Here is a 461,373-nt window from a genome sequence, read left to right as displayed (position 1 = left end):
ACCATAGTGGTGTTTATACGCATATCGTCCTCCTAAAATTTGTCCATCCCGATAGATTCGGACGCCAAAGGCGAAACCGATCAACATTTTTTTTAACCCGTACGTTGATACGCAGTAACTAACCAAGCGGATTCAAAAATAGTTTTTCTTTTTTTTATATTTTTAGGCGTCCACAGTTTTTGATAAATTTCTGGTGAATAAAACGATGATCAATCGATGTTTTGAATAGAAAGTACGACTGACTTTCAGAGGGTGGCTTATTACTGGCGATATTTTTATGATCAAGTCTGGGATTTAAATAGCGGGGAGAACGAACGCCGTAATATTCGACTTAGGATAAGCGCCAGCGCGGTTTTATTCTCTGCGCTATGATCGAAGCGAAGCAAAGCAACACAAAGCATTTAAATTGTCGCTCCTACCAACAGGCGACTATCAACAGCAAAGCAGAATAGAAAGAGAAGAAAAATGATCTATGAAATGCGTACTTATCATTGTGCACCAGGACGATTACCAGCGTTGAATAACCGATTTGAAACAATTACACTCAAATTCTGGGAGCAGTATGGGATTCGGCAAGTCGGATTTTGGACGACGTTGGTGGGTGCAAGCAACCAAACGTTGACTTATATGTTGCAATGGGAAAGCTTAGCGGAACGTGAGACCAAGTGGAACGCGTTTGCCAGCGATCCGGAATGGCTGGCGAAACGTGCAGAAACAGAGGCACAAGCGATTATTGTCGAGAGAATTGAAAATCAATTTCTGACACCAACGTCCTATTCCGCGATGCGTTAATACTCAGGGACCAATACAGCAACTAATATAGCGCCTAAAACGGACAGACGATTATGTGGGTCCCTTTTTTATTCCATCAAATATCGAGAATGAAAAAGTTGAAGTGGAAAAATAGGCGCAGTATTCTATTTCACCCGATCAGCAAGACGCCCAGCGAAAAACCGTCGCAAAATACCGCTTGAATAGTGGCTGGCAACTTCACCTAAAAATGACCCAAAATCAACGTGGGCGCTGGCGTCAGCGCGATCAGAAATGGTGCGTAACACCGCGCAAGATACCCCGTATTCAAAACAAATTTGCGCCACGGCAGCGCCTTCCATCTCAACGGCCAGGGCATCGGGCAAATCAGCTAAGATGTTATTCGTTTTTTCAAGGTCAGCCACAAACTGGTCACCGCTGGCAATTAACCCAATATGCAAGACTGGTTGACCAATCTGAAAATGTCGCCGCACATGAGCTGGCACAATACTTTGCAAATCTTCTCTTAAAAAAATATCAGCGGCAGTTTTCAATTCGGCGCTAAGTGCGATATCTGCCATAAATTCGGCGATTCCCAATAGCGGTACCTCGTGATGCGGAAATAGCGGACGCGCATCCAGGTCGTGTTGGATTAAGCGGTCTGCGATAACGATATCGCCCACCGCAACCTGCGCGCCAATTCCACCCGCAAGTCCCGTAAAAACAATCTCAGTGACCCCAAACTCTCTGATCAATGTCACCGCCGTCGCCGCCGCAGCGACCTTACCAATTCTGGCAAGAACCACCACACAGGCCTGTCCATCCAGTTTACCCACGTGATAATCCCGCATACCGATCCGTTGCACATGATTGCCGCTCTGCTTTGTCATCACGCTGATCAAGTCGGCGACTTCATCATGCATCGCCGCTAGTATTCCTATAGCCATTATTTCTCCTGAGTGCGGCATGTATGTGTTGCTGAATTTTGTTGCGTATTTTGCTCAATTCATCGCTTGCTGATCCGTCACTCGACAAACTTTTTATTGTTGACCTTGGCGACGATATCATCACAAACGCGCCGCGAGTTCATGATCGTAGTATGCAGGGAAGGGACAACAATCGACGGAATATTCGCCATTTGCGTTTCAGAAACGGTCAGAATTCCGTCATTCGCTTCACCGCCAAAAGGAGACCAGCGCCCGCGTGGTCCGGCGCTTCCAGCGTAGATAGTGGTGGGGACTGCGGGGATGGGCAACTGCCTGGTCCAATCTTGTTGCCCAAGAAATTGGCCAATTTCGCCTGTCATCAGTTTGAACAAACGCCAACGCGAAAAGGTGCGCGCCATTTGACTGGCTTGCATGGGAGGTGCCAGAAAAAAACATGCTTCTGGTTGTTGCACCAGATCCGGCAAAGCCGCAAGAGTAAGCAGGCAACCAAGCGAATGTCCGATGACAATATAACGCTGCCCAGCTACATTCCGCGCTAAATAGTGATGCAGCTTTTTTACGCATGGATCCCATCGTTCGAATGCTGCAGAGTAGCCGAACAACGCCGGGCGCAGTCCTGCAGCGCGCAAACGAGCAGCAAGAATCAGCATCGATAAAGGGGTGCGCCCCATTCCATGGACCAGGATAGCGCGCACTTTTGTAGCGCTTTTGTCGGTTATCGCGGCATGATCGGCATCCATGATGACGGCTATTAGTCTCTTTTCTGTAATTGCTTTTCGAACTCGACATCCAGTTTGCTGACGCGCTTGGGTTTTTGCGGTCCATAGGCGTTAACAAACTTGACAAACGCATCCAGTTCCAATGGTTCGCTAACCCGAATAGGAAGATCGTCACCCGCATTTTGAGCCAGAATAAATAACTCAGTCGCTGTGCGGATCATTGAATAGCGCAAATCAGTGCTTCGGGCATTGAGGCGTTCAATAGCATAGGTGGCGCGGGTAGATCTCATAATTTACTCCTGATATACATTTTTTCCTGATCCCTGAAGATTCTTGATAACCTTAATGCAAGGATGTAATATAGTTCCGGGCGCTTTTGGGTGGATCTGCCTCATTGCTTTCAGACTTAATTAGCCTCATAAGGCTTTCCCGCGCATGCTGCATTGCGCGTTTTCAACTAAGGCCAGGTCAGCGTCGTTGAGGCGATAAACTATCCCGATAGTTTCAGACAATTTCAAACAATTTCAGAGCGTGCGATTACTTTCAAAGACCAGGCGCTGGCCGGTTACCGGATCGTTAAGAGAAATCGATTTCGCCAGCAACTTTAGTGGCGACGACCAGTCATCGCCTTTGCATGGATTAATCGTCGGATAAAAAATGTCATTAACGATAGGCATACCAAGCGCTGCCATGTGAACGCGTAACTGATGTTTCTTCCCCGTTAGCGGTTGCAATCGATACAAACTATTTTCTTCCCGATGTTCGATCAAATCAATCTGCGTTTCAGAGTTTGGCTCTCCGTCAACTTCTTCCATCCGAAAAAAAGGCGTACCCTCCACCATGCGGCTACGGTGTATCAACGGAAAAGCCATTTGCGGCATGGTCGGTGCCAACGCTTCATAAACCTTCTTCACTAAACGCTGCTGAAATAATGACTGATAAGCGCCACGCGTCGCAATGTCGAGTGAAAACATCATCACTCCCGCGGTTTCTCTATCAAGTCGGTGAATCGGCGAAAGTTCTGACAGGCCCGTCTTCTTTTTCAATCGTACCAATAGTGTCTCACGCAAAAAGCGCCCCGCCGGAATCACCGGCAGAAAATGGGGCTTATCCACCACCAACAAACGCTCATCCTGATACAGGATGACTTCTTCAAAAGGAATCGGCGTTTCTGCATCCAGCGCGCGATAATAATAGATACGACAACCATGCCGATACGGTGCCGATGATGTCAGCTTGACGCCGTTAACATCCGCCACCTGGCCGCTCTCCATCCGTGCAATCCACGTCGCTGCGGGAATAGCCGGAAAGCGTTGAATCAAAAATGTCAGCAAATCCGGCCAGTCGCCCGCTGGCAACCAGACATAACTGGGCGCAACACCGTCGACGATAGGCAGCGGTGACGATTCCGGGGACAAAGAAAGTTCGGTCACTTCTGCCGTTATGCATTCCTCTGTCTTGACTCCGGACGTAGTGGCGGTCGCTCTCATGAAAGGTTCAGTTGCCAGTAACCAACGTCAATCCACGTATCCGATTTAATGCCGACTTCTCGAAAAACGCCGACCTTTTCAAAACCCATTTTTTCGTGCAAAGCCACGCTACCGGCATTGGGCAGCGCAATCCCGCCGATCACGGTATGAACGGGAAGTTTTTCCAGACCGTCCAACAGCGCACGATACAACATTGTTCCGAGGCCCTTTCCAGCAGCGTTATCCGATAGATAAACCGAGCTTTCCACCGCCTGCGCGTAGGCGGCACGCGCGCGCCATTTAGTCGCGTAGGCGTAACCCTGGATTATGCCGCTATGGTCACCATCGTCGCCATCGTCAACACATACCAACCAGGGAAAAAACGCCGTGATATCCAGGATGCGCTGCGCCATCTCCGGCACGCTTACAGCGACCGTCTCAAAACTAATGTTTGTATTCAATACATAGGGATTGTAAATGTCGCAGATTGCGGCGGCATCGCTGACCGTCGCGGGACGAATAATATAAGTCATAGTGTGGATATGAAGAAAGGAAACTGCCGGCGTAAAAATAAGTTATTCACAGTCAAATCCGAAGTAACCCCCGCGACAAACAACTACGGCATAACGAACTCAACCAGCGAATGACTGTAATGATAACGCGCTATTGATAACCATGCGGAATTGCCAATGCGCCAACAATCGAAGGATGATGAAAAAATAGCTACTCCCATACCTGATAATGGAGATAAATATTGATTATAAAGTAACAAAATACATGCAAAAAGCTGCCCACCCATGCAGCAGAGAGTGCGAAAAACGCGGGAAATTGAAAGCACTGAATTAAGGTCGCGTTTGCTTCACCATAAGAACTCTCGATAGTCGAGTGGAGGCGGCGATGCATATTGCGCTGAAAATGATCATGGATTCGGACGATGATTCCCGTGTCTCAAATGAAAGGGAAGTTCTCCGTATAGAACAAAGCGTCGAATCAACCATTCCACCAATCGGCCTTGGTTTGACTTTTCTGGAAGCGAAAACGCTGCTTGCGGCCATACCAAAAGAGGTGGTTGCGCTTGAGGCCGAACAGATCGTCACGCACGCAGGCCATTGCATGGATCATGATGGCATCACTTTGGCTGCGTGAAGGGTAACATCGGCTACGCCTCCGACTTTGAGTCGACCAGGAATGCGCGGAATGGTGTGTAACAAGGCTTGGTGAAATTTGATGTCAGGCATTGTGTTTTTTCTCTATACGGTTAAATCGCTTCCCGCGTTCAAACGGGGTGGGCGGCAAATAACAGGATTGAACGACCGGTGAAAAAACAACAAAAAACCGGCAAGCCCGAAGGCTTCCCCGTCACCGCCGCCCAAAGAGGACGCACGAAGACCAACACAGGTAAAAACCGGCTTTACGCCGTCTGTGCGGTTTTTTGTTATCAGGCGTTCAAACCCGCTCCCCTCTTTATCGGGGACCAAAGGAGTACAGAGCATTAAGCCGCATTTTGTGGAGACTTGCTTACGCCGCGTTGCGACGCAGATAGTACCCAAGTACCTGGCCGCGTCGGCAGCAAGGAGCGCACAACGCCGCTGGGGCGGTTTTTCGTAAGTCCTAAATCAGCACGCTGCGTATTTGTTGGAGTGAGGTGATGTCTTCAATCGTCGGCAAATCGCCGGGATCACGGCCCTCACAAATTGCCTGAATCGCGCGTCGCAACAATTTGCCAGAACGCGTCTTCGGTAGCAAGTTGACGAAATACACTCTCGACGGGCGGCCGACTGCACCGATTTGCTTGTCAACGACACCCATGATTTCTTTTTCTGTCTTTGCTCTGGCGGCGTCATCGGTCAGGCCGCTGGCATCCTTCAAAATCACAAACGCTACGGCAGCCTGTCCTTTCAGTTTGTCTTCGACGCCAACCACCGCGACTTCGGATACGTTTGGATGGCTGGAAATACTCTCTTCAATTTCTCGCGTGCCGAGACGATGACCGGCGACATTAATCACATCGTCGGTGCGACCCAAAATGAAATAGTAACCGTCATCATCACGTACGCCCCAATCGAAGGTCGAGTAGACCTGACGCTCAAAATTCGACCAGTAAGTACTAACATACCGCTCGTCATCGCCATAGATCGTTTGCAGACAGCCGGGCGGTAGTGGTCCATCGACCACCAACACACCTTTTTCGTTCGCTTTGCAGACGACGCCTGTGGTTTCGTTGACGAGCTGCATTTTATAGCCGTACATCGGCACGCCGGGACTACCCAGGCGCGTCGGTTTGTCTTCGACATTTTTGGCGATTGTCATCATGGGCCAGCCGGATTCGGTTTGCCAATAGTTATCGTAAACCGGCACGCCGAGCGCATCGGCAATCCAGCTAGAAGTCGTTTCATCAAGTGGTTCACCGGCCAGGTAAAGCGCTTGTAGCGACGACACGTCGTATTTCTCCAGCAATTCTGGCGGTTGCTTTTTCAACACGCGGATGGCCGTTGGTGCTGAGAACATCTGTGTCACTTTATATTTTTCGACGATGCTCCACCAAATTCCACCATCGGGAGAAATAGGCAATCCTTCGTACATAATGGTCGCCATACCCGCGATCAATGGTCCATAGACGATGTAAGAATGTCCCACCACCCAACCGATATCGGAGGTACTGAAAAACGTACCGCCCGCCTTGCCACAAAAAATGTAGTCGATAGACGTCGCCAGCGCGACCGCCTGACCACCGACATCTCGCTGCACGCCTTTTGGCTTGCCAGTTGTGCCGGATGTGTACAAAACATACGATATTTCATTCGATTCTAGCCAGACAACCGGCACATTTGCGTTCATGTGCAACGCTCTTTGTTCCGCGTAATCAACATCGCGCTCGCCCGTCATCGGCATGTCCGCCAATCCCCGATTGACCATGAGGACATGCGCTGGCTTATACGGCGAAAGCGCGATGGCGGCGTCTAGCAAACCCTTGTAAGGCACGACCTTGCCGCCGCGTGATCCGGCATCTGCCGAGACAATTAACACTGGCTTGACATCATCAATGCGGGTTGCCAGGCTATGGGACGCAAAGCCGCCGAATACCACTGAATGGATCGCACCAATCCGCGCGCATGCCAACATCACAAACGCTGCTTCGGCGATCATCGGCATATAAATAAGTACGCGGTCGCCCTTCTCCACACCAAGTGATTGCATCATCGCTGCCGCACGGATGACTTCGGCCTGCAATTCGCGATACGAATACACCCGTTCGCTATTGGTTTCAGTGGAAATCGCGATCAGCGCTGCCTGCTCGCCTCGGGTCGCAACCCAGCGGTCAACGGCGTTGTGACATAAATTGGTGGTACCGCCCACGAACCATTTGGTAAAAGGTGGTCTGCTGTAATCAAGGACTTGGGTGAAGGGTTTATGCCAATCGATTCTTCTGGCTTGCTCAGCCCAAAAAGTTTGTGGGTCGTCGATCGATCGTTTATACAGGCTGGCGTAAGTCATGCTGTCTCCTCGCGTAGGGACGTTTTCAGAAGCGCGCACGAGCAATTCAAGATCAACGTCCACATGCAGTCGTCCATATGTTCTAACTGCCGCGAGAAGCATCACAGAGTTGCGCTTAAACCACACTACGGCTTACAGAACGTCTTGATTTAAAAATCGATTACCACACTATTGCATTGTTATTTTTTACGCACTCAGAAAATCACGTAGCGCCATTCCCCCATAACACTATCATTGAAACAGGTAAACCGCCGTTAAATGACATATAGATCTACATATTCATTCACTGCCATTGCTTCCAGCTTTTTCTGGTCGAGGGACACTTCCAGAATGCGCTGCTGTTGTTTGATCGGAAACTGACGCGCGAGGTTGATTCTAAACTTTTCTTCCAACAATGGAATGCCTTCTTTGCGACGCCGTGCATGACCGACAGGATATTCTACGACGATTTCTTTCAGTTTCTTGCCGTCGTTCAATTCAACAGTCAACGCATTGGCGATTGAACGTTTTTTAGGATCATGATAATCCTTGGTGAAAGCGGGATCTTCAACGCAGAATATTTTGTCACGCAGGATATCAATACGTTTGTCGGCAGCAATATGGTCTTCGTAATCGCCGGCTGTCAGTCGGCCATAAATCAATGGTATAGCAACCATGTACTGGATACAGTGGTCGCGATCAGCGGGATTGTTCAGTGGACCTTTTTTGTCGATGATACGAATGCACGCTTCGTGGGTGCGGATCGTGATTTTTTTGATGTCGTCAACTGATCTCCCCGCTTTGGCTAATTGCAAATGCAATACCATTGCGGCTTCGACCGCTGTTTGCGAGTGAAATTCAGCAGGAAACGAAATTTTGAACAAGACGTTTTCCATCACATACGACGCGTATTTGCGCTGAAATGTAAACGCCTGACCTTTAAACAAGACGTCGTAAAATCCCCAGGTATTGGCAGTCAACACCGACGGATAGCCCATCTCGCCGGTCTTTGCCATCAGCGCCAGACGTACCGCGCGCGAGGTTGCATCGCCAGCAGCCCATGATTTGCGTGAACCGGTATTGGGCGAATGACGATAAGTCCGTAGCGACTGACCGTCGACCCATGCCAACGACACGGCATTGAGCGCCTCTTCGCGCGTCAGTCCCAACATTTCAGAGACCACCGCAGTGGAAGCAACCTTGACCAGCACAACGTGATCCAGACCGACTTTGTTGAATGAATTTTCGAGCGCAATACAGCCTTGAATTTCGTGCGCCTTAATCATGGCGGTCAACACGTCTTTCATCCTCAACGGCTTTTTGCCAGCGGCGACGGCGTTACGAGACAACCAATCAGCCGTGGCCAGAATGCCACCCAGGTTATCCGATGGATGGCCCCATTCTGCGGCCAACCAGGTATCATTAAAATCGAGCCAGCGGATCATCATGCCGATATTGAAAGCGGCTTGCACCGGATCAAGCTGAAATTGCGTTCCGGGAACTCTCGCACCGTTTGGCACAACGGTACCAGGCACTATCGGACCCATCAATTTTTTGCAAGCCGGATATTCCAACGCTTCCAAACCACAACCTAGCGTGTCGATCAGGCAGTTGCGTGCCGTGTCGAAGGCTACTTTTGAGACAATCTTGTAATTGGTGACGTAGTCGACGATATCGACCAGGACTTTGTCGAATTTTGGGTGGACGTTGGAAATATGAGTAGGCATTTTTTTCCTTGTTGATGGCGGGGTCACGGCTGGCTGGATTGCTTTAATTTTTTCCCTGCTGGAAGCAAAGTTGTGCTCCGAAACCGCCCTCACGGTTTGAATTTCAATCTGGCAAAAAAATCAATGTGTTACTGCACTCTGCATTCATTCGCCAACTGCGCGCCCTGCTTTGTATTTAACAACATTGATTTGGCCGGTATCTGTATCCACACCAACCCACTGGCCAGATTTTCAAAACGCACTGCGCCAGTCGTTGTTACCACCGGCACCATCGGGTACTTACTACCCTTCCAGGTTAAATTTGCACCAGTATTTCCATCCGACTCAATTTCAACGCGATTGCCTAATTCGCAATTAAATCGTCCCGTCACCAATACTGGCGGCGCAACCAGCTTGCTGAGTATCGGCAACTCTGCGGCAGGTGATCGGGTTTCGGTCAGCGGCACCGACGATCCGCACGCGGCCAACAAACCCGTCATAGCAACCACTGCAGCAACAATCGAGATTTTCACAAACCGACGGCTTATTACACTCACTGCAATCTTTGATACATTCATAGCATTTTCCTGAAAATAGAGAACGGGACATGAGATAAATTGGCACTCTGCAAGCCCTTCTCCATTCAGGCGTTTATTTTCGCAGACCAATTAGTACAAATTCTAAGTCTTCTGGACCCACATTATGCCGATGGAGGAATAATTTTTATTATCGCGGGTTATTCCTCGTTTCATGTTGCGTAACATGTGAGAATATGAAACAGTGATGGAACGATTGATTGAAACATCTATTGAACATCCATTGAAGCAAAACCATCATGTCCCAGTCTCGTCCTTTTTCCAGCAACGCTACCCCGCATCGTCAGGCGGGAAATACCGACAATGCCGATAAGCCTGTCATTTGGACAGTATCGGTTTCGCGGTTATTCGACCTTTTCCGCGACATCACGCTGGAATACGATCATCAGGCGCATATTGTTCCGATCAATCTTGGCTTTGAAGATGCGGTGCAACATATTCGCGAAAGGCTGATCACTGAACGTTGTGATGCCGTCATTGCAGCCGGTTCAAACGCCGCCTACCTAAAAAGCCGTTTGTCCGTGCCGGTGATTATCGCCAAGGCCAGCGGCTTCGATTTTATGCAAGCGCTAGCAAAGGCGCGCAAAATTTCTCCTTACCTGGGAGTGATTACTTATCAGGAAACATTACCGGCTTTACGAGAATTTCAAACCGTGTTCGGCTTGAATATCAAACAGCGCGCTTATGCAACAGAAGAGGACGCACGCGCCCAAATTAACGAACTGAAATCAATCGGCATTAAAGCGATCGTCGGTGCCGGACTGATCACCGATCTGGCGGAAGAAGCGGGTCTGGCGGGCATTTTTGTTTACTCCTCCAATTCTATTCGGCAGGCTTTTGAAGATGCCTTGGAAGTGGCACGCTTAACGCAGCTGGAATCTTCGCGCGGCCGCGGCCATTCCGTCAGCGACACCTTACGTACCAAACATAGCATCAACGATTTACGTGGCAACTCGGAAGCGATGGAGACAATACGCCAAACGATCGTCTTATTTGCGCGCTCGCCAGCAACCGTGTTGATTCAGGGAGAAACCGGCACCGGCAAAGAGCTAGCCGCGCAAGCTATTCATCGGGAGCATCCTCACGAACAAGGAACCGCCGCCAAAACAGGCCGGCCTTTCGTCGCCGTTAATTGCGGGGCATTGGCTGAGTCGTTACTGGAGTCGGAATTATTCGGGCATGAAGAAGGTGCCTTCACCGGTTCCCGTCGCGGTGGTCGGGCTGGTTTGTTCGAAGCCGCCAATCGAGGGACCTTATTTCTTGATGAAATAGGCGAAATGCCGCTTCCGTTACAGACCCGATTGCTGCGCGTTCTGGAGGAACGCGAAGTCGTGCGTGTCGGCGGTACCAGACCAATTCCCGTCGATGTACGCATTATCAGCGCCACACATTGCGATTTGGACGAACGTGTCCGAGACGGTCGCTTCCGTGGTGACCTATTTTATCGCCTGACGGTATTGCGGATGAATTTGCCGCCTTTACGTGAACACCCGGACGATCTGGTCACACTTGCGGAGTGGCGTTTAAAACACGCGCTGGCATCCTTAGGAGTGCGACCACACGCCAACCTACACGCCGAAGTCGTGGCCTGCATGCCGTTGCTCGCACGCTATTCATGGCCAGGCAACGTGCGCGAACTCCGAAATCTGATGGAACGTCTGGCATTGTATCTGGCAGCCGAACCGTTGCAGGCGCTAACCCCCGCATTTATATTAAGACTTGCACCGGAATTGGGTGCAATCAAGATTGAATATCAGGATAGCGCCACGCGCATCGCCGACATACCGACAGAATCGATCGAAGAGGTTCTCAAGCGCTTTGCAGGAAACCGGGAGGCCGCGGCGAAACACCTTGGCATTAGCCGAACCACCCTGTGGCGGAAAATGAAATAAGCAGTCCAATATTCGTAAAAATCACCCTTAACCACGCATCCTGCCTCATCAAAAATAACGTTAAAAAGTTTGTCGCCACTTCCCTGTGCTGGCACCGCATCACTTTTCTCTAATTGATGCGCCGACTTATGGGCCAACATCCCTCTCCCTGTTTAGTACAAAACATTAGTAGAAAAAAGTAAAGCCAACTAGTCAGTTGGCTTTACCTCGTTTCTTTGTTTCTTCACTTCTTCATTTCTGCCGAACAGATGATTGATTTCAATAAAAATTAATGCAATTCAGCAAGGCTCAAGTTTTCGTATAACCAATTCCATCCAACGCTGCCGGGATGGATTCAACTATTTTGAACGTCCGGGGCCTGATTGGTCTCTTTGATCACTTTGACGTTGGCCGTTTTTATCTCCGCCGCCAGCATTTTTATTTTGATCGTTAGACTTTGTATTTTGATCCTGAGTGCCACTACGGCCAGTATCTTGTTGAGGGGTATTCTTTTGGTTTTGGTCGCCAGCTCTCACATGCTGCCCTTGAGTGCCGTCGCGGCTTGTTCTACTTGGATCATTTTGATTATTACCAGTATTATTTGATGAGCTCATCATAGTTCCTTTTCAAAGTTCGAAAGAGTGACAATGCTGCAAATACGCATTTTTTCCCGGCAACTAAACTGAAAAGATTACCCGGTGAAATGCCTAACCATGGTATGACTTGAAGCAGATGATTTCTATAGTGTTTCGTCTGATTTTCTCGTCGGAGGAAACTGTCAGCGCCGACAGTGCTTCCCTACACGTGACCTACAATGGAAAATAATCCAATCTATCTATCTTTATAGGGATAACGTGTATTGCTCAAAAAAATAATTTTTATGAGAAAACTGATTGCGCCACAACAACGAGACAGGTCATCCCTCCAATGCGTGGGCCGGTAAAACGATAGTAGTATCTATCCAAACATCAACACTTAACAACGGCAGCTTAGAATTAATGAGAAGATTTGCAGCTAAACGCGTCGACATAATCAAAATAGCGCTTCCCTGAAAGCTCCACATAAACGCGATAATATTTTGAGTGTTTGGACTAATGACCGATAGGGCGTCGCACCTGATTTTGAGGGAAATCGTATTTTATGAGGAGAACAAACGCGTGCCGAAATTTCTACAAACTCGCGCTCTCAGACTGGCGCATGCAGCACATAGCATAACTGTTTGCCACTTCACACCAACACATGGCGCACTCCTCGAAAAAACTGATCAATTTTTGCCTCGATTCGTGTATCGATCATCTGGTCCGGGCGCATCCCGTTTGGACATGCAAGTCGCGGCGTAGTGCCAAACAGACGACAAATGATCGGCCGGTCTTCATAAACCTGACAGCCCTTCTCACCGAGATGTGGGCAGCTTAAGTTGGCTAATGCAACATCATGTTCTGTGTCACTTTTAACGGGCATTCTCGCCATCTCGTCAGATGAGGCCTTTACCGGTCCACAGCAATCGTGGCAACCGGGAACGCAAGCAAATGTCGGTATGTGCGACCGAAAGAATCTTATTTTTTGCATGTTGTCGGTCAATGTAGGACCTCACCAAAAAAATGTACTCGACGTGCGTTGGCAACAACGACAAAAGTCGCTATGTTGGCGCGCATTTCTTTTCCATGACGGCACCAAACAGGGGCGATTCGATCAACGAATCTAACCATCGGATAACGTGTATATGCGCATTATTGACGCCATAAAACCATTCCTTATCCACGTGCGCGAATTGCCGAATGAATGGAAAAAGTGCCATGTCGGCGAGGCTCGGCTGGTCTCGCAATAAGTAGCCATGCAACGACAAGCGCGCATTTAAGATCGATAGAAATAGTTCACACTGAAGGCGATAATCTGCTGCGGAGAATGTTGGAAATCGCTCTGCATATTTATAACGATCAAGGCTGTGCTTAAAGCTGCCATCATTTTGCGCGATCAACGCAGCGACATCAGGCGACAAGTCATCGCACCCAATCAACCAATCCTGCGGATCGTTAATCGCCAGCGCCCATCGCATAATATCGATGCTTTGGTCGATGACTGTTCCATCCTGCAAGTGCAATACCGGCACAGTCCCTTTTGGAGAGCAATCCAGCATCGCTTGTGGTTTATTACGCAGGCTGACTTCTACCATCCGAACCGGCACTGCGCTGGCCTTGATCGCCAAACGTGCACGGATCGCATAAGGGCAGCGACGAAATGTGTACAGGATCGGCAGACCTTGATCGGTCATATCTGGATCACCAGATGCGGATCGAACAACGGATTCTCGGCAATGCCATCGCGTACATAACCACGCGGATTGCACACCACACGCGTCTGCTTTATTTGGTAATCGGAACTGTCATGCAGGTGTCCGTGGACCCATAACGCTGGCTGCCAGGATGCAAGTTTTTCTTCAATGTCAGAAACGAAACATCCATTGAAAGGTGAGCCCTCATATTTTGGATGAATACTATCTCTTGTAGGCGCATGGTGCGAGACAACGACTGTTGTACCGTCGAAAGATTCAGCAAATTTGTGCCCCAACCAAGTTACCGACTGATCAAAAATCTGCCGCGATATAACAGGCGTAAATAAAGTTTCATTGTCCACATCCAGTTTTATACGACTGAAATCACGAACAAGCTCGCGGGCCATGGTCATTGATGCGTCACATTCTTCGACGGTCGGTGCCAGTCGAAAATCAGTCCACAAGGTACATCCTAGAAAGCGTACGCCATGCAAGCACATTTCGTCACGCTCAAGAATATGAACGTTCGTACCTTCTGCAAGTGTGCGCAAGGTTGCCAAAGTACCGGTCAGGCTGCCACCGTAATATTCATGATTACCAGGAACATAGACAACCGGCACGTCAAATTGACGCGCCCAGGTAATCGCCTGTTGCGGGCGAGCGATGTCTCCGGCCAAAATCACGACATCGCAATTGCTGGGCGGTACGGACATTTCCGCGACGGTCAGGTGTAGATCGGACAGGATCGCAAGACGCATTATTTGCCTCACCAGGATAGTAAAGGCCCTATTTTACTGGTGTCCACCATTTTTGACTGCTTCGAGGCTAATCGGTGTCGATTAAATAATCAGCGAGCCAGCCAACGCTCACTAGCGTCGGCTTTAGCCCTGCCAATTTCACAGATTAGTCGTCCTTTGCGCCAGCTATTCCTAATTCCTGAATTTTCCGCGTGATAGTATTGCGCCCGATCCCCAATCTGATTGCTGCATCGTTCTTGCGTCCATGAGTATGCTTCAGAGCGATCTTGATCAGCGCAGATTCAAATTGCCGTCCCAATACATCCATCACGTCGGTATCACCGCCGGTCAGCATCGTAGCGGCCTCCACTTCTAAAAGACTGATCCAATTTCGGCCATCGTTGGCAGCAGAAGTTAAGTTCGTATCTGACAACTTTGCAAATCGATTTACATCTTCCGGAGAGATATTTGTAGTCGACGCGACGTGCAGATCAAATGGCGCCAGACCAGCCGATACATAGGTGTTACCAGTCACATCGTGGCTAAGCTGGCCAAGCGGCTTATCATATTCAGCAATTAATTCCTGCGGCAAATCCTTGATTTCAACTGTCTGGCCGGGCGCCATCACAGTGATCCAGTTGCAGAGATTTTCTAGCTGTCGGACGTTACCGGGCAAGTCCAAAGCACTGATAAAACGCATCGCACCTTCGGAAACACGTTTGCTTTCAACGCCTAGTTGCTTAGCACTTTGTCCTAGAAAATGACGCGTCAGAATGGGAATATCTTCACGTCGCTCACGCAAACTTGGCAAGCGCAAACGGATGACATTTAGTCGGTGATATAAGTCTTCACGGAACAGACCTTCCCGCACCCGCGTTTCCAGATTCTGATGCGTGGCGGCTATGACACGGACATTGGCTTTGAGCGACTGATGACCGCCAACCCGATAAAAATGACCATCAGAGAGAACGCGTAATAAGCGCGTTTGTAAATCAAACGGCATATCACCAATTTCATCCAGAAACAGGGTTCCACCTTCAGCTTGCTCAAAGCGCCCGCGTCGTGACGCCTGCGCACCGGTAAATGCACCACGCTCGTGCCCGAACAATTCGGATTCAAGCAAATCTTTTGGAATTGCGGCTGTGTTCAATGCGATAAAAGGTTGTAACGCACGTGGGCTGTGTTTATGTAGAGCGCGCGCCACCAGTTCCTTTCCAGTACCCGATTCGCCCGTTATCAAAACGGTTACATGCGATTGTGAAAGACGTCCAATGGCGCGAAACACATCCTGCATTGCGGGCGCCTGACCCAGAATTTCCGGCGTTTCGGCGGAGGCTTGCTCTATATTGACTTCGCGTAAGCTTTCGTCCAGCGCACGCCGAATGAGTTCGACTGCTTTTTCCAGATCGAACGGCTTTGCGAGATATTCAAACGCACCGCCCTGAAATGCGGCGACGGCTGAATCAAGATCCGAAAATGCGGTGATGATGATAACCGGCACGCCCGGATGTTGCGCTTTAATTGTTTGCAATAATTCAAGTCCGGATGTCCCCGGCATACGAATGTCTGAGACAAGCACTTGTGGTGTGCTGGATTGCAACGCATCCATCGCATCGCGTGCATTCGAAAAACTCTTGGTGACCAGATTTTCACGGGCCAGCGCTTTTTCCAGCACCCATCGTATCGATTCGTCGTCGTCAACAATCCAAATTGGTTTCATATGTGTCCAGGCTTCAATAATCTTGCGGTTAGCATTCTGTCGGTAGCTTTTCGGCCTTGTGATCCTCTGAGCTGCACAACTACGCGGTCCACGCAGTCTATTAAGGCAGAGGAATCAATACCCTGAAATCAGTACAGCCCGGGCGACTTTCGCACTCGATTACTCCCGAGTGCTGTTGTACAAAGGTCTGTGCCAGCGTCAGCCCCAAACCACTCCCACCATCACGCCCCGATACGAGAGGATAAAAAATACGCTCCTGAATGTCGATAGGAATACCCGGTCCGTTATCAATGATATGCAAGTCTAATGCCAGGCGATAACGGACCTTCGCCAACGTTACCTGACGCACAATTCTGGTCTGAAATGTCAAATCGGCATCTCCGTCCTGAATACGGTGCGCTAAAGCCTGCGCGGCATTATGCGCGATGTTGAGTATGGCTTGAATGAGCTGCTCTTTATCACCGCGAAATTGTGGGATCGACAAGTCGTAATCGCGATTAATCCTTAAGCCATGCGGAAACTCGGCGACCATAAGGCTGCGCACCCTCTCACACACCTCATGGATGTCGACATCGCCGACGATGTGCGCTCGTCGATGCGGCGCGAGTAGACGGTCCACCAATGTTTGCAGCCGATCGGCTTCCTTAATAATTACCTGCGTGTATTCGCGTAACTCTTTCAGGTGACGCTCGGGCAGTTCCAGTTCGAGCAACTGCGCAGCACCCCGAATGCCACCGAGAGGATTTTTAATTTCATGCGCCAGATTGCGAATTAATTCCTTATTCACCTGACTTTGATCGAACAGCCGTTCTTCTCTTTCTAATCTGAGTTGTTGAACATTTTCTCGTAACTCGATCAGAACAGGTGTGGCGGGATTGTCGAGTACCTTCGCGATGGTATCGACCCAAAGCGGTTCGCGACCAATGCGGTCCAAAATCAAATCCTGTCGCAGATCGTCAAACTGATGCGCGACCGCCTTCTCAAAGACAGCAGCCAGCTGGCCGCCATTTAAAAATAGATCACTCAGCTTTTGTTGCTTGAGTGCCTTAACCGAACTTTCGAGTAAATTTTCTGCGGTAGGATTGGCATAGACAATACGTCCTTCTCTGTCCAGCAATAGAACCGCCGAGGCCAGTAGTTCAAGCCCTTCAGTTGCTGTCGGTACTGCAGTTTTAGTTGTCATTCAAAAATCTCTTTAATATAAACAAACTATGAGAATGCACTTTACACCTCAACGTCCTCTTAAATGAGTGGAACTTAGTGCAGGCTGCCGCGCAGTATCTATAACAAAAAAATAAAGCCGCATACGCGGCCTTATTCCAAGCAAAGTTAATACCAAGTGCTACATGCAATAGCGCACTATCTTTATTTTAAATTCGAAAGCTCGCGGTTAAGCGCTTCAATATTTTTTTGAGTGCGCGCCAAATCATCTTTCATCGATGCTACCCGATCCTGGTATTTCGCATAGTTGCGCTCATTGCCCTGACGTTCCGGCACACCGTTGTTGTACACTTTTTCAATATCTGCGAGCTTCTGCTGTTCTGTCTTTAATTCGTCCTGCAGAATCTGACGGCGGTCATTGTCACGCGTTTTTTGAGTCCCACCGTCGACTTTAGGAAAGTCTGGCGGCGTCACTGGCGACGACTTATTCGCCGCGTTTGATCCAACTGCTGGACGCGGTGATGACGCTACTGACAACGGTGGTAAATCCACCTTTTTGCAGCCTTTGGTATCACCTGTATTTTTATATTCCCTGGTGCCTTGCGCATCGACACAAAGATAGATATTACTTTGGGCCATGGCAGCCCCACCGATTGCGCTCATGGCAGCAACGATCAGAATTCCCGGAATGAGGTGCTTCATAGACTCTCTTCGCAATTCAATGAAGACTTTAGTTTAAGTCAAACCAGACTGTCGTGACTACCTGCTAAGTAGTTGCTAGGTAATTACTTGGTATTCTATCGTGCCAGAATGACTATTAAAACGATGTCCAATAGTATAAAAGGACCGGAAAAGATGATTTTTCCGGTCCTTTTTTTTGATCAAAATATCGCTTAAAAAATATGACGAATTAAAACAATATTTTAAATCGCTATCTATCGATACAAATTCGAAACAAATCCGTTATAAATTCATTACGAACTCGTAACGAATTACACCGAATAATACATGTCAAACTCAATCGGATGCGTCGCCATGCGGAAGCGCTGTACTTCTTGCATCTTCAACTCTAGATAAGCATCGATCATGCTGTCGCTGAAAACACCACCGCGGGTCAAGAATTCACGATCCTTGTCTAGCGCTTCCAATGCTTCTTCCAATGACGCGCAGACAGTTGGGATCAACTTGTCTTCTTCTGGCGGCAAATGGTAGAGATCTTTCGATGCTGCTTCGCCCGGATGGATTTTGTTTTGCACGCCGTCCAGACCAGCCATCAGCAACGCAGCAAAACACAGGTACGGGTTAGCCAGTGGATCAGGGAAACGTGTTTCGATCCGACGTCCTTTTGGATTCGACACGTGTGGAATACGGATAGAAGCAGAACGGTTTTTAGCTGAATAAGCCAGTTTGACCGGCGCTTCGTAGCCTGGGACCAGACGCTTGTACGAGTTAGTACCCGGATTGGTAATCGCGTTCAATGCCTTGGCATGCTTGATGATACCGCCTATGTAATACAGTGCGAATTCAGACAAACCAGCATAACCGTCGCCTGCGAACAGGTTGACGCCGTCTTTCCAGACCGATTGGTGAACGTGCATACCGGAGCCGTTATCGCCAACGATAGGCTTAGGCATAAAAGTCGCTGTTTTGCCGTAGGTATGGGCCACGTTCCAGACCACATATTTCAGATTCTGGGTCCAGTCAGCACGCTCAACCAGCGTCGAGAACCGGGTACCGATTTCGTTCTGACCAGCGCCTGCAACTTCGTGGTGATGTACTTCAACCGGGATACCCAGAGATTCCAGAATCAAACACATTTCCGAACGCATGTCCTGGAAGCTGTCGACTGGTGGGACTGGGAAGTAACCACCCTTTACGGTAGGACGGTGACCTGTATTGCCGTTTGGCAGGTCCGCGCTCGAACTCCATGATGCTTCTTCGGAACCGATCTTGACGAAGGAACCCGACATGTCGGCGCCCCAACGAACATTATCAAAAATGAAAAATTCCGGCTCTGGACCGAAATAGGCAGTGTCGCCCAGACCGGACGATTTCAAGTACGCTTCAGCGCGCTTGGCGATCGAACGCGGGTCACGATCATAACCTTTACCATCGGCTGGCTCGATTACGTCACATTGCATGAACAATGTGGTTTCTTCCATGAACGGATCGATGTTGGCGGTATTAGGATCAGGAATCAGAATCATGTCTGATGCTTCAATACCCTTCCAGCCAGCAATCGAAGAACCGTCAAAAGCATGACCGGACTCAAATTTGTCCATATCAAAATGGGAAACAGGGACAGTTACGTGCTGCTCCTTGCCTTTGGTATCAGCGAAGCGAAAATCAACGAACTTTACTTCGTTGTCTTTCACCATCTTCAAGACTTCTGCGGCCGTCATTGCCATGTGGAGCTCCTAATATCAGAAAGTACTGCGAATGTTTTAAATGGACTTGCAAATTTGGGTATTCAATATGTGCATAAATGTCCTGCCTGCCTCACTCATGCAAGCAACACATAAGCGAAACAAGAGAATATCAATACAACAAGAAAACGATACAACTGAATTCAACGGAGAATGATAGCAGAATCCATGCCACCGTCGGGTGGAACGCGATTCGTTATTCATTCATCATATTTGCTAGTTTGGAGGCTTATTTGTAAAAAAATAACGCCAGCTATCGATACGCAATCAATTTAGATGCTTCATTCAGGGGCAATATCAAATTTACGCACCAAAATAAAGCTCTTGAATTCAAGCGGAATTATTGCGCACCAATTTAGTGCAATAAAGATCGATCCTTTTCGGACACTCTTTTTCAATCATATAATGGTTATGTATCTTTACTATTCGACCATTTTATTCGGAGACACAACATGCCAGGCACCGCGAAGTTGTTAGAAATCGGCCGCACCCGTGGTCAAGCCGGAAACTTACCGTATGCAGGCGCTTTTACGCCAGCCGAGACCTATGCGTTGTTAACAGCTAGTCCCGATACAATTTTAGTCGACGTTCGGACCAATGCAGAAAGGGATTGGATTGGTCGGGTGACGATCAACGAGAAACAACACGCCGCTGTGCAATGGACGCAATATCCGGGCGGTACGCCAAACCCCGACTTTTTAAATCAATTAGCATTATTTGCCAATAAACAAACAACGCTAGTCTTCCTGTGCCGATCGGGCGTACGCTCGCGTCACGCAGCAACGCTAGCGACTGAAAACGGCTACGTCGCTTGCTTTGATATTCTCGAAGGATTTGAAGGCGATAAAGACGCCGCAGGACATAGGAAAACTGTGGGTGGATGGTGCAAGGCCGACTTGCCTTGGATGGGGGCATGAACAAATACTACGCATTCCTGATAAATAAAATGCATAAAGTGTGAGCCCAACAAGGAAAGATGCACCGAAATCAATATCGTCCGCTGTCAGTCTGGCGGACGATATTGATTTGGTCTAACTTCAATGCCAGAAGCGATGTTAAAACATACCAATCGCACAATTGCAATGAAAAACCCTAAGTAGAATACTGCGCAATGCTAAGCAAAAAATGCGAAGAAACATCAGCAGATGTTAATTTAATCCCGCCTCAAATGCCCTGCAGGATTGACCGCATAACGCTGAAATACGTTACTTCCCTTTATCTTTTTCATCAACTGTTTGCTTCGGATTCATCTTCATATTTTTACTAGAAGCGTCGCCTCCCGATCTGGCAACCCGCGCTTGAACAAGAGGATCGTCGAAGCGATTCATCATTGAATTATCAGTGCCCGGAATAGGGATCATCACCACTTGTTGCCCTGATGCATCCATCATAGGCGCTGCTGGTGCAGGTGTTTGTGCATAAGCAGTAGTGGCGCAGGCAGCGATAGCTGAGACCGTCAATAGATTGCGTAACGTTAGCATATGAGAACTCCTTCAAAAAGGTTGATTACCATGGTGATTGCCAGCTTAATTGCTGGCGTAAATACCATGGCAAATACCGCGTTCGAAAAACGGCGGCACGATGTACACAGAATTAAAAATCCGCGTTAGCAAGCAAATTCGCCGTTCGTATGCAGAAATGCAAAACAGGCTCCTGATAGACCGTCCCTCAAAAATAAAAGTTCAATGCTTATTTGAAAAGTGATGTTAAACGCCAATGAAAAGCGGCAATCTACGGACCCTGTTTTTGCAGCCCAAACCATTTACTTTTACCCCACTTTTGCCCCATACATGGTTTGTGTTTTAGTTCTTTTAAAACGTTAACGATGTCATTGCAACCCGTGCTGCGGCCAAATCCCAGGCGGCATGGCCAACGGTTTTAAATACAGGCAATGTATCCGTTTGTAACGAGCGTTGTCGTAATACTTGCGGCAATTCAACGACCGCAGACCAATCAATTTTGGCCTGTAGCAAATCACCGGCTTCATGCTTCGCACCTGCCAGATAATCGACAATAATAGTGCGCTCATGCAATAACTCGGCAGGAAACTCAACCATGTCCGGTTTAAACGCGCCCACGCCAACAGCTAACGTATCTGCCGAAATATGCTTTGGAATAACCGCTGACCGTGACGTCGTCAACGCGATCACTACATCCGTCAACGGCAGCGCATTATCCAGCGTATCGGCGGCAATCGGATGCACTGAAACTTGCGGATAACGTTGCCTTAATGCATCGCAAAATGCTTGGGTTTTAGCCGTGTCGCGGGCAGCAATCCAAAACGTGCGTACGCCAAAATACTCCGCGAGTGCGTCAGCGTGCGCTGCCGCCTGAACACCTGTCCCAATCAATAATGCGGTCTCCGGTTTACGCGGTAATAACGTTTGAATACCTAGCAGCGTAACCGCCGCCGTGCGGCGCGCCGATACCACCGGACCGTCAAGTAGCGCCAGACGGCGCCCGGTCCCTGTTTCAAAAACCACCACTTCACCTTGGATAGCAGGAAGCTGATGATGGCTATTATTCGCGTGAACGGTAATCAATTTTGTGACACTGATATCTACACCAATCGCCGGCATGCACAGCAACACACTAGCCTTATCGATCTCGACGACCATGCGCTCTGGTGCGTTGATCTGACCATCATATAACTGTTTTGCAGCTAATGCGATTGCGGGAACCAAAGCCTTGTACGGCAACGCTGCTGCGGTTTGTTGCGAATTGAGAATATGCATATTTTGGTCGCCTTTAAAACTGCGTTTAGGAATTGCCGTTAGCGTAAAAAGAAACCCTCTGGGAATGGATCTGATTCTTCCAACACCCATTGATTGAAGCTCATGATATGCGCATCACCGGTTACCTCTGTCATTACCGCATCAAAATCAGCAACCTTGGTTGTGCCAACAACACGCACACTAAAACAGCTACCAACGATACTTTCGTTGATCAGCGGTTGGTCCAGTGAAAGTTTTCCTCTCAAAAACAATTGGGCAGCACGGCCCGAGGTACCGGTTCCGGTTGGCGAACGATCGACCTCACGATCTGCAAAAATACACACATTTGCCTGATCAGCCGTTGGATTGTTTGGCGCGCCGTCGACGATCGTGCCGTACAGTGTATTCAGTCCTGTTTCGATGGGATGCTGAATGTTGATTTTGGCTTTTACCGCCGCCTTGGTTTCTGCACCGAGCTGAATTAACGTGCGGACTTGTTCTGGCCGGATCTGGACATTCGCCTGATCTGCGTTGATGTAGTAGTAGAAAGCGCCACCGAACACGACATCACCGATAATTTTTCCAAAACTGGGGGTATCAACTTCAATATCGCGTTGATAGATGAATGCCGGAACGTTACGAAAAGTGACGCTGCCTGCGCGCGTTCCATCCCATTCAACCTGTGCTTCAATAAATCCCGCTGGCGTGTCAAAACCAATGCGCGTCAACGGAATCGTGCGCTCGACATGGTTCAATTCCACCAATACCTTTCCGAGCGCAATAATGCCGTGACCGCACATGTCGCTATAACCTTCATTGTGGATAAAAATTACGCCGAAGTCGGCCTCAGCTGTCACTGCGGGCAACAGATACGCACCGTACATGTCAGCATGGCCGCGCGGCTCGTTCATGAGGAATTGACGCACGTTGTCACGGTTTTTTTGCAGCCATGCGCGACGTGCCAATATAGTCTCGCCCGGCACCGGCGGTAGTCCCGAAATCACGATGCGCAATGGCTCACCGCCGGTATGCGCGTCAACTGTGTGTATGGTGCGTGTGTAACTCAACATGATGCTGTTCCTCGAAAAACCGTTTTTACATTTCAAAAATGACGCTTCAAAAATGTAAGCTTCAAAATTTAAGCTTTAAAAACAAAAATGTCGTCCCCGTAAAAACGGCGACGACATTTTAAATTACCCGGCAACACCAATCCTGGTGCGCCATATCACCGCTGATTAATAACTTGTCAGCGCGACGGGCAAGCCATCCTTAAACCGGAATACGGTCACCGGCGATTGTTTCAAATCGTGATTCGCGTCAAACTCATACAAACCCGCAACACCTTTGTATTTGATCTTGCCTAACGCGGCGATATATTGCTTTGGCTCAACCGAATTGGCTTCTTTCATTGCCTGCGCCACGACCATCATGCCGTCGTAAAACGACGCTGCATAGGTTTCAGCAGGACGGCTGAAACGTTTTTGGTAATCAGCGGCAAACGTCTTTCCTGCAGCCAATTTATCGAGCATCGCGCCACCTTGGGTGCAATACACCTGATCGCCCACTGCATCGCCGCCCAAACGGCCCATTTCTGGCGCGCAAATACCATCGCCGCCCAGCAACTTAGTATTTAATCCTAGTTGCTTCATCTGACGTGTCATTGGACCGCCTTGTGGCGAGTATCCGCCGTAGAAAATCGCGTCAGGTTTTTTCGCTTTGATCGAGGTCAGTATCGCGGTGAAATCAGTCGCTTTGTCGTTGGTGAAGTCAGTGCTGACGACTTTGATACCATTGGCCTTGGCAACTTTAGCAAACTCTTCAGCCAGACCTTGGCCATAAGCTGTACGATCATCAATGATCGATACTTGCTTCACTTTCAGTTCCTTGGCTGCATACAACGCCATCTTTCCACCAAGCTGGCTATCGCTAGCTGCAACGCGGAAAACATTGGCAAAGCCCTGTTGCGTGATTTTTGGATTCGAGGCAACCGTTGCCATCACAATACCGCTGTCGTTGTAGACACGCGATGCAGGGATAGTAACCCCAGAATTATAAGGTCCGATAATCGCTTTAACGTGCAGATCGCTCAGTTTCTGAGCGACGCTAACGCCTGCACGTGGATCGGCCTGATCGTCTTCCATCAAGGCTTCGAACTTAATTTTTTTACCGCCGATGACAAGTCCCTGAGCATTCAGTTTGTCGATCGCCATGGACAAACCGCCTTGGTTATCCTTACCGGCAGATGCTTGTGGGCCGGTCAACGGGCCGCTGAAACCGATTTGTACTACTTGTGTCTCCTGCGCCATAGCGAGTCCTGGAAGTGCTGCCAACATCACCATCATCAATTTGGTCCGTGCGTACATGGCTAATCCTTTCGTCTGTCTTCGTAATGTTAATTTTTGTCATTCCTCTTGCAACCGGCACGAATGCAACTCCCTTACGACCTCTTGCAGACCGCAATCCTAGCAGGGTACTTGCCGCATTTAATTTTTTTGTGCGGCAGTTTCCCCATAGATTCAATGGCGAACAGCGCAAGTTTATATCGATTTACTGACAAATAAATACCTACTTCACTCAGAAACAACAAAGTCGCTTGACTAAGCGGTATCGCCAGGAATAAGGGGAATTAGATCGGGCAAAAAGTCGATAGGGCAAACGCGATTCACAACGTTTGCGCACAAAAGAGTGACAAATGCGGAGAAATAGGTGTGACTGCTAAAAAGAAGAAGAAGAAGAAGAAGAAGAAGTAGAAAGAAAATGCAGCTCGGCAGCTAAAATAGCAGAAGTGAGTCGGCCATTTGATAGTGACTCACAGTGTCTTACACTAATGGGCGTTAATGGCAATCTGGCACGTTCTGGTCGAGATACACCTCAAAAGCAACGGTATTGACCCATTTTTTACGCGTATTCAACCAAAATCCATTACTACGCCAATCTTGCATCAGGTCGAAAGCAGCGCGCCGCACCTCAACATCCACCGGACGAAGTACCCAAACCAGTTTGGTCGTCGGCCCCGCTAGCGGCAAGCTCGCCGAAAACTTTTTCCACTCGGGAAGCTTTAACATCTCATCCAGCAAGACATCATCGTGAACGGTCGCGTCGCAAACACCGGTTCGCACCGCCAACAGCGCATCGGCCGGCGCCTTCACCACTATTTCTTGCGCACCGTAACGCGCCTGCATACTGCCCACATACGGACTGCCCGCAGAGACGCACACGCTGCGCCCCTTAAGATGCGACCACTGCTTGATAGTCGTGTCCGTCCGCATGATTAATTTAGGTTGCGCCTGATAGCCGGTCATCACCACTTTTTGGCCGCTTGCCATGCTGGCAATCTCCCCCTCGGAGACGCGCAACAATAAGGCATCCACTTTGCCGGAAGTGAGTAACTGCAAGCGATTTTTCGGCTTCACCCGGACCATCGACACACCGACCTTCAGGCGCTTGGCGAGCCCTGCTGCAACCTCGCTGTCAAGGCTTTCCGGGGTCCGAAACTTGGCGCCGGCAATGTAAGTCGGACTGACATAATCAACCCCCACAATCAGCCGGTCACGTTGCAGGATGCGACCAGGAACATCGGTCTGGGCCCATGACACCATGGCGCTTGTTGCCAGACATAAAATGGTAATCTGCCGTGCTGGAAAACGGGGCAATCTGGACCAGATCGGCAAACACGTCATCGCCCCCCTATGCAATCTACGCAGCAAATGAGACCACAAAGGCGAACGTATTTTCATGGTCAAAATAAGTGATTAATATTGATGACGTCTGTTGATAATAGCGCACTAATTACACGTATTGATAGCGTAACAAATGATGTTTAAGTTTTTCCAAAATGAATTGATCAATCAACGCGGCTAACACTGCAATCACCAGAATATTTGTCATTACACCGACCATGTCAGCGGTCTCACCTGAGTACGCTAACGTGCGCCCCAATCCCTTACCAAATCCAATCAACATTTCAGCCGATATTAACGCACGCCAGGCATTACCAAAAGCCAGTTGCGCGCCGGTAATCAGCTCCGGCATGACTGCTGGAAGATACACCCGCTTCAGCATATCCCAACGGTTCGCACCCATTACGCGGGCGGCGGAGACGTGTACTTGCTGCACACTTTCGGTCGCATTCATCACACTTAACGCGGCAGGAAAAAAAGCAGCGATAGCGACTACAACGATAATCGGCAAATTCCCAAAACCCATCAAAATCAGAAACAAAGGAACCCATGCAATCGATGGAATCGACTGCAAAATAATGATCGCCGACTTCAACACTTCTCGAAAGAAAAATAGCACCGCACCGACCAGCCCGAAGCCGATACCAAAAACTAACGCCGCCCCATAACCAAACCCAAGACGCGTCAGACTTCCCCACAAAGCGGTACGAAAATCAGGCGATTGAATTTCTTCCCAAAGCCGATGAAAAACCGGAATAACCCCCGGCATCAAAAAATCCGGCAACGACCACGCAGCGACTTGCCAACCAAACAAAATCACCACAATAGCCAGCGCCATCGCCATTTTTTTACGAACACCACCAACACGAATCTGAGCACTCATACATTATTTAAATACGTTCAAAATACACTGTAAAGGTCAATGGCCGACTGCGAGCCGGCCATTGATAATGATTAAATTTAAGCAAAAAAAGAACTCTAAAAATTCCAATTACTTATTTAGGGATCAGAAATATTCCCAGCAACGAACTCACCAATCCGGACGAAGAAGAGAGCACACAAAGGTACGGCTGAAAAACCACGCCGCAGGCAACCTTTAACCAACCACCGAATCAGGACTTTCGCAAAATCGTCCCAGCAAGGCGTGCCGACGCAGACAGCACGCGAGTACCGGGCCACGTTGGCGGCAAGGAAAGCACAACGCCGCTGGGGCGGTTTTTCGGAAGTCCGACCAAGACCTAAAGCTTGCGTGCAGTTTGCCAGTCTAGGTCAACTATGGTGTTGACGTTAAAAGGCTTTCCATCTTTGGTTTTTAGTGAGCCTTGATCTTGCAGAATATTCGCTAACTCTTGCATCCGCGCCAATTCTTTCGGCATTAAGGCCGCATTAAATGTCTGCGTTTTAATCGCATCGGTGATCACGACATCACGTGGCAAATCCCCATGCTTCAGCGTTTTTAAAGTGGGTTCTGCAATAAAGTAAGGCGAGATCAGCTTCGATGCCGCCGCTGGATCTTTCGTCAGCAATTGAATGGCTTCGCGTTGTGCATCAAGCGATTTCCACACTGCATCGCGACGTTTGGTCAACGTTTCGCCGGATGTGATGACGACCATGCACGGGAATGGCCAGACCGCGCCGACTTCATAAATCTGGGTTACTGGCGCGACTAGTTTGGCAATGCTGGCTTGCGGTTCGAACAGAAACGCAGCATCTACGCGCTTGCCGACCAGCGATTGCACCGCTACTTGCGGGCTAACGCCGACGATATTGATATCGTCCGCTTTGAGACCGGCGGCTTTCAGGGTGACGCCTTTAAGTACTGTGTCGGCGGTGCTGCCTTCCGCTTGCGATGCTAGTGTCTTCCCTTTGAGACCAGCAACGTCCTTGATGCCGCTATCATTGCGCACCACCAGAGCATGATAGCCATGCTGCGCACCGGCGACGACTTTCAGGTCGGCACCTTTGGACGCCCACGCTACCGCGTTCGTAAAGCCTAAAACCCCGGTGTCCATTTGACCGCCAAGGATGGCCTTGATCAAGTCGGTGCCCGATTTAAATTCAACCAGTTCTACATCCAGACCATATTTTTTATACAGTCCGCCTTCGAATGCGGCAATCGCTTGCGCATCATCCATTACGCGCAGATAGCCGATTTTGAATTTTTCCGCTGCTGACGCCTGGCTGGTGAATGCCAGAGCGAGTAGGAGCATTGTTGGAATCAGCAGAAATTTTTTCAGTTTGATATTGATATTCATGCTGGTGTTCGTACTTTTAAGTACACGCTTGTCGATCTTCATACGCCAACTCCTTCCAGGGTTTTAGACAGTTCATCCTGATCGGCGTGAATGCCGAGCAGACATAATATTTCTCGCCGTATTGTCGAAAACTCAGACAAATCGTGGGTTTTTTCGTGATGGGTCAGGTTGAATTCGCGCAATACTTTAGCGGGACGCGGGCTAAATACCAAAATCCGGTCCGCAAGAAATAGTGCCTCATCCACGTCATGCGTCACTAATAACACGGTCGGATGATCGGCACGAATCAACTGGCGCAGCGCATCTTGCAACGTCATACGGGTCAACGCATCGAGAGCACCAAAGGGCTCATCCAATAATAACGCCTGCGGTTTGGTGATAAAGGCCCTTGCCAACGCGGCACGCTGGCGCATTCCGCCGGAAACCTGATGCGGATAGTAAGTTTCGAAACCTTCCAAATTAACTTTAGCGAGCCAAGCGCGGGCTTGGGTGCGTGCTTCCGCTTTAGCGATTTTCTGCAATTCCAGTGCCAGGGCGACGTTTGCCTCTAATGTTAGCCACGGATACAACGCGTTTTCCTGAAACATCAACATTCGCTCAGGATGTGGGCGGGTTATTTGTTTACCATCAGCAAGAACGCTACCGCTGCTGGCCTCGGCCAAACCCGCTGCGAGATGCAATAAGGTCGATTTTCCGCAGCCGGATGGTCCGACCAACGCTACCAACTCGCCGTCTTCGATGTCGCAATTGAAGTCGTCGACGACTGGCAAGCCGGAATATTGTTTATGAATATGATTAAAAGATAACTTCATCAGAAATGTGCAGTTGTTCTCGTAAATAATAATGGCCAGAGATGGCAGCAAAAAACGTGGCAATGGTCTTGCAAAATAGCGCAAACGCATTATTGCATCGTTGCTTAACGGAATAACCTTTAACGGTCAGAATAAGCACAATGTGCACATTGCTGCTTTCACCGGACTTTATCGGCGTTGCTATAAGGCTACAAGAACTTTTAGATTGTATGCTTATGCGAAAGCTGAAATTTGTTGTAAATTTAATAAAGTTTAATTTTTAACAATTCACCACCTGATCTAATTGCGTTAGTCAAATTTGGTCGGTCAACGCACGGCGGGCATCTGCGCCCATCTGGTTCAGCGCTGAATGAATATCCGGATACCGCAAGCGGACGCCTAACTCGGCTTTGATCCGGGTATTTTGCAAACGGCGTGATTCCGACATAAATGACAACAGCATCGGCGATACCTGCTGCGTAAGTTCTTCGCGTGGCAAGCGCGGTGCGGTCGGCAAGTCGAAAGCAGCGGCGACTGCATCGAAATAATCCGCCATCTTTAGCTCTGAATCATCGACTGCGTGATACACCCGCGACGGCGCAGCCTTATAAATTGCCGAAAAAATAATCTGTGCCAAATCGTCTGCATGAATGTGGTTGGTGTACACGTCCTCTTCTGCCCGTAGCGCAGGCGTGCCCTTTTTTAAACGTTCAATTGGCAACCGATTGGCTGCGTAAATCCCCGGCACACGCAGAATCGACAGGCGGCCGGAGCGACGCTTTGCCCACGCACGCAATACATTCTCAGCGTCAACGCGGCGCTGGGCGCGCGCATTATGCGGATTGACGGTGCGCGTCTCATCGATGGATCGCCCATCGCAATCGCCATATACGCCGCTCGTACTAATATAAACAAGCGTCGTGCGCTCGGGTAAAATAGCGGCCAGATTACGGGTTCGCTGATCCTTGCTTCCATGCGATTGTGGCGGTGCCAAATGTACAACGATTTGCGCCAATTGGCTTAACCGCCCTAGCGTGTGAGGATGATCCAGGTCTGCAAGTACCGGATGCGCTCCCGCATCGCGTAATTCAGCAAACCGGGCGACTTGGCTGGTGACAGCAAACACCCTGAACCGTTGTTGCAATAATAGCAACAATCGCATACCAACATCGCCACACCCCAAGATCATCAGGCGCGGCTTACCCAATTTGGAGAGTAACGTGCTGTTAGTAACCGAATTTTGTAATATTTTTTTCATAGTCAGGATTGTATGAGTTTTCAGGTAACGGTTCAGCCGAGCGGTCGGCAATTCACGTGTGACGAAGGCGAGACCATCTTAAGCGCAGCAATCCGCGCTGGTGTTGGTTTGCCTTACGGTTGCAAAAATGGCGCATGTAGTTCCTGCAAAGGCAAGTTGATGGTGGGCAACGTCACGCACGGCGCGCACCAGGAAAAAGCGCTACCAGTAAGCGAAGAAGCGCTGGGATTTTCCCTGTTTTGCTGCGCCACACCGCATTCCGATATCACCATCGAAGCCCGCGAAGTCGCTGGCGTTGGCGAATTTCCGGTACGCAAAATGCCATCCCGCATCTCCACCATTGAAAAAATTGCCGACGACGTCGTTATCATCTCACTCCAATTGCCAGCAAACGAACGGCTGCAATATTTAGCAGGTCAGTATATCGAATTCATGCTGCGCGACGGCAAACGGCGTAGTTATAGTATGGCAAACGCGCCGTATAAAGAGGGGCAAATTTCGGTGCACATTCGCCATATGCCAGGCGGATTATTTACCGATCAGGTGTTTTCGACCATGAAGGAACGCGATATTTTACGTTTTGAGGGGCCGCTAGGGACCTTCTTTTTACGCGAGGATTCAGAAAAACCGATGGTATTTCTGGCGTCCGGCACCGGTTTCGCACCCATCAAAGCCATTATCGAGCAACTGATTCATAACGAATCGAGTCGCCCGATGACCTTATATTGGGGCGGTCGCCGCCCACAAGATCTCTACATGCACGCCTTATGCGAAGAATGGGCGCGCACCATTCCACATTTCACCTATGTTCCCGTCATATCAAACGCGCATCAGGAAGATCAATGGACGGGTCGTAGCGGCTTTGTGCATCAGGCTGTCATGACGGATTTTGTGGATTTATCCAACTATCAAGTCTATGCCTGCGGAGCACCGATTGTCGTAGAATCGGCGCAACGTGACTTTATCGGGACTTGCAAATTACCGGCGGAAGAGTTTTATGCCGATTCGTTTACGTCAGAAGCCGATCTTTCCGGAGAGTGAATGTTTTTGCGTCAAGGCAAAACCAACTAAGCAACATAAAAAGCGTTGACGAAAAGTTGTTCCAATGTGGAATATTGCGAGAATATGCCGATGGCAGGTTTAAAGACATTACGGCGTTGCGGCAAGTTCTTGTAAGTTCTCATGAAAAACTTTTTGACGCATGCCGTAAAAGGCCCTAATATTAGCGACATGAATATGATCACTACACTTCTCCGACGTCATACGCCAATACCCCAGCCCGGTATGCCGTGCGCGTGAGCGTTTTTTGATCACGAAGCCACAGGCCATGCCTGTGGTTTTTTTTTGGCCATTTTGTTTTGAGGCGCGGTTCTCTCGTAACGCGCAACAAAAGTTTACAATGGATGGCCCGTACTTTTACCCTCGTTTTATTTGCTTTACTGACAATTTTTTAGCGCCTCTTCAGCGCCTTTATCCGGAGCCCGACCATGGAATTCAACCAGTTTGCCGTCAACGATTTGATGTATATCACCAACCGCCCACCGCTGGTCTTCACCGAAGGCCGCGGGATGTGGATGACAGATCACAATGGCAAGCGCTATCTGGATTACCTACAAGGTTGGGCAGTCAACGCGCTAGGCCATTCACCACAATGCATACAAGATGCATTGGTGGTGCAATCGAAAAAAATCCTCAATCCTTCACCCGCTTTTTACAACGCTCCATCGATTGAATTAGCGTCGTTACTGACCGCGAATTCCTGCTTTGATCGCGTATTTTTTGCCAATAGCGGAGCGGAAGCGAACGAAGGCGCCATAAAACTAGCCCGTAAATGGGGAAAAAAGAATCCTAACAAAGCAGGCCAGAATCGCTTTGAAATCATCACGTTTGACCACAGTTTTCATGGTCGAACTCTGGCAACCATGTCAGCCAGCGGCAAACCAGGTTGGGACACGATCTTTGCGCCACAAGTCTCCGGATTTCCAAAAGCCGACCTCAACGATCTGGCAAGCGTCGAGCGCCTGATCAACGACCGCACCGTGGCAGTCATGCTGGAACCAGTGCAAGGCGAAGGCGGCGTCCTACCTGCAACGCGAGAATTCATGCAGGGCCTACGCGCCCTGACCGAGAAACACGATTTACTGCTCATCGTCGACGAGGTACAAACTGGTATGGGCCGTACCGGCCAATTGTTTGCTTACCAACTTTCGGATATTCAGCCCGATATTATGACGCTCGGCAAAGGTATTGGCGGTGGTGTGCCATTAGCTGCCTTGTTGGCGCGTGAAGATGTCGCGTGCTTTGAACCTGGCGATCAAGGCGGCACTTATAACGGCAATCCGTTAATGACCGCGGTTGGCACTGCGGTTCTGAAGACTTTGCTGGCGCCGGGCTTTATGCAATCGGTTAACGATAAAAGCGCCTATCTCAGCGCCGAACTACTCAAACTATCTGAGAAATATGGCATGAACGGTGAGCGTGGTGAAGGGTTGCTGCGCGCACTTAAATTAGGCAAAGATATCGGCCCGCAAATCGTCGACATCGCACGCGATATGGGTCCGGTCGGCTTGTTGTTAAACTCACCGCGCCCTGACCTGCTGCGTTTTATGCCGGCGCTTAATGTCACGATTGCAGAAATCGATCAAATGATCTCAATGTTGTCGGATGTACTGGATCAAATTAAAAATAAAACCGCCGCATTGAATATTGCTTAGAATGCGGTTTGCATTCAGCTGAGTGAGTGCCATGACCTTTGTCTTCGGGCGTCCTATGACGATAGTAAAAACTTTTTGTATATGTTGTTGCGCTTTGCTTTTAGCAGCGTGTGGAAGCGGCGGCGACAACATTCGCAAAAATCCGCAGTCTGGCAGCGCCTATATGAACTCGCATGTTGCACCGAGTGATTTGGGCAACGAAATCGTCATTTATTCGCTCGGGCTGATTGATACGGATTACCGCTTCGGCGGTAAAAATCCTGAAGCCGGACTCGATTGCAGTGGCATGGTCAGTTATGTCTTCAAACAGGCTGCCGGCCTCAATGTGACCGGCAGCGCAGCAACCATCGCCCGACAAGGCAGAGAAGTACCAAAAAGTGAATTGCGACCGGGTGATCTGGTATTTTTTAATACGATGAATCGGCCGTTTTCGCACGTTGGTATTTATATCGGCGATGGCCGTTTTATTAACGCGCCATCAACCAACGGCAAAGTCAGAATAGATCGTCTCGAGACCAAATATTATGCGCAACGTTTTGAGTCGGTGCGGCGGTATTTTGATTAAGTGGGACGAAGTAGTGAAACGCTTTGATGAGCCGGTTTGGTTCGGTGTCGATCACAAGTTAATTAAAATTACTTCCACTTCATAGAAGTCGCAGCAGAGGATTGATCAACACCCAACTCGACAATTCATCATACACAAGCGCAATCGATGTATCAGGATAGATTCTTAGACCGGCGTCAATACTGCCTGACCGGAAAAATGCCGATTAGCATTCTCCAGAAATAAGTTTACCGTCGCATCCACCGATTCCGGCGACCAACCAGCGACGTGCGGCGTCAACACCACGTTCGGCAAGTGCATCAACTGTTGCGGCGGCAATGGTTCGCTCTCGTACACATCTAAACCGGCTGCGGCGATGCGGTGCTGCCGCAATGCTTGCGATAATGCCTCTGTATCGACCACACTTCCGCGCGCGATATTGACCAATACGCCAGTTGGCCCAAGCGCATCAAGGACGGGACCATTCACCAGGTGACGCGTTGCTTTACCTCCAGGTGTCGCCACCACCAAAAAATCAGCCCATTGGGCCAGGCCTAGTAACGAATCAAAATAGGTAAACGGCACATCATTGCGAACCGAGCGACTGTGATAACCGATTTCCATGTCAAATCCGAGTGCACGCCGGGCAATTTGTTTCCCGATAGTGCCAAGCCCCAGAATTCCAAGCCGCTTGAACGATACGCTTGCTGGCAATGGTAGTGCAGTCCGCCAAATGCCTTGATGTAACGCCACGCCCAGTTGCGGAATCCCACGCACCGCCGCCAGCAACAATCCCATTGCATGATCGGCAACGCACGCGTCGTTTGTACCAGCACCATTCGAGACGATGATCCCGCGCGCACGAGCGGCCGCGATGTCAATTTCTTCGTATCCGGCACCCAATGCGCAGATCAGTTCCAACTTTGGCATCGCGGCGATTTCATCCGCTGTTAATCCTATGCTGCCGATTGTCAGCACAGCTTGAAAGTGTATTCCGTTGGTAGTAATCGCTTCGGCGCGCTGCTTCAGGTTCGGCGCGTATAAAACCTCGTAACCCTGTTTAATCTGTTCCAGATGTTCATCGGAAAAAGCACTGAGAATAAGCAGATTGGGTTTCATAATATCGGGCATTTTGGCGCATTAACGAAAGTCAGTATGTTACCGTTCAATCGTCACATCTGCTTGGCGCCATCATTTCCGAACGACTACCGTAAAGACGCGCAATATGGCGTAGTGACTTGACGGTGGTGCATTGCAAATTACTCCTGCTTCAGACGATCCATGATTTGCGCCACATTAAAACGCATCATGCGCAAATAGGTCGGGGCATCCCCATTAGCCTGCGACAATGCATCCGCATATAACTTGCCGCCAGGCTTAACGCCAACCTCATCGCTGATTTGTTGCAATAGCTTCGGATTACTCATATTTTCAAAAAAGAGCGCTTTGCTATGCTCCTCACGGATTTGCCGGATCAGCATCGCGACATCTCTGGCACTTGGTTCGCTTTCGGTTGAAACGCCTTGTGGTGCAAGAAAACGTACCTTAAAGTGTGCGCCAAAATATTCGAATGCATCATGGGAGGTGATCACGTTACGGCGTGCGTCGGGAATTTGCGCAAATTGCGCTTGTGCCCAATTATCTAGTGCCACTAATGCGCGCGTATATTCGGCACCATTATTTTTATATGCTGTAGCGTTGGCTGGGTCAGCCTTGCTCAGTGCGGCAACAATATTGCGGATGTAGACCATCACATTAGCCGGATCTTGCCATGCATGCGGATCAAGATGATGCCCGGCATCGCCGCCGTCCGGGCGTTGACGGGCTGTTATACCATTGCTAACGACCACTACTGCACCTTTGTAATTTGCCGCATCGGCAAGCCGCTCAATCCAGCCCTCGAAACCAAGTCCATTAATGACCACGACCTTTGCTTGCGCCAATGTTCTCACGTCTTTTGGCGTCGGCGCATATACATGTGCATCTTCGTCCGGCCCGACCAGCGTCGATATGCTGATGTGTTCCCGGCCAACATTGCTGACGATATCGCTGAGTATGCTAAAGCTCACCACGACCGGCATTTTTGTGGCCGCCGATGCAGAACTGCTGACTATCGTTACTATAACCGCCGCCATCATCATGGATAGAAATTGCTTAAAACGCATCATGCGATACTCCTTGAGGATTGGAATCAAAAACTATTAGGCACGGCGCTGCTGGGCCGACGACGTCGGCCCACAAAACACAAAACTAGAAAGAGCTGGCGTAGAGCGCCATCGAGAACTAAACGTCAAACCTCGAAAAATCGGCAACCAAACCGATCACAAAATTGACTCTGGTCGATTATTTTTACGTTCCGCTTTCATCCGTCAACTGACAAGTCGCTCCTGGTAATTGTTCGCAAATCAGGCAAGCCGATGCGGTCGCTTCCATAATTTTGCCAACCAACCACGCGGTGCGATCAGCAACGAGATCAAATACAGTCCACCGGCGCAGACAATGATGGTCGGACCGGAAGGGGTTGATGTGTAATACGATAACAATAAACCGATATAACCCGCCGCTGCCGCTTGCAAAGCGCTGTTGAGCAATTGTGCGGGCAAAGTATCATGCCAAAGACGCGCAGAAACTGCTGGCAACATCATCAATCCCACCGCCATAAGCGTACCCAACGTCTGAAAAGACGCCACCAGATTGAGCACTACCAACATCAAAAATAGTTGCTGGAATAATGCGCCACGTGCGCCCTTGACACCGCAAGCCGCCAGAAATGAGGCGTCAAAACTTTCCAATACCAGGCCGCGATACATCATGGCACCTACTACCAAACTGATAGTTGTGACGCCGGCGACCAGAAACAAACCTTCGCGATCAACGCCAAGTACGTTGCCAAAAAGAATATGCAATAAATCCAGCTTGGAACCGTTTACCGAGATCAGCATCACGCCCAGTGCCAGCGCAATCAAATAGATCGACGCAAGACTGGCATCTTCCTTTAAATCGGTATGGCGACTGATCAACGCGGCAATCGCCACCACGATCACGCCCGCCAGAAAGCCGCCGATGCTTAACGCCGGTAGCGATAAGCCGAATAACATAAACCCAACTGCGACACCGGGCAGCACGGCATGGCTAAGCGCGTCGCCAAACAGACTCATCCGGCGCAAGGTCAACAACACGCCAAGGGGAGCACTGCTAAGCGCAAGCGCCAGAATACCGATCAGAGCGCGCCGCATGAAGGCAAATTCCTGAAACGGCGCTAAGGTAAATTGATAAAACGTGGTCAACCAATGCAGTGAGAAAAAACTCATGCCGTCGTCTCCGGCTGGCAAAATGGTGCGTTCGGATCCTGCGCTTCAGGCATATTTTTAGCCAGCCGCAAATGATCGTCGGTTAATACGTGTGTCGTGTCACCCCATGCCACCAGGCGCCGTGCCAGCAATACCGATTGGGGAAAATAGCGGCGCACCTGTTCGTTGTCATGCAACACAGCAATCACGGTGCGCTTTTGCGCATGCCATGACTGTACGATCACCAGCAAATCTTCCGTCGTCTTTGCATCCACGGCATTGAACGGTTCGTCGAGCAAAATTAGCTCGGCATCCTGCAACAAAATCCGCGCAAACAAGACACGCTGAAACTGTCCCGCCGACAAACTGCCAATGGAGCGATCAGCAAATCCATCCAGGCCAACCGCATGTAAGGCGGCATCGCCTTTTTCTGACATTGCCTTCGTAATCCCACCAAATAACCCGGCACTTTGCCAATAGCCCAGCAATACGCAATCCATCACTGAAATTGGAAAACCGCGGTCAATCTCAGCTTGCTGCGGCAAATACGCGATACGCTTGCGCGCAATGCTGATGTCGACGCGACCGCTATCGATGCGAACCAATCCTAGCAAGCTTTTCAATAAGGTACTTTTCCCTGCACCATTCGGGCCAATAATCGCGGTCAGTGAACCGGATTCAAAGCTTCCGCTGATATGGTGCAAAGCCGGATGCTGACGATAGGCGACCGTCAGGTTGTGCAACGTTACTGCCGGTTTCATCCTGTCGCTCCCGCCAGTGCCCACCAGACGCCAACCCAAAATAAAACGCACACGGGAAGTACCAGCATTAGTCGAAACCATGCCGAACGCGCTAGCATACTACTGCGCTTTTTATTCATAAGGGAGGACGATTTGATCGACATCTTAGCTTTATATTTACAACAAATTGTTTAGACACGATCGGGCCACAAAAGGGCAAAACCGCGGCAAACCCAAGGCAAAACCAAGTCCGAACCGGCTCTATTTTTGCTCTATGGTCTCTTTACATTCGCCCACTAGTTGCTCTTTGTAATCAGATGAAAGCCAATTGCAACCTAGTTGCAGCGTGCCGATTATAGTGCAACCAAGTTGCATTTGGTGGTTTTAACCGCCACATTTTATTGTTTTTTTTGTGTCAAACCAATCGTTGCCGAATACAAAGCGACTGAACTTCTCCACTTGTCATTAATCAAAATTGCATCACTTCAAAGGCAGTTCAAATTCGGAACACTGCCAATGCAAGAGTGTTCCAAAATAAAACAGCAGTGGTTTTATGTTTGTGACATGGGCAATTTGAAACTGATAAATTTATCCCATAACGGATAGGTGATAGTTAATATCCATGCGGGTTTTCAGCGATTTATGGCAAAAAAATTCCGGCTAATAATCTGCGGAATATTGATTGGCACGACCTTTGCAAATAGGTTGAGTGCCTGTTGCACCTTGGCCTAACGCCAACTTGGTAATCAATTAACTAAATCCCTTTCGGAGGACGACATGAATCTAGCAGACATCACCAAACTAGGCATTAAAAATCCCTTCAAGCAACGTTACGACAATTTCATCGGTGGAAAATTTGTCCCACCGGTAAAGGGTGAGTATTTTGAAAACATTAGTCCTGTTCTCGGTCGCGCTTTTTGCGAAGTAGCACGATCCAGCGCAGAAGATGTCGATCTGGCATTAGACGCCGCACATGCCGCTAAGCGTGCCTGGGGCCGGACTTCACCTGCCGACCGCGCCAACATCCTGCTTAAAATCGCAGACCGGATGGAAGCTAATCTGGAGTTGCTGGCTATTGCCGAAACGATCGACAACGGTAAACCTCTGCGCGAAACAACATTAGCCGACATTCCATTGGCTATTGATCATTTCCGCTATTTTGCCGGTTGCATCCGTGCCCAAGAAGGCACTGTCGCGACCATCGATGCAGAAACTTACGCTTATCATTTCCATGAGCCTTTGGGCGTCGTTGGTCAGATCATTCCGTGGAATTTTCCGATATTGATGGCAGTCTGGAAAATGGCACCGGCGTTGGCGGCAGGCAATTGCATCGTCCTTAAGCCAGCTGAACAAACACCAGCCTCGATTATGGTGTGGATTGAACTAGTGCAAGATTTGTTGCCACCGGGTGTGCTTAATATTATTCAAGGTTTCGGTCTGGAAGCAGGCAAACCGTTGGCTTCGAGCAAGCGGATTGCCAAGATCGCTTTCACCGGTGAAACTACTACCGGCCGCCTCATCATGCAATACGCATCGCAAAACATCATCCCTGTAACGCTGGAACTAGGCGGCAAATCGCCTAACATCTTCTTTGCTGATGTCATGGATCAGGACGATGCGTTCTTTGACAAATGCCTGGAAGGCTTTGCCATGTTCGCGCTAAATCAAGGTGAAGTGTGCACTTGCCCATCACGCGCGTTGATTCAAGAATCGATCTATGACCGCTTTATGGAACGTGCATTAAAACGCGTAAAAGCCATCAAGCAAGGCAATCCACTCGAAATGAGCACGATGATCGGTGCACAAGCATCGCAGGAACAGCTCGAAAAAATTCTGTCATACATCGACATTGGCAAACAAGAAGGCGCCAAGTTGCTCACCGGCGGCGGTCGCACGCAACATGGCGGTGATCTGGATGCGGGTTATTACATGGAACCAACCGTGTTCGAAGGTAATAACAAAATGCGCATCTTCCAGGAAGAAATTTTTGGACCTGTGTTGTCTGTCACGACTTTCAAAGACGAAGAAGAAGCGCTGGAAATCGCCAACGACACATTGTATGGTCTGGGCGCAGGGCTGTGGACACGCGATGGCTCACGTGCTTTCCGTATGGGTCGCGAGATTCAAGCGGGTCGGGTCTGGACTAACTGTTATCACCTGTACCCTGCGCATGCAGCATTTGGTGGTTACAAGCAGTCTGGTATCGGTCGTGAGAATCACAAGATGATGTTGGATCACTATCAACAAACCAAAAATCTGTTGGTCAGTTATTGCCCTAACGCTTTAGGCTTTTTCTAAAGTTCGCTGCTAGATTGTAATGTGGACTCTGCTTTACCGCCGGTTAAGGCAGAGTTCAATTTTCTTAGGATTTACGCAAAATCGTCCCAGCAACAGCTCAGTAGCAGGTTTATCGCCCCTATTTTACGAAGCTTATGCCGCATTATAAAATTGTGAAGCATAGCGCCGCTGGTGCGGATTTGCGTAAGTCCTATTTTTCACGAAAGGCCTTTCTTATGTCAACTACCCCCGCCCGAGTCGTTGCGACTGAAGCGACGCTAGAATTGCTACAAACGCTAAGAAAAAGACATGGTGCGCTGATGTTTTTTCAATCCGGCGGCTGCTGCGATGGCAGTGCCCCCATGTGTTACGCCCGAGACGATTTTCAGGTTGGCGACGGAGATGTGTATTTGGGTGAACTGGATGGTGAACCGTTTTATATCGGCGCCGAGCAATTCGAATACTGGAAACATACGCAATTAATCATTGACGTTGTCAATGGCAACGGTGGCATGTTCTCACTAGACAACGGATCAGGACGTCGCTTTTTGACGCGATCAAGGCTGTTTAGCGATGAGGAATACGATGCATTGGCAAAGTTGCCCCAACTGCTTGGAAAACAGACAGTATCCTGACCCAAACTAAAGCAGTCTGGTCCGGACTGACGATAGCTAAAATCCGATCAGCAGCTACCAAGCCGGGTCGTTAAATTCCTGCGATTCAGTATTAGTCGCCGTATTTCATGGTTTGTTAATTGTGGTTCATTCATCACGCGTGAATCACCGCCCCGATGATACTAAAAAAGCCACATCGACGCCAAAGAAACGACGCGCGACGTTCAACGCGCTTCTATTGCCGTTGGCATCCTCGGCCAACTTTTAGTTTATATCAGCTAATATCGGCTTATCTCTGCTAATCTCTGTAAATACGTCGTTCGGCTCCGCTTTGGACCGCACATTTTTTCAAACGTAAAACAGGCCGCCTATGCACCGTCCGATTGTCCGGTTCAGTCACGTGGTAGGGACTAAAACCTACCAATTTCGCGACCTGAAAGACCTGATGGCAAAAGCCACTCCCACACGCTCGGGCGACCATCTGGCGGGTATCGCTGCCGCCAGTGCCGAAGAGCGTGTCGCTGCACAGATGACTCTGGCGGCGCTGCCACTAACCACATTCCTTAACGATTTACTGGTCCCCTACGAAAGCGACGAGGTCAGCCGATTGATTATCGATGACCACGATGCCAATGCCTTCGCCGCCATCCGACACTTAACGATTGGCGACTTCCGCAACTGGCTTCTGAGCGACGCTGCCACAGAGTTATTACTCACTGCGATCGCGCCCGGCATCACGCCGGAGATGGCGGCAGCGGTCTCAAAAATCATGCGCGTCCAGGATTTGATTCTGGTTGCCAAAAAATGTCGCGTCGTCACCCGCTTCCGCAATACCATTGGACTAGCTAACCGTCTATCGACCCGCCTGCAACCGAACCATCCGACCGATGACGCCACAGGAATTGCCGCTAGCATTCTAGACGGCTTGATGTATGGCAGCGGCGATGCGGTGATTGGTATCAATCCGGCCACCGATAACGTCGGGCAAGTCATCAAACTGGTATCGATGCTGGATCAGATCATTCAACAATACCGCATTCCTACTCAATCCTGCGTGCTGACGCATGTCACCAACACGATAGAAGCGATCAACCGCGGCGCTCCCGTGGATTTGGTATTTCAGTCGATTGCTGGCACCGAGGCAGCCAACCAAAGTTTTGGGATCAATTTGAATTTGTTGGATGAGGCGCAGCAAGCAGCGCTTTCTTTGGGACGCGGCACCATCGGCAACAACGTCATGTATTTTGAAACCGGGCAAGGTAGCGCCCTGTCGGCTAACGCCCATCATGGGATCGATCAGCAAACCTGCGAAGCGCGTGCCTACGCGGTTGCCAGAAAATTTAAACCGCTTCTGGTGAACTCAGTAGTTGGCTTTATTGGTCCTGAATATTTATATGATGGGAAGCAAATAATCCGCGCCGGTCTGGAAGATCACTTTTGCGCGAAGTTGTTAGGATTGCCGATGGGTTGCGATGTCTGCTACACCAACCACGCCGAAGCGGATCAAAATGACATGGACGTTTTGCTGACATTGCTGGGCACAGCCGGTTGCAATTTCATCATGGGTGTGCCCGGATCGGACGATATTATGCTGCACTATCAATCGACTTCATTCCACGACGCACTTTACGCCCGACGCGTATTGGGGCTAAAGCCAGCGCCCGAATTTGAAAAGTGGCTGCAAGACATGCAAATATTTTCCGGCGATGGCACGTTAATGCTTAAAGAGGAACTACCACCGGCGTTTAAACACGCCTTGTTGCGTCTGCCGTGATAGCGCACTTGGACAACCGCACTCCCGCAAGCGGCGAGATAATAAGGACAGAAACGAAGGACAGAAACGGGTTAATTAAGTATGACTAAACCAACGGTTATTACCAATCCATGGCAACTCCTGCGCCAATTTACGAGCGCAAGGATCGCGCTCGGCCGTGCCGGAATAAGTCTGCCAACTGCCGTTCAATTGGACTTTCAGCTAGCCCATGCAAGGGCGCGTGACGCCGTGCATCAGATGCTGGATACCGAAAAAGTGGCGCAAGCGCTAACTGACTGCGGCGTTAGTCAACAGAATGCATGCGTTACCTTATCAAGCGTCGCTCAAACCCGGGATAGCTATTTGCAGCGACCAGATTTTGGTCGAAAACTGTCCCCTTCTTCGCATCAGATTCTGGAGGCGTTATCAGCGCCGCTTAAAGATTCAACCACCATAAAAACTCACACTAGCCAGCGGCACGTTGATCTGGCATTCGTAATTGCCGATGGCCTTTCTGCATTGGCGATTGAACAAAATGCAGCAACTTTTCTTGCTACGCTCATGCCGTTGCTAAAAGCCGGAAACTGGTCAACTGCACCCTTTACAATCGTACGTCAGGGACGTGTGGCTATTGGCGATGAGATTGGTGAATTGCTAGGCGCAAAGATGGTCGTAGTGTTGATCGGCGAACGCCCCGGTCTAAGCTCGCCAGACAGCTTGGGCATTTATCTGACATGGCAACCGCATGTGGGCTTGACCGATGAAAGTAGAAACTGCATATCAAATATCCGCCCTGCCGGATTAAGCTATCCAGACGCAGCAGGTAAACTACATTATTTGCTATCCGAAGCATTCAGTCGGCAGTTAACCGGGATATCGCTGAAAGATGGCACTATCAACGATCCCACTCTCAAACCGGCATCACGTAATTTTCTAATAGAAAAAGAGTGACGGAAAATCAATTGTAAGCCAATCATATTGACGTATTTATATCGATAAAGAGGCGAAGGTATTAAAGCGTGAGATGGTAAAACTACCAAGCAAGCGAATAACGGGATGGCAGATAACATTAGAATTTATTGCCGAATAATAAAGTCCAGCTTCGTGCATAATCGTCTTATGCAATCATCCAATGACACAAAAGACATCATCACAAACCAGTCGCCACCAGCATCAGAAAAATCTCGGGCGGCGTTAAAAGCGATTGCTACGTTTGAGGGTATTAAGGGGTTGGCCGCTTTAGCCGCTACGCTAGGCTTGCTGGACCTGCTGCACCATGATATTCGCCATCTGGCGATCGAGTTGATCGGTCATTTTGGCATGGACCCAACTGCGCATTATCCGTCTATTTTTCTGCATTACGCCGACGTCTTGAATGACGAAAATCGCCGCAACGTCGCGTTGATCGGATTGGCCTATATATCGCTGCGTTTCACAGAATGTTATGGCCTTTGGAATAATCGCGCCTGGGCGACCTGGTTGGGTGCGATATCGGGTGGAATCTATATTCCTATCGAAATTCGCCATCTTGTTTTGCATCCATCCTTGACGAATGCTGCGGTGCTGGCCGGAAACGTTTTTGTGGTGGCTTATCTGGTGGTGCAAATATGGCTAAAACGCACTGCGGAACGCAACACGCGCTAAAGCTTTTAATGGCTTCAGCGCGTGCGCTCCTTCATCGCAGAATTACTTCATGGTGTTACTTCTGAGTTACTTCACTGAGTAACCTCATCCATCTGTACAGCCGACCATTTATCCAGCATTTAAGTTGAAATATCTTTCAAGTCAGGATGTTGCGGTCGCGAGCCATACCACGCCATGACGAAAAATAGCACCGACAATATGCAAGATCCTACTAACAGGATGAATCCGCCATCCCAGCCCCAATGATCCACGGTGGAACCTAAAAGCGCACTGGCTGCGACTGAACCGCCAAGATAACCAAACAGACCGGTGAAACCAGCGGCGGTTCCTGCAGCTTTTTTCGGTGCCAGTTCCAGCGCGTACAAACCGATTAACATGACGGGCCCATAAATCAAAAAGCCGATAGCGCACAACGCAGCGATATCTATGCCGGGATTGCCAGCCGGATTGAGCCAATACACCAATGTCGCGATGGTGACCAGAATCATGAAGACAATTCCAGTCAAGGCACGGTTGCCTTTAAAGATTTTGTCTGACATCCAGCCGCACAATAATGTCCCAGGAATACCCGCCCATTCGTACATAAAATAGGCCCAGGATGATTTATCGATGCTGAAGTGTTTGACTTCGCGTAGATAAGTCGGCGCCCAATCCAACACGCCATACCGCAGCAAATAAACAAATACGTTGGCAAAAGCGATGTACCACAATAATTTGTTATTTAGTACGTAGCGAAACAGAATTTCCTTAGTGGTCAGTTCTTCTTCGTGAGATTTGTCGTAGCCTTCCGGATAATCGTTTTTATACTCTTCTACCGGCGGTAGTCCACAAGATTGTGGTGTGTCACGCATCATAACAAACGCGAAGATGGCAATCGCTACCGCTACCGCTGCGGGTACATAAAAGGCTGAACGCCAATCATTGAACCAACCCATGCCGAGAATAAAGAGCGGCCCGATCATTCCTCCACCAACATTGTGCGCAATGTTCCAGACCGAGACGACACTACCGCGCTCTTTCTGAGACCACCAATGCACCATCGTGCGCCCGGACGGCGGCCATCCCATACCCTGAACCCAACCGTTGATGAACAGCAGCGAGAACATGATTGTGACGCTAGATGTTGCCCAATGACTGAACCCCATCACGAACATGACTGCGGCCGAGACGAGTAAACCGAAAGGTAAAAAGAAACGTGGATTCGAACGATCAGAGACCATTCCCATGAGAAATTTTGATAAACCGTAGGCAATGGCTACACCCGACATGGCGAATCCTAGCTGCCCTCTGGTAAATCCTTGCTCTATCAAGGCTGGCATTGCCAATGAAAAATTCTTACGCACCAGATAGTAACCAGCGTAACCAAAAAAAATACCCAAAAAAATCTGCCAGCGTAAGCGGCGATAAGTGGGGTCAATTTTTTCTTTGGATAATAAGGCTTGATGTAACGCTGGGCGAAAAATATTGAACATTATTTTGTTGTCTCCGATACGGTTGGCATTTATGCAAATAGTTGACTTCAATTACATGACGCAATGCCATTTCATGCGGCAAGGATTCCGTTGGTCGCTAGCGCGCCACACGTTTCAAATCGATATTTGCACAATGATGGCAAAATGTTCACATGAGAACAATTTCCCAATAGAAATATAACACTCTATCCGCAGTTACTCGGCTATAAATGTTCGATTACGAACATTTAAGTAATAAAGCTATCATTAACGCGCATGTAGAATTACCTCTCTACGAACAATGGCGACGTGTTGATAGCGATGTAATAACATATACGTGATAGGCGAAATAGAGGGAGCGACGGAGAGTAAAGCGGGGGAACATAGGCTGTTTAACCATAAAAGTGCAAACAACAAAAAAGCATACTGCAGTCGTCAAGCTTTCGACCACCCGATTGCTGTTTTAATTATTTAGCTTATTTACATCGATACAAACTGACAGACGCCCAATAAAGGAAGAGACATGACTGCTGAATACCAACACCAGGGAAACATCGCCCTTATCACTATTAACAATCCACCCGTGAACGGCATGGGTTTGATAACCCGCACGGCGATGGTTGATGGCATACAAAAGGCGCTCAGCGATGACGCGGTCAGGGCGATTGTTATTACCGGTGCAGGTCAGGCCTTTTCTGGCGGCGCCGATATAAAAGAATTCAACTCGCCAAAAGCATTAGCTGAACCGTCATTACATACCTTGATCAGCATTGTCGAAAACGCTACCAAACCTGTAGTAGCGGCGATCCATTCTGTCTGCATGGGTGGCGGCCTCGAATTATCGCTCGCATGTCACTATCGGATCTCAACGCCAACAGCAAAAATAGGTTTACCGGAAGTCAAATTGGGTCTGTTGCCGGGCGCAGGTGGCACGCAACGTTTACCGCGTGCGGTAGGACTGAAACTTGCCGTGGACATGATCGTCTCCGGCAATCCGATAGCTGCGGAAAAATTGGCGACGACGGCCCTTTTCGATGCATTGATCATGCCAGAAGCAAATGGCGAATGGATGCCAGCCGTACTCGCTTTCGCCGACAAGATAGCCAATCTGCGACCACTACCTAAAGTCCGGGATCTTACAGTTTCTCATTCTGATTATCCTGACTACCAGGCTTTTTTGCAGACCGCACGCGCGATCGTCGGTGGGACGTCAGAGCAATTTCCCGCTCCATTAAAATGTATTGACGCGATTGAGGCTGCAATCACCAAACCATTCGACGATGGCCTGCAATATGAACGTGACTTGTTTCTTGCGCTGCTACAAACAACCACCTCCAAAGCGATGCGCCATGCATTTTTTGGCGAACGTGCAGCCAGTAAAATTGTGGGGCTTTCTGCGGACACACCACGTCGACCAATTACCTGCGCGGCGGTCGTCGGCGCTGGTACGATGGGGGGCGGTATCGCCATGAATTTTGCCAATGTTGGCATCCCGGTCATGATACTGGAAACTAACCCTGATGCTTTGAAAAAGGGTATGGCGATCATTCGAAAAAATTATGAGAACACGCTCAAAAAAGGCAAACTAACCCAAGATAAAGTTGACCAACGGATCGCTCTGATCACTGGCACGCTGGACTATGCAGCGATCAGCGGTGCAGACATTGTGATCGAGGCCGTATTTGAAGACATGGAAGTCAAAAAAGCGGTCTTTAAGACCCTCGATAACATCATGAAGCCCGGTGCAATTTTAGCCTCCAACACGTCGACGCTGAATCTGAATGAAATTGCAGCGTCCACCAAACGTCCCCAGGATGTCATCGGCATGCATTTTTTCAGTCCTGCAAACGTCATGCAACTGCTGGAAATTGTTCGCGGTGAAAAGACCGCCGACGACGTTTTGGTAACCACCTTGGCACTGACTAAAAAAATTCGCAAAACTGGCGTTGTTGCGGGTGTCTGCGATGGATTTATCGGCAACCGCATGGTGGAACAATATGTCCGTCAGGCTGGATTTTTGCTAGATGAAGGTTGTTTTCCGGAGCAGGTTGATAAAGCAATTGAACGGTTTGGCTGCGCAATGGGGCCGTTCCGGATGAGCGATCTGGCTGGCAACGACATCGGCTGGGCTATCCGAAAACGACGCGCGATCGATACACCTGAAATGACGTACTCAAAAACCGCCGACCTACTGTGTGAACTGGGACGTTTCGGTCAAAAAACCGGGGCTGGATGGTACGACTATAAAGCGGGCGACCGCAAAGCCTATCCATCCGCATTGGTCGATAACCTGATCACAAAAAACTCCAAAGCTAGTGGTGTCGCACGTCGGCAAATAAGCGATCAGGAAATCGTAGAACGATTGATATATTCACTGATAAACGAGGCGGCGCTTTTACTGGAAGAAGGAATCGCACAACGTGCCTCTGACATCGATATGGTGTATCTGACCGGTTATGGATTTCCTTTATTCCGCGGTGGCCCTTTGTTTTATGCTGATACAGTTGGCTTAAAAAGTGTTGTCGCGGCAATCGAAAAATACGCGCAAGGTTTGCACGGAGAAGCATGGAAAACCGCTCCCTTACTCGCACGCTTAGCGGCACAAAAGAAAACTTTTAACTAGACGCTATGACCGTCTTACACACCTCGACACAAAAAAATATAGTGGGTAATGTTAACGGCGCAGGACGCCGCCTGTCATTATGGCCATCACTGTCATTGCGTTCGGGGCGACGCCAGGCGTCATCGCGATGATTAATGCGGCGACTTCCTCTACTCCTACATAAAGAAGTGACAACGCCCGACATTCAGGCAACATGGTTATCTCTATCATGCTCACCATAACCAATGGTGGATAGTCAAAATCATGGACGTGACAATTATTCGAGAATACAAAGGCCAAAAAATTTACGTTTTTACCCACCTCAATTCGGCCGGGTGGTTAATTAAGGTAAATCTGGAAAACGGTATCGAATGGAAAGATGAGAATACCTTCATAGGATCTCTTGAAGAAGTGGGCCAGGAAGGCGTCAGACGGGGACAACAGCTTATAGACAATCGCCTATAATTTTTTTAGTATTACTGCAAACTATCTGATGCAAGTCGCAGCTCAGAACCCAGTTTGCAATAAAATTTGTGAACATTTGTAAAAACAAGAAACTATAACTATAGTATTTATAGGCGACTAAATACTTTACGCATTGCTGATCAGCGCAATAATAATTTATTAGAAAAGAATGGAGAGAGAAGAGCCAGCGCATCCACTTCAAATTACTCTCTCATTTTTTAAAATTTAGCCGTAAAAAAATAATATAGTTGCGGCTCACGTTCAATGACGCTAGACTTTTTCACCCACTGCTAAACTACGAAAGGAAATACCATGGAACATGGAATTCTCGCTTGGCTCATCATCGGTGCTATCGCCGGTTGGCTCGCTGGTGTCTTGGTTAAGGGCGGCGGCTTTGGTATTTTGGTCGACATTCTTGTTGGTATTGTGGGGGCATTCATCGGCGGCTGGCTGGCCGGTCTGATCGGCATCGGCGTCAGTGGTGGCATGATCGCTTCGATAGTCACAGCAACGATTGGTGCGATTGTACTGCTCGTCATCGTACGACTGGTGAAACGCGCATAGCAATTCATGCTGGCCTATAACTTATAGCAGCATGCACTGTCTTTCAATAACCTCAGAAGGTTATTGAAATTTCTCAATTCGCTACAAGGTAAGGCAAATATAACGACTCCGACGCTTAAATGTCCGAGTCGTTTTTTTATTTTTTGCGACTTATCCGCTCATCACACTAGAGCCCACGATATTTTTCATGTCGACATATTTGACACGTCTGAATTGGCACATATCGCCCTCAATTAAATAATCGTTTTGGCTCTTTTTGACAAGCATAGTGACGCCCTTCGACGCGCGAATATCTATTATTCCCATCTTCAAAAATCGATATATACGCCTCAGCAAGGTGACGTAAATCGCATCACACCACCTTCTGGTGCTCCATGGAAAGGCGTCCAAATCAGCCATCTATGCTGTCCTAACTCGACAAAGTTTTGTCGTAAACACTTTTGTCGACGGTCCTATGATCAATACATCGCGACGCACATGTCTCTTGCCAACGTATGAATGGATGGGACCAGTCAATATTTTAGGCTGTGATTGGTTAGTGCAGGAGAAGCGATGTTTTTGAAAAAACAGGCAGTTTTGTGCAGCAATTTTTCTGTCAAAAATGTCGGAATTGTGATTTTCTCTCACAACACCGACCGCCTGCAATGCCTCGTGGCAGCTTTGATTTATAACGAAATCTTGTCTGTTAATTTTGGGCGTATATAGACGAGACCCCTAGCAATTGACGCCCTACACTCAGGAGAAATAAAAATGAAAAAGCAAATTATTGCCGCATCCATCGCTTCCCTTTTCTTAGTTGGGGGATATGCTAACGCACATCATTCGGCTCCATCATCAGGATCAAAAACAACGACAACAACGACAACGTTAACTGTCAAAAACTCTTCCAGCGCCAGTGCAACTGCAGGCGCTGGCGGAGCTGGTGGCGGCGCCACTAGTGGCTCCGTAACAAGCGGCCCAACATCCGGCGGTGCTGTGACTGCAGGCGATGCAACCCAAACCAACATGAGCGGCAACGCTAACAGCGGCAACAATAGCACTGGCGGCGGCGGAGCCAGCTCACAAGGTGGCAATACCACAGCCGGCAATACTAGCGGCGCTCCTGCTACCGCAGGTGCTGCTACTGGCGGCCCTGCTTCGTCGATTGGTGGTCCTGCCGGCAATGCAAAAGGCAACTCTGCCAGTGCAGATTCTGCAGCGACTGGCGCTGCTGGCGCTGGAAGCTCAAGCGGCTGGAAAAAAATGCCTAGCAGCGGTGGTTCTACTTCATCTACAGCAAATGCATCTGCAACTGGCAACACTACTGGCGGCAACGGTGGTGGCTCTGGCGCTACCGGTGGTGGGGCCACAGGCGGCAGCGCTGGCACCCTCACTAAGGGTTCGTCACAAACCGCAAACGGTAATTCTTTGGCAGTTGGTGGTGGTGCTAGCTCCAAAACTGGTATCGCAGATAGCTCGGTGAACGGTAACAGCAATACCGCTGGTTCTGCATACTCCTTAACAATTGGGGGAAGCGCAAAGAGCGGTCCAGCAATCGGCGGTGACGGCGGTAACGGTGGCGGCGCAACTGCAGCTGCAGCCTCGGGTAACCTCTAACTTTATAAAGTTTTTCGCGTAAAGGGAAGGGGAAGAGGGAAAGAGTACTTTCCCTCTCTCCTGGAACATACAGAAAAATAACGGAGAAGCCATGAAACACAAACTTCTAGGTATTCTGGTAGCCTCAATATTCACAGTACCAGTAGTCGCGGAAGCGAACAGTTCGACTCCAGTGTCGCCTACCTCCGCATCGACATCAACATCAACCGCGAGTGGTGGAGCAGGTGGAGCAGGTGGATCAGCCAATGGTGGTTCTGCCACTGGCGGAGCAGCTACCGGCGGCAGCGCTACCGGCGGAGCGGCATCAAATACCGTTTCAGGTACTACAGCCAACGGTAATACGTCGACCGTGAGCGTTTCGGTGACCTTGCCAAGCAGATCCTCCAGTGACTCCAGCTCTGGGTCTGGCTCCGGCACTGGGTCAGGCAGCGGAACCTCTGGTACAGGATCAGGTACAACCGGTACGACGGGGACCACAGCTGCCACAACAGCAGCGACTGATCCAAACACTACGACCGCAAAAGTCGAATATGGCGGTACTTATACAGTGAAAAGCGCACCTTCAATTACCGCACCATCACTGACCACAACGCTGTCCGATACTTGCATGGGCTCAGTATCATTTGGCTTATCACTGACTGGATTCGGCGCTACCGCCGCCTCGACCATGGTGGATCAAGCCTGCGTACGTCGCCTTGACTCAAGGGAATTCCGTGCAATGGGTCTCAACGATGTGGCGCTAGCACTCTTATGCCAAAGCGATGCCAATCGAAAAGCTGTAGAGGCAACCGGTCATGATTGTCCAGGTATGGCAAGACCAGCAGTCGCGGCAGCAAATACAGCACCAGCACAGATATCTCGTAACGATGTAGCGGCTCCTGCTGCACCGACACCTGCTCCCGTGGCTGCCCCAGCTGCTGTTCCTAGTACAGTAACCGCTAGTAGCGTCAGTGATCCCGATAATACCGAATATCGCGATCCATTCGTACGCCGTCGCCTCGGCCTGGAACCACTACAAGATGAAACTACTACCAAATAGTCATAGTCTAACCATAGCTATGAGTGAATCAATAGAAGGCGAAGGACATGCCATGAAGCGCACGCCACTTTCCCGCGATCGGATTGCTGAGGCTCTTAAGCAGGAGGAGCTCGGTATGCCGGTAGCTGACGTAATTCGACAAGCCGGGATAACCCAGCGTACTTTTCAGAGCTGGAAAAAGCAATACGGTGGCTTACAGGATTACCCCCAGCGATTGAAATGCCTGGAGGAGGAGAACGTTAAGCTGAAACAAATTGTAGCTGAGCTAACCCTTGAAAACTCGCGCCTTGAGGATGCATTGGAAAACAAGCATCTCAGTCATTGATAACATGCTGATTCAAACGCGATCTCGACGCTATTTCGGTCTAGGCTAAATCGGTCAAAACCAACGTTAAAGTTGGCGTTGTAGACTGGGCTTAGGAACCATAACGCGAGGTTATGAGTTGTGAAGCGACGCAAAAACATTGGAAAGAAGTGTAGGTAATTAACCCTATCACGACTAACAAGACGCTCTTTCCTCATGCAAACAAACCATCAATTTGGTATGAAAGTTCCTGAAAAGAAACTAATTGATGTCAATAAAGCAGAAATAAATATTGTCTTTTTTACATCTAAATTTGACCATTTTTAAGTTTTTTTGATATAGGTCAAGGAAATTATCTGCAATTATAGGAGTATTAAAGATGATTATTTGGCAACAATAAATTACTAAATAACAATACTAAAACTTGCCGTTAGGGGGAAGCTTCATGAATATTGGGGGCTTAAACACAGTCGGGGCGACGGACGATATTTCCGCCGTCAAGCATATTGGCATTATGGTTTTCGATGGCGTAATACTGGCCGATGTAGTGGGTGCGGCGGATGTATTCGGAATCGGAGACAAACTCATTTCAACCGCATTTCCCGGCACTACGCGCTATCAGGTATCGATTATGTCGATTTCTGGCGGCATGGTAACGTCCTCGGCCGCAGTGCAAATTCTGACAGCACCGATTACACAATTCGATAATCAGGATTTTGATACCCTTCTCATTGCCAGCGGCACGGGTAACTTTGACGCGTATCGCGATCCAGTGCTCATTACATGGCTACAAAAAAAGCGCAGCCAGGTTCGCCGCCTTGCCGCAATCTGCACCGGCGTATTTGTCATTGGGGCAGCAGGTTTTCTGAACAATCGCCGCGCCACCACACATTGGGCACTGGCAGACAAACTCGCGCGTGAATTTCCTAAAATCAACATTGATAGGGAAGCCCAGATCGTGGACGACAATAATATTTTCACATCATGCGATGTTGGCATGGCTACCGATCTCGCTTTACGTCTATTGGAAAACGATTTGGGACCCGCCGTTGCGCAACGTGTAGCGCAAAACCTTGTAGTGTGCCAACGACGCCGAGACACCTCACCTATCAATAACCCAGCGCGTCCCGTCGAATCGATGATTAATAGCAAAATCCACAAGGCTTCTCTCTGGTTCGTTGAACACCTTAGCGATCCTGTTTCAGTGATTGATGCCGCCAACTATGTCTACATGAGTGAGCGTAACTTCGTTCGCCAGTTCAAACGAGAAACTGGTCAAACGCCACACGACTTTCTCACAAACTTGCGACTGGAAGCGGTACGTCAGCAATTAACCGAGACCGATTTACCAGTCGATAAGATTGCCCGTCGTTGTGGACTGTTCAGTGGCGCGAATGTCGCAAAACTTTTCCGCAAGCAGATGTGGCCATCACCAACAGAATATCGTCGTGGCATTCGCCCGTCGGAAAGCAAGGCGCCGCAACTTCGGATTGCCGGACTACCGGATTGTTAAACGGTTGGTACCACGGAAGATTTTAAACGTCGACTATCTGCCTGGCGTAATTTATTTTTCAGCTAACATCAAAAGCGCCAGGTCAAGCCGACACCAAGCTGATGGCTGACTTCCGCGCTATTCAGACCAAATTTTATACCAGCATCAAGATCAACATCTTTATTAGGAGAGTAAATCAGCCCCGTGAGCATAAAGGCAGGATTGATCGTGCTCATGACATCGGAGTTACGGGTAATTCCGATATCTCCCACTAAACTGCATTTTGGGGTAAGGCTGTAAGACACCGCAGCAGATGCGCGCCAAAGAGCGTCGCGATTGCTTTGTCGATCTGATGCTAACGCATAGCGATTAACATTAACCCCGATATTTCCGTGAAACATCCATGGAGACATATCGACGGTCCCAATCAAGGTCAGCGCTCCGCTGCTGCGACCGGTCCCCAAACTCCTGTTTTGATTACCGGTCGGCAGAACCAAAATGGGTTTGATAGCCAAACTGATCGGACCTTGCTCATAAAACCGCCATTTAATCCCAAGCGAGCCATCATTCACTCCGCGCGGTGACGATAATGTCGAGGGAACATCGCTAATAAGATCAACATTTGATAGCACGCCATAGGTAAAAGTAACGTCAGCAACATGGCTGAAATCACCTTGTTTTTTGTACCAGTCGGTATTCACTTCCAGTTGTCGGTTTCCGACATCCTGCGTGCTGGTGTCGTCAGTGACGAGCGGATGGGCCGCAAACGCTGATTGCAAAAACATCAATAGCGCAGGTGCACTTAATGCGTGCATTTTTTTAAATAACATCATTGACCTTCGCTGATTCCACCACCAAGCCTTGAAAGCTGCGGTCAGATTATTTTTTTATTACTCCACTATTTTACCTGCGGATAATTTCAAGAATATGACTTGTTACTTAGGAGTCTTGCGACGCTGTATGCAGGCCATCAATGTAGACTCGGATTATCACCGCACCGTCTTCGAAAGTGCGCTTCGAAGACGGTTATCCATTGCGGCCAAATGCAGGTGTATCACTCTATATAGAGCGTTAAACGTTTATTGAGAATTAGAAGGAATGGATGTGTACCAATTTTCCACCAAGTAGCATCTCACCCAACCCATTCCTACTGAACTCTTTATTCGTTGTGATAGCGGGTAACGCGCTCTACTTCCGTTTTAGATCCCAAAAACACCGGCACACGTTGATGTAGTTTGTGCGGGACGATATCCAGGATTGCCTGTTTTCCATCCGTCGCCACACCGCCCGCCTGCTCTACCAGCATTGCCATCGGATTGGCTTCATACATCAAGCGCAATTTTCCTGGCATATCAGGATCGCGTGAATCGGCTGGATACATAAAGATGCCACCACGGCTAAGAATACGGTGTACGTCTGCCACCATAGAGGCAACCCAGCGCATGTTGAAATCTTTCTTCAACGGTCCGGCGCTGCCTTCCAGCATCTCATTGACGTAACGCGTGACCGGTGGAAACCAATGCCGGGTGTTCGATGCATTGATGGCGAATTCCTTGGTTTCAGTTGGTATCTGAATATCACGTTGCGTCAGCACCCATGCGCCCATTTCCCGGTCCAGAGTAAAGCAATGCACACCATTTCCGGTAGTCAATACCAGCATCGTTTGTGGACCGTAGACCGCATAACCGGCGGCGACTTGCTGGCGACCTGATTGCAAAAAATCTTGCTCGGTAGGCGCTTGCATGCCATCCGGCGCTTTGAGGACTGAAAAGATGGTACCGATCGAGACATTGACGTCAATATTACTGGAGCCATCAAGTGGATCGAACAACAATAGATATTCGCCCTGCGGATAGCGATTGGGAATCGGATGAATAGTTTCCATTTCCTCCGATGCCATCGCTGCCAGATGACCGCCCCACTCGTTCGCCTCAAGCAGAATTTCATTAGAAATGATATCCAGTTTCTTTTGCACTTCGCCCTGTACGTTTTCGCTTTCAGCGCTTCCCAGTACTTCGCCCAACGCACCCTTACCGACGGCATGGCTAATCGTTTTACAGGCGCGCCCGACGACCTCGATCAGCAAACGTAATTCGGAAGGAATACTATTGTGTAGACGCTGTTGTTCGATAAGATGTTGTGTGAGGCTTACACGTTTCATGTGAATTTTTCCTAAAATATTAATGAGCAAGTGCTTTGGAAATAACTTCCAGCACGTCTTTGGACAAATCCGGTGTTGCGGCGATGCGCTCTAAAGCGCCGCGCATTTTTTCTTGCACCGTCGGCGCATATTTTCTCCAGCGATCCAGCGTACGGGCCAGCCGAGCGGCAACTTGCGGATTTACGCTATTGAGAGCAATCACCTGGTCTGCCCAGAATGCATAACCGCTGCCATCAACAGCGTGAAAATTGGCTGGATTGCTATTACAGAAACTGAAAATCAAACTCCGCGCGCGATTTGGATTGCTGAAAGTAAAGGCCGGATGCTTAAGCAAATCCCTGACCGCATTTACGTCGCTGGTGCGTGCCATGGCTTGCAACGCGAACCACTTATCGATCACCAATGCCTCCTGCGCGAAATCGGTATAAAACTGCGATAACGCAGCAATTTTTCCTGGCGCACTGCTATTCGTCAGAGCCAGCAAAGCAGCAAAGCGATCAGTCATGTTAGTGGCATCGTTGTACTGTTGCTGTGCCAGTGCATGTATCTCATCGTCGTCGCCTTCCATCAAATACGACAGCGCTACATTTTTCAGCGCTCGTTTACCAGCAGAAAGTGCATCTGCGCTATAAGCGCCGGGAGTTTGATTGGCGTGGTATGCGGCCAACAAGTCAGTACGCAATGTCTTCGCAAGGATGGAGCGCAAAAATTGGCGCGCTGCATGAATTGCCTGCGGATCGATCACCTCGGTTTGCTCAGCCAGTACTGATTCAGACGGCAAGGTAATCGCCAACTCCCGGAAAGCCTCATCCAGCGTTGCATCGTTCAAAATAATGCGCATAGCCTCGCCAAGCGCATCGCTATTCGCTCCCGCAGCGCTCAGCATAGCCTCCAATGACGCTTCGTTCGGGGTGGCGGACATTGCGGCTGCGGCAGCCGTCATTGTCAACGTAAGCAAGCTGCGGGTGGCCAACCGTTGACCCGCTTCCCAACGATTGAATGGATCGCTGTCATGTGCCAGCAAGAAGGCCAGTTCAGCATCTGTATACGTAACATCCAGTACAACCGGCGCTGAAAAATTGCGCAGGATGGATGGCACAGGCTGTTCCGCCACGTCAATGAAACGGAAGGTTTGCTGTGCTTTAGTCAGCTCAAGAACGCGGGTAATTTCAGTCGGTAAGTCTTTGTGATCAACTGCGCTTTCTCCTTTCAGGCGCAACGGCAAATCGCTACCATTTTTGCCAACCAAACCAATCGCCACAGGAATATGGAACGGTAATTTCTTCTTTTGACCCGGTGTAGGCAGACACGTTTGCGTCAGCGTCACGTCGAAGGTTTTTTTAATCGGATCGTAATGTGTTTTAGCATGCACACGCGGGGTTCCCGCCTGGCTGTACCAGCGTTCAAACTGCGTCAAGTCGCGACCGTTGGCATCCACCATGGCAGCGCGAAAATCATCGCAGGCTACGGCTTGACCATCATGACGCTTGAAGTACAGATCCATGCCCTTTCTGAATCCGTCGCGCCCAAGCAAAGTTTGATACATACGGACAACTTCGGCACCTTTTTCGTAAATGGTAACGGTGTAGAAATTGTTGATTTCAACATACGCGTCCGGACGCACTGAATGCGCCATCGGGCCCGCGTCTTCTGGAAACTGCGCCTGGCGTAATACGCGCACATCATCGATACGCTTCACCGCACGACCACTATCGGTACCGACCATGTCAGCAGAAAATTCCTGATCACGGAAAACAGTCAATCCTTCTTTAAGCGACAATTGAAACCAGTCACGGCAGGTGACACGGTTTCCGGTCCAGTTATGAAAATATTCATGACCGACTACCGCTTCGATATTGGCGTAATCGACATCGGTTGCCAGATGCGGATTGGCGAGGACAAATTTGGTATTGAATATATTCAAACCCTTATTTTCCATCGCGCCCATATTGAAATCACCGACCGCCACGATCATGAAGCGATCCAGATCCAACTCCAATCCAAAGCGCTCTTCGTCCCAACGAATACTATTTTTGAGCGAATCCATCGCATGTTGCGTTTTGTCGAGATTTCCTTTTTCGACCCATACTTGCAGCAATACTTTACGACCTGATTTCAGCGTATATTTTTCTTGCTGACAAACCAGCTTGCCCGCAACCAGCGCAAATAAATACGAAGGCTTTTTGAACGGGTCTTCCCATTTTGCATAATGGCGACCATCACCCAAATCACCCTTTTCGATCAGATTGCCATTTGATAACAGCACTGGATATTTTTTCTTATTAGCGCGCAGCATGACGGTGTACTTCGCCATCACGTCCGGGCGATCCGGGAAATACGTAATCTTGCGGAAACCTTCCGCTTCACACTGTGTGAAAAAATTACCATTCGACACATACAAACCCATTAACGACGTATTTTTTTCTGGTTGGGTCAGCGTTTCAATTTCAAGAGTAACTTTGGCTGGCGCAAGCGGGATTCGCAACGTGCCGCCCTGCAACTGATACTGGCCTGACTTTAACTGCTTGCCGTTCAGACGCAAGCTGATCAGTTCCAGCTCCTCACCCACCAGTACGATTCCTTTGTCAAGGCTTGCCGGATTACGGCGCATCACAATGCGGGTAGCAACCCGAGTCGAAGCGGGATCAAGATCGAAACCCATATCTACCGTATCAACCCAGTAAGAAGGAGCGGTGTAATCTTTACGATAAATCGTAGATGGTGTTGCTGCCGTATCGTTACGCATAGGATCTAGTGATGAGAAATTCGTAGAAAACACGATTCTACCAAGCAACCGCCGAATGTTCATGCAATTTGGCTGTAACGCTTGGTCCGGGCATGAGATGTAAAGGCGTATTGTTATTACATTGTTTGAGCACAACCCCAGCCATTCAGACCACGAACAAGCGTCACTAGTCCATGACAAACAGAATCACAGACGGACGCGTACAATCCCCTATAAGAAGAAGTGCTCGCGATAACGACGGATCGCCGACGTTAGCGTTATTTCACGTCGAGTTATCAGGGATGAACTCTACGGCAATATTTCACTCCAAGAATACGGTCCACCCAACAGACGAGAATTTTTTTATTTCGCTCTACCGAGGAAAATTATGAAACGGTTTTTAGTTCTTTGTATGGCTGCGATGTGTTTGCTACTGGCTGGTTGCGCCTCTTTCATCCGTAGTGACGTCACGGCGTTCAACGAGTGGCCCGCTGATCTGACCAACAAGTCATTCACCTTTACCCACTCAACCGAGCAAGATAATGATCTTGAATACCGCAACTACGAGAACCTGGTGCGCCAGCAGCTTCAACGGCTTGGCTTTACCGAACCGGCAAACCGCGCGCAAGCCGCGCTAACTGTAGCGTTAACATACGGTGTCACCGCGCGCGACGTGCACGTTGTGGAACCAGTGGTGATTGATCCTGGTTTTTATGGGTCTCCGCTCTATGGTCCAGGATGGGGATACCGCGGATTCTACGGCCCATTCAATGATCCATTTTGGTACGGCACACCGGTAGTGACCCAGCGCGAGCTGAATTTTCAGGTATTCACACGCCGTGCAAATGTTGGCATTTCCCGCATCAGCGACGCCAAAAAATTGTATGACGTGACCGTTGTCAGCGAGGGACGAGTCAGCGCATTGCCAAAGGTAATGCCTTATTTAATCCGTAGCGCATTTAGCGACTTCCCTGGGCAAAGCGGTGTTCCACGGCAGGTAAAGCTAAAAGTTGAAGACACCAAATAGTGACCCACCAAATCGGGTAGCTGCTATGCTCAAGGAATAGTTCGATGGAAACCTGCACCATGTCTTTACGACAGGCGCAGGTTTCATCGTTTGTGGCGGAATTTATTAGCCAATTGAGACTAATGTTGAAACAATCAGGTATAAAACCACTCGCTGGCAAACGTAATAAAGCCAATCAAGATCACCATTAATATCAGCACTATTAGCAAGCGACCAAATTTCGGCGTACCATCCGTACCGGTCGGCTGCTCTTCTGGATGGCCCATTGGATTATTTTCATGGACCGTTTCCTGGTGTTCGATTTTGTCGCTCATGGCTTACTTTATAATAAAAAATTTAAGGAATCAGAATCGTCGAGCCAGTTGTTTTACGCCCTTCCAGATCGATGTGCGCCTGCGCAGCATCTTTTAGAGCATAACGTTGATTGATATCGATCACGATTTTTTTACTACCGATCATTTGAAACAAATCAGCAGCGGCCGCATCAAGCTCGGCACGCGTCGAGATGTAGTGTGACAGCGATGGTCGTGTAATGGATAACGAACCGCGCGAAACCAGTTCATTCAAGCTAAACGGTGGCACCGGTCCGGAAGAACTACCAAAGCTGACCATCGTTCCGAGCGGCGAGAGACAATCCAATGAGTCGATGAAGGTATCCTTGCCAATCGAATCGAACACCACGGGCACGCCTTTGCCATTGGTGAACTCCTTCATCCGCTCAACGATATTTTCGGTCTTCGAATTGATCACATGGGTGCAACCTGCGGCAAGCGCCAACGCTTTTTTCTCGTCTGAGCCGACCGTGCCGATCATCTTCACACCGAGCGAACGCGCCCACTGCGCGGCAATCAGCCCTACCCCGCCAGCGGCCGCGTGAAATAGTATGGTGTCGCCCTCTTTTACGGGAAAGGTCCGTCTGAACAAATATTGAACCGTCAGCCCTTGTAACAGGGAAGCGGCTGCGACATCAAACGAAATCTCGTCTGGTAATTTAACCAGCATCGCCACAGGCATCAGGCGGACTTCGGAATAGGAGCCATTTGGCCGCCCTGCATAGGCGACGCGATCACCCGGTTTAAAACCAAGAACACCCAACCCGACAGCCTCGATTACGCCAGCGCCCTCTTGCCCCACACCACCGGGCAGCGGTTGCGGATACAAGCCGATTCGGAAATAGACATCGATAAAATTTACCCCGCATGCAACATTCCGAATTCTGACTTCGCCCGGCCCAGGCTCGCCAACTTCAACATCGACGTACTCCATCACCTCAGGACCACCTGTCTTGCGAATTACGATTGCTTTAACCATTATTTTCTCGATTCTAAATAAAAAAATGCTCTGTTATTTACAAGGCCAACCTAAACGATGAGTCTGACACAAATTTGTTCGGGTAACTCACTGCTTATTACCCTCTGACAAAACAGTACGAGGTGCCGAGAGTCGAGGCCGCCGAGACTGCAAGAAACATTCAACCAACAGGCAATTTTTAATTTATTTTTAAAAGGTGCCCGGATAAGCGCCGCCGTCGAGCAAAATATTTTGCCCCGTCAGGTAACCGGCATGTGCGCTACACATAAATGCACACATCGCACCAAATTCGGCGGCATTTCCAAATCGTTTTGCTGGTATTTGCCCAGCTCTTGCTTGCTGTACTTGCTCAATGGTCGTACCGTTAGCTGAAGCAGATGCGGCCTGCATCGAACGCAAACGATCAGTATCAAACGCACCCGGCAATAAATTATTGATCGTTACGTTGTGTGCGACTGTCTTGCGAGCAATACCTGCAACAAATCCGGTAAGACCAGAACGCGCACCGTTCGATAAACCGAGTACGTCAATCGGCGCTTTCACCGAGCTTGATGTGATATTCACGATACGACCAAAACCACGGGCGATCATGCCATCCACAGTGGCCTTAATCAGTTCAATCGGCGTCAACATATTGGCGTCAAGCGCCTTGATCCAGTCGTCCCGCTGCCAATCACGAAAATCACCCATCGGTGGACCGCCAGCATTAGTCACCAAAATATCCGGTTGCGGACAAGCAGCCAACACCAGCGCTCGCCCCTCCGCTGTGGTGATATCACAGACAACAGCAATTACCTCAACGCCGTAGGCATCGCGCAACTGCTGCGCCGTTTGCTCCAGCGTTTCCGCTGTCCGTGCTACCAATGTTAAATTGACGCCATCGCCCGCTAATGCTTCAGCACATCCGCGTCCTAATCCTTTGCTGGCACCGCAGACCAAGGCTTGCTTGCCACGAATTCCAAGATCCATTTTTAAACTTTCTTCTTTGAAATCAGATAAATACCCGTTAACACCAATCCGGTTCCTGCCAGCTGAATACCCGTAATCGGTTCATCCAATATGAGCGCGCCCAAAAACAAGGTTGAAACCGGCCCGACCATGCCGGCTTGCGCCGAAGTCGCGGCACCAATCCGTGCCACCGCAATCATCGTTAAAAATACCGGTAATACTGTACAAAAAACCGCATTAATCAAAGATAAGCCATACACAGCTGTCGGTTGCACGATCATGTAAGCCGGACGCAAAAGAAAAAATTGCACTACGCAAGCGACACAAGAAATACACATTGCATACGCCACCAATCGCAACGCACCGACACGGCTCACCAATTCACCCGACAATAAAAGATAGAACGAATACGTAATCGCTGCGCCTAGCACTAGTGAACTGCCCAATCCGATATCAGGCCCGCCCAGTCGCACGTCATGTATAAATACCAAAACGGTGCCCAAATAAGAAAGCCCTAAAGCTCCCCATTCAAGCAACGTAACGCGTCGCTGGTAAAAGAAAAACGACAGCAATAAAACAAACGACGGCGTCAAAAACAAAATCAACCGCTCCAACCCCGCTGATATATATTGCAGACCCATAAAATCGAGAAAACTCGACAAGTAATATCCCACTAGACCCAATATCACGATACGAATACGGTCAATATTTGCCAGCGGTGGCGCGGACCGGGTTTTCCATATTGCAACCACTGCAAACAAAGGAAACGCGAATAGCATACGAAACATAATTAACGTCACGGCGTCAACATCGTACCGATAAATCAACTTTGCCACGATCGCTTTGGCAGAAAAAAGAACAGCCCCGATAATGCCAATTGCCAAGCCACTAAGGTAAATCTTGCGGTCGACTGACTGCAACGGTAAAGATGTCATATTAGGATTGTAAATGGTATAAAAAAATTGCGTTTTGATAGCGTGATTTAAGCAGAGTCGTCTACACAAAGCAGGTATCGACGGAAGGTAAAGGCCCCATGTCAGGCCCGCATTCCTGTTCGATTGAAACGGAGCTATTGACGACGCAGATCAATAGCTACAACACAAATAACCACGCGATCAATGCTATCTTCGGCCCAAGCGACACAGAAGGAGCGTGGAGCGAATATTTAATTTATCGCCTGCGAGCAAAAACTGTCAATTTCTGCGAGGCAGTAGTCTCCGGCCAGCACAGAATGCGATCGATTACTTTCATTTAAAAATCGATCCGAGAACGCCACGAATAATTTGCCGCCCTAACTGCGAACCCATTGTTCTAGCAGCCGATTTCACAACGGTTTCGACCAACGTATCCCGGCTACCAGAACCGGTTTTGCCACCCAACATACCGCCTAATGCGTCAGTCCACGAACCGCCAGTAGTGGGAATAGTTGAAGGCACAGTGACGTCAGCGCCACCCGTTGAAGTCGCTGCGGTACGACCTTTCAATTTTTCATATGCAGACTCCCGATCAACCGCGGTGTCGTACACACCAGCGACGATTGATCCGGCAATCAACTGCTGACGCTCCTCTTGCGAAATTGGCCCGATTTGCGATGCTGGCGGCAGAATATACGCACGCTCAACAATGGTCGGTCGGCCTTTTTCGTCCAGGAAAGAAACTAACGCCTCGCCAACACCAAGTTCACTAATGACCTGCGACGTATTTAAACTGGGGTTAGCGCGGAATGTGTCCGCTGCGGCTTGCACCGCTTTTTGATCCCGCGGCGTATAAGCGCGTAAGGCATGCTGTACACGATTACCTAATTGACCGAGCACCGTATCCGGTATATCCAGAGGATTTTGTGTCACAAAGTAGACACCCACTCCTTTTGAGCGAATCAAACGCACCACTTGTTCAATTTTCTGTAGCAATGGTTTAGGCGCTTCGGCAAACAGTAAATGTGCCTCATCAAAGAAAAACACCAACTTTGGCTTATCCAGATCGCCCACTTCAGGAAGTTGCTCGTACAATTCTGAAAGCAGCCACAACAAAAAAGTTGAATACAGACGCGGCGATTGCATGAGTTTATCAGCAGCTAAAATATTCACGATCCCTTTGCCATCGCCGTTAGTCTGCAACAAATCGTCGATATTCAGCATCGGTTCACCGAAGAAATTATCTCCGCCCTGCTCTTCAATACCAATCAATCCGCGCTGAATGGCACCGATACTGGCCGCCGAGATATTGCCGTATTCGGTTTTAAAATCAGCCGCGTTGTCACCGACATACCGCAACATCGCCCGCAAATCCTTCGTATCGAGCAATAACAGGCCATTGTCATCGGCAATCTTAAATACCAGTTGCAAGACACCTTGCTGAGTGTCGTTAAGATTGAGCATGCGGGCTAACAAAAGTGGCCCAAGATCGGAAATAGTGGCCCGGATCGGATGACCTTGCTCTCCGAAGACATCCCAAAACGTCACCGGGGCAGCGGCCCATTGCGGTTCATCCATGCCAAGTGCTGCCAAACGTTCCTTCAATTTTGCCGATTGCGTCCCTGCTTTGGCGATTCCAGACAAGTCACCTTTGACGTCAGCCATAAAAACCGGCACTCCGATATCCGATAGCGCCTGCGCGAACACCTGCAGCGTCACCGTCTTGCCCGTGCCGGTAGCGCCTGTGATGCAGCCATGGCGATTCACCAGAGCAGGTAACAAAGCAAGGTCGTGCTGGGTATTTTTAGCAATCAGAAGGGGATTGAGCATAATTTTGTTTGGTCTGAGCGACGGTAAAGTCGATTTTTGAGAGGGTGCACTATGATAAAATGCTGCTTTGATTATAGCTAACTACAGCAAGAAAGAACCATCATGGCGGGACACAGTAAATGGGCCAATATCAAGCATAAAAAGGCAGCCACCGATGCCAAACGCGGCAAAGTGTGGACCCGCTTGATCAAAGAGATCACCGTCGCAGCCCGGATGGGCGGTAGCGACCCAGACACCAATCCGCGATTACGCCTCGCAGTCGACAAAGCAGGCGACGCCAATATGCCCAAGGATAACGTAGTCCGCGCAACTCAGCGCGGTGCGGGTGAACTGGATGGTGTCAACTACGAAGAAGTCCGCTATGAAGGCTATGGCATTAATGGCGCCGCCATCATCGTAGAGTGCATGACTGACAACAAAATTCGCACCGTGGCTGAAGTCCGTCATGCGTTCTTGAAAAACGGTGGCAATATGGGCACTGAAGGCTCAGTCGCCTTTATGTTTAAACATTGCGGTCAATTCCTATTTGCGCCCGGTACCAACGAAGATGCGTTGATGGAGGCCGCTCTGGAAGCGGGCGCTGACGACGTTATTACCGATGAAGAAGGCGGAATCGAAGTATTGTGCGCACCGTTTGAGTTCTCGGTAGTGAAGTCGGCGCTTGAAAAAGCAGGCTTTAAAGCAGAAATGGCCGAAATCATCATGAAGCCAGCGACTGAAACAATGTTCGCGGGTGAAGATGCAGTCAAAATGCAAAAATTGCTGGATGCGCTGGAAAATCTGGACGACGTTCAGGAAGTTTTCAGCAACGCCATTATTGAAGATCATTGATAGCATGCTTAGGTGCTTAGGCTTATGTAATTAAATGGCATCAAGTTGATTTAAATTTAATGAAATTTAATGAAATTAAATTTATTTATTTATTTATTTATTTATTTAAATCAACTTATTTTCATAAACCTTTCTGCCATCTCTTTTTGGCAACTATTGATAGCACTATTTGCAGGCATCTGACCGCGCTCTTATCGGCGGCATAGTCAGCAACAAATGCGTAAAACCGGACATCTTATGAAAATTCTCGTCGTTGGCTCTGGTGGCCGTGAACATGCACTAGCGTGGAAAATCGCCCAATCGCCCCGTATCCAAACCGTCTTTATTGCGCCCGGTAACGGGGGTACTGCACTCGATTCACGCCTGCAAAACGTCGACATTACCGATTATTCAGCACTGGCAGACTTTGTTGAAAAAGAGCGCATCGCCCTCACCGTCGTTGGCCCTGAAACACCGTTAGCTGGCGGAATCGTGAACGTATTCCGGGACCGTGGCCTCAAAATTTTTGGCCCGACCAAAGAAGCGGCGCAACTGGAAAGTTCCAAGGATTTTGCTAAAGCCTTCATGCAGCGCCACAAGATCCCCACAGCAGATTATCAAACGTTCACCGACGTCGAAGCCGCGCATCGCTATCTTGACCAAAAGGGTGCGCCAATTGTCATCAAGGCTGACGGACTTGCTGCAGGTAAAGGCGTGGTCGTTGCGATGACACCAGAGGAAGCGCATGCGGCAGTAGATATGATGCTGGCTGACAACAAATTCGGTACCGCCGGATCAAGCGTTGTCATCGAAGACTTTCTGACCGGCGAAGAAGCCAGTTTCATCGTCATGGTCGATGGCAGAAATATTCTTGCCCTTGCCACTAGCCAGGATCACAAACGCTTAAAAGATGACGATCAGGGACCGAACACCGGCGGCATGGGCGCTTATTCCCCTGCACCGATCGTCACCCCCGCGGTGCATGCGCGCGTCATGCGCGACATCATTACACCGACCATCCAAGGCATGGCGAAAGAAGGCAGTCCTTTTACCGGCTTTCTATACGCTGGCTTGATGATTGACGACAAGGGCAACCCAAAGACCATCGAATTCAATTGCCGTATGGGCGATCCCGAGACGCAACCGATTATGGCGCGCCTGAAAACCGATTTGCTGATGGTGATGGAACACGCCGTCAACAACACGCTCGATACCATCGAACTGGAATGGGACCGCCGCACCGCGTTAGGTGTCGTTATGGCTGCCGCTGGTTATCCTGACGCGCCGCGCAACGACGATCTGATTTCTGGTATTCCCCCTGAGACTGCGGACGCCATCACTTTTCATGCTGGCACGACACTGACCGGGACGCGACTAACCACCTCCGGCGGACGCGTCCTATGCGTTGTTGGCCTAGGCGACAGCGTCAAAGTAGCGCAAAAGCACGCTTATAACATCGTCGACATCATTCATTTTAGCGGTGCGCAATTTCGTCGTGACATTGGCTGGCGTGCGATAAAACGGCCTGGATAAGTCGCCTTGGCTGCGTCAATTTGCGTTAAAAATCTTGCTATCAATAAACGATAACTAGATGCTTTTACAATGTTCCCCGCAATGAACGCCAAACCGAGGTATCAAAAGCAACTAAATGTTTCCTAGGTAATAATGATTCGTTGTACCTTAAAACGGCAAAGCGGCGATTTCGCCAGAATCAATACTGAGGGCTATTAATAATGTGTATTACTAACCCAAATCCACATTAATTAAAAGTTGGTAATCAACCGTCCTTTGCCATTCCGCTATCAAGGACCGCCTCGGCAAGGTACAATCCCTGCTATCCCGTGATTTATATGATCCGCGCACACTGATGCGCGATTTTTTTGCAATTTGTGCATTCTTTGTCCGTTAACGTAATGACATCAAATATCCCGTCCGCAACGGCGGTCAAATCCTACTTGCTGGATCTGCAGACGCGCATTGTGGCTGCCATGGAGCATATCGACGGACAACCCTTCGGTATCGATAGTTGGGATCGCCCGGAAGGCGGCGGCGGTATTTCACGCATTATCGAAGAAGGTAATGTGTTTGAGCGCGGCGGCGTCGGCTTTTCCCATGTGATGGGGAAAACCCTTCCACCATCTGCCTCTGCCAGTCGACCTGAACTTGCTGGCCGTCAATGGGAAGCGATGGGCGTGTCACTAGTCATGCATCCGCGTAATCCCCATGCACCAACCGTGCATATGAATGTACGATTTTTTACCGCTACAGCAGAAGGCAAAGAGCCGATCTGGTGGTTTGGTGGCGGCCTGGACTTGACGCCGTATTATGGCTCGGAAGAGGACACCCGCCACTTTCATCGCACTTGCCGTGACGCATTGACGCCATTCGATACTGATGCAGATAAAAATACCGATCAGGCTTTATATCCCCGCTTCAAGAAATGGTGCGATGAGTATTTTTATTTGAAACATCGTCAGGAGCCGCGCGGCGTGGGCGGCATTTTCTTTGACGATTTCAATCAGCTTGGCTTCGACCAAAGCTTCGCCATGATGCAAAGTGTCGGCAATGCCTTCATCCCCGCGTATGGTGCGATTTTGAGTAATAACAAAGAAATACCATTTACCGAACAACAACGCGATTTTCAAGCATATCGTCGTGGACGGTATGTTGAATTCAATCTAGTGTATGATCGCGGCACTTTGTTCGGCTTGCAATCCGGTGGTCGTACCGAGTCGATCCTGATGTCGATGCCACCAGTGGTCAAATGGCGCTATAACTGGCAACCAACCGCAGGAAGCCCGGAAGCACGGCTATATTCGGATTTCCTGATTCATCGAGACTGGCTCTGACATGCGTGCTGATCAACATCCACGTTGTTGCGTCGCTGTTTTAGGCGGTAGTTTTGATCCGGTTCATGACGGTCACGTGGCTCTGGCCCGTTACTTTGTCACCTTGCTAGCACCAGATCTCTTGCGCGTGATTCCAACAGGTAATCCCTGGCAAAAGCACGGTTTGGAAGCAAGTGCCGCGGATCGGGTAGAAATGGTACGACGCGCTTTTAGCGACCAGGCCGTCAAGGTCGTCATCGATCAGCAGGAAATCGAGCGCCAAACGGCGACTTTCACTATTGATACGCTGCAATCGTTACGGGCTGAACTGGGTCCGGAGGCGTCCATTATCTTTTTAATGGGTGCTGACCAGTTACAACATCTGAATACTTGGCAGGGTTGGGACAAACTGTTCAATTATGCGCATCTGGGAGTAGCGTCCCGGCCCGGCTTTGCGCTGGATGCATCACAGGTACCGCCCGAGGTCACGCGCGAATTTACGCGCCGCGCAGCGACCCCCGAGCAGATTCGCCAGAGTCCGCACGGGTTGACTTATCTGGCGGAAAACCTATTTGTAGACATATCAGCAACAAAAATTCGTGCTGCATTGCACTCTGGAAAAAGACCAGACTCGCTGATCCCGGCGGTAGTGCTAGACTATATTGAACAACACCATCTTTATAAGAATTAAATGGAAATCAAAAAACTGCAAGGCCTCGTCATTGACGCTCTAGAAGACGTCAAAGCGCAAGAAATCCGCGTATTTGATACATCCCATCTGACCAGCTTGTTTGATCGCATCGTGGTCGCGTCCGGCACCTCCAATCGTCAGACCAAAGCACTTGCTGCATCGGTCCGCGACAAGGTCAAAGAAAACGGCGGCAATATTTTAAGCGTCGAAGGCGAAGGTACCGGAGAATGGGTATTGGTCGATTTGGGTGATATGGTCGTGCATATCATGCAACCGACGATTCGCGCTTATTATCGTCTGGAAGAAATCTGGGGCGAAAAAGAAGTCAAAATGGGCGCTGCCAAACGTGTTTCTCAACGCACGGCACCGGACGCTGAAGAAGGTGCTGCCGCGAAGAAAGTGTCGCGTCATCTGACCACGTCACAAGCGTTGGCACCAGAAGTCGATGCACCGAAAAAAGCACCTGCACGCAAAAAACCGGTAAAAAGCGATCCTAAACAAGCGGTCGGCAAAACCATCAAAGTAAAGTCATCGAAAAGCGTCACTACCAAAAATGCTGCGCATAAAGCCGCCACTGCGCCAAGGAAAGCGCCAGTAAGAAAAGCGCCGACGACAGCGCGTGCGCCAGCTAAACCAAAAGACGAAGCCTGAGTGTAGGTTAACGTGCAGCTCATCATCGCTGCGGTCGGCCACAAAATGCCGACCTGGATTGAGACCGGATTCGGCGAGTATGCAAAGCGCATGCCGCCGGATTGCCGGATCGTCCTCAAAGAAATCAAACCGGTTGATCGCTCCAGCAGCAAGACGGCGGAAACTGCCATGGCGCTTGAGCGTGCTCGCATAGAAGCTGTCTTGCCCAAAGGTGTTCGCATCGTCGCTCTGGATGAGCACGGCAAAGACCTGACCTCGGTGCAACTATCGCAGCATTTGGTCCAATGGCAACAAGATGGCCGCGACGTCGCATTTATTATCGGCGGCGCCGACGGTCTTGATCCTGCTTTTAAAGCAAAGGCGGACACGCTGCTGCGTATCTCCAGTTTAACGCTACCGCATGGCATGGTACGGGTGCTTTTGGCGGAACAGCTTTATCGGGCCTGGTCAATTACCCAAAATCATCCTTATCACAGGATTTAGTGCGCCGGATATCACGGATATCAATCCGGCGAGTATGAGTTCGACCAAAAATGAGGTAAATTAGGTTACCTGAATTAACAGGTTATTTAGGAAGAATGCTACTGCCCAAATAATGAAAATCTGGAACCAAAAAATTTATCTTGCATCAAAAAGTCCCCGAAGACGTGAACTTTTACGTCAAATTGGTGTGGATTTTGAGCTACTCTTATTACGCGAAAACACCCCACGCGGACCAGATGTCAGTGAGGAAGTCCTTTCAAATGAGCAGCCAACCGCTTATGTAGAACGCGTTACCCTGGAAAAGGCCGCATTTGCTTTCCACACCATGCAGCAGCGTAAGTTGCCAATGAGGCCGCTCCTCGCCGCAGATACGACAGTCACCATTGATAATAAAATATTGGGCAAACCGGCCGATAACGCAGAAGCAGTAAATATGTTGCGACAATTGTCAGGCCGAACGCACCAGGTATTGACCAGCGTTGTTGTGGTGTATCAGCTGCAATCCTGGCAAATAACACAAACATCTGAAGTGGTTTTTCAAACCCTTAGCGATGAAATAATCCGAAGCTACTGCGCGACGGCAGAACCTTACGACAAAGCCGGGGCCTATGGTATCCAGGGATTTGCTGCCATGTTCATCAAACGTATCAATGGTAGTCATTCCGGCATTATGGGTTTACCCCTTTTTGAAACCGCTCAACTATTACAACAGGCAGGAATCGATATTTTATGAGCGAAGACATACTGGTTAACATTACCCCGCAAGAAACGCGTGTCGCGCTGATTTTTCAAGGCGCTGTGCAAGAATTACATATCGAACGCACCTTATCCCGCGGATTGGCCGGAAATGTCTATCTTGGCAAAGTCGTCCGCGTTTTACCCGGCATGCAATCCGCATTCATCGATATTGGATTGGAGCGAGCGGCCTTTTTGCATGTGGCCGATATATGGGAAGCCCGCGTGCGTGGAGTACCAGCAGCCGATGGACAGCCAACGATACCGATGCCGATTGAAAAGCTGTTATTCGACGGACAACCGTTGATGGTACAGGTTGTTAAAGACCCTATCGGGACCAAGGGCGCACGATTATCCACCCAAATTTCCATCGCTGGCCGCATGCTGGTGTATCTGCCGCAAGATAATCACATTGGTATTTCTCAGCGCATCGAAAACGAAGCAGAACGCGAATTGTTGCGTACTAAAGTACAACAGTTGCTTCCACCCGAGGAGAAAGGCGGCTTCATCATTCGCACCATGGCTGAAGATGCGTCCGACACCGATCTGCAAATGGATATTGAATACCTGCGTAAAACCTGGTCTTCGATCACACAGCTGGCAAAAAGCCGTCCGGCACCGACGCTACTGCATCAAGATTTAAGTCTGGCGCAACGCGTGCTGCGTGACTTTGTCGACGATAAAACGACCAGTATTCAGGTCGACTCGCGCGAGAATTTTATCAAGCTGCAAGAATTTGCCAGTACCTACACGCCGTCCGTCAATGCGCGCTTAATCCACTACACAGGCGAAAGACCATTATTTGACTTGTACGGTGTTGAAGAAGAAATTCTGAATGCATTGAGTCGTCGTGTGCCGCTTAAATCTGGTGGTTACCTGATCGTCGATCAGACCGAGGCAATGACCACGATTGATGTCAATACTGGCAGCTTCGTCAATGGTCGCAATTTTGACGACACCATTTTTAAAACCAATCTGGAAGCCGCCCACGCCATCGCCCGCCAGCTCAGGTTGCGTAACCTTGGTGGCATCATCATCCTCGACTTTATCGACATGGAAAATGTCGAGCATAAGATAGCAGTATTGTCCGAACTCAACAAAGCCTTATTGCGTGATCGGACCAAGAAATCGGTATCCGATTTTTCGGCGCTGGGCTTAGTCGAGATGACGCGCAAACGCACGCGTGAATCGTTGGCACATATTCTGTGCGAAACCTGCTCGGTATGTAATGGCAAAGGACAAGTCAAAACCGCCCGCACGCTGTGTTACGAAATTTTGCGAGAGGTGTTGCGCGAAGCAAAACAATTCAACCCGCGTGAATTTCGCATTCTGGCATCGCAAGCGGTAGTTGACATGTTCTTAGAGGAGGAGTCACAACATCTCGCCATGCTCGGCGATTTCATCTCTAAACCGATTTCATTGCAAGTCGAAACGGTTTATCCGCAAGAGCAGTACGACATTATTTTGATGTAGGCTTCCAGGACAGTCCAATGCATGCATCTTTAAACGCTATTTCTCAGTCATCTGAAAAAAATCCATCGCGCTCCTTTCATATTGCGTTCTGTGTCGACGACCATTATTGCCGCAGCATGGGCGCAACAATCACGTCGATCATTGATAATAATCCGGGCGTTGACTTCACGTTTCACGTTTTTGCATTTGCGATTTCCGAAGATAACCGGCAACGTTTCAATCAGCTAACGACCAAGTACGGAGTCGCGACGCACATTCATATTATTGATCCGGTGATCTTTAAACCGTTTGCACATATCTCGCAATTTTCATATTATTCTCCAACCATCTTTACACGTCTGCTGATCCCTTCCACGTTGCAAGGAATCACGGATAAAGTCCTTTATTTGGATGCGGATATTTTATGCCTGGGAAGTATCGCTGAACTGATTCAAATGGATTTCGGAGATAGCGCAGCGATCGTGGTTCCTGACGCGGATGAAACTACGCGCAGACGCTGTGCTGCTTTACAGCTTTCATCGCAGCGCTATTTTAACTCCGGCGTAATGTACATGAATGTCGATGTCTGGATGTCACAACAGATCACCGAGAAAACAATTCTTTCGATTTTAGAAAATGGAAAAAATTACCGCTTCCCGGATCAAGATGCGCTCAATGTTGTACTTGAAGGAAAAATTACGTTTATCGAAAGAAAATGGAATTTTCTATACGACTTGATTCACGACCTGGAAAAAGACAAAAGACAAATGCGTGACATTGGCGAGATCGGTTTCATTCATTTTGCCGGCGCAGTCAAACCCTGGAACGATTGGTGTTTGCATGCATCGACCGACCTGTTTATCAAGTACCACAAGCTATCACCCTGGGCCGATATAGCCCTTGATCCCGAGCCGCGAAATTATAAAGAGATGCGCATGTTTTCGCGTTTCCTAATGAAGCGCGGTGAGGTCTTTAATAGCTTCAAGTGGTATATGAAATATCTTTCAGCGCGTTGAAAAAAAGAGAAGAAAGAAACAAAACCAGAACATAAATGTGCCACTCAACTTGTACTTAAATAGTACATACCTGATCCAAGATAATAGGCAAATAATCAGACTCTGTAAAAGTCAGAATCGCGGGGTCGCTTCTGACTTTTATCGCTGATACTGATATCAGTTTCCACATGACGTTTTTAATCGATTACAAATGGCAATAACAAGCGCACACATTTTAATATGCCGCACCGACAACATCGGTGATGTCATGCTAACGCTACCCATTGCGGCGCGTCTGAAGCAACAACATCCTTCGATCAAAATAAGTTTCCTTTGTCGAGCTTATGCAGCCCCGGTCGTCAGGCATTGCCGCAGTGTTGACGAGGTAGTCGAACTGGAGGACTTCTTATCCGATCCATCCGGGTATTTTGCACGTGCTGGTATCGATACCGTCATCATTGCACAACCGGTCAAGCAATTAGCACAACTAGCATTCAAAGCAAGAATTAAAAATCGTATTGGCAATGCCCGTCAAAAGTTGTACCAACTGTTATATTGCAATCGTCGGGTGCGGTTCAAAAAAGGTAATTCAGAACATCATGAAGCGCAATTCAACTTTGAATTTCTGCGCCCGTTTGGTCTTAAGACCATTCCCGAAATTGCTGAGATTGCGGCACTTTATGACTTCGACATTCCCGAGAACGAAGAGGTTAACGGTCTATTGGCGCAGCATCCGTTCAACCTGATTATTCATACAAAATCTAACGGACATGGTCGTGAATGGCCAATCGCACATTATGTGACGCTTGCCAAGCAACTTAGCGCGTACAAAGATATCCAGTTATGGCTAACCGGCAGCGCCACAGAAGGACAGTGGCTCGCAGAAAATGCGGGAGAATTATTGAGATTACCCAATGTGAGTAATGTTTGCGGCAGGTTCACACTTGATGTCTTCACCTCTTTCATCAAAGCGGCAGATGGTTTGATTGCCAGCGGCACAGGCCCGCTGCATATCTCTGCAGCTATTGGGCAGCGCACGCTCGGTTTATTTCCACCGATCCGACCGATGCATCCAGGAAGATGGGCACCGGTAGGGACGCACGCCCAAAGTTTGTGCATCCCAACCAATTGTGCCGGATGTAAAGATATTGACGCGGCCGAATGTGCTTGTATGCTAAAAATCTCTCCTGGTGCCGTCGCAAAGATAGTCCTGGAATGGCACAAGGAAGCGATCCCGGTCACTGCCTGACAGTCAAATCAATCAGGTATTGGGCGGCAAAACAGCGATCACCTGATCAACGGTAATCGCTCTCACCCAATCCCTACGATTGGGTGCGTTGACGACGATGCTATTTGCCTTATCAACCGGCGCCCACTCAGGATTTTTTTGGCGCATCAGCGCAATCACCGGCACGTGCACTGCATTGGCCAAATGCATCACAGCGGTTTCGACCGAGATAATTAAATCGCACTCTTGTAATATTGCTGGTAACTGGAAGAAATTTTCCTGCGCACTAAAAAGCTGAAACCGCTCTAGTTTTTGCTGTGCAAAAAATGCTTTGGCAGCGCTCATTTCCTCGGGTACGACGTTCACCACAAGATCAGTGTTACGCCAGCTGTCCTGCGCTCTTATTGCCAGGGCCAGTTCAACTACGCGCTCTAAGGGCCAACAACGTTTCTTGGTCTTTGCATACGGATTGATGAATACCAGCTTCGGTTCGATTTCGGTCTGGCCGCTCTCACGCACAAATCCCCAGTCGCGTAATTGTTGCTTTGCGTAATCGGTCCAACGCTCTGGAATCTGAACAAAAGGCAATCGCGAGGACGCGGAGGTATCAATACCAAACAAGCGCTTGAACCAGCCCGCGTAAATATCGCTGATGTGCAATCCTGGTGCCGATGCCTCGTCTGGATTAAGGGCCGCATCCAATTTTCGATACGCCAAATGTTTATGTACAGCAAACAGACTCGCCGACTTTTTCATGCCCACGACAAAACCTTGTGGACTGATTTCACGGGCAAGTGACGCATACATCGGCGGCCGTAACGTTGAAAGCGACACGACTACCGGATAAGCTTCTTGCTGGGCTTCTTTTATGGACTGCTGAAACAACGGCGGACTATAAGTCTGGTTATAGAGCTTGGTCACAAACGGACATGCGGCGACCCAATCGTACAACGCATACTTTTTTAAAAACACCCAACTCTCAGGTCGATTAGTCCGGCGAACTTCATCAATCCATATATGAATCTTGATGTGCGGATAGGCTTCTGCAAAGGACTGAAAACAGTTTTGCAAGTAAGTGAAATCGCCCAAAGCAAGATGAGCAATGAACAAAATTTTATCCGCTTTTTTTAATACATCGCTTGGAACCAGCTGTGTAACCATAAAATTTTGAACTCAAGTAAAAGGATTCAAGTACGTTAGCGCGATCGATGATCGATCAAAACCAGGTCGCCTAACTGTCGGCATTTATACCTCGACATTCACCACTTCATTGGAGAACTGCAGGCGATACAGGTTAGCGTAAGCACCCTGCTTTTCCAGCAATTCGTCATGCGTGCCAACTTCAACAATCCGCCCCGAAGAAAGCACCACAATGCGGCTGGCACGCTCAATAGTGGAGAGACGATGGGCAATCACAAACGTGGTTCTGCCTTCCATCAATTTATCTAATGCAGCTTGTACAGCGCGCTCGGACTCACTATCCAGCGCCGACGTCGCCTCATCCAAAATCAGGATTGGCGCATCTTTATAGATTGCCCGCGCCATTGCCAGCCGCTGGCGTTGGCCGCCTGATAAGCGTGAACCGTTATCTCCAACCTGTGTTTCCAGTCCATCAGGCAGGCTCGCGATCATATCGGTCAAGTAAGCGGCCTTTGCTGCAGCCTCAATACGACCGCGATCCGGCGTACTGTCGCCATAGGCAATATTTGCGGCAATCGTGTCGTCGAACAAGATAACATTTTGGCTTACCATCGCGATTTGCTCGCGCAAACTCGTCAGCGCAATATCTTCGATCGGTTCGCCATCCAGCAAAATTTGGCCTCCGGTCAGCGCATAAAAGCCGGGTATTAAATTCACAAGGGTAGATTTGCCACCACCCGACATCCCAACAAATGCAATCGTTTCGCCCGGTTCAACACTCAGATTAATGCCATCCAAAGCCCGCGCCTCTTGGCCAGGATAGGAAAAACTCACATCGACCAGATCGATCCTGCCACGCGCACGCTGATCAAGTTGCTTGCCATCGGAGCGCTCCACCTGACTATCGATGAGCGTAAATACCGCTTCTGCAGCCGCCATCCCACGTTGCAACGGCCCATTCACTTCTGCCAGTTGTTTGAGCGGCGCTAACAATGCAATCATCGCGGTGAAAAATGAGATGAATCCACCCACCGTGATCTGGTTATGGCTGGATTGCACCAATGCCATCATGATCATGACGGACATCGCGCAAGCGGTCATGATTTGGGTAACCGGAACAGTCGCCGCAAAGGTCGTTGTCAGCCGCATACTGAATTGTCGAAGATGATCAGCACTCGCTTCGAAACGTTTTTTTTCATAATCCTGTCCGCCGAAAATCTTGATGACTTGTTGTGCTCGCGTCGTTTCTTCAATTACTTGGGTCAGTTGCGCGTTAACGTTCAGGGCATCTTTATTCAGTTTCTTGAGGCGCTTTCCAGTGGTTCGCACCACAACCATCATCAACGGCATCAACACCAGCGCGACAATCGTCAGACTCCAGCTGATATACAACATGTACGCCAGTAAGCCGATAACTGTCAAAATACAACGCACGATAGACGTAAATAGTTTGCTAATCATGTCAATGATCTGCTGTACTTCAAACATAATCGAATTGATCACGCGTCCCACGGTATACGTGGCATGAAAATCAATCGGTACATTGAGCAAACGACTGAACATTTGACGCCGTAACGTATTAAGCACGCGCGTAGACACCCAGTTAGTCATGTAGGTCGTTAAGAATGTGGAGGCTCCGCGTGCAACAAACGCACCGACCACCGCCACCGGCACCATCCACAACGGGAACGAAGGCTTTTCGACAAACCCATGATCGAGTAAAACCTTAAAGATATACGCCACCAGCGGCTCGGTCGCGGCGGTGACAACCATTCCGAGGAAGGCCAACGCCAACCGTTTTTTGTAAGGACGATGGAATGTTGCCAGTCGCTTGAAATACGTTGAATACGATGGTGCAGTCATGGTTGAGTCAATTCAAGTTCTTTTTTTCGTTTAATGATACAGGCAAGAAATGTCGCCACACTCATTGTGTAAAATCCACCGAGGACGGTCCAAAAGAACATCAGATCGGTAAGGCCGTATATAAAAAATCCGAGGCAAAGCGTCACTCCCAACGCTGCTGCAGTCTTTATATCTTCATCAGAATGACGGATTTCGCGCAAAAAATAGTAGGCAGGCACGCAATAAATCGAGATGCTCGCCAGCAATCCAAATACGCCCAGAATCGCCATATTAAACAAAATTTCATTGTGCGAGTGCGCAAAAGCCGCCGCCGCCGGGCTCACTATTTTACGGGATACCAACTCATTGACATTGCTACTGTAATTCTCACGTCCTGTGCCAACGATCGGATGCTCTTTAAATAAGATCCATGCTGCATTCCATAGTTGCAGGCGAATGCCTACGGAAGTGTCAGCGTTTTGGCCGTCCGTGTAAAGAGTGACATCCTCTTTCACATCTTCCAGTCTGTTTTGGACGCTACTACTAAACGTCACTATGCCAACTAATATGCCCAGTGCGATTACCGCAATCGCCAGTTTATTCCGCAGTTGAATGTTGTTAAAAAACATGAATGCGACCACTAGAAAAAAGGGTATCGCGATCCAGCTTCCCCTAGTTTGCGCTAACCAGGTCACATATAAGCCAAGACAACACGCCAATACTTTTAAGGCAAATATAACTTTGTCACGACGATCATTCCAGCCGAAGGAAATTAACGCCATACTTCCTAACAAGAGTGCGATGTTAGAAAATGCAATGGTTGATAAAAAACCAATATTTCCGAAGCGATTTACGCCAGCGTCAGTTAACATATACGCTTTTATCATCGCCGCTACCACACCGACAACAAAAGCCCACTGCACATTCTTGAGATAGCGAAGTGGCACACTCAGTATCACCCAGAAAATAGGAGCAAATACGGCGAGCCTGATCGCCCGGTCATACTGCTTAAACTGAAAACTTCCTGAGACGAGTTGATTGATAAGTACAGCACAGAACAGCGAAGCCATAGCAAGATGAAGCGGCCAGTATTGCTTTAGCAATTGACTGAAACTTGCCCCCATCGGCTTGAACCGGCAAATCAAAGCAACAATGCTGGACAAGAAAAGCAAATATAAACCGGCGTTACCTGCATTATGCAAAACAATCGAGAGCGCAGGAAAAAACGTAATAACGAGAATTACCGGCCATTTCAAATAAGACAAAGTTCTTCTCCGAATATTTTTTTGTTGCGTTACTTAACTTCCGAGTCGCACGCCCGAAGTCGGGCTAATTATTGATAAAATTAAAAAATTGATGACTATTATTAAATAGTCATCAATCATCGGTCATTAATCATTAATTGTAACTATTTAGTATTCGACCAATACCGATTCCCGTCCCAACTTCTCAGCCAGAGAGCTTTGCAAACCATCGCTAGGCGAGACCCGCCATCCATCCCCAAACAATATCTCGCAGCCGACCCCGCCGCCGGTATAGCGGACAGTCAACGGCAAGCCAGCTTCAGAGCGATGCGAGGACAACATTGTTTTCAGTTCGCTGACGTCGATCTGTTGTTTGGATGCCGTCAACGACAAAACAAACTGCCGACCATAATGAATCCGTGCATTCGCGATATCCATTACTTTTTCTGCGGATACGCGTAAGCCACCATTAAAGCGATCTTCCGAGACTTTACCTTGTACGACCAAAAACTCATCCTCCTTGAAGAAGGCTTTATTCGGTTCGAATTGCTCGTTGTAGATGGTTACATCGACCGATGCGCTGCCATCATCTAATGTCACGATAACCATTTTTCCGCGCTGAGTCATTTGTGTTCGTAAGCCGGAAATAATGCCAGCCAGCGTCCGTGGATCGCGTGACGGCTCCAGATTACCTAAAGGCGTGCGCGCAAAGCGGCGGGCTTCTGGCGCATAAATATCAAATAAATGGCCTGATAAATAGAAGCCAAGTGCCAACTTTTCTTCAGTGAGTTTTTGCCTATCAGTCCAAGGCATCGCTTTGACATACTCTGGCGGTTGTTCAAGATCACTATCATCGCCACCGAATAAACTGACCTGGTTTGCCGCTGCAAGTTTTTGATCAGCCGCCTCCATCGCCAGCGGCACCGATGCCAACAAAATGCCACGATCCACTTTAAAGCAATCGAATGCGCCAGCACGAATCAGGGATTCTATCGTGCGTCGGTTAATCTGACGTTTATCGACCCGCACACAAAAATCGAACAAATCCACAAAAGGTTTGACGTTTCGCGCTGCGACAATCGCCTCAATCGCGTTTTGACCAGAACCTTTAACCGCACCTAAACCGTAACGAATAAACGCCGCTTTTTTACCTGCCTCAGCTTCGGGCGTAAAGCGATATTCCGATAAATTAATGTCCGGTGGCAGTAAAGTCAATTTGCAGATATCAAGCGCGTCCGCCACCAGAATTTTTACTTTTTCGGTGTCATCCATCGCCAGCGACAAGTTAGCCGCCATGAAAGCTGCCGGATGATGCGCTTTTAAATAAGCGGTGTGATAAGACAATAACGCGTACGCAGCGGCATGTGATTTGTTAAAACCATACCCCGCAAATTTTTCCATCAAATCGAAAATTTCGTCGGCTTTGGCTTCGCTCAAACCATCCTTAGCGGCACCGTCGCGGAAGATTTGACGATGCTCGGCCATCTCTTCAGCTTTTTTCTTACCCATTGCGCGCCGCAGCAAATCCGCACCGCCGAGCGAATAACCGCCGACGACCTGCGCCATCTGCATAACCTGCTCCTGATACACCATGATGCCGTAGGTTTCCGACAAAATTCCTTCGGTGCGTGGATCAGGATAATCAAAACGTTCGCCATGCTTACGTTTGCAGAAATCAGGAATCAGATCCATTGGACCGGGACGATAGAGTGCCACCAGCGCAATAATGTCTTCGAATCGATCCGGTCGCGCATCTTTCAGCATCCCTTGCATACCGCGGCTTTCGAGCTGGAATACGGCGACGGTTTTGGCGGCCGTCAGCAACTGATAAGAAGCACGGTCATTCAGCGGCAATTTTTCCAGACTAAAGTCAGCCATCGCTGGATCAAGCTGTTTGATGTAGCGCACTGCACGATCAAGAATCGTCAGCGTGGTCAAACCCAAAAAGTCGAACTTAACCAGTCCGACCGCTTCCACGTCGTCCTTGTCGTATTGCGACACCACACCGGCATCACCACCTTGCGTGTAGAGCGGGCAGAAATCGGTCAACTTGCCCGGCGCAATCAGTACGCCACCCGCATGCATGCCGATGTTGCGGGCAATGCCCTCAACCTGCTGCGCCAGACTCAATAGCTGCTTGACCTCTTCTTCATTTTCCAGACGCTCGGCCAGCATCGGCTCTTCTTTAATAGCGTCCGCAATCGTCACGTGCTTACCCGGCTTGAACGGGATCAGTTTGGAAATACCGTCACAGAAATTGTAGCCAAAATCAAGAACACGGCCAACGTCGCGAATCGCACCCTTTGCGGCCATCGTTCCGAAAGTCGCAATTTGGGAGACAGCATCCTTACCGTACAAATCCTTAACGTGCTGGATAACCCGGTCACGGCCTTCCTGGCAAAAGTCGATATCGAAATCGGGCATAGAAACCCGTTCCGGATTCAGAAACCGTTCGAACAGCAAGTTATATCGCAACGGATCAAGATCGGTAATTTGAAGTGAGTACGCCACCAGTGAACCAGCGCCAGAACCCCGGCCCGGCCCAACCGGCACACCATTCTCTTTAGCCCAGCGAATGAATTCGGCAACGATCAGAAAATAGCCGGGAAATCCCATCTTGACGATGGTATCGATCTCAAACTTCAACCGATCTTCATAACGCTGACGATTCTCTTCACGCTTTTCAGGGTCTGGATACAGATGCACCATGCGCATCGCGAGCCCATCTTTTGACTGCTCATCAAGGAAGTCACCAATCGACATACCTTCGGGCGTCGGAAAATCCGGGAGTTGCGGCTTGCCCAGTTGCAGCGACAAGTTACAACGCTTGGCGATCTCTACTGAGTTTTGCAATGCGGCCGGCATGTCAGCAAATAACGCCGCCATTTCGGCCTGGGTTTTAAAGCATTGCTGATCATTGAAACGTCGCACGCGCCGCGCATTTGCCAGCATTTCGCCCTCAGAAATACAAGTGCGTGCCTCGTGAGCAATGAATTCTTCTTTATCAAGAAATTGAATCGGATGCGTTGCCACCACCGGCAGTTGCAGCTCAGATGCCAGCGCGACGGCATGACGCACGTTCGCCTCCATATTCGGCTGATCAGCACGCTGCACTTCGATATAAAAACTATCGGGAAAAATACCCATCCAGTGCTGGGCACAACGTTTAGCCGCTGCCAGATTACCGTTATCAATGGCAATACCGACATCACCAAAATGGGCACCGGACAGTGCGATCAGGCCGTTGCCACCCGATTGGTGCTGAAGGTCTTCCAGCCACTCGGAGCGAATTTCGGCGCGGCCGCGGTGTAGATTTTCTATCCATGCCTTGGACAGCAATTCACATAACTGTAAATAACCGACACGACTCTTCACCAGCAACAGTAAACGTGATGGTTTATCGCGTGCCTCGTTGTTGGTGATCCAGACGTCGCAGCCAATGATCGGCTTAACGCCTTTGCTGCGCGCAGCCTTATAAAACTTGACCATGCCAAACAGGTTGGCGAGATCGGAGATTCCTAATGCGGCTTGCTGATCGTCTGCAGCGGCTTTAATTACGTCATCGATGCGGACTAAGCCATCGACGATTGAATATTCGGAATGCAGGCGGAGATGGGTAAATTGCGGTGTCGTCATAGCCCGTATTTTACCCCGCCACCCGCTCTGAATCGGCTTTCGCACAGCAAATCACGTTGAAAAGTCGCGCCGCGTTTATAATACTGTTAAATCAATGACTTACAGAAACTTCAAAGAACCTCAGAGAATCAAGCTTATGTCGTCCACACCTACTTACGTCAACATTGCAGCGTACAAATTTATCACTTTCGATGATACCGCAGAGAAGCGCGCGGAATTTCTGGCAACCTGCACTCAACTTCAGCTAAGAGGGACCATTCTGCTGAGTCCTGAGGGCATCAATATGTTTTTGGCGGGCTTCCGCGAACAAATTGATCAGTTTTTAGTCTGGCTACGGTCAGACCCGCGCTTCGCTGATGTCGAAGTAAAAGAAAGTTATTCAGAAAATCAGCCATTTACACGCATGCTGGTGAAGTTAAAGGCGGAAATCATTACGATGAAACACCCTTTGATTAAACCGGAGTTAGGGCGTGCGCCCTCTGTTGCGCCGAAAACACTCAAGCGCTGGCTGGACCAAGGCCACGATGACAATGGTCGTCCTGTGGTCATGGTCGATACGCGTAACGGTTTCGAGGTGGATGTCGGCACTTTCGAAAACACGGTCGATTATCGCATTGACAAGTTTAGTGAATTTCCGGAAGTCATTTCTGCCCACAAAGAAGCATTGATCGACAAAACTGTTGTTACCTTTTGCACCGGTGGTATCCGCTGCGAAAAAGCCGCTATTCATATGCAGGAGATTGGCTTTGACAGCGTCTATCAACTAGATGGCGGCATTCTTAAGTATTTCGAGGAATGCGGCGGCGCGCACTATAACGGTGATTGCTTTGTGTTCGACTACCGAACAGCGCTCAATCCTCAGCTTCAAGAAACAGCGGCTTCGCAATGCTTCATCTGCCGCACTGTCGTGACCCCCCGCGAACAACTATCGCCGGAATACATCATCGGCGTCTCTTGCCCGCATTGCGCCACCAATCGAATGAAAAAAATGTCGGCACAAGACACAACAGTGCCAGAAATCACGTCGACTCCATAAACGACATAGCCACTACGCACGTTGACAGACATAAAAGCTCATCATTGATTCGGATGGGCTTTTTTCTAATCTGTATACAGATCACACATCACGCAGAACGGGGTGGAGATCGACGGCAGCAATAAATAAGAGTTAATTTAACCATCCTTTGATGGGCACCTCAAATTTTAGCTATATCATTCATTTATTCCATAATGCGGTAAATCGATAAACTTTACTATCACGGCGCTAAGCGAACCATGAATTTGACGCTCGAAGCATTGCAGATCATCGATACCATTGACCGCAAAGGAAGCTTTGGCGCCGCCGCCATAGCACTCAATCGGGTGCCGTCAGCGCTCACTTATAGTATCCGCAAGTTAGAAGAAGATCTGGATGTTTTATTGTTTGACCGAACCGGTCATCGCGCCAAACTCACAGTTGCCGGTCTCGAACTATTGACCGAAGGACGTCACTTACTCCAGGCAGCGCAAGAACTGGAGCGGCGCGTAAAACGTACCGCGACTGGCTGGGAGGTTGAACTGCGGATCGTATTGGATAGTATTGTGCCGTTCGAGACACTCATGCCAATGATCGCCGCTTTTGATCGTGAAAATGCAGGAACGCGCTTGCGCATTTTTCATGAGGCCCTTTCCGGTGTGTGGGAAGCCCTGATCAATGATCGCGCCGATCTGGCCATTGGCGCGCCACATGACGGACCCGACTACGTGCGTATGAGCGGAGATTTCCAGACACGCCAATTAGGCCTCACCGACTGGGCCTTCGCGGTTGCGCCGCACCATCCTTTGGCGTGTGCACCGGAACCCTTGACCGCTAATACGATCCAACAGTACAGGGCGGTTGCAGTCGGCGACACGGGACGCGTTTTACCCAGCATTACCTCCGGACTGTTAATCGGCCAAGATATCTTAACCGTACCGACGATGTCGACAAAATTGCAAGCACAACTGAACGGATTGGGATGCGGCCATTTGCCGCGTCGTCTGGCTGCTCCTTATTTTTTATCGGGCGCTTTGATTGAAAAAGAAACACTGGAGGCAAAACCGGGCGTCAAATCGCAAATCGCATGGCGAACGCCGGTCTTAGGAAAATCTCTTAAATGGTTTATTAATCAATTGAGCGATCCTGGAACCGTGCAGAATTTTATTGAGTGGCCTTAGTCAATGCCAAATACAGATCCTTATTTTTTTCTAATTACTTAACAATGCTCAACGCAAGCCCATACATTGGACGTTTCGCTCCCTCCCCGACCGGGCTATTGCATGATGGTTCGCTGGTTGCCGCTATGGCGAGTTATCTCGATGCCAAAGCGCATCAGGGTCAATGGCTGGTGCGGATGGAAAACGTTGATGAAGCACGCACTGCGTCCGGCGCAGCCGATGCGATTTTAAAAGCGTTATCGACACTACAGATGGCTTGGGATGGGCCGGTAGTATTTCAAAGCTGTCGCACAAATTTGTACCAGGCGGCATTTGACAAACTAGGACGACTAGCCTATCCATGCGGCTGTACGCGCCGTGAAATCGTCGACTCACAAATTGGTGTCGCGTCCGATGGTGCCGCAGTTTATCCTGGCACTTGCAGGGAAGGACTGCCAGTTGGCAAGCCGACCCGATCCTATCGATTGCTGGTACCCGATGCCGGTCACCCGGCTGAACTGATCAGGTTTGAGGACAGATGGCAAGGGTTAATGCAACAGCATCTTGCAATAGAGGTCGGCGATTTTGTGCTGAAACGTGCAGATGGATTTTGGACCTACCAACTTGCCGTGGTCGTCGACGATGCAGATCAGGGTGTGACACATGTTGTGCGTGGTGCGGATCTTCTTGATTCCACCGCCCGACAAATTTATTTGCAACGGCAACTGGGATTGACAACACCAAGCTATTTGCATGTGCCGGTTATCACCAACGCCAACGGTGAAAAATTATCCAAACAATACGACGCACAACCGCTGGATTTGAGCCAACCACTTCAAACGCTGGTCAAGGCCGCATGGTTTCTAGGATTGGAAATTGGCCACGTTGCCTCAGTTGAAACATTCTGGGCCGTTGCCATTGCAGCCTGGGCTAGTCAGCGCGTAGAGCGCCGTAACATCAACTAAAACGGTAGCAGATTCGAAGCAAAACGTTCTATGTCTCTCATACTGCGATGGCATTTTTTTAGGCGGTGGCACATAAAAGCCAGTAATTTGCCTGGGCATTTTACTGGCACACTTATTTCACCTTGCGGATAACCTGGCTTAGCGCTTAGGCATTCCGCCTAATAGCGCGGCAAGCTTTCCTTTAGGCTTGACCGGAAGACCTGACTGACTATTTTGCGCGCTCTCAACTGACGAAAGCGTAGGTTCGTACGGTTTCAAGAACCACGGATCAATTTTCTCTTTGCGCGGCAACGATGTATAGGCGCTACGCGTATGCTGGCTGCTACGATCCGAGGATCCTGAACGTGAGTCGGTTCTGCTGTCCGAGCGAGGGTCCGAACGTGAATCTGAACGTGAATCTGAGCGAGCATTGCCACGCGAATCACCGTCATCACGACGCGGCGAACGCTCACGCTCAACCACGCGTGCCTTCGCCACAAAGCCCACCAACTCAGCACGAACAAACTTGTGCTTGATCATTTTTTCAATATCTACCAACAACCGCTCATCTTTATCAGTACACAGCGAAATGGCATCGCCCGACGCGCCAGCACGACCGGTACGGCCGATACGATGGACGTAATCTTCCGCGTTATAAGGCAAATCGAAGTTAATCACGCATGGCAGCTCAGCGATGTCGAGACCGCGAGCGGCAACATCGGTCGCGACCAACACTTCAATCGCACCTTGCTTGAAAGCTTCCAGCGCTGCCATCCGCTCGTTCTGGCTTTTATCGCCATGGATCGCAGAAGCATTAACGCCTTCGCTTTCCAGATGCTTGGCCAGACGTGATGCGCCGATTTTCGTATTCGAAAACACGATGACCTGCTTAAGATTGCGTTCGCGGATAATAAAAGACACCGCGTCCAGCTTTGCCTGATCATCAATCCGATACATCGTTTGTGTGACATTGTCAGCCGTCGCATTACTGCGTGCGACTTCAATGGTGACCGGATTTTTGAGGAAGCTACCTGCGAGTTTTTTGATTTCAGCAGAAAACGTAGCTGAGAACATCAGACTCTGACGCTCTTTCGGGAGCAGATTAATAATCCGTTGCAAGTCGGGCAGAAAGCCCATATCAAGCATGCGGTCAGCCTCGTCCATCACCAAAATTTGCGTTTGCGACAAGCTGATGGTTTTTTGTTGAACGTGATCCAGCAAACGACCCGGCGTTGCAATCACAATTTCGATACCTGAACGCAGTGCCGCAGTTTGTGGGGCCATATCAATACCACCAAACACCACCGTTGCACGCAACGCCGTATGACGGCAATAGGCTTTAACATTTTCGGCAACCTGATCCGCCAGTTCACGGGTTGGCGTCAAAATCAAGGCGCGGACCGGATGCCGTGCTGGTGAGGCGCTGGTGTTGGCGTGCGCCAGCAACAACTGAATAATCGGGAGCGCAAATCCTGCCGTTTTACCGGTGCCGGTTTGGGCCGCGCCCATCACATCCCGACCTTGTAAAACGATCGGAATGGCTTGGGCCTGAATAGGCGTCGGGTTGACATATCCTTGATCGCTCAGCGCCCGCAAGATGTCTGGAGACAACCCAAAATCTGTAAATTTAATGGATGCCTCTAATGCTTCCGCATCGGACGCTATGATAATTTCTTGTTGCTTTTCAGACTGAGTGTCAGGCATAGTAATTGGCGGCCTTTCACGCTATATCATACATGTATATAGACGTGGCATTAACGAATTTTCATTCGCCTAAAGGCACTATTGCTTTCAAAGAATTCGTGATTTCGTGTCAACTTTTACATCATGTCAAAGGCGCTAACAGCAACGTCCGACTAGTTTCAAGTTGAATCGATAGGGGTGTGTAACTGTCGTACGATCAGCACACTTTTGCATTACAGTCCAGCATTTAGTCCAGCATTATACGCCTAGCCGCCAATTTTCTTCATTTCTGTTCATATCCCTATCTGATCTAACGGCCAGCGCGGTCGCACATTAAATGCATAATCGCGCTGCGCAGCATCCGGACTGATTTGCAAACGCATTGCACCGGCAAAAGCAATCATTGCGCCATTATCGGTACAGAACTCAAGTTCAGGATAAAACACCTTGAAACGCCGCTTCACCGCAGCCGCATTTAACGCGTCGCGCAATTGCAGGTTAGCGCCGACGCCCCCGGCGATTACCAAGCGGTTAAGCCCTGTCTGTTTTAAGGCAGCAATGCATTTGACCACCAGAACTTCCACCAAAGCATCCACAAAAGCGCGCGCGATGTTAGCTTTATCCTGCTCGCAAATATTGATCGTTTGCTTCTTCACCAAGGTCAGTACCGCTGTTTTCAAGCCAGAAAAACTGAAATTCAGATTTTTTGAATGCAACATTGGTCTCGGCAATTGATACGCTGTTGGGTCTCCAAACTCTGCCAGACGTGATATTGCTGGTCCACCGGGATAACCAAGACCCAGCAATTTGGCCGATTTATCAAAAGCTTCGCCCGCAGCGTCATCTAACGTTTCACCAAGCAAAGTGTATTGCCCTACGCCATCCACACGCATCAATTGCGTATGTCCACCCGACACCAATAACGCCACAAACGGAAATTTCGGTGGATTACTCGCCAGCAACGGGGACAAAAGATGCCCTTCCAGATGATGCACGCCCAGCATTGGCTTATCTAAAGCCAGACCGAGACCGCAGGCAACTGACGCACCGACCAACAAAGCACCAGCTAATCCGGGCCCTTGTGTATAAGCGATGGCATCTATATCGTCAAGATGCGTGTTTCCCTCAGTCAATACTTGTTGTAATAACGGGATTGCGCGGCGGATATGATCCCGGGACGCCAATTCTGGTACAACGCCACCGTATTGTTCGTGCATCGCCACTTGTGAATAAAGTGCGTGAGAAAGCAAACCGCGCTGTGTGTCGTATAACGCAATGCCGGTTTCATCACAAGATGATTCAACGCCGAGAACAATCATGGTAATAGGTAATTTTTACAATCTCGCATTGTAATGGAATGCGCACGCTGGCTAGATAACTCTCTGCATATGGGCTTAACTATGGAGAAATTTTGTGTTGCAGCAGCATCAAAACACCTTTTAAAACGCTGTGCGTCCTTAATCTTTCCCCAAGCGTTGCATTGCATCACGCAAGAAATGAATATGGCGGGAGAAACGGGTACACGCAGTACAAGTCCACAAATGCACCCTGACGCGAACGCGATGGATGGGTGAAAGCGTTCGATCCTGCGCTTCTGACAAAAGGCTTTGCGTTTCGCGGCAAGTAGGAAATAGACGTTGACGGGGCATATTTTATTTATTGGAATAAAGGTCAGTAAAAAAACGCATCAAGTACACATGAAGACAAGAACGCATAAATTGTAGTCGTGGAAACGCCGCGAAAATTACATCTAATTGCAATATCTGTCGATTAAATACATGTACTAATAACAACAAATAACACGTCACACTACAACACCATACTTTATGGCACTACACTATTATCCGATCGCTACGCGGAATGAATACCAAACCAATTAATTTGCAGACATTCGCGCAAGCGCGTACGTGCCCGGTACAACAGCACCCACGCGTTGGCAGTAGTAATATCCAGTTCCTTGCAGATCGCGTCGGTGTCCAACTCCAACCATTCGCGCATCATAAAAATACGCCCTGTTTTGGCTGGCAACTTGTCTATACACAACTGCAAAATATCAAAAAATTCCTTGCGCTCCAGTGTCTGATCTGGATTTCCCCAATCGGGCATTGCTTCAGTTGCGTGATCTCGGCTGTTGAACAATGCATCCACCATATCTGCATCACTGCGATCATCATAAGGATCATCAGTAAGTTGGATCTCGCGCTTGCCACGTCGCAACTGATCAATCAATTTGTGTTTCAGAATACCGATAACATAGGTTTTGAGGGAAGATTGCTGCTGAAATCGATCAGGATGTTCCATCACCGCGACGATGGTTTCCGAGACAGCGTCTTCTGCCAAACTGGTGTTGCGTAACTGAAGTTGCGCAAATCTTAACAACGGTGAGCGCAGAGCCTCTAGATCGCGGGGGTCAATTGCCATGTTTGATCCAAAAAAAGAGTGACTGATAGCACACAGTCATGGCACAAAGACCATGCGAAGACATATAAACGACCTCACGAATGACGCTATGATGTCTACAAATAAGCATTTGTACACACAACGTATTCAAACGCTTGATCGACAACATCGACGAGATTGATCAATTAGAAGCCTGATTTTACCTGACTGTGATGCAACCGATAGCGCCTTGTCATCAAAATTAGTCGACAAATTCATTCGTTTTAATAGTTAATTACTTTGCAATACCGTCAGTCGCTTTACACATTATTTGGGCATTATTCAACCCTTCTTTACTGACATTGTCACATTGCCATATGCAAAACACAACATTACAAGAGCCATTCAAAGCAGCCCGCTTCATCAAGGAAATCGGACGTGGAAAAGACGGTGCGCGCAGCCTTTCTCGCTCGGATGCCTACGATCTCTATACTGCCATGTTGGATGGTCGTGTCTCTGATCTGGAAATGGGCGGTATTTTGCTGGCAATGCGCATCAAGGGCGAATCAGTAGATGAAATTGCCGGTTTTCTCGACGCCGCTGAAGCTTCCTTTCCGACGTTACCGACCGCTCCCGAAACTGAAGGTGTAACCGGATCATCAATTTACGCGCCGGTGGTCATTCCCAGTTACAACGGCGCCCGTCATATGGCCAATCTCACGCCCTTACTGGCGTTATTGCTAGCCCGCGAAGGTATTCCCGTCCTGGTGCATGGCGTACTCACCGACCCGGGAAGAATCACCACAGCAGAAATTTTTACCGCACTTGGACAAACGCACGCCACCAGCATCGATGAAGCAACGCAACGTTTTGCACGGCTTCAACCCGCTTTTATGCCAATCGCCGCCCTAGCACCAAAAATGTCGCGTTTGCTAGAAATGCGCCGTGTTTTGGGTGTACGCAACTCGACACACACGTTAGTAAAAATTATGCAACCATTCAGCGCGCCGGCCTTGCGCCTGACTTCTTACACGCACCCAGAATATCTGGCCATGCTGAGTACCTATTTTAAAACTACCGCAGCAGCAGAACGAGGCGATGTTTTTCTCATGCGTGGTACCGAGGGCGAAACGGTCGCCAATGCAAAAAGGGCACAGCAAATAGAATGGTTTCACCTTGGCACACAAAGCACGTTGGTAGAAAAACAAAACGTTGCTGAAGAAATCCCTGCCCTACCCGTAGAACGCGATGCAAGTGTGACAGCGCTCTGGATAAACGACGCGTTAGATGGTCGAATTGCAATACCAAAACCGATCCTGGAACAGGTCTCGCATTGCAAAGAGGTTTGCAAAATACTTAAACTCAGGCAAACTTCACTACCATTTTTGCCTTAAGTCGCACTACAAGCGTACCAAAATAGTGCAAATATGGAACCAACTCAGATAAAAACTGACAAATCGTTAATGATTTAACGCACGAATATCTTATTCACGAGGGTAAAGTCCAGAAATGTCCTTCCATGATTTCAGGAGCAAGCCAATGCGACGTACTTATTATAATAGATGTAATCAAAAAACCATCACCCCGCTGCTAAGACTTGGTTTTCCTCAGGTATTTCGCATAGTTCAGATTCTTTCAATCTAGATTAAATTCTGCGTTAATTCTGCAGCAATGCAGTTAATCGTTTGTTCTCCATAATCAGCTTCTTGCGCCACACTTTATCGCTAACTTTAAAGATTGCGATTGGCATAAGATCAGCAAAACTAACCTCCGGGAGTATCTATGGATTGGGCTCTTCCGTCCCTTGCCTTAGCAGACCCGATACAGTGGAATGCACTACTGCTATTTGGCAGCTTGCTGTTATTCGGATTGCTGGGCGGCTATATAGCAACAAAAACCCCTTGGGTTCCACGAATTACGGGCTATCTGGTCGTCGGATTTATTCTTGGCGTTGGTGGTCTTAATCTGCTTTCTGGCGATGTACTAAAATTAGCAAATATTTTTGCCGATATTGCAGTTGCACTGGTCGTCTATCAACTTGGCCGTTACGTAGACATTGGCTGGCTGCGGCGCGAAAAATGGCTAACTGCCACAGTCTTATTAAGTTCAGCACTCTGCTTTGGCTTCGTCAGCAGCGCGCTAATCTGGGTCGGCACGTCAAAAGTCGTCGCAATGCTGGGTGGCGTCCTCGCCATCGCCACCGCACCGGCCGTTATTATCGTCGTCTTAAGAGACCTTAAAGCAGAAGGTCAGGTGACACGGCGCCTGGCAGCAATGACCGCACTGAATAATTTTGTCGCCATTCTCGTTGCCTACGCCCTACTGCCAATCATCGCGCATGAAGGCACGCCCTTCTTAACCTTAGCAGCGCACACCGCTTATTCACTCGTTGGATCGTTGCTGCTGGCGTATGCCACCTACCGGCTGATGATTCCGCTGGCACGCTTACTAGGTCGCCAACCAAGTCGTCAGTTCGTACTCGTCATTGCCGTTATCTCGCTGGCGATCGGTGCCGCACATGCCTTACAACTACCTGTATTGCTGACGATGCTCGTCTTCGCGATTATGTCAAAAAACCTCGATCATCAATACGATTTGATGGAGTTGGAATTTGGCATCGCCAACGAGTTATTTATCGTCATGTTATTTGTCTCTATCGGCGCATCGATTCGCCTGACCGATCTATCGATGGTCGGCACATCGGTGATGGTATTAATTGGCGCCCGCTTCCTCGCAATGGCTTGCGGCGTATTCACTTTTGCGCATTTCGCCAGAATGAAATGGAAACAAGCAGGATTGATAACACTCGCAACGTTACCAATGACAGAGGCGGGCCTTGGCTTGATGCAAACTATTTCTTATCTTTATCCGCATACGACTGCGGACGTCCTTCCGCTGCTAGCAGGTTGCCTGATCGTGCTGGAACTATTTGGTCCCATAGCGACACAATTTGCCCTGATCAAATCTGGCGAAAGTGGACGCGAAGGTTAAACCTGAATTCGGCAATTGACCCTGCGTTTTATCTAAAAAATGCACACTCAGACCTATCCAACTACCCAATTCAGGTTACACAATTGTTGGCCGGTATAAGGCCAACGGAGAAAAAACATGGTTGAATCCGACGATCTAAACGCTCCGGCAAACCCGGAAATATTACCATTTACCTCCTCGACCCCATATACGATGGGAATCGAGCTGGAGTTGCAACTTGTCAATCGACGTAATTACAATCTCGCTAGCGACGCGGTAGATTTGCTGACCTGGATTGAGCCACGCGATTTGCAAAAGCAAATCAAACTGGAAGTAACCCAGGGCATGATCGAGCTCAATTCCGACATCCACACCAGCGTAGACTCTTTGATAGAAGAACTAAAAGTACTGCGCGCGGCCCTCAACAAAGGCGCACAGTACCTCAATATCGATGTCTCCGGCGGTGGCGCTCATCCATTTCAACACTGGAACGAACAACGTATTACGCCAAGTGAACGATTTAATCACTTGTATGAAAAATATGGTTATCTCGCCAAATCTTTCACTGTATTCGGTCAACATATTCACATCGGTGTACCGAATGGCGACGACGCCCTCTATTTAACCCATGCCTTCTCGCGATTTGTCCCCCATTTTATTGCCCTCTCTGCCGCCTCCCCATACTATCAAGGCGCAGACACGCAATTCGAATCGTCGCGTAGCAATGTAGTCCGTGCGTTTCCACTATCGGGTACCGCGCCAGTCATGCATCGGTGGACAGAATTTGAACGGTATTACAACGAGTTGCTCCAAATGGGCATCATCGGCAGTATGAAAGATTTTTACTGGGATATCCGACCAAAACCAGAATACGGCACGGTTGAAATTCGCGTTTGCGACACGCCACTCACCATCGAACATGCCGCCCATCTGGGTTGCTATGCACAACTACTAGCGCGCTGGATATTGACCGAGCGACCTTTTGTGATACGTAACGACTTTTATCTTCTCTATGAATTCAACCGCTTTGAAGCCAGTCGCTACGGGCTAAATGGTTCCTACGCGATCCATGGAGAGACATTAGCCACATCTACCAAACAATCTATTCACGCCCATTTGCTGACACATTTAAAAGATCTTGACCGTTACACTCAAAACGAAGCCGAGCGATCATCACTCAAACGTTTAGCCAATATGGCCAATGAGCGCCTTAGCGATGCTGGCTGGTTGCGCAAAACGTTTGCCCAACGCGGCTCATTAAATGACATGATGCGACTGTCCTCAGAATTATGGATGGGTCTAACGCCTCCACCGTACTTTCAATAATCAAAAAATATTGAAAATACGCAACATACACACAACAAAAATACCAAAAAGTAATGGCAAAACAATTCGATGTCGCCGTAATTGGCGCCGGTGCTGCAGGCATGATGTGTGCCGCTGTAGCAGGTCAGCGAGGGAAAAAAGTAGTCCTGATTGACCACGCTCCAAAGTTGGCGGAAAAAATCCGCATTTCTGGTGGTGGTCGCTGCAACTTCACCAACGCCGCTGCCGCACCACAGCATTACCTTTCACAAAATCCACACTTTTGCAAAAGTGCATTATCCCGATATAGCCCGCAGGATTTCATTAACCTGGTAAAACGCTATCGTATTGGCTATCACGAAAAGCATAAGGGACAACTATTTTGCGACGACTCGGCAGAGCAAATTATTGCCATGCTGAAAGCCGAATGTGAACTCGGCAACGTTAGTTGGCGCATGCCTTGCAGTGTTGCCAGTATTGGTAAAGAAGGTGATTTATTTCGGCTCGATACCGGTATCGGAGAAATACTCGCAGCGAATGTCGTCATCGCCACTGGAGGGTTATCAATTCCCAAGATTGGCGCGACTGATTTTGCATATCGTATCGCGCAACAGTTCGGCCTAAAAATGATTCCGCCGCGTCCCGGCCTTGTTCCACTGACATTTGATGCTGCTGGTTGGCAACCGTTTTTGCCACTCGCAGGAATAGCGTTGCCAGTTGAAGTCGAAGCCGGCGACAAAAAATCCCGTGGTTTCTTTAAAGAAGACCTGCTTTTCACGCATCGCGGCTTATCCGGGCCTGCCATTTTACAAATTTCAAGTTTTTGGCAACCGGGGCAACCACTCAACCTGAATTTGTTACCTGAAATTGATATTGCCGAGACCTTGATCGCTGGCAAAACGTCTATCAAGAAGAATTTTAGTAATTTATTTTCCCAATGGCTACCGAATCGTCTGGCCGTAGGGCTTTTAGAGGCCAATGGTATTGATCCGACAGCGCGGATTGCCGACACTCCAGACCGTATGCTGCGCACACTGAGCGACGCCATCAATCGCTGGGAGATCACTCCCAACGGCTCGGAGGGCTACCGTAAAGCTGAAGTCACGCTTGGCGGCGTAGACACGCGCGAATTGTCGCAACAAAGCATGATGGTCAATAAAGTACCCGGACTCCACTTTATTGGCGAGGCGGTAGACGTCACGGGCTGGCTCGGTGGTTATAACTTTCAATGGGCATGGGCTTCGGCAACGGCGGCAGGAATGTCTTTTTAATTTCGGACTGCCCTCCAATTTCAATGTCTATATGGCGAAAAAAATATAGAATAGCGAAAGTTAGTTCTGAATTGCCACTAATTGTGGCGCATTTGCACTTACCTTCGATTAGGGAATATCAGAGCGCTTCCCTTTATTGATTTCCCCTGCTATAATCGCCCTCTTCCCAATTTAACCATGGTTTGAATTTACATGACCACAATTCGTCTTAAAGAAAACGAGCCGTTCGAAGTCGCAATGCGTCGCTTCAAGCGCACCATCGAAAAAACAGGTCTATTGACCGAGTTGCGCGCGCGCGAGTTTTACGAGAAGCCGACAGCTGAACGTAAGCGTAAGCTAGCAGCTGCAGTGAAGCGTCATTACAAACGCATCCGCAGCCAGCAATTGCCGAAAAAGCTGTACTGATTCTTCACCGCGTTTATTGCGGTGGCAAGACAAGAATTACAAACCCGCTCCGGTGTTGTTCCGCAGCGGGTTTTCCCATTTATCAGACTTACTTATTTAGCCTAATTTAACTAGGCTTGTTTTAGACTTGTTAATTAGACTTCTTGCCGGACCGTAGAAAGCCTCGTGAAAACGATGCGCACGGAATCCTGCCTAACGATAGTTTAGTTGCCTGGGTACATGAGGATTGTCACCACTGCCAAGCGCAGCAGGTTCAGAAAAAGTCTATTGATTTCACCTTGGAGAATCACATGGGTCTTAAAGAACAAATTACCGAAGACATGAAGGGCGCAATGCGCGCCAAAGAAGCAGCGAAACTTAACACTATTCGCCTGATCACTGCCGCCATAAAGCAAAAAGAAGTCGATGAACGGATTACCGTTACCGACACACAAGTTCTCGCCATCATTGAAAAAATGATCAAGCAGCGCAAGGACTCGATAACCCAGTTTGAAGCAGGAAATCGTCAGGATTTAGCTGATATAGAAAAAGCGGAGCTCATTATCCTTGTCGCCTATATGCCAGCAGGATTATCCGACGCAGAAATTCACGCCGAAGTTGCCTCAGCCGTTAGCGCCAGCGGTGCTGCCGGACCGCAAGACATGGGTAAAGTGATGGCCATCTTAAAGCCAAAATTAGCCGGTCGCGCTGACCTTACCGCGGTGTCCGCGCTCGTGAAGGTCGCGTTATCTCCCAAAGCTTAATTTTGATCCACACTAGCACTCGACCAAAACTCGACCAACTCGGAAAAGATTAGCCGCAGTGATTCCACAATCCTTTATTCAGGATCTACTTACCCGCGTTGATATTGTCGACGTGGTGGGTCGCTATGTGCAGCTCAAGAAAGGTGGCGCAAACTTCATGGGTTTGTGTCCTTTTCACAACGAAAAATCCCCGAGCTTTACTGTTAGCCCTACCAAACAGTTTTATCACTGCTTTGGCTGTGGCGCACATGGCACGGCGATTGGGTTTCTGATCGAGTATTCCGGCCTTGGATTTGTCGAAGCAGTAAAGGATTTAGCCCAAAATGTCGGCATGGTCGTGCCAGAAAGCGACGACAAGATTCCACCGGCGCAACGTGCGGCTTATCAGGCCCAAAGTCTGGCCTTATCTGAAGCCATGACGATTGCCTGCGACTTCTATCGACAAAATTTGCGCTCGGCTCCAAACGCCGTTGCCTATTTAAAAGGCCGTGGATTAACCGGCGAAATTGCCGCCAAGTTTGGATTGGGTTACTCAATAGACAACTGGGATAGCTTGCGCACCGTTTTCCCTGATTACGAAGTCACCGCCCTCGTCGAATCCGGATTGGTTATCGACCGAACCGACGAAGAAGGCAATAACCGCAAACGTTATGATCGCTTTCGTGATCGCATCATGTTTCCAATTCGCAACACCAAAGGTCAGGTCATCGGCTTTGGTGGTCGCGTCATGGGTAACGGAGAGCCGAAATACTTGAATTCGCCGGAAACACCCCTATTTCAGAAGGGTAATGAGTTATACGGCTTATTTGAGGCACGACAAGCCATTCGCGATGCTGGTTATGTATTAGTGACGGAAGGTTATATGGACGTAGTTGCGTTGGCGCAATTAGGTTTTCCGCAAGCAGTGGCCACCCTAGGAACTGCTTGCACTCCTACACATGTCCACAAGCTATTAAGGCAGACCGATCAGGTTATTTTCAGTTTTGATGGAGATGGTGCCGGACGCCGTGCCGCACGACGGGCGCTCGACGCCTGCTTGCCGCACGCCAGCGACAACAAGATTATTAAGTTCTTATTTTTACCAAAAGAACATGATCCAGACAGCTACGTACGTGAATTAGGTGCTGAAGCGTTTGAGCGACAAATCCATGACGCCATGCCTTTGTCGCAATTCTTACTCAATGAAGTCACCGCTGAAGCGGACTTGACTACTTCTGAGGGGCGTGCGCGTGCGCAGTTTGATGCCAAGCCGCTGCTGCAAATTATGCCGCCCTCTTCCCTCAGATTGCAGATTGTTCGTGGGTTAGCACAGTTAACGCAGTCAACCGCAGCCGAAATCGAATCGTTATTCGAATTGGTGAAACCGATTGCCCGTGCGCGCCAGGCACCACCGCGCGGCAATCGCCCTGCACCGGTAGGAATTGAAAGACAGATAATTCGATTGATGGTGGCGCATCCGTCATTGACATCTGAGTTAGACGAATCGGCATTGGAAGCAGTGGCAAACTTTGCGCCAGACCGTGCAGAAATGTTAGCGCAACTGATTGAAGCCAGCCGCACAATGGGCGCACAAGCAAATTTTGCCTCGCTTGCCGAACATTTACGTGAAGGCGGTGCGGAATTCGAATCCCTGATTGCCGAAATAGCAGCTCAAGCGGAATCTGAAATTGAAACAGCCCGGATGGAATTAACCGACGCCATTCATCAGACCAAAATGAAGACTATTACAGAAGAACTTAATCAATTAGCAGCAACGTGGCAAGGAACAGATGACGAGCGGAAACGTTATCAAGAGTTAACTTTAAAGAAAGAGCATTTGCGTCGCAAAGCCGAAGCCGAACTGGCACAGCGTTAACATGCAGCTTTAAAAACAACATCCGCAAACAGGCGAATGGAACGTTAACCGCTATAAGTCATCAAATTATAGATCATATAGCGATGCTCTTGAATTGGAGAAGTGTCCCTCCATATGTTATAATAGAAGGCTTTGGATTCACTGTCTTAACGTGCAATACATCATGCAATAAGCGCAGACAAAGAATTATAGAGATGGAATGTTTTGAAGTGTTAATAATAAAGTTGAAGATTGGTGCGCAAATACGCAATAGTTAATAATTGGCGATTTATGTAAAGTCAATAATGCGTGTAAGTTAAAAGATTGACTAGGCCTAAGCAAAGTATCACAAAGCATCGCGCAAATTAGTGTAACCAGTTTGGTAAATGATTCCATGGCGAACGCAATGAAGAAACCCGCGAAAACCCAGACAATTTCAACCAAGATAGTGAAGCCGACGGCAAAAAAATCAGCCGCGCATTCTTCAATTGTAAAACCCACCGAAACGACCGCTATCAAGTCGCTTAGTAAAACGGCAGGAAAATCGCCGGGTCAGAAAGTTGCTGGCCCTGATACCAAAAAACTAGCGCCTAAAGTAGCCGTCAAAGCTGCTCCAAAGGCAGTTTCCAAGGCGGCTGCAACGCCCACGAAAAAAAGTGCATCAAGTACTGTTGCGAAGCCAGTATCTGTGAAATCGAAAGCCCCTGTGCCAAACAAGAAACCCTTACTCAAAGTCGTCAAGTCGCCTAAAAACATTGCTGCCGCTGAAGTAGTCGTAGTAGTTGTCCCGAAGGACATGAGCGTAATGATCGGATCGGGCGTCAGTCAGACTACCGATGCCGCGACTCTTGCCGCGATTGACACGTCCAGCTACATTTTACCTTCGGTTAAAGTGCCGGGTCGTCGTGGTCGCAAGCCGAAAGAATTTCAGCCAGAGAACGACGAAATCGCCGCGCTGAATGCGGTCGAGCGCGCCGAACTTAAAGCCGTCGACAAGGCCAAAGCGAAGGATCGGAAAGCCAAAGAAAAAGCGCTCCTGAAAGACGCTTTCTCCTCAGACACTGAAGCCTCTGAAGAAGAACTCGAAGCACGTCGTCAAAAGCTCAAGACGCTGATTAAAATGGGTAAGGAACGTGGCTTCCTGACTTATTCAGAAATCAACGATCATTTGCCTGAAAACATCATTGACCCGGAAGCGATTGAAGGCATCATTGGCACGTTCAGCGACATGGGTATTGCGGTTTCGGAGCACGCTCCAGACGCCGAAACCCTGCTTTTGTCCGATAACGTCGCAACCGTTACCAGCGATGATGAAGCAGAAGCAGCAGCAGAAGCCGCACTTTCAACCGTGGACTCAGACTTCGGTCGTACTACCGACCCGGTCCGCATGTACATGCGGGAAATGGGTTCGGTTGAATTGCTGACGCGCGAAGGCGAAATCGAAATCGCCAAACGTATCGAAGACGGCCTGAAAGATATGATTCAGGCAATTTCGGCGTGTCCAACCACGATCGCGGAAATCATTCTTGCTGCTGACAGAATTTCAAAAGACGAAATAAAGATCGATGAAATCGTTGACGGACTTGTTGACCTGAACGCAACAGACGAAGCGGTCACTACCGCCGCCGCCGTAACTGCTGACGACGAAAACGAAGAAGAAGACGAAGAAGAAGACGAAGAAGAAGCGGAAGAGGAAGAAGCCAACAGCAACTCCGGTGCTGCAGGATTCTCGGCAGAACAACTTGAGCAGTTAAAGCGCGATGCGCTGGCCAAGTTCGAAACCATCTCGACCCAATTCGACAAAATGCGTAAAGCCTTCGAAAAAGATGGCTACAACTCAAAACCATACACCAAAGCGCAAGAGATCATCTCGCACGAGCTTCTTGGGATTCGTTTTACGGCCAAAGTTGTAGAAAAACTGTGCGATACGTTGCGTGGTCAGGTGGATGAAGTTCGCAAGATTGAGCGTCAAATTCTGGACGTCGCAGTCAACAAATGCGACATGCCGCGCCTACACTTCATCAAAGTATTTCCAGGCAACGAAACCAATCTGGACTGGGTTGATGGTGAAGTCAACGGCAATCATCCATACAGCGTTGTATTGAGCCGCAACGTCCCAGCAGTCAAAGAATTACAACAACGCCTGATAGACCTGCAAGCGCGCGTCGTGTTGCCACTGCCGGATCTGCGCGGCATCAACAAAAAGATGGGCGCTGGCGAGAAAAAAGCGCGTATGGCTAAGCGCGAAATGACTGAGGCTAACTTGCGCCTCGTGATTTCGATTGCAAAGAAATATACCAACCGTGGTTTGCAGTTTCTGGATCTGATCCAGGAAGGCAACATCGGACTGATGAAGGCCGTAGACAAATTTGAATACCGTCGCGGTTATAAATTCTCGACATATGCAACCTGGTGGATCCGTCAAGCGATCACTCGCTCGATCGCCGACCAGGCACGTACCATCCGAATTCCGGTTCACATGATCGAAACGATCAACAAAATGAACCGTATTTCTCGTCAAATTTTGCAGGAAACCGGCGCTGAGCCAGATCCGGCAACATTAGCGATCAAGATGGAAATGCCAGAGGACAAGATCCGCAAGATCATGAAGATCGCCAAAGAGCCGATTTCGATGGAAACACCGATCGGCGATGACGATGATTCACATCTGGGCGATTTCATCGAAGATAACAATACGCTGGCACCAGCCGACGCTGCATTGCATGCATCAATGCGCGGCGTGGTCAAAGACATTCTCGATTCACTGACACCACGCGAAGCCAAAGTGCTGCGCATGCGTTTCGGCATTGAAATGTCGACAGATCACACGCTAGAAGAAGTCGGCAAACAATTTGACGTTACACGTGAGCGTATCCGTCAAATAGAAGCCAAGGCATTACGCAAACTGCGTCATCCTTCGCGTTCCGACAAGCTGAAGAGCTTCCTCGAAGGCAACTAAAAACATTAAGCGGTTCTTGCATTGATATTCTTGCGTAGCAATCTTCAACAATAGTTGCTATCAAGAGCTAAATTCTTCTACAATGCTGATCCGCTTATAAATCAATAGTGCCAGCGAATACCGGCAGCAATAATAGTTTAAGTAGGAAATCGGCCCCCTAGCTCATGCTTGGTTAGAGCAGCGGACTCATAATCCGTTGGTGCGCAGTTCGACTCTGCGGGGGGCCACCAGAATTAGATAGTAAAATTAAAGGGTTACGAGCTTCGGCTGGTGACCCTTTTTCTTCCCTGCTTGCTTTATCGTTCCATGTAACCGCTGTGTAACCCGATTTAGGGAATGACCACACCTTCACAGATATAGAGCCGCTAACAACGCACAGCCTGGCTTGGCCTAGTCGTTATTTGATTCATTATGAAATGCTTCATAAATTTCTTTAACTGTGCTTCCGTTGAATGTCCAATATGGGGACGGCTGAATTGGGTAATCTAAGGCTAAATTTAGTAATTTTCTTGTGGGCACTATTAATGAACATACAGCGCCCTCAAAGTTCACTTTCCGTTCACCGGCGACGGTTACTTGCATGGCACCGTCCTTTGAAACCAGAACAGAGCCGTCTGGAATACCAAGGGCGTGGAAATTCATGAAGGGACGTTTCGTATTTTTTAGATTTTGCCCGGACTGCTTATCAACAGCGTCCAATTCTTTAGTCAACTGTTGTTCAAATTGAACAGTTATGTCATCGACCTTAAGTAGTTTCAAAACGGCTATCACCCTGTCTGGCTCTATTCTAAAAAACTCTCTGCTCGGATTGATGCGTGTTTTACCAAAAGCGTAATGCAATGCCTTCTCGACCTCGCTCGCGTCTTTAACTTGGCAGGCGAACGCGCACTCAAAAGGAACTGGCACCCCGGTCCCATAAAGCTGCTTCATCCGCTCTTCGACCTCAAACTGAGACGTTTTTCCGATTTTTACCAATCCAACCATTGCAGGATTTGTGAGTACATACACAATTTGATTGCTATTTTCTGCCATAATTTCCGTCTTTTGCCTGTCTCATGTTTTGCCTATAGATTAATCTGTTGCTGAACGCTAATTTAGGCTATGGCACGTTTCCTTATCTCATCGAGTTTAAGTACCATCTCCGTCACGCGCATTGGCAAGAACAATGCCTCGGGCCCTTGCAAGCTGATATCAGTGAACGGAGACTCATACAGCCGTGCCGCATCCATTACTCCGTTTTCCGTCAGATATTGCACAATGAGGTTAATGAACTCCAACTGACTGGCGGTGACAGTAGTACCCACCACGAACTGGCTGAATGCCTGCTTAGCAGTCTCACGGTCTAACCCAACGAGAGAACGAATAAAGATACCAAGCCCCTGGCTTTGTTCTGTTGCCTGTTGAATCAAATCGGCGGAACCACCGGCATCCTCCAGCATGCGTCCCAGCTCTTCAAGGTCGGAAGACGTCAGCGGTTGGTTGCGACGCAGGCGCTGCAAAGACAGGTGACTTTCATGCACCCTCAGAAACTGCCGGGCTTTTTCCTTGAACTTAGCGAAGTTCATACCTGTACTGATACCCGGCAACGTAATCGCTGTATCCTCACCAAATTCATCTCGAAAATCTGTGTATACGATGTTCTTTTTGCCCTTTTCAATCAATTTGACTAAGGTGCGCAATTTCTTACGGGCGTTCTCAAGCATGGCGATGGTGACGTGGAAATATCCCGTTTTTTCCGTTCATCACTCGTTAATTCATCTAACTGTGAATCGAGAACGACCGCTTTAAATGCTTGCTCCACTCTGGCGGCCAACACAGGAGTAAGTTCGTCAAAAGCCTTATGCAAATGTGCTTTAATGTCTGACGCTATGGGAATGCATATTGGAATAGCAAGTAAATTTTCACTCATGCTGCGCTCCTTCAAGCGCCTTCATTAAATGGGGCACCAGTCAGGCCGGTGAAGGTTTCCGGTTTGTCTCCCCGTCGGGATAGACTGGCGCTTTAAACTATTTGCCTAACGTCAGGCGGCGTCAGGCATGCTTATCGTCGGTGCAGGCTGAACATGCATCGGTACAGCCTTAAACCGCTGCTCGGCTTGCCACATGTCATAGGCGCTTTGTTCTGCCAGCCATATGCGGGCATCGCCGCCACGGTCCACTCCAAGCCATGCCTCAATACGCAAGGCCATCTCTGGCGAAATTGCAGCGCGCCCATTGAGCACGCGGGAGAGTGAGACGCGGTTTACGTCGAGTTGTTGCGCGGCCTCAGTCACCGACAAACCGAGCGCCGGTAATACGTCATCGCGTAAAGTTAATCCAGGATGTGGCGGGTTAAACATGCGTGCCATAGTAAATTCTCCTCAGTGATAGTCTTGATAATCGACCAGTACGGCGTCCGTGCCATCAAACTTGAATGTCATGCGCCAGTTTGCGTTGACCTTTACCGAAAAATGGCCCTTAAGGTCGCCTCGTAATGGGTGCAATCCCCAGCCCGGCAAATTCATACCTGACGCATCGGGCAATTCATTCAGACGGCGCAACATGGCGGCTAGTCGCGGGGCGTGCGTCGCTTGAATGCCAGCCATGCTCCCGGTTTCGAAAAAGGCCTTCAAGCCCTTGTGCTGGAATGTCTTAATCATACGCTATTGTAGTGCGTAACGTTACACGCATCAATATCAATCAACCTTTTATCATGCACAAACCTGATTGCTCGGGAACAAAGTCGATTCCAGCCTGCTTTAAAATTATTGCTTCGATAATGAAATGCCATTTACGTAAAAAATCCATTGGTCGAACGATGTAACTTTTCTCTCTGGCGCTCTGGGGTTTGTGGCCTTGAATCTGTGCAGCCACCCCCCGGGGCTTCGGTCTGTTCAGCAAGGCTCGCAAACGAACGCCGCAAACCATGTAAGGTCAGGCCTTGTAGCCCGGCAGCATCGCACGCCAGCTTATGCGGTAAATGTGGTTTGGCGATGATAGCTACCTCTTCTAATGCGCTTGAGAAAACGTAATCGTTTCGCCTTGGCAATGCCGCTAACAGATGGGCGACAAAAGGAGTTAATGGTATGGTCCGCTCCCCGTCCATTTTGTCTCGGATAACGATAGACTCCCAGCGCCAGTTAATATCCTCCCACCTCATTTCCAGTACTTCACCGGGACGGGCACCGGACCGAAGCAAGGTTTGCAGATAGGCGCTGATGGTTGGGTTGCCCAGTTTTTGGACGGCATCGAACCACCCCTGAAGCTGTGCCGCTTCCAGGTCGTCTCGTTTTGCCTTGGCCTTCCCTAAAGCCTCACCGCTCTTCTTTGTCTTAGCGGGGTTCTGCGGTTGAATTAGGTCGCGGTAGGTCTTGCTTTCGTAGCACCACTGAAAAAATACTTTCAACATACGCCACGCAAGCCGTGCCGAAGTGGGACGGACCTTGCCTTCCAGCTTGGCCCATGCTTCCACTATTTCGGTATCAACATTATTTAATGGCATTGCAGAAAAGTAGTGCAACGGCCCAGCTATCGTTACGCCAAGACCACGGGTTCCCCGCAGCGAAGGCAAGCCACCAGCAGCAATCTTATTAAGGTGGTCTAGTTAATGACGCTCGCCCCAATGAGGTTTTCGTTCTTGCAGGTAAATATCCCATACCTGTTTAAAAGTAGTTGAGTTTTTGGCTGCTAGTGTAGCGGCGGCTGTTTTTTTGGCTTCCTGAACATCACGGATTACTTGCGCTGCGACCAGCCCGTCAGTTTTCACTTGGCGCGGGTCTTGGCCGTTGTCAATAATGACCTTCAGACGGCGAGATTCGATTTTTGCGGCTTCTATGGTCCAGATGGAAGGCGAGCCGATTGTTATACGCATCGCTTGGCCATTCAACTTGGCTTGAAACATGAATGCTTTTGCACCATTCGCTGTTACTCGCAGGCCCAAACCCGGTGCAGACGTGTCCCAAAGGAAACATTGGCTTTTGCCAGAATCACATTCAAAATCAGCTACCCGACCAGCCGTAAAATTTACCTTTGCCATCCCTCAAACACTCCCATGTAAACCATGTAACCGCCATGTAACCCGATTTGGAGTATATCAAGCAATATCGATTAACAAAAATCAACACTGTAATTTTACTAAGTCATTGATTTATATAAATTGTATTTTTTAGGATTATCAATCAACACCGATAAACACATTATTTCTCGGACTCATAATCCGTTGGTGCGCAGTTCGACTCTGCGGGGGGCCACCAGAATTAGGCAATGCAATCAGAGGGTTACGGGCTTCGGCTCGTAACCCTTTTTTCTTTCAGCTTTCTTCATCCCCCCATGGCTGGGCCAGTTGATCCAAATACATCCTCCATGCAGCCACCACAGGTTTTAAGCTGTAGAGCGCCAAAATGCCGAAGAAAAAAATCTTATATTAATCATGAAGAGAGATGGCTTTCATGGCGGCTCACACATCCGACTGTAAATTATTCGACAGTTCTTATGGCCTTCCATCGATAGAATCAAGGTATCGAGGATCGATTTTGAGCCGATTTGAAAAGGTTTGCGGTGTGGTTTGTGAATCGGACCGCTGGGCTGATTAAACGCCATGGTCCCGCGCTTTCGCCTGCGACAGACAAGTTGTATCAGACGATCGAAAAAACTGGCCGCGACGATTGCCATAATCGTGGAGGGCTCTTTTTATTGATGCGCTCTACGCATTAAAACTGAGCGAATTTACTTTATCAATCACGTTCGCGATAATGACTCGGCAAAACCCATTCGATATCTAAAAAAAGCAGGAGTCAAAGATTATGCGTATTAAACAAATCATGCCAAAGCTATTCATTCTCGGCACGCTCAGCCTGGCCTTGTGCTCTGGCGCGACCCAAGCCGATGAACTCAATGTCATGAATTCAGGTGGCTTTACCGCTGCTTATAAAGCACTCCAACCTAAATATGAAGCGGCTAGCGGCAACACGCTGACGACCGCGTGGGGGCCATCAATGGGCAAAGCGCCGGAGGCAATCCCCACCCGTCTGGCGCGTGGCGAACCGGCTGACGTCGTGATCATGGTAGGGTATGCATTGGGCGATCTGATCAAACAGGGTAAAGTGATGGCAGATAGCCGCGTTGATCTGGCCGACTCCCGCATTGGCATGGCGGTCAAAGCAGGCAGTGCCAAGCCGGACATTAGCACAGTGGAGAAGTTTAAGTCGGTGTTGATCCATGCAAAATCAATCGCGTATTCCGATAGCGCCAGTGGCGTCTACATTGAGGCCGAACTATTCAAGAAACTGGGTATTGAAAAACAGATCATTCCGAAAGCACACATGATTGAGAAAACCCCGGTCGGTTCATTAGTGGCCAGCGGTGAATACGAACTAGGCTTCCAGCAGGTGAGCGAGATTCTGCCGGTGCAGGGCATCGAATTTGTCGGCAAGATCCCGGAGCAGGTGCAAAGTATCACCACCTTCTCAGCCGGCATTCCAGTCGGTGCCAAACATCCGGAAGCCGCCCGCGCATTGATTCGTTACCTTGCCTCGCCAGAAGCGCGCGCCGATGTCATCAAGAGTGGACTCGATCCAAAGTAATCGCCTCCCACTAGTCTATTATCAGCTCAATGGGCCATAACTGGGTCTGATAATGGCTAGCATGTTGACAGTGGTGATGCACACCGTCTCGCTCCACCTGACAACAATTTATATCCCCACACTCGGCACTACCAAAGAGAGACAGCAGAGATCGAAAGCGATTGCAGAAACAATTCGTTACGACAAAAACAATTTGTATCGTCAGCCGAATAAAGAGCACCAACGTTAATGTCACGTAGCACCCATCAATATTAACGCCAAATACTGCACCTAAATTAGGGGACACATTATGTTTACGCGCAATCGCTCAGGTAAAGCCATCATACTCACTGCACTTGTCACGGTTTTTGCCAGCGCAGCCGGTAGTGTAATGGCTGAGACAACGTGGCAAAAAAATCATCCACGCCGGGAACAGGTCAATAATCGGCTGAACAATCAAAACAATCGTATCAAGACTGAAGTCAAAGATGGTCAGATAACCAAAGGTCAGGCCAGAACCTTGCACAAGGATGACCATGCGATTCGACAAGAAGAACGTGATATGTCCCGGCAAAATGGCGGTCACATCACCAAAGCCGAACAATCAGTGTTGAACCAGCAAGAGAATGGCGTCAGCCGACAAATTGGTAAGTAAATTGTCGTCGTAGTCGATGTCGTATAACAGAAGCAACTTTTGCAGGCAACGGGAATGATTCGGTCGCCTGCATTTGTGCGTCCTTCTCCGAAATTGCCTAGGTATTTACGTAAGTTAAATCTTGCTTTTTATTTAAAAGATTATGCTTATCGGAAATCTCCGCTATCGTTTATAGGTCCCCGAAAAAAGGGGAACGGGTTTGACAGCTCGAACGTACAAAACGCACAAACCGCGCATAGCGGTCTTTTTATGTGTGTAAACCGTTGTTGCACCTTTCATGGGCGGCAGTGGCAGGGAGGCTTCGGCCTGCCGAGGATCTTGTACGTCGGTCTGTCAACCCTGTTATTTGCCCCCCACCCGCCTGACAGCGGGAGCGGTTCAACCGGACAAAGAAAGCAACAATGCTCAACACCATTATTTCCCCGACTCTCCCTCAAATACAATTCATCAAGCGACTTGCCTGCCAAGCGACTTCTAGTCGTGAGGCGCGACCATAACAACATCGTCGCCACCTCCAGAACCCGAAGCATTCCATCACGCATTTTCATGGTTACCAGCGCATCCAAACTAATGAGTCGGCACAATTTTATGCTCTGACGATGGATGTCTGTCATGGCATTCAAACCTGTATTGACGTCACGCAGGTCAGCAACGCGGATCGTGGCACCGACACCATGCCGACACTCGATATAATTGCCACCGAGCGTTTGTTGCGCCTTGCTCTCACGTCATCGCAGATGCTGGCCGACACCGCTGCACGGCATATCAATAGACTTGATAGCCGCTTCAGACAGGGACTGAACTGTCCTCCCATATCTCCGCGACGCCACAATAAACGTGATTTAACTTTACGCAGAAGCGAATGATGAATGATGGCGACGACTCTTTTGGTAGTCGCCACCAACTTCAATTCACTGATTCAATTAACTGCTTCAATTGGTAATCGTTCCGCAGAGATGCATTGCTGGATTTGCCACGCACCGACCATAAAGCCTGGCATCGCATCATAAGGCGGGAATAAAAACTACTGATAGCTTCGTCGGCATCGCGTTTTTTCCTTAGGATGATTTTTACTCACGTTGAAAGCGGACATGCTTTCAAAAAATATTATTAAAAAAATCAAAAAATCAAAAAATCAAAAAACAAATAAAAAAATAGATAAAAAAAATTGAATGAATTTCTTGGATGGAACAAGAAAAAATCAAATAGAAAAGTCTGCGTGACGTGAAGTTGGCGCAAAAAACTAAACGATAATTTACCATCAATCCAACCAGCAAAAGCTTTTCGGTTGATAGCGCATTGTTGCTCAACTTATGCACATAAGTTTTCAATGTCGGGTCATACTAAAGCACATTAAAAAATCTCATAACAGATTTCGAGAATGCGAAAATAACACATTAAAAAAGAAACCCTGTAAGTACCTGCCCTAAAAAAATAATCGCGAAAAAGAAAGAGGTCATCACATGGATGGATAAATAAAAAAATGTCTGTAGCACGCAAACTAAAGCATAAAAATAAAATATAAAAAATAAGTCCCGGAGACCAACATGCATGTAATAAAAAAGATTACCAGTATCGCCCTGATAGCGGGCGCGGCTGGATTATCACCCGCCCTCTTTGCAGCCGAACCGATCAAGATTGGCGTTATCAATCCCTTTAGCGGTCCACTCGCTTTGTACGGCGTTGAGATGACACGCGGTTATGAACTAGCGGTGGATCAGGTTAATGCGAGTGGCGGATTGCTTGGCCGCAAAGTGGCATTGGTGCGTGGCGATGCCGCCAATCCGCAGCAAGGGATTGCCGCTGTCGAGCAGCTAGTGACCAACGATAACGTTGATATGTTTTCTGGCACTTACATTAGCGCGGTCTCCAACGCAGCAAGCGATGCGGCAAGTCGCTATAACAAGCTCTATTGGGATACCGGTGCGGTGGCGCAAAATCTGACAGAACGCGGCTTGCCGAACTTTATACGTTCCGGCACTTACGCACTCAGCTTCGCTGCTGGCACTGTCGATACGGTGAAGGATTTGATCGCGCCTGCATTGAAAAAAAATGTCAAAGATCTGAAGGTATGGATCGAACATGAGGATTCGATTTACGGAACGTCAATTGCAATCTCACAGAAGCGCATGCTGGAGGCGTTAGGCGCAAAAATTGTGGGCGTGGGCGCGCATGCGTCCCGTTCGATTGATATGAACGATACGATCCTGCGTGCCAAACAGGCCAATCCTGATGTGTTCATCGAAACTGGCTATGTCCCGGATGGCAATCTGCTACTACGCACGGCGCGTGATCAAGGATTCAAGCCCGCTGCGATGCTATACGTCGGAACGGGTGATACTGCCGAAACGCTGGCGTCTTTGGGCGGCACTTCCTTGGAAGGCTTGTTGGTGGTTGGATGGCCGCGCAACGATGTCATTGAAAGCTTTGGCCCCGGTGCTAAAGCATTTCTCACCGCCTATCGCGCCAAGTTTAAAAGTGATCCCATCGCACCCCAAAGTATGGCAGGCTATGTTGGCCTTCAAATGTTGTTCGACACAATTAAAGCAGCGAACAGCATTGATCTCGAAAAAGTCCGTCTTGCCGCTGCAAATATGGATAAACCGCTAGGAAGCTATGCAACCGGCTTCGGCATCAAATTCGACAAAAATTTCCAAAATATGCGAGCCTCTCCCACCACCGGACAATGGCAGTCGGGCAAGATGGTGACAGTCTTCCCAGAAAAGGCTGTAGCGCCTGGCGTTGTTCTTCAGAATCTGGCAAGAAATTGATAATAGAATGATGAATCGGGGGGCCGTTGAACGATGCTAGCGGCACCTCGTATTGATTCGAACGCGTTTTACAACACGTGGGTATTTATTTTTCAATACGTTGGCGTTTACTTTATGTAACGCGCCATTCGTGGCATCAATTTTTAAAGTTGTATTGCCATAAAATGGTCATCAAAAAAGCGCCACACAGGCGCTTTAAAAATGCCACCTTCTTTATTTCATCGACTGTCCTGCCGCTGATGGCGGCCGTCCTAAAGTAAATCCACCATCTACCGTAATGAGCTGACCAGTGACAACTGAATCCGGCTCAAGCAACCAGCAAATAGCGCTGGCAATTTGCTCTGGCGTGCTGACTTTTCCCAGTAAAGCGACGGCGGCAAATTCCCCTTTCACGCGCTCATAGGCCTCGTCACCCAGACCATCGCGCATCCATCGTCCCTCGATCAACCCGGGCAATACGGCATTGACGCGGATAGCCGGAGCGAGCGTGCGCGCCAGCGCAACGGTCAGCATGTTTAATGCGGCCTTGGATAATACATAAGGTAAAGAACTACCGCTGCCAGTAACGCCAGCGACCGATGAGACGTTCACAATCGCACTGCCAGGTTGCATATACTTTTTGACCGCACGGGCCATCTGAAATGGTCCAATCGTGTTGACCGCATACACACGCTCAAAGTCGGCAGTGGTCACAGCGTCCAGATCCGCCATCGGGATAAACTGGGTCGTACCCGCGCTGCTGACCAGCGCGTCAATACGCCCCCAACGCGCCATCGCTTGTAACGCCAATGCGTTGCAGTCATTGTCATTGGACACATCGCCTTGCACTGCGACGGCATCCGCGCCAAGGGCCAGACAGTCTTCAACCACGCCAGCGGCGGCTTCGCTGCTGCGGCTATAGTTAATCATCACATTGTAATGTCGGCTGGCGAGTAACCTCGCGACCGCCGCGCCCACGCCAGTCGCGCCACCGGTAATAAGTACGACTCTTCGATTCGTCAACATAGGGTTTCTCTCAACAATGCAGGACAACTAACGGATGGCATTTTGTGCCAATGTTGCAAGTGCTATGGAATGATGACGATTTTTCCGCTCACCTTGCGTTGCATCATCGCATTCAGCGCATCGCAGACACCTTCAAGTGGATAACGTGCCGATACCAATGGCTTGATTTTTTTCTGTCGATAAAGCGATACCAGTTCGGTTAAATCGGCCTCCAGATTTTCTGGTTCTCTGCGGATAAAATCACCCCAAAAAACGCCTAAAATCGAACAGCCTTTCAGCAACGGTAAATTGAGTGGAATTTTGGGTATTTCGCCATCTGCAAAACCGACCACCAAAAACCGTCCACGCCACGCCATGCTGCGGATTGCCTGTTCGCTGTATGCGCCACCGACCGGATCGCACACGACATCAATGCCACGCCCATCAGTCAGTACTTTGAGCCGCTCGCGCAGATTTTCCGTGAGGTAATTAATGCATTCATCCGCGCCGTGTGCTTTACAAACTGCCAGTTTTTCGGCAGACGATGCGGCGGCGATCACTCTAGCGCCCAGCGCTTTGGCAATCTCGATAGCCGCAATGCCAATGCCACCGGCAGCGCCAAAAATCAGCACCGTCTCACCTTTAGCAAGTTGGGCCCGATCTTTCAGCGCGTGATACGCCGTACCATAAGTCATCAAAAAAGTCCCTGCAATCTCGTGGGACATCTCGGCTGGCATCGGAATCAGGCTATCTTGACTTATCGCAATCTCTTCCGCAAACGCACCCCAACCAGAGAATGCGATCACCGACTGGCCCACCACGAATTTGGTGACGCCACTGCCAACCGATTTGATCACACCAGCCAACTCACCACCCGGCGAAAACGGTAGTGAGGTTTTGATTTGATATTTATTCTGAATAATCAGTGAATCCGGAAAATTCACACCAGCCGCCTTTACGCTGATAATCACCCGACCAGCATCGGGGATTAGCGATGGAATATCTTCGACCACCAACATTTCGGGCGGCCCATATTGATGACATCGTACTGCTCTCATTGTCACACTCTCCTGAATAAGTTCTCAAACTCGGCAATCTATCTTGCGCCAGCGCGCCTGCCAATTTGTGAAAGTGACGATTTATCACGCTGATGATTGTTCGAACATGGCGTTCAATGCCAAATTGGTGGTTAAGCACCAAATGTCGACAACGACGTCCACGCAATACCTTTTAGTTAATTTCAATCGACCGCATCAAGAATACGTAAAAAATCCACGTCCAGATTTGCGCCCTAGGTAGCCAGCCGCGACCATCTCTTTCAACAGTGGTGCGGGCCGATATTTGGAATCGTTAAATCCTTCATACAGCACTTCCATTACGGCTAACAACGTATCCAGACCAATCATGTCGGCTAATGCCAGCGGGCCGATTGGATGATGGCATCCAAGCTTCATACCGTTATCGATTGCTTCGGCAGTGGCCAATCCTTCAGCGAGAACAAAGATCGCCTCATTGATCATCGGACATAGAATCCGGTTAACTACGAAGCCGGGATTGTTCCGCACCGTGATGGGGCTTTTGTTCAATTGTTTGGCGAACGCTTCCACTTTTGCATGCGTGGCGTCACTGGTTTGAAGTCCGCGTATCAACTCGACCAAATCCATCAATGGGACCGGATTGAAGAAGTGCATGCCAATCACTCTATCCGAACGCTTGGTCGCCGCGGCCAGTTTTGTGATGGAAATCGATGAAGTATTAGTGGCAAGAATCACCTCTTCACCGATGACAGCGTCCACTTCTTTCAAGAGTTTTATCTTGAGCGCCTGATTTTCAGTAGCGGCTTCAATTACCAGATCAACGGTCTTAAACGCATTGATATCAGTCGTACCCGTGATCAACGCTATCACAGCGTCTTTTTGCGCCAAGGTGAGTGTATTGTTTTTGATCAGTCGGTCCAGACTATTGCCTATTTTTACTAGGCCCTTTTGTACTGCTACCTCACTAATGTCTAACATGACAACCGGTATGCCCACCATAGCGCATGACTGCGCAATCCCGTTGCCCATGATCCCTGCACCGATAACGCCGACTGTGTTGATTTTGCGCATTGCTGCTTTCCTCAATTAAATTTAACTATTGTAGAGCAATCAGTTTCCGGTAAAGCGCGGCGGACGTTTGTCAAAAAATGCGCTGACGCCTTCAACAAAATCTGCTGATTTAGCGCACGCGATAAAGGATTCGCGCTCGGCCAGCATTTGGTCTTCCATTGTGCGCGCAAATGATGCGCGCATTAATTGTTTAGTCTTCGCAAAGGCGAATGCCGGTCCCGATGCAAGACGTTGCGCCAGCGCTTCTGTTTCGGCAGCCAGCGCCGCCGCTGGAACCACGCGACTAATCATGCCAAGACGCTGCGCTTCTGCTGCGTCAAAGGTCTCGGCCAACAGTGTCAGTTCAAGCGCCTTGTGCAAGCCGACCATGCGCGGTAACGACCACGAGGCCGATCCGTCCGGACTCGCACCGATCTTGGAATATGCCAGGTTAAACCGCGTGCCTTCTGCAGCAATTGACAGGTCACAAGCCAGCGCAAGACTGACGCCCGCGCCCGCCACTGCACCGTGCACACTGGCAATCACGAGTTGCGGCAGATTGGTTAAAATCGACAATGCTTCGTGCAACGGATCAATGACGGTTGGCGCTGCTTGTGCAGCGGCGGCCAGATCAGCTTTAAAATAATCCAGATCGCCGCCTGCCATAAACGCACGCCCTTCTCCGCTAATGACAACGACCCCAATATCTTGGCTAGCCTTGATACTCTTGCAAATCGTTAGCAAGCCTTCGGCCATAGTGCGATCAAGCGCATTCAGGGCCGATGGTCGATTGAAACGAATGTTGGCAATCTGATCTTCTACATGAAACAAAATGGTTGCGTCGCTATTGCTCATGGCTGTGTTCCTGATTTTTAGGTTTTGGTGAAATATTGGCGTACCACCGACTCAGCGATGCAGGCTGGTTTGGCGTCACCTTCGATCTCAATCGTTGCCGTCAAGACAATCTGGATGCCACCGGGGATATCCGCGACGCTGCTGAGCAAAAATCGACCGCGAACCCGACTGTCGACCCGCACCGGATTTGTAAAACGAACCTTGTTCAGACCATAGTTAATCCCCATCTCGCAGAACGGCAACTCAAAATTGTCCTGATAAAACTTGCCGAGCAACGATAGCGTCAGAAAACCATGCGCGATGGTACAGCCAAACGGCGACTCTTTTTTTGCTCGGGCAACATCGACATGAATCCACTGAAAATCGCCCGTCGCCTCCGCGAATTGATTGATGCGGCTTTGTGACATCAGCACCCAATCGGAGACAAAAATCTCACTTCCTATGTGCGTGCGGAGAAGTGCCAGCGTACCGATATCGGGTTGCAGAATGGTTGATTGTGGAATGATTGATTCCGACATGGGGATTTCCTTGATGGTGTCCGACGCTGTCATTATTGGTGCGCTTTGGGGGTTGGCAACAGCGCGCTGGCCTGATCGCGCAGCGCGCGTTTGAGTAGTTTTCCGTTGGCATTGCGCGGCAACGGTGATTCTGAGAGCGTAAAACTTTCTGGCACTTTGTAGTCGGACAAACGTTCCGCGCAGTATGTCGTGAGAGCTTGTAACAAACCATCGGCAAGCGTATCAGGTTGGCGCAACGTCACGAATGCGTGCACACGCTCGCCCAACACCGGGCAAGGCTTAGCAACTACCGCGCATTCCAGCACAGCGGGATGTTGGTAAAGGACGTTCTCAACTTCGATGGTATATATCTTATAACCGCCGCGATTGATCATGTCTTTCATCCGGTCGGCTACCTTGATATAACCGTCCGAACCGATGGAGCCGATATCGCCAGAATGCCAGAATCCACCAGTAAAATTGTCAGCGGTGGCACTTGGATTGTTCCAATATCCTTTTACCACCATCGGCCCTTTGATCCATATTTCGCCCAACACACCCGGTTCGACCTCACACCCGGATTCATCGAAAATCGCCATTTCAACACACGCCAGAGCACGGCCAACGGTGTCGTTATGGGCGGCAGTTTCTCCCTGCGGCATTAACGTGGAAGGCGATGTGGTTTCCGTAGAGCCGTAGCAATTCATCAGGGTCAGGCTTGGTATTTTTTGGGCGAGGCTGGAGATGGTCGCCAGCGGCATTGGCGCACCACCGTATCCGCCCACCCGCCACGAGGAAATATCATGGCGTTCAAAATCGGGTTGCAGTAAGCACAGGTTATACATCGCTGGAACCATCAGCGTGTAGGTCATGCGTTCACGCGCTGCCAGCGCGAGAAAATCAGTCGCTCTAAAACTCGGCATGATGACCAGTTTTCCAGCGCAGCGCACCATCGTCGCGACCAGTGCAATCAGGCCGGTGACGTGACTTAGCGGCACGGATGCCACGGCAGTGTCGTATATCGTCAATCCCATTGCGGTCTGAAGATGCATGCCAGAATGCACAACGCCAAGATGCGTCAGGGCGGCACCTTTCGGCTTACCGGTGGTACCGGAGGTATACAGGATCGCAACGACGTCTTCTTCGTTAACTTTGGCTGGCAGTTCTTTCGACGAAGCGGTCATCAAAGATGCGAATTCTTCAGATCCACTGCAATGGCCGATTGACACGCGAGTCTTCAGTGATGGCACGTCAGCGCTGACTGGCAGCCGTTCACCCAATTCGGCGTCATGCACGATGAGGCTTGCTGAGCAATCATTGAGCATATAAGCAAGCCCGGGAGTCTGCTCGCGGATACTGAGCGGAACCGCGATGGCGCCGAGACGGGCGATGGCAAATAAGCTGATGACGAATTCGTTACGGTTTCCAATCAGCATCGCCACGCGATCGCCGACACCAATACCACGACTTGCCAGACCTGTCGCTAAGCGCGCTGATGAATCGCGTAGACCCTTCCACGTAATGCGGTCTGCGCCGCACACCATGGCATCTCCGTTGGGATTGCGCTGCACAGCATCATCCAGCATCGCGTATACACTTTTTGGACGCTCAACAAAACAGCGCACCACGCGCCCGTCAAAATGTGTTTCCAGTCGCGTGGCAGGCCAGGTATCGTCCCATTGTTTCATTTCAAGTGATCCTTGTTTTGATCTGGTGTGATGCTATCGCTGCGCTGTGGCAAAGTAAAATAAGCTTTGGTGCTGCCCATATTTGCCTTTGCTTTGGCCAATTCATTCTTCGCTACTACACGCAAATGTACCTCATCCGGCCCATCGATGAAACGCATCGCTCGGCCCCATGTCCACAAGAATGCAAGCGGTGTGTCAGGCGTCATGCCCATTGCGCCAAAAACCTGAATCGCGCGGTCCAGAACCCGCGTCTGTAATCGTGCCGCGACGATTTTAATCGCTGACACATCGACGCGTCCCGCCTGATTGCCGAAGCGGTCAATAATCGATGCGGCGCGCAGAACCAGCAAACGGGCCTGATCGATTTCGAGCCGTGATTCGGCGATCCAATCCTGAATGTTGGCGTAATCGGCCAGATGCTTGCCAAAAGTACGTCGTTCCAAGGCACGCTCACACATCATTTCCAATGCCAGTTCACATTGTCCGATAGTGCGCATGCAATGATGAATTCGACCGGGCCCCAGGCGCGCTTGCGCCAATGCAAAACCACCGCCCTCGTCACCCAGCAGCGCTGTCAGCGGAACCCGTGCGTCTTTAAATACAATTTCGCAATGACCTTCCGGTGCCAAATGATTCATGATGGCAACATTACGGAGAATCTGCATGCCGGGCGTATCAAGCGGCACCACCAACATGGAATGACGTCGATGCTTGGCTGCGTCCGGACTTTCATCGGACACGCCCATAACAATGGTCATTTTGCATAATGGATGCAAAGCACCGCTGGTGAACCATTTGCGCCCGTTGATAACGTAGTGATCACCGTCGCGACGAATAGTGGTTTGAATATTGGTGGCGTCAGAGGATGCAACTTCTGGCTCGGTCATCGAAAATGACGAGCGAATCTGTCCCTCCAGCATTGGCCGCAACCATTGTCGCGATTGCTCTGGTGTCGCGCATAGATGCAACATCTCCATGTTGCCGGTATCGGGCGCATTGCAGTTAAACACTTCAGCCGCCCACGGAATCCGGCCCATAGCTTCTGCCAGCGGTGCATATTCCAGATTGGTCAGACGTGTGCCCGGCTCATCCTCCCGCAGCCCCGGTAGAAAAAAATTCCACAAACCTTCAGTCTTCGCCAATACCTTGAGCCTTTCCATTAATTCGATAGGAAATATGCCTTGGTCAGCCTGATGATGCCAATCGGTATTTGCGGGAATAACGTGGCGCTCCATGAAGTCGCGCACGCGAATCTGTAGTGCGGTGACTTTCTCCGAATATTCAAAATTCATCATGCGGAATTTCCTTTAGGTGAAGGTTGCGATGTGCCGTTAATAAATTCCACTGCGCGATGGGCGAAAGCAACACTTAACTCTCCAACTTCAAGTGCGTTGTCAGCCTCGGCATTGCCACTAAGCGCGCGCGCCGCAATGCCTTCAAAAATTACCGCAAGACGAAATAATGCGAAAGCAAAATGGAACGCAGTGAGGCCATCGCGGCGCCCGCTATGGAGATAATAATGTTGTAAATATTCAACTTCCGATGGAATCCCCATCGCGGCATGATCCAGCCCCAGAATGCCGCCATATTCGGACGGCACTGTACGGTAAGCAATGCAGTTGAAAGCCACATCGGCCAACGGATGGCCCAAGGTCGAGAGTTCCCAGTCAAGCACCCCCATCACACGTGGCTCGGTTGGATGAAACATCAGATTCCCAAGCCGAAAATCACCGTGGCTGATCGTTGTCTCTATTTCATCAGGGATATTTTTTTGTAACCAGACGATCAACTGCTCAACGTCCGCATTTTCACGCGTCTTGGACATCTGCCATTGCTTGGTCCAACGCGCAATCTGGCGTGTGAAATAGCTGCCCTGACGTCCGTAATCGGTCAACCCAATCGCTGCCCAGTCAACTTTGTGCAAGCGTGCCATGGCCTCGGCCATCGCCATATAGATGGCGTGCCGTTCAGAAGGCACCATCCCCGGCAGTGCATAGTCAGGAAAAATTCTGCCCTGCAATCGCTCCATGATGTAAAACGGCGTGCCAACTACGTCGCGCTCAGCATGGAACAACACCATTTTTGGGACTGGTACATCCGTGCCAAACAACGCCTGCATAATCCGATACTCACGATCTACCGCATGCGCGGATGGCAACAAACTCGACGCCGGTTGCTTGCGCAGCACCAACGAGCGGTTGGAAAAATTGACAAAATAGGTCGGGTTGGACTGGCCGCCGCCGATGCGTTCCAGCGTCATATCACCTTCCAACGCAGGAATTGCATTCTTCAAAAATGCTTCCAGACGAGCTGGTTCAAAGTCCATATTATTTCCACCAGGGATAGAATGACGGCATCTCGGAGGATGCCGCCTTGAAATGAGGAGGTCGCTTTTCACGGAAGGCAGCGACACCTTCCTTACCATCCGCTTGACTAGTATAGAAAATACCCAGCGACTCGATCTTGTGCGCTTGCATCGGATGCGGTTCTGCTGAATTGCGATACATCATTTGCCGTATCAGTGCGACCGAGACCGGCGAACGATCGGTGCTGATTTTTTGTGCAATAACGTATGCCTCTTCCAGCAATTTTTCCTGCGGCACGACGGCTTTTATCAATCCACAGTTCAGCGCTTCCTGCGCGTCGATCATCTCCGCAGTGTAGGTCCACTCAAGCGCTTTGGCCAAACCGACAATCCGCGGGAGAAACCAGCTTGAACAGGCATCGGGTACAATCCCGAGCTTGCCAAATGGAAAGGCAAAACGTGCTTTATCTGAGGCGATGCGTATATCCATGGCTAGTGTCAACGTTGCACCAACTCCGACTGCCGCACCATTAATAGCTGCAATTATCGGCTTTTTGCAGTCAAAGATTGCCAACACCACACGGCCGCCGGTATCACGCACACCATTCACTACGAGAGGATCATCGAAGTTCTCCTCCAGACTTTGCAAGGTTGGATGCAGCGCTTCGTTGAGGCCGAAAACGTTATTTTTATTGCTATCAGCATCGTCATTACCAACATCAACGGATGCATCCAAATCCATACCGGCACAAAATGCACGCCCCGCTCCTGTGACTACAATTGCCCGCACAGCATCATCTTCACTGGCCCGATCAAGCGCATGGATCAGTTCGTCCGCCATCGTTACCGTGAACGCATTGAGGCGATCCGGGCGATTCAGAGTGAGCGTCAGGATCGCATTTTCCACCCGATAAGCGATAGTGCTGTATTGCATTGCGTCTCCGATCTCTTATCCTGGGGTTGACTCTATGTCGGTCATTTTTATCAAGCTATTTTTTATTATCACGCCATCATGCGGTTATTTTCTGTTCTTTTTTGCGGTCTGATGAAGGCTTAGACGGATTACTATTAGGATTATTATTCGCTAACATGTATATCCAAATCGAGCAGCAACCAGATCGCCGCTTTTTGCCAATGTAATCCTGGACGTAGCGAGGCATAAACGCCACCAGCGAGTGCCTCATCCGAGACATATTTAAGTGCGCGCAGTCCGGGAATTTCGTAACGCACCGTTGGTCCTGGAACGACACGGTTAAGCGCCGTGCCAACAAACTCTGCCGTCAGAACGCGCGTCAGGATGGCGTACGCCGCTTCATCGCGGGCAACGAGTGTCAGGTCCAGGACGTTCCCTTTGTCTCCGGCGCGGCCGGTCGCAATATCACCAACTCTCATGATTGACTCCATTCAATTTCTGGTCGCACCAGATCGTGAGCGATAAAACCATCCAACACTTCAATGCGCGGGCGGCGCTCGCTACGTACGCTACATCCTCCGGCAGGACCAGATAATGTTAACGCGTAGATTTCATCTTCGATGATTTGCGCGATTTCCAGATCGGCACAACGTGCGGAGACATGCACCCGCAATTCGGCCGGATCCGATAATGTTGCAAGTGACCCCGCCCGCAACACTGAGTTGACACCGACCAAATCAATCGCAATATCTGCATCCTTCCAATCCGATAAGCGTAGTCGTAAGGTTTCCGCAGCACGTTGCGCGCGCATCATCGCACCGGTCCCTGCAAATCCAATTTCAGCATCCGCAATGTAACCGGGCAACTCTAGAAAACCGGCGACCTTCAAGGTGGGCGGCGGTCCCAGTGAGCGAGCACCGGACATGTGTACGCGATTTTTGCCTATCTGCTCAAAACGAATACCGGTGAAATCGATGATCAGGTCGGGCGTGGCGTAACGTGCCGGATCATGGACTTCGTAAAATAATTGTAGCGTGCAGGTTTCCGCATCAAGTATGCCCGGCGCATTGTCCAGAATTGTGATGTCGGCGCTGCCGTCGGCGTAGATATGCGCAAGCGGATAGCCAAGCCTTGCGTAATCCGCTGCGGAGAGCAGTTTTTGGCCGACCGGATCGTAGTTACCACCAGTCAGTTGACCACCACATTCCAGCAAATGACCAACAGCAATCGCACCGGCAAGTGCCGCAGGTCCCGGATTCAAATGCCGCAAAGCTGCTGCTGCAAATAGAGCAGAATCTGCCACCCGTCCACTCACCACGACATCAGCACCATTATCTAGCGCTTCGGCCAGTGCACCGCTGCCGAGATAAACGTGTGCGCCAAGTAACTTGCCCTCTACCGGCCTGACCCATGCAATGTTATTTTGCAGATGGAGCACGTCATCACCGTGAACGGCTGCTACGCGCACCCCGCGACAACCCAGTTCAGCCGCCAGTCTGGCAATGGCATCACCCGCTGCGCGTGGGTTGGCGGCACCCAGATTCGATACGATACGGCACTTGTTGGCCACGGCAACAGGTAACAGCGGGGTCAAGCGGCGGCGCAGGCGCGGATCAGCACCTGCGCGCGGATTATCAGCACGTGCCTTGAGAGCCGGTACTAACGTGCGCTCCGCCAGACACTCCAGCACCACGGTGTCGACTTTGCCAGAAGCGGCTAACGCCACCGCCGGATCGATGCGATCACCAGCGAAACCAGCGCCTGCGCCGATACTGCACACCACTGTGTTTTGATTTTTCATCGTCTCAGTTTCCCCACTTAGTATTCCTGCTTTATATTTCTGATTATTCATAACTTAGCAATCTTCTAGTTGCGCGCCAAGTTTTCAAGGACCACGCCAGACATGACGGCTTTCTTAGGAAATACCGTGACCACATTCCCTTTTTGCCACTGAACGGTGGTCGTCACCACACGTGTATTTTGGAAATTTTTGTCAAATTTGATACCAGAACCGGTTGGATAGCTGCCTAACGGTTTATCCATTTTGGCAGCCACTGCACGTACCTTTTCCATGTCGGTGCTGCCTGCTTCTTTAAGCGCTTCGAACAATATTTGCATGCCGACATAGGCGTTCATTCCCTGCGGCGCGACGGGATCTGACTTGTACTTTGCGCGATACGCCGCTAAATAAGCTCTGCCACCCGGACCAAAACTTTCGGCCACGTCGCTACGCGTGTAATTCACCACTAGCACGCCTTCGAGGGAAGCTGCACCGACTGACGCCAACGTTTCCGGTGTATCACCCGTGCCGACAAACACCATGGCAGGCGGTTTGAAGCCTTGGTCACGTGCCGTGCGTAGCAGCAAGTTGGCATCCGGTACGTAGCCGGTTTCGATGAACACATCGGGACGTGCCTGTTTAGCCCGCAGCACAGTATCATTCAGGTCGATCGAAGTGGACGCATGAACACCAACGCCGACAATTTTTGCGCCCATTGCTTCGAGCAAGCGCTTTTGCTCTTTGGCCACTGAAGAACCATAAATCGAATCCTCGTGCTCGATCCAGACGGTGACGTCCTTCACATCCTTTTTAAGCCTGGGCGCAATCAGGTCACGGACGGTATCTGCCGCGCCATTTGCAAACGTGCTGCCGTAAGCGCCGGAGCGAATAAAGTTGGGCAAGCCGCGCTCGGTCAGGCTATCGACCAACGCGTTTGTTTCCCAATACAGTTTGTTATACCGCATCGCGGCATCACTGGCGGCATTGGAGACCGCGCTGGTGTAGGTGCCGACAAACATGTCGACCTTTTCTTTGTTGGCTAATTGCTCTACGGAGGCAATGCCCTGCTGAGGATTAGCGGCGTCACCGCGTACCAATACGATCTTTCTGCCAAATACACCACCGGCGGCATTGGCTTCATCTACTGCCAATTCGTACCCACGCGTCACTTCGGTTCCATACAACGCTTGAGGACCGCTGTAGGGATTAATGGCGCCGATTTTAATTGGGTCGGCGGCAAATGCCATTTGTCCAAACACCGAAGTACCAGCTAATAGCGCAACGCCTGCGACGCGTTTAAATGCCTTCATGTCTCTCTCCTGTGATTTATTGAATTATTTTAGTTACCACCGACCAGTTTGCTGCTATCCCAACACCGCAGAATCTCTTACGATTTAATTACGTGCCAGCGTTTTTAACGCATCGCCAGGAGCGATCGCTTTTTTCGGAAACACCGTTACTGGCTTGCCACCTTGCCATTGCACCGTGGTGATGAGTGCCCGGATGTTCTGGAAATTCTTGTCGAACTTGACGCCGTAACCTGTTGCATAGCTACCGAGCGGTTTGTCCATCGTGGCTGCGGCAGCACGCACCTTTTCAACATCGGTGCTTCCAGCTATCTTGATTGCATCGAACAGCATCTGCATACCAACATAAGCGTTGATCGATTGCGGCAAACTTGGCTCTACCTTGTATTTGGTGCGATAAGCCTCAAGATACGCCGCTGCGCCGTGGGCATAACTCTCAGCCACATTGGTCAGGGGATAGGCGACTACCAGCATGCCTTCGAGTGTAGGTGCGCCCACCGCTGCGAGGGTTTCTGGTTCATTGCCGGTTCCAACAAGGACCAGCGCCGGTGGTTTGAAACCTTGATCACGTATGGTGCGCAATAACAGACTGCCGTCGGGTACATACCCCGTCTCAATCACCACGTCGGGATGCGCTTGCTTAGCCCTCAGCACCATGTCTGTCATATCGATGGCACGTGCAGAATGTGCGCCCATACCAACTACTTTTACGCCCAGACCTTCCAGCAATCGCTTTTGTTCGTTGGCAACTGAAGTACCAAAAATCGAATCCTCATGCTCGATCCAGACGGTGATGTCCTTCATGTCTTTTTTAAGCACTGGCGCAATTACGTCGCGCACAGTATCGACCGTGCCTGCCGCAAAGTTGCTACCGTTTGGGCCGGTGCGGATAAAGTTTGGCAAGCCGCGTTCGGTCAGGCTATCAACCAAGGCGTTCGTCTCCCAATACAGTTTGTTATAGCGCATCGCTGCATCGCTGGATGCATTGGAAACAGCACTGGTATAAGTCCCGACAAAAAGATCAACCTTTTCCTTAACGGCAAGTTGTTCGACGGTTGCGATACCCTGCTGTGGATTGGCAGCGTCACCGCGAATCAATACGACCTTGCGGCCTAATAAGCCCCCAGCCGCATTAATCTGATCCACCGCCAGATCAAAGCCGCGGGTCATTTCGGTACCGTACAACGCCAACCCGCCACTGAAAGGATTAATCGCCCCGATCTTGATCGGTTCTGCAGCAAAAACTGCATGGGATAACATCCATGTACCGGCCAAAAGGCCCATCCCGGCGACGCGTGCTAATGTCTTCTTCAATGCCTTCATATCCATCTCCTGTAATGATCTAACTATAATTATTATGATTTCCACCGCTCGGTCCTACGTCCCTAAGTCCTACGTTCCACGTTCCACGTTGCTGCGGCTTTTTTTGTTACTTGTTACAGGATGATTTTCGTTGCAGTTCCCCCCATCTGATGCCTCGTTTTCTACTGCGTTTATTGACAGCAATCAGGCCGGTGTAAAACGGGCCACCGCGACCCCGCTTTCCTCTTCAATAACTAGCCGTAACGGCTGATCAATTTTTAAATTTTCAGCATCTTCGATCCCGACGACATTGCTGATCAGTCGTGGACCTTCGTCCAGCTCGACCACGGCGACGTTATAAGGAAGGCGGTTTTCGAATGCCGGGTGATATGCCACGTGGTACACGACCCAACTGATTAGTCTGGCGGAGCCGGATGCTGGCTCCCAGCGCCAGTCAGTAGCTAGACAACCGGGACATTCGCTGCGGGCTGGCAACCATGCTTTTCCACAACAACCGCAACGCTGGAACGACAGAGTGCCACGCGCAAGACTGTCCCAATACGGTGCGTTGAGCGCGTCGCGCTGCGGCGCAGGTGCGGATGGCGTTGAAGCTGGCGTTGACGTTGCATTCATAGATGACATTCTTTCTTATTGTGGACTTATGCAAAACCGACTCGTCGAGGTATCCCGACCAAGACATCCCGGATACCTAAGCGGAAGGGCTAACGCTAGCGAAGCCGTTTTGCGTGTGTCTCATTGTTTTATCGAATCATTGTCTGGGTGTTATTGTCCGGCTGTCATTGTCCAAGTATCAAAGTCGAGTGCGTGTGCATGATCCCGCCCTGATTGCTAATCGCACAGGTGCGTGCATTCTTGACCTGCGTCGATGCATCACCCCGCATCTGGCGCACGCCCTCGAGCACCAACTGCATGCCGGGCATGCCGGTTTCCGACAACAATCCGCCCGCGGTATTGATCGGTAAATCACCGCCGATTTCAATCCGTCCATCTTCAACAAAATGACCGCCCTCGCCCTTGGCACAGAAGCCGTAGTCTTCCAATGTCATCAGCGCGGTGATGGTGAAGCAATCGTAAATTTGCGCGACATCGATATCCTTCGGTGACAACCCTGCCATCTTGAACGCAGCCCTTGCCGAGATCACCGCCTCGGTTGAGGTCAGATCTGGACGCTGTTCGACTTCCCATGAGGTCTGGCCTTGTCCAAATCCCAGGATAGGGACCGGCTTTGGAACACCCAACTGACGCGCACGCTCGGCACTCATCACCACGACTGCCGCGCCACCATCGGAGACCAGACAACAATCGTCACGCCGTAACGGTGCGGCAATCATCTTCGACTCGCGGTATTGATCCAGCGTTAACGGTTTGCGTAATTGCGCGTGTGGATTGGCTGCGCCATGTTTGCGACATGCCACAGCAATCGCACCCAGTTGATCGCTAGTCGTCCCAAACTCGCCCATATGGCGACGTGCAATCATCGCGTAACCTGCTGGCGTACCGAACCAACCATACAGACCGTCATCGCCCCAGGCCTTTTCATATGCCTGGCGTGATCCGGTTTTTGGATTGTCGGCAAGACATACCAACGCAATTTCACACTGTCCAGCTTCGATTGCCATCGCGGCATAACCGATCATTCCTGCGCTCGATGCGCCACCCTGATCCCATACGCCGCCGATACGCGGCATGATGCCCATTGATTCGGCGAGTTTTTGTGCGTACATCATCTCAAACCGTGATGTCGGACACTTTACGAACAGGCCATCAACCATACTTTTATCGATTCCGGCATCTGTCAGCGCTTTGCTTACCGCTTCTACATTCATCGATAGCGTGCTGCGTCCTTCCAGCTTGCCAAATGCGGTTTGTCCGATTCCTGCAATCACTGCTTTTTCCCGCATCAAATCACCTCTTCTTCGATCAGTTGCTGGATTTCTGCATCGCTGAGTCCAAGCCAATCCGAATACACGGCGTGATTGTCACGACCAAGTTCGCCGCTTGGCTTGATTTCCATGGGCTCCACACCGTCGAAGCGTAGCGGCGAATTGGGCAAACAGACGCGTCCGTACAGAGGATGCTCAACCCATTCCAACGCACGCCGCGCATGCATATGCGGGTCATTAACGACCTCCGTAAGATTGCGTACCGGCGCACAGGGAACGCCATACTCCATCAACAATTCGAACAACGCCTGTTTCGAATAACCCGAGGTGAACGTGCTGACCAGTTCGTCTATGGCATCTATATTTTCCACGCGATGAAGTAAATCCGCATAGCGTGGATCGGTCTGCAAATCGTCACGCTTCATGACACTGAGGAGCGATTTCCAGTGCGACTCGCCGACACAAATAATCGCTATATAGCCGTCAGTGGTTGGATAGACGTTATACGGCGCTTCGGCCAGACCACCGTGCCGGTTACCCGTGCGCGGCGCGACCGTTTCGCCCATGCTGTAATGTAGACCAAGGTTGGAACTGAGCGATGCATATACCGCTTCTTGCATCGAAACTTCAACCAATCTGCCGACGCCAGTTTTTTCACGTTCATAAAGTGCGGTCATGATTGCGCCGTACAAATGCACGCCACCAAAAAAATCACACATCGCGGGGCCAGCCTTGACCGGCGGTCGATCCGGATATCCGGTCACTGTCATAATCCCCGCCATCGCCTGAACGGTCAAATCCATGGCCGGATAGTCTTTATTCGGACCAGTACGGCCATAACCGGAACCGGCACCGTAAATCAAGCGAGGATTGACTTCGCGCATAACGTCGTAGCCAAGGCCAAGCCGCTCCATCGCACCGGGCGAGAAATTTTCAACCAATACATCGCCACGGCGCACCATCTTTTTTAACAGTACACGACCACGTTCGGATTTCAAATTTAAGGTGGCAAACGTTTTGTTTGAGTTGAGCATGGCGAACGGCAATGCCGCGCCGCCAACTACGCCACGGCGGCGTAAATGTTCACCACCCTTCGCTTCAATTTTGATGATCTTTGCACCTGCCATCGCCATCATGAACGTGCAATACGGGCCGTTATAAATTTGACCAAGATCGATAACGGTGACGCCTTCCAGTGGATAGTGGCCGCTCATTTCACTTCCCTTTAAAGTTCGGTGTTCGACGTGCGCTAAAGGCTTCAGGACCCTCTTTCGCATCCTCGGTAGTCTGTAACATGCGATTGATGACCGCTTCCATCCGCAACCCGGTCGCCAAATCCATGTCAATGCTTCGCACCGCGAGCTCTTTCGCCGCCTGCACTGCCAGCGGCGCATTGATGGCGATGCGCCGCGCATAGTCGTATGCTGTGCTTAGAAGCGACTCCAACGGTACGATCTTGTTGATCAACCCCCAACGTTCAGCCGCTACGGCGTCGATGCCATCGCCGGTGAGTAACATTTCCATGGCGATGGGATAAGGCAGTTGGTCCAGCACGCGTTGTGTACCACCGTTACCGGGAATCAGGCCGCGTTTTACTTCGGCCAGACTAAACGTCGCATGCGGCGCAGCGAGCCGGATGTCGGTCGCCATCATGAGCGTCATACCGCCCCCGAGACAATAGCCGTTGATTGCGGACACAACGGGTTTCCATACTTCCAAGCCACGATTGAGCAACTGATCACGTTGCGTCAGCCACATTTCGGAAATACCTGCCGGAGCGGTGACGAAACTCTTGATATCCGCACCGGTAGTAAACGAACGTTCGCCCGCCCCTGTGATGATGGCGACCCGGATCGCCGGATCATCACGCACGGTGCACCAGGCACGTGATAATCCTTGATAATGATCAATATCCATGGCGTTAAGTCGCTCAGGACGATTGATCGTAATGAGCGCGATACCATCATCTGATACTTCAAAGTCAATCGCCATAATCAGGACTCCCCGCGCTTACTGCCAAGCAGTTCACGTGCAATCACCATGCGATGGACTTCGGATGGCCCTTCGCCGATACGCTTGATGCGCAGTTCACGATACCAACGCTCAAGCGGCATTTCTTGCGCAACACCGAGACCACCAAAAATCTGGATGCAGCGATCAACCACTCGGCCTGCCGCCTCCGTTCCATATAGCTTGGCAACCGACGCATCGACCTTAATGTCACGCCCTAAATCGCCATTCCAAGCGGCCTGATAGACCATCAATCGCGCGGCACGCAGTTCCACCTCGGAGTCGGCGATCATCCATTGAATGGCTTGTTTATCCGCCAGATGGCTACCGAATGTTTTGCGCTGTTTGGCCCATGCGACCGCCAGATCGAGCGCGGCTTGCGCAATGCCGATCGTCGCCGCTGCGTACGGCACGCGACCATGTACCAACCAATCCTCAGCCAGCGCAAAGCCTTGCCCTTCTTCACCCAGCCGATTTTCGACCGGCACTTCATAATCCTGAAAGTGCACTTCATACGGCGAATATGAACGAATCGCCGGAATCCGCTGTAACGAAATACCCGGCTTATTTTTCTCTACAATAAAGCTGGTGATCCCCTCGCGGCCTTTGCTTTCTCCAACTCGAGCAAATACAATGCCCCAGTTGGCCTGCCCTGCGCCGGATATCCATAACTTGGTACCATTGAGAATATAACGATCCCCTTTACGTTCAGCACGCGTTGTAATGGACCGGCCCGGATCTGAGCCGCCACTGGCCTCACTGATGGCAACGAAAGCCTTGTCGCCAGAGGCGACATTAGCACGACCAAATTTGTTAATTTGTTCGTCGGTTCCCTTCCAGATCACGTTCGGAGGATCGAAACCGAACGCACCGCAGCCGGCAATATAAGCGCCCATGCGACACTTGGAGGTTTCCTCAGCCACTACGCATTGTGCAAGTAGATTCAAGCCAGCGCCGCCGTGTTCCGCAGGCGTTTCCAGACACCACAACCCAAGTTCGCGGGCTTTACTCTGCAAGGCTTTAAGCGGTTCAGGCTCCAGCGTATAGGCATCGTGCTCCAGCTTGTCTTCAATCGGTTTCACTTCCTGCACCATAAAACGACGCACGGTATCCCTGAGCATTCTCAGTTCTTCCGGTAGTTCCCAACTCCCTGTCCTATCCATGCTTGAATCCTCTGGTTGTTTGACGTTTTTATTTGGTGGAATTGACTAACAATTTCTGGAGTGTCTGACGCCGTGTGGCACTGGCAATCGGGTCGAGTTGGAAGCGTGTGTGCTCGGCCGATAGCGCGACTGCCTGGCCGACGACGACGCCATAACTCTTTTCAGCAGTTTCACGGCTGATGTAGCCACGGTTCAGATCGCGTTCGACCATCAACAGATCGCGATCTAAAGCATTGCCGAAGCCGCCTCCACCCGGCGATGCTGCGCGAATGGAATCGCCGGCTGTAAATGGCTCTTTTTCCTGCTTACTGCGTAACTCTGGTTTCCAGGTTTTGCCTTGCGTAACAAACTCGACATTGTTGGCGGCCGCTGGACCGCCGCCGACGATGCCGAACGGCGCGTAGTCGACCCGATCACCAAGCACCGAGACGATACAATCGGACCAGGCAGTGAATCCATATTCGGTACCGCAGCCGCCACGATGCCAGCCAACGCCACCTGAATCGTCACGGATTTTGAAATAATCGAAACGCAGTGGAAAGCGATGCTCCGACATCTCAAGCGACATAAAATTAGCCATCGACTGGGGCGGATTACCGTTAATCAAACCATCGCTGGCTTGTGTTGCTCCGTAGCCGCCCGGATATGGAAACACGCCTACAAAATAATTTTTAGTGCGTGGATGCACACCACTCACCGTCACCACGCCGGTCGTACCAAAAAATGCAGCGGGCGATTTTTCTGGGATGACCTTGGACAAAGCACCAAAAACAACATCGATGACACGCCCGACCGGATCCAGATAACCACCGACTGCGGCGGGATATTGGGCCGATAATAAAGTGTTGTCGGGCAGCGTAAAGTGTATTGGTCGGAAGGTTCCGCCGTTGACCGGCACATCCGGGAAAATATGTTTGATCGCGACGTAACAGGACGACAGCGTGGTATTGCGCGACATGTTGAGCGGGCCGCGTGAAGTCGGTCCGGTCCCGGTGAAGTCAAAATGCATATCGTCACCATTGACCGTGATCGCAAGATTGATGCGTATCGGTTCATCAATGATGCCGTCATTGTCGAAGTAATCCTCAAAGGCATAAGTGCCATCGGGAATTTCTGCAATGTAAGAGCGCATCTGACGTTCTGAGTACGCAATCATTTCGTTCAAACATTCGTCCAGTATCGTGCGGCCATAACGCTTGACCAGGGCTTCAATACCACGTGTACCCACCGAGAAGGTGTTCGACATGGCGGCAAGGTCACCGGCAATTTCACTCGGCAAACGCACGTTGGCTTTGAACATGCTGACCAATGCTTTATTCAACTTGCCTTCATCGTATAGCCGAACCGGCGGAATGATAATGCCTTCCTGATGAATTTCGGTAGCGCGCGGGGCCCATCCACCGGGCACGTTGCCGCCGATATCCATCCAATGGCCGGTAGTCGCCATGACAGCAAATAATTCACCGTCCACAAACACCGGTGCAATGAGTTGAACGTCCTGCAAATGACTGCCGCCAATGTAGGGATCATTGAGAATCCACATATCCCCAGGCTTGAAGCCGCCGTCTTTGAGCGCCATGCCAATGACGGTTTGGACCGTGAATTGCATGTAAGCCAGAAATACAGGAAGACCGTAGCGGCCTTGCGCAATGGTTTCTCCCGTGATCGGGTGGAAGATGCCGTTGGCACAGTCGTTGGTTTCAGAGATGATGGGAGAGATGGCCGCGTGGATCAGATGCAAATCCATTTCATCGGCGATTTGTTCGAGACTGCCGCGTACCACGGCCAAAGTTACCGGATCCATTATTTGACCTTCACCAAGAGGTTGCCCTTCGAATCGACGTCCAGGCGCATGCCCGGTTCGACAACGGTCGTCGTATCACTTTGTTCAATGATTGCCGGACCATCGAAATGCATGCCTGGCGCAAGGTTCTCACGGGCAAATACCGGCGTGTCGTGCCAGCCACCAAAATAGACCCGACGACGCGATGAGGGCTTCGGCTGACCAGTTGCAGTTGAGCTGCACTGCGGCAATGGCACGCTGGTGCGAGTCCCAACGGCAATCGTACGGAGGTTGACGATCACGACTGGAATACCAACCAGCTTGTTGCCAAAGGTGGCTTTGTACACTTCATTAAAAGCCTGCTCTAGTCGTGGCGCATCCCAGTCCGATTCGATCGTGACGCGCAATGAATGAATCTGACCGGCGTAGGCCATGTCGGCTGCATGCGTGATCGTCGTGACGTCGATTGGCACCTGGCTGTCGTTGAGCTGCTGTTGACCTTCCTCACGCTGCCGCAAAATAATGTCGCTCAGCTCGCCAGGTAACAATTTGTCGAGACGCTTTTCAGTGGTTTGAGAAATGTCGTAACGCAAGTCGGCGTAAGCACAACCAAGCGCGCACAGCACGCCAGGATAGAGTGGAACCAACATGGTCCCGACGCCCACTTCGCGGATCAATGCACCACCGTGTAATGGACCAGCGCCGCCAAACGCGACCATGGCGAAATCGCGTGGATCAAGACCGCGTTCAATTGACATCAGGCGAATGCGGCCCGCCATACGTTGATTTACTACCGCCAGAATGGCTTCAGCGGCTTCTTCCAAACCCAGACCGAGCTGGATGCCCAAGCGTTGCACAGCGGCACGCGCACCGGCAACGTCAAGCGCAGTATCGGATCCATTCATCAGGCTTTCGGGATTGATGCGACCGAGCACAACGTTGGCATCAGTAACTGTCGGTTCCGTGCCGCCACGTCTATACGCCACGGGGCCCGGTACAGCACCGGCACTGCGTGGTCCGACTAACAGCATGCCACCACGGTCCAGATACGCAATACTACCGCCACCCGCGCCAATGGTATGCACATCGATCATGGGCAAACGCAGCGGAATGCGGAAATCCAGATTAGTGATTTCTGCGACTTTTGGCTCGCCATCTATCACCACGGCAACATCAAAACTGGTACCGCCCATATCAGCGGTAATGATATGCGAGAAGCCAGCCTCGCCAGCCAACCTGGCTGCGGCCATGACGCCAGCGGCAGGACCGGAGCGGACAATGTAGGCCGAGCGCTGACCCAACTGCCGTAACGGCGCCACGCCGCCGTTGGATTGCATGATGGCGACATCCCGGTCAAAGCCCCAGTTGCTCAACTGACGCGCCAGATTCTTGGCATAGCGCGCCACCAAAGGCTGCAAGTAGCCCTGCACTACCGCAGTGCTGGTGCGTTCAAACTCGTAATATTCGCGGACCACCGAAGTGGCAACGACCAACTCCCATGCCGGATTGATCTCGGCCAGAATAGCGCGGGCCTGTAATTCATGCGCAGGATTGGCGTAAGCATGGAGAAAGGCGATGACGACAGACTCGATGTCGCTGTCCTTGAGCATGTTGCCGATGGTGCGCAGACCTGCGACATCCAGCGGCACTAGAATATTGCCTTCATGATCAAGGCGCTCATTGACCTCGAAACGCAGGTCACGCGGCACTAACGGTTCGTGTGTGCCTTCCAGTCCATACATTGTCGGGCGGTCGCGGCGTCCCAGTTCAAGAATATCGCGGAAGCCGGTAGTGGTGATAAGCGCGCATTTGGCCCCGCGTCGTTCAATTACTGCATTGGTTGCAATGGTGGTTCCGTGCAGAATCGCATCCAGTTCATCCGGTGTCAGACCGGCAGCCTGCAATGCGTTGAGCAAACCAATGGAAGGATCTTGCGGCGTTGAAGGGACTTTTAAAATCAGGTGCGGCTGTGTGGAATTGCCTGAATAAAACAGATCGGTGAACGTGCCGCCGACATCGATGCCAACTATACCTGCCATTTCGTCTCCTTCGGCTGCGTGCCGTTTGGTTTATTTTTTATGCTTTTTTTATTTTTCTTCTTTATGTTTCTTTTTATGGATGATCGACTTTTCGATGCAAATTATGAACTTCTGCGGGCTTTGCATTTGCTGCTTTGCACAATCGCGTTGTTCACAATTTGGTCCAGGTAGCGTCACCACTATTTTGATTGTGTTCTCGCGCCTTATCCATGTAAACTGAATTTATCTGAACAATTATGCAGGTTTGCTAATGAATCTATCGGGCCGGTTAATTGATGCTTTTTTAGCGCTGGAAGAAACTAAACGGTTTGCTATTGCGGCCGAGCGTTGTTACGTTTCGCCATCGGCATTCAGCCAGATGATCACGCGACTTGAAGCGCAAGTCGGCGCACGCCTCTTTGACCGCGATACGCGCAACGTCGCACTGACGCCAGAAGGTGAAATTTTTTCTCAGGGCGCACACCGTATTGCTGCTGAGATAAATTCCTCCCTGACCGAGTTGCGGGATCGTGCGCAATTCACCATGGGCCGCGTTACCATTGCTGCCCCACCGTCGATGGCGGCGTCCTGGCTACCCGAACAAATGGCCCTGTTCCGTCAGGCATATCCGGGCATCGCGTTGCGGCTCGATGATGTGGTGTCCGATCGTTGCCTGAATTTGATCGCGCATGGTGACGTCGATTTCGGCTTGAATGCGCAACAGGGAAATCAACTTGAATTTGAATCTCATTTGCTATTTAACGAGCGCATGTACCTTGTCTGCCGGACGGAAGATCCATGGGCAAACCTAAAAGAGGTCAAGCTAAAAGAACTACGCAATCAGGAGTTTATTCAAACAGTGCGTACCGGCAGCGTTTGGCAACAGACCCAACCAATGCTGAGCGCCGCAGGGATTCACGATAGCGGCCTGGAAGTGTCACACTTTAGTACGCTTGCCGGTTTGGTCGTCAATGGCTTTGGCATCAGCATCGTGCCGCAGTTCGCCGTGCAACTATGCCGTCAGCCGGGATTGGCAACGGTTCTGGTGAGTGATCGCAAAGCATTTCGACCAATTTATATGGTCAAACGAAGGCACCGTAGCTTATCGGTTGCCGCTACAGAAATGTGGAAGCGACTGGCGGTCGCCGGAGCAGAACCAATTCCAGCTATCAACAAATAGGGCTTAAAGTCTAAGCGTAAATCCGGCTTTGATCGACATTAACAACGACAGCAACGACAGAGAAAATAACGACAAAAAATCGACCAACCGTTGCGATCTTCGAGAAACTAGTACACTCAGGACTTTAAACGAGGATCAAAAAAATGCTGACTATTCACCATCTCGGAAAATCACAGTCGGAACGCATTATCTGGCTTTGCGAGGAACTTGACCTTCCTTACATCATCAAGCGTTACGAGCGCGATACGGTTACGATGCTCTCACCGCCGGAACTTAAAGCGCTTCATCCGTTAGGTACCGCGCCCGTTATTACTGACGGCGAAGTGGTTCTCGGCGAGTCGGGGGCGATCATTGAATACATCATTGGTAAATATGGCGATGGTCGCCTTGCCCTTGCCCCGACGCATCCGGATTATGCGCAATATCTCTATTGGCTACATTTTGCCAACGCCAATCTTCAGTCGCACATGGGCCGAAATATGATGCTGCGTCGACTCAATTTAGCATCTGATAATCCGACTTTGGTAGGAACAAAAGAGCGCCTGGATCGCGCGCTTGCCTTGGTTGAAGCACGCTTGGGGAACGTGGATTATCTAGCCGGTCGCGAATTCACGGCGGCGGATATCATGATCATCTTTTCGCTCACGACAATGCGTTACTTTTTGCCATTCGAGCTTACCGCATACCCGCACATTCTGGCATACCTTGGCCGGATCGGCCAACGCACAGGCTATCAGCGTGCGATGGAAAAAGGTGATCCGGGAATGACACTTCTTTTGACCTGAAAACGTACCTGATCAGTAAATAAAGAGCACGCAAAAATCACTTACGTGGCGCCAACGAATAATATTTAGCAGGATCTATGCCGACCATAAAATTAACAATGGCATTGATCCTGCTTCAAAAAACATTGCATCGACAACACGGATAAATGACGTTGGAACCTGAGTTTCAAGTGTCGAATAACGACTGAGTAAATAGTTGAATGCCAACAGTTTGCTCAGCGCCTAACCAAAGTTTACGCAAAAAATATATCACGCTCCTAGATTATTCATTCCAAGAGGTATACGATATAACTCAAGAGTAACGAAGAGTACTTGTGCGCATAACCTGACCAAAGGTAGGAAAACTGCGCCGTTGTCGTGAATTGCGTTAGGCAAACTTTGCCTTGCTGCCTGCCTCGGCATGATAACTATCTGGAGACATTGATAATCCGTCCGAACGCTGCGGTAAGTTTGCTTCGCAATCGGACCTAAATACTGCCAGTTCCAACGCAGTGTTTTCCGACTCAGATGTTGACAGCTTATAAAATCGGTTCTTCGATAACAAGCGAAGGCTCAACACATCACGAGGTGAACGATGACAACAAACCCTGATTCGATCCAGCTTCAGCATGCCCAGGATATCTCGGATGCAGAGTGGAATCTGCGTGTGCAACTGGCGGCGGCCTATCGACTAGTTGAATTTTATGGCTGGTCTGAAATGATTTACGGTCATTTGACGGCGCGCGTTCCCGGTGCCGAGAATCATTTTTTGATTAACCCTTATGGGCTAAATTATGACGAGATCACGGCATCCAATCTGGTCAAAATTGATCTGGATGGCAACGTGATTGCGGGGCGGCGGCACACCGTCAATTACGCTGGTTTTATTATCCACTCCGCGGTGCATATGGTGCACTCTTCAGATAACCACGTCGTCATGCATACGCACACCCGCGCTGGAATGGCGGTTGCAGCATTGGAAGAAGGTCTCCAACCGATTTCGATGTTTTCTACCGCGTTCCATAACCGACTTGCTTATCATGAGTATGAAGGCGCAGCGCTGCGGCTCGATGAGCGTGAGCGTATCGTCAAGTCACTTGGTAACGCCAAAGCGCTGATTTTGAAGAATCATGGATTGCTGGTTGTGGGTAGTACGGTTCCCGAAACGTTCCTGCGTTTGTATCGACTCGAACGCGCCTGTCAGGTTCAAATTGACGCCGCCGCCGCTGGCAAGCTCAATATCATGCCAATCACGCTAGCCGCACAATCCGGAGCAGATCTGGATAGTTTTCAGAGTTTGCATCCGCAAGGCGAAGGCGGGGTTGAGTTTGAGGCGCTTATGCGCAAGCTTGACCGGATTGATAATAGTTACCGGCATTGAACGGAGCACATTCTGTTTTTTTAATAACGAGGCAATCTGCTGCAAAATAAAAAAGCGCATGGCGGTGAACGTAATGCGCTTTTTTACTTTCTTGCCGATCTTCCTGCTAATCGCAAGGTGCGATCAACAAGTCATTGCAATGGTTATCGCTATGCGATTAAACCAGTGTCAGCGTAACGTCAACGTTACCGCGTGTTGCGTTCGAATATGGGCAAACGTGATGTGCCTTATCGACCAATGTTTTCGCTTCTGCTTTGTCCATGCCCGGGATCGAGATTTTTAGTTCGACTTCGATACCGAATCCACCTGGGATTTGACCAATGCCGACCAAGCCGGTGATTGATGTGTCTGCTGGCAATGTGATTTTGTCTTGTGATGCAACAAATTTCATCGCGCCAATAAAGCAAGCTGAATAGCCGGCTGCGAACAATTGCTCTGGATTGCTACCAGCCGCGCCTGCGCCGCCGAGTTCTTTCGGTGTTGTCAATTTTACGTCCAGAATGCCATCGGATGTCGTAGCACGACCATCACGACCGCCAGTTGCTGTGGCTGAGGCTGTAAATAGAATTTTTTCGACTGACATGGTGATTCCTTTTTTTCAAATTGAATGAAATGGCCGCTTAAACAATCCGTTAAAACTAATCAGTCGGCCCTACTGAAAAGTCGGATAAAAATAGATCACTTATATGAAATAACAAAAACCAATACTGTGAGAGCTTCTCTTAGAACGTGCATCTAAAAAGTACTTCTACATCAACTATAAACCAGGCATATCATTTACACAATAAAATTGTGCGCAATCTATTGCATACTATCTTTTAAATAAAAAACGCATGCTCAGCTCACGTCACATTGCGATCCGGAATAAAGGCGCCCACTAAATTACGCCGACGTCAGGGTCACCTAAACATTACTTGCCATCGCCGCGCGCAATCTCTGCAATTGTCCTGTCAGAGCGCGCAGCTCATCTAATGAACATTGCGCAGAGCAACTCACTTGCTGCGGAATCAATCGGGCGTCTTGCCGCAGAGCGTTTCCTTGATCAGTTAGACTAACAATCACTTGCCGCTCATCTTTTACTGAGCGCTGACGCCTGACCAAACCACTGAGTTCAAGCCTTTTTAACAAAGGCGTCAACGTTCCAGAATCCAGATACAAACGCTCGCCGACTTCCGATACAGTGATCTCGTCGCGCTCCCACAATGTCAACATGACCAAATACTGCGGGTAAGTAACACCTAATGACTGTAATAGCGGCTTGTAAATCTTCGTCATCGTTAGCGACGCGGAATATAGCGCGAAACACAATTGATTATCTAGTAACAAAGTTTCAGATCCAAGATGCTTTACATCTTTTTCTGTGTCTGCTTTGTAACTGATGTCATTCTCAATGTGCGTTTCCATAACTGAGATAATACACAGCGCAAAATTAAATTGCAAGCAATTTAATATAATTGCCACCATGTTGGTACACGTCTAATTGTGTCACAGCGTTCAGCAAAAAAATGACAGCAACAGTCACAGGCCAAGAATTACAGGAATTTTCCCGTTATTCCCACCTGCCGATCAATTGCTGCCACTCTCAGGATTTAGACACTCATATTGCCAAGTGTACTAGCGCGATACGCCGCCACAAAGGTATCGAAATCGCCGGTTTGAGTGCGCTCTATCTGATCTTGCTCTTCCAATGATTTTACTGCCATGGCCGCAAAATAAGCGTGCTCTTCTGCACTTGGCGGATAAGCGCGAAATTGGGCGGCATGGACATTGCTCTGACGCAACGCAAATTCAGCAAAGGTTTCGTTATGCTCCGTCAGTGCCGCCAACACCTGCGCAGAAGGAGTCAGTTCAGGATCGTGCAATTTGCGACGCTGCTTTTCCAGAGCATCACTGTGTTGGTGATCGTCACGCTGCGCATCCAATAAGGTTGCGGCCGCTGAAATTTTTTCCAGCAACGCCAAACCCCATGCTTGCAACGTTACGGAAGCGCCATTGTGTTGTAACGCCAAACCCGGCCGACGTCCTTCTTTCACCACTTTAGAGAAATTCTCGACGTTTTCAACACTTTCTTCGTCACTCGTGCACGGGCTATCATCGAGCGCACAAAAAAGTAGGAAAGCATCTAGAAAACGACCTGTTTCAAGGCTGATTCCAGTTGGCTCAAACGGATCGATGTCCATACAACGCACTTCGATGTACTGAACCCCGCGTGCCGATAAAGCCTGAATTGGCCGCTCGCCGCTGTTAATTACACGCTTAGGGCGAATTGTGGAGTAATACTCGTTTTCGATCTGCAGTATGTTGGTATTAATCTGTATCCATTCACCATCACGATGCGTGCCAATGGCGGCATAAGGGGGATACGATTGACTGACTGCCTGCGACAGACTTTTAATATAGCTATCAAGATTGTTGTAATGCGGCGTTAAGTTCTCCTGCGCCTTGCTTTGGTAACCCAGATCGCTCATACGCAAGCTGGTTGCGTACGGCAGATACAACGTATCTTCATCAAGCGTTTCAAGCTTGTGTTCCTGACCGGCCAAAAAATTCTTGGACAGCGCTGGCGAGGCCCCAAACAAATACATTAATAGCCAGCTATACCGCCGGAAATTGCGTATCAACGCAATATAACCATCGGACTGAAATGATTTTGTCGTGCAGGTTGGCTGCCCGGCTTCAAGTTGCAACACCGCCCAGATTTCATCCGCTAACGAGTAGTTGTAATGAATCCCTGCAATGCACTGCATGCGCTTGCCATACCGCAGCGCAAGGCCGCGTCGATACACGTGCTTTAGCATGCCAATATGCGACGTACCATACCAGGCGATAGGAATCTGCTCCTCATCGGGCAACTCGCATGGCATGGAATCACTCCATAGCATTTCATCGCCTAATTGCGAATACGCAAAGCGATGAATAGCCTCTAGCTCGGTCATCACGACCGCAACATCGCTCTCCGGTGGCGTGATGAACTCCAATAACGATTCCGAATAATCGGTCGTAATCTGGGGCTGCGTTAAGGCTGAACCCAAGGCGCGCGGATGTGGCGTCAGCGCCAACTTTCCGTCTGGATTGACACGCAATGTTTCACGTTCTATCCCGCGCAACCCTTTGCCAAGCAAAGCGCGATGCTGTTCTTGTCCGAGTAAAGCCAGACGGCGGGTGTAATAATTTGTCAATTCACTATCCTTTTAATTGTGCTTTACCGTCTATTTTTTTATTTGCGGCGATTGTTATCGGGTGATTCATTAAAGTGCTGAATCAGACCCAAAAGTCTCCAGGATGCTATGGGAATTACGAGGTTAAAGCGACAAATGAACTAGGCGAGAACAGATTTTTTCAGATTCGAAGCGCCAATAGCTAGCTATTGGTCAAGAAACTGAAGAAACATGGGCCGTCCAAATCATTTTGCAGCCGACTACTCTTAGGTTCAGTAGCGTCCTAATACGCGAGAATAGCCGAAAATCAAAAAGTACGTCGGATGCGCTAAAGGCCGCTTACTTGCTCAATCAACCATGGACACTAGATCGTAAAGCGTTTGTCCCGGATAAAATTAAACAACTTTGCGCTGCCAAGATGAAAATTGTCGATTTGAGACATATATATACTGAAACTATATGGCAGCAAAGTCACGGACCAATCTCTGTATGGCACGCGAACCTTTATAATCTCGTTTTAATTTGCTTTTACACCGCCCCACTATGCCAGCTCAACTCATTGACGGAACCCTCCTTTCAAAACAATTACGCGCCGAGGTTGCCACTCGCGCCGCCGCGCTGACGGCGCTTGGCAAACAACCAGGACTAGCAGTCATTCTGGTTGGTGAGAGTCAGGCTTCACAAGTATACGTCCGCAATAAGGTCAAAGCCTGTGAAGACAACGGTCTTTATTCGGTATTAGAAAAATATGACGCCGATCTGAGCGAAGCTGACTTACTGGCACGGATCGACGCTCTAAACCACGATCCAAAAATCAACGGCATCCTTGTTCAGTTGCCTTTACCTGCGCATATTGACGCTAATAAAGTGATTGAAGCCATCGCCGCAGAAAAAGACGTCGACGGTTTTCACGTCAGCAATGCTGGATTGTTGATGACAGGAAAGCCATTATTCCGCCCGTGCACGCCCTACGGTGTCATGAAAATGCTGGAATCGATCGATTATCCGGTGCGTGGTGCGCATGCGGTCATCGTAGGCGCGTCAAATATTGTCGGTAAACCACAATCCATGCTGCTCTTGCAAGCGGGTGCGACCGTCACCATCTGCAACTCAAAGACCCGCGATCTTGGTCACCATACGCGTCAGGCTGATATTCTTGTCGTTGCTACCGGCAAACGCAATATCGTCACCGCCGACATGGTCAAACCGGGTGCTGTCGTGATCGACGTCGGCATGAATCGTGATGACAATGGCAAATTGTGCGGCGATGTCGACTTTGCCAATGTCAGAGAAGTTGCGGGTTATATCACCCCGGTGCCAGGCGGCGTCGGGCCGATGACCATCACCATGTTGCTGGTCAATACGATTGAAGCCGCAGAAAGAAACTAATTTATGACATCCACGTCCGCAATAGTAAGCGACACAACGACAGCGACACCACAAAACAATCCGCTTCTGGATTTTTCTGGTCTGGCACATTTTGATACCATCAAGGCGGAACACGTAACGCCTGCCATCGCCTATTTGCTCGAACAGGCCAGTATTGTCGTCACGCAACTGGAAGCGCCGCAAGCGTCGGTTAAATGGGAAACCTTTGTCACGCCGCTAGAAAACGCCACCGAAAATCTGGGGCGCGCGTGGGGCATTGTTGGGCATTTGAATGCGGTCATGGACAGTCCCGAACTGCGTGCGGCGTATAACGAAAATCAGCCGAAACTGATAGAATTTTCGACCTCGTTGTCACAGAATCTGGCGTTATTCGACAAATACAAAGCGCTGGAAACCAGCGCCGACTTTTCGACCTTATCGGCGGCACGTCAAAAAATCATTAAAAATGCGGTGCGCGATTTCCGTCTTGGTGGTGCTGAATTGCCAGACGCAGAGAAAGCACGTTTTGCTGACATTCAAGAAAAACACGGTGCATTAACCACCCGGTTTTCAGAAAACGTACTCGACGCCACCAATGATTACGCGCTGTTTGTATTGGATGAAGCCGAACTGGCTGGTTTGCCGGACGATGTCAAGCAAGCGGCCCTTGCGGCGGCCCAAAAGGATAGCAAGGAAGGCTATAAATTTACGCTCCACTTTCCGTCTTATTTCCCGATATTGCAATATGCTGATAGCCGCGTCCTGCGTGAAAGAATCTATCGCGCAAATGCTACCAAAGCGTCCGAGCTCAGCGGCAAACCGGAATGGGATAACACCCAAAATATCGTCAGCATTCTAAAGCTCCGCAACGAAGAAGCCGCACTATTAGGTTTGAAGAATTATGCCGAATTGTCGCTGGTGACAAAAATGGCACAAACCCCTGAAGAGGTGATCGCCTTCCTGGAAGATCTCGGCCAGCGTGCGCGTCCGTTCGCAGAAAAAGACCTAGCTGAATTGCGTGAATTTGCAAAAACCGAGTTAGGTATTACGCCGCTGGAAGCTTGGGACAGCACCTACGCATCGGAAAAATTGCGTGAGCAACGCTATGCCTTTTCAGAGCAGGAAGTAAAACAATATTTCCCTGAAACAAAAGTCGTGCAAGGTTTATTTGCACTGGTACAAAAATTATTCTCGGTCGAAATCAGTCTGGATAAAGCACCGGTCTGGCATCCTGATGTAAAGTTTTTCAAGATCGAAAAAGAAGGCAAGATACTCGGACAGTTCTATCTTGATCTCTATGCGCGCACTGGCAAACGTGGCGGCGCATGGATGGACGACGCACGTGCGCGTCGCAAATTGAACGACGGGGAAGGCATTCAGACGCCGATTGCCTATTTGACGTGCAATTTCTCCGCACCTGCGGTGGTCGATGGGATCACCAAGCCAGCGCTGTTTACGCATGATGAAGTCATCACCTTATTCCACGAATTTGGTCACGGTTTGCACCACATGCTGACGCAAGTGGATGAAATTAGCGTCTCCGGTATCTCCGGCGTGGAATGGGACGCGGTTGAATTACCCTCTCAATTTATGGAAAATTTCTGCTGGGAATGGGACGTTCTGCAAGACATGACCGCCGAAGCTACGAATGGTCAGCCATTGCCGCGCGCGCTGTTTGACAAAATGACCGCCGCCAAAAATTTCCAGTCAGGGCTACAAACCTTGCGTCAAGTTGAGTTCTCGCTGCTGGATATGCATCTGCACGACAAATACGATCCGTCTGGCACTCAAACGGTGCAAGAACTGATCAACCAAGTTCGCGAGCAGATTGCCGTTCTCAGTCCGCCAGCGTTTAATCGTTTTCAACACGCGTTCTCGCATATTTTTGCTGGCGGTTACGCGGCCGGATATTACAGCTACAAGTGGGCTGAAGTATTATCCGCAGACGCTTATAGCGCGTTCGAAGAAATCGCTAACGGTGGTAATGTGATATCAGCAGAAACTGGCAGTAAATTTCAACGTGAGATTTTGGCGGTAGGTGGCTCTCGCCCTGCTTTGGAATCATTCAAAGCCTTCCGTGGCCGTGAACCAAATATTGATGCCTTATTACGGCATAGCGGAATGGCAGCGTAACCAATCGAAATAGGTAATAAAAAACAAATCATAAGCAAATCATAAGCAAGTAATAAGCAAGTAATAAGCAAGTAATAAGCAGGTCTGCCGTGGAATGTGCCAAAGCGCCTCCACGGCCATTCCGATCAATGGCATCATCAGGTCCATAGTCATTCGCCGGTTTTTCTTATTTTTTCTTTGTAGAAGCTATTGGCATAATGGGCAAAGGGCGACTAGTGCGCAGAAGTCATCGCACCCGCGGCGTTACCCGGCATACAATACGGACTCAAACGAATTGCAACCGCTTGTCCTTGGACAACCAAGGTGGCAATTCTTCATTTTAGGAAATTAGATGAAACTGGTGGCATCATTATTTTTAACCGCAGGCCTCGCAGTTTGCCTGTTAGCGACATCTGTTGCGCAAGCCCAACTCTACAAATCCATCGGCGCAGACGGTCGCGTTACTTACAGCGATATTCCCCCTAATTCAGGCAAAATCGTTGATTCAAAATCGCTCTCCAAAAACAGCGAAAGCGACATTGATAATAGCGACCTACCGTATGAATTGGCGCAAGCTAAAAAAAATAGTCCGGTCACTTTATATACTTCCAGCAAATGCATTCCATGCGACGATGGACGAAAATTACTACGTAATCGGGGTATTCCGTTCCGCGAAAAAACGATTAGTACCAACAATGACATTGCGCGCTTAAAGGAAGTTGCCGGAGAGAGTCAATTGCCATTCATGGTGATCGGACGCAATAAAGAAAGTGGCTTTGAAGCGACTTCCTGGAATGCGGCACTTAGCGCTGCCGGTTACCCGCAAAACAATCGTTTGCCAAAAACATATCAAAATGGACAAGCGACTGCCGCCGCGCCAACGGTAAACACGAGTACGGCGAGTCCCGCGATAGACGATTCAACTGACAATAGCAAACAAGGTACGCCGCGTCCCGCGACAGGCAATACGCCGCCTGGATTCAGATTTTAAGCCGCAATTAGCACGCCCTTCGGCACAGACCATGACGCAAATCGATTTTCACACTAATATTCCCGACAAATTTCTCTATACGTGTCGACTCGTCCGCAAAGCGCGGATGGCGCAATGTCAAATTGTAATATTAACAAGTAACGCCGAAGACCTCGCTACTATGGATCGGACGCTGTGGACCTTTTCCGAGCACGATTTTGTACCGCATGTTGTCGCCAATGATCCGCTTGCCCAACAAACGCCAGTCATTTTGACCGACGATGAAACCATCGTGCTGCCGCATCATCAGGTACTGATTAATTTATCCGGCAATACACCTTCTCATTTTGCGCGGTTTGAACGCATGTTTGAAATCGTCACTCTCAACGAGACCGACAAGAATAATAGTCGCGAGCGCTATCGCTTTTATCAGCAACGTGGCTACCAACTTAGCCACTCTATCGCCGCAAACGCGTAGGTGCACACGCAAAAACAGGCATCCGCCGATATATGAGGAGATTCTATGAAAAATAACGCGCTGGATGCAGGTATTCCATTGTTGACTGAAATCATTGAAACGGCGGAGGATGACGCGATTGAAGATACCTGGTTCACTAACGCCACGGACCATATCCAAGCATCTCAGTCGAGCGTGCAAGATGATCAGTTTATCCACCCCGCAACCCACGCAGCGATGACATTAACCGAGCGCGACTGGGAAACGCTTAAGCATGAATTGCACGAAAAAATATTATGGCAACTACAAGACCGTATAGATTTTGTCATCGAACAACGCGTGCGGGATAGTTTGGCAGAGGTGTTGCAATCGGCTGTTAAGGCAATGGCTGATCAAATCAAAGCAGGCTTGCATCAGACCTTAAATGAGGTCATTTCAAGTGCAGTGACGCTGGAATTAGTTAAATTGCGAAAAACAAAATTAGAATAATTATTTTTTGATTATTAATCAAAAATTAGCCTCTAATGAATAAATAGAAAAAAAGTGACCATCAAATTGAATTACCTAAACAATCAAGAATTTCTTACAATACTGGCACTTAGTTAAGACAATTCGGAGATTTCGCATGAAAGTGATTGTATTGGGCGCCGGCATCATTGGTACTTCGTCAGCATGGTTCCTAAACAAAGAAGGCAATGACGTCACTGTCATTGACCGTCAGGCAGGCGCAGCACAAGAAACCAGTTTTGCGAACGGTTGCCAAATTTCAGTCTCGCATGCCGAGCCATGGGCAAATCCGCAAGCGCCGCTGAAGGTGCTGAAATGGTTGGGCAAGGAAGATGCACCGTTGCTGTATCGCTTTCGTCCTGAATGGCTGCAATGGAAATGGGCGTTGAATTTTTTACGCGAATGCACACCATCACGCACCGCCGCCAACATTCGCCAAATCGTCGCTATCTGCGAATACAGTCGTCAAACGCTGCTGTCGGTCCGTGCTGAAACAGGTATCGAATACGATCATTTGGTACGCGGCATTCTGCATTTCTACACAGAACAAAAAGAATTCGACGACTCACTGGCAGCGGCCAAATTGATGCGCGATCTGGGTTGCCCACGCAACTCCATCAGCGCCGACGAGGTCGTCAGGATAGAGCCGTCGTTATCCCGCATACGCGATAAAATTGTGGGTGGCGACTTCACCGACAATGATGAATCCGGTGACGTCTATAAGTTCACTACCGGACTCGCTGACAAAGCACAAGAAGCTGGCGTCAAATTTCAATTCAACACCACAGTTACGCGTTTGATCAGCGAAGGCCACGGCGCTAACGCAAAAATTACCGGCGTCGAAATCATTAACGCAGAAGGAAAACATCAAGTTTTGCACGCTGACGCATTTGTGGTCGCAATGGGCAGTTTCTCCGAGCAATTGCTGAAACCGCTTGGTATTAATTTGATGATTTATCCGGGCAAGGGCTATTCCGCCACCTATAAGATCACCAATCCTGCCGCCGCGCCTAGCGTGTCATTGACCGATGACGGTTACAAGCTAGTAATATCGCGCTTGGGCGATCGCTTGCGCGTCGCAGGAACGTGCGAACTAAACGGCTACACGCGTGAACTTAATACCACCCGTTGCGAAGCCATTACACGTCGTACCCGTGAATTATTTCCAGACGCCTGCGACTACGACAATCCAACGTACTGGACCGGATTGCGACCATTAACGCCGTCTAACGTGCCGTATATTGGCAAGAGCAAAATCAGCAATCTCTTCCTCAACACCGGTCACGGCACACTCGGCTGGACCATGGGCTGCGGGTCAGGTCGCGCAATTGCAGAAATCATGTCCGGTCGCCAGCCTGAAATTGATTTTGCATTTACCGGCATGCCGCGTCGCGCTCCACAAAAGGCACTGCAACCGCGTGAAGTTCCGGTCTGAACTAAAGCGATAAAAAATCGGACTCAGATGAGTTGAACGGAATAGCAAGGCCAGTGCACTTGCGTCACGCGCCGCGCCCTGCACCAGCGCTTGTCGGAGTAATAAATTCAGTATTTAATACTTGGTTCGAACTAGTTCGATTTAGGTCGAGCGAGTTCCGAGCTCACCGAGAATCTGATGACCATTCAATGCCACAACGTATTTGAGTGCCACTTAAAAGCCCAATCCCCACTGTCAGGATTGGGCTTTTTTTGTTTTAAACAGCCTGGCCCAGATATTGCGTAATGAGTCGTGCGAGCAAGTAAAAAAGGGATTAATGCACCTGTTCTGCCGCTATTGCGCATCATTTCAGGGCGTCAGCCTATTTTGGCGCGCGAACCTGAATTGTCGCGGCCTTCTCATCAAAGGCAATCCGAGTGACAAATTTTGCACGCTTCATAGGAAAACGAGATTGAAAGTGACGAACATTGCCAGAACCTGAAATAACCCGTCTGACGAATTGATAATAAGCATCCATGTCTATAACATGGGCTACCAAAAAATAATCATAGTCGCCAGAAACAAAATAACACTGCATTACCTCAACCTCTTTGTTCATACGCAGTTCGAATTCCTGCATATGTTCATCTGATTGATTGGTAAGAGAAATTTCGAGAAATGCGAGCATGCCATACCCGAGCGCAAACGGATCGACCAACGCCACATCAGCGTTAATCACACCAGCCTCACGCAAATCGCGGATGCGGCGCAGACAGGTTGGTTGTGAAATATGGGCCTTCTCGGCGAGGGTACGAGTAGGAATTTGATTGTCGCGCTGCAACAAGTTGAGTAACTTGCGATCTACCTTATCGAGGACGTGTTGTTTGGTCATATGGGAAGTGTGAGGGATTCAAAAAAAACGCATAAAACCGCTTTGCGAACTGTTTTTTATGATGTACCGTTTGCATGTTCGCAGCAACCTAATAAGCTGCAAACGGAGGAACAAAGTTTTTGGGCCGAGCTATATTGCTTTGTAGTACTTAGTGTTATTTTAAATCCTCAGGAGAGAAATTCATGCAGATCAAGACCAAAATGCTTCCTTTAGTTGGCGCCATTGCGTTCGCACTTGCTGGTTCAGTATTCGCACAAGAACAAGTCGTCACAATCGGTCACGTTGGCCCACTCACCGGCCCTAACGCCCACATTGGTAAAGACAATGAAAATGGCGCGAAAATGGCGATCGATGAGCTGAACGCCAAAGGCACCATGATCGGCGGCAAAAAAGTAAAATTCGTTTTGGATGGTGAAGATGATGCGTCCGATCCTAAACTTGCGACAACTGTTGCACAGAAATTAGTCGATTCGCACGTTAATGGCGTTATCGGTCACATGAACTCTGGCACTACTATCCCTGCATCGAAGATTTATTTTGATGCTGGTATTCCACAGATTTCACCATCTGCCACTAACCCAAAATACACTCAACAAGGCTTTAACACTGCTTTCCGTGTTGTCGCTAACGATGGTCAATTGGGCGGTACTTTAGGTCGTTACGCTGTCGACAAACTGAAAGCCAAAAACATCGCGGTCATTGATGACCGTACTGCGTATGGCCAAGGTGTTGCAGAAGAGTTCTCGAAAGGTGCTAAAAAAGACGGCGCTACTATCGTATCAACCCAGTTCACCAACGATAAAGCAACTGACTTCAACGCGATTCTGACATCGATCAAAGCCAAAAAGCCTGACCTGATTTTCTTCGGTGGTATGGATGCAGTCGGTGGCCCGATGTTGCGTCAGATGAAGCAACTTGGTATCGACGCTAAATTCATGGGCGGTGATGGCCTGTGCACGACAGAGTTGGCCAAACTGGCTGGCGAAGGCCTGCGGGATGATCAGGTAGTCTGCGCCGAAGCTGGTGGTGTACCAGACGCTGGCAAAAAAGCACTGGAAGACTTCAAAGTCGCTTACCAAAAGAAATTCAACCAGGAAGTCGTGATCTACGCACCGTACGTCTACGATGCATTGATGACCATGGTTGAAGCGATGCAGCAAGCCAAGTCTGCCGATCCTAAAAAGTATCTGCCTTTCCTGGCTAAGATCAGTCACAAAGGTGTGACCGGCAATATCGCTTTTGATAAAAAAGGCGATATCAAAGACGGTTCTTTGACTTTGTACACATACAAAGGCGGCGTACGTACGTTGCTGGCTGTGACTAAATAAAGTGCGGCAACCATTGATCGGTATGTGGTGAGTGGTGAGCGACAAACGGTGAACTAGAAAGTTAACCTTGATCGCAATAAACCCTCGCTACATTTAGTTTAAGCTATCGATCATATACACTCTCAAAACGCTTCGGCTTCAACACCGAAGCGTTTTTTTTCGTCCGTCTTCACAGCGGATCTTTTTAAATATCATTCGCTTTATACTCTTTTCCCATAAATAGCATGCCCTATTTGGCGTCTGCTATCTTGCTTGTGTAAAATCTTGCCATCGAACGGTTTCCAGTCCTTTTTAGTGATGATCGGAATGTACAGCCATCCCGATAAAACACCGTGACATGCACTTCACATGTGTATTTCACATTAAACAAGCACTCTTCGCTTGGCTCTGCATGGCATCGCATAGCAAGTGAACGTCTCCGTTTTTATTTTCAGAGGAAAAGTCATGCAAGCTTATGTCAGACGTGATCCATTGTCGGCGATGATCGCTGTTGTAATAATTCCAGTCCTGGCGTTGGTCATCACCGCAGATAGCGCATCAGCCCAAGGGCAAGCGGTTGCGCCGACACAGCTGGTAAAAATCGGCCACGTCGGCCCACTGACTGGACCAGTTGCTCACATGGGCAAAGACAATGAAAATGGTGCGCGCATGGCCATCGAAGAGTTGAACGCCAAAGGCGTCACCCTCGCCGGTAAAAAAGTGACATTCGTTCTGTTGGCAAAAGATGACGGCAGCGATCCGAAAATGGCAACCAGCGCTGCCCAAAAACTAGTCGATGCAAAAGTCCAGGCCGTGATCGGCCATCTTCAGTCCGGGACGTCAATCCCTGCATCAAAAATATATTACGACGCGGGTATTCCCCAAATATCGCCCTCCGCGACTAGCTGCAAATATACGCAGCAAGGTTTTAATACGACATTCCGCGTAGTCGCCAACGATGGTCAGCTTGGCGGCATGTTGGGACGCTATTCCGCAAAAACGCTCACCGCAAAAAACATTGCGGTCATCGATGATCGCACCGCTTATGGACAAGGATTAGCTGACGAATTTATCAAAAGCGCCAGAGCCGCCGGTGTCACCATCGTGACGCGACAATATATCAGCGACAGAGCGACTGACTTCAATGCGATCCTGACTACTATCAAAAGAAAAAAGCCGGACTTAATTTTCTTCGGCGGCATTGATGCCAGCGCCGGATTGATGTTGCGTCAGATGCAAATGCTCGGAATAAACGCAAAGTTGATGGGTGGCGACGCGATCTGTACCAATCAGTTGCCGCTATTAGCTGGCAACAGCTTGCGTGATGATCAGGTGGTGTGCGAAGAAGCGGGTGGCGTAGAAAAATCGGGGCAGAAAAAACTGGATGCGTTCAAAGCAGCCTACAAGAAACGCTATAACAGCGAGATCAAACAATACGCGCCTTATACCTACGACGCAGTCATGACCATTGCAGACGCCATGCAAAAAGCAAACTCAGCAGATCCAAAAAAATACCTGTCACAACTTGCGAAGATTGTTCACAAAGGCGTGACAGGCGAAATCGGTTTTGACGCGAATGGCGATATTAAAAATGGTGCGTTGACCGTCTATACTTTTAGAGGTGGACAACGCACCGTTTTGACGGTTACCAAGTAAGGTATTTACAACTAGCGTCTTAACACGCGAATTGCGATCAATAAAAGCGAGAGCTTACGATGATGCTGATGCTGATGCTGATGCTGCTCCAACCGCTTTAACTTCAGTGCAAAGTGGCGGTGTTTTATCAACTGTCTTTAAGCAACCACTTTTACTGTTATCCCAAGTAATAGCGTTAGTGCTGTAAGTGGGATTAAGAACCAATGTTGAGCCTTCATTCGTAGTAGCCGTTGGTTTTACCGTAATTATTCCCTTAGAGACCTCAACCGATGCAACATGCAACGTCGCCGTCGCCATCGCAGGAGGAACGCCATTCTCGCCTGCATTACAATCATCTGACTTTCCATTAGCCATCTGAATACACATGCCCACCGCAAGTTGGTATGGCGCTGCCATCGCATACACTTCGGAAAATTTAGCCTTGAGCATATAGTCCTGATAAGCTGGCACCGCAATAGCCGCCAAAATACCAATAATCGCCACCACAATCATCAATTCGATGAGTGTAAAACCCTTCTGTACTTGCCGTTTATAATGCGCAAATTTCATACGTAAACTCCCCGTTAATGGCGCCGAAAAAATTCGGTTCGCCCTTCGTAAATAGAACTTTTTTGTGAATAATTATGTAAACTACTTAGCAAAAAAACCGCACGGAATACATGCGCCGATTTGCTAAAACTATTTTGCAGAAACGATGCCCAATAGCATGAAACGACTATAACTCGACGTTTCAACGAATTAGCAATGCGCTCGAGGCAGTTAGGGGGATTACTTATGTGTCAATACACGAAATTTGTACTTTGAAAACACATTCCTTGTCGTGAAAGCGATGATGAAAAGATGAATCGTGTACGGGATAGAGATAAATCTCGGCACAAAATACAGAGAACCTCTCATGGTAATAACCGCCTGAATTAACTGTCGCTTTTACGATACGGTAAAGTTGTGTTTTCCTGCTTTGATGGCGCTCAATGAATATCGATCGTCCTTTCCCTGCTTTAACGCTGCTCTTTCGATGCCTGATGAAAAACCGCTCCGATCTAAAAGTAGCGGCAAAAAAGCGGATTGTGTCGACAAACAGAAGATTAAAAAATCTCGTTCGTAACGTATTATTGAGGCGCACACTAGTTCTATCCCAGCGTGCCGAACGGCCGCTTAATAACCGTAGATAACTAAATCATTGATCGGTATGGTGAAATTGTTACCCTATCGAATCGCAAATAACGAATTTTGGCAGAAGCTCATTTACAATGTTTGTCGCGGACACTGCATCCAAGACATCCAACGGGCACAGCGCATAGTGGAACGTTGTGAAGCAGTGTTAAACGTCATAAAAATGGCATAAAACGTCATGACGGATGATCAACGATAATCGCTTTTACATTCATACCCTCACATTTGAAATCCTTAGGAGGAACTACGGTGTCATCTAAAACAACTGTCATTTCTTTATCTGCTGTCGCTGCACTGGCGCTTTCATTGACACTTTCTGGTCCCGCATGTGCGCAAGAACAAATCGTCAAGCTGGCGCAAGTTGGCCCGACAACTGGCCCCATTGCGTACGTCGGCAAGGATCTGCAAAACGGTGCGAATATGGCTGTCGAAGAATTGAATGCCAAAGGCCTGACGATAGGTGGCAAGAAAATTAAATTTGTATTGATGACAGAAGATGATGGCGGCGATCCAAAACAAGGTACTTCAGTAGCGCAAAAACTGGTCGATGCCAAGGTCCAGGGCGTCATCGGTCATCTGCAATCCGGCACCAGTATTCCTGCATCCAAGATTTATTACGACGCGGGGATTCCGCAAATTTCCCCCGGCACGACCAATCCCAAATACACGCTACAAGGCTATAACACCGCGTTCCGGGTTGTGGCAAACGACGGTCAGTTAGCTGGCGCATTGGGACGCTATGCGGTCCAGACTTTGCATGCCAAAAATATCGCCGTGATCGACGACCGCACGGCGTATGGTCAAGGTCTGGCGCAAGAGTTTGCCAAGCGCGCCAAGGCAGCCGGTGCAAATATTGTTGCGACCCAATACACCAACGACAAGGCAACCGACTTCAGCGCGATTTTGACGGCGATCAAGGCAAAGAAACCTGACGTGATTTTCTTCGGCGGTCTGGATGCTGGCGCGGGGCCGATGTTGCGTCAAATGAAGCAATTAGGGATCAAGGCAAAAATGATGGGCGGCGATGCCATCTGCACCACGGAGTTGCCTAAACTGGCTGGCGATGCGCTGTCCGACGATCAAGTCATTTGCGCAGAAGCGGGCGGTGTTCCTGATGCCGGACGACCGGCGCTAGACGCGTTTAAGACGGCCTTCAAAGCGCGTTATGGGCACGAAGTAGTGATCTATGCGGCGTATGCTTATGATGCGTTGATGACGATGGTGGAGGCGATGCAAAAAGCCAACTCCACCGATCCAAAAGTCTATTTGCCAGCTTTGGCGAAGATCAATCGCAAAGGCGTTACCGGCACGATTGCGTTCGATACGCACGGCGATATGAAAAATGCGACATTGACGTTGTATACGTATAAAGCGGGACAACGCACACTTATTGGCGTAACCAAGTAAGTCAGTAACTTGGTGTCTCATAGTACGAAATAAACAGGGGGAAAATTCAACATACCGTTTGCGAATGTCCGCAGTCGATTTCGTTGTTTATTTTTTTTCCTCTGTTGTTTACAAAAAAAGGGTGCTCAAATGAGCACCCTTTTTTACGTTCTTTCATGCCTGCGCGTCTCAGCGATCTGCCCGCAACCGATGGTTAAGCGCTAATCAATCGCTGATCAATCGCCTATTTCAATGACAATATCCATTTAACCAGCGTGTGCGCTTCTGCATCGCTGACTTGTGCGTTGGCAGGCATTGGTATTTGACCCCACACGCCGGAGCCGCCCTTCAATACTTTTTGGACTAACTTATCTTCTGCATCGGGTTGTCCGTCATACTTTTTAGCCACGTCTTTAAAGGCTGGACCGACAATTTTATTGCCAATAGAGTGGCACGCCATACAGTTTTTGGCTTTGGCAAGATCTGCGTTTGCCAACGCACTACCGGAAACTAAAAAGGCGAATACGCCTCCAATCAATAACAACTGCTTCATCATCACTTCTCCGAATAAATTACTGTATTGCCCACATCATTAAAAATGTCGCAGATAGGATGATGCGCTGTTCAACATCTGGTCAGCGATCATTTACGTGCTTTCGCGTTGCCAATGAGAGAAGGCTTTCAGCTCTCATCGGTTACGCATTCGCTACTCGTCATTTAATACTCGTCATTTAATACTCATCCTTTACTACTCGCCATTTGCCATTCATTACTTACCACGCACTAATCAACACTTATTCAATATCAACCACCACCAAGTTGCCACCTGAATCGAAACATAACTGCCACTTCAGGTTCAGGCGTCCACCAATTTTGGTGTTAATTCTCGTGCCGCAAATAACCTTCGGTACCCGGATCGCGCATGCGAATCGCAACAATCATCGCAATCGCACACAGCGCAGTGACGTACCAGTAAAACGTCGACTCCATGCCAATCGATTTAAGTTTCAGGGCCACGAACTCAGCCGAACCGCCGAATACCGCATTACCCAACGCGTAAGATAATCCAACGCCCAGCGCTCGCACTTCGGGTGGAAACATCTCTGCCTTGATTAAGCCGCTGATCGAGGTATATAAACTCACCACCGCCAACGCCAGAATAACTAACCCAAAGGCCGCGTAAGGATTGGTCACACTGGCCAAGGTGTGCAAAATTGGCACTGTCATCAGCGTGGCCAGCGCACCAAACCAGATCATTGAGGTGCGCCGTCCGATTTTATCCGACAGCGCGCCGAACAACGGTTGCATCAACATATAAACCAATAGCGCGCCAGTCATGACCGCGCTTGCTGTTTTGGCGTTCATGCCTGCGGTGTTCACGAGATACTTTTGCATGTATGTGGTGAACGTATAAAAAATCAACGAGCCACCAGCAGTGAAGCCGATCACCGTCATGAAGGCAACCTTATGCTTCATCAGTCCCGCGATGGTTCCGGCATCCTTATTTTTGCGCGAGTCTGTGGTCGAGGTTTCATTCAGCGAGCGACGCAAATACAGCGCTACGACAGCTGCACATGCACCTAGTACAAACGGAACACGCCATCCCCAGTCTTTCAGTTGTTCAGTTGTCAGCAATTGCTGCAAAATAACCAACACCAATACCGCCAGCAACTGACCACCAATCAAGGTCACATATTGGAACGATGCATAAAATCCGCGCTGTCCTTTTAGTGCGACTTCACTCATATATGTTGCGCTGGTGCCGTACTCGCCACCAACTGACAAGCCCTGCAACAAACGCGCAAATAGTAGCAACGCGGGTGCGGCAGCACCGATGGTGGCATAGGTTGGCAGGCAGGCGATCAATAACGATCCCGTGCACATCATCAACACGGAAACCATCATTGAGGTCTTGCGACCGCGTTTGTCGGCAAGGCGACCGAAAATATATCCACCAATCGGGCGCATCAAAAATCCAGCGGCAAATACGCCAGCAGTATTCAATAATTGCGTAGTGGAATTACCACTGGGGAAAAAAGCCGGTGCAAAATAGATTGCACAAAATGAATAGACATAAAAATCGAACCATTCAACCAGATTGCCGGATGAGGCACCCACAATTGCAAAAATACGCTTGCGGCGGTCGTCTGCAGGTGAAAGCTCTTGCTGTGCTATAGATGTCATCTTATCTTTCATTAAGTGCAACGTTTTTATATTATGTCTTGTACAACGTCTTTAACGGCTGCTTTGAAATCTTATATAGCCGTTTCTTTATATTTCATGTTATCGCATGCATTGTAGGACAAACAACTGGAATGGGGCTATTCAATATTTTCCAGAACCACTTCTCCCGATTGTAGGCAAGTGAACTTCATCCCGTTCTATGACTCCAATTTTATGGATAGCGAATGAAGAACGACATGGCGCACTAGGCCACGCACTAATCTATCACGTGAGCGACCTGGGTCGACACCTTGTCACGTCAGCGCTGGTCTGCCAAGGTCATAGTACAAATACCGTCTTTTCTCCCAGTATCTGTGTAAGATCGAATAATTATACGAATGGATGCCGATAAAATGCGCTTTGGAGAGAAAATAATGTCCAGACGGTGCCAGCAGCTTAAGCTTCTAATGCTTTCGTTGAGCGCGTTCTTTGTTATCTCAGCTAACGCTGCCGAAATTGATTTTTCATCAGACCGCGACTTTGCAGAAATTAATCTCAATATTCGCGACCAGGGCCAAAACGATACGGAGTTTGTTGCGCTGAGCGTAAAACTTACTCCGGCCGCCCTGCACCGCCTGCAAGATGTCACTCGCGACGCGCTCAACGAAGATTTAACAATTAGCCTGAATGGCAACGTCGTCAGCACCGTCAAATTAATGGCCCCTCTCAAAACGCCGCATCTAAAGCTGTTTTTAACCCGTCAAATGGCACACGATGTGTTCCCTAGCTTATTAGCGACGCCAGTATCATCGGTTTCTTTATCGGGCTTTTCTATGCCGCAATGGGCAAAAGGGACGTGGACCGAAAGCCTGTCCGCAGACGTTCCGAATGTCAATTACGCTACGGACGAGACCCTCTCCGTTTCCAACAAGATATTGAATGCACCGAACTGCAAACGGGCTAACCATACAATCGTCGCCACCAACGATTCGGTTGTCGAGTTAAGGATCGATCGACGCAACAAATGCGTGGTCGATGATGTTCCGGTCATCAAAGTTATTCTGACCAGAACTACCGAACCCGCACGGATTGTGATTTCCTTGTACGCAATCGGTAGTGATTTCAACGGCCCACCGACCAAAGAGAGTACTTATCGCCGCTAATGACTATCCCGCATGATCGTAATCGACAATCATAGATGAGGAACACCTTGGTGGCGTTTACCGCGGCGCGACGTTTGACCTGCGCCAAATGGTGTCTTTTATTTTTGCCACACTACAAGGCTGTAAGCGCCCTTCTTTCTCATCCTAAGATATCCTTGGAACTCAGCCTTGGAACTCAGTCTTGGACAGCGCTTTCTGCATACCGCCTTATTTCAGACTACACTCCGAATAATCTCGCAAAGGATTTTTTAACCGTGAATCGTATTATGACTAGAACTCTCATCGCCGCAGCAGGACTAACGATGATTACCACCGGCACAAGCAATGCTGCCGATGCCTCCCAAGGAGCGCATTTCGCCACCACTATGACAACCTCAATGACAAACTCAACTACGCCATTAATGTCTGGCATCGATATGCATAACGCCGATACGGCGGTGCGTCCTCAAGATGATTTTTATAGCTACGTCAACGGAACATGGTTGAAAAAGACTGAGATTCCCGCCGATAAATCGTCTTGGGGTTCTTTTTATGAATTACGCGAAAATTCGTTAAATCAACTACGCACTATCGTTGACTCTGTAAGCAAAAACAAGACAGTCAAAGTTGGTTCAAATGAACAAAAAATCGCCGACGTGTATGCAAGTTTCATGGATGAAAATACACTCGACGCACTAGGTGTTGCGCCATTAACCACGCAATTTGCGCGGATTGATGCACTGCAAAACAAAAAACAAATCGCTGGCATGATCGCGCATTTATCACGCATCGGCGTCAAAGTCCCTTATGACATCGGGATCCATCAGGACGCCAGGGATTCCACCAAAGTCATTGTCGACCTGGGACAAAGTGGCCTTGGATTGCCTGATCGGGATTACTACCTCAAAGATGACGATGCGAAGCTGAAAGAGACGCGGATCAAATATCTTGCACACATCGAAAAGATGCTGACGCTGGCTGGCGACAAAGCCCCAGCGCAAAATGCAGCCAGCATACTCACGCTGGAAACCGCGCTGGCAAAACTGCAATGGACCAAGGTCCAAAATCGTGATCCGGTTAAAACGTATAACAAAGTTGAATTAAGCCAGTTGCCAACGTTAGCACCGCATAACGATTGGAATAGCTATCTGGCAGAAGCTGGACTGAAAGATAAAATATCGTACGTGGTGATCAGTCAGCCAAGCTATATTGAAGGCTTCGATCATGTGCTGGAATCGACTTCGATGGATGCCTGGAAAGCCTATTTTAAATGGCATGTCCTGAGTAGATTTTCCTCATCGCTATCCAAGCCTTATGTTGATGAAAACTTTGCGTTTTATGGCAGCGTATTGCGCGGCGTTCCACAGAACGAACCACGCTGGAAACGCGGTGTAAAAATGGTGGAAGATACGCTTGGCGAGGGATTAGGTGAATTGTATGTTGCGCAATACTTCCCACCGGAGAATAAAGCGCGCATGGAAAAACTGGTCAGCAACCTGATCGCAGCCTATCGGGAAAGTATCCACACGCTGGATTGGATGGGACCGGCCACCAAACAGCAGGCGGAGAAAAAGCTTTCAACGTTGATGACCAAGATCGGTTATCCGAACAAGTGGCGTGACTACGCAACACTCACGATCAAAAAAGGCGATCTGGTCGGCAATATTATGCGGGCTAATGATTTTGAGTATCAACGCAATATTGACAAATTGGGCAAACCAGTTGATCGCGACGAATGGGGCATGACGCCACAAACCGTCAACGCCTATTACAATCCGGAACTCAACGAAGTTGTATTTCCGGCCGCTATTCTGCAACCACCATTTTTTAACGCCAAGGCTGACGATGCGGTTAATTATGGCGGTATCGGCGCGGTAATCGGTCACGAGATCAGCCATGGCTTTGACGATCAAGGCAGTCAATACGACGAAGTCGGCAATCTCCGCGATTGGTGGACCAAAGACGATCACGAGAAATTCGCAGTGAAAACCAAAGCATTAGTCGCGCAATATGGCGCTTACAGTCCGGTACCCGGATATAAGTTGAATGGTGAACTCACCCTCGGCGAAAACATCGCCGACAACTCTGGCCTGACCATCGCCTACAAAGCGTATCAGTTATCCTTAGCGGGAAAAACCGCGCCAATGATCGATGGCATGACCGGCAACCAACGTTTTTATCTGGGATGGGCGCAAGTGTGGCGCGGCAAGGTGCGCGACGCACAAGCCATCGTCTACGTAAAAATCGATCCCCATTCACCACCGCAATTTCGCGGCAACGGCACGCTTGCCAACCAGCCTGGCTTCTACAGCGCGTTTGATGTTAAACCGGGGGATAAGATGTATTTGGCACCGGCGGAACGGGTGATTATGTGGTGATGAAGTACTAAGTAAATCCTGCTGATGGCGAACAGATAACCTGTAAACCATCAGTAGTAGCTAATGGTATTTGGTCCAAAGACCAGCAAGATTTAGCGGAGGTTGAAGCGATTTCTTCACAAAAAAATCAATAATTAAACTAACGTACATCCCGAACAAATCACCGAAAAATCATCATGCAACGTGATGCGTGTCACGCAGCGATCATCTCAACAACGCCTCCATTTATATATCCCGTTCGAGCATATTTGAATCGCTGTTTCAATGCGCCCTGAAACCTAACGGGTGACATCATTCCACTTTGATTAACATTTCAATCGTCGGTAGTGGCGTACAAATAAATTCCCTCGTCGGTCAAATATTTTAGCCTTTTAAGTAGTACGCCGCGTGCGTCACGTCACCAGCTGCGTTATGACAGTACCAGATCAAAAAAGTATTGAATCTCTGTCATTTACTATGCTCTTCAAAAAAATTCACCTAGATTTTTCTTGGTTAAATCGAGAAAATTCTTTCGACTTTTTCGCGTTAAAGTGAACTTATCTACCTAGATAAAAGCCTCTAACAACCACATTATTTAACCGTTTACGGGAACAATTCCAAATTAAAACTAAGAAGACAGATTGTATTCCGCCCTGCGTTATCGATTGATGTAGTGGTTGATATTCATTGCTGTAACTACTGACAATTGGATTGAAGACGGACCGGCAACACGATAAGAAAGATATGACGATGCGTTTTTTTGAACGGCTGATATGTATTAGTCTGCTAATTTTTTTCTCTTCCGCACATGCACACGCGAAAGCCACGCCAGCTGAATCCGCCCAGACATCAGCAATGAAAACGCAAGCGCTTCTGACGGCTCAGAAACACGATAAGAAAGAAAAACATGACAATTCGGTTTTTAAAACGGCTGATATTTATTGGTGCACTAATGTTTTTCTCTACCGCACATGCGCATAAGAAAATCACGCCACTTGACGCTGCCTAGACACCAGCAGTGAAACCGCAGGCACTTCTATGCGATATTAATTTCACCACTCCCGCCCCGAACGCCGTGTTGAGATCGGCGGGAACCCGCATTACCGGCACCGGAAGCGCATCCACTATCGTCGGCGATCAGGGCTAGGCTACCGCAAGCCTGAACGGAGCAACTTTTTTTCTCGGAGCGGAAGCTTCACCGCACTCATGCAGTTTTTCGGTTTAGGTACCGCTTCGATCAATTTGCAGGAAGGCAGCAATCAACTAACAGTGAAAGGCAGCGTTGGCGCATGTTCTGCATCGGACCAAATGCGATTGTTCTACATAAAACCCGACGATGTTTGCTACTCGCCCGTCGAAGATTTGCAAAAAGTAAACGTACCAGACGACAGTGCCATAAAGGGGTTTTACACCGGCCAAATTTGTATTGCGAAATACAGCTGTGGTAGTCGCTTGCAAATGGAAAACACAGATTGGCTTACCAAGGTTGTACCCGCGTTTGTGCAGCCGCTTTTGGATAAATCAGGAGAGTGGAAAAAAGTGATGGAGGCTTGTGAGAATCAATCGTGGTTGCTTCCTACTTATGTCGCAAATAAAAATTGCGAAAGCGACATGGCCAAATATCACGTAGCACAAGATATTCAAAGCGCACTCAATATCAATGGCTGTGGTACCGATGACGACTGGCGAAAAGTAGGAAAAATTATTAACGAATGCGTCGCTGAAACGAATAGCATCGTCCCTGCATTTTTTGCGCAATGGATCGTTACGAACAATCGAAATGACGTACGACGAGTATGTCAGTCCAATCGGGAAAACTTATAAGTTTAATTATTTGGAGATTATTTTATGAAGAAAATAGCCTTGGTTTGTTTTGTAATAATATTATGTTCTAGTCAGGTATTTGCCGAGTCCATTCGTAAATACCAAGGCACTGGCCCCAATGTTGAGCTGCGCATCAGTGTAGACGGACGTGTTTTTCTCGGAGAGCGAGAAATGGAAAAAATACCATTTTCAAGCGAGGAAGAAGCAGGAGTTACAATAAACGCGAATACCATTCCGATTATCAGCGGGAAAAATGTTCAAGTTACCGTCGAAATGATCGAGGCGGATGGACTGGTCACTGATGTTACGAATAGCCCGAATATTATTTACAACGCTCTTGGAAAAGTTAACCTTAAAGCGAATAAATCCGGATTGGTCACTGCCATTTCAGAAAAAAATATTCTAAGTCTGGGCGAAGTATTTGTCATTTATAACACCTCAGAAAAGTCTGGCTACAATAAAATATTTTTTAAAATTGCGCAGCCAGAGCCATTTCCACGCTGATTACAGTGATGAAAAACGTTCGAACAATGAAATTCCTGGCTTGCTTAATTATATTCTGGTGTGATCTTGGACTTGCGGAAACAAAAGGCCAAGGTACTGAACCAAACGTTGAACTACGTATAAGCGTAGAACGACGCCCGACTGCCGCTCCAAGACCCGTTTAGCAACTTCCAAAACCTGTGCTTGCGGCCCGCTGGTAGCGCCGATTCTGATGACTTTATCTTCTGCAAAGGCGTTAATACTTGCGGCGAATAATAACACCGCTGCAATGGTAGACCAAAACCGACGAAACATACTTTTCCCCTTTAAATATATTAATAAATTAGATTCTTTATTTCAGTGAGCAAGACATTTTTTGGCGCACTGATAGCTGGTTTAACCCGAAATAAGACCCCAATCTTTGGGGTCCCTAATAGGTTTGGTAGAGCAATACCGGAGGCAATCCATTGCGGTAGTCGAACGAATTAATTTTCCTCTATCGTCCGCCGCCGCATGAACAACTGTCGTAGCCCAATATCTATACGGCCACATCAAGCACAGAATTCGCACGATCATGATGACGATATCGAGCCGAGATATGCTGCTCGGGCAAACGATTACCGTTGCCAAACATTTTTTGGCGCAGCGACCCTTCCTCGTAGTCTGTTTTATATATGCCGCGCCGCTGTAGTTCCGGAATAACCAGATCGACGAAGGCGACAAAACTCTCCGGACTGACCGTTCGCGTCAGATTAAACCCATCAATATCCGTATCACGCATCCAATCCTCCAGCGCATCGGCAACTTGCGAAGGCGATCCTATAATCGTGGCGTAACGTCCACCCAAAGCCAATTGATCCAGCAACTTTCGTTTGGTCCATTCAAGGCCTGGATTTGTAATCGCCTTGGTGAGCGATTCGATGGCATTATTCTTGACGGCGCGTATCGGCTCGTCCATTTCGTATTTTGAAAAATCAATACCAGTTCCGCTGGAAAAATGAGCCAGTCCTGCTTCCGGACTGGCGTACTCACTGTATTCGCGATATAAATCCCATGCTTCTTTTTCAGTAGGTGCCACCACTACCGTCAACCCCATGAAAACTTTCACGTCGTTGGCTTCGCGGCCTTGCGCTATAGCGGCCTGACGCGCGCTGGCGACTAGCTCACGGGCTGCTTCTTTAGTTTGACCGGAAATAAAAATACTTTCGGCATGGCGTCCGGCAAAGACTTGGCCACGACCCGATGAGCCAGCCTGATAAAGTACTGGCGTCCGCTGCAATGAGGGTTCACTCAAATGGATCGCGTCAACGTGATAGTAATCACCATGATGATTAATTTTATGGACACGGTCTGGCTGTGCATAAATACGACGTGTGCGGTCACGCAGGACGGCTTCATCCTCCCAGCAACCCTCCCATAACTTGTACACCACTTCCATAAATTCATCAGCGCGGTCATAGCGTTGATCGTGATCCAGTTGGGTCGACAAGCCGACTGCTTTCGCGGCACTCTCCAAATAACCCGTCACAATATTCCAGCCAATGCGTCCTTTTGTCAGATGATCTAATGTCGATAGCTTGCGTGCAAAAAGGAAAGGCTGCTCATAGCTGAGATTGACCGTGACGCCAAAGCCGAGATGCTCGGTGACATACGCCATAGCCGAGATCAACATCAACGGATCATTGACCGGCAGTTGAATCGACTCGCGTAAGGTCAAATCGACGGAGTCCTGATAGACGTCATAGACGCCGACAATATCGGCGAGGAATAAACCATCAAACTTACCGCGCTCCAGCAACTTTGCCAGATCTGTCCAGTACGCGATATCGTTATAATTCTCGGACTCGTCGCGCGGGTGCGTCCATAGTCCATGGTTAATATGGTTCACGCAGTTCATACTGAATGCGTTGAGAACAATTTTCTTTTTTTGCATGTTGATTCAATTCAACGGAATCTCCATAAATACAAATGGAAATAAAAATAGAAATACCATGATCTAGAATAAGGCTTCATCGAACTTAATTGAGATCAAAGACTAAATACTATCCAACACTAAATTGCACCGTGACGCGGTGGCTTTTTACCGTTGAGATAGTAATTTCCAACAGCGAAATACTTCCAGCGAACCGGATCGTGCAACGTGTGCGTACGGGCATTACGCCAATGGCGGTCGAGGTTATGTTCTGCTAAAGTCGATTGCGAACCTGCTAATTCAAACAGCTTGCTACCTGCCAATAAGGAAATTTCAGTGGTCAATACCCGCGCTTCAGCCACTGCTATAGAGGCCGCAGCAACGCTTTCCTCGTCGGGATGTGCCGCCGCTTGATCTACCCAGCGCCCTGCTCTCTCTAGTAATGCCTCTGCAGCGTGAAGATGAATGGTCAGATTACCGACCTCATGAATCGTTAGTGGATCTTCGGACGCACGTTGCGCCCCGCTATCGACCCAAGGTCTGGATCGGCTCCGCACAAAGCCGATCGTGTCGGTGATCGCTGCCCGCGCCAGGCCTAAATCGATTGCTGCGTGAAGCAATTGCGCAAATGGCCCGATATGGGTAGGTCGTTCAAAAGCTGCTTGAAACGACACGATGTGATTTGCATCAACCGTAACATTTTCTAATAGCACTGAACCACTTCCGGTAGTGCGTTGACCAAACCCGGACCAGTCATCGATAATCGTCAAACCCTCTGCACTGCGCGGAACAAAAGCTAATTGCTGGATACCATCGTCATCAATGACTGAAGTCGGTATCCAATCGGCGTATAACGCGCCAGTTGCATAGAACTTGCGGCCATTGATGCGGAAGCCTTTGCCATCCCGGGTTAATCTTGTAGTGCGATCTTGCGAGGTTCGCGTACCAAGTTCCGCCAGCGCATTCCCAAACCGGTCACCTAGCAACACCCGTTCAAAGAAAAATTGTTTCTGCGATTCGGTTCCGTTGACACGTAAAATTTCAACCGCATAAAAGTGATTCTGCGGAATCTGACCAATTGACCCATCGGCACTGGAAATGATGGCAATAACTTCCGCCAACGTCACATTTGACACGCCGGCGCCACCATATTCTTTGGGAATGGAAATAGCCCATAACCCGGAGCATACATAGCGCTCCAACTCATTCCACGGCAATTGTCTGGTCTGATCACGCAGTCCCGCTTCAACTAAAAATTCAGCCGCAAGCTGGCGCGCAATGACGAGCGCTTCATCATCACTAGTAATGACCGAAACGACCCGCCCCTTATCGACTTGAGAAAATGGCTTTTTTTCAACGGTCGCGTTGGGTATTGGTGCTAAAAAAGTAGTGCTATTTGGCATCGGAGGTCTATTCAAAAAATAGTAAAGTAATGTTGTGAGAGAGCGTCAAAATAGATCACAACAGATGAAAAGTTCTATCAACTCCACGCGTGACGAGGTGGCGCAATCTCATTAAGGTAATAATTTCCAACCGAAAAATATTTCCATCGAACCGGATCATGTAGGGTATGAACCCGTGCATTGCGCCAATGACGATCAAGATTATATTTAGCTGACGTTGTTTCTAAACCAACCAGTTCAAACAATTTTTCACTGGCGTCTAATGCAATTTCAGTCGTCAGCACCTTGGCTTCGGCGACATTAACGGAGGCCTCGGCCATCTGTTCAAAATTGATCGGCGATACCATTTGATCAAGGGTAATGGCGGCACGTTCCAACAATGCCTCAGCGGCGTGAAGGCGTATAAATAGCGAACCAATATCACTAACAATGAAAGGATCGCTGGTATCAAGTGCAAGACTGCTATCGTCAGGTGTACACCTTTTTTGGTGCAAAAATGTGACCGTATCTTCCAACGCTGCCCGGGCTATTCCGACATCAATCGCCGCTTGTATTAATTGCGATACCGGACCAGTATTATTGGCCTGATCAACGATTTTTTCGAGAGGGACGACACATTGCGCAGATACGCGCACCTGATCGAATATCACTGTACCGCTGGCGGTAGTGCGCTGACCAAACCCGGACCAATCATCCACGATGCTTAATCCTGGACTTTGCCGTGCAACAAACACAAATACACTGCGGCCAGATTCATCTAACGCTTTAGTTGGAATCCAATCTGCAAATAAAGCGCCGGTTGAATAAAAGCGCCTGCCATTTAATAGATAGTTATTATCATTACCGCTTATTTTGGTAATGCGCGTCCCAACATCCAGGACGTTTTTAGTGGTCCGTTCGGGGCCTGCATTTCCTAGTCGTGCGCCACCTAGTACCGCATTATAAAAAAATATTTTTTGGCTTTCACTGCCCGTTTGTTCAAGAACGTTCAATATCCCAAAATGGTTTTGCGGGATTTGCCCAATCGCCGGGTCGACGACCGAAATAATTCTAATTACCTCTGCCAGGGTCGCCCACGATACTCCGGCACCACCATGCGATGACGGAACGGTGATTGCCCCTAAACCACTAGCAGAGAAGCGTACCATTTCAGCGACCGGTAAACGTCGTTCGCGATCTCGAACCACAGCTTCCTGCTTAAAATCGTGCGCCAGATGTTGGGCTATTGCGATCGCCTCGGTATCGCTCTGTATACGATGTGCTGCTGTTGAAAAATCTGGCAAGGCTGGCATTCCTTTTATTTGCGTGCGGATGAATTGCGGCGTAACGACTGACATGACCAATCTTAATAATGTGTATCTTTCATCAAAAACTGAACAACGAGTGGCAATAAAAAATAGTGATTCATTAAACCAAAATTCGAATAAATTCTGAACGAAGGATTTTGCATTTATAAGTAGGAATTCAGCATGAGAATGCTGGCGAAGAAATCGTCACGCTTATCGCTAAATGTGTCATGCGGCCGGTTTGCAGTAAACTAGCGGCTTCTGTAGCGTCTGATGTATAGCGCCGCATCCAGTTGAATCCCATCGTTTTCTATCGGCGGGATAAGTGTGATGCGGATGTTCAATTAGCTCTTGCGCTACACGCTTCAATCATTAAGGAGATCTTTTTGTCACAAAACCCAACATCGCCAGCCGCTACAGAAACGTCAATTGACGACTCACCAGCCGAGCTGCAATCTTTATTCCAACAGGTGCAGAATATTCGCGACCTTGGCGGGAAAATCGCGTCGGATGGCAGACGGATTCAAACCGGACGACTACTTCGCAGCGCCAATCCCGGGCTGGCTACGGCGACTGATATCGCGCAATTACAGCGCTTTAATCTGGATGTGGTGATTGACTTTAGAACTGATGGTGAAAAGAAATCTGCGGAGACGCCATTTGCACATGTGTTTAACTGGATCGCTGATCCGATCATGGTGGGCAATCTGTCGCAATTGTCTGTTCTATCTGCATTGCAGAATGGCACCGCGGATGACAGTCGTGCATTCATGATCGCGTTCTATCGCGATTTTCCGGTGCGATACCAAGCCCAATACCGGCGTTTTTTACAGCTGGCAGAGAAAAATCACACTATTCTTTATCACTGCACGGCCGGAAAAGACAGGACTGGCTTCGCTAGTCTTCTGCTGCTATCCGCGCTCGGCATCGATCACGCGGATATTATTGCCGATTACCTGGAATCCAATCGCAGCAACACCACGGGGAATGCGCAACTACAGGAACAAGTCAAAAAGCTGCGATTACCGAAGGATGTAATGGCACCGTTGCTATCGGTCGAGGCGGCTTATCTGGATGCTGCCCAGCAAGTGATCGATGATGACCACGGCGGCATGCAGCATTATCTGGAAAGGGTTTTGGGGATAGATGTAGCGCGCATTCGTGATAATTATTTAGAAACGATTTGAGAAGTGAAGTCAGATGTTTTCTGATCAGACCGGCCCGATGTTTCTTTGCGCTTCCCCCAATAAGAGTCGGCCCAGTAATGCGATCACACCATTTATCATCTTAATGATTGCTCTACATATCATTAGGATGATCCCAGATACCTATGTGATAATAGTATCGTCTCCACAATAGTGGCTGGGTTATTGAATATGCTGGCTTTACGACGAATGCACTATGGCGCGTGGATTGGGATACTAGTTATCTTGATAAGTGGGTTCGCGCCTATGATTTCGCAAACGTTGGCGGCCAAGCGGTTTCACAATAGAACACCCATGCTGGCACAGATTATTCAAGCGTCACCGCTCTGCATAGTTCATACGGCGGCATCCGCCGAAGCGGATAATATCGACCATGGCGCATCAAAGATGCACGATATGATGGGAATGTCGGGAATGAAGGGTATGACGCACCGTCTGCCTGAGCAACAGTCGCAACAGACGCAACGAGCGCATTCTGGTCATCGAGGTCAAGACGGTCAAGACGGTCAGGAAGCCTGCGGTTACTGCAATCTCTTTTCACATAGTCCTTTTTTAGTCAATACGCTGCCGCAACTCGCTGCCGTCGCCCACATCCACCACGCCTTCATCGCCATACTCGGCGCCGCATTCCGCCCACGCACTGTCGCCGCCGCAAGTCGTCCACAACCTCCGCCGCTGTTTTAAGACCATTCTGGATTTTTGACATCCTGCCGCGCTTTGCCTTTTATGCTGCGCGGCAACTTGCTTCATCACTCTTTCTCAATGGATGTTGACATCATGCGAAACGCACTTACTCGTGCGGCGTTTGGCCTTGCTATCGCAAGTCTCGCGCCACTTGGACATGCACATGCCGTAGCAGGCGACCGTATCTTTCCAGCAACGATGGCGGTTGATGATCCCGGTGTCGGCGACGAACTTGATTTTCAGTTCGGTCACATCAGAACACCAAATGACGACGGCAATACCGCCAGCGTCAATAGCTTATCGGTCAACTACGCCAAAACCATCACCTCCAATCTGGCGATCAGTGTTGGCACCAACTACGCCACACAACGCGCTGCCGGTGATCCAACCGTGAAGGGATTCGACAACCTGAGACTTGGTATCAAATACATGGCCTACGTGAACCCTGTGCACGAGTTCCTGTTGTCGGTCGGGATTGATACTGATATCGGCGGCACTGGCAGTAAAGCAATCGGCAGCAGTTATTCAACGTATACGCCAACAATTTACGCGGGCAAAGGATTCGGCGATTTACCCGAAGCGCTGCGCTGGCTTAAGCCGTTGGCTATTACCGGTACGGTCGGGCAGCAAACTGCAAGCAATAGCAATGTTCCCAATGCGCTGAACTGGGGCATGACGCTGCAATACAGCTTGCCTTATCTGCAATCGTTCGTCAAAAACATCGGGTTATCCAAGCCTTTTGCCAATATGATCCCCATCGTCGAACTGGCGATGAGCACGTGCACCAGCGGCAGTTGCTCCGGTCATACCACGGGAACGATAAATCCTGGTGTTATATGGGAATCGCGCTTGGGTCAGATCGGATTGGAAGCGCAAATTCCGGCCAATAGTGCCAGCGGGCATGGTATTGGCGTACTCATCCAAACCCATTTTTTCTTCGATGACATGTTCCCGCATTCAGTCGGAAAACCCATTTTCTAAAAGGTAATACCATGCAAAAACTTTATTTTTCATCCGTTCGAACATTCCTACGCCTGATTGCGCTGATCACATTTAGCGCACTTTGCTTAGGTGGTATTGGTCAGGCCTTTGCTCACGCCCATCCTGAGACGCAGTCGCCATTAGCAGGTGCGGTCGTCAGTGCACCGCAAGAAGTTCGCATCACGTATGACGAAGCGCTTGAACCGGCATTCAGCAGCCTGATCGTCAGTAATGCGCAAGGCAAGCAAATCAACAGCGCCAAGGCCGAAGTTGATAGTACGACGCACAAGACTATGCATGTGCCCTTGCCAACGCTGCCAACAGGCGTTTATCACGTGAAATGGATTGCGGTAGCAGACGATGGACACCGTACGCAAGGCACTTATACCTTCACGGTCAAGTGATGGGATCGGTCGCCGCCAACTGGCTGCAACCATTGTTTGCGGCAATAATGAACGCTGCGCTGGCAATAGCGATTGGCGTGGTTGTGCTGCGACCAGCACTGAGATCGGCGGCGTCATCGGGGGCGCCATCTCACCGACTCGATAACATCACCCGCTGGGCTTGCTGGTTGCTCGGTGTTGGCCTGCTGGCGTATTACTGCTTCAGTACCATCGCAATGACCGACAGCAATCTTAGCGACCTTCCAACATCTTTATGGCTGGTATTAACACAGTCGCATTTTGGGGAGATGCTTTGGTTGGCGTTCGCCGCATGGATCTTGTTGGCAATCGCCGTCACCGCGGTCAACATTCCTGCGCGTCGTGAGCTGTTTATACTTGGCCTGATCGGATTCTCATTTGCACGGGCCGCAACCGGGCACGCGGCAGATCAGGGGTTTTTCAGCTTTTGGGTATTGATTCACACGGCGCACATACTTGCGGCGACAACTTGGGTTGGATCGGTAATTGTCTGCGCGTTACTTAGCACCGACTGGAAGCATTGGGGTTTATCCCAACGTAGCGCGCTGGCGCATCGTCTCTCTGAAGTCGCCACGTGGGCTCTCCTCCTCGTCATTGGGAGCGGCTTGTTTAACGTAGCAAGAACGATGGGACATGCGAGCGATATTTGGGCTTCTGATTATGCCTGGATATTGCTGGCCAAACTGTGCGCCGTGCTGATTGCCTCCGGCTTAGGATTACGCAACCGCTGGTATTGGCTAACACAACTAGACCGCAATAAAAACGCCGGTGCAGCCGGTTTCAGGCGAGTATTGATAGCCGAACTGATCGTGCTGTTGGTCGTGCTGGTATTGGCTGCAAAGTTGGGAACGACGATGCCAGTGCAATAAGGAATTTAAGACAGTACGCTAGGGCGGTTAAGAAAGCACAACACCGCCCGGGCGGTTTTTGGAAGTCCTATAACTATATGTCGGTCCACATGCGGAGCAAATTATGATAACTACCGGTCAATTGGACCAACGCGTGCGGATCGGCGGCGCTTTGATTAAGACGTTGAATCGCGCTATCCAGATCGTATAACAAAGTCCGTTGTCCATCATCCCGAATCATGCTCTGGACCCAGAAGAATGCGGCTAGTCGCGCACCGCTTGTTACGGGCTTGACCTGATGCAAACTGGTTGCCGGATAGACGATCATGTGGCCAGCCGGAAGTTTGACCGACTGCACACCGTAGGTGTCCTCGATCAGCAATTCTCCGCCGTCGTAGGTATCCGGCTCACTCAAAAACAGCGTCACCGAGATGTCGGTGCGTATCTTGAGCCGACTTCCCGGAACCTGCCTTATTGCACCGTCAACATGGCTGCCAAACGCCATTCCGCCTTGATACAGATTGAACATCGGCGGATAGACATGATGCGGCAGTGTGGCGCTGATAAAAAGAGGATGACGCTCCAGCTCGGCCAAAATCAAATCACCCAGTTCAATTGCTATCGGCGCGTGTTCATTGATTTGCAAATTGCGCTTGACCTGCGCGCCTTGATGACCAGCCGTCGCACGACCATCAACCCATGCGTCCCCCGCAGCGTTTAGTTTATCTCGCACCAGAAGAAGTTGCTCGGCGTTCAATACCTTGGGGATTTCTAACAACATGGGTCGATCACCTTCACATTAAAAACGATAGTTTACGCTTGCTAGCAGCGTGATGCCAACACCCGGAACCGAACGACCACCGTCAGAAGGGATCAACGCGTCAATGTAATGCTTATTGGTCAAGTTGAGTAGATTCAAACGCAGATCATATTTTGGTTGATGATACGCGACAGTAGCATCAAAACGCGTGTAACCACCTGCAGAAACCACGTTGGTATTGCTGGCGAAACGACTCGACATATACAGCATACCGCCGCCGACTTCCCAAATTTTGGTCAGGTTATAGGTAGTCCACAAAGTCAAGTTGTCGCGTGGTGTATTGGCTAGCGTTTTACCTTGCGTGCCATCTGCTGCGGAGGCATGTATGACGGTCGGATTCAAATGCGTATAGCCGCCGATAACTTGCCATTGCGGCGTGATGTGACCGCTTGCACCCAATTCAAAACCGGTAACACGCACATCGCCGTCGAGCTGATAAACACCTGTCGTGACTAATGATCGCGCATTGGTTTTTTCAATATCGAATATCGCCGATGTGAGGGACAGATCGCCATTGAACAGATCCCATTTAGCACCGATTTCATATGATTTATTCGTCTCTGGAGCCACGTTCTGGAGACCTGAAGTGACGGTCAATTGTTCCAATGAAGGATTGAACGAAGTGCCGTATGACGCGTAGTAAGACTGCGCATCGGTTGGTTGATAAATTACACCAGCACGAACACTGGTGAAATTCACCGTTTGGTCCGCGCGGGTCAACGCTGGCGTACCAGTAGCGATGCTGTTGTTCAGTTCAGCCTGATAGCGGTCCCAACGCACGCCGCCAACCAGTTTCCATTCCTTATTTAAAGCGACAGTGTCGTTTACATAGGCCGCCAGCGCATTCGCGCTAGACTTGGCGCGATTGCCGACCGTTGTGGTGACGTTCGACGGTTGTGATTGATAGACTGGATCAACCATTGTGACGATCGGCAAATTGTTACGCGTAGTGCCAGCATTGTCATATTCGTCGTGGCTAATTTCAGACCCAACGATCAAGGTATGCTTGAGCGTGCCGGTATCGAACTTGGCGATCAAGTCGGTTTGATTGTCTAACGATTGGTCATGAATGTTACGGTCATGGCTAGCTAACTTGACATAAAGCTGACTCAAAGGCAATGCAGTCGTGTTGCCCTGTGCAACCGTTGGCAATGCAGTAAAGGTACCGTTAGTGACTGTACCAACGTTATTAGCCGCTGTTTCCCGTGCATTCGTGACGTAATCGCTGTACTGCGTCTGATTACGCAAGGTCACATTTTCGTTAATCTTGTGCTCAACGCGCGCACTGACGATTGCGACGTCCTGAATAGTACGATCGTCATTGAGACCATAAAAAGTATCGCGCGAGACTTGCGCTGGATGATTATTTACCGGTGGCAGACCATAATCCGGCATATCGCGATTGTGTGAAATCAACGCGGACAAGGTCACTTCAGTTGGTGTACCGATGCCGAAACGCAGCGAAGGAGCAACACCGAAATCCTGATTGGTCATCTGGTCACGATTTGTTTTTGCTTGTTGCCCCATCATTTCGATGCGGAACGCCGAAGTATCGGACAACTTGCGATTAAAATCGCCCGTCGAACGCACGCCGCCGTTGGTGTCAGCGCTCAGAGATACTTGATTCGCATCTGTCAAAAATGGCGTCTTGCTGACTTGGTTAATCACGCCACCAGTTGATCCACGGCCGAATAACATCGACGAAGGACCCTTCAACACTTCGACTGATTCCAAATAGTACGTGTCACGATAATACTGACCGCGATCACGCGAACCATCGAGATACATGTCGGTACGCGCACTAAAACCACGCAAATTGAAGTTGTTACCGATTTGCCCGCCTTCAGCGCCGCCGATTGTAATACCCGGCACATTGCGCAGCGCTTCTTGCAGCGAGGCAGCGCCCTGGGCTTCAAGAACTGCACGATTAATGACATTCACCGATTGCGGAATGTCACGAATCTGCGTAGCAACCTTGCCACCAACAGTACTTGTGACGGGATTGTAGTCTGATGTATCAATCTGACTTTTGACCGCGACTTCAGGTAAAGTTGCTTCAGCTTGGGTAGTTTGTGCAGCCGGTGTGGTTTGTACGGTTTGTGCGAAGGCGGTTTGCTGCATGGCAACAGGCGCTGCAAAGGCTGCCAGCAAAGCGGCGGCCAATGGCGTGAGACGTCGGTTCATTACTTAATTCCTTGATCAGTCAGAGTGTGCCCGACGTATTAATCGGGCAATAAAGTGTTTTTACGGTGAAGCAATTGGCTGGCTGGCCGGATAAAAACCCAGTTGGCTGACTAAGATTACAAAAGCAATAAACAGATATAAATAAAGCTATAAATAAGAGTTATAAGTAAGCGACGCGTTCTTCGACTGTGCCCGTAATATTCCAAAGGGCAATATTCACATTTTGCATGATTCTACGGTAGGGCAAAATTTAATACGAATGATTCTTATTGTCAAATGAATGTGAGGCAAAACGGCCAATTTTTCTTTCTCAGGAATGCTTGTAGTGAAAGATAGTTTGCCCACGCGCGACGAATACAAAATGGCAAGTTTCACGCTTCTGAAGAATGAAGCAGGTGCAGATCCCCCATGGTAAGTTGTCACGTTATCTGGCAAGATAGGTCTCTCACCACGAGCGCTCACGCGCATCTCCACTCGGCCTATAATTAGTTGTTTTTATGCAACGGTAGAATGATTCAAAACCGGCTAAACTGTTTTTTCACATCGATCAATAACCGAAAAGGAAACTCACGATGTTTATCCTCCGAAACGCTGCACGACCTTATTTGCTAGCTTCCGCCTTAACAATGTCTGCCCTTATCACCGGATGTACAACGTCTGGCATGGATCCAATGGGAATGATGGGACACAGCATGCAACCCAAATTGGACAGCGCGCACGAAGTTCCGCCTAACGATTCACAAGCGACAGGCGTTGTGACTATTGCGGTGGCAGCGGATAAGACGGTCACTGGCAAAGTCGTGACGACCGGCGTCGATGGCAAAGCCGCCCACATTCACGAGGGAGCAGCCGGTGCTAATGGTCCGGTGATCGTGCCGCTAAGCAAAACGGCTGATAACACTTGGTCTGTACCACCCGGTGCAATGCTGACCGATAGCCAATATGCAAGTTATATGGCGGGAAATTTGTACGTCAATGTGCATAGCGCTGCGCATCCTGGCGGCGAAATTCGTACACAGCTGACGAAATAACTATTCGGATTACTAATGATTAGTGTCAATCGGTAAGAATACGGATCTTTATTAATAGTTTGTAAAACGCGTAAAAACCGATGACGATCACTTTTAGGCTGGTCGTCGTCGCTTTCGTCAGGTATTTCCCCGATTATTTGTAATAGATGACTTACGGGCATTGGTGCTGGGAGCATGTTAAAACCGTTTAAACGTCGATTCGAGGTAGTAAAAAACCAGTCTAGCTGAGCATGTTCAACAAAAATACTAAAAACAGCAAAAGCTGCTGATTCGATTTATCCTCAATTTATTGCGCTTCAAGACGCTATGCCCCTCATTTCACTGAAATTAAAAAAATACTTTTCATCACGAGGCGTGGCCGTCTATCTGGCTCTGGCATTTTCTGCCCTTTCCCTTTTGCTTACTTTTATTCTGGTTGGCGTGATTGAAATCTCCGCCACCGATTCAATCAAATCACGTATCGGTAATAGTTTGAGGGAGCTGGCGGCCCAAACCTCCGACACATTTGATCGTGACATGTTCGAACGCTATCGGGAGGTCCAACTGATGGCGGCCCGCTACGATCTGAACACGATGCCAGACGATGCTTTACAACATCGCAAACAGCTGGAAACACTGCAAGAGAGTTATCCCTACTATGCCTGGATTGGGATGACCGATCTCGACGGCAAGGTGATCGTGTCGGCCAAGAAAGTCCTCGAAGGTGCAGATGCGTCGGGGCGTCCATGGTTTAAAAATGCATTGCACGGTATCTATCTAGGCGACGTCCATGACGCTGTGTTTTTGGCTAAATTGCTACCGCCCGTTACCGATGGCAAATCTTCCACCAAAGAAGCAATGCGTCTTCTTGACATTGCATTTCCCTATCGCGATAAGGACGGCCGCGTCGCTGGCATCCTGGCGACCCATTTGTCATGGCAATGGGCCTACGATATTGAACAGTCCATTGTCACACCATCGGATCAGCGGAGAAACGTCGAATCGATCATTCTCAATAAGGACGGCAAAGTTCTTCTTGGCCCAGGCGACCTTAAGAACAAAACAATTGATCTTCCCAGCTTGAAGTTGGCGCAAACGTCGCCCTCCGGTTATACAGCCGAAACATGGCCGGATAAAAAACGTTATCTGGTCGGTTACAGCGCTAGCAAAGGTTATGAATCTTATCCCGGCATGGGCTGGATTGTATTAGTGCGTCAAAGCGAAGTCGACGCGTTTATGCCGCTTAAAAAAATTCAGCAAAAGGTCATCTGGACAGGCTTGGCTGCCGCCGTATTATTTTCTTTTCTGGGATTGATCGTGGCGCGCAATATCATTCTGCCCTTGCGCGCGCTCGCCAAATCCGCCCAAAGAATACAAAAAGGCGAAATCGCGGATATACCAACAACGCCAGGCAATAATAATTATTTCGAAGTGCAAGCTTTAACGGCCTCGCTCAATGGGCTGGTCGGAGATTTACTAAAAAAAGAATCTGCGCTAAAAGAGCTAAATCTTACTCTGGAGAAGCGCGTTGAACTGCGTACCGCCGAACTTGGGAAAGCGCTAACGAAGGTTACTGAGCGAGAAAATCGTATTCAGAGCATCATTGAAACGGCTCAGGCAGCTTTTATTGGGGTCGATTTGCACGGTAACTTTATCGACTGGAACACACAAGCCGAAAAAATGTTCGGATGGAGTCGAAAAGAAGTCATCGGGCAACAAATGTCGCGCAAGATCATCCCCGCAAGATTTCAGACAGTTGTAGATGCTGCCATCCAAAAAGTGGTTCAAATAAGCGAGTCGGGCGGCCCAGGAGAATCGGGCGACTTAGGTAAATTGAACGCACTTAGTTTTCTGAATAATCGGATGGAACGCGTTGTATTGGACCGCCAAAATCATGAATTCCCAGTCGAAATCACAATCAGCCTGGTTCACAATAAAGACGAGTATTTTTTTAGTGCTTTTTTACAGGATATTTCTGATCGAAAAGAAGTTGAACGCATTAAAGATGAATTCATCTCGACTGTCTCTCATGAACTTCGGACACCACTAACCTCAATCCGAGGTTCAATCGGATTGCTGGTTGGTGGCGTCGCAGGGGAATTGCCGGAGCAAGCCAAAACACTTTTGGAAATCGCGAGTAAAAACTGTGCACGACTGGTACGACTGATTGATGATGTACTCGATATCGAAAAAATTGAATCCGGCAATATGCGCTTTGAGATGGTTGATCAAGCGCTGTTACCTATGGCTCAGCAAGCAATTGATGCCACGCAGGGTTACGCGGCGCAATTTAATGTGAAACTGATTTTAAAAGTCGCTGCTGAAGATAAAAACATTTATGTTTGCGCGGATCGAGATCGTTTACTGCAAGTGTTGATAAATTTGCTGTCAAATGCGATCAAATTTTCGCCGACCGAAGACACAGTGACGTTACATATTCTGCAACACAAGATTGCGCATGAAAACTGGATACGGCTTTCCGTGATTGATCATGGGAGTGGCATTGGGAAAGAATTTCGCCACCGGATTTTTCAAAAATTTGCCATGGCTGACTCGGCTGACTCGCGAAAAAAAGGTGGCACCGGTTTAGGCCTCAGTATTAGTAAAGATCTGGTTGAGCGGCATGGTGGGCATATTGGATTTCTAAGCGCTGTCGGTGATCCGACTGAATTTTTTATTGACTTGCCTGCTATCGTAGCGCCAGCAACATTCGATGCGCCACTGAAGCAAAGTACAGTTGACGGACATATATGACATTGCCATCGACCAAGGCGCACAACACAGTTCTCATGTCCATTATGTACATTGAGGATGATCTTGATATTCAGAGTATTGCCCGATTGGCGCTTGAATCTATTGGTGGCTTTGACGTCACCCTCTGTAGTTCCGGAGCGGAAGCGTTGACGACCATCAACAGCGGCAATCGACCCGACCTGATCTTATTGGACGTCATGATGCCGGAGATGGATGGACCTTCAACGTTGGCAGCATTACGCACTTTGCCTGGCGCTGCTGAGACGCCCACCATTTTTATGACTGCCAAAGCACAGCCGCATGAAATCGCGTATTTAAAATCATTAGGTGCGTTAGACGTGATCGCGAAGCCTTTCGATCCGATGCAGTTGGCGCAATTGATTCGGAAGCTGTGGGGCGAAAAAAATGAATGAGCAACGTACACCAGACGCTAATGAAGATAACGAATTAGCGCGTCTAATTATTTCTCTAGGGAAAGAATACGCTGAGATATTGCCGGCCAAATTTGCCCAGATGCACGCAGCCTTAGAACAGCTAAAAGAAGAGTTGGACAAAGGAGAATTGACCGGTGGAGGATTAAAAAAAAACGAAACCATCAGTACTCTATACTTTCTACTCCATTCGCTGAGCGGAAGCGCTGGCAGTTTTGGCTTTATTGCACTGGGAAAGCAAGCAGGTTTGCTGGAACAACAAATGCAGATCTACATCGCCGACAACGCCTGGTCCGAAAAAACGTTGATCGATCTAAGTACAGGAATATCGACACTTGAAGCATTTCTGCCAGCAATCATTATGACAAAAATAAACCCCGACGGAGTCTGACAGGAATCAGATATATATTGACATTATGCAATCAAATTGTTACACCATGTGTATTCGTACTTTACAAAAAGCAGAGACGAAATATACTAGCGGAATAGGTAAATACGGAGAAACTTAACACCCAATGGATAACTCGGCTATTTACAGCAAGACCTCCAAAGGCATGAATGAGCTTAAAGGCGGCGCAAAAAATATACCACGAGATGATGCACGTATCTTGACGTTGATCGACGGTATATCCAATGTTGACGACATTAGTAACATGCTTGATTCAACGACCAACCTAAAGCTGGTGACTTCACTCGGGTCATTACTTAGCCAGGGATTGATTCGCGTGTTTTCCAACGGAAGTTCGGACGCTTACCGCGAATCATCAATCGAGACCCAGCAACGGACGCAATTTACGACAGATGGCCTGATTAAATTTACGCAGGCGCTGCCGACCATCCAAGTGACGGAACTCACACTAAGGGAAAGTGTGCAAGCGTGGGCCGAAGCCCGCCGCGGTGCGGCTATTCTGGAAAAAAAGGGTTTTTACACCTATGGACAAAAGACTTCGGGTCTCACTCCGAACGAGAACACAGCAGCGCTAAGAGTGATGGTGGTGGAAGACGACGAATCGTTAAGCCATTTACTTGAAACGCTGCTGAAACATAAAAATTTCGACGTCCAGATCGTAGACAATATTGTGGGTGCGATTACAACCTTGAGTGCGCTTGCAGCACCTGAGAGTGGTCCGCTGCCGGATTTAGTGTTGCTCGATGTCATGCTGCCGGGATTACCCGGCAAAGATGGATTTCACGTACTGGAATACATTCGTCGCCATCCAGCGCTACAGCAATTACCCGTGATTATGGTTACCTCACAGATTACGGACGAGTATGTGATGCGCGGCCTGAAGGCCGAGGCCGACGGTTATATTTTTAAACCGTTTAAATGGCAGACGCTTTATGAATGTATTCAGAGCGTTACCGGTAGGTAGACAACTGTCAAACCATCGGCGAGGCAGCCATTCGGTTCTGTCTGGCGGAAAAGGCTTAAAGAGCTTGCAGCTTAGTAACAGGATCAGTAGCACTGGCGGCGATCGAATTGGAGGTGGGGCTGGTATCCGCCTGTGCAATTCTCACCGTGTCGTCAACACTCAAACTATTCAGCGATTTGAGCGGAACAAGCGCCGAACCCAAGCCCTTCAGCAGGTCATAAACCGGCGCCTTAAGACGCGCTAATAAAAGTTGCCTTCCATCAAGCGCGACAGACCGATAGAAATCCAGCAATGCCTCAATACTCGAGCTGTCCAGATTGGGAGACTCTTCCAGGCTAATAATAACGGTATGAATCGACGCATCAGCGGCCTTCAAGGCCAGCCGCGCCTGACTTAAAATGCGTTCTGCATTGGCAAAGAAAATCGGCTCATTTGGTCTTAGAATTAATATGCCGGAGATTGCTTTTGCTCGCGGATATGTCGCTATATTCACAAAATCATGGCTTTGCTCCAACCGTCCCAAGACCACAATCGAGGACGCTGAAAGTTGTCGAAGCATCATTAAGATACTGATCGCAATGGCCGCCAGCAAACCGTCCAGTACCCCCAACAGTAATACACAGATTACAGCCGATATCACGACCAGCCGATCCCGATGCCAGGCAAAATAGGACCGAAATAAGGCTGGATTCAAGGTATGACTCACCGCATGGATCACAATTGCCGCCAATATCGGCACTGGCGTCAAAGCGATACTGGGTAATAGAGTCAATACAATAGCCAGCACCACCGCTGCCGCAACCCAACCTGCCAAGCGCGACTTAGCGCCCGCGGCTTCGTTAGCCGACGTGGCCGAATAACCGGCACCGACCGGCATTCCGTGAAATAACCCAGATACCAAGTTGGATACACCCAACGCCATCAAGTCACGATTCGGTGATACATTGTCGCCGACCTTCATCGCAAAAGTCCGAATAGAGCCATACGACTCGGCATACAAAATCATGACCATAGCAAAACCTAATTCGCCAATACGCAACCACTCTGCGTGCGTTAGCAGCGGCAATGAAGGTGTCGACAATTGCAGTTGAATTGTCCCCACCATCCCGATGCCATAGTCCGATAGGTTGAACCATTTACTGGCTGCGATACCGAGAGCGATGACAATCAGACCACCCGGAATATGTTTGAATCGGGCCAAAATAAACAATAAAATCAATGCGACAACTGTCACCGCAACGCCGACCCAATTCCATATAGCGACACGAGCGACTAATTCGGGAATAAAGCGGATGAGATCGCTGTGCACAGGCTGAACGCCCACCACGCTGGCACATTGCTTAAGAATAATCACAATCGCCAGCCCAAAAGCAAAACCGCGCAGCACAGGCTTGGCAATAAAATCGGTGACGTTACCCATCCGCGCCAGAGATGCCAGCAAAAAGAAAACGCCTGATACCAATACCAAACCGATCGCCAGCGTCAGCCGTAATCCAGCATTGCCATTAGCGATGGCGGCAGTCGCCGCTGCCAGAACTGCGGCGGACGACGACGTGGCAGAGACAATCGCAAATCGGCTAGTACCGAGCAAGCCATAGCACAATAATCCGGCAAACAAGGCAATCACACCGGCCTGTGGCGGCAAATTACCAATGCTTGCGTAAGCCACAGCCTCGGGTAATAACAGGCCCGCAATGGAGAGTCCTGCGATCACATCCGACCAACGATTTCTGTCGTTATTTTTTGTCGGCTGCTTATTGGTCCGCTTGGTCCGATTCACCGTTGCAGCGTTGACGGATGTGCAATTGGCAGCGCCCATCGCGTCAACCCACTACCAGACCGGTCCAACCGGGCAGATAGCGCGCATCCTGACTACCCGCAAGCTTCATTGCTTTTATCATCGCCTTGTCAAATTGCTCCCTCAGCATATCGCGCGATATTCTGCTACGAAAAAAATCGGCCCAGAGAAACTCGCTAAATGGCGTCACATCTTTGGCATAACCACCGGCGCGGCGTAGTTCGCCTGCCAGACTGCGATATGGATCATCCTGCAATTTTTCCAGACGCTTTGGAATTGCATCAAACTGACAACGCACGCCATCGGCATCATAGGGATGCACCCATTGATGGTGATCCATGACGGTCCAAAATCTGGCGGGTTCGATAAAGGAGAGATCCTTTAACACCAGTAAAGATACCATTTTGACCTCCTCTTCAATCAGTGCCAGTCCAAAATGATGGTGATCGACGATATAATGGATGCCGTTCGGGCCAGAAATAGCCGGAAACCAGTGTTGATCTAACGCCGCTGCGCGCGCACGTTTATTGAGCTTCTCCCACGCCTTGCGCTTCAGCGCCACCTCCTCCTTACCTACCGTGATTTGCGTCGGGTGAAGCTTTTCCAGTTTGACACTAACGAGCTGTGGATGGGCGCTTGTCATAGTATTTTCCTAAAGCTAAAATTTCGTCGGCTAATTGTGCAATAGCGGTAAAATTGCCTGCAACCAAGTTGAATATCCCGCCAAATCGGCATGTATAAAAGATAATCGAACAGTTTGTCTTTCAACCTGACGACAAAATGCAGACCACTAGCATCATCCATGTATAACGCATTAAAAAGCGAGGTAACTTGATAATCTAATATTAATACCTGCGTTAGTGAGGATGAGAATATTTTTTACCTCTTTTTTTATTCCGTTATTTAGCAAGCGTAAAAAATCGGGCCAAAGTTTCCAAAGTATGTAGGCTGCCGCCTTTAAACCGCCGCGCCACCCCATGACCGCTCCACGTATTTTGCACTCTGACGAAACCTACGACCTCACTCATGCGCCTAAATGTTATCCGTTGTCTGAAACCGCAGCTTCGCCCCCTTTTGCGTACTGGTATCTCACCACGCATCCTTACAACGGCGCTTAAAAGTGTACTAATAACCATACTGACAACGGCTTGGACGCAGTCAGCATATGGCGCAACTAGATTGCCCGACGCAGCACCTGACACATCCCCTACAGTTGTACAAAAACGGCCGCGCATTGGCCTGGTCCTCTCCGGCGGTGGCGCGCGCGGCTATGCCCATCTTGGCGTACTGAAAATGCTGGAGCAATGGCATATCCCTATCGATTACATTGCCGCCACCAGCATGGGTGCGGTAGTCGGCGGTCTGTATGCCAGTGGTTTGTCGGCAGATGCGTTGGAAAAAAAACTATCTGAGATCAATTTGAGCGATATCGCGTTCGACCGCAACGATCGCGCAAAACTACCGCAGTCGCGTCGTGAAGATAATTTTCAGTATCCGATTGGATTATCTGCCGGTTACGGCGATGGCAAACTCAAGATAGCGACCGGACTGGTTCAGGGGAATCATCTGCTGGCTTTGCTACAGAACTGGACCACGCAACTGCCAGCCAATATCGATTTCGACCGTTTACCAACCCCATTCCGGACTGTCGCGACTGATCTCGGTACCGGCGAAGAAGTGATCATAAGAGCAGGATCGTTGCCGCGTGCAATTCGTGCAAGCATGGCTGTGCCGGGCTTATTCACACCTTTTAACATTGATGGTCACACTCTGGTGGATGGTGGTCTGGTCAGCAATTTGCCCGTTCAACTTGCGCGCGACATGGGCGCCGATATCATTATTGCCGTGAATATTGCCACTCCCTTGCAAGATCCCTCCAACATCGAGTCGCCAACAGCAGTCGCCCAGCAGATGGTGACCATTCTGATTCGTCAAAACGTTAAGGCCCAAAAAGCCTTACTTAAAGAGAAAGATATCCTGATCGAGCCTGAATTAGGTGATTTGTCTTTCACCGATTTTTCACGCGGCAAGGACGGTATCAATGCGGGTGCGCAGGCAACCGAACAAGCCCGTGCCAAATTGGTGCCTTTGGCATTATCGGATACCCAATGGAAAACATACCTGGCGGCGCGACAACCAGGGCACGTCATCACGGCAGAAACACGCATTGATGCGATCAACATCACGACAAAAGGACCTGTCCCGGCGGAGATCGTCCAGCGCCAGCTTGGCGTCCATGATGGTGATCTGTACAATTCAAGCGCCCTGAATCAGGACCTGACGCGCCTGACCACTAATGGAGACTTTAAAAGCGTCACGCAAGAAATGGTCGTAGAAAACGGACGCAATATTCTGAACGTGAATGCAGAGGCAAAAACATGGGGGCCACAATTCCTTTTATTCGGCTTTGGCGTATCGAATAGTTTTGATGGACGCGGCGGCTTCAACCTCCAAATCGGCCATCGGTTTCCGTGGCTGACCCCAAGCGGTCTGGAGTGGCGCAACGACATCGTTCTAGGTGACAAACAAGTCGATTGGCGCTCCGAATTGCGGCAACCAATCTGGGATACGCTCGGTTTGTATGTAGCACCTTATGCGCAATATAATCGCAGGCATGTGGACATTTATCCTGACGAAGGGGCCAACGCCAACACTGTGCCACTAACCTCTTACGTCATCGATAGTGCCACGGTCGGTGTCGACCTTGGCATACCGATCGCACGCTTAGGAGAGTTTCGCGCGGGCGTCAATTATCGGCAACTCAATGGTCACCCGTTTTATAACATTCCAGGTGAATCCGGCAACCTATTTCTCAGCCAGCAAATCAAGCAAACGACTGCACGTGCGCAGGTCACCATCGACCAGCTTGACGACGCCTTATTTCCACGCAAAGGCTATTACCTGTCTGCGATTACCAATATCGCATTCGGCGGGGCAGAAAATCACTATAACGATGCACAGATCAAAGCGCTATGGGCGATCAGCAGTGGTCGCCACACCATTAATCTGGCGCTGGAAGGCGCTGGGGTTTACGGTGCAGATAACGCCAACGGTAGTATCGGGAATGGTGGACTGGGCTTTACACTGGGTGGATTCCAGCACCTATCTGCCTATGCGCCAGACCAGTTTACCGGTAACTATTTAGCATATGGCCGCATCACTTATCTCAACAATTTGCGTGAATTTAACATCCCGGGTTTAAGCAATCCTGTATTCGGCAGTTCACTCGAAATAGGCGACGTATGGCAAACCCGCGATAGTGTGAACAAAGGCCCCTACAAGAAAAGTGTCAGCATGTTTGTGGGCGGCAACAGCTTAATTGGACCACTCTACTTCGGTTTCGCCCTTGCCCCGCAAGGCGTGTGGAATCTCTACCTGCAATTGGGACGCGTTTTTTGACGTTATCGTGAGGGATGGCGCATCGCTTTTTTTGGCTGAAGCGACGCCATTGTTGGTTGCTGTTGTCTGGCAGTCAAATCCACGCAAAACAATTTGCTATAAAATCCACTATAAGCAAGCCAACACTCATACCGACGTCAATGCCGATCTGAAGAATTGTGTTCGGTCAGCGTCATCCGTAAAAACACGGTTAATCAAAGGAGAATATACCGGTAACCCCATAACGCCTTCCAGAGCTTTCTCCAAGCGCCGCCGCCCAGACGCCGTCATCGCCGTCATTGGCAATCGCAACTCCTCCTGAATCCGATTCTGCATAGACAATGCAGCCTTCAAGGGGCCGGGATTAGGCTCCGAAAACAAGATCCGAATAAGCGGCAAAAGGCTATCGAAAATGGCACGTGCCTGCACATTATCGCCCGTTTGCATCAGCGCATATAGCTGGACATATAAATCTGGACGAATATGCGCAGCAGCAGAAATGGCACCGTGTCCTCCCAATAAAAATGTTGGAAAAATCAGAGTATCGTCACCACAAAAAACCTGCAAACGCGTATTCTCAATCAACTCAGTCAGTTGTAAAACATCGCCGCTACTCTCTTTGATCCCACAAAATTGCGGGTCTTGCGCAAGCAGCTCGACCGTCGTCAATGTGATATTCACGCCGGTACGAGCAGGAATGTTATAGATAATAATTGGTCGATCGGTGTGATCAGCTAATGTTTGAAAGTGACGCACTATACCCAATTGGGACGGCCGCACATACGCGGGTGCCGATATCAGATATCCCGCTAGCGCATAAGCATTAAAACGTCGCACTCTATCGGTTAAAGCGCGGGTATCGCTGCCGCCGATGCCCATTACAACTGGGCAGCGTCCGTCTACCGCTTCAATCACCGCAGCCAACAGCAAAGCTTGCTCGTCCTCCGACAAAGTCGCTGCCTCACCAGTCGTGCCGCCAACGACCAAACCATGCACACCACTTTCGATTACATGCACGGCTAGTTTTTGCGCTGCATCCAAATCGATTTTTTGATCATGCGATTGCATGAAAGGTGTCACTAGAGGAACCCAGATTCCTTTAAAAATAGACATAATTTTCTCACTCAACGAATAGACATAATAATGACAGTTAACAGGACAATCTCATGCAGTTGATCATCATTCAAAAGGCATGACCTGACCAAACTCAGCACCCGGCAAACTATTCATCACGCTCGCCATAATTTGACATACCGCTGGCTTGCTCAAACCCAACCACACCTTCATACGGGTTGCATGGGCAATAGGTTGTATCCGAATAAACGCCACACAGTCGCCGCACGTTTCCATCACTACATGACGTAATTGAGTGACACAATCGGCACTGACGATCAGGTACATGATGCAATCCTGACGAGTGCGATTGAGTGTGGCTACATTGTGCATGCCACCACGGTGCTTAGGTGTGGAAGACCGTTCTTTAAACTGTGAAGGCAGAGCGCCGTTTGAGGCGTTTTGATTGTATGTTTGATGCGCAATCTGACCATCAAAAGTAAGACCGGTATCGTGACTAGCTGGAAGCGTTTTGGCGGCTGGTGCAGGACGTTTTGTATCTGACGTAAATACCGTGATATCGCTTTTTTGATTGCCTATTTTTGGCAAATTCCCAGCGTGGCTTTTACCAAAGTTTGCGGTACGCGACGTGTACGGAAAAAAACAAGGGAATAGGTACGACGACAAAGGAAATGATGTATGTATCTTTTCTATATCGATCGGTGACATCTTGTTCATATATAACCCGCTTCCGTGATCATCATGGAATATAGGTTAATAGATCGGACGTAAAGATTCTCTAAAAATGACGCGCTGCAATGTAAAATTTTTGTAAAAAATTATTGCAATTCAATACCCTCTTTGTTTATCACGAACAACCCATTAGTTAAGGTAGTGCATCATTTTTGGTAGCCACATCCAAACGGTTTCTAGCAAGTATTATTTGGATGCAGCCACGCGCTTAATTCTACGAATATTTTGCCAAAGACCGAACCGATCTAATCAGCCGACAATTCCTCCAAAGCCAATCCACGGGTTTCAATCCCCAGAAAAAATACCAATGCAGCAGCAACAACAAAACATAGCGCCCCGACCGTAAACACGCCACCCTGCCCCCATGTCGGCAGCACCACGCCAACAGCATAAGGGCCTAGCAAAGAACCCACGCGACCAATCGCGGAAGCAAAGCCGGACCCCGTTGCGCGGACACCGGTTGAATACAGTTCAGGGGTGTAGGTATACAGCACAGCCCACATTCCGAACAAGAAAAACTGCATACACAAGCCGCTCGCAATCAATGCATTTTCATGACCGCTCATCGCGCTTTTTCCATACAAGTAGGCCATCAATGCACCGCCCAGCAGAGAGGCGATGCAAGTCGGCTTACGCCCCCATTTTTCGACTAGCCATGCTGCCGTCAAAAATCCGGGAATCCCGCCAAGTGAAATCACCACGGTATACAACACCGACTTGGTCACCGCAAAACCGCCTTGTTGCAACAGCGCACCCAACCACGTAGTTAAGCCATAAAAACCGAGCAACGCAAAGAACCACAGACCCCAGATCATGATAGTCCGCGTGCGGTGTTGTGGCGACCACAGCGCCATGAAGGAATTGGTTTTACGTGACGTTGATCCGGACGGTAACGCGCCGATTGACCATAGTGGCTCAGGTAATACCTGAAGTTTGAGACTGCGTTTTACTTTACTCTCGAATTTTTCCAGCGTTGCCTCAGCCTCTTCGTGGCGTCCGACATGTTCGAGCCAACGCGGCGATTCTGGAATGAAGCGGCGTACCACTAGCAAAAATAATGCCGGTATTGCTAGCACCACAAACACGCTGCGCCAGTTATAGGAAGACAATACAAAATACGAAATCAGCCCAGCGGTGATAAAACCCAGAGGCCAAAATCCATCCATCAGCGCCACGTACCTGCCACGTGCCTTCGCGGGGATAAATTCCGACATCAATGTTTGCGCCACCGGAAATTCCATCCCCATTCCCAGCCCTAGCAGAAAACGATACAGTCCCAGCGTGGTCGCATCGGGTGCCGTCGAGCATAGGTAGCTGGCCACACCCCAAATAATCATGCTGATCTGAAATACCGGTTTGCGGCCAAAGCGGTCGGCCAACATCCCTGACATCGCCGCACCCAACACCATGCCAACAAAACTCATGCTCGCTAACGCACCAGCCGCTTGGGTGGATAATCCAAACTCGGTTTTTATTGAGCCCAATACAAAGGTCATCATCCCAAGATCAATCGAATCGAAGAAAAATGCCAGTGCGATGATAAAAAAAATCATCTTGTGATAGCCACTGACCGGCAAGCGCTCTAACCGTGCCGCTGCCTGCGGACCATGTCCAACCTGCATTGATACTGTTCCATCCATAGCATTTTCCCCTTTAAAATAGTGGTTCCCTCCTGTTATTTTGTAATATTCACTTCACCGCAGACCTACAAATAACGACGTTTACCTGCGTATTTACGTCGTATAAAGCGTGAAATCGTCGAAGGTATAGCCTGCGTTCAACTAACCGCACATCCGCATAGGATCAGTGCATTGGGGGCGGTGTATAGGGCAGACTGAGGGAGTTAACTTTGAAGGGACAAAGACACGCTTGTTGACAAACGCCGACAAAGTTTTAAATGTTATGTGCGCAACAATGATGGCAATTGCTAAGAGGTCGTTCACACCATCAGGACGCCCCACCAGATAACGTCGTCGCTAGTGGCAGAAAAATTAAATCGTCACAGATTTAAGATGCAACATGTTTGGCTTGGCGCGCTGAACTGCAGATCGAGTGACGGAAGCTATAGGTTCATTTCCGGACACCATAAAAAAATGCCAGGCCCCTTGTGAGATGAGGCCCGGCAAGCTTTTTTATTACAAATGTAAATGATTTCCAAACAACCCAATGACGCCTATCGCAATCAAATAAATGGCGATAATAAAGTTTAGCAGACGCGGCATGACTAAAATAAGAATACCTGCAAGTAGAGAAACTAACGGCACGATGGTGATGTGAATGTTCATAATAAAGTCTCGTCAATGTAGTAAAAGAATGAAATAGATTGCTCTAAAGAGTATCCCCGATTGCGATATCGCTTACTACTGGCTTACTATTTTTGGGCTAACCTGTGCGGTGTCATTTTTAAGCGACGTGATAAAAAGTCGGTTACCAGAAGAGCTTTTCTGGTAACCCTTTTTTTATTCCTGATGTAGTAAGTTGAGACGATTTTTAATCCGTTTTGTGAAGTCCATAAACTGCTTCAATTGTTGGTTTTTTGATCGAGTCAATCGCCTCCTCATTCATGCTTGTTTTCATCCTTCTTATCTGGATGAGGGCGACCACCACCTTCATGCGCCTCAGGATGATTGTTAGGCGCTTGTGGGTGAGGCTGTGCCTGCGGCTGCGCTTGCGGTTGAGAACGTTCTTGCTGTTGGGCCGGTGGCCGTATTTGCGCTTGGGAACGCTCCTGCTGTTGCACCTGAGCGCGCTGTGCCTGCTGTGCTTGAGCACGCTCCTGCTGCTGCGCTTGAGCACGTTCCTGCTGCTGTGCTTGAGCACGTTCCTGCTGCTGTGCTTGAGCACGTTCCTGCTGCTGTGCTTGAGCACGTTCCTGCTGCTGTGCTTGAGCGCGCTCCTGCTGCTGTGCTTGGGCACGTCCCTGCTGCTGTGCTTGAGCACGTTCCTGCTGCTGTGCTTGAGCACGCTCCTGCTGCTGTGCTTGGGCATGAGCTTGCTGTTGCGCCTGCTGCTGTTGCGCCTGCTGCTGCGATTGCATCTGTGGACGCGCCTGAGGTTGAGGCCGTTCCTGTGGCGATCCTTGAGGACGTTGTTCTGGATGCTGTGCAACCGGGGTGGCTGGTGAATGCGCCGCATCTGGTCGTACCTGCACTCCGGCAGCAGCAGCCGGTCTGTTTTGCGGGTTGCTCTCCGCATGCTCTTGATTCTGCCGTGGTCTGCCACTATCCGCAGGGTTCGCCTGATTGCCATCTGGGCGTTGTTGGTTCTGTTGCACGTTACCACCACGCGGCGCGACATGACTGAAATCAGGCCGACTCATTTTATTGAAATTTGGCGCTGTGTTGGCCGGCGTAGCGACGCCCGGCGTAGCGACGCCCGCAGCAGGTCCAGCGGGGCCAGGTCCTGGTGCGCGTCCACCATTGTTTTGAACAGACTGACCGTGATTCATATTATTAACATTCGGTGGCCCTGCTCTGGTCGCCCCTTGTCCCGCGGTTCCAAGTCCGGCTCCGGTTACAAAATCTCGCTGCTGATTTTGGGGTGCGAAATTTGGTCGAGTAGCATTGTTCGAATTTGCCACGTTGTTGGCTGCCGCATTAGGTGCAACATTGGCTGGCGCACTGTTACTACCGCCCTGACCGGGAGCACCATTATTCGTTGTATTATTACGGGTATTGATGCTGTTGTTATTGTTCGCGTTATTGACCGAGTTATTGTTATGGTTATTGTAATTATTGTTGTAATTGTTATTAGTGACCTGATTAACAACCGTAGAAGATCGCGACACATAGGTCGCGTTGTTATACACCACTGCAGGCCGATGCCATCCACCGCCATCTGATCCACCATTACTATCACCCCGACCACGGTCATCATCTCGCCCACGTCCTCTATCTCCGCCGCCATCGCGATCACCGCCCCAACGCATTCCCCACGAATTCCAACCCCAGTTCGAATTGCTAATCACAACACCTACTGCAACGCCGAGGCCGAATGAAATCGCGCCGGTGCTAACCACCTCGCCAGTGCTATAGCGTGGTGGCGGCGGTGGCGCATAACTATAGCCAGGGTAATAGGCGACAGGATCGCCATAGACCACTCGCGGATTGTAAGTCGGGACATAAACGTAGTCCGGCTCTGTCGGTTCGATCATGATCATGTCAGGCGGGGCGGGAATGATTTCAGGCCCCGAATACACAGCTGGCTCACCCGGCCGCAATACATAACCTTGTGGCGGTGTCCGGTTGGCACGCGTCACGACGGCGATCTTTTGCTGCTTCGTAGTTTTCAAATTTCCGCTGGTGGAAGCGCGTTGACGCATGACCTGGATCGCATTCATTACGTCCGTCGGATCATTCACATAAGCTGCACCCAAAGCCGAGGTCCACTGAATATTTGACGCCATTTGATCCAGCACATCCGGGAACGTGGTCAAGCCTTTTACGCTGACATCCCACGGTTGCTGATTTGCTGCGGCCACCAATGCAGCGCCTTTGAGATTTTTGTTCTGTCCCAACCAGGCATCCGCAGCGGTAATCTGATCAGGATAGGTCGAGCCAGCCAAAACCTGCGCCACCAACTTATCTGGAAACAGCGCGATCGGCCCTACCATTTGATACAGCTGTTCCGCTGTCGGCGGCACGTAAGCAGGCTTAGCCGGAGACGCGTCTACCGCCGGTTGATCTGGCGCTTTGGTTTTATCGCATCCTGCCAGCGGTAACATTGCCACACAAAGCGTAGTGCTGAGCATCAATGACAGTGTCTTCTTGTTTTTTAACATGGTGATCTCACAATATTGGCATTTAACGGTGTTGATAGCAGCAAATTAGCACGTAACATTGTGATGATATTAAGAGGTTACAAACTATTGCATGTCCCGCATTTATTGATAGTTTTAAAGATGGAGTAGGCAAAGCCACGTTGATCTAGCCGCTAAGCGGTGCCATAAATTGGGCAATTCAGGAATATTTAGATTCTATTTCTAATAACTAACGCCGCTCAGCGCAGCTGGTTGACAGGACGATAATCCAGCATGTAATTCGCATTCTGGAAAACCATACCAACACTATCCTTCCAATCAACACGCGAAGATGAGAATCGACAAACGTGCTCACAATCAGGGCACGCTAACAGTGATAAAGTTTGAAGGCGAGGAGTCACTTATCTGCGATGCAATAAATTCAATGATTGAATTAAAGGCCACAAAAAATATACTTCCTAAAGGTATTATTGCCAGGTAACAACGCAGGTATTTAGTGTATTGATACAGACGCCATGTAGAAATACGATGTCTGTCATTTTTTAGTTAATGCTATTTTTTATCGACTTAAATTAGCATCATCTTGCCATGGATGATCACCGGAACATCGGTGCATAACTAAGCATATTATATTTTTTTGTAACCGATTGCGTCAATGCTGGATCGTTTTTCAATGACGTCCATACGTGCTTTTACCCACATGTTGATGGCGCATATGATTCAAAAATTGGTGCCGCTAAAAAGCCGACACCGTCGCTCGCAATATACTATTTTGCATCGCTTGGTCTGGTACTCAATGGCGGATGCTCGGCCGCGCAAAATGGCGCATCGGCAGTCGCCATACAAGATTCAAAAGCATCCCCATCATCAGCGGAAGCGAACACATAGGTTATGTCATCGACTTGAACTTCAGTCGGAGAAAGTCGAACAATTGCCATCGCGAACCTTTCAAATTTTTATTTCATTTAATAAAGGAATTAATTTAACACACCACGCGACATCACCGCCAATCACCAGTATTTTGCACGCACATACTTTGTGTGTGATAACACTCAATACCGTGATAAGACAATTGCACAATCGTAGTCTGACTTAGACATTCCGGTTAAAGTGGGTCAGTGTCAGGGAGTGGCTCCTGAATAGGAATAGGCATAGGAAAGCCACCCGGAAGTGGATCTTGCACCGGCGGCGGAGTATCCGGAACGGGTTTATTTGGCGAAATTTCGTCTGGTGGCGGTTCTTGAGGTGTATGCATTATTCACTCCTGATCCAATGTCATGAACGTCGTCCTATTATGAACCACCTACAAATTCAAATGGTACGACGCATGAAAACTTCCCATCGGGTTGAGGAAAAATTACCCATATGAATGACAAAAAAACCAATACTAAATTTTACCCGTCCAGCCAGTTGCGTGCAGAAGCGGTCTGGATAGTCAAATACAGGCCTACAAGCATGCCAGCGTCCGCTTTAATCAACAAAAAGCCCCACAACCAGATGGTGATGGGGCTTCTTTTTTAAATACATGTTGCTACTCTGCACATACTAGCCCGTGAGAAATTAACGGCTGTCTGGTACGAAGGGCATTGGGCGTTATTCCTTCGTATCATTCCTTCGGAAAATCAGTACCAATGCTGGTAGCACGCCATGCTTCGATTTGTTCCAGGCCAGCTTTGAGTTTCTTGCTGACGGCGTCAACACCAAATGTACCAAGCACCAAATGATGTGGTGGATTTTTTGTTTCTGTGACGAGAATCATCGCTGCCGCTGCACGCTGCGGATCACCAGGCTGGTCGCCACTGGAAGCGGCTGTGCCCTTTAAACGCACACCCGCAGTATCGGCATAGTCCGCGATCAGGTTCGGCGTCTGCTTCAAAGAACGACCGGCCCAATCAGTGCGGAAAGGGCCTGGTTCAATACAGGTGACGTGAATACCGAGTGGAGCCACTTCTGATGCCAGAGAATCTGAAAAACCTTCTACAGCATGCTTACTGGCGGCGTAATAACCGGAGCCAGGAAAGCCGACTTTGCCAGCCACGGACGTGATATTCAATATATGCCCTTTATGGCGCGCACGCATGCCGGGTAGCACCGCCCGCGTCATGGCGAACAGACCGAATACATTGGCGTCGAATTGTGCCCGTATTTCCGCTTCGTCTCCTTCCTCGACCGAGGATTGATAGCCATAGCCAGCATTATTGACCAGCACATCAATTGCGCCAAAATGATCTTCTGCTGCTTTCACTGCGGCAGTGATCTGAGCAGAATCCGTCACATCCAGCGCCAGCGCTAGAGCATGACCGTTCGCACCTACGGCCAAATCAGCGACGCGGGCCTGATCACGTGCGGTCACAACAACGCGCCATCCGCGTGCGAGGACCTGTAAAGCCAACTCACGACCAAAGCCGGTTGAACAACCTGTGATGAACCAAACGGGTGAATCTGATAAAGAAATTTCGGACGTCATTTGCAACCTTTCAACAATGGTGTGGAATGTGACCAAATCTACTGCAGAGTATACTGCATCGTCGCGGCGACGGTTGGCAAACAGTCAAACGTCTATGAGAAAGAGCTAATAATTAAGATTCTTCGACGCCAGTAAGTAAAAAACGTGAAAACATTTTCAACATTTCGCAGTTCGGCTCCGCAGTTCGGCTCCTATAACGGCAACGATACCAATATATTGCTTGAAGCACTTTATGGCAATGATGGAGTGCAGAAATTCACCACCTTAACAGATGGCTGTCGGTGCTCGTGTATTGATTTTCTTACCTGGATTAATTGCCGCCAGCCCGGCCAAAAGGTTTGCACATCACATCTGCAAATGGCTTTTATACAAGCCCGCGATCAAATCTGATTGCGTCAGCATTCCCACTAAGCGACCATCATCGTCAACCACCGGTATTGAATGGTATCCGCGATCCGACATTAGAGGAACCAGTTCCACAATCGCTTGATGCTCGCTGACAACCGTAACGTCCTTAAACATAATCTGACCGACCACTTCTGGCTTGCTGGAATGCGCCCGTGGAATGGCGCGTAAAAGCTGTCTTATTTTTTTAGCCAGCTGACCGTAATGCTTGAGCTCGATATGCTTGACGAAGTCAGCTTTCGTCACGATGCCGATCACATGGCGGCCTCTTCCCAAAACGGGGATCGCTGTCAATTTGTGCGTCCGCAACAGATTCCATGCCGTTAATAACTCAGTGGCAAAATCAACACTAACGATATCCCGGGACATTAATTCTTTGCATGTCACGACGCCAAACTTGCGTCGCGCCACTTCCATCTCGGTCTCCAGAAATATCTTCTCCAGATCGCCCCTACTAATGTCGAGTACCTGGTTATACCGGCTTAACACAACGTCCAGATCATCCGGCGTAAAACCCACGCGCGAGGTCGGCTCCGGGTCTTTCAGTGCATGCTGGTTGCTATGATCTTTGAACGCGATATGCGGATAGCGGCGTCCGGTAGCGTTGTTGAACAGTATCGCTGTCAGCAAGAGCAAAAAAGTATTCAGGCCAACTGGAACCAACAAAAAGGTATAACCCAATTGATGAATTGCAGGGCCGCCGAGAACTGCCGTCAGCGCCACCGCGCCACTGGGCGGGTGCAAGCAGCGCAACCAAAACATGGCCCCAATGGCAAGACCCGCGGCTAACCCCGCCGCCAGCACTGGCTCGCCAATCAGCTTGGCGCAGGTGACACCGATCAATCCGGCACAAAGGTTACCACCGACAATCGACCAGGGCTGAGCCAGCGGGCTGGCGGGTACCGCAAATAGCAGCACCGCAGACGCGCCCATCGGGGCAATTAACCATAACGCCGCCGATGAATTACCCAACATTAAATAGCTGCACGCACCCGTCAGCGTGATCCCGATCAAGGCTCCGGAACAAGCACGCATCCGCTCAAAACGATCAACCCCGTCGAAACGCGTGAGAATGTCCCAAAGCCATATAAAGTTTTTTTTGATCATCGCTAAATAACGCTGTTCTGAAAAATTGTGAAAGGAATACGCATTGACGAACGCATCGACGAGCGAACGACTTATTAGCGTGTATTTGGCGGATTTTTTTATTTTGGCGAATATAACACATTACGATATATTATTTTTAATGCAACTCACTGCTTTAAAAGTTGGCACTGGCGTAATTTCTTCTCCGATCCACGCCTGCAAAGGATCGAAGAGTTCGCGCTTAAAAACAATCGCGACTTGCGCGTATCAATGCCCAACGTCGAAGCTTCACAGGCGCGCTATCAAGTCACGCGCCGGACTATTCCCATCGATCGATGCCAATGCTTCGAAAGATCGATCACGCACGCCGTTGGATCTTTCCTCTTCTGGAAAGACGGTCTTGACCACCTATTCGGTCGGTCTCAACGCATCATGGGAAATCGACTTCTTGGGTCGCATACGTAGTCTGAAAGATCAGGCGCTGGCGCAATATCTGTCCACCGCCGAAGCACGTAAAGCCGCCGAAATTTCGTTATTGTCAGCAGTCGCCGCCCAATACCTGACCATGCTCGCGTATGACGATCAGTTAGTAGTCACAAGCAACACGCTGACAAGCACCCAAGAGTCATACCGTATCAGCAAACTGCAATTCGACACCGGTACTGAATCAGAACTCGACTTACGTCAGTCGCAAGGCATTCTGGAACAAACATCTGCCAATCTGCAATCGCAAATGCGGCTACGTGCACAAGCTGAAAATGCACTGGTCTTACTGGTCGGCCAACCGCTGCCAGACGATCTGCCAGCCGGCCTGCCGCTCGATAGCCAACATTTGCTCACCGATATTGCCGCCGGTCTGCCTTCTGATCTGCTGATACGCCGTCCCGATATCGCAGCAACCGAACAGACGCTCCTTGGCGCGAATGCCAACATCGGCGCGGCGCGGGCGGCGTTCTTCCCTGCGATTTCACTAACCGGCACGCTTGGTACGCTATCGCCGTCGTTTGGTGGACTGTTCAGCTCAGGATCGCGTGCGTGGTCGTTCGCACCACAAATTTCGTTACCGATCTTCAGTGGTGGTACCAACCCGGCTAACCTCGCATTGGCGCAAGTAGGAAAACGCATCGAAATCGCCAATTATCAAAAGGTAATCCAAAGCGCGTTCCGCGAAGTAGCCGATGGCCTGGCCGCTCGCGGCACCTACGACAGCAAGATCATGTCGCTAGAACGCTATACACAGACCCAAAGCCGCCGACTGGAATTATCCGATCTGCGATATCGCAATGGGGTAGATAATTATCTCAGCGTGCTGACCGCGCAAACCGATCTCTACAACGCGCAGTTGGTATTGATCACCGCACGTCTGCAACGGCTAACCAATCTGGTGGATTTGTATCAGTATTTGGGAGGCGGCTGGATTGAGCACACCGGCGATCAGCCACGTCCTGCCGATGCGGTGGGTGATATCGGTGCTAATGCCACGACGGCTGCAAACGCGACTGCTTCTGCAAAATAAATAGTATCCCTTGGCTGCCCGATCGTATTTATGGTCTGGCAGCCTTTTTTATTGGCCGTCAATCTTTGACGCGGCTCTCGATGACCGACTATTATTCTTTTCTTCCTTTACGACCATTAGCAAAGTGAATCTCGCTTTTTTCCGGTCGTTTGACTTGGCCCTTAACTGCCCTCAAATCAGTCGATCTTTGAGATAACGTAACGTGTAGAACCGACTCTGGTTCAGCAGCAATAAACCCTTCAAACGCATTCAACAGATCCACAATCACCGGCTTACCAAAAGCCTGTTCAATATGCTGATACTGCAAGTCAATTAACGGCGCGATTTCGCTGATTAGCTGATCGCCACTGGGTGCCAGCCGCACCAGCACGCGTCGCCGGTCATCGGCCACCGCGTTGCGGCTGATCAGCCCAACCTCTTCCATACGCGTCAAGACACCGGTCATGCTGGAACTGAGGATTTGACACATCTCACACAGTTCTCGCGGCTCAAGCTGCCCATGTTCATCCAGCAAACGCAGGATTCTCCACTGTTGTTCGGTTAGGCCGAAGTGATTCAGAATGGGGCGAAAGTGAGACATTAGTCGCTCCCGCGCTTTTAGAAAAAGTTGCGGGAGATTTCGATAGACGATGCGATGTTTCAGGGTGTTCTCCGGTTTCGTATTAAGTACGGTCTTCGTTACTTAATATGGTTACTGCTCCGTGGGTGCTTGCCGGTGGTAGACCGGCAGCTAGTGTCTTTCTTTTGCTTCGCCAAAAGAAAGGCACCAAAGAAAAGGCGACCGCAGAGACGCTGCCCTGCGGGTCCCCAAGCGTTTTAGCCATCAGTCGGGTGGAGAAACGAACTCGCTTCGCTCAAACATGTTTCCCCACAATTCCCGCCTGATGGCTAAAACACTTGGCAGCGCCAATGACGGGGTAGGTCAAGTGCCGCTTCAAAAACAACTGCAACGTCAACTGTGGCTGCGCCTGCAAAATCAAATGCAACGTCAACTGTGGCTGCGCCTGCAAGGTCAACTACAACGTCAACTGTGGCTGCGCCTGCAAAATCAAATGCAACGTCAACTGTGGCTGCGCCTGCAAGGTCAACTACAACGTCAACTGTGGCTGCGCCTGCAAGGTCAACTTCAACGTCAACTGTGGCTGCGCCTGCAAAATCAAATGCAACGTCAACTGTGGCTTCGCATGCAACAGCAATAGCCTTCATATCGAATGTTATTCAGTTTGCATTAACCTCATCTGCAAAGCTTTATATGTCAGCAAGCCATAGCACTGGTAGTACACGATTGTCGCAGCGAAAATTAAGATTTTTTCTGAATCAAGTCAGGCAATAATTGACCACTTTCATCGGTGGTGGAATGTTTTCATCAGCAAGCGATTCACGCAAATTAATTTCGATTGTTCGGCATATCGTATCTAGCGGCAGATCATTCGATTCCATGCCAAATGGTTCCTCTATCTCATCGCCCAACGCATCCAAGCCGAAAAATGTGTAGGCTACGATAGCGACCACAAACGGCGTCATAAACCCAATCGAATCGACCAAACCAAACGGCAAAAGAAAGCAGTATATGTAGGCCGTACGATGCAATAACAGCGTGTAAGAAAACGGAATCGGCGTGCTTTTTATGCGCTCGCAAGCCGCGGCAGCAGCCGCCATCGAAGACAAGCTGGCATCAATCTGGACAGCCAGGCATGGCTCTATCCGTCCCTCTTTAATGCAGCGCTGCAAATCCAGACCCATTTTCAGCATGAGGAAATCTGGTTTGTTTGAAGACTTGTCGATTTGGTGCCATTCAGATTCAAGGAGCAAGCTTTTCAGCTCCGTATCGATGTTGCAATCACGCAGATGGTGGCGCAAAGCATGCGCAAAAGCGATCGCACGATAGATCATGCGTACGCGCGTATCCGCCAGGCCTAGACTTGCGACGGCAGGCTCCGGATAGGAAATCAAGCTTTGACACTGCCGCGAGAAACTCCGGCTTCTATGGACCAGTTCACCCCATAATTTGCGCCCCTCCCAAAACCGGTCATAGGCCGCATTGTTACGAAATCCCAAAAAGATCGCTATTGGTAGTCCGATCAACGTAAACGGAATCGTGGTCAGTGTAATTTTGAGGTCAAACAAATCGCCATGCGTCAGCGTCACCGCAGTGGCAACTAACGTGTTGACAATCAACGACGGCAGAATTCGCGGCATCACCGATCCGCGGAGCAATAAAAACAGCCTGAATCCGGACGGCCGATCTCTGATAATCATTTGGAATCTCTATTTTTTAATTTCACTAACATGTGAGTAATTATAGTGACATTGCCGACAACGCGTCAATCTATCTCATTATGGAAAAAATGTCCTGGGCTTAGTAGCTCTATTGATGGCTTTGTTATTGGCTCAGATGATGGCGGTGTTAATTGCATCATTAGTAGCCCTGCTGATATATACAACGAGCAGTTTTCAACGCATTACATCAATTTATTCCGATCATTCCAATGAGGTAATATCTTTCTTCAGTTGCCTACAAACAAACTTGCAAAGGAAACTCTGAATGGGTAAAAATCGCCTGGAAGCATTTAGTGACGGTGTGATCGCCATCATCATCACAATCATGGTGCTTGAGATGAAAGTCCCGCACGGCGACGATCTCGCTTCACTGCGGCTGATCTACCCAGTCTTCTTCAGTTACATCCTCAGTTTTGTCTATACCGGTATTTATTGGAACAATCATCACCACATGCTGCATGCTGTGCAGAAGATCAGCGGCCCTGTTCTTTGGGCGAATTTGCATCTTCTCTTCTGGCTCTCACTTATCCCATTTGCCACCGGATGGATGGGCGAAAACCACTTTTCCGAGGTGCCAACTGCGCTATATGGCGTGGTTTTGTTGATGGCTGGCATTGCCTACTACATACTCAGTCGCAGCCTGATCAAGCTTCATGGAAAAGATTCGCCACTATCCAAAGCTATCGGGAGCGATACGAAAGGCAAATTATCAGTAGTGGGATATGCTATCGCCATACCCCTCTCCTTCGCCAATCGATGGGTCGCGCTGGCGCTGTATGTTCTGGTCGCAATCATGTGGCTAATCCCTGACAGGCGAATTGAAAAAGTGATTGAGAAAGGAATTTAAAATAATGAGTAAAGGTATTTTTTTTATCGAAGCTTAATGTATTTGGAACAATGGGCCTGAAACGATTGAAAATTTGACTAAGCATTTGAAGTGATTTTGACGAATATCTGCTTTTAAAGCATAAGATAATATCTATAGATTATAGATTTGGTTTATTTTTAGGTATCCGTGAACGTCGCTATTTCAAGACCACAAACTTCACCAAATTCGTCGTAAAGTTAGTCTATTCAAAGTGCAGTTCAACACGGGTTGGCGAACGACCACTACAAATTAATTTATCGAAAGATCAGCGTGAAAAAAAGAAACTTTCTCTTCGCCGCACTGGGTGTGGCCTCTGTCCCGGCTTTCGCAAAAAAACGAACAGAATCCATTAAAGAAACCGGCCCAACACTATTGACGATCAGCGGCGCAATCGGCAAAGGTAATCGTGGCGCGTTAGATCCAGCACTGGATCAAATGATGCACAAGCAAAACATACAATTCGACAAGGCATATGTTTTCAATTTCGCAGCCCTGACTTCCTTACCTGCCGTCGACATAAATCCCACCCTGGAATACGACGCCAAACCGCATAGATTGCGTGGGCCACTGCTAACCGATGTTATCACCGCTGCGGCCGACAAAGCATTGCCCGGAAATACAGCGGTCAAACTACGTGCGGTCGATGGTTATGTGGTGCAGGTCCCATTGTCCGATATACGAAAATATCGCTTTATCGTTGCTACGCATCTGGATGGACAGCCAATTCCCTTAGGAGGATTGGGACCGTTGTGGGCCGTGTACGCGCCAAATAGTTTCCCCGACATGATGGCAAGACCGCTGTCAGCGCGGTTTTCCTTGTGCCCTTGGGCGCTGTATCACCTTGAATTAAGTATTGCCTAGAAGGTTGATCTACTATCGGCGGCTATGCAAAAATTTTAACTTGGCGCTAGGCCGATACAAAATCGCATTCTTCCATATACACTTTTTAAATTCATGACGCATTCAACGTTTTTAATGTAGATGAATGCTCCTGGAAGTGTTCCTCGATATGAGACAGTGCGCGGGTAACGTATTCTTCTTTTTCTCCCACAGGCGCAAAATAATGCAGCACCTCTTTCGCCTCTGCCATTCCCTTCAGCCGCGCAATCATCCACGCAAAAATGTATTGCGCCGACAAACATCCGCCAGCAGTTGCCACATTACCTTGCGCAAAAAATGCCTGGTTCAAGATATTTATTCCAGCAGCTTGCACCCATGGCTTACTAGTTGTATCCGTGCACGCAGGTGTTTTGCCTAACAAGCCGAGCTTCGCAAGCAAAAATGTTCCGGAGCATTGTGCCGCTATTAACTGGCGTTCAGGATCGAGCTGTATTTGGCTGAGTATGGATAGATCACCAGCGACTTCCCGCGTCTTCATGCCACTGCCTATCAACACCGCATCGGCAGAATTAGCTTCGTTCAAATCAATGTGAGCGTCAATCGTTAGGCCGTTCATTGATGTTACGCGCGCGGTAGGACTAGCAATGCTCACCTTCCAATTGGCATCACCCAAAAGCGAAATCCGGCTGAGCATTCCATAGGCGATTAATGAATCTAGTTCGTTGAAGCCATCGAAGGTCAAAATAGCTATGTGCATGGTTGGGCTTTAGGTTTAAAAATGGGTTTGTTGGTGGCCATTTTGATCGTGACTTCCTTGTCTAGAATAACAGGTTCAAGAGCTTTAGCGTCATGCACGGGATGCCAAATTCTGATCGGGATGGGTCGGAGGTTTAGGGACGGCGCGGCCTGTAAATTTATATAGGCGACAACAAAGTCAATAGCGAGATCATATTTCCTATTTCTAAACCGACGTGTAGACTCCGTTACCTCGGCTTAAGCGAAGAAGAGACATCACCAGCAAGTTGAAGTCTGAAGCGGTGCACCCTAGTGTAATTTATATGCGGATGTAATCGTGAACTCAGAAAGCTACTAACTTTTCGACCAGATATGCCACTATTCCATAATTTATAATTCCAGGTGCAAATAATGAAACTATCATCAACCATCGTAGTGCTAGCGATTGTAGGGTTGTTGGCATTTACAAATCCAAAACTAGACAGCTACGAGCAACACATTCATCAAACAATCACTCAGGAAGCCAATACAAAGGATGAAGTAGCTCGAACACTGGGAACGTTATTTGGAGGGTTGGCTAGCAGTCTCATAGCTAGCAGCACCGTGAGAAATAATTACATTCTGTTTAGCACTTACGACTCAAATCTGGGAAATCAACATCTAAAATTTTTAGGCATCCTTGGTAACTTCTTTCAGATATCAAAACCACTAAAAAGATGATGCTCACTTTGACGGCTGCACATTCTGACAATACACCGCTTCAGATCAACAGCTCGTATCAACCTGCTTCGGTAATCGCAGAATTTACGACGATGATCTGAGGGCATTCAGCCCATCGACAAAAAAAAAACTGACTTCCTTTCTAGATCAATGACTAACGAATTTAATGGAACAAGGTCATGCTTGCCGGTAAAGCGGCATATCTTCTCGGTTCGCATGATGGAGGTATGTTTGTTGATGGCGCATAAAATCATATACAGTTAACAACCCAACCTGTTTGATCAAAAAGAGGAGAGAAGATTCTCAGTTAAGATAAGGTGGGCACGAGTGATTAAAGGTGAAACTCTCATGTTTGAAATCGCTGTCCAGCGGTGCCGTGCGATAAACGAAGCCATTGCTGATCGTATCCGACACGTTGATCAACTTGGCTAAAAGAGTCAGATTAGTTTGTTGGGTATCGTTGAAGCTTGCCTTCTTTTGTAGCAGATCACTCATCGAGTGCTCCTCAATGAAATTGAAGTGCTTGCTGAGCAAGCCGCACACCACATCGGATAGCTGGATACCGAAAGTCGTTTTCGAGTCTCTAAAAGAAAAGGAAATTTCTTTAGATCCGTTCATGAACTTAAATTTTCTGAGGCTCTGCTGAACAGTCAGCTCTTCATCAAAAATGTGGGTGGATTTCTTGAAGATATACATCGGCCTCACAAAGTAATCGTGCAAGCTGTCGATAAGTATATTGTCGCGGTGGTTGACCAAGAAGGCCAGTTCGTCGAGTTTAGCGGCCTCCGTCAACAATGATTTAAGCATGCCGTCGAAAACAGTCCGAGGAGCGGGAGCATGGGTGTTCAAAAACTCGAGAACCGCGCTTGCGAAATCGCCGGTCTTTTGCCGATCAATGTTCGGATAGCCATAGCTGTCCAATATGTCGAGAAACCCCAAGATATCCTTGGTCACGATAGCATAAAATTCGTTCTTGATTTCCCTATGATAAGCCGCGAAGCTCATCAATCTTTTCTCAGTGAGCAGCGATTCGATAATATCGACCAGCGACCAGTACACAATGTTTAGATTGGTGTAGTGGATATAGATATTACTCTTCAGAAGATAGTTAAAGACGGTAGTGAGCTTGCCCGAATTCAGGACGTCCATATAGTCGCCTTTGGCAATATGTTCAAATTTGAATTCGACTGCCGATTCCTGAATTCGAAGAGCTGAACGAAGCTCAGCCTCTCCCGTGAGCGATGTCAGCGCCCGATGAGCAATACCCCCAAGGACGAAATTTTTCATACTTTTGTCGTTGGGTCCATCCTTTTTTAGGTGCAGCTTACGAATATTGTTGATCTCATCGTAGTAGATGACGAACTTATCATTGGCTCCGCGAAGTTGCTTCAGTACGTTTTTGCGGAAGTTGTTGACATCAATGGTGATCGGCATGGAAAAATTTTCTGGTCTGTGGATGTCAGTGCTACCCGCACCTCAAGTCGAGGCCTTTGAGCAGCGGCGATGCCCAGCGCAGCCCCTTGAAGCACTATGAGGCTTGCCAAAAGCCGGTTCTCCAATGTTCGCAGCAGCGCTGTCATTAACGGTAATGCAGTATATTTCAAAATCGCAGCATCGTATATTGCACGCCACTGAATCGCATCGTCGTACCAAACTCACTCGACTTGATCGCCCACTCTTAGGAAATGGCTGAAGGTGGATGAACATTGGTTGCATTACGGTGCATCGCCAGCGAAATTAATTCAGGTGGTGAAAGAAGGAGTCTCGAAAAGTGTGAGCAAGCCACCACAAGACGTGATTAATCTCGCAGTTAAAATCCAAGAATTGCCACCCCACCGCCGCTATTTGGTCGAAGAACTGGTCGAACAATTGCAACAGGATGTTAGGTAAAGCTTTTTCGGGACAACTGTTGCCGTCTATTGATTAAAAAAAAGAATAGATAGTTGTCTGGAATCTCAGATGCATCTCGTACAACTTGGTATGAGTTACCGTCGTCACGGATAACAGCCGCCGTTTATCAGTATACAAATACGACAATTCTGTTTTCCGTAAAATTTAAAGCGCCAATCACCATTGAGATGTCTGCTAATCAGCTCGTGCGGGGATGCATCGTGCTTGGTGGAATGCGTGAATGGGGAAGGGGTTGCAAGAACTTGCACGGGGTTGAAAAGCATCAGTTGATCCTAAGTGATTAAAGGAGCAAGACTATCCAACCGTTCTTGCAGTAAAATCAACGATCACCCGAATTCTCAACTGATTGCGTCGTATGCACAACTCAAGACGCATCTGTTCGACACTATACAAATAAAAAAATGGACTTCACTCCTATACTCGGCCAAGTTTTTCATAGTTGTTGGTATTTGATCCCACTTCTGCTTGTCGCTGCGGTAGTCAAATCTCCTTGGTTCAAGGGCGTGATGGGGGAGGCCATCGTCAATATCTCGGCGAAATATTTTTTGAACCGTGAGGACTACCATCTCATCAAGAACGTGACCTTGCCCGTTGAGGACGGCACTACCCAGATTGATCACATTATCGTGTCAAGGTTTGGTATCTTTGTGATTGAAACGAAAAACATGAAGGGCTGGATTTTTGGCGATGCCAAGCAAAAAACGTGGACGCAGAAGATTTATAAGCACACCGCAAAATTCCAAAATCCTTTGCATCAAAATTACAAGCATGTCAAAGCGCTCGAAACGCTTCTTGAACTAGATAGCTCTTTGATTCACTCGGTCATCGTGTTTGTTGGGGACAGTACCTTTAAAACGCCGATGCCGGAGAATGTCACCCAAGCCGGTGGCTATATCAAGTACATTAAATCCGTGAATCAGCAAGTACTAGATACCCGTCAGGTGGCAGACGCTATCGAACGTATTCGAAGCGGCAGAAAATCTGCATCGTTTAAGACCGGCCGTGAGCATGTCAAACATGTGAAATCGATTGTCACTGAAAAGGCCAACAGCAACGCATGCCCGAAATGCGGAAGTTTGTTGATCTTGCGGAGGGTCAAGTCCGGTGTAAATGCCGGATCGACATTCAAGGGATGCACGAAATTTCCTGCCTGCCGTTACACAACAACATTAAGAATTGACTGTTGACTGCGGCGAAGTAATACCTGAGTTGGTTGCGGGCGAAGCCCGCTCTCTGAAGACCTTAGAGGTTTATTTTCCAATGACAATCGAAATTGCAACAAAACTTAAAGCAGAATTGTACTTTATTACAATTCTCTGTATCGCCGCCATTTCTGTTGAAATATTAGCTGTTTATTCAGTATTAAAACCTAGTAGTGAATCTGTTGCGTTATGGTTTCAGCGGAGCGGTGCGATTACTTCTATTTTTTGTGCATTTGCTCAATTTAGAATCAATAACTTTCTTGAGTCTATTAGAGGCGGCGCGTTTGCAGAATCATGGTGGCTATACAATATATTCAATAAACAACAATATAGTATTAGTTGGGCCGTTACCTTCCTCGCTATTTGGGGCGCATTCGTTTGGGGGTATGGTGATTTATTTGCGAAGTATTTTGTTAAATAAGCACGCCAATTCCGGACAACAACCGCTGTATATTAATTAAATAAAACAAATAGATAGTTGACCGGAATTTTCGATGGAAAAGATGGCGCAGAACAGGTAGCCGAAGTTGGGCGAGGAGATCATGCGTTGGCGCAGCGCCAACGCATGTTTCGTTAACAAAATTCGCGCGCGTACATCGTACGTGTGCCAAAGCTGCCTATATTGAAGTTTCGAATGATTTAATGTGGCAACTTCTAGGACACAGAAAATTTATCCAAATGAAAAAATTTGACGAGGAAAAATATTTCAATGGTTATAAAGAAATAAGAAACAATCTAAGAAAACTTGACCCGTCATCAGTTGTCATTGAGTGTTTGAAATATTTGCAACATCCAACTGTGAATGAGATGAAGCAGCTCGAGAAACACCCTTGGCTAGTTTTATTGTTGATTAAATGGAGCCTAATCGATAGTCAAAGCCAAGAAACGGGACGAAATCCTGCGACTTCAAGTGATATACAAAAGCTTCTGAAAAAAATTTACGGCCTAGCAAAATTCACTCGGTATCCATCCGATTTCGAGCATTTAACCCTGTTTATGCGAGCCATTTCTTTTCAACAATTTTTCTATCAAAGAGATTTTAATTACAGCGATCTTATAAGACAGTTTTTCCTGTTCGCAGACCTTCCAGATGATCACTTTTTCAAAAAAACATTCTGTGATTTAACAGGCGTCAGGATCGAGGTCTTTTTAGAGTTGTTGGTATGTATGACTGTTCAATTTGTCGATTCGAACTCCAACGCAATATCTGCCAACTATTTTACAAAGTTACAAACGAAATACAGTGCAGTGGAAATAGTTTCTTTTTTAAAATCTTTTACCAAGTCATTTGATAAAATCAAAACAATTCTTCAATCCCTAGGCAACGGCTTAAGAACCGCCGAAGAATATTACGAACAAACTCCGTTTCTTGCCTTCCCACTGATCCTAGTCCGAGACAATTACGTTTGTGTAGAACGACACGTACTCTTTCGTTGTATCGAACACTTCGTCTACGACAAACTTAGGCTTTGGGATGCTCAAAAATTTATGAACGAGTTTGGACTCATTTTCGAACGATATGTGGAAATGGTAATTAAAAATACAGAATTACCATATATCAATGAGACTCAGATAAAGCAAGTCACTAAAACCACCGGGAAGCTAGTTGACTTTATTATTTCTGACGGCGAACACAATATTTTTGTCGATGCAAAAGCAGTTGAGATGGCGTACCAAGCAAAAGTTGCTCACCTGTCTGATGCTGCAAGAGAAAGAACAGCTTTCATCTTAAAAGCGATCGAACAGGCACAGGATATAGCTTCTCGGCTCCATATTTCGAACGTAGATCATCCGTTATTGACTACTAAACAGAAAAATTTTTTGGTTGTTGTTACTTACAAGGCATTAAATTTAAGCAATGGAGAAGCCTATTATGAAGGTGTCGCCAAAGCTGCTATTGATGAGATTTATGCAAAATACACAGTTGCACCAGTCATCCCTCTTGAGAATATATATTTTTTTAGTATCGATGAATTTGAGCTTCTTTCTGAAGCAGTATGTGCCAAAAAAATAGGTTTTGCGGAAGCATTGGAAAATGCAAAAGCCGCTGACAGTGATGTCCATACGAAAAAATTTGATTTCTCATTGCATCTGTCAAGTTGGAAATTTGAGAAGGCCCGCCCAACTTACATGACAAACAGATTGCTCGAAGAGCTTCAGAAAATAGAAATTCTTCTTAAGGCTTAAGCAATAACACTCAGGATAACCCAGCCATCACATTCCCGATCACACCTCACACACGTCAATTCCCCAATCCCCATCAAAACCCGCGTAAAATGCGTCCATCGCGGGTGTAGTTCAATGGTAGAACGAGAGCTTCCCAAGCTCTAGACGAGGGTTCGATCCCCTCCATCCGCTCCAGGTTACGACTGGCACCTGTTCTTAGGTGCCGTTTTTTATTGCGGATACGGTTGTTTTGGCTTGCATCAGGGCCTTTTCAACCTCAATCTGACGCTGCGTCGTCCGCGCTCCTTTTCACTTTAATTAGCTTTCCATCTCGCATGTCAGAAAATCAACCCAGAAAACCTCTTTTTTATGATCCTACGGAGCGTCGGATTCGTAGTTTTGTGACGCGTGCGGGGCGGTTGTCGATTGCGCAAGGGCGGGCTATTGAGGAGTTGGGGCCGCGGTTTTGTGTGCCTTATGAAAAAACCGTGCTTGATCTGGATAAGACGTTTGAGCGCTCTGCGCCGACGATTTTTGAGATTGGCTTTGGGATGGGTGAAACCAGCGCCAAGATTTCGGCGGGTATGCCTGAGAAAAACTTTATCGGCGTTGAGGTACATACGCCGGGCGTAGGTAGTTTATTGAAGCTGATTGGCGAACAATCGCTGTCGAATCAACGGATTATTCAGCATGACGCGGTGGAGGTGTTGACGCATATGATTGCGCCTGATTCATTGGCTGGCGCGCATGTGTTTTTCCCAGATCCGTGGCACAAGGCGCGGCATAACAAACGGCGTTTGCTGCAAGGCCCGTTAGTGAGTTTGCTGGCATCGCGGATTGCGCCGGGTGGTTATTTGCATTGCGCTACTGATTGGGAGGAGTACGCAGAGCAAATTCTGGAGGTGTTGAGTGCTGAACCGACGCTGAAGAATACGGCTGAAGGTTATGCGCCGCGTCCGGATTATCGTCCGATCACCAAGTTTGAAAACCGCGGCATCAAGCTTGGACATGGCGTGTGGGATGTGGTGTTCGTCAAAATTTAACGCAATTTACGGGGTGCTTTTGTCGGTTTTAAGCCTTTTAAGCCTTTTAAGCCATTTAAGCATTGAGCAACGCTGGTTGCTCTGCTGATTTCTTTCATTTAGTCACTCGGATTTGACTCTCACTTTTGACGTCGACCATCGCTTTTTGTTTGCCCTGGTAGTTTTCTAAAAAACAATTTTTCCCATTTCCCTTTGCCATCGCTGTTGCGATGTCTGCAAAAATGTCTCAGTCGAACGCCTTTTCCAAGCTACTGATCAGAATGCCTAGTGTTTCCATAGTGCCATTCGGTACAATCCTGACATGCTTTCAGAATTCGACCTTATCTCTCAATATTTCACCCGTGCACCACGTGCCGACGGGCAGATTGCGCTTGGCGTGGGCGATGACTGCGCATTGCTGATGCCGACGGCTGGCATGCAGTTGGCTGTGTCATCGGATATGTTAGTTGCTGGTCGGCATTTTTTTGCTGATGTCGATCCGTATTCGTTGGGTCATAAATCATTGGCAGTGAATTTGTCCGACCTTGCGGCGATGGGTGCCCGGCCACTTGGCTTTACGTTAGCATTGGCTTTGCCGGAGGCGCGTGCAGAATGGTTAGCGCCATTTGCGGCCGGATTGTTGGCGCTTGCGGATGCACATGATTGTGAGTTGATTGGTGGTGATACGACTAAAGGTCCGCTCAATATCTGCATCACGATCTTCGGTGAGACCTTGCCCGGACAGGCGCTGCGGCGTGATGCGGCGCGGGTTGGTGATGATGTTTGGGTGTCTGGCACGCTGGGCGATGCGCGATTGGCGCTGGCGGGTTATCGCTGTGAGTTCACCGATCAAATCGTTATGAGTGACGATGAACATGCCCGCGCTGCGACGCGCATGCATCAACCGACACCACGTGTGGCACTGGGTATCGCTTTGCGGGGAATTGCGCATGCCGCGATTGATATTTCCGATGGTTTGGCGGGTGATCTCGGCCACATATTGGAGCGCTCTGGCGTGGGCGCGACGTTGGCGGTGGATTGTCTGCCATCGGGACCTGTTCTGCGGCGACAAACCCAGGCTTTGCAGCGTCAATTTACGCTCGCTGGCGGCGACGATTATGAGTTATGTTTTACTGCACCGGCGGCAAAACGCGACGCAGTTCTGAACGCAGGAACGGCAACCGGTACCGAGGTGATACGGATTGGTTGTATCGATGACCTGCCGGGACTACGTTTTATCGATTCACATGGCTTGCCGCTTGATTTACAACTGACTTCTTTTGATCACTTTCGCACAACATGAATCCAATACCATCATTAACGCCAACGCAGACGCCATCTCAAAAGCCTATTAATTCCAGGGGTAAGGTAAAAGCCACAGGCCGTTTTATGCTGTCACATCCTGCTCATGTGATCGCTCAAGGTTTTGGAAGTGGGTTGTCGCCGATCATGCCGGGTACTTTTGGTACCTTGTTTGCATGGCTGTCATTTTTGGTGTTGTCGGTACGGTGGCCCCATTACTTTACGCAGTTGAACTGGCTGGTCATTATTGCTGCGGGGTTCATCGTTGGTATCTGGACCTGCCAACGCACCGGGCGCGATCTGGGTGTTGCCGATCATGGCAGCATGGTCTGGGATGAGATTATTGCCTTTTGGCTGGTGTTGGTTGTGATTACTCCCGCGCCATTGTGGACACAGTTTTGGGCGTTTATTGTGTTTCGCTTCTTTGATATGGTCAAACCGCCGCCGATTGGGTATTTTGACCGCCACATGAAAGGCGGATTAGGTGTCATGTGGGATGATATTCTGGCTGCGTTTTACACGTTGCTGGTATTTGCTTTATGGCGCGTTTATTGAGCGCCTTGTAAAAGTTGTTTAAGCTTAATCGATGGCATTTCTACGTTGCGCCGATTGCATCTGAGCGCGACAAGTGGCAGTATGTATTGATTGATCTGAACCACAAACAGGAGCAAAAGAATGGAAACCAACGTCGAAACTGATCAACTAGTTGACCTCGCTACAGAAGTGGGTCGGGCGTTGAAAGCCAAAAGATGGTTATTGGCAACAGCCGAATCCTGCACCGGTGGTGGCGTCTCGCAAGCCATCACTGATATTGCGGGTTCGTCGGAATGGTTTGATTGCGGTTTCGTCACTTATTCGAACGCATCCAAGACGGAATTGCTGGATATTTCAGAAGCGCTGCTTGCACAACATGGCGCTGTCAGCGAAGAAATCGCCGGCGCAATGGCCGAGAGCGCCCTTGCCAATAGCGGCGCGGATGTTGCGCTGTCAACGACCGGTATCGCCGGTCCCGGCGGCGCTGTGCCTGGCAAACCAGTCGGCACGATCTGCTTTGGCTGGACGACCGGACACCAAACACATACTGAACGATTGATTTTCCATGGTGATCGACATGCCATACGCGAGCAAACGATCGCCCATTCGCTACAAGGATTGTTGCGATTTTTGAAATAACAAGGGTTTTTGGCAAAGCGGAGCGAGACTTACACTAAGTTTTCCTAACCTTTACTAAACTGCATTGATTCATCCGAAATCAATATTGGGTGGTGAAAGTTAGGTGAAACTCAGTGAGAAACCTGCTCCTTATCGCTTTCTATTGACTTAATCTCTGCTCAGGCACGAAAGCGATTAATCGCATCACGCGTTTCCAATGCGACGCGTCGTGCGGCTCTCGCAAAATCTTCTCCCGCGGCTTCGTCCACTTTTGCGTACAAAATAGCGCGTGATGAATTGATCATCATGCCGTTGCCATTTGCTGTCTTGCCCGCGTTCACAGTCGCCTGAATATCGCCGCCCTGGGCACCGACTCCCGGTACGAGCAAAGGCATGTCGCCGATGATATTACGCACTTGCGCCAGTTCTTCAGGGAATGTTGCGCCAACGACCAGACCGCATTGCCCATTAGTATTCCATTTATCAGCAACAAGTCGGGCGACGTGCTGATACAACGGCTTGCCTTCGACATTCATAAATTGCAGGTCGGAACCACCTGGATTGGATGTGCGGCACAAAATGATAGCGCCGCGATCTTTCCATTCCAGATAGGGCGCAACTGAATCCCAGCCCATATACGGACTCATTGTCACGGCATGCGCACCATATCGCTCGTAGGCTTCACGGGCGTATTGCTCGGCGGTCGCGCCGATGTCACCGCGCTTGGCGTCGAGCACGATAGGAATAGTGGGATAGACGCTGCGTATATAGTCGCAAATCGCTTCGAGTTGATCTTCGGCTCGCAATGCTGAGAAATAGGCGATTTGCGGTTTAAACGCGCATGCCGTATCAGCGGTAGCGTCGATGATTGCCTTGCAAAAGGTGAAAATCGCGTCCGGCTGATTGTGCAAATGGGGCGGAAATTTAGTAATATCCGGATCAAGCCCTACACAAAGGAGCGAATTGTTGACAGCCCAGGCGGCGGATAATTTATCAATGAAAGACACGATGAAGCCCTAATAATGCGAATATCGCCATTGTAACTTGTTGCCATCGTCATAGCGGTTTCTTAGAGCCTTAACTGGATAATTACGCTGACCATTTTGCGATCTGCGATATTGATGCCAATATCACTCTTGAACGGTACCCTTGTTAAGAATTAGTCCACTATTTAGCTCTTGAGCCGACACCAATAGTTTGCTACCGTTCAACTAAGGCCATCTGGCCTGTCCAAATGTTAAGGAAGAAACATGCAAAAATCCGTTAAATGGCTGGCCATCGTGGTAGTCGTCTCTTTATTAAGCGCGTGTGGCTATAACGATTTCCAGACCAAAGATGAGGCTGTCAAAGCTGCTTGGGGCGAAGTGGTGAATCAATATCAGGGCCGGGCTGATCTGGTGCCTAAAATTGCACAAATTGTGAAGGCGTATGCGACGCATGAAGAAGCAACCTTCGAAGCCGTCACTAAGGCGCGCTCGGCGGCCACCAGCTTTCAGATAACGCCAGAAGTACTCAACGATCCGGCCGCTTTGGCGAAATTTCAACAGGTTCAAGGACAATTGTCCTCGGCCTTATCACGCTTGATGGCGGTGTCGGAAAACTATCCGCAACTCAAAGCAGATGGTCTGTATCGGGATGCACAATCGCAGCTGGAGGGCGTAGAAAACCGGATCAAAGTCGCACGTAATCGCTACATCGTAGCCGTGCAGGATTACAACGTGCTGGCGCGTAGCTTCCCGACCAATCTAACTGCAAAAGCGATGGGTTATGCGGTTAAACCGTCATTCACCGTGGATAACGAAAAAGCGATTTCGACTTCACCCGATGTTGATTTCGGTGGGAAAAAATAATGGTATCAACGGCGACATCGGCTAACTCTCACCGCGTTAAAGCGCCGAGGGCGCATGTTTGTCATGCTGTCGTCGTCGCACTTTGGCTGGCACTTCTTACCATCGTGGGAACGCCAGCCCTCGCGCAAGCAGAAAAATTGGTGGCAGTTCCGCCCTTACAGGCGCATGTCACTGATCAGATTGGGTTGTTGCAGCCGCAACAGCGCGATACGCTGGAGTCGGTATTAAGCGCATACGAGACCCGCACCGGCAGCCAAATCGCGGTATTACTGATGAGCACCACCGCGCCAGAAGCCATCGAAGACTACAGCATCCGCGTGGCCGACGCCTGGAAATTGGGACGTAAAGGCGTGGATGACGGCGTCATTTTGATCGTCGCCAAGGACAACCCGAGTGGTTTACGTCGCTTGCGAATCGAATCGGGGCGCGGCGTTCAGGGCGTGCTAACCGATGCCCAGTCGAAAAGAGTGCTGCAAGATGTGATCGCACCTTACTTTCAGAAAGGTGACTTTTACGGTGGCTTGACCGCGGGTGTGACTGCGATCACGGCTATCCTCGATCAACAGACGTTGCCGCCAGCAGAGCGCAAGCAACCACAACATCAGGAGTCGGATTCCGGCATTTTTGGGGCATTGGCACCGTTGATTTTTGTCGGATTCATCGTTTTTATGATGTTAAATTCACGCCGACGCGGTGGCGACGGTAGCGGTCCAGGTTCAGGTAATTCGCTCAACAGCAATGTTTGGGGAAATGCTGCTGGAGTTGTCATCGGCAGTCTCTTAAGTCAGTCTGGACGCGGCGGTGGAGGCGGCGGATTTGGTGGTAGTGGCGGCGGTGGAAGCTTCGGCGGAGGTGGCGGTGGTTTTGATGGCGGCGGTGCTTCGGGGAACTGGTAAATGAAAAAAATAATGACACGACTGTACCGGCACTTCATCACAACTAGTCGGACTGCGCGAAAAGCATTTCCGGCAATTACGCTGATGGAAATACAAGCCAAAATAGCCGAAGGTGAACGCACGCATCGCGCCGAGGCGAGGATGATCGTGGAGTCCTCGTTGAATTTGCGAGCGGTGCTAAATGGTGTTACCTCCCGTCAGCGCGCACACGAGCTTTTTTCACATTACCGGATGTGGGATACCGAAGAAAATATCGGCGTTCTGCTGTACGTAAACATCGCTGACCATAAAGTCGAGATCATCACCGACCGCGCAGTCGGCCGAGCAATCCCTTCGGCAGAATGGCAAGTAGTATGTCAAACCATGACCCGCGAATTCGCTAACGGGACTTTTCACGATAGCACGCTTGCTGCCCTCGAAAAACTGAATGGCTTATTGACGGAACACTTTCCGGATGCCGATGGAAAACGTAACGAATTGTCGGATCGACCTTTGATGCTTTGATATTTGATGCTTTAATATTTTATACTTGGCTTTGATTCAGCATTTTGATGATGCACTATCCGGTTTCACCGAAGAAAAGTGAGTGGTTCAGACTGCGCTGAGGAGAAATTTTGTCTCGTTACAAAATTCTCCGCGCTTTGCCGTTATCGCATAAAGCAACCTATCAAATCTCACCGCATCAGCCGTAATGCACAATCAACCATTCTCATAAACCCATTGCAGCAATGCATCCTGCGCGGCTTGGCCGCGCGATGCGTTGCCATGATTGATTAAGCAGACCACCACGTAATATTTGCCGGAAGCCGCCAATACATAACCGGCAATCGCCCGAACGTCATTGAGCGTGCCCGTTTTTACATGCGCCTGACCGGCAACGCCCTGCCCTTTCAGTCGATTGCGCATGGTGCCGTCAAAACCGACCAACGGCATCGAAGACATAAACTCAGGCATGGTCGGCGATTGATAGGCGGAGGCCAGAATGCGGCCCATCGTGCGTGCCGAGATGCGTTCATTGCGGGACAAACCGGCACCGTTTTCGATCACCAGATCAGTCGCATCAATCCCCTTGTTGGCAAGCCAGCTTTGTACCGCACGGGCACCGCGTTCTGGCGTGGCAGGCAATTTCAGGATATCGGCGGCAATCGTCAGCAACACCTGACGCGCCATGACGTTGTTGCTATATTTGTTGATGTCACGAATCACCTCCGGCAAGGTCACTGAATTCCACTCGGCAATAAACCGCGTCCCAACCGGTACAATGCCCGTTTTGACTGTGCCACTGAGTGTGCCACCAAGGTCACTCCACATTTGACGAAATACTGCGCCGAAATAGGCGTTGGAACTCATTGTGTAGGGATTGATATACCAGGTTTTATCACCGCACGATGCTGGCAACGCGCCACTAAAATTGGCGCCCTTTTCATCAAAAGTGGCCAATAGCTTTCCTTGCCAGTCGCCGCATGCGCCTTTGCCCAAGCGCGGTGGTATGACTTGATAGCCGGCCATGGGTGGATCGACCACGACGCGGTTCAGACCGGTTGATTCATCCTGCATAAATTGGAACGTCAATGTCTTGTAATTCAACAACAAAGCATCAGGACCTACGTTATACGGCTTTAAAGGGTCGCCATCAAATTGAGATGGATCATAAACGTTCTCGTCAAAAATGCTGCGGTCCAGCACGACATTCCCGCGAATATCCCGAATACCTTTGGCGCGGATTTGGCGCAGGAATAACCAGAAATTTTCCAGCACTAATTTAGGATCGCCGCTGCCCTTAAAAATCAGGTCGCCCTGCAAAGTATTGCCAATTTGTTGCCCGTCGGTATAAGCCGCTGTCTTCCAGTTAAACGTCGGGCCTAACAATTCGAGCGCGGCATCGGTGGTGACCAGCTTCATCGTGGAGGCAGGATTAAATGGTGTATTGATATTATTTGCAGCCAACACTTTGCCACCGACCGCGGCCTCTTGCACGTAAATTCCCGCATTTTCTGATGGAATACCCGCTGCCTGAAGCGCGGCGGTGACCGACCGAGGCAAACCTGAAGATGCCAAATCCTGGGCGTTACTGAACGAATAGGGAAAAAATAAGAGCGACGAAAAAAGCAGTGCACCACTGAGGATCGTACGGAATTTGTTCGGCATGGAGTTCAGGAAATGAGGGAAATGAGGGATCGCATGCGTGATTATCCCATGCTATGCAACGCGATCAATTGATGCGTTGTAACAGAACTGCGCAAATGCTATTTTTGGACCCGGAGGTAGAATTAAAAAAATCCTCAACACAAAGGACCTATTGGAGAGGGCTTACAACAGAGCATCAACATTTTTGATGTGATGAGTGTATTTTTCGGTGTATTTTGCGCACGCGAGAAATCGCCTTACGCAATGTAGTTTAATTCAGAAAAGGATAGCAACATAGCGCGCATAACTGTCAGCGCGCCATATTAAGTAGTCGATCGGATTTAGACAGATTATCCGATCATGCCCACCTTCGCGGTGAAAATTGACCCTTCTAAATCATTGAACTAATTAATTGAAGCACGATGAATGCGAAGACAGAGCCGACAACCAATCCAACCGTACATAATCCGCCGTGCGCGATTTTTGAGTGCACCGGCACTTCTGCAAATAAGATTAATCCGAACAGCGCCATGGGGATAAAGAAAAGAAAATTAGCGATCAGGAAGTTTTGCATGGCTGTCTCCGTCTTTTGATTATATTTTAAGTATAGTTTGCAAAAAGCAATAAGCAAGACGTTGATATGACAGTCGACGTCATCAATGCCTTAATAGGCGACTTAAAGTGGCGTTTTAATTAACTTATAAGCCTTCAGTGATCCCCACCTTCAGGCGCTCAACCTTAACTAAAAACAACATAATGCGCGGCATTAAACCTTTTTAGTGCGCTCTTATGCTGGGGTGCACAATTTTTTCTTGACCGGCGTTTGTGGCAGGATTACCATCCGCTTGTTTTCATTTTATGGAGCCCCATTCATGGGCACTTGTTCGAGTGACAGTTGTTGCCAGACCCGTTCTGGCATCGTCTCGGCAAGATAACGCAGGCTTCCCCTGCCGTCATCTCGCCGCTGGCGAATGATGGTATCCCAAAGATATTTGCAGACAATGTGTTTGAATGTGTTTGCTTTGATCGTAGATTTCCATTACCCGATAAAGATAGTTACTTAAATTACGTCAGCATTGCTTGTGTGTTTCTGCGTTCACGCATTGCCATGACCGCGTTTTCGTCAATTAGCGCTGAGTTGACGCTCGCTGTGGAGTGTTGGCGAGACGTTGCGACGACGCGTCATCCGACGAAACGCCGATAGTGAGCGACAACAGTTGGTAGCGATGTTGCGTCAACAGTCCCGCTGGTGACAATTGCGTACCAAGTTAGTATCAATTTGGTGCAAGGTTTATACCCAGTTGGCGTTACTATCGCGAAGTAGTTTACATGCTCGCGCAGGCAATCATCTTTATCGTTAAAACGTCACCGGTTAGTTTTACAGTTTTACCCATGCAGTAGGAGGATTTGATTTTTTTGCCCCGTCTGTCGTCGATTGTATGTCGTCAATATCGATATGCATATCGTTAACATTAATGACAGGCCGTGAAGAGTTGGAAGTAATTCCAGTAGTCCTGATAAGGCAATCCCTAAAATTTCAGTTAAGTGTTGGACCTTAGTAATGGTGTCAGATGCATAGTCGTAGAAATCTGCGGCGGCATAAAGAACGCACCATCGGTTAGCAGTATCGGAGACTTTAGTGATGACCTTGAAACGCCACGATTGCGCGAGCAGTCACGCGTGTGCCCAATAGCAGTCCAACTGATTGGGCGGGACAGATCAACGCGGCCGAGAATTCTATATAGAAAAAATAACGCTATGAATTTGAATCTCTTGAAAGACTCCTTTGTCAGGTTTGTTCATGCCCATGGTATGGACCGACATTTCCGCCGCTTCAGTAGCGACATGTTTAGTAGTACGCCGACACCAAATGAAGTACCGCCAACGCTTGCCCAGCATTTGCTCAAAGCTGCGCGGGCCGATCTACCGAGTTTGCTGGAACAATTGAAAAGCCGTACTGATGGCCTGACCGATTCCGAGGCTGATGCAATTCGGCTTGTAGTTGGCCCTAACGAAGTCGAGCATGAAAAGCCGTTGCCGTGGTGGGCGCATTTATGGCAGTGCTATAAGAATCCATTCAATCTTCTGCTGACCGTTCTGGCGGCGGTATCGTTTGCGACCGAAGACATGAAAGCCACCGTTGTCATCGGGACGATGGTGGTGTTATCGACGCTGATGCGCTTTGTGCAGGAATCACGTTCAAACAGTGCAGCCGATAAGTTGAAGGAAATGGTCAGTAATACCGCAACCGTATTGCGCCATGATCTGGTTTCCGATATTGCCGATGAAGCGCTGCGTTATTTTGATGTCACTTTGCATCCAAAAGGTGCGCGACGGATCGAACTGGCGATCAAAAAACTGGTTCCTGGCGACATCGTCCAACTGTCCGCTGGCGATATGATCCCGGCCGATTTGCGTTTGCTGACGGCCAAGGATTTGTTTATCAGCCAGGCCGCCATGACCGGCGAATCGCTACCGGTAGAAAAATTTCTGCAGCATCGCGGTGAAGCGACTAACAATCCTCTGGAGCTGGACAATCTTTGCTTCATGGGCACCAACGTCATCAGTGGTTCAGCGACCGCGATTGTCGTCACGACCGGCAATCAAACGTATTTTGGCGCACTGGCTGAACGCGTGACTGCCACTGACCGCACGCCGACTGCGTTTCAGCTGGGCGTCAACAAAGTCAGCTGGTTATTGATACGCTTCATGATGGTGATGACGCCGATTGTTTTCTTTCTGAATGGCTTCACTAAAGGCGACTGGGTTGAGGCGTTTCTGTTTGGCTTATCCGTAGCGGTTGGTCTGACGCCGGAAATGCTGCCGATGATTGTCACCTCGACGTTGGCCAAGGGTGCAGTCGCACTCTCGCGCAAAAAGGTGATTGTCAAACGACTGGATGCGATCCAAAATTTTGGTGCGATGGATGTCTTGTGTACGGATAAAACCGGCACATTGACACAGGATAAAATTTTTCTGGAGCGGCATACCGATATTCTAGGTAAGCAGGATGACTTGGTGTTGGAATACGCTTACCTGAATAGTCACTATCAAACCGGCCTTAAAAACCTGCTTGACGTGGCGGTCCTGGATCATGCCGAGCTGCAACGCGAAATGGCGCTGGCTTCTGCGTACCGCAAGGTTGATGAAATCCCGTTCGATTTTCAGCGGCGCCGGATGTCGGTGGTCGTCAGCGAACGTGAGGATCATCATGAATTGATTTGCAAAGGCGCGGTCGAAGAGATCGTCTCCATTTGTACCCACGCCCGCCACAACGGGACGGTAGTGCCATTTAGTGCTGAGCTTCTCAAAGAAATCCACGAGACTACTGCCAGCCTCAACGCAGAAGGTTTACGCGTCGTCGCGGTGGCCGCTAAAGATTTGCCGCCGACCAAGGAAGTCTATGGCGTGGCCGACGAGTCGGATTTGGTGCTGATCGGTTACATTGCCTTCCTCGATCCCCCAAAGGAATCGACCAAACCCGCATTGGATGCATTGAAAAAACACGGCGTGACGGTCAAAATTTTGACTGGCGACAACCAACTGGTAACGGCCAAAATTTGCCGTCAGGTTGGCCTGACCGTCGATGGCATGTTGCTGGGTTCTGACGTCGAAGATATGAGCGACGCAGACCTGGCGATTGCAGTCGAAAAAACCACCGTATTTGCCAAACTCAGTCCGACGCATAAAGAACGTATCGTGCGTAGACTGCATGACAACGGCCACGTGGTCGGCTTCATGGGCGATGGCATCAACGACGCGCCTGCGTTACGCGCAGCAGACATCGGTATTTCGGTCGATACTGCGGTCGATATCGCGAAAGAAGCAGCCGATATCATTCTGCTGGAAAAGAGTTTGATGGTGCTGGAAGAGGGTGTTCTGGAAGGTCGTAAGACGTTTGCGAACATGCTGAAGTACATCAAGATGACGGCCAGCTCCAACTTCGGCAATGTCTTTTCTGTACTGGTAGCGAGTGCATTTTTGCCCTTTTTGCCCATGTTGCCGCTGCATTTGCTAGTGCAAAATCTGCTTTACGATATCTCACAAATTACGATTCCGTTCGACAATGTGGATAAGGAATTCTTAGAAAAACCACAGCGTTGGGACCCGAAAGAAATCGGTCGCTTCATGATCTTTTTTGGTCCGATCAGTTCGATTTTTGACATCGCCACTTTCGCCTTGCTATGGTACGTATTTGGCGCCAATACCAACGAGCACCAAACCCTGTTCCAGTCGGGCTGGTTTATTGAAGGCTTGCTGTCGCAAACGTTGATCGTACACATGATACGGACCCGCAAGATACCGTTCTTCCAAAGCCGTGCTTCGTGGGCGCTCATCAGCATGACCGTCATCATCATGGCGATTGGAATCTTGCTGCCGATGTCGCCTTTGGCGCATTACTTCAAACTGCAAGCGCTGCCGCTGAGCTACTTCCCATGGCTATTGCTGATATTGGGTGCGTATGCGGTGCTGACGCAGATGATGAAGGGTTGGTATGCCAAACGGTATGGCTGGCAGTAAAAAAGTGGGCTTAGGAATGGCTTAGGATGGCTTAAAAATGGCTTGAGAATAAGCCGATAGAAATAGCGTCTAGAAGGCGGACAGCATTTGCTGGCCGCTTTTTTTATGCCGGCACCGTAGAGAGATATGGTGGGCCAAGCGTCCCCGACATGCGGTGTTTTCGGACACTCTTTGCACCACGCTCGTGAGAATCTTAGGAGATCAAACCCGCAGCAATATTGATCGACAAACCGAGAATCGCCGAGTTAAATAAAAACGTCAATATCGATTGCACTAATACTGTCTTACGCATTGAGCGGGTCATGACGCTCACATCCGAGGTTTGTACTGCCACCGCTAATGTGAACGAAAAATAGAGAAAATCCCAATAATCGGGGTTTTCTTCGCCCTCAGGAAACCGTAAAGGTGCCGGTCCAATACCAGAACTATAAAACAGTCGCGCATAGTGCAAGGTGAACATGGTGCCAACCAGAAACCACGATCCGAGAACGGTCAATCCAGTAAATAGATAGCGGACTTCCTTCGGCCCCGGCAAAAAGTCCTTGGCCTGAGACAACCCAAAAACGACCGCTGCGATACTCGCGATCGCCGCAATGCAAATCAGCATCAAGATCATGCTGTCGTTTTCGTCCTCAATCGCGGCCCGCTTTTTAACTTGTGCCGATCCAGCTCTCACCATCATCCACCAGATGGCGATCAGATATCCCCACACACCGGCGTTCCAGCTGATGAGCCCACGGGTAATGGTCGACCCATTCGGCAAGAGTGCCCAGATGACGCCACCAAAGATCACAGCGAGCACCAGACGTGGATGAGTATGAAAAACCAGATTACGAATACGCATTCTTTAAGACCTTAAAAATAGAAGTGGCAGATTTGGAGACCACGCCAAACGTTCATGCCAGATCATCATAGCGGCAACCCTGCTTTCACGACAAGATTCCCTTGTAACAAAACCTCTTTGTATTTTTATTGACAAAAAATTAATATTGCCGCCTGTGATTAATTGTAGCGGCTTTGGTAAATAAAAAAGAGAGTACAGAACATCACTCTTGAAAAATCAACTAACCACCCCTATACTTAGCACTCGTTAGGTGAGAGTGCTAACAATCTCCCTGACCTAGTCACTTTTTCTGTGCGGCACATTGTAAAAGCCAAACTAATCGGTGCAGTCGTTGCTGCAATGTTGCTGCAAAAATTATAACTTGTTGAATTTTGAAGGAGTTACACATGGATCTTCGTCCTTTGCATGACCGCCTCGTCGTTAAGCGTCTAGATGTTGAAACAAAAACTGCATCAGGTATTGTTCTGCCAGAGGCAGCAGCCGAAAAGCCTGATCAAGGTGAAGTATTGGCTATTGGTAACGGCAAGATTCTGGAAGACGGCAAAGTTCGCCCGATGGCAGTTAAAGTCGGTGAGCGCGTTCTTTTCGGCAAATATGCAGGTCAGGTAGTGAAGGTCGATGGCCAGGAACTACTGATTTTGCGCGAAGAAGACATCTTCGCTATCGTCGAAGGTAAGTAATTCATAGTTCAAATTGATCGAAGCCCATTGCAATTTTCGCAATAAGGCCGCTTCGATCTCTACGCTCTACATTCAACCGTATTCAGGAGAATCAACATGGCAGCAAAGCAAGTAATTTTTGGTGATGATGCACGTGCCAAGATCGTTAATGGCGTCAATATTCTAGCCAACGCAGTTAAAGTCACTCTGGGCCCTAAAGGCCGTAACGTGGTTCTGGAGCGTAGCTTCGGTGCTCCTACCGTTACTAAAGATGGTGTTTCAGTTGCTAAAGAAATCGAACTGAAAGACAAGCTGGAAAACATGGGCGCGCAACTTGTTAAAGAAGTTGCTTCCAAGACTTCAGACAACGCTGGTGACGGTACTACTACTGCAACCGTGTTAGCACAAGCTATCGTGCGCGAAGGTTTCAAGTATGTTGCAGCCGGTTTCAACCCAACTGACCTGAAGCGCGGTATCGACAAAGCTGTTGTCGCCATCGTTGCTGAAATCAAAGCATTGGCTAAGCCAACGACTACTAGCAAAGAAATCGCACAAGTTGGTTCGATCTCTGCTAACTCCGACACCGATATCGGTGAAATCATTGCTAAGGCAATGGACAAAGTCGGTAAAGAAGGCGTTATCACTGTTGAAGATGGTAAATCACTGGAAAACGAACTAGACATCGTCGAAGGTATGCAATTCGACCGTGGCTATTTGTCACCATATTTCATCAACAACCAAGAAAAACAAGTTGTTGCTCTGGAACAGCCTTACGTTCTGTTGTTCGACAAAAAAATCTCTAACATCCGTGATCTTCTTCCGGTATTGGAGCAAGTCGCTAAGTCGGGCCGTCCGCTGCTAATCATTGCAGAAGACGTCGAAGGCGAAGCACTGGCAACTTTGGTCGTCAATAACATCCGCGGCATCCTGAAAACTGCTGCTGTTAAAGCACCAGGCTTTGGTGATCGTCGTAAAGCAATGCTGGAAGACATCGCTATCCTGACCGGTGGTCAAGTGATTGCTGAAGAAGTCGGCCTGACATTAGAAAAAGTAACATTGGCAGAACTAGGCCAAGCTGCACGTATCGAAATCAGCAAAGAAAACACTATCATTATCGATGGCGCTGGCGAAGCAATCTCGATCGAAGGACGCGTTAAGCAAATCCGCGCCCAAATCGAAGAAGCAAGCTCTGACTACGACCGTGAAAAGTTGCAAGAACGTGTTGCCAAGTTGGCTGGCGGCGTTGCACTGATCAAAGTCGGCGCAGCTACTGAAGTCGAAATGAAAGAAAAGAAAGCACGCGTTGAAGATGCATTGCACGCTACGCGCGCTGCAGTCGAAGAAGGCGTTGTTCCTGGCGGTGGCGTTGCTTTCTTGCGCGCACGTGCTAACGTTAAAGACCTGAAAGGCGACAACGCCGATCAAGATGCTGGTATCAAAATCGTGCTGCGCGCAGTTGAAGAGCCATTGCGTCAAATCGTATTTAACGCAGGCGACGAGCCATCGGTTGTCATCAATGCAGTATTGGCTGGCACAGGTAACTACGGTTACAACGCTGCTAACGGTACTTACGGTGACTTGGTTGAGCTGGGTGTTCTTGATCCAGCAAAAGTAACACGTTCAGCATTGCAAAATGCTGCTTCTGTTGCTGGCCTGATCCTGACAACTGACGCAATGATCGCTGAATTACCAGACGACAAATCAGGTGGTGGTATGCCTGGTGGTATGGGTGGTATGGGCGGCATGGGTGGCATGGACGGCATGATGTAGTGAGATTGATCGTTGATAACCTACTGCGCACCGTAATCTTGTAGTCTGCGATGCTCGCCGTACCTGCGTACGGCTGCGCTTCTCGGCTACAACCTTACGGCGCTCGCTACGGTTCTCAGCGATCACACAGAGTGGCTGTATCATCTTCTTTATTTTGTTGAGGGTGGATGGTTGCTTTGGATATGAAGCCCGCTTTTTGCGGGCTTTTTTGCGTTTGCTGGTTTAATCTCGCTGAAAGCTACAGAACACCAAGCCCCTGAGAGGCTGTTACTGAACCGAGTACCCAGGACCTACGCAAAACCGTCCCAGCAGGGCGTGCCGACGCAGACAGCACGCGAGTGCCGGGCCACGTTGGCGGCAAGGAAAGCACAAAGCGGCTGGGGCGTTTTTGCGTAGGTCCGACACTTATGCGGTTGGGTAATATGGGAATACCTAAAAGATACTTTGCCGGAAGACAAAATCCTTATAAAATAAGCACTTACATAAAAATTATATTGGCGGCGGATTGTCGAAGTTGGGGCAGTCAGCTGCCTTTTTTTATTCCGAAATGATAAAAATACAAGCAGTAACTCAGCGATTCGAAGGCAGTAATGGGCCGGTAGATGCAGTGCGCAATGTTGATCTGACGATTAACAAGGGCGAAATTTTTGGGATTATTGGTCGTAGCGGGGCTGGTAAAAGTACGCTTGTGCGTACGCTTAATCTTCTCAATCGACCTACTTCGGGCAAGATCATTGTTGATGGCCGAGATTTAACTGCGTTAAACGCCACCGATCTAAGGGCAGCACGGCGTGAAATCGGGATGATATTTCAGCATTTTAATTTGCTATCGTCCCGCTCGGTCTATGACAACATCGCGCTACCGCTGGAACTTGCAGGTTTGTCAAAAGCCGAAATCAGCAAAAAAGTGACACCATTGCTGGAACTGGTCGGCCTGACAGCGTTAAAAGATCGCTATCCGGCACAGATTAGCGGCGGTCAGAAACAGCGCGTTGGCGTTGCGCGCGCGCTTGCAAATGCGCCGAAAGTATTGTTATCGGATGAGGCGACTTCTGCACTTGATCCTGAAACGACGCGTTCGATTCTGGAATTATTACGCAAAATCAATCAGGAGCTTGGTCTGACGATTGTGCTGATCACGCATCAGATGGAAGTCATCAAGATGATCTGCGACCGGATGGCCGTTATGGAAGCTGGTGAAGTGATAGAGCATGGCGAAGTCATCGATATTTTCCGCTCCCCTAAGCATCCTGTGACCCGCGCCATGATCGGTGACGTGATTGCGCAAGATCTGCCCGCTGGCGTGCTACAACGCTTGCGTGCGCGCCTGGCGCGCAGCGATGCGGCTGACGGCACTGACCATCTGTTCCGGCTTGCCTTTACCGGAGATAGCGTGGATCAACCGTTGCTGTCCGAAGTCGTGCGCAAATTCAATCTGGACTTCAGCATATTGCACGGTCAGATTGATGAAATTCAAGGCCAGGCATTTGGTTCTCTGGCAATTTTAGCCAATGGTAGCGGCGACAATATCGCTGCCGCCATGACTTATTTAAGCGCGCAAGGCGTTACCGTGGAGGAGTTAAACCATGTCATCTGAAATGCTCAGTCTATTCCTATCGTCGTTCGGCGAGACCTTGATGATGGTCGGCATTTCCGGCGTTCTGGGCGCGGTGCTAGGCATTCCATTAGGGATTGCGTTGCACCTGACCGGTCGCGATGGTGTGCTGCCGAATCTGGCATTTAACCGTATTGCCGGATTGATCGTCAATGCGGTCCGTTCAACGCCGTTTATCATTTTGCTGGTGGCAGTCATTCCCTTTACCCGTTTTTTTGTTGGCACATCAATCGGCACTGCGGCAGCAATTGTGCCACTGACCCTGGCGTCAGCCCCTTTCGTCGCCCGACTGGTCGAAACGGCGCTACGTGAAGTGGATCGCGGTTTGATTGAAGCGGCACAGGCGATGGGCGCATCCACCTGGCAAATCGTCTATAAAGTGCTGATCCCGGAAGCATTCGCCGGTATTATTGCCGGGCTGACGATTACGTTTGTCAGCTTGGTTGGCTATTCGGCGATGGCTGGCGCGATTGGCGGCGGCGGTCTCGGCGATTTAGGAATTCGGTATGGCTACCAGCGCTTTTTGCCCGAAGTCATGCTTGCCGTCGTACTGATTTTGATTGTGTTTGTGCAGTTGGTTCAAACTTTAGGCGATGTTCTTGTACGCCGCTTGAGTCACAAATAGTATCGGTGATCATTTTTAAATAATGCAGTCTGGATAGGCTGAATGGCCATCGTTATAGCCATCGCTATAGCCGTTGATATAGCCGTTGGTAAAATCTCTGTCTTCACGCAATACCCGCATTCAATCATCAATACCCAATGCAAGTAAAGTTTCTGACAAAATCGGATACCTACAAGCCCATTTACAAAAGGATAGAAAGAAATGAACCGACGTCAATTAGTCCAATTTTTTGCTGGCTTGAGCGTCATCGCCAGCTTGGTATCGACTCCTGTCCTGGCGCAGGACAAGCCGATCAAGATCGGTGCGACCGGCGGTCCGCACGCAGAAATTCTGGAAGTGGTCAAAAAAATAGCTGCCAAAGATGGCCTGACTATTCAAATTGTTGAATTCAGCGATTACATCCAGCCAAATGCTGCATTGGCGGCTGGTGATCTTGATGCAAACAGCTATCAACATTTACCGTATCTGGAAGCGCAAATCAAGGATCGTGGTTACAAATTGAGCAACGTCGGCTACACCATTACGTTCCCAATGGGTCTTTACTCGAAAAAAATCAAGTCGCCAAAAGACCTAAAGGTCGGTGCACGTATTGGTATTCCGAACGACCCAACCAACGGTGGCCGCGCATTGCTGTTGTTGCAAGCGCAAGGATTATTGAAACTGAAAGCGGGCGCAGGACTACAAGCGACACCGCTGGATATTGCTGAAAATCCAAAGAAATTGAAGATTGTCGAAATCGATGCAGCGCAATTGCCGCGTTCGTTAGATGACCTTGACGCAGCTGCTATTAACGGCAATTTTGCAGAAAAAGCAGGCCTTAGCCCAACCAAAGACGGCATCGCAATCGAAGCCGCCCGTGGGCCGTATGCCAACGTCATCGCAGTACGTACAGAAGATAAAAACAAGCCTTGGGTCGCCAAGTTGCTGAAGGCCTACCATAGCCCTGAAGTGAAACAATACGTTTTAGAGCAATACAAAAGTTCGGTCATTCCGTCCTGGTAAGTAGGTCGCTTTTAACGCCAGCGAAGTTGATGTGCATTCACGCCATCTTCGCTGGGTGACCGCCGGTGGTTGAGTTGTCATTAGTTGGCAATACTGGACCGGCATTTCAACTACACACCCTACCCTTCAATATTTAGCGTAGCGCGCATACGCATCCTTCATGTGCGGTTCACTCAAACCGTCCACGCAGAAGGCCGCTAAAGTCACTCGTTTTCCAATCGTTTAGTCGTCAATGGCATGTCCACCATGACGGCCTTTCCTGGCGGCGTACAGCCTGTATCGCAACATTTTCCCGGCTGCTTGTTTGCGGTAATCGCACGTCCCGGTTCATCCACCAAACCACGATCCAGCAATCGCTCAACCAATTCCACCTTGCTACCGATGGGATAATTGCGATAAATTTCCTGTTTCATCGCTGCGGGCGATCCACCGCCATGCAAGCTGATGACCGAATACCATCCTCCCTGATAGGATGCGGTTAGGTCCTCGATAAAACGCGCAGTCTGAATCCGCTTTTCGTAAGGCACGTCCGGATTGGCGCGCAATACCTCGGCAAGCGATGCAGCGGTCGCTGGATTATGATCTTCATCCGGTCCCGGCAAGGCGACAATCAGCCCGCCAGAAACGTAATGCGCGATGCGATGCATGTCGTAAATTTGGGTCGATAACAACAACTTGCCGATGTTGGAAAATACCGGATCAGGCACAAAACTCTGCGATCCCGCATCCATCTTGGCATAGACCGACGACGCTACGCCACAGGCGTAAAAACCTTCGGTTATCTTGATCAGTTCCACCATTTGTTCACGCAAATGATTTTCTTTACCCGGATCAAAGCCATTCGCTTCGCACATCAGCGCACCAGCGCCGATCAGCAAATCGCCAAAGCCAGCACGCGCACCGATGCAACTATGGCGATGATGCGTCGCGTAGTTATAGGTCATATAACCGGAATGTTCCCATTCACCAGCGTAAAACACCCGCTCCCACGGAACAAAAACTTTATCGAAAATCACGACGCCGGTAGATTGTCCAAATTTGTTGCTAAACAGTGCCGCCTTTTCGCCCGGACGGCCGGCAGGACGGGCAACAATGGTCAATCCTGGCGCATCGCAAGGGACCGCACAACATACAGCGAACTCAGCATCTTGCTCCGTCATATTCCGACACGGCATGACCAGAAATTCGTGCATATAAGGCGCGCCAGTCACAATCGCTTTGGTACCGGAAATCACGATCCCTTTCGCAGTGCGTTCAACTATATGCACGTAGCTATCGGGATTAGCTTGCTCATGCGGCTTCTTGCTGCGGTCACCTTTAGCGTCCGTCATAGCAATGCCCAACGACAGATCCCGGTCCTGCACGTCATGCAAATAGTTGAGGAAATGTTGGCCGTAAGTGGTGCCTTTGTCGGCATCGATCCGATGCGTCACTTGATAGATCGCGTTCAGTGCGTCATGCGCCAGATAACGTTGCGCGCAGCCGGTCTCTTGGCATAAGAGACGCACCGCTTCCAGCTTGTTGAGCAAATCTCCACTGCTGGTGTTGATGTGTAGCATCCGGTTAACTTGCTTGCCCGAGGTGTGCTGTTTGGCCAACATAATCGGCGCGTACTTCTCTTCCAACGCATAGTCATACGTCACTCCGAGCGCGTTAATGCCCGGCAGAAACGCCGCCTCATCGGCAACAGACTCAACCAACCGGCCATTGACATACACAGTTGGCTTGTAACTGCGGAGCGAGTCGCGATATTCAGCAGAAGACATCAACATGATATTTCTTTCATTTTTGAGTAATGATCATTAATATGAACGCTGTTCATTTTAAAGTCAAGCATTCACATAACGGTCTTTCACGTGATAAACTTCTTTCATGAATAAGCCAACAAACATGAAAATATTGCCGGTCGCATCGATTTCAAACCCGATTAACAACAGTGAGAACACTGACAACGGTGCGAATGATGCTTCATTGGACTTCGACGTGGTCACAGCAAAAAAAACGGACAAACCCAGCGCGGTGCGTTTGCGCGCAGTGAATGATTTAAAACGTCAGATGATTTTGCAAGCAGCGCGGCGGGTATTCGAAAAAGATGGCCTGTTGAAAGCAAATGTCCGCGCCATTGCCAGCGAGGCAGGTTACACCGCAAGCGCCATCTATAATCATTACGAAAACAAGGAAGAAATATACGGCGACCTGCTCAAGCAATCGCTCGAGCAGCTCAATTCAGCGGTCCACGAAGGCCATCAACACGACCTTCCCGCAGCCAGGCGCGTATCCCACGACGCCATGGCGTTTTACGATTTCTATCTAAAAAATCCAAGAGAACTCGATTTAGGATTCTATTTTTTCCAGGAAATGAAACCGCTCGGCCTCACGCCAGCACTCAACGAGCATCTGAATCAACGTCTGCAGGATGCGTTAAGCGGTGTCGCGACAGGTCTTCAAGAATTGGGATGCTCGGATGCACTAGCCGCCAGAGAAACCACCGCCCTGTTCGGCCATTGCGTCGGCTTGCTGCTGTTGACGCACACAGGGCGCATTCGGATGTTTGGTCAGGATGGGCGCGAATTATTTGCGATGTATGTTGAAGAGCTGATTAAGCGGGCGGGATAGTAAACACTTACAAGCGGTATCCGCTGTCCCGCGCCTCTGTATGTCGATAAATGCAAAGTCATTGAAAAGCAGCTGGATATATTCGACTATAAGCCTCATCAAGTTCATCTTCTGACATTCTCATAAATAGGCGAATATTCGGGATGATTGCCACACCAAACATCAGCACTAATATAGCCATTCCTGTAATTTTAGATGTTGCTTCTACTCCATAGTTGCTTATCGCAAAGCCCATAATCAGGCTGCCTATTGGGATCGCCAATGATGAGAAAAATGACACGGTAGCCGCCATTCGATTTCTAAACTCCGCAGGTGTTGCTAAGGTTCTGACCATTGATGTGTTCACATTAATGAAAATTAATCCCATCCCGCCTAAAATAAAAAAGATTGGTAAAACAAAAGGCGCAAAGCTGAATCCAACGGCTAATAAATTCAGACCAAGTAGTCCGAACCCTGCCATTATCAGATGGTCTCTAAATAGACGTTGCCTGGCCAATCGTGCCATTATTCTACTTGCCAGCAAAATGCCAATCCCAAATGAGCAATCTAGCAATCCTATATACCAAGCAGGAAGATGAACAGTCTCTTGCACGTAGAATGGAACTATTACAGCAAAAAAGGGAAAAAGCACCAGATTTATCATCATTGCGAGCAAGGCAAGATAGAACTCCATTTTCACCTTAAAAACGACCTTAAACCCGGAACTAATTAGTACATGCCAAGGAGTAATGAATGGTACTTTGTCCACGTCTGCAATAGTTCGGCGTGTCGTTGCTGACTCATCTACATTGAACTTGCATATCATGATTAGGGCAGCAACGATAATAATCAAATCAATGCTCAAGGCTTGTACTACCCCAAATGTGGATACAAGTAATCCAGCAATAGCCGGCCCCAGAAGCATTGCAATAGATGACAATAATGCTTTCTGATTGAAAGCCGCGCTAGCCCTGCCGGGAGATGCTAGCTGCGGAATAATACTTGATTGGATTGGATCTCTAATCCCGACTGCCACTCCAAGAACCATCATCGCCATTGTTACTAGAATTGCTGAAAAATGATCAAGGAACGAAAGTATCAACAGTCCAGCAGCACCAGTCATTGATAAAACATTGCAAACACGGACTATTTTCATTTTCGGATAACGATCTCCGGTCCAGCCCAACAAAGGTTTAGCTAGTACCTCAGCACCAATGGTGCAGGCTATTATTATCGAAAAAAAACTGACAGAACCGGTTTCCTTGAGCGCCCACCAAGCTATAGCTAGTTGATTGCACCTAGCGCCAACAGTTAAAAGAAAAAAGCTCCATTGAAAACGCCACAATCTCCAATTTGAGGTCGGCATTTTATTTAGCTCACCGTCCATTACTGCCCCTGCATTTTTGTGCTTTAAATATTCGACGCAAGCGAGATAACACGCAACCGTGTACAAATGACGATCTAAATTCGATAGCACTGAGGCGTCTCTAATAAAGAGGATGAGGAGTGTGAAGAGGAGAACCGGCGACTGAGGAGGATGATTACGCTGGCAAACTAGTAGTAACGACTCTGGCGAAGCGAGATGGTGCAGTGTTCCACTGGCAAACAGAATGGTTTCGGTTCGCGTAACGGGCCAAGTCTTTGCCACAAACTAGACCCGTTACCGTGACTGCGCGTAATTATCCTCAAAGCGCGCCCTCACGATCACCCGCATGTTTGACAACCAGACAGGGCCGGTAGAAATAACCAACCCTATCATTTGGCATCTATCCATTACGATTCAGGTACATCCCGAGGCGGATTATAAAAGCGTTCTTCAGCTTCTGCCGCGGCGATGATGTCATCCTTGGCTTGTTGCTTTTCCAGAAGCTCTTGCGCATGTTGTGCGAGGCTGTCTGCGCGGCTTAGTGGCGTTTCCAGCGAGATACGTCCCAGCGCGCCGGTACGAAAATCTTGCAACAGCGTGTTTGCGGCTTTTTCAATATCATAGCCACCGCCTTTGAGACGATAACCGCGACGAATTGCCACACCTTCAATTACATCCACGCCGTCGGTGGTGTCGGTGATTTTCATGCCGAACCGCGCCGCTACCAACTCGGGATAGCGCTGCAATAAGACGTCGGCGAGATAGGTTGCGACTTCTTCTTCGATGAGTGCATTGACGCCGACTGCATGGCTAGCGGCCAACATCATGCCATCGCTTGGCAACGCAATCTTGGGCCATAGCATACCTGGCGTATCGATCAGGACCATGTTTTTGTTGAGGTACAAACGCTGCTGTACTTTGGTGACAGCAGGTTCATCGCCGACTGCGGCAACGCGCTTTTTCAGCAACGCATTCATTAACGTGGATTTTCCGACGTTAGGAATGCCCATGATCATCATACGCAACGGTTTGAGCGGCGTGCCACGATGTGGCGCCAGCGCCAGCGCCAAACCGGGCACTTTCAACACATCAGACGGCTTCTTGCAGCTTAACGCGACCGCATTGACATCTTTTTGGCTGTTGTAATGATTGATCCAGGTCTGTGTTGCAACCGGGTCCGCAAGATCACTTTTGTTCAGGATTTTGAGGCAAGGACGCTGACGAAACAGTCGCAGTTGCTCGATCATCGGATTACAGCTGGCCTGCGGAATGCGGGCATCCAGCACTTCGATGATCATATCGACCTTTTCCATGGCTTCCGCCGCCTTTTTGCGGGCAGCGTTCATGTGGCCGGGGAACCATTGTATGGACATGCGTTTTCTTGTCTGACGAAAATAAACCGCTATTGTACGGACTTCCCTGCGGAATCATCACGAACTTGTGCCACAAACAACGGTTTTCGCAGATTATTCTAGCTCAGCCAATACTTTCAAATGAGCAACAACACTACGCCCTAACGCCGACAAATGATAGCCCCCCTCAAGGCAGCTGACTATTCGCCCTTGCGCGTACTGTTTTGCCACTTGCGTCATTTGCTGAGTGATCCACGCATAATCCGCCTCCACTAGCGACATTTGCCCCATATCGTCTTCGCGATGGGCGTCAAATCCTGCCGAAATAAACAGCATTTGTGGCTGGTGCGCGTGCAGCGCCGGTAACCATTGCTCGGTCACCAACTTTCGCACGACGTCGCCGCCGGAATATGCAGGAACGGGCACGTTGATGATATGCGCAGGTGCCGCTTCGATGCCACTGAACGGATAAAACGGATGTTGGAAGAAGCTGACCATCAGCGCCCGTGGGTCGTCCAGGAAAGCCTGTTCAGTGCCGTTGCCGTGATGCACGTCGAAATCAATAATCGCTACACGCTCTAAACCATGCACTTCGAGCGCATGGCGGGCGGCAATCGCGACGTTATTGAACATGCAAAACCCCATCGGAGCCGCGCTGGTGGCGTGGTGACCCGGTGGTCGGACGGAACAAAAAGCGTTATCGAGTTCGCCAGCGATGACGGCATCAGTCGCTGTCAGCGCTGCGCTCACAGCGCGCAAGGCCGCTTGCCAGCTATATTTATTAAGAAAAGTATCTGCATCAAGCGGATAGTGGGCCACGCCGCTTTTAGCCAAAGCCAATGCATTGGCCCGCACCAGTTCGATTGCTTCAGGACTATGCACGCGTTCGATAGCCGCTACCAGACTGGCCTCGGCGACATTTGGGACGTCTCGATAATCCAGTAACTGTGAAATACGACTGGATATCAACTGATCTTCAATGGCTTGCAACCGCTGCGGAGACTCCGGATGCCATTCCCCCATTTCATGCAATTTACAATCGGGATGCGTATAAAAGGCTGTTGTCATTTTATTTTTCTAGTTATCGAATTGCTAGCTTAAAATCTATTTTCTAAATCTATAATCTCTTACGTACAGTGTACCCAAGAAAATGCAGAATTGAAGAACAAGATACTTGCTTTATTTGCAATCAGACTATTCTCGATTTGTGGCGCTCAACCCATTTAATTCCGAATCAATATACGAACCGCGCTAATCTGAGTAACAGATTAATTAAATTACAGGTCACCTCGCTTTTTCACCCCCTTTGCACCACATCGAAGGTCTCATGCTCGTAAAACTCCATGCAGTCGCTAAACAAGTTAATCAAATTGTCGTCGGTAAGGAGATGCAGATTCGGCAGGCGTTAGTCTGTCTATTGGCTGGTGGACACCTTTTAATTGAGGATGTTCCGGGGGTTGGCAAAACGACGCTAGCGCACGCGTTGGCGATCTCGCTGGGATTGCGCTTTAACCGACTTCAGTTTACCAGCGACCTGCTGCCTGCCGATATTGTGGGTATTTCGGTGTTTGATCGGGAAAAGAATAATTTTCTGTTCCACCCTGGTCCAGTCTTTACGCAAGTTTTGCTCGCTGATGAAATCAATCGCGCAACGCCAAAAACCCAATCAGCATTGTTAGAGGCGATGGAGGAGCGGCAAGTGACTGCGGAAGGTCGGACGCGCGACTTACCTGAACCGTTTTTTGTCATTGCGACACAAAATCCCTCTCATCAGGTCGGTACATTTGCGCTGCCGGAGTCTCAGCTTGATCGTTTTTTAATGTGTCTTTCATTAGGCTATCCGGATGCAGTGGCAGAGCGCGCGCTGTTGATGGGAGAAGATCGTCGCACATTACTCAAGTCGCTACAAAAGGTGATGGAACCTGAAGAATTGATTACGGCCCGACAAAGTTTGCGAGAAATCCATACTTCTCCAGCATTGATCGACTATATTCAGGCATTGGCCCAAGCATCGCGCCAGGAAGCTTTTTTTGTAGAAGGGATGAGCCCTCGCGCCGCAATTGCGTTAGTGCAGGCCGCCAAGGCATGGGCCGCCATGGAAGGGCGCAACCACGTGATTCCCGAGGATGTGCAGGCGGTATTGGTGCCGGTAACCGCGCATCGATTACGCCCGCTGAAATCACGCAATGGTGGTGGAACGGCTATCGGAAGTCGCGATTTGGTCTTGCAATTATTAAAATCCGTCCCCGTTTAAGCGCCACCGGCTCATGACTATGCCGACGACTCAATCCACCAGGGCGCCCCGAAAATCAGAGCGCAGGGCGAAACCCCGGATGCCGTTTCATCTTACGCTTCCGTTACGGTTTCCGTTCAAGCCGCGTGAAGGGCAAGCGGAGGATGGCGAAGTTTTTCTCGACCAGCGACGCGTCTATATATTGCCGACCCGCGCCGGTTGTGCCTTTTTTGGCATTCTCGTTCTGCTGTTCATTGGATCGATTAATTACAACCTCAGTCTGGGCTTTGCACTGACGTTTGTACTTGCTGCTTGCGCGACGATCGACATGCATCTAACTTTTCGTAATCTGGCTTTTTTATATCTGACGTCAGATCATAACGCGCCTGTATTTTCCGGCCAAGAGGCGCTGTTCGCATTACGCCTGATCAATCGCCGCAAACACGCTCGTTATGCCATCTGGCTGGGTTTTATCGGTAAAGACTTGCCGGAGTTGGAGCAGCCCGTTGATGTCGCCGCATCGACCGCTTATGGCGTGATACTGACGACAGCTACGCCAAGGCGGGGCCTCTTGGCAGCGCCGCGGGTGCGCCTGCAAACACGCTTTCCTCTAGGATTTTTGCGAGCCTGGTGTTATTGGCAGCCAGATGGAACCGTTTTGGTCTATCCGCAACCGGAGGACGCAGCATCGGCACCGCCGCTACCAGTAACCGCACGCGAAAGTAGCACCGGCAACGCACACGCTGGTCACGAGGACTTTGCTGGCGTGCGCGCCTATCAACCGGGCGACTCACTCAAGCATCTGGCATGGCGACAAATTGCTAAGCTCAGCTCTGGTGACGACGCACATTTAATTACCAAATACTTCGACGATGGCGCTGCCAGCGATTTGACCATCGATTATGCAGCACTGCCCTATACGATGGATGTGGAGGCAAAATTATCTCGGATGACGCGCTGGATATTAGAGGCCGAGATGCTAGGTTTGCCGTACGCGTTTCGCATTGGCGATATCACCTATTCTGCGGCTATCGGTGCGAGCCATCAGCAAGCATGTTTGCAAGCGCTTGCGCTGTTCAAGGGCCACGCATGAGTGACGTCATTGAGCAAAACAATTCAGAATCTGGCTCAACATCTTTGCCAACGTCAACAAATACTAAAGCTGGCGCTTTTTGGCTCAGCAATCATTTCAACGCTTTAGCCCGCGACAAAAGCGACACATTACTATTGCTGCTTGCCTGCGCAATGGTGTTGTTACCGCATATTGCCCATCTACCTGTTTGGACGTCACTAACATGCACGCTAGTGTTGATGTGGCGTGGCACGATAACCTGGAGAGGCAATCGCCTGCCGCCGCTAGGTCTGTTATTGCCATTGGCATCGTTGACGATGCTGGGCGTATATCTGAACGAGCACACGATGTTTGGGCGCGATGCCGGGGTCAGCATGTTGGTGCTATTACTGACGTTCAAATTATTAGAAATGCGCGCTCGCCGTGACGTTTTTGTAGTGCTTTTTCTGAGCTTCTTTCTCGTCCTCACGACCTTTTTCTATTCTCAATCCATATTTACCGCGTTCTTGGTGATTGCCACGCTGGTCGTGCTATTAACGGCACAATTATCTTTTCAATTTACAGGTGCAATACCGCATCTGAGACAGCGCCTGCGTATGGGCGGGTTTATTCTGATGCTTGCAGTGCCGCTCACGCTGGTGCTGTTCTTGTTATTTCCGCGCATTCAAGGGCCACTATGGAGTATGCCCGGAGATGCATCTGGCGGGCACACCGGGATGTCTGACAGCATGGCACCGGGCACGATTTCACAACTGGCGATGTCCGATGATATTGCGTTTCGTATCAAATTTATTGATCCCGCACCCGCACCTGCTCAACGCTATTGGCGTGGCGCAGTGTTGAGCAAATTCGATGGACGCACCTGGACGCGGAGGTCGGCATCAACGCTCCCATTGCCACAACCGAATGCCCTCACAGCGAATAAGACAAGTACCGAGATCGTGCGTCAGCAGGTCACTATGGAAGCGAGTAATCAACGCTGGCTATTCGCCTTGGAAACCCCGGAAATACCGCCTACATTAGAAGCTAATCCCGCCGCTCACATCTTCATCAACGCTGACCGTGAAATCCTATCGGATCGGCCGATTACCGAACGGACACGTTACGACGTGATATCTGTTATTCATAACCAAGGTGCTCTGCCAGCAGCTGACACCGATGTAGCAGCGGTTCTGCGTGAAGCCCGTAGTTTGCCAGAAGGTTTCAATCCACGTACCCTCGCTTTTGCCGAGACCCTGCGATCCAAAGCGGCTAATGATGCCGAGGTGGTCCATGCGGCGCTTGATTTTTTTCACAATGAAAATTTTAACTACACGCTGGAACCACCCCTTCTCGGTCAAGATAGCGTAGATGAATTTCTATTTTCCACCCGCGCTGGTTTTTGCGAACACTACTCAAGCGCCTTCGTGGTCTTGATGCGTGCTGCAAACATCCCTGCACGCGTGGTTACTGGTTATCAAGGTGGTGAATTTAACCCCGTAGATGATTTTATGACAGTGCGACAATCGGACGCACACGCATGGGCCGAAGTGTGGTTGAAGGAGAGCGGCTGGACACGGGTTGACCCCACCGCCGCGGTTGCACCCGAACGCATTCAAAAACCTCTGAACCAAGTCATGTCACGGAGTTTTTTAGGCGGCTTGATTAATATCGGGACTTCGCCCAACAGTTGGTGGAATAAGCTGCATATTGTCCGGGAAAATTGGGAGGCACTCAGCAATAACTGGAATCAATGGGTGCTGAATTACACACCGGACAGGCAAAAAAATCTGCTGCAATATTTTGGTATTCAACAACTTGACTGGCGTATGTTGGTTGGATTAATGATCGGCCTTGGTTCACTCGCCATGGCAGTTGTTGCATTGCCCTTACTGTGGGTCCGAAACAAGATTGATCCAATTGATAAGGTATACTCAGGCTTCTGCAGTCGAATGGCGCGATATGGCATAGACATGACCAGACAAGTTTACGAAGGTCCAGGCGCGTATCGTGATCGCCTGTGTAAGGATGCATCACCACTGACGCCACAGGCAAAAAAGGCGGTGGCACTCTTTCTTACTGCTTATGAAACATTGCGCTATAGCACCAACAGTGGTGTTGACCAGGTCTCGCTGGCATCATTAAAAATACAATTTAAAAAACTTAAACCTTTTCTTTCAAAATCTTGATGAAACCTCTCATTCGCGCCACGTTACCCGCTCTTTTACTGCCATGTTCCTTGCCAAAATTACTGCAACGGTCTCGACTTTACGCAGCGTTGGCGATCGCAATGTTAACTGCTGCCTGCGCCGTAAATCCGCCAATAACCAAGCCATCAAGTCCCCTCAATGCGGGCGCTCCTGCAACTCCAACCGCTACGTCGGGCAATCTCCCGAATAGTGTCGCCGCTACGATGCCGCCGCCAAGATTAGTGGACTCAGGCATTGCGCCGGCTACTGGTGACGATAATGAGTTCACCAATTTCGGACAATGGAAAACTGTCTCTGCTTTCATTGATCAAATGGTCGCCAGGAACGGTTTTACCCGCGCAGAATTAGAAGCCGTGTTTAACAAAACACGTTTAGTCGATAGCGCAATCCAGTTAATGAAACCAGGTCCTCCGGGCAAGCCTAAAAACTGGGTCGCGTATCGCGCACGTTTCGTTGAGCCAATCCGTATTAAAGCTGGCGTCAAATTCTGGGATACCTACAGTGATGCGCTTGCTCGCGCGGAAGCTCAGTACGGTGTTCCAGCTGAAATCATTGTCGGTATCATTGGCGTTGAAACCGTCTATGGCCGAAATACTGGCAATTTTCGCGTAATGGATGCGATTACCACATTGGCATTCGACTATCCAAACACACCAACCCGCGACGCGCGTATGGCATTTTTCCGTAAAGAATTAGAAAACACGTTGCTGTTTGCCCGTGAGTCGAATATCGATCCCTTTTCGCTGTTAGGTTCGTACGCTGGTGCCATCGGCTGGCCACAATTTATGCCTAGTAGCATTCGTCAATACGGAGTCGATTTTGATGGAAACGGAAAAATTGACCTGCGCAACTCGCCGATTGACGCCATTGGAAGTGTCGCCCATTACTTGCAGGTGCACGGCTGGAAAACGGGCGAGCCGATCGTTTTTCCGGCAACCGTGGCGACCGATACCAGTAGCGAAAACCGCTGGCAAGCGTTTATCGGACAAGGTCTGGAAGCAAAATTTTCTCTGGATGAATTGACGGCCGCGGGCGTGATGTCAAAAGCAGCGCTGGCTGGCGGCAGCAATATGCGCTTTGGTCTGGTCGACCTGCAAAATGGCAACGCACCGACCGAACATTGGCTTGGCACGGATAATTTCTTCGCCATTACCAAATATAACCGCAGTTTCTTTTACGCTATGTCGGTGATTGATTTGGGGCGCTCAGTTAGTGCGGCACGTGCAGGCCGTTAGTTCCCTGCTTTGGCTGCCACGGTGGTCCATCGTGGCAAAACAATGCTCTATGATTGCTGATATCTACTGCGCGATCAGAGAGAAAAAATCGCCATCAGGATAATCGATTTCTTTGCTACGCCCAATACACGCTAGTCAGATACCAGACAGCAGAAGCCCAGCGACTGAAAGTTAACCCTGAAGGGTCGTTAAATCTACCTGAACCGTTTCGTCGTTGGCGTTCATCCAGATTTGACCGTCTTGAATAGTGCATTGCAATTGCATATTGCGCTGAGCCTGTTTGCTCAACGCGATACTCGTACCAGCAGGCAGATTGATGACAGTCAGGTTACGGGCACGCGCCACTTTATTACTTATTTGCGCCCACCAGATATGACTGGTGCTGCTGTAACAGTAAACCACCACCTGCCCTGCACGCCCACAAGCTTTCAAAATACGCTTTTCGTCCGGCTGCCCAACCTCAACCCACAAATTGATGGCACCGGTCAGGTCTTTCTCCCAGATATCCGGCTCATCAACATCCCATAATCCTTTACTAAAAACCAGAGCTTCAGAAGCGTGACGCGCAAAAGCTAACACACGCACCATCATCCGTTCGTCGGTTTCCGATGGATGTCGGGCGATAGTAAGCGCATGCTCTTGATAATAGTGACGGTCCATATCCGCAATTTGCAGATCGACTTTAAAAATAGTTGCTTTAAGGGCCATGATACGGAGCTTTATTGGTGGTGGTTGCGTGGATCAACATGACAACACAAACCCCAACATACGCGCCTTGCGTGCGCAGTGGTCGGTTCGCGACCGGAAGAATAACCCGTTTTGTTTTTTTGTGGACGATATATAGTGTGCTTTTTTAGGCAAATGGCTTTTGTGCGCCGCCCATTGCTCTTTAATCACTTCTACGCTTTGCACTTCAGATGGGCAAATTTGCGCCCAAAGTGCTGATTTTTTATTCATTTTATTATTAATCACCATGCCCCAATTCACTGAGCAAGTCATTTCCGATACTAAACACTGGGTTGAGCGCGCCGTAATTGGCCTGAATTTGTGCCCTTTCGCCAAGGCGGTATATGTCAAAAATCAAATTCGCTTCGTCGTCAGCGGTGCGCAAAATGTTGCAGACCTGCACACTGACCTACAAACTGAACTGGATTTTCTATTTCAGGCAGATCCGGCTTTAATTGATACAACGCTATTAATTCACCCTCACGTATTACAAGATTTTTTGGACTACAACGATTTTCTGGACGACGCTGATGCCCTGCTTCAAACCCTCGATCTCGAAGGTGAAATTCAAATAGCCAGTTTTCATCCTGATTATCAGTTCGCCGGCACAGAACCGGAAGACATCGCCAACTACACCAATCGCTCGCCTTATCCGACGCTGCATTTATTGCGCGAAGCAAGTCTAGATAATGCGATAGAAGCGTTCCCTGAAGCTGCTGAGATTTTTGAAAAAAATCTGCAAACCATGGAGGACTTGGGTATTTTAGGCTGGGGGAAACTAGACGTCGCAGCTACCTTGGAAGAAAAGAAATCCTGAAATAATATCTGGAAGAATATCTATCACAGCAACATTTTTCGCTTTGAAAATTGCACATCACCAATCAAAGGACCACAGGATTTTCCTTTTTTCAGTCGACATAAACGCAAAATCAATCGGTATGTCGCGTTCATCGTATTTGCCATGGATAAGCGTTAAAGCAAGCATGTAATATTTCCAGTTGGGATCCATGTGCTCATGTCGCCCAACAGAGTTTTTTAAAATGCGGTGAAAGCAAGCCATCCCCTGAAACACAAACACACGCAAGAATTCACAATCGATAAAGATCGGGCATTGAAGCCTGAGCCGTCAACACAAAGCGAGGTAAAAGGTGTCAAATTTGGAAGGAAACTGCAGAATTTAAAGATGTTGTCAAAATACTTTAAGAAGAATAAAGTGACGGAAAAGCACTATAAATCATTGAGCAAAAAATAAAATTAAGTTTTTGCAACTTTTTACTAGAAATCATCATCCAACCTGCTAGAAGTTGTTAGAGTTCAAAGTAAGTTATTAAAATCCAATTTTGTTGTTTTTTTACTACCGCTATTTTGAATTGTTTTAAAGTGTTTCTTTTTGACAAAAAATACATAGAATCGGTATAAAATAAAGCTACTTGCAACTTCGCCAATAAGCTGAAGGTTACAGCCGCGCAATATTTCGACATACTTAGCGCAAACCTTCCCTATTCAACATCAGAATAAATGGAATCTATCGAACTATGAATACCTCATTAGAAGCGCCAAAAAGCAACAAATTGGATGAGCAAGTGTCTTACGACCCAAACCATTTGCTTGACTCTCTCATAGATAAGTTACATCTGAAAAATGATGCCGCCTTGTCACGTGCGTTAGAAGTTGCTCCACCCGTAATTAGCAAGATTCGCCACCACCGCCTGCCGGTCGGCGCTTCATTGTTGATTCGTATGCATGAAGTTAGCAGCCTCACTATTAGTGAACTACGCGCCTTGATGGGTGATCGTCGTGAAAAATTCCGTATCAGCGACAAACAATTTAAGCCAAAAGATAAAATCGAGGCAGAACAACAAAAGTAATGTGGTCGTCGCTACGCCCTGCGTTTGTTATCTGGTTTGGTTTAGTGCGCTTGCAACATTACAAGATTGCAAGCGCACTAATGTAATATGCACTCATAACAGCTACGCAGGGAAAACACCCGTTGATAAGTATCGATCCCCGCGATCGCAGACGATGAACACGATTGTTGCATTTTCTACTTGTTGAGAAATACGCAACGCTACTTCGCAGGCGCCTGCCGCGGATATCCCGCAAAAGATACCCTCTTCACTTGCTAGTCTACGTGCCATGTGCTCGGCTGCAGATTGACTAACCGACTCAATTTGATCTACGCGTGCATGATCGTAAATTTTCGGCATATATGCTTCCGGCCATTTTCTGATGCCTGGAATCTGTGACCCCTCTTCCGGCTGTGCACCGATAATCTGTATGGCGTGATTTTGCTCCTTCAGGTATCGAGATACACCCATGATTGTGCCGGTGGTCCCCATCGCGCTGACGAAATGGGTAATTTTTCCGCCGGTATCACGCCATATTTCAGGGCCTGTGGTTTCGTAATGCGCCAACGCGTTATCCGGGTTAGCAAACTGGTCCAAAATCAAGCCCTCACCATCTTTTTCCATTTTTTGCGCCAGATCGCGCGCGTACTCCATACCGCCTGTCTTAGGCGTTAATATGATTTTGGCACCGTACGCAGCCATACTTTGGCGACGTTCTTCGCTCAAATTTTCTGGCATTAACAACACCATTTTGTAACCGCGCATTGTCGCTACCATTGCTAAGGCAATGCCAGTATTGCCACTAGTCGCTTCAATCAGAGTATCGCCTGGCTTTATGTCACCGCGTGCTTCGGCGCGTTTAATCATCGACAGCGCAGCTCTATCCTTGACTGAGCCGGCTGGATTATTTCCCTCTAACTTGCCGAGGATAATATTGTTACGCTGGGCGGTAATGTCGGCTGAAATGCGCTTTAGCTGAACCAGCGGCGTGTTTCCGATTGTGTCTTCGATAGTGAGATAGGGCATAGTTTACGCTTAGCAGAAGAGGCAAAAGACCTATTCTAATATGAGACTTTATTGTGCGTATGCAGTACGACCAAATCAAATACGAATACGATTCAGAAGCCGTTACTATTCGCGTGAAATGGGCCCCTAGTTGCATTGTTCAATGCACCACTAAGTGACTCGCTAATTACGCTAATGGGTCAGCTAAGTTCAAGCCATCACCAAGTCACGTTTATGATGTCAGAAGCGATTAATTAAAAGCTATTCATCACGGTCAATTTGATCGCAAAAAAATAAAAAAGCTCCTTATTTCCAAGGAGCTTTCAAAAGATGAGCAATACAATTAATTAATACGACACCATGTCGCCAAATTCTTTTCTACTATTTGACAGGTACTTTAACCGCTTCTTTTTTGGGCTCGGCTTTCACTCCAGGTTTTGCTGGGACATTCGATTTCGATTGACCATTGACTTGTAATCCAGCCGTCGACAATTTAACAGCACTTTTGCCGCCAATCCCTTTAACCCGCTTTTCAAAATCAGGCCAATCTTTAAAGTTGCCACCTTTGGTACGTTCGTCAAGAATGCGTTTAGACGTCGATGATCCTACGCCCTTCACACTATCAAGCGCAGCCTTATCGGCCTTATTCACGTCAACTTGCGCGAATGCCATACTCATGGTGACAATTGACATTGCCGTGATCTGGAATAATTTTTTTAGCATGCAGTCCTCTTTCTTTTAGTGTGATGAGTTCATTTAATGAACCTGACGTAAATACGCCGTGCTCATTATAGGAAGCCGTTGTTGTTAAAAACGGCCATTCTCATCACACTCTAGGACTTGGCTTATGGGAACAGTTCTTTATGCGTGACCGTTGCAGTCCCGAGCTTACCAACCACAATACCGCCAGCACGATTTGCCAGAGCCACCGCCTCAGCAATCGGAAAACCCGCACCCATCATGACCGCCATCGTCGCAATCACCGTATCACCTGCACCGGAGACATCGAACACTTCACGCGCCATGGTCGGAAAATGAACCACTTGGTGATCCGTATACAAGGTCATTCCCTCTTCTGACCGCGTCACCAAAAGTGCTTCCAGTGCTAGCGATTGACGTAGGTTTTGTGCCTTCGTGGTGAGTTCTTCTTCGCTTTTCCAGGTACCGACAATCCGCATCAATTCAGATTTATTCGGGGTCAATATCGTAGCGCCCGCATACCGTGAAAAATCGTCTCCTTTGGGATCAACGAGAATACATTTCCCCGCATCCTTGGCGGCTGCGATCATATCAGCGACATTGACCAAGCTCCCTTTAGCGTAATCCGATAAAACGATCACACCATATTGCGGCAATAATGTGTTGAAACGAGTCAATTTATCGCGCAAAACAGTGTCGGTTGGCGGTTCTTCAAAATCGATCCGCAGCAACTGCTGCTGACGCCCAATCACACGCAACTTGATGATGGTCGAAATGGCCGGGTCGCGCGTCAGGAAGCTATTGATCCCTAACTCAGTCAACAGGCTATCCACAACGTCGCCCGCCTCGTCTTGGCCAACCACACCAAGCAAACCGGCACCACCGCCAAGCGTAGAGATATTACGGGCAACGTTAGCCGCGCCACCTAAGCGCTCTTCACGCTTTTCAACGCGTACTATCGGTACCGGCGCTTCTGGTGAAATCCGGCTTACTTCGCCAAACCAATAGCGATCTAGCATGACATCGCCGACCACCAATATTTGAACGCTTTCAAACGAAGCAGGAACCACTTGTGAAACTTGTGAGACTTCCACTTTCTGATTGGCTTTCATACTGGTTGCCCTCACTTACGCGCCAGTACCGAGCGACCAATGCCGTAATACTCGAAACCGATCTCGCTCATCACTGTTGGCTCGTATAAATTACGTCCATCAAAAATCACCGGTGCCTTCAAATACGTGCGAACCTGATGAAAATCAGGGCTACGATATGTTTTCCACTCAGTAACGATGACCAGTGCATCCGCGTCCTGTAAGGCTGCCATTTGGTTTTCGCAGAAATGTAGTCGCTCCAATAACTCCGGTGTGGCAGCAAAGTCCAACTCAAGGACACGTTTGGCTTCCACCATGGCAACCGGATCATGCACTGCTACCGACGCGCCGCGGCCCAGTAACTCACTCAACAAAACACGCGATGATGCTTCGCGCATGTCGTCTGTATTAGGTTTGAATGCCAAACCCCATAATGCAAAGTGTTTACCAGTCAAATCGCTGCCAAAACGGTCAACGATTTTATTTCCCAGCACGTGTTTTTGATTATTATTAACTTGTTCTACTGCCCGCAGAATCAACAACTCTTGATCGTAACCGCGTGCAGTACGTTCCAACGCTTGTACATCCTTAGGAAAGCACGATCCTCCGTAACCGCAACCGGCATACAAAAAGCTATGTCCGATACGCGGGTCTGACCCGATACCATGACGCACAGCTTCAATATCAGCACCGACTTTATCTGCAAGATTGGCCAATTCATTCATGAATGAAATGCGAGTTGCCAGCATTGCGTTCGCAGCATATTTAGTGAACTCGGCAGAACGCACATCCATCCAGTACGTGCGCTCGTGATTCCGATTAAACGGTGCGTAAAGCTGCGTCATTAATGCATGAGCAGTCTTGCCGTCGGCACCATCATCACAGCCAATCACGATACGGTCCGGACGCATAAAATCGTCCACCGCAGCGCCTTCTTTCAAAAACTCCGGATTGGATACTACGGAGAATTTCATACCTGCATCGCCTGGTGCCCGGTTCGCCAGCTCAGCCCGAATCGCGGCAGTAACTCTGTCTGCGGTACCGACCGGCACCGTCGACTTATCAACAATCACCTTGAAATCAATCATGTATTTACCGATATTACGCGCAGCTGCCAGCACATATTGTAAGTCGGCCGAACCATCTTCATCAGGCGGCGTACCAACTGCAATAAATTGAATCTGACCATGGGCAACGCTGGCGGCAATATCAGTCGAAAACCGTAAGCGACCGTTCGCCCGATTGCGACCAACGATTTCGGCTAAACCTGGTTCGTGTATTGGGATGCCACCGCTATTTAAGATAGCGATTTTCTTTTCGTCCAAATCAAGACAAAAAACGTCATTGCCAAGTTCAGCTAGGCAAGCGCCCGTGACCAAACCAACATAACCGGTTCCGATAATTGTTATTTTCATATTTTTCCGTATTGCGCTTTACTGTATTTCAACCGTAAAAATACGATTGAAGGTTAACTACCCGTGACCTATCGACCGTCACTTCGAACGCCGCTAAATATACCCCGATACTTGGTTGCTGCGTTGCAGCGTCATAACCTATCTTCCGCATTCTTTAGCGTCGTCGTTAGATAGTGAAAATATGAAACCCAATCTTAATATATTGCATTTAATTCATCACATTCAATTCTTCAGTACGACGCGGCGGATAGGTTTCCCAGCGACTGCAACCTGGGCATTGCCAATAAAATTGACGCGCCTTAAAACCGCAATGACTGCACTGATAACGCGCCAGTTTCTGGGTATAACCGTGCACCAGATTTTTAACTACAGAGAGCTCTGAATGCATTTCTGGTGCAGCGATCATGAGCCGTGCCTCTAGCAGCTTATCGAGGCCTAGCAGTGTCGGAGTACGGCGCAGTTCATCACTCACCAGACTATTTGTCGCTTCAACGCCATCCAATTCAAGCACGGCCTTAAACACCACTTCCAACAGATCGATCGAGGATGCTTCTGCCAAATAAGAGCGTAACAAATTGACACCTTCGTGAGGACGACCAACGGTACGATAACCATCCATTAGTCGCTGAGCAACCAGCGCGACGTGCGGCACACTCTGCTGCTCAACCCGACGCCAGGCCACTAACGCGGCCTCAGCATCGTCTTTTGCCAGATAAACATCACCCAACAACATTGTCGCTCGGACGCTATTACGATCGTTAGCTAACGCTTTGTCCAACAATACCTTGGCATCGTCAGGATGGCCATCAACCAACGCGTCCTGAGCCAACTCACAGTAAAACTGGGCGATCTCTTTTTGACGTCCGCCAGCACCGGCTTCTTGCAATGCTTGTGCAGCTTCAATCGCTCGCTGCCATTCTTTTTCACGTTGATAAATTTCGAGTAATGCGCGTCCAGCTTGAGCACCGTACGTGGACCCGATCAATAAATTGAAGCTTTCTTCGGCACGATCCAACAAGCCGGCCTTCAGGTAATCCTGACCCAATTCATATTGTGCATGGAACCGATGTTCCTGCTCCAAATCGGGGCGAGCAAGTAAATTCTGATGCACGCGAATAGCGCGTTCGGTTTCACCTCGACGACGAAATAAATTGCCAAGTGCAAAATGTAATTCTGCAGTCTCAGGATCAAGTTTTACAATTTCAATAAAAGCATCAATCGCTTTATCGGGCTGCTCATTCAATAAAAAATTCAACCCTTTAAAATAGCCGCGCGGCAGGCTGCGCGACTCGGATATCAATTGGTTGATATCCACGCGTGCGGCGATCCAACCCAAACCAAAAAAGATTGGGATACCCAACAACCACCAGGTTTCAAATTCCATACGGACGTATTATCTGCATATAGTGTGACGATTAATAGATCGCTAAAAGATCGGTAATAGTTCGGGGGAGAACTATGGCGCCAGTTCGTTCAATAGAAAGTTTGTTAACTATTTACACTCTCGACTTTTGCGCTCCGTTTTGCTGACACATTAATGCACTCGCACATCGCACATGATACGCACTAGCCTTTTATAGAAGCTGACGATTCCACATGCGATGTTGCACGGCATTAACTATTCCGGATACTGTCCGGTGGCGGTGCTTCTGCGCTCGCGAGCCGCTGGGCTTCACGCTCCCGCTGCATCGATGCAAGTGCTTTTTGGGATTTGGAGGCGCTGCGACGGTGGCGGAACACAGCTGGCGCCATTGCCAATACACCTAGAATTGCACCAGAACCGAAGAAGCCTAAGAGGATTAAAACTAGTGGACCACGGATTTGGTAATTTAGGAGGAATTCGAGTGTCACTTCCTGTGTATTCTTCAATGCGAAACCAAAGAAAACCAAGAATAATAAAATTGCAATAACTCGGGAAATAATTTTCATAATGCGGTTCCTGATTGGTGATGTAAAGACAGCATTGCCTCTGCGTCAGACAAACTGGCGTGCTGCCCGTTCATCGCTTTTATACCTGCTCCGATAAACCCAATGCACAACTTTACAACGATCAGAGCACCTCCGGCGTGTTCTGATGTTCCCAACATACGTAACTCAACTGTATATACCAATCAATTTATATCAATCAATTAATATAGATTAATTTATATAGATCAGTTATGACGCCAAATACCCGATCACATACACAATTACGTAAATAACTGAAATTGTACGTGAAAAAAAACGGCATCCGAAGATGCCGTTTTTATTTCGTACGCACAACTTAGTCTTCTTTGATTGGTTGCCCGACCATAGCATCGACTCGTTCACGCAACTCTTTACCAGGCTTGAAGTGTGGCACCCGCTTTTCCGGCACCATTACCTTGTCCCCTGATTTCGGGTTGCGACCAATCCGCGGCGGTCTGCGGTTTAGCGCAAAACTGCCAAAACCACGAATCTCAATGCGCTGACCTGTCGATAAAGCATCGCCCATTGCATCAAGTATCGTTTTGACCGCGTAATCCGCATCCTTAGCAACCAGCTGCGGATAACGCTCGGCCAAGCGGGCAATCAGCTCCGACTTTGTCATTAGCGTGCTCGCTTAACTATTTCTTAGTTCTTGTTGTCGAATTTAGCTTTCAACAACGCACCCAGACTTGTTGTACCGGAAGCAGCGTTAGAGTCTGTAGTAGACATCTTCTGCATTGCTTCTTGTGTTTCAACATTGTCTTTTGCTTTGATCGAAAGCTGAATACCACGTGCTTTACGATCAACGTTGATGACCATTGTCTCCAACACATCGCCAACTTTCAGGTGAGTACCGGCATCTTCCACGCGATCGCGGGAGATTTCGGAAGCGCGCAAGTAGCCTTCAACTTCTTCAGACAATTGAATCACAGCACCTTTAGGCTCAACCGACTTAACCGTACCAGTTACCAGTGAACCCTTGTCGTTCATTGCTGCGAAGTTGTTGAATGGATCGCCTTCCAATTGCTTGACGCCCAGAGAAACACGCTCGCGCTCAACGTCAATAGCCAATACGATGGCTTCCAGCTCGTCACCCTTTTTAAAGCGACGGACTGCTTCTTCGCCAGTTTCTGTCCATGACAGATCCGACAGGTGAACCAAGCCATCGATGTTACCGGCCAGGCCGATGAACACGCCGAAGTCAGTGATCGATTTGATCGCGCCACGGACTTTATCGCCCTTCTTGTGGGTGATCGCAAAATCGTCCCAAGGGTTAGCTTTACATTGCTTCATACCCAGGCTGATACGACGACGGTCTTCGTCGATTTCCAGAACCATGACTTCAACTTCATCGCCCAATTGAACGACTTTGTTCGGTGCCACGTTCTTGTTAGTCCAGTCCATTTCTGAAACGTGAACCAGACCTTCGATACCTTGCTCGACTTCAACGAATGCGCCATAGTCAGTCAGGTTAGTGACTTTACCGAACAGACGTGTGTGTTGTGGATAACGACGTGACAAACCGGTCCAAGGATCGTCGCCCAATTGCTTGACACCCAACGAGACACGGTTTTTCTCTTGATCGTATTTCAGAACCTTAGCAGTGATCTCTTGACCGACTGTCAACACTTCTGATGGGTGACGCACACGACGCCATGCCAAATCAGTGATATGCAACAGACCATCGATACCGCCCAGATCCACGAATGCGCCATAGTCAGTGATATTTTTGACTACGCCATTAACGATGGTGCCTTCTTTCAGCGTTTCCATCAGTTTTTGACGCTCTTCGCCCATCGATGCTTCGATTACAGCGCGACGTGACAACACAACGTTATTACGCTTACGATCTAGCTTGATGACCTTGAATTCCATGGTCTTGCCTTCGAAAGGCGTCGTGTCTTTAACAGGACGCGTATCGACCAGCGAACCCGGCAAGAAAGCACGAATGCCGTTTGTCAGAACAGTCAGACCGCCCTTAACTTTGCCATTGACAGTACCAGTGACGATCTCGCCAGACTCCATCGCTTTTTCAAGCGAGAGCCAAGATGCCAGACGTTTAGCTTTGTCACGCGACAGGATTGTGTCGCCGAAACCGTTTTCCAGCGATTCAATAGCAACGGAGATGAAATCACCAACGTTTACTTCGAGTTCGCCGAGGTCATTTTTAAATTCTTCAATTGGAATGAACGCTTCTGACTTCAGGCCGGCGTTGACAATAACGAAGTTATGATCAAGACGAACGACTTCAGCAGAAATCACTTCACCAGAACGCATGTCTTGACGTGACAGCGATTCTTCAAATAGTGCGGCGAAAGCACTCGCTTCGCCAGAGGTAGAGGACAGAACAGTGATTGACATAGGATTTGACTAGTTTTGCCAGTATTGCGACGCATTCAAACAACCTAAATAATAAACTCTTAGATAAGCACAACAACCAGAATACGATCAATAAAGGGTTAGGTTTTTAAATGTCCGATCCAACTTTGCGACGGATCGAACAGCTAGGTACAACGAATTAAACAACATCTACTGAACAAATATTGTGATGCCACCGGTTTAAATAGCGTTCGACATGTGTCGAATGTTTATTTAACAGGCGCTACTTTTAATGTTTTTTGACGCTTTACTCATCAGATATTGCAATATTGCCAAGGCATCGCGATAAAAATCAAAAGCGATTGAGGTTGATGCTGACGTCATTCTTAAATAATCCTTAAGTAATGCGTGCAAGGCAACCAACATATTGCCGCACCATCCGCTCAGCCACACAACCAGCAACACATTACAGCTTGATGACTGGCTTCACTGACGCATACCAACCAAGTACTTGCTCAACCGCTTGTTCCGCGGTGAGTTCCGAAGTATCCAGAAGAAATGCCCCTTCAGCAGCTTTAAGTGGCGCAGAACTGCGATGGGTATCACGGTCATCACGCTCACTCAAATCATTTGTGAGGTCTTGCATATTAGCAGAAATTCCCTTGTCAATCAATTGCTTGTAACGTCTTTGCGCTCTGGCTGCAACACTCGCTGTCAGAAATACCTTCAGCACAGCATGCGGAAAAATCACCGATCCCATGTCCCGACCGTCCGCGACCAGGCCTGGTGCCTTGTGGAAGCCCAGTTGTAATCCGTAAAGGGCTTGCCTGACTGGCATCAACGCAGCGATTTTTGATGCAGTGTTACCAACTTTTTCTACTCGAATGGCCTCAGTAACATCTTCTTTAGATAAAAATATGTGCGCGCCATCGAATTGGCAGTTCAAATGCTCAGCTACCTTTGCAAGCGCATGCTCGTCATTAAGGGCCGTATTTCGGCGTATCGCTGACAGCGCGGTGAGGCGATACAACGCACCTGAGTCAAGGTAATGAAAGCCCAGGCGCTGTGCTACTTTTTGTGCCACCGTCCCTTTTCCTGAAGCGGTTGGTCCGTCAATAGTAATGACGGGTGTCTGAGAATTAGGCATGAAGAGTCAAATTGTTAACAAATAGGAAAATGGGGGTTGTCGCAGCTCTTAATATAAAAAACGACGTACAACATCAGATTGTCGCGCATGCAACGTTATTAGGGAATCCTATCGAAAAATATCGCGTAAACAAAAACCAGCGCAATCGCCACTGTCGCAACCGTAGTTCAAACCAACGGCTCAAAGATGGCTTGCAAATCTTCCGCTGTCAGTTTCACATTTAGCGCTTCACCGGTGGTACCAAGGATGGCTTCAGCCAACGCTGCTTTCTTGCCTTGTAAGGCCTGAATTTTTTCTTCTACCGTGCCTTTAGCAATGAGCTTGTATACAAATACCGGTTTATCCTGGCCAATTCGCCAGGCGCGGTCGGTTGCTTGCAGTTCAGCCGCCGGATTCCACCATGGATCGTAATGGATAACTGTATCGGCTGCGGTTAAATTCAAACCCACGCCACCGGCCTTCAGACTAATCAGAAAAACCGGCACGTCACCGTCTTGGAAGGACCGCACTATAGCGCCACGATCTTTTGTCTCGCCTGTAAGTAATGCGTAGCTAACGTTTGCGGCGGTCAGCGCTTCAGCGATCAGTGCCAGCATGCTGGTAAATTGAGAGAAGATCAAAATTCGCCGATCCTCCTGACGCAACTCGTCCACCATCTCCATTAACTCTAGCAACTTAGCGGAAGGAACATGCGTTGATCGGGCACTTTCGTCGGTCGACGTCTTTACCAACCGTGGATCGCAGCATGCCTGCCGCAGTTTAAGCAATGCCTCCAAAATAATGATGTGACTACCGGCCACGCCTTTGCTCTCAATTGCTGCACGGACTTTTTTATCCATCGCCAGCCGCACCGTCTCGTATAGATCACGTTGCGGACCGGAGAGTTCGACATGCCGCACCATTTCCGTTTTGGGCGGCAATTCGCTCGCCACGGCATCCTTGGTTCGGCGCAACAAAAATGGCTTGATTCGTCGTACCAGCAGCGCTCTTCGACTATCGTCAGCGTATTTTTCTATCGGCGTACGGAAATCTCGATTGAAGTCTTTTTCTGATCCCAACAAACCCGGCAACAAGAAATGGAACTGCGACCACAGTTCACCTAAGTGATTTTCAAGTGGCGTTCCAGTCAAGCATAGCCGATGCCGTGCTTTCAACAGACTTAAACTTTGTGCCGCTTTCGAACGCGGATTTTTTATATAATGCGCCTCGTCCAAAATCAACAAATGATACTGATATGCACGTAAACGCTCTTCGTCGCGCGGCAACAGTGCATAAGTAGTCAGCACGATATCGACGTCATTGATTTGATCGAAATAGGCCAGCCGCTGTTTTCCCTGCAATACCAGGACTTTCAATCCTGGCGCAAAGCGTTCTGCCTCTTCCTGCCAATTCGACATCAGACTGGTGGGCGCGACAACTAGCGCAGGCGATGTCAATCGACCCGCATTTTTTTCGATCAAAATATGTGCAAGTGTCTGAATGGTTTTGCCCAAGCCCATATCGTCAGCCAAAATACCCGCAAAATCATATTCGCGCAAAAACTGCATCCAGGACAAACCTTCGCGCTGGTAATCGCGCAAGGTCGCCTGCAAACCATCCGGCACCGCCACTTGCTGAACGCCGCCAAAACTGTTGAGTTTTTTGCCGACCTGACGCAAACGATCTCCACCCATCCAGCGTAACTCGGCATGACCTTCCAACTCCGCCAGACGTGCTGCATCGAGCACTGAAAGACGGACAGAATCGCCTACTCTATCGGTAAAATACAACTCACCTAAAGTACTCAAAATAGGTTTGATGCGACCCCACGGTAACGCTACACGTAGTCCGCTTTCCAGTTGCATCAAAAACTCTTCATCATCAGGGCGTTGCGCCAAAGCGCGCTGATTAAAGTCATCCGGCGCTTGCCGGATCAAATCAATTAACAGTGGCAACAGAGAAACACGCTCTCCCTTGACGACTATGCCCAACGCCAGATCAAACCATGGATTGCCAGCCGGATCGGCATCCACTTCGGGCGTGTGACTGCCTTGCATATCGCCGTCTTGCCCATCATCTTCTCGTGTTTCCCGATGATTCGCATCATTGATATCAGCGTACCAATCCTCAATTTCAGCGACATCAAAACGATAGTCAGGTGATTTATCTATCTTCCAGCCAGCCGCAATTAACGCAGGCAAATCTTGTTTAGCAAAGTGTAGCCATGCTGCTTCGCTTTGCATCACGAAAGGAGGATTACGGCGCATCAGAAAATGATTATCGTCACTGACCTCACGCAGCTTCACATCCAGTAATGTTTGAATAGCTGCATTTTCCAGACTCTGATTACGCAAAATCTTTTCAACGCCCTTTGGACTATTGCGCTGAAATATGGGACTAAATTCCGTCGTGACAATCGCGCCATCGTAGGAAAAAAATAGTTGCGCAAAATCGTGTATCGCCCCGTTATCATCAGACACACTGTCCAATACCAATATCGGCTGCGGCGGTATTGCCTCCAGCACAGAAAAGGGAATATCGACCGGCATCGGGATCACATCACTGATACCCTGGCTGAGTAATAATTGTGCGACTTGCCGCTTGTTGCCGGCGTCAATCAGCGGCGCTTGCGCGACCAAATTAATCAAATCCTCTTCCGCAATATGATGAAAAACTGAAGGCAACCTCAGTTCGCCGCAAGACAGATTATCGATGTACCAAGGCGGTGCGGTCGGTAAAACATAATCAATTGTCTCACCATGTCCAGCGTTAGAATCCGTGCTGTCCGATACATTTGACACAAATTGCCAAACCAGTTTAAACACCTCTCGCGGCGCCTCGATTGCGGCCTTGCTAGATTGACCGAGAGGCCGCGCCCATTTTGTATGAGGCGCTTCACGCGGCTCATCCAGGGACTCTTGCTGGCGCTGCTCACTCCATTCCAGAGTCGCATCGCGTGCCTCTGACAATGATAGAAAATGCGCCTGTCCTTTACTTAAGTCGGTTGAGGAATTGGCCCACATCAAACTCTTCTGTTCTAATAACAACCGCAATAATTGCGCGCCCAGTTTTCCGGTTAGCTCACAATTGTTTTGCTGAACTTGAGATTGATAGTACGGCGTACCTTGATTTTTTCGGCTGACCAGGGCGATAAATAAACTCACCGTATCTTGATCAATCTCGGGCAAAAAATCACGGATTGCATTGTAGAAATTATAGTTGTCGCCAAGCGGTTTGATCGCACTGAAGCGGCCATCTTTTCGCAGCCTTGCTTTGCATAGATAGAGCAGAACCTGCTTACCATTTTGTGTCGGCACGAGCGCAAAAACAATTTGATAATCGGATGATACGGCCGCACGATGCATCGAGATCGCCATCGGCTTGACAACCAACTCTTCCTCTACCCGTTGCAACCAGTTTCCAATCACGCGTGGCAGTTGCGCACCCGATTTTGTTTGGCTGTTGGCGTGATTTGACGCTACGCTAGTCGACGGTTTGACACGTTCCAAATACTCGATCAACGCCGCTGCAACGTGTTTGCAGTTATAGCCTACGGGGCAGGAACAAATGCCCTCGACATTGAGCCTTCCGCCGTTGTCAGCGAGTGTGATTTTTTGATCGTATGTATTGCTCCGACTTCCTCGCACGCGACTCGTCAGGCCATTTCGGCCGTCGTCATCAAGGACCATTACGCGTTGCTGCTGGACGTATTCCTGAGCACGTGCGATGGTCGCGTCCGAGACCGATCTGGCGATATCTTCTATAGCAAAAGGAATAGTCAGCATGTCGCCTTACAGTAACGTTTGCTCAGCGAGCTTAGCAAAAACATCAAAATAATCCGGGAATGTTTTTGCCACACATTTTGGATCGTTAATCCGTACCGTTGTACCACGCAGCGCCGCACCATCAAGAGAGGCGAGCGAAAAACACATCGCCATACGATGATCATCATATGTATCGATCGTGGCCGGTTGCATTGCCGTCGGCGGCGTAACCCGCAGATAATCTTCGCCCTCTTCGACGGTCGCACCCAACTTGCGCAATTCCGTTGCCATGGCACTCAAGCGATCAGTTTCCTTGACACGCCAACTGGCAATATTGCGTAAAGTACTCGGGCCGTCAGCATATAGGGCAGCGATCGCAATCGTCATGGCCGCATCCGGAATGTGATTAAAATCCGCATCGATAGCCTTCAAGACACCATTGGACGACACTTCGATCCAGTTATCGCCCATTGTGATATTGGCACCCATTTGTTGCAAGGCTTCAACAAAACGGACATCGCCCTGAATACTATTCTTGCCGACGCCTTCGACTCTTAATGGACCACCCGTAATAGCGCCTGCGGCCAGAAAATAGGATGCCGATGAAGCGTCGCCTTCCACATGAATCGTGGCGGGACTTTGATATTGTTGACCGGCTGCAATGGAAAACGACTGCCAGCCATCACGTTCAACTGAAATGCCAAACCGTTGCATCAGATTTAATGTGATCTCAATGTATGGTTTAGAAATCAATTCACCCGCGACATCAATCGTTACCGCCTCATCTTGCGCCATTAACGGCGCGGCCATCAGCAAAGCGGTCAAAAACTGGCTCGACACATTGCCGCGCACCGACATCCGTTGCGCATGTAACTGAGCGCGATGGATGTGCAATGGCGGATAACCCGGAACGCCTGTGTAATCGATCCGGGTACCGATAGCATTTAACGCATCGACCAGATCGCCGATTGGTCGCTCATGCATTCTCGATACGCCGTGCAACGTATAGTCGCCACCCATCGCTGCCAAAGCGGCCGTCAATGGCCGAATCGCGGTACCCGCGTTGCCCATGAACAAGTCTGCATGATGGATCGGAAAACGTCCGGCACAGCCGTGAATGGTGTAGTTTTGCGCCCCCTCCGCTTGCTCCCAGTCGACTCCCAATTGCTTCAACGCCATCAGCATGACAAGCGTGTCATCAGAGGCCAGCAGATCGTGAATTTCTGTCGTGCCATGTGCCAGCGCGGCCAACAATAGCGTGCGATTGGAAATACTTTTAGAGCCGGGTAATTTCACCGTGCCCTGACATTTCACGACCGGATGTAAGTCGATATATTTCGCATAGTGCTTTTTGGTCTGTTTTGTCTGCTGGTTCTGCATTAATCTCCACCTTCCTTGTTCTGTTTTTCCGCCGCTTCGATGGCGCTGATCCAACGTTGGCGCGCTTGTTGCGCATTCTGATAAATAGCCTCAAGACCCGCACCGTCGCGAGATGCCAGCAAAGCACGTACTTCCGACAACTTTATCTGATAAGCATCAAGCTCTTGTAACAATGCGTCCTGATTTGCCAGTGAGATATCCCGCCACATTTCCGGCGATGATCCGGCGATACGTGTAAAGTCCCGGAAGCCGCTGGCCGCATATTGAAACAACACATCAGCGTGCGGCTTACTGGCAATATCATCGACCAGCGCATACGCCAACACATGCGGCAAATGACTCACCGACGCAAATACCACATCGTGCTGAGCGCTGGAAAGACGGTGAATATGGGCACCGCATTGCTTCCACGCATTAGCAACGCGCTGGATATCTGCTTCGCTATTTTCCGGCAACGGCGTCAGCACGACTTTTTTACCCACGTACAAACTTGCAATGGCAGCGCCCGGACCGTTACTCTCTCGTCCTGCGATAGGATGACCGGGCACAAACTGCCCGATTTTTACACCCAGAGCCAAGCGTGCCGATGCTTCGACATCGCCTTTGGTACTACCCGCATCGGTGACGATAGTGCCGATTTGCAAGTGAGGCTGAATACTGGCAAGGATCGCTCCGGTTTGAGCGACAGGTGCCGCAATCAATACCAGATCGGCGTCCGCAACGGCATCCGCCACCGACGTTGCGATGGCGTCAATAATGCCGAGCTCTAGCGCACGTTGCAATGAGGCGAGACTCCGTCCCGCACCCACAATTTGCTGGACCATGCCCGCTTGCTTGAGCGCCAATCCAAATGAGCCGCCAATCAGGCCGGCCCCAAAAATAGCAATTTTCTTAAACACGATGAAGGCTTCGACAGGAATGGAAAAAAGATAAAGTGACAACCGTCCCGATTACATCAAGCTAACAAGGACTTTAGCGCTGCGATAAAAGCAGCATTTTCATGCGGCAATCCTATTGTGATCCGTAACCATTGCGGCAAGCCATAATTTCCCACCGGCCGAACGATGATGCCCTGCTTCAACAAAGCCAGATTGACACGTGAACCGGCGTCAACATCGTCACCCACTTTAACCATCACGAAATTACCGAACGATGGCACGTAACTCAGTTTCAGATCGTCAAACGCGGCTGTCAACTGCGCGTACCCAGCGGCATTAATTTCTGCGCTGCGTTGCAAGAATGGTTTATCGTTCAGCGCTGCAACGGCTGCCGCCTGTGCCAGCGAATTGACATTGAACGGCTGACGAATACGATTCAGCAAATCGGTGATCGCAGGTTGTGCAATGCCAAAACCGATACGCAACCCCGCAAGTCCATACGCTTTCGACATCGTGCGTGAGACTAATAAATTCGGGTATTGACGCACCCAGGCAATTGATTCGTATTGCAATTCCGGCGGTAAGTATTCGTTATACGCCTCATCCAGAACGACCACGATATGGGCAGGTACTTGCTGCAAGAAAGCCTCAAGTTCCACGGCAGGAATAAAGGTCCCGGTTGGATTGTTCGGATTCGCGATGAAAATCAAACGCGTGCCATCCGTAATCGCCGCCGCCATCGCCAGCAGATCGTGACCGAAATCTTTAGCAGCCACCACAATCGCACGCGCGCCGACCGCCTGAGTCGCCAGCGCGTACACGAGAAAGGAATACTCGGCATACATTGCGGCTTGACCCGGCTGCACAAACGCATGGGTAGCAAGTTCAAGAATATCGTTACTGCCATTACCCAGCGTAATCCACTCTGCTGGTACATCATATTTGGCCGTAATAGCGGCCTTCAATTCAAACCCGTTAGCATCCGGATAGCGGCCAATATCAGCGACCGCTGCTTGCATGGCCAATTTGGCAGATTCCGGCATGCCCAGCGGATTTTCATTAGAAGCTAGCTTAATGATCTTCGCTTCATCAAGCCCGAACTCGCGCGCAACTTCAGCTATTGGTTTGCCACCTTGGTAAGGCGCGATGGCACGAACGTAATCTGGCCCCAATTGAATCGACATCGTGCACTTTCTATAAAAATAGTAGTAAATTTTCAATCATTGTATTGCGTGGCGCAAGCAATGACAGTCTCAGCCTTTAGCCTTCGCCACTGATCATTCAATACGAGCAGCGAAGTCAGGCACAAAGTCAGTAATAAAATCAAACGCTAAAGACTCAGCGGATATGATCCGAGCAACTTGAAAAAAGCCGCATTTTGCTTAAGTTCGGTCAGTGCCTTGGCCACTTTTTCGTCCTGCTCGTGGCCCTCGACATCAACATAAAAATAATATTCCCATGCACCCATGCGCGCTGGTCGCGACTCAAAACGACTCATCGATACTCCATGACTTGCAAGTGGCGACAACAGGCTGTACACCGCACCGGCTTTGTTTGGTACCGACAACACCAACGAAGTTTGATCCTTGCCACTCGGGGTTGTGTGTAGTCGGCCAACCACTGCAAAACGTGTACGGTTGTGCGGATCATCCTGAATATGCGCGCTGACAATTTGCAAACCATAAGTCTGCGCAGCAATCTCACCAGCAATTCCGGCCACCGTCGGATCTTCACTCGCCATGCGGGCCGCTTCAGCATTCGACGCCACCGCGAGCCGCTCAATATTCGGATAATGCTGATTGAGCCATGCGTTGCACTGCGCCAGCGCCTGCGAATGTGCGCAAATCCGCGTGACGTGATCTGTGGTTCCGTCTTTGGTCATCAAGCTGTGATGCACCGGAATAGCCACTTCGCCGCTAATCCGCAATGTCGTTTGCAAAAGCAAGTCGAGCGTCCGGTTGATAACGCCTTCGGATGAATTTTCAATCGGTACTACGCCAAAATCCGCTGTTCCTGCTTCCGCAGCACGGAACACTTCGTCAATCGACGCACAGGCCAAGCCGTCAACCGCATGCCCGAACTGCTGATATACAGCTTGCTCGCTAAACGTGCCAGCTGGTCCAAGATAGGCGACCGTGACGCGCTTTTCCAGCGCTCGGCATGCCGACATTATTTCCCGAAAAATCGTTTGCACATCGCCCGATTGCAAAGGGCCCTGATTGCGGTCCGCGACACTGCGCAATACCTGTGCCTCACGCTCCGGTCGAAACACGGGGGCGTTGGTTTCAGCTTTTACATGCCCTACTTCTTGCGCCAACTGGGCACGACTGTTTAACAGCACCAGAATTTGCGCGTCAATGTCGTCAATTTTCTGGCGTAGCGGTAGAAGTTTTTGCTGGATCATGGTGGTCGGTCGCGTCGCTTTCTTGCGTCTTTATTGCGGAATCGGTTTCTTGCCTGCTTTGCTGTGCTATTACCGCATTGCTACTCTGTTTTTGCTTCGTTTTTGCTCTGAAGTTCCTAATGTCATTTCTGACACTTTATTAAAACGACTAAAATGCTGTCAAAGTTTTGATTGCCAGAATTGGAGCATGTGGCTTAGGTTCATGGCGACCGAGAGATTGAGGTGCTATTTGCCTCGTCCGCTGCTTTGGGCCAACACTAAGCTTACCGTTTAACCAACCCAATTGTCATGCTCTTTCACTTTAGTCGTTATTTGGTCGGCTCAGCCCGTTTTTCGAACTCTTTCAAATAAGCGACCAACGCTTCTACGCCCGCGATTGGCATCGCATTGTAAATCGAGGCGCGCATTCCACCGACCGATTTGTGTCCTTTGAGCTGCACCAAACCCCGTTCTTTTGCGCCGATCAGGAACTCGTCGTTACGAGACTCGTCCTGTAAAAAGAATGGAACGTTCATACGCGACCGGCAATCTGGCGCAATCTTGGTTTGGTAAAAACTGGTTGAATCCAGATAGTCGTACAACAAACCAGCTTTAGCGATATTACGCTGCTCCATTGCTGCCACGCCACCTTGCTGCTTGAGCCACTGAAATACCAGACCAGCGATATAAATCGCGTAAGTCGGTGGCGTGTTGTACATGGAATCATTGTCGGCAACGATTTTCCAGTCGAAAGCGGAGGGACAACCCGGCATTGCGTGACCGAGCAAATCTTCACGTACTATCACGATGGTTAAACCGGCTGGACCGATATTTTTTTGCGCGCCACCATAGATCACACCGTATTTTGAGACATCCACCACACGCGACAAAATATGTGACGACATATCCGCCACCAATGGCGCACCGTTGGTTTCTAACCTGACATCAGGGGTAAATTGATATTCGACACCATCAATAGTTTCGTTGGTGCAAATATGTACATAGGCAGCGTCTTGCGACAATTTCCAGCTCGCGCGCGGCGGAATCTGTGCAAATTGTTGCGACTCTGATGACGCCGCCACATTGACCTCGCAATAACGCTTGGCCTCCTTGATCGACTTAGTCGACCAAGATCCGGTATTGATGTAATCAGCAGTTCCGGGGAGTAAGTTATCCGCGCTCAGACGTGCAGCCAGATTCATTGGGATGATCGCATTTTCGGCGATGGCACCACCTTGGAGAAACAAGATTTTATAGTTATCAGGAACGGCCAGCAGTTCGCGAAAATCGCGTTGCGCGGCGTTCAGTATCGACATAAATTCGCTGCCGCGATGACTCATTTCCATGACCGACATGCCGCTACCGTGCCAATCCAACATTTCTGCAGCAGCTTGTTGTAGCACTTCTTTAGGCAATACAGCAGGACCAGCAGAAAAATTATAAATAGGCATGTTGACACTCGGCAAGGGAAGCTGGGGACAGCGAGATTTTGAAAAATTTAATAAACTGCAGAAGAAATACAAGCAACCGAAGAGGTATCGTCACCACGCACACCACCGTGATGATCCAACTCTCCCAAACAACAATCCGGTCAAGTAAGAGAAACTTTCTCCTGATTGACCGGATTTCCTATGGGAAATTACTCGACGTCGGCGGGACCGCTTTCATCGCTGTCACCAGGAACGCCAGAAACGTTATCGTCAGCCACATTATCACCCTCTCCGTCAGCAGCAGAAGGTGATTGCGCTTCCGGCGAACCGTCAGCTATTGCGCCTTCCTCCGTAATACTCTCTTCAACGTCACTTTCCATTACCCGCTGCAAACCGCTCAGCTTAGTGCCGTCTTCGACCGCGATCAGGGTAACGCCTTGCGTCGCGCGTCCCATTTCACGAATCTCAGCAACCCGCGTGCGGATTAGTACGCCACCGGTTGTGATCAGGATAATTTCATCGCTAGGCTCAACCAGCGTGGCGGCAACAACTTTGCCGTTGCGCTCGCTAGTCTGAATCGCGATCATTCCCTTGGTTCCACGACCATGACGCGTGTACTCAGTAATCGGAGTACGTTTGCCGTAACCGTTTTCCGTCGCGGTCAAGACCGATTGTTGTTCGTTTTCAGCAACCAGCAAGGCGATAACTTGTTGTCCATCTTCCAGATTCATACCGCGCACACCACGGGCGGTACGACCCATCGGGCGCACATCATTTTCGTCAAAACGCACTGCTTTGCCGGAGTCCGAGAACAACATGACATCGTGTTGACCGTCAGTCAGCGCTGCGCCAATCAAGAAATCGCCCTCGTCCAGATCCACCGCAATAATTCCTGCTTTACGCGGATTGCTAAAGTCGGATAGCGGCGTCTTTTTGACTGTGCCAAGGCTAGTCGACATAAAAATGTAACGATCTTCCGGGAAAGTCCGGTTATCGCCCGACAACGGCAATACAACAGTGATTTTTTCACCATCTTGCAACGGGAACATATTTACAATCGGCTTGCCGCGTGAATTGCGCGAACCTTGTGGCACTTCCCAAATTTTCAGCCAATACAAACGACCACGGTTACTAAAGCATAAGATGTAATCGTGCGTATTGCCGACGAACAACTGATCAATCCAGTCATCCTCTTTGGTTGCCATTGCCTGCTTGCCGCGGCCGCCACGCTTTTGCGCGCGATACTCAGAAACCGGTTGTGATTTCATGTAACCGGTGTGCGACAACGTCACCACCATATCTTGCGGCGTGATCAGATCTTCAGTGCCAAGATCAGTTGGATTCAACTCAATCTGCGAACGACGCTCGTCTTTGTTGCCAATGCCGTATTCATTTTTGGCAGCGTTCATTTCGTCAGTAATGATGACGGTTACGCGCTCTGGATTCGCCAAAATATCGAGTAAGTCAGCGATAGTAATCATCACATCTTTGTACTCGTTGACGATCTTGTCTTGCTCCAGGCCAGTCAGACGTTGCAAGCGCATTTGCAGAATTTCTTGCGCCTGATCGTCCGACAGTTTATACAAACCATCAGTTTGAATACCGTAATGCACTGGCAAGTTTTCTGGACGGAATGCGTTAATACCAGCCGTATTTTCTGCGCCAGTCCGTTGCAACATATCGCGCACTACCGATGAATCCCATGAGCGCTCCATCAAGCCAGCTTTCGCCACTGGTGGCGTTGGCGCTGCCTTAATAATAGCGATGAAATCGTCGATGTTGGCTAATGCGACTGCCAAACCTTCCAGTACATGACCACGCTCACGCGCCTTACGCAGCTCAAAAACGGTACGGCGCGTGACCACTTCGCGACGATGCGATAAAAAGCATTCCAGCATTTGCTTCAGGTTAAGCAGCTTAGGCTGACCGTCGACCAACGCCACCATATTCATGCCAAACGTGTCTTGCAACTGCGTTTGCTTGTACAGGTTATTAAGTACGACTTCAGCGACTTCACCGCGCTTGAGTTCGATCACGACGCGCATACCTGACTTGTCGGACTCATCACGCAGGTCAGAAATACCTTCGAGCTTTTTGTCGCGGACCAATTCAGCGATGCGTTCCAGCAACGCCTTCTTGTTAACCTGATACGGCAGCTCGTCGACGATGATCGCAGTCCTGCCTTCGCGACCGTATTCTTCAAAGTGCGTCTTGGCACGCATTACCACGCGGCCACGGCCTGTGCGATAACCATCGCGCACGCCAGTAACGCCGTAAATAATTCCGGCGGTCGGAAAGTCCGGTGCTGGAATAATTTCGATCAGTTCATCAATGGTCACACCGGGATTGCGCAATACATGCAGCGCACCGTTGATGACTTCGGTAATGTTGTGCGGCGGAATATTGGTCGCCATACCTACGGCAATACCAGACGAACCATTGATCAACAGGTTGGGAATCCGCGTCGGTAATACCGATGGTTCTTTTTCCTTGCCATCATAGTTAGGGACGAAATCAACAGTATCTTTATCGATATCTGCCAAAATTTCGCTGGCTATTTTGTCTAGTCGGCACTCGGTGTAACGCATCGCAGCAGCGCCATCACCGTCGATGGAACCGAAGTTACCTTGCCCATCAACCAGCATATAGCGCAGGGAAAAGCTCTGGGCCATACGCACCAGGGTGTCGTAAATCGATTGATCGCCATGCGGGTGATATTTACCCATGACTTCACCGACCACACGCGCGCATTTCACGTAGGGACGGTTCCAGACATTATTCATTTCATGCATGGCAAACAAAACCCGACGATGCACCGGCTTGAGGCCGTCGCGTACATCGGGCAGCGCACGCCCAACGATGACGCTCATAGCGTAATCGAGATAGCTCTTGCGCATTTCGTCTTCGAGGGAAATCGGTATTGTTTCTTTAGCGAATTGATCCATTAGCGAGTCGGCGAGTCTTTACTTAGGTTGATAGATCACGGATAAAAGCTGACCATGGTCTGGCATTCCTTTTTAATAACTATCGGGTGACTTTGATGGATTCACTAAGAATCATCAAGTTCAGCCGGGAATGCAGCCAAAGGTTCACATTAAGACGCGTGATTTTAGCACGTGACGCTCGCTGTTCGGCTTTTCCCAAAGTCAGCAGTTAGACATAACACGCTAAATGGATGTATTGCCCACAATAAATATGCTTAAATGCAACCCATCAAAATCATCACGCCCATCAAATTAATCATCATGCCCGCTTATTTTTGGCATCACCCTCAGCACCACCATCTTTTCACTTTTTAGTAGCTACCTTTAGGTCGGCGTTTGCGCCAAGTCTCATTTCGTTCCATTGAGCGCAGAACACCGTTACCAAAGTCCGAAACAATGTCACAACCGCCATTTCGCTCAGGAACATATTTATGCGTCAAGTATTCGCGCTTAGTCTATTAATAGGTGCCACCTCTCATTTTGCGCCAACCATTGCGTTTGCCCAGAGCGCCGACATTCAAGTGCCTCCTTCAGGTAACGCTTATCTTCAGGACAACCGCGGTCCCATCGCACGTAGCCAATTTGGCCTTTGCTGGCGCTCTGGATATTGGGACGATCAAGCCGCCATGACCGGCTGTGATGGACAACTCGCACCGCCCATTATGAAAGCAACGGCACCTGAACTGATCAAGCTAACAACAGCCGAACCAACAGAGCCGCCAATTGCCCCTAATCAGTGCAAATTTTCTACAATTCTCAACGGTGACCAAACATTTACTTTCGGAAAAAGTACGCTCAAGCCTGCTGCTGGCGAGCAAATTGACAAAGATGTTCTGCCGCAATTACGTCACTGCGGGATAATAAATGCTATAACAATAACAGGACATACTGACCGACTGGGCACAGACAACTACAACAAACAATTATCTGAACAACGGGCAAAAAGCGTAGCTAATTATCTAAAGAACAAAGGAATTGTTACCAGAATAACCATCATAGGTGCAGGAAAATCTCAAGCAGTGACGATTTGCAGTAAAAAATCAAGTCGCAGCAATCTGCTGAAATGCCTGGCACCCAATCGACGAGTAGTCATTAAAGTGCAATAAAACAAGCTTCCAGTCATAAATAATTCGTATAGTTCTGAAAACCAATATATGATGATGTCCGCAGAGATGTTTTCAAATTAGCATGTTGTGCGAAAACAACGAAGCGAGAAAAACGTGGTGCTAGCTTTTGCCATACTTAGCTACCAATAGAAGCCTGTGGCAGAATGATGCCTAGTGCCATTGCATGTAGCCAATTTCACATGTAACAGCTCGAACCACGTGGTATTATCCAATTTTTGATGTCGTATATTAGTTGCGCAGTTAATCTGCGGATATCTCAACCGAGAGGAGAAACATGAATAAATTAGCAAAACTCGTCTTCGCTGCGTCCGCAGTCGTCGCACTGACTGCCTCCGCGCAGGAAATTAAAGATATCCAAGCTAAAACCCCTACCAGTGCTTATGTACAAGATGCGCGCGGCACAATCGCTCGTGATCCGTACGGTCTGTGCTGGCACACTGGCTACTGGACACCTGCAGATTCAGTACCGGGTTGTGATGGTGAATTAGCACAAGCTGCTCCAGTTCCTGCTCCAGCTCCTGCGCCAGTTGCTCCAGTCGCCGCTGCTCCAACTTCACAGAAAGTTACTTTCGCTGCTGACGCGTTCTTTGACTTCGACAAAGCTGTCCTGAAGCCAGAAGGCAAAGCGAAGCTTGACGATTTGACTTCTAAACTAGGTGAGTTGAACCTGGAAGTCATTATCGCTGTCGGTCACACTGACTCTATCGGTTCGGTTGCTTACAACCAGAAACTGTCGATCCGTCGTGCTGAAGCTGTAAAAGCATATTTGGTTCACAAAGGTATTGAATCAAATCGTGTTTACACCGAAGGTAAAGGCAAGTCACAACCGGTCGCTGATAACAAGACCGCTGCTGGCCGCGCTAAAAACCGTCGCGTTGAAATCGAAGTCGTTGGTACATCCAAGTAATCGATTTAAGCACGATCAAAAAACCTTGCTTCGGCAGGGTTTTTTTTCGTCCTTTTTTGCAACTCTGTGTCTGACTTTTATTTCCAACACCTCCCTCCGTTATTACTTGTGCGTATTGCCTTTTAACATTATCTACAGGCGTTCACATTCCGTAATAACATCCAATGGTGCATCTTTGCTTTGCCTTCCCCTCGCGATTGCTCGCTTGCGTCATATTTTTGCGTCAGATTCCTGATAGATGTATGCTTCATTTAGTCACCCACAAAATGGCGATTTAGACAAAATAGACTGCCAGCCAAAGGAATTCCGCAAACTACTTAATTCCAGCTATCATTATGTCTATGAACGTTGACCAATCAGAAGTCCAAAAATTTAGCGATCTTGCTCACCGTTGGTGGGATCCAGATGCTGAGTTTCGCCCATTGCATGAAATCAATCCGCTCCGTCTTGAGTGGATTAACGCGCGTGCCGCCCTTACTGGAAAAAAAGTCCTCGATATCGGCTGCGGTGGCGGCATCCTGGCAGAATCAATGGCAAAAAAAGGCGCCATTGTCACCGGGATCGACTTATCAGAGAAAGCCCTCAAAGTGGCTGATTTGCATGGCTTGGAATCCGGCGTCCAAGTGCATTACGAAAAAATTGCAGCCGAAGACCTGGCAGTGCGTGAAGCGGGTCAATTTGATATCGTTACCTGCATGGAAATGCTGGAGCACGTGCCCGATCCGGCATCCATTGTCAGGGCTTGCTCTACTTTGGTGAAACCTGGTGGCAAAGTATTCTTCTCCACCCTGAACCGAAATCCAAAATCGTATCTTTTCGCCATCCTCGGTGCTGAATATCTATTACGAATGCTGCCAAAAGGCACGCACGACTACGCAAAATTTATCACGCCTGCCGAATTATCACAGTTTGCCCGCAACGCTGGATTAACGGTGGATAGCCTAAAAGGGATGAGCTATAACCCGATTACCCGCATCTATTCACTCAATCAAGATATCAGCGTCAACTATCTGATTGCTTGCACCCGAGCGGAAAAATGACGTTGTTTAAACCAACGTCTTCAGCCAACCTCACAATTCTTATCCTCCGCCTCACTCCGGGCGGAAACTCTTTGCTGTAATGATTTAGATAACCCATGCAATGACCATTCGTTATGCGGGGATACCTTAGCGTCAGTCGTACTAACTACTTTTCGATAATCTCCACAAAATCTTATGCCTTTGCCAATACCACGTGCGATTCTTTTTGACCTTGATGGCACGCTTGCCGATACTGCACCGGATCTGGCCGCGGCGATGAACCGGCTTCAACTTGAACGCGGCTTATCAACTACCGCATATCATGCGTTGCGGCCTTTTGCATCTGCCGGCGCACGTGGCCTGATTGGAGTCGCATTCGGTCTTAAACCTGGTGACGATGGTTATGAAGACTTGCGCGTTGCATTCCTGGATAACTATGCGGCTTCGCTTGCAGAAAAAAGCAGTTTATTCGACGGCGTTCCGGCACTCCTCCTGGATTTGGACCAACACGGTCTCACATGGGGCGTCGTCACCAATAAAGCCGCGCGATTTACAGATCTTTTGATCCCACAAATAGGCCTACAACACGCTGGTTGCGTGATTTCTGGCGATACAATGGCGCATCCGAAACCGCACCCCGCTCCTCTATTAGAAGCTGCCCGACGCTTGAATCTGGCGCCGCACGAATGCTGGTATGTTGGTGACGATCTGCGCGATATTCAAGCCGGACGTGCCGCGGGAATGCCAACGGTTGCGGCAGCGTGGGGTTATTGCGGCCATGCAGAGCCGGTCACATGGAACGCAGATGCACTCGCCGATACACCCTCCGCATTAATGGGACTGATACAGACATCATTGGCGCAATAAGCACAACCCAAACACCTATCAAGAGCGGCATGTGAGTCTGCAAATGCATACCGCACTTGATTGGGCGGGGTCTCACGCCCGGCTGCTTTCGACGCGCTTTCAGCTCACATTCAGGCACCGTTAAATATCAAAATCATGCCCGGTCAGGCAAAAATCTGGCCCGTGCTGCCGCGTCCAAACTTCATCGTTGACGAAGTCGACTCCAACTAACACTCTGGCAAACAATCCACTCTGGCGGTATATTGATAGTCGTCGCTCAGCAAGGATACCTCTATGACCAATTCGAATCGCACCATTTGGCTTCGCCGTACTCTTCGCTGGACAGGTTTTACCGTTGCTGTACTTGCGGTTTTAGCTGCTTTAAGCTGGGTTGCAATACCGCTGACAAAACATCTGGCCGAGCAACAAATCGAACAGCAACTTGGTCGCAAGGCGACGATCGGAAACATAAGCTTCAATCCGTTCACCCTAACCCTCAACGCTTCAGACTTCACGCTATACGAAATTGACAAAATAACACCCGCCTTTGCAGCAAAAAATCTGTTGGTCGATGCTTCCGTCACGTCGATTTTTAGGTTAGCGCCGGTACTTCAGGAGGTGACTTTATCCAGTCCCAACGTACACATTATTCGTACCAGTGCTGAAGGCATCGGCCGCTATAATTACTCCGACATTATTGATCGCATATTGGCCAAACCGAAGACCGCGGGAGAAACACATTTCTCAGTAAAAAATATTCGGCTGGAAAACGGTGCTATTACCTTTGACGACAAAGTGACGGATAAACAGGTCAATATCACAGCGCTTAATATTGGCGTGCCGTACATCTCCAATTTTGACAGCGCGATAAATTCCTTCGTACAACCGAGCCTGTCCATGAAAGTGAATGGATCGCCATTCGAACTGAAAGGTCGCTCTAAACCTTTTGCCAGCAGCCTCGATACAGCGCTGGTAATCGATATCGATCAACTCGATGTTGCCAGTTATGTGGCCTTTTCACCAGTGCCGTTACCTCTCATGATTCAGAGTAGTAAACTATCGACCAACCTCGACCTCACTTTCGTCCGCGCCAAGGACAAACCAGAAATTAACCTCTCTGGCGACATTAAACTCAGCGACGTCTCGCTCGCCGACAAGCACGCCGCACCGCTTTTCAAAGCCCAGACCATAGACGCGCACATCAATAAATTTGACGTTCTCACAGCGAGCGCTACTATTGGAAAAGTAAATATTCAAGCTCCCGAAGTATGGGCTGCGTTGAATGCAGACGGCGCTCTCAATTGGGCCGCACTCGCCACCAGCAAGTCGTCTTCCAGCAACACGCCAGGCACTGACAAAGCCGACGTAAAAGCTGCCAAATCCGCACAGCCATCACCTCAATTCACTTTGGACCAGTTCACTATTCATGAAGGTATTATTAATTGGTCAGATGCCGCAAACGCCGCGCCCACCTTCAACACACAATTAAAAAACCTCACTGTTGATGTCAAAAATCTCTCACTCGCTGCCGATGCAAGGCCAGCCACGATCTCCGCATCAATAGTCGCCGCCGAAGCGCAGGAAATAAAATTTAATGGTCAAGTCACACCCGCAACTGCCTCAATCAACGGCGAAGCAAGCGTTGATGCACTTCCACTGGCGCAATATCAACCGTATCTTAACAATACACTAGCCGCAAATTTATCCGGCCAGTTATCACTCAAAACAGCCGTCGCGATCAGCGGTGCTAAAGTGGCGTTAACGCAACTCAACGCCGAGGTGGGCGACGTAAAACTTACCGCTAAATCGAGCGCGAACGGTAGTGTGCAAATTAAAAAAATCAAACTTGAGGACGCAACGATCGATACCGAATCGCGCACCTTCAATGCTACCGCGTTCACCTTGGCGGGCGTGCAAGCTGACGTACGTCGTGACGCGAAAGGTAACATCAATCTTCAGCAATTCATCAAAGCTGGCGAATCCAAATCCAAAACAGTCAAAGCACCAACTGTAAAAACAAAAACAACAGATCCAGAATGGGTAGCTAATCTGAATAGCATTGCAGTCACTGACAGCACGCTTATTTATAGCGACAAATCCGTTACGCCACCCGTTAATTTACGTGCTGATGGATTTAACTTAAAAGTCGACAACGTATCCAGCAAGCGTGACAAGACAGTCAAAATCGCGCTACAAACCCAACTTAACAAAAGTGGAAAATTATCCGTAAATGGCAATGCGTCGCCACAGTTTAAGACCCTTGACCTTGCCATCGATGCGCAAAGTCTGCCGGTTGCAGCGCTGCAACCTTATTTCGCAGATCTGTTAAATGTCACTCTATCTTCCGGCCAGGCCAACGCCAAAGGCAAACTTCTGCTGACGCCACCGTTAGGAAAAAATCCGCTGATTGCACGCTATAACGGGATGCTGCGTTTGACCAATTTCCGCGTTATTGATAAAGAGAATGGTGCGGACTTTTTGAAATGGAAATCACTTGATGTGAGCGGAATCAATGCCAACATCGACGGATCACATCAGACCATCAACCTGGGCAAAATCGCCCTTGACGATTTTTATACACGCGCCATCCTATCGCCCGAGGGAAAATTAAACTTCCAAGATATCGTGGTCTCGAAATCAGGCAAGAAATCGGTCGTCACCGAACCCGCCACGACATCCGGCCCCAAAAAAACCGACAGCTCGGCATCGGAAATAAAAGCCGCGGCCGCACCGGAAAGTGGTGTGAACAACCCCATCAAAGGTGATGGCAAGGTCGTCGCCGCAACACCACCAACACAAGACGATGCAAATACACCGGTTATTCGGATCGGCCAAGTCGTCTTAAACAACGGCAACGTTAATTTCACCGATAATTTTGTTAAGCCGAACTACACGGCCAACATGACCGGCATGACCGGAAGCGTGGGCGCTGTTGCATCGGACAAACCTGCGCCAGCTGCAATTGACCTCAAAGGCAAGATCGATAATGATGCGCCGGTGGCTATCTCCGGATCACTCAATCCCTTATTCAAACCCATGTTTTTGGATATCAAAGCCAGCGCGGACGGCGTCGAACTACCGCGCCTGACACCGTATGCCGCTAAATATGCTGGCTATGCGATCGTCAAAGGCAAGCTGTCGATGGATGTAAATTATAAAATCGAAGAACAGCAACTGACGGCGCAAAACCATGTCCGCATAGATCAACTGACATTTGGTGACAAAATCGATAGCCCCAGCGCCACCAAACTTCCCGTTCGGTTAGCCGTCGCGTTACTGAAAGACCGCAACGGTCAGATCGACATCAATCTACCAATTTCTGGCTCATTATCAGACCCGCAGTTTTCTGTTGGCGGCATTATCTTGCGCGTCTTCATTAACCTGATCGCAAAAGCCGTTACCTCTCCGTTTGCGTTACTCAGCTCCGCATTCGGTGGCGGCGACGAACTGGGATATGCCGAGTTCAAGCCAGGTTCAGCGATGTTGACCGCTGCGACCACGACCAAACTCAATACGCTCACCAAGGCACTGCTGGATCGTCCTGCATTGAAACTAGACATCATCGGGCGGGTTGATCCTGCAACCGACAATGTCGGTTTGCGTCAAGAGATACTCAATAACAAAATCATCGCATTAAAACAAAAGAACACCGGCACGAAAGGAAAATCGGATGCAGAGGCTGATGACGCTGATGCAGCATCGCCATCAGCACCGACTGCAATCGCCCTGACCGATGCGGATAAAACGCAATACATGGAGAAAGTCTACAAAAACGAAAAATTCGACAAGCCAAAAAATGTCATTGGATTCTCGAAGTCTTTACCAGTGCCCGAAATGGAACAGCTAATACTCACTAATACCAAAGTGACACCGGATGACTTGCGGTCATTGGCAGATCAACGTGCGCAAGCCGTCCGTATCTATTTAGAAACCAAAGGCAAAATTCCTCTGGAACGGATTTTCCTAATCGCGCCCAAGCTCACAGCCGATGGCATCAAAGATAAAGGCGCCCCAAGTCGTGTCGATTTTGCGCTGAAATAAAATGCCTACAGAAACAGTCTTGTGTTTTGATCAAGGAAGATCGGGATGGAATAATAAGCGACTTCTTGTAGCAGGTGAATTTCATTCGCCGCGCGTTAGAAGGGCTAGCAACCCGATCCCCAATGAACAGCGATGAAGGCGCATAAAGTTGGTGCAATCATCACCAACCGCATCATAAGCGACCGTTCAAGCATTTAAGCTAGCCTTGCAGCAGGATTGACCGCTGCATCAAGGCCGAATGCTCACTGCTGAATGCGATTGTTTACACATCGGACCTCAAATGGCCCATTGAATTGACCACAATCGTCCGATAAGCGATAAGAATAGCTGCCGGATTTATGCATCAGCGGTTTAGCGCTCGCTCGCCTCAACCACAGCCCCTTTTCCCGGTAACAACTGCGCGTGCAAATTTTTCACATCGCCAGCCTTCAGCGTAAACAGCAATTGGTGCCGCTCCCCTGCAACAATCGCGCAACTGCTGCGACCGTCCGAGTTATCCACAGCCACCACCTGATCTCCCGAATGGAGAATAAATGTCGCCTTTTGGTCTGCATCAAATTGGTGGACTAATTGTTTATTCAAATACACACCGATCATACAGCCAGGATTAGGATGCGCAGGATCACGCAATATCACCACGGTCCCAAAACCGGCCTCTTCCTGTTTTGGATCAGGTGACTTTTCAATTTTTTTAGGGATGGGTGGCAAGCTTACCGCAACAGGGTCGCGCTGCACTTTAGCAACCTTATCAGAAGGCCCCGAAGTCGATGACCCGCATCCGGCGACTGCAAAAGCAATCAGTATAGAAAATAGTATGAGCTTCATTATTTACTTTTTTTTAAGTACGTGAAGGGCGCTATCACAGCAAATTATTTCGCGGTCTAATGAATAGTACTACCGCACAGAAATGCGCGGACGCATCATATTTCGATAGCCACAATTTTACCAAAACTATGTCACTTCTCCGCATCGAGAAGTTTTTTAAGCCAGCAAATACACATCAAATTCATCGCCAATTCTTTAAACAAAAAGCATGCGCTAATAATATGTCCACTTTTTACGCCACCACGCGTTTACTGAGAGACACCGAATTGCGCTACAATAGCAACTGCTTGGGGGCGACCTGGTTTCGACAGGGGCTACAAAGCAGCGCAGGGCATACCGAGGGCTGGCTACCTCGTAAATACAACCAGAAAAACTATAACTGCAAACGATAACTCGTACGCACTAGCCGCTTAATAACCGGTTAGCTCTACACCATCTCGTCTCTGGGGTGGGCTGGTCAAACAGCAGTAGAGTCATTTACAGAGAATCGCTTTTAGTCGGGTTACTTGGCTAAAAGTTAAATTTAGGTAACTCGTCTGAACGAAGCGTGTGCGTCCGCGTCGGTTGGGCTAAATCAAATGACAGCACTAAGTATGTAGAACTGTCTGTAGAGGGCTTTTGGACGCGGGTTCGATTCCCGCCGCCTCCACCAAGATAAACCACACCAGACCACCGCAGGCCTTGCAAATACAAGGGCTACAAATACTGCGGGGTCTGGCGATGGCTGAAAATGTCTCCGTTTTCGCCCAAATGTCGCCCACGCTTGGGCGGTAGCCTTAAGCCCTAGTTCTTGGACTACGCTGGCTGTACGATGCCCCTGCAAGATACCAATTCATAACTATTTAGTAAGTGACAAGTCTTTCTTGTGAGACGAGAAACGCTACTGATTACAAGTCCGAAGCAATACATAAAGATAACAAATACTTAGGGTACTTTTTGCTCCGCAATTCGCAAAACGACCTCGCTCGAAAGCCTTGCGCTACATGCCTCGTTTATTTTTTGCGGAGCAGAAATAGGTAAGCTCAGATCACAAAGCAGGGGCCATCGTTGGGTTCGATATGTCGCTGATTAGCAAAAGAAACGACATGTACTCATCATATGTCACTATAGAGTAACGATTGCGAAACGATGCTTTTTTTATAAGAAAATACCTCTAGAAAACATGGTAGTCATAACTTCTCTGGTTCCCTCATACCGCCATTTGTCGTCGAAATGCAATTTGAGCGACACATTTGTTTGACATGTCGCCACCGACGACATATCCTCAAGTTATGTCGCTCAAATCACTTTTTAAGAACATGGCAACAAATATCTCTGCTTGGCAACCTGATCAACCATACAACGCACTTCCACAATTGCCGCCGATAACCGACCTCGAAACCAAATTAGTTTTGAAGCGTTGTATTGCAGCACGTGTTGCCCTTGCAGAGCTAAAACAAGCTGCAGAGTTGATTCCCAATCAGACAATGTTGGTGAATATCATACCGCTGCTGGAGTCCAAAGATAGCTCTGCAATAGAGGGTATCGTGACAACCACTGACCTAATTTTTAAGCATGCTCAAGGAAGTGATGCCCACGTGGACGGCGCGACGAAAGAGGCATTGCGCTATAGAACCGCGCTTCGTGCCGGTTTTGCTTCGATTCAAGAAAGGCCACTTTGTACCGCCACGGCGATCCAAATCTGTCGCACCTTAAAAGGTGCTGATATGGATATTCGACGGGTGCCGGGAACACAATTGGCTAACGATCAGACGGGCGAGGTAATATACACACCGCCAGTCGGCGCAGATAATCTGCGCAATTTACTAAGTAATTGGGAGAAGTTTCTTCACAACGAAGTCGATATTGATCCCTTAATACGAATGGCCGTAGGACATTACCAATTCGAAGCAATTCACCCTTTCGGTGACGGTAATGGCCGTACAGGCCGCGTACTCAATATCCTTTATCTTATCCATGAAGAACTACTTACTCTCCCGATTTTATACCTGAGTCGATACATCACTGCAAACAAGGCAGACTACTATCGCTTGCTACTGGGTGTCACGAAAGATGGTGCTTGGGAGCCTTGGATCATGTATATGCTCCAAGCGGTCGAAGAAACATCAAAATGGACGACAGCAAAAATATCTGCAATTCGCGACTTGGCAGATGTCACTGTGGATTATGTAAAAAAACAAATTCCCAGGACCTATAGTCGTGAATTGGTTGATGTCATTTTTGAACAACCCTACTGCAGAATCGTGAATTTAGTCGATAAAAATATCGCTAAGCGCCAAGCTGCATCTCGATACTTGAAGGAATTGGTGATGATCGGAGTCTTGCGAGAAGTGGAAGTTGGTAAGGAAAAAATCTTTATCCATCCAAAGCTCATGAAACTGGTTACCCAAGAGACCAATGAAATTATTCCCTACGCTGATCTTACGATAATTTAGTGTTCAATATCGACGACGACAATGCATCATGCGGAGAAACTTTTTCTATGGCCTGTTTTTATGCTTGAACTTTTATCTTATCCGCGATCACTTCGGCGATTCCGTCGTAAACAGGTGGAGGTATAACAAGATTTGAGATTACAAGTTCCTGCGCAGTCCGATTAGACTTTACTTTGTAATCTAAGTAAATTGGTTGAACTTGGTTTCCGCAATACAACTCTCGAATTCGAGGATGATCGTCATAGCTTAGCAACCAAGGATAGCCTTGCGATGTCACGAATGCTGACAATTTAACATGATCTTTATCAGTATACGAATGGCGGTATAGTTTTGGCCCCTGAATATAATATGGCGGATCAATATAAACAAAGGAAAATCCCACCGATATTTGCTCGGCATTACGGGTCAAAAAATCTATCGCGTCATGACAATGAACTGAAATCCGCTTGGAATATTGCGCAACTGCTCTTATTTGTCTTATTGTTTTTTGCTTATTAAATCTACAATCAATTTTGTAATCTGAGGTTTGTCTTTTGCCGCCAATAGGTCCGGCTCCAATAATTCCAGAAAAATTGGTTCGATTAAAAAACAAACCAGCTACTCCTAGTTGAAGTAACGTGAACTTACTGCTTTCGATGTCTGTGACATCCCTTAAGGGCTGTAAGTCATTCCAAGTGTCGATATTAATAGGGCAAGCATTGATAGCGGCGCAGAGCGCCTCTAATTCATGCAATACGCACCACCAAAATGCATATATGAGAGGGTCGCGCTCGTTCAACACCACGTTCGACACAAAACCAAGCCTGAGTAATTCTAATGATACCGAAGCTCCTCCAGCATAAGGCTCATAAAGCGTACAACCAGCAAGGAAATTTTCTTCGACCACTCCACTGATGTACGGAGCCAAGAGGGCTTTTCCACCCGGATAACGTAACGGGCTCATAGCTTCTCGCCGCCCACCTTTTTTTACCATCTCAATTTCCATCTAGTATGTATTTAATCACTTGCCGAAGATTATTCGCGACGGACTCTAGTGTACTAGAGTCCGCCTCTTGATACTTCAAATGAGTCATTGCATCTAGATAATTTTTAGCCTCCATTGTCGTGTGGCTTTGGAGCGTTTTACAAATATTTTGTTCAGCAAACACGCCATTAGTAAACTTCGCACAAAACTTGATAAGAGCAGTAAGTCCTGGATCTTTGCCCTCCGCGGTGATGAGGTCGTTCCATTTATCCATGGCTTTTATTTTATGGACCAAGGCGCACTCGAATACTGACCGGGTGAGAAGGGAGGCCGCGATCGGCATCTTTTCATGGTTGATTTTGCACAATTCAAGTGTGAGCTTTATCAGATTGTTATCTATGACGTGACACTCTAGATGTTCAAAAAAAATAGATGCTTTCGGACCTTTAGGGCTACTATTTTTTTTATTTCCCAGATTCTCCGACTCATTTTTTTCGTTCGAAATTTTAGCGGGGTCCCGATTGCCCTTCGTTTCCGCTTCTGAAGTAACTACGGCAGTTTTTTCGCCTTTTTTTTCATAGCCATTTTGTTTAACAAGTAATGCTTCCGCGGCCGCAATTTTACCAGCCGGTGAATTTACAAAGTCACTAAAATAGCTTACTGGATCTGTCCGAGTATCGCATCGAGGACGGCCCCTCATCGCATCAGGTATCAAAAAGTCCCGTGCGATTTTTTCAATCTGCTCTCGAAAAACGTTTGCAGGAAGCGCGCTGATGATGTTCTGATCATCATCAAACCGGGCTTGTAGAACTTCTAGTGTTTTAGCTAACGTAAAAAAGCGAGTGTATGGATTAGTTTTAAGCTTTTCATTTTCCAGAATTTGTCTTTCATCCTCATTCCAAGCCGTTATTCCAAATGCATATCTTAGCAATTTGTACGGACGGACAAGTTTTCTTACCTGCGCTGGTGAAGTGCCTAATACCTGTGCAACCTCATCTACTGATAATGAATTAAGAAGTCTTACAGCTCGACGCATTTTTGCCACCGGTGACCATGGTTTTGCACCTTGCTCAGTGTGACGTTTAGTTAAAATAGGTTCCGCAGAGACCCGATCCGGCGCAACGTCAGCAGAGATTCGCTTTATTCGCAACTTGGTGGCGGCAGACGCTACCGGAAACCGTAAACGATATTGCTGAGGGACGAGGGATGGGGTAAGAAGCATCTGGCAAGCCGCGACTCGTCGGTTGCCTTCCAGCACGATCGACTTTCCCGATTCGATTACAGTAATAATTCGCTCGCCGTAAAACAAACCGTTTGACTTTTCTATGCTTCGCGCCAATTCCAGAACTCCCTCCAAATCTAAGAGTTTTAACCGAATTGATGGTTGTGAAGCGCTCTCTAAAAGCTCTATCCGAGGATTTCGTACATCTAGCATAATCTTCTTCGGTTCTAAATCGTTAGTGGTCCATACCGGCTGTGATGCCATTCCTGCTCCTTGATTTTTAACGTTGCATTGCGCTCTCGCGACAACACATGCATGAGATTCTACGAATTATATTAGTGTAATAATAAAACAATACTTCCGTGACAACTTTAATAATACCACTCCCAATTGTCCTAATTTTTCCTCAACTGTGGCATTTCGCATCATTTATCTCGATGGATTTTAACTTTGCGACAGATTGGTTCTGACTCATTTTGTATCAAAACGCCAACTCTAGAGTTCCTGCTCCAAGTGCATCAAACTGCGTCAGGCTATTGCAGGGATCATTCCCCTCCGTGCCCCGCAGAGGGCGTGGCTGTAGCGCCGTACCACGGTGCATTAATACCAGTCCATCTAACGAAGCCCGCAGGCGTGGTGGGTAGTGCGCGGCGCTGGGCCTGGCGGACATGAATAAGATCAAAAAAACAATGCAACGCGGGACGTAAAAAAGACCGCGCAAGGCGGTCAATTGGGGTGTGGTGCACTCGCAGCGTGCGCGGCATAGGGCTGGAGGCGGGTCAACGTCCGGCGCGTCTCAGCGCTGCCTGCTCCCGCTCGTAGTCATCGCGGCAGTCCACATTACAGAATAGCAACGCGGATGCTATGGGTTCCTGACAGAAATGACAGTGGTGATCGGCGTGCAGCAGTGGTGTGCGACGCACTTTCGCCAGCGCGGTCGTCATCTCGTGGGCAATGCGCCAGTCGGCACGGTCGGCAATGTCGCTCATGATGCGGCCCTTTCATTGGTCTTGGATTCGCCAGTTACCAGTACATAGTCGTCAAACTTCACGACCTCTTGTCCGGCCCAATCATTGATGGCTAAAAACTGCGATTGCAGCGGGACCAGTTCATTGCGGGCGAACACCCGCGCTGCCGGTTCGACGGCTCCGAAGCCGCCGGTGTTATTGGGCATGATGCCGAGCAACTGGGGCGGCACGCGGTGTGCAGCCAGCACGTCGTCGCGGGTCACGCCTTTGATGTTGAAGAATTCATCCTTCGCCGCCACGTCCGAGACCGGCAGAATCTGAATGCCGTCTTTCTTCCCATTCGGTGCATACATGAACAGGTTGCGGAAATTGCCCGGCCCCTTGCTGTCACGCATGGCCTGGCGCAGGTTGTCCACGTCGGCGTTGTTTGCGGCCGCGTCGGTCATGTAAAAGATGAATCCGGCGTGGGAACCGTTCTTGTAATACTTGCGCCGAAATAAGGTCGCTGCTTCGTTGAGCCACGCCGACTGCAATGCACTCAGATATTGCGGCACGCCGTAGACTTCCTGATTCACGTCGGGGTCCATCAGGTGACACAGTTAGCCGGTGCGAAACGCATACTCTTCCTGCCAGCCGCGCACGAAATAATACTGGTCCAGATCGCGCCCGCGCCGCACGTACTTGGCTAACGCATGCGCCAGCGCCAACAGCTTGCCGCTACGGCTGACCCGCTTCTCCAAGTACGCATTGCCGAAGGTTAAAAAGTCCAGGGTAAAGCGCTTAAATGCGTCGCGTGACAATAATGGCGTCGGCACAAACGTCGAGGTCAGGATGTTGGCTTTGAAATAGATCGCGCTGCTGTGGTGGACGCTGGAGTTAAACGATTTTGTCAACCCGGCATAATTGACAGGTGGCTCATACCAGCGCCCGTTCGACCAGCATTCCAAACTATCGAGGATCTCGGCGTGATCGAGTACCGGCGTCGGATCGCCAAACGTGAAGGCTTCGAAGCCTGCCGCGGCGTTTGCTGCCTTGTCGCTCGTCGCCGGTATTGCGGTGGTAGCGAGGTCGGTGGCGGTAGCCGTGGCCATGTTGTTGGCACGGGATCGTGCCTGTTGCTTGTTGCTCATGAGGTATAAATCTCCATAAAGGACTGTGTATTGGAATGACCGCCTTCAAACGGCTCGTGGTCGAGAGCGTGCATACACGCCCACGCCAGATCGGCATGGCCGGTGGCATCGGTGCGGCTTGCTTCGTAGGTGGCTTGACGACCGCTGGCGGTGAGCGTTTTATGGATCGCCATAAAAGCTTGCGCGATATCGATTGATCCGGCGTCGAATTCCAGTCGGCCTTTGCTGATGATGTTTTTAGCCTTCAACACCATGCGGGTCTTCACTTCGACTGAATAAGTAATGGCGGTCGCGGCCGGGAAGAACTGGCGCACCAGCGGAAAGACGCCAATGCCCATGCCGGTGGTATCGATGCCGATATATTCGACGTTATATCGGAGCGTCATTTGCCGGATCGCCTCGGCCTGTGCTTCGAAATCCATGTCGCGCCATTGATGGCGTTCCAGGATGCGGAACTTGCCACCAGCGACCAAGGGCGGGGCCAGCACTACGCACCCGGCACTATCGCCCGTCAATGACGGGTCGTAGCCGATCCAGACTGACCGGTTGCCAAACGGACGTGTCGCAAAGACTTTGAAATCGGACCATTCGACCCACGTATCGACCATGCAGCGTTGCAATTCCATCAGCGGAAAGATCGACTGCGTATCGTCGATGAAATTGCACATCAGCAGGTTTTCGAACTGGTCGGGGCTGTATTCGAAATTGCGTAATTCGTCGATATCGAACAGATTACAGCCACCGCGTTCGGCGTCCAGAATGGTCACGATCTGGCGCCAGATTTTGTCCTCGCCGGTAAAGCCTGCTGCGAGACGTTTGTGCGACAGATCAATGGCGATTTGCTTGGCGACAGCTCGGCGTTTGTTGAACGCGTCGCCGCACCAGAACGGATAGGCCTGATGCGTGACCGACGACGGTGTCGAGAAATAGGTCTTGCGCCATTGCTTATGCAGCGCCATGCCGGAGGCGACTTTGTTCAACTCGGCAAAGTTATGCGTCCAGAAAAATTCATCGAAATAAAAGTTGCCGTGATAACCCTGCGCAGTGCGCGCATTGGTGCCCAGAAAATACAGGTGCGCGCCGTTCGGCAAGATGATCGGGTCGCCCGTTAATTCCACGTTCGCCGCCTCCCGCGCAAACTGGATGATGTATTGCTTAAACACATGTGCCTGCGCTTTGGAGGCGGATAAAAAAATCTGATTACGCCCGGTTTCAATCGCATCGGCCAGCGCCTCGCGGGCAAAATACCAGGTCGCGCCGATCTGCCGCGATTTGAGAATCACCCGCGTACGCTGGTCACTGTTGCGGTGCCAGACCTTTTGATAATCAAACAGGGAATCCTGAAAGGCGTCCAGCAACTGGATGCGCTGTTCGTCGCTGAATTCATTGCGGATCGGCTTTTTCTTGGGTCCTGCGTTGCGGTTGGCTAGCTTCGGATTGAGATCCACTTCATTGCCGCCGGGTGCTTCATAGCGACGCACGCGGGCGGTCTGTACCACCTGACGCATCAGCAAATCGATCTCTTTAAAATCACCGCCGGATTTGCCGTCTTTAGCGATCAACTGGACCAAGCGGGCGTCCAATGCTGCCTCCACTTTTTCCAATACGGGCGCGCTGTCCCAGCTATCGCGCTGCTTCCAGCTTTCGACCGTGGAACGTTTGAGTTTCAGGTAATCGGCGACGGCCGAAATTTGCCATCCCTGCCAGTATAAAAATTTGGCGAGTCGGCGCGGATCCGTTTTTGGATCAGTTTCAATGAGGGAGAGAGGGGCGATTTCTGACATGCCGCAAGCGTAGGGGTCACGCGCGTGTAACGCTTCTACCAGAGCGCCACTAAGCGCCTTACCAACCCCCTGCGCATTGAATCAGGGCGCGCTGTCGTTGACCATGGCGACATCTGACCACTTTTACGCTGACCAGCGCACACCATGCCTACTACATCCACATTTTTCCGTGTCGCCATCGAAGGTGCCACCACCGACGGGCGCGAGATCACGCGCCAGCAAATTGCGCAAATGGCGAAGACCTTTAATCCCGACAAGTACGGTGCACGGATCTGGATGGAGCATATCCGCAGTGCGCTGCCCGATAGTCCGTTTCGTGCCTACGGTGACGTGACCGCCGTCAAAGCCGAAGAAATTCAACTCGATGGCGTGACCAAACTAGCGCTGTTCGCGCAGATTGACCCGACTCCGTCGCTGGTGGCCATGAGCAAAGAACGGCAAAAGATTTACACCAGCATTGAGATCAATCCCACGTTTGCTGGCAGCAATGAGGCTTATCTGGTGGGTCTTGGCATCACCGACAGTCCGGCTAGTCTCGGGACCAGCGTCCTGACGTTCGCTTCCACCAGCGCCATTAACCTGTTCGCAGAACGCAAACAACATGCCGATAACGTGTTTTCTGAAGCGGTCGAAGTCACGCTCGAATTTGAAGAGATCGCCAATCCGGTACCCAGTAAATTTACGACGACCATCAACAATATCCTGAAACGTTTTACCCAAAAAGAAAACGGGGACGATGCCCGTTTTAACGATGTCAGCGACGCGTTAGAAGCCGTCGCGCTGCATGCCAGCGACACGGCGCAGTCATTCACGACCCAGTTCGCCGCTGCAGAAAAGCAGATTGCCGCACTGCAAGAGGCACTGGCGAGTGTAACGACTGAATTAGCCACTTTCAAACATCAGATGGATACGCAAGACGGCAATCCGTCGAACCGGCCCGCCGCGACAGGTGGTCACGGCATGGAACAGACCGAGTTTTAAGCGCGCTTCCGTTCCACCGCCTTTCTCTTTTAACCGTATTGCAGGAGCATTCAATTGAAAAAAATTACCCGCGTTGCCTTTGACCATTACACCACCCGCCTGCAAGTATTGAATGACACGGCCAGCGCTGCATCGACCTTTGCGGTCGCCCCGACCATCCAGCAAAAGCTGGAAACCAAGATGCAGGAGTCGAGTGAGTTTCTCACCAAGATCAACATCATCGGTGTCACCGAACAGGAAGGCGAAAAGCTCGGTCTTGGCATCTCCGGACCGGTGGCCAGCCGCACCAACACCGCCAACAAGGACCGCCAGACCCGCGACCTGACCACGCTCGACGGCCACAAATACCGCTGTGAAAAAACTAACTTTGATACGCATATCAAGTATCAAACGCTGGATGCGTGGGCCAAATTTTCCGACTTCCAGAGTCGCATTGCGAACACCATTTTGAAACGTCAGGCGCTCGACCGGATGGTCATCGGCTTTAATGGCGTGAGCATCGCCGCGGACACCGATATCGTCACGTATCCGATGCTGCAGGATGTCAATAAAGGCTGGCCGCAGCACTACCGTGAACAGGCCCCGGAACGCGTCATGCACGAAGGCAATACACCCGGCAAGCTGTACATCGGCAGCAACGCTGAGATCACCGGCGATTATGTCAATCTCGATGCCGCTGTCTATGACGCGATCAACCTGCTCGATCCGTGGTACCAGAAAGACAATGGTTTAGTGGCTATCGTCGGTCGGTCGCTGTTACACGACAAATATTTTCCACTGATCAACATCAACCAAGCGCCGACGGAAACGCTGGCGGCCGACATCATCGTCAGTCAGAAGCGTCTCGGTGGCTTGCAAGCAGTCAGCGTCCCATATTTCCCCGACAACGCGATCCTGATCACCCGTTTTGACAACCTGTCGATCTACTGGCAGGAGTCGGCCCGCCGTCGCCGCGTGGTCGATGAAGCCAAGCGCGACCGCATTGAAAACTACGAATCGTCGAATGACGCGTATGTCGTCGAAGATTTTGGTTTAGGTGCCATGATAGAAAACATCGTGCTGGTTGACGCCACGACACCGAAAGCATAACCATGGCCCACCTTTCCCCCGCATTGCGGCACAAGGCACGGGCGTTGGCCGCGAAAGCCGCAGCGAACGCCCCGGAAGGGCACTTGACCGCAGGCAGCGCCTACGAGCTGATGCTCTACAAGCTGGCCGAGGACCGTCGACGCTTAAAGCAGATCCAGTCCGTGAAACAAAAGATCGCGCTGAAAGCAGAAATCCTGCCCGAGTACCAGGACTGGATCGACGGGGTGTTGAGCGCGGGGAAAGGCGCACAGGATGACGTACTGACCACGCTATTGGTATGGCACATCGATGTCGGTGATTATGCGCAGGCGCTACGGATTGCTGCCTATGCGATCACCCATAAGTTGACCTTACCGGACCAGTACAACCGCGATATTCCGACCATGCTGATGGACGAGTTTGCTGAAGCGGCCCTATCCGGTCAGATGACACCCGCTATCGGTCGCACCATCTTGCCGGAAGTCATGACGCTGACCGAAGGCCGCGATGCACCGGATCAGGCGCGTGCCAAATTGCATAAAGCACTGGCCTATGCATTCCTGGACAAAAGTGCCATCGCCGCCGACAACGTTGCCGATGCCGCGCCAGCGGCGATCCATCTGGCCTTACCGCATCTGACCCGCGCCCTCGCACTCGACAGCCGGGTCGGGGTTAAAAAAGACATTGAACGCCTGACACTGCGCCTTAAAAAAGCGGTCAAGGCATAACGCGCACCCAACGGCGCACGGCGGCGCGGGTCGATGAGTTGCACATTGATGTGACACCTCTGACACCCGCCCACCGCCGTCTACTATGAAAGTCATCATGAGCTTTATCGCCAGGTCCCCCGCACCATTGATCCTCACCGAGACCACGGATCCCGCCATCGTCGAGAACGACGGCTGGTTCCCGGCTATCGATCTGCATCACATGCGTGACGCGATGCGGCTCGACGGCACGGTCACCACGCCACGGTTAGTCCAGGCCGTGGCCGAAGCGATCCTATACGTGAATGGTGAACTGGACGCATGGCAGGACCAGCAGCTAGAGAACGGCTTCAGCACCTTGGAAGTCATCCCTGCTAAAAAGATCAACCGCGAAAGCAAATTATTGATTCATTACCGGCGTGCTGTCTACAGCATCGGCAAAGCCGACCTATTGGAAAAATACCGCGATTACGACACCACCGCGTCATCCATGGCCGACAAGAAATCCATGGGGTACTTAGACGACGGTCCCGGCGAACAACGGCGTAACGCGCATTGGGCGATTGCCGATATCTTGCAACGGCATCATTTAACGGTCGAGTTGATTTAACAAGGATAACCATGCTGGTCCGCGCTCAACAATACGACACGCTTGATTTGCTGTGCTGGCGGCATCTGGGCGCAACCGCCAGCGTGGTCGAAGCCGTGCTGGAAATGAATCCCGGTCTGGCCGACGGCGGACCGTTTATTGCCCACGGTCGGCTCATCACCTTACCGGAACCTGCTGCTACCGCCACACCTCCCCGCCAGACCATCAGTCTGTGGGACTAAACCGTGATTCATAAGGGAGAAACACTATGGCCGAACCCGGCAGTACCTCTTTATTCATCACCACCGCCGCAGGCATCGGTCTGTCCTCGATCTTTCCGGGGATCGATGGCAATGCCTTGATCGGTGCCTTTGCCGGTGCGACTTTGGTGGCTATTACAAGCAAGAATTTGCCGCTGTTGCAGCGACTGGTCTACATGGTCATTTCGCTGGCCATAGGTTATCTGGCCGCGCCGGAAGTCATGAACAACACACCACTCAAACAATCCGGTGTGGCTGCTTTTTTAGCCTCGGCAGCGGTGATCGCGCTGACCTTGCACGGTATTGATTTAATCAAATCCATTGCCTTACCGGAATGGTTGCGCAAGGGGAAACGCCATGATTGATACCGCGCAACAAGTCGTGACTGCTATCGCCTTGTGCTGTTATCTCGCAGCGTGCGGGCAACTACTGTGCTACCGGCGCGGTCTGGCGAACTACCGGATCCACCTGTCGTCGCTGGCGTGGTTGCTCATTGCCCTGACCGGTAGTTGTGCCCTGGATATTCTGCTCGGTCACGCGCCGGTGTCGCTGGCACAAGCCGGACTGGCCTTTGCCTTATGCGTCATCGTGTGCCGTGCCAGGGGCAATGTCGCCCACCTTTTGAAAGATCCGTATGGCTATCTCGACTGACCACCTCACTGAACACTTTACGCTGACAGAATTCGTGCGCAGCGACACCGCCCGCACCCTCGGTATCGACAACACGCCGCCTCCAGCCATCGCCGTGAACCTGCGGCGTCTGGCAAAATTTGATGAACTGGTCCGGCTCGAACTGGGTGGTGCGGAGATGCGCATTTCAAGCGGGTTTCGCTGCACGGCCCTGAATCGCGCAGTCGGCGGCGCACGCAACAGTGCGCACCTCGACGGGCTGGCCAATGATTTTACGGCCCCCGGATTCGGTACCCCGATGGCGATCTGTCGCAAGCTCGAACACTCCTATTTACAGTTTGATCAGCTGATCTACGAACGCGCCGGATCCGCAATCTGGGTCCATCTGGGTATTGCGGCCGAAGGGGTGACCCCACGGCGTCAGGTATTGACCATCGATTACAAAGGGACGAGGGCCGGGTTATGGAGCTGATCGTTAAAATTCTCGTTGGTGTCCTGTTAATGGGTGCCATGGGAACCGTCATTGTTAGTCAACGCGCCAGCCTGATCACCGTCAAGGAACAGGCCGCACGCGCAGAACAAGGAGTGAATGAGCGTGACCGCATCATCGCCACCTTAAAAGCCGCCGACCTCAAACAGCGTCAGGCGACCATCAAACTGCAAGCGGCGCGGGCCAGCATGGCCGTCACCTTGTCCGAACGTGAAACCCTGATCGACCAACTCCACCATGACCTCTCCATTCGCCCTTGGGCTGTTGCTCCTTTGCCTGACGCTATTGCCGGGCTGCGCCAGCGTCCCTCCCTCATCGGTGCCGACGCTTATCGTCACTGGCTGTCCGCCAGTCACCCGCTGCCAATTACCAGCGACGGCACCGACCACTAACGGCGCGTTGCACCTTGCGCTCGAACGCACCGAAGCCGCATGGGCCATGTGTGCGGCACAGGTCGACATGATTGTGGAGTGCCAACAGGAGATTAGCGATGTACAAACCAAACAGCCTTAAAGAGCATTTAATAACGGCCAATCCCGACCTGCGGCAGAATCCGGATAAGCTATTGATCTTTGCCGACCAAGGTAATGTCGTCGCCACCGGCACTGCATCGCTGTCGTATGAATACCGCTACAAATTGAACATCATCATCACCGACTACAGCGGCGATCCGGACGCGATCATGGTGCCGCTGCTGGCGTGGATTGCGCTCCACCAAAACGACTTACTCAATAATGCGGAACTCCGACGAACCGGGATCGGCTTTGACGTGGATTTTAATAATCATGAAACGATTGATCTGTCGCTCAAGCTGGACCTGACCGAACGCGTCATCGTCAAACGTGATGGCGGCAGACTTAATATAAGCCATCCACCCGAGTCACAACCCACACCCGACTACAGCGACGGCTTCTGGACCTTGTACCAAGGCGAGTCGTTATTGGCTGAATGGCATACACCTGCCCAACCCGCATGAGCGACGATCTGCAAGCGATTGAAGAGTGGGCTGGCGCACTGCTGTTAAAGCTCGCACCGGCCCAGCGCCGCGCCGTCAACAAACAGGTCGCGCAGGATTTACGTCGCAGTCAGGTGAAACGCATTGTCAGCCAGCAAACACCGGACGGCGAGGCCTATACGGCGCGCAAACAACGCAAGAACCTACGCGGCAAAAGCGGTCACATCAAACGCCAAAAGGCCGCGATGTTTGCCAAGATACGCAAACAAAAAAGCCTCAACATCCAGCAGGATGAAAATCAGCTATCGGTCGGCTTCTTTGGACGCGTGGCGCGCATTGCACGGGTGCATCAGGAGGGATTGATAGACAAGGTATCAAAGAAAGGGCCGGAAGTCCGCTATGCGGCCCGGCCTTTGTTGGGATTTAGTGCTGAGGATCACGCGTTGATTCGGGAGTCGGTGTTGCGTCAGTTAATCAATATTTAGTGTCAGTAAACTTTACACACTGTAAGGATTTTTTTAACGAATTAAATAAAATATCATACATATCAATGGGTTATACAAATGGCATTATTTTTGCTTACTGTCTAAGGAAATCAATCTGCCCTACTTAAACAGGAACAAAACCATGAAAATCAAGAACGCAGCATTTTTATTCATTCTAAGTTTGAGCACATTTTGCGCCCAAGCAACCGTCATCACTTTTGACGAAGCCCCCGCTGCTAGCGGTGTTGCTTATGCTGGCACAGCTGCAGCTGCATTTAGTCTTACCAATTTCGGGACAGTCGGTGGAAATAGCAAAGGTAACCCGGGAAACTGGGGTCTAGAGGGAACAAACGGTAGTCAATTTTTAGGATTCAATAGCAGCTATAGCGAGACCGTAACGTTTGCCTCTTCCGCAACAAACGTTTCTGCTGATTTTTCACGGTCGAATGGCTCCTCTAGCGAGACAATCCAGTTTAACGCATATGACGGCAACATTCTTGTAGACTCAGTTAGTGTGGCGCTTGGCGCAATTAATAATTGGACAACGCTATCTGTATCAAGCGCAGACATAACGAGCGTTACATGGACGGGGACTGGAAGCAGTTTTCATCCATATGGGGTAGACAATTTTAACTTCGTTACCAGTGCGGCCGTTCCTGAACCGACTAGCGTAGCGCTACTCGGCCTTGGTATTCTGGGCTTCGTTGCATCACGGCGCAAGTCAGCAATAAGCAAGAATACCTAAGCAGCCTAATCTTGTCGAAAACTGGCAAGTGCGCAATGCCGCTTAGTTAAGCATTCAAACGGCAAAAGGCCGCGATGTTTGCCAAGATACGCAAACAAAAAAGCCTCAACATCCATCAGGATGAAAATCAATTATCGCTGGGTTTCTTTGGACGCGTGGCGCGCATTGCGCGCGTGCATCAGGAGGGATTGACGGACAAGGTAACCAAAAAAGGGCCGGAAGTGCGCTATGCGGCCCGGCCTTTACTCGGTTTTAGTGCGGAAGATCATGCGTTAATTCGAGACTCGCTATTACGGCATTTAAGCGGTTTTTGAGGGAAACGATTTATGCCGCGCTGGCATGTAACTTGAGTCCGAGCGCCTTCATTACTTTCAGAATGGTACTAAATTCCGGATTCCCTTCACCGGAAAGCGCTTTATATAAGCTCTCCCGCGCCAACCCGGTATCCCGTGCGACCTGACTCATCCCCCGCGCACGAGCAATCGTCCCCAACGCGTGTGCAATGAAAGACGCATCGTCACCGGCTTCCTCCAGACACGCGTCAAAATAAGCAACGATATCCTCTTCGGTTTGCAGGTGTTCGGCAGAATCCCATTTATGTAGTGTGATGTTTTCCATAAGGTTCTCCTAAAGTAGTCGTGCGAGTTCGAGCGCAGTTTTAATGTCTTTGCTCTGTGTAGATTTATCGCCACCCGCGAGCAAAATCACGATCTCGCTACCACGTTGTACAAAATACACGCGGTAACCAGCACCCGTGTGGATACGCATTTCAGAAACCCCTTCGCCGATTGGCTCACAATCACCAAAATTACCCAATTCAGCACGATCAATACGCATTTGAACGCGCACTCTAACAGTTCTGTCTCGCAAGCTTACAAACCAGTGATCAAAAGTGGCAGTTGTCTGAATAGTCTTCATACACAACTGTATCCTATGAATTACATTTTGTCAAATTACTTTAAAGGACCGACTGATATTAAAACGCTTCTTTCAAAGAGCAACAATCTCCAATCGTGAGGACCAGCGTCATGCTAGTTCACTGCTGATAATGGATGCTGTTCAAGCTACAACCTGTTTTGGTGTTAGCGAGGTTGATATGGATTGAGGAGTGAGGCCGCAAATTCAAACGCATTTTTAAGCTGAGGACGGCTGCTGTGGGCCAGCGCCGCGTAAAGCTTTAACCGGTACTTAAAGGCGTCCCGATTCGCCGTTGCATCAGTGTTTAATGTTGTGGCGAAACAATCGCATGCCTCTTCAACGAGTGTTTTAATTTCTGCAGCGACGTTATGCCCGGCATCTGCCCGCCCGGCTAAGCGTTGCACTTTAAAAACAAAAAGACGGATTAAACTTTCATCGTGAGTTATTAACATGGGCACTCCAATCAAAAAAATATAAGCGGTCCTTTCGCTTTGCTTCTAAGACTTCGAATGATGTAATAATTTAGCATAAAATGCGCTCAAAACAATTATCAGTATGAAAATTACTCACAAGCAAAAGAGCGATACGCTACTGAAAGTAGCGTATCGACTTTGCTCCAGCGGATGCGCATAATCGTGCCTGCGGTGAAGCCACTGACCGCTCGCCTGAAAGGCCAACATCAGGTCATTATTTCAAAAAAGCTGCCCTACAGACCATGCATCCCAGTTGGTAATTACCAGTTCCCGACTACTCTCCGGCTGGCCGTGCACGCTACCCAAGCTATATTTAATATCCAGCCCCATCATCGTAAAGCCGTCAAACACCGCCCGGATATCCGGATGGTCGTTAATGCTAACCATGACTTTGCCCTTACAAGTGCGCATAAAATCCGCCATCTGCTGATACTCGTGGAAACCAAAGTCGACGCCATACCCTTCAGTCTGCCAGTACGGCGGATACAGATAAAAGAACGAATGCGGACGGTCATAGCGCGTCATACATTCCCGCCACGGCAGATTCTCCACATAGGTCCCGGTGTCACCGACGGTCGCCGATGAAAGGATTGAAGGTTCAATGGTTGTTTTTTTAACACATAGAAAAGAAGTATTTCTGTCTATTTCCATCGATTTCCGTCTATCAAAGCATCGGTATGACTAATTTAATCTTGTTATCTAAAATTCAATCTATCTATAGTGCGGGATTTAAGCGATCATAGGCAAAAATATAATTATTTATCACTAGCCAGTTCATGCGTGCCGGCATTGCGCCTCTGAGTTGCGGCCCTGTATTTGCGCCACTATTGCTGCCGATAACTCAAATACGGAGATTAGCCATCATGTATACCGGGCTCGCAACCGATCTGCCGTTGACCCCTTTTGATCGCGTCGATTCTTCACCAGCCATTCGTATGGCTACGCTAAGACAGCGAAAAATTGCACTGAGGATCTGCGCAGGGTTGATCCTCGTTACGTTGATTTTGCTTCCATTCGCGCAAATAAAATGGCCTAAAATTCCAGCGTTTCTGGCTACTTATCAGACCACGGTGATTGGCACCTACCTGATCACCGCTTATCAGATATACGGTCACTATAAGGCGACGCGATCAGTCGCTTTGCTGCATCTCAGCGCCGGATGTTTATATACTGCTGTTATATTGGTGCTGCAGTTTTTGTCGTTTCCGGGAATATTTATCGAGGGACGTGTGCTGTTCGGTGGCACGCAAACCAGTAGTTGGCTGTGGCTGTTTTGGCATGCCGGTCCTGCCATTGGTATCCTGGTTTTTGCCTGGAGCGAACTACGCCGTCCCAACCATGTCACCACGGATCACCAGCAATCGTTACGCCGCGCCTCCATTGTTTTGATCGCTGCCCTGGCTGCGACGGTGGCAATGGTCACCATATTCCGCGATTTTCTTCCTGTTTTGGATACGAATGGTGACTATAGCGGCATTACCAGCACTGGCATTGCACCCGGGTTGCAGGTTTTGATTGTGCTGTCGCTGTTTTTTTTATGGCGAGCGAGTCGCTTCCGTAATGTCTTGCATGTGTGGCTTGGCACTGCTTTGATAGCGCTGTTATGCGATAACGCTATCACCATGGCGGGTAGCAGCCGCTTATCTTTGGGTTGGTACGCTGGTCGCTTCAGTGGCTTGATTTCTTCATCGGTGATGATGCTGGTCTACTTGAAAGAAATTAATCGTTCTCATCAACAAAGCATGCTGACGGTCGACAAATTAGGCGCGGATCAAACCCGGGCAGAAGTCGAATTGCAGCAATCTTATACGCAGCTGCGGCAACTATCGGACCATCAGGAAAAAGTAAAAGAGGATGAGCGAAAGCGTATCGCGCGTGAAATTCACGACGAATTGGGCAGCTTGCTAACTAGCATCAAAGCCAATGTTTCAGTCTCTAATGAACGTTCCATGTTGGCTGGTAATGCATCAGATCCACTCCTCAACGAGGCGGCGGCACAAGCCGATACAGCTATTGAAACCATGCGGCGGGTCATCGCCGATTTACGCCCTAGTGTGCTGGACCACCTTGGCGTATGGGCCGCGCTGGAGTGGCATGCCGACCAGATTCAGGCGAGTTCAGGATTGGAATGCAGATGCCACATTAATCAAAGCGCCGCGGATGTCGAGCTCGATCCAGAACGCAGCACCATGCTGTTTAGGATCGTGCAAGAATCGCTCACAAATGTGGTCCGCCACGCAGCGGCATCAAAGGTGACGATTGACGTGCGGTGCGAAGAAAACGTCATTATTGCTGAAGTCAGAGATGATGGAAAAGGCATCAAACCCCAACAATTACTCGGCGGTGAAGCGTGGGGTATTCTGGGTATGCACGAGCGCACACGTCAGTTTGGCGGTGAACTTAATATTGCAGGATCATCCCTCAACGGGACTGCAGTAATACTACATTTACCATTGACCTAGAAGACGCGCTGATCGCGTTTTAACAGTGCCAGCCAGTTGCTGTGAGGATGAGATCGGTTCATCTTGGCGACCGAAATAATCCCTCACAATATGCGATTCAAAAATATCAACCCATCGCTGCAAGATGCACGTCGCAGATCGATGGGCTGAAAACCATCTCAAAAATGTCGGAGAAAATTATACTGACATCCACGTCATCATCAACTGCCGTAAACTGATCGCGTTTCAAATGGATTGTATAAGAACAGCCAGGTTTCCGAAAGCGTTTGATCTTTAAGACGCAGATACAAACGCATATCAACAGGTTCCGGGCCTTCGACTGTCAGATCGAACTGGGCCCGCCAATGACCTGCTACGCCATCGGGAACCGCTTCGGTGAAGATATAAGAGAAAGTGCCACGCGATGACGTTAATACCGCTTCCGGCATTTCACCGAAGGCTAATTTTTCTAGTGGCTCGCCCAAAAATTCAACCATGAATTTGCGCACGTTTTTCGGCCGCGGTTGACCGGGTACGCCGCCATTGCCAAGGCGCGTCGCCACACAGCGGGCAAGCGTACTCGGAAACGGTTCGTCTTTCTGCCAATCCAATTTATAACGCAGGCGATAACTGTTACCGGCAACCGCTTTGGCGCTCGGCACCCACATCGCGACAACGTTGTCGTGAATCTCATCATCGGTTGGAATTTCGATTAATTGCACTGTCCCTTGGCCCCAACCTTCTAACGGTTGCACCCAAAGGCTGGGACGGCGTTCGTAATGGACGCCATCTTGATAATGATCAAAATTGCGATCGCGCTGTAGCAGACCAAAACCACGCGGATTGGTGTCGCCAAAGGCTGAAGCGGTGGTTTGTCCGGGATTATTCAGTGGTCGCCAGATGTGTTCACCCGCCCCGCTCCATAACGCTAAACCATCGGAATCATGGACTTCAGGTCGCCAATCGGTCCCCGTCCCTTTTACTGATTCAGAAAACCAGTACATCGACGTCACTGGCGCGATGCCGAATCGGTCAATATCGCGCCGCAAAAATAAAGCGGTATCGATTTCCATGGTGACGCCTGCGCCGCGTTGCATAACGAATTTATACGCGCCACAGATACTTGGCCCATCCAGCATGGCATAGACGGTCACTGTGTCGCTGTTATCGTCCGGAACGGTGAAATAGAAATGGGTGAAGTTAGGAAATTCTTCTGACTTTCCGGCTTGTGCAACGTCGATGGCAATACCACGGGCAGATAAACCATATTGATAAAGGTCACCAATCGCGCGAAAATAAGAGGCACCGAGAAAAGCCACCCAGTCGTTCTTATGCCAGTCCAGCTTGTCCTGATCACCGCGCCGACTTTCCTGGAAACGAAAACCCGAAAACCCGCTGCCGCGCGGCAAATCTCGCGCCGGACTATCTACCGGCATATCGAAATAACTCTCGTCGTAGACAATCTCACGCGCCTTGGGAACCTTGCCACTGTCGTCGATGAGGTGCATGTGTACCGGTGACTGAAAAAAACGGCCAAGGTGAAAAAAAGTGACCGGGAATTGTCCAGGGCCTTCAGCAAACAAGGCGTAATCGGTTTTGTATTTTATTTTGCCGTGGGCTGCGTAATCGATTTTGTCGAGAATCGCACGCGGGGCGGTCGCTTGCGGTTTATACGGTGCTTGCGCTAACACTTTTGCTTGCGCGATGAGCGTATCAAAAGAAAAAGTTGATGCGGAGCCAAGCTTAACGCGATTGTCCGCAATGGCTTCCATCGGAACGCCGAGCGCTACAAGCGTGGCTGTGGCAGCGGCGGAATGGAGAAAAGTTCGGCGATTTATCATGGGCGGGGCAATCTCCAATAAATAGGGGAAGAATGGTCATGGGCTAACCGAAACAGATTGTGGTGCTAATGGACCGTATGGCCCTCCATTCTGTGTACGTATACCTAATATGACCGATAACGCGGACGCGGCGTAACGGCGCTCACTGATACTTTACAAAATGCAACTAGCGAAACCTTCATGCGTAACTTAGTCAGGCAAAAAAGAGAAACGTTCAGATGCGTCGGTCGGCTTAGCCCTGCGATCTTGCAAATGCGTCGGTAATCTACCTTTTATAATCTATCTTTTATCCGCCTCTAAACGATGCGTCGCAAGAAACGCAAATCCACCCATCCGACCGCCGTTCCCACTGATCGCACCCACTTTTCTCAATCAGAAGAGCCCTGAGTTTGTCTTCCTGCGTCGTTCTATTACAAATCAACCATGAATTGCAAATCAACAACAAAATCAAGATTGATGACGCATCGACAATACGAGTACGATTATAATCACGGTTAGGCGAATCTTGGGACAAATCCGTGTTGCTCACTGACCGAAACACCTGCGACATTGCTATTCCTACCTAGGCTTCTGCGAGGTTAAATGTAAATAACTCTGATTCCCAGCTGTACTAATAATGCGTTTTTTTGGGCGATCAGCAACGATCATGCCTGACGGATTGCTTCCACTGTTTACAAGCGAATGGCACATCTGATATGACTACTTCGGAAACATCTCTCATTGATCCTGCAAATGAAAGCCTCAATACCAAACCGTTGCCTATCCCTTTTTGGCAGGCATTCACTTTTTGGTTGAAATTAGGTTTTATCAGCTTCGGTGGACCCGCAGGTCAAATTGCGATCATGCATCAGGAGTTGGTTGAAAACCGGCGATGGATCTCTGAGCGACGCTTCCTTCACGCCTTAAACTATTGCATGGTTTTACCAGGCCCAGAGGCGCAGCAGTTGGCGACCTATATCGGCTGGTTGATGCACCGCAAGTGGGGCGGCATCGTAGCGGGTGCATTATTTGTGCTGCCATCATTGGTGATCCTGATTGCGCTGTCGTGGTTGTATATTGCATTTGGCAGTCTGCCGCTGGTAGCTGGGTTGTTTTATGGCATTAAGCCGGCAGTGACCGCCATCGTCATCCAGGCGGCGTACCGCATTGGCTCGCGCGCACTTAAAAACAAGATACTTTGGGCAATTGCCGCAGCATCTTTTCTGGCGCTGTTGGTCCTCAACGTGCCGTTTCCTGCAATCATTTTGACAGCGGCAATAATCGGCTATTTCGGTGGTCGGATGGTACCGGATAAGTTCACGATGGGTGGTCATGGCAAAGCGGTAAAATCGTTTGGCGCAGCGCTCATTGACGACGATACGCCGACACCGGAACACGCACGGTTCAGTTGGCTTGGACTATGTCAGATAATCATCGTCGGTGCTTTATTGTGGGTGATCCCAATGGGCGCGCTAACCGCGATCTATGGCTGGCATCACACGTTGACGCAAATGGGCTGGTTCTTCACCAAGGCGGCGTTGCTGACATTCGGCGGTGCGTATGCCGTATTGCCGTATGTTTACCAAGGTGCCGTCAGCCACTATGGCTGGATGACATCAACGCAAATGATTGATGGCCTCGCACTGGGCGAGACCACGCCGGGGCCGCTAATCATGGTGGTGGCTTTTGTTGGTTTTGTGGGCGGCTATGTGAAAGCGCTGTTCGGTCCAGAATCGTTGTTTCTGGCCGGTGCGGTGGCGGCGTCACTGGTAACGTGGTTCACCTTCCTGCCCTCGTTCTTGTTCATCCTGGCCGGTGGCCCGCTGATTGAATCGACGCACGGCGACCTGAAATTTACCGCGCCGCTGACCGCCATCACGGCAGCTGTGGTGGGCGTGATTCTCAATCTTGCGGTGTTCTTCGGCTACCACGTGCTTTGGCCGCAAGGCTTTGGCGCACCGTTTGACTGGATATCGGCGTTGATCGCTCTGGCGGCAACGATTGCTTTATTTCGTTTCAAACGAAATGTCATTCACGTCATTGCTGCGTGTGCGGTGATTGGTCTATTGCTGAAAACGGTGATTTTATAAGGTCAGACGGGAAGCAATATTCCCGGCTGAGCTTATGCAGACGTGTTTCTTGTGTGTTTTTCAGGAAAATAATTTTTCAGAACTCACCTGAAAACAGTTTACAAATCGAGTACCAACAACCGACTTTTAGGACGTGAAACGCAAGCCGTTAAATAGTTCTGATGCTCTTCGTCAGAGAGAATAAAGTCGCGATGGTCGACTTCCCCTTCCAGATAGCGCATTTTACAAGTACCGCACAATCCAGACTGACATGAGGTCTCCACCTCGATGCCATTATCAGCGAGTATTTCGATGATGCTTTTATCTTCCGACATGGCGAATAAGGCCCCGGTGCTGGCAATCTTCACAAAAGAGGTAGCCGATGTATCCGATAAGATCGCGGAATTCGCAGCGACAGCTTCCGACTTGACCGGTTCTGGGGCCTTAAAATGTTCAAAGTGAACTGCGTCACGCGGCCAATGCTGAGCGGCTTTTGCGCAAGCTGCCATGAAGCCCGCGGGGCCACAATAGTAAACGTGTGTGCCTTCAACATGTTCTTCCAACAGTTTAACGATATCTAAACCATCGCGTGGATTGCCGCCATCGAAGTGAAAAATGACCTTTCCCTTTTCAACCTGAGCAGCAAATTCTTCACGGAACGCGGCATGGTCTTCACCTTTGGCGCAATAGTGCAGTTCGTAATCCTCACCTGTGCTTTCCAGATAATGGGCCATCGCCTTTAATGGCGTCACTCCGATGCCACCCGCTAACAAAACATGTTTTTTTGCGTCGTTAATCAGGCCAAAATTATTTCTCGGGTAGCTGATCGATACCACATCTCGCACCCGTAGATTGTCGTGCATCAAGCGCGATCCACCGCGACCGATTTCCTCGCGTAGAACCGCAATAACGTACCGGTGACGTTCGATCGGATCGTTGCACAGCGAGTACTGCCGAATCACACCGCCCTCAAGATGCATATCGATATGCGCACCGGCGGTGACGGCTGGCAACATCTCTCCGGCAGGGTGTACCAATTCGAAGGAGTTAATGCCAACGGCCTCAAACCTGATCTGCCGGACAAGCAGCGACAAGGATGTTGGGGATGAACGCGTTTGTGATGGTATATCTTGCATTGTGGGCCTCGAGTCTCTAGTGTTTTTATGCTGCAATGCATCATTACGATTGGCTGATGCTATTCTTCTGGGCTTCATTTTGGATTTAATGACACCAACGATGAAAAGGATTGAAAGCGTATGAAAACCAAGCTTTTTCCTGATGATAAATCGTAAATCCCAGCCATTGATACGTCCAATGGTAATAATGTATGAACCCTATCTGGATTACAAATAAGGACATTCGGGACCAAACAAGAAATTTTGAAGTACACATTCGGATTTACAGATGAAGTTCATCCAAAAATTGAATTCGACATTTATAAGGCTGCCACGTATCGTTAGCTCAGGGACAAATGATCCCACCGAATAATGGTTGATTGAGGAGACAATTGATGGATACGAAAGTCGATAATGCGAAGCTGGTTGAATCTTCGAAGCCGAAGAAGCTCATCCCATACGGTGGCTACTTTACGAGCAAAACGCCAGGGCATGATCCAGAGCTGACCGAAACCGGGCCGGGTACGCCAATGGGCGAATACATGCGCACTTTCTGGCATCCGGTATGCATGTCGATGGAGTTGGGCGATACGCCAAAATTTATAAAAATTCTCAATGAAGAATTAGTGGCTTTCCGCGATAAGAGCGGTGCCATTGGCGTTCTGCACGCCCATTGCGTCCATCGCGGCGCGTCGCTGGAATACGGTGCCATTCAAGAACACGGCATTCGTTGCTGTTATCACGGCATGGTATTTGATGTTGATGGCACTTGCCTGCATGTTCCATATCCAAAGGGCGAAGAGAAAGAAGCCGCAAAATTTGCATGCTCGATTCAACAAGGTGCGTACAAAGCCTTCGAGCGCCACGGTCTCGTCTTTGCTTACATGGGCTCACCAGAAAAAGAACCACCGTTCCCTGAGTGGGAATCAAATTTCACCGTCCATGCGACCGATAAGCTAGTTCCTTACAGCAACTTCCAGCATTGCAACTGGTTGCAAGTTCAGGACAATGCTGCGGATAATTATCATCCGACAGCGCTGCATAATTCGTCTAACGTGGTGGATGAAAACTTTCAAGGCACTACTTTTAACGAAGTTGGTGCTGCGTCGATGGAAGTCGCGCCCGACATGCAATTTATTCCCATCCATGAGGGCCGTGGATTGGCATGCGCTGGTGCACGACGCGTAGACAAGGATCGTCTTTTCATTCGCGTACAACATCAAGCATTGCCCAATTTGAGCTTACATGCTTACACGTCAGAAGACGGTGCTGCCAAGAAATTGTTCAGCCGCTTTCATATCGTACGCTGGACTGTTCCAGTGGATGACGAAAACAGCAAGATGATCGGCTGGCGCGTGATGGGACCAAACATCGATACCCGCGGTATTGGTGATGAGCAAATGGTTGGTTACGAGACGATTGATTTTCTGGAAGGCCAGGTTGCGATGCGCCGTCCGGAACGTTTTGGAAAATACAAGCTGGAAGATTTCCCGCCGATTCCTCCAAACCATCGTGAACGCGATTGCTATAAAGACGCGCAACAAGCGCCTGGCGACTATGAAGCGATTATCAGTCAGCGTCCTATTGCTGTGCACGCGCTGGAAAATCCAACCAAGTTCGATGCTGGTGTCTTTATGTTCCGTAAGCTTTTGCGTGATGCTGTCCGAGGCACTAACCCGAAAGCCAGTGCAGAAAACTTCTACGACTGGCTACAATCCGTCAATGGCGCGCCAAATAGTTACTGTAGCGGTAATGTGATGGAAGTCGCAGAAGGCGCAACTATCGAAGAAGAAATCGCACAACGTCGCATGGTGACCAGAAAGATTGTTCAGATATTGACTGAGAGTGACAATCTGAAAGGTGATGTACGGACGCAGTTTGTGATGGAAGGCTTTGAGGCGCTGGAGCAATCGACCAAGAAGTAATTCCTGCAAAGGAAAATCGGCAAAGCGAAAGAGCAACTCTGCGCTCTTCGTCTTTCAATAAAGGGACAGCGTCAGGATCATCATCCTGACGCTGTCTTTTTCATTACCCGGCCATGCTGTGCGCGGTGATGAACCGGCTTAACCGCCGACTTTCTGCTCTTCCGCCTCCTTCAAGCAATCAAGATCGTTGCGTAAGTCTTGTACTACCTCGAAGAAGGCTTTGATTACCGGCGCTTCTTTGCGCTCTGCCAGGCAGGCTAGTTCCAGATCAATAAACATCGGTGCCTCTGCAATCGTGAGTATCCGAAGCCGCGAATCCTGATAAATGGCATCCAGCGCGATACCCACGCCGACACCCGCAGCAATGGCTTCGCGTATCGCGTCCTGACTATCGATCTCTAATACTCGACGCACACTGACGCCACAATCGGCCAAATAATCATCAAAGACCTTTTGCTGCATTGAGCCACTTTCTCGAGTGACGATTCGCTGCCCTTCCAACTCTCCGACATGAATATCACTGCGCTCAAACCAAGGGTGGCTTGCTCCTACCAGTAATGCGATCTTTGCCCGACGATAAGGGACCGAGAAAAACCGCTTGTCTCCCAGGCGCGGCAATACCGCGACATCTGACTGCAATTCCAACAAACTTCCACTCAATTCACCGGAATTGCCAAACGACACCGACACCCGGACTTCTGGATAGCGCTTGCCAAAAGCAACCACCATTTGGGTAACCTGAACCGGATCGAAAGCGGCCACCCTGATGCGTCCTTCCAGCAATCCGCCAGCGGCTCGCAGAGTTTCTTCAGCCTCTGTTTCCAGCGTAAAAATACGGTGAGTAATCGATAACAAGCGTTGCCCCGTATCGGTCAATTCGACGATGTGCCCATGCCGTGAAAACAGCTCCACACCAAACCGTTGTTCAAGCGCTTTCACATGCGTGGTGATACTTGGCTGCCCGACGAATAACGCACGCGCAGCCGCCGTAAAGCTACCGTGTAGGGCAACCGCGTGAAAGCAGCGTAACTGATGAAAATTCATGGCCAAAAGACACTCCTTGATCCTTGCATGGCCGAATTGTAGAGGACTCTTCGCTGTAATGGTTCGCTTCTTTGAATAACAAGGCGAGCTTGCGCAATTCTATCAAGTGAAGGACCGGTCTGAATGTGTCTAAAATGTAAAAATGACAAAGGTCGCCTGCGGCGATGAAGCCGAGCGAGCTTTGTCATTTTCATTGTCTTGCATCCATCAGATTAGTTTGCAAATCTGTTCCAGCCTGGTTTTTATAGCGCCAGGAAAGGCTTGCTCTAACGTATTTTCCGATCAAAAAATTTTTGATCGTTAGCGACTCAGATTATTTTTACGCCGCATAGGTGTCTAACGATTAACCAACTTTGCCGGAACTGTGAACACCAGCAATCCTCCGATAACCAGGCTTGCTGCGAGAACGAGCACGCCGTTGTTGGTGCTGTCGGTCACCGTCTTTACCCATCCAAGCAGATATGGACTGATCAGGCCGGAGACGCTGCCAATCGAGTTAGCAAGGGCGATGCCTGTTGCCGCTGCCGCGCCGGTAAGTATCGTTGGAGGTAAGACCCAAAATTGTGAAATTGTGGTCATGATTCCCATCGTTGCAAACGTCAAGGCAACCATCGCGATAGTCGTATTTTGCGCGTACATCACACTAAATACTAAGCCCACAGCACCGACAAAGCCAGCTATGGCAAGATGCCAACGGCGCTCTCCGCGCATATCCGAACTGCGACCAACCACGATCATTGCTACCGTTGCTGCTGCGTAAGGAATAGCCGTGAGCAGACCAATATTGAGGGGGTCGGATACACCACTTGCCTTGACGATGGTCGGAAGCCAGAAACTAACGCCATACAATCCCATCGTGAAAAATAAGTAGATGAAGCTCAATAACCATACTTTGGGATTAGTAAATCCGTCGCGTAGTGAATGTAAGGTCTTGCCATGCTTGTCTGCCGCTAGATTTTTTTCCAGCATCGTGCGCTGCGCTGGTGAAAGCCATTTAGCGTCCGCAATTTTATCGTCCAGATAAAAGAACGCCATGACGCCCAATATCACAGTGGGAATACCTTCCAGAAAGAACAGCCACTGCCATCCGGCTAGACCATGCGACCCACTCATCGCGTGCAAAATCCAGCCTGACAGTGGACCACCTATAACGCCTGACATAGGGATACCGGTCATGAAAAGCGCCGTCACTTTGCCGCGTCGCGATGCAGGAAACCAATAAGTGAGATAGAGCAATATGGCGGGTATGAAACCAGCCTCGGCAACGCCGAGAACAAAGCGCATGATGTAAAAACTTGTTGGTGTCGTGACGAACATCATTGCGCCAGAAATCACACCCCACGTCACCATAATTCGGGCGATCCAGAGACGCGCACCAACTTTTTGCATGATGAGATTACTCGGCACTTCGAAGAGCAAATAGCCAACAAAAAACATTCCTGCACCAAGCCCATAAACGGCTTCGCTTAAATTGAGATCGCTCATCATTTGCAGTTTTGCAAAGCCGACGTTCACCCGATCCAGATAGGAACACACGTAGCACAAGAACAAAAAGGGAATCAGCCGCCACATGACCTTAGCGTAAGTTGCGGACTCGTCCGTACGCGCGCTGACTTCGTCAACCGTTGGGCTATACATTATGTTATCTCCTGGTTTTTAGCTTATGTTCTGGGTATGCCGTGGGCATCTCAGATACTTAATTAGTACTTACGCGAAATCACCCCGACTGCGTTGTCTTTACTAGCCACCTACCCGTCCCGGGACTAGCGTACTGTCTTCGTCTGCACTCCTTAGTTGGGACGTTTTCGCGTAGGTTTTAGTATTTTTTAGTCATTTTATTCAGGTTCATCCATTTCGCTAAATAAATAGGCTAACCTGTATTACGGCGGGGGAAGCAAAATTTGCAGGTATTTCCCCACACGTCAGGCAAATTTTAGTCAAACATATCGGGTTGTGTCGCGACCAGATGCTCGTAAAGCGGCTGGAAATGCAACCAGCCGATGTAAGGACTGCCAACATGCTCGCGACTATAACGGGCACGATCTGGTGTCACCAATGTTGGCTTGATACCGCTCGCCTCAATCAATAATTGTTGCTGACAAACACGTTCCAGCGCAATGAACCAGAACGCTGCAGATTCGATGCTGTGACGACTGACGGTCATCAAGCCATGATTCTGATGAATCACCGCTTTAACGTCCTTGAATTGACCGGCAACTGAATATCCCGCGCCTTCTTCAACCGCTACCGCGCCAGCTTCGTCATTAATGACGATGTGATCTTCAAAAAAGACCGCTGCATCTTGGGTGATCGGATCTAATAAACGTCCGGTCGCGGCCCAAGCCGTGCCATAGATCGTATGCGCGTGACACATTGCGATGATCTCTGGATGCAATTCGTGCACCGCTGAATGCAGCACAAATCCAGCGCGATTCAATGCATAATCGCCCTCGACCACTTCGCCTTTATGATCGGCCAGGATCAGGTTTGATACCTTTACCTGGGAGAAGTGGACTGCCATTGGATTGGTCCAATACAGATTTGGGAACTCTGGATCGCGCACTGTTAAATGACCTGCAAAACCGTAATCCAAACCGTGTACTGCAAACGCGCGGCATGACGCAACGAGTCTTTCTTTGCGATGCTGGCGCTCTTGAGCGTGGTTATCAAATTTTGGAATGCTCGGGAATTTAAGCCCTTTTTGTTTTGGCTGGTATAGCGATACGCGCTCGATAACTTCAGACATGATCTTCTCCTTATTACTTCGTTTTTAGACGTGGTTTTTAAATACTGTAATTTTTAATTTCATTTTTAATTGTTGCGACTATAGTAATAATTCACCATCAAACGGACATGCTGCCGGTCCTGCGATAATGCTAAGCAGACTCCGGTCTGGTCCACTACGGTGATGATTATTATCATGATCCAACTTGCGAGACACCTTGACAAACGATACCTTTTCACGAATGATGAATCTAATTCACCTATAACACATGAGAAAATTTCCAAGCTTCTTTTCACTACGCGCTTTTGAGGCCGCTGCCCGGCAGGGAAGCTTTGCGCTCGCAGCAAAAGAATTGCATCTCACACCGTCCGCAATCAGCCATCAGGTTCATGGACTTGAAACCTATTTTGGGAAACCATTATTTGACAGACTCACGCGGCGAGTCGAGCTCACACCAGACGGCAAACAATTGCTGGTTGGCCTATCGCGTGCATTTGACTTGATTGAGTCTTCCTGCGCTGATCTGAGTTTGCCGGAAGAGACCGAATCCCTTGCGGTGCATTGCACACCAAGTTTTGCGTCAAAATGGCTCGGCCCGCACTTGCCCCATTTTATGCAGGAACATCCATTGATTACCATTCGGATGTCGTCCAGTGCCGATCCAATCGATCTGATCCAGCATGAAGAGATTGATATTGCGATTGCTTACGGCTCGGCGAAAGAAAGGTCGGGCGTCACCATTGAGCCGCTCGGAACCGAGGTCATCGCTCCGCTATGTTCCCCAAAGCTACTCAAAGGCAGCGCGGAAATTGACCTCAACGAGATGGCGCATTTCACCCTGATCGACTCACAACTCAGCCCGGTAACGTGGCAAAACTGGTTCGACCTACACGGGCTAACGCTTCCAGACAGACCACGTTTGTCATTCGATCGCGGGTCGCTGGCTATTTCTGCGGCGCTCAACGGTCTTGGCGTTTCGCTTGAAAGCACGCGACTAGCCACGCAAGAGATCGCGAGCGGCGAGTTGGTGCAATTAGGCAAAACGTCGTTTCGCCCACTTGCCAGAGAAATGCATTTTGTGTGTTATCGCGCGGCGCGGATGAACAGTAGAAAAATCAAAGCATTCCGCGACTGGCTTTTCAGTCAAACGGAAATCGTTTAATCATCCGATCCAAAAAAATAAAGCCTCCCTGCAAGTAGCAAACGGAGGCTTTATTTACATCATGGGGCGATTTAAAACCAATTACAACGCGTTAAAATTATTTAAGGCAGCTTTGGCCAGACCGGTTTAGCCACGGCAAGAGAAGCCGGATATACCGGAACCGGCACACCGTTTCTCCACTGCAGAATAACGATCCCCGATCCAACACGTCGGCCTTTTTCGTCAAATTTCAAATGTCCACCAGCAAAATATTTCGCTGCGCCTTCCGACGTATCCATTGACCGGATTGCAGCCGCCACTTTTTTCCGGTCAGCAACGCCAGCCTTCTCCAACGCATCTTTAAATATCCACATGTCGCCGTAGGTTGAAAGGCTGTCCTGGGTCATCCAAGGCTCACCTGTACGCTTCTTAAATAGCTCCGACAGCTTCTCGTCGCCCTTCCCGCCCCAGTTTGCCACCACGACCATCACGCCTTCCAGCATCTCTTTTTTAACAACCTTGAGCAATTCTGGCGCGCCCATGTGTCCACCGTTTGTAACGACAGGAATCTTGCCTGAACCGACGCCCATTTCGTTCATTTTTTCCAACAGCAGCTTGGTGTCAGGCACGTTTGTCGTCAGCATAAAAGCCAGATCGGGACGCGTATTACGCAGCTTCTGCACCACCGACGTGGCATCAGCCAAAGGCGGCGTATACACCTGATCAGTGATCAGGTTAATGCCGTATTTGGCGAAACCACTCTCGCGCATACCTTTTGTAAAACTCGCCGGAGACGCGGTATTGTCCATCACGATTCCGGCGTTTTTCGGTGCTTTCCCTGTGCTATCGGTCGACAGTTTCACCAGAATCGGCAAGACGGTTTCAGCTTGAACACTCGCAATCGGTGAAGTCTGAAACACATATTTAAAACCACGATTGGTAATCTGATCGCTGTAGGAGAGCGATAACCAAGGCAGTTCGGCACGTTCAGAAACTTCGGTGATGGCAAGCGTCAATGAACTAAGAAAAGCACCGGATCCACCGATAAGACTAGGCTCTTGCGACAAGAGTCGCTGGATCGCATTCTTTGCTTTTTCAACTGAATCGCCGGTGTCAGCGACCACCAACCGCATTTTCGCGCCGCCAAGCGCTTTAATACCGCCGGACGCATTGATATCATCAATCGCCATTTCAGCACCCTTACGCTGCAACTCACCATTACGCGCCCAAGCACCTGAAAGCGGAACGATCAACGCGACTTTTACGTCTTCAGGTACGGCATAAGCGTTCGGTAACGACATCACCATGAGCGGCAAGGCGGATGCAAACAAACCCACTGCCTTCAATAGATTATTTTTTTTATTGGTCTTCATACAGTCTCCTTGTAGTAAATAAACATCTAAACCGATTACAGAAAAAATCAGCAACCAATTTGTTACATGCCCAGATAAGCGCGTTTAACATTAGGATCATTGATCAGCACGTCTGGGGGTCCCTGAAGGATCACCCTTCCCGATCCCAGGACGTAACCGTGATCGCAGGTTTGCAAGGCTTCGGCGACCCGTTGCTCCACTAGCAAAACGGCGACCTTACTCTCACGATAAATTTTTTCTATACATTCAAAGATGGAATCGGCGATTGCCGGTGACAGACCCATTGATGGCTCATCAAACATCAATAACTTCGGCCTGGACGCAAGACCGCGACCGATTGCCACCATCTGTTGTTCCCCACCTGAGAGCGTGCCGGCAAACTGATTGCTGCGCTCAGCCAATCTCGGAAATAGTGCATAGATTTGATCAAGGCTTTGCGTCCAGTGCTGGGTTGCGTCCTTGGTACGCGCACCCATTTCCAGGTTTTCCAATACTGTGAGACTTTTAAATACTTGACGACCTTCCGGCACGTGCGCGATACCCAAATGGGGGCGGCGCGCGGGCGCTAAGGTGGACAAGTCGATACCGTCAAAAAATATGGATCCGGCAGCAATCGGGACCACACCGGATATTGCTTTGAAAAGCGTCGTCTTGCCGGCACCATTGGGGCCGACAATGGCGACAAACTTTCCATCAGCTACCTCTAAATTGATATCGACCAGGGCTTTTAACCCATCATAGGAAACCGATAGGTTATTTATTTGTAGCACGGGCGCTCCATTTCTTGCCGAGATATGCTTCGATGACGATAGGATCATTGGTGATCGCGGACGGCTCGCCAATCGACAGAACGCACCCATGATCAAGGACCAGCAAACGATCGGCAAGGCGCACCATGGCGTGCATCGTGTGTTCAATGATGACCACGGTAACACCAGTGTTGCGAATATTTTGTATGATGGGGATCAGGTGCTCAACGTCATCTGTACCTAGACCGGCCAGAATTTCGTCCAGCAAAATGAGTGTTGGTTTTGATGCCAGACAACGTGCCAGTTCCATTAACCGCAACTGCATCATCGTCAAACTTCCAGCGAGAACATTGACGTCCGCTTCCATACCGACCTGGATCAGCGCTGCATGGGCGAGCGCATACGCCTTTTCATCCCGATGCTCTTTGGCAAAGGCCCCAACCACGACATTTTGCAACGTAGTCAGACGACCGAATGCCCGCACTACCTGAAACGTTCTGCCGATTCCCAATCTGGAGACTTGATAAGGCCTGAGACCGATGATGTCGCGACCGCCGAATATGACCTCGCCTCTGGTTGCAGGGAGAATACCATTGAGTAAATTAAATAGCGTGGTTTTACCGGCACCGTTAGGTCCGATAACGCCAAGAATCTCATCTCGGAAAACATCGAACGATACCTCGCTGACCGCATGCAGACCGCCAAACGATTTGGACAGTGCTTTCACACTTAAGGCGACTTCGCTGTGACTCCCAGCGGTGCTGACCTTCGGCGTCGGTATGGCAATCTTAACAGGAAGCTTTGCGTCGGGATTGGTACTGATACCAGCACGTTGGTTCAACGTTTTTCGCTTTGCAAAAACAGCGAGTATCTTCGGCAAAATGCCCTCGGGCGCTAGCAGAACGGTCAGGATAATCGCGAGTCCGAACACCACGCCTTGGATGCCCGGCAATTTATCTCCTAATTCTGCATTGAGAAGTTCACTAACCGGCACTAACACCATTGCACCGATGACAGGCCCGGCAATCGTTCCCACACCACCGAACAGGCTGAAAATTAATGCTTGGGCCGATATCAACATGCCAAATACGGCGTTCGGCGTGACGATTAGCATGACGACTGCATACAGACCGCCAGCAGCGCCAGCAATCGCGCCCGATAGCACAATCGCGCGCAACTTCCAGCTAAATGGATCAATCCCGGCCGCTTCTGCGGCGAGCTCATTTTGCTTGATCGCAAGTAGCGACAATCCAAAACGTGAGCGCGCAACTCGCAGATTAATGCCTATCGCAATCAGCAATAGGATGACAGCCAGGACGGCGTAGAAACGCACATCTGCGAACTGCATGTGCATAATCGGCGAATTGAGATGCCTTGGAAAAGTCACCTCTTGCAAACCCAGCCATTCGAAAACATATAGTATTCCGAGCGGATAGGCCAACATAGCCAATGCGAAGTAATGACCCCGCAGACGAAAAGTTGAGGCGCCGATCAATGCACCGGACAGACCACCGACAAAGGCGGCGATGGGAATGCCGATCCATGGCGATATCCCGAATTTCACTTCGAGCAGAACCACCGTATAGGCGCCCAGGCCAAAGAATGCGGCATGCCCAAACGACATCAATCCTGAATAACCGCTGAAAAGATTCCATGACACCGCCAACGTTGCCCATATGGGCGTCAGCGTCAATATCTGGCCATAGTAAGGATCGCTTACCAGCATCGTGAGCCCAAGATATAGCACTGCCAACAACACGATCAATTTGACTGCGCCGCCTTTGGCGGGCTGAAGAAACTTGGGTATTGCATTGAATACAGGATTAAGTACAGAGGTAAGCACAGTATTAGGCACGGTCAACAGTCCTTCCAAAAAGGCCTTGGGGCCGCATGATAATGATGAGCAGGAATACCACAAAGATCGCCGCATTTTGCAGCTGCACCGGCAACACCAATGTAGACAGCTGTTGAACCAGACCGATTGTCATTCCGCCCCAAAAGGCGCCAGTAATGCTGCCAATACCACCGAGCACTACGCCCGCAAACATGATGACCACGAACTCAACACCAACGTACGGCTGAAACGGGTAGGAGCTGGCCAGCAAACCGCCTGCGATGGCGGTAATCGCCGCCCCCAAACCAAATGCAAACCGGTGCGATCGTCCCACATCAATACCCATATAAATTGCGGCTTCTGCATTATCGGCTGCGGCGCGTAAAGTCTTACCGACGCGCGTACGCGTAATCAGCAAGGCAACCGCTGCCACGACGCACAACACCACCACAAATGAGACCGCACGCGCCTTATTCAAAAATATCGAAACGTCGGGACCGATCAATGGACCGATCTCCCAGGCAGTGGAAGATAGTGCCGTCTGGATTGTGCGTGGCTCGGACCCGAACAGGATGAGCGCACCGTTTGACAGCACAAGTGACAGGCCCAATGTGATAGTCAGTTGTGGATAATGGCCATCTCCGTCCACACCCGCCACCCGCGTTCCTGAAACTCGACCCAGTATTAATGGGTGAAGAATGATGGCAAAAACATATACCACCACGCCCGCTATCAGCGCGCTGATCACGGGGCCGGCATACGGTCCCAGCGCAGATCCAAACGCGTTACCAATCTGGTGAAATATAAACAGGGCGACATACATGCCCAGCATGAGGAACTCACCCTGAGCAAAATTAATGACCCGCATCATGCTGAAAATAAGTCCAAGTCCGACACACATCAAACCATAGACGCCGCCGACGACGATACCGGTAAGCAGCACCTGAAGTGCATTTTCAACAAGCACCAAATGAGGATTCATTCGAACCACTCCAATAAAAACATGTGACGTTTCCTTCTGTTGGTTGAATCGCTACTAAGCGCATATAGCTTTCGTGCTAAACAAATTAGGCCATTGCGCGTTAGCAACTTACACTCGTTATACATCACAATACAAAAATAATCGGCGAATGATACTTGGCATTTCACAACATAATTATTAATTACTTACATAATTATTGAATTAATTATTGAATTTTAAAAAATATGTCGAATCGCTACATCTGCGCTTTCTTTACCCGATCGTGATTTGATTGCACTGACAACGGTATAAGCTGGATCGTTTTTAGTCTGGGTGTTTTTTATCTATTCGTCCTCAGCACACTCTATGAATTCTCTGGGAGCAATGAATTGCCGACGATGTATTCGACATCCGACGCTTAAAACGCTAAGCGGAAGCGCGTGCTACGTCACATTATCCGAAAAAGAATAATACACTACTAAATAGTATATTTAAATATTTTATTAGTATTTTATTATACTAATAAGTATAAATATTTCATTCCTATTTACTAAGGTGAGATGCCCGCTAATGAATTTGATTAAAACCACGCGAGAAAAACACCGCGAACTGATACCGTAAATGCAGGCATTGTGAGAAAACGCAGAAAGGGTGTCTAGAGCGAATTGCAATCGATTAATCGATAAGGATAGATAGGATCAACGCGAAATTTAGAAGGATGGATAAATAAAAGAATGAATCGATTAAGGCGAGATTTAAGGCAAGAGATAAGGCGAAATATAAAACGAAATATAGTTGACCACGCCAACGAGACCCGCGAATGTTATCTATGCCAGCCTGCGACGCCAAACTATTGACAGCCGCAATCCAGCAGCCTGATAGACAAATAGGCCCGGTTACCGTGTAGGAATTACCGGGTTGGGCTCAGCACCCATAACGGCATTTGGCAGGCGACTAAAAGGCAGCCAAAGCAGTCTCGTTATGACAACATCGAACGGCAGACCCGTTCAATGTGCATCGTCAGTTGGTTACACTGGCATCATTTAACCTGGATCATAGCAAGAACCAGATCCGCCATACGTTCGGCCGTTTCAGCCCCCGTTAAACGTCCATGGGGACGATACCAGGCGTACGACCAACTCACAATGCCACCAACAGCGAGCGATGCCATCTTGATGTCATCGACCTTGAATTCCCCAGCGGTGACCCCGTCGGTTAATAGTTTGCACAGCTTGAGATCAAATTCGCGACGCATGTTTTCAATCGCATCGGAGTCCTCCTTGGACAAATGCTTTTGCTCACGCGTGTAGATCGCAATGTGCTCCTGATTTTCGAGTACGGCGAGCATAAAATCACGCACCATCGCTCTCACTTTTTCGGTGTTTGACCCTTCCGATGCGACTACCTGATTCAATACATCCAAAGACGCGCGGATACCAAGAGAGCATATTTCTGCCAGCAAGTCGTTCTTGGATTTGAAATGGGAATAAATAAAGGGCTTGGTGACACTCATCTTCTCTGCCACCGCTTCCAACGTTGTATTGTTGAAGCCGTTGTTGTAGAACATTTCTGCGGCCACCGCGATGATGCGTTCGCGCTTGAGGCGAGAAACGGCGTCACGTATGCCCTCTATCATATTGGGCTTTTCTGGCACACCAGCTTTGGTTAAAACGGAGACAGCTGCCTTCAGCTTGGTGACTGCCTTGGGTTTTGCAACAGTCTTCGGTTTTGCCACTGCCTTCGGCTTGGCAACCGCCTTAGGCTTGGATATTGCCAGCGGCTTGGCGATCATTTTATTTTTTTCAGCGCTGGCAGGGGCACTTTTACGAATTGGTATATTTTTCATACTGTTTAGTGTAGTTGGATACTTGCATAATTGTACAGCGGAATACATCCCACAAGAAATACCAACCGCCGAAATCCCTCTCAAAATCAGGTAGTTACCGCTATTGTCTGCCCGATACATACACTAAGATGATGTAAAAGCAAGATATCCGACTGCGCCTCTTAGCTGACAGCACGTTTCGCTCCAACCTGAAACCGCTTATTCGCTGCCGTCGCCGCAGCGCTGCTGGCGTTAATGATGGGACAATTTTGCTAAAAGTTATTGATCGATATCTATAATCGATTACGTAGGCACGCCAACGTGTTAAACACGCCAAAAATAGTCCAATGCGCATCAGTCCTTTTATCTATCCAGACCTGCCGCTAAATCTGACAATAAGCGCGCAATAAGCTCAAAAAGTGGGCAATAAATCAGATGTAAAAAGCTATTAATTTAGATCCCGAAGACAGGTTTAATTTTCTAAAAAAATAAATTATAAAAGTAAAAATTCCTATTATTTCCCGATAATTCAGGAGCGCTATTCGCCAACGCGATTTGACGCGCAAACAATAATTTTTTTCCTTGCTTCAAAGCTTAATAATGACGATCATCTCGCCCCCCTTCATGATCATGCCGATACCCGTCATGATGCCTATACCCATCTGCGTAAGGAACTGCTACGCAGCCGCCCAAGGCCACACTCAGTGCAGCTAGGGTTATCAAATTAGCGAAGGATTTCATGGCCGCCTTCTATGAATATAAAGAAGTAATCTGACGCATAAATATGCTCGCAGTTCAACGCCATTTTCTCTTCATTTTTTATCTCATTGCAGGCGACTGGGAATTGCGAGAATTGTCGCAAATCCACCACTAGTTAACGATCGTTAACATTGCTTTGATGCACTCACCTTGAAAAATTAAACACAAGAAACTATAATTTCCATATCAGCACATTTCAAGGAGTCATTGGGACATAGCTAACTTCGAAAACATGACTGTATCTACCTAGTAGAACCGATCGAAATAAACCGTTGAAATGCGAGCTAGTTAACGTCATGATAAAAAAATCTATCCCTAGTGCAACTCTTATTGCCATATTGTCCATTGGGTCTGCAAACGCCCAAGCCGCAACGGCAACCTCCACTATGCTCAATACGGTAACAATCACTAACAGTTGCAGCATCGTGGCAGTTGGTTTCACGACGACCTATGACCCGATTGTGACCAATGCCACCACCAATCAGGACGTAACAGCCATTGTCACCACGAACTGCACGGTCGGTGCCACGCCGGTTATTACTCTTGGGCAAGGCGCCAATTCAAATACGGGTTCCACAGACGCTATACCATTGCGGCGTCTGACCAGCGGTGGCGGCACACCGTCGTTCCTTAACTATTCCCTATTTTCCGACACTGGACGTACGGTAACCTGGGGCAATACAGCTGCTACTGCACCAACAGCAGTCGTGGCTACCGCTGTGCCGACGATTAGTACAATTTACGCACGTGTTCCATTCGGTCAGACGTCCACAAAAGCGGCGGTGTATACCGATTCAGTTGTGGCAACGGTAACCTTTTAAATGACACCACGTATAGCGCTAAAAAAAGGACTCAATAGTAGGCAATCAGTTGGTGCACTTACCCTTGGGTGTGCTGTCATTTTTGCCGCCTTGCCCCAGATTGCCATGAGCGCGTCGTTTAACGTCAACCCGGTCGGATTCGAGTTGACTACAGAGCGCCCATCAGGTGTGTTGCGCATCAGAAACACCGGAGATGACCCGGTGCGTATACAAGTCGGCGCAATCGACTGGAGTACCGATGGTAGGGTCGAAGTATTGAAGGCGACCGACGCGCTGCTGTTAAATCCGCCTATATTTACAATTGCTCCAGGGCAAACACAATTTTTGCGGTTCGGCGAACGTGACCCTGCTAACGCAACATCTGAAAAAACATACCGGCTATTGATCGAAGAAGTACCGCCAAGTGGTCCACAACCACCTGGATTAAAGACTTTGCTAAAGGTCAGTATTCCCATTTTTATCGCACCACCAATAAAACAAGAAAAAATGTCCTGGCAATTAACGCAGGGACCCACCGGTGTCATGTTAACGGCGATCAATAAGGGTAACTTTCATCAAAAAATCGTTCGCCTGCAGTTAAATAACATCGATAGCAGTAACGTTCTTGATATTGGAACGCCTGCATATGTTTTATCTGGGCAACACAAAGGGTGGTCGCTGGGAAACGGAAAAATTCATGCCGGAAAGGTTCGTGTACGGATACAAACGGACAAGGGAGAGTCTGAAGAAAATCTCACGTTGGAAGATAAAGTACCTTCTCGCTAGCCTTATCGCCTGTCAGGGACCGGCTTTGGCGACACCACAACAAGTCTCACAGCTCGCACAGCAACAATCAGCGGCAGAATTGAAACCCGTACAAGTGTCAGGCCAAAAGGCGGAGCAGGACTTGTTGCTCGATGTCGTCGTCAACAACCAAAAAGTTGCAGATGCAACACTTATCGTGCGTACCGCGACAAATCAAATTCTAATACCTTTGGAGGTATTGACCAATGCACGATTGCGCTTACATGACGTTGTGCCAATCAAGCGCAATCAAGTCAGCTACATATCGCTGGACGCCATACCGGGTGTACAGATCGAGATCGAGGAGGCAACCCAAACCTTGAACATCCTTGCGCCACCGGCCGCCTTCGTCGGTGCCCAATTCAATTTTGGCGATCAGTCACCGTTAGTCGAACAGCCGTCAACAACTGGCGCTTTTTTAAACTACGATGTCAATTACACACGCGGGATAAATCAAAATAATCTTTCTGGCGTAGCCGAACTTGGTATTTTTTCTGGCGGAGGCACCTTTACCAGCCGCTTCGTGGGTCTAGATCTGATCCAGAAAAGTTCGGTCTTCCGCCTTGATAGCCAGTACACACGTGATTTTCCAACGCAGCAGGCAACATTGGTCGTCGGCGATAGCATTACGGGAACCAGCTCTTTTTCGCGCCAGGTGTATTTCGGCGGAGTGCAATGGCATACAAAATTTTCTACCACTCCTGGTTTTCAGGCAATCCCGCTTCCGACATTCAACGGTACCGCAGCGGTGCCGTCAGTTGTTGATATCTACGTTAATAATATTTTAAGACTTCAGCAGCCGGTCGACACCGGGCCGTTCGCGATCAACAATGTGCCAGTATCTGCGGGTCAGGGCAACGTGCAAATGGTGGTTCATGATGTACTCGGACGCCAGCAGGTTTACACCCAAAGTTATATCACCAGCACGCAATTGCTGAAACAGGGAAGCAAGGACGAGTCTTACGAAATCGGCGCGATGCGCAACAATTTTGGGAGTCGGAATAGTTACTACGGAGAGAGTTTTAGTTCTGGCACCTTACGTTATGGCATCAGTAATGTTACTACCGTAGAAGGCCACGGAGAAATCATGCGCGGACGTCAATCGTTTGGCTTCGGTGCGGCTGCCGCGCTTGGCAATATTGGCCTGCTCAGTGCTGGCCTTGCCGCCAGCAGCTCCGAACGTGGGCGCGACACTTCGCAATACCTTCAGTTCGACCGGCAAGGCGACAGGTATGCATTTACATTGCGCTCGCAGCTTGCCGGTTCGCGCTTTTGGCAACTTGGCCTGGACCATGACACGCTTCCGCCTGCGGAACAATTCCAAGCCCAGGCCAATGTCTCTATAACGGCCAATACCAACGTTGCTTTCGGCTACGTCAGCCAAATCAATCGCGGCCAGGACAACGTACGCGCTATCAATGTCGGTGCAAATTACAATTTGCATAGAAGCGGTAATGTCAGCGTTGGATTGCTAAAGTCATTGACTGATGATCGTCCAATATCAGTTAATGTCGTTTGGGTCATTCCACTGTCGCACCAGAACACGTTTCAAATGACAGCAAGCGGACAAAAGGGTAGTAAGTTCCTGAGCGCCGAATACCAGCAAGCTGCACCTGCAGAAGGCGGTTGGGGTTATCGCGCACGTGAGTCGGTATTCGTAAGCGGTGGTCAGGATATCGGCGTTAATTACGTCGGAACCACAGGCGAATATAACGCGAGTGCCAATCGCATAAATGGTCAAAGCAATCTGCAACTGGAGGCGCGTGGTGGCATTGCGCTGATGGGTGGACATGTGCGCGCATCGCGTTGGCTGGATCAAAGTTTCGCGATAATTGAGGTGCCGGTCACTCAGCCGATCGATATCTATGCCAATAATGTCAAGGTGGGCCAGACTGACAAAAACGGTGTCGGCTTCGTACCGCGCCTGATTCCGTATGAGAAAAATAATGTGTATCCGGATGACGCGGGTCTGCCGTTATCGATGACCCTAGAATTGGAACAAAAATCGGTCGTTCCGGGCCCACGCTCAGGTAGTCTGCTGAAATTCACCGCACGTCTGAGTCAGAGCGCAACTGTGATTCTCGTGGATGAAACTGGCACGCCATTTCCGAACGGTACGCGGGTTCGGGTAAATGGCGATCAGGCAGAACAAGAAATAGCATTACACGGGGAACTCTTTATACCGCAGATAATCTATCCGGCCACCATCGTTGTACTTAACGACGATGCACAACCCCGTTGTAGCATTCAAATTGCAGCGACAAGCCACCCACAGATGTTGCCGAGGCTCGGTCCATTTACGTGCCATCAGGAGGCCAAATGAAAAACAACTTAAAATCGACTATTTCGATTAGCCTATTAGTCCTCCCTTTAAGCGCCAACGCGCTGCTTTCCACCTGCACCGTGGCGGCTACGGCGACGTCATTCTCCAATTATTTCGCAACTCTCGCGACCAACAACGATGGTATCGGTGATGTCGCCATTACATGCACCGCTCAAGTAGCGGCTGGTATTGGTAGTTACACCATAGGTCTCAGCACTGGCAGCGGAACCTATATCAATCGAACACTGATTTCCGGGACGAACTTCCTCAACTATAATTTGTATAGCGATCCTACCCGTTTGATCGTCTGGGGAGATGGCAGCGCCGGAACCCAAACCGTGACCGATAGTTACCTCATCCTATTAACACCAACAACGCACCATTACACTGTGTATGGTCGCATACCTCCGGGCCAGAGCAAGCCAGCCAGCACTTACACCGACACGGTGGCGGTAACCGTTACTTATTGAGCAAAGAATTAATGCGCTATGAAAATGCAGCATGGTTTAGCTACGGTCATTTTTTTCAGACCATTGTGGGTCATCCCAAAACATTTGCTGACTCTCCATCTCACCCGATATCGAACGGCGAGTTGGGAGCTTCGTCGGATCGCCGCAATGCAATCATCCCCAAGCATCCGCTAACGCGACGTTTATAACTTTTGCTGCAAAAATTCTAAAAAACAACTAATCCGGCGTGACAACTGCGTATTCCGATAATAGACAGCATGAATTTTTTGATCATCACCATTGTAAGCATCGGTTAACAGTGACTTCAACCGCCCTGCAACAATATCACCCCGCGTCATAAAGTCAGCTAAACAAACAATTCCCAGCCCATGCAAAGCTAGCTGCCGTAGCGTCTCTCCGCTGGAGGCAACCAGGGTCGGCACAATCGCCAGATTTTCACCATCTTTGTGACGTAGCGGCCAGATATTGCCCGCATCATATTGAGAAAATCCCAGTAGTTGATGCTGACACGAGAAGCGTCCTGTGCAGATGCGGTAATCAATGCTGCTAGTTCCGACAATCTGCCAGCAGTCGAGACTTTGCTCAATGCGCTAACTGGTTCGGGTAAAGTGTTTATTCATACCAGCGGATCAAGTGTCGTTGGGGACGATGCACGTGGCGAGTGGGCCTCTGAGAAAATTTTTGATGAAGACACTGCCTATGCACCTGCGCCCGAAAAAGCTGACTGCGCCGCGCTCGATAAGCTAATCATTGATGCTGCCGGGCGCGGTGTGCATTCGGTCATCTTGTGCAACACGATGATTTATGGCAATGGTCTAAAACTAAATCCGTACAGAGTTCAAATACCGCCGTTGGTGGCGCAAGCACGCAAAAGCGGCATCGGACGTTTTGTCGGAAAGGGCGTCAATATCTGGTCCAACGTGCATATCGAAGATGTCGTAGATTTATATTTACTCGCACTCAAAAAAGCACCCGCCGGATCGTCCTGTTGCTGCCCTTTCAGATTCAGGCTGGTCATATCTTCTGCGACACTAGCTGGCATCTGGCGGTCAGATGCCAGCTAATACTTTTTAGCCGATACTTTGACTGATGAAGCTGTGCATTCAGGCAGCTAGCTTCTTCGGAATACTTTCCCACATGACGCTACGCACGCATTTTTCCAGACCCAATCGCGTCACCAGGCGCACCACATCAGCACGCTCATGTATCGAACAGCGTATTTCTACCGTAATGTTAGTCAGATTGCCTTTGCCGACGGCCACGCCCGGATAATATTGTGCGGTACAACCGCGCCCCAACTGCTGCCGAATTAACTGCTCGACCTGAATTGCATCGGCCGTGCGACACAATGTGACTACACGATACGGTAATCGCTGTTCGGCTACGACGTTGGCTGACATCGCTGCGGTAGCAAGGGGAAGATGGTTTCTGAAGAATTTTCCCCATTTTTCGAGAGTCATATCAATCTCCTTTCTAGTTTTCTATATCGCTGAGAACGGCCCAACGCGCTGCGCTGACGCCTTTTTCAAGGCTGACACGGCTAACGATCTGTTCAAGCTGTAAATGATTACTAGGCGACGTGATAAGGTCCGCGCGCACCTCTAGTTGCGTACCGGAAGGCAGATCTTCGCTATGCAATGATTGCACCACCAGATGCGGCATGCCATTTAGCATATGCAACATCAATGTCCTGACCTGTACCTCGTCATCAGGGCGACAAACGATAGAGAGACGGTAAACCTGTTCAATCTCGGTTGCGCCTTGCAGGTCTTGCCGATTGATCAGATGTGAGACGCTGCGTAACAAGACATTGGTGCCCAGAATCGCTGCCGCACCAATCGCCGCTTCAAGTGGATGCCCCAAGCCGCATAACACGCCGACAGCTGCTGAACACCATAGGGTTGCCGCCGTATTCAAGCCACGCACACTCGCGCCTTCGCGCATGATCACGCCAGCCCCTAAAAACCCAATACCGGATACAACATAGGAGGCGATGCGCGTCGCCCCTTGCGGATCGGTTTCAAACGCTGACACCATCACAAACAGCGAAGCGCCGATAGCTACCAAAGCATTAGTACGCAATCCTGCCATACGCTGACGCATCTGACGCTCTGCGCCAATCAACGCACCTAGAGTGAGCGCGAGTAAAACCCGCACTAAAAAAACTTGCCATTCCATAATCCACACCTCAGCGTCAGCTGCCACACATTCCGAAACGGTATGCGTAGACAACATTTAGTCCTGAGCGACGCAACGATTCCGCGCGCCGGCAAACGACTAAGATCAATCAAAAAGGATGGGAGTATACGAATGTGCGATGACCATAACGATCACCGGAAAATGCGATACCACAGCACGCTATTGCAAAATGCATTGCAACAAATTACAAAAATGTGTAATTCATCGTCACAAGTCGCGGGCTGAAGCGGAATGAGGTCTGCTAATGCTTACGCGAATTGTGACAGGCTGTTTGCCCATCCACAGGGTCTAGAACTACTGTCCAAAATTGAAACTCCAAGAAACATAATGAGGCGAATTCTAGTTAGCTGAGCCATGCATGTCAACCCTCAATCATTCACCGCCTCAACGCCGTGTAAGAATAGGTGGCGAATATAATCCAATTTACCGACCCAATTAGTCAGTGATCTGAAACCCGCTTGCATCAACGCGAATACTGTTCGATTACGCCTATCAATACTTGTTCATAATGCAGCTTTTGAATCGGTATCAACGGCAAGCTTGCGTAATACGTAGGCCGCGGCGGCCAGCCCAAAGCTCGCCGTGACGACGACTGCAGAGCCATAACCCGCACAATTTAAACCCGTGACTGAGGTATTAACAGAAGTGTTTGCCTTGCCATCAATTGCGCAAACATCTTCATTAACAGGTAGGCGCACAGGTTCAGTCGAAAATACAGCATCAATACCAAATTTACTTTTTTCACCGCGCGGGAATCGGTGCTGCGAGCGAAGCAGCTTACGTACCTTGGCCAGCAACGGTTCTTGCTCCGTGCGTGCCAAATCGCGAATTTCAATGCGGGTTGGATCTAATTGCCCCCCCGCGCTGCCAATGGTAATCAAGCCAATAGCGTGATCACGGCAATAGGCGATTATTGCCGTCTTGGCGCGTACATTGTCGATGGCGTCAATCACATAATCATAGCGCTTGCCACCCAGCATTTCCTCGAGGTTATCGATCGTCACAAAATCTTCCACTTCAGTGACCTGGCAATACGGATTGATCTGTTTAATGCGCTCTGCCAACGCGGTCACTTTGGCCTGTCCTAGCGTATCGGTAAGCGCATGGATCTGGCGATTGACGTTAGACTCCGCCAAATTATCCAGATCGATCATGGTCAGATGGCCGACTGCGCTACGCGCCAGCGCTTCAACCGCCCACGAACCCACACCGCCTACCCCTATAATGCAGACATTCGCTAGCCGAAAACGCGCCAGCGCTGGCGCACCGTAAAGGCGAGCGATACCACCAAAGCGACGGTCGAAATCGAACTCCTCTGCGCTGGTGGAATCGGGATGAACAGACACGTTGACGGGCAAAACGGATGAAGACATAAGTGTTTACAAAGAGTAGGATAATAAATGACGATTAAACAACAATTGAAATTCTATTTTGCAACAATTGTGGCAAAAACAGGCAAGTAACAGAAAATGAACCGACAACATAAAAGCATGGGCAAGTGATGAGAAAGCCACTATTGCGACATAATGTTGAAGGCTAACCAAAGCGTTCTGTGTTCTGCAATGCGCCGATTCAGGACTGATGATTAGCGTCCCTATTTTACCGATACATTCTTGCCAGCGTATTTCTATCATATCAGTCTGATTCTGATCGCGGATACTGCCTCTGACTGAATCAATTGATAAACACTATGTTGCACATTTTTTACGACCATCCTGACCTATTTTTACGCCATTTACGCTGCATCAGCACAAATGTTCTAATAGGATCTATTCATCAATTACGTATTCCTGCAACATGACACAAAACATGACGCACAATGATCATCAATCATCTTAATTAATCGTCACCAGGATAACTATGGTAAATTCACTTTTCGAAACAGCGCCCGATTTTGGTCAGCCGATTGCCGTCCTCAAACACTGCCATGAGCGAATCCGCAAACAACTTGCGACGCTTGAGCGGTTGCGAACACACTTGTCAGAACATGGCGCCAACCAAGAGGCGCAAGAAGCGGCAACCAGTATTCTGCGCTACTTCAATAAAGCTGCACCACATCATCACGACGATGAAGAGCAGGATTTATTTCCCATGCTGACAGCCACTGCAAAAGATGAAGATGCTGAGGTTTTGCGACGATTAGGGCCGGAAATTATTGATGAACACCAGCAAATGGCGCAACTCTGGCATCAGTTGAGCGCGCAACTGTTAGCGGTGCAATCCGGTCAAAGTGCTGAGCTTTCCGGTGACGACGTCTCACTTTTTTCGACTCTCTATCTGGCACATATGGAGAAGGAAGAAACGTGGATCGCGCCAATGGCAAAACGTATTTTTAGCGCCGCACAAATGACCCTGTTAGGAACAGCTATGCAACGCCGTAGAGGAATTTCCGTATGAGTATCGACACTAACAAGATCACCACGTCAATCGCCGATCTTCGCACCGACTATAGTCAAGCCAGCTTATCGAAAGCGGACACGCTCAGTGAGCCGCTGGCGCAATTTGAAAAATGGTTAGGCGAGGCTATCAAGGCACAAGTCCCGGAACCAAATTCGATGAGTCTGGCCACTGTCAACGAAAGCGGAAGGCCATCCTCGCGCATCGTACTGATAAAAAATTTCGATGCACAGGGCATCACATGGTTCACCAATTACGCCAGTCGAAAAGGTCAAGATCTTGCACACAATCCGTTTGCAGCGCTGCTCTTTCACTGGGTTGAATTAGAACGTCAGGTACGTCTGGAAGGACGTGTTGAACGTGTTTCGGAAGCCGAGAGCGATGCCTATTTTTCCAGTCGTCCATTGCGTAGTCAGATAGGTGCGATTGCTTCCGATCAGAGTCATCCAATCGCAAATCGCGCATTACTTGAGGCCCACTATTTAGAGGCCGAAAAAAAGTTTGGTGATCACCCGGAACGTCCAAAAAATTGGGGCGGATACAAACTTATTCCAGATACGGTAGAATTTTGGCAGGGTCGCCGATCTCGATTGCATGATCGCATTGTGTATCGGCTAAATATAAATGGTACTTGGCAACGAGAACGGTTGCAGCCATAACAGCGAATAAAAACAAATGATAAAGTGATCGCGAATGCCCACGAACAATGACTGAATGAAGCTTGCAAAAGCGTATTTTCGATAGTCGCAGTTATTATTCTGAGGAGAATAGAAAATGTTCTGGGAAAAAAAACTTGAAAATTGGGTGGAAGAAATCCGCACTCACGCTGCTTTGCCATTGCGGCTTGAATTGTGGAACGGGCAGCGTTTCGACTTCAGTAGCGCGCCCTCTCCCGACGTTACCATTCGCGTTCCTCATGCTTCTTCTCTCTCCTATCTGCTGACACCTTCATTATCAAATCTGGGCGAAGCGTATGTGGAAGGTAAAATCGAGGTTGAAGGCAAGCTCAAGGAAATCATTACCGTCGCAAATGGACTAGCCGCCGCCTATCTGAAGCCCGAAGGAAAATTTGGCCGAGTCACGCGCAGTATTCGCCACAACAAGGCTAAAGATGCTGAAGCGATCCATTATCACTACGACGTTTCGAATGCATTCTATCAATTGTGGTTAGATCAAAATATGGTCTATTCATGCGCCTATTTTGAGAACGGCGATGAAGATCTGTACACTGCACAAATTAAAAAAATTGATCATATTCTGACCAAAATTCAACTACAACCGGGTCAGACATTATTAGATATTGGTTGTGGATGGGGTGCGCTCGTGTTGCGTGCCGCACACAAATTCGGCGCCAAATGCGTGGGAGTAACACTCTCCGAAAATCAATACGCATTAGCCAAAGAACGCGTGGCCCAAGCTGGACTAACTGACCAAATTGAGATCCGTTTACAGGACTATCGTGATGTCACCGGAAAATTTGATCGGATCACCAGCGTTGGCATGTTTGAACACGTTGGCCTCAAAAATCTCCCGATGTATTTCTCGCGTATCCAATCACTGCTGGCAGACGATGGCGTGGCCATGAATCATGGCATCACCTCAACCGATATCGATAACGGTGAGTCACCATACGGCGGTGGCGAATTTATCGAAAAATATGTATTTCCTCATGGTGAATTACCCCATATTGGATTCGTTCTCAAAACAATGCAGGAAGGCGGCCTTGAGGTCATGGATGTCGAAAACCTGCGTCGCCATTATGCTAAAACGTGCAGCATATGGGCCGATAATATCGAGGCCCGCTCGGACGAAGTCAGGCAAGCTTCCGATGATCGTCGGTTTCGTATCTGGCGTCTGTATCTTGCCGGCAGTGCATATGGTTTTGAGCGCGACTGGATGTCGCTATATCAGGTCATCTGTCGAAAGTCTGGTCGCAGCGCTGCAACGCTACCCTGGTCACGCAAATATATTTACGATAGTGAGTAAAGATATTATCTGATAAGGAGTGGCTGACAACGCCGTCTGACCCTATCCGTATGCGATAAAATCGTTTCGGTTCAGTCGTTGTAAACACACTACCCCATGGCAACAATGAGACGGTAACCGCTTGGCTAAAGCGGACGTCTGCGACAATTGTCGGCCGTGGGTTCGGCCTCAAAAGCAGGCGTCTATGAAACGGTTCGCCATTGTTATATCAGACTAATTAAGTGGCAGTCGCAATATGACCGCGGTGCCCGCACCCAAGGCGCCCGAGATACTCAACTCGCCGCCAAAATGCCGGGTACGTTCATGCATGCCAAGAATTCCCCAGGATTTTCCGTCGCGTAATTGTTGCTTACCAATTCCTTTTCCATCGTCTTTAATTTTGACGATAATCGTGCGCTTATAGTGAAAAATTCTAATTTTTACCTGCTTCGCGCCAGCATGACGTACCACATTGGTGAGCGCTTCCTGAACGATGCGGAATAGCATGGTACTGCGGTCGGAATCCAAATCGACTCCAGCGGCACTTTCACTAATGCTCCACTGACATTGCAGCCCAGTGCGCTCTTCGATTATCCCGGCGTACCATTCCAACGCGGCCCAGACGCCCAGCTGATCCAAAACGCTTGGACGTAGTTCGGTTATCACTCGACGGACCGCTCCGATGGCCGCATCGGCTTGCTCAACCGCTTCTATCAGCAGCGGATCTTCAGGAAGCCCACCGCGTGCAGAACGGTCGATGGAAACGGAGACATTTGCCTTGATACCGGTAAGGACCGCTCCTAGATCGTCGTGGATGTCGCGTGCGATGCGTTTGCGCTCGTCTTCCTTAATACTTTCCTGATGATCGATGAGCTTCCGCAACGTTGATCGAGACTGAAACAGCTCGGTTTGCGCCTCTTCGAGGCACACCACCTTGTCAGTCAATTTTTGATTCAATCGACGCAGCTCAAGGCGCGCATGGCGCTGTTCGGTCTTATCACTGCCGTCTACAAAAATAGCGCTAACATCACCGTTGTGATCCTTGATCGGTTGAAATACAAAGTCCAGATGGTATTCCTTGATGCGGCCATCTACGCTATCTCTCAAATACACCGACATTTCATAAGCCAAAAATGGCTCGCCAGAAGCGAAAACTTGATCAAGCAATTTCACCAAGCCCTGACTTTCGAACTCTGGTACCGCTTGCCCTACCGTTTTTTCGAGTACGTCATACCGCGAAAAAAGGCGCATGAAGGCAGCATTGACAATATTGAACACATATTCAGGCCCTTTAAGAAGCGCCATAAAGCTGGGTGCGTGATCAAACATATGCTGTAATTGACCGGCTGCAAATTGGGTGGCTTTTAACAAAGTGATGTTTTCACGCTCGGCGAGAACCCGCCGCGTGGTTTCGGCAACGATCACAAATACGCCACGGACATCGCCCGCTTCATCCCGCGTTGGTGCGTAGATGACCGTAAAGTAGCGCGTTTCAGAGATGCCGGAAGGAGCAATCACATACTCTTGGTCTTCCAGATGTACGCGCTCCCCTGTGCTGAGTACACGGTTATAGAGGACCGCATTAAAGTCCCACACTTCGGGCCAGCAATCCCTGGTTCGCTGGCCGAACGCTGCGGGATGGCGCAGCCCAAGAATCGGTCGATAGGCATCGTTATAAATTTGGATTAAATCAGGTCCCCAAAGTACGATTGTCGGCAACGGCGAATCGAGCGCCATCGTGACAGCAATACGAAGGCTCGGAGGCCAATCAGACATTGGGCCAAGCGCGGTTTTGGACCAGTCCAGATGGCGCACAAGCGCCCCCATTTCGGTCCCCTCCGGCGGCCAGACGTTCGATGCAAAGACCAAGTCAATTCCTAATAGGAGCTTGTTTTTTAGTCGGTATGGACGTGCTGACCGGATGAATCCTGGTCAGATTTTTGTTCCTACAAAATGGTTGCGTCGTACGTCAAACAGCACGCTATTAAGCTTTGACCTTATCCATAAAGGTTTTCCGCAGTTTGGCAACTTTTGGCGCCACGACAAACGCGCAATATCCTTGAAGCGGGTGTTGTTTGAAATAGTTCTGGTGATAGTCTTCGGCCTTGAAATAGATTTCAACAGGCGATAGTTCTGTCACAATTGGTGCATCCCATACGCACGCCATCTCTGCCAATACATGCTTAGCGGTTTCTTTTTGTTCCGGCGACTGATAATAGATAACCGAACGATATTGCGTCCCGATATCGTTGCCTTGCCGGTTAAGTGTAGTGGGATCATGTATCGTAAAAAATATCTCCAGCAATGCACGAAAAGAAATGATTTCATTATCAAAGTTGATTAACACCACTTCTGCATGGCCAGTAGTGCCATCGCACACTTGTTCATAAGTCGGCTCCACGATATGCCCGCCGGTATAACCGGACTCAACATGTTCGACTCCTTTGATTTCCTGATAAACAGCTTCAAGACACCAAAAGCAACCACCGCCTAACACTGCAGTTTCGTTAGCCATACGCATTCCCCTGTGGATTTATCATTAATAGTGACTTTAACGTACTCCGTGCCCACGTGCATACTTTCCCTCATGATTTCACAGATTTCGGTATTCCAGAAATCTGGCGTAAAAAAAACCTCGATATGATCGAGGTTTTTTAGTCCGGCCCTAAGTTCAACCGTTGTTCCAGCCTTTACTTCAGCCCTTTCAGGGCCGAACTTGAGCAATTATTTAAAATTTGTAACCAACTGACAAGAAGCTGACGATAGGGTCTAGTGTCAGCTTCGTAGTGCTGTGCACATCGCCACTTGGCGTACTTGTAGTCAAGTCGGCTCTTGTTTTCAACGGAATGTAAGAAACCGAGAGACCCACAGACCAATGCGCATCGAAATTGTAGCTAGCACCGGCACTGATAACGGGTGCCAAAGAACTGCTTAAATCAGCGCTGGTACGCAAAGCACCGGTTTGACCGCGACTGATAACGCCGCTCAACTTCTGTTGAAAACCATTATCCAATTGCACATCGGTATACCAGACATACGTAGCACCAGCACCTACGAATGGACGAAATTGGCTATTTTTATCACCGAAGTAATATTTGACCAAAACCGCTGGACTCCACTGCTTAGCCGAACCGATATGGGTTCCTTGAAGAATGCCTTGGCCATCCAGTTTGAATTTTGGCGGTATTCCGGCATCGGCAGATAACACCCAATTATCGGTAAAGAAATGACTGAATTGCAAACCGAGAGTGTCTGCATTGCCAACACCAGCGCCAGTATTGGGAATAGTTTGGCCAGAAACACTCAGGTTTTGACTTGAGTCCTGTGGTGCCAAATGAAACCAACCCAAGCCAACAATATTATCGCCAGCCTGCTGCGCCATAGCGGGTAAAGCAGCCATTGTCAGCAAGGTTAACGCTGCGATTTTTGGTAGTACAGAAAAATGTTTCTTCATGCGTCTTCTCCAGGATTGACTTAAATCAAATGTAAATAGTGCGTTGGGTTTTGTTCCCTGCAACTACTGTCATTACTATTTCGGCGCCTGCCAATGAACAAGGATTAATCCGGCGGCGCTCTATTATTATTTATTTTTAGTTATAGGCATATAGCTATTAGATGATATTGTCGCAATTCATCATTACACTTTGCCATTAAAAAGAACGTGCGTGCTATTCTTCTTTAAGCACTATGCCAGCTTTAAATCTTTTTGACTATACTTGGGGTGTGGTATTTTTTCCTCAAAGCCACTACAGATGCTTGTATTGGGAAAATTTATCTGTCAAAGCATATGCGGCGCGGCGCAGGCGATCGTTAATGCCCTGCCAGGCATTGTCCTGAGGCGGTGCCTCGACGACAATCATATCGGCCCCGGCTTGATCAAGGTCACGCAAGGCGGCGTATAAATTATGAGCATAGCCATGCGGAGCTTCAGGCATCGGATAGTGAGCGACTAGCGGGACAGTTTTCTCCGCGCCAGCCGAGTAAGAAATCAAAGCCAGTCGTTGTCCATCTTGATGCATTTGCGATAAAGCTGCCAGCAAATCCACCGGCGCTATCTGTAATACCGGTGTTAGTGGCGCGTAATGTGATTCCAGCGTCCCTGAGGCACGCGGTGCACCACTATCTGCGGCGTGAACGGGTGCGCCTAACACTGCGGCGATTTCTGCTGTACTGATGTCGCCAGGTCGCAAAAGCACCGGTCCATGAGTCGCTATTCGGGATAAGTCGATGATGGTGGACTCAATCCCGACCTCGCTCTGCCCACCGTCCAACACATACGCAATGGGGCTGTTGACCCCGTCACCAAATTCATCGCGTACGTGCTGCGCAGTGGTGGGACTGACGTGACCGAATTTGTTGGCAGATGGACCCGCAATGCCGCCCTTCCCAGCTTTGAACTCGCGCAGCAAAGCTTGCGCAACAGGATGCGAAGGACAGCGAATACCAATGGAAGTCTGCCCGCCGGAAAGCGCACTGGAAACATGATCTGCACGCTGCAAAATCAGCGTCAGCGGTCCAGGCCAAAATGCCGTAATCAACTGATACGCTTGCGGTGGAATAGCCTGCGCCCAAAAGCCAAGATCTGCCTCCGGTGCGATATGCACGATGACAGGATGATTTGAAGGGCGCCCTTTGGCTGCGTAAATATTCGCTACCGCTGCGGGATTTTCTGCGTCTGCACCAAGACCGTAGACCGTCTCACTTGGAAACGCAACCAACTCACCCGCTTCCAACATGCGCGCCGCACGCTGGATCGCCTTGATATCAATGATCAAAGCGTCGGTTGAGGTTGTAGAGCCAGCTTTAGAAGCGTCTTTAGGGGCGGCTTTAGAAGCAAGCTCAGGCATGCCAGAGTTCAAACGAGGATCAGATGGCACATTCATTACAAAACAATACCTAGAATAGCGCAAGCGGTAACCAGTTGCGCATTTGCCTGGGCCAGACTCGGGGCGACGAAGGTGATATGGCCCATCTTGCGGGCGCGGCGGGCTTCCGTTTTGCCATATAAATGCAGCGCTGCACCGGGAAGCGCCGCGATCTTATCCCAGGCTGGTTCGCGAGCCTCATCGCTGCCCGCGTCAAACCAAACGTCACCCAAAATATTTAGCATGATCGCAGGAGAGTGCTGTCTTACATCCCCCAGTGGCATCCGTGCCATCGCCCTAACCTGCTGTGCAAACTGGCTCGTAATGCATGCGTCGATAGTGTAATGACCGCTATTATGCGGACGCGGCGCCATCTCGTTGACCACCAGCGAACCGTCTGCCAACACAAAAAATTCGATGCATAGTACGCCAACATAACCAAGCTGCTCAATGATTGCCAGCGCCGCATTTTGTGCGCGCTCCGCCGCTTCCACACCGACATTTGGTCCTGGCACAGTCGTCGTGAACAAGATGCCGTCGCGATGGACGTTCTCCGCAATCGGATACACGACGGCCTGCCCGTCCACGCCGCGCGCAACCAATACCGACACTTCATATGCCAATGGCAGCATTTTTTCTAGGACGCAGTGGACGCCGTTCATTTCCGAATAGGCTGCACGTAACGCATCCAAATCAGTCACCCGGGATTGCCCCTTGCCGTCATAACCCAAGCGGACTGTTTTCAATATTCCGGGGAAGAGATCGGCAGGTACGCTGTCAATGTCAGCCAGTGACGCAATGCTTTTATAGGGTGCAGGAAGTACTTTTGAACGGACGCTGCATTGCGTGAAGAACTCTTTTTCTACGATGCGATCCTGCGCGATGGAAACGCACGCAGCCTTCGGTGCGATGAAGGTACTTTCGGCTAAAAATGCCAGACTATGATGCGACACATTTTCAAACTCTGTCGTTACGGCCACACATAACGCGGCCAGTTCTGCCAGAGCAACTTCGTCATCGTAATCTGCCAAAACGTGCCGCTCCGCAACGTGAGCGGCGGGACAATCCTGAGCAGGTTCCAACACCGCAACCTTATAACCCATTGCTTGCGCCGCGTGTGCAAACATGCGCCCCAACTGACCGCCACCCATCACACCAAGCCATGTAGCCGGCGTCGTCGCTGGAATCAAGGCCGTATCATTCAAAGGTAAAGTTTGCTTCATACTTGCTTCTTGTTAGTTTGATCGAGTTTTGCTAACGGCTCACGCCGGAGGTAATGTCATGTCAAGTGCTGACTGCGTCTGTTTGGCGCGAAACGACAGCAACTTTTCGGCTAGCACATCATCAGTGCAAGCCAACATTGCTATCGCAGACAAAGCTGCATTTGCCGCACCGGCCTCACCAATTGCATAGGTTGCCACCGGAATCCCTTTGGGCATCTGGACGATCGACAACAACGAATCTTCGCCCCGCAAATACTTTGAGGGCACCGGCACACCCAGCACCGGTACGATGGTTTTAGCCGCGATCATGCCGGGCAGATGCGCAGCGCCACCCGCACCAGCAATGATCGCCCGCAAGCCACGCTCACGCGCTGTCTCGGCATAGGCAAACATCTGATCCGGCATGCGATGTGCGGAAATCACCTGCGCTTCATGCGCGACGCCAAACTCCGTCAATATCGCGACGGCGTGTTGCATCACATCCCAGTCAGAGGACGAACCCATGACCACACCGATCAGCGGTGATTCTTTTTGGCTTGCGTCCATCATTACTCCTTCAGTTTTTGACCGGTCAGGCTTTCTAACGCCTCCCGATATTTCGCACCGGTTTTTTCGATGACATCGACCGGCAATGCTGGCGCGGGTGCTGTCTTGTGCCAACTTGTGACTGTCTCAAGATAATCACGCACAAACTGCTTGTCAAATGATGGCGGAGAAATGCCGACCGCGTAACTTTCTGCAGGCCAGAAACGCGACGAATCAGCCGTCAACACTTCATCCATCAAATGCAACACGCCCTGTTGGTCGAGACCGAATTCAAATTTGGTATCAGCGATGATAATGCCACGCGTGGCAGCGTATTCGGCTGCGGTTTTGTATAACTCAATACTGATTTCACGAATTTTAGCCGAGAGTTCAGTACCGATCCGGCGCTCCATATCGTCGTAACTAATGTTTTCATCATGCTCACCCATTTCGGCTTTGGCCGCTGGCGTGAAAATTGGCTCATCCAGTTTTGCTGCCTGTTGCAATCCAGCGGGTAAAGTCACGCCGCAAATTGCACCGGTTGCCTGGTAATCTTTCCATCCCGAACCAATGATATAACCACGCACCACCGCCTCGACCATGATTGGCTCCAGACGCTTTGCAACAACTGCACGACCACGAACCTGATCCACTTCATCCGGCGCAACGACGCTTTCGGGTGCAATGCCCGTCAGATGGTTCGGTACGATGCCAGCCAGTTTCTCAAACCAGAAATCACTCATCTGATTCAATACCTTGCCTTTGCCGGGAATCGGCTCACTCATCACGACATCAAAGGCAGATAAGCGGTCTGTGGTCAGTATCAAAATTTTATCAGTGCCGACCGCGTAGTTGTCGCGCACTTTTCCGGTACCCAGCAGTGGCAACGACTTAATGGAAGATTTATATAGGCTTGTCATGGTGGTTCCAAAAGTAGAAACCAGGCGGGGAGAATAATCTCCGCCTGGTCTTTTAATGTCGATTATTACGCATTCAACGATTTATTGCATGTTCACCAGCTTGTTACACGTTCACTGACATTTTTAAGATCGGTTTGCGGGTAGGCACAAAAGCGACAGATTGAAGGATAAATAAAATACAAAATAGGCCACATAAAAATTCACATTAAGGCCTATTCCGCATTCTCCATTATTGCTTCTACCATCGCGCTCCGCTCACCACGCGTGTCCGATCTTAAATCAGTCTTTATTGAACGATCTGCGAAAGTTCGCCTTTTTTGTACTTGTCTGCAATTTTTTCCAATGACATTGGTTTGATCTTGGCGGCCATACCTTCACAACCGAACGCCAGGAAACGCGCCTTTACCACTGCTTTAGCCGCTTCACGTGCTGGCTTCAGGTAATCGCGTGGATCGAATTTGCTTGGATTTTCAATCAGATAACGGCGAATCGCACCGGTCATTGCCAGACGGATATCGGTATCAATATTGATCTTGCGAACGCCGTGACGGATACCTTCCTGAATCTCTTCGACTGGAACGCCGTAGGTTTCTTTCATATCGCCGCCAAATTCACGAATTTCCGCCAGCAATTCTTGCGGTACCGACGACGAACCGTGCATCACCAGATGGGTATTTGGGATACGTACGTGGATTTCCTTGATACGCTCGATGGCCAGAATATCGCCCGTTGGCTTGCGCGAAAATTTGTAAGCGCCATGCGAAGTACCAATCGCAATTGCCAGTGCATCACATTGTGTTTTCTGAACAAAATCTGCTGCCTGAGCAACGTCAGTCAGCAACTGTTCACGCGTCATTTTGCCATCGGCGCCGTGACCGTCTTCTTTGTCACCCATCATGGTTTCCAAAGAGCCTAGCACGCCCAATTCCGCTTCAACCGTCACACCAATGGCGTGCGAAAATTCAACGACTTTACGTGATACTTCGACGTTGTATTCGTAACTCGCAACCGTTTTACCGTCTGCGGTCAATGAGCCGTCCATCATCACCGATGTAAAGCCCGAACGAATCGCCGCCATACAGACCGATGGCGTCTGGCCGTGATCCTGATGCATCACTACGGGAATGTGCGGGTAGGCTTCAACCGCTGCCTCAATCAGGTGACGCAAAAATGCTTCGCCAGCATATTTGCGTGCGCCAGCCGAAGCTTGCATGATGACCGGTGCGCCGACTTCATCGGCGGCTTCCATGATCGCGGTGATTTGTTCCAGATTATTAACGTTGAACGCTGGGATACCATAACTATTTTCAGCTGCATGATCGAGCAATTGACGCATGGATACGAGAGGCATATTGATACTCCGATAGTAATAAAATAGGTGTGCGTCGATGAATCAGTATTCACCGATCTTCATGATTTTGAATGCATTCGTGCCGCCGATCTGGCCCATTGGCTCACCCCACGTCAACACCACGAGATCACCGGGTTGTACCGCGCCTTGCGCCACCAGCAGATGTTGCGCATCTTTCAGGACCGCTTCACGGTCTGTTGATTTGGCGAGTTCCAGGCTTGTTACGTTGCGATACAGCGCGGCCTTGCGACGGGTCTGAACGCTTGGCGTAAGCGCAAAAATTGGGATATCGATGTTATGCCGACTCATCCACAGCGCGGTCGAACCGGATTCGGTCAACGCCGCAATTGCCTTGACGCGCAAATGATGCGCGGTAAATAGCGCGCCGTAAGCAATCGACTGATCGATGCGGGTAAAAGTCACATTCAGGAAATCGGCATCGAGCTTGCAGTCTTCCGATTTTTCCGCTTCCAGACAAATGGCCGCCATGGCTTCCACCGTCTCTACCGGATAACGCCCGGATGCTGTTTCTGCCGAGGTCATAACAGCATCGGTGCCATCCAGTACCGCATTAGCAACATCCGATACTTCAGCCCGTGTCGGCACTGCATTCACAATCATCGACTCCATCATCTGGGTTGCCGTAATCGTGAGCTTGTTCGATGCACGTGCCATTCTGATCATACGCTTTTGCAACGCCGGTACCGCCGCATTACCAACTTCTACCGCCAGATCGCCCCGCGCCACCATAATACCGTCGGAAGCGTCCAGAATCGATTGCAAAACAGGAATCGCTTCGGCCCGTTCGATCTTGGCGATCATCATCGGTTTGTGGTTGTAGGCTTCGCCAGCCACGTTCGCCAATTGCCGCGCCATTTCCATATCGGTGGCGTTTTTTGGGAATGATACGGCGACATAATCTGCCTGGAAACTCATTGCCGTCTTGATGTCGTCCATATCCTTAGAAGTTAACGCCGGTGCAGATAGACCGCCACCCTGACGATTAATTCCCTTGTTATTTGACAACTCACCACCAATCTTGACCACGGTATGAATCTCGTTGCCGATTATCCGCTCAACCACCAACACGATCAGGCCATCATTTAATAACAGCACATCAGCAACTTTCAGGTCGCGCGGCAGTGCTTTGTAGTCAAGTCCGGCTCGATCCTGGTTGCCAAGTTCACAATCGGAATCGAGTATAAATTTAGACCCATTTACCAGCTCAATCTTGCCATTTTCGAACTTACCAACGCGAATTTTCGGACCTTGCAAATCGGCCATGATCGCTACCTGACGACCGCACTTAGCCGCTATTTCACGCACCAGCAGGGCGCGATCAATATGGTCCTGCGCCTTGCCATGCGAAAAATTTAAACGTACTACATCGACACCTGCGTTAAACATCCGCGTTAAAGTCTCGGCATCGCTTGATGCAGGTCCGATAGTGGCGACGATCTTGGTAGCTCTTTGCATGACAACCTTTATGTGAAGTGAGTACTTAAAACTACGTTAAAAACCACGTTAATGCTAAGTCATCTGCTTCGGCAGATTTTAGTTTTACTCCCTATTTTCACTCCCACCTACTAATTGCTACTTAAGTATTGCTACCTCACTGCTCGCTAAGATCTGCAATGTCTTAACATTTATTCAGTCAGGAACCACGCGCCAAGAGAAACATCATCTAAAGCGCCGGCGCATAAATATTACCAATGCATGACCAACGCGCCGGAACGTCAACAGCATTCTAGCCGGCAGCGCGCTGTTCCAAAATTTCTACCGCAGGCAATGTCCGACCTTCCAAAAATTCCAGAAAAGCGCCGCCGCCGGTCGAGATGTAACCAATCTTGTCGGCAATCTGGTATTTCGCTATCGCCGCCAGCGTGTCGCCACCGCCAGCAATCGAAAAGGCTTTCGAGTTTGCTATCGCCAACGCCAGTACTTTTGTGCCTTCGCCAAACTGGTCGAATTCAAATACGCCTACGGGACCATTCCACACCACGGTACCAGCCTTCGCAATTTGCTCGGCCAATATAGCGGCTGTTTTAGGCCCGATATCCAGAATCATATCGTCATCTTCAACGTCTTTAACGTCTTTTACAACGGCAGTTGCTGCCGCCGAAAATTCTTTAGAGCACACGACGTCAACCGGAATTGGCACCGATGCACCGCGCTGGGCCATCAGATCAATAATAGCCTTCGCATCATCGACCAAATCGACTTCTGCCAAAGATTTACCGATTTTGAAGCCAGCTGCCAGCAAAAACGTGTTCGCAATGCCACCGCCAACGATAAGATTATCGACCTTATCCGACAACGCTTTGAGTATAGTCAGTTTGCTCGACACTTTAGAGCCAGCGACAATCGCCACCAAAGGACGAGCGGGTTGATTGAGTGCCTTGCCAAGCGCGTCCAGTTCTGCAGCTAGCAAAGGGCCAGCGCAGGCAATTGGTGCAAATTTGGCGATTCCGTGCGTTGTTGCTTCAGCCCGATGCGAGGTACCAAATGCATCGTTGACGTAAATGTCACAAAGGGCGGCCATCTTTTGCGCCAACGCGTCGTCATTCTTTTTTTCGCCTTTATTGACCCGGCAATTTTCTAGCAATACAACCTGACCCTGCGCCACTTCAACACCGTCAACCCAGTTTTGACGCAATTCGACAGGCTGATCTAATAGTTCCGCCATACGGGCAGCAATCGGTGCAAGCGTGTCAGCTGGCTGAAAGTCGCCCTCGGTCGGTCGCCCTAAATGAGAGGTCACCATCACCGCCGCACCAGCGTCGAGCGCCATGCGGATCGCCGGAATTGAGGCGCGAATGCGGGTATCCTCAGAAATACTACCGTTGTTATTTTGTGGCACGTTAAGGTCAGCGCGGATGAACACACGCTTTCCCTGAAGTTGGTCTTGCGCGATCAAGTCGCTCAGTCGATTAAATTTCATGTCGATCAGGCAGATGTCCGGAGGAAAAGGCGTTATTTTACCCCACTCGCCCTATCAAAAACACCGTTTTGGCTTGACTTGCCTTTGAGCATTACGATTAAGCAACATAATCCAAACCAAAATCCCCACTTGCTTTAATTACGCCGATCAAAGTGAGGTTAACAGTCACCTAACCAAGGGCTTTGCTAATATTTTCCCACCACCCCACGTTGCTACGACAATAAGGGAAGATGGCGTCGTTTCGATCAACGATGCAGGATCATCACGCCAGTCAGGAAGCGTTATCAATGTGAACAAATTAGCCCTAAACCAACTTTACCGCGTTATTTAGCGTTATCAACTTTAAAACGCCTTGGCCCCAACAATGCATTGTCACAACAAAAGAAAAGCCAAACAAAGTTGCGGCGGAACTGCGATTCTTAAGGGTGACGGTGTTCTGAATCCGTTAAAATGTTCAGACAATGTTGTTGCTTGTCGCGCTAAACACGGTTCGACAATCCCCAATGACAGAATCACCGGAGATTTCACTATGTCTATGGCAGACCGCGACGGGAAAATTTGGAAAGATGGTCAATTAATCGATTGGCGTGATGCCAATATTCACGTATTAACGCACTCGTTGCATTACGGTATGGCGGTCTTTGAGGGTGTACGTGCTTACAAGACGCCGGAAGGAACGGCGATTTTTCGGCTGAAGGAGCATACACAGCGCCTGTTGAACTCGGCTAAAATTTTTCAGATGAAGGTGCCTTACGATTTACAGACTTTAATCGACGCGCAGCTGCAAGTGGTTCGCGAAAATAAGTTGGAATCCTGCTACATGCGCCCGCTAGTCTGGATCGGCTCGGAAAAATTAGGTATCTCGGCAAAGGGCAACACTATCCATGTCGCCATCGCGGCGTGGCCATGGGGTGCGTATCTGGGTGACGATGGTTTGGCTAAAGGTATTCGCGTCAAGACATCCTCATTCAGCCGCCATCATGTCAATGTATCGCTGGTGCGGGCAAAGGCGAGCGGCTATTACATCAACTCGATCCTGGCAAATCAGGAAGCGCTGACCGATGGCTACGATGAGGCTTTACTGCTGGACACCGACGGCTATGTATCCGAAGGTTCTGGCGAGAACGTTTTTATCGTCAAGAACGGCAAAATTTATACTCCCGATCTCGCATCCTGTCTCGACGGCATCACGCGTGACGCCGTGTTGACGATGGCCCACGATAGCGGTATCGAGGTCATCGAGAAACGTATCACCCGCGATGAAGTCTATTGCAGCGACGAAGCATTCTTCACCGGCACGGCTGCCGAAATCACACCGATCCGCGAGCTGGACAACCGCACCATTGGTGAAGGCAAACGCGGTCCGATCACGGAGAAAATTCAAAGTATGTTTTTTGATGTGGTTGGGGGTAAATCGTCCAAATATAAAGAATGGCTGACGTTAGTTTAAATCAGCCCCAATAGGTAGTGTCACGTGAGAACCGACTTGTGAAGGTTAGTTGTTACGTGGCATAGCACATTATCATCACCACTTAGCAAACGGCAATCCGGAGAATTAAATGAGTACAGTAACAAACCCGCAAGCAGTCGTCGAACTCGATGCAAAAGACTTACCGGCACATTGCCCGAACCCGCTGATGCCGATATGGTCTTCACATCCCCGGGTCTTTTTGGATATGAGTAAAACCGGAAGTGCCAAATGTCCATATTGCGGCACAAATTATGCAATGAAGGCTGGCGCTGTCATTAAAGGTCACTAAAAAGATCACTAAAGGCATATCAGATGTAGACCGTTAAAAATCACGAATGACAACGCACTGATAAAGATTAACGGACGGCATTTTCGGTCGTTATTTGGAGTCTGATTTATGTTGTAACAGGAGTAAGCATGCCACGCGCAAAACTAATACACGGCACGGCCGATGACGCCGAAACCGCATTTTACGACGCACTGAGCCGCGCCGACATTGAGGCAATGATGGCGTTGTGGGCAGATGATGAAGAAATCGTTTGTGTCCATCCAGGCGCCCCGCGTCTGGTCGGCCACGCGGCAATTCGTGGCGCGTATGAGACCTTGTTTGAACGCGGTGGCGTGCATATCAGAGCCCGCCAAGTTCACGTCTCGCACAACATGTCTACCAGCATTCATAACCTCGTTGAAGATATAAACCGAAGCGGCGAACAAAGCCAGGAGATGCATATCCTGACCACCAACGCCTACATGAAAACGCCAAGCGGTTGGCGCATCGTATTGCACCACGCGTCGATTGCACCCGGTCAGGCACCCGAAGATATTTTGGCGGCAAACCTGCTTCATTAAAACTGCAATGCGGAGGTGAGGCCGCATGGAGTCCCGCTCGTCTGTATTCATGTCTTTCACCCGGTAGCGATCAATTTGTAAAAAACTCTGTACCTCCTAGTAATACTGATCCATCGACCTGAAAACATTTATCCAGCGTTGCAGTATCGGTCATCGCCATTCCGGTTTTTGCAGATCGGCATAGTCGCTTCGGTCAGCCCGCACAAATGTATGGATCATCAAAATTAGTCGACGGTAACGGGAACATCCGCATTGCGGTACAGTGGTGGTAGTACTGGGGAAATAACGTCATAAAATGATGTAATAACCAATATAATAAACAGTGGAATAAACCCCAAATAGCCGGGTAATCCAATACCTGGCCCGGGCTGTTGCGCAGTGTACCTATGCGCACAACTGCATGCTCACTAAAACCAGATGATATCCGCCCTTCCCTATTCCCCTTACATCGCCCCGTTATGGCTACCGGGTGGCCATCTGCAAACAATCTATCCGTCGACGTGCATTGCCAAACCGGAGGTCGCTTATCGCCGCGAGCGCTGGACCGCTCCGGATGGCGATTTTATTGATATTGACTTCGTTGACGGACAGCCGGGCAAACCCATGATCGTCATGTTTCATGGTCTGGAGGGCTCGTCCGCCAGCCATTACTCGCGCGCGATGATGGCTTATGCGGCTTCTCTTGGCTGGTCCGGCGCGGCCCCGCATTTTCGCGGCTGTTCAGGTGAAATTAATCTGGCCCCACGCTTTTATCACTCCGGCGATACGGCAGAAGTAGATTGGATATTGCGACGATTAGCTGACTCACGTTCACAAAAAAAATTCAGCAAACTCTACGCGACGGGCGCTTCTATGGGCGGCAATGCATTACTTTGCTGGCTTGGCGAATCACAACAACAGGCCAACCTGATTGATGCTGCTTGCGCTATTTCAGCGCCACTTGATCTGGCGGGCGGTGGAAACGCGTTATCGCAGGGCTTTAATATGCTCTATACACGTGTTTTTCTGCGCACTATGAAAACTAAAGCGCTTGATAAGCTGGCGCAATTTCCAAGTTTATTTGATCGTGAACGCATGCTTAGCGCTACTAATTTGCATGCGTTCGATAACGTCGTCACCGCGCCGTTACACGGGTTTCGTGATGCAGACGATTATTGGAATCGGGCTAGTGCAAAGCATGTTTTGAGCGACATTGTCGTACCAACGTTGATACTCAATGCCCAGAATGACCCATTTCTTCCGCCGCGCCATTTGCCGCGCAGCGCAGCTTCTAGCGTCACGTTAGAATATCCGGCACAAGGTGGACACGTGGGCTTTCCGGTAGGTTCTCTACCGGGCCGCGTCGACTGGTTACCGCGGCGCGTTGTACAATTTCTATTGACCGCGTAGGACGATCTTTAAAAGCCTGATACACGAATCAATCTCGCATTTCCGATGCTCACCCACCTGTGGTCGCACCGATAACGCACGGATAATTTCTCAAGACGATTCTGGCATTGAGCATCAAGCGCGCTTACTATGGTTTTTAGGGCGCACTTAGCGCTCTCTTAAGAAGCTGAAAAGTATACTATTAACATGCGACAGATCGATAAAGGACCGCATCAACATGGATGACATCGTCAAAAAAGCAATGCAAAAATGGCCCGATGTGCCAGCGTGTTTCGGCTGGTTGGCACTCGATGCACGCGGTGCCTGGCGCATGCGTGATGAAGAAACGCAACGACATGATTTGCCCGGCAACAAGATTATGCACACCGCTTTGTGCGCCTTCATCAACCGTAATTACAGCATCGACGCGCTAGGGCGCGGATATTTTCAAAATGGTCCGCAATGCGTCTATGTGGATCTGGCGCTGACGCCTTACATAGCGCACACCGATCCTGCGCTAGGGATCGTACTGCAGACCGGAGAAGTGTTGACCGAGATTGATCAGGTTTTGCTCACCGAGCAAGGGCAACCACTATTTGTAGCCGGCAACAAGGTCTCAGCGCTCGATGACCGTGACATCGCCGACTGGATGACCGGCTTGCGCATGAATGGGCTAGCGGTTGCTGACGAACGCCTGCTGGAATGGATTGCCTCTTCAGCAGACCAAGCCACGCTGATTTGGCAGATTGCAGAAAAAACTTTTAACGTCGAGCGGACTTCAACGGCTGAATTACCTGGCAAATTCAAGTTTGAGCAACGGCCGCGCCAGCTGGAATAACCACAATCCAACTCGGCATCACGAGTGTCACCGATTTTTTGTATCTTCCTGCTCATCTTTCCAGCGTTCCTTCAATTCTCGGTAACGAGCATCAATCACCGCTTGCTCATAAAATTGCGCGTCCGGTGCTTTGCGCGCTATCTCCAACTGAATAATTGCTGCAGGCAGACTGCCGGTTAATGCATACGACTCAGCCAGCGCCATGTGTTGCAGCGCTTGCTTACCCTGTGCAGCGTATGCCTTGGCCAATAGATCCTGTATATCCGCGTCCTTACGATAAAGCTGCGATTGCTCTCTTAGATAAGCGGCGGCCTCAGCCAACTGCTTATCAGCGATCAACGCGTTCGCATACTGATAAGCCATGCTACGCGCTAGGGGGAACTCATCCATTGCGGTAGCAATCAATTTCAACGCCTGCGCTGTACGGTTCGATGCCAACTTAATCTCGATATCAAGGTCGCTCAATGCAAGGCTCGATTTCGCAGGTGCTGCCGACGCGCTCGCTTCCGTTAAAAGACGTTCCGCTTTATCGTACGCATTCTGTTTAAACGCAATAAAAGCCAAACCGTATTTAGCAGCGACGGTTTGCTGCTTTACATGCAATCTAAGCTGATTTTCAAACACTAAATGCGCATCTCGCAGGCCTTTTTCGGAAGTATCCTGCAACACGCGCACGCGTGCGCGTATCAACTGAAAATCCAGACTGTCCGCGTGCTGTCTATAACGTTGATCCCTTATTCTGGCCTCAATATCGGCGATCCTTTCCGTAGTTAAAGGATGGGTCAACAAGTATGCGGGTACGGCATCCGAATAGTTTCTGGATGCTGATTGCAGCCGACCAAAAAAAGCCACCATTCCTGAAGTCTCAAAACCACTCTCCCCCAAAATCGCTAAGCCGATTCGATCCGCTTCACGCTCGGCATCACGGCTAAAACTGAGTTGTCGCTGCATCGCAAAACCAGTACCGCCCATCATGATCGCAGCGCCAGCATCGCCGCTGCCGCGTAAAACCAACGCACCCAGCAACATCGAGGCTAATGCAATCATTGAATCGTTCTTTTGCTGGCCCAGCATGCGCGCCAGATGACGCTGCGTAACGTGCCCTATTTCATGCGCAAGCACTGCAGCCAATTCCGACTCACTCTGCGCGGCCAATATCAAGCCGGAATGCACGCCGATAAATCCACCCGGCAATGCAAAAGCATTTAAAACCGGGTCTCGCACCGCAAAAAAGAAGAAATCAAAATTTGCTTCACCGCGCACGTCAGGTCGCGCCAATACCAACTTGTTTCCGAAATTATTCAAATACTCGAGCAGCGGCCCATCGTTCATATAATCACGGTCACGACGGATATCCCGCATGACTTCTTCGCCTAATTTGCGCTCCATCAACGGCGACAGCGTAGACCGGTCAGCATCGCCCAATACGGGTAAATTTTGTGCCGCAACAAACGCAGGTGCGAACAATAGCAACAGCGCCCTACTCACCGAGGTTGAACCCAATAAAAAGAATCGGCGTGGGCGCGCGTTAAGGTAAAAAGAACGTATTGACAATGAACAACTCCTGACATCGGAACAAAAAATTTTCAGCGATTAAATAAGGGAAGGATAAAATATAAAAACCACGGTGCTATGATACCGACAGAGAATTTTTGTTCCCTATCGGTAATCCCAATCCAACATGACACACTCAGTTCAATCGGCACTTTTATTATTACTGTATTAAAGCGCAAGCTTAAAGCGCGATTTTTATAATCGCCTTTAAATAACAATTATTACACGCAGGATGACCGTCAACAGACCGCCTCGCGACTTACGAAACTATCAACCCATGACACATAAAACGTCCCCAGATTCTTCTTTAACCCACTTTGATCAAAGCGGTCAGGCGCACATGGTCGATGTCGGCGCGAAGCAAGACACGCATCGCATCGCCATCGCCGGTGGCACCATCCGCATGCAGGCGGAAACATTGGCGCTCATTACGTCCGGGAGCGCCAAGAAAGGTGACGTCCTCGGGATCGCCCGCATTGCCGCCATTATGGCCACCAAACGCACCAGTGACCTGATACCGCTGTGCCATCCACTAGCACTGACGCGAGTCACGGTCGATTTTTCTATCGATGTTCCACTGTCCAGTATTCGTTGCACCGTGCAGGCAGAAACAATCGGCAAAACCGGCGTCGAAATGGAAGCGCTGACCGCTGTTCAAATCGGGCTGCTGACAATTTACGACATGTGTAAGGCGGTCGATCGAGGGATGATCATTTCAGATGTTCGGGTTCTGGAAAAGCACGGTGGGAAGTCGGGGGATTGGTCGGCTGCGCAATCGGAAGGTCACCCAATTACTACATGAGATATTCATTATGCAGCGCACCAACTACAACGCGGTACTTGGTACTTGGTACTTGGCACTTGCTTCAGCGTCAGCGCCATTGCCATTGCCACACTTCAACCATTTTGGCTTTTCTAAACGATCGAGGATTTTATTAAGATGGGCGCAGCTTGGTTTCGGTCAAGCTGCGCCTGCTTTGGACACCTCATTTTGGACTATGTTAATTGCTAGACAGCATCTTAATTTCTCATAAGAAATAAAGATGTGAATTATCAAAGGCGTTTTCGATAATTCTTTACTCGCAGCAACCCTCTTCGACTCTTTTGTAGCCCACGGTATTAACGCACCAATAAATACAAGGTCAGGCCAATAAGGATCACATCTGCACTTTTTTGGACTTTTGCGACCATCTTTAAGATAAAAAATCACTCAGATCCCGCATAAAAAAAGGAGAAAATCGGGACATAAAATAAGCCCATAAACTTGCTTGTGGTTTCATTTTTCCGACCTATAATTTTTTCTATACTTTTAGCTGGTCGTTGATGCGCCATGCATCACTAGGCCTTCCGCTCATTCGCGTGATGAAACTCTGGAGAAGATATGCTAACGACAACTTATGCTTTTCTCAGTCTTTCGATGGAGCAAAAGAGACTGCATTTTCTGTTGTCCGCTGCACAACAACTACTGCAGATCAATGCAGACCGCCAGCGTCTTGACGTTGCCACGCGCAAATCTGTCATCAAGCAATTCTCCAGACTTGCCGCTGGATGTCGCAAGCGCAAAATTGAGACATACGTCATCCCCGCAATCCAGAGTGTCACGCATCAAGCTGATCGCCGCTTATCCGAGATGGAATCATCTAAGGTGATTGGAAGGAAGATACTCGATGAAGTGAAAGCCTGGGCCAAAGTCAGCTCCGAGAGAAGTTCCAACGATACGACTGAGTTGTATTCTTCCATTGAGCGCTCTTGCAACAACTTGCTGAAACGACTCGCGATGGAAGAGGAGGAATTACTACCCTTGGCGCAGCGCATCATATCTAACGACGAATGGTTTGCGATGGGCGCCCATTTTTTGGCAACCGATATACCAAAAAAAATGCGTCGTCAAACTGACCATATCAAACCTACCAAAGTGGAGTCCCGTAGCGTCATATTATCGGATCCGCTTATTTCGCTGGTCGTGAGCGGATATGCGTATTCGCAATAATTTGCGCCTCACGTAGTCTGCCGAACGAGTAAATACATCCAACACCGGAATTCTTTACATCTTATCTACTATTCAAGGAGCAGGTCATGCTTACTATTCCCAAACAGGTTTCCGCGACCATCAAAGCACATGCTGAAGCGCAGCACGCTATAGCATCGACCTTAAGCGACAAATTAAACGAGCGTATTGAGGAACTGACAAGGCTCAATATGGATGTCATCAAAGCGACTCTGGCAGAATCGATGGTTTTTGCCAAGGAGCTTATGGATGCGAAAAATTCGCAGGATTTTTTTTCCATCAGCGCCTCGCACAATCAGCGCGAAATGCAAAGCGCAACTTATTACGCTAACGAAGCAATGCGTATTGCTTCTGCCACTAAGGATGCATGTAATAAGGCGATGGCTAAAAACATCGCTGAAGCGAGCCGTCATGGCTCGGGGCTGTTGACAGAGCTCACCAAAAATATACCTTCTACCGCTGAACAGGTGGTCGATATCGTCAAAAGCACGTGGCAGTCGTCAAGCGACGCCATTCTGAAAACTGTTAATGAGCGCCCAGAGACACCGGACAAGCAACAGCAAAAAGATGCTTCAACTCCAACTTCAAGCAGTCAGGCAGGGCGCAAAAATAACGCAGATCAAACAGCCAGGACGACACATTAATCGTATCGCCAGCTTGTTAAACGTTTCAAAATAGCGATGCATTGACGTCGATTTGACGCGAGTGCATCGCGCCTCAACCTACTCCGGCAGTTCGGTATGCGCGCGTGGTCGTCATTGTCTGATTGTGTCCGTGCGGGAATCTGTTGGCGTGACCATTAGCGACTTTAGATTTTGCAGCACATCAATAATTGGCTTTGACCCAACCCTCGCTGCAATAGCGAAGGCGAAGATCCTTTCTCACCCTTTAAAATGCCCCACCCATATCTCAGTAAAGCGGATAATGATTTCAGGCAGCCTAAAGAACGGCAAAACTGACATCACACCGCGGAGAGCGAATGAAGTTAACTTATTGGGTAGCTGAAAATATAGATGGTGATAAAACCGACTCAATTATTGCAAGGACCAAGCATGACTGCGAACAAAACGTCATCGCTTACGCCACCTCCGGAGAATATCGCCAGCCAGTAAAAAAATCGTTCTTATACAACGATGCATTTGATCTGTTTGAATTGGCGACGGGAAAAGATGGTGGAAGGGGAATGGGATAACGATCTCTTTTCTTGCAATCCGCTATCGTCCTCCTGAAATGAGAGCGGCCTGAGATTAAACGTATTCTAGCCAACCTCGTTATGTAAATATCTTTCTTTGCGTCCGGTTATTCGGACAAAAAGAAAGATTATGCGATGCGGTTATTGGCGCATTAAAGATGTTTTTTCCATATTTATTTGGTATAAATATAATTATATTTGCGATTTATTCCCATAGGACACGATCATGTGTCGCGCCAAAGCTGTCAACCGAATATCGTTAGCAGCGTTTTTAAGTCAGGCCGCTGTTGATGCGGATTGTGATTTCCCACTTTGCGAAGGATTGAAAATGAAAAAACTACTTGCCGTTGCTGCGTTAATCCTGGCTTTTTCACCGTTTGCGCAAGCGCAGGGCTTATCCGACCATCCAGAGGCGCGTAATGATCGCCGTATGGAGTCAGAGCATGCGGCACCAGTACAGCGCCACCATGCCGTTCAAAAGCGGATGAAGATGAAGCACCATCGCCACATGGAACATAAAATGTAATTTGTCTGAAAATGTTCTGACTTATAAGCTTGGGCGGTTAGTTTGATGCCTTTCCCGATAGAGCGACATGGTCGTCCATCGGCTTAGAGGATGGTATTCAGTGCTTAGTACCGCCGCTCACGCTTGAAATACAAATGACATTTAATACATTTTTGTTGATACGAAGTTACGCTTGTTAAGATGACTTAAGCACGTCACCTCGCGTACTTCTTCTTGGCCAAGCCGCATCGGTCACTCTCCGTCCCTCCGCGCAGTATTTTCGGCACGATATTGTGCCAACATCTTAACTACCACTCCTCTTCCTCGAAGTTTGACATGCGGTTTTAACAGTGATGGATCCAATTTTTCCGCGGAAAATGGCATAATTCACGCTGGAAAATCGTTAAGTGTGGCAACAAATGACTATTGAACTGGAAAAAGAAACACGTCACGAGGCGATTAAATCAATTGAACGTTATTTCGACGAACCCATGGAAGAGTCAATCGGGAATCTTCAAGCGGGTGCATTACTGGCTTTCATACTCGATGAGATAGGACCATCCATTTATAACAAGGCAGTTCGGGACGCGCAAGATCAACTTCAGCAACGCGTTCTGGAGCTAGATATTGACGTGCATGAAGACGAGTTTGGCTACTGGGGCGAACGCAAACGAGCACGCTAAATGAAGCGCAAAACAACGCGCTTCCGATTATCGATTAGCAGCCTGAGCGCCCGGGGTCCGAAAACGTGGTTCCCTCAAACCGGGCACATCTACCTGCATGGCAAAGACGCCGCCGGATTGCGGGTGTTGCAGCAACTCAGCGTCGGGACGACCCTGGCTCGCGCTGGTAACGTATAAGGTCCTTAAATCGTCGCCGCCAAACGCGCACATGGTCGGACAAAGCACGGGCAACGGATAGGTCTCCACAATATCTCCCGCAGGAGAAATCCGCACTACCCGACCACCTTCATATATCGCGCTCCAATAGTAACCCTCGCTGTCTATCGCAGCGCCATCAGGACGTCCCCGATCGGTGGCTGACGGTGTAAATTGCACCCATACTTCCCTGCTCCCGACCGCGCCACTAGCGGCGTCGTAGGAATGCCTGTAGATCACAAAATTTGGCGTATCCGAGTGATAAATCCAGCGTTGATCAGGGCTGAACGCAAGACCATTCGATGTAAGTATACCGGCGTCCATTACGGCCAGACCGCGTGTATCGAAGCGATATAAATGGGCGTTGTTACCCGCTTTCGGCTCATCCAATGTACCCGCCCAGAACCGGCCTTCACTATCGCAACGTCCGTCGTTAAAGCGGCTATGGGCCTGATCTTCAGGGTTATCGGCCAGCTTTGTGACTTGCTTCCCTTCTGCGTTTAATAACCAGATTCCCGAGCGCATACCGGCTACAAATCCACCATCATCTGCCAGCGAGAAACAACCAATATGCTCTGCGACCGGCAAGGTTTGATGTTCACCACTGGTCGGGCTAAAAAAATGGATCGCTGGTGCCAGAATATCGACCCAGTATAAGCGTTGGGTCATTTCATCCCAACGCGGGCACTCACCTAACTTTGCAGGCACACTGATGACGCAGGTAAAGTTGCTCATGATATTACTCCTTCTTTTTGTCTTGACGCGTTACTGGAGAAGCGATTTCGGCACTAATATTTTTTTGCACGGCTTCCATTATTTTGGTCGCGACGATGATTGTGGCGTTCAGCAAAAACATTGAGAACTACCCTAACGATTTGTTTGCGTTTGTCTAAGCTTGCCGAGCTTAAGCTTGGACACGAACGTCCGCCTCAAGCACTGGCAATTTCCGGCAAAACCAAAAGAATGCGCAGACTTGCACCGCCAAAGCGATCAACCAACTGGCTTGATGCGCCCTGACAGCATAACTTCCATCTTCATGCGGCCACGCATTTAGCAATAAACCAAACCCGTATTGCACGATAAAAGCACCAACAAACATGACCAGTGTCAGCCCCGTGCTGACGCGCCCGGCAAGATGTCCGTGAAATTCTTTAGTTAACGATGCGTACGTCAGTACGCCTGCCGTACCGGTCATACCGTAGAAGCCCCATAACAGCCAAAGAGGAACTGGCGCACCCAATACAATCAGTAACTGCGACACCATGAATAACAACATGCCCGCACCAGCGGTCGCATGAATGGAAATACCATTTTTTTGCAGGCGGCGCGCCAGCAATCCAAACCCTGCAGCACCGATCACCATCGCTAACCCAATTACCGTTACAAGGGCTGCGGCTGCGGCTGGAGACTGATGCGAGACATCACGCAAGTAAGGACCAGCCCATAAACCTTGAACGCCCAAAAATACACCCTGACTAATCATCACTAAAGGTGCTGTACGCAAAAACAGTGCACTCCGAAAAATGTCGCGTACCCCGCGCACTTGCGAGGACAAGGTACTTTTTGGATGTTGATCGTCTTTTTCAGGGACCAAAAATAATAAGGCCAATACAATGAAACCAGTGCCGACAGCAACGATGACGAACAACATGCGCCAGCTAGTCAAGCCGAGCGCCCAGGTGACAGGCGTGCCAGTCACCATCGCACCAAGGCCGCCGATGGCATATAGCGCACCATTCATCATGGGTAATTGCTCATGATGAAACCAAGCAATAATCGCCTTAAGGCCAGCCATCATGCAGGCTGAAGTCCCGACACCCAACAAAAACCGACCAACTAACAACGTACCAAAGCTATGCGCATTAGCGGAAATAAGCGCACCTAATATAGCCACTATTAGCAACAATGCGAGGACTTTACGTGGACCAAAACGGTCAAGAAAAATACCTAGTGGTAATTGGCAACCAGCAAATGCGAAGAAATATATGCTCGTCAACAAACCAAGTTGGGCTGGCGACAGCCCAAGTTCGCTGCTCAACAATGGCCCTAGCGGTAAATTGATACCCCGAACCAGATAAGAAACAAAATAACCCAGCGAAAATATGGCGAAAATACGAAAAGAGAGCTTCATGCACAATATCCTAAAAGGAGGAGATGACGTCATGGTACGCAGCTAACGTTGCAAACACCAAATGAAAAATTACTGGAGGAAGTGACCTTCCCCGTGTGCAGCCCTGCATTTCTGGTCGCGCATCCGGCTATTACTCCCGGCGGGCTATCTGCCTTGCCGCTACTGCGCTATGCGCACTATAGCGGCTGGGAAGTCTGGTTAAAGGCGGCTGGCATAATAGGCCGTGAACCGCAAAGCGGTCCCGTCTACGACGATCCGATGCATCTGCTCGAAGCTGCCGCTGCGAGTCAGGGGATCGCACTGGCACGCTCATGTCTCGTCCATCACCATCTCACCAGCGGTCGCCTGGTGCGGTTATTTGCTGTCGGCAGCCAGTTTGATATACGGGCTCCTGCGCGTGGTGCTTATTTTGCAGTATGGCCACGCAATTCTGCCAAAATAGCAACCTTAGTTTATTGCGCGCTTGGTTGCACCAAATCATCGGCGATGCGCATAAAGGTACGGCATAACCGATATCTTCAACTATAAACTTTAGCTACAAATTGCGTTATAAACGTTCAGCTATAAACCACAGATTGAAAGCAATCCTCGTATGCCAACCATCACCTCATTGATTATTTATCCGATCAAATCCTGCACTGGAATAGCATTGACAGAGGCGACCATGACGCGCTCGGGCTTGCGATGTGAACAGGCGAACGATCGCGAATGGATGGTGGTGGATTTGGCGGGTCAATTTTTAACGCAACGTGAAATTCCGCAGATGGCATTGATCGTGCCGAGCCTGCACTCAGACGGGATGCGTGTGACAGCGCCGGGAATGCAGACGCTGAACGTGCCGCACGCTGTGGATAATTCGGAAGTCGGGACGATTCTACCAATGCCGACTTCACTAACGGTCACTGTCTGGGACGATAGCCTGAGCGCACAGGATTGTGGCGATGTTATCGCTGACTGGTTTTCTGAAGCAGTTGGCATCCCTTGTCGATTGGTGCATTTTGATCCAGCCATTAAACGTCTGGCGAGCAAAAAATGGACCGGGGGACGAGAGGTGCCGACGCTGTTTTCTGATGGCTATCCCATCCTCCTGATATCACAAGCGTCACTGGATGATTTAAATCAAAAATTACGGATTACGGGACGCGTTGCGCTACCGATGAATCGCTTTCGACCTAACATTGTGATTGATGGCGTGGAGCCATTTGAAGAAGATTTTGTCGAGACTTTCAGCATCGACAAAATACGCTTGCAACCCGTAAAACCTTGCCCGCGCTGCCCTATCCCATCAGTAGACCAGGCCACCGGCAAACCCGGACCTGACCCAATCGATATTTTGCAAACTTATCGCGCAAATCCAAAAGTTGATGGCGGCATTACCTTTGGCATGAACACCATTTTGCTAGAGGGAGAGGGGGAAGTGTTGCGAGTCGGACAGGAAATTGAGATTGAATTGGCATTTTGACGGCGTCCGCAGCTGACATGCCGGACCCGACATTTGACCTCACAGTGTAAATCTCTTAACAAATTAAGCATTTGCGTTGAGGCTTTACACAAAATCGCCCTAATAACGGGCTTGCAAAAGATGCCGAAGAGAACAGTATTCAAGGTCGGGAATAGGCTGGCCCACATAGCTGAATAGGAAAACCAAACACCACTGCGGCAGTTACGAAAGGCCGACTTTCAGCTCAGCCTGCAAGCGCTCGTATTTCGCTTGCAGTAGCTCCTTGCTTTCATGCCATGCGGGATCGAGAGGAATGCAACTCACAGGACAAACCTGCTGGCATTGCGGCTCGTTAAAATGCCCGACGCACTCGGTGCATTTATGCGGATCGATTTCGTAAATCAACGGCCCCATATAAATCGCGCCGTTCGGGCACTCTGGCTCGCATACGTCGCAATTAATACAATCATCAGTAATAATTAATGCCATGAATTGCTCTATTCAGTCTTGCGCGGCCAAACGCCGCCATGACCCCTATTTTATACTTTACCTTGCTGAACCGCAGCCTGCGCAGTCAATTTTTCCTTTAACCACTTTTCAACCGATGGGAAAACGAATTTAGACACATCGCCACCCAGCGTTGCAATTTCCCGCACGATCGTGCCCGAAATAAACTGGTATTGATCCGATGGCGTCAAAAACAAGGTTTCTACATCTGGCAGCAAGTAGCGGTTCATCCCGGCCATCTGAAATTCAAACTCAAAATCCGACACAGCACGCAGACCACGCATGATGACGTTGGCATCATGCTGACGCACAAAGTCTTTAAGCAGTCCGGAGAAGCTTTCCACCTGTACATTCGGGTAATGTCCCAACACTTCATTGGCGATCGATAAGCGCTCTTCCAAAGAGAAGAAAGGCTTTTTGCTTTTGCTGTCAGCGACGCCGACTACCAACTTATCAAATAATCCCGATGCGCGGCGCACTAAATCTTCATGACCACGCGTTAGTGGATCGAATGTTCCTGGATATACAGCTGTGACCATCTTGTTTCCTCTCAAGTGCCCCAATCAGAGCGCGCATTATGCCTGATAAATACGCAAATTTAGCGTTGCTGTCGTTGCAACAAATGATAGAACACTATTCCTGCCTTGTCAGCACGCACCACTTGCCAACCCGACATCCATTCTGGCGAGGCTGTTCCGTCCGCTTCCACTAGCGAACATTCCGCCTCAACATATATCAGACCGCCCTCTGTAAGCAAGCGTTCACATAGAGGCAGTGTTTTGCCCAGCCAACCCTGATGATACGGTGGATCGAGAAAAATCAGGTTAAAACGCGGTTTTTCAGTGCTACTCTCGACATCAGTTAGCGGCTTTGCGATCAACGTTTGCAAAAAAGTCGAGGCATCTGCGCGTTGGATTGTTACCACACTTGCATCTAATTTTAACTTCGTCGCCTCTAATTGACGCACCGCCGGGGTGTTATGCTCCACCATCATGACCGCTGCGGCACCACGACTCGCTGCTTCAAAACCCAAAACGCCGGTACCTGCGAATAAATCGAGGCAACGGATCTCGGACCAACGGCCATCTAGTATATGCGTCAACCAGTTAAATACTGTTTCGCGTACCCGATCGGGGGTCGGCCGCAATCCCTCGCTATCGATCACAGCCAAGGGCGTACGCTTCCATTGGCCGCCGATGATGCGTACCTGACGCGCTTGAACCGGTGGTTGACGATGCACCGGAGCTGGTTTTTTACTTTGCTTCATTTGCTTTCTTCGCTGGTTGGACTGCAAGCCATGTTGAATTCGATGGGCATTGCTCTGATAGAATGCCGGGATTGTACCTTGCGATTAATTTCTGCGCGGTGTGTCGTTACTGCCGCCGCACTGCCCCTATTTGAATGCCTTTCTGACCCCAGGCCACTGATGTTTAGTTTCTTCAAGAAAAAACCCAAAGTTGACGTCGATTCATTGCCTGAGTTGCAACCTCATGCGCCAGCACCTTTGCCGGACCCATCGCAAACAGACATTTCCGAACCGATCTCTCAACAAATTGACATTCCGCCCTCAGAGGAAGTGCCAATAGTTGCGCCCAAGCGCTCATGGCTGGATCGCCTCACTAATAAAGCGGTTGATCCAGAACAAGTTGTTGCGTCAGAGCCATCATCGACGCCAACAGAATTCATCTCTTCGAAAGAGGGTGAGGCGCTCCCTTCTGATGCGGTCGATACGATTGAAAAGTCTATTCAAGTAGACTTGATTCTGCCGACCGTTAAAACAAAGCCGGACGCACCGACGATCAGCACTGCGCCCGTCATACCAGCCAAACCGGACCCGATCTTTGTCTCGCCAGCGCCGCAAGATGCCGTCGCTGCAACGACAGCATATCAGGAAGAATACGAGGAAGAGTTCATCGTTCCCGCGGCTGTTGCTGCCGAACAGAAGCGCTCATGGATCACCCGCTTAAAAAGCGGCCTATCGAAAACGTCTTCCAATCTCACCACATTATTCGTCGGCGCAAAAATCGATGATGACCTGTACGAAGAGTTGGAATCCGCGCTTTTGGTCTCCGATGCAGGCGTCGAAGCGACCCACTTTGTGTTGAAGGCACTGAAGAAAACGGTTAAGGATGAACGCCTGACCGAAGCCCTTCAAGTCAAAGCCGCGTTGCGCTCTATTTTGATTTCTCTGCTGAAGCCGCTGCAAAAGCCGATGGAAATCGGTAAACATCAACCTCTGGTGATGATGATAGCGGGCGTCAACGGCGCTGGCAAAACCACCACAATAGGCAAGCTCGCCAAACATTTGCAAGCACATAAGCAATCGGTTTTGCTGGCCGCAGGCGACACCTTTCGCGCTGCTGCCCGCGAGCAGCTAACCATCTGGGGCGAACGCAATAATGTCAGCGTTATCGCGCAGGAATCCGGCGATCCGGCAGCGGTGGCTTTTGATGCAGTGCATTCAGCACAGGCACGCGGAACCAATGTTGTGATGATCGATACAGCGGGCCGTCTACCGACCCAGCTACATCTGATGGATGAGTTGAAAAAAGTAAAACGAGTTATCGCCAAGGGGATGGCATCTGCTCCGCACGAAATTCTATTGGTGATTGATGGCAATACCGGTCAAAACGCACTGGCGCAAGTCAAAGCCTTCGATGATGCACTTGGCCTGACCGGTCTGGTTATCACGAAGCTGGACGGTACCGCAAAGGGCGGCATATTGGCCGCCATAGCGATAAACCGCGCAATTCCTGTGTACTTTATCGGCGTGGGTGAGCAAATCGAGGACCTGCAACCATTTGATGCGACCGACTTTGTGGATGCATTGTTGCGCTAACGCTCTTTTATTCTGAGTTAGTTTGTGTTTGATGAACTATTTACGCATTTTTAACATATTTTTAAATAATGATTAAATTTAGCCAAGTCTCAAAACAATATGAACGCGACATTTTTGCCTTACGCGACATTACACTAACGATCAATAAAGGCGACCTGATCTTTTTGGCGGGTCCATCAGGTGCGGGTAAATCCACGTTATTAAAAATGATTGGTGCAATCGAACGGCCAAGTAGTGGCACATTGACGGTCAGTGGTCAGAACGTTGGCAAGTTAAAGGCGTCTGGCATCCCTTATCTGAGACGTAATCTTGGCTTGATTTTTCAGGAGCAACGGTTGCTGCTAGATCGCACCGTGTTGGCCAATGTGATGCTGCCTTTGCTCGTCACCGGCGCGACACGCATCGAAGCGGAAACGCGTTCGCGCGCCGCGCTCGACAAAGTTGGCCTGATCGATAAAGCCTTATCCCAGCCTCAGACGCTGTCCGGCGGCGAACAACAACGCGTGGCGATTGCCCGTGCGATCGTCAATCGACCACAAATTATTCTGGCAGACGAACCCACCGCCAACCTCGATCGCGACAACGCGGATCACGTTCTTAATGCATTGAAGTCCTTCCATGCAGCGGGTGTGACGTGCCTGATTTCAACCCATGATGAACAGTTTTTACACAGCGCCAACCATGTGATATTTCTGGATCAAGGGCAAATCGTCGACCATTGGCAAAATTCCGGGGCACGAGGCAACAAATGAAAACATGGCTACGACAGCACGTCTCGGCAATTGCCGGTGCGATTTCACATTTAGGCAAGGCGCCCGGTAGCTTCGCCATGAACGTTTTAGTGGTTGCCATTGCGCTCGCGTTACCGTTCGCTGGCTTAACACTGCTTCAAAACGTGCGTCCGGTATCCGAGCAATTAGCGGTACAGCCGGAAATCAGCGTGTTCGCTGCGATGGACATCTCACGCGAGAAAGCCACCGCGCTGGGCGCACCTATCCGGTCTATTTTGCAGCAGCACGATAAGAACGCTAAAGTCAGATTCGTCCCACGCGAACAGGCACTGGACGACATGAAAGGCAAAACCGGTTTGGCTGACGCACTCACCACGCTCGGGCAAAATCCGCTGCCAGATGCGTACGTGTTGCAATTGTCCGGCTTTAATAATCTGACCGAGGCCAATCAGATCGACTCCATCACCACGCAATTAAAGGCGTTACCCGGAGTTGATAACGTTCAAGTCGATTCAGACTGGGTAAAACGTCTGGCGGCGTTGTTACACATTACCCGCCTGATGTTGCTATTTCTGGCCGTCACACTGGCGGTTGTGGTGGTCGCAGTCGTATTCAATACAGTTCGTTTGCAGGTCCTGACGCAACGCGAAGAAATCATCGTCGCAAAATTAGTTGGCGCGACGAATGCCTACATCCACCGCCCTTTCTATTATTCCGGCGCTTTGCTTGGCTTGTGTGCTGGCGGCGTGGCACTGGGCGGCGTCGCCTTGGGATTGCAGCCGCTCAATCAGGCCATCGCCGAATTCGCGCGACTGTACGCCTCCGAGTTTTTGTTGCTGCCGCTAGACCTCAACTTTACGGTGGCGTTACTGGCTATCAGCGCAGGCTTGGGATTAATTGGCGCGGTATTGTCGGTGCGGCGTCATTTGGCACGGTTATCTTAAACTTGGTGCAACGTGGCGCAATGTGGCATTCTGTGCGACGTTCAGTCCTTGCAGCCAAGCAAACTCTTCCAATAGAATTTTATCGATTTTTAATTAAACTATTTAAATTGTGCTGCGTGAAATTCCCTCCAAAAAATAGTCACCTGCAAGAGCGCTCTTGTTAATCGGCGTACTCTGCGCTTTAGGCGCTGGATTAGTGTGGGGCATGGTGTTTGTAACGCCGTTGCTACTCGCCGACTATCCAGGCATTGTTTTGTCGCTTGGGCGTTATCTAGCGTTTGGTCTGATTGCCATTATCCCGGCGTTAGTCGACCGCAAACGCATCGGAACGCTTAGGCGGGACGATTGGTGGGCCGCGTTAAAACTTTCATTGGTCGGTAATTTGCTCTATTACGCGGCGCTGGCAACAGCCATCCAACTGGCGGATGCACCGCTGCCGACGATGATCATCGGCACCCTTCCCGTCGTCATTTCAGTATGTTCAAATTGGTCACCCGGACATGGTGCGGACAGCGTCGCGTGGCGTCTCCTATTGCCCTCCGTCGCCATCATTCTGATCGGCTTGCTGTGTGTCAATAGCGCAGAATTAGCGCACATGAAAATCGCCACCCATCACCGCTCTGTATCCGATTATGTCCTCGGTTGTCTGATCGCTATCGCCGCTGTCGCCGCCTGGACCTGGTATCCGATTGTCAATTCACGCTACCTCAAGGCGAATCCACATATCAGCTCAACAACGTGGGCATCAGCGCAGGGACTGGCCACGTTGCCACTCGCGCTGATTGGCTTTCTCGGCTATTTTGTTTATCTGAAATTATCTGGCGATCTCTACCCATTTCCGTTCGGACCGCGCCCTGGGCTATTCATCGGGCTGATGCTATTGATCGGATTTTGCGCGTCGTGGATCGGAACGCTTCTTTGGAATAAGGCAAGCCAACATTTGCCGACCACGTTGCTAGCGCAACTCATTGTTTTCGAAACCTTGGCAGCATTGCTGTATGCGTTCATACTGCGCGGCACTGCACCGAGTGCGGCAGTTATAGTGGGGATAATATTATTGGGCACGGGCGTGATTTTGGGCGTCCGGACTTTTCAGCATCAGATACCGTAAAAATGAGACACCTTTAGGTAAGGTGAACCACCCACAATTTGCCATTAATCTGATATTTACTTCGATACTTATTCTGTTAAAAATGTCTTTTAAAAATTCTTTCGCTTCATCCAGGCGTGCAGCGTATGTGTCAGTAGGTATATCGCTTATCCTATTGATCAGCGCGTGCTCGCCCACATTTAACTGGCGTCAGGTGCAAGGAAATGATGCCCCTTTTAGTGTTCTACTACCATCCAAGCCATCCACCTTTTCACGCTCGGTTGATCTGGATGGCATCAAACTGAACATGACGATGACTGCAACTGAAGTTGACGGTATCGTATTCGCTGTGGGCAGCGCAAAACTAAATGATGTTAATCAGGCAACTTCGGCAATTCAAGCGATGAAAATAGCGCTCGTCAAAAATATTAATGGTAGCGTTAAGTCCGAGTCTGCCAGCGCTGTTTCCGGTGGTCCACAGGGCAATGTGAGCAAAATTGATATCGAAGCGCTCGGTCCCCCAGAAAATAACGGTCAACCGAAAGTGCTGTTCGCCCATTTAGAAGCTAAGGGGCAATACATTTATCAGGTCATTGTGATTGGTCCGCAAAAAGCGGTATCAACCGAGAGCGTGGAAACCTTTATGCAATCATTCAAAGCTAGCTAAAGGCGCCCTGCTTGGTTTGATTGTCGTGTTGCGACACCTCAAGAAAACCAATATCATAGTATTCATACAAGACTGAATAACCTTGCTCGGATGTAACGAAAAGTCACAATAGTGGCGACGACAAGAACAAACAGGTATCCTGAAGTCGTCTATCATCAACAATAATATATGCTGAGGCTTTATGTTAATTACCTTTAAATGCAAGGCGTCACCCGACGTCACGATGTATGAGCAACATGTTCAACGCATTTTTGAATTGCTGCACAAAGAAGCCAAAATTGGTGTCATCACCGCCGCCGAAACTGGTCATGCAGTCGAGTTGCTGCAAGGTGAAGTCGCCAGAACATCGGCGCACGAAAAATCGGCCGAAGTTGAGCGCGACGTAGTCGCCCATCACGGAGAAAATGGCGATGACCACGGTCACGAAACGACAGAACGCGTGGCTTACGCAGCACGCACGCGGCCATTGCTGGATATGTTAGTGGCAGCCAACAAGGCTGGAAACGACGTACTCTGGGGTATTTGAGAACGAGAAGATTAGTCTTTTAAGCGACCAAAACTCACTTTCAACAACCGCCCACTGCCAGGCAGTATCATGGCGTTTGTTGAAATGGCACCAACATCGGTATCAATTGCATGTAAAGTCATCCCATGCACGACCAATACCAAAATAGCAAATAAGTCGCAAAAATCGGCCACTAGGCCACTAAGCACCTAACAAGCGTCCAGATTGGCGCTCGATGGACTTTCCTTCTTGAGCTCGGTAAAGAAATAAAGCAACGCCACCAAAGGCATTGCAAGACCGAACCAAGACACCAAATTCCAACCACCGTGCGCATAAGCCCAACCGCCCACTGCAGAGCCAACTGCACCACCTGCAAAAAATATAGCCATATACAAGCCATTTAATCGACTACGCACCTCTCCGCCAAGCGAGAAAATAGCGCGTTGACCGAGCACTAAATTGGCCGATATACCCATATCCAACAGCAACGCCGACACAACCAACATACCGAGCGAAAAGTGCGATCCAGCCGTGCCAATATGTGCAACGGGATAGGAAATCAATACCAATACTATCGCCACCCCAGTTGCCGGTCGCGTCAAACCCCTATCAGCCAATCGCCCGGCGATCGGAGCGGCAATGGCACCCATCACGCCGGCTAACGCAAATAACGCAATACCGAATTGAGACAATTTGTACATCGGCCCTGTCAGTACCATCGGAACCACTGTCCAAAACATGCTGAAAACCGAAAATAACAGGGCATGATAAGCGGCACGACGGCGCAATATCGGCGTAGTGGTAAGCAATCCCCACATCGAGTGAAGCAAGCGACCGTAGGCCATTCCGCTAGTTGGATAGCGTGGCGGCAAATGCCGCGTCAAAACTATCGCCAAAACACAAATCACCACCGCCGACATAGCGAACACGGCATGCCAGCCCCAAAAATTGGCAATCAGACTCGCCATCGGACGCGCCAACAGGATACCCAACAACAAGCCGCTCATCACGTTACCGACTACTTGACCGCGCTTTTCCGGTGCCGCCAGATAAGTAGCGTACGGAACCAGCACTTGCGCGGCAACCGAACTCACTCCAATGGCTAACGCGGCCAGCAAAAATTGCCATGCATTTTGCGAAAGTGCCGCGGCGATTAGCGCGATGACAGAGATAATTAACGCAATAACAACCAAACGACGATTTTCAATCAGATCGCCCAGAGGGACAACAAACAGCAGCCCAAGGCAATAACCTATTTGCGATAACGTGACGACTAACCCACCCGCCGCTGGCGATAAATGGATTGTCGCGCTGATCAGGCCAATGAGTGGTTGCGCATAGTACAAGTTAGCCACAATAGCGCCACAAGCGATCGCCAGTAATAGCGTAATCCAGGTGGGAATCGCGGCCGGTGCCAAAGTGCTGGCCGGTGATGCCGATGTTGCAGTCATACAGTTGCCTTTAAGATAAATATAATACGCATGCGATGCTTCAATTCTTTTACTACTGCGCAATAAGTAACGTGATCGCATGACGATGACAAACAAGAATTGCCTAAGAGGTAAACGGATTTACGGAATCGCAGCAAAAAACGGGCTAAGCGGTGGGCTAAGCGTGGATACACGCTTCCCCGCGTCGAAGCACCATAAGGAGCTAATGGCCAGAAAATTCTGAAATAGGGGCCGTCCAGATCATTTTTAGGCGATTACCCTACAGTCCGACAGGCTCTTGGAATAGATGAGATAACGCGTTACTTTAGCGGAAATCGACAGTCTCTGCCCGCAGCCGCCACGCATGCCGTTACAATCACGTCTTCACATTCGATGCGGCGACGAAAACCAATGTTGACAAGCTATTTTGGCATCACCAGTTTGGGCCTGTTTTGCGTGACTGTATTGCTATTAAATGCTACGCCCGGCCCGGACACTGCCTATATAATTGGTCGTAGCGTGGCGCAAGGTCGCTCCGCTGGCTTAATGTCTGCACTCGGCATTACTGCAGGATGTCTGGTTCATGGTACGCTTTCCGCATTCGGCCTAACGGCTTTGCTGGCCGCTTCTGCATCGGCTTTTATGATAATCAAGCTTGTTGGTGGCGGTTATTTGATTTACCTCGGCCTCAGAATGCTATTCAAAAAACCCGATCAATTGACCAAAGGCGTCCGAACCCAAGATGTGCGCGCACATGGTACGATTTTCGTCCAGGCGCTGATTACCAATGTGCTGAATCCGAAAGTTATTTTGTTTTTCTTGTCATTTTTCCCACTGTTCGTAAAACCTGACTCACCGCATAAAATACTCGCCTTCTTAATACTGGGCGGGGTATTTGCGCTGATGTCGTTGTGCTGGAACAGTGGTACTGCAATGTTAGCTGGCACACTTAGCCGTCATGCCAGCAACAATCCTCATATCAAGCAATGGCTGGAACGCACCGTTGGCGCCGCTTTTATCGCGCTGGGTATCAAGCTTGCTCTCACTAAAGTTTAAGGCTGTTTAACACCAATTATGGACAAAAATAAAATTCGCGTCGTAAAGAAAGCCATCACACCGGCCTCGCCATCAACAACGCGCTCACCGGCAAGATCGCCGACGCCCTCACCGGCGCGATCCCCATTACAGTCGTCGCACCAGTCCCACCAGCCGACACTTCAAGCTAAACCTGCTTCGAAGGCTCCTTCTTTACGGCCGGACGTAAAAAACAGATTGAATTTTTCTACCCTTAAAACTGAATCGCTAGCTTACGCATTATTGGGTGCGGGTCAGGCTATCGCTATGGTACGCGACGGTGCATCGTTACCGCAGGCGTTATCACAGGTATTTGCCCAATCCGCCGCGCCCGCCGCGACGCGAGGAGCGATCCAGGATATCGCATATAGGACCATGCGCAGCGTCGGCTTGGCCGAAGTACTGATTGCGGCATTGACCAGCAAAGCACCAGAACCGTCGCTGCTACATGGCTTGTTGTGCTGTGCACTAAGTTTGCTGGCCGAGGTCGACAAGCCCGCTTATGACCACTTTACCGTGGTGGATCAAGCCGTCACCGCGACTGCTTCAGACTTTAACATCGCGCATGCAAAAGGCATGGTCAATGCGGTACTAAGACGCTTTTTACGCGAACGCGATACGCTTACCGCGGAAGCAAACAAAAATCCTTTGGCATTGTGGAATTATCCAGTGTGGTGGATTGACCAGATGCAAGCGGCTTATCCACAAGACTGGCAAGCAATTTTGACACGCGGCAATCAGCCGCCGCCGCTGACATTGCGCGTTAACCAACGCAAGATAAGCGTTCAAAAGTATTTGCAGCTCCTTTCAGAAAATAATATTGGCGCCCGCCAAATTGGTCCGGTTGCGGTACGTCTCGACAAACCATTACCAGTGAACCAAATTCCCGGTTTTGAAGATGGTTTGGCGTCAGTTCAGGATGCGGCCGCGCAATTGGCAGCACCCTTATTGGATCTTCAGGATGGCATGCGAGTGTTAGATGCTTGTGCCGCGCCTGGCGGCAAAACATGTCATTTGCTGGAACTGGCCGATGTCACGGTTACCGCGCTCGATCACGATGCCAAGCGACTGCAACGCATAGCGCAAAATCTGCAACGACTGCAGCTGAACGCAACGTTACAAGTAGGCGACGCGCGCATCGGCGCTCATCCTGGCAACTCGGAAAGCGTATCGAGCACGACAAACGGCTGGTGGGATGGACAACAATTCGACCGTATTCTGGCTGACGTTCCCTGTACCGCCTCCGGTATCGTTCGCCGCCATCCCGATATTCGGTGGCTGCGGCGTGGGACAGATACCGACCAACTTGCAACACTTTCGGCAGATATACTGGACAACCTTTGGCAGATGCTACGACCAGATGGTAAATTGTTGCTCGTAACCTGTTCATTATGGCCGCAAGAGTCGGAGGCTCAAGCTGTGGCATTTGCACAACGCAATCAAGCTATCAGGTTGACCGCACCGGGCCAGTTAATACCGACAATGAGCGATGAGCAAGATCATGATGGTCTGTTTTACGCCCTCTTCCAGAAAGCTTGAATTCTGACTGAGCGCTGATGATCGACAAATCATTTAGAGCAAGCAGCGTCATTAATGACAGATTAATGACGCTGCTTGAAAGCATGCAATCTTTCTAATTTACTCACATTATTCCCGGACTTGATCCGGCCCGAGAACAGTGACGCGACCTTTGGCACAACTATTAGACCTCTTTCGAAACCGTCGCCCAAGCGATGCTAATCTGGTCGATGTGAAGGCGTCCGGCTCTCAGCAATCGGAAGTTACTGCACTACATGCGGTTGACAAACACCGCACTACGCAGAATTTCTTGCGCCTGTCGCTGCTTGAGAACGTGCTGTTGAAGCTCCTATTCGCTTTCATGATGGCGGTGTCCTTTGGCACTGTGACGGCATACGCGGCTGATGGCGCCGACATGACGAGGGCGCGGATTGAAACCAGTGATGATGGTTACCGCCTTTCTGCGGCATTTTCGTTTGAACTCAATCGCGGACTAGAAGACGCCATCAATCGTGGCGTTCCGTTGTACTTCACCACGGAGGTCGAATTAACACGGCCGCGCTGGTATTGGTTTGATGAAAAAGCGATCAACGCCGCACAAACCATCCGCATTTCCTATAATGTTCTGACGCGTCGCTATCAAGCCGCTATCAATGGCAGTTTGCAGCAAAGCTTCGACTCGCTAGACGACGCGCTCTCCTTGATCCGCCGTCCCAGTCGCTGGATAATCGCTGACAAAGGCGCGCTACAAGTTGGCGAAATCTACCGCGTTGCCGTCCGAATGGGACTTGATCTGGCGCAACTACCAAAGCCATTCCAGGTAAACGCGTTGAATAATAGCGACTGGCGTCTTTCTTCCGACTGGAAGACCTTCAACTACAAGGCAGAGTAACGTGCCACGTGCAATCCGCTATTTACTGATCGTCGGTGGCGCGATCATCAGCATTCTTCTCTTTCTGCTCGCTTCGGCATCAGAGAATTCCGTTTTTTTCGACAAATACTACTCTTGGTTGTTTGGCCTCAATGCGCTAGTCGCAGTGGCGTTATTAGGCTTGGTCTGCCTTCTGCTGGGAAGACTCTATAGTCGTTACAAACGCGGCAAGTTCGGCTCGCGGTTGATGGCAAAACTGGTCTTGCTCTTTGCCGTGATCGGCATCTTGCCCGGCGTTATCATATATTTGGTATCGGTTCAATTCGTGTCACGCTCAATCGAGTCATGGTTTGACGTTCGGGTCGAGGCAGCATTGGAATCTGGCTTGAACCTCGGACGAGCAGCACTCAACTCATCTTTATCAGATCTGATTACCAAATCCAAGGGCATCGCCCTTGAATTATCTGAAGAGACAAGTTCCGGCCAGGTTTCCCAGTTGACGCGATTGCGCGACCAAAATATCGAAGCATCAATTCTTGCCAGCAATGGACAACTGATTGCTTCGGTGGGAGGACGTCTCGGAACGCTTTCGCCGGTTCTCCCGACATCTGCCATGTTAAGGCAGGCGCGACAAAGCCGTGGATTTTCAGCTATCGAAAGCGAGTTAGAAAATAGTGATGACATAGGAACGCCTAAAAAAACTAATCCAACCGATTTGTCTGCCTCATCGATCAACGAGGCAAATAACAATTTGCGTTTGCATGTCATCGTCGAAATTCCAGCACCGATCAAAACGTTATCACTACAAAATGAAACGCGTTTCCTGCAAATCTCGCAGCCCGTACCTTCTTATTTAGCGACCAATGCGGAGGCGTTACGGGCCGCGTCAAGTGAATATCAGGAGCGCTCTCTGGCTCGCTCCGGGTTACGTAAAATTTACCTCGTAACGCTCACTCTGACACTGCTACTCGCCATTTTTGGCGCCATCATTAGCGCATTCCTGATTGCCAGCGATCTTGCCAAACCACTCTTGTTATTGGCCGAGGGTACCAAAGCTGTGGCGGAGGGAAATCTATCACCGCGCCCCATCATTGCCACCTCCGATGAACTCGGTACGTTGACCCAATCGTTCAATATGATGACCCGACAATTATCGGATGCACGGGCATCTGTCGAAAAAAATCGTAACGAACTGGAAAATGCCAAAGCCTATCTGGAGTCGGTATTGGCGAACATGTCAGCAGGCGTCATGGTGCTTGATGAGGACTTTCATTTGGTCACCAGTAATCAATCGGTGCATCGTATTTTGCAATACGATCTGAGCCCACATATTGGCCAGCCGCTGAATATCATTGACGGTTTAGCTCATTTCGCGGAAATTATTACAAAGGCATTTTCAGAACAAAATGCACAGTTTGCAGCAGGAAAAATCGGCGAGAGCCGACTGCATTGGCAGCAACAAATTGAAATCCCCCGCAGAATCGATAATATCGACAGTGACGATATATCGTTGCTGGCACGTGGTTCGCGCCTTCCTGTAGAAAATCGGGATGGATACGTTGTGGTGTTTGATGACATCTCAGACGTTATTTCAGCGCAACGATCGATTGCGTGGGGCGAGGTTGCGCGTCGTCTGGCGCATGAAATTAAAAATCCGTTGACCCCGATTCAGCTATCTGCGGAACGACTCCAAATGAAGCTGGAGGATAAACTGATGACGCAGGATGCCGCAATTCTGAAGAAAAGTACCTCGACAATTGTGAATCAGGTTGCTGCCATGAAACGAATGGTGGATGACTTCCGCGATTACGCAAAAACACCGCCGGCAGTATTAAGCGCACTCGATTTAAACGTTCTGGTGGCCGAAATTTTGCACCTTTATGTCGCCGGTGATGAGCGCGATATGATCCATGCTTCATTGACACCAAACCTGCCGCATATCATGGGTGATGCTACGCAATTGCGCCAGGTGATCCACAATCTCCTACAAAATGCGCAAGATGCCGTGACAGATCCCACCGCAGAGGTCGCGGCACCACGGATTGACGTAGTAACCGAACGGATCAGTTATCAGGGTTCGGACGGTCAACCGAGTACCGCTGTGCGTTTTTCCATCACAGATAATGGCCTCGGTTTCTCATCTAAAATTCTGGCACGCGCCTTTGAACCCTACATCACATCGAAGCCACGCGGCACCGGTTTGGGTTTGCCCATGGTCAAAAAAATCGTTGATGAACATGGTGGACGGATCGACTTACGCAATCGCAGTGACACAAAGGGCGCAAAAATATTAATTTTGCTGTTAAAGTTAGCACCTAGTACATTCACTGGTGATGACAAAAAAATTATTTGATGTCCGCTCTTTCCTATTATTTGGCAGATTTTCTATAAAGTAGGACATCGGCGTTATAGGATGTATGCTTGGATATAGAAGCTGCGATATGCTGCAACGTCGGCCGCAGTGAAAATATACTGGACGATCCCAAGCGCCGCGCGATACTGAAAAGCGTGGGCATGCTTAGCAGATACTTCGGTTTCTAAAGAGTCGGTTTCATCCAGTCTGCCCAGAAAAAGCATTTCGTACGTGCAATCCTGTTGCTGCTGACTGTATGGAGACTGCGACGAAGGAATACCGAAATCAAATTGAACTGGGATAAATGAGAAAAGTCGGGCGGCGCACGTACCAAGCCTAAAGGTTGCGTAGTAAGATCCTTGTCAGAATTTAAGCGTGTAATCAAATTTTTAACAATTAAACACAAGCACAGAAATAGTGCTGCAATCGCATAAATTTGACCGGAATGTCCGGCTTAAAAATTATGATTGAATGCAACAGAAAATGGGAAAGCTAACGCATGGCTAATATCCTGGTCGTTGATGACGAAATGGGAATTCGAGAATTACTCTCCGAAATTTTAGGAGATGAGGGGCATGTTGTCGCGACCGCAGAAAACGCGCAGCAAGCACGTGAATTTCGGCAAAATGGCGTGCCTGATCTGGTGCTGCTAGATATCTGGATGCCTGACACCGATGGTGTAACCCTGCTTAAGGAATGGCAGCGTGATGGGCTACTGACAATGCCAGTCATCATGATGTCGGGTCACGCCACTATCGATACTGCAGTGGAAGCAACGCGCATCGGCGCTTTAAACTTTCTTGAAAAGCCAATTGCATTACAGAAACTGCTCAAAGCGGTGCAACAAGGCTTATCCCAAGGGCCTAAATCATCCCGTGCGCCGACCATGTTTGCGCAACCGGTTATTTCCAATGAAATGCCTGATCTGGTGAGTGGCAACAATTTTGGTGCTGCGTCGACTGCGGAAACGCCACATCTCTCGCCACTTCCCGTGGCAATGTTGACGTCAGACAATCTGTTTTCATCCTCGTTTGGTCTACCATTGCGTGAAGCAAGGGATGCATTCGAGCGCGCCTACTTTGAGTATCATTTAATTAGGGAAAGTGGCAGCATGACGCGCGTGGCTGAAAAAACTGGACTTGAACGCACGCATTTGTATCGAAAGCTCAAGCAATTGGGAGTCGATCCGGGAAAATTAACGAAAAAAGGCGGATAAAGCGATTTGTCTCTTCCGTCGCAATGCCTTGTGCCACCGATCCTGTCATCGATTTTGCCACCGTTTCTTACACTGGTAACCGGCCCGTCCGCAACCAGACGAGAAAGTGCCGTCTGGTTGTCGATCAAAACCGAGGCAACATCATTACAGCAAATGCCAGGAATCATCGGTGTCATCCTCGAAGGCCTGCCAGACGGTAAATCACCGCCGGAGCCAACGCATTTCACGCTTCACATCAAACGTGTCGCCCCTGGCTGTCTTTGTTGCATTGGCCTGCTTACATTACGGGTAACGCTGAATCGCTTGCTCCGTGATCGTCCTGCTCGGCTTTATATCAGTATCGCGGACGCCACGCACATCGATAAAATTCGCGCTTTGCTCTCCACTTCCCCGTACGACGAATGGCTCACCCTGACTGACGATATCGCCACTTAAATATCAATCCGTCCAATAGCCCTCACGATCGAAAACTCTCCAGACATTACCCGGTCGACTTAATCCTCAACCACCCTCACTTTGCGGTCTTATCCAGGCCTTTCACCAAACCGGGGGCATCGTCGCCAAGATTATTGGTACCGTTTTGAATCTAATCCGCAATCTATTACGTAAAAAATCACGTTACACACTGTCACACTATTTAGTATCGTTGCGACGAACTTCCCCCCTATGAAGCCACTCCAACATGCTCAAAAGTATAAATCATTAACTTTTATTGATAGTGAGTAACTATCCTCACCATTTAATAAAATCGATTAGCACTCTACAAGTGGGAGTGCTAGAATACCTGATCAAATCAGTATGGTTTACACCCTGTTGGCAGAAAATTCCATCTGATAGCTAGGAGAAACAATGAAAAATCCATCGGTACAGACTGCGTTAATCCCAGCCGAATCGGGCGCCTTAGCGCTTGGATTTTCGGGTACTCTAGGCAATATCGACGCCTATATTTCGGCTGTTAACCGCCTGCCTATGTTGACTCACGACGAAGAAATTTCGCTGGCTCAAAAATTACGTGAAAATAACGATCTGGCTGCCGCGCAAAAGCTCGTACTGTCTCATCTTCGTTTAGTTGTTTCTATTGCACGTGGATATTTGGGATATGGCTTACCGCACGCCGATCTGATCCAGGAAGGCAACATCGGATTGATGAAAGCCGTCAAGCGTTTTGATCCTGATCAAGGTGTGCGTCTGGTGTCCTACGCGATGCACTGGATCAAGGCCGAGATGCATGAATACATCTTGAAAAACTGGCGGCTGGTTAAGGTTGCCACAACCAAAGCACAACGAAAGCTCTTTTTCAATCTGCGTAGCCATAAAATCGGTCTCGACGCGATGACACCGACGCAAGTTGACGACTTGGCAAAAACGCTTAACGTAAAACGCGAAGAAGTCATTGAGATGGAAACCCGACTAACCGGTCGTGACATCGCTTTGGAAGCGCCAACCGATGACGACGATGATAAATTTGCACCTATCGCCTATTTGTCATCCGATATGCAAGAGCCGACCAAAGTGCTGGAAGCCCAACAATACGACCGTATGCAATCAGAGGGTCTTGAGTCTGCTTTAGGCAAATTGGATGACCGTTCACGCCGCATTGTGGAGTCGCGCTGGTTAGCGAATGACGATGGTTCTGGTGCCACCTTGCATGAACTTGCAAAAGAATTCGGTGTTTCCGCCGAGCGCATTCGTCAAATTGAAGCAGTGGCACTCAAGAAAATGAAAAGTTCTTTAGTGGCTTATTCTTAATTTATTTTATTAATAAGATTGAGTTGAATTGAATTAACTAAATCACTAAAAAAACAAAAAGCGCCGACTGGCGCTTTTTGTTTATAGCAATGATTTAAAACGCATCACCAAAATACCAGTTCGGATATTTATTCCTACACCCTTAACATTTATAGAATAATAATATTAAGACAGCAGCATTTTTAAATCATGCGCAATCGGATCTGGTCCCTGGCCATTGCGTACAAACAAGCGGATGTGACCTTCCGGGTCAAAGACGTAACTACCCGCCGTATGGTCCATCGTGTAACTACCCGACGTCTTGCCTAGTACTTTTTGGTAAAAAACGCGGAATTCCTTAGCGACTTTTTCAGTCGCCGCCAAATCACCATACAGCCCGAGAAAGCGTGGATCGAAAGCGGGAACATATTGGGCTAGCAGCGCCTGCGTATCGCGCTCAGGATCAACCGTCACGAACAACACTTGCACTTTATCAGCCAGCGGCCCTAACTCCTTCATCACGCTCGACAACTCGGCCATCGTCGTAGGACAGACGTCAGGACATTGGGTATAACCAAAAAAAACAACGACCACTTTGCCCTTAAAGTCAGCTAGCGTGCGTGGCTTTCCGTTATGGTCAGTCAGAGCGAAATCGCGCGCATAACCAAGGCCGGTTACATCCGTGTTAATGAATTTGCTGTTTTGTGGAGACAATGTCATTTCCTGACTACCGCCGCCAGAAATACCAGCACTGCCAGCACTACCAGTGGTTGCTGGCTTATCACCGCATGCTGCCACAGATAAGCCCATAGCAATAACAATGCAAGAAGCGGCAATTGGTCTTAAAACTGAGAAGAAACGTTTCATTTAGACTTTCAATAACGGACGCACCGTGCATCTCAAAATTTCAGGTAATGGTCGACCAATAGAGCAGCAAACAGCAGCGACAAATAAATGATCGAAAACGCAAAAGTTTTGCGCGCAATCAAGTCCGTGTAATGTTTGTAAATCTGCCACGCGTACCATAGAAAAATAGCACCCAGAATGGCTGCACTCACCAGATAAATCAACCCGCTCATACCGACGGCAAACGGCAGCATCGTGGTGGCAACCAATGCGATGGTGTAAAGCCAGATATGAAACTGTGTAAATTTCAATCCATGCGTAATTGGCAACATCGGCAATCCGGATTTAGCATAATCGTCACGGCGATACATCGCCAACGCCCAAAAATGCGGCGGTGTCCAGACGAAGATAATCAAAACCAGAATCCAGGCTTGCATCGGCACGTCATTTGCAATGGCTGCCCAACCCAAGGCAGGCGGCATTGCGCCGGATAAGCCGCCGATAACGATATTTTGGGGTGTCGCAGGTTTGAGGATGATCGTATAAATCACGGCATAACCGATAAACGTCGCTAAAGTCAACCACATTGTTAAACCGTTAACAAAAGTATACAAAACCCAGCTACCAATTCCACCGATGACACCAGAAAAGATTAACGTCTGGGGAACAGTGATCTCACCCATCGCCATTGGTCGCCGCGCAGTACGCGCCATGCGTGAGTCAATTTCGCGCTCAACCAGACAGTTCACAGCAAAAGCAGCCCCTGCAAAAAGCCAGATACCAATCGTCGCAGCCACTACACGCTGCCAATCCGGAAGTGTAGGAGTTGCTAGAAACATACCAATAACGGCACAAAAAACTGCCAATTGGGTCACGCGGGGCTTGGTCAATGCCCAATATTGGGCCACGCGATTTCGAGGTGCGGTTATGGTCGTCATGCGGTCACTAATTTGAAGTAATGCGGTCAGCTTGTGCTGGGTTATCTTGTACCACCGGTACGAACTGCTTTGCGGCGGGAAGTCTCGTCTTATAGTTTAACATGACCAGCAATACCAGAATCAGTGCCGCACCACCGTTGTGCGCAACAGCAATGGCGAGCGGCCAATTAAAGTAGATTGTCGCCAGCCCTGTCAGTAGTTGCACTCCAATAATAATCAGCAGCCAATTACCCGTCTTGCGCAGTCCGTCGACTCGTCGCGCTTTGCAAGCAAGCCAACCAACAAAGGCGATCACGACGAAAGCAAACATTCGATGCGTCCAATGAATTGCGGTCAACGCCTGAAATGGCAAGTACTCACCATCAGCGGTTTTACCTAAATGCCGCCAGAGTGTAAATCCATGCTCGAAGTCCATGTCCGGGATCACCATCCCATGGCAAAGTGGAAAATCATTACACGCCAATGCCGCGTAGTTAGTACTTACCCAGCCACCCAACGCGATCTGCATAATCAACAACAGCATCCCAATCAACGCCGGAACGGCTAGTTGACGTCCCGCCGCTGAAACCGGTCGGTGATCATTTTGTCGTGCGGCCAGCCACGTTAGCAATGCTAATAAGGTTAAGCCCAGCAACAAATGTGTCGTGACAATAATCGGCTGCAACTTCATCGTCACAGTCCAGGCACCGAACGCGCCTTGCAAACATACTGCAAAAAATAACAATGTCGGAAACCAAGGGGAAAACTTGGGGTCGCGTTGCGCCGAAGGTAACTTAACACGGCCTTGAGCAGTATCAGAGCCCGAATTGGATGCTATCTTAAGGACGATTTTAGGTGCTGCACCTTGCGCAGGTTTAAGCGTCGTATCGGATGCACTGGACGCTGTGATTGCGACTGGCTTCAGCCAACGCATCCATGCCACTGCCATTAATCCAATGATCAAGACACCCACACCCATCGCGAAGTACCGATGTGTCATCTCAATCCACGCCTTAATCAGCGTCACCGGACCAGTTGGCATTGCCTCTTGCGCTGCACTGATATGCGCATGCGCCAACAATGGATTGGAGTGGCCATAACAACCGGGCCAATCGGGGCAACCAAGGCCTGAATCCGTCAGACGCGTAAATGCCCCGAACATGATGAGGTCAAATGTCAAAAACAGGGTGACCCACACAAGCTTGCGGTATTTGTTAGTGTCTTTGGAGGCCCAGACGACACTGAGCGCCAACAACGCCACCAGTATCCCCATTGCACCGAGCTGAAGTAAATTTGACATTAGCCGATCGCGGAAGCTCGCAGGAGTTTAGAAAGATCGGCCTTCACTTTATAAGGGTCCGAGTCCTTGGGAAAGCGCATCATCAGGTTACTGCGCGGATCGATCAGATAAATATGATCGCTCGCGGTCGTTCCTGCATCGGTTGGCAACCAGGCTTTTAACAAATCCGGCTTAACCCGCAACAACCGGGTCCCTTCAAAAGGTTGCAAGCCTGGCATATCCAACGGTTTGTCATCGGTAATCAACAACACCCGCTCAATCCGCTCGCGCTCCTTGCCTTGCATCAATCTTAGCTGGCGCAGTTCGAACAACGTATCTTTACATTTCTTCTGGCAATCACCACTGCCGATTTGCAGCATCACCCACTTGCCTTTAAAAGCACCCAGCGTTGTTGGCGTACCATCGAGCTCCGTAATCCCTAGCTCAGGAATTGCATATTGGGACGGATCAAGCAGATCGCCATAGTTGGTACGCGACTCTGGCTTGATGACATAGTAGGTGAAATAAGAAGCAATCATTGGCGCGGCACAAACAGCGACTATGAGGAGCATTTTCAGGCGGCCATTCCGCTTCACCTTTTTGCCATCAAGCGCCAAAGGCTGTTTTACCGGGTTTTCTGCGGGCTGATTATTCATGTTCACGGTCAGAGGAGCTTTTTGCATCTTTGATTCCCTGTCTACATCCTGTTACAACAAAAAAGAGGAAGGCCATGACGGCCAGCGCGTACCATTGGAATTCATAACCGCGATGCATCTGAATACCTAGCGATGGACTGGTCCAGTCGCGAATAAGACCATCTTGGTTATTGCCTGTCTGTTCAATCAAAAGCGGTTGCAACTGAAATTTACTTACCGTTGCCAAGGCAGCGATATCAAGATTTTGTACAATAGCGCCCGGCTTAAGTGTGGCCGGCTGACCCAGTTGCAACACCCGACCAACACGACTGCGCACCACACCCCCCACTTCGACTACACCGCTTGGGGTTGGGTACGGTAATAGAATCGCCCGATTTTGTGGATTGAGTGGTAACCAACCACGTTGGACCAAAACATGTACCTTTGAGTTCTCGATTTTAAGAGGCATCAGCACATAAAATCCGGGCTTACCTTTATAACTGCGATTATCCAGGTAGATCGGCCACTCCTGCGCAAACTCACCCCGGACGGTCACGCGCCGGTATTCTAGCTGATCAGCGCTCTCATTCGCAGCCCTAAGACGAATCGGGGCCTCAGCGCCGCGCTGTTTAATGGCATTTTCAATCGCTTGTTTTTGATCACCCCGTCGCGTCTGCCATTGCGCTAGCGAAACACCCAACGCGACCAGCAACACGGTGGCCACAAACGGGATCAACCTAAAACGGAATCTGAATTTGAAACTGAATCGCATTACAATATCGCCTTAGTTATTGATTCCTTAAGCCATTCCATGAAAATCATTGTTGCCATCGCTTTCATTCTGATCATCGCTAGTCTGGCGTCCGCGCTCATTTTTCTGATGCGTGACAAAGGAAAAAGCAATCGTACCGTACAAGCTTTAGCGCTTCGCGTAGGCTTCTCGGTGACCCTGTTCATTCTGATATTGGTAGCCTACAAACTTGGTTATATCCAGCCAACTGGCATCCGCTAGAGCCTGACAGGACGCCCATCCGGCGTAGCGCTGACTTGTGCGACTGGCCCATGATGCATGTGCGTCAATCCAGTATCCGGGCCGAGCATGTAGATGGAGCAGCCTGACTCGGGATGCTGAAGCTACCATAGCGATTCAGATGTTTTCAAAGCACACAGTTAACCTATTTACCACTTAATTTCTGGCAGTAAAAAAGCCGCACCGAAGTGCGGCCTTTCTTTATGTCTACGGTTGTTTGTAAGTAACTTACAGCCAATACACGACAACATACAAACCGAGCCACACAACGTCTACAAAGTGCCAATACCAGGCGGCGCCTTCGAACGCAAAATGGTTATCCGGTGTGAAATGACCCTTCAACACACGGTACAAGACGACTGACAACATGATCGCGCCAATTGTTACATGGAAGCCGTGAAAGCCAGTCAGTAAGAAGAAGGTTGAACCGTAAATGCCGGAAGTCAGTCTGAGGTTGTAATCTTGGTACGCTTCCATGTATTCAGCTGCCTGAAAACACATAAAAGTAGCACCAAGCAGTATCGTCGCCGCCAGCCAAAAAGCTGTTTTGGCACGATGACCAGCGCGTAGCGCATGATGAGAGATCGTCAGAGTCACACCAGATGTCAACAACAACGCAGTGTTAATGGTTGGGATCGGGAAAGGCCCCATCGTCCGGAATGTTTCAATCGTGCCAGCGGGGCCAGTGTTACCCCAATGCGCAGCAAAATCGGGCCACAATATTTTGTGATCAAGATCTGCCAGCCAAGGCATGGAAATACTACGTGCATAAAATAATGCGCCGAAGAAAGCAGCAAAAAACATGACCTCGGAGAAAATGAACCAACTCATACTCCACCGAAATGATGTATCGATACGGGGGCTATAAAGTCCGCCCTCAGATTCGTGGATCGCGTCGCCGAACCATTTGTACAAAACGACTAGCAATCCCAATATACCGAGAACACACACTTCCGGAGCGAAGGCAACACTATTGACCCAGGCTGCCGCACCTAACATTGTCACCAGCAGCGCTACACCGGCTAACACAGGCCATTTGGATGGACCAGGCACAAAATAGTAAGGCACATTACCTTGTTGAGAACTCATTTCCATCTCCCGATACACATTTAAATAATTTTTTGAGCTTATTTTTGGAGCTTACTAAGCGACGACCAACTTCACAATCGTAATCAATATTACGATGAAAATGATTGCACCGATAACGCCGGCAATCACTACATGGATTGGGTTTAAACCCGCTGCGTCGCTTTCGTAATCTTTCTTTTTACGTACACCGAAGAATCCCCACAATACCGCTTTGACGGTTGCGCCAAATGACACTTTACGGCGACTTGCCTTCTTCAGTTCTGACATGTAATACCCTTTAACCTGCTTTTTATCGCCTTAACAGCCAGACCACAAATTTGCACTCTTTCTGCCAAACAGCGCATCGCCGCCATCTAATCCTGTCTTGCAACATGATGACAGTCTTGTCAGGATGCTAAGCTGGCTTTGCCACTACTGGTTTGCTGATCTCAAAAAATGTGTAAGACAACATAATCGACTTCACATCTTTAGGCAACTTAGGATCAATATAAAACACGACCGGAAATTCCTTGGCCTGATTTGGTCCGAGCGTCTGTTGCGTGAAGCAAAAACACTCCACTTTCTTAAAGAATGCTTCTGCTTGCATCGGTGCATAACTGGGAATCGCCTGCGCATCCATCGTCCGCGCTTCTTTATTAACGACTTCGTAAATGACTTGCGTCATTTCACCGGGATGCACTTGCATGCTACTCACCGCAGGACGGAAGCGCCAAGGTCCGCGCGCATTTCCATCAAACTCGACCGTAATCGTTCTGGACTTATCAATCTGCGTATTCGTCGGTGCAACGACAGTACTATCTTGCGGAGTCAAAAAATTGACTCCGGTCAATGAGCAAATGGATTTGTACACTGGCACAAGTCCATAGCCGAAACCAAACATCAATACGGCAATCACAATAAGCTTGCCGAGCATTTTTCGATTTAACTGTAGCGCGTAAGCACGCCCTTCACCATTTGGCTTTGGTGCATCCATCAGGTGAACCAGACCCGGTTAACAAATATGCCTACAAAAAACGCCAGCGCAACGGCTGCTAACAGCAGCGCGGTACGCAGGTTGTTTGGTTTTTTTCTATCTGACATGGGTGAGTTGGCAGACTCTCATCTGCCTTTCCTATCATTTTACAATCGGTGGCACTTCAAAGGTATGAAACGGTGCTGGGCTTGGAATCGTCCACTCCAATCCTTCAGCGCCATCCCAAGGCTTCGCAGGGGCTTTTACGCCACCTTTGATCGATGGGATGACAACGAAGAACAAGAAGTAAAGCTGGCTCAGACCGAAACCGAATGCACCGACTGATGCAAGCATGTTGAAGTCGGTGAACTGCGCGGGATAATCTGCAATCCGACGTGGCATACCCGCCAAACCCAGGAAATGCATTGGGAAGAACGTAACGTTAAATGTGATCAAAGACGCCCAGAAGTGAATCTTACCGCGTGTTTCGTTGTACATGAAACCAGTCCACTTAGGGCTCCAATAGTAGTAACCACCAAACAAACCGAACAACGAACCCGCCACCAAAACATAGTGGAAATGCGCCACGACATAATAAGTATCCTGCATCTGGATATCGATTGGCGTCACGGCCAGAATCAGCCCCGTAAAGCCACCCATGGTGAACACAAAAATGAAACCGACTGCGAACAACATAGGTGTCTCGAAAGTCATCGAACCACGCCACATTGTTGCGATCCAGTTAAATATCTTCACACCAGTCGGCACCGCGATCAACAACGTTGCGTACATGAAGAACAATTGCGCAGTCACTGGCATACCAGTGGTGAACATGTGATGCGCCCAAACGATGAATGACAGAATCGCGATTGACGCGGTTGCATACACCATTGATGCATAACCAAACAGTTGCTTACGTGCGAAGGCAGGGATGATTTGCGAGATGATGCCAAACGCAGGCAAAATCATGATGTAGACCTCTGGGTGACCAAAGAACCAGAAAATATGCTGGTACATCACAGGATCGCCGCCGCCGGCCGCGTTAAAGAACGATGTACCGAAATGACGATCGGTCAATGTCATGGTGATGGCACCGGCCAATACTGGCATCACGGCAATCAGCAAGTAAGCAGTGATCAACCAGGTCCAGCAGAACATCGGCATCTTCATCAATGTCATACCCGGCGCACGCATATTCAGTACGGTAGTGATGATGTTAATTGAGCCCATGATCGACGATGCACCCATGATATGGATAGCAAAAATCGCCATGTCCATCCCAGGGCCCATTTGGGTCGATAGTGGTGCGTACAAAGTCCAGCCCGCAGCAGTCGCGCCGCCTGGCACCAGAAATGATGTCAGCAATAAAATCGCCGCTGGTGGCAATAACCAGAATGAAAAGTTATTCATCCGTGCAAAAGCCATGTCTGAAGCGCCAATTTGCAGCGGAATCATCCAGTTAGCAAAACCCACGAAAGCCGGCATGATCGCGCCGAACACCATGATGATGCCGTGCATTGTTGTCAGCTGATTAAAGAACTCTGGCTTAAAAAACTGTAAGCCTGGCTCAAATAATTCAGCACGAATCAACATTGCCAGAACGCCGCCCGAAAGCAACATCGTGAAAGAGAACCATAAATATAAGGTACCAATATCTTTATGATTCGTCGCGAACAACCAGCGACGCCAGCCCGTCGGTACATCATGGGCGTGATCGTGGTGATCGTGGTCATGATCGTGAGAATGATCGTGTGCGTGATCGACTGCGGTTGTGCTCATCTCAATCTCCTAATTCAATTACTTGCGCGCAGCCAGCACTTCAGCCGGTTGAACAATGTTTTCTGCAGCCTTGTTGGACCATGTATTACGGGTATACGTAATTACGGCGGCAATCTCGGTATCCGACAACACAGCTTTCCACGCCGGCATCTGCATCGCGCCGTTAATCTTACCGTTTAGCAATACATTAATTTGTTCTGCACGCGGGCCATTCACAACTGGATCACCGTCCAATGCAGGGAACGCTCCGGGGATACCTTTACCGCTCGCCTGATGACAAGCAACGCAATTGGCAGTGTAGATTTTTTCGCCGCGTGTTTTCAACTCGTCGATAGTCCAGACTTTATTCGGATCGTCGGCTTGCGCAGCCATTTCTTTCTTCTTGCCATCAACCCATTTGGTGTAATCGGCGTCACTGACGACTTTTACAACAATCGGCATAAAACCATGGTCTTTACCGCAGAGTTCAACGCACTGACCGCGGTAAGTACCGATTTTTTCGGCCTTGAACCAAGTGTCGCGAACAAAACCAGGAATGGCATCTTGCTTCACACCAAATGCTGGAATGGTCCACGAGTGGATTACATCATTAGCAGTCGTGATGATGCGGACTTTTTTATTGATCGGGACGACAACTTCGTTATCGACCTCTAACAAATAATTGTCATTTTTTACTTTTGTTGAGTCAACAACCTGCTCATGCGGCGTGGCCAGATTAGACAAGAAAGAAATGCCTTCACCCTCGCCTTTGAGGTAATCGTAGCCCCACTTCCATTGCATACCCGTCGCCTTGATCGTCAGATCGGCGTTCGAAGTATCTTTCATAGCCACGACCGTTTTGGTCGCTGGCAGCGCCATTCCGATAACAATCAGGAACGGAACCACGGTCCAGGCGATTTCGACCGTTGTGCTTTCATGAAAACTGGCCGACTTGTGACCGCGTGATTTACGATGTTTCAGAATCGAATAGAACATGACACTGAAAACTGCAACAAAGATTACCAGACAGATAATCAGCATCCAGGTATGCAGATCGTAAATCTGCTGCGCAATTTGCGTCACCGGTGGCTGAAAATTCATTTGCAGTACCGCAGGACCGCCAACGCTGTCTTTCACTGCCCAAGACGGCAGTGCCGTGATGGAAAGCGCAGCAAGCATCAACGATATAAGGCGCTTCGCATATTTCATGATTACCCCAAAAGCCCAAAATTATAATTCTATCAACCACCAGACGCGCCTTTGTGCTCGAGGTTTTGCTGCAACTCTCGCTGCAACTCCCGCACAAATTCACGCCGCCTCCATTCCGTCAAAAACCGCCCTACTTCAACCCGGACACCGTCCGCTTCCAGACAAATCAATTCTCTACGAGAAGATTTCCCCACAATCCGGATTGAACGTAATGCCAGTCTGTACTGTCGAACTTCTTGTGCCTGTACTACTTCCACTACCAGGCAATCGTCCTGCATAGTAATGTGCTCGCGATCTGTTGCATGTCGTGCGTAAGCCAAAAATGCCAAGCCAACAGCCAGCATTTCAAGCATTGCAAACACCAACACAAACCAAGCGCCGCGCACGGTCCACACAGTGGCCACCAATAGTGACGTGACACACATGCTCGCGTAAAAACTTGCAAGTTGTCGCGGTGCTATTGCGCAATTCCGCTTCAAATTCCATTCACGCCGGATCATTGTGGAATACCTCAATGCATGTGACCTACCGGTGCGCACAACCTAAAACCTTCGAAGTATAAAGGGTAATAGGCCTTGTTATCAAGGAGTAATAAGCAAGGAGTAATAAGTCCTGAAACACACTGTGCGCTTTGCTGACACGATAAAATTTGATGAAATTTCAAAACCCACATCTTCAACAATATCCATCCTACCGAAAATTCGCAACAACGCGCATCTCATGCAAAAAAAACAATTCAATTTTCCATGACCGCCGGTGGCCGTCACGGAAATCTTGCTTTAAGCGTTCATTGCATCAAATCAAATCCGCTAGCGGATGTTTTGAAGGACCAACCACCGCCCATGGCCCCTCAAAAAATCCATTCACCCAATCCCGGCTAACGTCTGCTAAACCTGCATGCAGCCATTTTGGCTGACGATCCTTCTCGATGATCAATGCCCGAATACCTTCGGAAAAATCTGCGCGAGCCGCGCAGTGCAAGGTCACGACGTACTCTAAACGGAAGATTTCGGCCAAAGACAGATGTCGACCGCGACGAAGTAGGGCATAAATTAAGCCAGCAGAGCCCGGACTGCCGGCACGCAACGTTGCCGCTGCTTTTTGCAGCCACACATCGTCCGTTTTCAGCGCTAGAATGGCGTCGACAATTTCTGGCAAGGTTGGCTGGCTGCAAAGTAGATTGATCAATGCAAGGTGGGCGCTCAATGGAGTTGGCACTGATGTAGCCGAGAAAGACGCATGGCTTTGCAACAACCGCGTCAATAAAACCCCATCTTCATCGCCCGTCCACGATTGCTTCAACAAAGCGTCCAATACCACTTGCTTATTCGCCTGAGCAATTTCGACATCGGCCAAACCGGCAAAAATCGCATCAGCTGCACCAATCGATGCACCGGTCAGCGCCAAAAACAGGCCAACATGTCCCTGCATCCGGTTTAAAAACCAGGTCCCGCCGACGTCTGGGTACAAACCAATCGTGATCTCTGGCATTGCTAAACGCGACTTTTCGGTCACCACGCGATGACTCGCGCCGGACATCAAACCAATCCCGCCACCCATGACAATGCCATGTCCCCAGGCAAGAATTGGCTTGGGAAAGGTGTGAATCAAATAGTCTAGCCGGTATTCCCGCTCAAAAAATGCACCAGCGTAGGGGTTTCCCTGGATATTTTCGGGGTCGTCCGTCGCGTGGTGTTCGAGCATCGTGTGGTACAAATGCTGTAAGTCGCCCCCGGCACAAAATGCTTTTTCGCCAGCCGCTTGCAACACGACGATGGCGATTTGGGGATCTGCCGCCCATTTACGCAGTTGCGGATCCAGCAAATCGACCATTTCCAGCGAAATCGAATTTAAGGTCTTCTCTACATTGAGTGTCGCGATACCGATACGCTTACCGTTTTCGGCCGTTCGCTCCTCAAACAATACCGGCTGCGGCATGTCAGGAGAAATTATTTGACTCATCGTACATCCTCGTTTGAACCGTTACTTAATAGATTGCGGGCAATAATAACGCGCATGATTTCGTTAGTGCCTTCCAGAATTTGATGGACGCGCACGTCGCGGAAATAGCGCTCAAGCGGATATTCACGAATATAGCCGTAACCGCCATGAATTTGCAGCGCCTCATTGCAAATTTGAAATCCGATGTCGGTCGCAAAACGCTTCGCCATGGCGCAATAGGTCGTGGCATTTGCGTCTTTGGCGTCGAGTTTGCACGCCGCCAGACGCACCATCTGGCGCGCCGCGACCAACTCCGTCTGCATATCGGCTAATTTAAATTGCAGCGCCTGAAAATCAGCTAACGGCCGCTTGAATTGACGGCGCTCGTTCATGTATCCGTGCGCGGCATCCAGCGCAGCCTGTGCAGTTCCGACTGAACAAGTTGCAATATTGATGCGGCCACCATCCAATCCACGCATCGCCATCCGAAATCCCTCGCCTTCCTGCCCCATTAAATGGTCCGCAGGAATACGCACATTATCAAAACTAATCGTACGGGTCGGCTGACTGTTCCAGCCCATTTTTTGTTCTTTACGGCCATAACTGATTCCTGGCGTATCGGCTGGCACTACAAATGCCGAGACACCACCGGCGCCATCGCCGCCAGTGCGCGCCATCACCACCAACAGATCCGTCGCACCAGCGCCAGAAATAAACGCCTTGGAACCATTCAGAACGTAAGTATCACCCTCCAGAACAGCATTGGTTTTTAGTGACGCCGCATCCGATCCCGCACCCGGCTCGGTCAGGCAATACGATCCCAGTTTCTTGCCGCTCGCCAACTGCTCGCACCATTGCTGCTTAAATGCCGGGGTCGCCCAGTTTGCGACCATCCAGCTCACCATATTGTGTATGGTCAGATAGGCGGTCGTGGACGTGCAGCCTCGCGCCAGTTCCTCAAATACGATAGTCGCATCCAGACGTGACAAGCCCAGACCGCCCGCCTCTTCCGGCGTATATAGACCGCAAAATCCTAGTTCACCTGCATTGGCAATAGCATCTGTGGGGAATATACCCTCGGCATCCCAGAGCGCCGCGTGCGGTGCAAATTCACCAACGGAAAAATCGCGCGCCGTCTGCTGAAACGCTCGTTGCTCTTCTGACAGTTCAAAATCCATGTTGTTCGGTCTCCTGATGAGTGATTTTTGTTAGCGCGTATGCGGCGCGACGTTCTCTAATTATTTTCTGAAGAATAGCAAGAATTGACGTTTACGTAAACGTCACACTAGCGTCGTCGTCAGCATCAACCTCAACCGAGGTGCAATCCCAAGTCTTAAAAAGCACCATCCGAAACCTCATCAGCGGTGTCGAATCATGCCGAGAACACGCTTAAAACCACATTATTCGGCATCGAAGGTAAGATTAGTCGGAGCTCCGCTGATCTTCAGCGTTAAACGAAATTTCATCAACTCCGCAATGACTGACAGCCATTTGGTATATTGCAAGCTGTCGGTCCTGAAGCAGGCCATTTTTTGCATGCAATGATTCAGGAATGAGATCGATAGATGCCTATAACAAAACTCACTACATGAATAATCTCCTCAGAAAAATCGATCTTACTTCACTCCGTTTATTCGTCGCTGTTTGCCAGGAGAAGAATATCGCGCGCGCCGCCGAACGCGAATTCATCGCGCCTTCTGCGGTCAGCCGTCGTATCGGTGAAATCGAGGCAATGATCGGATTACCCGTCATACACCGCGAATCGCGTGGTATTTCAGTCACGCCGGTTGGTGAAACGGTGCTACGCCATGCGCTAGCGGTGATTGCCAGCATAGAAGCGCTAGGCGCAGAGCTTTCTGAGTTTTCCAGCGGGGCTAAGGGCAAAGTACGTCTGGTCGGAAATTTGTCCTCCATCGTACAATTCTTGCCAGAGGATATCGCTGCGTTCCAACGCATTTTTCCCCATGTTGATATTGATCTGGAAGAGCAAAACAGCACAGAGGTAATGCGCAGCATTCGAGAACACAATGCCGATTTAGGCATTTGCAATGCAATCGCAGGTCTGGAACAGTTCCAATATTTACCCTACCGCACCGATCACCTTTTCTTAATGGTTCCGCGCAGCCATCCGCTGAGCGCCGAAACATCGGTTGGATTAACGGAAATCGTGAATGAGAACTTTGTTAGCCTCGGTGCGGACGCTACGCTTACCCAACTTCTGGCACAAGAAGCGATCAATCTTGGTGCGCAACTTAAAATCAAGATCAGAGTCAGCAGTCTGGACGCGCTGTGTCGCATGGTCCATGTCGGTCTCGGCATCGCCGTGGTACCACAACAAATCGGCGAGTTATATTTAAATACATTGGCGGTGAAATTGGTTCCCATTCGAGATCCGTGGGCTATTCGCCATCTGGTTATTATTTTCAATCAGCGCGACCAATTGACCGCTACGGCGACGTCGCTGGTCAACTTTCTGGTGAATAAGTAAAAGAATCGGTCACCATCGGCCACCGTCAATAGGTTCTAACCCTCACTACGTATCTTAAGCATGGCGTTTGTGCAATCATCTCCAATCGAGACGCCTGTCATCGCCAGTGATCACTTCACCCGCTACTGGCTGCCGGTATGATTTCTGCATCTCTACATCATTCTGCATGAAACCTCATGGCCAAAACCCTTTACGACAAACTCTGGGACGCGCACGTCGTCACTACCGAAAGTGACGGTACCAGTCTTCTTTATATCGATCGTCATATCATCAATGAAGTATCCAGCCCGCAAGCATTTGAGGGCTTGAGACTGGAGCAAAGAACACCTTGGCGTGTGGCTGCCAATTTTGCTGTCGCCGATCATAACGTGCCAACGACCGACCGCAGCCAAGGTATTCAAGATCCAATTTCGCGTCTGCAAGTCGACACACTTGACGCGAATGCAAAAACCTACGGGCTGACTTTTTTCGGCTTGCAGGATATGCGCCAGGGTATCGAACACGTGATCGGACCGGAACAAGGCGCCACGCTGCCTGGCATGACCGTGGTCTGCGGCGATTCCCACACTTCCACGCATGGCGCCTTTGCCTGCCTCGCGCACGGAATCGGCACATCAGAAGTTGAACACGTATTGGTCACGCAAACATTGCTAACCAAAAAAATGCGATCAATGCTGGTATTAGTCGAAGGCCAATTAGCTGTTGGCGTCACCGCCAAAGACATCGTTTTAGCATTGATCGGCACCATCGGCACCGCTGGCGGAACGGGATATGCGATCGAATACGCCGGTTCAACTATCCGCAATTTGTCGATGGAAGGCCGTATGACCGTCTGCAATATGTCGATAGAAGCCGGTGCAAGGGCTGGAATGATCGCCTTTGACGACACCACGCTGGCTTATGTCAAAGGCCGACCTCTGTCGCCCACCGGCGCAGAGTGGGATCAGGCGCTTGACTATTGGCGGTCTCTGCAATCCGATCACGATGCTATTTTCGACGCTACCGTCACCCTTGACGCAAGTGTGATAGCACCGCAGGTAACGTGGGGAACCTCGCCGGAAATGGTTGTTTCGATTAACGGACACATTCCCGATCCAGAAGATGAGCAAGACGCGACAAAACGCGACGGCATGCAAAAGGCATTGGCTTATATGGGCCTCAGCGCCAATACCATGATCACAGATATCGCCATCGATAAAGTGTTTATCGGCTCGTGCACTAACTCGCGCATCGAAGATTTGCGTGCAGCCGCGGCCATCGTGCGTGGTAAACGGCGCGCTGCCAACGTCGTGCTGGCAATGGTCGTACCCGGTTCTGGTCTGGTAAAACAACAAGCCGAGCAAGAAGGTCTGGATCGCATCTTTCTGGATGCCGGCTTCGAATGGCGCGAACCCGGCTGCTCCATGTGCATGGCGATGAACGCCGATCGTCTGGCACCGGGCGAACGTTGCGCCTCCACGTCAAACAGGAATTTCGAAGGGCGTCAGGGCGCAGGCGGACGAACACATCTGGTCAGTCCTGCCATGGCGGCAGCGGCTGGCATTGCCGGACATTTTGTTGATATCAGATCGTTATAAGGTACTAATGATGAAAAAATTTAATCACCTTGTGGGATTAGTCGCACCGCTCGATCGTGCCAACGTGGATACCGACGTTATCATCCCCAAGCAATTCTTAAAATCGATTAAACGCACTGGCTTCGGTCAAAATCTATTTGATGAATGGCGTTATCTCGATCATGGCGAGCCTGGACAAGACTGCACCAACAGGCCGCTCAATCCTGATTTTGTCCTCAATCAGGCGCGCTTTCAAGGCGCATCCATTTTGCTTGCACGGCAAAATTTTGGTTGCGGATCATCGCGTGAACATGCGCCGTGGGCGATGGATCAATACGGCTTTCGTGCCGTGATCGCATCCAGCTTTGCCGACATCTTTTTCAACAATTGTTTTAAGAGCGGATTATTGCCGATTATTCTTAGCGAAGAAGCGATAGATTGTCTGTTTAACGCGGTTGAAGCCACGCCCGGATTTGTGTTAAGCATCAATCTTGAGCAACAAACCGTTACCAGCGCAGATGGCGTTATTAACTATACGTTTGAGGTCGATCCTTTCCGCAAGCTCTGTCTTCTGGAAGGTCTGGATGACATCGGATTGACGTTACGGAAGATGGATCAAATACGCGAGTTTGAAGACCGCCATCTCGTCAAACATCCATGGTTATTGAAAACACTCAAAACAGCAATTGGAAGCAAAAGCGCATGATGGAAAAATTAATGCAATTTAATGGCCGTGTACTCTTTTTGTCGCAAGATGCCGATTGTATTGTGACGCAACTGAAGGGTAAAAATATCCGCCTGGCAGACGCCCTGCCGTTGCGTGATGACGTATCCACGGACGAAATCACGCCCGTTACGGTCATGATGGTGTATGACGAGCGTCTCGGAGATGTTCCGTACGTAGGATTCAAAACGGGCGGCGAACATCCAATCAAAAAAAACGCGATTAAAGACGGTGGTTTTCAGGTGACAGTGGCTGGCAAACGATATGGCAAAGGATCATCACGTGAGTCAAGTCCGTTAGCAGAACTATCGGCTGGGATTAAATTAATTGTCGCTGAAAGTTTTGAGCGTATCTATCAACAAAATTGCGACAATATAGGAATTTTGACGACGACCGATTTTTCGATTCTGGATCGCATCAACGCTGGTGAATCTATTCCTATCGATGCCTTTTTAGAAGGGCGCGATCAATTGACGCAAGATATTATTCGTTGCGGTGGTCTGCTTGCTTATAGTAAGTCTGCATCGTGGCCCGCCCCAGAACAGCGATCAAATACCACTTCGGCAAGTCATGGAAAAAACCTGGTTGAAAAAATTATTGATCGGCATTTACATCCAGATATCGCGCATGCTGAACGTGGACAAGGCACATTTATTTCCACGGACTGGCGTTTCAGCCACGATTATTTCACCGGTATGTGCACGCATTTAATGCACCGCGCTTTCGGCAATCCGGTCACGTTGCATCATCCTGAAAGCATCATCGCTTTTCAGGATCATTTAGTTCTGGCGGCGCAAAGTCTGCCGCATGTACGCGACAATTTATTGCAAGGTGTTGCCAATCTGACCGAAGGGCATACTCGCTTTACGCAAGACTATCCCGTTCGTTCGCACGGAAAGCTAACAGACAGTGCCGGTTCAGAGGGAATCTGTCACGCGATGATGGCTGAAAACTATGCGCTGCCCGGTCAGGTAATTGCTGGCACCGACTCGCACACACCGCATTCTGGTGCGCTGGGATGCCTCGCTTTTGGAGCAGGCGCAACGGAAATCGCTAATAGCTGGATGACTGGCTATGTACGCTGCAAAGTGCCTGAAACCATCCGTATTCAAATCGATGGATGCTTGCGGCCAGGCGTGACGGCAAAAGATATCGTACTGCATTTATTACAGATGGATTTTATTCGTGCAGGCGATGCAATAGGCCTGGTATTTGAATACGGTGGTTCTGCCATTCGCGCGATGGATATCGATGAACGCGCCACACTAACCAACATGGTTGCGGAGTTGGGCGGCTTTACCGGCATTGTGGAACCCGACGATAAAACGGTCGCATTCTTAAAGCAACGACGTGGGATCGATTTTGTAATCGAAGACTGGATGGTCAGCGATGCCGATGCGCATTACCGAAAGCGCGTTGTCATCGACGCAGCGGCTATTTCCGCGATGTTGGCACGCCCCGGCGATCCTGGCAACGGAATCACAGCCGATAGCTTGATGCGGGATATTCCTATCAATATTGCCTATGGCGGATCTTGTACCGCTGGCAAACAGCATGACTTTGATTTTTATCACGAAGTGCTGAGTTGGGGCGTTGCACGCAACATGACCGTGCCATCGCACACTACACTATTCTTGCAGTTCGGCACACTCGAAGTACGTCGTTACTGCGAAGAGCAAGGCTATATGACAGTGTTTGAAAAAGCTGGCGCAATAATGATCCTACCGGGTTGCGGCTCTTGCGCCAACTGCGGCCCGGGCCAATCAACGGATGCGAATGATGTCACCATCAGCGCAATAAACAGAAATTTTCCAGGTCGGTCCGGTCCCGGCCAGGTCTGGCTGGCGAGTCCTTACACCGTTGCTGCGAGCGCGCTCGCCGGAAAAATTACGACGTTCGCTCATTTACAAACATCACAAAATTAAAATGTTAAAAAAAATAATTTACCTTTATATTTAATACGGTGGTCAGCAACATAGTTAACGGCACGACTACAAGTCGTGATAAAAATGCGCGCCATTGGGGTAATAAAATAATAGGATTCGCCATCATTCGTTCGATCACACCAGCGAACTATTCATACCAAAAAAAAGGACGACATGGGAATGTCGTCCAAATCACAGCCACCTTGGATCGGTTAGCTTGCAAGCAGCAGAAATCGGCATTCTCTATGCGCGATACACTGCTGCTGTTCAATGTCTGGTCCTGCAGTCGAATTGAACCGACTGATCAGGAGAGGTAAAACGAATGACTTATTTTGGCATCAAAACACTGTCGACTACATTAATAACGCCATTCGACTGATAGACATCGTATGTGCTGATGCTGGCTACGTGACCACCTTCGTCGATGACGTCAATGTTGTGCATTCCGTTTTTCTTGAAGGTTAATTTGCCGCCGCTAGCTGTCGCCAATTCAGCTTGACCACCGCCTTTTGTGATGGCATTCGAAAGCGCCATAAAATCATATTTTCCTGGTACAACGTGGTACGTCAAAATCTTGGTCAGCGTTGCTTTATTTTCTGGTTTTACCAGCGTATCGACAGTGCCGGCAGGCAACTTGCCAAAAGCTTCGTTGGTTGGTGCAAATACGGTGAAAGGACCTTTTCCTTTCAGTGTATCAACCAGCCCAGCCGCTTTTACTGCTGCGACGAGTGTCGTGTGATCAGCTGAATTGACAGCGTTATCGATAATATCTTTGCTTGGGTACATACTTTGTCCGCCGACCATTACGGTGTTTTCGGCAAACGCCACGTTGGCGACCAACAAAGCGGCGGAGAGTGTGATTACGGTGCTGAATTTGCGCATGATAATTTCCTTAAGAGAGTCAATTTTCGGAGCTTGCAGAGTCATATACGCCGGTAATTTAAAACTGGATTCAGCGGTTTTAAAAGTTTGACGAAAAAAAACAATGACTAGCCAAAACTGAAACTGACACTTGAGAGGAAAACTGAAAGGGGAAATGTCGTACAGAAAAAAGATAATTGCATATCTGCAGTTGGCAGATATGCAAATTAATTGAAAGAGAATGAAGTAAGCCGATAGGCCGGATTCTGTTACGACGATGAGGCTTGCGCCCGCCCGTTATGACAACCATTCCTCTAGGCGCTGAATTACTCCAGCGCTCAAGCTTCCTACCCGCACGCTCCGCGAGCAACATCAACGCGTGCCTATTTGGAATTGCTCCGGGTGGAGGTTACCGCGTTTCACCGTAACTTAATACGCTCGTCTCTGTGGCCCTATTCCTCGCCTCACGGCGGACGGCCATTAACCGTCACCCTGCTCTATGGAGTCCGGACCTTCCTCCCGCCACGCAGCTTGCACCGAATGACCAGCGGTTGTCTGGCTTACTTCAAGCGGCATTCTACCTCAGTGTGGGCCAGCAGCAAAGGCAGATTCCACTAAACCATCAGATAACACCAGCTATTTGCGGTCACTCACGCTGCTTTCACGCGCAAAATGGTGCTATGCACCATGCCAAAACGGCATGTGACAGTTACCGACGCAATCCGTATAGTGAGCCGCAGACACATGAAATAATGTCTGGCGGATTGCCCTGCTGTAGACAATATAGCGACAGAGTAGCTGATACTTCCACCACGCTCACATCCATTTCCACACTGCATCTCACTTTTGGTCATAGGAACAAACATGCATATTTGCGTTTTAGGGGCTGGCATCATCGGTGTAACGTCTGCCTATCGCCTGCTGGAAGGTGGTCATCAGGTCACGTTAGTGGATGCCGAAGCGCAACCCGGCGCACAGACCAGTTTTGCTAATGGCGGCCAACTGAGCTTTTCTTATGTCGCGCCGCTGGCTGATCCCTCGGTCTGGACGCATTGGCCGCACTATTTATTTGGCGCTGACTCACCTCTCACGCTGCGCCCTAAAATTGATCCCGCACAGTGGCGCTGGCTACTGCGATTTTTAGCAGCATGTAATACCAACACCACGCAAAAAACGACAATTGATTTATTGCGCCTGGCTTTTTTTAGTCGTGATCAGTTAGCACGCACCATTCACGCAATGCCGTTCGATTTTCAGCATAAAACGGCGGGGAAACTGGTCATGTTCACAGATCAAAAAGGCTTAGTTGCGGCGCGTAAGCAAGTGGCGTTTCAGGCGCAATATGGTTCCCAGCAAGAAGTTATCGACGCCACCCGCTGCATGGAAATTGAACCGGCTTTAGCCAATGCAAAGCGCGATTGGGTCGGTGGCGTCTATACCCCAAGTGAGGAAGCGGGTGATTGCGCTATGTTTTGTAGACAACTGGTAGCAGCGATGTCGCAGAATCCACGGTTTCGTTTTGCGCATTCCCAACGCATCGGCAAGCTTGAAATGCGTGACCGTGCGCTAACCGCGGTCCATGCCGGAATCGAACAAATCGCCGCTGATAAATTTGTGCTGACGATGGGCGTACACAGCACCGCCTTTGCGCGTCAGGCAGGATTCGACTTGCCGGTGTATCCGCTCAAAGGTTACAGCATTACGATCCCACTCCGAAACAGTGCTAATCAAGCCGCAGCGCCCAAAGTGTCGATTACCGACCTTTCAAAGAAAATCGTTTATGCGCGACTTGGCGAACGTTTGCGCGTCGCTGGTCGGGTGGAGATAGTCGGCCTCGATCGACACATCCCCAATCGTGCGATTGATGAGCTAAAACAGGGTGTCAATGCTCTGTTTCCTGGCAGCATAGACCTTTCTGACACCGAGCTGTCGCCTTGGACCGGCTTGCGTCCTGCTACCCCAAGCGGCGTTCCCATCATTGGCGCCTCGCCAGTACCCAATTTGTATCTGAATGTCGGGCATGGCGGTCTCGGCTGGACACTTGCCCACGGCAGCGCAACGCTATTATTGCAATTGATTAATGGCGAGACACCCAGCATTGAGAGCAGTCCTTTTGCGTTTGGTGCCTAAACTCTTGCCGCATAACCCTCGTCGGTCTAGAATCTGCTCGTGCATAAACAATGCAAATCCCGCCGCCTCACAAGCTAGTCAGCCCACGACGACACTCCAGACCCCATGCAATTTCACCTACTCGCGTTTGTAAAAACTGTTTTCTTTGTCCTGGCCGCGCTATTGCCGATCATGAATCCCCCCGGTAACGCACCCATTTTTCATTCGTTGACGGCGGGCGCTTCAGATGCCACCCGCAACGCGCTGGCGTGGCGCGTCGCCGTTAATACGTTTATTTTACTGGTTGCCGGAATGTTTATCGGCACGCATGTTCTGGCATTTTTTGGCATCTCACTACCGGTTGTGAAGGTCGCCGGAGGCCTGCTGGTCATCGCCACCGCCTGGAAATTGCTGGGCATGGACGAGGTTCAGAAGGTAGAAACCATTCCAGGATCGCTGTGGACCAAAGAACTGGCTTCAAAAAAAGCCTTCTACCCGCTCACCTTCCCTTTTACTGTCGGCCCCGGATCAATTTCGGTCGCCATCACACTTGGTGCTGGCCTTCGGATTCCTCAGGTACCCGTTATCATCACACTGGTTGCTGCGGTCGCCGCATTAGCCTTAGCTTCAGTCGCTGTGTATTTCAGTAACCGCTTTGCCGGTGTGCTGGTTAGGCTGCTTGGCGACACTGGCACTACAGTCATGCTGCGTATGTATTCATTTATCTTACTGTGTATCGGCGTACAGATTTTGTGGGATGGCGTAGGTGGATTACTGCTTCAGCTGCGCTCTATCGGTTTATAGTTATACGCATGCCGAATGAAAATGTCAGGCCCTATTTTCCTGGAAACAACAAAAATATGCGTTGACTATGGACACAATCTTCGAGAAAAGTTAATCTTATGGCTGTCTTTTCTCAACTAATGAGATCAGTCAAAATGAGTACAACAGAATTTTCACCGTAGATGCAGCACTTTTATTAACAGCACAGGAGCCAACCATGATCAAGAAAATCGTTTCGATCGCAGCAATAATCAGCTTGTTCGGTATCCTCTCAGCATGTAACACGTTCGAAGGCATGGGCAAAGACGTCCAGTCGGGCGGTCAGAAGGTGCAAGACGCTGCGCAAGATACCAAAGCTAAAATGTAAATAGCCATACCCAAGATGGCGTCAGGTACGTGCCATCGACAAAAACCCGACGTTATGTCGGGTTTTTTTATTGGGGCTTTCATTTCCCCTCCGATACAAATTTAATAAAATAGACATTTACCTTCCGTCTCGAATGACGGAATCATTAATCCATATGAAATACTTCTTCCATCGTTGCCCAATGCTCACCATCGCCCCTTGACGCCAGCGGTAATTGACACGGGCCGCACACCGCCCACCATTTTTGAGTCATCTGGTCCGCTGCAATCTGCGCCATGTCAGCTTCAAAATTCTTGCCGTAATACTCCCAATAGCTAAAAAGAAGATTTTCCGGCTCACGTAAGAAAATTGTATAGTTGCGAATATTTGCTGCCTTTAATGTCGCCAACACCTGCGGCCATACCGCCGTATGCAAAGCCTTGTATTGAACGATACTAGCAGGATCGATACCGATCACCATTCCCATTCTTTGCATTTTTAATTCCTAATCGATGCGGTAAAAACCTTGTGCGTTCAGGCCGAGTACTTTTTTTCTGTCGGAATCACCCAAGCCAACAAGAAGCAAATCGGTCGTCTCTGTCCAGCGTCCGTAATCCGCCGCCAGATCCACTACCGGCCAGTCGCTGCCCCACATCACCCGATCCGCACCAAAAGCGTCAAGCACATGATCAACCACTGGCCGAAGGTCAGCGACCTGCCATTGCAGCGCTGCCTCCGTTACCAATCCGGATAGTTTGCAATGTATCTGCGGATAAGCCGCCAACCGCGTCATGTTCTGTTTCCACAATGTGATATCGCCGCTTGCAATCGACGGTTTAGCCGCATGATTAATAACTATCGGCATGTTCGGAAAACGATTCGCAAACACCAGCAAAGAAGATAGGTGGCGCGGCGTAACCAATGCATCGAGACTGAGGTTATAGCGCTGCATCGTATCGATAGCTGGCGCAAGTGCGGGGTCGGCTATCCAATCGTCATCCGGGATATCCTGCAGCATTGGACGGAGTCCTTTGAGTTTCGGATGCATGGCGAGCATTTGTATTCTTTCGGAGGCATCTGCCGCTTTCAAATCGACCCATCCCACAACCGCCTGAATAAATGCATAACGCGCCGCCAGCCCGAGCATAAAAGTAGTGTCATCCTCGCTCGGTAAAGTCTGTACTAATACCGTCCCGTCTATCCTACTCCGGGCTAAATGCGGCTTCAAATCGTCGGGCAAAAAATCTTGGCAAATTACAGCCAGCTCAGGCGGCGGCCATGCGCCGCCGCGATCTGCAAGCAACCAGAAATGTTGATGGGCATCAATTCGCATGCTTATACTTTCAGGTTAAATATTGACCGGAACCGGTGCGCGCTCGTCGATCAGCCCGCGCGATTTTAACGTTGTCCATAGTTCTGTCGGTATCGGCATATCAAACCAGGCTACGTTTTGACGAAGCTGCGCAACGTCTTTGCCGCCAGGAATACACGATACGACGGCAGGATGCGCCATCGGAAATTGCAGCGCTGCAGCAGGTAATGGGACCGCAAATTCCAGACACACCGCCTCCAACTCTTTGACGCGCAAAACAATATCTGCTGGTGCATCCATGTAATTATATTTTGGATTGCCAGCAAGTATGCCCGAGTTAAACGGCCCTCCAATGACGATGGCATTTCCATCACGTTGGCAGGCGTCGAGCAATGGTGAAAGGCTTGCCTGTTCCAGCAATGTATACCGCCCGGCCAACAGCGTGCAATCCAGATCGATTTCCTGCATGCTGGCGTAGACGACCTCCCATTCGTTGACGCCGAGGCCAATTGCCGAAACCTGTCCGCTTCTGCGCAGATCATCGAGCGCTTTGAAGCCGCCACCCACAGTCAGTTGCCCCCAATAGTGGTCATGCCTGTCAGCGTGCGTTATCCGCCCAATATCGTGCACAAACAGCACATCAATATGCGTCAGCCCAAGTCGTTGCAAACTATCTTCGTGCGAGCGCATTATGCCGTCGTAACTATAGTCGAACATCGGGCGAAACGGCAGCGGCGCAGCCCAATCACTCTCGCCCGCACGCACACTCTTATCTGGTTTCATGAGGCGTCCGACTTTGGTGCTAATCACATATTCGTCGCGTGGGCGCTCGCGTAATGCCGCACCTAAGCGATGTTCTGACAAGGTAAAACCATAATAGGGCGCGGTATCAAAATACCGTAGTCCAAGCGCCCAAGCTTCATCCAAGGCAGCGCGCGCATCCGCTTCGCTAATCGCTGTGTAAAGCCCGCCAATAACAGCGCAGCCCATTCCCAATGCTGTCAGTGATAACCCGCTGCGAGGCAACGCAGAAGACGCTTTAGCAAGCATAATTGATCCAATTTAAAGACGTAAAAAAAACACTTTTTGAGGTTAAACGTCGAACAAAAGATAAATTCAGGCTAAGTCTTTCATACTCAAGCTACCCAACTCATTCACAGCGAGCGCAGCGGAAAACAGCTCGGACCGGACGGCTCAAATCGTTTATAGGTGAGGATGAATTCTTGATGTCCCAACTCTTCTGATCGGCTCAAACCACCATTCGCCACATCGCACACCATCGTCACAATTTCGGTGCCGACTTCTGCCAATGTCGCTTCGCCATTCAAAATTCGTCCGGCATTGATATCCATATCGTCAGACAATTGTTCGAAGGTGTGCGGGTTGGCACAGACTTTGATCACCGGTGAAATCGCCGATCCAACCACCGAACCGCGCCCCGTCGTAAATAAAGTAATATGCGCGCCGCAGGAGATCAGCTCAACGATTTCAGCATTGTCGGAGATATTGGGAAACCCAAAGCGCGGCTCGCCATCAGGCACGACATCCAGCAAATATAAACCGCCGCCTGGCGCTTGATCACCCGGCTTTAAAATCCCACAGATAGATGACGCTCCACTCTTGGCGTATGCACCTAGCGACTTCTCCTCCTGCGTCGTCAAGCCGCCATCTGCATTGCCCGGAGAGAAACTGCCGTGTCCCATAATGGTGTAATAATTCGCCGCCTTCTCAACAGTTTGCACAATTGCATCGCCGAGTTCTGGTGTCACTGCGCGGTTCTTCATGTGATATTCACAGCCGACCAGTTCGCCCGTTTCTTCAAAAATACAAGTGCTGCCAGCATCGATCAGCACATCGAACGCATAGCCGACTGCCGGATTTGCAGTGATGCCGCTGGTACTGTCTGAACCGCCACATATGGTGGCGACGACCAACTCACTAAGCGCCATAGGTACTCTCGGCTGCCGTGCAATGTCGTCAAGCGCCCATTGAACCCATTCAACGCCACTACTGACACTGGCCCGACTTCCTTTGTTTTCCTGAATCGTAATCGTGTGCACCGGACGTTCACTGGCGGCAACTACCTCGGCTAATCCATTTTTGTTGAAGCCTTCGCATCCCAGCGAAACGAGTAAAACCGCGCCTACATTTGGATGCGTCACCAGACGCCGCATGACTTGATCAGCATATTCGTTGGGAAAACATCCGGCAAACCCAATCAGATGTACCGGTTGATTAGGAAACACGTTCACCACTTGCCGCGCCACATGATGAGCGCACTCAACCATATAGGCGACGACTACAATATTGCGTATGCCTTTGCGTCCGTCAGCGCGCAAATAGCCAGAAATTTCGCTAGCACTCATCGGTATTACCTCTCGATAAAATGATGACCTTCACCGCTCAGGGTATAGGTCGGAATGTAATCACTCTCCAAATTATGGGTATGAATATGTTGCCCAATGGCGATAGGTTGCGAAACGCTGCCAATTGGTGCGCCGTATCGCAATACCTTGTCACCAACCTGAAGTGCGCAACGTGCCAACTTATGGCCAATGTCGATATTTTGCGTCAACAAGACTTCCCGGTCGTCAATCAGTACCACGTCGCCAGCGCGCAAGGCCGACCGTGCTATCACGCAGTTATCCCGTGCCGACATCAGCAGTACAGACGACGCAGGCGTGGGTCTGGTTGAGGTCACCATGCGGCATTCCCCTTAAGCAAGTTAAATTGAAAAGAAAATAGTTGGGCGATGTTAAGCCGACGCAGAAAGCAATCTGCACCGGCACGGAAAGTGATAAAGCGATTTAAGTCTGCAGAAAAACCTATCCTCGCGTACGGATTGATTTCATCAAGGACGTGCGAGAGGAATCCAAATGGCTGCGCATACAGTCGAGCGCCTTTTCCGGATTGCGCTCGGAAAGCGCATGCAGAATCGCCAGATGCTCTTTCAAGGCATAACTGTTGCGCTGCATTTCCTCGCCTTTGTCCCATTGATAATGGTAATGAAAAACGAAAGAAACAATATCGTAGAATTCTTGCGCAAACCGGTTGCGCAACAGACCGATAAGGAACGTATGAAACTCGCGATCGAGTGCGGGAAACTCGCCATATCGGGTCTTCATTTTCGGCTCTAATTGTGCGTGTTTGACAATCAGTCGATCGAGTTCTTTGTAGGCCGGATCGGTCGGTAGCAAGCTGCAGAAATGTTCGACCGCAGCCACCTCGAACATCTGACGCATATCTGCCAGTTCGCGTGCAAATGAAAGATCGAACGCACACAGCCGCCAACCGCCACGGGGCTTTTTTTCGATCAACCCGAAGCGAGAAAAACCGATCAAAAACTCCCGAATGCTCACGGTGCTGGTCCCCGCTTCTCGCGCTAGTTCTGCTTCCGAAAATTCGGCTCCCGGCTGCATATCTTTCTGGAAGACCCGCTCCATCATCACTTGCTGGATACGTTCCAGTCCTGATTGCAATTCCGAGACATCGAAATAATCGTCCTCGATTGGAAGCCTGATCAACTGACGGTCGGTTAAACCGTTGATTAATCTGCGTTCGTCCAAATAAGCAATCACACTGCGCACCACCGTTCTGCTCGCGTGACATACCGTTGCCAGATACTGCTCCGAAGGCAGTACCTCTGACACAGTCATGTTTTGCGCAATAAACCCCAACAGAAAGTTGGTCGTTTTTTTGAAGATGGTTGGCGGTTTTGACATGAGATATTGACCGTGCAGTCGCAGTGTCGCGCTTAGTCGAAACCACAGAAGGTTGGGAAGATAATTGCATAGTATTTTACCATTAAAAAACGAGTCCTCACGATGCTAAACTCTTGACATTGGCTCGCACCGTCGCGATGCCGTGAAACGTTTTTCTACGCTTTGGCACTTCACTTTTGTACCAATCAGCGTGCGCCTAAAGAAGGCGATTTGAAAGCGGCTTGTGTCAAATGACAGTATTAGACGCATTCACCAGCTCAACATTCAACGATCGCTTTGATGACGCCTGCCGACGGTTTAAGCCATTCCGAAAAAACCACAGGAAGCGCATCCATGGTGGTGCGATGGGTATTCAGCAGTTTTGTCGGTACCAAGCCGGCACGCATTGCTTTTAAAACCTCTTTAAAATCTTCCATGGTTGCGTTACGACTGCCAAGCAATGTCATTTCACGTTTATGAAATTCAGGATCGGAAAACGAGATATCACCGCGAACAATCGAAACCAGCACATAGGTTCCACCATGAGCGACAAATTCGAATCCTCTTTCCATTGCTTTCGTATTGCCGGTTGCATCGAATACCACATCAAAAAAATCTTGGTTAGTCATCGCAGCCAGTTGCGACTTATCCGTCTCACCGACCTCAACCGTATGGGAAATTTGCATCGCATCACGACAAAACTGAAGTCGATCAATCCGCGTATCCAATACACACACTTCTGCGCCGCGCAGACGCGCAAACAATGCCGTGGCAATACCAATAGGTCCGGCTCCGGTGATCAACACTTTCTGCCCCGCTTGAATCGCGGCACGGCGCACGGCGTGCGCGCCAATCGCAAGAAATTCAATCATCGCAGCATCATCCAGCGAGATGCCGTCTGTCTTAAAAGCAAATGCCAACGGAATCGACAAATACTCCGTCAGGCCACCATCGCGATGAACGCCCAATACCTGAATATTGGTACAGCAATTCGTTTTACCTTTTTTGCAAGCTACGCAAATGCCACAAGATATATAAGGCATGACGTAGACGGTATCACCCGCCTTTAACGCAGACGTGCAAGGTGCTTCTACAACCTCCCCCGACAATTCATGACCCATCACTCTTGGATAATCAAGATAGGGTTGCGTGCCCTGATAGATATGCATATCCGTGCCGCAAATACCGACCCGCCTGACACGCATCAACACTTCGTCCGGCCCACGTTGTGGCATGGGTCTTTGCACCATTTGCAGGATGCCAGGGCTTTCACAGACAAGGGTTTTCATCATTTATTTATCTCTTTTCATTACAAAATCTGCATTTCCTGAGTACTACCTGGATACCCTTCCCATTTCTTTTAAAAAAGAAACGAAAGAGTATCCATGAGTCGTTTTAGCCATGGCGAGATTGGTATCGCATTGCATGCGGAAGCCTGCAAATCCATCATCAATATGCAACGCCTCCGCCATGACTCACAGGATGCTTTAACGACCTTTTTATTTGCGTCCGGCAATTAATACAAAACATTCTTGGCTTCGGGAAGATCAATATTTTTCTTCGTTACCATCACAACGCCGGTATTGACAAACTTCGGCACGGTTTTTCCTTCGATCACACTGGTCAACGTTTTGATTCCCAGCGCACCCATTTGATAAGAACCTTGCACCGCCGTCGCATCAATCGTTCCATCTTTCACAAACTCTTGCAGATCTTGATTACCATCAAAACCAATTGCCACGACCTTCCCAGCTTTGCCCGACTGCTTGAGTGCGCGAGCCATGCCGACTGCGGTCGGTTCGTTGGCACCAAAGATTCCCTTTAGATCAGGATTAGCAGTCAGCACATCAGTGGTTTGATTCAGTGCGGTCGCCATTTGCGATTGCGAATAGAAAGTATTCACAATGTGCAGCTTGGAGTTATCCGCAATATATTTTTTAAAGCCGCCGACACGACCAATTTCTGAACCAGCGCCCGCAACATACGACATCACCGCGATCTTGCCAGTCGTACCAATTTTGGCGATCAACTCTTTCGCACACAGCGCGCCAGCGGCATCGTTATCCGTGGAAAGGAAGGACTGATAATATTTTTTACCGCCATCCGACACCATAGAGTCAATCAGGATCACGGGAATTTTGGCTTCCCAGGCTTTCTTCATTGCCGGAATCAGCGCATCAGGATCTGACGGGCCCAACACAATACCGGCCACTTTTCGGTTCACGGCGTTCTCCACCATGCTGACTTCATCCGCAATCGCAGATTCCGACGCCGGTCCCTGAAACGACATTGTGTAACCTTTGGTGTCCTTGAGCGCCGCTGCTGCGCCCTTTTGAACGTTCTGCCAGTAATTGGAGTTTGCCGACTTCACAATCACCGCGATTTCTCCACCGGCTGCAAGCGCTGAGTGAATTGAAAACGCCAGCGTAGCGGTCAATAGCCCGATAGAAAATTTCTTGAAGTTATTCATCTTTGTTCTCCTCTATATTTTAGGACTTACGCAAAATCGCCCCAACTACGTTGTGCTTTCCTAGCCGTACTAGCGTACTGTCTTCGTCGGCACGCGTTATTGGGACGGTTTGGCGTGAGTCCAATTTTATTAAACTACGTATTTACAACGCCCAAAGCGGTCGTCCCGCATCAGGCAGTGTTCTAGCGGCGATTGCGCATCTGATCAATCCAGACCGTCAACAGAATGACTACGCCAATAATGATTTGCTGGACGAAGCTTGAAACACCATTCATGTTCAAACCGTTACGTAAAATCCCGATGACAAAAGCGCCAATTGCAGTCCCCGAAATGGTACCGATACCGCCAATTAGAGACGTGCCACCAATGACCGCGCTGGCAATTGCGTCGAGTTCATACATGACGCCTTCATTCGGCTGTGCGGTGACCAGACGTGACATCAGTACGCAGCCAGCAAGACCCGCAAGCGCGCCCGAAATCACATAAGTCGACAAAGTGACACGGGCGACGTTGACACCAGACAAACGTGCAGCCTCCGCATTTGATCCCACCGCATAGATGTGTCTGCCGAAAGTGGTACGGCTCAACATAATTGACACCAGCACCGCAAGAACTACCATGATGATGACGGGATAAGGAATGCCGGGAAACACGACATCAGGAAACCCGTTTGTGGTTTCCTTCACGATCCGAAACAATGCACCGTTTCCTAGGACGCCGAACGCGTCACCAAGCCCTGAGACAGGACGCGCGCCAGTAATTTGCAATGCCACACCCCGCGCTACCAACATCATCCCAAGCGTGGCAATAAAAGGAGGAAGTTTTAGATTGGTAATAAAGAAGCCGTTTATCGCACCACACAGCGCCCCAACCAAGATTCCGAGAAACATACCCAACGGTACCGCCACGCCCGCCTTGACCGCCAGCGCTGCGACAACGCCCGACAATGCCAACACAGAGCCGACGCTCAAATCGATACCACCGGTAATGATCACGCAGGTCGCGCCGATACCCAAATACGCAATGGATGTCACTTGTAAGGCAACACTCATCCCGTTGCTCATCGAAAAGAACGCACTGCTAGTCATCGAAAACGTAATGCACAAAATCAATAAACTGCCCAATGCGGCGAACTTTTGGACCAGATCTTTTTGTTTTTCATTCATTCTTTGTCTCCAGATTATTTTAATTTTTATATCCCGGATCGACCGGATGCGTGATGCATGATCTCTTCTTGAGAGGTATTTTTTGTCGTCAACATTGCCGCTATTTTTCCCTCATGAAAAACTGCAACACGGTCGGTCATGCCGAGAATTTCCGGCAACTCCGAGGTGATCATCACCACGCCAATGCCGTCGGCAGCAAGCTTATCGAGTAATGTGTAAATCGCGAATTTGGCCCCGACATCGATACCACGTGTTGGCTCGTCAAAGAATAATATTTTCGAGCCGCGGAAAAGCCATTTGCTGATCGCGACTTTTTGTTGATTTCCACCTGAAAGATTTTTTACGACTTGATGACATGACGGCGTTTTGATATCGAGAACTCGCACATATTCCTGACCGATCGTTTCTTCCTTCGCAAACTGTATGAAACCAAATCGGTCCGAAACAGCATCAATATTAGTCAATGAAATATTGCTCGCCACCGACATTTTTATTAATAGTCCATCTTTTTTCCGGTCTTCGGAAAGATAGGCAATCCCATGCTTGATGGCGTCAATCGGTGAATCGATCATCACCTCGCTATCGCCTAAAAATATTTGCCCACCAGTAATCGGGTCTGCGCCAAATATCGCACGTGCGACTTCGGTCCGACCCGCACCCATTAACCCGGCGAACCCTAAAATTTCGCCACGTCGCAGAGTAAAACTGACTGGGCCAATGCCGTCATTTCGGGTCAATTCTTTGACCGAAAGTAATGTCTCTTCGGTGGGGACGGAGGTCCGTTCGGGAAATTTGCTATCAAGCGAGCGGCCGACCATTTTGGTTACTATCTGGTCTACGCTAATGGATGAAAAGTCATCGGTACTAACATATTTCCCGTCCCGCATGATCGTCACCCGGTCAATGATGTGTTGCATTTCATCGAGGCGGTGCGAGATATAAATAATCGACACACCTTTGCTTTTCAGATCGTTGATGATCTTGAAAAGCTGCTCGGTTTCGCTTTCGGTCAGGGAAGAAGTCGGCTCGTCCATGATCAGGACTTCCGCGTTTAATGACAAGGCCTTCGCAATCTCAACCATTTGTTGCTGCGCCACTGACAGCGACTTCACCAGATCAGTTGGCTTAACCTGCAACTTAAGACGATCAAGATACATTTGCGCGTCTGCGCACATTTTAGCTTTGTCGATGAACCAACCTTTCTTCGGCTCACGCGCCAGGAAGATGTTTTCCGCAACCGACAGTTGCGGCACCAAATTCAGTTCCTGGTGGATGATGGCAATACCAACGGCCTGCGCCTCTACGCTAGATCCAAACTGGCGCACCTCACCCTTATAAAGAATAGTCCCTTCATCGGCTTGAAATACTCCGCTGATGACTTTCATCAGAGTAGATTTTCCTGCACCGTTTTCACCGCATACCGCATGCGCCTCGCCCTTTTTCAAATCGAAACTGACACGATCCAATGCCAGCACGCCGGGAAATCGCTTAGTGATGTCTCTCAACGAAAGAATCGTCGCAATAATCGCCTCGGCAGGATCGGTCGGCAATCGTTGAACTGATTCAACAGTGTCTTCTTGCTGCATATTTTTCTCAGAAACGCTAAAGGGTTTAACAGCTTTTTTTACCCAGCATATGCAACATACGCAATTAAATTATCGCGGCTGACGTTCGCAGCTATCGGGCAATTTGTTGGCTCAACCGCTGCATTTGAATCCGCCCTCATTACGAATGAATCACGGTTTTATATGTTTAATGTACCGCCAATGAGAAATAAATAGCGGATCCACAGTGAAACTGACATCCGCTTTAAGGTATTAATAATTGCCAAAAAAATGAAAAATGTGCTTTTGATCCTCTTTTAAAGAATGCAAACGCCATTTAAAATGAAGTTTCTTTTTTTGGTTTTATAAATATATAGAACCAAAAAACCAAAGTCAACAAACATTCATGTTGCATTGCAGAAAATGTTGTTCGACTATCGCGTAGAAATGGTGACCGGTTAAAACCAGAACACCACCGAACCAAAGGCATTTCTGTTTTCTGAGAACCTTAGCGTTAATTAAACTGACCGAAATCCGGGCGGCGTTTTTCAAAGAATGCTGTGAACGCCTCCTTAGCTTCCGGCGCTTTCAGCATTACGCCAAAATGGGCGATTTCCTGCGTCATTTGGGCTTCAATCGCGGCTGTTTGCGCACCCTTCATCAACTGCTTGGAGATGCGAATTGAGGTGGCAGGCAACGCCACCAATTTCGCAGCCTGAGCGTGGGCAAAGGCTAGCAAATCTTCTGCTGGCAATATTTTATTCACCAACCCCATGGCATGCGCTTCGGTGACATCGAAGGCTTCACCGAGGAGTAATTTTTCCGCCGCACGTTGATAACCCGCGAGTTGGGGAAGCAGCAAACTCGATGCCGCCTCAGGACATAAACCAAGCTGGCTAAAAGGCATTGAGAATCGGGCATTGTCTGATGCGTAAACCAGATCGCAATGCAACAACATGGTGGTACCGATACCAACTGCGGCGCCAGCGACTGCCGCAACTAAAGGCTTGCTGGCATGGCTGATTTGCCATAAAAATTGAAAGACCGGACTGCTTTGACTATTCGGCGGATTTTTCAAAAAGTCTTCGATGTCATTGCCTGCGCTAAATATTTGCGACTGTCCAACGAACAGAATCACACGCACGGACGCATCGCTTTCTCCATCTTTCATCGCATCGACCATGGTTTGATACATCGCCGCGGTCAGCGCATTTTTTTTCTCAAGACGATTAATTGTGATCGTCAATATGCCACTTTCTTTGCTCGTCAAAATATCCAATTTATTCTCCTGTAAGGCAAAATATAACTATCGATTATGCTGGTTCTCGTCGAATGCATTATCTCGAAAATTAGCCAAAAATTGTTTAAGAAGTTTTAATGTTTACCAAATAAAAAAGCCGCACAGCAACAGCAGTACGGCTTTTAATGTGATCAACGTCAAAGCAGTAACGCTTCTTACATACGTTCGAAAATTCCCGCCGCACCCATACCGGTCCCGACACACATCGTGACCATGCCGTACTTCAGATTCTTGCGACGTAGCGCATGAATTGTGGTCGCGGCGCGAATCGCACCGGTGGCACCAAGCGGATGGCCTAAAGCAATTGCGCCGCCCATCGGATTGACCTTCGACGGATCAAGTCCAAGGTCCTGAATCACCGCCAATGCCTGCGCCGCAAACGCTTCGTTCAATTCAATCCAGTCCAGTTGGTCTTGCGTAATACCCGCAGCGCGCAACGCAGCCGGTATCGCTTCTTTCGGACCAATTCCCATGATTTCCGGCGGCACGCCCCGAACTGCAAACGAGGCGAAACGTGCCAGCGGCGTCAAATTAAATTGCTTGAGAATTTTTTCGCTGACCAAAATCAACGCACCGGCACCATCCGAGGTCTGCGAACTATTACCAGCTGTGACGCTGCCTTTAGGCGAAAATACCGGCTTCAATTTAGCTAACGCTGCCAAGGTCGATTCGGCACGCGCACCTTCGTCACGATTAACCGTGCGGGTACTGATATCAATCTGCCCGGTTACCAAATTTGGAAAGCGCTCGATGATATCAACCGAGGTCGTCTCGTCATCGAATTCACCTGCCAATTGAGCGGCAATCGCTTTCTGATGCGACAGCAAAGCAAATGCATCCTGCGACTCGCGCGAGACTTTCCATTGCTTCGCAACGTTCTCTGCCGTCAGACCCATGCCATACGCCATGCCAATATTTTCGTCCTTGAAGACGTTCATGTTGACCGATGGATGAAAGCCCATCATCGGTACCATCGACATTGACTCAGCACCGCCAGCAATCATGACATCGGCCTGGCCAACACGAATCCGGTCGGCTGCCATTGCAATGGCAGTAATGCCGGAGGCGCAATAGCGATTAACGGTGACGCCACCGATAGTGTTCGGCAAGCCAGCCAGCAATATGCCGTTACGCGCCATATTCAGGCCTTGTGCGCCCTCAGGAAACGAGCAGCCGATGATCGCATCTTCAACTAGTTTAGGATCCAGATCCGGCACTTGCGCCATCACTGATTGCAGTACACGCACCAACAAGTCGTCGGGACGGGTGTTCTTGAACATGCCGCGGGGCGCTTTACCGATTGGCGTCCGGGTCGCGGCAACGATATAAGCGTCTTGAAGTTGTTTAGTCATTTAAATCTCCGTTATTAGTTGCGGACCGGCTTGCCGGTTTGCAGCATGCCCATGATGCGCTCCTGCGTTTTTGGATGATTCAGCAGTTCGATAAAGGCTTTGCGCTCAAGATCCAACAGCCATTGTTCGTTCACCAGACTGCCTTCTTCGACTTCCCCGCCGCAGACAATTTCAGCCACCATGCAACCCAACTTGTAGTCATGCGCCGAGATAAAACCACCATCGCGCATGTTCACCAGTTGCGCCATGATGGTTGCAATACCGCTGCGACCAACGACCGGAATCAGGGCTTTCAATGGCGGACGATATCCAGCATCGAACATCGCACGGGCCTCAACCTTGGCGACATGCAGTAATTCATACGTATTAAAAACGATGACATCGCTCGGCTTCAGATAGCCCATCTTCTTGGCTTCCAATGCCGACTTCGACACGTTCGCAGTCGCTGCATTGAGGAATGAGGACTTAAGAAATTGCAGAATGTCGTTGCCGCTGGCGTCATGCGCTGCGCGCACTGCTGCTTCTTTCAAACCACCACCGGCTGGAATCAAACCGACGCCGACTTCGACGAGACCGATGTAGGATTCGAGAGCCGCAACACGCTTGGCTGCGTGCAGGGCCAATTCGCAGCCACCGCCCAACGCCAAACCAGCCACCGCAGCAACCACCGGAACGCTCGCATACTTCAAGCCCATGAAAGCCTGCTGCAACTGCGCGACCATCGGTTCAATGGCTTTGACGCCGCCTGACATAAACAGGGGAAGCATCGATTGTAAATCTGCGCCGGCGGAGAACGCACCGCCATTTGCGGCATCCGCGTGCCACAACACCAAGCCCTTGAAGTTCTTTTCGGCTTCAGTCACGGCCATGTTCAGACCTGCAATAACACCCGGTCCGATGACATGCAACTTAGTCTTAAACGAAATAATCAGGACTTCGTCGTTTTGATGCCAGAGACGGACCGATTCATCTTCAAATACAGTCGTACCGGCAGTAGTACCGGCAGCGACACCTTCACCTACCAACGGAGCACGGAACAATTGCCGCTGATATACCGCCAGATCAGATCGTGCAACGTTCGCTTTCTTCGCTGGAGAATAAGAGCCATCAGCGCTGTGCACACCAGTGCGACCATCGAAGACCCAAGCCGGTAAAGGCGCGTTGCACAATGCTTTGCCCGCATCGATATCTTCCTTCACCCATCCAGCAATTTGTTGCCAGCCGGCAGCTTGCCAGATTTCAAACGGGCCAACACTCCAGCCAAAACCCCATCGCATCGCGAAATCGATATCGCGTGCGTTATCAGCAATCGCATCCAGATGAATGGCAATATAGTGAAAGCCATCCCGAAAAATCGACCATAGAAATTGCGCTTGTGGGTTAGTCGATTCGCGCAATGCTTTCATACGCTTAACTGGATCTTTATCTTTCAGGATGCGGGCCACCAAGTCATCGGCCTTGCCGCCGCCAGCAACATAGTCACCTGTCGCAGCATCAATACGCAAAATATCCTTGCCGACTTTTTTATAGAATCCAGCACCGGTTTTTTGGCCCAATGCGCCTTGCCCAATCAACTTGGAGAGCAATGGCGGTGTTGTATAGACGCCGTAAAATGGATCATCTTTCAAACTATCTTGCATAGTTTTGATGACATGTCCCATCGTATCCAGACCCACGACGTCAGCGGTGCGGAACGTGCCGGACTTGGCGCGGCCTAATTTGGCGCCGGTTAAATCATCGACGACATCGACCGACAGACCAAATTTCTCGGCCTGATGCGCCGTCGACAAAATACCGAACACGCCGACACGGTTGGCGATGAAGTTTGGCGTATCTTTGGCGCGTACAACACCTTTACCAAGTGTTGTAGCCAGAAAGCCTTCTAGCTGATCCAAAATTTCCGGACGCGTCGACGCGGTAGGAATCAGTTCAACCAAATGCATGTAGCGCGGGGGATTGAAAAAATGCACACCGCAAAAGCGCGCTTTCAATTCATCATCAAAACCTTCGGATAATCCGGTAATCGACAGGCCAGAAGTATTCGAGGCAAAAATAGCTTTAGGCGCGATATGCGGTGCGACCTTTTTGTAAAGATCGTGCTTCCAGTCCATGCGCTCGGCAATCGCTTCAATGATCAGATCGCAATCGCCAAGTAAGGCCAGATTGTCTTCGTAGTTGCCGACCTCAATCAACGCTGCATCGTCTTTGTTTCCTAACGGTGCGGGGCTGAGTTTTTTCAAATTCTCGATGGCGCGCAGCACGATCCCGTTCTTCGGACCTTCTTTAGCTGGCAAATCAAACAGAATGACCGGCACCTTGGCATTTAGACAGTGCGCAGCAATTTGTGCACCCATTACGCCAGCACCGAGAACGGCGACTTTTTTAACGATAAAATTGGACACTGTTGTCTCCTTAATTTAACAATTCTGGTACGAAAAATACAGAAAAATGCATAGCGGAAGCTTCCAACCGCTATGCAGAAAATTTAAAACAGGTCAGCATCCAACGCCATAAGGCTAGCCGAACCGGCGCGTGCCTGACGAATCAACATGGCTGTTTCTGGCAATAAGCGCGCAAAGTAAAAGCGCGCTGTCGCTAGTTTAGACACGTAAAAGGTATCGCCACTGCCCTGCTTTTCCAACGCTATTTTTGCCATCTGTGCAAAGAAGTACGCATACACCAAATGACCAACTACGCGCAGATAGGGTACCGCAGCGGCACCGGCTTCGTCTTTATTCTGGAACGACTTCATACCGATTTCCATCGTCAGTTTAGTGACCTTATCACCCAAATCGGCCAGCGGCGTGATGAACTCCGATAAGGCTTCGTCCGTGCCATTCTCTTCGATAAAAGCTTGCACTTTGGCACCGAATTTCTTCAACTTGACGCCGTTATCCATCAACACTTTACGGCCTAACAAATCCAATGACTGAATCGTATTGGTACCTTCATAAATCATGTTGATACGGGCATCACGCACATATTGCTCCATGCCCCATTCAGCGATATAACCATGGCCGCCATAGACTTGCATACACTCTGAAGTGGCGATCCAGGCGTTGTCCGTGATAAACGCTTTAACGATTGGCGTCAGCAATGCCACCTCATCAGCCGCATCTTTACGCACCGCTTCGTCGGGATGATTTAATTCCTTGTCAATTTGCAAGGCAACATAGGTGCAGAATGCACGGCCGCCTTCTGCGTAGGCCTTGGCAGTCAATAGCATGCGCCGCACGTCTGGATGCACGATGATCGGATCGGCAGCTTTATCCGGCGCTTTGATACCTGACAAGCTACGCATCTGTATCCGGTCTTTGGCGTAGACCAAGGCATTTTGATAAGCGACTTCCGTGAGACCAAGACCTTGCATGCCGACACCCAGACGCGCCGCGTTCATGAACACAAACATCGCATTCAAGCCTTTATGCGGACCGCCAATAATCCAGCCTGCCGCGCCATCCAGATTCATCTGGCAGGTTGAATTGCCGTGGATACCCATTTTTTCTTCAATGGCACCGCATGTGATTGGATTACGTGCACCGAGAGTGCCATCTGCATTAGGCAAGAATTTCGGCACCAAAAATAACGAAATCCCTTTTGATCCTTGCGGCGCATCAGGCAACCGTGCCAAGACCAAATGCAGGATGTTGTCGGCCATATCGTGTTCACCAGCGGAGATAAAAATCTTGCTGCCCGTAATCAGATAAGAACCATCCGGCTGCGGCTCGGCTTTTGAGCGCAACATGCCAAGATCTGTGCCGCAATGCGATTCGGTCAGACACATGGTGCCGGTCCATTCGCCTGATACCAGCTTTGGCAGATACACCGCTTTTTGTTCTGGCGTTCCATGCTCAAGTAAGCACTCGTAAGCGCCGTGCGACAAGCCAGGATACATAGTCCATGCTTGATTGGCAGAATTCATCATCTCGTAAAACGAATTATTCATCACCAGCGGCAAACCCTGGCCACCAAATTCCGGCACGCACGACAGCGCGGGCCAACCGGCTTCAACGTATTGCTTATAAGCTTCTTTGAAGCCCTTTGGCGTGGTAACAGTTTTATGATCTTTATCGTGCGCGCATCCTTCGCGGTCACCAGAATGGTTTAGCGGAAACAATACCTGCGACGTAAATTTACCGCCCTCTTCCAATATCTGATTGATGATATCCGCATCAATCTCCGCATGCTTCGGCAATTGCTTCAGTTCATCTTCGACATGTAACAACTCGTGCATAACGAATTGCATATCCCGCAGCGGCGCGACGTATTGACCCATGGTGTTCTCCTGATATTTAAATTTGTCAGACTGCTTTATGCGCAGACGAAGTTTGATTTTTTGCTGACACCGTGTTGCTGGCGTCTTTTTGTTCTGGCATGTTGCTGCGATTACTTTGATAACTTTGAATGAGGCGATCAAAGCCAGCTTGCGCACGTTCTTCGCTACCAGCTTTTTTTAGAAAGCGGGCATCGTGATGTAAACCCAAAATCAAGCCATACATCTCATAGACTAATTGGTCGGCATCGGTATCGGTGCGCAGATGATGTGATTCAATTGACTGGCGCACGCAACGGCATAAAGCTTTTTGCCAGGTATCGACCATCGATACTAATTGGTCGCGGATTTGTCCCGGACGATCGTCGTATTCAACTGCACCGCTAATGTAGATACAGCCGGATGAAATCTCGATCGTGACTTGTTTGATCCAACGCGCAAACATGCCGCGCAAGCGAGGTAATCCGCGTGCTTCCTTGATGCTTGGATAAAATACTTCTTGTTCAAAATGACGATGGTAAAGTTTGACGACTTCAATTTGCAGATCTTCACGTGAGCCGAAATGCGCGAATACACCCGACTTGCTCATGCTCATTTTTTCAGCCAGCAAACCTATCGTGAGCCCTTCCAGGCCATTGCGGCTGGCAAGATCAAGCGCTACATCGAGAATGGCAACGCGCGTGAGTTCGCCTTTTCGCATAAATTTAGTTTGCGTGCCCATGATTGTATGTCCCACAGTATTCCCATCTTTTTTAGGATTTACGCAAAATCGCCCCAACGGCGTTGTGCTCTTCTAGCCACCGGCGAGGCCTGACCTGCACGGCCTAGGCGGCCCAAAACTAACATACCGACGTCGACGGCAGGTTTGACAAGTCCATTGCTGGGAAGGTTTTGCGTAAGTCCTAATAGTTAATAATCTGCTCGTAGAAATAATACGAACGACCGTTCTATTATGCACCAAAAATAGTCCTATGACATACGTTAGAGGGCAAATTCTAGTGATGCGCTTTTACCTCTGCCAAGACAGTGATACGTCATTATTGTTGAATTTAATCAAGTCAATTTACTTAAAATAAAAGCAATTTTATTGCGCCACGAAAACATCAAAGCGCTCTAAAAATAAATGGGTAAATCGCCAAAAAAAAACAGGTCTGGTGTCCGTTTGGGGCGTCCAGTCCGCTCATTATTTAGCTTTTCTTCGGACTTCATGTCTGATTTTTATCAATCAATCGCCGGTCGCGCTTGGTTGGGCGTCCTTTTATGCGCATCGTCGGCTCGTGAAAGTATTTTCGGTCTTCTGCCACAACTTCGCGTTTTTTGAGGCTTTGTTCGGTTTCCGTATACAACGTTTGTGCGATCGCAGCCGATCCCCGCACGTCGGCGAGGCGCTGCACGACGACCTCCCATTCGTTGGCACTATTGTTGATAGCCAACGTATCACCGACTTTGACATTGTGCGCAGGCTTGACCCGATCGCCGTTCAGGGCGACCTTGCCGGTAAGAACCGCCTCTGTAGCGAGTGAACGGGTCTTAAAAAATCGGGCCGCCCACAACCATTTATCGATGCGTACCGTTTCTACTAAATTTTGCATACCAGCCCTGATACAGCGTTAAGGGAATCAAATAAGACGACTAAACGGATTAAGCAGAATATTTAAACTGGATTATCAATATCAATAAATTGATGCGTCATGCCAAAGTGTTCCGCAAGGTGCTGGCCCAAGGCTTGCACGCCGTAGCGTTCGGTGGCGTGATGTCCCGCGGCCAGATAGGCGACGCCGGATTCACGCGCCAAATGGACGGTCGGCTCCGAAATTTCACCACTCATATATACGCTTGCACCCGCCGTAATCGCAGCACCCAATAAATTTTGGGCCGCGCCGGTACACCAGGCAATCTGCCCCAACGGCTGCGACGGGTCACCGATCAGCGTTGGCTGACGCCGCAGTTTTCGCTCAATTAATTGCGCCAGATCACCCACTGTCCGGACCGCAGGATCAGCGACGGAACCCAGCCAGCCAAGGTTATCCTCACCAAAACGTCCATTTTCAACCAGTCCCAGTTCGCTTGCCAACTGCGCGTTATTCCCCAATGTCGCATGTGCATCTAGTGGCAAATGATAGGCAAATAGATTAATGTCGTGCGTCAAAAGCAATTTCAGTCTATTGTGTTTAGGCCCAATCACCCGCGCGTCCTCGCCTCGCCAGAAGTAACCGTGGTGCACAAGTATCGCATCAGCACCGGCTTCAAGCGCTGCTTCAAGCAAAGCCTGACTAGCGGTGACGCCAGTAATCAGTGTGGATATGTCAGTGCGCCCTTCCACCTGCAGGCCATTTGGGCAATAATCACGGTATTGTGTAATATTTAGCATTTCTGCCATATATTTTTCAAGTTGCACGCGGCTTACCGGCTTTTTACTCACCAACTTTTGATGCATTATCAGACCTCTTATATGCGACGTTTCTGGCTATTGTTTGCGCAAACCGTCACCATCGGTTTAGCGATCTGGTTCATTTTAACCACCCTCAAACCCGAATGGGTTAACGGCGGATTGAGCGCCAACACGCGATTACATATTGCCACCTCCAAGGTGCCAATTCAAGAAGCAGTTCCCGGCACAAAGGCCCAGAATTCATACCGCGATGCCTCAAAGCTCGCCATGCCTTCGGTCGTGAATATTTTCACTACAAAAGAAGCCAAGGCCTCGCCGAATCCGCTTTTGCAGGATCCATTATTCAAAAAATACTTTGGCGACCGATCAGAGCCAGAAGAAAAGCAGTCTAGCCTCGGCTCGGGCGTCATCGTCAGTTCTCAAGGTTATATTTTGACCAATAACCATGTGGTCGAAGCCGCTGACGAAATTGAAGTGGGACTGGCAGATGGGCGTACCGCCACCGCGAAAGTCGTCGGTAGTGACCCTGACACCGATCTGGCGGTGATTAAGATTGACTTGCCAAACTTGCCAGCGATTACGCTCGGCCATATCGATGAGGCCAGCGTAGGTGACGTCGTATTGGCAATCGGCAATCCGTTCGGGGTCGGTCAGACTGTCACCATGGGAATCATTTCCGCACTTGGTCGCAGTCATCTCGGTATCAACGCATTCGAAAATTTTATTCAAACCGACGCCGCGATCAATCCCGGCAATTCAGGCGGCGCACTGGTTGATACCAATGGCAATCTGCTCGGTATCAATACAGCAATTTACTCTCGTACCGGTGGTTCGTTGGGGATCGGTTTCGCCATTCCGGTATCAACCGCTAAAACGGTCATGGAATCAATCATCAATACCGGTAGCGTGGTGCGCGGCTATATTGGTGTTGAGCCACAAGATATTACCCCTGAACTGGCGGAAAGCTTTGGCCTGGCGCAGAAAAAGGGCGCAATTATTGCGGGCGTTCTGAAAAATGGTCCAGCAGATAAGGCCGGCATAAAACCCGGCGATATTCTGGTGGCAATTAATGAGACGCCGATTGCAGACACGACGGACCTACTTAATGTGGTCGCAAAATTTGCGCCCGGTACCAAGGTCAAAATGGAAGTGATCCGTAAAACGAAAAAAATCGCGATTGATCTGTTAATTGGCAAGCGTCCGCTCCTCAAACAACAAGAACAAGAATAGAGAGCAATTGATGCACGTGCGCGACCTGACGCAATTTTTGGCCGAATTATCGGAAAATAATAATCGTGCGTGGTTTGTGATGAACAAACCACGTTACGACATCTTGCGGGCGGAGTTTCTCGAGTTAGTCATTCGCCTTATCGGGGAAATTACACGTTTCGATCCTGCAGTGGCGGCCTGTAATCCTAAAAAAGCGCTGTTTAGAATTAACCGGGACATGCGCTTTTCGCACGATAAAAATCCGTATAAAACAACGTTTTCTGCCGCGATAACAGCTAGCGGCCTAAAGCGACCAAGCCAGGGCGGCGGGCCAATGTACTATTTTCACGTCAATGCCGATGGCATGTTGCGCATCGCGGCAGGAGAATATGTACCGCCGATTGATCGTTTACGGGCTATCCGCCAACAAATCGTGAGCGATAACATTGGCTTTAGTAAGCTAATAAAAAATAAAAAATTAATTGGAAGTTACAACGGCCTTCAAATTGGCGAACAATTAGTGCGGCCGCCCAAAGGTTTTGACGCTGCATCGCCTCACATTGACTATATTCGACTGAAAAGTTTCTTGGTGCGTCGAGAGCAGCCAATCAATAAAATGCTCGGCGAGGCAATGGAAAAAGAACTTATCGCCAGCTTTAAGGATGCCTATCCGCTGGTCAGTTGGCTGCGTCAAATCAACACATTCGAATGATAAGAGCGATAAAGAAAGAGATAAAGAAAGAGATAAAATTAGGGTAACGATAGACCAACGATGATGGGCGCATGATGGGGATGACGGCAGTGGTCAGCCTAATTTCGTGCAGCGCTATAACTCAGTTATCAAGTTGAAGCGCGGACGAGCCATCGTGCCGCGCTACAAAACGTCAGATAGTTTCTTCAGCATCCTTCGGCGCTTGGGTTGCCTTGACGAACAAAGGGGCAACAAGAAGGCCGACTTCATATAGCAGACACAGCGGCACCGCCAATAATAACTGGCTCATAATGTCGGGCGGCGTGACCACCGCCGCGACGACGAACGCCCCGACCACGACATAAGGTCGAATTGCTTTCAGCTTTTCAAGCGAAACCAGACCCATACGCACCAACACGATCACAACGATTGGAACCTCGAACGTCAAGCCGAAAGCGATGAACATCGTCATCACAAAATCAAAATAACTATCGATATCCGGCGCGACCGAAATGGATTTGGGTGCAAAGTTGTTAATGAAGTGAAAAATGACCTTAAACACCAGGAAGTAACAGAAAGCGACCCCGGTGATAAATAGGGCAGATGATGAAATCACCAGCGGTGCGATGAGCTTTTTTTCGTGCGCGTACAAACCTGGAGCAATGAATGCCCACAATTGATACAGAACCCACGGCAGGGCAATAACGAACGCCACCAGCAACGTTACCTTAACCGGGATAAGAAAAGGCGTTATCACGCCGGTAGCAATCATTTTGCTGCCAGTCGGAAGTGCTGCGATCATTGGTGCGGCCAACAGATCGTAAATATTCGCCGCCCAAGGCATCAGGCAAAGAAAGACCACGATAACCGCGATTGACGCCTTCATGATGCGATTGCGCAACTCCACCAAATGCGAGATAAATGTTTCCTCGACGGCGCTGGTTTTTGATTCTTCAGTCATGGTTCACACCAACGTTATTGTGCAGACTAGCCTGCTGGCGTAAATAGGGGAAACCCGATGGATACATACCATCAGAATTGTTAACGAGATTGTGACCGACGATCAAACTCATGCGTAAAAAGAAGAGTTATTTTTGGTCCGGCCGGCAGGACGGTATTTTGCAACACGCGCCGCGCCTGAGATAACGCGCGCTTTTCGTCCATTCTGGCTTTTATACCATCCCGGAATCGCGCTATTTTTTGCGAGTTTTTTCTTGCGAAAATTTTTGGCTTTACGCGCAAGCTGTTCGACGTTGCCGGTCACTAACGGCGTGTCTGTGAGATTGTCATCCCAAGCAGCGTGCAACGAATCTTTGGTATCCGAGATTGTCCGTGAAACACTGTCCTCAAATCCACTGGCAGCGTCCTGCACGTCTTTTTGCATCTTGCGCAAACCTTCGAGCTCAATCTCACGACTGACCTCGGATTTGACCTCATTGATATAACGCTGGGCGCGACCAAACAACGAGCCCGCCATGCGTGCTACGGTCGGCAATTTTTCCGGTCCAATCACAACCAGTGCAACGACGCCAATTACTGCGAGTTTCGTGAGGCCAATATCAATCATGAGGTGATTGCGGCAAACGCTGAATGTGCATAACTCCGGCAAAACAACACTATGCCGGAGTCATTCAATCAACGGCCGGTTTTATCCTGTTCTTTGGCTGCAACGTCAATGGTCGGTTTGACTGCTTGCGCTTCGGCTTCTTTCTCTTCTTCGCCTTTAACACCGTCTTTAAAGCCTTTGACGGCCTTTCCAAGATCAGCGCCCATATTGCCAATTTTTTTGGTGCCGAATACCAACATCACGATAACCAGCACTATTAACCAGTGCCATATACTGAACGAACCCATACTATCTCCTTGCCGAACGATGATGTCCGGAACGCTATGACCACAGTGCCAGACAATAATAGTCTGGCGGTACTGTGTGCTTATTTACTTGTGCACTTACTTCAATTGCCAAATTCGGTACTGCCATCTCGCGCCACCATCAGGAAACAATGGATGAGGCCTTCAAAACTCTAGCTGCCGTCTCAATGCTGCCCTTTCCAGGGGCGTGGGCCACCGATCACGTGCACATGCAAATGGTATACCTCTTGACCGCCATCTGGACCGGTATTGAATAAAGTCTTGAAGCCGCCGCTTGACTGGCCTTTCGCATCGATTTTGTAGCCGCAACCCTGCTCTTCGGCCAGACGCGAAACCAATAACATCATTTTACCTAGCAACGCCGCATGTTGCTCGCCGCAGTCTGCAAGAGTAGAAATATGTTGCTTTGGAATAATCAAAAAATGAACCGGTGCGGCCGGGTTGTGATCATGAAAAGCCACCACATCGTCATCTTCGTAAATGAGGTTGGATGATATCTGTTTAGAAGCGATCTTGCAAAAAATACAGTTGTCCAAATTCATCTCCACGGATTGATAACGCCATAGTGGTATTAGTTTTGCTACGGCGCGAAAACTCAGATTTTAACGATGCAATTTTTTGTTACGCTTTATTGTTTTTTTGCACTGCTTGTACAGCCGGAACGTCTTGTAATTCTTCTTTTTCGCGTGCAATCAGCTTTCGATTCGCTTTTTCTTCAATGCCCGACAAACCCTCACGGCGCGCCAGCTCGTTTAATACATCCTGCGGCGTCAAATCGAACTGCGCCAACATGATCATAGAATGAAACCAAAGGTCGGCACATTCATACAACACATGTGATTTATCGCCATCGACCCGCGCATCCTTGGCCGCCATCACGGTTTCGGTCGCTTCTTCACCGATTTTTTTCAAAATCGCATCGTCGCCCTTCGAAAACAGGCGAGCAACATACGATTTTTCAGGGTCTCCGCCATTGATTAACTTGCGCGACTCAATAATCTCGGACAACCGTCGTAGCGTATCACTCATGATGCAGACTCATTATTCATTTATACATTATCTTCGGATCTTTCAGGACTGGCTCTACGGCATTCCAGAGACCTGATTTTTCCGAACCTTCAAACTTTTGGAAGAAACAAGAGTGGCGCCCCGTATGACATGCGATGTCACCGGCTTGCTCAACTCTTAACAGCACGACATCTTCATCACAATCCAGGCGGATTTCATGTACTTTTTGCACGTGACCAGATTCTTCACCTTTATGCCAAAGCTTCTTGCGCGAACGGCTCCAATACACCGCCTCACCCAGAGCAACCGTTTTTGCGAGTGCATCACGATTCATCCAGGCAAACATCAACACATCGCCAGATCCGACTTCTTGCGCGATGACCGGCACTAAACCGTGCTCATCCCATCTCACTTTATTTAACCAGGTCACACTCATGCCAGCCTCATCGGAATTTGTTGTGCAGCCATAAAACGTTTGGCTTCTTGTACCGTATGTTGCCCATAATGGAAGATACTCGCCGCCAATACTGCATCCGCACGACCAATTTTGATACCATCAGCCAGATCCTGCAAACCACCGACGCCACCGGAAGCAATCACCGGAATTCTCACCGCGTTAGAGACGCTACTCGTCAGCGCCAGATCGAATCCAGCCTTGGTGCCATCACGATCCATGCTGGTCAACAAAATTTCACCGGCACCAAGTAGCTCCATCTTTTGCGCCCACTCAATCGCATCCAGCCCAGTCGCGGTGCGACCGCCGTGCGTAAAGACTTCCCATTTTCCGGGTGCCGTTTGTTTGGCATCGATGGCGACGACAATACATTGCGAACCGTATTTGCTGGCCGCGTCTGCGACTAATTGCGGATTAGTGACGGCAGAAGTGTTAATGCTGACCTTGTCAGCACCCGCGTTTAACAAACGGCGGACATCGGAAACAACACGTACACCGCCGCCGACTGTTAATGGAATAAATACCTGCGAGGCTACCGCTTCGATGATGTCAAGAATCAGATCGCGGTTGTCCGAAGAAGCCGTAATATCAAGGAAAGTGAGCTCGTCCGCGCCCTGCTCATCATAACGACGCGCAATTTCGACCGGGTCCCCAGCATCGCGCAGCTCGGTAAAATTAACGCCCTTCACAACGCGACCATTGGTCACATCCAGGCAAGGAATGATACGCTTGGCGAGTGTCATGATTGATCAGCGTCCGGCTGCTCCGACAAATCATCTTCCGCGTCAGCTGACTCCGTCAGTTCGTCAGCACGCTCTTGCGCGCTGCGCAAATCGAGTGTGCCTTCATAAATTGACCGACCGCAGATAACGCCTTCAATCCCTTCGTCTTGCACCGCACACAAAGCCTCAACGTCATCAATATTGTGGACGCCGCCCGAGGCAATAACAGGAATCGACATACTTTGGGCCAGTTTGACTGTTGCCTCAATATTTACGCCGCCCATCATGCCATCGCGACCAATATCGGTATAGATGATCGAGTTGCAACCGTAATCTTCGAATTTTTTCGCCAGATCGATGACTTCATGGCCCGACAGTTTGCTCCAGCCATCGGTCGCCACTTTGCCATCCCGCGCATCAAGGCCGACAATGATTTGTCCTGGAAAAGCGCTACAGGCATCGTGTAAAAAGCCAGGATTCTTCACCGCAGCAGTGCCAATGATGATGTAGCTCAATCCATCGTCCAGATAACGTTCAATTGTGTCGAGATCACGAATACCGCCGCCCAATTGCACCGGAATTTCATCAATGCCGTGCGCTAATGCAAACTCGCGAACTGATTTGATGATGGATTTAACGGCTGACTCATTTTTCGGTTTGCCAGCAAAAGCGCCATTCAAATCAACCAGATGCAGACGACGTGCGCCTTGCTCTAGCCAATGCAGCGCCATTTTGCCCGGATCATCGGAAAATACAGTGGCTTGGTTCATGTCACCTTGTTTCAGGCGAACACAGTGACCGTCTTTCAGGTCGATTGCAGGTATCAGCAGCATGGCTACAATTTGAGAAGTAGGTTAAAAAAATAAACGTAAAAATAAATATGAAACCGATATAAGCGCTGCATATTACGCACTAAAAACTGAACAAGCCAATCAAGAGGGCGCTAAATCAGCCAAACACCCGAACCGGCTAGCCAGCTACCATCACGCAATCAGGGGTTCCAGTGGACGAAGTTCTTGTAAAGCTGCAGACCCGCAGAGGCACTTTTCTCCGGGTGGAACTGCGTCGCGAAAATATTATCACGTGCGACCGCACAACTGAATGGCGCACCATAATTGGTCTCGCCGACAGTGTGAGCAGGATCTGCCGGAACCGCATAATAACTATGAACGAAATAGAAATACGCGTCGTCAGCAACGTCCTGCCATAATGGATGAGAGCGTGACTGATGAACCCGATTCCATCCCATTTGGGGGACCTTAAAACGCGAACCATCTTCCTGCAACTGTTCGTCGAGTTGGAAACGCACCACTTTGCCCGGCAACAAACCCAGACCTGGCGTATCGCCCTCGTCGCTCCAGTCAAACAACATCTGCTCGCCAATGCATACGCCCAACAACGGTTTATTGCGTGCCGCTACGAGTACTGCCTCTTGCACACCAGAATCACGCAAGCTGCGCATGCAATCCGGCATTGCTCCCTGACCCGGTAATACGATGCGGTCAGCCGACTGAATCTCGGCGACATCACCTGAAATACGCACGTCAGCCTCTGGCGCTACCTGACGCAAGGCCTGCGCTACCGAGCGCAAATTGCCGACGCCATAATCAACTATAACAATTTTTTTCATAATAAAAAGTAAATTCGGACGGGAAATGCGATTCACGGTCAGGCTTGACGTCACACGATATCTGACAATTGTAATCTGTTAAGGCATCTTGATTTCGATAACGGAATCAAGAGAATCAGCCGAATAACAATCTCAAACGCAGTATAACTTGACACAAAGACAACCTACCGTGCCTTGCACTTATGAGACATTTGGCAACATTGCAGATTAACCTGCACCGGTGCCGCGCCTATTCACGGTCTTCAGTTTAAAGACTGCCCTTGGTCGATGGAATAGTGCCAGCCGAGCGTGGATCAAGTTCAGTTGCCATGCGTAAGGCACGACCGAAAGCCTTGAACACTGTTTCGCATTGATGGTGTGCGTTATCGCCACGCAGATTATCAATATGCAACGAAACCAACGCATGATTGACGAAGCCTTGGAAAAATTCGTGGGTCAGATCAACATCAAACGATCCAATCATGGCACGTTTGAACGGCACGTGAAACTCCAAGCCCGGACGACCGGAGAAATCAATCACTACGCGCGACAGCGCTTCGTCCAGCGGCACATACGCGTGACCATAGCGTCGGATACCCTTCTTATCGCCTATCGCCTGGGCAAACGCTTGTCCTAACGTAATACCGACATCCTCTACCGTATGATGATTATCAATATGCAAGTCGCCAACCGCCTCGACTTCAATATCAATCAGACCATGACGCACAATTTGATCCAGCATATGGTCGAGAAAAGGTACACCGGTATTCAGCTTTTGCTGACCGGTACCATCAAGATTGATAGCGACGCGAATTTGCGTCTCATTGGTGTTGCGGGTAATCGCTGCAGTACGGGCGGTAGACATGTTCAGATTGGACCAAAGTGACGATAAAAGACCCCTGTTCGGGGCATCAAGAATAGGGAGTTACAAGATACATGTTACAAATACATCTCACAGATACATTACAAGCGTATGCGTTGAATTGGGTCCTTGCGCCAAGCCCTTAAATTAGGTCCTTGAACAGGTGCATCCAGGCCAATTTCCCGATTCGGAGGTTGCGCCCCATTTTACCGGTATTTCAGCCCAAGTTTTCAATGACGACTGATTATCCCGAAACACCGCCTTCGTTAACGCATCCTTAATGAAACGGAGCGATCTCAGACTGGCGCCGGGTCAAATGATTTTTCACCGTCGAGCTGGGCTAAGCGCTGCTCGATCAACGCACAATAGTCGGGATTTAATTCAAATCCCACGAAGTTTCGACCGCAACGTCGGGCTGCAACGGCTGTCGTGCCGCTCCCCATAAACGGATCAAATACGACTCCTCCAGGCGGGCAGGATGCTTTGATCATGCGCTCGACGATTTCCAATGGCTTTTGGGTGGGATGATCTTCGCGTTCGCGATGTTCACGATGCAAACGCGATACGCTCCAGACGTCCTTCGGGTTATAGCCCAACTCCAGCCATTTTGCCCCAACGAATATGGATCGCGAGCGGGCTTTCTTGGTTTCGACATCGTAAGGAATCCGAATCGCATCAAGATCGAAATAATGATCCTTGCCGCGTACAAAAAAACCAATTGTGTCATGCACTGAAGAATAGCGTCGCGTCCCGCCACCCATGGAAGGAACGCGGCGGTCCCAAATAATTTCATTAAGCATCGTCATACGCTGTTTCAGCATGACAAATATTTCAGGGGAATAGCGCCATGTCAGAAAAATATACAGGCTGCCATTCGGCTTTAGCTTCGGTAGCGCAGCGTCGATCCATTCTTCAGTCCAGCGCAGATAAGCAGCGGTATCCAGTTTGTCGGAATCATTGCCATAATCCTTGCCCAAACCGTATGGCGGGTCCGCGAGCAACAAATCAACCGAGCCATCCGGGATACGGGCCATGCCTTGTAAGGCATCCTCGCCATAAATCTTGTTTTGCCAGCTCAGCATTTCAGCTGCAACGTGGTCAACTGCGTGATCATTTAACGCTGTCTTTCAGGCGATACTCGGCTGAGCGCGCATGTGCTTGCAAACCTTCGCCATAAGCGAGTTCGGCTGCAATCTTGCCCAGCGTTTGTGCGCCGGCTTCGCTGATATGGATCATGCTTGAGCGCTTTTGAAAGTCGTAGACACCGAGCGGCGATGAAAACCGGGCAGTACGCGAGGTTGGCAACACGTGATTTGGACCCGCACAATAATCGCCCAAAGCCTCGGACGAGAAACGCCCCAGAAACATCGCACCTGCGTGACGAATCTGATCGGCCCATTGTTGCGGATCTGCGGCTGAAATCTCCAGATGCTCAGCTGCGATCAGATTGGCGATCTCACACGCGTGTTCCATGTGACGCACAGTAATCAGCGCGCCGCGATTGGTCAGCGACGTGCGAATGATGTCGTGTCTCGGCATATCCGCCAACAGGCGATTTATGCTGGCTTCGACCTTATCGAGGTAATTTGGGTCAGGACACAACAAAATCGACTGTGCCAACTCATCATGTTCCGCTTGCGAAAACAGGTCCATCGCGATCCAGTCCGGATCGGTCGTTCCATCGCAAATCACTAAAATTTCTGAAGGTCCGGCGATCATATCGATGCCGACGGTTCCAAACACGCGACGTTTGGCAGCCGCGACATAGGCATTTCCCGGTCCGACGATCTTATCGACCGGCGGGATAGTTGCCGTGCCGTAGGCCAATGCACCGACAGCTTGCGCACCACCAATGGTAAAAACCCGATCAACGCCTGCGATTGCAGCAGCGGCGAGCACCAGTTCATTTTTAACACCATCGGGCGTTGGCACGACCATGATGATTTCCTGGACGCCAGCGACCTTGGCGGGAATCGCGTTCATCAGGACCGACGACGGATAGGCGGCCTTGCCGCCCGGCACGTAGATACCGACGCGATCCAGCGGTGTGACTTTTTGACCCAAAACGGTTCCGTCTGCTTCGGTGTAGCTAAAGCCATCTGATCCGCATTCTTGCTTTTGACGTTCGTGATACGCGCGCACGCGGTCTGCAGCGGTTTGCAATGCAACACGACGTTCCGGTGTCAATTGCATCAACGCAGCCTGCAATTCATCCTGACCAATTTCCAACGCTGAGACGGTCTGCGCATCCAATCGATCAAACCGCTTGGTATAGTCTAAAACTGCCGCATCACCACGTACCTTTACATCGGCCAGAATCTGCGCAGCCGACTGGTCAATGGCATCATCTTCAGTCGCGTCAAATGCCAGCAGAGCCGAAAGCTGGGCTTGAAAATCAACATCGTTAGCATTCAGTTTTCTGATTTTTAGGGTCATGATTGTGTTCGCGATAGTTTCTTAAAGTGCTCTGGTTGATGCTTTCTCAATGGCTTCCAAAATTGGCTGAAGCTGCTTGTGCTTCAATTTCAACGCCGCCTGATTGACAACCAGGCGCGAAGAAATGTCCATAATATGCTCGACCTCAACCAGATGATTAGCGCGTAATGTGCTGCCGGTACTAACCAAATCGACAATCGCATCCGCCAAACCGACCAACGGCGCCAACTCCATCGAGCCGTACAATTTAATTAAGTCAACGTGCACACCTTTGGCCGCAAAATGGTCGCGGGCCGTCAATAAATACTTTGTAGCAACCCGCAGACGTGCACCTTGGCGCACCGCTTTTTCATAATCAAAACCCGCAAATACAGCAACCGACATTCGGCATTTAGCAATATTCAGATCGATCGGCTGGTAAAGACCCTCACCGCCGTGCTCAAGCAAAACATCTTTACCGGCCACGCCAAAATCGGCAGCACCGTATTGAACGTAGGTCGGAACATCAGATGCACGAACAATGATAACGTTCACCAATGGATCGTTGGTTGGCAAAATGAGCTTGCGCGACGTTTCCGGGTTCTCCGTCACGACAATGCCAGCCGCCGCCAGCAATGGCAAGGTTTCTTCGAAGATGCGCCCCTTGGACAATGCCAGGGTTAATTTTTGACTCATTTGTTTCTTTCAGTCACATTCAGCCGAATTTCGGCTTGAGAATCGGCTTGAGTATCGGCTTATGAATCGATTTACTTTATGCGTTCAATCTTAGCGCCAACTGCTGACAACTTCCGCTCCATTTGATCGTAACCACGATCCAGATGGTAAATCCGTTCAATCAATGTCTCGCCCTGCGCAACTAAACCAGCGATCACCAACGATGCCGACGCGCGCAAATCAGTTGCCATCACCGGCGCACCAAACAGTTTATCGACACCCTTGACCATGGCAGTATTACCCTGAACGTCAATCGAAGCGCCGAGTCGGCTCATTTCCTGGACGTGCATAAAGCGATTTTCAAAAATCGTTTCAGTCACATGACTAGTCCCGTCCGCAATCAGATTCATTGCCATGAATTGCGCCTGCATGTCGGTCGGAAATCCTGGATATTCAGTAGTGCGGAAGCTAACGGCTTTAGGCCGTGCTGCCATTTGAACGCGAATCCAGTCGTCGCCCGAAGTCAATATAACACCAGCTTCGCGCAACTTGTCGAGCGCCACATCCAGGGTATGACTACGTGTATTTTTCAACAGTACATCACCGCCAGTCGCAGCCACAGCGCACAGGAAAGTGCCGGTTTCGATACGATCAGGAATGACCGCATGCGACGCACCGTGCAATCGTTCAACGCCTTGAATCACCAGACGATCCGTACCAATACCTTCGATTTTGGCACCCATCGCGACCAGCAAATGCGCGAGATCGGTCACCTCCGGCTCACGCGCGGCATTGTCGAGTATGGTTTCGCCGTCAGCCAGCGTTGCGGCCATGAGCAAATTTTCAGTACCGGTAACAGTGATCATATCGGTAACAATATGCGCACCTTTTAACTTTTTGGCCCTTGCATGGATATAACCCGCTTCGATGTTGATCTCAGCACCCATCGCTTGCAAGCCCTTGATATGTTGATCAACCGGACGCGAACCAATGGCGCAACCGCCTGGCAGCGAGACTTTCGCCTCACCAAAGCGGGCCAGCATCGGTCCTAATACCAAAATCGATGCGCGCATGGTTTTCACCAACTCATAAGGCGCTTCCAGATTGGTGATGGCATCGCCCTGCAATATCACTGAGTGGCCTTCCTGCTTGGTCTTTAAGCCGATCTGGTTCAATAGCTTTAGCATGGTCGAGACATCATGCAGGTTTGGCACGTTAGCCAACTCCAGCTGATCCGAAGTCAGTAAGCCGGCGCACAAAATCGGCAGCGCGGCATTTTTTGCACCAGAAATAATGATTTCACCAGACAGACGGTTACCGCCTTGAATCAACAATTTATCCATATTTACTCTTCTTAACTTTGATCAGAGGCCAATGCACTCTTTTTTTGAAACTCTTCAGGCGTCATGGTCTTCATCGACAGCGCGTGAATTTCTTCGCGCATGCGGTCACCCAATGCGGCATAAACGATTTGATGACGCTGAATCAGACGCTGTCCGGCGAAGGCTTCCGAAACAATTACCGCCGTAAAATGCTGGCCATCGCCCTCAACTTCCAGGTGCGAGCAAGTAAGGCCGGCCGCAATGTAGCTTTTGACGAGTTCGGGTGTGGGGAACATAATTAGAACCTGATTGATTTAAAACTGCATTAATTTGGTGGTGTCACTGAATTCAGTCAGTAGTGATTGATCTCAGTGAACGGAGTGGCGCAACTGTTTGATGAGTTCGTTCGAGTAACCTCATTAAAAACCAGCTTAATTCAAAACTGCCCTAGTTTAACGGTGTCACTGCGTTAAGTCACTAGTGACTTAACGCAGTGAACGTCATGGCTTAGATTTGTGGCTTAAGGCAGTTGCCCGACGTAATAGCCAAAATTAGTGGCGTAACTTATACCCTTGCTTCAACATCTGGACCGCTATAGTAGCCAGAACCAACAGGAACACCAAAATAATAGCGAGGCTAATAAACGGATTAACGTCGGACTGACCAAAAAATCCATAACGAAATCCGTCAATCATGTAAAAGAAAGGATTGAAATGGGAGACCGCTTGCCAAAATGGCGGCAGCGAATGAATCGAATAAAATACGCCAGCCAAAAATGTTGCCGGCATAATCAGGAAATTTTGGAACGCAGCCAACTGATCGAATTTGTCAGCCCAAATCCCTGCAATTAAACCCATAGTGCCTAAGAATCCTGCACCCAATACCGCAAAAATAACGATCCACCACGGCGCAACAAACGATAAATCAACAAAAAATCCCGTAATCAGCAGCACGCCGCCGCCGACAACGACACCGCGGACAACCGAGGCCAGTACATAAGCGCCGAACAATTCCCAGTGCGACAGCGGCGGTAGTAAGACGAATACCAGGTTACCAGTCATTTTAGATTGCGCCAAAGACGACGACGTATTGGCAAATGCATTTTGCAACACACTCATCATCACTAGACCAGGAACCAGAAACGCGGTGTATTCCACGCCCGGATACACTTGAACATGACCCTTCAAAGCGTGACCAAAAATCAGCAAATACAACATCGCCGTCAGAATCGGCGCGCCAACAGTCTGGGTGGCGACCTTCCAAAACCGCAATACTTCTTTATAAAATAACGTTTGAAAACCAATCATCGGGCACCGCCCATGTTTATTCCGTCCACGCTTTTACCATCCATAATTTGCAAAAACACGTCTTCCAAATCGGCCTGCTGCAAATACATGTCATCAATGACGACGCCAGCGGTCCGTAAGGTCGCCAAAATCGGCTCGACTTCGTTAAACGCGGTAACCCGTAAGGCAAACTTACCCGCTGCTTCATGGCTACCGGCTTGCAATACTAGCGGATGCAAAGCCTCTGGCAATGACACACCTGGGAGCAAATGCACAATCAATTGTGAACCTGAAATGCGTTTTAATAAACCAGCAGTTGTATCGAGAGCAACTACTTTGCCCCGTTTCAACATCGCGATGCGATTACACTGTTCTTGCGCCTCTTCCAGGTAATGCGTGGTCAACACCACTGTATGACCGTCGCGATTCAACTGGGAAATAAATTTCCACAAAGTCTGGCGTAATTCAACGTCAACACCTGCTGTCGGCTCATCGAGCACTATCACGGGTGGTTTATGCACAAGTGCTTGCGCCACCAGAACCCGACGCTTCATACCGCCAGATAGCGTGCGCATATTGGCATCGGCTTTACTGGTCAGATCGAGATTTTCCATTACCTCGTCGATCCACTTATCATTATTTTTCAGTCCGAAATAGCCGGATTGCAAACGCAATGTCTCACGTACGGTGAAAAATGGATCAAATACTAATTCTTGCGGTACGACGCCAAGCTTACGACGCGCGTTCCGAAAATCACTGATCACGTCGTGACCATGAATGTTGACGGTACCTGTATCAGCCCGATTCAATCCGGCAATAATCGAAATCAGAGTCGTCTTCCCTGCGCCGTTAGGCCCAAGCAACCCAAAGAACTCCCCTTCTTCGATAGTAAGAGAAACATCATCCAATGCTTGCAATGACTGGTAACGTTTTTTGACGTTGGTAATTTGTATGGCCGCCATAGTGGCTCGATTTACTCTTAAAAGGGATAGCGCGCAATGACACTACAATGAAATTGTGATGCGCGGAACCCTCAATTATAGGGGATTTCCCGAAAGGCAACCGGCTATGGGCACAAACCCAATCTGAAAGCGAATAACTAAATACGTTTTTAATCCACAGTTTGCCGCAAATTCGTATTGCACTCAGGCACAAATGAATAGGGAAACAGGGGCAGAATTGAGGAGATAACAGAAGGCAAAAGCAATGCTAAAGATCAGTGATGTGGGGTCACGGGGGAGTCGATCATGATCGGTTGTGTCGCAGGGGACAGCAAATCCGATACACCATATAAATCAATCAGGCTTTCCAGATTGGAAGGCAAGCTGGAGAAGTGGAGCGAAAGCCCTTGATTGAGCGCGGCACATTGCCACGCAAGCAACGTTGCTACTGCGGCAGAATCTACCGCCACCACGTCGCCCAAATCAATTTCGGTCTCGCCGCCAGCGATCGCCCGAAGTCCCGCTTCAAGGGCGAGTTTGGCGTTACTGACAGTAAGAGAATGAGAAGGCCTGAACATGGTGGTCGATCAATAATATTTAACTATGTTTAACTGCTAGATAGTGACTAATTCAAAAACTTACTGACACTTATTAATTTTAAGTTTATTGATACAAATTTATTTAGTTACGCCTGATAAACACATTAAGTGATTATCTCTAATCACTTAATCAGGCGATTTAATTATTTGCTATTTTTAGCGGCGAGGGATTTATTCTTGTCAGTTAACATTTTAATCAGACCATCCATCCCCGAACGGCCGATTTCTGAAGCAAAGGTCCCTTTATAAGACTCAACGAGCCATGCGCCCAATACGTTGACATCATAAATTTTCCAGCCGTCTGCCAGCTTTTCCATGCGGTAATTAAGTTGAATAGGCTCGCCACGGGGTTGAATCACTTGCGAACGAACTTCAACGTCTGTATCTGTAGGACTTCCACGCATTGGCTTGAAGTCAATTTTTTGATCACGGACTTGCGCCAAAGCGCCAGAATAAGTAAAGATCAGCAGACTACGGAACTGTGCGGTTAACTGTTTTTTCTGGTCAGGCGTTGCTTCTCTCCAAAAACGCCCTGCAGCAAGCGACGTCATGCGGTCGAAATCAACGTATGGAATAATTTTTTCTTCGACCAGCGAGAGAATGCGTTGCTGATTGCCACCCTGGATGCTCTTATCGGCTTTAGCAGTATCAATAACCTCGTGACTAATGCGCTGAACCAGCGCATCTGGCGCTTCCTGAGCAAAAGCAGAACCAGCCAATGTCATAGCACCGAGTGTCATGGCTAACGCCAAATATTTTTTTATAGTATTCATATTTTAATAACTTTACGCAATGTTTGTTGATGGGCAGAATGTATTTCACATCCAAACTGTAACGCGAACTGTAACGTTTACTATGACGCCGCATTCCTTAACTTGTTCCGGCGTAAGGATTGCCTAATAAAAATAGTTGTAACCATTTCCTACGCAACCACCGAAAAATCACCGCTATTAGTTGTCTTCTTTATTTGGACCATCGATTTGACTTTGACGGCGCTGCGTATACGCATCACGCACAAATTCATATTTATCAAGGGCCGCATCTTCAAGTAATGTAGAGGCATCAAGTAAGTTAGCACGCTTGTCAACCAAACGTACCACCGATCCGGTATTACGCCAGCGCACTGGATATTTGTAAGTCCAGATATCACCGTAGAAATCTACTGGCAACGCCGCTGCATCACGAATATTGGATGGACCAAACAACGGTAACACCAGATAAGGACCTGAACCGACGCCCCATACGCCGAGCGTTTGACCAAAATCTTTGTTCTTTTTTTGTAAGCCAGCTGCCGAACTGACATCCAGCAAACCGCCCAGACCGAACGTAGTATTGACTGCTACCCGCATCACGGCCGTCGTACCATCCACACCGTTGCCCTGCAAGTAGCCGTTAGCTGCGCTCCATACATCAGCAAGGTTACCAAAAAAGTTATTAACCCCGGTTTGTACAAAAGACGGCAACCAGTTTCTATACGCAGTCGCCACAGGCTTCAAGGCAATTTGATCGAATTTATCGTTCACTGTGAACATCGCCCGATTGAAGCCTTCCAGCGGATCCTGTGGATTGCTGGCGCCACCGGTGGTTGCGCAACCGCTCATGACCGCTACAACAGCTAAAGCACTAACGAGCGTCGTGGTTTTCATTGGGAACTATCCTTTCCGTCCGCTGCCTTGCTATAAATAAGCTGACTGATCAGATTCTCTAGCACGATCGCTGATTGTGTCATTTTGATGTTTTCTCCAGCGACCAGATCTTTGGTATCGCCGCCAGCTTCTATGCCGATATATTGTTCACCCAACAAACCCGCGGTCAGAATTTTGGCCGAGCTGTCTACCGGAAATTTGTAACGCTCATCCATATTTAACGTTACAACAGCTTGAAAGTTTTTGTCGTCAAAATTGATCGCACCCACCCGCCCGACAACAACACCCGCACTCTTCACAGGCGCGCGTGGCTTCAGACCGCCGATGTTATCGAACTTCGATATCACGGGATAACTGGCCTGAAACGATGCGCCACCCAAATTACCGGCTTTAAAAGCCAGAAAAATAAGTGCCAGCGCACCAAACACGACGAATAAGCCGACCCAACCATCCACAGATTTTTGTTGCATATTTATCACCTTAAGAATGCCAGCCGAAGCACTTTGTCTGCCTCGATATACTGCCATAGGTACTAATAAAAAGTATCGAACGACACAATGCGTTACCAAATAACTACATCGATCGTCGCTCTAAGCGGCGTTTTAATTAAACATTAATGCAGTTAACAAGAAGTCCAGTGCCAACACAGTCAGGGACGCTATCACGACGGTTCTTGTTGTTGCACGCGCAACACCTTCTGGAGTTGGCTTGGCCTCATAACCTTGATACAACGCGATAAAAGTCACTGCTACCCCAAACACGGCACTTTTCAGGACCCCGTTAGCGACGTCTTTCCAAACATCGACGCCTGCCTGCATTTGAGACCAGAAAGAACCTTCATCAACACCAATCAAACGTACACCAACAACGTAGCCGCCCAAGATACCGAGCGCGCTAAAGACCGCTGCCAGCAACGGCATTGCAATAATTCCGGCCCAGAAGCGCGGTGCGATCACGCGCTGCAAAGGATCAACCGCCATCATTTCCATCGCGACCAACTGCTCGCCAGCTTTCATCAGCCCGATTTCGGCAGTCAGCGATGTACCAGCGCGCCCGGCAAACAGCAACGCCGTCACTACCGGACCCAACTCACGTACCAGCGACAGGGCGACCAACAAACCCAGCGCCTGTTCGGAGCCATACTTATTGAGCGTGTAGTAACCCTGCAAACCCAATACAAATCCGATAAACAGACCCGACACACCAATGATCAGCATCGAATAATTACCGATGAAATGGATCTGATCGGTAATTAGTCGAGGGCGCTTTAGCAAGCCTCCGGAAGCCCGCAAAATGGCAAAAAATATCCGCGTCGCTCTACCAATGCCAGATACGGTTTCACGCACACTCCTGCCAACTGCCTCAAATAGTCTAACGATCACGGACGCGCCTCCAGGCCAAGATCGGCCGCGAACGACTTACCTGGATAATGGAAAGGCACCGGACCATCTGCTTCCGCGTAAACGAATTGCTTCACAAACGGGTCGCTTGAGGCTCGCATTTCATCCGGCGTGCCGTGGGCAACGATCTTCCCTTGCGATAGGAAATAAATATAATCTGCAATAGCGAACGACTCGTCCACATCGTGTGACACCACGATTGAAGTTGAACCTAATGCATCATTGAGCTTACGAATCAGTGACGCGGTCACGCGCATCGAGATAGGGTCCAGTCCGGCAAATGGCTCGTCATACATGGTTAAGCATGGATCTAGCGCTACCGCACGGGCCAACGCGACGCGACGCGCCATCCCACCGGATATTTCAGACGGCATAAGTTGTGCTGCATTGCGCAAACCGACAGCCTGTAATTTCATTAACACCAAGTTGTTTAATAATTCATCTGGCAAATCGGTATGCTCACGTATCGGAAAGGCGACATTTTCATATACCGACAAATCGGTAAATAAAGCACCATTCTGAAACAACATACCCATCTTACGTCGCATAGCGTACAAATCTGACTTGTTAAGCGTAGCGACTAATTGATCGTTAACAACGATTTTCCCGCCGTTTGGCTGCAATTGGCCGCCAATCAGTCGCAAAATGGTCGTTTTTCCTGATCCGGAGCCACCCATGATCGCGATAACTTTTCCTCGCGGGAAGTCCATACTAAGGGACGATAAGATCGGCCGATCACCATAGCTAAACTCCACATCTCGGATTTCGACAATATTACCCACTAAGCCCACCGTTTAGATCAAAGGCGACATTGTAGTGCACTTGCAACATTAGAGTTTGATCCGACGACATAAAATGCACCTTAAAGATATAAAAAACAAGTTCTCATAAGAAATAAACAATTCAATCTTAATATAAAGATTGAATTGCGCTGCATAAATCTATCGTAACAAAAGACTGTGGGTATCCACACCAAACATTGCTAATAATACAATTTATATTTATTAATTGGCCGATTTTGCGGCTTCTGTTCTACAAAAATAAAAAAACAGGTCCGCATGCTAGATGCGAACCTGTTTTTGTCAATAAGGCCAAATTCATTTAGTTCTGCTATTGCTCTATATTGTTTACAGCGCAATCGTAGTTAAAGGAAAAAGGTCGTTACAACCTGTTTTACAAAGGCAGTACTGATGCGCCCATCAGGAACTCATCGACTGCACGTGCACACTGACGACCTTCCCGAATTGCCCAGACCACTAATGACTGACCGCGACGCATATCACCCGCCGCGAATACTTTATCGACCGAGGTTTTATACGAACCATCGCCATCGGTCGTTGCTTTGGCATTGCCCCGGGCGTCTTTATCAACCCCAAACGCCTCCAGCACTTGGGCCACAGGAGAGACGAATCCCATCGCCAAAAATACCAGATCCGCCTTCATTTCAAATTCGGAATTCGGCACTTCCTGCATCTTGCCGTCCTTCCATTCGACGCGGGCAGCAATCAGCTTTTCAACCCGACCATTTTTGCCCTCAAGACGCTTAGTCGCAACCGCCCAATCACGGTCACAGCCCTCTTCGTGCGACGAAGATGTACGCAATTTGATTGGCCAATATGGCCATACCATCGGCTTGTTTTCTGTTTCTGGTGGCTCTGGCATCAACTCGAATTGCGACACCGATGTTGCGCCTTGACGGTTAGACGTACCAACGCAATCCGATCCGGTATCACCGCCGCCGATAACAATCACGTTTTTCGCGCCAGCCAGAATTTGATCCTTGACCTTATCGCCGGCATTGATCTTGTTTTGTTGCGGCAGGAAATCCATCGCGAAATGGACGCCCTTCAATTCCCGACCAGGCACTGGCAAGTCACGTGGCTGCTCGGCACCACCAGCAATCACCACTGCGTCAAATTCTGCCTTCAACTCTTCCGGAGAAACTGTTTTTTTAGACCAATTATTCACATTAGCAGGAAAATCCTTACCGACCAAAACGCCGGTACGGAAAACAACGCCTTCTTCTTCCATCTGTGCGACGCGACGGTCAATATGGCTTTTTTCCATTTTAAAATCAGGAATACCATAACGCAGCAAGCCGCCGATACGATCGCTCTTTTCAAATACAGTCACATCATGTCCGATGCGCGCTAGCTGTTGCGCTGCCGCCAGACCTGCTGGGCCGGAACCAACTACCGCGACTTTCTTACCGGTCTTTACCAGCGCTGGCTGTGCGACAACCCAACCGTTTTCCCAGCCTTTATCGATGATGAAATGTTCAATCGATTTGATCCCGACCGGATCATCGTTAATCCCCAGCGTACACGCGCTCTCGCAAGGCGCAGGACAAATACGACCGGTGAATTCCGGGAAATTATTGGTCGAATGTAGTGTGTCCAGCGCTTCCTGATACGCGCCGCGATACACCAGATCATTCCAGTCAGGAATAATATTATTCACGGGACAACCGTTGTTGCAGAACGGAATACCGCAATCCATGCAGCGTGCGCCTTGTACCTTGGCTTCTTTATCGCCAAGCTGCAAAATAAATTCTTTGTAATGTTTCTTACGTGCCAGCGGTGCCTCGTACGTCTCTGGCATGCGGCTATATTCCATGAAGCCCGTTACTTTACCCATTTTCCACTCACATTCTTAGCTAAGCGATCCACCCTGCATTGATCCACATGGCATCCGGATTTTTGTGATCCGGATCCTTGCTCACTGTTCATTACAAAGGGGTCGCGCAGTAAATCGATATCGTTATATTGGCCTCACACTGCCGGATTCGGAGAATCCAAACAGCCTGAAGCCAACCTCAAAATTAAGCGACGACTTTTTCCTTGGCTAATGGCGCAGCGTCTTTCGCTGCGTTCAACTCACCGAGTGCGCGCTTATATTCTGTCGGGAATACCTTGACGAATTTTGCGCGCGAAGCGACCCAGTTATCCAGCAGATAACGCGCACGCGTGCTGCCGGTGTACTTGAAATGACGCTCGATCAAGCCCTTCAAAATCGCTTCATCAGTTTGCGCTTCATCAGCACGGGTTGTCGCATGCCAGATCGCATGGTCGATGGTCGCTTCCTGCTCGCCTTGACTCAGTACTTTCTCCAACGTGACCATCGACAAGTTGCACTGCGATGCAAACTGCGCATCAGGATCGTAAACATACGCCAGACCACCTGACATACCGGCTGCAAAGTTTCGGCCAGTTTCGCCCAACACCACTACCGTGCCGCCGGTCATGTATTCACAACCATGATCGCCAGTTCCCTCGACCACTGCAATGGCGCCCGAGTTACGTACTGCGAAGCGCTCACCAGCTACGCCGTTCAGGAAAGCTTCACCGGCAGTTGCGCCGTACAGGACGGTGTTGCCGGCAATGATATTATCCACTGCCCGACCACGGAACTCGGTGTTAGGACGAACGATAATGCGTCCGCCCGACAATCCCTTACCGACGTAATCGTTGCCTTCGCCCACCAGATCAAGTGTAATCCCGTGCGCCAAAAACGCACCGGCAGATTGACCGGCAGTACCTTGCAACTGGATATGAATGGTGTCGTGCGGCAGACCGTCGTTACCATATTTCTTGGCAACTTCACCTGACAACATTGCACCAACGGTTCGGTTCAAATTCTTGATCGGCGAAATAAACGATACGCGCTCACCCTTATCGATCGCGGCTCTGGCTTGTGCAATCAACTTATGATCCAGTGCCTTGTGCAAGCCATGATCTTGCTCTTTGGTGTGGTAATAGACTTCGCCTTCTGGCAGCGCTGGCTGATAGAAGATTCTTGAGAAGTCCAGGCCCTGCGCTTTCCAATGCGAAATCGCTTTCGCTTTATCGAGGAAATCTGAGCGTCCGATCAAATCGTTGAAATTGCGAATACCAAGTTGTGCCATGATCTGACGCACTTCTTCGGCAATAAAGAAGAAGAAGTTAACCACGTGTTCCGGCTTGCCGGAGAACTTGGCACGCAATACAGGATCTTGTGTCGCCACACCAACCGGACATGTATTCAAGTGGCATTTGCGCATCATGATGCAGCCTTCAACGACCAGCGGTGCAGTCGCAAAACCGAACTCATCCGCGCCTAACAGAGCACCGATAACAACGTCACGGCCGGTCTTCATCTGACCGTCAGCCTGCACCCGAATACGGCTACGCAAACCATTCAACACGAGTGTCTGCTGGGTTTCTGCAAGACCTAATTCCCACGGTGAACCGGCATGTTTGACGGATGACAATGGCGACGCGCCCGTGCCACCATCGTGACCCGCGATCACAACGTGATCAGACTTCGCTTTAGCGACACCGGCGGCGATCGTACCAACGCCAACTTCCGACACCAGCTTGACCGAAATCGACGCTTTTGGATTGACGTTTTTGAGATCGTGAATCAGCTGCGCCAAATCTTCGATCGAATAAATATCATGATGCGGCGGCGGTGAAATCAATCCCACACCCGGCACGGAGAAACGCAATCGCGCAATGTATTCAGACACTTTATGACCCGGTAGCTGACCGCCTTCGCCCGGCTTCGCGCCTTGTGCCATCTTGATCTGAATCTGGTCGGCAGAAGTCAGGTATTCGGCGGTGACGCCGAATCGTCCAGAGGCGACTTGCTTGATTTTTGAGCGTAGCGAATCACCGGCAAGTAATGGTGTATCGACCTCAATATTCTCAGGACCAATCACCGATGCCAGCGTGTCACCCTTCTTGATCGGAATGCCCTTCAACTCCTGACGATAACGATTCACGTCTTCGCCGCCTTCGCCGGTATTCGACTTGCCGCCGATACGGTTCATGGCAACTGCCAACGTGGCATGCGCTTCTGTCGAGATCGAACCCAGAGACATCGCACCGGTCGCAAAGCGCTTGACGATTTCTTTTGCCGACTCGACTTCATCCAGCGCAATAGCCTTGCTTGGATCGAGCTTGAACTCAAACAAACCACGTAGCGTCATATGACGCTTGGTTTGGTCGTTGATCAACTGCGCGTATTCTTTGTAGCTGTTGAAATTATTAGAACGGGTCGAGTGCTGTAATTTAGCAATCGCGTCCGGTGTCCACATATGCTCTTCACCGCGAATACGATACGCATATTCGCCGCCGGCATCAAGCGCATTAGCCAGCACCGGATCATTGCTAAACGCAGCACGGTGCAGACGCAGCGCTTCTTCAGCAACTTCAAATACGCCGATACCTTCAACGTTCGATGAGGTGCCTTTGAAGTACTTGTCGGTCATGTTTTTGTTGAGGCCGATAGCTTCAAAAATCTGTGCGCCACAATACGACATATACGTCGAAATACCCATCTTCGACATGACTTTTAACAAGCCTTTACCGATGGCTTTTTGAAAGTTATAGATCGCTTTTTCTGGCGACAACGCGCCTGGCAAACCGTGCGCCATTTCACTCAGCGTATCCATCGCCAGGTACGGATGAATTGCTTCCGCGCCGTAACCGGCCAACAATGCAAAGTGGTGCGTCTCACGTGCTGAACCAGTTTCAACCACCAGACCTGTCGAAGTGCGCAAACCCTTGGTAACCAGATGTTGATGAATTGCAGAAGTTGCCAGCAAGGCCGGAATGGCGACTTGTTCAGCGTCGACCTTACGATCAGAAATAATCAGAATGTTGTGACCTGATTTAACCGCATCAACGGCTTTAGCACACAACGAGGCCAGACGTGCTTCGATGCCTTCTTTACCCCAAGCGACGGGATAGCAAATGTTCAGCTCATGCGACTTAAACTTGCCACCGGTATGGGCACTGATATTGCGCAACTTGGCAATATCCGCGTAGTCCAGAATCGGTTGCGATACTTCAAGGCGCATCGGTGGATTGATGTTGTTGGTATCAAGTACGTTTGGCTTCGGTCCGATAAAAGACACCAGCGACATCACCATCGCCTCACGAATCGGATCGATCGGCGGATTGGTTACTTGCGCAAACAATTGCTTGAAATAGTTATACAGCGTCTTGTTCTTATTGGACATGACAGCCAGCGGCGAATCATTGCCCATCGAACCAATCGCCTCTTCCGCATTAGCGGCCATTGGCGACATCAGGAACTTCAAATCTTCCTGCGTGTAACCAAACAATTGCTGACGATCCAGAAGTGGAATTGTCGAGCCGGATTGCGCTGGCTCTTCCTTCAACGCGTCGAGCTTAATACGCACCGACTCAATCCATTGCTTGTATGGCTTGGCATTGGCGTACATGTCCTTGAGTTCTTTGTCGTCGATGATGCGACCGGCATCAAGGTCGATCAAAAACATTTTACCGGGTTGCAAACGCCATTTTTGAATGATCTTTGATTCAGGAATCGGCAAGACGCCGGACTCGGACGCCATCACGACCAGATCATCGTCAGTGACGATATAACGCGCCGGACGCAAACCGTTGCGATCCAGTGTTCCACCGATATGACGACCATCCGTAAACGCCATCGCGGCAGGACCGTCCCACGGCTCCATCATGGCAGCGTGATACTCATAAAATGCGCGACGATTGTCATCCATCGTGGTGTGATTTTCCCACGCCTCAGGAATCATCATCATCATCGCTTGCGCAATCGGATATCCCGCCATCAACAACAACTCAAGCGCATTATCGAAACATGCCGTGTCGGACTGGCCTTCATAAATCAATGGAAACAGCTTCTGCAGATCGTCGCCCAACACAGCCGATTTCATCACACCTTCGCGCGCACGCATCCAGTTAAAGTTACCTTTAACGGTGTTGATCTCGCCGTTATGGGCGATCAGGCGATAGGGATGGGCCAGTGGCCATTCAGGGAACGTATTTGTGGAAAACCGTTGGTGAACCAGCGCCAACGCTGAAATACAGCGCGGATCTTGTAAGTCCTTGTAATACACGCCAACTTGCGTCGCCAACAAAAGACCTTTGTAGACGACGGTACGGGCTGACATCGACGGCACGAAAAATTCTTTGCCGTGCAACAGGTCCAACGCTTGAATCGCGTGACCGGAAGATTTGCGGATAACATACAGCTTACGTTCAAGCGCATCGGTGACCATGATGTCTGGACCGCGACCGATGAAAATTTGACGGATGACCGGCTCTTTTTCACGCACAGTCGGCGACATTGGCATATCGACATCAACTGGCACATCGCGCCAACCCAACACGACTTGACCTTCGAGCAATACGGCGCGCTCAATTTCCTGCTCACAGGCGATGCGTGATGCGTTCTCTTTAGGCAAGAAAACCATGCCGACGCCAAACTCACCCGGCGGTGGCAACGCCACACCTTGCTTCGCCATTTCTTCACGATAGTATTGGTCTGGAACCTGAATCAGGATACCAGCACCATCACCCATCAATTCATCCGCGCCAACCGCACCCCGATGATCCAGATTTTTCAGGATAAGCAAACCTTGCTCAACGATAGAGTGGCTTTTGTTGCCTTTAATGTGCGCGATGAAACCGACACCACAAGCGTCATGTTCATTTTTCGGATCGTATAAACCTTGTGCGGGCACAGCATGTGACGTTTGCCCCAATTGACTCTTTTGCATTCCGTGCTCCACCACTCTATCAGTAAGGTTATAAGAATAGAACAGAGTCGAACAGACTACAACTAGAATAATTAGGGTCAGAGTAGCATTAAGCAAGCTTAATTTTTTGAAATATTAAATTAGGGACAGAGTGAATATAAACACAGATTAATTAGCCGCGACGTAGAGGCCATAACGGACATCATCGGAGGCGCGTATTAGTGCCAATCATTGTATTTTTAATGGTTCAATCCGCAGCAGTAGTGGCCACTATTTTGAAGGGGCGCCCTCGCCTCGCCGGACGCACCCGCTGGTTGTATTGTTGCTCCAAGCGAAACTTGAATGCTTCCGATCCAAGTACCCAACCTTTTCCGACCGCCTTAATTAATCCATCATCCCAAGGAAGAGTAAGTACTTGCTCAGCAAGTTCTTTATAGGTAGCTTCCCGGTCAAAAGGGGTATTCCCCAACGCCCAGTAAAGGGGATGATCGGAAATTAGCGGATCGGATTTAACACCGACATGATGCAAATAACTCGACCAGGCAAACTGCCCCAACACCACTTCCAAACCGTCGTGAGCCGGATAACAATCAATTGCCAGACTGCATTTCATCAAATATTGCTCGGGATCGATGACTGCCGCCTTGTAACGCCCTTGCCAGAGCGTACCAACCCGTGCATATCGTTGGTTAAAGTACGGTACATAGTAGCGCCCTACCCACTGCATCATGCGCGCCAATCCTTCTGCGTCGGATGGAGTTGCCAGTAGTTGGATTTGGTTTCCCATCAAAAGGTAAGCGTGAATCCCCACCTTAAACTGTCGCGCAGCAGTCTTCAGCCAGTTATAAAAGGCCAGATAGTCTTGATTATCGCGAAAAATGGTTTGCTGATCGATGCCACGCTGAATCAGATAATGTGGCTGATGAGGAGCTACTAAACGAGCAAGGCGAGCCATAACGAGCAACACTTCAATTTTAGATACATCATTTTATCTGGATAACTGACTCTGACCCTGATTAATTACGATCTGATTTCTGCCCAATTAACCGATCGGGATCATGGTTCAACCAGATCCGGATTGCGCTGTCAGGCAGACGTGTATGCATGTTTATCTGCCAGCAATATCGCACTACCGCAGCAACATTACTTAATCGGGTCTTCAGCAAGCAAGCGACCGAAGCCGCCATTATCAATAAGAATTTGCAACTCACTGGCTCCGCCAATCAACGTGCCGCGCACGAACACCATCGGCAAAGTACTCCATCCGCTCCACATTTTGAGAGCACTGCGCCGACGCCAGCCCTTTAGATAACTGCCATATTCAAGATACATGTAAGGCGTGCCGAGCGCGTCCAGCGCCTTGCGTGCTTTCTTTGGAAAAGGATTCTGCGCCATGCCAACAACGACCACCGGATGCGCCGCAATTGCCGTCTGTACCTTCTGCACGATATCAACATTTTCCTGCGATATTTTGCTCCGAATAGCGGGGTGAATGTGTAATTCATCAAGAATACTGCGGCCCATTTGGCACTCCTTAGCGAATAGCGATGATGTTGGAAGCCCACAGATTCTGGGAGTTTAGACGGGAAAATGTATTTGACGCGGCATCCATTTGACTAAATACCAACCATTGCGCTGACATAAACTACCACAGCGCTAATTACGGAATCAATTTCATGCCTTCAATTTGGTATAAAGGGTTTCCACCTTCTCGCGTGCCCAAGGTGTTTTTCTGAGAAATGTCAGGCTGGATTTAATACTTGGATCGCTCTGAAAACAACGTATATCAATGAGTTGGCCCAACTTTTCCCAACCGTAATGATCGACCAAGGCGATCAAAATGTTTTCGAGGGTGATGCCGTGCAGCGGGTTTTGTGGATTTTCTTGGGACATAGTCGCTTCTGGTAAACTGTGGAAATGGCAAATTGTGGCATGGTCAACGGCAGGGAGCGGCGTGGGTTCATGCTTTGTTTTAAGGTGTGGCAGCAAGGTTCGCTCTGCAACATATCGTTCTACAGCCAATTCTTCCAGCAGTCGAACTTATCCTTTAACGATGACCGACTTAAGGGGAGCATCTCAATAGATATGAAGCCCTCGTCCGGCCCCAACCTGCTTTTAGCTGCTTTGTTACCCAAGTTGTTACCAGCGTTGTTACCTTCATTCTTACTTTATTTATTATTCAATTTTAAGAATGCGTTTGTCAATGTATATGCAGCATCCTCATATCCAACGCACTTTTCAGGACTATTACCATGCCTCACGTGAGCATTAAAATGACTCAGGACGGAACCACCAAACAAAAAACTGCACGCATTACCGGAGCATCCCAATTGTTAGCCAATGGACTGCGCAAACATTCACTCACTCGCGTGATCGTTGACGATAAAGTCGGCAACAACAATTGGGTAATCGGCAGAGAAAGCCTTACCATACAGCGGAGGGAGGGCAAATAATGCCCGCCGTCCTGTCAACAGAAGAAATGTCGTCAGCAGTCATGCGCAAGGAAGCATTGTGGGTTGCGCTCTCTGGAGCACTAACGCTGGCTGTCGCCATGGGAATCGGGCGCTTTGCCTTCACACCGCTGCTACCCATCATGCTGCACGATGGCGTGATCAATCTCACCACGGGCGGATGGCTGGCGACCGCCAACTATATCGGCTATTTTATTGGCGCAATGCTATGCGTCATATTGCGCGGCAGTCCAACCCATTTTATTCGCTTCGGATTGATCGCCACCGTATTACTGACGCTTGGCATGGGGTTGTCGAACGCCCCCGATCTGCGGTTACTCATCTTATTGCGCACGCTATCCGGCATCACCAGTTCACTCGTATTTGTATTTGCATCCGGCTGGTGTTTACAGCGCTTGACCCAACTCGGCGCTCCAGCTTTAGGCGGCATTATTTACTGCGGCCCTGGCATCGGCATTTTAGTGACTGGTTTGCCGGCCAGCACAATGGTCGCGCACGATTGGTCGGCGGCGCAGGGATGGCTACTTTTTAGTGCGTTAGCGCTCGTCCTCAGTGCAAGCGTGTGGCGCACTTTTTCTAAGTCTGCCGATACGCCAGCACCATTTGCCGAAAGCATTCATGCATCGGAACCACTTCAGGTCAGACGCCAGGCCACCGAATTGGTACTGATCTATGGAGTGGGTGGATTTGGCTACATCATCACAGCCACTTTCCTGCCAGTCATAGCGCGGCAGGCTTTGCCCCACTCGCATTGGCCCGATTTACTCTGGCCTCTGTTCGGCATCGGTGTTGCGATAGGTGCGCTGCTCGGTACCCGCATACCGATGCGCTACGACAACCGCCTGTTACTCGCGATTTGTTATGTGCTGCAAGCGATTGGAGTGATGATGGGAACTGCGTTGCCGACGGTATCAGGCTTTGCAATTGGTTGTCTGTTACTCGGCCTGCCATTCACCGCCATCACACTGTTCGCGATGCGCGAAGCACGGCGCTTGTATGGCGATCATGCGCGTAGCCTGATGGGTTGGTTGACAGCCGTTTACGGCTTGGGCCAAATTATTGGACCTCCGCTAGCCACTTATCTGGTAAAACGTACTGGGTCGTTCACAGCATCGCTCAGTGTTGCTGCCCTAGCGTTGCTAGCTGGCGCATGCTTGTTTGGAATGATGGTCTACAAGACGAAAAAAGCGCAAACCTGATAATAAAAATCCTGGCAGAATATTTTGCCAAGATTTTTTTACTCAACCATCAAGCGTATTGCTAATGCCATTAGCGCTATCAGTTATCGCTATTGTTGAGCGTCGGTTTTAATCGCCACAAAACGCTGTGTGATTTTTCCGTCGCGTTCGATCTCTTCAAAAAAAACGCTGCGGGGCCGCGTCCAGATTGCGCCATTCGCCGCGCGATAGACGATCATCGTCACCGTCGGATCAGACTCCAGCGTGGCTTCGCAAATGAAGTCATAAATGCCACCTTTAAAATGCCGATACTGCATTAGTATCCTTTCCAAATTTTTTAAAAAATATCAACGGAATGCAGGCTCGCTAAAACTACGTAGCTTGCGACTATGTAATTGCTCGACGCCTTGATTACGCAATAATTCCAACGCCTTGATCCCTATTTTCAAATGTTGATTAACCCGTTGTTCATAAAAGCGATTTGCCATTCCAGGCAATTTTATTTCACCATGCAACGGCTTATCGGAGACGCATAGTAACGTGCCATACGGTACTCGAAAGCGGAAGCCATTTGCGGCAACAGTGGCGCTTTCCATATCCAGCGCGATGCTCCGACTTTGGTTAAAACGTAACAACGGCACTCTGTGATCGCGCAGTTCCCAGTTGCGATCATCGACCGACGCCACGGTGCCGGTACGCATGATGCGCTTGAGTTCGTACCCTTCCAACTGCGTGATATGTGCCACTGCATCCTGCAACGCCAACTGAACCTCGGCCAATGCCGGGATCGGCACCCAAAGTGGCAAGTCATCATCCAGGACATGATCATCCCGCACATACGCATGCGCCAATACATAATCGCCCATGCGTTGTGATGCCGCCAAGCCCGCGCAATGTCCGAGCATAATCCAGCCATGCGGTCGCAACACTGCGACGTGATCGGTAATCGTCTTGGCGTTGGATGGTCCAACGCCAATATTAATCAGCGTAATACCTGTACCGTCGCCACGTTGCAGGTGATAGGCTGGCATTTGCGGCTGACGCGCAGGTGCGATCCCCGTGATGGTGCGATCCGCAGGCAAGTCATCCAGATTAGCGTTCCAGGTTGTCAGATCGCCGGGCTCGACAAACGCGGTGTATTGCTGACGATAGGCGCGCTGCTCAGGATCGTCGGTCGCTTGCATCAATTCGCGTCCCATGCGGATAAATTCATCAACATAAAACGCATAGTTAGTAAACAACACATAACGTTGAAAACGATCCGGCGAGGTCGCTGTGTAATGCTTCAGACGATGTAGCGAATAGTCGATGCGTGGGCCGGTAAATAACGCAAGCGGATGTGGCTCGCCCGGTAGCGGTTGATAGGTGCCATTAACAATCCGATCATCCATTGACGCCAGATCAGGCAAATCGAATACGTCTGGAAGATGGCGCAAATGTTCCGGGTCCAGATTACCCTCGACGTGAATGCCTTCAGAAAAAGCAAAATGGACGGGAATCGGTAATTCACTGACGCCAATTTCCAGCGGCACGTCGTGATTATCGCGCAACAATTTGAACTGACTAACCAGATAATTGGTATATAACGAAGGCCGCGTCAACGTGGTCTGATAAACGCCTGGGCCGGCAACAAAACCAAACGATTGACGGGTATCCGCGCGCGTATTGATTTCGGTCGTAATACGCACAAATGGATAACAGGCACGCACCCGCCCCGGTAAAACTTCGCCGCTGGAAAACCGCTTAAAAGCATCCCGCAACAACGCGGTGTTATGTTCGTAGATGGCGCAAACACGCTCAACGGCGGCTTGTGGGTCTGTAAATTTTTCAGTTTTGAACATTGCTTCTCCCTAGATACCTGCATACCCAAATTTCTGAATACTCGAACAGGTCAAATGATAAAAAATCACATTAAAAACTTTGCCTGCACAGCGGCCTGACCGAACGGAGCAATTTCAATCGGTCTGTTTTGATTCTACTGGGATTGCCGATATTCTGACAGCGCCATATCATTAAACGCACATAAATTGTCGAGAATAGTCCTAGGACTAATCCAGACACGATTGCCAAGCGATCAAACGACCAAAGCAGCAGCGCGCGCCGCTTTCCACATCATCGTCTCAATTGCGACAATATGATGACATCCGTCTAAACGCTCACGTCGCTGAAAGCGCCCAATCAGCCGCCGCGCGCGCGTGGATACTAGCAGTATCAAACAGTGGCACCTCTGAATCCTGTGGCCCGACCAGAAGCGCTATCTCGGTACAGCCAAGAATAATTGCTTGCGCGCCCTGCGTCACCAGTTCGGCCATCACTTTGCGATACTCAGCCCGGGAATCAGCAACAATTTTCCCAAGGCAGAGTTCTTCATAAATGATTCGGTGAACCGTTTCCCTGTCCTCGAACGTTGGGATCAGCACTTTAAGCCCATGCTGTGTACACAGTCGGTCGCGATAAAAATCCTGTTCCATCGTGAAGCGGGTACCAAGCAGACCGACCGTCGTAATCCCCGCTTGTTTGATTTGATGAGCGGTTGGATCCGCAATGTGAAACAAAGGAATGCGCACGGCTACCTCGATGGCAGGGCTTATCTTGTGCATGGTGTTTGTACAAAGAACTAAAAAGTCGGCACCAGCCAATTCAAGCGCGCGTGCGGCGCCAGCAAGCAACGCTCCTGCTGCGTCCCAATTTTCCACGTGCTGCAACTGTTCGATATCGTGAAAATCGACGCTATACAAGATGATCTTTGCAGAATGCAAGCCACCCAGACGCTCTTTAATCGCCTCGTTGATCTGACGATAATACGGCACAGTCGATTCCCAACTCATGCCGCCGATTAAGCCAATGATTTTCAATCGAAACCCCTTAAAGTGGAAACAGTCAGCGCTTATTGGAGGTGCGTCCTCGTTGATTGGGGCGCATACACTGTTTTAAAAACATAACAGGCTTAAATGCAAACCGACATAGGCTTATTTGACTTAATACCTAGCAGTTAAGTTACTGCATAAAATCGTACTTGCCGCCTGTTTTGATCGCACGCAAATAAGCAGGCCGCGCATGAATCCGCTGCAAATAGGCCATCAGGCGTGGGCGCGTCTTATCTAAACCGGCACGCATATTCGCCGCCTCTAGCGGAAAACTCATTTGTATATCAGCTGCACTAAAATCCTCTCCAGCAAACCAGGTGCTTTTTCCCAGTTCGGCTTCCATGAAATTTAAATGCGTGACGAGTTGCGGATCAATGAAACTTTTTTGTACGCCGCCCGAAATCAGTCTGGCAAAAGGCCTCAAAAACGCCGGCATTGGCGGCTTCGGCAGGCGTTCGAAAATCAATTTCATCAGCAATGGCGGCATCGCAGAACCTTCTGCATAATGCATCCAATAGGTATAGCGTTGCGCATCTTTGCTCCCAATCGGCGGTTTCAGACGATCACCGCCATATTGCTGAATCAGGTATTCGATGATTGCGCCCGATTCTGCGACTGTATTATCGCCATCAGTAATCACCGGCGATTTCCCAAGCGGATGAATGGCGCGCAAAGATGGCGGCGCCAACATGGTTTTTGGATCACGCTGATAGCGTTTTACTTCATATTCCAGGCCGAGTTCTTCTAGCAGCCAAAGTACCCGCTGCGAGCGCGAATTATTCAAATGGTGCACAGTAATCATGGTTGAAGTTCCTGCGAAGTGTGGGCAATCGTTAGCTAGCGAAATCAATACGTTGTCCGATTATGCCATTGGAACACCGCTTTACAATAGCGCCACAGATGCGACCAGAATACAAAACATCCTTCACTGATCGCGTGGTGGTTCTATAATTAAAAGTAAGGACCAGCGCCGCCGCCGATCCCCGCGCTTGCAAATAAAGTCAACGCAAGAAAATATAAAAATTAAGGGAGAACACCATGCTGATCGACGTCGAAAAATCAACTTTATTGTTAGTGGATTTCCAGTCACGCCTGATGCCTGCGATTCATCAGGGTGAAACGGTCACAGCGCAAGCGGTGCGTCTGGGCCGCATCGCGCAATTGGTCAACGTGCCCATCATTGGAACGGAACAGAGCCCAACCAAACTTGGCGGGAATGAAGATGCTATTAAGCAACTGTGCCAGACGACTGTCAGCAAAATCCATTTCAATGCCTGCGCAGACGGATTGCTAGGTATCCTGCCGCGCCCGCGGCGACAAATTATCATAGCGGGTTGCGAAGCGCATATTTGCATGCTGCAAACGGCACTCGGCCTGCTGGCGCACGGTTTTGTGGTACGGGTTGTGGTTGATGCCGTCGGATCGCGCCGGGAAAGCGACCGCGACGCCGCACTGGCGCGGTTACAGCAAGCCGGGGCGCAACTCGTTACGGTCGAAATGGTGGCTTACGAATGGGTACGCGATAGTGAACACCCGGCTTTTCGTCAACTATTGCCGTTGATCAAGTAGCCCGCCACTGGTAGGTTGGTGCTGACCCACCATCACGCTTAAGGCCGGCCGAAAAATTCCAGCATTAGGAATGCCTGCAAAGCCTGGGCGTCAGTTTCTCTGGCTGACAGCGTGATGACCCGCCCCAATCGTTGCGAGTCCCACTGGAAGTCGCCCGGATAGCGCTTGCGAATCAGTTCGATCATGCTCTTTATAATAGCGGCATTGATATCGCCATTTAAACCAGCATCCACATCAATCGTCTGACGGCGGCTCTCGCGGGCGGTTGCGCCCCACCCACGGAATACGTATTGCGCGACGCGTGGCCCTTTGCTGATGATCTGGAATATTCCGCCACCGCCTTCGCCTTTGCGCGCTAAAAATTGAATATTCGCCTTTGCAACCGCATTATCAGCAGGTGCAGTGCTTTCTGCTGGCGCACCCGGATCAGGGTCAGGGCGTCCCTCGGCTTCGGCTTCAGCACGTCGGCGATCACGGGCGGAGTTGAGCATCGTGCTCATATCCATTTCTGGCGGCGCGGGTTTAATCGTATCGGTCGGTGACGTTGCCTGTATTGGCGAGGGTGCAGGCGTTATCCGCGCTGTCGAGGTCGGACGCGTTGGGCGACGTAACGGACGTGCGGCGAGTTTAGGCGGTGTTTTAGGCCGAACAACCGGCTTGGCGGGCGGATGCGGCACGGCTTTCGGCTGCGGCAACGAAACCACTCTGGAAGGTGTCTCCTGCTTACTTTTTATAAGCGAAACCACCAGCGGCGCGGCGTCTGGCTTCAGAGGCGGCACATCCTCATCCATCTGAAACCATACAAACGTCAGCAGACCCACATGAAGTAAAACCGACAAGGCAATACCGATCACTGTCCTGCGCCGTGCACGTACTTTCAGCGAACTGGTTGTTTGCGTTGTCTTTTTACTCATTTTACCGATGGAGGTCAACTGCCCCTGATGGGGACCGAACAAATGTTATTCGAAATGTCTAAGTAAATCCGAAAAATGGATTTTAAACAATTCGCAAAAATTCTTCACGTTAAATTGTGAAACATAGTGTAGCTGCGTGCTCAACCCCTAAATGGGCCTAAAAAATGATTACACCAACGAAAATTTCCATCAATCACATCCTCACCAGGTTTTTCTCCCTGCAATAAACGCTAAAAAAGTTAGGAACGTGGTGACTATTGAACAATTCGGACATGATAGTAGCAGAGGAAACTCTTGAAAAAATTCGGTCGTAGGATCGATGTCGAAATAACATTGCTTTAATACGGAATTTACTGAGAAGTTAGCTATCTTGGGATTTTTTGGACTGCCGACGTGAGACCGCTTAACCCTGCCTGGAATAGGAAAGTATACGCTAGTCGCGGCATCCAACGATCAGACGCCGGAATTGGAAGCTATCTATTTGATCAAGGGCAAACAAAAAGTTGATGCGCATCACCCTGATGTGGGAAGGAGAAGCCAAAAAACACGACGATGATCGCTAAATGAAGCAATCTCCGTTTTCTCTGATATTTATGTTATCCGGGTGACCCATGAAATCGCGCCGCGCAGGTCCGACGGACTTCTGGCGAGCCTGCGATCATTGACTACCAGCCAACGCCAGCGCAAGAACGCACGCGACATGCATCGCTTCTCCCTCGGTCCCGTCATGAATCTGATGACGGCAACTGGTCCCGTCGGCCACGATAATCGCGCCTTTACCCGCCTTGCGCACCGCAGGAAGCAATGCCAGTTCAGCCATCGCCAGTGATGCTTCATAGTGCTCCGCTTCGTAACCGAAACTTCCTGCCATTCCGCAACAGGACGACTCCACCACCGACAATTGAACTTCGGGAATCCATTTTAGGACAGTCTGCACCGGACTAAAAGCATCAAATGCCTTTTGATGACAATGACCGTGCAGCAATACTTTGTTAGTCGGTAGCGGTTTCAGGTCCAGCGTGAAGCGCCCCGCCTTTTGCTCTTTTACCAGAAACTCTTCAAGTAAATAAGCGGAGCCTGATAACTTCTCTGCCTCCTCGCCGTAACCATAGCTCAGAAACTCATCGCGCAGCGTGAGCAAACAGGACGGCTCCAGACCAACTATCGGTACACCCCGATTAACAAACGGCATCAATGCATCCAGACTACGCCGCGCCTCGGCCTTTGCCTCTTCGACTAATCCCGCAGATAAATAGGTCCGACCGCAACATAACGGTCGCTGACCGGGAACAATATTAAACCGCACGGTATATCCAGCGGCTTCCAGAACCTGCTGTGCGGCAACAGCGTTCTCCGACTCCATATAGTTATTAAACGTGTCCACAAACAAGAGAACTTCTTTACGCTGATGGACGTCCGGCGTACTCGTTTTTGCATTGCCCAAAAACGATTTTCGGAAGCGTGGAAAGGACCGCTGCGGTGCCAATCCCAGCGATTTTTTTATCCACCCGGAAAGATACGGAACCCCTTCTATCAGCGCCAGCGCTCCGCCAACGTTACGCATATACGGCGCATAGCGTGGCATGAAAGCAACCAGACGATCGCGTAGTTGCAGACCGTTTTTTCTGGTCCATGCGGCGCGCGCTTCAATCTTGATCTTAGCCATGTCCACGCCGGTTGGGCAATCGCGTTTACATCCCTTGCAAGAAACACACAGATCTAATACTTCCTTCACTTCCTCACTAGCAAGACCGTCCTCTCCTAACTGACCAGACATTGCCAAACGTAAAGTGTTAGCGCGACCGCGCGTCACATGCTTTTCATCTTTGGTAATACGATAACTTGGGCACATTGTTCCTGCATCGAACTTACGACAATGGCCGTTGTTATTACACATTTCTACCAACTTGGCCAATCCGCCTGTGCGATCATCGCCAGTGCCGGGCGCAGTCTCTTCGCCTGTAAGCGGATCACGGTTGACGTTCCACTGTGACCAATCAAGTGCGGGAACCAAAGACAATTCACGGTAACCCGGCGCGTAACGGAAATTTCTACGGTCATCCATTCTTGGTGGACGAACGATTTTATCGGGATTGAAGCGATTCTCAGGATCGAACAAATCTTTGATTTCGGCAAAGGCTGCATTCAGTTTTGGCCCATATTGCCACGCCACCCACTCACCGCGACAGAGTCCGTCGCCGTGCTCTCCTGAGTACGCGCCTTTGTATTGGCGCACCAATGCCGATGCCGCTTCGGCGATTTCGCGCATGTCCTTTGCGCCCTCTCGCCGCATATCCAGAATCGGCCGAACGTGCAGGGTTCCTACGCTGGCATGCGCGTACCACGTGCCTTCCGTCCCATATTGATAAAAGACTTCAGTAAGTTGACTTGTGTACTCGGCCAGATGTTCAAGCGGCACAGCACAATCTTCGATGAAGGACACTGGCTTGCCATCGCCCTTCATGCTCATCATGATATTTAATCCCGCCTTGCGTACTTCCCACAAAGCTTTCTGTTCACCAGCCTGCGACATCTGCACCACTGAACCGGGCAAATGCAGATCGCTCATCAACTCCGCCAGCGCAGATAATTTTTTCCGCTGCACATCCAGATCTTCGCCCGAAAACTCAACCAGCAAAATCGCTGCGGGCTTTCCTATCAATGCCTTTTCTATCACTGGACGAAACGCCGGATTACTGATCGCCAGATCAATCATCGTGCGGTCTACCAGCTCCACAGCGGTCGGTCCAAGCTTGACGATGTGCTGCGCCATATCCATGGCTTGATAAAAGGTGGGGAAATTCACCACGCCCAATACTTTGTGTTCCGGTATCGGCAGCAGAGCTAACGTGATCTGTCGGGTATAGGCCAACGTGCCTTCAGAACCCACGAGAATCTGCGCCAGATTAGCCATGCCATCATCGGTATACGCCCGTGGATTCTGGCAATCAAAGATATCGATGTTATAACCGGCCACGCGACGCAAAACCTTTGGTGTGCGTTCAATAATTTCATCTCGCTCACGTTGCGCAATCCGTTGCAGACCCAGCACGATGTCGTGCAGGCGCCCGCTATCGGGCATCTGATCCAGCCGGCCAAACCGACCTTGCACGCCATCGGCAAGTACCGCGTCGATTGCCAGCACGTTATGTACCATATTGCCGTATTCAATCGAGCGCGAACCGCAAGAATTGTTACCCGCCATGCCGCCCAATGTACATTGGGCCGCGGTCGATACATCGACAGGAAACCATAACCCATGCGGTTTTAACCACGCATTCAGATGATCGAGCACAATTCCCGGCTCGACCGTGACAGTGCGCGCTTCCAGATCAAAGTCAATCACATTATTGAGCCACTTGCTGTTATCAATAATCAGCGCGTCACCGACTGTTTGCCCGCACTGACTAGTGCCAGCACCCCGCGCTAAAATCGGCATCTTATGGCTACGCGCGATGTCGAGTGCCAGCAAGAGATCCTTCTGATCGCGCGGCACGACCACTCCGATCGGCATGATTTGATAAATGGAGGCATCCGTAGCGTATCTGCCACGGTCTGCTTTTCCAAACAAAACATCACCACGCATTTCACGCTTCAATAGAGTCGCTATTGCCGAACCATTACCACTGCTTGGTGGAGCGAGGAAAATAGGCTTAATCAACATAATTGGACTCACGATATAAATAAAAAGCCACAAGCAAGCAACGTCAAAGCGCGGTCAAAATTAGCTTTAGACTGGCGCTAAAAAATTGCCTAAATCAGTTCGAAAGTAACGGCAGGAAGTCCAGCAATTTCACCAGCCACCGTGCCGCCTTTTGTAGGAAAATCCACGCCAGTATAAGAACCCGTGGTGATGATGGTCCCGGCTAACAATCCTAGCCCTTTCTGGCTGCAATGATTGACTAGCCAGCTTAACAATCGCCGCGGATCACCAGCCGGATTTTGACCGACTCCGCTAAACAGAGGAACGCCGTCGAGACGCAAATCAACAACCGGATTCAACGTAGAAAAATCCCCACGGTATGCGACCATCTGACCAATCATCAATGCACCGTGATTTTGCAAGTCTGCAAGCTGGACTAGCTTGGGCGCATCGCGCCAACCATTTACCCGGCTTGAAACGATCTCAATGGAAGCACCAAACCCGCTGATACTTTCTAATACTTCTTGCTCTGGAATCGGCTCAGATTGCGGCAAGAAATCCCTGTTAAATGAAAAGAATATTTCCAGTTCAAGACCAAGCACGAGATAGTCTTTTCGCGCAATTGAAACAGGTGTTGAAGCAGATGCCGCATAGATGCGCGGCTGTGGCAATGGTGCGCCCTGAATCGGTCCAGTATCGGACTTCGCTCCGATTTTCCAGCCGCCGATGCTGACATGACAGTTCTTCAGAATGCGTTGCTGAACCGCGTAAGCGCGGTCACTATTCTCTGGTTCCAGCGCTGCTGGTACCGATATTGTGGTGTTGCCGTTATACGCGGCGCTCAAGATATCGGCTAACGCATTTACAGAATCAGTCGCAGAATCGGTCGCGGATATTGTGCTCATAAAATCTCTCTAGATTAGATGGTGGATGGTTGAATGGTCGGATGAAACGAGCGGGAAAACGTGCAAAACATTATTCCTGCCACGCTCACCCCGGACGTCATATTGCCACCTAATCATCGTACGCGTGCAGACTAAACCTGCACTTTGGATGCCATCGTCGCCTTGAGCCCATCGGCCGAGGCAAACTTCGCCTCTGGCTGCATACGGAACGCCAGCACCACACCTACCGCCATCAAGATCATGCTGCCGACAAATGGCAATTCCCAACTACCATATCGGTCAATTAAATAGCCCGACAAAACCGGTGAAATAATCGCTGCCAGTGCCGAACCCGTATTCATCATGCCGCTGGCTGTACCCGCCGATTCGGGGGCGATATCCATTGGAATAGCCCACATCGGACCAATCGTCATTTCCGCAAAGAAGAAGCCCGCGCTGAGACAGATTATCGAGACATAAAGGTTATGGGTAAAGATGATCGGCAGCAACGACAACAAGGTGAGCAACATACAGACAGACACCATGTAACTTCTGGCGATCTTCAGATTGCCGGTGCGTATCAACAATTTATCGCTGACAATCCCGCCCAGCGTATCGCCGACGACACCGGCAAAAAAGACGCTGGAGGCGAAGATAGCGGATTTCTTCATGTCGAGGTTATAGCTGTGCAAAAAGTACTGCGGAATCCAGCTAAGAAATAACCACAACGTCCAGCCATAGCAAAAATACACAATAGTGGCAGGCAACATTCGCTTAAAGAGCGGCCCCCACGGCGTTTTGGTATTGCCTGTTTTGGGCGCTGGCATCGCAGCCAATTCTTCGGGCGTTATGCGCGGGTGCTTGGTGGGATCTTCGGTAAATACAAAAGCCCATACAAGCACCCAAACCAGGCTTAACGCGCCGCAGATGTAGAACGATTCTCGCCATCCGTATTGCACCATGACGAAAACGATTGCCGCTGGCGCGGCTGCGTTACCGATACGGGCGAATGCGTGCGTAATACCTTGCGCAAATCCGCGTTTCTCTTTCGGTATCCAGCGTGCCATCGCTGAGGTCGCGGCGGGAAATGTTGCGCCCTCACCCAATCCAAGCAAAAGACGCGCCAACAATAGAGACGTCAGACCGCCAGCAAAGCCGGTCAGAATGGTTGCAATGGCCCACAAAATACCGCAATAAATCAGCGTTCGCTTCGCGCCAAATTTGTCGCTGACCCAGCCGCCAATAATTTGGAATACAAGGTAAGGATAAGCAAAGGCGGAAAAGACTAGACCGATTTCGGTTTTAGAAAGATTGAACTCTTTGCCGAATCCTGCCGCGGCGGTACTCACATTCACACGATCCAGATAAGTGATGAAATACATCAGGCAAAGCATGAGAAGCACGATGGTGGTCGCGCGAAAGCGTAGGTGTTTCAAGGTTGTCTCCAATATGTATTGGTCGTCAAGCTAAAGCGTTTTTTCTTGCCGCTCACCATAAATCGTCTCTGCGATTTTGTGGTCAACGGGCAGCGTCGCTAATGGAGCACGTGGGCTGCTTGGTTCGGGCAGTAATGATGTGACTTATGGTTTGTGGTTTGTGGCTTGTTATGTGCCCGCTTTCAGCATGGATGCGCTCTTGTGCGTGGAGAGATAATCCATCGCCGCCAGGACGCCACTACCCGCCAATGTCACGCCAGCAAGTTTCAGCCCCATTTCGCAACCGGAAAGCGTCGCCATTAAGGTCAAATCATTGGCTTCGCCCAAGTGACCGATGCGGAACATACGGCCTTTCATCTTGCCTAGTCCGGTACCCAGCGACATATCAAAATTTTCATAGATCGTCTTGCGAATCGCATCCGCATCAAAACCAACTGGTGTCATCACGCCGGTCAGCACGGGCGAATACACGGCGGGATCAGCGCACTGCACTTCCAGTCCCCACGCCTGAACTGCTGCACGACATGCCGCGGCAAGACGCCGATGGCGTGCAAACACGTTATCAAGACCCTCGCCCAAAATCATATCCAGTGCCTCGGACAGCGCATACAAAAGATTGGTATTGGGGGTGTACGGCCAATAGCCGGTTGCGTTCATTTCTATGATGTCGGTCCAATCCCAAAAAGCACGCGGTAATGTAGCTTGCTTTCCCACCGCAATGGCTTTTTTTGAGACAGCATTGAAGCTAATCCCAGGTGGCAACATCAACCCTTTTTGCGAACCTGAAATGGTCACGTCGACGCCCCATTCATCATGCCGATAATCGGCCGACGCCAATCCTGAGATCGTATCAACCAACAGTAATGCAGGATGGCCTGCGGCGTCGATTGCCTTACGCACGGCCGCGATATTGGAGGTCACGCCGGTCGACGTTTCGTTGTGCACCACGCACACCGCCTTGATAACATGGCGCGTATCTTCGCGCAGCCGCGCTTCGATCAAATCGGCCTGCACACCAAGTCGCCATCCCTCCACGCCCGGCAGACCAAGAAACTCCGGCTTAAGACCTAACGCCTCCGCCATTTTTTTCCACAGCGTCGCAAAATGCCCGGTCTCGTACATCAGCACCGCGTCACCCGGACTAAGCGTATTGGTCAATGCTGCTTCCCACGCGCCAGTCCCGGACGCGGGATAAATAATAACCGGCTGCTCGGTTTTAAAAATCTTCTTGATGCCCGCCAATACTTGCAAGCCTAACGCACCAAATTCAGGCCCGCGATGATCGATAGTGGGATAACTCATCGCCCGCAAGATACGGTCTGGAACAGGACTTGGGCCTGGAATTTGCAAGAAATGACGACCGGCTGGATGGAAATCAAGTGTTAGCATATGTGCCTCTAAAGTATTTTGAATTTTGAATACAAAATACTTTATCAGCCAAAATACAAAACGTAAAGTAAACTTTCTGTTAAGGAGAATTGAGCCATACGGTACTAATTTAATGAAAATTTAAGATTTATAGGGTTATTAGCGGAAAGATATCCTACTTTCTACCTATCTTGGATAACACAATTTTCGGGCAATTCCTCACTTGATGATAAAATTGCGGGATAGAGAATAGGATTTTTTGAATGAAAAATACAATTGAGGGCGAAGTTGTCTTACCAACGCAACCTTTGCTACCCAAATTAGAGCGTCAGCGACTGCACGATACGGTGGTCGAGCATTTGCGCAACCTCATCGTCGAGGCCGTTCTTATACCTGGCATGAAACTCAACGAGCGAGAGCTTTGCGAAACCCTAGGCATCTCTCGCACGCCGCTGCGTGAGGCAATGAAAGTGCTTGCAGCAGAAGGCTTAATTGAGATATCCCCCAATCGCGGCGCGTCGGTATCAAAGATGACAGAAAGCGAAATCTGGGAAACATTTGAGCTGATGAGTGGCATTGAGGCCTTCTCGGGAGAGTTGGCTTGTGAGCGGATTACCGCGGTTGAGCTAGCCGAAATCAAAGCGCTTCATTACGCGATGCTGGCTTGTAAAGCGCAAAATGACTTACCGGGCTATTACGTGCGTAATCAAGAGATACACGACCGCATTAATGAAGCAGCCAAAAACTCCGTACTGCGACAAACCTATCTGGGCCTGAATCGACGTCTCAAAGCGTTGCGCTTCAAATCAAATTTTCAAGCACAAAAATGGGACAACGCCGCACATGAACATGGCGAAATGATCGAGGCACTTGAAGCCAGAGATGGAAAAAGACTCTCAGTGATATTGCGCAGTCATCTCCTCAGCAAGCGCGATGCAGTGCTGAGTATTCAGTCCTAAATATTTCAGATTTGCAAAAGTTGGCTTTGCCTGTCAGAGCCAATAATCGGACCATCCGCAAGAACCTCCTCACAGCACTACCTCAAAAAAGTCGCAGCTTTTTGAAGACTTCATGCCGGTTATACGTGACGGCTATACATAACTGCTGCCATCTCACCTCTCATCCGCGTTCAATTTTGTCCAAGCTTACCGAGTCAAAGCGACTACACGCCGCGACCATCAAAAATATAGAAGAATCTATTTTTATACGCGATTACTCTTGAACGATACGGACAATAATTTCAAGATTTATCTTGGATACATTCTGGATAGACTTTTACATGAACATGAACATGATTATAATAATAATAATGAAAAGATAAGTCTCACTCTTTCTAATATCCCATTATTAAGGCGGAAACATACTATTAATTTATATAAAAAAATTCCCTCGTTACGCTGACGAGATTATTCTCCCGCATAAGATTTATCTCCCATAATAAAATCGCCTCATATCAGATTAATCTTAATCATTGACACGGTAACGCCTTAACCATCAAATAAATATTTTATGAATAGTGTGTTTTACACATATAACGACCAAAGCGTATTTGTCGCAATTATTAAAATAATTTAAAATCCGCTTTTATAAATATTTATATTTCACATGGGCATAGATTTTAGACAATATAAACTATTAACAGTTTATATAACCGGCAAATATGTAGCCTTTAAATCCCGCTAATATCCATTTCACACACCCCATTGCAAAATGGCGCATATCACGTCACGCGACCGTAACAGCCATCCCAGGAATCAAATAAGACAATGAAAATCGTATCCACTCTGAAACGCCCCGCTTTGCGCATCCTTCCGCTGGCAATCGTGATGACATTCATCTCCAACGCGGCCTATGCTGATGCTGGAGATCTAAAATGGTTACATAAACCGAGTACTGCTGCGACGTTCACACAGTTTCAAGACATAGTGGTGGATGCACAAGGCGATTTATATACCGGTATGAGTAAGTTGCCTCGAACTGATAGCGCAGCGCTAAATGCATACGGCCTACTTTCATTCAAAGGCGCAAGTAATAAATTCGAACAAAAATGGGAACATATTTACCAACTTGATAGCACCGGCAGTCACGGACAATCGTTTAATAACTTATTACTTAAAGATGATGTCATCGTCGCAAAAAAAGAGGATCACACAGAGTTACTGTTCATTGATCGCATCTCCGGTAAAATTATTCAAAGCACCACACTGCCAGCCGATGACATCGAGAATGTCGGCGTAAAAAGAATGCGGGCAAACGCTGGCGCGTTAGGCATGGATGAAAGACTGTATTTCAACGGCTGCCAGGCGGTGACAGATACATTAGCCTTTCATAAGCTATACAGCGTCGGCTTTGACGGCCATATTAAGTGGCAACAACAACTTGACGAGGTAGCCTGCACTTTCGAGAAGGGTGGAATCAGGCTTGGATACGTTCCACTCTCGCCGATTGTCGGCGCAGATGGTGCCGTACATATCTCGACACAGGTAACTGATTCACCATTGACTGAATTCGGCGAAGGCACGGTATTTAAAGGACACGTCCACACATTTCATCCTGATCGGGATCAAATCACAGCCGCCGGCAAAGAACTTCCGGTGCGCTTGCTCCAACCGGTGATGGGTGACCACGATATCGTGTATTCATTAGGCTACCGCCAGAGGAATCCTGACAATCCTCACCTTCCCCCTACCGCTGACTACAAGCCTGGTGAATATACGCTTTATGCCATTTATCCGGATCAATCATTTAAGTCTCTGCTCAGTTTTAAAAGGGCAAAAGCGTATATCGGTTACGAAGGGGTCGCCGAGCCGATTATCGCGGGATCACGGATTTACTTCCCTTTCGATGTAAAGAAGAAGGGAGAGTATTACGGTGCTATCGCCGGGCTGAAACTAAACGCACAGGGCGTCGGCCAAGGTCCTATCTGGATTTATCGGTTCAAAGAAAATCCAGATATGAGTAATGCAACTGTCGCTGCGACCCCGGTCGTCAGCCAGGGTAAACCAGAAGAAGGTATTCCAGGCACAGTCTATGTTGCTTCTCAAGACGGCCTCTACGCGCTCAATGCTGCCACAGGCGAGCCTATCTGGAAAAAATTGGGCGCCGATTATTCTGGCATCAAGCAATTGACACTAGGCTTGGATGGCACACTATATGCGGTTTATTCCCGCGCCATTATGGCTATTGAAGGCGACGGTACACCGCTGGCGAAAGGTCCATGGCCTAAAACCCGCGGTAATCTGGCCAATACCGGCCAAGTGCTCAAAAGCATCAATGAGCCGATCATTAGCCTGCCCTGGAGCAAGGCTGGACAGATCAATGCAGCCAGTGACTTACCGATTGGCAGTATGGTAAATGTTACCGCGACAGCGCCTAACGCCAAACCAACGAGTATCGACATCATCTTGCCTAGCGGTAGTAATACCCATTATCGCTGGCCCAAGTATGTCGCCGATCAACTCAATAACACCACGCAATTCCGCGCAGGCGTTCAACAGAAAGATGGGTCCTTTGCACCGCAATATAGCCAGTATCTCAACGTGATCTGGTCGCAAGCAAAAGATGCAAAAGTAACGGTGACGGTAAACCCGGCAACTGACGGTGCGCCAACCTGGAAAAACGCCAGTGCGATCACCTCAACCGGCGACCTGAAGATCGGCAGCAACGTGCGCATTACACTGACCGACCCAGAAGGCCATCAAACCCAAAAATCATTCGCAGTGACAAAGGGCGCAAATGGTCATTATGAATGGCCGAAACATTTGGCGGACTTTATCAATAGCGAGTTTGTTACCTTGCGTGCCGGTGAAATGATCGGAAAAGATAAATTCACGACGTTGAAAAGTCAATACCGCAACACGTTATGGGTCCAACCCGGCTATAACGCCGAATTAACCTTCAATAACTAAGTAACTAAGCGCTGGTTTTATCGAGTGGCTTCCGGTTCATGCGGATCTGAAGCTGCTTAGTAGCGTCTAAGAAGAATGCCGAAATAGCAACACCAGGATTGCTCGTCGCCATGCAAGCGAGTGGCATCGCCCATCTTTGAACCGTTATCGGTCAATCATTGATGGGCGATTTTTTTAGCGCAAAATATAAATATATAACGAAAAAACAAAAAATTGAATGTATGCATCGTTTTGCAGCTAAACGTAAGCTTTCTGGCACTTTATCCACTTGTAGATTAATATAATTAATAAGTCCATTTATATACAAATAGGATTTCTAAGACTGTATTACACCCAAAGATAGCTACAGTTGACCCTAAAAGACTGTCGAGCGCAGGGCTAAGAGCCTTCTTTAATATTGCCCGCGACTGGCATTTAAAAAACGACCAAGAAATCATTTTGCTAGGCAATCCTAGCCGTGCAGCCTATTTCAAGTGGAATAAAGCGCCCGAAACGGCATTGCTCAGTCGCGATACCTTAGAGCGGATTTCTTATTTGCTAGGCATCTATAAATCCTTACAAATATTACTTCCAAATACTATTTCCGCTGATGCCTGGATTAGCAAGCCAAACAATACTCCTCTATTTGGCGGGCAAAGTGCGCTGGATCGCATGCTGTCAGGGAATGTGGCTGATTTGTTTGTGGTGCGCCAATATCTTGATGCTGCTCGTGGTGGATGGTCGTAATGCAATTGCCGGAGATGACACTCGATTGGCTTCCCTGATTCAGAATTATTTCAACCAGATTTCCTTCAATTTATATATTTGATCGCGTGGCCGAAGCCGCAGACTTTGACGCGCTCTATGAAATTGAAGCGATGACAAATCCGCGTATTCGAAATGAAATCGGCGAAATTTCTTTGGAACCAGAAAGTGAGCGCATATATAAGAATGGCAGCGGCCCCATCATGGTAGCCTTCACGCACCTCAACCCTGATGGAAGCCGGTTTTCGAATGGGAGTTATGGTGTTTTTTATGCGGCAAAAGAAAAAGAAACTACCATAGCAGAAACGAAACGTCATTTTGCAGCCTTTATGCTGGCAACACATGAGGAGCCGATTTACCTTCAAATGCGTCTTTACCAAACGCGAGTTAAAGGTTTGGTGACAGATTTATTTCCCGACAAAGACACCCATCCAGAGATATTTTCACTGAAGAGTTATTTATCTTCCCAATCATTAGGAAAAGAAATCCGTGAAAGTGGCTCGAATGGGATTTGCTACCCAAGTGTAAGACGAGAAAATGGTACCTGTGTCGCGGCATTCAAAACTGCCATTTTGAGTGAATGCAACCATGCCGCCTACCTGGAATATCATTGGGACGGAAAAGAAGTTAACTATGTGACGGAAAGAATTGAATAGCTTATACCGACTCATCCGGTAAGGATTTTATTTCTTGCATACTCATGCTGCTTTTCCGAACACGTCCATTGGAACAACTTATAAAAGATGTCATCTTGCGGTCCAACTATGGTGCCCGTTATCGGACGGGCCTGCCAATCAGCAGCAGCATCGCCAAATGGGAGTGAATCTGGTTGTTAGCCACCGCATGGCCAAATATCGCCAGATGCGCTGGACCGACGAACGCGCGCACTGCCTGGTGCAGGTCAGAGTAGCGGTTCTCAATGGTGAACTGTCGCCCGCCAATCTCGGCGTCTTCGGTGTCAGATCAACCTCGGCCAGCGATTTGCGTAAGCCCCGCGCGAACGACAGGTCATTTCAACAGCACGGGCAACCAACTCATCTCCCCACCTTTTGCAGGCTCTCCTGGGCTGGCCGCTACCAGTCCGATCAGCCACACGCGATATTGCATTGGCCTGTTGACTTGCGGCGTTGACTTTGCCGCAGCTAATGATCCATTCCTTAGCGCCAGCACAGATCAATTAATAGCCGTAATTCTTGGCCACCGTATTACCTAAATACCCGCCACCAACTACACCTGCAACGGTCGCAAGCGTACGACCGTTTCCGCCGCCCACCTGATGTCCCAAGAGTCCACCGATCACCGCGCCGGTAGCTATCCCCAACGGACTCATTTGTGACACCGGACTGGCTTGAGCTACTTGGCGGGACTGTTGGATCGGCGCTTCATATTGGGGTGTCCGTTCGGCCTGTGCATAAGATGAATCATGATGCCGATAAACATGATGGACTACCGTTTTTTGTTTAGTCATACTGGGCGTCGGGGCAACCTGATATCCCGCCACCGCAGGTGAAGCCACTGGCTGCATGTATTGGTAACCGTTGGGTGTCTGTACTAAGACCGGTGCGCCCGCCGGCAATGCCGCGGGAACCGACATCGCCATCTGTGCGGCAGGCGTTGCTACTGGCGCTTGCGATCCCACTGCATTCCCGTGAGAATTCGGTAGCAAGCCCGCAATCGCTGCGACGCCAAGCAGACTTGCCAAGATAACAGATCCTGCCGCGCCGGCGACTAATGGATGCATACGCGGTGTTGATTGACTGACTTCCATTTGATACTCCAGAGAACGTTGAGAGTGATTTTATTGTACGAACGTATCGGTCACTTACACAGCGAGATTGTGTATCAGGTGTTTCGAATTGCAACACGGGCACGCCTAACCCAATGCATGCAAACTCTTGGCTATCTGGATGAGAAATCATGGCAGCCAGCGTTGCCAACAAGATCTTGACCGGCAGTGTAGGCAAGATCGATACCTCGCCCAGGCTGGCGCAGTGGCGGTTGGACGTGGCGTCAATCTTTTAAGGCCGCAGTATGGCTTGCTGCCCAAACGCAATGTCAGTTATGTGGATGCGTCCTGAATCATACGGACAGCCGGGCGCGGCACGCTATCGGGTGACTGAGCGCTTACATTTATTTCACACGCATCACTTTGACGAAAACGCCATACACCAGCCGCTAAGATTGACCGGTCCTGCCACAATTTTACAAGTGCCAGTAACTGTATCTGGGGTGGACAAAGGCCTGAATGCAGCGCAGTCGGCGCACCTTTGACCATCCCTGGGATGATCTTGATAATTAAGCATTCCCTTACTCGCGGACCCCGCATTTGCGCACCGCGAGTAAATCGCGATAGGAATAATAACGATTGAGCCCAACATCACAGTGCTTTGACGGAGCATACTCCGGCGCGATATTGGTTTGGTCTTATTCATGACTTCTGCTCCCGATGTAATATCCAAAACGAGACTTGCTTCCCTAAATAGATTGGGCTTGCGCGAAGTGGGAAGCGACTGATGCTTGATAGTGCTTCTTAAAACATTAACCACGCGTAAAGGTAAAGGGTATTGTTGTCCTTAGCGTCCCTGAGCGTCGCGTCGTAATTAGATTTGGCCCCGTTGAACTTGGTGTAGCCCGTATACTGGAGTCCCAGTCGGACGTTCGCCTGAGGATCCCAATCGAATGTGTAGTGCGGCCAATAATTTAGTTCGACGATATACCCTCTTGTATCCGGCTTCCCATTAGTTGTCCCAAATCTTAAGAAGTCGGCGTCCCCTGCAACATTGAACCCGGCGACCGTAAAACCATAAGTCCGGTCTAGAAGGTAGGTGATCTTGGCGCGGGTAGAACGTTGGCTCGAACTGGGATTGTCATTTCTGTTGGGGAATCCGGATCGCCACTCCGCTTTTTCTTTGATCGTGGAAGCTTGAGCGGTGACGATATGGTGGGCATCTTTACTAAAATATTGGTATTGCGCGTCGAACCCCAGATCGCGGAATTGGTCCCCGGGGTTGATTCCATCCTGCCCTTTTAAGGAGACTGTTGTTCCAAAGTGGCCGACTGTTAAATTCTGGTTTTCATCGCCGAACGTATAGGTGATGCGCCAATAAGGATTAGACCCCGATAGCGATACCCTCTGATTATCGGGAGTGCCCGCGCGCAAGACCGAAAGCGGACCTTTCGCCGTCTGATAGGAGGTCGCCTCCAGATACAGCGAATCAAGCACGTATGCATATGCCCCAATCCCGGCGACCCGCGCACCCGATTCAAGAAACGTTGGAACGCCACGACCTGGGGCTGCAAGACTCGGGCTATAGTACGGATAGCTCCAGGCAGGTGTGGTATTCCAGACATCTTGAACGGTAGGGTTGTTATGCAATGTCACACCAAAAAACGTCGGTTTTTCATCTGTCCCAGCCATTTTCACAAAGCGCAGATCGGTGTTATCAAGCGCACTGTGCCCTGAAAAATTCCGGTTGTCCGATGTGCTGATGTTGTTGTAGGTCCATTGGATGAAACCCCCGGCGTTGTCGCTAAATTTGCCGCCAGAAAAGAGGCTGATAGCCTCTGCGACAAATTCGCGATTTTTCCCGAAAAGCTGATCGCCGGTCGATTTGTCAGTATTGTTTTTAATCGAATTAGCCGAAACGATCGCCATCAGAGAAAGTGGAATCTTCTCGCGTTCTCCCAGCGTATAGCCTCCCAGCTTAAATTTTCGGCCAAAGGGCGTTAGCTCAGGGTAAATAGTGTGACAGGACGCACACTTCAGACTTGTTTGTCTCGCAAAAAGAGGATTAGCTGCAACATCAGGTATAACTCCGTAAGCAGCAATTAAGCATAGCGCGACAGCGATGTGCTTTAAAATTACATGCGAATTATTCATTATGAATCCCCTTGGCGAGCGTCAAGTACCCTTGGCTATGAAGCGCGACGGTTGTCATCGTATTTTTTTATGAATCAAACATTAAACCAAGTGACCGCGTGTGATAAGGGGGGGATGTACTACATTTCATGGAGAGTATTCCCGCGATGCCCAAGAGAACTTGAAGCTGGTCGTCGCGTTGACTTTGTCGCATTAACAGAGAAAAATCGGACTGCTCGTAGTTTTTTGATCCAGCTTCAAACCGAACGGATTTGTCCTGCCAAAGCCTAAAATTGATCGGCAAACGACATCATATTTTCTGCTGTGACGATCATCTGTTCATTGCGAATCATGTGCATGAGTTTGATGCCGGCCAGTACGTTTTGAGCGGATCGCATTGATTTAAAATTTCGCATCGTTTGGTCGCGCGTTTGATAGCCCGATGGTGCTGCTCGAACACATTGTTGAGGTATTCGACCTGTCGAACGACAATCCGAATTTCTCTGCCAGCATTGATCTCATTGATCGCATTGATCGCGGCCTGGTTGGTACCGCTTTTATCCATCGTGACTTTTTCAGGAGCGCCATGCGTGTGCATGGCCTTGTCGAAAAGACGTTGTGCAGCCACTTTGTCTCGTTTGGCGGTCAATAGAAAGTCAATCGTGTTGCCTTCCTTGTCCATGGATCGATAGAGTCACTTCTAGACACTTTTGACTTCAATATAGGTCTTATCCCTCCGCTAGCCTCTACCAACTGGACGCTTGTATTTGCGGAATGCTTTTTCCAGCAGCGGTAAGAATTTGATCGCCCAACGATTGATCGATGAGTGATCAACAACCACGCCGCGTTCTTTCATCATTTCTTACAGGTGGCGGTAACTCAACGGGTAGGCTGCGTACCAGCGGACGCAGATCAAAATCACGTCGATTGGAAATCGCATTCCGTTAAATTTGAGCATCTCGATTCGTCCATTACTCTGGGACCCAGTAGTCTGCCTGATCGGCACGCAGGTTTGGATAATGCGACATATATGGACGCCCTCAGTTTGCCAAGCATTAAATCGATGATGAGTATAAGGGTAAGATTGCAGCCATATATTCGGACTTTCATTGAGGTTTGCGCCTCTGTCCCTGATGGAACTTGCTGGCCAGGTCCTAATCAGAACCACACGCTCGAAGCGCATGTCGCATTACAGGTTTTCCTGACCACGGTCTAACCTGGTTTGCCATCACTTCATCTCCAATTGAAGCCACTAATGCCGTGGTAGTGATGGGACCTATTCCAGGTATTTCTGCAAGTTTTCTGCTCATTTCTGAAGAACGGTGCCATTGTTGAATTTTCTCATCCATTTCATCGACCTGTTTATCCATGTCTTTCAAGTGATCATATAAACGTTGTAGCAGATCTCGAAAGCTTGCCGGCTAATCTGATTTTTCCCTGAGTTCCGAGAGGCGCCGGGCGATGTTCGCAATTGCTTGCAGAATAACTATGCCGAACTCCGACAACAATCCGCGAATTTGGTTTGCTTGAGCCGTTCTCACTTTGATAAAAGACTGACGCACTCGGTGCAATGACAGAACAGCTTGTTGTTCGTCCGTTTTTATTGGAACGAAGCGCATATTAGGTCGAGAAACGGCCTCGCAAATTGCTTCTGCATCGGCCATGTCATTTTTATTGGTCTTGACATAGGCCCACACAAATTGAGGAGCCATCAGTTTCACAGTATGTCCCATCCCGGTCAGCTTCCTGCCCCAGTAATGTGCGCTGCCACACGCTTCCATTCCAATCAAACACGGTTGCAGTTTAATAAAGAACTCAGCCATTTTTACGCGATCTAGTTTCTTTCGAAGCACGGCATTTCCATGATCATCGACGCCATGAACTTGAAATACATTTTTTGCTAAATCGATTCCAATCGAAGTCATCTTCATTTTGGACGCTCCTTTTATTTAGGGGTAATACTCCCATGTTGGCACGTTGCCGTTTGAAAGAGTGCGTCCATTCCATTGGAGCCATCGCGGGACGTTGATCCTTTTTTGTGTCAATTATTTTCCTCAAAAAAGGAGGAAAAAAAAGGCCTATAACCGCAATATATAGTTGTTCGCCTATGAGCCGAAATAATCCTAATGGAAACGTCCTGATCACATTTTGTCAGGACATTTTGAGGCAACTTATTTGTCCTCAAACTACGGCAACAGGTTCTGGATGTTTTTCAAGCGCGGTAAGATTTGTCAATTTTTTTACTTATATACTGCAAGCACTTTGGCGTATTGACAATATGTAAGCATTAGCATCAAACACTTTAAGCTATTTGACTAAGCCAATTCACGTTGACCATCTCCGTTTCACCGCCGCGCTGACACCCCAATTATTACCACCAATACTTTATTCCTGAGGCACCACCGTCAACGCGCCACTCAAGTCGCCCATCGCCACTCCGCCATTCGCCACTAACGCTGCGTCTCGCGCTTTCAAACCATCGAGTTCCACCAACCCGTAGCGACGCGTAATGAAGCGCAAGATGGATGCAGTGTCGTATTGGGTGTGATCGACGAAACCCTTCCTTACATAGGGCGAAACGAGAATTGCAGGTAGACGCGTGCCCGGCCCCCAACGGTCGCCCTTTGGCGGCGCAACATGATCCCAGTATCCACCGTTATCATCATAGGTCACTACGATCAGCATATTCTTCCATTGTGGGCTGGCCTGCAATTTGGCGATCACGTCGGCGATATGTGCATCGCCTTCGGCGACGTTGGTGAAGCCGGAATGTTGAGTCAGATTTCCTTGCGGTTTATAAAAGGAAACCGGCGGAAGTTTTCCTGCTGCGGCATCCTGTAAAAAAGAGGCGTCAAAATCCTTCATATGACTGGCGCGTTCGGCAGCGCCGTTGGCGGTCGCCGGATCGAAACGGCGATAATAATTAAACGGTTGATGAGGGGGCTGAAAATTGATTTTTCCAGCATAGATGACATTACGAGGCGCTCTTGATGCGTCAGCCAATGCGGCGTTCCACGCGCCGGAATACCAAGCCCATTTGATACTTTTGACAGATAGTTGATCGCCAATGGTCCGTTGTGTTTGCGCAGGCAATGTCGTTGCCTTGTTGGCGTCAGCATAGGTGGACGTCGCGTCCGCGCTGGCCGCATTACCGCTTGGCTGATACAACGGTTGCATCGTATTGACGGCATAAAACATCCCGGACGCATCCTTCGGCGTGAGTGTGCCGTCCTTTAAGTAGACCGGCGCACCGTTCAGCACAGAAGTAGGATTGCCAATGCCGGGAGTCAGTCGCACCAGGTTGCCACTGGCATCCACCTCGACAGCTGAAATGCTGTTTTTGGCAGGCGAAGTGGCGTTATCGGCATCTGGATAAGTCGGTGCGCAGGCACAAATCAGATATTGATGATTGAGGAACGAGCCACCAAATGCACCCATGAAAAAACGATCGGCGAGTGTATATTTTTTCGCCACATCCCACAGTTTCATTTTGCTGCCATCGTAGTAACCCATGCTGAGAGCGCCGGCATCCGAGTAGGCCGCAAACAGATTGTTCTTGCCACCATTGATTTGCATCTGATTGTTATAAAAACGATGCACCAGATCACGCGTGACCACTGACAAATCGGCAAATACGAGTCCGTTGACGTTGTCAATTTGAAACGGCTTGTTCGGTAAGTTGGCTGTCTGCGCTTGCGTAATCACGGTAGTCTGACCTGCCGCAGTCATCCCGCCCCAACTTGGCGGCAATACAGGGAGCGTATTACCATCGAAATCTTTTTGCGGGTAAGCTGCAGTACGCGAACTCGGATTAACGCCAGGAATACCATCAGCGCCGGGAAATAAACCATAGAGATTATCGAAACCGCGATTCTCGGCATAGATCACGACGACAGTTTGTATGTTGCGCATCGCCAGCGCTTTATTAATTGTATCCCCGATCGGAGTGTTGTCAGCGGTGGCCGTCGGTGCAGCGATCACGGATGTTATCACCGCCGTGACTGCCTTATTTTCCGCATGAATTTTTGCTGCGATTTCACCAGATAGATGATTGAAATCACCGGTAAGATAGGCGGGATCAATAGTTAATTTTGCGGCCAATTTTTTGCTGGCATCCGCAAAATTGCCGCCATTGGTGTCCATCGCTGCGGCAAGTTCAGTTGATATTGCGCTGACAAAGCGCGTGTGTCCTGATGGCGCACGAAAAATGAATGTGCGGCCTGCTTCGTTACCTAGATCACCGGGCACGTCGTGTTCGATCGCCGCATTATCAATCATCACCACAATCGGAAGCACCGCAGATCCGGGAAGCTTAAACGATCCATCCGTACCTGTTTTAACAATCACGGAGCGCGCATCGCAGGTCGCTTTTTTTACTTTATCCTCAAAGCAAACCCGTGCATTTTCATAGTACCCACCGATGACCTGACCAGTCGTGGCATCTCCGGAATTACCACCCAAGATACCCGCTGAGGCAGTGTTGACAATCCCGCTGCAAGGGCTCAGACCACACGACAAAATAGCCAGCGATAGACACAACCTGGGTGAATAAAAAAATGCATTCATCACATTCCTAAAGCCACAAAACAACCCATAGCATTCCCTAATATGTCA

Annotated in this window: 420 protein-coding genes, 2 tRNA genes, 2 other RNA genes and 6 pseudogenes (1 of these 430 running past the window's edge); 185 read left to right on the top strand and 245 right to left on the bottom strand. The window is 49.4% G+C overall.

The features are described from left to right. Positions 1–23, bottom strand: partial view of a DUF3034 family protein gene (locus ACXX82_RS15400; protein ID WP_322236275.1) — the start only. It extends 904 nt beyond the left edge of the window; only the first 23 of its 927 coding nucleotides appear in the window; its start codon is at positions 21–23; its stop codon lies off the left edge, out of view. Positions 24–465: 442 nt separating this feature from the next. Between ACXX82_RS15400 and ACXX82_RS15395 the strand changes: the two genes are divergently transcribed. Further along, positions 466–792 carry an NIPSNAP family protein gene (locus ACXX82_RS15395; protein WP_322236273.1) on the top strand — a complete coding sequence of 109 codons (327 nt, stop codon included), beginning with the start codon at positions 466–468 and terminating at the stop codon, positions 790–792. A 125-nt stretch (positions 793–917) separates the two neighbouring features. On the opposite strand, the gene ACXX82_RS15390 is transcribed toward ACXX82_RS15395, so the two are convergent. From ACXX82_RS15390 to ACXX82_RS15370, 5 genes are all read right to left on the bottom strand, one after another. Continuing rightward, positions 918–1,697 (bottom strand): 5'-methylthioadenosine/adenosylhomocysteine nucleosidase, encoded by a 780-nt coding sequence (locus ACXX82_RS15390; RefSeq protein ID WP_322236271.1) that lies wholly within the window; start codon positions 1,695–1,697, stop codon positions 918–920. Between the two features lie 77 nt (positions 1,698–1,774). Next, complete coding sequence (locus ACXX82_RS15385; protein ID WP_323506072.1) at positions 1,775–2,437, bottom strand: esterase/lipase family protein; 663 nt, start codon at positions 2,435–2,437, stop codon at positions 1,775–1,777. An 11-nt stretch (positions 2,438–2,448) separates the two neighbouring features. Beyond that, positions 2,449–2,706, bottom strand: coding sequence for a hypothetical protein (locus ACXX82_RS15380; RefSeq protein WP_323506071.1), 258 nt, complete (start codon positions 2,704–2,706; stop codon positions 2,449–2,451). A 234-nt stretch (positions 2,707–2,940) separates the two neighbouring features. Further along, positions 2,941–3,906, bottom strand: coding sequence for an RluA family pseudouridine synthase (locus ACXX82_RS15375; protein ID WP_323506070.1), 966 nt, complete (start codon positions 3,904–3,906; stop codon positions 2,941–2,943). Continuing rightward, the gene (locus tag ACXX82_RS15370) at positions 3,903–4,418 is read right to left on the bottom strand and encodes an arsinothricin resistance N-acetyltransferase ArsN1 family B (RefSeq protein WP_458563209.1); all 516 of its coding nucleotides are present in this window, start codon (positions 4,416–4,418) and stop codon (positions 3,903–3,905) included. Before ACXX82_RS15370 ends, ACXX82_RS15375 begins: the two co-directional genes overlap by 4 nt. Before the next feature lie 364 nt (positions 4,419–4,782). Between ACXX82_RS15370 and ACXX82_RS15365 the strand changes: the two genes are divergently transcribed. Both ACXX82_RS15365 and ACXX82_RS15360 read left to right on the top strand, forming a co-directional pair. Continuing rightward, positions 4,783–5,031: a hypothetical protein gene (locus tag ACXX82_RS15365; protein WP_322236261.1), complete on the top strand. Its 249-nt coding sequence runs from the start codon at positions 4,783–4,785 to the stop codon at positions 5,029–5,031. Between the two features lie 170 nt (positions 5,032–5,201). After that, the gene (locus tag ACXX82_RS15360; protein ID WP_322236259.1) at positions 5,202–5,381 is read left to right on the top strand and encodes a hypothetical protein; all 180 of its coding nucleotides are present in this window, start codon (positions 5,202–5,204) and stop codon (positions 5,379–5,381) included. A gap of 115 nt (positions 5,382–5,496) precedes the next feature. Here ACXX82_RS15360 and ACXX82_RS15355 read toward each other — a convergent pair whose 3' ends face one another. The 3 genes from ACXX82_RS15355 to ACXX82_RS15345 all read right to left on the bottom strand — a co-directional run bounded on the left by ACXX82_RS15355 (position 5,497) and on the right by ACXX82_RS15345 (position 9,643). Next, a complete protein-coding gene (locus ACXX82_RS15355) occupies positions 5,497–7,380 on the bottom strand; it encodes a propionate--CoA ligase (RefSeq protein ID WP_323506069.1) in 1,884 nt (627 codons plus the stop codon). 254 nt (positions 7,381–7,634) lie between these two features. Continuing rightward, positions 7,635–9,086, bottom strand: coding sequence for a bifunctional 2-methylcitrate dehydratase/aconitate hydratase (locus ACXX82_RS15350; protein ID WP_458563208.1), 1,452 nt, complete (start codon positions 9,084–9,086; stop codon positions 7,635–7,637). 128 nt (positions 9,087–9,214) lie between these two features. Next, positions 9,215–9,643: a hypothetical protein gene (locus ACXX82_RS15345; RefSeq protein ID WP_323506067.1), complete on the bottom strand. Its 429-nt coding sequence runs from the start codon at positions 9,641–9,643 to the stop codon at positions 9,215–9,217. A 257-nt stretch (positions 9,644–9,900) separates the two neighbouring features. Here ACXX82_RS15345 and prpR point away from each other — a divergent pair, with 257 nt between their 5' ends. Then, a complete protein-coding gene (gene prpR / locus ACXX82_RS15340) occupies positions 9,901–11,553 on the top strand; it encodes a propionate catabolism operon regulatory protein PrpR (RefSeq protein WP_322236251.1) in 1,653 nt (550 codons plus the stop codon). Between the two features lie 338 nt (positions 11,554–11,891). On the opposite strand, the gene ACXX82_RS15335 is transcribed toward prpR, so the two are convergent. The 8 genes from ACXX82_RS15335 to glnA all read right to left on the bottom strand — a co-directional run bounded on the left by ACXX82_RS15335 (position 11,892) and on the right by glnA (position 19,830). Then, positions 11,892–12,149 (bottom strand): hypothetical protein, encoded by a 258-nt coding sequence (locus tag ACXX82_RS15335; RefSeq protein WP_322236250.1) that lies wholly within the window; start codon positions 12,147–12,149, stop codon positions 11,892–11,894. A 610-nt stretch (positions 12,150–12,759) separates the two neighbouring features. After that, complete coding sequence (locus ACXX82_RS15330; protein WP_322236248.1) at positions 12,760–13,101, bottom strand: YkgJ family cysteine cluster protein; 342 nt, start codon at positions 13,099–13,101, stop codon at positions 12,760–12,762. 70 nt (positions 13,102–13,171) lie between these two features. Continuing rightward, positions 13,172–13,804: a glutathione S-transferase gene (locus ACXX82_RS15325; RefSeq protein ID WP_323506065.1), complete on the bottom strand. Its 633-nt coding sequence runs from the start codon at positions 13,802–13,804 to the stop codon at positions 13,172–13,174. Next, complete coding sequence (locus tag ACXX82_RS15320; protein ID WP_458563207.1) at positions 13,801–14,562, bottom strand: metallophosphoesterase family protein; 762 nt, start codon at positions 14,560–14,562, stop codon at positions 13,801–13,803. Before ACXX82_RS15320 ends, ACXX82_RS15325 begins: the two co-directional genes overlap by 4 nt. Before the next feature lie 145 nt (positions 14,563–14,707). Then, positions 14,708–16,261 (bottom strand): nitrogen regulation protein NR(I), encoded by a 1,554-nt coding sequence (gene ntrC, locus ACXX82_RS15315; protein ID WP_322236241.1) that lies wholly within the window; start codon positions 16,259–16,261, stop codon positions 14,708–14,710. A gap of 100 nt (positions 16,262–16,361) precedes the next feature. Then, positions 16,362–17,444: a nitrogen regulation protein NR(II) gene (gene glnL / locus ACXX82_RS15310; protein ID WP_458563206.1), complete on the bottom strand. Its 1,083-nt coding sequence runs from the start codon at positions 17,442–17,444 to the stop codon at positions 16,362–16,364. Positions 17,445–17,626: 182 nt separating this feature from the next. Beyond that, positions 17,627–18,124 (bottom strand): DUF4124 domain-containing protein, encoded by a 498-nt coding sequence (locus ACXX82_RS15305; RefSeq protein WP_323506062.1) that lies wholly within the window; start codon positions 18,122–18,124, stop codon positions 17,627–17,629. A 290-nt stretch (positions 18,125–18,414) separates the two neighbouring features. Beyond that, positions 18,415–19,830, bottom strand: a complete 1,416-nt coding sequence (glnA, locus tag ACXX82_RS15300) for a type I glutamate--ammonia ligase (protein WP_322236235.1) — start codon at positions 19,828–19,830, stop codon at positions 18,415–18,417. A 470-nt stretch (positions 19,831–20,300) separates the two neighbouring features. Between glnA and ACXX82_RS15295 the strand changes: the two genes are divergently transcribed. Further along, a complete protein-coding gene (locus tag ACXX82_RS15295; RefSeq protein ID WP_322236233.1) occupies positions 20,301–20,765 on the top strand; it encodes a rhodanese-like domain-containing protein in 465 nt (154 codons plus the stop codon). A 288-nt stretch (positions 20,766–21,053) separates the two neighbouring features. Here the strand turns inward: ACXX82_RS15295 and ACXX82_RS15290 are convergent, their stop codons facing one another. The 9 genes from ACXX82_RS15290 to ACXX82_RS15250 all read right to left on the bottom strand — a co-directional run bounded on the left by ACXX82_RS15290 (position 21,054) and on the right by ACXX82_RS15250 (position 30,546). Continuing rightward, positions 21,054–21,329: a hypothetical protein gene (locus ACXX82_RS15290; protein WP_323506061.1), complete on the bottom strand. Its 276-nt coding sequence runs from the start codon at positions 21,327–21,329 to the stop codon at positions 21,054–21,056. A gap of 330 nt (positions 21,330–21,659) precedes the next feature. Further along, positions 21,660–22,583: a delta(1)-pyrroline-2-carboxylate reductase family protein gene (locus tag ACXX82_RS15285; protein ID WP_458563205.1), complete on the bottom strand. Its 924-nt coding sequence runs from the start codon at positions 22,581–22,583 to the stop codon at positions 21,660–21,662. Positions 22,584–22,621: 38 nt separating this feature from the next. Then, complete coding sequence (gene lhpH, locus ACXX82_RS15280) at positions 22,622–23,632, bottom strand: trans-3-hydroxy-L-proline dehydratase (RefSeq protein ID WP_322236227.1); 1,011 nt, start codon at positions 23,630–23,632, stop codon at positions 22,622–22,624. Positions 23,633–23,797: 165 nt separating this feature from the next. Next, on the bottom strand, positions 23,798–24,925 hold the full coding sequence (locus ACXX82_RS15275) for a branched-chain amino acid ABC transporter substrate-binding protein (protein ID WP_323506058.1): 1,128 nt from the start codon (positions 24,923–24,925) through the stop codon (positions 23,798–23,800). Between the two features lie 471 nt (positions 24,926–25,396). Continuing rightward, on the bottom strand, positions 25,397–26,242 hold the full coding sequence (locus ACXX82_RS15270; RefSeq protein WP_458563204.1) for a type 2 periplasmic-binding domain-containing protein: 846 nt from the start codon (positions 26,240–26,242) through the stop codon (positions 25,397–25,399). 109 nt (positions 26,243–26,351) lie between these two features. Next, a complete protein-coding gene (locus tag ACXX82_RS15265) occupies positions 26,352–27,125 on the bottom strand; it encodes an ABC transporter permease (protein WP_322236221.1) in 774 nt (257 codons plus the stop codon). A gap of 355 nt (positions 27,126–27,480) precedes the next feature. After that, positions 27,481–28,485, bottom strand: a complete 1,005-nt coding sequence (locus ACXX82_RS15260; RefSeq protein ID WP_322240477.1) for an ABC transporter substrate-binding protein — start codon at positions 28,483–28,485, stop codon at positions 27,481–27,483. Between the two features lie 50 nt (positions 28,486–28,535). Then, positions 28,536–29,309, bottom strand: a complete 774-nt coding sequence (locus ACXX82_RS15255; protein WP_323506118.1) for an ABC transporter ATP-binding protein — start codon at positions 29,307–29,309, stop codon at positions 28,536–28,538. A gap of 292 nt (positions 29,310–29,601) precedes the next feature. Then, positions 29,602–30,546 (bottom strand): sugar nucleotide-binding protein, encoded by a 945-nt coding sequence (locus ACXX82_RS15250; protein WP_458563203.1) that lies wholly within the window; start codon positions 30,544–30,546, stop codon positions 29,602–29,604. A gap of 12 nt (positions 30,547–30,558) precedes the next feature. Between ACXX82_RS15250 and ACXX82_RS15245 the strand changes: the two genes are divergently transcribed. The 3 genes from ACXX82_RS15245 (at position 30,559) to ACXX82_RS15235 (ending at position 33,825) form a co-directional block, all read left to right on the top strand. Beyond that, entirely contained in the window at positions 30,559–31,587 is a 1,029-nt protein-coding gene (locus ACXX82_RS15245) for a CDP-6-deoxy-delta-3,4-glucoseen reductase (RefSeq protein ID WP_458563202.1), read from the top strand. Between the two features lie 446 nt (positions 31,588–32,033). Beyond that, on the top strand, positions 32,034–33,260 hold the full coding sequence (locus ACXX82_RS15240; RefSeq protein ID WP_322236213.1) for an acetylornithine transaminase: 1,227 nt from the start codon (positions 32,034–32,036) through the stop codon (positions 33,258–33,260). A 55-nt stretch (positions 33,261–33,315) separates the two neighbouring features. After that, positions 33,316–33,825, top strand: a complete 510-nt coding sequence (locus tag ACXX82_RS15235) for a C40 family peptidase (RefSeq protein WP_322236211.1) — start codon at positions 33,316–33,318, stop codon at positions 33,823–33,825. 165 nt (positions 33,826–33,990) lie between these two features. Here ACXX82_RS15235 and ACXX82_RS15230 read toward each other — a convergent pair whose 3' ends face one another. The 4 genes from ACXX82_RS15230 to ACXX82_RS15215 all read right to left on the bottom strand — a co-directional run bounded on the left by ACXX82_RS15230 (position 33,991) and on the right by ACXX82_RS15215 (position 37,855). After that, positions 33,991–34,923, bottom strand: coding sequence for a 2-hydroxyacid dehydrogenase (locus ACXX82_RS15230; RefSeq protein WP_416186864.1), 933 nt, complete (start codon positions 34,921–34,923; stop codon positions 33,991–33,993). Positions 34,924–35,063: 140 nt separating this feature from the next. After that, positions 35,064–35,972, bottom strand: coding sequence for a metal ABC transporter substrate-binding protein (locus ACXX82_RS15225; protein WP_323506053.1), 909 nt, complete (start codon positions 35,970–35,972; stop codon positions 35,064–35,066). 237 nt (positions 35,973–36,209) lie between these two features. Continuing rightward, the gene (locus ACXX82_RS15220; protein ID WP_322236205.1) at positions 36,210–37,115 is read right to left on the bottom strand and encodes a metal ABC transporter permease; all 906 of its coding nucleotides are present in this window, start codon (positions 37,113–37,115) and stop codon (positions 36,210–36,212) included. Next, the gene (locus ACXX82_RS15215) at positions 37,112–37,855 is read right to left on the bottom strand and encodes a metal ABC transporter ATP-binding protein (protein ID WP_322240474.1); all 744 of its coding nucleotides are present in this window, start codon (positions 37,853–37,855) and stop codon (positions 37,112–37,114) included. The genes ACXX82_RS15220 and ACXX82_RS15215 overlap by 4 nt, the downstream gene beginning before the upstream one ends. Before the next feature lie 756 nt (positions 37,856–38,611). Here ACXX82_RS15215 and adh point away from each other — a divergent pair. From adh to ACXX82_RS15190, 5 genes are all read left to right on the top strand, one after another. After that, complete coding sequence (gene adh / locus ACXX82_RS15210; protein ID WP_458563201.1) at positions 38,612–40,132, top strand: aldehyde dehydrogenase; 1,521 nt, start codon at positions 38,612–38,614, stop codon at positions 40,130–40,132. A gap of 215 nt (positions 40,133–40,347) precedes the next feature. Further along, positions 40,348–40,746, top strand: a complete 399-nt coding sequence (locus ACXX82_RS15205; protein ID WP_322236201.1) for a DUF779 domain-containing protein — start codon at positions 40,348–40,350, stop codon at positions 40,744–40,746. A 349-nt stretch (positions 40,747–41,095) separates the two neighbouring features. Further along, positions 41,096–42,499, top strand: coding sequence for an ethanolamine ammonia-lyase subunit EutB (locus ACXX82_RS15200; protein WP_323506052.1), 1,404 nt, complete (start codon positions 41,096–41,098; stop codon positions 42,497–42,499). An 81-nt stretch (positions 42,500–42,580) separates the two neighbouring features. Further along, positions 42,581–43,429 (top strand): ethanolamine ammonia-lyase subunit EutC, encoded by an 849-nt coding sequence (gene eutC, locus ACXX82_RS15195; RefSeq protein WP_458563200.1) that lies wholly within the window; start codon positions 42,581–42,583, stop codon positions 43,427–43,429. A gap of 168 nt (positions 43,430–43,597) precedes the next feature. After that, positions 43,598–44,122 (top strand): DUF2127 domain-containing protein, encoded by a 525-nt coding sequence (locus ACXX82_RS15190; protein WP_458563199.1) that lies wholly within the window; start codon positions 43,598–43,600, stop codon positions 44,120–44,122. Between the two features lie 119 nt (positions 44,123–44,241). Here the strand turns inward: ACXX82_RS15190 and glpT are convergent, their stop codons facing one another. Continuing rightward, positions 44,242–45,594 carry a glycerol-3-phosphate transporter gene (gene glpT, locus ACXX82_RS15185; protein ID WP_323506050.1) on the bottom strand — a complete coding sequence of 451 codons (1,353 nt, stop codon included), beginning with the start codon at positions 45,592–45,594 and terminating at the stop codon, positions 44,242–44,244. A 502-nt stretch (positions 45,595–46,096) separates the two neighbouring features. On the opposite strand from glpT, the gene ACXX82_RS15180 reads away from it, so the two are divergent. Then, a complete protein-coding gene (locus tag ACXX82_RS15180) occupies positions 46,097–48,196 on the top strand; it encodes a 3-hydroxyacyl-CoA dehydrogenase NAD-binding domain-containing protein (protein WP_458563198.1) in 2,100 nt (699 codons plus the stop codon). Positions 48,197–48,247: 51 nt separating this feature from the next. Here ACXX82_RS15180 and ACXX82_RS15175 read toward each other — a convergent pair whose 3' ends face one another. After that, complete coding sequence (locus ACXX82_RS15175) at positions 48,248–48,391, bottom strand: hypothetical protein (RefSeq protein ID WP_322236189.1); 144 nt, start codon at positions 48,389–48,391, stop codon at positions 48,248–48,250. A gap of 48 nt (positions 48,392–48,439) precedes the next feature. Here ACXX82_RS15175 and ACXX82_RS15170 point away from each other — a divergent pair, with 48 nt between their 5' ends. The 6 genes from ACXX82_RS15170 (at position 48,440) to ACXX82_RS15145 (ending at position 53,656) form a co-directional block, all read left to right on the top strand. Further along, the gene (locus tag ACXX82_RS15170) at positions 48,440–48,640 is read left to right on the top strand and encodes a hypothetical protein (RefSeq protein WP_322236187.1); all 201 of its coding nucleotides are present in this window, start codon (positions 48,440–48,442) and stop codon (positions 48,638–48,640) included. 312 nt (positions 48,641–48,952) lie between these two features. Beyond that, the gene (locus ACXX82_RS15165) at positions 48,953–49,204 is read left to right on the top strand and encodes a GlsB/YeaQ/YmgE family stress response membrane protein (protein WP_322236185.1); all 252 of its coding nucleotides are present in this window, start codon (positions 48,953–48,955) and stop codon (positions 49,202–49,204) included. Between the two features lie 750 nt (positions 49,205–49,954). Next, positions 49,955–50,800, top strand: a complete 846-nt coding sequence (locus ACXX82_RS15160) for a hypothetical protein (protein ID WP_322236183.1) — start codon at positions 49,955–49,957, stop codon at positions 50,798–50,800. 91 nt (positions 50,801–50,891) lie between these two features. Continuing rightward, positions 50,892–51,839: a hypothetical protein gene (locus tag ACXX82_RS15155; protein WP_458563197.1), complete on the top strand. Its 948-nt coding sequence runs from the start codon at positions 50,892–50,894 to the stop codon at positions 51,837–51,839. Between the two features lie 52 nt (positions 51,840–51,891). After that, on the top strand, positions 51,892–52,164 hold the full coding sequence (locus ACXX82_RS15150; RefSeq protein WP_458563196.1) for a transposase: 273 nt from the start codon (positions 51,892–51,894) through the stop codon (positions 52,162–52,164). Positions 52,165–52,588: 424 nt separating this feature from the next. Continuing rightward, positions 52,589–53,656: a GlxA family transcriptional regulator gene (locus ACXX82_RS15145; RefSeq protein ID WP_322236178.1), complete on the top strand. Its 1,068-nt coding sequence runs from the start codon at positions 52,589–52,591 to the stop codon at positions 53,654–53,656. 68 nt (positions 53,657–53,724) lie between these two features. Here the strand turns inward: ACXX82_RS15145 and ACXX82_RS15140 are convergent, their stop codons facing one another. From ACXX82_RS15140 to pepN, 3 genes are all read right to left on the bottom strand, one after another. Beyond that, positions 53,725–54,468 (bottom strand): transporter, encoded by a 744-nt coding sequence (locus ACXX82_RS15140; protein WP_458563195.1) that lies wholly within the window; start codon positions 54,466–54,468, stop codon positions 53,725–53,727. Between the two features lie 326 nt (positions 54,469–54,794). Then, positions 54,795–55,796, bottom strand: coding sequence for a class 1 fructose-bisphosphatase (locus ACXX82_RS15135; protein ID WP_322236174.1), 1,002 nt, complete (start codon positions 55,794–55,796; stop codon positions 54,795–54,797). A 19-nt stretch (positions 55,797–55,815) separates the two neighbouring features. After that, positions 55,816–58,542, bottom strand: coding sequence for an aminopeptidase N (gene pepN, locus ACXX82_RS15130; RefSeq protein ID WP_458563194.1), 2,727 nt, complete (start codon positions 58,540–58,542; stop codon positions 55,816–55,818). Between the two features lie 367 nt (positions 58,543–58,909). Between pepN and ACXX82_RS15125 the strand changes: the two genes are divergently transcribed. Beyond that, positions 58,910–59,548 carry a DUF4136 domain-containing protein gene (locus tag ACXX82_RS15125; RefSeq protein ID WP_458563193.1) on the top strand — a complete coding sequence of 213 codons (639 nt, stop codon included), beginning with the start codon at positions 58,910–58,912 and terminating at the stop codon, positions 59,546–59,548. A gap of 134 nt (positions 59,549–59,682) precedes the next feature. On the opposite strand, the gene ACXX82_RS15120 is transcribed toward ACXX82_RS15125, so the two are convergent. The 5 genes from ACXX82_RS15120 to ACXX82_RS15100 all read right to left on the bottom strand — a co-directional run bounded on the left by ACXX82_RS15120 (position 59,683) and on the right by ACXX82_RS15100 (position 64,551). Next, positions 59,683–59,862 carry a hypothetical protein gene (locus tag ACXX82_RS15120; RefSeq protein ID WP_322236169.1) on the bottom strand — a complete coding sequence of 60 codons (180 nt, stop codon included), beginning with the start codon at positions 59,860–59,862 and terminating at the stop codon, positions 59,683–59,685. Between the two features lie 22 nt (positions 59,863–59,884). Then, positions 59,885–60,859 carry a quinone oxidoreductase family protein gene (locus ACXX82_RS15115; protein ID WP_323505693.1) on the bottom strand — a complete coding sequence of 325 codons (975 nt, stop codon included), beginning with the start codon at positions 60,857–60,859 and terminating at the stop codon, positions 59,885–59,887. Between the two features lie 189 nt (positions 60,860–61,048). After that, complete coding sequence (locus tag ACXX82_RS15110) at positions 61,049–61,828, bottom strand: SDR family oxidoreductase (protein ID WP_322236165.1); 780 nt, start codon at positions 61,826–61,828, stop codon at positions 61,049–61,051. A 2-nt stretch (positions 61,829–61,830) separates the two neighbouring features. Next, a complete protein-coding gene (locus tag ACXX82_RS15105; protein WP_323505694.1) occupies positions 61,831–62,742 on the bottom strand; it encodes a DMT family transporter in 912 nt (303 codons plus the stop codon). Positions 62,743–63,054: 312 nt separating this feature from the next. Continuing rightward, positions 63,055–64,551, bottom strand: a complete 1,497-nt coding sequence (locus ACXX82_RS15100; RefSeq protein WP_458563192.1) for a helicase HerA-like C-terminal domain-containing protein — start codon at positions 64,549–64,551, stop codon at positions 63,055–63,057. A 102-nt stretch (positions 64,552–64,653) separates the two neighbouring features. Between ACXX82_RS15100 and ACXX82_RS15095 the strand changes: the two genes are divergently transcribed. From ACXX82_RS15095 to ACXX82_RS15050, 10 genes are all read left to right on the top strand, one after another. Then, on the top strand, positions 64,654–65,382 hold the full coding sequence (locus tag ACXX82_RS15095; RefSeq protein WP_322236160.1) for a YebC/PmpR family DNA-binding transcriptional regulator: 729 nt from the start codon (positions 64,654–64,656) through the stop codon (positions 65,380–65,382). A gap of 237 nt (positions 65,383–65,619) precedes the next feature. Next, positions 65,620–66,894, top strand: a complete 1,275-nt coding sequence (purD, locus tag ACXX82_RS15090) for a phosphoribosylamine--glycine ligase (RefSeq protein WP_458563191.1) — start codon at positions 65,620–65,622, stop codon at positions 66,892–66,894. Positions 66,895–67,274: 380 nt separating this feature from the next. Next, positions 67,275–68,210, top strand: coding sequence for an oxygen-dependent coproporphyrinogen oxidase (gene hemF, locus ACXX82_RS15085; RefSeq protein WP_322236156.1), 936 nt, complete (start codon positions 67,275–67,277; stop codon positions 68,208–68,210). A 1-nt stretch (position 68,211) separates the two neighbouring features. Beyond that, positions 68,212–68,880 (top strand): nicotinate-nucleotide adenylyltransferase, encoded by a 669-nt coding sequence (locus tag ACXX82_RS15080; RefSeq protein ID WP_458563190.1) that lies wholly within the window; start codon positions 68,212–68,214, stop codon positions 68,878–68,880. Next, positions 68,881–69,531 carry a ribosome silencing factor gene (gene rsfS, locus ACXX82_RS15075; RefSeq protein WP_458563189.1) on the top strand — a complete coding sequence of 217 codons (651 nt, stop codon included), beginning with the start codon at positions 68,881–68,883 and terminating at the stop codon, positions 69,529–69,531. Between the two features lie 12 nt (positions 69,532–69,543). After that, positions 69,544–70,014 (top strand): 23S rRNA (pseudouridine(1915)-N(3))-methyltransferase RlmH, encoded by a 471-nt coding sequence (gene rlmH, locus ACXX82_RS15070; RefSeq protein ID WP_323505697.1) that lies wholly within the window; start codon positions 69,544–69,546, stop codon positions 70,012–70,014. A 112-nt stretch (positions 70,015–70,126) separates the two neighbouring features. Continuing rightward, the gene (locus ACXX82_RS15065) at positions 70,127–70,747 is read left to right on the top strand and encodes a Maf family protein (RefSeq protein WP_322236148.1); all 621 of its coding nucleotides are present in this window, start codon (positions 70,127–70,129) and stop codon (positions 70,745–70,747) included. Further along, positions 70,744–72,222, top strand: a complete 1,479-nt coding sequence (gene rng, locus ACXX82_RS15060; protein ID WP_322236146.1) for a ribonuclease G — start codon at positions 70,744–70,746, stop codon at positions 72,220–72,222. The genes ACXX82_RS15065 and rng overlap by 4 nt, the downstream gene beginning before the upstream one ends. 17 nt (positions 72,223–72,239) lie before the next feature. Beyond that, entirely contained in the window at positions 72,240–73,217 is a 978-nt protein-coding gene (locus ACXX82_RS15055; RefSeq protein WP_322236143.1) for a glycosyltransferase family 8 protein, read from the top strand. A 247-nt stretch (positions 73,218–73,464) separates the two neighbouring features. Next, positions 73,465–74,445, top strand: a complete 981-nt coding sequence (locus tag ACXX82_RS15050) for a glycosyltransferase family 9 protein (RefSeq protein ID WP_322236141.1) — start codon at positions 73,465–73,467, stop codon at positions 74,443–74,445. 12 nt (positions 74,446–74,457) lie between these two features. On the opposite strand, the gene ACXX82_RS15045 is transcribed toward ACXX82_RS15050, so the two are convergent. The 4 genes from ACXX82_RS15045 to dnaE form a co-directional block, all read right to left on the bottom strand. Then, on the bottom strand, positions 74,458–75,585 hold the full coding sequence (locus ACXX82_RS15045) for a glycosyltransferase family 9 protein (RefSeq protein WP_323505699.1): 1,128 nt from the start codon (positions 75,583–75,585) through the stop codon (positions 74,458–74,460). An 84-nt stretch (positions 75,586–75,669) separates the two neighbouring features. Further along, complete coding sequence (gene msbA, locus ACXX82_RS15040; protein WP_322236139.1) at positions 75,670–77,427, bottom strand: lipid A export permease/ATP-binding protein MsbA; 1,758 nt, start codon at positions 77,425–77,427, stop codon at positions 75,670–75,672. Then, positions 77,424–78,671 carry an O-antigen ligase family protein gene (locus ACXX82_RS15035; protein ID WP_322236138.1) on the bottom strand — a complete coding sequence of 416 codons (1,248 nt, stop codon included), beginning with the start codon at positions 78,669–78,671 and terminating at the stop codon, positions 77,424–77,426. The genes msbA and ACXX82_RS15035 overlap by 4 nt, the downstream gene beginning before the upstream one ends. Before the next feature lie 147 nt (positions 78,672–78,818). Further along, positions 78,819–82,286 carry a DNA polymerase III subunit alpha gene (gene dnaE / locus ACXX82_RS15030; RefSeq protein ID WP_458563188.1) on the bottom strand — a complete coding sequence of 1,156 codons (3,468 nt, stop codon included), beginning with the start codon at positions 82,284–82,286 and terminating at the stop codon, positions 78,819–78,821. A gap of 136 nt (positions 82,287–82,422) precedes the next feature. Between dnaE and ACXX82_RS15025 the strand changes: the two genes are divergently transcribed. The 3 genes from ACXX82_RS15025 (at position 82,423) to gluQRS (ending at position 85,426) form a co-directional block, all read left to right on the top strand. Next, the gene (locus tag ACXX82_RS15025) at positions 82,423–83,322 is read left to right on the top strand and encodes a sulfurtransferase (RefSeq protein ID WP_323505701.1); all 900 of its coding nucleotides are present in this window, start codon (positions 82,423–82,425) and stop codon (positions 83,320–83,322) included. 239 nt (positions 83,323–83,561) lie between these two features. Further along, entirely contained in the window at positions 83,562–84,482 is a 921-nt protein-coding gene (locus ACXX82_RS15020; protein WP_458563187.1) for a LysR family transcriptional regulator, read from the top strand. A 44-nt stretch (positions 84,483–84,526) separates the two neighbouring features. Beyond that, positions 84,527–85,426 (top strand): tRNA glutamyl-Q(34) synthetase GluQRS, encoded by a 900-nt coding sequence (gene gluQRS, locus ACXX82_RS15015; RefSeq protein WP_322236134.1) that lies wholly within the window; start codon positions 84,527–84,529, stop codon positions 85,424–85,426. Between the two features lie 138 nt (positions 85,427–85,564). Here the strand turns inward: gluQRS and ACXX82_RS15010 are convergent, their stop codons facing one another. From ACXX82_RS15010 to ACXX82_RS14995, 4 genes are all read right to left on the bottom strand, one after another. Beyond that, complete coding sequence (locus tag ACXX82_RS15010; protein ID WP_458563186.1) at positions 85,565–87,109, bottom strand: DEAD/DEAH box helicase; 1,545 nt, start codon at positions 87,107–87,109, stop codon at positions 85,565–85,567. A gap of 272 nt (positions 87,110–87,381) precedes the next feature. Then, positions 87,382–88,407, bottom strand: a complete 1,026-nt coding sequence (gene tsaD, locus ACXX82_RS15005) for a tRNA (adenosine(37)-N6)-threonylcarbamoyltransferase complex transferase subunit TsaD (RefSeq protein ID WP_322236132.1) — start codon at positions 88,405–88,407, stop codon at positions 87,382–87,384. 138 nt (positions 88,408–88,545) lie between these two features. Further along, positions 88,546–88,737 carry a zf-HC2 domain-containing protein gene (locus tag ACXX82_RS15000; protein ID WP_322236131.1) on the bottom strand — a complete coding sequence of 64 codons (192 nt, stop codon included), beginning with the start codon at positions 88,735–88,737 and terminating at the stop codon, positions 88,546–88,548. Positions 88,738–88,939: 202 nt separating this feature from the next. Further along, positions 88,940–89,509, bottom strand: coding sequence for a sigma-70 family RNA polymerase sigma factor (locus ACXX82_RS14995; protein WP_458563185.1), 570 nt, complete (start codon positions 89,507–89,509; stop codon positions 88,940–88,942). A 335-nt stretch (positions 89,510–89,844) separates the two neighbouring features. On the opposite strand from ACXX82_RS14995, the gene ybiB reads away from it, so the two are divergent. The 9 genes from ybiB to ACXX82_RS14950 all read left to right on the top strand — a co-directional run bounded on the left by ybiB (position 89,845) and on the right by ACXX82_RS14950 (position 101,184). Beyond that, positions 89,845–90,861, top strand: a complete 1,017-nt coding sequence (gene ybiB / locus ACXX82_RS14990) for a DNA-binding protein YbiB (RefSeq protein ID WP_322236129.1) — start codon at positions 89,845–89,847, stop codon at positions 90,859–90,861. A 388-nt stretch (positions 90,862–91,249) separates the two neighbouring features. Continuing rightward, entirely contained in the window at positions 91,250–92,458 is a 1,209-nt protein-coding gene (locus ACXX82_RS14985; RefSeq protein WP_322236128.1) for a cation:proton antiporter, read from the top strand. A 117-nt stretch (positions 92,459–92,575) separates the two neighbouring features. Next, positions 92,576–93,763, top strand: coding sequence for a YbdK family carboxylate-amine ligase (locus ACXX82_RS14980; RefSeq protein ID WP_322236127.1), 1,188 nt, complete (start codon positions 92,576–92,578; stop codon positions 93,761–93,763). 53 nt (positions 93,764–93,816) lie between these two features. Then, positions 93,817–95,013, top strand: coding sequence for a BaiN/RdsA family NAD(P)/FAD-dependent oxidoreductase (locus ACXX82_RS14975; RefSeq protein WP_322236126.1), 1,197 nt, complete (start codon positions 93,817–93,819; stop codon positions 95,011–95,013). A 192-nt stretch (positions 95,014–95,205) separates the two neighbouring features. Further along, positions 95,206–95,418, top strand: coding sequence for a 30S ribosomal protein S21 (rpsU, locus tag ACXX82_RS14970; protein ID WP_005665410.1), 213 nt, complete (start codon positions 95,206–95,208; stop codon positions 95,416–95,418). A 290-nt stretch (positions 95,419–95,708) separates the two neighbouring features. Beyond that, the gene (locus ACXX82_RS14965) at positions 95,709–96,161 is read left to right on the top strand and encodes a GatB/YqeY domain-containing protein (RefSeq protein WP_322236085.1); all 453 of its coding nucleotides are present in this window, start codon (positions 95,709–95,711) and stop codon (positions 96,159–96,161) included. A 58-nt stretch (positions 96,162–96,219) separates the two neighbouring features. Then, complete coding sequence (dnaG, locus tag ACXX82_RS14960) at positions 96,220–98,016, top strand: DNA primase (RefSeq protein WP_458563184.1); 1,797 nt, start codon at positions 96,220–96,222, stop codon at positions 98,014–98,016. Between the two features lie 373 nt (positions 98,017–98,389). Then, complete coding sequence (gene rpoD, locus ACXX82_RS14955) at positions 98,390–100,954, top strand: RNA polymerase sigma factor RpoD (protein ID WP_416186810.1); 2,565 nt, start codon at positions 98,390–98,392, stop codon at positions 100,952–100,954. Between the two features lie 151 nt (positions 100,955–101,105). Further along, positions 101,106–101,184: transfer RNA gene (locus ACXX82_RS14950), tRNA-Ile, on the top strand. A 160-nt stretch (positions 101,185–101,344) separates the two neighbouring features. On the opposite strand, the gene ACXX82_RS14945 is transcribed toward ACXX82_RS14950, so the two are convergent. From ACXX82_RS14945 to ACXX82_RS14915, 7 genes are all read right to left on the bottom strand, one after another. Further along, a complete protein-coding gene (locus ACXX82_RS14945) occupies positions 101,345–101,986 on the bottom strand; it encodes a GIY-YIG nuclease family protein (protein WP_458563183.1) in 642 nt (213 codons plus the stop codon). 62 nt (positions 101,987–102,048) lie between these two features. After that, entirely contained in the window at positions 102,049–102,657 is a 609-nt protein-coding gene (locus ACXX82_RS14940) for a type I restriction-modification enzyme R subunit C-terminal domain-containing protein (protein WP_458563182.1), read from the bottom strand. Continuing rightward, positions 102,621–102,863: a hypothetical protein gene (locus tag ACXX82_RS14935; RefSeq protein ID WP_458563181.1), complete on the bottom strand. Its 243-nt coding sequence runs from the start codon at positions 102,861–102,863 to the stop codon at positions 102,621–102,623. The genes ACXX82_RS14940 and ACXX82_RS14935 overlap by 37 nt, the downstream gene beginning before the upstream one ends. Before the next feature lie 111 nt (positions 102,864–102,974). Next, positions 102,975–103,301, bottom strand: a complete 327-nt coding sequence (locus ACXX82_RS14930) for a HigA family addiction module antitoxin (RefSeq protein WP_322236073.1) — start codon at positions 103,299–103,301, stop codon at positions 102,975–102,977. Between the two features lie 12 nt (positions 103,302–103,313). Continuing rightward, positions 103,314–103,592: a type II toxin-antitoxin system RelE/ParE family toxin gene (locus ACXX82_RS14925; protein ID WP_322236071.1), complete on the bottom strand. Its 279-nt coding sequence runs from the start codon at positions 103,590–103,592 to the stop codon at positions 103,314–103,316. A gap of 131 nt (positions 103,593–103,723) precedes the next feature. Next, positions 103,724–104,503, bottom strand: coding sequence for a tyrosine-type recombinase/integrase (locus ACXX82_RS14920; RefSeq protein WP_458563180.1), 780 nt, complete (start codon positions 104,501–104,503; stop codon positions 103,724–103,726). A gap of 33 nt (positions 104,504–104,536) precedes the next feature. Continuing rightward, positions 104,537–104,833, bottom strand: coding sequence for a hypothetical protein (locus ACXX82_RS14915; protein ID WP_323505717.1), 297 nt, complete (start codon positions 104,831–104,833; stop codon positions 104,537–104,539). Positions 104,834–105,752: 919 nt separating this feature from the next. Here ACXX82_RS14915 and ACXX82_RS14910 point away from each other — a divergent pair. From ACXX82_RS14910 to ACXX82_RS14895, 4 genes are all read left to right on the top strand, one after another. After that, positions 105,753–106,514 (top strand): substrate-binding domain-containing protein, encoded by a 762-nt coding sequence (locus tag ACXX82_RS14910; RefSeq protein WP_322240471.1) that lies wholly within the window; start codon positions 105,753–105,755, stop codon positions 106,512–106,514. 289 nt (positions 106,515–106,803) lie between these two features. Then, positions 106,804–107,148: a hypothetical protein gene (locus ACXX82_RS14905; protein WP_322236063.1), complete on the top strand. Its 345-nt coding sequence runs from the start codon at positions 106,804–106,806 to the stop codon at positions 107,146–107,148. 599 nt (positions 107,149–107,747) lie between these two features. Continuing rightward, positions 107,748–108,014: a hypothetical protein gene (locus tag ACXX82_RS14900; RefSeq protein WP_322236061.1), complete on the top strand. Its 267-nt coding sequence runs from the start codon at positions 107,748–107,750 to the stop codon at positions 108,012–108,014. A 681-nt stretch (positions 108,015–108,695) separates the two neighbouring features. Then, the gene (locus tag ACXX82_RS14895) at positions 108,696–109,919 is read left to right on the top strand and encodes an ABC transporter substrate-binding protein (protein WP_322236059.1); all 1,224 of its coding nucleotides are present in this window, start codon (positions 108,696–108,698) and stop codon (positions 109,917–109,919) included. 213 nt (positions 109,920–110,132) lie between these two features. Here ACXX82_RS14895 and ACXX82_RS14890 read toward each other — a convergent pair whose 3' ends face one another. The 20 genes from ACXX82_RS14890 to ACXX82_RS14795 form a co-directional block, all read right to left on the bottom strand. Continuing rightward, positions 110,133–110,924 carry an SDR family NAD(P)-dependent oxidoreductase gene (locus tag ACXX82_RS14890; protein ID WP_458563179.1) on the bottom strand — a complete coding sequence of 264 codons (792 nt, stop codon included), beginning with the start codon at positions 110,922–110,924 and terminating at the stop codon, positions 110,133–110,135. Positions 110,925–110,986: 62 nt separating this feature from the next. Next, the gene (locus ACXX82_RS14885; RefSeq protein ID WP_458563178.1) at positions 110,987–111,961 is read right to left on the bottom strand and encodes an NADPH:quinone oxidoreductase family protein; all 975 of its coding nucleotides are present in this window, start codon (positions 111,959–111,961) and stop codon (positions 110,987–110,989) included. Between the two features lie 195 nt (positions 111,962–112,156). Continuing rightward, complete coding sequence (locus tag ACXX82_RS14880; protein ID WP_458563177.1) at positions 112,157–113,011, bottom strand: 3-hydroxybutyryl-CoA dehydrogenase; 855 nt, start codon at positions 113,009–113,011, stop codon at positions 112,157–112,159. 39 nt (positions 113,012–113,050) lie between these two features. Then, complete coding sequence (locus tag ACXX82_RS14875) at positions 113,051–113,845, bottom strand: enoyl-CoA hydratase/isomerase family protein (protein ID WP_322236051.1); 795 nt, start codon at positions 113,843–113,845, stop codon at positions 113,051–113,053. A gap of 17 nt (positions 113,846–113,862) precedes the next feature. Further along, positions 113,863–114,363: a MaoC family dehydratase gene (locus tag ACXX82_RS14870; RefSeq protein WP_323505721.1), complete on the bottom strand. Its 501-nt coding sequence runs from the start codon at positions 114,361–114,363 to the stop codon at positions 113,863–113,865. 32 nt (positions 114,364–114,395) lie between these two features. Then, positions 114,396–116,030, bottom strand: a complete 1,635-nt coding sequence (locus ACXX82_RS14865; protein ID WP_458563176.1) for a class I adenylate-forming enzyme family protein — start codon at positions 116,028–116,030, stop codon at positions 114,396–114,398. Beyond that, complete coding sequence (locus tag ACXX82_RS14860) at positions 116,027–117,322, bottom strand: acyl-CoA dehydrogenase family protein (protein ID WP_458564003.1); 1,296 nt, start codon at positions 117,320–117,322, stop codon at positions 116,027–116,029. Before ACXX82_RS14860 ends, ACXX82_RS14865 begins: the two co-directional genes overlap by 4 nt. After that, the gene (locus tag ACXX82_RS14855) at positions 117,322–118,356 is read right to left on the bottom strand and encodes a phosphotransferase family protein (protein WP_458563175.1); all 1,035 of its coding nucleotides are present in this window, start codon (positions 118,354–118,356) and stop codon (positions 117,322–117,324) included. The genes ACXX82_RS14860 and ACXX82_RS14855 overlap by 1 nt, the downstream gene beginning before the upstream one ends. A gap of 1 nt (position 118,357) precedes the next feature. Next, the gene (locus tag ACXX82_RS14850) at positions 118,358–119,269 is read right to left on the bottom strand and encodes a crotonase/enoyl-CoA hydratase family protein (RefSeq protein WP_322236044.1); all 912 of its coding nucleotides are present in this window, start codon (positions 119,267–119,269) and stop codon (positions 118,358–118,360) included. A gap of 143 nt (positions 119,270–119,412) precedes the next feature. After that, entirely contained in the window at positions 119,413–119,727 is a 315-nt protein-coding gene (locus ACXX82_RS14845; protein WP_322236042.1) for an AtuA-related protein, read from the bottom strand. Beyond that, positions 119,724–121,049 carry an acyclic terpene utilization AtuA family protein gene (locus tag ACXX82_RS14840; RefSeq protein WP_458563174.1) on the bottom strand — a complete coding sequence of 442 codons (1,326 nt, stop codon included), beginning with the start codon at positions 121,047–121,049 and terminating at the stop codon, positions 119,724–119,726. The genes ACXX82_RS14845 and ACXX82_RS14840 overlap by 4 nt, the downstream gene beginning before the upstream one ends. A gap of 65 nt (positions 121,050–121,114) precedes the next feature. Next, positions 121,115–122,338, bottom strand: coding sequence for an ABC transporter substrate-binding protein (locus ACXX82_RS14835; protein WP_322236038.1), 1,224 nt, complete (start codon positions 122,336–122,338; stop codon positions 121,115–121,117). An 84-nt stretch (positions 122,339–122,422) separates the two neighbouring features. Beyond that, positions 122,423–123,658: an ABC transporter substrate-binding protein gene (locus tag ACXX82_RS14830; RefSeq protein ID WP_458563173.1), complete on the bottom strand. Its 1,236-nt coding sequence runs from the start codon at positions 123,656–123,658 to the stop codon at positions 122,423–122,425. Between the two features lie 183 nt (positions 123,659–123,841). Continuing rightward, positions 123,842–124,270: a Zn-ribbon domain-containing OB-fold protein gene (locus ACXX82_RS14825; protein ID WP_458563172.1), complete on the bottom strand. Its 429-nt coding sequence runs from the start codon at positions 124,268–124,270 to the stop codon at positions 123,842–123,844. A 164-nt stretch (positions 124,271–124,434) separates the two neighbouring features. Next, complete coding sequence (locus ACXX82_RS14820) at positions 124,435–125,559, bottom strand: thiolase family protein (protein WP_322236032.1); 1,125 nt, start codon at positions 125,557–125,559, stop codon at positions 124,435–124,437. Next, a complete protein-coding gene (locus tag ACXX82_RS14815) occupies positions 125,559–126,755 on the bottom strand; it encodes a CaiB/BaiF CoA transferase family protein (RefSeq protein WP_322236030.1) in 1,197 nt (398 codons plus the stop codon). The genes ACXX82_RS14820 and ACXX82_RS14815 overlap by 1 nt, the downstream gene beginning before the upstream one ends. A gap of 1 nt (position 126,756) precedes the next feature. Continuing rightward, positions 126,757–127,533 (bottom strand): enoyl-CoA hydratase/isomerase family protein, encoded by a 777-nt coding sequence (locus ACXX82_RS14810; protein WP_322236028.1) that lies wholly within the window; start codon positions 127,531–127,533, stop codon positions 126,757–126,759. 2 nt (positions 127,534–127,535) lie between these two features. Beyond that, a complete protein-coding gene (locus tag ACXX82_RS14805; RefSeq protein WP_458563171.1) occupies positions 127,536–128,714 on the bottom strand; it encodes an acyl-CoA dehydrogenase family protein in 1,179 nt (392 codons plus the stop codon). A 28-nt stretch (positions 128,715–128,742) separates the two neighbouring features. Beyond that, the gene (locus ACXX82_RS14800; RefSeq protein ID WP_458563170.1) at positions 128,743–130,518 is read right to left on the bottom strand and encodes a hydantoinase B/oxoprolinase family protein; all 1,776 of its coding nucleotides are present in this window, start codon (positions 130,516–130,518) and stop codon (positions 128,743–128,745) included. Further along, a complete protein-coding gene (locus ACXX82_RS14795) occupies positions 130,518–132,536 on the bottom strand; it encodes a hydantoinase/oxoprolinase family protein (RefSeq protein ID WP_458563169.1) in 2,019 nt (672 codons plus the stop codon). The genes ACXX82_RS14800 and ACXX82_RS14795 overlap by 1 nt, the downstream gene beginning before the upstream one ends. 250 nt (positions 132,537–132,786) lie before the next feature. On the opposite strand from ACXX82_RS14795, the gene ACXX82_RS14790 reads away from it, so the two are divergent. From ACXX82_RS14790 to ACXX82_RS14780, 3 genes are all read left to right on the top strand, one after another. Then, on the top strand, positions 132,787–133,695 hold the full coding sequence (locus tag ACXX82_RS14790) for a LysR family transcriptional regulator (RefSeq protein ID WP_322236020.1): 909 nt from the start codon (positions 132,787–132,789) through the stop codon (positions 133,693–133,695). A gap of 143 nt (positions 133,696–133,838) precedes the next feature. Continuing rightward, positions 133,839–134,480 carry a glutathione S-transferase family protein gene (locus ACXX82_RS14785; protein ID WP_322236018.1) on the top strand — a complete coding sequence of 214 codons (642 nt, stop codon included), beginning with the start codon at positions 133,839–133,841 and terminating at the stop codon, positions 134,478–134,480. Between the two features lie 574 nt (positions 134,481–135,054). Beyond that, positions 135,055–135,840: a class II aldolase/adducin family protein gene (locus ACXX82_RS14780; protein WP_322236017.1), complete on the top strand. Its 786-nt coding sequence runs from the start codon at positions 135,055–135,057 to the stop codon at positions 135,838–135,840. 157 nt (positions 135,841–135,997) lie between these two features. Here ACXX82_RS14780 and ACXX82_RS14775 read toward each other — a convergent pair whose 3' ends face one another. The 3 genes from ACXX82_RS14775 to gshA form a co-directional block, all read right to left on the bottom strand. Then, positions 135,998–136,423, bottom strand: a complete 426-nt coding sequence (locus ACXX82_RS14775; RefSeq protein WP_322236015.1) for an organic hydroperoxide resistance protein — start codon at positions 136,421–136,423, stop codon at positions 135,998–136,000. A gap of 320 nt (positions 136,424–136,743) precedes the next feature. Then, on the bottom strand, positions 136,744–137,244 hold the full coding sequence (locus ACXX82_RS14770) for a MarR family winged helix-turn-helix transcriptional regulator (protein ID WP_458563168.1): 501 nt from the start codon (positions 137,242–137,244) through the stop codon (positions 136,744–136,746). Positions 137,245–137,429: 185 nt separating this feature from the next. Continuing rightward, on the bottom strand, positions 137,430–139,019 hold the full coding sequence (gene gshA, locus ACXX82_RS14765) for a glutamate--cysteine ligase (RefSeq protein WP_322236013.1): 1,590 nt from the start codon (positions 139,017–139,019) through the stop codon (positions 137,430–137,432). 522 nt (positions 139,020–139,541) lie between these two features. On the opposite strand from gshA, the gene folD reads away from it, so the two are divergent. From folD to ACXX82_RS14735, 6 genes are all read left to right on the top strand, one after another. Beyond that, positions 139,542–140,387: a bifunctional methylenetetrahydrofolate dehydrogenase/methenyltetrahydrofolate cyclohydrolase FolD gene (gene folD / locus ACXX82_RS14760; RefSeq protein ID WP_322236011.1), complete on the top strand. Its 846-nt coding sequence runs from the start codon at positions 139,542–139,544 to the stop codon at positions 140,385–140,387. Positions 140,388–140,390: 3 nt separating this feature from the next. Then, complete coding sequence (locus ACXX82_RS14755) at positions 140,391–142,499, top strand: M3 family metallopeptidase (protein WP_322236010.1); 2,109 nt, start codon at positions 140,391–140,393, stop codon at positions 142,497–142,499. A gap of 331 nt (positions 142,500–142,830) precedes the next feature. Further along, the gene (locus tag ACXX82_RS14750; protein ID WP_458563167.1) at positions 142,831–143,469 is read left to right on the top strand and encodes a glutaredoxin family protein; all 639 of its coding nucleotides are present in this window, start codon (positions 142,831–142,833) and stop codon (positions 143,467–143,469) included. Positions 143,470–143,500: 31 nt separating this feature from the next. Further along, entirely contained in the window at positions 143,501–143,926 is a 426-nt protein-coding gene (locus ACXX82_RS14745; protein ID WP_322236007.1) for a DNA polymerase III subunit chi, read from the top strand. Positions 143,927–143,971: 45 nt separating this feature from the next. Beyond that, the gene (locus ACXX82_RS14740) at positions 143,972–144,394 is read left to right on the top strand and encodes a DUF2486 family protein (protein WP_322236005.1); all 423 of its coding nucleotides are present in this window, start codon (positions 143,972–143,974) and stop codon (positions 144,392–144,394) included. Between the two features lie 136 nt (positions 144,395–144,530). After that, complete coding sequence (locus ACXX82_RS14735; protein ID WP_322236003.1) at positions 144,531–145,847, top strand: D-amino acid dehydrogenase; 1,317 nt, start codon at positions 144,531–144,533, stop codon at positions 145,845–145,847. A gap of 361 nt (positions 145,848–146,208) precedes the next feature. Here the strand turns inward: ACXX82_RS14735 and ACXX82_RS14730 are convergent, their stop codons facing one another. Then, positions 146,209–146,718 (bottom strand): Lrp/AsnC family transcriptional regulator, encoded by a 510-nt coding sequence (locus ACXX82_RS14730; RefSeq protein WP_322236000.1) that lies wholly within the window; start codon positions 146,716–146,718, stop codon positions 146,209–146,211. Positions 146,719–146,900: 182 nt separating this feature from the next. Between ACXX82_RS14730 and ACXX82_RS14725 the strand changes: the two genes are divergently transcribed. After that, the gene (locus ACXX82_RS14725; RefSeq protein ID WP_322235998.1) at positions 146,901–148,046 is read left to right on the top strand and encodes a branched-chain amino acid ABC transporter substrate-binding protein; all 1,146 of its coding nucleotides are present in this window, start codon (positions 146,901–146,903) and stop codon (positions 148,044–148,046) included. A gap of 480 nt (positions 148,047–148,526) precedes the next feature. Continuing rightward, a complete protein-coding gene (locus tag ACXX82_RS14720; RefSeq protein WP_503421164.1) occupies positions 148,527–149,681 on the top strand; it encodes a branched-chain amino acid ABC transporter substrate-binding protein in 1,155 nt (384 codons plus the stop codon). 54 nt (positions 149,682–149,735) lie between these two features. Here the strand turns inward: ACXX82_RS14720 and ACXX82_RS14715 are convergent, their stop codons facing one another. After that, positions 149,736–150,230 (bottom strand): pilin, encoded by a 495-nt coding sequence (locus ACXX82_RS14715; RefSeq protein ID WP_323505729.1) that lies wholly within the window; start codon positions 150,228–150,230, stop codon positions 149,736–149,738. An 873-nt stretch (positions 150,231–151,103) separates the two neighbouring features. Between ACXX82_RS14715 and ACXX82_RS14710 the strand changes: the two genes are divergently transcribed. Then, a complete protein-coding gene (locus ACXX82_RS14710; protein ID WP_458563165.1) occupies positions 151,104–152,261 on the top strand; it encodes a branched-chain amino acid ABC transporter substrate-binding protein in 1,158 nt (385 codons plus the stop codon). 223 nt (positions 152,262–152,484) lie between these two features. On the opposite strand, the gene ACXX82_RS14705 is transcribed toward ACXX82_RS14710, so the two are convergent. Both ACXX82_RS14705 and ACXX82_RS14700 read right to left on the bottom strand, forming a co-directional pair. Then, complete coding sequence (locus ACXX82_RS14705) at positions 152,485–152,793, bottom strand: c-type cytochrome (RefSeq protein ID WP_322240463.1); 309 nt, start codon at positions 152,791–152,793, stop codon at positions 152,485–152,487. Positions 152,794–153,119: 326 nt separating this feature from the next. Continuing rightward, positions 153,120–154,424 carry an MFS family transporter gene (locus ACXX82_RS14700; protein WP_322235990.1) on the bottom strand — a complete coding sequence of 435 codons (1,305 nt, stop codon included), beginning with the start codon at positions 154,422–154,424 and terminating at the stop codon, positions 153,120–153,122. 446 nt (positions 154,425–154,870) lie between these two features. Between ACXX82_RS14700 and ACXX82_RS14695 the strand changes: the two genes are divergently transcribed. The 5 genes from ACXX82_RS14695 (at position 154,871) to ACXX82_RS14675 (ending at position 160,230) form a co-directional block, all read left to right on the top strand. Further along, positions 154,871–155,566 carry a hypothetical protein gene (locus ACXX82_RS14695; protein WP_458563164.1) on the top strand — a complete coding sequence of 232 codons (696 nt, stop codon included), beginning with the start codon at positions 154,871–154,873 and terminating at the stop codon, positions 155,564–155,566. 266 nt (positions 155,567–155,832) lie between these two features. Further along, positions 155,833–157,923: a M13 family metallopeptidase gene (locus tag ACXX82_RS14690; RefSeq protein ID WP_322235986.1), complete on the top strand. Its 2,091-nt coding sequence runs from the start codon at positions 155,833–155,835 to the stop codon at positions 157,921–157,923. 997 nt (positions 157,924–158,920) lie between these two features. Further along, a complete protein-coding gene (locus ACXX82_RS14685) occupies positions 158,921–159,049 on the top strand; it encodes a hypothetical protein (RefSeq protein ID WP_323505733.1) in 129 nt (42 codons plus the stop codon). A 95-nt stretch (positions 159,050–159,144) separates the two neighbouring features. Then, positions 159,145–159,726, top strand: a complete 582-nt coding sequence (locus ACXX82_RS14680) for a hypothetical protein (RefSeq protein ID WP_322235983.1) — start codon at positions 159,145–159,147, stop codon at positions 159,724–159,726. A 24-nt stretch (positions 159,727–159,750) separates the two neighbouring features. After that, the gene (locus ACXX82_RS14675; protein WP_322235982.1) at positions 159,751–160,230 is read left to right on the top strand and encodes a hypothetical protein; all 480 of its coding nucleotides are present in this window, start codon (positions 159,751–159,753) and stop codon (positions 160,228–160,230) included. A 48-nt stretch (positions 160,231–160,278) separates the two neighbouring features. On the opposite strand, the gene ACXX82_RS14670 is transcribed toward ACXX82_RS14675, so the two are convergent. The 4 genes from ACXX82_RS14670 to ACXX82_RS14655 all read right to left on the bottom strand — a co-directional run bounded on the left by ACXX82_RS14670 (position 160,279) and on the right by ACXX82_RS14655 (position 164,861). Further along, entirely contained in the window at positions 160,279–160,524 is a 246-nt protein-coding gene (locus tag ACXX82_RS14670; RefSeq protein WP_322235980.1) for a hypothetical protein, read from the bottom strand. A gap of 223 nt (positions 160,525–160,747) precedes the next feature. Further along, positions 160,748–162,142, bottom strand: coding sequence for an LLM class flavin-dependent oxidoreductase (locus ACXX82_RS14665; RefSeq protein ID WP_458563163.1), 1,395 nt, complete (start codon positions 162,140–162,142; stop codon positions 160,748–160,750). Positions 162,143–162,261: 119 nt separating this feature from the next. Further along, positions 162,262–163,524, bottom strand: a complete 1,263-nt coding sequence (locus ACXX82_RS14660) for an SfnB family sulfur acquisition oxidoreductase (protein WP_458563162.1) — start codon at positions 163,522–163,524, stop codon at positions 162,262–162,264. Between the two features lie 77 nt (positions 163,525–163,601). Next, a complete protein-coding gene (locus tag ACXX82_RS14655) occupies positions 163,602–164,861 on the bottom strand; it encodes an SfnB family sulfur acquisition oxidoreductase (protein WP_458563161.1) in 1,260 nt (419 codons plus the stop codon). Between the two features lie 335 nt (positions 164,862–165,196). On the opposite strand from ACXX82_RS14655, the gene ACXX82_RS14650 reads away from it, so the two are divergent. From ACXX82_RS14650 to ACXX82_RS14630, 5 genes are all read left to right on the top strand, one after another. After that, positions 165,197–165,997 carry a tyrosine-protein phosphatase gene (locus ACXX82_RS14650; protein ID WP_322235972.1) on the top strand — a complete coding sequence of 267 codons (801 nt, stop codon included), beginning with the start codon at positions 165,197–165,199 and terminating at the stop codon, positions 165,995–165,997. A 189-nt stretch (positions 165,998–166,186) separates the two neighbouring features. Further along, on the top strand, positions 166,187–166,699 hold the full coding sequence (locus ACXX82_RS14645; protein ID WP_458563160.1) for a DUF2946 family protein: 513 nt from the start codon (positions 166,187–166,189) through the stop codon (positions 166,697–166,699). 93 nt (positions 166,700–166,792) lie between these two features. Next, positions 166,793–167,680 (top strand): hypothetical protein, encoded by an 888-nt coding sequence (locus ACXX82_RS14640; protein ID WP_458563159.1) that lies wholly within the window; start codon positions 166,793–166,795, stop codon positions 167,678–167,680. A gap of 11 nt (positions 167,681–167,691) precedes the next feature. Beyond that, the gene (locus ACXX82_RS14635; RefSeq protein ID WP_458563158.1) at positions 167,692–168,084 is read left to right on the top strand and encodes a copper resistance CopC family protein; all 393 of its coding nucleotides are present in this window, start codon (positions 167,692–167,694) and stop codon (positions 168,082–168,084) included. Next, positions 168,084–168,971, top strand: a complete 888-nt coding sequence (locus tag ACXX82_RS14630) for a CopD family protein (protein ID WP_458563157.1) — start codon at positions 168,084–168,086, stop codon at positions 168,969–168,971. Before ACXX82_RS14635 ends, ACXX82_RS14630 begins: the two co-directional genes overlap by 1 nt. Positions 168,972–169,044: 73 nt before the next feature. Here the strand turns inward: ACXX82_RS14630 and ACXX82_RS14625 are convergent, their stop codons facing one another. Together ACXX82_RS14625 and ACXX82_RS14620 are read right to left on the bottom strand one after the other, a co-directional pair. Next, positions 169,045–169,731 (bottom strand): Fe2+-dependent dioxygenase, encoded by a 687-nt coding sequence (locus ACXX82_RS14625; protein ID WP_323505741.1) that lies wholly within the window; start codon positions 169,729–169,731, stop codon positions 169,045–169,047. 18 nt (positions 169,732–169,749) lie between these two features. After that, the gene (locus ACXX82_RS14620; RefSeq protein ID WP_458563156.1) at positions 169,750–171,954 is read right to left on the bottom strand and encodes a TonB-dependent receptor; all 2,205 of its coding nucleotides are present in this window, start codon (positions 171,952–171,954) and stop codon (positions 169,750–169,752) included. A gap of 572 nt (positions 171,955–172,526) precedes the next feature. Here ACXX82_RS14620 and ACXX82_RS14615 point away from each other — a divergent pair. The 5 genes from ACXX82_RS14615 (at position 172,527) to ACXX82_RS14595 (ending at position 177,522) form a co-directional block, all read left to right on the top strand. Further along, positions 172,527–172,985, top strand: coding sequence for a CHRD domain-containing protein (locus ACXX82_RS14615; RefSeq protein WP_322235961.1), 459 nt, complete (start codon positions 172,527–172,529; stop codon positions 172,983–172,985). 306 nt (positions 172,986–173,291) lie between these two features. Further along, positions 173,292–175,718 (top strand): ATP-binding protein, encoded by a 2,427-nt coding sequence (locus tag ACXX82_RS14610; protein ID WP_322235959.1) that lies wholly within the window; start codon positions 173,292–173,294, stop codon positions 175,716–175,718. After that, positions 175,715–176,131 carry a response regulator gene (locus ACXX82_RS14605; protein ID WP_322235957.1) on the top strand — a complete coding sequence of 139 codons (417 nt, stop codon included), beginning with the start codon at positions 175,715–175,717 and terminating at the stop codon, positions 176,129–176,131. The genes ACXX82_RS14610 and ACXX82_RS14605 overlap by 4 nt, the downstream gene beginning before the upstream one ends. Further along, entirely contained in the window at positions 176,124–176,540 is a 417-nt protein-coding gene (locus ACXX82_RS14600) for an Hpt domain-containing protein (RefSeq protein WP_322235955.1), read from the top strand. The genes ACXX82_RS14605 and ACXX82_RS14600 overlap by 8 nt, the downstream gene beginning before the upstream one ends. A 124-nt stretch (positions 176,541–176,664) precedes the next feature. Then, entirely contained in the window at positions 176,665–177,522 is an 858-nt protein-coding gene (locus ACXX82_RS14595; protein ID WP_322235954.1) for a response regulator, read from the top strand. Between the two features lie 55 nt (positions 177,523–177,577). Here the strand turns inward: ACXX82_RS14595 and ACXX82_RS14590 are convergent, their stop codons facing one another. Next, entirely contained in the window at positions 177,578–179,341 is a 1,764-nt protein-coding gene (locus tag ACXX82_RS14590; RefSeq protein ID WP_458563155.1) for a SulP family inorganic anion transporter, read from the bottom strand. Positions 179,342–179,345: 4 nt separating this feature from the next. After that, on the bottom strand, positions 179,346–179,963 hold the full coding sequence (locus tag ACXX82_RS14585) for a ParB-like protein (protein ID WP_322235950.1): 618 nt from the start codon (positions 179,961–179,963) through the stop codon (positions 179,346–179,348). Between the two features lie 536 nt (positions 179,964–180,499). Between ACXX82_RS14585 and ACXX82_RS14580 the strand changes: the two genes are divergently transcribed. Then, entirely contained in the window at positions 180,500–182,719 is a 2,220-nt protein-coding gene (locus ACXX82_RS14580; RefSeq protein WP_322235949.1) for a patatin-like phospholipase family protein, read from the top strand. A 126-nt stretch (positions 182,720–182,845) separates the two neighbouring features. On the opposite strand, the gene dapA is transcribed toward ACXX82_RS14580, so the two are convergent. The 6 genes from dapA to ACXX82_RS14550 all read right to left on the bottom strand — a co-directional run bounded on the left by dapA (position 182,846) and on the right by ACXX82_RS14550 (position 190,518). After that, positions 182,846–183,811 carry a 4-hydroxy-tetrahydrodipicolinate synthase gene (gene dapA, locus ACXX82_RS14575; RefSeq protein WP_323505745.1) on the bottom strand — a complete coding sequence of 322 codons (966 nt, stop codon included), beginning with the start codon at positions 183,809–183,811 and terminating at the stop codon, positions 182,846–182,848. Between the two features lie 66 nt (positions 183,812–183,877). Further along, positions 183,878–184,489, bottom strand: coding sequence for a hypothetical protein (locus ACXX82_RS14570; protein WP_458563154.1), 612 nt, complete (start codon positions 184,487–184,489; stop codon positions 183,878–183,880). Between the two features lie 260 nt (positions 184,490–184,749). Next, complete coding sequence (locus ACXX82_RS14565) at positions 184,750–186,144, bottom strand: MFS transporter (RefSeq protein ID WP_322235943.1); 1,395 nt, start codon at positions 186,142–186,144, stop codon at positions 184,750–184,752. Between the two features lie 495 nt (positions 186,145–186,639). Further along, positions 186,640–186,789 carry a DUF3096 domain-containing protein gene (locus ACXX82_RS14560; RefSeq protein WP_322235941.1) on the bottom strand — a complete coding sequence of 50 codons (150 nt, stop codon included), beginning with the start codon at positions 186,787–186,789 and terminating at the stop codon, positions 186,640–186,642. A 272-nt stretch (positions 186,790–187,061) separates the two neighbouring features. After that, entirely contained in the window at positions 187,062–189,284 is a 2,223-nt protein-coding gene (locus ACXX82_RS14555; protein WP_458563153.1) for a DUF3300 domain-containing protein, read from the bottom strand. 1,084 nt (positions 189,285–190,368) lie between these two features. Further along, positions 190,369–190,518 (bottom strand): hypothetical protein, encoded by a 150-nt coding sequence (locus tag ACXX82_RS14550; RefSeq protein WP_322235938.1) that lies wholly within the window; start codon positions 190,516–190,518, stop codon positions 190,369–190,371. Between the two features lie 110 nt (positions 190,519–190,628). On the opposite strand from ACXX82_RS14550, the gene ACXX82_RS14545 reads away from it, so the two are divergent. Next, complete coding sequence (locus ACXX82_RS14545) at positions 190,629–190,784, top strand: hypothetical protein (protein ID WP_458563152.1); 156 nt, start codon at positions 190,629–190,631, stop codon at positions 190,782–190,784. 85 nt (positions 190,785–190,869) lie between these two features. On the opposite strand, the gene ACXX82_RS14540 is transcribed toward ACXX82_RS14545, so the two are convergent. Together ACXX82_RS14540 and ACXX82_RS14535 are read right to left on the bottom strand one after the other, a co-directional pair. Further along, a complete protein-coding gene (locus tag ACXX82_RS14540; protein WP_416348506.1) occupies positions 190,870–191,730 on the bottom strand; it encodes an oxidoreductase in 861 nt (286 codons plus the stop codon). Between the two features lie 345 nt (positions 191,731–192,075). Further along, a complete protein-coding gene (locus ACXX82_RS14535; RefSeq protein ID WP_322235934.1) occupies positions 192,076–193,242 on the bottom strand; it encodes an HPP family protein in 1,167 nt (388 codons plus the stop codon). 168 nt (positions 193,243–193,410) lie between these two features. Between ACXX82_RS14535 and ACXX82_RS14530 the strand changes: the two are divergent. Next, a pseudogene (locus tag ACXX82_RS14530) lies at positions 193,411–194,737 on the top strand (efflux transporter outer membrane subunit); the annotation flags it as partial. A 91-nt stretch (positions 194,738–194,828) separates the two neighbouring features. On the opposite strand, the gene hpaR reads toward ACXX82_RS14530, so the two are convergent. Further along, the gene (gene hpaR, locus ACXX82_RS14525) at positions 194,829–195,368 is read right to left on the bottom strand and encodes a homoprotocatechuate degradation operon regulator HpaR (protein WP_323518914.1); all 540 of its coding nucleotides are present in this window, start codon (positions 195,366–195,368) and stop codon (positions 194,829–194,831) included. Between the two features lie 229 nt (positions 195,369–195,597). Between hpaR and ACXX82_RS14520 the strand changes: the two genes are divergently transcribed. After that, positions 195,598–195,936 (top strand): hypothetical protein, encoded by a 339-nt coding sequence (locus ACXX82_RS14520; RefSeq protein ID WP_458563151.1) that lies wholly within the window; start codon positions 195,598–195,600, stop codon positions 195,934–195,936. 118 nt (positions 195,937–196,054) lie between these two features. Here the strand turns inward: ACXX82_RS14520 and ACXX82_RS14515 are convergent, their stop codons facing one another. Further along, the gene (locus tag ACXX82_RS14515) at positions 196,055–196,996 is read right to left on the bottom strand and encodes a bestrophin family protein (RefSeq protein ID WP_323505750.1); all 942 of its coding nucleotides are present in this window, start codon (positions 196,994–196,996) and stop codon (positions 196,055–196,057) included. Positions 196,997–197,282: 286 nt separating this feature from the next. On the opposite strand from ACXX82_RS14515, the gene ACXX82_RS14510 reads away from it, so the two are divergent. Both ACXX82_RS14510 and ACXX82_RS14505 read left to right on the top strand, forming a co-directional pair. Next, positions 197,283–197,864 (top strand): TMEM175 family protein, encoded by a 582-nt coding sequence (locus ACXX82_RS14510; protein ID WP_458563150.1) that lies wholly within the window; start codon positions 197,283–197,285, stop codon positions 197,862–197,864. Between the two features lie 291 nt (positions 197,865–198,155). Then, positions 198,156–198,746 carry a putative pterin-binding protein gene (locus ACXX82_RS14505; protein WP_323505752.1) on the top strand — a complete coding sequence of 197 codons (591 nt, stop codon included), beginning with the start codon at positions 198,156–198,158 and terminating at the stop codon, positions 198,744–198,746. Between the two features lie 91 nt (positions 198,747–198,837). On the opposite strand, the gene ACXX82_RS14500 is transcribed toward ACXX82_RS14505, so the two are convergent. Beyond that, the gene (locus ACXX82_RS14500) at positions 198,838–199,482 is read right to left on the bottom strand and encodes a DJ-1/PfpI family protein (RefSeq protein ID WP_458563149.1); all 645 of its coding nucleotides are present in this window, start codon (positions 199,480–199,482) and stop codon (positions 198,838–198,840) included. A 389-nt stretch (positions 199,483–199,871) separates the two neighbouring features. On the opposite strand from ACXX82_RS14500, the gene ACXX82_RS14495 reads away from it, so the two are divergent. Further along, complete coding sequence (locus tag ACXX82_RS14495) at positions 199,872–200,180, top strand: DUF4359 domain-containing protein (RefSeq protein WP_458563148.1); 309 nt, start codon at positions 199,872–199,874, stop codon at positions 200,178–200,180. A 303-nt stretch (positions 200,181–200,483) separates the two neighbouring features. Here the strand turns inward: ACXX82_RS14495 and ACXX82_RS14490 are convergent, their stop codons facing one another. After that, positions 200,484–201,614, bottom strand: a complete 1,131-nt coding sequence (locus ACXX82_RS14490; protein ID WP_458563147.1) for a DUF3800 domain-containing protein — start codon at positions 201,612–201,614, stop codon at positions 200,484–200,486. A 261-nt stretch (positions 201,615–201,875) separates the two neighbouring features. Between ACXX82_RS14490 and ACXX82_RS14485 the strand changes: the two genes are divergently transcribed. From ACXX82_RS14485 to ACXX82_RS14445, 9 genes are all read left to right on the top strand, one after another. Next, positions 201,876–202,070 (top strand): hypothetical protein, encoded by a 195-nt coding sequence (locus ACXX82_RS14485; protein ID WP_322235917.1) that lies wholly within the window; start codon positions 201,876–201,878, stop codon positions 202,068–202,070. A 422-nt stretch (positions 202,071–202,492) separates the two neighbouring features. Continuing rightward, a complete protein-coding gene (locus ACXX82_RS14480) occupies positions 202,493–203,278 on the top strand; it encodes a nuclease-related domain-containing protein (RefSeq protein ID WP_458563146.1) in 786 nt (261 codons plus the stop codon). Then, a complete protein-coding gene (locus tag ACXX82_RS14475) occupies positions 203,268–203,714 on the top strand; it encodes a hypothetical protein (protein WP_458563145.1) in 447 nt (148 codons plus the stop codon). The genes ACXX82_RS14480 and ACXX82_RS14475 overlap by 11 nt, the downstream gene beginning before the upstream one ends. A 257-nt stretch (positions 203,715–203,971) precedes the next feature. Further along, positions 203,972–205,480: a GapS1 family protein gene (gapS1, locus tag ACXX82_RS14470; protein ID WP_458563144.1), complete on the top strand. Its 1,509-nt coding sequence runs from the start codon at positions 203,972–203,974 to the stop codon at positions 205,478–205,480. A gap of 100 nt (positions 205,481–205,580) precedes the next feature. Next, a tRNA-Gly gene (locus ACXX82_RS14465) sits at positions 205,581–205,654 on the top strand. 140 nt (positions 205,655–205,794) lie between these two features. After that, on the top strand, positions 205,795–206,502 hold the full coding sequence (gene trmB, locus ACXX82_RS14460; protein ID WP_458563143.1) for a tRNA (guanosine(46)-N7)-methyltransferase TrmB: 708 nt from the start codon (positions 205,795–205,797) through the stop codon (positions 206,500–206,502). A gap of 301 nt (positions 206,503–206,803) precedes the next feature. After that, a complete protein-coding gene (thiL, locus tag ACXX82_RS14455) occupies positions 206,804–207,784 on the top strand; it encodes a thiamine-phosphate kinase (RefSeq protein WP_322235909.1) in 981 nt (326 codons plus the stop codon). Next, the gene (locus tag ACXX82_RS14450; RefSeq protein WP_416186807.1) at positions 207,781–208,338 is read left to right on the top strand and encodes a phosphatidylglycerophosphatase A family protein; all 558 of its coding nucleotides are present in this window, start codon (positions 207,781–207,783) and stop codon (positions 208,336–208,338) included. The genes thiL and ACXX82_RS14450 overlap by 4 nt, the downstream gene beginning before the upstream one ends. Before the next feature lie 120 nt (positions 208,339–208,458). Then, positions 208,459–208,956, top strand: a complete 498-nt coding sequence (locus ACXX82_RS14445; RefSeq protein WP_322235904.1) for a CinA family protein — start codon at positions 208,459–208,461, stop codon at positions 208,954–208,956. Positions 208,957–209,114: 158 nt separating this feature from the next. On the opposite strand, the gene pyrF is transcribed toward ACXX82_RS14445, so the two are convergent. Then, positions 209,115–209,942: an orotidine-5'-phosphate decarboxylase gene (pyrF, locus tag ACXX82_RS14440; RefSeq protein ID WP_322235902.1), complete on the bottom strand. Its 828-nt coding sequence runs from the start codon at positions 209,940–209,942 to the stop codon at positions 209,115–209,117. 243 nt (positions 209,943–210,185) lie between these two features. Here pyrF and ACXX82_RS14435 point away from each other — a divergent pair, with 243 nt between their 5' ends. Genes ACXX82_RS14435 through ACXX82_RS14425 form a run of 3 tightly spaced genes read left to right on the top strand, consistent with a single transcriptional unit; the run spans position 210,186 to position 212,185 of the window. Further along, a complete protein-coding gene (locus ACXX82_RS14435) occupies positions 210,186–210,785 on the top strand; it encodes a LemA family protein (protein ID WP_458563142.1) in 600 nt (199 codons plus the stop codon). Further along, positions 210,785–211,681, top strand: a complete 897-nt coding sequence (locus ACXX82_RS14430; RefSeq protein WP_323505759.1) for a TPM domain-containing protein — start codon at positions 210,785–210,787, stop codon at positions 211,679–211,681. The genes ACXX82_RS14435 and ACXX82_RS14430 overlap by 1 nt, the downstream gene beginning before the upstream one ends. Next, positions 211,682–212,185: a TPM domain-containing protein gene (locus ACXX82_RS14425; protein ID WP_458563141.1), complete on the top strand. Its 504-nt coding sequence runs from the start codon at positions 211,682–211,684 to the stop codon at positions 212,183–212,185. A gap of 195 nt (positions 212,186–212,380) precedes the next feature. Here the strand turns inward: ACXX82_RS14425 and dacB are convergent, their stop codons facing one another. Next, the gene (dacB, locus tag ACXX82_RS14420) at positions 212,381–213,829 is read right to left on the bottom strand and encodes a D-alanyl-D-alanine carboxypeptidase/D-alanyl-D-alanine endopeptidase (RefSeq protein ID WP_458563140.1); all 1,449 of its coding nucleotides are present in this window, start codon (positions 213,827–213,829) and stop codon (positions 212,381–212,383) included. A 370-nt stretch (positions 213,830–214,199) separates the two neighbouring features. Further along, complete coding sequence (locus tag ACXX82_RS14415; protein ID WP_322235892.1) at positions 214,200–214,382, bottom strand: hypothetical protein; 183 nt, start codon at positions 214,380–214,382, stop codon at positions 214,200–214,202. 321 nt (positions 214,383–214,703) lie between these two features. Between ACXX82_RS14415 and ACXX82_RS14410 the strand changes: the two genes are divergently transcribed. After that, positions 214,704–215,012 carry a hypothetical protein gene (locus ACXX82_RS14410; RefSeq protein WP_323509415.1) on the top strand — a complete coding sequence of 103 codons (309 nt, stop codon included), beginning with the start codon at positions 214,704–214,706 and terminating at the stop codon, positions 215,010–215,012. Positions 215,013–215,566: 554 nt separating this feature from the next. Beyond that, on the top strand, positions 215,567–218,329 hold the full coding sequence (gene mgtA, locus ACXX82_RS14405) for a magnesium-translocating P-type ATPase (RefSeq protein WP_322235890.1): 2,763 nt from the start codon (positions 215,567–215,569) through the stop codon (positions 218,327–218,329). A gap of 193 nt (positions 218,330–218,522) precedes the next feature. Here the strand turns inward: mgtA and ACXX82_RS14400 are convergent, their stop codons facing one another. Next, positions 218,523–219,173: a DUF1345 domain-containing protein gene (locus ACXX82_RS14400; RefSeq protein WP_322235888.1), complete on the bottom strand. Its 651-nt coding sequence runs from the start codon at positions 219,171–219,173 to the stop codon at positions 218,523–218,525. Positions 219,174–219,559: 386 nt separating this feature from the next. Between ACXX82_RS14400 and ACXX82_RS14395 the strand changes: the two genes are divergently transcribed. The 5 genes from ACXX82_RS14395 (at position 219,560) to ACXX82_RS14375 (ending at position 224,844) form a co-directional block, all read left to right on the top strand. Next, the gene (locus ACXX82_RS14395) at positions 219,560–219,853 is read left to right on the top strand and encodes a co-chaperone GroES (protein WP_322235886.1); all 294 of its coding nucleotides are present in this window, start codon (positions 219,560–219,562) and stop codon (positions 219,851–219,853) included. Positions 219,854–219,949: 96 nt separating this feature from the next. After that, positions 219,950–221,602, top strand: a complete 1,653-nt coding sequence (gene groL / locus ACXX82_RS14390; protein ID WP_322235884.1) for a chaperonin GroEL — start codon at positions 219,950–219,952, stop codon at positions 221,600–221,602. Positions 221,603–222,149: 547 nt separating this feature from the next. Continuing rightward, complete coding sequence (locus ACXX82_RS14385) at positions 222,150–223,199, top strand: methionine ABC transporter ATP-binding protein (protein ID WP_458563139.1); 1,050 nt, start codon at positions 222,150–222,152, stop codon at positions 223,197–223,199. Further along, a complete protein-coding gene (locus tag ACXX82_RS14380; protein ID WP_322235880.1) occupies positions 223,189–223,842 on the top strand; it encodes a methionine ABC transporter permease in 654 nt (217 codons plus the stop codon). Before ACXX82_RS14385 ends, ACXX82_RS14380 begins: the two co-directional genes overlap by 11 nt. Before the next feature lie 201 nt (positions 223,843–224,043). Then, positions 224,044–224,844 (top strand): MetQ/NlpA family ABC transporter substrate-binding protein, encoded by an 801-nt coding sequence (locus tag ACXX82_RS14375; protein WP_322235878.1) that lies wholly within the window; start codon positions 224,044–224,046, stop codon positions 224,842–224,844. A 203-nt stretch (positions 224,845–225,047) separates the two neighbouring features. Here the strand turns inward: ACXX82_RS14375 and ACXX82_RS14370 are convergent, their stop codons facing one another. After that, positions 225,048–226,616, bottom strand: a complete 1,569-nt coding sequence (locus ACXX82_RS14370; RefSeq protein ID WP_458563138.1) for a 4-hydroxyphenylacetate 3-hydroxylase family protein — start codon at positions 226,614–226,616, stop codon at positions 225,048–225,050. A 100-nt stretch (positions 226,617–226,716) separates the two neighbouring features. Here ACXX82_RS14370 and ACXX82_RS14365 point away from each other — a divergent pair, with 100 nt between their 5' ends. Continuing rightward, complete coding sequence (locus tag ACXX82_RS14365) at positions 226,717–227,460, top strand: TetR/AcrR family transcriptional regulator (RefSeq protein WP_322235874.1); 744 nt, start codon at positions 226,717–226,719, stop codon at positions 227,458–227,460. Between the two features lie 58 nt (positions 227,461–227,518). On the opposite strand, the gene ACXX82_RS14360 is transcribed toward ACXX82_RS14365, so the two are convergent. The 3 genes from ACXX82_RS14360 to ACXX82_RS14350 form a co-directional block, all read right to left on the bottom strand. Further along, positions 227,519–228,826 carry an MFS transporter gene (locus ACXX82_RS14360; RefSeq protein ID WP_458563137.1) on the bottom strand — a complete coding sequence of 436 codons (1,308 nt, stop codon included), beginning with the start codon at positions 228,824–228,826 and terminating at the stop codon, positions 227,519–227,521. Between the two features lie 386 nt (positions 228,827–229,212). Then, positions 229,213–230,178 carry a ribosome biogenesis GTPase YlqF gene (ylqF, locus tag ACXX82_RS14355; protein WP_322235871.1) on the bottom strand — a complete coding sequence of 322 codons (966 nt, stop codon included), beginning with the start codon at positions 230,176–230,178 and terminating at the stop codon, positions 229,213–229,215. Positions 230,179–230,271: 93 nt separating this feature from the next. Further along, positions 230,272–231,225: a histone deacetylase family protein gene (locus tag ACXX82_RS14350; protein ID WP_322235869.1), complete on the bottom strand. Its 954-nt coding sequence runs from the start codon at positions 231,223–231,225 to the stop codon at positions 230,272–230,274. A 259-nt stretch (positions 231,226–231,484) separates the two neighbouring features. Here ACXX82_RS14350 and ACXX82_RS14345 point away from each other — a divergent pair, with 259 nt between their 5' ends. The 4 genes from ACXX82_RS14345 (at position 231,485) to mltB (ending at position 236,886) form a co-directional block, all read left to right on the top strand. After that, on the top strand, positions 231,485–232,411 hold the full coding sequence (locus ACXX82_RS14345; protein ID WP_322235867.1) for an AAA family ATPase: 927 nt from the start codon (positions 231,485–231,487) through the stop codon (positions 232,409–232,411). Positions 232,412–232,490: 79 nt separating this feature from the next. Beyond that, positions 232,491–233,483 (top strand): DUF58 domain-containing protein, encoded by a 993-nt coding sequence (locus tag ACXX82_RS14340; protein WP_458563136.1) that lies wholly within the window; start codon positions 232,491–232,493, stop codon positions 233,481–233,483. Then, positions 233,480–235,630 (top strand): transglutaminase TgpA family protein, encoded by a 2,151-nt coding sequence (locus tag ACXX82_RS14335; protein WP_458563135.1) that lies wholly within the window; start codon positions 233,480–233,482, stop codon positions 235,628–235,630. The genes ACXX82_RS14340 and ACXX82_RS14335 overlap by 4 nt, the downstream gene beginning before the upstream one ends. Before the next feature lie 101 nt (positions 235,631–235,731). After that, positions 235,732–236,886, top strand: coding sequence for a lytic murein transglycosylase B (gene mltB, locus ACXX82_RS14330; protein WP_458563134.1), 1,155 nt, complete (start codon positions 235,732–235,734; stop codon positions 236,884–236,886). Positions 236,887–237,057: 171 nt separating this feature from the next. Here the strand turns inward: mltB and ACXX82_RS14325 are convergent, their stop codons facing one another. After that, entirely contained in the window at positions 237,058–237,594 is a 537-nt protein-coding gene (locus tag ACXX82_RS14325; protein ID WP_322235861.1) for a YaeQ family protein, read from the bottom strand. A 265-nt stretch (positions 237,595–237,859) separates the two neighbouring features. Here ACXX82_RS14325 and ACXX82_RS14320 point away from each other — a divergent pair, with 265 nt between their 5' ends. Both ACXX82_RS14320 and ACXX82_RS14315 read left to right on the top strand, forming a co-directional pair. Then, positions 237,860–238,429 carry a DUF1415 domain-containing protein gene (locus ACXX82_RS14320; RefSeq protein ID WP_458563133.1) on the top strand — a complete coding sequence of 190 codons (570 nt, stop codon included), beginning with the start codon at positions 237,860–237,862 and terminating at the stop codon, positions 238,427–238,429. A gap of 718 nt (positions 238,430–239,147) precedes the next feature. Then, entirely contained in the window at positions 239,148–239,480 is a 333-nt protein-coding gene (locus ACXX82_RS14315) for a hypothetical protein (protein ID WP_322235856.1), read from the top strand. Positions 239,481–239,582: 102 nt separating this feature from the next. Here ACXX82_RS14315 and cysM read toward each other — a convergent pair whose 3' ends face one another. From cysM to gyrA, 16 genes are all read right to left on the bottom strand, one after another. Further along, positions 239,583–240,485, bottom strand: coding sequence for a cysteine synthase CysM (gene cysM / locus ACXX82_RS14310; RefSeq protein WP_458563132.1), 903 nt, complete (start codon positions 240,483–240,485; stop codon positions 239,583–239,585). Positions 240,486–240,845: 360 nt separating this feature from the next. Next, positions 240,846–241,187, bottom strand: a complete 342-nt coding sequence (locus ACXX82_RS14305; protein WP_323505768.1) for a ComEA family DNA-binding protein — start codon at positions 241,185–241,187, stop codon at positions 240,846–240,848. A gap of 122 nt (positions 241,188–241,309) precedes the next feature. Further along, complete coding sequence (rfaE1, locus tag ACXX82_RS14300; protein ID WP_458563131.1) at positions 241,310–242,275, bottom strand: D-glycero-beta-D-manno-heptose-7-phosphate kinase; 966 nt, start codon at positions 242,273–242,275, stop codon at positions 241,310–241,312. 11 nt (positions 242,276–242,286) lie between these two features. Beyond that, positions 242,287–243,669 carry a UDP-glucose dehydrogenase family protein gene (locus ACXX82_RS14295; RefSeq protein WP_458563130.1) on the bottom strand — a complete coding sequence of 461 codons (1,383 nt, stop codon included), beginning with the start codon at positions 243,667–243,669 and terminating at the stop codon, positions 242,287–242,289. Positions 243,670–243,877: 208 nt separating this feature from the next. Then, entirely contained in the window at positions 243,878–245,053 is a 1,176-nt protein-coding gene (gene lapB, locus ACXX82_RS14290; protein ID WP_322235847.1) for a lipopolysaccharide assembly protein LapB, read from the bottom strand. Between the two features lie 230 nt (positions 245,054–245,283). Continuing rightward, on the bottom strand, positions 245,284–245,598 hold the full coding sequence (locus ACXX82_RS14285; protein ID WP_322235845.1) for a LapA family protein: 315 nt from the start codon (positions 245,596–245,598) through the stop codon (positions 245,284–245,286). 334 nt (positions 245,599–245,932) lie between these two features. Next, the gene (locus tag ACXX82_RS14280; protein WP_168051627.1) at positions 245,933–246,238 is read right to left on the bottom strand and encodes an integration host factor subunit beta; all 306 of its coding nucleotides are present in this window, start codon (positions 246,236–246,238) and stop codon (positions 245,933–245,935) included. A 23-nt stretch (positions 246,239–246,261) separates the two neighbouring features. Beyond that, positions 246,262–247,977, bottom strand: a complete 1,716-nt coding sequence (rpsA, locus tag ACXX82_RS14275) for a 30S ribosomal protein S1 (RefSeq protein WP_205322108.1) — start codon at positions 247,975–247,977, stop codon at positions 246,262–246,264. Between the two features lie 424 nt (positions 247,978–248,401). Further along, positions 248,402–249,082 (bottom strand): (d)CMP kinase, encoded by a 681-nt coding sequence (cmk, locus tag ACXX82_RS14270; protein WP_322235841.1) that lies wholly within the window; start codon positions 249,080–249,082, stop codon positions 248,402–248,404. Between the two features lie 167 nt (positions 249,083–249,249). After that, complete coding sequence (locus ACXX82_RS14265) at positions 249,250–252,846, bottom strand: DEAD/DEAH box helicase (protein WP_458563129.1); 3,597 nt, start codon at positions 252,844–252,846, stop codon at positions 249,250–249,252. Between the two features lie 6 nt (positions 252,847–252,852). Beyond that, positions 252,853–254,205 carry a 3-phosphoshikimate 1-carboxyvinyltransferase gene (aroA, locus tag ACXX82_RS14260; protein ID WP_458563128.1) on the bottom strand — a complete coding sequence of 451 codons (1,353 nt, stop codon included), beginning with the start codon at positions 254,203–254,205 and terminating at the stop codon, positions 252,853–252,855. Continuing rightward, positions 254,205–255,104, bottom strand: a complete 900-nt coding sequence (locus ACXX82_RS14255; RefSeq protein ID WP_322235835.1) for a prephenate dehydrogenase — start codon at positions 255,102–255,104, stop codon at positions 254,205–254,207. Before ACXX82_RS14255 ends, aroA begins: the two co-directional genes overlap by 1 nt. A 56-nt stretch (positions 255,105–255,160) precedes the next feature. Continuing rightward, positions 255,161–256,267 (bottom strand): histidinol-phosphate transaminase, encoded by a 1,107-nt coding sequence (gene hisC, locus ACXX82_RS14250; protein ID WP_458563127.1) that lies wholly within the window; start codon positions 256,265–256,267, stop codon positions 255,161–255,163. Positions 256,268–256,413: 146 nt separating this feature from the next. Then, positions 256,414–257,487 (bottom strand): prephenate dehydratase, encoded by a 1,074-nt coding sequence (pheA, locus tag ACXX82_RS14245; RefSeq protein ID WP_323505773.1) that lies wholly within the window; start codon positions 257,485–257,487, stop codon positions 256,414–256,416. A gap of 308 nt (positions 257,488–257,795) precedes the next feature. Beyond that, positions 257,796–258,917, bottom strand: coding sequence for a 3-phosphoserine/phosphohydroxythreonine transaminase (serC, locus tag ACXX82_RS14240; protein WP_323505774.1), 1,122 nt, complete (start codon positions 258,915–258,917; stop codon positions 257,796–257,798). A gap of 188 nt (positions 258,918–259,105) precedes the next feature. Further along, positions 259,106–261,841, bottom strand: coding sequence for a DNA gyrase subunit A (gene gyrA, locus ACXX82_RS14235; RefSeq protein ID WP_458563126.1), 2,736 nt, complete (start codon positions 261,839–261,841; stop codon positions 259,106–259,108). A gap of 470 nt (positions 261,842–262,311) precedes the next feature. Here gyrA and ACXX82_RS14230 point away from each other — a divergent pair, with 470 nt between their 5' ends. The 5 genes from ACXX82_RS14230 (at position 262,312) to ACXX82_RS14210 (ending at position 269,820) form a co-directional block, all read left to right on the top strand. Next, positions 262,312–262,986, top strand: coding sequence for an OmpA family protein (locus ACXX82_RS14230; protein ID WP_458563125.1), 675 nt, complete (start codon positions 262,312–262,314; stop codon positions 262,984–262,986). A gap of 295 nt (positions 262,987–263,281) precedes the next feature. Further along, positions 263,282–263,914, top strand: a complete 633-nt coding sequence (ompA, locus tag ACXX82_RS14225; RefSeq protein WP_458563124.1) for an outer membrane protein OmpA — start codon at positions 263,282–263,284, stop codon at positions 263,912–263,914. Between the two features lie 341 nt (positions 263,915–264,255). Then, on the top strand, positions 264,256–264,954 hold the full coding sequence (gene ubiG / locus ACXX82_RS14220; protein ID WP_322240451.1) for a bifunctional 2-polyprenyl-6-hydroxyphenol methylase/3-demethylubiquinol 3-O-methyltransferase UbiG: 699 nt from the start codon (positions 264,256–264,258) through the stop codon (positions 264,952–264,954). Positions 264,955–265,128: 174 nt separating this feature from the next. Continuing rightward, a complete protein-coding gene (locus ACXX82_RS14215; protein WP_322235820.1) occupies positions 265,129–265,800 on the top strand; it encodes an HAD family hydrolase in 672 nt (223 codons plus the stop codon). A gap of 273 nt (positions 265,801–266,073) precedes the next feature. Continuing rightward, positions 266,074–269,820: a DUF748 domain-containing protein gene (locus ACXX82_RS14210; protein ID WP_458563123.1), complete on the top strand. Its 3,747-nt coding sequence runs from the start codon at positions 266,074–266,076 to the stop codon at positions 269,818–269,820. Between the two features lie 351 nt (positions 269,821–270,171). On the opposite strand, the gene ACXX82_RS14205 is transcribed toward ACXX82_RS14210, so the two are convergent. After that, positions 270,172–270,645, bottom strand: coding sequence for a hypothetical protein (locus ACXX82_RS14205; protein WP_458563122.1), 474 nt, complete (start codon positions 270,643–270,645; stop codon positions 270,172–270,174). 289 nt (positions 270,646–270,934) lie between these two features. Here ACXX82_RS14205 and ssrA point away from each other — a divergent pair. Further along, positions 270,935–271,297: a transfer-messenger RNA gene (ssrA, locus tag ACXX82_RS14200) on the top strand. Between the two features lie 646 nt (positions 271,298–271,943). Next, a complete protein-coding gene (gene fic, locus ACXX82_RS14195) occupies positions 271,944–273,080 on the top strand; it encodes a protein adenylyltransferase Fic (RefSeq protein WP_458563121.1) in 1,137 nt (378 codons plus the stop codon). 58 nt (positions 273,081–273,138) lie between these two features. On the opposite strand, the gene ACXX82_RS14190 is transcribed toward fic, so the two are convergent. From ACXX82_RS14190 to ACXX82_RS14165, 6 genes and pseudogenes are all read right to left on the bottom strand, one after another. Further along, positions 273,139–274,053, bottom strand: coding sequence for a DNA adenine methylase (locus tag ACXX82_RS14190; protein WP_323505778.1), 915 nt, complete (start codon positions 274,051–274,053; stop codon positions 273,139–273,141). Position 274,054: 1 nt separating this feature from the next. Continuing rightward, entirely contained in the window at positions 274,055–275,530 is a 1,476-nt protein-coding gene (locus tag ACXX82_RS14185) for a hypothetical protein (protein ID WP_458563120.1), read from the bottom strand. Between the two features lie 217 nt (positions 275,531–275,747). Next, positions 275,748–275,936: a hypothetical protein gene (locus ACXX82_RS14180; protein WP_323505780.1), complete on the bottom strand. Its 189-nt coding sequence runs from the start codon at positions 275,934–275,936 to the stop codon at positions 275,748–275,750. Between the two features lie 109 nt (positions 275,937–276,045). Next, on the bottom strand, positions 276,046–276,255 hold the full coding sequence (locus tag ACXX82_RS14175) for a DUF2116 family Zn-ribbon domain-containing protein (protein ID WP_323505781.1): 210 nt from the start codon (positions 276,253–276,255) through the stop codon (positions 276,046–276,048). After that, a pseudogene (locus tag ACXX82_RS14170) lies at positions 276,252–277,364 on the bottom strand (phage portal protein). Before ACXX82_RS14170 ends, ACXX82_RS14175 begins: the two are co-directional and overlap by 4 nt. Next, on the bottom strand, positions 277,361–279,148 hold the full coding sequence (locus ACXX82_RS14165; protein WP_458563119.1) for a terminase ATPase subunit family protein: 1,788 nt from the start codon (positions 279,146–279,148) through the stop codon (positions 277,361–277,363). The pseudogene ACXX82_RS14170 and the gene ACXX82_RS14165 overlap by 4 nt, the downstream one beginning before the upstream one ends. A 144-nt stretch (positions 279,149–279,292) precedes the next feature. Here ACXX82_RS14165 and ACXX82_RS14160 point away from each other — a divergent pair, with 144 nt between their 5' ends. The 14 genes and pseudogenes from ACXX82_RS14160 to ACXX82_RS14095 all read left to right on the top strand — a co-directional run. Next, positions 279,293–280,129, top strand: a complete 837-nt coding sequence (locus ACXX82_RS14160) for a GPO family capsid scaffolding protein (protein ID WP_458563118.1) — start codon at positions 279,293–279,295, stop codon at positions 280,127–280,129. Positions 280,130–280,183: 54 nt separating this feature from the next. Continuing rightward, entirely contained in the window at positions 280,184–281,218 is a 1,035-nt protein-coding gene (locus tag ACXX82_RS14155) for a phage major capsid protein, P2 family (RefSeq protein WP_458563117.1), read from the top strand. A gap of 2 nt (positions 281,219–281,220) precedes the next feature. Then, positions 281,221–281,925, top strand: a complete 705-nt coding sequence (gpM, locus tag ACXX82_RS14150; RefSeq protein ID WP_458563116.1) for a phage terminase small subunit — start codon at positions 281,221–281,223, stop codon at positions 281,923–281,925. 97 nt (positions 281,926–282,022) lie between these two features. Continuing rightward, entirely contained in the window at positions 282,023–282,514 is a 492-nt protein-coding gene (locus ACXX82_RS14145; protein ID WP_458563115.1) for a head completion/stabilization protein, read from the top strand. A gap of 11 nt (positions 282,515–282,525) precedes the next feature. Continuing rightward, positions 282,526–282,735 (top strand): tail protein X, encoded by a 210-nt coding sequence (locus ACXX82_RS14140; protein ID WP_322236783.1) that lies wholly within the window; start codon positions 282,526–282,528, stop codon positions 282,733–282,735. A gap of 26 nt (positions 282,736–282,761) precedes the next feature. Next, a complete protein-coding gene (locus tag ACXX82_RS14135; protein WP_322236781.1) occupies positions 282,762–283,118 on the top strand; it encodes a putative holin in 357 nt (118 codons plus the stop codon). Then, positions 283,111–283,404, top strand: coding sequence for a phage holin family protein (locus tag ACXX82_RS14130; protein ID WP_458563114.1), 294 nt, complete (start codon positions 283,111–283,113; stop codon positions 283,402–283,404). Before ACXX82_RS14135 ends, ACXX82_RS14130 begins: the two co-directional genes overlap by 8 nt. Further along, the gene (locus ACXX82_RS14125; RefSeq protein WP_458563113.1) at positions 283,388–283,855 is read left to right on the top strand and encodes a D-Ala-D-Ala carboxypeptidase family metallohydrolase; all 468 of its coding nucleotides are present in this window, start codon (positions 283,388–283,390) and stop codon (positions 283,853–283,855) included. Before ACXX82_RS14130 ends, ACXX82_RS14125 begins: the two co-directional genes overlap by 17 nt. Continuing rightward, positions 283,846–284,265, top strand: coding sequence for a hypothetical protein (locus ACXX82_RS14120; RefSeq protein ID WP_458564057.1), 420 nt, complete (start codon positions 283,846–283,848; stop codon positions 284,263–284,265). The genes ACXX82_RS14125 and ACXX82_RS14120 overlap by 10 nt, the downstream gene beginning before the upstream one ends. Next, positions 284,159–284,386 carry an Rz1-like lysis system protein LysC gene (gene lysC / locus ACXX82_RS14115; protein ID WP_323505889.1) on the top strand — a complete coding sequence of 76 codons (228 nt, stop codon included), beginning with the start codon at positions 284,159–284,161 and terminating at the stop codon, positions 284,384–284,386. Before ACXX82_RS14120 ends, lysC begins: the two co-directional genes overlap by 107 nt. Then, positions 284,364–284,849: a phage tail protein gene (locus ACXX82_RS14110; RefSeq protein WP_323505790.1), complete on the top strand. Its 486-nt coding sequence runs from the start codon at positions 284,364–284,366 to the stop codon at positions 284,847–284,849. Before lysC ends, ACXX82_RS14110 begins: the two co-directional genes overlap by 23 nt. Then, positions 284,846–285,313: a phage virion morphogenesis protein gene (locus ACXX82_RS14105; protein WP_323518850.1), complete on the top strand. Its 468-nt coding sequence runs from the start codon at positions 284,846–284,848 to the stop codon at positions 285,311–285,313. Before ACXX82_RS14110 ends, ACXX82_RS14105 begins: the two co-directional genes overlap by 4 nt. Before the next feature lie 142 nt (positions 285,314–285,455). Further along, on the top strand, positions 285,456–286,058 hold the full coding sequence (locus ACXX82_RS14100) for a PEP-CTERM sorting domain-containing protein (RefSeq protein WP_322235750.1): 603 nt from the start codon (positions 285,456–285,458) through the stop codon (positions 286,056–286,058). Positions 286,059–286,129: 71 nt separating this feature from the next. Beyond that, positions 286,130–286,372, top strand: a pseudogene (locus ACXX82_RS14095) (phage virion morphogenesis protein); the annotation flags it as partial. 10 nt (positions 286,373–286,382) lie between these two features. Here the strand turns inward: ACXX82_RS14095 and ACXX82_RS14090 are convergent. From ACXX82_RS14090 to ACXX82_RS14075, 4 genes are all read right to left on the bottom strand, one after another. Next, a complete protein-coding gene (locus ACXX82_RS14090; RefSeq protein ID WP_322235748.1) occupies positions 286,383–286,676 on the bottom strand; it encodes an addiction module antidote protein in 294 nt (97 codons plus the stop codon). 9 nt (positions 286,677–286,685) lie between these two features. After that, complete coding sequence (locus ACXX82_RS14085; RefSeq protein WP_322235746.1) at positions 286,686–286,976, bottom strand: type II toxin-antitoxin system RelE/ParE family toxin; 291 nt, start codon at positions 286,974–286,976, stop codon at positions 286,686–286,688. A 164-nt stretch (positions 286,977–287,140) separates the two neighbouring features. After that, positions 287,141–287,428, bottom strand: a complete 288-nt coding sequence (locus ACXX82_RS14080; RefSeq protein ID WP_322235744.1) for a hypothetical protein — start codon at positions 287,426–287,428, stop codon at positions 287,141–287,143. Positions 287,429–287,668: 240 nt separating this feature from the next. Further along, a complete protein-coding gene (locus tag ACXX82_RS14075; RefSeq protein WP_322235742.1) occupies positions 287,669–288,100 on the bottom strand; it encodes a DNA adenine methylase in 432 nt (143 codons plus the stop codon). A 212-nt stretch (positions 288,101–288,312) separates the two neighbouring features. On the opposite strand from ACXX82_RS14075, the gene ACXX82_RS14070 reads away from it, so the two are divergent. Next, complete coding sequence (locus tag ACXX82_RS14070; protein ID WP_323505792.1) at positions 288,313–289,911, top strand: sensor histidine kinase; 1,599 nt, start codon at positions 288,313–288,315, stop codon at positions 289,909–289,911. A gap of 200 nt (positions 289,912–290,111) precedes the next feature. Here ACXX82_RS14070 and ACXX82_RS14065 read toward each other — a convergent pair whose 3' ends face one another. Further along, positions 290,112–291,731, bottom strand: a complete 1,620-nt coding sequence (locus tag ACXX82_RS14065; protein WP_322235738.1) for an OpgD/OpgG family glucan biosynthesis protein — start codon at positions 291,729–291,731, stop codon at positions 290,112–290,114. 695 nt (positions 291,732–292,426) lie between these two features. Between ACXX82_RS14065 and chrA the strand changes: the two genes are divergently transcribed. Continuing rightward, entirely contained in the window at positions 292,427–293,800 is a 1,374-nt protein-coding gene (gene chrA, locus ACXX82_RS14060) for a chromate efflux transporter (protein ID WP_322235736.1), read from the top strand. 98 nt (positions 293,801–293,898) lie between these two features. On the opposite strand, the gene ACXX82_RS14055 is transcribed toward chrA, so the two are convergent. Beyond that, positions 293,899–294,915, bottom strand: coding sequence for a PDR/VanB family oxidoreductase (locus tag ACXX82_RS14055; RefSeq protein ID WP_322235734.1), 1,017 nt, complete (start codon positions 294,913–294,915; stop codon positions 293,899–293,901). A 374-nt stretch (positions 294,916–295,289) separates the two neighbouring features. Between ACXX82_RS14055 and ACXX82_RS14050 the strand changes: the two genes are divergently transcribed. Beyond that, complete coding sequence (locus tag ACXX82_RS14050; protein ID WP_322235732.1) at positions 295,290–296,819, top strand: Rieske 2Fe-2S domain-containing protein; 1,530 nt, start codon at positions 295,290–295,292, stop codon at positions 296,817–296,819. A gap of 138 nt (positions 296,820–296,957) precedes the next feature. Here the strand turns inward: ACXX82_RS14050 and ACXX82_RS14045 are convergent, their stop codons facing one another. The 3 genes from ACXX82_RS14045 to ACXX82_RS14035 all read right to left on the bottom strand — a co-directional run bounded on the left by ACXX82_RS14045 (position 296,958) and on the right by ACXX82_RS14035 (position 300,609). Continuing rightward, positions 296,958–297,863, bottom strand: coding sequence for a LysR substrate-binding domain-containing protein (locus tag ACXX82_RS14045; RefSeq protein WP_322235730.1), 906 nt, complete (start codon positions 297,861–297,863; stop codon positions 296,958–296,960). 336 nt (positions 297,864–298,199) lie between these two features. After that, positions 298,200–299,501: an MFS transporter gene (locus ACXX82_RS14040; RefSeq protein WP_322235728.1), complete on the bottom strand. Its 1,302-nt coding sequence runs from the start codon at positions 299,499–299,501 to the stop codon at positions 298,200–298,202. A gap of 295 nt (positions 299,502–299,796) precedes the next feature. Then, positions 299,797–300,609 (bottom strand): class II aldolase/adducin family protein, encoded by an 813-nt coding sequence (locus ACXX82_RS14035; protein WP_322235726.1) that lies wholly within the window; start codon positions 300,607–300,609, stop codon positions 299,797–299,799. Between the two features lie 247 nt (positions 300,610–300,856). Between ACXX82_RS14035 and ACXX82_RS14030 the strand changes: the two genes are divergently transcribed. Beyond that, on the top strand, positions 300,857–301,750 hold the full coding sequence (locus tag ACXX82_RS14030; protein ID WP_322235724.1) for a LysR substrate-binding domain-containing protein: 894 nt from the start codon (positions 300,857–300,859) through the stop codon (positions 301,748–301,750). Positions 301,751–301,851: 101 nt separating this feature from the next. Here ACXX82_RS14030 and ACXX82_RS14025 read toward each other — a convergent pair whose 3' ends face one another. The 5 genes from ACXX82_RS14025 to ACXX82_RS14005 all read right to left on the bottom strand — a co-directional run bounded on the left by ACXX82_RS14025 (position 301,852) and on the right by ACXX82_RS14005 (position 308,438). Further along, complete coding sequence (locus ACXX82_RS14025; RefSeq protein ID WP_458563112.1) at positions 301,852–303,102, bottom strand: ABC transporter substrate-binding protein; 1,251 nt, start codon at positions 303,100–303,102, stop codon at positions 301,852–301,854. A 62-nt stretch (positions 303,103–303,164) separates the two neighbouring features. Continuing rightward, on the bottom strand, positions 303,165–303,872 hold the full coding sequence (locus tag ACXX82_RS14020) for an ABC transporter ATP-binding protein (RefSeq protein WP_323505794.1): 708 nt from the start codon (positions 303,870–303,872) through the stop codon (positions 303,165–303,167). Continuing rightward, entirely contained in the window at positions 303,856–305,706 is a 1,851-nt protein-coding gene (locus tag ACXX82_RS14015; protein WP_458563111.1) for a branched-chain amino acid ABC transporter ATP-binding protein/permease, read from the bottom strand. The genes ACXX82_RS14020 and ACXX82_RS14015 overlap by 17 nt, the downstream gene beginning before the upstream one ends. Next, positions 305,699–306,667 carry a branched-chain amino acid ABC transporter permease gene (locus ACXX82_RS14010; RefSeq protein WP_323505796.1) on the bottom strand — a complete coding sequence of 323 codons (969 nt, stop codon included), beginning with the start codon at positions 306,665–306,667 and terminating at the stop codon, positions 305,699–305,701. The genes ACXX82_RS14015 and ACXX82_RS14010 overlap by 8 nt, the downstream gene beginning before the upstream one ends. Before the next feature lie 1,018 nt (positions 306,668–307,685). After that, a complete protein-coding gene (locus ACXX82_RS14005; RefSeq protein ID WP_458563110.1) occupies positions 307,686–308,438 on the bottom strand; it encodes a TetR/AcrR family transcriptional regulator in 753 nt (250 codons plus the stop codon). Positions 308,439–309,526: 1,088 nt separating this feature from the next. On the opposite strand from ACXX82_RS14005, the gene ACXX82_RS14000 reads away from it, so the two are divergent. The 4 genes from ACXX82_RS14000 to ACXX82_RS13985 are packed head-to-tail and all read left to right on the top strand — an operon-like array spanning position 309,527 to position 313,627. Beyond that, positions 309,527–310,051: a spore coat protein U domain-containing protein gene (locus ACXX82_RS14000; RefSeq protein ID WP_458563109.1), complete on the top strand. Its 525-nt coding sequence runs from the start codon at positions 309,527–309,529 to the stop codon at positions 310,049–310,051. Next, on the top strand, positions 310,052–310,816 hold the full coding sequence (locus tag ACXX82_RS13995; RefSeq protein ID WP_458563108.1) for a fimbrial biogenesis chaperone: 765 nt from the start codon (positions 310,052–310,054) through the stop codon (positions 310,814–310,816). Next, positions 310,728–313,157, top strand: coding sequence for a fimbria/pilus outer membrane usher protein (locus tag ACXX82_RS13990; protein ID WP_458563107.1), 2,430 nt, complete (start codon positions 310,728–310,730; stop codon positions 313,155–313,157). Before ACXX82_RS13995 ends, ACXX82_RS13990 begins: the two co-directional genes overlap by 89 nt. Then, complete coding sequence (locus ACXX82_RS13985; RefSeq protein WP_322235705.1) at positions 313,154–313,627, top strand: Csu type fimbrial protein; 474 nt, start codon at positions 313,154–313,156, stop codon at positions 313,625–313,627. The genes ACXX82_RS13990 and ACXX82_RS13985 overlap by 4 nt, the downstream gene beginning before the upstream one ends. 182 nt (positions 313,628–313,809) lie before the next feature. Here the strand turns inward: ACXX82_RS13985 and ACXX82_RS13980 are convergent, their stop codons facing one another. Then, on the bottom strand, positions 313,810–314,091 hold the full coding sequence (locus tag ACXX82_RS13980) for a LysR substrate-binding domain-containing protein (RefSeq protein WP_323518856.1): 282 nt from the start codon (positions 314,089–314,091) through the stop codon (positions 313,810–313,812). A gap of 36 nt (positions 314,092–314,127) precedes the next feature. Here ACXX82_RS13980 and ACXX82_RS13975 point away from each other — a divergent pair, with 36 nt between their 5' ends. After that, positions 314,128–314,691, top strand: a complete 564-nt coding sequence (locus ACXX82_RS13975; protein WP_458563106.1) for an NAD-dependent epimerase/dehydratase family protein — start codon at positions 314,128–314,130, stop codon at positions 314,689–314,691. Positions 314,692–314,730: 39 nt separating this feature from the next. Here ACXX82_RS13975 and ACXX82_RS13970 read toward each other — a convergent pair whose 3' ends face one another. The 3 genes from ACXX82_RS13970 to tcdA form a co-directional block, all read right to left on the bottom strand. After that, positions 314,731–315,087: a hypothetical protein gene (locus ACXX82_RS13970; protein ID WP_322235701.1), complete on the bottom strand. Its 357-nt coding sequence runs from the start codon at positions 315,085–315,087 to the stop codon at positions 314,731–314,733. 13 nt (positions 315,088–315,100) lie between these two features. Continuing rightward, complete coding sequence (locus ACXX82_RS13965; protein ID WP_322235699.1) at positions 315,101–315,805, bottom strand: MgtC/SapB family protein; 705 nt, start codon at positions 315,803–315,805, stop codon at positions 315,101–315,103. Positions 315,806–316,329: 524 nt separating this feature from the next. Further along, positions 316,330–317,199 carry a tRNA cyclic N6-threonylcarbamoyladenosine(37) synthase TcdA gene (tcdA, locus tag ACXX82_RS13960; RefSeq protein ID WP_458563105.1) on the bottom strand — a complete coding sequence of 290 codons (870 nt, stop codon included), beginning with the start codon at positions 317,197–317,199 and terminating at the stop codon, positions 316,330–316,332. Between the two features lie 487 nt (positions 317,200–317,686). Here tcdA and ACXX82_RS13955 point away from each other — a divergent pair, with 487 nt between their 5' ends. The 3 genes from ACXX82_RS13955 to ACXX82_RS13945 all read left to right on the top strand — a co-directional run bounded on the left by ACXX82_RS13955 (position 317,687) and on the right by ACXX82_RS13945 (position 320,209). Continuing rightward, complete coding sequence (locus ACXX82_RS13955; protein ID WP_458563104.1) at positions 317,687–318,223, top strand: hemerythrin domain-containing protein; 537 nt, start codon at positions 317,687–317,689, stop codon at positions 318,221–318,223. Continuing rightward, positions 318,220–318,882: a pyridoxamine 5'-phosphate oxidase gene (gene pdxH, locus ACXX82_RS13950; protein ID WP_323505802.1), complete on the top strand. Its 663-nt coding sequence runs from the start codon at positions 318,220–318,222 to the stop codon at positions 318,880–318,882. The genes ACXX82_RS13955 and pdxH overlap by 4 nt, the downstream gene beginning before the upstream one ends. A gap of 115 nt (positions 318,883–318,997) precedes the next feature. Beyond that, positions 318,998–320,209, top strand: a complete 1,212-nt coding sequence (locus ACXX82_RS13945) for a class I SAM-dependent methyltransferase (RefSeq protein ID WP_322235691.1) — start codon at positions 318,998–319,000, stop codon at positions 320,207–320,209. A 213-nt stretch (positions 320,210–320,422) separates the two neighbouring features. Here ACXX82_RS13945 and ACXX82_RS13940 read toward each other — a convergent pair whose 3' ends face one another. The 10 genes from ACXX82_RS13940 to ACXX82_RS13895 form a co-directional block, all read right to left on the bottom strand. Next, on the bottom strand, positions 320,423–322,057 hold the full coding sequence (locus ACXX82_RS13940) for a PAS domain-containing sensor histidine kinase (RefSeq protein ID WP_322235689.1): 1,635 nt from the start codon (positions 322,055–322,057) through the stop codon (positions 320,423–320,425). Positions 322,058–322,172: 115 nt separating this feature from the next. Beyond that, positions 322,173–322,703 carry a peptide-methionine (S)-S-oxide reductase MsrA gene (msrA, locus tag ACXX82_RS13935; protein WP_322235687.1) on the bottom strand — a complete coding sequence of 177 codons (531 nt, stop codon included), beginning with the start codon at positions 322,701–322,703 and terminating at the stop codon, positions 322,173–322,175. Between the two features lie 213 nt (positions 322,704–322,916). Then, positions 322,917–323,642: an OmpW/AlkL family protein gene (locus ACXX82_RS13930; protein ID WP_322235685.1), complete on the bottom strand. Its 726-nt coding sequence runs from the start codon at positions 323,640–323,642 to the stop codon at positions 322,917–322,919. A gap of 292 nt (positions 323,643–323,934) precedes the next feature. Next, positions 323,935–325,071: an L-threonylcarbamoyladenylate synthase gene (locus tag ACXX82_RS13925; protein ID WP_322235683.1), complete on the bottom strand. Its 1,137-nt coding sequence runs from the start codon at positions 325,069–325,071 to the stop codon at positions 323,935–323,937. Continuing rightward, positions 325,071–326,276, bottom strand: a complete 1,206-nt coding sequence (locus ACXX82_RS13920) for a 5-(carboxyamino)imidazole ribonucleotide synthase (RefSeq protein WP_322235681.1) — start codon at positions 326,274–326,276, stop codon at positions 325,071–325,073. Before ACXX82_RS13920 ends, ACXX82_RS13925 begins: the two co-directional genes overlap by 1 nt. A 39-nt stretch (positions 326,277–326,315) precedes the next feature. After that, on the bottom strand, positions 326,316–326,825 hold the full coding sequence (gene purE / locus ACXX82_RS13915; RefSeq protein ID WP_416186805.1) for a 5-(carboxyamino)imidazole ribonucleotide mutase: 510 nt from the start codon (positions 326,823–326,825) through the stop codon (positions 326,316–326,318). Next, positions 326,825–327,721, bottom strand: a complete 897-nt coding sequence (locus ACXX82_RS13910) for a phosphoribosylaminoimidazolesuccinocarboxamide synthase (RefSeq protein WP_322235680.1) — start codon at positions 327,719–327,721, stop codon at positions 326,825–326,827. The genes purE and ACXX82_RS13910 overlap by 1 nt, the downstream gene beginning before the upstream one ends. A gap of 286 nt (positions 327,722–328,007) precedes the next feature. Further along, positions 328,008–329,072, bottom strand: a complete 1,065-nt coding sequence (gene fba / locus ACXX82_RS13905) for a class II fructose-bisphosphate aldolase (RefSeq protein WP_322235678.1) — start codon at positions 329,070–329,072, stop codon at positions 328,008–328,010. Positions 329,073–329,114: 42 nt separating this feature from the next. Further along, the gene (gene pyk, locus ACXX82_RS13900) at positions 329,115–330,548 is read right to left on the bottom strand and encodes a pyruvate kinase (protein ID WP_322235676.1); all 1,434 of its coding nucleotides are present in this window, start codon (positions 330,546–330,548) and stop codon (positions 329,115–329,117) included. A gap of 271 nt (positions 330,549–330,819) precedes the next feature. Then, entirely contained in the window at positions 330,820–332,013 is a 1,194-nt protein-coding gene (locus ACXX82_RS13895) for a phosphoglycerate kinase (protein WP_322235674.1), read from the bottom strand. Between the two features lie 529 nt (positions 332,014–332,542). Between ACXX82_RS13895 and ACXX82_RS13890 the strand changes: the two genes are divergently transcribed. From ACXX82_RS13890 to ACXX82_RS13870, 5 genes are all read left to right on the top strand, one after another. Next, positions 332,543–333,463, top strand: coding sequence for a branched-chain amino acid transaminase (locus tag ACXX82_RS13890; RefSeq protein WP_322235672.1), 921 nt, complete (start codon positions 332,543–332,545; stop codon positions 333,461–333,463). Between the two features lie 109 nt (positions 333,464–333,572). Next, the gene (locus ACXX82_RS13885; protein ID WP_322235670.1) at positions 333,573–333,773 is read left to right on the top strand and encodes a zinc-finger domain-containing protein; all 201 of its coding nucleotides are present in this window, start codon (positions 333,573–333,575) and stop codon (positions 333,771–333,773) included. Between the two features lie 128 nt (positions 333,774–333,901). Further along, positions 333,902–334,333 (top strand): YybH family protein, encoded by a 432-nt coding sequence (locus tag ACXX82_RS13880; RefSeq protein WP_322235669.1) that lies wholly within the window; start codon positions 333,902–333,904, stop codon positions 334,331–334,333. 417 nt (positions 334,334–334,750) lie between these two features. Then, positions 334,751–335,722 (top strand): YheT family hydrolase, encoded by a 972-nt coding sequence (locus ACXX82_RS13875; RefSeq protein WP_322235667.1) that lies wholly within the window; start codon positions 334,751–334,753, stop codon positions 335,720–335,722. Positions 335,723–335,939: 217 nt separating this feature from the next. Then, positions 335,940–336,539 carry a DUF2946 family protein gene (locus ACXX82_RS13870; protein WP_322235665.1) on the top strand — a complete coding sequence of 200 codons (600 nt, stop codon included), beginning with the start codon at positions 335,940–335,942 and terminating at the stop codon, positions 336,537–336,539. 27 nt (positions 336,540–336,566) lie between these two features. Here ACXX82_RS13870 and ACXX82_RS13865 read toward each other — a convergent pair whose 3' ends face one another. Beyond that, a complete protein-coding gene (locus ACXX82_RS13865; RefSeq protein ID WP_458563103.1) occupies positions 336,567–338,093 on the bottom strand; it encodes a beta-barrel assembly-enhancing protease in 1,527 nt (508 codons plus the stop codon). A gap of 277 nt (positions 338,094–338,370) precedes the next feature. Here ACXX82_RS13865 and moaC point away from each other — a divergent pair, with 277 nt between their 5' ends. The 6 genes from moaC (at position 338,371) to ACXX82_RS13835 (ending at position 342,481) form a co-directional block, all read left to right on the top strand. After that, positions 338,371–338,895, top strand: a complete 525-nt coding sequence (gene moaC / locus ACXX82_RS13860) for a cyclic pyranopterin monophosphate synthase MoaC (protein WP_322235663.1) — start codon at positions 338,371–338,373, stop codon at positions 338,893–338,895. A gap of 579 nt (positions 338,896–339,474) precedes the next feature. Then, on the top strand, positions 339,475–340,083 hold the full coding sequence (locus tag ACXX82_RS13855) for a hypothetical protein (protein WP_322235661.1): 609 nt from the start codon (positions 339,475–339,477) through the stop codon (positions 340,081–340,083). A gap of 86 nt (positions 340,084–340,169) precedes the next feature. Beyond that, positions 340,170–340,745: a phasin family protein gene (locus ACXX82_RS13850; RefSeq protein WP_458563102.1), complete on the top strand. Its 576-nt coding sequence runs from the start codon at positions 340,170–340,172 to the stop codon at positions 340,743–340,745. Between the two features lie 335 nt (positions 340,746–341,080). Then, positions 341,081–341,293, top strand: a complete 213-nt coding sequence (locus ACXX82_RS13845) for a hypothetical protein (RefSeq protein WP_322235657.1) — start codon at positions 341,081–341,083, stop codon at positions 341,291–341,293. Positions 341,294–341,519: 226 nt separating this feature from the next. Next, positions 341,520–341,819, top strand: coding sequence for a hypothetical protein (locus ACXX82_RS13840; protein WP_458563101.1), 300 nt, complete (start codon positions 341,520–341,522; stop codon positions 341,817–341,819). Positions 341,820–342,217: 398 nt separating this feature from the next. Next, positions 342,218–342,481 (top strand): DUF2164 domain-containing protein, encoded by a 264-nt coding sequence (locus tag ACXX82_RS13835; RefSeq protein ID WP_458563100.1) that lies wholly within the window; start codon positions 342,218–342,220, stop codon positions 342,479–342,481. A 27-nt stretch (positions 342,482–342,508) separates the two neighbouring features. On the opposite strand, the gene ACXX82_RS13830 is transcribed toward ACXX82_RS13835, so the two are convergent. After that, complete coding sequence (locus ACXX82_RS13830; protein WP_458563099.1) at positions 342,509–343,411, bottom strand: SMP-30/gluconolactonase/LRE family protein; 903 nt, start codon at positions 343,409–343,411, stop codon at positions 342,509–342,511. Between the two features lie 169 nt (positions 343,412–343,580). Then, a complete protein-coding gene (locus ACXX82_RS13825) occupies positions 343,581–344,807 on the bottom strand; it encodes an MFS transporter (RefSeq protein ID WP_458563098.1) in 1,227 nt (408 codons plus the stop codon). Positions 344,808–344,855: 48 nt separating this feature from the next. Between ACXX82_RS13825 and ACXX82_RS13820 the strand changes: the two genes are divergently transcribed. Beyond that, positions 344,856–345,335, top strand: a complete 480-nt coding sequence (locus ACXX82_RS13820) for a LysR substrate-binding domain-containing protein (RefSeq protein ID WP_322235648.1) — start codon at positions 344,856–344,858, stop codon at positions 345,333–345,335. Positions 345,336–345,399: 64 nt separating this feature from the next. Continuing rightward, the gene (locus ACXX82_RS13815; RefSeq protein ID WP_322235646.1) at positions 345,400–346,269 is read left to right on the top strand and encodes an MOSC domain-containing protein; all 870 of its coding nucleotides are present in this window, start codon (positions 345,400–345,402) and stop codon (positions 346,267–346,269) included. Positions 346,270–346,470: 201 nt separating this feature from the next. On the opposite strand, the gene ACXX82_RS13810 is transcribed toward ACXX82_RS13815, so the two are convergent. From ACXX82_RS13810 to rsmD, 3 genes are read right to left on the bottom strand one after another with little or no spacing between them, the layout of a single operon-like run. After that, positions 346,471–346,737: a YfhL family 4Fe-4S dicluster ferredoxin gene (locus tag ACXX82_RS13810; RefSeq protein ID WP_322235644.1), complete on the bottom strand. Its 267-nt coding sequence runs from the start codon at positions 346,735–346,737 to the stop codon at positions 346,471–346,473. Positions 346,738–346,787: 50 nt separating this feature from the next. Further along, positions 346,788–347,294: a pantetheine-phosphate adenylyltransferase gene (gene coaD, locus ACXX82_RS13805; RefSeq protein WP_322235642.1), complete on the bottom strand. Its 507-nt coding sequence runs from the start codon at positions 347,292–347,294 to the stop codon at positions 346,788–346,790. A gap of 59 nt (positions 347,295–347,353) precedes the next feature. After that, positions 347,354–348,022, bottom strand: a complete 669-nt coding sequence (gene rsmD / locus ACXX82_RS13800) for a 16S rRNA (guanine(966)-N(2))-methyltransferase RsmD (RefSeq protein ID WP_458563097.1) — start codon at positions 348,020–348,022, stop codon at positions 347,354–347,356. Positions 348,023–348,667: 645 nt separating this feature from the next. On the opposite strand from rsmD, the gene ftsY reads away from it, so the two are divergent. From ftsY to ACXX82_RS13770, 6 genes are all read left to right on the top strand, one after another. Next, positions 348,668–349,594, top strand: a complete 927-nt coding sequence (gene ftsY, locus ACXX82_RS13795) for a signal recognition particle-docking protein FtsY (protein WP_458564002.1) — start codon at positions 348,668–348,670, stop codon at positions 349,592–349,594. Positions 349,595–349,662: 68 nt separating this feature from the next. Continuing rightward, on the top strand, positions 349,663–350,346 hold the full coding sequence (locus ACXX82_RS13790) for a cell division ATP-binding protein FtsE (protein WP_322235638.1): 684 nt from the start codon (positions 349,663–349,665) through the stop codon (positions 350,344–350,346). Further along, entirely contained in the window at positions 350,343–351,269 is a 927-nt protein-coding gene (gene ftsX, locus ACXX82_RS13785) for a permease-like cell division protein FtsX (protein ID WP_322235636.1), read from the top strand. Before ACXX82_RS13790 ends, ftsX begins: the two co-directional genes overlap by 4 nt. A gap of 157 nt (positions 351,270–351,426) precedes the next feature. After that, positions 351,427–352,380, top strand: coding sequence for a DMT family transporter (locus tag ACXX82_RS13780; RefSeq protein WP_323505811.1), 954 nt, complete (start codon positions 351,427–351,429; stop codon positions 352,378–352,380). 127 nt (positions 352,381–352,507) lie between these two features. Further along, the gene (locus tag ACXX82_RS13775; RefSeq protein WP_323505812.1) at positions 352,508–353,026 is read left to right on the top strand and encodes a hypothetical protein; all 519 of its coding nucleotides are present in this window, start codon (positions 352,508–352,510) and stop codon (positions 353,024–353,026) included. A gap of 181 nt (positions 353,027–353,207) precedes the next feature. Next, positions 353,208–353,552 carry a DUF1840 domain-containing protein gene (locus tag ACXX82_RS13770; protein WP_458563096.1) on the top strand — a complete coding sequence of 115 codons (345 nt, stop codon included), beginning with the start codon at positions 353,208–353,210 and terminating at the stop codon, positions 353,550–353,552. 188 nt (positions 353,553–353,740) lie between these two features. Here the strand turns inward: ACXX82_RS13770 and ACXX82_RS13765 are convergent, their stop codons facing one another. Beyond that, positions 353,741–354,982 (bottom strand): MFS transporter, encoded by a 1,242-nt coding sequence (locus ACXX82_RS13765; RefSeq protein WP_322235629.1) that lies wholly within the window; start codon positions 354,980–354,982, stop codon positions 353,741–353,743. 390 nt (positions 354,983–355,372) lie between these two features. Between ACXX82_RS13765 and ACXX82_RS13760 the strand changes: the two genes are divergently transcribed. The 7 genes from ACXX82_RS13760 to rpoH all read left to right on the top strand — a co-directional run bounded on the left by ACXX82_RS13760 (position 355,373) and on the right by rpoH (position 363,742). After that, positions 355,373–356,017 (top strand): LysE family translocator, encoded by a 645-nt coding sequence (locus tag ACXX82_RS13760; protein WP_322235627.1) that lies wholly within the window; start codon positions 355,373–355,375, stop codon positions 356,015–356,017. An 18-nt stretch (positions 356,018–356,035) separates the two neighbouring features. Then, positions 356,036–357,574, top strand: a complete 1,539-nt coding sequence (gene rsmB / locus ACXX82_RS13755; protein WP_458563095.1) for a 16S rRNA (cytosine(967)-C(5))-methyltransferase RsmB — start codon at positions 356,036–356,038, stop codon at positions 357,572–357,574. Between the two features lie 340 nt (positions 357,575–357,914). Continuing rightward, the gene (locus ACXX82_RS13750; RefSeq protein ID WP_323505893.1) at positions 357,915–358,445 is read left to right on the top strand and encodes a DUF4390 domain-containing protein; all 531 of its coding nucleotides are present in this window, start codon (positions 357,915–357,917) and stop codon (positions 358,443–358,445) included. A gap of 1 nt (position 358,446) precedes the next feature. Next, positions 358,447–360,777: a sensor histidine kinase gene (locus tag ACXX82_RS13745; protein ID WP_458563094.1), complete on the top strand. Its 2,331-nt coding sequence runs from the start codon at positions 358,447–358,449 to the stop codon at positions 360,775–360,777. A 499-nt stretch (positions 360,778–361,276) separates the two neighbouring features. Next, positions 361,277–361,993, top strand: coding sequence for a response regulator (locus ACXX82_RS13740; protein WP_322235621.1), 717 nt, complete (start codon positions 361,277–361,279; stop codon positions 361,991–361,993). A 6-nt stretch (positions 361,994–361,999) separates the two neighbouring features. After that, positions 362,000–362,428, top strand: a complete 429-nt coding sequence (locus ACXX82_RS13735) for a GTPase (protein ID WP_322235619.1) — start codon at positions 362,000–362,002, stop codon at positions 362,426–362,428. Positions 362,429–362,842: 414 nt separating this feature from the next. Beyond that, the gene (rpoH, locus tag ACXX82_RS13730) at positions 362,843–363,742 is read left to right on the top strand and encodes an RNA polymerase sigma factor RpoH (protein WP_322235617.1); all 900 of its coding nucleotides are present in this window, start codon (positions 362,843–362,845) and stop codon (positions 363,740–363,742) included. A gap of 165 nt (positions 363,743–363,907) precedes the next feature. Here the strand turns inward: rpoH and ACXX82_RS13725 are convergent, their stop codons facing one another. From ACXX82_RS13725 to ACXX82_RS13705, 5 genes are read right to left on the bottom strand one after another with little or no spacing between them, the layout of a single operon-like run. Further along, complete coding sequence (locus tag ACXX82_RS13725) at positions 363,908–364,588, bottom strand: SCO family protein (RefSeq protein WP_458563093.1); 681 nt, start codon at positions 364,586–364,588, stop codon at positions 363,908–363,910. A gap of 32 nt (positions 364,589–364,620) precedes the next feature. Next, positions 364,621–365,505: a heme o synthase gene (cyoE, locus tag ACXX82_RS13720; protein WP_322235615.1), complete on the bottom strand. Its 885-nt coding sequence runs from the start codon at positions 365,503–365,505 to the stop codon at positions 364,621–364,623. A 7-nt stretch (positions 365,506–365,512) separates the two neighbouring features. Then, positions 365,513–366,757, bottom strand: a complete 1,245-nt coding sequence (locus ACXX82_RS13715) for a COX15/CtaA family protein (protein ID WP_458564001.1) — start codon at positions 366,755–366,757, stop codon at positions 365,513–365,515. A gap of 26 nt (positions 366,758–366,783) precedes the next feature. Then, the gene (locus tag ACXX82_RS13710) at positions 366,784–367,446 is read right to left on the bottom strand and encodes an SCO family protein (RefSeq protein ID WP_416186803.1); all 663 of its coding nucleotides are present in this window, start codon (positions 367,444–367,446) and stop codon (positions 366,784–366,786) included. Continuing rightward, positions 367,412–368,170, bottom strand: coding sequence for an SURF1 family protein (locus ACXX82_RS13705; protein ID WP_322235613.1), 759 nt, complete (start codon positions 368,168–368,170; stop codon positions 367,412–367,414). Before ACXX82_RS13705 ends, ACXX82_RS13710 begins: the two co-directional genes overlap by 35 nt. Before the next feature lie 39 nt (positions 368,171–368,209). Here ACXX82_RS13705 and ACXX82_RS13700 point away from each other — a divergent pair, with 39 nt between their 5' ends. Next, the gene (locus tag ACXX82_RS13700; RefSeq protein WP_322235611.1) at positions 368,210–368,410 is read left to right on the top strand and encodes a twin transmembrane helix small protein; all 201 of its coding nucleotides are present in this window, start codon (positions 368,210–368,212) and stop codon (positions 368,408–368,410) included. Between the two features lie 246 nt (positions 368,411–368,656). Here the strand turns inward: ACXX82_RS13700 and ACXX82_RS13695 are convergent, their stop codons facing one another. The 9 genes from ACXX82_RS13695 to ACXX82_RS13655 form a co-directional block, all read right to left on the bottom strand. Beyond that, positions 368,657–369,517 (bottom strand): cytochrome c oxidase subunit 3, encoded by an 861-nt coding sequence (locus tag ACXX82_RS13695; protein ID WP_322235609.1) that lies wholly within the window; start codon positions 369,515–369,517, stop codon positions 368,657–368,659. A gap of 54 nt (positions 369,518–369,571) precedes the next feature. Continuing rightward, on the bottom strand, positions 369,572–369,784 hold the full coding sequence (locus ACXX82_RS13690) for a DUF2970 domain-containing protein (RefSeq protein WP_322235607.1): 213 nt from the start codon (positions 369,782–369,784) through the stop codon (positions 369,572–369,574). A gap of 127 nt (positions 369,785–369,911) precedes the next feature. Further along, positions 369,912–370,490: a cytochrome c oxidase assembly protein gene (locus ACXX82_RS13685; RefSeq protein WP_322235605.1), complete on the bottom strand. Its 579-nt coding sequence runs from the start codon at positions 370,488–370,490 to the stop codon at positions 369,912–369,914. Further along, on the bottom strand, positions 370,490–370,597 hold the full coding sequence (locus ACXX82_RS13680) for a cytochrome oxidase small assembly protein (protein ID WP_322235603.1): 108 nt from the start codon (positions 370,595–370,597) through the stop codon (positions 370,490–370,492). The genes ACXX82_RS13685 and ACXX82_RS13680 overlap by 1 nt, the downstream gene beginning before the upstream one ends. 34 nt (positions 370,598–370,631) lie before the next feature. Then, a complete protein-coding gene (gene ctaD, locus ACXX82_RS13675; RefSeq protein WP_322235601.1) occupies positions 370,632–372,248 on the bottom strand; it encodes a cytochrome c oxidase subunit I in 1,617 nt (538 codons plus the stop codon). A gap of 18 nt (positions 372,249–372,266) precedes the next feature. Next, on the bottom strand, positions 372,267–373,436 hold the full coding sequence (gene coxB / locus ACXX82_RS13670) for a cytochrome c oxidase subunit II (RefSeq protein ID WP_322235599.1): 1,170 nt from the start codon (positions 373,434–373,436) through the stop codon (positions 372,267–372,269). Positions 373,437–373,468: 32 nt separating this feature from the next. Beyond that, on the bottom strand, positions 373,469–373,936 hold the full coding sequence (locus ACXX82_RS13665) for a DUF2244 domain-containing protein (protein ID WP_323505818.1): 468 nt from the start codon (positions 373,934–373,936) through the stop codon (positions 373,469–373,471). 295 nt (positions 373,937–374,231) lie between these two features. Beyond that, positions 374,232–375,374 carry an enoyl-CoA hydratase/isomerase family protein gene (locus ACXX82_RS13660; RefSeq protein ID WP_323505896.1) on the bottom strand — a complete coding sequence of 381 codons (1,143 nt, stop codon included), beginning with the start codon at positions 375,372–375,374 and terminating at the stop codon, positions 374,232–374,234. Between the two features lie 20 nt (positions 375,375–375,394). Continuing rightward, positions 375,395–376,555: an acyl-CoA dehydrogenase family protein gene (locus ACXX82_RS13655; RefSeq protein WP_323505819.1), complete on the bottom strand. Its 1,161-nt coding sequence runs from the start codon at positions 376,553–376,555 to the stop codon at positions 375,395–375,397. A gap of 410 nt (positions 376,556–376,965) precedes the next feature. Between ACXX82_RS13655 and ACXX82_RS13650 the strand changes: the two genes are divergently transcribed. The 4 genes from ACXX82_RS13650 (at position 376,966) to ACXX82_RS13635 (ending at position 382,070) form a co-directional block, all read left to right on the top strand. Beyond that, positions 376,966–377,865, top strand: coding sequence for a LysR family transcriptional regulator (locus tag ACXX82_RS13650; protein WP_323509361.1), 900 nt, complete (start codon positions 376,966–376,968; stop codon positions 377,863–377,865). A gap of 176 nt (positions 377,866–378,041) precedes the next feature. Beyond that, positions 378,042–379,442, top strand: a complete 1,401-nt coding sequence (gene leuC, locus ACXX82_RS13645; protein WP_458563092.1) for a 3-isopropylmalate dehydratase large subunit — start codon at positions 378,042–378,044, stop codon at positions 379,440–379,442. Positions 379,443–379,452: 10 nt separating this feature from the next. Beyond that, positions 379,453–380,127 carry a 3-isopropylmalate dehydratase small subunit gene (gene leuD / locus ACXX82_RS13640; protein WP_458564000.1) on the top strand — a complete coding sequence of 225 codons (675 nt, stop codon included), beginning with the start codon at positions 379,453–379,455 and terminating at the stop codon, positions 380,125–380,127. Then, positions 380,127–382,070: an aconitase family protein gene (locus tag ACXX82_RS13635; protein ID WP_458563999.1), complete on the top strand. Its 1,944-nt coding sequence runs from the start codon at positions 380,127–380,129 to the stop codon at positions 382,068–382,070. The genes leuD and ACXX82_RS13635 overlap by 1 nt, the downstream gene beginning before the upstream one ends. 327 nt (positions 382,071–382,397) lie before the next feature. On the opposite strand, the gene ACXX82_RS13630 is transcribed toward ACXX82_RS13635, so the two are convergent. Continuing rightward, positions 382,398–382,952, bottom strand: a complete 555-nt coding sequence (locus ACXX82_RS13630; RefSeq protein WP_322235589.1) for a fasciclin domain-containing protein — start codon at positions 382,950–382,952, stop codon at positions 382,398–382,400. A 218-nt stretch (positions 382,953–383,170) separates the two neighbouring features. Next, positions 383,171–383,498: RNase P RNA component class A (gene rnpB / locus ACXX82_RS13625), an RNA gene on the bottom strand. A gap of 297 nt (positions 383,499–383,795) precedes the next feature. Between rnpB and ACXX82_RS13620 the strand changes: the two genes are divergently transcribed. From ACXX82_RS13620 to ACXX82_RS13610, 3 genes are all read left to right on the top strand, one after another. After that, on the top strand, positions 383,796–385,061 hold the full coding sequence (locus tag ACXX82_RS13620; protein ID WP_458563091.1) for a D-amino acid dehydrogenase: 1,266 nt from the start codon (positions 383,796–383,798) through the stop codon (positions 385,059–385,061). 105 nt (positions 385,062–385,166) lie between these two features. Next, entirely contained in the window at positions 385,167–385,844 is a 678-nt protein-coding gene (locus ACXX82_RS13615) for a MarC family protein (RefSeq protein WP_322235585.1), read from the top strand. A gap of 196 nt (positions 385,845–386,040) precedes the next feature. Then, positions 386,041–386,190, top strand: coding sequence for an entericidin A/B family lipoprotein (locus ACXX82_RS13610; RefSeq protein ID WP_322235583.1), 150 nt, complete (start codon positions 386,041–386,043; stop codon positions 386,188–386,190). A gap of 145 nt (positions 386,191–386,335) precedes the next feature. Here ACXX82_RS13610 and ACXX82_RS13605 read toward each other — a convergent pair whose 3' ends face one another. From ACXX82_RS13605 to ACXX82_RS13575, 7 genes are all read right to left on the bottom strand, one after another. After that, a complete protein-coding gene (locus tag ACXX82_RS13605; protein ID WP_323505823.1) occupies positions 386,336–386,650 on the bottom strand; it encodes an L-rhamnose mutarotase in 315 nt (104 codons plus the stop codon). A gap of 24 nt (positions 386,651–386,674) precedes the next feature. Continuing rightward, positions 386,675–387,502, bottom strand: coding sequence for an amidohydrolase family protein (locus tag ACXX82_RS13600; protein WP_458563090.1), 828 nt, complete (start codon positions 387,500–387,502; stop codon positions 386,675–386,677). 15 nt (positions 387,503–387,517) lie between these two features. Next, positions 387,518–388,531: an aldo/keto reductase gene (locus tag ACXX82_RS13595; protein WP_458563089.1), complete on the bottom strand. Its 1,014-nt coding sequence runs from the start codon at positions 388,529–388,531 to the stop codon at positions 387,518–387,520. Between the two features lie 104 nt (positions 388,532–388,635). Further along, on the bottom strand, positions 388,636–389,847 hold the full coding sequence (locus ACXX82_RS13590; RefSeq protein WP_322235575.1) for a UxaA family hydrolase: 1,212 nt from the start codon (positions 389,845–389,847) through the stop codon (positions 388,636–388,638). 5 nt (positions 389,848–389,852) lie between these two features. After that, positions 389,853–390,185 (bottom strand): UxaA family hydrolase, encoded by a 333-nt coding sequence (locus tag ACXX82_RS13585; RefSeq protein ID WP_322235573.1) that lies wholly within the window; start codon positions 390,183–390,185, stop codon positions 389,853–389,855. Positions 390,186–390,306: 121 nt separating this feature from the next. Beyond that, positions 390,307–391,203, bottom strand: a complete 897-nt coding sequence (locus ACXX82_RS13580; RefSeq protein WP_322235571.1) for a GntR family transcriptional regulator — start codon at positions 391,201–391,203, stop codon at positions 390,307–390,309. 257 nt (positions 391,204–391,460) lie between these two features. After that, on the bottom strand, positions 391,461–392,471 hold the full coding sequence (locus ACXX82_RS13575) for a zinc-binding alcohol dehydrogenase family protein (protein WP_322240413.1): 1,011 nt from the start codon (positions 392,469–392,471) through the stop codon (positions 391,461–391,463). Between the two features lie 96 nt (positions 392,472–392,567). Here ACXX82_RS13575 and ACXX82_RS13570 point away from each other — a divergent pair, with 96 nt between their 5' ends. After that, positions 392,568–392,702, top strand: a complete 135-nt coding sequence (locus tag ACXX82_RS13570; protein WP_322235569.1) for a hypothetical protein — start codon at positions 392,568–392,570, stop codon at positions 392,700–392,702. Here ACXX82_RS13570 and ACXX82_RS13565 read toward each other — a convergent pair. The 10 genes from ACXX82_RS13565 to ACXX82_RS13520 form a co-directional block, all read right to left on the bottom strand. Then, positions 392,699–393,652 (bottom strand): ABC transporter substrate-binding protein, encoded by a 954-nt coding sequence (locus tag ACXX82_RS13565; protein WP_458563088.1) that lies wholly within the window; start codon positions 393,650–393,652, stop codon positions 392,699–392,701. The genes ACXX82_RS13570 and ACXX82_RS13565 overlap by 4 nt on opposite strands. 182 nt (positions 393,653–393,834) lie before the next feature. Next, positions 393,835–394,818: an ABC transporter permease gene (locus tag ACXX82_RS13560; protein ID WP_322235565.1), complete on the bottom strand. Its 984-nt coding sequence runs from the start codon at positions 394,816–394,818 to the stop codon at positions 393,835–393,837. A 26-nt stretch (positions 394,819–394,844) separates the two neighbouring features. Then, entirely contained in the window at positions 394,845–396,404 is a 1,560-nt protein-coding gene (locus ACXX82_RS13555; RefSeq protein WP_458563087.1) for a sugar ABC transporter ATP-binding protein, read from the bottom strand. Between the two features lie 472 nt (positions 396,405–396,876). Then, on the bottom strand, positions 396,877–397,641 hold the full coding sequence (locus ACXX82_RS13550; protein ID WP_322235562.1) for an enoyl-CoA hydratase: 765 nt from the start codon (positions 397,639–397,641) through the stop codon (positions 396,877–396,879). Positions 397,642–397,817: 176 nt separating this feature from the next. Next, complete coding sequence (locus tag ACXX82_RS13545; protein WP_458563086.1) at positions 397,818–399,014, bottom strand: acetyl-CoA C-acyltransferase; 1,197 nt, start codon at positions 399,012–399,014, stop codon at positions 397,818–397,820. Positions 399,015–399,028: 14 nt separating this feature from the next. Continuing rightward, positions 399,029–401,416, bottom strand: coding sequence for a 3-hydroxyacyl-CoA dehydrogenase/enoyl-CoA hydratase family protein (locus tag ACXX82_RS13540; RefSeq protein ID WP_458563085.1), 2,388 nt, complete (start codon positions 401,414–401,416; stop codon positions 399,029–399,031). Between the two features lie 83 nt (positions 401,417–401,499). Continuing rightward, the gene (locus ACXX82_RS13535) at positions 401,500–403,290 is read right to left on the bottom strand and encodes an acyl-CoA dehydrogenase C-terminal domain-containing protein (RefSeq protein WP_458563084.1); all 1,791 of its coding nucleotides are present in this window, start codon (positions 403,288–403,290) and stop codon (positions 401,500–401,502) included. Between the two features lie 25 nt (positions 403,291–403,315). Then, positions 403,316–403,987 (bottom strand): TetR/AcrR family transcriptional regulator, encoded by a 672-nt coding sequence (locus ACXX82_RS13530; protein ID WP_323505899.1) that lies wholly within the window; start codon positions 403,985–403,987, stop codon positions 403,316–403,318. Between the two features lie 505 nt (positions 403,988–404,492). Continuing rightward, a complete protein-coding gene (locus ACXX82_RS13525; protein ID WP_322235554.1) occupies positions 404,493–404,879 on the bottom strand; it encodes an RNA-binding S4 domain-containing protein in 387 nt (128 codons plus the stop codon). A gap of 62 nt (positions 404,880–404,941) precedes the next feature. After that, positions 404,942–405,724 (bottom strand): Nif3-like dinuclear metal center hexameric protein, encoded by a 783-nt coding sequence (locus ACXX82_RS13520; protein ID WP_322235552.1) that lies wholly within the window; start codon positions 405,722–405,724, stop codon positions 404,942–404,944. A gap of 15 nt (positions 405,725–405,739) precedes the next feature. On the opposite strand from ACXX82_RS13520, the gene ACXX82_RS13515 reads away from it, so the two are divergent. Beyond that, complete coding sequence (locus tag ACXX82_RS13515) at positions 405,740–406,909, top strand: Do family serine endopeptidase (protein ID WP_458563083.1); 1,170 nt, start codon at positions 405,740–405,742, stop codon at positions 406,907–406,909. 10 nt (positions 406,910–406,919) lie between these two features. Further along, the gene (locus tag ACXX82_RS13510; RefSeq protein ID WP_458563082.1) at positions 406,920–407,600 is read left to right on the top strand and encodes a DUF2461 domain-containing protein; all 681 of its coding nucleotides are present in this window, start codon (positions 406,920–406,922) and stop codon (positions 407,598–407,600) included. 172 nt (positions 407,601–407,772) lie between these two features. Here the strand turns inward: ACXX82_RS13510 and tatC are convergent, their stop codons facing one another. The 28 genes from tatC to ACXX82_RS13370 all read right to left on the bottom strand — a co-directional run bounded on the left by tatC (position 407,773) and on the right by ACXX82_RS13370 (position 433,811). Further along, on the bottom strand, positions 407,773–408,540 hold the full coding sequence (gene tatC / locus ACXX82_RS13505; protein ID WP_322235548.1) for a twin-arginine translocase subunit TatC: 768 nt from the start codon (positions 408,538–408,540) through the stop codon (positions 407,773–407,775). A gap of 108 nt (positions 408,541–408,648) precedes the next feature. After that, entirely contained in the window at positions 408,649–409,146 is a 498-nt protein-coding gene (gene tatB, locus ACXX82_RS13500; protein WP_322235546.1) for a Sec-independent protein translocase protein TatB, read from the bottom strand. Positions 409,147–409,214: 68 nt separating this feature from the next. After that, positions 409,215–409,433, bottom strand: a complete 219-nt coding sequence (tatA, locus tag ACXX82_RS13495; protein WP_322235545.1) for a Sec-independent protein translocase subunit TatA — start codon at positions 409,431–409,433, stop codon at positions 409,215–409,217. A gap of 182 nt (positions 409,434–409,615) precedes the next feature. Continuing rightward, a complete protein-coding gene (locus ACXX82_RS13490; protein WP_458563081.1) occupies positions 409,616–409,987 on the bottom strand; it encodes a histidine triad nucleotide-binding protein in 372 nt (123 codons plus the stop codon). Positions 409,988–410,072: 85 nt separating this feature from the next. Continuing rightward, positions 410,073–410,480 carry a phosphoribosyl-ATP diphosphatase gene (locus ACXX82_RS13485; RefSeq protein ID WP_458563080.1) on the bottom strand — a complete coding sequence of 136 codons (408 nt, stop codon included), beginning with the start codon at positions 410,478–410,480 and terminating at the stop codon, positions 410,073–410,075. Positions 410,481–410,496: 16 nt separating this feature from the next. Beyond that, positions 410,497–410,895 (bottom strand): phosphoribosyl-AMP cyclohydrolase, encoded by a 399-nt coding sequence (hisI, locus tag ACXX82_RS13480; protein ID WP_322235536.1) that lies wholly within the window; start codon positions 410,893–410,895, stop codon positions 410,497–410,499. Further along, on the bottom strand, positions 410,892–411,656 hold the full coding sequence (hisF, locus tag ACXX82_RS13475; RefSeq protein WP_322235534.1) for an imidazole glycerol phosphate synthase subunit HisF: 765 nt from the start codon (positions 411,654–411,656) through the stop codon (positions 410,892–410,894). The genes hisI and hisF overlap by 4 nt, the downstream gene beginning before the upstream one ends. Next, positions 411,653–412,468: a 1-(5-phosphoribosyl)-5-[(5-phosphoribosylamino)methylideneamino]imidazole-4-carboxamide isomerase gene (hisA, locus tag ACXX82_RS13470; RefSeq protein WP_322235532.1), complete on the bottom strand. Its 816-nt coding sequence runs from the start codon at positions 412,466–412,468 to the stop codon at positions 411,653–411,655. The genes hisF and hisA overlap by 4 nt, the downstream gene beginning before the upstream one ends. A 158-nt stretch (positions 412,469–412,626) precedes the next feature. Then, entirely contained in the window at positions 412,627–413,265 is a 639-nt protein-coding gene (gene hisH / locus ACXX82_RS13465; protein ID WP_322235530.1) for an imidazole glycerol phosphate synthase subunit HisH, read from the bottom strand. 247 nt (positions 413,266–413,512) lie between these two features. Continuing rightward, positions 413,513–414,109 (bottom strand): imidazoleglycerol-phosphate dehydratase HisB, encoded by a 597-nt coding sequence (hisB, locus tag ACXX82_RS13460; RefSeq protein WP_322235528.1) that lies wholly within the window; start codon positions 414,107–414,109, stop codon positions 413,513–413,515. Between the two features lie 293 nt (positions 414,110–414,402). Further along, positions 414,403–415,188 (bottom strand): DNA-methyltransferase, encoded by a 786-nt coding sequence (locus ACXX82_RS13455; protein WP_322235526.1) that lies wholly within the window; start codon positions 415,186–415,188, stop codon positions 414,403–414,405. A 28-nt stretch (positions 415,189–415,216) separates the two neighbouring features. Then, a complete protein-coding gene (hisD, locus tag ACXX82_RS13450) occupies positions 415,217–416,542 on the bottom strand; it encodes a histidinol dehydrogenase (protein ID WP_458563079.1) in 1,326 nt (441 codons plus the stop codon). A 21-nt stretch (positions 416,543–416,563) separates the two neighbouring features. Further along, the gene (hisG, locus tag ACXX82_RS13445; protein WP_322235521.1) at positions 416,564–417,217 is read right to left on the bottom strand and encodes an ATP phosphoribosyltransferase; all 654 of its coding nucleotides are present in this window, start codon (positions 417,215–417,217) and stop codon (positions 416,564–416,566) included. Between the two features lie 71 nt (positions 417,218–417,288). Further along, positions 417,289–418,539 (bottom strand): UDP-N-acetylglucosamine 1-carboxyvinyltransferase, encoded by a 1,251-nt coding sequence (gene murA, locus ACXX82_RS13440; protein ID WP_322235518.1) that lies wholly within the window; start codon positions 418,537–418,539, stop codon positions 417,289–417,291. Between the two features lie 11 nt (positions 418,540–418,550). Next, complete coding sequence (locus ACXX82_RS13435) at positions 418,551–418,814, bottom strand: BolA family protein (protein WP_322235516.1); 264 nt, start codon at positions 418,812–418,814, stop codon at positions 418,551–418,553. 255 nt (positions 418,815–419,069) lie between these two features. Beyond that, positions 419,070–419,825, bottom strand: coding sequence for an ABC transporter permease (locus tag ACXX82_RS13430; protein WP_458563078.1), 756 nt, complete (start codon positions 419,823–419,825; stop codon positions 419,070–419,072). Next, positions 419,822–420,766, bottom strand: coding sequence for an ABC transporter ATP-binding protein (locus ACXX82_RS13425; RefSeq protein ID WP_322235511.1), 945 nt, complete (start codon positions 420,764–420,766; stop codon positions 419,822–419,824). The genes ACXX82_RS13430 and ACXX82_RS13425 overlap by 4 nt, the downstream gene beginning before the upstream one ends. Before the next feature lie 254 nt (positions 420,767–421,020). Continuing rightward, positions 421,021–421,323, bottom strand: a complete 303-nt coding sequence (locus tag ACXX82_RS13420; RefSeq protein WP_322235509.1) for an STAS domain-containing protein — start codon at positions 421,321–421,323, stop codon at positions 421,021–421,023. A gap of 164 nt (positions 421,324–421,487) precedes the next feature. Beyond that, positions 421,488–422,117 (bottom strand): MlaC/ttg2D family ABC transporter substrate-binding protein, encoded by a 630-nt coding sequence (locus ACXX82_RS13415; RefSeq protein ID WP_322235507.1) that lies wholly within the window; start codon positions 422,115–422,117, stop codon positions 421,488–421,490. A gap of 177 nt (positions 422,118–422,294) precedes the next feature. Beyond that, positions 422,295–422,990, bottom strand: coding sequence for an MlaA family lipoprotein (locus ACXX82_RS13410; protein ID WP_322235505.1), 696 nt, complete (start codon positions 422,988–422,990; stop codon positions 422,295–422,297). After that, a complete protein-coding gene (mlaD, locus tag ACXX82_RS13405) occupies positions 422,987–423,460 on the bottom strand; it encodes an outer membrane lipid asymmetry maintenance protein MlaD (RefSeq protein WP_322235503.1) in 474 nt (157 codons plus the stop codon). The genes ACXX82_RS13410 and mlaD overlap by 4 nt, the downstream gene beginning before the upstream one ends. A 132-nt stretch (positions 423,461–423,592) precedes the next feature. Continuing rightward, entirely contained in the window at positions 423,593–424,369 is a 777-nt protein-coding gene (mlaE, locus tag ACXX82_RS13400) for a lipid asymmetry maintenance ABC transporter permease subunit MlaE (protein WP_458563998.1), read from the bottom strand. Beyond that, on the bottom strand, positions 424,369–425,172 hold the full coding sequence (locus tag ACXX82_RS13395) for an ABC transporter ATP-binding protein (RefSeq protein WP_322235499.1): 804 nt from the start codon (positions 425,170–425,172) through the stop codon (positions 424,369–424,371). Before ACXX82_RS13395 ends, mlaE begins: the two co-directional genes overlap by 1 nt. Positions 425,173–425,563: 391 nt before the next feature. Beyond that, positions 425,564–427,027: a glutamate synthase subunit beta gene (locus tag ACXX82_RS13390; protein ID WP_322235497.1), complete on the bottom strand. Its 1,464-nt coding sequence runs from the start codon at positions 427,025–427,027 to the stop codon at positions 425,564–425,566. Between the two features lie 184 nt (positions 427,028–427,211). Continuing rightward, entirely contained in the window at positions 427,212–431,903 is a 4,692-nt protein-coding gene (locus ACXX82_RS13385; protein ID WP_322240407.1) for a glutamate synthase-related protein, read from the bottom strand. A 262-nt stretch (positions 431,904–432,165) separates the two neighbouring features. Beyond that, positions 432,166–432,873 carry a transposase gene (locus ACXX82_RS13380; protein ID WP_322235495.1) on the bottom strand — a complete coding sequence of 236 codons (708 nt, stop codon included), beginning with the start codon at positions 432,871–432,873 and terminating at the stop codon, positions 432,166–432,168. 188 nt (positions 432,874–433,061) lie between these two features. Further along, positions 433,062–433,442, bottom strand: a complete 381-nt coding sequence (locus tag ACXX82_RS13375) for a glutaredoxin (protein WP_458563077.1) — start codon at positions 433,440–433,442, stop codon at positions 433,062–433,064. A 150-nt stretch (positions 433,443–433,592) separates the two neighbouring features. Further along, positions 433,593–433,811, bottom strand: a complete 219-nt coding sequence (locus ACXX82_RS13370) for a VF530 family protein (protein ID WP_322235491.1) — start codon at positions 433,809–433,811, stop codon at positions 433,593–433,595. A 359-nt stretch (positions 433,812–434,170) separates the two neighbouring features. On the opposite strand from ACXX82_RS13370, the gene ACXX82_RS13365 reads away from it, so the two are divergent. Both ACXX82_RS13365 and ACXX82_RS13360 read left to right on the top strand, forming a co-directional pair. Further along, complete coding sequence (locus ACXX82_RS13365; RefSeq protein WP_322235489.1) at positions 434,171–434,371, top strand: tautomerase family protein; 201 nt, start codon at positions 434,171–434,173, stop codon at positions 434,369–434,371. Then, positions 434,371–435,588: a YbfB/YjiJ family MFS transporter gene (locus ACXX82_RS13360; RefSeq protein ID WP_322235487.1), complete on the top strand. Its 1,218-nt coding sequence runs from the start codon at positions 434,371–434,373 to the stop codon at positions 435,586–435,588. Before ACXX82_RS13365 ends, ACXX82_RS13360 begins: the two co-directional genes overlap by 1 nt. An 89-nt stretch (positions 435,589–435,677) precedes the next feature. Here the strand turns inward: ACXX82_RS13360 and ACXX82_RS13355 are convergent, their stop codons facing one another. The 4 genes from ACXX82_RS13355 to ACXX82_RS13340 form a co-directional block, all read right to left on the bottom strand. Beyond that, the gene (locus ACXX82_RS13355) at positions 435,678–435,884 is read right to left on the bottom strand and encodes a DUF1653 domain-containing protein (RefSeq protein WP_322235485.1); all 207 of its coding nucleotides are present in this window, start codon (positions 435,882–435,884) and stop codon (positions 435,678–435,680) included. Between the two features lie 30 nt (positions 435,885–435,914). Beyond that, positions 435,915–437,408 carry an AMP nucleosidase gene (locus ACXX82_RS13350; RefSeq protein ID WP_322235483.1) on the bottom strand — a complete coding sequence of 498 codons (1,494 nt, stop codon included), beginning with the start codon at positions 437,406–437,408 and terminating at the stop codon, positions 435,915–435,917. 315 nt (positions 437,409–437,723) lie between these two features. Continuing rightward, positions 437,724–438,422, bottom strand: a complete 699-nt coding sequence (locus ACXX82_RS13345; RefSeq protein ID WP_458563076.1) for an aspartate/glutamate racemase family protein — start codon at positions 438,420–438,422, stop codon at positions 437,724–437,726. Between the two features lie 142 nt (positions 438,423–438,564). Continuing rightward, positions 438,565–439,236 (bottom strand): glutathione S-transferase, encoded by a 672-nt coding sequence (locus tag ACXX82_RS13340; protein WP_322235479.1) that lies wholly within the window; start codon positions 439,234–439,236, stop codon positions 438,565–438,567. A 236-nt stretch (positions 439,237–439,472) separates the two neighbouring features. Here ACXX82_RS13340 and ACXX82_RS13335 point away from each other — a divergent pair, with 236 nt between their 5' ends. Further along, complete coding sequence (locus tag ACXX82_RS13335; RefSeq protein WP_323505833.1) at positions 439,473–440,003, top strand: isochorismatase family protein; 531 nt, start codon at positions 439,473–439,475, stop codon at positions 440,001–440,003. A gap of 38 nt (positions 440,004–440,041) precedes the next feature. Here ACXX82_RS13335 and ACXX82_RS13330 read toward each other — a convergent pair whose 3' ends face one another. The 5 genes from ACXX82_RS13330 to ACXX82_RS13310 form a co-directional block, all read right to left on the bottom strand. Next, positions 440,042–440,917, bottom strand: coding sequence for a hypothetical protein (locus ACXX82_RS13330; RefSeq protein WP_458563075.1), 876 nt, complete (start codon positions 440,915–440,917; stop codon positions 440,042–440,044). Between the two features lie 658 nt (positions 440,918–441,575). Continuing rightward, positions 441,576–444,581: an FAD-binding and (Fe-S)-binding domain-containing protein gene (locus ACXX82_RS13325; RefSeq protein ID WP_458563074.1), complete on the bottom strand. Its 3,006-nt coding sequence runs from the start codon at positions 444,579–444,581 to the stop codon at positions 441,576–441,578. 89 nt (positions 444,582–444,670) lie between these two features. Further along, positions 444,671–445,465 (bottom strand): fumarylacetoacetate hydrolase family protein, encoded by a 795-nt coding sequence (locus ACXX82_RS13320; RefSeq protein ID WP_458563073.1) that lies wholly within the window; start codon positions 445,463–445,465, stop codon positions 444,671–444,673. A gap of 131 nt (positions 445,466–445,596) precedes the next feature. Then, positions 445,597–446,838, bottom strand: a complete 1,242-nt coding sequence (locus ACXX82_RS13315) for an MFS transporter (RefSeq protein ID WP_458563997.1) — start codon at positions 446,836–446,838, stop codon at positions 445,597–445,599. Between the two features lie 210 nt (positions 446,839–447,048). After that, complete coding sequence (locus tag ACXX82_RS13310) at positions 447,049–448,269, bottom strand: pyridoxal-phosphate-dependent aminotransferase family protein (RefSeq protein WP_458563072.1); 1,221 nt, start codon at positions 448,267–448,269, stop codon at positions 447,049–447,051. A gap of 242 nt (positions 448,270–448,511) precedes the next feature. On the opposite strand from ACXX82_RS13310, the gene ACXX82_RS13305 reads away from it, so the two are divergent. From ACXX82_RS13305 to ACXX82_RS13285, 5 genes and pseudogenes are all read left to right on the top strand, one after another. Then, entirely contained in the window at positions 448,512–449,207 is a 696-nt protein-coding gene (locus tag ACXX82_RS13305) for a GntR family transcriptional regulator (protein WP_458563071.1), read from the top strand. Positions 449,208–450,014: 807 nt separating this feature from the next. Then, complete coding sequence (locus ACXX82_RS13300) at positions 450,015–452,156, top strand: hypothetical protein (protein ID WP_458563070.1); 2,142 nt, start codon at positions 450,015–450,017, stop codon at positions 452,154–452,156. A gap of 312 nt (positions 452,157–452,468) precedes the next feature. Further along, positions 452,469–452,882 (top strand): MbcA/ParS/Xre antitoxin family protein, encoded by a 414-nt coding sequence (locus ACXX82_RS13295; protein WP_458563996.1) that lies wholly within the window; start codon positions 452,469–452,471, stop codon positions 452,880–452,882. Continuing rightward, positions 452,873–453,556, top strand: a pseudogene (locus ACXX82_RS13290) (RES family NAD+ phosphorylase). The gene ACXX82_RS13295 and the pseudogene ACXX82_RS13290 overlap by 10 nt, the downstream one beginning before the upstream one ends. Before the next feature lie 34 nt (positions 453,557–453,590). Beyond that, entirely contained in the window at positions 453,591–454,031 is a 441-nt protein-coding gene (locus ACXX82_RS13285; protein WP_323505837.1) for a hypothetical protein, read from the top strand. A gap of 46 nt (positions 454,032–454,077) precedes the next feature. Here the strand turns inward: ACXX82_RS13285 and ACXX82_RS13280 are convergent, their stop codons facing one another. The 6 genes and pseudogenes from ACXX82_RS13280 to acpA form a co-directional block, all read right to left on the bottom strand. Then, on the bottom strand, positions 454,078–454,668 hold the full coding sequence (locus tag ACXX82_RS13280) for a glycine zipper 2TM domain-containing protein (protein WP_323505838.1): 591 nt from the start codon (positions 454,666–454,668) through the stop codon (positions 454,078–454,080). 376 nt (positions 454,669–455,044) lie between these two features. Continuing rightward, on the bottom strand, positions 455,045–455,203 hold the full coding sequence (locus ACXX82_RS13275) for a high-potential iron-sulfur protein (RefSeq protein ID WP_322240403.1): 159 nt from the start codon (positions 455,201–455,203) through the stop codon (positions 455,045–455,047). A 227-nt stretch (positions 455,204–455,430) separates the two neighbouring features. Next, positions 455,431–456,780, bottom strand: coding sequence for a cytochrome C (locus ACXX82_RS13270; RefSeq protein WP_322235459.1), 1,350 nt, complete (start codon positions 456,778–456,780; stop codon positions 455,431–455,433). Between the two features lie 266 nt (positions 456,781–457,046). Beyond that, positions 457,047–457,717 (bottom strand): annotated as a pseudogene (locus tag ACXX82_RS13265) (IS6 family transposase). A gap of 220 nt (positions 457,718–457,937) precedes the next feature. Then, positions 457,938–458,690, bottom strand: a pseudogene (locus ACXX82_RS13260) (IS110 family RNA-guided transposase); the annotation flags it as partial. A 454-nt stretch (positions 458,691–459,144) separates the two neighbouring features. Then, positions 459,145–461,325 (bottom strand): acid phosphatase, encoded by a 2,181-nt coding sequence (gene acpA / locus ACXX82_RS13255; RefSeq protein WP_458563069.1) that lies wholly within the window; start codon positions 461,323–461,325, stop codon positions 459,145–459,147. Between the last annotated feature and the right edge of the window lie 48 nt (positions 461,326–461,373).

It is taken from the genome of Glaciimonas sp. GNP009, assembly GCF_054343755.1.
This window is presented reverse-complemented; position numbering and strand designations above follow the sequence as displayed.

What these genes read in the sequence shown, in the direction of transcription:
- ACXX82_RS15050 (WP_322236141.1), top strand. Translation starts at nt 73,465, where the DNA reads ATGCTAACGCTACCCATTGCGGCGCGTCTGAAGCAACAACATCCTTCG.
- ACXX82_RS13560 (WP_322235565.1), bottom strand. Translation starts at nt 394,818, where the DNA reads ATGAATGAAAAACAAAAAGATCTGGTCCAAAAGTTCGCCGCATTGGGC.
- ACXX82_RS15225 (WP_323506053.1), bottom strand. Translation starts at nt 35,972, where the DNA reads ATGATGCGTTTTAAGCAATTTCTATCCATGATGATGGCGGCGGTTATA.
- ACXX82_RS14585 (WP_322235950.1), bottom strand. Translation starts at nt 179,963, where the DNA reads ATGACAAGCGCCCATCCACAGCTCGTTAGTGTCAAACTGGAAAAGCTT.
- ACXX82_RS13580 (WP_322235571.1), bottom strand. Translation starts at nt 391,203, where the DNA reads ATGTCAAAACCGCCAACCATCTTCAAAAAAACGACCAACTTTCTGTTG.
- ACXX82_RS14125 (WP_458563113.1), top strand. Translation starts at nt 283,388, where the DNA reads ATGGCTATCTCGACTGACCACCTCACTGAACACTTTACGCTGACAGAA.
- hisG (WP_322235521.1), bottom strand. Translation starts at nt 417,217, where the DNA reads ATGAGTCAAAAATTAACCCTGGCATTGTCCAAGGGGCGCATCTTCGAA.
- ACXX82_RS13595 (WP_458563089.1), bottom strand. Translation starts at nt 388,531, where the DNA reads ATGCTTGCTAAAGCGTCTTCTGCGTTGCCTCGCAGCGGGTTATCACTG.
- ctaD (WP_322235601.1), bottom strand. Translation starts at nt 372,248, where the DNA reads ATGAGCACAACCGCAGTCGATCACGCACACGATCATTCTCACGATCAT.
- ACXX82_RS14695 (WP_458563164.1), top strand. Translation starts at nt 154,871, where the DNA reads ATGCTTTCGTTGAGCGCGTTCTTTGTTATCTCAGCTAACGCTGCCGAA.
- ACXX82_RS15285 (WP_458563205.1), bottom strand. Translation starts at nt 22,583, where the DNA reads ATGCATATTCTCAATTCGCAACAAACCGCAGCAGCGTTGCCGTACAAG.
- ACXX82_RS14370 (WP_458563138.1), bottom strand. Translation starts at nt 226,616, where the DNA reads ATGTTGATGTCTTCTGCTGAATATCGCGACTCGCTCCGCAGTTACAAG.
- ACXX82_RS14590 (WP_458563155.1), bottom strand. Translation starts at nt 179,341, where the DNA reads ATGGGCGCTGCCAATTGCACATCCGTCAACGCTGCAACGGTGAATCGG.
- dnaE (WP_458563188.1), bottom strand. Translation starts at nt 82,286, where the DNA reads ATGACGACACCGCAATTTACCCATCTCCGCCTGCATTCCGAATATTCA.
- leuD (WP_458564000.1), top strand. Translation starts at nt 379,453, where the DNA reads ATGAAAAAATTTAATCACCTTGTGGGATTAGTCGCACCGCTCGATCGT.
- ACXX82_RS13605 (WP_323505823.1), bottom strand. Translation starts at nt 386,650, where the DNA reads ATGGTGATCGGTATCGATCCTGCTAGTATCGTTCAATACAAGGCTTTG.
- ACXX82_RS15020 (WP_458563187.1), top strand. Translation starts at nt 83,562, where the DNA reads ATGAATTTGACGCTCGAAGCATTGCAGATCATCGATACCATTGACCGC.
- ACXX82_RS14180 (WP_323505780.1), bottom strand. Translation starts at nt 275,936, where the DNA reads ATGTCCGCCAGGCCCAGCGCCGCGCACTACCCACCACGCCTGCGGGCT.
- ACXX82_RS15160 (WP_322236183.1), top strand. Translation starts at nt 49,955, where the DNA reads ATGAAAAAGCAAATTATTGCCGCATCCATCGCTTCCCTTTTCTTAGTT.
- ACXX82_RS14880 (WP_458563177.1), bottom strand. Translation starts at nt 113,011, where the DNA reads ATGCGCAAAATCAACACAGTCGGCGTTATCGGTGCAGGGATCATGGGC.
- ubiG (WP_322240451.1), top strand. Translation starts at nt 264,256, where the DNA reads ATGAACGTTGACCAATCAGAAGTCCAAAAATTTAGCGATCTTGCTCAC.
- ACXX82_RS15320 (WP_458563207.1), bottom strand. Translation starts at nt 14,562, where the DNA reads ATGCGTCTTGCGATCCTGTCCGATCTACACCTGACCGTCGCGGAAATG.
- ybiB (WP_322236129.1), top strand. Translation starts at nt 89,845, where the DNA reads ATGCAAAACACAACATTACAAGAGCCATTCAAAGCAGCCCGCTTCATC.
- gyrA (WP_458563126.1), bottom strand. Translation starts at nt 261,841, where the DNA reads ATGGATCAATTCGCTAAAGAAACAATACCGATTTCCCTCGAAGACGAA.
- ACXX82_RS14795 (WP_458563169.1), bottom strand. Translation starts at nt 132,536, where the DNA reads ATGGCAGGTATAGTTGGCATCGATGTCGGCGGCACGTTCACCGATCTG.
- ACXX82_RS14005 (WP_458563110.1), bottom strand. Translation starts at nt 308,438, where the DNA reads ATGATCGCCAAGCCGCTGGCAATATCCAAGCCTAAGGCGGTTGCCAAG.
- tcdA (WP_458563105.1), bottom strand. Translation starts at nt 317,199, where the DNA reads ATGTCTTCATCCGTTTTGCCCGTCAACGTGTCTGTTCATCCCGATTCC.
- hisF (WP_322235534.1), bottom strand. Translation starts at nt 411,656, where the DNA reads ATGACACTCGCCAAGCGTATCATTCCTTGCCTGGATGTGACCAATGGT.
- tatB (WP_322235546.1), bottom strand. Translation starts at nt 409,146, where the DNA reads ATGATTGATATTGGCCTCACGAAACTCGCAGTAATTGGCGTCGTTGCA.
- tatA (WP_322235545.1), bottom strand. Translation starts at nt 409,433, where the DNA reads ATGGGTTCGTTCAGTATATGGCACTGGTTAATAGTGCTGGTTATCGTG.
- ACXX82_RS15025 (WP_323505701.1), top strand. Translation starts at nt 82,423, where the DNA reads ATGTCGTCCACACCTACTTACGTCAACATTGCAGCGTACAAATTTATC.
- ACXX82_RS14305 (WP_323505768.1), bottom strand. Translation starts at nt 241,187, where the DNA reads ATGCTAAAAAAATTATTCCAGATCACGGCAATGTCAATTGTCACCATG.
- ACXX82_RS14615 (WP_322235961.1), top strand. Translation starts at nt 172,527, where the DNA reads ATGTTTATCCTCCGAAACGCTGCACGACCTTATTTGCTAGCTTCCGCC.
- ACXX82_RS14415 (WP_322235892.1), bottom strand. Translation starts at nt 214,382, where the DNA reads ATGCAAAACTTCCTGATCGCTAATTTTCTTTTCTTTATCCCCATGGCG.
- pyk (WP_322235676.1), bottom strand. Translation starts at nt 330,548, where the DNA reads ATGCAAAGAGCTACCAAGATCGTCGCCACTATCGGACCTGCATCAAGC.
- chrA (WP_322235736.1), top strand. Translation starts at nt 292,427, where the DNA reads ATGACTACTTCGGAAACATCTCTCATTGATCCTGCAAATGAAAGCCTC.
- ACXX82_RS14705 (WP_322240463.1), bottom strand. Translation starts at nt 152,793, where the DNA reads ATGAAGCAGTTGTTATTGATTGGAGGCGTATTCGCCTTTTTAGTTTCC.
- ACXX82_RS14905 (WP_322236063.1), top strand. Translation starts at nt 106,804, where the DNA reads ATGTTTACGCGCAATCGCTCAGGTAAAGCCATCATACTCACTGCACTT.
- ACXX82_RS13635 (WP_458563999.1), top strand. Translation starts at nt 380,127, where the DNA reads ATGGAAAAATTAATGCAATTTAATGGCCGTGTACTCTTTTTGTCGCAA.
- ACXX82_RS15000 (WP_322236131.1), bottom strand. Translation starts at nt 88,737, where the DNA reads ATGCCCCGTCAACGTCTATTTCCTACTTGCCGCGAAACGCAAAGCCTT.
- ACXX82_RS15270 (WP_458563204.1), bottom strand. Translation starts at nt 26,242, where the DNA reads ATGACGTGTTTGCCGATCTGGTCCAGATTGCCCCGTTTTCCAGCACGG.
- ACXX82_RS14010 (WP_323505796.1), bottom strand. Translation starts at nt 306,667, where the DNA reads ATGAATCCTCATTTGGTGCTTGTTGAAAATGCACTTCAGGTGCTGCTT.
- ACXX82_RS13430 (WP_458563078.1), bottom strand. Translation starts at nt 419,825, where the DNA reads ATGATTGGTTTTCAAACGTTATTTTATAAAGAAGTATTGCGGTTTTGG.
- ACXX82_RS14820 (WP_322236032.1), bottom strand. Translation starts at nt 125,559, where the DNA reads ATGCGGGAAAAAGCAGTGATTGCAGGAATCGGACAAACCGCATTTGGC.
- coaD (WP_322235642.1), bottom strand. Translation starts at nt 347,294, where the DNA reads ATGGTCACAGCTGTATATCCAGGAACATTCGATCCACTAACGCGTGGT.
- ACXX82_RS13570 (WP_322235569.1), top strand. Translation starts at nt 392,568, where the DNA reads ATGAGTCGTTTTAGCCATGGCGAGATTGGTATCGCATTGCATGCGGAA.
- ACXX82_RS13945 (WP_322235691.1), top strand. Translation starts at nt 318,998, where the DNA reads ATGTTCTGGGAAAAAAAACTTGAAAATTGGGTGGAAGAAATCCGCACT.
- ACXX82_RS14550 (WP_322235938.1), bottom strand. Translation starts at nt 190,518, where the DNA reads ATGCATACACCTCAAGAACCGCCACCAGACGAAATTTCGCCAAATAAA.
- ACXX82_RS13280 (WP_323505838.1), bottom strand. Translation starts at nt 454,668, where the DNA reads ATGGAAGTCAGTCAATCAACACCGCGTATGCATCCATTAGTCGCCGGC.
- ACXX82_RS14840 (WP_458563174.1), bottom strand. Translation starts at nt 121,049, where the DNA reads ATGAAAAATCAAAACACAGTGGTGTGCAGTATCGGCGCAGGCGCTGGT.
- ACXX82_RS13355 (WP_322235485.1), bottom strand. Translation starts at nt 435,884, where the DNA reads ATGCAGTATCGGCATTTTAAAGGTGGCATTTATGACTTCATTTGCGAA.
- ACXX82_RS15305 (WP_323506062.1), bottom strand. Translation starts at nt 18,124, where the DNA reads ATGAAGCACCTCATTCCGGGAATTCTGATCGTTGCTGCCATGAGCGCA.
- ACXX82_RS15175 (WP_322236189.1), bottom strand. Translation starts at nt 48,391, where the DNA reads ATGTTGCCTGAATGTCGGGCGTTGTCACTTCTTTATGTAGGAGTAGAG.
- ACXX82_RS15355 (WP_323506069.1), bottom strand. Translation starts at nt 7,380, where the DNA reads ATGACTTACGCCAGCCTGTATAAACGATCGATCGACGACCCACAAACT.
- ACXX82_RS14375 (WP_322235878.1), top strand. Translation starts at nt 224,044, where the DNA reads ATGAACCGACGTCAATTAGTCCAATTTTTTGCTGGCTTGAGCGTCATC.
- ACXX82_RS15120 (WP_322236169.1), bottom strand. Translation starts at nt 59,862, where the DNA reads ATGAGCGACAAAATCGAACACCAGGAAACGGTCCATGAAAATAATCCA.
- ACXX82_RS14995 (WP_458563185.1), bottom strand. Translation starts at nt 89,509, where the DNA reads ATGGCAATTGACCCCCGCGATCTAGAGGCTCTGCGCTCACCGTTGTTA.
- ACXX82_RS13420 (WP_322235509.1), bottom strand. Translation starts at nt 421,323, where the DNA reads ATGTTCAGGCCTTCTCATTCTCTTACTGTCAGTAACGCCAAACTCGCC.
- ACXX82_RS14855 (WP_458563175.1), bottom strand. Translation starts at nt 118,356, where the DNA reads ATGGACTTTGAACCAGCTCGTCTGGAAGCATTTTTGAAGAATGCAATT.
- ACXX82_RS15335 (WP_322236250.1), bottom strand. Translation starts at nt 12,149, where the DNA reads ATGATGAGCTCATCAAATAATACTGGTAATAATCAAAATGATCCAAGT.
- thiL (WP_322235909.1), top strand. Translation starts at nt 206,804, where the DNA reads ATGCTTTCAGAATTCGACCTTATCTCTCAATATTTCACCCGTGCACCA.
- ACXX82_RS14860 (WP_458564003.1), bottom strand. Translation starts at nt 117,322, where the DNA reads ATGAATTTTGAATATTCGGAGAAAGTCACCGCACTACAGATTCGCGTG.
- ACXX82_RS15375 (WP_323506070.1), bottom strand. Translation starts at nt 3,906, where the DNA reads ATGAGAGCGACCGCCACTACGTCCGGAGTCAAGACAGAGGAATGCATA.
- ACXX82_RS13590 (WP_322235575.1), bottom strand. Translation starts at nt 389,847, where the DNA reads ATGAGTGCTAGCGAAATTTCTGGCTATTTGCGCGCTGACGGACGCAAA.
- ACXX82_RS13870 (WP_322235665.1), top strand. Translation starts at nt 335,940, where the DNA reads ATGGATGACATCGTCAAAAAAGCAATGCAAAAATGGCCCGATGTGCCA.
- ACXX82_RS13325 (WP_458563074.1), bottom strand. Translation starts at nt 444,581, where the DNA reads ATGTTGATTAAGCCTATTTTCCTCGCTCCACCAAGCAGTGGTAATGGT.
- mltB (WP_458563134.1), top strand. Translation starts at nt 235,732, where the DNA reads ATGTTAACTGCTGCCTGCGCCGTAAATCCGCCAATAACCAAGCCATCA.
- dacB (WP_458563140.1), bottom strand. Translation starts at nt 213,829, where the DNA reads ATGCCGAACAAATTCCGTACGATCCTCAGTGGTGCACTGCTTTTTTCG.
- coxB (WP_322235599.1), bottom strand. Translation starts at nt 373,436, where the DNA reads ATGAAATATGCGAAGCGCCTTATATCGTTGATGCTTGCTGCGCTTTCC.
- ACXX82_RS13610 (WP_322235583.1), top strand. Translation starts at nt 386,041, where the DNA reads ATGATCAAGAAAATCGTTTCGATCGCAGCAATAATCAGCTTGTTCGGT.
- ACXX82_RS14975 (WP_322236126.1), top strand. Translation starts at nt 93,817, where the DNA reads ATGGCAAAACAATTCGATGTCGCCGTAATTGGCGCCGGTGCTGCAGGC.
- ACXX82_RS15350 (WP_458563208.1), bottom strand. Translation starts at nt 9,086, where the DNA reads ATGCCTACTCATATTTCCAACGTCCACCCAAAATTCGACAAAGTCCTG.
- ACXX82_RS14085 (WP_322235746.1), bottom strand. Translation starts at nt 286,976, where the DNA reads ATGAAGACTATTCAGACAACTGCCACTTTTGATCACTGGTTTGTAAGC.
- ACXX82_RS13790 (WP_322235638.1), top strand. Translation starts at nt 349,663, where the DNA reads ATGATTAAATTTAGCCAAGTCTCAAAACAATATGAACGCGACATTTTT.
- ACXX82_RS13370 (WP_322235491.1), bottom strand. Translation starts at nt 433,811, where the DNA reads ATGTCCCAAGAAAATCCACAAAACCCGCTGCACGGCATCACCCTCGAA.
- ACXX82_RS14360 (WP_458563137.1), bottom strand. Translation starts at nt 228,826, where the DNA reads ATGGACGGTGAGCTAAATAAAATGCCGACCTCAAATTGGAGATTGTGG.
- ACXX82_RS13660 (WP_323505896.1), bottom strand. Translation starts at nt 375,374, where the DNA reads ATGCCGCAGCCGGTATTGTTTGAGGAGCGAACGGCCGAAAACGGTAAG.
- ACXX82_RS13695 (WP_322235609.1), bottom strand. Translation starts at nt 369,517, where the DNA reads ATGAGTTCTCAACAAGGTAATGTGCCTTACTATTTTGTGCCTGGTCCA.
- ACXX82_RS13435 (WP_322235516.1), bottom strand. Translation starts at nt 418,814, where the DNA reads ATGTTCCCCACACCCGAACTCGTCAAAAGCTACATTGCGGCCGGCCTT.
- ACXX82_RS13835 (WP_458563100.1), top strand. Translation starts at nt 342,218, where the DNA reads ATGACTATTGAACTGGAAAAAGAAACACGTCACGAGGCGATTAAATCA.
- ACXX82_RS14825 (WP_458563172.1), bottom strand. Translation starts at nt 124,270, where the DNA reads ATGAATGCAACGTCAACGCCAGCTTCAACGCCATCCGCACCTGCGCCG.
- ACXX82_RS14555 (WP_458563153.1), bottom strand. Translation starts at nt 189,284, where the DNA reads ATGTTAAAAAACAAGAAGACACTGTCATTGATGCTCAGCACTACGCTT.
- ACXX82_RS14365 (WP_322235874.1), top strand. Translation starts at nt 226,717, where the DNA reads ATGAATAAGCCAACAAACATGAAAATATTGCCGGTCGCATCGATTTCA.
- ACXX82_RS15345 (WP_323506067.1), bottom strand. Translation starts at nt 9,643, where the DNA reads ATGAATGTATCAAAGATTGCAGTGAGTGTAATAAGCCGTCGGTTTGTG.
- folD (WP_322236011.1), top strand. Translation starts at nt 139,542, where the DNA reads ATGCCAGCTCAACTCATTGACGGAACCCTCCTTTCAAAACAATTACGC.
- ACXX82_RS13965 (WP_322235699.1), bottom strand. Translation starts at nt 315,805, where the DNA reads ATGGAATGGCAAGTTTTTTTAGTGCGGGTTTTACTCGCGCTCACTCTA.
- ACXX82_RS14885 (WP_458563178.1), bottom strand. Translation starts at nt 111,961, where the DNA reads ATGAGAGCAGTACGATGTCATCAATATGGGCCGCCCGAAATGTTGGTG.
- ACXX82_RS15010 (WP_458563186.1), bottom strand. Translation starts at nt 87,109, where the DNA reads ATGCCTGACACTCAGTCTGAAAAGCAACAAGAAATTATCATAGCGTCC.
- ACXX82_RS15370 (WP_458563209.1), bottom strand. Translation starts at nt 4,418, where the DNA reads ATGACTTATATTATTCGTCCCGCGACGGTCAGCGATGCCGCCGCAATC.
- ACXX82_RS13850 (WP_458563102.1), top strand. Translation starts at nt 340,170, where the DNA reads ATGCTTACTATTCCCAAACAGGTTTCCGCGACCATCAAAGCACATGCT.
- ACXX82_RS14515 (WP_323505750.1), bottom strand. Translation starts at nt 196,996, where the DNA reads ATGATTATCAGAGATCGGCCGTCCGGATTCAGGCTGTTTTTATTGCTC.
- ACXX82_RS13765 (WP_322235629.1), bottom strand. Translation starts at nt 354,982, where the DNA reads ATGACTGCAACATCGGCATCACCGGCCAGCACTTTGGCACCGGCCGCG.
- ACXX82_RS15055 (WP_322236143.1), top strand. Translation starts at nt 72,240, where the DNA reads ATGCATGCATCTTTAAACGCTATTTCTCAGTCATCTGAAAAAAATCCA.
- ACXX82_RS14075 (WP_322235742.1), bottom strand. Translation starts at nt 288,100, where the DNA reads ATGGAAATAGACAGAAATACTTCTTTTCTATGTGTTAAAAAAACAACC.
- ACXX82_RS14980 (WP_322236127.1), top strand. Translation starts at nt 92,576, where the DNA reads ATGGTTGAATCCGACGATCTAAACGCTCCGGCAAACCCGGAAATATTA.
- ACXX82_RS13410 (WP_322235505.1), bottom strand. Translation starts at nt 422,990, where the DNA reads ATGAAAACCACGACGCTCGTTAGTGCTTTAGCTGTTGTAGCGGTCATG.
- ACXX82_RS14640 (WP_458563159.1), top strand. Translation starts at nt 166,793, where the DNA reads ATGCGAAACGCACTTACTCGTGCGGCGTTTGGCCTTGCTATCGCAAGT.
- ACXX82_RS14190 (WP_323505778.1), bottom strand. Translation starts at nt 274,053, where the DNA reads ATGGTAAAAAAAGGTGGGCGGCGAGAAGCTATGAGCCCGTTACGTTAT.
- ACXX82_RS13990 (WP_458563107.1), top strand. Translation starts at nt 310,728, where the DNA reads ATGCCGGAAAGGTTCGTGTACGGATACAAACGGACAAGGGAGAGTCTG.
- ACXX82_RS14345 (WP_322235867.1), top strand. Translation starts at nt 231,485, where the DNA reads ATGCTCGTAAAACTCCATGCAGTCGCTAAACAAGTTAATCAAATTGTC.
- ACXX82_RS13415 (WP_322235507.1), bottom strand. Translation starts at nt 422,117, where the DNA reads ATGAATACTATAAAAAAATATTTGGCGTTAGCCATGACACTCGGTGCT.
- ACXX82_RS15395 (WP_322236273.1), top strand. Translation starts at nt 466, where the DNA reads ATGATCTATGAAATGCGTACTTATCATTGTGCACCAGGACGATTACCA.
- ACXX82_RS14740 (WP_322236005.1), top strand. Translation starts at nt 143,972, where the DNA reads ATGAAAAATAACGCGCTGGATGCAGGTATTCCATTGTTGACTGAAATC.
- pepN (WP_458563194.1), bottom strand. Translation starts at nt 58,542, where the DNA reads ATGCGTAACGATACGGCAGCAACACCATCTACGATTTATCGTAAAGAT.
- ACXX82_RS13750 (WP_323505893.1), top strand. Translation starts at nt 357,915, where the DNA reads ATGATGGCGGTGTCCTTTGGCACTGTGACGGCATACGCGGCTGATGGC.
- ACXX82_RS15230 (WP_416186864.1), bottom strand. Translation starts at nt 34,923, where the DNA reads ATGAAACCCAATCTGCTTATTCTCAGTGCTTTTTCCGATGAACATCTG.
- ACXX82_RS13600 (WP_458563090.1), bottom strand. Translation starts at nt 387,502, where the DNA reads ATGCGAATTGATGCCCATCAACATTTCTGGTTGCTTGCAGATCGCGGC.
- ACXX82_RS13840 (WP_458563101.1), top strand. Translation starts at nt 341,520, where the DNA reads ATGTGTCGCGCCAAAGCTGTCAACCGAATATCGTTAGCAGCGTTTTTA.
- ACXX82_RS13530 (WP_323505899.1), bottom strand. Translation starts at nt 403,987, where the DNA reads ATGCGAAAAGGCGAACTCACGCGCGTTGCCATTCTCGATGTAGCGCTT.
- ntrC (WP_322236241.1), bottom strand. Translation starts at nt 16,261, where the DNA reads ATGAAACCAATTTGGATTGTTGACGACGACGAATCGATACGATGGGTG.
- ACXX82_RS14025 (WP_458563112.1), bottom strand. Translation starts at nt 303,102, where the DNA reads ATGAAGACCAATAAAAAAAATAATCTATTGAAGGCAGTGGGTTTGTTT.
- ACXX82_RS15110 (WP_322236165.1), bottom strand. Translation starts at nt 61,828, where the DNA reads ATGGATCTTGGAATTCGTGGCAAGCAAGCCTTGGTCTGCGGTGCCAGC.
- ACXX82_RS14120 (WP_458564057.1), top strand. Translation starts at nt 283,846, where the DNA reads ATGGAGCTGATCGTTAAAATTCTCGTTGGTGTCCTGTTAATGGGTGCC.
- ACXX82_RS15065 (WP_322236148.1), top strand. Translation starts at nt 70,127, where the DNA reads ATGAAAATCTGGAACCAAAAAATTTATCTTGCATCAAAAAGTCCCCGA.
- ACXX82_RS13680 (WP_322235603.1), bottom strand. Translation starts at nt 370,597, where the DNA reads ATGTCAGATAGAAAAAAACCAAACAACCTGCGTACCGCGCTGCTGTTA.
- rng (WP_322236146.1), top strand. Translation starts at nt 70,744, where the DNA reads ATGAGCGAAGACATACTGGTTAACATTACCCCGCAAGAAACGCGTGTC.
- ACXX82_RS15200 (WP_323506052.1), top strand. Translation starts at nt 41,096, where the DNA reads ATGCACCGTCCGATTGTCCGGTTCAGTCACGTGGTAGGGACTAAAACC.
- ACXX82_RS14130 (WP_458563114.1), top strand. Translation starts at nt 283,111, where the DNA reads ATGATTGATACCGCGCAACAAGTCGTGACTGCTATCGCCTTGTGCTGT.
- ACXX82_RS13910 (WP_322235680.1), bottom strand. Translation starts at nt 327,721, where the DNA reads ATGACAAGCCTATATAAATCTTCCATTAAGTCGTTGCCACTGCTGGGT.
- ACXX82_RS15165 (WP_322236185.1), top strand. Translation starts at nt 48,953, where the DNA reads ATGGAACATGGAATTCTCGCTTGGCTCATCATCGGTGCTATCGCCGGT.
- ACXX82_RS13485 (WP_458563080.1), bottom strand. Translation starts at nt 410,480, where the DNA reads ATGAGTGATACGCTACGACGGTTGTCCGAGATTATTGAGTCGCGCAAG.
- ACXX82_RS13620 (WP_458563091.1), top strand. Translation starts at nt 383,796, where the DNA reads ATGCATATTTGCGTTTTAGGGGCTGGCATCATCGGTGTAACGTCTGCC.
- ACXX82_RS14560 (WP_322235941.1), bottom strand. Translation starts at nt 186,789, where the DNA reads ATGAACATTCACATCACCATCGTGCCGTTAGTTTCTCTACTTGCAGGT.
- ACXX82_RS14425 (WP_458563141.1), top strand. Translation starts at nt 211,682, where the DNA reads ATGAAAAAAATAATGACACGACTGTACCGGCACTTCATCACAACTAGT.
- glnL (WP_458563206.1), bottom strand. Translation starts at nt 17,444, where the DNA reads ATGACAACTAAAACTGCAGTACCGACAGCAACTGAAGGGCTTGAACTA.
- ACXX82_RS14610 (WP_322235959.1), top strand. Translation starts at nt 173,292, where the DNA reads ATGCCCCTCATTTCACTGAAATTAAAAAAATACTTTTCATCACGAGGC.
- ACXX82_RS15385 (WP_323506072.1), bottom strand. Translation starts at nt 2,437, where the DNA reads ATGGATGCCGATCATGCCGCGATAACCGACAAAAGCGCTACAAAAGTG.
- fic (WP_458563121.1), top strand. Translation starts at nt 271,944, where the DNA reads ATGGCAACAAATATCTCTGCTTGGCAACCTGATCAACCATACAACGCA.
- ACXX82_RS14030 (WP_322235724.1), top strand. Translation starts at nt 300,857, where the DNA reads ATGAGAAAATTTCCAAGCTTCTTTTCACTACGCGCTTTTGAGGCCGCT.
- hemF (WP_322236156.1), top strand. Translation starts at nt 67,275, where the DNA reads ATGACATCAAATATCCCGTCCGCAACGGCGGTCAAATCCTACTTGCTG.
- ACXX82_RS14805 (WP_458563171.1), bottom strand. Translation starts at nt 128,714, where the DNA reads ATGGATAGGACAGGGAGTTGGGAACTACCGGAAGAACTGAGAATGCTC.
- ACXX82_RS13335 (WP_323505833.1), top strand. Translation starts at nt 439,473, where the DNA reads ATGCTGATCGACGTCGAAAAATCAACTTTATTGTTAGTGGATTTCCAG.
- cmk (WP_322235841.1), bottom strand. Translation starts at nt 249,082, where the DNA reads ATGCCTAATTCTCAGACACCCGTCATTACTATTGACGGACCAACCGCT.
- ACXX82_RS14050 (WP_322235732.1), top strand. Translation starts at nt 295,290, where the DNA reads ATGGATACGAAAGTCGATAATGCGAAGCTGGTTGAATCTTCGAAGCCG.
- ACXX82_RS14145 (WP_458563115.1), top strand. Translation starts at nt 282,023, where the DNA reads ATGAGCTTTATCGCCAGGTCCCCCGCACCATTGATCCTCACCGAGACC.
- ACXX82_RS15080 (WP_458563190.1), top strand. Translation starts at nt 68,212, where the DNA reads ATGCGTGCTGATCAACATCCACGTTGTTGCGTCGCTGTTTTAGGCGGT.
- ACXX82_RS14450 (WP_416186807.1), top strand. Translation starts at nt 207,781, where the DNA reads ATGAATCCAATACCATCATTAACGCCAACGCAGACGCCATCTCAAAAG.
- rpsU (WP_005665410.1), top strand. Translation starts at nt 95,206, where the DNA reads ATGACCACAATTCGTCTTAAAGAAAACGAGCCGTTCGAAGTCGCAATG.
- ACXX82_RS14745 (WP_322236007.1), top strand. Translation starts at nt 143,501, where the DNA reads ATGACGCAAATCGATTTTCACACTAATATTCCCGACAAATTTCTCTAT.
- ACXX82_RS14070 (WP_323505792.1), top strand. Translation starts at nt 288,313, where the DNA reads ATGTATACCGGGCTCGCAACCGATCTGCCGTTGACCCCTTTTGATCGC.
- ACXX82_RS13555 (WP_458563087.1), bottom strand. Translation starts at nt 396,404, where the DNA reads ATGCAGCAAGAAGACACTGTTGAATCAGTTCAACGATTGCCGACCGAT.
- ACXX82_RS14755 (WP_322236010.1), top strand. Translation starts at nt 140,391, where the DNA reads ATGACATCCACGTCCGCAATAGTAAGCGACACAACGACAGCGACACCA.
- ACXX82_RS14700 (WP_322235990.1), bottom strand. Translation starts at nt 154,424, where the DNA reads ATGACATCTATAGCACAGCAAGAGCTTTCACCTGCAGACGACCGCCGC.
- ACXX82_RS14285 (WP_322235845.1), bottom strand. Translation starts at nt 245,598, where the DNA reads ATGAAAATTATTTCCCGAGTTATTGCAATTTTATTATTCTTGGTTTTC.
- ACXX82_RS15145 (WP_322236178.1), top strand. Translation starts at nt 52,589, where the DNA reads ATGAATATTGGGGGCTTAAACACAGTCGGGGCGACGGACGATATTTCC.
- ACXX82_RS14815 (WP_322236030.1), bottom strand. Translation starts at nt 126,755, where the DNA reads ATGAGCGGCCACTATCCACTGGAAGGCGTCACCGTTATCGATCTTGGT.
- adh (WP_458563201.1), top strand. Translation starts at nt 38,612, where the DNA reads ATGAATCTAGCAGACATCACCAAACTAGGCATTAAAAATCCCTTCAAG.
- ACXX82_RS14565 (WP_322235943.1), bottom strand. Translation starts at nt 186,144, where the DNA reads ATGGATGGAACAGTATCAATGCAGGTTGGACATGGTCCGCAGGCAGCG.
- ACXX82_RS15180 (WP_458563198.1), top strand. Translation starts at nt 46,097, where the DNA reads ATGACTGCTGAATACCAACACCAGGGAAACATCGCCCTTATCACTATT.
- ACXX82_RS15190 (WP_458563199.1), top strand. Translation starts at nt 43,598, where the DNA reads ATGCAATCATCCAATGACACAAAAGACATCATCACAAACCAGTCGCCA.
- ACXX82_RS13575 (WP_322240413.1), bottom strand. Translation starts at nt 392,471, where the DNA reads ATGAAAACCCTTGTCTGTGAAAGCCCTGGCATCCTGCAAATGGTGCAA.
- ACXX82_RS15235 (WP_322236211.1), top strand. Translation starts at nt 33,316, where the DNA reads ATGACGATAGTAAAAACTTTTTGTATATGTTGTTGCGCTTTGCTTTTA.
- ACXX82_RS14100 (WP_322235750.1), top strand. Translation starts at nt 285,456, where the DNA reads ATGAAAATCAAGAACGCAGCATTTTTATTCATTCTAAGTTTGAGCACA.
- ACXX82_RS14620 (WP_458563156.1), bottom strand. Translation starts at nt 171,954, where the DNA reads ATGAACCGACGTCTCACGCCATTGGCCGCCGCTTTGCTGGCAGCCTTT.
- ACXX82_RS14665 (WP_458563163.1), bottom strand. Translation starts at nt 162,142, where the DNA reads ATGCAAAAAAAGAAAATTGTTCTCAACGCATTCAGTATGAACTGCGTG.
- ACXX82_RS14135 (WP_322236781.1), top strand. Translation starts at nt 282,762, where the DNA reads ATGGCCGAACCCGGCAGTACCTCTTTATTCATCACCACCGCCGCAGGC.
- ACXX82_RS14320 (WP_458563133.1), top strand. Translation starts at nt 237,860, where the DNA reads ATGCCCCAATTCACTGAGCAAGTCATTTCCGATACTAAACACTGGGTT.
- ACXX82_RS13340 (WP_322235479.1), bottom strand. Translation starts at nt 439,236, where the DNA reads ATGATTACTGTGCACCATTTGAATAATTCGCGCTCGCAGCGGGTACTT.
- ACXX82_RS14520 (WP_458563151.1), top strand. Translation starts at nt 195,598, where the DNA reads ATGTTTCCCCACAATTCCCGCCTGATGGCTAAAACACTTGGCAGCGCC.
- pheA (WP_323505773.1), bottom strand. Translation starts at nt 257,487, where the DNA reads ATGATCCAGCAAAAACTTCTACCGCTACGCCAGAAAATTGACGACATT.
- ACXX82_RS15150 (WP_458563196.1), top strand. Translation starts at nt 51,892, where the DNA reads ATGAAGCGCACGCCACTTTCCCGCGATCGGATTGCTGAGGCTCTTAAG.
- ACXX82_RS14780 (WP_322236017.1), top strand. Translation starts at nt 135,055, where the DNA reads ATGACAACAAACCCTGATTCGATCCAGCTTCAGCATGCCCAGGATATC.
- ACXX82_RS14785 (WP_322236018.1), top strand. Translation starts at nt 133,839, where the DNA reads ATGCTGACTATTCACCATCTCGGAAAATCACAGTCGGAACGCATTATC.
- ACXX82_RS13350 (WP_322235483.1), bottom strand. Translation starts at nt 437,408, where the DNA reads ATGTTCAAAACTGAAAAATTTACAGACCCACAAGCCGCCGTTGAGCGT.
- ACXX82_RS13525 (WP_322235554.1), bottom strand. Translation starts at nt 404,879, where the DNA reads ATGCAAAATTTAGTAGAAACGGTACGCATCGATAAATGGTTGTGGGCG.
- ACXX82_RS13300 (WP_458563070.1), top strand. Translation starts at nt 450,015, where the DNA reads ATGAAAATCGTATCCACTCTGAAACGCCCCGCTTTGCGCATCCTTCCG.
- gluQRS (WP_322236134.1), top strand. Translation starts at nt 84,527, where the DNA reads ATGCTCAACGCAAGCCCATACATTGGACGTTTCGCTCCCTCCCCGACC.
- ACXX82_RS13655 (WP_323505819.1), bottom strand. Translation starts at nt 376,555, where the DNA reads ATGGATTTTGAACTGTCAGAAGAGCAACGAGCGTTTCAGCAGACGGCG.
- rfaE1 (WP_458563131.1), bottom strand. Translation starts at nt 242,275, where the DNA reads ATGAAAGCCAATCAGAAAGTGGAAGTCTCACAAGTTTCACAAGTGGTT.
- tsaD (WP_322236132.1), bottom strand. Translation starts at nt 88,407, where the DNA reads ATGATTGTTCTCGGCGTTGAATCATCTTGTGATGAAACCGGCATTGCG.
- ACXX82_RS13380 (WP_322235495.1), bottom strand. Translation starts at nt 432,873, where the DNA reads ATGGCTCGCCTTGCTCGTTTAGTAGCTCCTCATCAGCCACATTATCTG.
- ACXX82_RS14985 (WP_322236128.1), top strand. Translation starts at nt 91,250, where the DNA reads ATGGATTGGGCTCTTCCGTCCCTTGCCTTAGCAGACCCGATACAGTGG.
- ACXX82_RS14945 (WP_458563183.1), bottom strand. Translation starts at nt 101,986, where the DNA reads ATGGCAGAAAATAGCAATCAAATTGTGTATGTACTCACAAATCCTGCA.
- ACXX82_RS14645 (WP_458563160.1), top strand. Translation starts at nt 166,187, where the DNA reads ATGCTGGCTTTACGACGAATGCACTATGGCGCGTGGATTGGGATACTA.
- rsmB (WP_458563095.1), top strand. Translation starts at nt 356,036, where the DNA reads ATGGACAAAAATAAAATTCGCGTCGTAAAGAAAGCCATCACACCGGCC.
- ACXX82_RS13615 (WP_322235585.1), top strand. Translation starts at nt 385,167, where the DNA reads ATGCAATTTCACCTACTCGCGTTTGTAAAAACTGTTTTCTTTGTCCTG.
- ACXX82_RS14715 (WP_323505729.1), bottom strand. Translation starts at nt 150,230, where the DNA reads ATGAAATTTGCGCATTATAAACGGCAAGTACAGAAGGGTTTTACACTC.
- ACXX82_RS13390 (WP_322235497.1), bottom strand. Translation starts at nt 427,027, where the DNA reads ATGGGTAAAGTAACGGGCTTCATGGAATATAGCCGCATGCCAGAGACG.
- ACXX82_RS14335 (WP_458563135.1), top strand. Translation starts at nt 233,480, where the DNA reads ATGAGTGACGTCATTGAGCAAAACAATTCAGAATCTGGCTCAACATCT.
- ACXX82_RS14325 (WP_322235861.1), bottom strand. Translation starts at nt 237,594, where the DNA reads ATGGCCCTTAAAGCAACTATTTTTAAAGTCGATCTGCAAATTGCGGAT.
- prpR (WP_322236251.1), top strand. Translation starts at nt 9,901, where the DNA reads ATGTCCCAGTCTCGTCCTTTTTCCAGCAACGCTACCCCGCATCGTCAG.
- hisH (WP_322235530.1), bottom strand. Translation starts at nt 413,265, where the DNA reads ATGAAAAAAATTGTTATAGTTGATTATGGCGTCGGCAATTTGCGCTCG.
- ACXX82_RS14490 (WP_458563147.1), bottom strand. Translation starts at nt 201,614, where the DNA reads ATGCCGATCACCATTGATGTCAACAACTTCCGCAAAAACGTACTGAAG.
- ACXX82_RS13855 (WP_322235661.1), top strand. Translation starts at nt 339,475, where the DNA reads ATGCTAACGACAACTTATGCTTTTCTCAGTCTTTCGATGGAGCAAAAG.
- ACXX82_RS15275 (WP_323506058.1), bottom strand. Translation starts at nt 24,925, where the DNA reads ATGTACGCACGGACCAAATTGATGATGGTGATGTTGGCAGCACTTCCA.
- ACXX82_RS13700 (WP_322235611.1), top strand. Translation starts at nt 368,210, where the DNA reads ATGAAAATCATTGTTGCCATCGCTTTCATTCTGATCATCGCTAGTCTG.
- ACXX82_RS14775 (WP_322236015.1), bottom strand. Translation starts at nt 136,423, where the DNA reads ATGTCAGTCGAAAAAATTCTATTTACAGCCTCAGCCACAGCAACTGGC.
- ACXX82_RS14215 (WP_322235820.1), top strand. Translation starts at nt 265,129, where the DNA reads ATGCCTTTGCCAATACCACGTGCGATTCTTTTTGACCTTGATGGCACG.
- moaC (WP_322235663.1), top strand. Translation starts at nt 338,371, where the DNA reads ATGACACATAAAACGTCCCCAGATTCTTCTTTAACCCACTTTGATCAA.
- ACXX82_RS14175 (WP_323505781.1), bottom strand. Translation starts at nt 276,255, where the DNA reads ATGAGCGACATTGCCGACCGTGCCGACTGGCGCATTGCCCACGAGATG.
- ACXX82_RS14625 (WP_323505741.1), bottom strand. Translation starts at nt 169,731, where the DNA reads ATGTTGTTAGAAATCCCCAAGGTATTGAACGCCGAGCAACTTCTTCTG.
- ACXX82_RS14850 (WP_322236044.1), bottom strand. Translation starts at nt 119,269, where the DNA reads ATGCAATACAGCACTATCGCTTATCGGGTGGAAAATGCGATCCTGACG.
- msbA (WP_322236139.1), bottom strand. Translation starts at nt 77,427, where the DNA reads ATGACTGCACCATCGTATTCAACGTATTTCAAGCGACTGGCAACATTC.
- ftsX (WP_322235636.1), top strand. Translation starts at nt 350,343, where the DNA reads ATGAAAACATGGCTACGACAGCACGTCTCGGCAATTGCCGGTGCGATT.
- aroA (WP_458563128.1), bottom strand. Translation starts at nt 254,205, where the DNA reads ATGCAGAACCAGCAGACAAAACAGACCAAAAAGCACTATGCGAAATAT.
- ACXX82_RS14545 (WP_458563152.1), top strand. Translation starts at nt 190,629, where the DNA reads ATGAATGACAAAAAAACCAATACTAAATTTTACCCGTCCAGCCAGTTG.
- ACXX82_RS13320 (WP_458563073.1), bottom strand. Translation starts at nt 445,465, where the DNA reads ATGAGCACAATATCCGCGACCGATTCTGCGACTGATTCTGTAAATGCG.
- ACXX82_RS15245 (WP_458563202.1), top strand. Translation starts at nt 30,559, where the DNA reads ATGAGTTTTCAGGTAACGGTTCAGCCGAGCGGTCGGCAATTCACGTGT.
- rsmD (WP_458563097.1), bottom strand. Translation starts at nt 348,022, where the DNA reads ATGAAGCAAAGTAAAAAACCAGCTCCGGTGCATCGTCAACCACCGGTT.
- glpT (WP_323506050.1), bottom strand. Translation starts at nt 45,594, where the DNA reads ATGTTCAATATTTTTCGCCCAGCGTTACATCAAGCCTTATTATCCAAA.
- ACXX82_RS15170 (WP_322236187.1), top strand. Translation starts at nt 48,440, where the DNA reads ATGGACGTGACAATTATTCGAGAATACAAAGGCCAAAAAATTTACGTT.
- ACXX82_RS14690 (WP_322235986.1), top strand. Translation starts at nt 155,833, where the DNA reads ATGACTAGAACTCTCATCGCCGCAGCAGGACTAACGATGATTACCACC.
- ACXX82_RS13270 (WP_322235459.1), bottom strand. Translation starts at nt 456,780, where the DNA reads ATGAATAATTCGCATGTAATTTTAAAGCACATCGCTGTCGCGCTATGC.
- ACXX82_RS14445 (WP_322235904.1), top strand. Translation starts at nt 208,459, where the DNA reads ATGGAAACCAACGTCGAAACTGATCAACTAGTTGACCTCGCTACAGAA.
- ACXX82_RS13770 (WP_458563096.1), top strand. Translation starts at nt 353,208, where the DNA reads ATGTTAATTACCTTTAAATGCAAGGCGTCACCCGACGTCACGATGTAT.
- ACXX82_RS15255 (WP_323506118.1), bottom strand. Translation starts at nt 29,309, where the DNA reads ATGAAGTTATCTTTTAATCATATTCATAAACAATATTCCGGCTTGCCA.
- ACXX82_RS14810 (WP_322236028.1), bottom strand. Translation starts at nt 127,533, where the DNA reads ATGGCGATTGACTTTGAAGTATCAGATGATGGTATCGCGCTCATTACG.
- ACXX82_RS13275 (WP_322240403.1), bottom strand. Translation starts at nt 455,203, where the DNA reads ATGCTTAATTATCAAGATCATCCCAGGGATGGTCAAAGGTGCGCCGAC.
- purD (WP_458563191.1), top strand. Translation starts at nt 65,620, where the DNA reads ATGAAAATTCTCGTCGTTGGCTCTGGTGGCCGTGAACATGCACTAGCG.
- ACXX82_RS13845 (WP_322235657.1), top strand. Translation starts at nt 341,081, where the DNA reads ATGAAGTTAACTTATTGGGTAGCTGAAAATATAGATGGTGATAAAACC.
- ACXX82_RS13535 (WP_458563084.1), bottom strand. Translation starts at nt 403,290, where the DNA reads ATGGGTCAATACGTCGCGCCGCTGCGGGATATGCAATTCGTTATGCAC.
- mgtA (WP_322235890.1), top strand. Translation starts at nt 215,567, where the DNA reads ATGAATTTGAATCTCTTGAAAGACTCCTTTGTCAGGTTTGTTCATGCC.
- ACXX82_RS14080 (WP_322235744.1), bottom strand. Translation starts at nt 287,428, where the DNA reads ATGTTAATAACTCACGATGAAAGTTTAATCCGTCTTTTTGTTTTTAAA.
- pdxH (WP_323505802.1), top strand. Translation starts at nt 318,220, where the DNA reads ATGAGTATCGACACTAACAAGATCACCACGTCAATCGCCGATCTTCGC.
- ACXX82_RS14865 (WP_458563176.1), bottom strand. Translation starts at nt 116,030, where the DNA reads ATGAAACAATGGGACGATACCTGGCCTGCCACGCGACTGGAAACACAT.
- ACXX82_RS14595 (WP_322235954.1), top strand. Translation starts at nt 176,665, where the DNA reads ATGGATAACTCGGCTATTTACAGCAAGACCTCCAAAGGCATGAATGAG.
- ACXX82_RS13895 (WP_322235674.1), bottom strand. Translation starts at nt 332,013, where the DNA reads ATGAAATTTAATCGACTGAGCGACTTGATCGCGCAAGACCAACTTCAG.
- ACXX82_RS14395 (WP_322235886.1), top strand. Translation starts at nt 219,560, where the DNA reads ATGGATCTTCGTCCTTTGCATGACCGCCTCGTCGTTAAGCGTCTAGAT.
- ACXX82_RS14900 (WP_322236061.1), top strand. Translation starts at nt 107,748, where the DNA reads ATGGATGTCTGTCATGGCATTCAAACCTGTATTGACGTCACGCAGGTC.
- ACXX82_RS14635 (WP_458563158.1), top strand. Translation starts at nt 167,692, where the DNA reads ATGCAAAAACTTTATTTTTCATCCGTTCGAACATTCCTACGCCTGATT.
- ACXX82_RS14670 (WP_322235980.1), bottom strand. Translation starts at nt 160,524, where the DNA reads ATGTTTCGTCGGTTTTGGTCTACCATTGCAGCGGTGTTATTATTCGCC.
- ACXX82_RS14295 (WP_458563130.1), bottom strand. Translation starts at nt 243,669, where the DNA reads ATGAAAATAACAATTATCGGAACCGGTTATGTTGGTTTGGTCACGGGC.
- ACXX82_RS13925 (WP_322235683.1), bottom strand. Translation starts at nt 325,071, where the DNA reads ATGAATGTGCCATCTGATCCTCGTTTGAACTCTGGCATGCCTGAGCTT.
- ACXX82_RS14730 (WP_322236000.1), bottom strand. Translation starts at nt 146,718, where the DNA reads ATGACCAAACAACACGTCCTCGATAAGGTAGATCGCAAGTTACTCAAC.
- ACXX82_RS13375 (WP_458563077.1), bottom strand. Translation starts at nt 433,442, where the DNA reads ATGGGCCGCAGTATTCTTGATGAATTACACATTCACCCCGCTATTCGG.
- ACXX82_RS13455 (WP_322235526.1), bottom strand. Translation starts at nt 415,188, where the DNA reads ATGCTGAGCTGGCAAAACAAGATTTATGGCGAGGATGCCTTACAAGGC.
- ACXX82_RS13920 (WP_322235681.1), bottom strand. Translation starts at nt 326,276, where the DNA reads ATGAAGCAAACTTTACCTTTGAATGATACGGCCTTGATTCCAGCGACG.
- ACXX82_RS13830 (WP_458563099.1), bottom strand. Translation starts at nt 343,411, where the DNA reads ATGAGCAACTTTACCTGCGTCATCAGTGTGCCTGCAAAGTTAGGTGAG.
- ACXX82_RS13315 (WP_458563997.1), bottom strand. Translation starts at nt 446,838, where the DNA reads ATGCTTTGCCTGATGTATTTCATCACTTATCTGGATCGTGTGAATGTG.
- ACXX82_RS15205 (WP_322236201.1), top strand. Translation starts at nt 40,348, where the DNA reads ATGTCAACTACCCCCGCCCGAGTCGTTGCGACTGAAGCGACGCTAGAA.
- ACXX82_RS13630 (WP_322235589.1), bottom strand. Translation starts at nt 382,952, where the DNA reads ATGCGCAAATTCAGCACCGTAATCACACTCTCCGCCGCTTTGTTGGTC.
- ACXX82_RS14655 (WP_458563161.1), bottom strand. Translation starts at nt 164,861, where the DNA reads ATGTCAGTCGTTACGCCGCAATTCATCCGCACGCAAATAAAAGGAATG.
- ACXX82_RS13725 (WP_458563093.1), bottom strand. Translation starts at nt 364,588, where the DNA reads ATGAAACGTTTCTTCTCAGTTTTAAGACCAATTGCCGCTTCTTGCATT.
- ACXX82_RS14205 (WP_458563122.1), bottom strand. Translation starts at nt 270,645, where the DNA reads ATGAAGCTCATACTATTTTCTATACTGATTGCTTTTGCAGTCGCCGGA.
- ACXX82_RS14435 (WP_458563142.1), top strand. Translation starts at nt 210,186, where the DNA reads ATGCAAAAATCCGTTAAATGGCTGGCCATCGTGGTAGTCGTCTCTTTA.
- ACXX82_RS14895 (WP_322236059.1), top strand. Translation starts at nt 108,696, where the DNA reads ATGCATGTAATAAAAAAGATTACCAGTATCGCCCTGATAGCGGGCGCG.
- ACXX82_RS14380 (WP_322235880.1), top strand. Translation starts at nt 223,189, where the DNA reads ATGTCATCTGAAATGCTCAGTCTATTCCTATCGTCGTTCGGCGAGACC.
- ACXX82_RS14210 (WP_458563123.1), top strand. Translation starts at nt 266,074, where the DNA reads ATGACCAATTCGAATCGCACCATTTGGCTTCGCCGTACTCTTCGCTGG.
- ACXX82_RS14965 (WP_322236085.1), top strand. Translation starts at nt 95,709, where the DNA reads ATGGGTCTTAAAGAACAAATTACCGAAGACATGAAGGGCGCAATGCGC.
- ACXX82_RS13515 (WP_458563083.1), top strand. Translation starts at nt 405,740, where the DNA reads ATGCGACGTTTCTGGCTATTGTTTGCGCAAACCGTCACCATCGGTTTA.
- lhpH (WP_322236227.1), bottom strand. Translation starts at nt 23,632, where the DNA reads ATGTTGAGTTACACACGCACCATACACACAGTTGACGCGCATACCGGC.
- gpM (WP_458563116.1), top strand. Translation starts at nt 281,221, where the DNA reads ATGGCCCACCTTTCCCCCGCATTGCGGCACAAGGCACGGGCGTTGGCC.
- ACXX82_RS13665 (WP_323505818.1), bottom strand. Translation starts at nt 373,936, where the DNA reads ATGATCCGGCGTGAATGGAATTTGAAGCGGAATTGCGCAATAGCACCG.
- ACXX82_RS14535 (WP_322235934.1), bottom strand. Translation starts at nt 193,242, where the DNA reads ATGATCAAAAAAAACTTTATATGGCTTTGGGACATTCTCACGCGTTTC.
- ACXX82_RS13740 (WP_322235621.1), top strand. Translation starts at nt 361,277, where the DNA reads ATGGCTAATATCCTGGTCGTTGATGACGAAATGGGAATTCGAGAATTA.
- ACXX82_RS13365 (WP_322235489.1), top strand. Translation starts at nt 434,171, where the DNA reads ATGCCTCACGTGAGCATTAAAATGACTCAGGACGGAACCACCAAACAA.
- ACXX82_RS14160 (WP_458563118.1), top strand. Translation starts at nt 279,293, where the DNA reads ATGCCTACTACATCCACATTTTTCCGTGTCGCCATCGAAGGTGCCACC.
- ACXX82_RS14735 (WP_322236003.1), top strand. Translation starts at nt 144,531, where the DNA reads ATGAAAGTGATTGTATTGGGCGCCGGCATCATTGGTACTTCGTCAGCA.
- ACXX82_RS13685 (WP_322235605.1), bottom strand. Translation starts at nt 370,490, where the DNA reads ATGGATGCACCAAAGCCAAATGGTGAAGGGCGTGCTTACGCGCTACAG.
- ACXX82_RS15380 (WP_323506071.1), bottom strand. Translation starts at nt 2,706, where the DNA reads ATGAGATCTACCCGCGCCACCTATGCTATTGAACGCCTCAATGCCCGA.
- hisD (WP_458563079.1), bottom strand. Translation starts at nt 416,542, where the DNA reads ATGACCCTAAAAATCAGAAAACTGAATGCTAACGATGTTGATTTTCAA.
- ACXX82_RS14725 (WP_322235998.1), top strand. Translation starts at nt 146,901, where the DNA reads ATGCAGATCAAGACCAAAATGCTTCCTTTAGTTGGCGCCATTGCGTTC.
- ACXX82_RS13650 (WP_323509361.1), top strand. Translation starts at nt 376,966, where the DNA reads ATGAATAATCTCCTCAGAAAAATCGATCTTACTTCACTCCGTTTATTC.
- ACXX82_RS14065 (WP_322235738.1), bottom strand. Translation starts at nt 291,731, where the DNA reads ATGATAAATCGCCGAACTTTTCTCCATTCCGCCGCTGCCACAGCCACG.
- leuC (WP_458563092.1), top strand. Translation starts at nt 378,042, where the DNA reads ATGGCCAAAACCCTTTACGACAAACTCTGGGACGCGCACGTCGTCACT.
- hisC (WP_458563127.1), bottom strand. Translation starts at nt 256,267, where the DNA reads ATGTCGATTCAATTGGGGCCAGATTACGTTCGTGCCATCGCGCCTTAC.
- ACXX82_RS13880 (WP_322235669.1), top strand. Translation starts at nt 333,902, where the DNA reads ATGCCACGCGCAAAACTAATACACGGCACGGCCGATGACGCCGAAACC.
- ACXX82_RS13760 (WP_322235627.1), top strand. Translation starts at nt 355,373, where the DNA reads ATGTTGACAAGCTATTTTGGCATCACCAGTTTGGGCCTGTTTTGCGTG.
- ACXX82_RS13875 (WP_322235667.1), top strand. Translation starts at nt 334,751, where the DNA reads ATGATATCCGCCCTTCCCTATTCCCCTTACATCGCCCCGTTATGGCTA.
- ACXX82_RS14340 (WP_458563136.1), top strand. Translation starts at nt 232,491, where the DNA reads ATGCCGTTTCATCTTACGCTTCCGTTACGGTTTCCGTTCAAGCCGCGT.
- ACXX82_RS15250 (WP_458563203.1), bottom strand. Translation starts at nt 30,546, where the DNA reads ATGAAAAAAATATTACAAAATTCGGTTACTAACAGCACGTTACTCTCC.
- ACXX82_RS14510 (WP_458563150.1), top strand. Translation starts at nt 197,283, where the DNA reads ATGGGTAAAAATCGCCTGGAAGCATTTAGTGACGGTGTGATCGCCATC.
- ACXX82_RS14430 (WP_323505759.1), top strand. Translation starts at nt 210,785, where the DNA reads ATGGTATCAACGGCGACATCGGCTAACTCTCACCGCGTTAAAGCGCCG.
- ACXX82_RS15295 (WP_322236233.1), top strand. Translation starts at nt 20,301, where the DNA reads ATGCCAGGCACCGCGAAGTTGTTAGAAATCGGCCGCACCCGTGGTCAA.
- ACXX82_RS14315 (WP_322235856.1), top strand. Translation starts at nt 239,148, where the DNA reads ATGAATACCTCATTAGAAGCGCCAAAAAGCAACAAATTGGATGAGCAA.
- ACXX82_RS13520 (WP_322235552.1), bottom strand. Translation starts at nt 405,724, where the DNA reads ATGCATCAAAAGTTGGTGAGTAAAAAGCCGGTAAGCCGCGTGCAACTT.
- ACXX82_RS14720 (WP_503421164.1), top strand. Translation starts at nt 148,527, where the DNA reads ATGATCGCTGTTGTAATAATTCCAGTCCTGGCGTTGGTCATCACCGCA.
- ACXX82_RS13825 (WP_458563098.1), bottom strand. Translation starts at nt 344,807, where the DNA reads ATGAAGCTCTCTTTTCGTATTTTCGCCATATTTTCGCTGGGTTATTTT.
- cysM (WP_458563132.1), bottom strand. Translation starts at nt 240,485, where the DNA reads ATGCCCTATCTCACTATCGAAGACACAATCGGAAACACGCCGCTGGTT.
- ACXX82_RS14140 (WP_322236783.1), top strand. Translation starts at nt 282,526, where the DNA reads ATGCTGGTCCGCGCTCAACAATACGACACGCTTGATTTGCTGTGCTGG.
- ACXX82_RS15135 (WP_322236174.1), bottom strand. Translation starts at nt 55,796, where the DNA reads ATGAAACGTGTAAGCCTCACACAACATCTTATCGAACAACAGCGTCTA.
- ACXX82_RS14105 (WP_323518850.1), top strand. Translation starts at nt 284,846, where the DNA reads ATGAGCGACGATCTGCAAGCGATTGAAGAGTGGGCTGGCGCACTGCTG.
- murA (WP_322235518.1), bottom strand. Translation starts at nt 418,539, where the DNA reads ATGGATAAATTGTTGATTCAAGGCGGTAACCGTCTGTCTGGTGAAATC.
- ACXX82_RS13690 (WP_322235607.1), bottom strand. Translation starts at nt 369,784, where the DNA reads ATGTCAGAACTGAAGAAGGCAAGTCGCCGTAAAGTGTCATTTGGCGCA.
- ACXX82_RS13705 (WP_322235613.1), bottom strand. Translation starts at nt 368,170, where the DNA reads ATGCGATTCAGTTTCAAATTCAGATTCCGTTTTAGGTTGATCCCGTTT.
- ACXX82_RS14055 (WP_322235734.1), bottom strand. Translation starts at nt 294,915, where the DNA reads ATGCAAGATATACCATCACAAACGCGTTCATCCCCAACATCCTTGTCG.
- hisA (WP_322235532.1), bottom strand. Translation starts at nt 412,468, where the DNA reads ATGCTGCTGATACCTGCAATCGACCTGAAAGACGGTCACTGTGTTCGC.
- hisI (WP_322235536.1), bottom strand. Translation starts at nt 410,895, where the DNA reads ATGAGTGTGACCTGGTTAAATAAAGTGAGATGGGATGAGCACGGTTTA.
- ACXX82_RS14630 (WP_458563157.1), top strand. Translation starts at nt 168,084, where the DNA reads ATGGGATCGGTCGCCGCCAACTGGCTGCAACCATTGTTTGCGGCAATA.
- ACXX82_RS14790 (WP_322236020.1), top strand. Translation starts at nt 132,787, where the DNA reads ATGAATCTATCGGGCCGGTTAATTGATGCTTTTTTAGCGCTGGAAGAA.
- ACXX82_RS15330 (WP_322236248.1), bottom strand. Translation starts at nt 13,101, where the DNA reads ATGCAAAAAATAAGATTCTTTCGGTCGCACATACCGACATTTGCTTGC.
- ACXX82_RS14480 (WP_458563146.1), top strand. Translation starts at nt 202,493, where the DNA reads ATGGACTTCACTCCTATACTCGGCCAAGTTTTTCATAGTTGTTGGTAT.
- ACXX82_RS13890 (WP_322235672.1), top strand. Translation starts at nt 332,543, where the DNA reads ATGTCTATGGCAGACCGCGACGGGAAAATTTGGAAAGATGGTCAATTA.
- ACXX82_RS15325 (WP_323506065.1), bottom strand. Translation starts at nt 13,804, where the DNA reads ATGACCGATCAAGGTCTGCCGATCCTGTACACATTTCGTCGCTGCCCT.
- msrA (WP_322235687.1), bottom strand. Translation starts at nt 322,703, where the DNA reads ATGGCTAACGAAACTGCAGTGTTAGGCGGTGGTTGCTTTTGGTGTCTT.
- tatC (WP_322235548.1), bottom strand. Translation starts at nt 408,540, where the DNA reads ATGACTGAAGAATCAAAAACCAGCGCCGTCGAGGAAACATTTATCTCG.
- ACXX82_RS13510 (WP_458563082.1), top strand. Translation starts at nt 406,920, where the DNA reads ATGCACGTGCGCGACCTGACGCAATTTTTGGCCGAATTATCGGAAAAT.
- ACXX82_RS14385 (WP_458563139.1), top strand. Translation starts at nt 222,150, where the DNA reads ATGATAAAAATACAAGCAGTAACTCAGCGATTCGAAGGCAGTAATGGG.
- ACXX82_RS15115 (WP_323505693.1), bottom strand. Translation starts at nt 60,859, where the DNA reads ATGGTTAAAGCAATCGTAATTCGCAAGACAGGTGGTCCTGAGGTGATG.
- ACXX82_RS14800 (WP_458563170.1), bottom strand. Translation starts at nt 130,518, where the DNA reads ATGGATCCGGTAACTTTGGCCGTGGTACGCGGCAGTCTCGAACAAATC.
- ompA (WP_458563124.1), top strand. Translation starts at nt 263,282, where the DNA reads ATGAATAAATTAGCAAAACTCGTCTTCGCTGCGTCCGCAGTCGTCGCA.
- ACXX82_RS13360 (WP_322235487.1), top strand. Translation starts at nt 434,371, where the DNA reads ATGCCCGCCGTCCTGTCAACAGAAGAAATGTCGTCAGCAGTCATGCGC.
- ACXX82_RS14265 (WP_458563129.1), bottom strand. Translation starts at nt 252,846, where the DNA reads ATGCTGACTATTCCTTTTGCTATAGAAGATATCGCCAGATCGGTCTCG.
- ACXX82_RS14660 (WP_458563162.1), bottom strand. Translation starts at nt 163,524, where the DNA reads ATGCCAAATAGCACTACTTTTTTAGCACCAATACCCAACGCGACCGTT.
- ACXX82_RS14040 (WP_322235728.1), bottom strand. Translation starts at nt 299,501, where the DNA reads ATGTATAGCCCAACGGTTGACGAAGTCAGCGCGCGTACGGACGAGTCC.
- ACXX82_RS14090 (WP_322235748.1), bottom strand. Translation starts at nt 286,676, where the DNA reads ATGGAAAACATCACACTACATAAATGGGATTCTGCCGAACACCTGCAA.
- glnA (WP_322236235.1), bottom strand. Translation starts at nt 19,830, where the DNA reads ATGGCAATGACGGCCGCAGAAGTCTTGAAGATGGTGAAAGACAACGAA.
- ACXX82_RS14350 (WP_322235869.1), bottom strand. Translation starts at nt 231,225, where the DNA reads ATGACAACAGCCTTTTATACGCATCCCGATTGTAAATTGCATGAAATG.
- ACXX82_RS13810 (WP_322235644.1), bottom strand. Translation starts at nt 346,737, where the DNA reads ATGGCATTAATTATTACTGATGATTGTATTAATTGCGACGTATGCGAG.
- ACXX82_RS13885 (WP_322235670.1), top strand. Translation starts at nt 333,573, where the DNA reads ATGAGTACAGTAACAAACCCGCAAGCAGTCGTCGAACTCGATGCAAAA.
- ACXX82_RS14935 (WP_458563181.1), bottom strand. Translation starts at nt 102,863, where the DNA reads ATGAGTGAAAATTTACTTGCTATTCCAATATGCATTCCCATAGCGTCA.
- ACXX82_RS15390 (WP_322236271.1), bottom strand. Translation starts at nt 1,697, where the DNA reads ATGGCTATAGGAATACTAGCGGCGATGCATGATGAAGTCGCCGACTTG.
- ACXX82_RS14230 (WP_458563125.1), top strand. Translation starts at nt 262,312, where the DNA reads ATGCGTCAAGTATTCGCGCTTAGTCTATTAATAGGTGCCACCTCTCAT.
- ACXX82_RS14910 (WP_322240471.1), top strand. Translation starts at nt 105,753, where the DNA reads ATGCCAAAGCTATTCATTCTCGGCACGCTCAGCCTGGCCTTGTGCTCT.
- ACXX82_RS15290 (WP_323506061.1), bottom strand. Translation starts at nt 21,329, where the DNA reads ATGCTAACGTTACGCAATCTATTGACGGTCTCAGCTATCGCTGCCTGC.
- gapS1 (WP_458563144.1), top strand. Translation starts at nt 203,972, where the DNA reads ATGAAAAAATTTGACGAGGAAAAATATTTCAATGGTTATAAAGAAATA.
- ACXX82_RS14035 (WP_322235726.1), bottom strand. Translation starts at nt 300,609, where the DNA reads ATGTCTGAAGTTATCGAGCGCGTATCGCTATACCAGCCAAAACAAAAA.
- ACXX82_RS13985 (WP_322235705.1), top strand. Translation starts at nt 313,154, where the DNA reads ATGAAAAACAACTTAAAATCGACTATTTCGATTAGCCTATTAGTCCTC.
- ACXX82_RS13975 (WP_458563106.1), top strand. Translation starts at nt 314,128, where the DNA reads ATGCTGACACGAGAAGCGTCCTGTGCAGATGCGGTAATCAATGCTGCT.
- ACXX82_RS14890 (WP_458563179.1), bottom strand. Translation starts at nt 110,924, where the DNA reads ATGTTGACGAATCGAAGAGTCGTACTTATTACCGGTGGCGCGACTGGC.
- ACXX82_RS13585 (WP_322235573.1), bottom strand. Translation starts at nt 390,185, where the DNA reads ATGGTGACCTCAACCAGACCCACGCCTGCGTCGTCTGTACTGCTGATG.
- eutC (WP_458563200.1), top strand. Translation starts at nt 42,581, where the DNA reads ATGACTAAACCAACGGTTATTACCAATCCATGGCAACTCCTGCGCCAA.
- ACXX82_RS14915 (WP_323505717.1), bottom strand. Translation starts at nt 104,833, where the DNA reads ATGTTTCAAGCCAAGTTGAATGGCCAAGCGATGCGTATAACAATCGGC.
- trmB (WP_458563143.1), top strand. Translation starts at nt 205,795, where the DNA reads ATGTCAGAAAATCAACCCAGAAAACCTCTTTTTTATGATCCTACGGAG.
- ACXX82_RS15220 (WP_322236205.1), bottom strand. Translation starts at nt 37,115, where the DNA reads ATGAGTTTTTTCTCACTGCATTGGTTGACCACGTTTTATCAATTTACC.
- rsfS (WP_458563189.1), top strand. Translation starts at nt 68,881, where the DNA reads ATGGAAATCAAAAAACTGCAAGGCCTCGTCATTGACGCTCTAGAAGAC.
- ACXX82_RS15095 (WP_322236160.1), top strand. Translation starts at nt 64,654, where the DNA reads ATGGCGGGACACAGTAAATGGGCCAATATCAAGCATAAAAAGGCAGCC.
- dapA (WP_323505745.1), bottom strand. Translation starts at nt 183,811, where the DNA reads ATGTCTATTTTTAAAGGAATCTGGGTTCCTCTAGTGACACCTTTCATG.
- ACXX82_RS14750 (WP_458563167.1), top strand. Translation starts at nt 142,831, where the DNA reads ATGAAACTGGTGGCATCATTATTTTTAACCGCAGGCCTCGCAGTTTGC.
- ACXX82_RS13715 (WP_458564001.1), bottom strand. Translation starts at nt 366,757, where the DNA reads ATGGGGATACTGGTGGCGTTGTTGGCGCTCAGTGTCGTCTGGGCCTCC.
- ACXX82_RS14930 (WP_322236073.1), bottom strand. Translation starts at nt 103,301, where the DNA reads ATGGCACGCATGTTTAACCCGCCACATCCTGGATTAACTTTACGCGAT.
- ACXX82_RS14870 (WP_323505721.1), bottom strand. Translation starts at nt 114,363, where the DNA reads ATGTCGGAATCAATCATTCCACAATCAACCATTCTGCAACCCGATATC.
- ACXX82_RS15140 (WP_458563195.1), bottom strand. Translation starts at nt 54,468, where the DNA reads ATGATGTTATTTAAAAAAATGCACGCATTAAGTGCACCTGCGCTATTG.
- ACXX82_RS15100 (WP_458563192.1), bottom strand. Translation starts at nt 64,551, where the DNA reads ATGCTCAATCCCCTTCTGATTGCTAAAAATACCCAGCACGACCTTGCT.
- ACXX82_RS13970 (WP_322235701.1), bottom strand. Translation starts at nt 315,087, where the DNA reads ATGACTCTCGAAAAATGGGGAAAATTCTTCAGAAACCATCTTCCCCTT.
- ACXX82_RS14000 (WP_458563109.1), top strand. Translation starts at nt 309,527, where the DNA reads ATGATAAAAAAATCTATCCCTAGTGCAACTCTTATTGCCATATTGTCC.
- acpA (WP_458563069.1), bottom strand. Translation starts at nt 461,325, where the DNA reads ATGAATGCATTTTTTTATTCACCCAGGTTGTGTCTATCGCTGGCTATT.
- ylqF (WP_322235871.1), bottom strand. Translation starts at nt 230,178, where the DNA reads ATGTCCATACAATGGTTCCCCGGCCACATGAACGCTGCCCGCAAAAAG.
- ACXX82_RS15365 (WP_322236261.1), top strand. Translation starts at nt 4,783, where the DNA reads ATGCATATTGCGCTGAAAATGATCATGGATTCGGACGATGATTCCCGT.
- ACXX82_RS14500 (WP_458563149.1), bottom strand. Translation starts at nt 199,482, where the DNA reads ATGCACATAGCTATTTTGACCTTCGATGGCTTCAACGAACTAGATTCA.
- serC (WP_323505774.1), bottom strand. Translation starts at nt 258,917, where the DNA reads ATGCCTATTTATAATTTTTCTGCTGGTCCTGCTGTATTGCCTAAAGAA.
- ACXX82_RS15105 (WP_323505694.1), bottom strand. Translation starts at nt 62,742, where the DNA reads ATGACATCTTTACCGTTGCAGTCAGTCGACCGCAAGATTTACCTTAGT.
- ACXX82_RS14045 (WP_322235730.1), bottom strand. Translation starts at nt 297,863, where the DNA reads ATGAATTTTCATCAGTTACGCTGCTTTCACGCGGTTGCCCTACACGGT.
- ACXX82_RS15240 (WP_322236213.1), top strand. Translation starts at nt 32,034, where the DNA reads ATGGAATTCAACCAGTTTGCCGTCAACGATTTGATGTATATCACCAAC.
- ACXX82_RS13565 (WP_458563088.1), bottom strand. Translation starts at nt 393,652, where the DNA reads ATGAATAACTTCAAGAAATTTTCTATCGGGCTATTGACCGCTACGCTG.
- purE (WP_416186805.1), bottom strand. Translation starts at nt 326,825, where the DNA reads ATGATGGACGCAAGCCAAAAAGAATCACCGCTGATCGGTGTGGTCATG.
- ACXX82_RS13305 (WP_458563071.1), top strand. Translation starts at nt 448,512, where the DNA reads ATGAAAAATACAATTGAGGGCGAAGTTGTCTTACCAACGCAACCTTTG.
- groL (WP_322235884.1), top strand. Translation starts at nt 219,950, where the DNA reads ATGGCAGCAAAGCAAGTAATTTTTGGTGATGATGCACGTGCCAAGATC.
- ACXX82_RS14600 (WP_322235955.1), top strand. Translation starts at nt 176,124, where the DNA reads ATGAATGAGCAACGTACACCAGACGCTAATGAAGATAACGAATTAGCG.
- rpsA (WP_205322108.1), bottom strand. Translation starts at nt 247,977, where the DNA reads ATGTCAATCACTGTTCTGTCCTCTACCTCTGGCGAAGCGAGTGCTTTC.
- ACXX82_RS14940 (WP_458563182.1), bottom strand. Translation starts at nt 102,657, where the DNA reads ATGCTTGAGAACGCCCGTAAGAAATTGCGCACCTTAGTCAAATTGATT.
- lapB (WP_322235847.1), bottom strand. Translation starts at nt 245,053, where the DNA reads ATGGAATTTGAAACCTGGTGGTTGTTGGGTATCCCAATCTTTTTTGGT.
- hisB (WP_322235528.1), bottom strand. Translation starts at nt 414,109, where the DNA reads ATGTCTACCGCCCGTACTGCAGCGATTACCCGCAACACCAATGAGACG.
- ACXX82_RS15045 (WP_323505699.1), bottom strand. Translation starts at nt 75,585, where the DNA reads ATGGTTACACAGCTGGTTCCAAGCGATGTATTAAAAAAAGCGGATAAA.
- ACXX82_RS13930 (WP_322235685.1), bottom strand. Translation starts at nt 323,642, where the DNA reads ATGAAGAAACATTTTTCTGTACTACCAAAAATCGCAGCGTTAACCTTG.
- ACXX82_RS13330 (WP_458563075.1), bottom strand. Translation starts at nt 440,917, where the DNA reads ATGAGTAAAAAGACAACGCAAACAACCAGTTCGCTGAAAGTACGTGCA.
- rpoD (WP_416186810.1), top strand. Translation starts at nt 98,390, where the DNA reads ATGGCGAACGCAATGAAGAAACCCGCGAAAACCCAGACAATTTCAACC.
- ACXX82_RS13425 (WP_322235511.1), bottom strand. Translation starts at nt 420,766, where the DNA reads ATGGCGGCCATACAAATTACCAACGTCAAAAAACGTTACCAGTCATTG.
- ACXX82_RS13545 (WP_458563086.1), bottom strand. Translation starts at nt 399,014, where the DNA reads ATGACTAAACAACTTCAAGACGCTTATATCGTTGCCGCGACCCGGACG.
- ACXX82_RS15265 (WP_322236221.1), bottom strand. Translation starts at nt 27,125, where the DNA reads ATGAGTGCTCAGATTCGTGTTGGTGGTGTTCGTAAAAAAATGGCGATG.
- ACXX82_RS14675 (WP_322235982.1), top strand. Translation starts at nt 159,751, where the DNA reads ATGAAGAAAATAGCCTTGGTTTGTTTTGTAATAATATTATGTTCTAGT.
- ACXX82_RS14875 (WP_322236051.1), bottom strand. Translation starts at nt 113,845, where the DNA reads ATGAGCAATAGCGACGCAACCATTTTGTTTCATGTAGAAGATCAGATT.
- ACXX82_RS14925 (WP_322236071.1), bottom strand. Translation starts at nt 103,592, where the DNA reads ATGATTAAGACATTCCAGCACAAGGGCTTGAAGGCCTTTTTCGAAACC.
- ACXX82_RS15215 (WP_322240474.1), bottom strand. Translation starts at nt 37,855, where the DNA reads ATGAAACCGGCAGTAACGTTGCACAACCTGACGGTCGCCTATCGTCAG.
- ACXX82_RS14770 (WP_458563168.1), bottom strand. Translation starts at nt 137,244, where the DNA reads ATGGAAACGCACATTGAGAATGACATCAGTTACAAAGCAGACACAGAA.
- rpoH (WP_322235617.1), top strand. Translation starts at nt 362,843, where the DNA reads ATGAAAAATCCATCGGTACAGACTGCGTTAATCCCAGCCGAATCGGGC.
- ACXX82_RS14110 (WP_323505790.1), top strand. Translation starts at nt 284,364, where the DNA reads ATGTACAAACCAAACAGCCTTAAAGAGCATTTAATAACGGCCAATCCC.
- ACXX82_RS13310 (WP_458563072.1), bottom strand. Translation starts at nt 448,269, where the DNA reads ATGCTAACACTTGATTTCCATCCAGCCGGTCGTCATTTCTTGCAAATT.
- cyoE (WP_322235615.1), bottom strand. Translation starts at nt 365,505, where the DNA reads ATGACGACCATAACCGCACCTCGAAATCGCGTGGCCCAATATTGGGCA.
- ACXX82_RS14165 (WP_458563119.1), bottom strand. Translation starts at nt 279,148, where the DNA reads ATGTCAGAAATCGCCCCTCTCTCCCTCATTGAAACTGATCCAAAAACG.
- ACXX82_RS13815 (WP_322235646.1), top strand. Translation starts at nt 345,400, where the DNA reads ATGCCAACCATCACCTCATTGATTATTTATCCGATCAAATCCTGCACT.
- ACXX82_RS14605 (WP_322235957.1), top strand. Translation starts at nt 175,715, where the DNA reads ATGACATTGCCATCGACCAAGGCGCACAACACAGTTCTCATGTCCATT.
- ACXX82_RS13955 (WP_458563104.1), top strand. Translation starts at nt 317,687, where the DNA reads ATGGTAAATTCACTTTTCGAAACAGCGCCCGATTTTGGTCAGCCGATT.
- ACXX82_RS14845 (WP_322236042.1), bottom strand. Translation starts at nt 119,727, where the DNA reads ATGAGAGTTGGTGATATTGCGACCGGCCGCGCCGGAGACAAAGGGAAC.
- fba (WP_322235678.1), bottom strand. Translation starts at nt 329,072, where the DNA reads ATGCCTCTCGTATCCATGCGTCAATTGCTCGATCATGCAGCTGAAAAT.
- ACXX82_RS14280 (WP_168051627.1), bottom strand. Translation starts at nt 246,238, where the DNA reads ATGACAAAGTCGGAGCTGATTGCCCGCTTGGCCGAGCGTTATCCGCAG.
- ACXX82_RS14495 (WP_458563148.1), top strand. Translation starts at nt 199,872, where the DNA reads ATGAAACTATCATCAACCATCGTAGTGCTAGCGATTGTAGGGTTGTTG.
- ACXX82_RS14540 (WP_416348506.1), bottom strand. Translation starts at nt 191,730, where the DNA reads ATGACGTCCGAAATTTCTTTATCAGATTCACCCGTTTGGTTCATCACA.
- ACXX82_RS13995 (WP_458563108.1), top strand. Translation starts at nt 310,052, where the DNA reads ATGACACCACGTATAGCGCTAAAAAAAGGACTCAATAGTAGGCAATCA.
- ACXX82_RS14185 (WP_458563120.1), bottom strand. Translation starts at nt 275,530, where the DNA reads ATGGCATCACAGCCGGTATGGACCACTAACGATTTAGAACCGAAGAAG.
- ACXX82_RS14570 (WP_458563154.1), bottom strand. Translation starts at nt 184,489, where the DNA reads ATGAACAAGATGTCACCGATCGATATAGAAAAGATACATACATCATTT.
- ACXX82_RS14400 (WP_322235888.1), bottom strand. Translation starts at nt 219,173, where the DNA reads ATGCGTATTCGTAATCTGGTTTTTCATACTCATCCACGTCTGGTGCTC.
- ACXX82_RS15155 (WP_458563197.1), top strand. Translation starts at nt 50,892, where the DNA reads ATGAAACACAAACTTCTAGGTATTCTGGTAGCCTCAATATTCACAGTA.
- mlaD (WP_322235503.1), bottom strand. Translation starts at nt 423,460, where the DNA reads ATGCAACAAAAATCTGTGGATGGTTGGGTCGGCTTATTCGTCGTGTTT.
- ACXX82_RS15125 (WP_458563193.1), top strand. Translation starts at nt 58,910, where the DNA reads ATGAAACGGTTTTTAGTTCTTTGTATGGCTGCGATGTGTTTGCTACTG.
- ACXX82_RS14835 (WP_322236038.1), bottom strand. Translation starts at nt 122,338, where the DNA reads ATGAAGGCATTTAAACGCGTCGCAGGCGTTGCGCTATTAGCTGGTACT.
- ACXX82_RS14830 (WP_458563173.1), bottom strand. Translation starts at nt 123,658, where the DNA reads ATGAAGGCATTGAAGAAGACATTAGCACGCGTCGCCGGGATGGGCCTT.
- ACXX82_RS13710 (WP_416186803.1), bottom strand. Translation starts at nt 367,446, where the DNA reads ATGCAAAAAGCTCCTCTGACCGTGAACATGAATAATCAGCCCGCAGAA.